Annotated in this window: 311 protein-coding genes, 19 tRNA genes, 3 rRNA genes and 2 riboswitches; of the genes, 258 read left to right on the forward strand and 75 right to left on the reverse strand. The window is 38.0% G+C overall.

What is annotated here, in order from left to right; translation table 11 throughout:
- From D8M04_RS13810 to D8M04_RS13910, 21 genes are all read left to right on the forward strand, one after another.
- A 23S ribosomal RNA gene (locus tag D8M04_RS13810) occupies window positions 1-111 on the forward strand; the annotation flags it as partial.
- A 62-nt stretch (window positions 112-173) separates the two neighbouring features.
- A 5S ribosomal RNA gene (rrf, locus tag D8M04_RS13815) occupies window positions 174-286 on the forward strand.
- A 107-nt stretch (window positions 287-393) separates the two neighbouring features.
- Window positions 394-468 (forward strand) — tRNA-Glu (locus D8M04_RS13820).
- A gap of 7 nt (window positions 469-475) precedes the next feature.
- Window positions 476-551 (forward strand) — tRNA-Val (locus tag D8M04_RS13825).
- 2 nt (window positions 552-553) lie between these two features.
- Window positions 554-630: transfer RNA gene (locus tag D8M04_RS13830), tRNA-Asp, on the forward strand.
- 5 nt (window positions 631-635) lie between these two features.
- Window positions 636-711, forward strand: a tRNA-Thr gene (locus D8M04_RS13835).
- A gap of 6 nt (window positions 712-717) precedes the next feature.
- Window positions 718-790: transfer RNA gene (locus D8M04_RS13840), tRNA-Lys, on the forward strand.
- Between the two features lie 5 nt (window positions 791-795).
- Window positions 796-880: transfer RNA gene (locus tag D8M04_RS13845), tRNA-Leu, on the forward strand.
- A 17-nt stretch (window positions 881-897) separates the two neighbouring features.
- A tRNA-Gly gene (locus D8M04_RS13850) sits at window positions 898-972 on the forward strand.
- 8 nt (window positions 973-980) lie between these two features.
- Window positions 981-1,069, forward strand: a tRNA-Leu gene (locus D8M04_RS13855).
- Window positions 1,070-1,072: 3 nt separating this feature from the next.
- Window positions 1,073-1,149, forward strand: a tRNA-Arg gene (locus D8M04_RS13860).
- A 5-nt stretch (window positions 1,150-1,154) separates the two neighbouring features.
- Window positions 1,155-1,231: transfer RNA gene (locus tag D8M04_RS13865), tRNA-Pro, on the forward strand.
- A 6-nt stretch (window positions 1,232-1,237) separates the two neighbouring features.
- A tRNA-Ala gene (locus D8M04_RS13870) sits at window positions 1,238-1,310 on the forward strand.
- A 42-nt stretch (window positions 1,311-1,352) separates the two neighbouring features.
- Window positions 1,353-1,428 (forward strand) — tRNA-His (locus D8M04_RS13875).
- A 14-nt stretch (window positions 1,429-1,442) separates the two neighbouring features.
- Window positions 1,443-1,516: transfer RNA gene (locus D8M04_RS13880), tRNA-Ile, on the forward strand.
- Window positions 1,517-1,540: 24 nt separating this feature from the next.
- Window positions 1,541-1,633: transfer RNA gene (locus D8M04_RS13885), tRNA-Ser, on the forward strand.
- A gap of 10 nt (window positions 1,634-1,643) precedes the next feature.
- A tRNA-Phe gene (locus tag D8M04_RS13890) sits at window positions 1,644-1,719 on the forward strand.
- 26 nt (window positions 1,720-1,745) lie between these two features.
- Window positions 1,746-1,819, forward strand: a tRNA-Gly gene (locus tag D8M04_RS13895).
- 10 nt (window positions 1,820-1,829) lie between these two features.
- A tRNA-Ile gene (locus tag D8M04_RS13900) sits at window positions 1,830-1,903 on the forward strand.
- A 64-nt stretch (window positions 1,904-1,967) separates the two neighbouring features.
- Window positions 1,968-2,041: transfer RNA gene (locus tag D8M04_RS13905), tRNA-Arg, on the forward strand.
- A gap of 20 nt (window positions 2,042-2,061) precedes the next feature.
- Window positions 2,062-2,136: transfer RNA gene (locus tag D8M04_RS13910), tRNA-Asn, on the forward strand.
- Window positions 2,137-2,453: 317 nt separating this feature from the next.
- Here the strand turns inward: D8M04_RS13910 and D8M04_RS13915 are convergent.
- The 3 genes from D8M04_RS13915 to D8M04_RS13925 form a co-directional block, all read right to left on the reverse strand.
- Entirely contained in the window at window positions 2,454-2,636 is a 183-nt protein-coding gene (locus D8M04_RS13915; protein ID WP_121523999.1) for a hypothetical protein, read from the reverse strand.
- Between the two features lie 228 nt (window positions 2,637-2,864).
- Window positions 2,865-3,956 (reverse strand): copper resistance D family protein, encoded by a 1,092-nt coding sequence (locus D8M04_RS13920; RefSeq protein WP_121524001.1) that lies wholly within the window; start codon window positions 3,954-3,956, stop codon window positions 2,865-2,867.
- Window positions 3,957-4,550, reverse strand: a complete 594-nt coding sequence (locus tag D8M04_RS13925) for a copper resistance CopC family protein (protein ID WP_158595134.1) — start codon at window positions 4,548-4,550, stop codon at window positions 3,957-3,959.
- A 147-nt stretch (window positions 4,551-4,697) separates the two neighbouring features.
- Here D8M04_RS13925 and D8M04_RS13930 point away from each other — a divergent pair, with 147 nt between their 5' ends.
- Both D8M04_RS13930 and D8M04_RS13935 read left to right on the forward strand, forming a co-directional pair.
- The gene (locus D8M04_RS13930) at window positions 4,698-5,570 is read left to right on the forward strand and encodes a sensor histidine kinase (protein ID WP_246001275.1); all 873 of its coding nucleotides are present in this window, start codon (window positions 4,698-4,700) and stop codon (window positions 5,568-5,570) included.
- Window positions 5,571-6,212, forward strand: a complete 642-nt coding sequence (locus D8M04_RS13935; protein WP_121524005.1) for a response regulator — start codon at window positions 5,571-5,573, stop codon at window positions 6,210-6,212.
- A gap of 71 nt (window positions 6,213-6,283) precedes the next feature.
- Here the strand turns inward: D8M04_RS13935 and D8M04_RS13940 are convergent, their stop codons facing one another.
- Window positions 6,284-6,778 carry a YusW family protein gene (locus tag D8M04_RS13940; RefSeq protein ID WP_121524007.1) on the reverse strand — a complete coding sequence of 165 codons (495 nt, stop codon included), beginning with the start codon at window positions 6,776-6,778 and terminating at the stop codon, window positions 6,284-6,286.
- Between the two features lie 229 nt (window positions 6,779-7,007).
- On the opposite strand from D8M04_RS13940, the gene D8M04_RS13945 reads away from it, so the two are divergent.
- The 4 genes from D8M04_RS13945 to D8M04_RS13960 all read left to right on the forward strand — a co-directional run bounded on the left by D8M04_RS13945 (window position 7,008) and on the right by D8M04_RS13960 (window position 10,831).
- The gene (locus tag D8M04_RS13945; RefSeq protein ID WP_121524009.1) at window positions 7,008-7,211 is read left to right on the forward strand and encodes a YuzF family protein; all 204 of its coding nucleotides are present in this window, start codon (window positions 7,008-7,010) and stop codon (window positions 7,209-7,211) included.
- Between the two features lie 66 nt (window positions 7,212-7,277).
- Entirely contained in the window at window positions 7,278-8,168 is an 891-nt protein-coding gene (locus tag D8M04_RS13950) for a manganese catalase family protein (protein ID WP_121524011.1), read from the forward strand.
- Between the two features lie 50 nt (window positions 8,169-8,218).
- Entirely contained in the window at window positions 8,219-8,560 is a 342-nt protein-coding gene (locus tag D8M04_RS13955) for a DUF5050 domain-containing protein (protein WP_121524013.1), read from the forward strand.
- Between the two features lie 477 nt (window positions 8,561-9,037).
- Window positions 9,038-10,831, forward strand: a complete 1,794-nt coding sequence (locus D8M04_RS13960) for a pyruvate kinase (protein WP_121524015.1) — start codon at window positions 9,038-9,040, stop codon at window positions 10,829-10,831.
- 87 nt (window positions 10,832-10,918) lie between these two features.
- Here the strand turns inward: D8M04_RS13960 and D8M04_RS13965 are convergent, their stop codons facing one another.
- Window positions 10,919-12,109 carry a coenzyme F420-0:L-glutamate ligase gene (locus D8M04_RS13965; protein WP_121524017.1) on the reverse strand — a complete coding sequence of 397 codons (1,191 nt, stop codon included), beginning with the start codon at window positions 12,107-12,109 and terminating at the stop codon, window positions 10,919-10,921.
- A gap of 128 nt (window positions 12,110-12,237) precedes the next feature.
- On the opposite strand from D8M04_RS13965, the gene D8M04_RS13970 reads away from it, so the two are divergent.
- Both D8M04_RS13970 and D8M04_RS13975 read left to right on the forward strand, forming a co-directional pair.
- Window positions 12,238-13,137 carry a LysR family transcriptional regulator gene (locus tag D8M04_RS13970; RefSeq protein WP_121524019.1) on the forward strand — a complete coding sequence of 300 codons (900 nt, stop codon included), beginning with the start codon at window positions 12,238-12,240 and terminating at the stop codon, window positions 13,135-13,137.
- 104 nt (window positions 13,138-13,241) lie between these two features.
- Window positions 13,242-13,739 carry an LURP-one-related/scramblase family protein gene (locus tag D8M04_RS13975; RefSeq protein WP_121524021.1) on the forward strand — a complete coding sequence of 166 codons (498 nt, stop codon included), beginning with the start codon at window positions 13,242-13,244 and terminating at the stop codon, window positions 13,737-13,739.
- Between the two features lie 82 nt (window positions 13,740-13,821).
- Here D8M04_RS13975 and D8M04_RS13980 read toward each other — a convergent pair whose 3' ends face one another.
- Window positions 13,822-14,145, reverse strand: a complete 324-nt coding sequence (locus D8M04_RS13980) for a nucleoside triphosphate pyrophosphohydrolase (protein ID WP_121524023.1) — start codon at window positions 14,143-14,145, stop codon at window positions 13,822-13,824.
- Between the two features lie 458 nt (window positions 14,146-14,603).
- Here D8M04_RS13980 and D8M04_RS13990 point away from each other — a divergent pair, with 458 nt between their 5' ends.
- From D8M04_RS13990 to D8M04_RS14010, 5 genes are all read left to right on the forward strand, one after another.
- Window positions 14,604-15,821 carry an MFS transporter gene (locus D8M04_RS13990; protein ID WP_121524027.1) on the forward strand — a complete coding sequence of 406 codons (1,218 nt, stop codon included), beginning with the start codon at window positions 14,604-14,606 and terminating at the stop codon, window positions 15,819-15,821.
- 2 nt (window positions 15,822-15,823) lie between these two features.
- The gene (locus D8M04_RS13995; RefSeq protein ID WP_121524029.1) at window positions 15,824-17,203 is read left to right on the forward strand and encodes a M20 family metallopeptidase; all 1,380 of its coding nucleotides are present in this window, start codon (window positions 15,824-15,826) and stop codon (window positions 17,201-17,203) included.
- A gap of 226 nt (window positions 17,204-17,429) precedes the next feature.
- Window positions 17,430-18,563 carry a zinc-dependent alcohol dehydrogenase gene (locus D8M04_RS14000; RefSeq protein ID WP_121524031.1) on the forward strand — a complete coding sequence of 378 codons (1,134 nt, stop codon included), beginning with the start codon at window positions 17,430-17,432 and terminating at the stop codon, window positions 18,561-18,563.
- 279 nt (window positions 18,564-18,842) lie between these two features.
- Window positions 18,843-19,724 (forward strand): DMT family transporter, encoded by an 882-nt coding sequence (locus D8M04_RS14005; protein WP_121524033.1) that lies wholly within the window; start codon window positions 18,843-18,845, stop codon window positions 19,722-19,724.
- A 223-nt stretch (window positions 19,725-19,947) separates the two neighbouring features.
- Complete coding sequence (locus D8M04_RS14010) at window positions 19,948-20,967, forward strand: DUF1646 family protein (RefSeq protein WP_121524035.1); 1,020 nt, start codon at window positions 19,948-19,950, stop codon at window positions 20,965-20,967.
- A 545-nt stretch (window positions 20,968-21,512) separates the two neighbouring features.
- Here D8M04_RS14010 and D8M04_RS14015 read toward each other — a convergent pair.
- Complete coding sequence (locus tag D8M04_RS14015; RefSeq protein ID WP_121524036.1) at window positions 21,513-22,694, reverse strand: DUF418 domain-containing protein; 1,182 nt, start codon at window positions 22,692-22,694, stop codon at window positions 21,513-21,515.
- A 151-nt stretch (window positions 22,695-22,845) separates the two neighbouring features.
- Between D8M04_RS14015 and D8M04_RS14020 the strand changes: the two genes are divergently transcribed.
- The 3 genes from D8M04_RS14020 to D8M04_RS14030 are packed head-to-tail and all read left to right on the forward strand — an operon-like array spanning window position 22,846 to window position 25,863.
- A complete protein-coding gene (locus D8M04_RS14020; RefSeq protein ID WP_121524038.1) occupies window positions 22,846-23,565 on the forward strand; it encodes a response regulator transcription factor in 720 nt (239 codons plus the stop codon).
- Window positions 23,562-25,289 carry a sensor histidine kinase gene (locus D8M04_RS14025; protein WP_121524040.1) on the forward strand — a complete coding sequence of 576 codons (1,728 nt, stop codon included), beginning with the start codon at window positions 23,562-23,564 and terminating at the stop codon, window positions 25,287-25,289. Before D8M04_RS14020 ends, D8M04_RS14025 begins: the two co-directional genes overlap by 4 nt.
- Window positions 25,290-25,338: 49 nt before the next feature.
- Complete coding sequence (locus tag D8M04_RS14030) at window positions 25,339-25,863, forward strand: sigma factor-like helix-turn-helix DNA-binding protein (protein WP_121524041.1); 525 nt, start codon at window positions 25,339-25,341, stop codon at window positions 25,861-25,863.
- Between the two features lie 73 nt (window positions 25,864-25,936).
- Here the strand turns inward: D8M04_RS14030 and cax are convergent, their stop codons facing one another.
- Window positions 25,937-26,995, reverse strand: coding sequence for a calcium/proton exchanger (gene cax / locus D8M04_RS14035; RefSeq protein ID WP_121524042.1), 1,059 nt, complete (start codon window positions 26,993-26,995; stop codon window positions 25,937-25,939).
- Between the two features lie 141 nt (window positions 26,996-27,136).
- On the opposite strand from cax, the gene D8M04_RS14040 reads away from it, so the two are divergent.
- The 3 genes from D8M04_RS14040 (at window position 27,137) to D8M04_RS20040 (ending at window position 29,458) form a co-directional block, all read left to right on the forward strand.
- Entirely contained in the window at window positions 27,137-28,090 is a 954-nt protein-coding gene (locus tag D8M04_RS14040) for a LysR family transcriptional regulator (RefSeq protein WP_121524043.1), read from the forward strand.
- 70 nt (window positions 28,091-28,160) lie between these two features.
- Window positions 28,161-29,294 (forward strand): 5-methyltetrahydropteroyltriglutamate--homocysteine S-methyltransferase, encoded by a 1,134-nt coding sequence (locus tag D8M04_RS14045; protein ID WP_121524044.1) that lies wholly within the window; start codon window positions 28,161-28,163, stop codon window positions 29,292-29,294.
- 8 nt (window positions 29,295-29,302) lie between these two features.
- Window positions 29,303-29,458, forward strand: coding sequence for a hypothetical protein (locus tag D8M04_RS20040; protein WP_158595135.1), 156 nt, complete (start codon window positions 29,303-29,305; stop codon window positions 29,456-29,458).
- A 2-nt stretch (window positions 29,459-29,460) separates the two neighbouring features.
- On the opposite strand, the gene D8M04_RS14050 is transcribed toward D8M04_RS20040, so the two are convergent.
- On the reverse strand, window positions 29,461-30,333 hold the full coding sequence (locus D8M04_RS14050; protein WP_121524045.1) for an MBL fold metallo-hydrolase: 873 nt from the start codon (window positions 30,331-30,333) through the stop codon (window positions 29,461-29,463).
- A 347-nt stretch (window positions 30,334-30,680) separates the two neighbouring features.
- Here D8M04_RS14050 and D8M04_RS14055 point away from each other — a divergent pair, with 347 nt between their 5' ends.
- The 13 genes from D8M04_RS14055 (at window position 30,681) to D8M04_RS14115 (ending at window position 39,581) form a co-directional block, all read left to right on the forward strand.
- Window positions 30,681-31,550 carry a fructosamine kinase family protein gene (locus D8M04_RS14055; RefSeq protein WP_121524046.1) on the forward strand — a complete coding sequence of 290 codons (870 nt, stop codon included), beginning with the start codon at window positions 30,681-30,683 and terminating at the stop codon, window positions 31,548-31,550.
- A gap of 216 nt (window positions 31,551-31,766) precedes the next feature.
- Window positions 31,767-33,269: a malate dehydrogenase (quinone) gene (mqo, locus tag D8M04_RS14060; protein WP_121524047.1), complete on the forward strand. Its 1,503-nt coding sequence runs from the start codon at window positions 31,767-31,769 to the stop codon at window positions 33,267-33,269.
- A 281-nt stretch (window positions 33,270-33,550) separates the two neighbouring features.
- Window positions 33,551-34,084: a hypothetical protein gene (locus D8M04_RS14065; RefSeq protein ID WP_121524048.1), complete on the forward strand. Its 534-nt coding sequence runs from the start codon at window positions 33,551-33,553 to the stop codon at window positions 34,082-34,084.
- A 588-nt stretch (window positions 34,085-34,672) separates the two neighbouring features.
- Window positions 34,673-35,245 carry a gas vesicle protein GvpQ gene (gvpQ, locus tag D8M04_RS14070; RefSeq protein ID WP_121524049.1) on the forward strand — a complete coding sequence of 191 codons (573 nt, stop codon included), beginning with the start codon at window positions 34,673-34,675 and terminating at the stop codon, window positions 35,243-35,245.
- A 20-nt stretch (window positions 35,246-35,265) separates the two neighbouring features.
- Complete coding sequence (gene gvpA / locus D8M04_RS14075) at window positions 35,266-35,541, forward strand: gas vesicle structural protein GvpA (protein WP_121524050.1); 276 nt, start codon at window positions 35,266-35,268, stop codon at window positions 35,539-35,541.
- A gap of 73 nt (window positions 35,542-35,614) precedes the next feature.
- Entirely contained in the window at window positions 35,615-35,881 is a 267-nt protein-coding gene (gvpO, locus tag D8M04_RS14080; RefSeq protein WP_121524051.1) for a gas vesicle protein GvpO, read from the forward strand.
- 13 nt (window positions 35,882-35,894) lie between these two features.
- Complete coding sequence (gvpN, locus tag D8M04_RS14085) at window positions 35,895-36,812, forward strand: gas vesicle protein GvpN (protein WP_121524052.1); 918 nt, start codon at window positions 35,895-35,897, stop codon at window positions 36,810-36,812.
- A 5-nt stretch (window positions 36,813-36,817) separates the two neighbouring features.
- Window positions 36,818-37,588 carry a GvpL/GvpF family gas vesicle protein gene (locus tag D8M04_RS14090; protein ID WP_121524053.1) on the forward strand — a complete coding sequence of 257 codons (771 nt, stop codon included), beginning with the start codon at window positions 36,818-36,820 and terminating at the stop codon, window positions 37,586-37,588.
- Window positions 37,585-37,848, forward strand: coding sequence for a gas vesicle protein GvpG (locus tag D8M04_RS14095; protein WP_121524054.1), 264 nt, complete (start codon window positions 37,585-37,587; stop codon window positions 37,846-37,848). The genes D8M04_RS14090 and D8M04_RS14095 overlap by 4 nt, the downstream gene beginning before the upstream one ends.
- A 9-nt stretch (window positions 37,849-37,857) precedes the next feature.
- The gene (locus D8M04_RS14100) at window positions 37,858-38,661 is read left to right on the forward strand and encodes a GvpL/GvpF family gas vesicle protein (RefSeq protein ID WP_121524055.1); all 804 of its coding nucleotides are present in this window, start codon (window positions 37,858-37,860) and stop codon (window positions 38,659-38,661) included.
- Between the two features lie 14 nt (window positions 38,662-38,675).
- Window positions 38,676-38,936 (forward strand): gas vesicle protein, encoded by a 261-nt coding sequence (locus D8M04_RS14105; protein WP_121524056.1) that lies wholly within the window; start codon window positions 38,676-38,678, stop codon window positions 38,934-38,936.
- A 16-nt stretch (window positions 38,937-38,952) separates the two neighbouring features.
- Window positions 38,953-39,246: a gas vesicle protein K gene (locus tag D8M04_RS14110; RefSeq protein WP_121524307.1), complete on the forward strand. Its 294-nt coding sequence runs from the start codon at window positions 38,953-38,955 to the stop codon at window positions 39,244-39,246.
- A gap of 23 nt (window positions 39,247-39,269) precedes the next feature.
- Window positions 39,270-39,581 (forward strand): gas vesicle protein, encoded by a 312-nt coding sequence (locus tag D8M04_RS14115; protein WP_121524057.1) that lies wholly within the window; start codon window positions 39,270-39,272, stop codon window positions 39,579-39,581.
- A 312-nt stretch (window positions 39,582-39,893) separates the two neighbouring features.
- Here the strand turns inward: D8M04_RS14115 and D8M04_RS14120 are convergent, their stop codons facing one another.
- A complete protein-coding gene (locus D8M04_RS14120; RefSeq protein ID WP_121524058.1) occupies window positions 39,894-41,918 on the reverse strand; it encodes a catalase in 2,025 nt (674 codons plus the stop codon).
- Window positions 41,919-42,189: 271 nt separating this feature from the next.
- Between D8M04_RS14120 and D8M04_RS20215 the strand changes: the two genes are divergently transcribed.
- Entirely contained in the window at window positions 42,190-42,342 is a 153-nt protein-coding gene (locus D8M04_RS20215; protein ID WP_187695454.1) for a hypothetical protein, read from the forward strand.
- A gap of 67 nt (window positions 42,343-42,409) precedes the next feature.
- Here the strand turns inward: D8M04_RS20215 and D8M04_RS20220 are convergent, their stop codons facing one another.
- The gene (locus tag D8M04_RS20220; protein ID WP_187695455.1) at window positions 42,410-42,565 is read right to left on the reverse strand and encodes a hypothetical protein; all 156 of its coding nucleotides are present in this window, start codon (window positions 42,563-42,565) and stop codon (window positions 42,410-42,412) included.
- Between the two features lie 414 nt (window positions 42,566-42,979).
- The gene (locus D8M04_RS14125) at window positions 42,980-43,606 is read right to left on the reverse strand and encodes a spore coat protein (protein ID WP_425464024.1); all 627 of its coding nucleotides are present in this window, start codon (window positions 43,604-43,606) and stop codon (window positions 42,980-42,982) included.
- 443 nt (window positions 43,607-44,049) lie between these two features.
- Here D8M04_RS14125 and D8M04_RS14130 point away from each other — a divergent pair, with 443 nt between their 5' ends.
- The 4 genes from D8M04_RS14130 to D8M04_RS14145 all read left to right on the forward strand — a co-directional run bounded on the left by D8M04_RS14130 (window position 44,050) and on the right by D8M04_RS14145 (window position 48,076).
- Window positions 44,050-44,610: a TetR/AcrR family transcriptional regulator gene (locus D8M04_RS14130; protein ID WP_121524059.1), complete on the forward strand. Its 561-nt coding sequence runs from the start codon at window positions 44,050-44,052 to the stop codon at window positions 44,608-44,610.
- Window positions 44,611-44,618: 8 nt separating this feature from the next.
- Window positions 44,619-46,091: a DHA2 family efflux MFS transporter permease subunit gene (locus tag D8M04_RS14135; protein ID WP_425464026.1), complete on the forward strand. Its 1,473-nt coding sequence runs from the start codon at window positions 44,619-44,621 to the stop codon at window positions 46,089-46,091.
- 71 nt (window positions 46,092-46,162) lie between these two features.
- Window positions 46,163-46,600, forward strand: a complete 438-nt coding sequence (locus D8M04_RS14140) for a universal stress protein (RefSeq protein WP_121524309.1) — start codon at window positions 46,163-46,165, stop codon at window positions 46,598-46,600.
- Between the two features lie 243 nt (window positions 46,601-46,843).
- Window positions 46,844-48,076 carry an EAL and HDOD domain-containing protein gene (locus D8M04_RS14145; RefSeq protein ID WP_121524061.1) on the forward strand — a complete coding sequence of 411 codons (1,233 nt, stop codon included), beginning with the start codon at window positions 46,844-46,846 and terminating at the stop codon, window positions 48,074-48,076.
- Between the two features lie 39 nt (window positions 48,077-48,115).
- Here D8M04_RS14145 and D8M04_RS14150 read toward each other — a convergent pair whose 3' ends face one another.
- From D8M04_RS14150 to csaA, 3 genes are all read right to left on the reverse strand, one after another.
- Complete coding sequence (locus tag D8M04_RS14150) at window positions 48,116-48,922, reverse strand: YitT family protein (protein ID WP_121524062.1); 807 nt, start codon at window positions 48,920-48,922, stop codon at window positions 48,116-48,118.
- 382 nt (window positions 48,923-49,304) lie between these two features.
- Window positions 49,305-49,514, reverse strand: coding sequence for a hypothetical protein (locus tag D8M04_RS14155; RefSeq protein WP_222928595.1), 210 nt, complete (start codon window positions 49,512-49,514; stop codon window positions 49,305-49,307).
- 194 nt (window positions 49,515-49,708) lie between these two features.
- Window positions 49,709-50,041 carry a chaperone CsaA gene (csaA, locus tag D8M04_RS14160; protein WP_121524064.1) on the reverse strand — a complete coding sequence of 111 codons (333 nt, stop codon included), beginning with the start codon at window positions 50,039-50,041 and terminating at the stop codon, window positions 49,709-49,711.
- A 315-nt stretch (window positions 50,042-50,356) separates the two neighbouring features.
- Between csaA and fabF the strand changes: the two genes are divergently transcribed.
- From fabF to D8M04_RS14180, 4 genes are all read left to right on the forward strand, one after another.
- On the forward strand, window positions 50,357-51,595 hold the full coding sequence (gene fabF / locus D8M04_RS14165; protein ID WP_121524065.1) for a beta-ketoacyl-ACP synthase II: 1,239 nt from the start codon (window positions 50,357-50,359) through the stop codon (window positions 51,593-51,595).
- A 294-nt stretch (window positions 51,596-51,889) separates the two neighbouring features.
- On the forward strand, window positions 51,890-52,690 hold the full coding sequence (locus tag D8M04_RS14170; protein ID WP_121524066.1) for a glycosyltransferase family 8 protein: 801 nt from the start codon (window positions 51,890-51,892) through the stop codon (window positions 52,688-52,690).
- A 96-nt stretch (window positions 52,691-52,786) separates the two neighbouring features.
- Window positions 52,787-53,392, forward strand: coding sequence for a YpjP family protein (locus D8M04_RS14175; protein ID WP_121524067.1), 606 nt, complete (start codon window positions 52,787-52,789; stop codon window positions 53,390-53,392).
- An 18-nt stretch (window positions 53,393-53,410) separates the two neighbouring features.
- Window positions 53,411-53,707 carry a rhodanese-like domain-containing protein gene (locus tag D8M04_RS14180; protein ID WP_121524068.1) on the forward strand — a complete coding sequence of 99 codons (297 nt, stop codon included), beginning with the start codon at window positions 53,411-53,413 and terminating at the stop codon, window positions 53,705-53,707.
- Window positions 53,708-53,939: 232 nt separating this feature from the next.
- Here D8M04_RS14180 and D8M04_RS14185 read toward each other — a convergent pair whose 3' ends face one another.
- A complete protein-coding gene (locus D8M04_RS14185; RefSeq protein WP_121524069.1) occupies window positions 53,940-54,641 on the reverse strand; it encodes an NAD-dependent protein deacylase in 702 nt (233 codons plus the stop codon).
- A 163-nt stretch (window positions 54,642-54,804) separates the two neighbouring features.
- Between D8M04_RS14185 and htpG the strand changes: the two genes are divergently transcribed.
- On the forward strand, window positions 54,805-56,685 hold the full coding sequence (htpG, locus tag D8M04_RS14190; RefSeq protein ID WP_121524070.1) for a molecular chaperone HtpG: 1,881 nt from the start codon (window positions 54,805-54,807) through the stop codon (window positions 56,683-56,685).
- Between the two features lie 539 nt (window positions 56,686-57,224).
- Here the strand turns inward: htpG and D8M04_RS14195 are convergent.
- Genes D8M04_RS14195 through D8M04_RS14210 form a run of 4 tightly spaced genes read right to left on the reverse strand, consistent with a single transcriptional unit; the run spans window position 57,225 to window position 61,002 of the window.
- Window positions 57,225-58,298, reverse strand: coding sequence for an ABC transporter substrate-binding protein (locus tag D8M04_RS14195; RefSeq protein ID WP_121524071.1), 1,074 nt, complete (start codon window positions 58,296-58,298; stop codon window positions 57,225-57,227).
- The gene (locus D8M04_RS14200) at window positions 58,295-59,095 is read right to left on the reverse strand and encodes an ABC transporter permease (protein WP_121524072.1); all 801 of its coding nucleotides are present in this window, start codon (window positions 59,093-59,095) and stop codon (window positions 58,295-58,297) included. The genes D8M04_RS14195 and D8M04_RS14200 overlap by 4 nt, the downstream gene beginning before the upstream one ends.
- A gap of 1 nt (window position 59,096) precedes the next feature.
- A complete protein-coding gene (locus D8M04_RS14205) occupies window positions 59,097-59,906 on the reverse strand; it encodes an ABC transporter permease (RefSeq protein WP_187695456.1) in 810 nt (269 codons plus the stop codon).
- Window positions 59,893-61,002 (reverse strand): ABC transporter ATP-binding protein, encoded by a 1,110-nt coding sequence (locus D8M04_RS14210; protein ID WP_121524074.1) that lies wholly within the window; start codon window positions 61,000-61,002, stop codon window positions 59,893-59,895. Before D8M04_RS14210 ends, D8M04_RS14205 begins: the two co-directional genes overlap by 14 nt.
- A gap of 452 nt (window positions 61,003-61,454) precedes the next feature.
- Here D8M04_RS14210 and D8M04_RS14215 point away from each other — a divergent pair, with 452 nt between their 5' ends.
- The 5 genes from D8M04_RS14215 (at window position 61,455) to alr (ending at window position 65,604) form a co-directional block, all read left to right on the forward strand.
- Window positions 61,455-62,069: a TetR/AcrR family transcriptional regulator gene (locus D8M04_RS14215; protein WP_121524075.1), complete on the forward strand. Its 615-nt coding sequence runs from the start codon at window positions 61,455-61,457 to the stop codon at window positions 62,067-62,069.
- Window positions 62,070-62,161: 92 nt separating this feature from the next.
- Complete coding sequence (locus tag D8M04_RS14220; RefSeq protein ID WP_121524076.1) at window positions 62,162-62,572, forward strand: Spx/MgsR family RNA polymerase-binding regulatory protein; 411 nt, start codon at window positions 62,162-62,164, stop codon at window positions 62,570-62,572.
- Window positions 62,573-62,626: 54 nt separating this feature from the next.
- Window positions 62,627-62,911 (forward strand): hypothetical protein, encoded by a 285-nt coding sequence (locus D8M04_RS14225; RefSeq protein ID WP_121524077.1) that lies wholly within the window; start codon window positions 62,627-62,629, stop codon window positions 62,909-62,911.
- A gap of 326 nt (window positions 62,912-63,237) precedes the next feature.
- Window positions 63,238-63,969 (forward strand): hypothetical protein, encoded by a 732-nt coding sequence (locus D8M04_RS14230; protein WP_121524078.1) that lies wholly within the window; start codon window positions 63,238-63,240, stop codon window positions 63,967-63,969.
- Window positions 63,970-64,446: 477 nt separating this feature from the next.
- Window positions 64,447-65,604, forward strand: a complete 1,158-nt coding sequence (alr, locus tag D8M04_RS14235) for an alanine racemase (protein WP_121524079.1) — start codon at window positions 64,447-64,449, stop codon at window positions 65,602-65,604.
- A 253-nt stretch (window positions 65,605-65,857) separates the two neighbouring features.
- On the opposite strand, the gene D8M04_RS14240 is transcribed toward alr, so the two are convergent.
- Window positions 65,858-66,061, reverse strand: coding sequence for an H-type small acid-soluble spore protein (locus D8M04_RS14240; protein WP_121524080.1), 204 nt, complete (start codon window positions 66,059-66,061; stop codon window positions 65,858-65,860).
- A gap of 109 nt (window positions 66,062-66,170) precedes the next feature.
- Window positions 66,171-66,638, reverse strand: coding sequence for a hypothetical protein (locus D8M04_RS14245; RefSeq protein ID WP_121524081.1), 468 nt, complete (start codon window positions 66,636-66,638; stop codon window positions 66,171-66,173).
- Between the two features lie 397 nt (window positions 66,639-67,035).
- Here D8M04_RS14245 and D8M04_RS14250 point away from each other — a divergent pair, with 397 nt between their 5' ends.
- Together D8M04_RS14250 and D8M04_RS14255 are read left to right on the forward strand one after the other, a co-directional pair.
- Window positions 67,036-67,599, forward strand: a complete 564-nt coding sequence (locus D8M04_RS14250) for an NADPH-dependent FMN reductase (protein WP_121524082.1) — start codon at window positions 67,036-67,038, stop codon at window positions 67,597-67,599.
- Window positions 67,600-67,680: 81 nt separating this feature from the next.
- Window positions 67,681-68,313 carry an NADPH-dependent FMN reductase gene (locus tag D8M04_RS14255; protein ID WP_121524083.1) on the forward strand — a complete coding sequence of 211 codons (633 nt, stop codon included), beginning with the start codon at window positions 67,681-67,683 and terminating at the stop codon, window positions 68,311-68,313.
- A gap of 74 nt (window positions 68,314-68,387) precedes the next feature.
- Here D8M04_RS14255 and D8M04_RS14260 read toward each other — a convergent pair whose 3' ends face one another.
- Entirely contained in the window at window positions 68,388-68,573 is a 186-nt protein-coding gene (locus D8M04_RS14260) for an H-type small acid-soluble spore protein (protein ID WP_121524084.1), read from the reverse strand.
- A gap of 149 nt (window positions 68,574-68,722) precedes the next feature.
- Window positions 68,723-68,902 (reverse strand): H-type small acid-soluble spore protein, encoded by a 180-nt coding sequence (locus tag D8M04_RS14265; RefSeq protein ID WP_121524085.1) that lies wholly within the window; start codon window positions 68,900-68,902, stop codon window positions 68,723-68,725.
- A gap of 269 nt (window positions 68,903-69,171) precedes the next feature.
- On the opposite strand from D8M04_RS14265, the gene D8M04_RS14270 reads away from it, so the two are divergent.
- The gene (locus D8M04_RS14270) at window positions 69,172-69,699 is read left to right on the forward strand and encodes a D-glycero-alpha-D-manno-heptose-1,7-bisphosphate 7-phosphatase (protein ID WP_121524086.1); all 528 of its coding nucleotides are present in this window, start codon (window positions 69,172-69,174) and stop codon (window positions 69,697-69,699) included.
- A gap of 46 nt (window positions 69,700-69,745) precedes the next feature.
- On the opposite strand, the gene D8M04_RS14275 is transcribed toward D8M04_RS14270, so the two are convergent.
- From D8M04_RS14275 to D8M04_RS14305, 7 genes are read right to left on the reverse strand one after another with little or no spacing between them, the layout of a single operon-like run.
- Complete coding sequence (locus D8M04_RS14275) at window positions 69,746-70,123, reverse strand: Na+/H+ antiporter subunit G (protein ID WP_121524087.1); 378 nt, start codon at window positions 70,121-70,123, stop codon at window positions 69,746-69,748.
- Window positions 70,101-70,385 carry a Na(+)/H(+) antiporter subunit F1 gene (locus D8M04_RS14280; RefSeq protein WP_121524088.1) on the reverse strand — a complete coding sequence of 95 codons (285 nt, stop codon included), beginning with the start codon at window positions 70,383-70,385 and terminating at the stop codon, window positions 70,101-70,103. Before D8M04_RS14280 ends, D8M04_RS14275 begins: the two co-directional genes overlap by 23 nt.
- Complete coding sequence (locus D8M04_RS14285; protein ID WP_121524089.1) at window positions 70,385-70,867, reverse strand: Na+/H+ antiporter subunit E; 483 nt, start codon at window positions 70,865-70,867, stop codon at window positions 70,385-70,387. Before D8M04_RS14285 ends, D8M04_RS14280 begins: the two co-directional genes overlap by 1 nt.
- 40 nt (window positions 70,868-70,907) lie before the next feature.
- Window positions 70,908-72,389: a Na+/H+ antiporter subunit D gene (locus D8M04_RS14290; protein ID WP_121524090.1), complete on the reverse strand. Its 1,482-nt coding sequence runs from the start codon at window positions 72,387-72,389 to the stop codon at window positions 70,908-70,910.
- Window positions 72,382-72,723: a Na(+)/H(+) antiporter subunit C gene (locus D8M04_RS14295; RefSeq protein WP_121524091.1), complete on the reverse strand. Its 342-nt coding sequence runs from the start codon at window positions 72,721-72,723 to the stop codon at window positions 72,382-72,384. The genes D8M04_RS14290 and D8M04_RS14295 overlap by 8 nt, the downstream gene beginning before the upstream one ends.
- A 3-nt stretch (window positions 72,724-72,726) precedes the next feature.
- Window positions 72,727-73,149 (reverse strand): Na(+)/H(+) antiporter subunit B, encoded by a 423-nt coding sequence (locus tag D8M04_RS14300; protein WP_121524092.1) that lies wholly within the window; start codon window positions 73,147-73,149, stop codon window positions 72,727-72,729.
- A complete protein-coding gene (locus tag D8M04_RS14305) occupies window positions 73,136-75,544 on the reverse strand; it encodes a Na+/H+ antiporter subunit A (protein WP_121524093.1) in 2,409 nt (802 codons plus the stop codon). Before D8M04_RS14305 ends, D8M04_RS14300 begins: the two co-directional genes overlap by 14 nt.
- A 562-nt stretch (window positions 75,545-76,106) precedes the next feature.
- Between D8M04_RS14305 and D8M04_RS14310 the strand changes: the two genes are divergently transcribed.
- A complete protein-coding gene (locus D8M04_RS14310; protein ID WP_121524094.1) occupies window positions 76,107-76,784 on the forward strand; it encodes a universal stress protein in 678 nt (225 codons plus the stop codon).
- 51 nt (window positions 76,785-76,835) lie between these two features.
- On the opposite strand, the gene ltaS is transcribed toward D8M04_RS14310, so the two are convergent.
- Both ltaS and D8M04_RS14320 read right to left on the reverse strand, forming a co-directional pair.
- On the reverse strand, window positions 76,836-78,758 hold the full coding sequence (gene ltaS / locus D8M04_RS14315; RefSeq protein WP_121524310.1) for a lipoteichoic acid synthase: 1,923 nt from the start codon (window positions 78,756-78,758) through the stop codon (window positions 76,836-76,838).
- Between the two features lie 190 nt (window positions 78,759-78,948).
- Window positions 78,949-79,746, reverse strand: coding sequence for an N-acetylmuramoyl-L-alanine amidase (locus D8M04_RS14320; RefSeq protein WP_121524095.1), 798 nt, complete (start codon window positions 79,744-79,746; stop codon window positions 78,949-78,951).
- A gap of 560 nt (window positions 79,747-80,306) precedes the next feature.
- Between D8M04_RS14320 and D8M04_RS14325 the strand changes: the two genes are divergently transcribed.
- Together D8M04_RS14325 and D8M04_RS20225 are read left to right on the forward strand one after the other, a co-directional pair.
- Window positions 80,307-81,356 (forward strand): FUSC family protein, encoded by a 1,050-nt coding sequence (locus D8M04_RS14325; protein WP_121524096.1) that lies wholly within the window; start codon window positions 80,307-80,309, stop codon window positions 81,354-81,356.
- A 94-nt stretch (window positions 81,357-81,450) separates the two neighbouring features.
- Window positions 81,451-81,588, forward strand: a complete 138-nt coding sequence (locus tag D8M04_RS20225; protein ID WP_187695457.1) for a hypothetical protein — start codon at window positions 81,451-81,453, stop codon at window positions 81,586-81,588.
- A gap of 208 nt (window positions 81,589-81,796) precedes the next feature.
- Here D8M04_RS20225 and D8M04_RS14330 read toward each other — a convergent pair whose 3' ends face one another.
- Window positions 81,797-82,486: an LrgB family protein gene (locus D8M04_RS14330; protein ID WP_121524097.1), complete on the reverse strand. Its 690-nt coding sequence runs from the start codon at window positions 82,484-82,486 to the stop codon at window positions 81,797-81,799.
- The gene (locus D8M04_RS14335) at window positions 82,479-82,853 is read right to left on the reverse strand and encodes a CidA/LrgA family protein (RefSeq protein WP_342772654.1); all 375 of its coding nucleotides are present in this window, start codon (window positions 82,851-82,853) and stop codon (window positions 82,479-82,481) included. Before D8M04_RS14335 ends, D8M04_RS14330 begins: the two co-directional genes overlap by 8 nt.
- Before the next feature lie 278 nt (window positions 82,854-83,131).
- Here D8M04_RS14335 and D8M04_RS14340 point away from each other — a divergent pair, with 278 nt between their 5' ends.
- The 4 genes from D8M04_RS14340 to pstB all read left to right on the forward strand — a co-directional run bounded on the left by D8M04_RS14340 (window position 83,132) and on the right by pstB (window position 86,958).
- Window positions 83,132-84,139 carry a PstS family phosphate ABC transporter substrate-binding protein gene (locus tag D8M04_RS14340; RefSeq protein ID WP_121524098.1) on the forward strand — a complete coding sequence of 336 codons (1,008 nt, stop codon included), beginning with the start codon at window positions 83,132-83,134 and terminating at the stop codon, window positions 84,137-84,139.
- 93 nt (window positions 84,140-84,232) lie between these two features.
- Entirely contained in the window at window positions 84,233-85,186 is a 954-nt protein-coding gene (pstC, locus tag D8M04_RS14345) for a phosphate ABC transporter permease subunit PstC (RefSeq protein ID WP_121524099.1), read from the forward strand.
- The gene (gene pstA, locus D8M04_RS14350) at window positions 85,186-86,070 is read left to right on the forward strand and encodes a phosphate ABC transporter permease PstA (protein ID WP_121524100.1); all 885 of its coding nucleotides are present in this window, start codon (window positions 85,186-85,188) and stop codon (window positions 86,068-86,070) included. Before pstC ends, pstA begins: the two co-directional genes overlap by 1 nt.
- 54 nt (window positions 86,071-86,124) lie before the next feature.
- Window positions 86,125-86,958, forward strand: a complete 834-nt coding sequence (gene pstB / locus D8M04_RS14355; protein ID WP_121524101.1) for a phosphate ABC transporter ATP-binding protein PstB — start codon at window positions 86,125-86,127, stop codon at window positions 86,956-86,958.
- Window positions 86,959-87,030: 72 nt separating this feature from the next.
- Here the strand turns inward: pstB and D8M04_RS14360 are convergent, their stop codons facing one another.
- Window positions 87,031-87,564 carry a GtrA family protein gene (locus D8M04_RS14360; protein WP_121524102.1) on the reverse strand — a complete coding sequence of 178 codons (534 nt, stop codon included), beginning with the start codon at window positions 87,562-87,564 and terminating at the stop codon, window positions 87,031-87,033.
- 337 nt (window positions 87,565-87,901) lie between these two features.
- Window positions 87,902-88,005: riboswitch (yybP-ykoY riboswitch) on the forward strand.
- Window positions 88,006-88,123: 118 nt separating this feature from the next.
- On the opposite strand from D8M04_RS14360, the gene D8M04_RS14365 reads away from it, so the two are divergent.
- From D8M04_RS14365 to argH, 5 genes are all read left to right on the forward strand, one after another.
- Entirely contained in the window at window positions 88,124-90,766 is a 2,643-nt protein-coding gene (locus D8M04_RS14365) for a cation-translocating P-type ATPase (protein WP_121524103.1), read from the forward strand.
- 134 nt (window positions 90,767-90,900) lie between these two features.
- Complete coding sequence (locus tag D8M04_RS14370) at window positions 90,901-91,548, forward strand: SDR family oxidoreductase (protein WP_121524104.1); 648 nt, start codon at window positions 90,901-90,903, stop codon at window positions 91,546-91,548.
- Window positions 91,549-91,626: 78 nt separating this feature from the next.
- A complete protein-coding gene (locus D8M04_RS14375) occupies window positions 91,627-91,830 on the forward strand; it encodes a hypothetical protein (RefSeq protein ID WP_158595136.1) in 204 nt (67 codons plus the stop codon).
- A gap of 525 nt (window positions 91,831-92,355) precedes the next feature.
- Entirely contained in the window at window positions 92,356-93,612 is a 1,257-nt protein-coding gene (locus D8M04_RS14380) for an argininosuccinate synthase (RefSeq protein WP_121524106.1), read from the forward strand.
- Window positions 93,609-95,030 carry an argininosuccinate lyase gene (gene argH, locus D8M04_RS14385; protein ID WP_121524107.1) on the forward strand — a complete coding sequence of 474 codons (1,422 nt, stop codon included), beginning with the start codon at window positions 93,609-93,611 and terminating at the stop codon, window positions 95,028-95,030. Before D8M04_RS14380 ends, argH begins: the two co-directional genes overlap by 4 nt.
- A 461-nt stretch (window positions 95,031-95,491) precedes the next feature.
- On the opposite strand, the gene D8M04_RS14390 is transcribed toward argH, so the two are convergent.
- Window positions 95,492-96,556, reverse strand: a complete 1,065-nt coding sequence (locus tag D8M04_RS14390) for an NAD(P)/FAD-dependent oxidoreductase (protein ID WP_121524108.1) — start codon at window positions 96,554-96,556, stop codon at window positions 95,492-95,494.
- Window positions 96,557-96,730: 174 nt separating this feature from the next.
- Here D8M04_RS14390 and D8M04_RS14395 point away from each other — a divergent pair, with 174 nt between their 5' ends.
- From D8M04_RS14395 to D8M04_RS14405, 3 genes are all read left to right on the forward strand, one after another.
- Window positions 96,731-97,357, forward strand: a complete 627-nt coding sequence (locus D8M04_RS14395; protein WP_121524109.1) for a LytTR family DNA-binding domain-containing protein — start codon at window positions 96,731-96,733, stop codon at window positions 97,355-97,357.
- Window positions 97,358-97,481: 124 nt separating this feature from the next.
- Window positions 97,482-98,999 carry a succinyl-CoA:acetate CoA-transferase ScpC gene (scpC, locus tag D8M04_RS14400; protein WP_121524110.1) on the forward strand — a complete coding sequence of 506 codons (1,518 nt, stop codon included), beginning with the start codon at window positions 97,482-97,484 and terminating at the stop codon, window positions 98,997-98,999.
- Between the two features lie 796 nt (window positions 99,000-99,795).
- Window positions 99,796-101,712, forward strand: coding sequence for an ATP-dependent DNA helicase (locus D8M04_RS14405; RefSeq protein ID WP_121524111.1), 1,917 nt, complete (start codon window positions 99,796-99,798; stop codon window positions 101,710-101,712).
- Between the two features lie 38 nt (window positions 101,713-101,750).
- Here the strand turns inward: D8M04_RS14405 and D8M04_RS14410 are convergent, their stop codons facing one another.
- On the reverse strand, window positions 101,751-102,365 hold the full coding sequence (locus D8M04_RS14410; RefSeq protein ID WP_121524112.1) for an NUDIX hydrolase: 615 nt from the start codon (window positions 102,363-102,365) through the stop codon (window positions 101,751-101,753).
- 793 nt (window positions 102,366-103,158) lie between these two features.
- Between D8M04_RS14410 and D8M04_RS14415 the strand changes: the two genes are divergently transcribed.
- The 5 genes from D8M04_RS14415 (at window position 103,159) to wrbA (ending at window position 107,411) form a co-directional block, all read left to right on the forward strand.
- On the forward strand, window positions 103,159-103,665 hold the full coding sequence (locus D8M04_RS14415; RefSeq protein ID WP_121524113.1) for a DUF3231 family protein: 507 nt from the start codon (window positions 103,159-103,161) through the stop codon (window positions 103,663-103,665).
- Between the two features lie 149 nt (window positions 103,666-103,814).
- A complete protein-coding gene (gene desA, locus D8M04_RS14420; RefSeq protein ID WP_121524114.1) occupies window positions 103,815-104,870 on the forward strand; it encodes a Delta(5) desaturase DesA in 1,056 nt (351 codons plus the stop codon).
- A 113-nt stretch (window positions 104,871-104,983) separates the two neighbouring features.
- Entirely contained in the window at window positions 104,984-106,102 is a 1,119-nt protein-coding gene (locus D8M04_RS14425; protein WP_121524115.1) for a sensor histidine kinase, read from the forward strand.
- 27 nt (window positions 106,103-106,129) lie between these two features.
- The gene (locus D8M04_RS14430) at window positions 106,130-106,729 is read left to right on the forward strand and encodes a response regulator transcription factor (protein WP_121524116.1); all 600 of its coding nucleotides are present in this window, start codon (window positions 106,130-106,132) and stop codon (window positions 106,727-106,729) included.
- Window positions 106,730-106,808: 79 nt separating this feature from the next.
- Complete coding sequence (wrbA, locus tag D8M04_RS14435; protein WP_121524117.1) at window positions 106,809-107,411, forward strand: NAD(P)H:quinone oxidoreductase; 603 nt, start codon at window positions 106,809-106,811, stop codon at window positions 107,409-107,411.
- 102 nt (window positions 107,412-107,513) lie between these two features.
- Here the strand turns inward: wrbA and D8M04_RS14440 are convergent, their stop codons facing one another.
- Entirely contained in the window at window positions 107,514-108,539 is a 1,026-nt protein-coding gene (locus D8M04_RS14440; RefSeq protein ID WP_425464025.1) for an LLM class flavin-dependent oxidoreductase, read from the reverse strand.
- 357 nt (window positions 108,540-108,896) lie between these two features.
- On the opposite strand from D8M04_RS14440, the gene D8M04_RS14445 reads away from it, so the two are divergent.
- From D8M04_RS14445 to rlmN, 34 genes are all read left to right on the forward strand, one after another.
- Window positions 108,897-109,640 (forward strand): YveK family protein, encoded by a 744-nt coding sequence (locus D8M04_RS14445; RefSeq protein WP_121524119.1) that lies wholly within the window; start codon window positions 108,897-108,899, stop codon window positions 109,638-109,640.
- On the forward strand, window positions 109,621-110,274 hold the full coding sequence (locus tag D8M04_RS14450) for a CpsD/CapB family tyrosine-protein kinase (protein ID WP_246001285.1): 654 nt from the start codon (window positions 109,621-109,623) through the stop codon (window positions 110,272-110,274). The genes D8M04_RS14445 and D8M04_RS14450 overlap by 20 nt, the downstream gene beginning before the upstream one ends.
- Before the next feature lie 217 nt (window positions 110,275-110,491).
- Entirely contained in the window at window positions 110,492-112,324 is a 1,833-nt protein-coding gene (locus D8M04_RS14455; protein WP_121524121.1) for a polysaccharide biosynthesis protein, read from the forward strand.
- A gap of 14 nt (window positions 112,325-112,338) precedes the next feature.
- A complete protein-coding gene (locus D8M04_RS14460; RefSeq protein WP_121524122.1) occupies window positions 112,339-113,502 on the forward strand; it encodes a glycosyltransferase family 4 protein in 1,164 nt (387 codons plus the stop codon).
- On the forward strand, window positions 113,465-114,529 hold the full coding sequence (locus tag D8M04_RS14465) for a glycosyltransferase family 2 protein (RefSeq protein ID WP_121524123.1): 1,065 nt from the start codon (window positions 113,465-113,467) through the stop codon (window positions 114,527-114,529). The genes D8M04_RS14460 and D8M04_RS14465 overlap by 38 nt, the downstream gene beginning before the upstream one ends.
- A 16-nt stretch (window positions 114,530-114,545) precedes the next feature.
- Window positions 114,546-115,655: a glycosyltransferase family 1 protein gene (locus D8M04_RS14470; protein ID WP_121524124.1), complete on the forward strand. Its 1,110-nt coding sequence runs from the start codon at window positions 114,546-114,548 to the stop codon at window positions 115,653-115,655.
- The gene (locus D8M04_RS14475; RefSeq protein WP_121524125.1) at window positions 115,655-116,566 is read left to right on the forward strand and encodes a glycosyltransferase family 2 protein; all 912 of its coding nucleotides are present in this window, start codon (window positions 115,655-115,657) and stop codon (window positions 116,564-116,566) included. Before D8M04_RS14470 ends, D8M04_RS14475 begins: the two co-directional genes overlap by 1 nt.
- A 42-nt stretch (window positions 116,567-116,608) precedes the next feature.
- Entirely contained in the window at window positions 116,609-117,688 is a 1,080-nt protein-coding gene (locus D8M04_RS14480) for an EpsG family protein (RefSeq protein WP_121524126.1), read from the forward strand.
- Window positions 117,689-117,711: 23 nt separating this feature from the next.
- Window positions 117,712-118,785: a UDP-glucose 4-epimerase GalE gene (gene galE / locus D8M04_RS14485; protein WP_121524127.1), complete on the forward strand. Its 1,074-nt coding sequence runs from the start codon at window positions 117,712-117,714 to the stop codon at window positions 118,783-118,785.
- 88 nt (window positions 118,786-118,873) lie between these two features.
- Window positions 118,874-119,044, forward strand: coding sequence for a YwzD family small protein (locus D8M04_RS20045; RefSeq protein ID WP_158595137.1), 171 nt, complete (start codon window positions 118,874-118,876; stop codon window positions 119,042-119,044).
- A gap of 17 nt (window positions 119,045-119,061) precedes the next feature.
- The gene (locus D8M04_RS14490; RefSeq protein WP_121524128.1) at window positions 119,062-119,649 is read left to right on the forward strand and encodes a sugar transferase; all 588 of its coding nucleotides are present in this window, start codon (window positions 119,062-119,064) and stop codon (window positions 119,647-119,649) included.
- 1 nt (window position 119,650) lies between these two features.
- Window positions 119,651-120,292, forward strand: coding sequence for an acetyltransferase (locus tag D8M04_RS14495; protein WP_121524129.1), 642 nt, complete (start codon window positions 119,651-119,653; stop codon window positions 120,290-120,292).
- A gap of 19 nt (window positions 120,293-120,311) precedes the next feature.
- Window positions 120,312-121,499, forward strand: a complete 1,188-nt coding sequence (locus D8M04_RS14500) for a DegT/DnrJ/EryC1/StrS family aminotransferase (RefSeq protein ID WP_121524130.1) — start codon at window positions 120,312-120,314, stop codon at window positions 121,497-121,499.
- A gap of 3 nt (window positions 121,500-121,502) precedes the next feature.
- Window positions 121,503-121,847, forward strand: a complete 345-nt coding sequence (locus D8M04_RS14505; RefSeq protein ID WP_121524131.1) for a helix-turn-helix domain-containing protein — start codon at window positions 121,503-121,505, stop codon at window positions 121,845-121,847.
- Window positions 121,848-121,876: 29 nt separating this feature from the next.
- Window positions 121,877-122,620, forward strand: a complete 744-nt coding sequence (locus D8M04_RS14510; RefSeq protein WP_121524132.1) for a glycosyltransferase family 32 protein — start codon at window positions 121,877-121,879, stop codon at window positions 122,618-122,620.
- An 11-nt stretch (window positions 122,621-122,631) separates the two neighbouring features.
- Window positions 122,632-123,261, forward strand: coding sequence for an acyltransferase (locus tag D8M04_RS14515; RefSeq protein WP_121524133.1), 630 nt, complete (start codon window positions 122,632-122,634; stop codon window positions 123,259-123,261).
- 49 nt (window positions 123,262-123,310) lie between these two features.
- Window positions 123,311-124,486 carry a glycosyltransferase gene (locus D8M04_RS14520; protein ID WP_121524312.1) on the forward strand — a complete coding sequence of 392 codons (1,176 nt, stop codon included), beginning with the start codon at window positions 123,311-123,313 and terminating at the stop codon, window positions 124,484-124,486.
- A gap of 23 nt (window positions 124,487-124,509) precedes the next feature.
- On the forward strand, window positions 124,510-125,646 hold the full coding sequence (locus D8M04_RS14525; RefSeq protein WP_121524134.1) for a polysaccharide pyruvyl transferase family protein: 1,137 nt from the start codon (window positions 124,510-124,512) through the stop codon (window positions 125,644-125,646).
- A 17-nt stretch (window positions 125,647-125,663) separates the two neighbouring features.
- The gene (locus D8M04_RS14530) at window positions 125,664-126,887 is read left to right on the forward strand and encodes a glycosyltransferase (RefSeq protein WP_121524135.1); all 1,224 of its coding nucleotides are present in this window, start codon (window positions 125,664-125,666) and stop codon (window positions 126,885-126,887) included.
- Window positions 126,884-128,002, forward strand: coding sequence for a glycosyltransferase (locus D8M04_RS14535; protein ID WP_121524136.1), 1,119 nt, complete (start codon window positions 126,884-126,886; stop codon window positions 128,000-128,002). The genes D8M04_RS14530 and D8M04_RS14535 overlap by 4 nt, the downstream gene beginning before the upstream one ends.
- A gap of 28 nt (window positions 128,003-128,030) precedes the next feature.
- Window positions 128,031-129,206 carry a glycosyltransferase gene (locus tag D8M04_RS14540; protein ID WP_158595138.1) on the forward strand — a complete coding sequence of 392 codons (1,176 nt, stop codon included), beginning with the start codon at window positions 128,031-128,033 and terminating at the stop codon, window positions 129,204-129,206.
- Between the two features lie 485 nt (window positions 129,207-129,691).
- Window positions 129,692-131,485: an ABC transporter ATP-binding protein gene (locus D8M04_RS14545; RefSeq protein ID WP_121524313.1), complete on the forward strand. Its 1,794-nt coding sequence runs from the start codon at window positions 129,692-129,694 to the stop codon at window positions 131,483-131,485.
- A gap of 30 nt (window positions 131,486-131,515) precedes the next feature.
- Window positions 131,516-133,453 carry an asparagine synthase-related protein gene (locus D8M04_RS14550; protein ID WP_121524138.1) on the forward strand — a complete coding sequence of 646 codons (1,938 nt, stop codon included), beginning with the start codon at window positions 131,516-131,518 and terminating at the stop codon, window positions 133,451-133,453.
- A gap of 1 nt (window position 133,454) precedes the next feature.
- On the forward strand, window positions 133,455-133,592 hold the full coding sequence (locus D8M04_RS14555; protein ID WP_121524139.1) for a paeninodin family lasso peptide: 138 nt from the start codon (window positions 133,455-133,457) through the stop codon (window positions 133,590-133,592).
- 198 nt (window positions 133,593-133,790) lie between these two features.
- Window positions 133,791-135,725: an asparagine synthase-related protein gene (locus D8M04_RS14560; protein WP_121524140.1), complete on the forward strand. Its 1,935-nt coding sequence runs from the start codon at window positions 133,791-133,793 to the stop codon at window positions 135,723-135,725.
- 21 nt (window positions 135,726-135,746) lie between these two features.
- A complete protein-coding gene (locus tag D8M04_RS20590) occupies window positions 135,747-135,920 on the forward strand; it encodes a paeninodin family lasso peptide (RefSeq protein ID WP_121524141.1) in 174 nt (57 codons plus the stop codon).
- Window positions 135,921-135,972: 52 nt separating this feature from the next.
- The gene (locus D8M04_RS14570) at window positions 135,973-136,899 is read left to right on the forward strand and encodes an HPr kinase/phosphorylase (RefSeq protein ID WP_121524142.1); all 927 of its coding nucleotides are present in this window, start codon (window positions 135,973-135,975) and stop codon (window positions 136,897-136,899) included.
- Window positions 136,896-137,186: a lasso peptide biosynthesis PqqD family chaperone gene (locus D8M04_RS14575; RefSeq protein ID WP_121524143.1), complete on the forward strand. Its 291-nt coding sequence runs from the start codon at window positions 136,896-136,898 to the stop codon at window positions 137,184-137,186. The genes D8M04_RS14570 and D8M04_RS14575 overlap by 4 nt, the downstream gene beginning before the upstream one ends.
- Before the next feature lie 15 nt (window positions 137,187-137,201).
- Window positions 137,202-137,642 (forward strand): lasso peptide biosynthesis B2 protein, encoded by a 441-nt coding sequence (locus D8M04_RS14580; protein WP_121524144.1) that lies wholly within the window; start codon window positions 137,202-137,204, stop codon window positions 137,640-137,642.
- 15 nt (window positions 137,643-137,657) lie between these two features.
- Window positions 137,658-138,812 (forward strand): nucleotidyltransferase domain-containing protein, encoded by a 1,155-nt coding sequence (locus tag D8M04_RS14585; protein ID WP_121524145.1) that lies wholly within the window; start codon window positions 137,658-137,660, stop codon window positions 138,810-138,812.
- A gap of 12 nt (window positions 138,813-138,824) precedes the next feature.
- A complete protein-coding gene (locus D8M04_RS14590; protein WP_121524146.1) occupies window positions 138,825-140,615 on the forward strand; it encodes an ABC transporter ATP-binding protein in 1,791 nt (596 codons plus the stop codon).
- Window positions 140,616-140,682: 67 nt separating this feature from the next.
- The gene (locus D8M04_RS14595; protein ID WP_158595139.1) at window positions 140,683-141,363 is read left to right on the forward strand and encodes a hypothetical protein; all 681 of its coding nucleotides are present in this window, start codon (window positions 140,683-140,685) and stop codon (window positions 141,361-141,363) included.
- A gap of 216 nt (window positions 141,364-141,579) precedes the next feature.
- Complete coding sequence (locus D8M04_RS14600) at window positions 141,580-142,557, forward strand: metallophosphoesterase (protein WP_121524148.1); 978 nt, start codon at window positions 141,580-141,582, stop codon at window positions 142,555-142,557.
- A 307-nt stretch (window positions 142,558-142,864) separates the two neighbouring features.
- The gene (gene rlmN / locus D8M04_RS14605) at window positions 142,865-143,932 is read left to right on the forward strand and encodes a dual-specificity RNA methyltransferase RlmN (protein ID WP_121524149.1); all 1,068 of its coding nucleotides are present in this window, start codon (window positions 142,865-142,867) and stop codon (window positions 143,930-143,932) included.
- Window positions 143,933-143,973: 41 nt separating this feature from the next.
- On the opposite strand, the gene D8M04_RS14610 is transcribed toward rlmN, so the two are convergent.
- A complete protein-coding gene (locus D8M04_RS14610) occupies window positions 143,974-145,236 on the reverse strand; it encodes a GGDEF domain-containing protein (RefSeq protein WP_121524150.1) in 1,263 nt (420 codons plus the stop codon).
- A 541-nt stretch (window positions 145,237-145,777) separates the two neighbouring features.
- On the opposite strand from D8M04_RS14610, the gene D8M04_RS14615 reads away from it, so the two are divergent.
- From D8M04_RS14615 to D8M04_RS14635, 5 genes are all read left to right on the forward strand, one after another.
- On the forward strand, window positions 145,778-146,944 hold the full coding sequence (locus D8M04_RS14615) for a ParM/StbA family protein (RefSeq protein WP_121524151.1): 1,167 nt from the start codon (window positions 145,778-145,780) through the stop codon (window positions 146,942-146,944).
- A gap of 9 nt (window positions 146,945-146,953) precedes the next feature.
- Complete coding sequence (locus D8M04_RS14620) at window positions 146,954-147,469, forward strand: hypothetical protein (protein WP_121524152.1); 516 nt, start codon at window positions 146,954-146,956, stop codon at window positions 147,467-147,469.
- A 443-nt stretch (window positions 147,470-147,912) separates the two neighbouring features.
- Window positions 147,913-148,920: an ABC transporter substrate-binding protein gene (locus D8M04_RS14625; protein ID WP_121524153.1), complete on the forward strand. Its 1,008-nt coding sequence runs from the start codon at window positions 147,913-147,915 to the stop codon at window positions 148,918-148,920.
- A gap of 85 nt (window positions 148,921-149,005) precedes the next feature.
- The gene (locus tag D8M04_RS14630; RefSeq protein WP_121524154.1) at window positions 149,006-149,992 is read left to right on the forward strand and encodes an ABC transporter permease; all 987 of its coding nucleotides are present in this window, start codon (window positions 149,006-149,008) and stop codon (window positions 149,990-149,992) included.
- Window positions 149,985-150,779 (forward strand): ABC transporter ATP-binding protein, encoded by a 795-nt coding sequence (locus D8M04_RS14635; RefSeq protein ID WP_121524155.1) that lies wholly within the window; start codon window positions 149,985-149,987, stop codon window positions 150,777-150,779. Before D8M04_RS14630 ends, D8M04_RS14635 begins: the two co-directional genes overlap by 8 nt.
- 205 nt (window positions 150,780-150,984) lie before the next feature.
- Here D8M04_RS14635 and gdhA read toward each other — a convergent pair whose 3' ends face one another.
- From gdhA to D8M04_RS14650, 3 genes are all read right to left on the reverse strand, one after another.
- A complete protein-coding gene (gdhA, locus tag D8M04_RS14640) occupies window positions 150,985-152,367 on the reverse strand; it encodes an NADP-specific glutamate dehydrogenase (RefSeq protein ID WP_187695458.1) in 1,383 nt (460 codons plus the stop codon).
- A 258-nt stretch (window positions 152,368-152,625) separates the two neighbouring features.
- Complete coding sequence (locus D8M04_RS14645) at window positions 152,626-153,726, reverse strand: N-acetylmuramoyl-L-alanine amidase family protein (protein ID WP_121524156.1); 1,101 nt, start codon at window positions 153,724-153,726, stop codon at window positions 152,626-152,628.
- 110 nt (window positions 153,727-153,836) lie between these two features.
- Entirely contained in the window at window positions 153,837-154,388 is a 552-nt protein-coding gene (locus D8M04_RS14650; protein ID WP_121524157.1) for a flavodoxin family protein, read from the reverse strand.
- Between the two features lie 307 nt (window positions 154,389-154,695).
- Between D8M04_RS14650 and D8M04_RS14655 the strand changes: the two genes are divergently transcribed.
- Window positions 154,696-155,517, forward strand: coding sequence for a multinuclear nonheme iron-dependent oxidase (locus D8M04_RS14655; RefSeq protein ID WP_121524158.1), 822 nt, complete (start codon window positions 154,696-154,698; stop codon window positions 155,515-155,517).
- 279 nt (window positions 155,518-155,796) lie between these two features.
- Here the strand turns inward: D8M04_RS14655 and D8M04_RS14660 are convergent, their stop codons facing one another.
- From D8M04_RS14660 to D8M04_RS14670, 3 genes are all read right to left on the reverse strand, one after another.
- On the reverse strand, window positions 155,797-156,696 hold the full coding sequence (locus D8M04_RS14660) for a DMT family transporter (protein ID WP_121524315.1): 900 nt from the start codon (window positions 156,694-156,696) through the stop codon (window positions 155,797-155,799).
- 198 nt (window positions 156,697-156,894) lie between these two features.
- Window positions 156,895-158,133 (reverse strand): ABC transporter permease, encoded by a 1,239-nt coding sequence (locus D8M04_RS14665; RefSeq protein ID WP_121524159.1) that lies wholly within the window; start codon window positions 158,131-158,133, stop codon window positions 156,895-156,897.
- A complete protein-coding gene (locus D8M04_RS14670; RefSeq protein WP_121524160.1) occupies window positions 158,126-159,058 on the reverse strand; it encodes an ABC transporter ATP-binding protein in 933 nt (310 codons plus the stop codon). Before D8M04_RS14670 ends, D8M04_RS14665 begins: the two co-directional genes overlap by 8 nt.
- 253 nt (window positions 159,059-159,311) lie before the next feature.
- Here D8M04_RS14670 and D8M04_RS14675 point away from each other — a divergent pair, with 253 nt between their 5' ends.
- The 4 genes from D8M04_RS14675 (at window position 159,312) to D8M04_RS14690 (ending at window position 165,158) form a co-directional block, all read left to right on the forward strand.
- The gene (locus tag D8M04_RS14675; protein WP_121524161.1) at window positions 159,312-159,821 is read left to right on the forward strand and encodes a DoxX family protein; all 510 of its coding nucleotides are present in this window, start codon (window positions 159,312-159,314) and stop codon (window positions 159,819-159,821) included.
- A gap of 312 nt (window positions 159,822-160,133) precedes the next feature.
- A complete protein-coding gene (locus D8M04_RS14680; RefSeq protein WP_246001276.1) occupies window positions 160,134-161,318 on the forward strand; it encodes an MFS transporter in 1,185 nt (394 codons plus the stop codon).
- Window positions 161,319-161,349: 31 nt separating this feature from the next.
- Window positions 161,350-161,754, forward strand: a complete 405-nt coding sequence (locus D8M04_RS14685; RefSeq protein WP_121524162.1) for a hypothetical protein — start codon at window positions 161,350-161,352, stop codon at window positions 161,752-161,754.
- A gap of 233 nt (window positions 161,755-161,987) precedes the next feature.
- The gene (locus D8M04_RS14690) at window positions 161,988-165,158 is read left to right on the forward strand and encodes a DEAD/DEAH box helicase (protein ID WP_121524163.1); all 3,171 of its coding nucleotides are present in this window, start codon (window positions 161,988-161,990) and stop codon (window positions 165,156-165,158) included.
- Window positions 165,159-165,280: 122 nt separating this feature from the next.
- On the opposite strand, the gene D8M04_RS14695 is transcribed toward D8M04_RS14690, so the two are convergent.
- Window positions 165,281-166,567 (reverse strand): hypothetical protein, encoded by a 1,287-nt coding sequence (locus D8M04_RS14695; protein WP_121524164.1) that lies wholly within the window; start codon window positions 166,565-166,567, stop codon window positions 165,281-165,283.
- 566 nt (window positions 166,568-167,133) lie between these two features.
- Here D8M04_RS14695 and D8M04_RS14700 point away from each other — a divergent pair.
- The gene (locus tag D8M04_RS14700) at window positions 167,134-168,798 is read left to right on the forward strand and encodes a peptide ABC transporter substrate-binding protein (protein ID WP_121524165.1); all 1,665 of its coding nucleotides are present in this window, start codon (window positions 167,134-167,136) and stop codon (window positions 168,796-168,798) included.
- Between the two features lie 585 nt (window positions 168,799-169,383).
- Here the strand turns inward: D8M04_RS14700 and D8M04_RS14705 are convergent.
- A complete protein-coding gene (locus D8M04_RS14705; RefSeq protein ID WP_246001277.1) occupies window positions 169,384-169,749 on the reverse strand; it encodes a DUF3899 domain-containing protein in 366 nt (121 codons plus the stop codon).
- 287 nt (window positions 169,750-170,036) lie between these two features.
- On the opposite strand from D8M04_RS14705, the gene D8M04_RS14710 reads away from it, so the two are divergent.
- The 9 genes from D8M04_RS14710 to D8M04_RS14750 all read left to right on the forward strand — a co-directional run bounded on the left by D8M04_RS14710 (window position 170,037) and on the right by D8M04_RS14750 (window position 178,870).
- Window positions 170,037-171,734, forward strand: coding sequence for a peptide ABC transporter substrate-binding protein (locus D8M04_RS14710; protein WP_121524167.1), 1,698 nt, complete (start codon window positions 170,037-170,039; stop codon window positions 171,732-171,734).
- 156 nt (window positions 171,735-171,890) lie between these two features.
- The gene (opp3b, locus tag D8M04_RS14715; protein ID WP_121524168.1) at window positions 171,891-172,820 is read left to right on the forward strand and encodes an oligopeptide ABC transporter permease; all 930 of its coding nucleotides are present in this window, start codon (window positions 171,891-171,893) and stop codon (window positions 172,818-172,820) included.
- Window position 172,821: 1 nt separating this feature from the next.
- On the forward strand, window positions 172,822-173,967 hold the full coding sequence (gene opp3C / locus D8M04_RS14720; protein ID WP_121524169.1) for an oligopeptide ABC transporter permease: 1,146 nt from the start codon (window positions 172,822-172,824) through the stop codon (window positions 173,965-173,967).
- Window positions 173,968-173,985: 18 nt separating this feature from the next.
- On the forward strand, window positions 173,986-175,029 hold the full coding sequence (locus tag D8M04_RS14725; protein ID WP_121524170.1) for an ABC transporter ATP-binding protein: 1,044 nt from the start codon (window positions 173,986-173,988) through the stop codon (window positions 175,027-175,029).
- Window positions 175,029-175,970, forward strand: coding sequence for an ABC transporter ATP-binding protein (locus D8M04_RS14730; protein WP_121524171.1), 942 nt, complete (start codon window positions 175,029-175,031; stop codon window positions 175,968-175,970). Before D8M04_RS14725 ends, D8M04_RS14730 begins: the two co-directional genes overlap by 1 nt.
- Window positions 175,971-176,186: 216 nt before the next feature.
- On the forward strand, window positions 176,187-176,630 hold the full coding sequence (locus D8M04_RS14735) for a hypothetical protein (protein WP_121524172.1): 444 nt from the start codon (window positions 176,187-176,189) through the stop codon (window positions 176,628-176,630).
- Window positions 176,631-176,633: 3 nt separating this feature from the next.
- Window positions 176,634-177,254, forward strand: a complete 621-nt coding sequence (locus D8M04_RS14740) for a lysozyme family protein (RefSeq protein ID WP_121524173.1) — start codon at window positions 176,634-176,636, stop codon at window positions 177,252-177,254.
- Between the two features lie 50 nt (window positions 177,255-177,304).
- Entirely contained in the window at window positions 177,305-177,682 is a 378-nt protein-coding gene (locus D8M04_RS14745) for a RidA family protein (protein ID WP_121524174.1), read from the forward strand.
- Between the two features lie 18 nt (window positions 177,683-177,700).
- Window positions 177,701-178,870: an iron-containing alcohol dehydrogenase gene (locus D8M04_RS14750; protein WP_121524175.1), complete on the forward strand. Its 1,170-nt coding sequence runs from the start codon at window positions 177,701-177,703 to the stop codon at window positions 178,868-178,870.
- A gap of 478 nt (window positions 178,871-179,348) precedes the next feature.
- On the opposite strand, the gene D8M04_RS14755 is transcribed toward D8M04_RS14750, so the two are convergent.
- Window positions 179,349-180,545, reverse strand: coding sequence for an MFS transporter (locus tag D8M04_RS14755; protein WP_121524176.1), 1,197 nt, complete (start codon window positions 180,543-180,545; stop codon window positions 179,349-179,351).
- Window positions 180,546-180,860: 315 nt separating this feature from the next.
- Between D8M04_RS14755 and D8M04_RS14760 the strand changes: the two genes are divergently transcribed.
- Window positions 180,861-181,784, forward strand: a complete 924-nt coding sequence (locus D8M04_RS14760; protein WP_121524177.1) for a DUF1002 domain-containing protein — start codon at window positions 180,861-180,863, stop codon at window positions 181,782-181,784.
- A gap of 423 nt (window positions 181,785-182,207) precedes the next feature.
- Window positions 182,208-183,002, forward strand: coding sequence for a LysM peptidoglycan-binding and 3D domain-containing protein (locus tag D8M04_RS14765; RefSeq protein ID WP_121524178.1), 795 nt, complete (start codon window positions 182,208-182,210; stop codon window positions 183,000-183,002).
- A gap of 41 nt (window positions 183,003-183,043) precedes the next feature.
- Here the strand turns inward: D8M04_RS14765 and D8M04_RS20595 are convergent, their stop codons facing one another.
- Complete coding sequence (locus D8M04_RS20595) at window positions 183,044-183,175, reverse strand: hypothetical protein (protein WP_281277135.1); 132 nt, start codon at window positions 183,173-183,175, stop codon at window positions 183,044-183,046.
- Window positions 183,176-183,362: 187 nt separating this feature from the next.
- Complete coding sequence (locus D8M04_RS14770) at window positions 183,363-184,985, reverse strand: ABC-F family ATP-binding cassette domain-containing protein (protein WP_121524179.1); 1,623 nt, start codon at window positions 184,983-184,985, stop codon at window positions 183,363-183,365.
- A gap of 238 nt (window positions 184,986-185,223) precedes the next feature.
- On the opposite strand from D8M04_RS14770, the gene D8M04_RS14775 reads away from it, so the two are divergent.
- A complete protein-coding gene (locus D8M04_RS14775) occupies window positions 185,224-185,763 on the forward strand; it encodes a hypothetical protein (protein WP_121524180.1) in 540 nt (179 codons plus the stop codon).
- A 34-nt stretch (window positions 185,764-185,797) separates the two neighbouring features.
- On the opposite strand, the gene D8M04_RS14780 is transcribed toward D8M04_RS14775, so the two are convergent.
- Both D8M04_RS14780 and D8M04_RS14785 read right to left on the reverse strand, forming a co-directional pair.
- The gene (locus tag D8M04_RS14780) at window positions 185,798-186,436 is read right to left on the reverse strand and encodes a YpmS family protein (RefSeq protein WP_121524181.1); all 639 of its coding nucleotides are present in this window, start codon (window positions 186,434-186,436) and stop codon (window positions 185,798-185,800) included.
- 4 nt (window positions 186,437-186,440) lie between these two features.
- Entirely contained in the window at window positions 186,441-187,343 is a 903-nt protein-coding gene (locus D8M04_RS14785) for an SGNH/GDSL hydrolase family protein (protein WP_121524182.1), read from the reverse strand.
- A gap of 368 nt (window positions 187,344-187,711) precedes the next feature.
- On the opposite strand from D8M04_RS14785, the gene D8M04_RS14790 reads away from it, so the two are divergent.
- A complete protein-coding gene (locus D8M04_RS14790) occupies window positions 187,712-189,427 on the forward strand; it encodes an ABC transporter ATP-binding protein (RefSeq protein WP_121524183.1) in 1,716 nt (571 codons plus the stop codon).
- 149 nt (window positions 189,428-189,576) lie between these two features.
- Here D8M04_RS14790 and D8M04_RS14795 read toward each other — a convergent pair whose 3' ends face one another.
- Together D8M04_RS14795 and rarD are read right to left on the reverse strand one after the other, a co-directional pair.
- Entirely contained in the window at window positions 189,577-191,295 is a 1,719-nt protein-coding gene (locus D8M04_RS14795; protein ID WP_121524317.1) for a PLP-dependent aspartate aminotransferase family protein, read from the reverse strand.
- Between the two features lie 74 nt (window positions 191,296-191,369).
- Window positions 191,370-191,487: riboswitch (SAM riboswitch) on the reverse strand.
- A gap of 65 nt (window positions 191,488-191,552) precedes the next feature.
- Window positions 191,553-192,452: an EamA family transporter RarD gene (gene rarD / locus D8M04_RS14800; RefSeq protein ID WP_121524184.1), complete on the reverse strand. Its 900-nt coding sequence runs from the start codon at window positions 192,450-192,452 to the stop codon at window positions 191,553-191,555.
- Between the two features lie 147 nt (window positions 192,453-192,599).
- Here rarD and megL point away from each other — a divergent pair, with 147 nt between their 5' ends.
- The 3 genes from megL to D8M04_RS14815 all read left to right on the forward strand — a co-directional run bounded on the left by megL (window position 192,600) and on the right by D8M04_RS14815 (window position 196,029).
- Window positions 192,600-193,778 carry a methionine gamma-lyase gene (gene megL / locus D8M04_RS14805; RefSeq protein ID WP_121524185.1) on the forward strand — a complete coding sequence of 393 codons (1,179 nt, stop codon included), beginning with the start codon at window positions 192,600-192,602 and terminating at the stop codon, window positions 193,776-193,778.
- Between the two features lie 275 nt (window positions 193,779-194,053).
- The gene (gene cls / locus D8M04_RS14810; RefSeq protein WP_121524186.1) at window positions 194,054-195,496 is read left to right on the forward strand and encodes a cardiolipin synthase; all 1,443 of its coding nucleotides are present in this window, start codon (window positions 194,054-194,056) and stop codon (window positions 195,494-195,496) included.
- 29 nt (window positions 195,497-195,525) lie between these two features.
- Window positions 195,526-196,029, forward strand: coding sequence for an acyl-CoA thioesterase (locus tag D8M04_RS14815; RefSeq protein WP_121524187.1), 504 nt, complete (start codon window positions 195,526-195,528; stop codon window positions 196,027-196,029).
- Window positions 196,030-196,190: 161 nt separating this feature from the next.
- Here the strand turns inward: D8M04_RS14815 and D8M04_RS14820 are convergent, their stop codons facing one another.
- Entirely contained in the window at window positions 196,191-196,529 is a 339-nt protein-coding gene (locus D8M04_RS14820) for a winged helix-turn-helix transcriptional regulator (protein ID WP_121524188.1), read from the reverse strand.
- A gap of 235 nt (window positions 196,530-196,764) precedes the next feature.
- Between D8M04_RS14820 and D8M04_RS14825 the strand changes: the two genes are divergently transcribed.
- Entirely contained in the window at window positions 196,765-197,994 is a 1,230-nt protein-coding gene (locus D8M04_RS14825; protein ID WP_121524189.1) for an aminopeptidase, read from the forward strand.
- Window positions 197,995-198,086: 92 nt separating this feature from the next.
- Window positions 198,087-198,221 (forward strand): hypothetical protein, encoded by a 135-nt coding sequence (locus tag D8M04_RS20600; RefSeq protein ID WP_281277136.1) that lies wholly within the window; start codon window positions 198,087-198,089, stop codon window positions 198,219-198,221.
- Between the two features lie 386 nt (window positions 198,222-198,607).
- On the opposite strand, the gene D8M04_RS14830 is transcribed toward D8M04_RS20600, so the two are convergent.
- The 6 genes from D8M04_RS14830 to recQ form a co-directional block, all read right to left on the reverse strand.
- Window positions 198,608-199,387: a putative hydro-lyase gene (locus D8M04_RS14830; protein ID WP_121524190.1), complete on the reverse strand. Its 780-nt coding sequence runs from the start codon at window positions 199,385-199,387 to the stop codon at window positions 198,608-198,610.
- Window positions 199,388-199,505: 118 nt separating this feature from the next.
- On the reverse strand, window positions 199,506-200,450 hold the full coding sequence (locus tag D8M04_RS14835) for a 5-oxoprolinase subunit C family protein (protein ID WP_121524191.1): 945 nt from the start codon (window positions 200,448-200,450) through the stop codon (window positions 199,506-199,508).
- Window positions 200,451-201,218 carry a LamB/YcsF family protein gene (locus D8M04_RS14840; protein WP_121524192.1) on the reverse strand — a complete coding sequence of 256 codons (768 nt, stop codon included), beginning with the start codon at window positions 201,216-201,218 and terminating at the stop codon, window positions 200,451-200,453.
- Window positions 201,215-201,949: a 5-oxoprolinase subunit PxpB gene (pxpB, locus tag D8M04_RS14845; RefSeq protein ID WP_121524193.1), complete on the reverse strand. Its 735-nt coding sequence runs from the start codon at window positions 201,947-201,949 to the stop codon at window positions 201,215-201,217. The genes D8M04_RS14840 and pxpB overlap by 4 nt, the downstream gene beginning before the upstream one ends.
- Window positions 201,950-201,980: 31 nt before the next feature.
- Window positions 201,981-203,207 (reverse strand): NRAMP family divalent metal transporter, encoded by a 1,227-nt coding sequence (locus D8M04_RS14850; RefSeq protein WP_121524194.1) that lies wholly within the window; start codon window positions 203,205-203,207, stop codon window positions 201,981-201,983.
- Between the two features lie 261 nt (window positions 203,208-203,468).
- Window positions 203,469-205,613 carry a DNA helicase RecQ gene (gene recQ, locus D8M04_RS14855; protein WP_121524195.1) on the reverse strand — a complete coding sequence of 715 codons (2,145 nt, stop codon included), beginning with the start codon at window positions 205,611-205,613 and terminating at the stop codon, window positions 203,469-203,471.
- A gap of 412 nt (window positions 205,614-206,025) precedes the next feature.
- Here recQ and D8M04_RS14860 point away from each other — a divergent pair, with 412 nt between their 5' ends.
- The gene (locus D8M04_RS14860) at window positions 206,026-207,876 is read left to right on the forward strand and encodes a cation:proton antiporter (protein ID WP_121524196.1); all 1,851 of its coding nucleotides are present in this window, start codon (window positions 206,026-206,028) and stop codon (window positions 207,874-207,876) included.
- Between the two features lie 11 nt (window positions 207,877-207,887).
- On the opposite strand, the gene D8M04_RS14865 is transcribed toward D8M04_RS14860, so the two are convergent.
- Window positions 207,888-208,070 (reverse strand): SE1832 family protein, encoded by a 183-nt coding sequence (locus D8M04_RS14865; RefSeq protein WP_121524197.1) that lies wholly within the window; start codon window positions 208,068-208,070, stop codon window positions 207,888-207,890.
- A gap of 140 nt (window positions 208,071-208,210) precedes the next feature.
- Between D8M04_RS14865 and D8M04_RS14870 the strand changes: the two genes are divergently transcribed.
- Window positions 208,211-209,056 carry a GNAT family N-acetyltransferase gene (locus tag D8M04_RS14870; RefSeq protein ID WP_158595140.1) on the forward strand — a complete coding sequence of 282 codons (846 nt, stop codon included), beginning with the start codon at window positions 208,211-208,213 and terminating at the stop codon, window positions 209,054-209,056.
- Between the two features lie 683 nt (window positions 209,057-209,739).
- Here D8M04_RS14870 and D8M04_RS14875 read toward each other — a convergent pair.
- A complete protein-coding gene (locus tag D8M04_RS14875) occupies window positions 209,740-210,837 on the reverse strand; it encodes an AI-2E family transporter (RefSeq protein WP_121524199.1) in 1,098 nt (365 codons plus the stop codon).
- Window positions 210,838-211,021: 184 nt separating this feature from the next.
- On the opposite strand from D8M04_RS14875, the gene D8M04_RS14880 reads away from it, so the two are divergent.
- From D8M04_RS14880 to D8M04_RS14890, 3 genes are all read left to right on the forward strand, one after another.
- Window positions 211,022-212,761 carry a phospho-sugar mutase gene (locus tag D8M04_RS14880; RefSeq protein WP_121524200.1) on the forward strand — a complete coding sequence of 580 codons (1,740 nt, stop codon included), beginning with the start codon at window positions 211,022-211,024 and terminating at the stop codon, window positions 212,759-212,761.
- A 275-nt stretch (window positions 212,762-213,036) separates the two neighbouring features.
- Complete coding sequence (locus D8M04_RS14885) at window positions 213,037-213,846, forward strand: TerC family protein (protein ID WP_121524201.1); 810 nt, start codon at window positions 213,037-213,039, stop codon at window positions 213,844-213,846.
- A 183-nt stretch (window positions 213,847-214,029) separates the two neighbouring features.
- A complete protein-coding gene (locus D8M04_RS14890; protein WP_121524202.1) occupies window positions 214,030-214,386 on the forward strand; it encodes a DUF488 domain-containing protein in 357 nt (118 codons plus the stop codon).
- 10 nt (window positions 214,387-214,396) lie between these two features.
- Here D8M04_RS14890 and D8M04_RS14895 read toward each other — a convergent pair whose 3' ends face one another.
- Entirely contained in the window at window positions 214,397-215,377 is a 981-nt protein-coding gene (locus D8M04_RS14895; protein ID WP_121524203.1) for a DUF4003 family protein, read from the reverse strand.
- Between the two features lie 97 nt (window positions 215,378-215,474).
- On the opposite strand from D8M04_RS14895, the gene D8M04_RS14900 reads away from it, so the two are divergent.
- Window positions 215,475-215,915, forward strand: a complete 441-nt coding sequence (locus D8M04_RS14900; protein ID WP_121524204.1) for an OsmC family protein — start codon at window positions 215,475-215,477, stop codon at window positions 215,913-215,915.
- A 209-nt stretch (window positions 215,916-216,124) separates the two neighbouring features.
- Here D8M04_RS14900 and D8M04_RS14905 read toward each other — a convergent pair whose 3' ends face one another.
- Entirely contained in the window at window positions 216,125-217,924 is a 1,800-nt protein-coding gene (locus D8M04_RS14905; protein ID WP_121524205.1) for a DNA ligase D, read from the reverse strand.
- A gap of 118 nt (window positions 217,925-218,042) precedes the next feature.
- Between D8M04_RS14905 and ku the strand changes: the two genes are divergently transcribed.
- Together ku and D8M04_RS14915 are read left to right on the forward strand one after the other, a co-directional pair.
- Window positions 218,043-218,891: a non-homologous end joining protein Ku gene (ku, locus tag D8M04_RS14910; protein WP_121524206.1), complete on the forward strand. Its 849-nt coding sequence runs from the start codon at window positions 218,043-218,045 to the stop codon at window positions 218,889-218,891.
- A 355-nt stretch (window positions 218,892-219,246) separates the two neighbouring features.
- On the forward strand, window positions 219,247-220,257 hold the full coding sequence (locus D8M04_RS14915; RefSeq protein WP_121524207.1) for an acyltransferase family protein: 1,011 nt from the start codon (window positions 219,247-219,249) through the stop codon (window positions 220,255-220,257).
- Window positions 220,258-220,295: 38 nt separating this feature from the next.
- Here D8M04_RS14915 and D8M04_RS14920 read toward each other — a convergent pair whose 3' ends face one another.
- Window positions 220,296-221,639 carry a YjiH family protein gene (locus D8M04_RS14920; RefSeq protein ID WP_121524208.1) on the reverse strand — a complete coding sequence of 448 codons (1,344 nt, stop codon included), beginning with the start codon at window positions 221,637-221,639 and terminating at the stop codon, window positions 220,296-220,298.
- Window positions 221,640-221,828: 189 nt separating this feature from the next.
- Between D8M04_RS14920 and D8M04_RS14925 the strand changes: the two genes are divergently transcribed.
- From D8M04_RS14925 to D8M04_RS14940, 5 genes are all read left to right on the forward strand, one after another.
- Window positions 221,829-223,481, forward strand: a complete 1,653-nt coding sequence (locus D8M04_RS14925) for an ABC1 kinase family protein (protein ID WP_246001278.1) — start codon at window positions 221,829-221,831, stop codon at window positions 223,479-223,481.
- Entirely contained in the window at window positions 223,482-223,787 is a 306-nt protein-coding gene (locus D8M04_RS14930; RefSeq protein ID WP_121524209.1) for a phasin family protein, read from the forward strand.
- A gap of 140 nt (window positions 223,788-223,927) precedes the next feature.
- Entirely contained in the window at window positions 223,928-224,077 is a 150-nt protein-coding gene (locus D8M04_RS20050) for a hypothetical protein (RefSeq protein ID WP_158595141.1), read from the forward strand.
- A 136-nt stretch (window positions 224,078-224,213) separates the two neighbouring features.
- Window positions 224,214-224,510 (forward strand): YwdI family protein, encoded by a 297-nt coding sequence (locus tag D8M04_RS14935; RefSeq protein ID WP_121524210.1) that lies wholly within the window; start codon window positions 224,214-224,216, stop codon window positions 224,508-224,510.
- Between the two features lie 41 nt (window positions 224,511-224,551).
- A complete protein-coding gene (locus D8M04_RS14940) occupies window positions 224,552-224,920 on the forward strand; it encodes a DUF423 domain-containing protein (RefSeq protein WP_121524211.1) in 369 nt (122 codons plus the stop codon).
- Here D8M04_RS14940 and D8M04_RS14945 read toward each other — a convergent pair whose 3' ends face one another.
- The 3 genes from D8M04_RS14945 to hemQ form a co-directional block, all read right to left on the reverse strand.
- Window positions 224,921-225,166: a hypothetical protein gene (locus D8M04_RS14945; RefSeq protein ID WP_121524212.1), complete on the reverse strand. Its 246-nt coding sequence runs from the start codon at window positions 225,164-225,166 to the stop codon at window positions 224,921-224,923.
- A 109-nt stretch (window positions 225,167-225,275) separates the two neighbouring features.
- Window positions 225,276-225,722, reverse strand: coding sequence for a spore coat protein GerQ (gerQ, locus tag D8M04_RS14950; protein ID WP_121524213.1), 447 nt, complete (start codon window positions 225,720-225,722; stop codon window positions 225,276-225,278).
- Window positions 225,723-225,898: 176 nt separating this feature from the next.
- Complete coding sequence (gene hemQ / locus D8M04_RS14955; protein ID WP_121524214.1) at window positions 225,899-226,651, reverse strand: hydrogen peroxide-dependent heme synthase; 753 nt, start codon at window positions 226,649-226,651, stop codon at window positions 225,899-225,901.
- Window positions 226,652-226,926: 275 nt separating this feature from the next.
- Here hemQ and pta point away from each other — a divergent pair, with 275 nt between their 5' ends.
- Window positions 226,927-227,904, forward strand: coding sequence for a phosphate acetyltransferase (pta, locus tag D8M04_RS14960; RefSeq protein WP_121524215.1), 978 nt, complete (start codon window positions 226,927-226,929; stop codon window positions 227,902-227,904).
- On the opposite strand, the gene D8M04_RS14965 is transcribed toward pta, so the two are convergent.
- On the reverse strand, window positions 227,886-228,245 hold the full coding sequence (locus D8M04_RS14965; protein WP_121524216.1) for a hypothetical protein: 360 nt from the start codon (window positions 228,243-228,245) through the stop codon (window positions 227,886-227,888). The genes pta and D8M04_RS14965 overlap by 19 nt on opposite strands.
- Window positions 228,246-228,265: 20 nt before the next feature.
- Complete coding sequence (locus tag D8M04_RS14970; protein WP_121524217.1) at window positions 228,266-229,120, reverse strand: lipoate--protein ligase family protein; 855 nt, start codon at window positions 229,118-229,120, stop codon at window positions 228,266-228,268.
- A gap of 112 nt (window positions 229,121-229,232) precedes the next feature.
- On the opposite strand from D8M04_RS14970, the gene D8M04_RS14975 reads away from it, so the two are divergent.
- The 3 genes from D8M04_RS14975 to D8M04_RS14985 all read left to right on the forward strand — a co-directional run bounded on the left by D8M04_RS14975 (window position 229,233) and on the right by D8M04_RS14985 (window position 231,614).
- Entirely contained in the window at window positions 229,233-230,552 is a 1,320-nt protein-coding gene (locus tag D8M04_RS14975) for an HD domain-containing protein (protein ID WP_121524218.1), read from the forward strand.
- Window positions 230,542-231,036, forward strand: coding sequence for a YwgA family protein (locus D8M04_RS14980; protein WP_121524219.1), 495 nt, complete (start codon window positions 230,542-230,544; stop codon window positions 231,034-231,036). Before D8M04_RS14975 ends, D8M04_RS14980 begins: the two co-directional genes overlap by 11 nt.
- Window positions 231,037-231,101: 65 nt before the next feature.
- Complete coding sequence (locus D8M04_RS14985; protein WP_121524220.1) at window positions 231,102-231,614, forward strand: YwhD family protein; 513 nt, start codon at window positions 231,102-231,104, stop codon at window positions 231,612-231,614.
- A gap of 573 nt (window positions 231,615-232,187) precedes the next feature.
- Here the strand turns inward: D8M04_RS14985 and D8M04_RS14990 are convergent.
- A complete protein-coding gene (locus D8M04_RS14990; protein WP_121524221.1) occupies window positions 232,188-234,206 on the reverse strand; it encodes a transglycosylase domain-containing protein in 2,019 nt (672 codons plus the stop codon).
- A 566-nt stretch (window positions 234,207-234,772) separates the two neighbouring features.
- Between D8M04_RS14990 and speE the strand changes: the two genes are divergently transcribed.
- From speE to D8M04_RS15035, 9 genes are all read left to right on the forward strand, one after another.
- Window positions 234,773-235,600, forward strand: coding sequence for a polyamine aminopropyltransferase (gene speE, locus D8M04_RS14995; protein WP_121524222.1), 828 nt, complete (start codon window positions 234,773-234,775; stop codon window positions 235,598-235,600).
- A 13-nt stretch (window positions 235,601-235,613) separates the two neighbouring features.
- Complete coding sequence (gene speB, locus D8M04_RS15000; RefSeq protein WP_121524223.1) at window positions 235,614-236,489, forward strand: agmatinase; 876 nt, start codon at window positions 235,614-235,616, stop codon at window positions 236,487-236,489.
- Between the two features lie 232 nt (window positions 236,490-236,721).
- Window positions 236,722-237,162, forward strand: coding sequence for a YwiB family protein (locus D8M04_RS15005; protein ID WP_121524224.1), 441 nt, complete (start codon window positions 236,722-236,724; stop codon window positions 237,160-237,162).
- Window positions 237,159-238,829, forward strand: coding sequence for an arginine--tRNA ligase (gene argS / locus D8M04_RS15010; protein ID WP_121524225.1), 1,671 nt, complete (start codon window positions 237,159-237,161; stop codon window positions 238,827-238,829). The genes D8M04_RS15005 and argS overlap by 4 nt, the downstream gene beginning before the upstream one ends.
- Before the next feature lie 811 nt (window positions 238,830-239,640).
- Window positions 239,641-241,752, forward strand: coding sequence for a (Fe-S)-binding protein (locus D8M04_RS15015; protein ID WP_121524226.1), 2,112 nt, complete (start codon window positions 239,641-239,643; stop codon window positions 241,750-241,752).
- An 83-nt stretch (window positions 241,753-241,835) separates the two neighbouring features.
- Entirely contained in the window at window positions 241,836-243,014 is a 1,179-nt protein-coding gene (locus D8M04_RS15020) for an acetyl-CoA C-acetyltransferase (RefSeq protein ID WP_121524227.1), read from the forward strand.
- An 18-nt stretch (window positions 243,015-243,032) separates the two neighbouring features.
- A complete protein-coding gene (locus D8M04_RS15025; RefSeq protein ID WP_121524228.1) occupies window positions 243,033-243,884 on the forward strand; it encodes a 3-hydroxybutyryl-CoA dehydrogenase in 852 nt (283 codons plus the stop codon).
- Window positions 243,885-243,914: 30 nt separating this feature from the next.
- On the forward strand, window positions 243,915-245,042 hold the full coding sequence (locus tag D8M04_RS15030) for an acyl-CoA dehydrogenase (protein WP_121524229.1): 1,128 nt from the start codon (window positions 243,915-243,917) through the stop codon (window positions 245,040-245,042).
- A 12-nt stretch (window positions 245,043-245,054) separates the two neighbouring features.
- Window positions 245,055-246,194, forward strand: coding sequence for an acyl-CoA dehydrogenase (locus tag D8M04_RS15035; protein WP_121524230.1), 1,140 nt, complete (start codon window positions 245,055-245,057; stop codon window positions 246,192-246,194).
- Window positions 246,195-246,283: 89 nt separating this feature from the next.
- On the opposite strand, the gene D8M04_RS15040 is transcribed toward D8M04_RS15035, so the two are convergent.
- On the reverse strand, window positions 246,284-246,679 hold the full coding sequence (locus D8M04_RS15040; protein WP_121524231.1) for a hypothetical protein: 396 nt from the start codon (window positions 246,677-246,679) through the stop codon (window positions 246,284-246,286).
- Window positions 246,680-246,710: 31 nt separating this feature from the next.
- Here D8M04_RS15040 and meaB point away from each other — a divergent pair, with 31 nt between their 5' ends.
- The 73 genes from meaB (at window position 246,711) to D8M04_RS15410 (ending at window position 326,672) form a co-directional block, all read left to right on the forward strand.
- Complete coding sequence (gene meaB / locus D8M04_RS15045) at window positions 246,711-247,658, forward strand: methylmalonyl Co-A mutase-associated GTPase MeaB (protein ID WP_121524232.1); 948 nt, start codon at window positions 246,711-246,713, stop codon at window positions 247,656-247,658.
- Window positions 247,645-248,253, forward strand: a complete 609-nt coding sequence (locus D8M04_RS15050) for a TetR/AcrR family transcriptional regulator (protein WP_121524233.1) — start codon at window positions 247,645-247,647, stop codon at window positions 248,251-248,253. The genes meaB and D8M04_RS15050 overlap by 14 nt, the downstream gene beginning before the upstream one ends.
- Before the next feature lie 22 nt (window positions 248,254-248,275).
- On the forward strand, window positions 248,276-251,557 hold the full coding sequence (gene icmF / locus D8M04_RS15055; RefSeq protein WP_121524234.1) for a fused isobutyryl-CoA mutase/GTPase IcmF: 3,282 nt from the start codon (window positions 248,276-248,278) through the stop codon (window positions 251,555-251,557).
- A 734-nt stretch (window positions 251,558-252,291) separates the two neighbouring features.
- Window positions 252,292-252,885, forward strand: coding sequence for a DNA-directed RNA polymerase subunit delta (gene rpoE / locus D8M04_RS15060; protein ID WP_121524235.1), 594 nt, complete (start codon window positions 252,292-252,294; stop codon window positions 252,883-252,885).
- Between the two features lie 452 nt (window positions 252,886-253,337).
- The gene (locus D8M04_RS15065; RefSeq protein ID WP_121524236.1) at window positions 253,338-254,951 is read left to right on the forward strand and encodes a CTP synthase; all 1,614 of its coding nucleotides are present in this window, start codon (window positions 253,338-253,340) and stop codon (window positions 254,949-254,951) included.
- Between the two features lie 196 nt (window positions 254,952-255,147).
- Entirely contained in the window at window positions 255,148-255,513 is a 366-nt protein-coding gene (locus D8M04_RS15070; RefSeq protein ID WP_121524237.1) for a response regulator, read from the forward strand.
- A gap of 119 nt (window positions 255,514-255,632) precedes the next feature.
- Window positions 255,633-256,487: a class II fructose-1,6-bisphosphate aldolase gene (fba, locus tag D8M04_RS15075; RefSeq protein ID WP_121524238.1), complete on the forward strand. Its 855-nt coding sequence runs from the start codon at window positions 255,633-255,635 to the stop codon at window positions 256,485-256,487.
- 123 nt (window positions 256,488-256,610) lie between these two features.
- Window positions 256,611-257,252 carry a fructose-6-phosphate aldolase gene (gene fsa / locus D8M04_RS15080; RefSeq protein ID WP_121524239.1) on the forward strand — a complete coding sequence of 214 codons (642 nt, stop codon included), beginning with the start codon at window positions 256,611-256,613 and terminating at the stop codon, window positions 257,250-257,252.
- Between the two features lie 197 nt (window positions 257,253-257,449).
- Window positions 257,450-258,736, forward strand: coding sequence for a UDP-N-acetylglucosamine 1-carboxyvinyltransferase (locus D8M04_RS15085; RefSeq protein WP_121524240.1), 1,287 nt, complete (start codon window positions 257,450-257,452; stop codon window positions 258,734-258,736).
- A gap of 354 nt (window positions 258,737-259,090) precedes the next feature.
- Window positions 259,091-260,056, forward strand: coding sequence for a class II fructose-bisphosphatase (gene glpX / locus D8M04_RS15090; RefSeq protein WP_121524241.1), 966 nt, complete (start codon window positions 259,091-259,093; stop codon window positions 260,054-260,056).
- Window positions 260,057-260,638: 582 nt separating this feature from the next.
- Complete coding sequence (rho, locus tag D8M04_RS15095) at window positions 260,639-261,919, forward strand: transcription termination factor Rho (RefSeq protein WP_121524242.1); 1,281 nt, start codon at window positions 260,639-260,641, stop codon at window positions 261,917-261,919.
- Between the two features lie 151 nt (window positions 261,920-262,070).
- Window positions 262,071-262,316: a type B 50S ribosomal protein L31 gene (locus D8M04_RS15100; RefSeq protein ID WP_121524243.1), complete on the forward strand. Its 246-nt coding sequence runs from the start codon at window positions 262,071-262,073 to the stop codon at window positions 262,314-262,316.
- 191 nt (window positions 262,317-262,507) lie between these two features.
- Window positions 262,508-263,131: a thymidine kinase gene (locus D8M04_RS15105; protein WP_121524244.1), complete on the forward strand. Its 624-nt coding sequence runs from the start codon at window positions 262,508-262,510 to the stop codon at window positions 263,129-263,131.
- A gap of 860 nt (window positions 263,132-263,991) precedes the next feature.
- The gene (locus D8M04_RS15115) at window positions 263,992-264,168 is read left to right on the forward strand and encodes a thiazolylpeptide-type bacteriocin (RefSeq protein WP_121524245.1); all 177 of its coding nucleotides are present in this window, start codon (window positions 263,992-263,994) and stop codon (window positions 264,166-264,168) included.
- A 40-nt stretch (window positions 264,169-264,208) separates the two neighbouring features.
- Entirely contained in the window at window positions 264,209-265,228 is a 1,020-nt protein-coding gene (locus D8M04_RS15120) for a hypothetical protein (RefSeq protein ID WP_121524246.1), read from the forward strand.
- Entirely contained in the window at window positions 265,212-267,734 is a 2,523-nt protein-coding gene (locus tag D8M04_RS15125) for a lanthionine biosynthesis protein (protein WP_121524247.1), read from the forward strand. The genes D8M04_RS15120 and D8M04_RS15125 overlap by 17 nt, the downstream gene beginning before the upstream one ends.
- Window positions 267,735-267,753: 19 nt before the next feature.
- Complete coding sequence (locus D8M04_RS15130; RefSeq protein WP_121524248.1) at window positions 267,754-268,467, forward strand: ABC transporter ATP-binding protein; 714 nt, start codon at window positions 267,754-267,756, stop codon at window positions 268,465-268,467.
- Window positions 268,468-268,479: 12 nt separating this feature from the next.
- The gene (locus D8M04_RS15135) at window positions 268,480-269,220 is read left to right on the forward strand and encodes an ABC transporter permease (protein ID WP_121524249.1); all 741 of its coding nucleotides are present in this window, start codon (window positions 268,480-268,482) and stop codon (window positions 269,218-269,220) included.
- Between the two features lies 1 nt (window position 269,221).
- A complete protein-coding gene (locus D8M04_RS15140) occupies window positions 269,222-270,691 on the forward strand; it encodes a hypothetical protein (RefSeq protein ID WP_121524250.1) in 1,470 nt (489 codons plus the stop codon).
- Window positions 270,692-272,401, forward strand: coding sequence for a YcaO-like family protein (locus tag D8M04_RS15145; RefSeq protein ID WP_121524251.1), 1,710 nt, complete (start codon window positions 270,692-270,694; stop codon window positions 272,399-272,401).
- A gap of 9 nt (window positions 272,402-272,410) precedes the next feature.
- Window positions 272,411-273,586, forward strand: a complete 1,176-nt coding sequence (locus D8M04_RS15150; protein ID WP_121524252.1) for a nitroreductase family protein — start codon at window positions 272,411-272,413, stop codon at window positions 273,584-273,586.
- Between the two features lie 17 nt (window positions 273,587-273,603).
- A complete protein-coding gene (locus tag D8M04_RS15155) occupies window positions 273,604-274,452 on the forward strand; it encodes a thiopeptide-type bacteriocin biosynthesis protein (RefSeq protein WP_121524253.1) in 849 nt (282 codons plus the stop codon).
- 23 nt (window positions 274,453-274,475) lie between these two features.
- A complete protein-coding gene (locus tag D8M04_RS15160) occupies window positions 274,476-275,207 on the forward strand; it encodes a SagB/ThcOx family dehydrogenase (RefSeq protein ID WP_121524254.1) in 732 nt (243 codons plus the stop codon).
- 12 nt (window positions 275,208-275,219) lie between these two features.
- Window positions 275,220-276,083 (forward strand): hypothetical protein, encoded by an 864-nt coding sequence (locus D8M04_RS15165; protein WP_121524255.1) that lies wholly within the window; start codon window positions 275,220-275,222, stop codon window positions 276,081-276,083.
- 125 nt (window positions 276,084-276,208) lie between these two features.
- Complete coding sequence (locus tag D8M04_RS15170) at window positions 276,209-276,814, forward strand: accessory gene regulator B family protein (RefSeq protein WP_121524256.1); 606 nt, start codon at window positions 276,209-276,211, stop codon at window positions 276,812-276,814.
- Window positions 276,811-276,969, forward strand: a complete 159-nt coding sequence (locus tag D8M04_RS15175) for a cyclic lactone autoinducer peptide (protein WP_121524257.1) — start codon at window positions 276,811-276,813, stop codon at window positions 276,967-276,969. Before D8M04_RS15170 ends, D8M04_RS15175 begins: the two co-directional genes overlap by 4 nt.
- A gap of 174 nt (window positions 276,970-277,143) precedes the next feature.
- A complete protein-coding gene (locus D8M04_RS15180; RefSeq protein WP_121524258.1) occupies window positions 277,144-278,454 on the forward strand; it encodes a sensor histidine kinase in 1,311 nt (436 codons plus the stop codon).
- A gap of 5 nt (window positions 278,455-278,459) precedes the next feature.
- Window positions 278,460-279,188 carry a LytR/AlgR family response regulator transcription factor gene (locus D8M04_RS15185; RefSeq protein ID WP_246001287.1) on the forward strand — a complete coding sequence of 243 codons (729 nt, stop codon included), beginning with the start codon at window positions 278,460-278,462 and terminating at the stop codon, window positions 279,186-279,188.
- Window positions 279,189-279,346: 158 nt separating this feature from the next.
- Window positions 279,347-280,420, forward strand: coding sequence for a peptide chain release factor 1 (gene prfA / locus D8M04_RS15190; RefSeq protein WP_121524260.1), 1,074 nt, complete (start codon window positions 279,347-279,349; stop codon window positions 280,418-280,420).
- Window position 280,421: 1 nt separating this feature from the next.
- Entirely contained in the window at window positions 280,422-281,318 is an 897-nt protein-coding gene (gene prmC, locus D8M04_RS15195) for a peptide chain release factor N(5)-glutamine methyltransferase (protein WP_121524261.1), read from the forward strand.
- A gap of 492 nt (window positions 281,319-281,810) precedes the next feature.
- Window positions 281,811-282,425, forward strand: coding sequence for a stage II sporulation protein R (gene spoIIR / locus D8M04_RS15200; RefSeq protein WP_121524262.1), 615 nt, complete (start codon window positions 281,811-281,813; stop codon window positions 282,423-282,425).
- A gap of 76 nt (window positions 282,426-282,501) precedes the next feature.
- Window positions 282,502-282,906 (forward strand): GNAT family N-acetyltransferase, encoded by a 405-nt coding sequence (locus D8M04_RS15205; RefSeq protein ID WP_121524263.1) that lies wholly within the window; start codon window positions 282,502-282,504, stop codon window positions 282,904-282,906.
- 308 nt (window positions 282,907-283,214) lie between these two features.
- On the forward strand, window positions 283,215-284,225 hold the full coding sequence (locus tag D8M04_RS15210; RefSeq protein WP_121524319.1) for an L-threonylcarbamoyladenylate synthase: 1,011 nt from the start codon (window positions 283,215-283,217) through the stop codon (window positions 284,223-284,225).
- Window positions 284,226-284,325: 100 nt separating this feature from the next.
- Window positions 284,326-284,880, forward strand: a complete 555-nt coding sequence (locus D8M04_RS15215) for a manganese efflux pump MntP (protein WP_121524264.1) — start codon at window positions 284,326-284,328, stop codon at window positions 284,878-284,880.
- A 305-nt stretch (window positions 284,881-285,185) separates the two neighbouring features.
- Entirely contained in the window at window positions 285,186-285,788 is a 603-nt protein-coding gene (locus D8M04_RS15220; protein WP_121524265.1) for a low molecular weight protein arginine phosphatase, read from the forward strand.
- A gap of 19 nt (window positions 285,789-285,807) precedes the next feature.
- Window positions 285,808-287,100, forward strand: a complete 1,293-nt coding sequence (locus tag D8M04_RS15225; protein ID WP_121524266.1) for a methyl-accepting chemotaxis protein — start codon at window positions 285,808-285,810, stop codon at window positions 287,098-287,100.
- 210 nt (window positions 287,101-287,310) lie between these two features.
- Window positions 287,311-287,853: a TIGR01440 family protein gene (locus tag D8M04_RS15230; RefSeq protein WP_425464027.1), complete on the forward strand. Its 543-nt coding sequence runs from the start codon at window positions 287,311-287,313 to the stop codon at window positions 287,851-287,853.
- A 141-nt stretch (window positions 287,854-287,994) separates the two neighbouring features.
- On the forward strand, window positions 287,995-289,230 hold the full coding sequence (locus tag D8M04_RS15235; protein ID WP_121524268.1) for a serine hydroxymethyltransferase: 1,236 nt from the start codon (window positions 287,995-287,997) through the stop codon (window positions 289,228-289,230).
- An 808-nt stretch (window positions 289,231-290,038) separates the two neighbouring features.
- A complete protein-coding gene (gene upp, locus D8M04_RS15240; RefSeq protein WP_121524269.1) occupies window positions 290,039-290,668 on the forward strand; it encodes a uracil phosphoribosyltransferase in 630 nt (209 codons plus the stop codon).
- 563 nt (window positions 290,669-291,231) lie between these two features.
- Window positions 291,232-292,716 carry an MFS transporter gene (locus tag D8M04_RS15245; protein WP_121524270.1) on the forward strand — a complete coding sequence of 495 codons (1,485 nt, stop codon included), beginning with the start codon at window positions 291,232-291,234 and terminating at the stop codon, window positions 292,714-292,716.
- Window positions 292,717-292,919: 203 nt separating this feature from the next.
- Window positions 292,920-295,097, forward strand: a complete 2,178-nt coding sequence (locus D8M04_RS15250) for a S8 family serine peptidase (protein WP_246001279.1) — start codon at window positions 292,920-292,922, stop codon at window positions 295,095-295,097.
- A gap of 621 nt (window positions 295,098-295,718) precedes the next feature.
- On the forward strand, window positions 295,719-296,111 hold the full coding sequence (locus D8M04_RS15255; RefSeq protein WP_121524271.1) for an ATP synthase subunit I: 393 nt from the start codon (window positions 295,719-295,721) through the stop codon (window positions 296,109-296,111).
- Between the two features lie 58 nt (window positions 296,112-296,169).
- Complete coding sequence (gene atpB, locus D8M04_RS15260) at window positions 296,170-296,889, forward strand: F0F1 ATP synthase subunit A (RefSeq protein ID WP_121524272.1); 720 nt, start codon at window positions 296,170-296,172, stop codon at window positions 296,887-296,889.
- 47 nt (window positions 296,890-296,936) lie between these two features.
- Window positions 296,937-297,149, forward strand: coding sequence for a F0F1 ATP synthase subunit C (gene atpE, locus D8M04_RS15265; RefSeq protein ID WP_121524273.1), 213 nt, complete (start codon window positions 296,937-296,939; stop codon window positions 297,147-297,149).
- Between the two features lie 232 nt (window positions 297,150-297,381).
- The gene (atpF, locus tag D8M04_RS15270; RefSeq protein WP_425464028.1) at window positions 297,382-297,888 is read left to right on the forward strand and encodes a F0F1 ATP synthase subunit B; all 507 of its coding nucleotides are present in this window, start codon (window positions 297,382-297,384) and stop codon (window positions 297,886-297,888) included.
- A complete protein-coding gene (locus tag D8M04_RS15275) occupies window positions 297,885-298,430 on the forward strand; it encodes a F0F1 ATP synthase subunit delta (protein WP_121524275.1) in 546 nt (181 codons plus the stop codon). Before atpF ends, D8M04_RS15275 begins: the two co-directional genes overlap by 4 nt.
- 18 nt (window positions 298,431-298,448) lie before the next feature.
- Window positions 298,449-299,963 (forward strand): F0F1 ATP synthase subunit alpha, encoded by a 1,515-nt coding sequence (gene atpA / locus D8M04_RS15280; RefSeq protein WP_121524276.1) that lies wholly within the window; start codon window positions 298,449-298,451, stop codon window positions 299,961-299,963.
- 133 nt (window positions 299,964-300,096) lie between these two features.
- Window positions 300,097-300,957 carry an ATP synthase F1 subunit gamma gene (gene atpG, locus D8M04_RS15285; protein ID WP_121524277.1) on the forward strand — a complete coding sequence of 287 codons (861 nt, stop codon included), beginning with the start codon at window positions 300,097-300,099 and terminating at the stop codon, window positions 300,955-300,957.
- Window positions 300,958-300,990: 33 nt separating this feature from the next.
- Window positions 300,991-302,397 carry a F0F1 ATP synthase subunit beta gene (gene atpD / locus D8M04_RS15290; protein WP_121524278.1) on the forward strand — a complete coding sequence of 469 codons (1,407 nt, stop codon included), beginning with the start codon at window positions 300,991-300,993 and terminating at the stop codon, window positions 302,395-302,397.
- A gap of 91 nt (window positions 302,398-302,488) precedes the next feature.
- Window positions 302,489-302,887: a F0F1 ATP synthase subunit epsilon gene (locus tag D8M04_RS15295; protein ID WP_121524279.1), complete on the forward strand. Its 399-nt coding sequence runs from the start codon at window positions 302,489-302,491 to the stop codon at window positions 302,885-302,887.
- Between the two features lie 461 nt (window positions 302,888-303,348).
- Entirely contained in the window at window positions 303,349-303,579 is a 231-nt protein-coding gene (locus D8M04_RS15300) for a DUF1146 family protein (RefSeq protein ID WP_187695459.1), read from the forward strand.
- Window positions 303,580-303,691: 112 nt separating this feature from the next.
- On the forward strand, window positions 303,692-304,405 hold the full coding sequence (locus D8M04_RS15305) for a YwmB family TATA-box binding protein (RefSeq protein WP_121524280.1): 714 nt from the start codon (window positions 303,692-303,694) through the stop codon (window positions 304,403-304,405).
- Window positions 304,406-304,439: 34 nt separating this feature from the next.
- Complete coding sequence (gene murA, locus D8M04_RS15310; protein ID WP_121524281.1) at window positions 304,440-305,771, forward strand: UDP-N-acetylglucosamine 1-carboxyvinyltransferase; 1,332 nt, start codon at window positions 304,440-304,442, stop codon at window positions 305,769-305,771.
- A gap of 678 nt (window positions 305,772-306,449) precedes the next feature.
- Window positions 306,450-307,274 (forward strand): M55 family metallopeptidase, encoded by an 825-nt coding sequence (locus tag D8M04_RS15315; protein WP_121524282.1) that lies wholly within the window; start codon window positions 306,450-306,452, stop codon window positions 307,272-307,274.
- A 66-nt stretch (window positions 307,275-307,340) separates the two neighbouring features.
- The gene (locus D8M04_RS15320; protein WP_121524283.1) at window positions 307,341-308,273 is read left to right on the forward strand and encodes an ABC transporter permease; all 933 of its coding nucleotides are present in this window, start codon (window positions 307,341-307,343) and stop codon (window positions 308,271-308,273) included.
- A gap of 2 nt (window positions 308,274-308,275) precedes the next feature.
- A complete protein-coding gene (locus D8M04_RS15325) occupies window positions 308,276-309,226 on the forward strand; it encodes an ABC transporter permease (RefSeq protein ID WP_121524284.1) in 951 nt (316 codons plus the stop codon).
- Window positions 309,227-309,234: 8 nt separating this feature from the next.
- On the forward strand, window positions 309,235-310,254 hold the full coding sequence (locus tag D8M04_RS15330) for an ABC transporter ATP-binding protein (RefSeq protein ID WP_121524285.1): 1,020 nt from the start codon (window positions 309,235-309,237) through the stop codon (window positions 310,252-310,254).
- 113 nt (window positions 310,255-310,367) lie between these two features.
- On the forward strand, window positions 310,368-312,047 hold the full coding sequence (locus tag D8M04_RS15335; RefSeq protein ID WP_187695460.1) for a peptide ABC transporter substrate-binding protein: 1,680 nt from the start codon (window positions 310,368-310,370) through the stop codon (window positions 312,045-312,047).
- A 96-nt stretch (window positions 312,048-312,143) separates the two neighbouring features.
- Window positions 312,144-313,076 carry a S66 peptidase family protein gene (locus tag D8M04_RS15340; protein ID WP_121524287.1) on the forward strand — a complete coding sequence of 311 codons (933 nt, stop codon included), beginning with the start codon at window positions 312,144-312,146 and terminating at the stop codon, window positions 313,074-313,076.
- A gap of 379 nt (window positions 313,077-313,455) precedes the next feature.
- Window positions 313,456-314,400 (forward strand): C40 family peptidase, encoded by a 945-nt coding sequence (locus D8M04_RS15345; RefSeq protein WP_121524288.1) that lies wholly within the window; start codon window positions 313,456-313,458, stop codon window positions 314,398-314,400.
- Between the two features lie 24 nt (window positions 314,401-314,424).
- Window positions 314,425-315,429: an ABC transporter ATP-binding protein gene (locus D8M04_RS15350; RefSeq protein WP_121524289.1), complete on the forward strand. Its 1,005-nt coding sequence runs from the start codon at window positions 314,425-314,427 to the stop codon at window positions 315,427-315,429.
- Window positions 315,430-315,768: 339 nt separating this feature from the next.
- Window positions 315,769-316,959 carry a stage II sporulation protein D gene (gene spoIID / locus D8M04_RS15355; RefSeq protein ID WP_246001280.1) on the forward strand — a complete coding sequence of 397 codons (1,191 nt, stop codon included), beginning with the start codon at window positions 315,769-315,771 and terminating at the stop codon, window positions 316,957-316,959.
- Window positions 316,960-317,520: 561 nt separating this feature from the next.
- Window positions 317,521-318,456 carry a stage II sporulation protein SpoIIQ gene (gene spoIIQ, locus D8M04_RS15360; RefSeq protein ID WP_121524290.1) on the forward strand — a complete coding sequence of 312 codons (936 nt, stop codon included), beginning with the start codon at window positions 317,521-317,523 and terminating at the stop codon, window positions 318,454-318,456.
- A 294-nt stretch (window positions 318,457-318,750) separates the two neighbouring features.
- Entirely contained in the window at window positions 318,751-319,758 is a 1,008-nt protein-coding gene (locus D8M04_RS15365; protein ID WP_121524291.1) for an AimR family lysis-lysogeny pheromone receptor, read from the forward strand.
- Window positions 319,759-320,217: 459 nt separating this feature from the next.
- Window positions 320,218-320,511 carry a sporulation transcriptional regulator SpoIIID gene (spoIIID, locus tag D8M04_RS15370; RefSeq protein WP_121524292.1) on the forward strand — a complete coding sequence of 98 codons (294 nt, stop codon included), beginning with the start codon at window positions 320,218-320,220 and terminating at the stop codon, window positions 320,509-320,511.
- A gap of 319 nt (window positions 320,512-320,830) precedes the next feature.
- Complete coding sequence (gene mreB, locus D8M04_RS15375; RefSeq protein ID WP_121524293.1) at window positions 320,831-321,832, forward strand: rod shape-determining protein; 1,002 nt, start codon at window positions 320,831-320,833, stop codon at window positions 321,830-321,832.
- A 90-nt stretch (window positions 321,833-321,922) separates the two neighbouring features.
- Window positions 321,923-322,726 (forward strand): flagellar hook-basal body protein, encoded by an 804-nt coding sequence (locus D8M04_RS15380; RefSeq protein ID WP_121524294.1) that lies wholly within the window; start codon window positions 321,923-321,925, stop codon window positions 322,724-322,726.
- Window positions 322,727-322,751: 25 nt separating this feature from the next.
- Window positions 322,752-323,585 carry a flagellar hook-basal body protein gene (locus D8M04_RS15385; RefSeq protein ID WP_121524295.1) on the forward strand — a complete coding sequence of 278 codons (834 nt, stop codon included), beginning with the start codon at window positions 322,752-322,754 and terminating at the stop codon, window positions 323,583-323,585.
- 121 nt (window positions 323,586-323,706) lie between these two features.
- Window positions 323,707-324,036 (forward strand): DNA-directed RNA polymerase subunit beta, encoded by a 330-nt coding sequence (locus tag D8M04_RS15390; protein WP_121524296.1) that lies wholly within the window; start codon window positions 323,707-323,709, stop codon window positions 324,034-324,036.
- Between the two features lie 686 nt (window positions 324,037-324,722).
- Window positions 324,723-325,046 carry a hypothetical protein gene (locus D8M04_RS15395; protein WP_121524297.1) on the forward strand — a complete coding sequence of 108 codons (324 nt, stop codon included), beginning with the start codon at window positions 324,723-324,725 and terminating at the stop codon, window positions 325,044-325,046.
- Between the two features lie 77 nt (window positions 325,047-325,123).
- Window positions 325,124-325,438 (forward strand): hypothetical protein, encoded by a 315-nt coding sequence (locus D8M04_RS15400; RefSeq protein ID WP_121524298.1) that lies wholly within the window; start codon window positions 325,124-325,126, stop codon window positions 325,436-325,438.
- A 253-nt stretch (window positions 325,439-325,691) separates the two neighbouring features.
- Complete coding sequence (gene fabZ / locus D8M04_RS15405) at window positions 325,692-326,114, forward strand: 3-hydroxyacyl-ACP dehydratase FabZ (RefSeq protein WP_121524299.1); 423 nt, start codon at window positions 325,692-325,694, stop codon at window positions 326,112-326,114.
- Window positions 326,115-326,354: 240 nt separating this feature from the next.
- Window positions 326,355-326,672, forward strand: coding sequence for a hypothetical protein (locus tag D8M04_RS15410; protein ID WP_121524300.1), 318 nt, complete (start codon window positions 326,355-326,357; stop codon window positions 326,670-326,672).
- Between the two features lie 44 nt (window positions 326,673-326,716).
- On the opposite strand, the gene D8M04_RS15415 is transcribed toward D8M04_RS15410, so the two are convergent.
- Window positions 326,717-326,905 (reverse strand): YjfB family protein, encoded by a 189-nt coding sequence (locus D8M04_RS15415; RefSeq protein ID WP_121524301.1) that lies wholly within the window; start codon window positions 326,903-326,905, stop codon window positions 326,717-326,719.
- Window positions 326,906-327,098: 193 nt separating this feature from the next.
- Here D8M04_RS15415 and D8M04_RS15420 point away from each other — a divergent pair, with 193 nt between their 5' ends.
- The 5 genes from D8M04_RS15420 to D8M04_RS20280 form a co-directional block, all read left to right on the forward strand.
- On the forward strand, window positions 327,099-327,575 hold the full coding sequence (locus D8M04_RS15420; protein WP_158595142.1) for a competence protein ComK: 477 nt from the start codon (window positions 327,099-327,101) through the stop codon (window positions 327,573-327,575).
- A 226-nt stretch (window positions 327,576-327,801) separates the two neighbouring features.
- On the forward strand, window positions 327,802-328,659 hold the full coding sequence (locus D8M04_RS15425; protein ID WP_121524303.1) for an efflux RND transporter periplasmic adaptor subunit: 858 nt from the start codon (window positions 327,802-327,804) through the stop codon (window positions 328,657-328,659).
- A gap of 3 nt (window positions 328,660-328,662) precedes the next feature.
- A complete protein-coding gene (locus tag D8M04_RS15430) occupies window positions 328,663-331,710 on the forward strand; it encodes an efflux RND transporter permease subunit (protein WP_121524304.1) in 3,048 nt (1,015 codons plus the stop codon).
- A gap of 426 nt (window positions 331,711-332,136) precedes the next feature.
- Window positions 332,137-332,796 carry a phosphate signaling complex protein PhoU gene (gene phoU, locus D8M04_RS15435; protein ID WP_121524305.1) on the forward strand — a complete coding sequence of 220 codons (660 nt, stop codon included), beginning with the start codon at window positions 332,137-332,139 and terminating at the stop codon, window positions 332,794-332,796.
- A 1,162-nt stretch (window positions 332,797-333,958) separates the two neighbouring features.
- Window positions 333,959-334,048 (forward strand): 16S ribosomal RNA (locus tag D8M04_RS20280); the annotation flags it as partial.

Raw genomic sequence — 334,048 nt, forward strand, 5'->3', positions numbered from 1 at the left:
ATCACTTCGAGTGAGTAAGATCCCTCAGAGACGATGAGGTTGATAGGTTCGAGATGGAAGCGTGGTGACACGTGGAGTTGACGGATACTAATCGATCGAGGACTTAACTAACTTCTTTAATCGTTGTTTACTCTTATTTAGTTTTTAGGGTACAAACTCTAATTTCATATTTGTCTGGTAGTGATGGCGGAGAGGCCACACCTGTTCCCATACCGAACACAGAAGTTAAGCTCTCCAGCGCCGATGGTAGTTGGGTTTTCCCTGCGAGAGTAGGACACCGCCAGGCAATTTTTTTGTTTGTGATAGCTTCACAGTACTTAATGATAGAGTATTAGCAGGCAGTCATTGGTCTTAGATATGAAGTCTATCTGTGTATTCGCAAAAAAAATAACTGGCCCGTTGGTCAAGCGGTTAAGACACCGCCCTTTCACGGCGGTAACACGGGTTCGAATCCCGTACGGGTCACCATTATTATGGAGGATTAGCTCAGCTGGGAGAGCACCTGCCTTACAAGCAGGGGGTCGCAGGTTCGAGCCCTGCATCCTCCACCATTGGTCCGGTAGTTCAGTTGGTTAGAATGCCTGCCTGTCACGCAGGAGGTCGCGGGTTCGAGTCCCGTCCGGACCGCCATTTTTGCCGGCCTAGCTCAATTGGTAGAGCAACTGACTTGTAATCAGTAGGTTGGGGGTTCAAGTCCTCTGGCCGGCACCATTTCATGAGCCATTAGCTCAGGCGGTAGAGCAACTGACTTTTAATCAGTGGGTCGAAGGTTCGAGTCCTTCATGGCTCATTTTTGCGGGTGTGGCGGAATTGGCAGACGCGCTAGACTTAGGATCTAGTATCTTCGGATGTGGGGGTTCGACTCCCTTCACCCGCACCATTTATTAATATGCCTATGCGGAAGTAGTTCAGTGGTAGAACACCACCTTGCCAAGGTGGGGGTCGCGGGTTCGAATCCCGTCTTCCGCTCCAAACTCTTTGCCGGGGTGGCGGAACTGGCAGACGCACAGGACTTAAAATCCTGCGGTAGGTGACTACCGTACCGGTTCGATTCCGGTCCTCGGCACCATATGCGCCCGTAGCTCAATTGGATAGAGCGTTTGACTACGGATCAAGAGGTTAGGGGTTCGACTCCTCTCGGGCGCGCCATCTAACGGGAAGTAGCTCAGCTTGGTAGAGCACTTGGTTTGGGACCAAGGGGTCGCAGGTTCAAATCCTGTCTTCCCGACCATTATGTGGGGCCTTAGCTCAGCTGGGAGAGCGCCTGCTTTGCACGCAGGAGGTCAGCGGTTCGATCCCGCTAGGCTCCATCTACATATTTGTTTTACATAGTATATAGTTATTTTATAATGGCGGTCGTGGCGAAGGGGTTAACGCACCGGATTGTGGCTCCGGCATTCGTGGGTTCAATTCCCACCGGTCGCCCCATTTTTCAAAATTAGGGACCCTTAGCTCAGTTGGTTAGAGCTATCGGCTCATAACCGATCGGTCGCAGGTTCGAGTCCTGCAGGGTCCACTTTGAGAACTATTATTATAATTTGGAGGTATACCCAAGTCTGGCTGAAGGGATCGGTCTTGAAAACCGACAGGCGGGTCAAACCGCGCGGGGGTTCGAATCCCTCTACCTCCTCCATATCACATTTGGCTTGGTAGCTCAGTCGGTAGAGCAGAGGACTGAAAATCCTTGTGTCGGCGGTTCGATTCCGTCCCGAGCCACCATCTAATATAGAATTTTTTCATCATTTGCGGGTGTAGTTAAATGGTATAACCTCAGCCTTCCAAGCTGATGTCGTGGGTTCGATTCCCATCACCCGCTCCATTACTAAAATGGGCCTGTAGCTCAGCTGGTTAGAGCGCACGCCTGATAAGCGTGAGGTCGGTGGTTCGAGTCCACTCAGGCCCATTACAAATTGCTTGTTATGAAGTTGTAACCCCCTGCGTGGGTATGGTAATATAATTTTTATGATGCGCCCTTAGCTCAGCAGGATAGAGCAACAGCCTTCTAAGCTGTGGGTCAGAGGTTCGAATCCTCTAGGGCGCGTATATTTTATATTTATTTATTCCACAGTAGCTCAGTGGTAGAGCAATCGGCTGTTAACCGATCGGTCGTAGGTTCGAATCCTACCTGTGGAGCCATTTATTTTACTATTTCAATTAATAATTTGAAATTGGATATAAGCGTTTTTTTCCAGGATTTAAATTAATCATCAACATAGCGCTATTACATACATAATAAAATATAAGTCCCTCTGGGGCTTTTTTATTTTCACAATAACGAGAGTGTACCTTATAGGGAATACCTGGAGGATAAATTGTATACGTATCTTATTTAACTTGCCGCAAAGAAACAATGCTATCTCGCAGTTCCATTAGATATGAAAAAATACACTAGAACAGATTCCGTCAGGGAAACTATAAACTAGTACTTGCTCCAAACAGCGTATATCAACGGACTAGTTAGATATAAATAGAAAAATGATATAACAGACTGCATAGATCCCAAAAAATATTAAAGACTTTTTAATCCCCTTAAAAGTTAATAACACACCTAAACCATGGTTTATTGCATTTCCTATTAATAAGGCTACCCCTATAACTACTGAAAGAAGTGCTACTATTAATAAGATAGCTTCCATTTTCATTTCCTCCTACTATACTAGAACTTAATGATGCTTCTTGTGAAATCCATTTAATCACGTATTACTATCAAACCTTTCTTTTATTATATTATGGAATGTATAAGGATAAGAGAAGAAAATATAAGTCCTGCCAATTACAAATAAATATAGCCTAATTCCCTATATATCCAGGGATTAGGCTTACGGTCATCAAAGCATATTACGATACAGTAATTCAACAATTCCTCAACGAATTACAACAGAAATCATCAACATGACATATATACTCACTACTAATAAGCAGCTCAAGAGAAAAGTGATCATAATCGAAGCTTTTCTATAAATCGATAATATAATTAATCCTACTAATAGTAAGAATAGGAAAAAGAAAAATACGATGTTGATATTTATTACTAAGCTAAGTGAGTTAGCAGAATCTATGATACCACTGTGGAATAGCCTGAATAATGGCGAGATGGCATCATTCGTAATATGGCCGCCCTGTGGTGGAGATTGCTGTGTGAAAATAGCTGTAATTGCAAAAATGGTAAACAGGATAAAGCCCTCTAGGCGAATCCAAGGAATCGGATTAAATATCTCATTTTTTGATATTAGGTATTTTACAACTAAACCATTCAACATGGCATAAAAAATGAGTGGAATCAGGAATAGATGTTTAATTAATAAACCATGCCCATACGAAACCATCCAGGAATCAACATATCCATCTACTAATACATTCGTTAACAGTATACCGCTAAGGGCAGTAGCGGCTAAACAGCCAATGGCGACCTTGGAAAACCAGCTTAAAAATCGAAGCCAGTTATGATGATTGACGGCATACCAGCCAACAATAAATACAATACCAACCCAAATGCTGATTGCTGTTAAATGGATAAAGTGGCCTATAATCCCTGTGGAGGGAACCATTGCGCCTGCGTGGCTTGACCAAGCAATTGTTAAAATCAAGCCCAATGTTAGGAATAAAGCTATAAGAGTATATATACGCTTCTCATTTGCCCTCATTAGGGCAATAACTAATACTAGTAAAATGGAAGCGATAATGGTAAAAATCCAAGCATTCCCAACAGTGTAGGTGGTAATAACAATTTTTAATGCTTCCAATAAGCCTAAGCGGGGAGCGATGAATAATGTAATATCTAGTACAGGAACAAAAGCAAAAATCGGCACCAGTATGGTACTAATAAGTAAGAGATACTTTGGAATTTTTAAGTCAGGGCGATGGCTGTTAGGTACAAGCATAAGAAGAAAACTTCCTGCTAAAATAGAAAAGCAAAGATATAAAAGCAGCTGACTAATAATGACGAATACGTCCATTTATTTTCTCTTTCTTTTATTAAGCAGGAATAAACCAGCAATTATAATGATAACTAGAGTAATCATTATAATGACGAGCATAGAAGACGAACCTTCTTCTGAATTCACTTGCTCGGCTGACTCTGTTGATTCCTCATTCTCAACTGTATCTGTTTCAGAAGGTTGTTCGGTTTCTTCCTCTTCGACTGTTTCTGTTCCAGCTGAATCTTCCGTTTCTTCAACCTGTGCATCAGGTGCATCTGCGTTGACTGTAAAGAAGAATTCACCTTCTAATGGATGACCATCTGCACTTATAATACTCCAACTTACTTGATAATCATCATTTGCAAGAGGCTCAGCAAAAGTGCCTGTCAATGCACCCTCACCAATCATAATATCTTGTGTTTCGACCGCTTGTCCCTCTGTCGTTGTTACTTCTATAAAACTTCCTTGTTCGATTTGACCATTAAATTCCAGAATAATTTCCTGGATAGGCTCTGTTACTACCTCACCATCTGCTGGGTTTGATCCCTGGAAATTGGAATGAGCAAACGCACTATTAGAAAAGCATGTTACTAGTAGTACTGTGATTGCTGTAATAAATATACGTTTCAAAATAATACCTCCTGTTTACATGTCTCAGCAACTGTTAGATATATATAGCTTTCAGTCACCTGTAAAGAATTATAGATCCAATATATATTTAACATAATACCTCTAAAGAGTGATTTTAAAGCAAATTTAATAAAAATAGGTGATTAAATGATAAAATATAGACACATTTCACATGCGAAAAGTGGTGGAGACTTGAAATACAAACAAATTAAATGGCTTATCTTATTTATTCCAACCCTTACTATTGCCTTATGGGAGTACATTCGTCATGAATTTCTCCTTTCGTATATTTCAATGGAAGTAGGTAATTTTCTTTCCCCTATATTTGTCTTTATCGTTACACTTGTCTTTTTGCGGCACTTGTTTTCTATTTTAGAAAGGATGCAAGAAGAGTTAAGGCTTGCAAAGGCTAAGGAAGCAGCTCGTTTGGAGAGGGAAAAGCTGGCAAGGGAGCTGCATGATGGAATTGCTCAATCTCTATTTCTATTATCGGTAAAAATGAATAAATTCGGCAGAAAGAATGCTCTTGAAAACGACCCGGATTTTGAAAAGATTAAGCAAACACTACAGCATGTTCACGAGGATACTCGTCAAGCTATTACTAACTTGAAATACATTCCTCAAGAAGGTTCATTTAGCTGGACGGAATCGATTTATCAGTTTGTAACAGATCTAAAGAATCAGCATTTGATGGATGTTCATTTAGAATGGGAAATACGGGAAAATGCGTTATCATCGAAAGAGAAAGTAGAGCTATTTGCTTGTATTAAAGAGGCCGTTATGAATGTCATTAAACATGCAAAGACAAATAAAGTATGGATTCAGGCTAAGGAAACCAATAATGGATGGATTTGCCGAGTTAAGGATCAAGGAATAGGATTCACAAATGAAGCAGTTTCATCTAATAAGGGTTATGGGTTACAAATTATTAAAGACAGAGCAAGGGATATGGAATGGGAATTTTCATTGAAAAATATAGCTAATGAAACGATTATGGAAATAAAAAAGGAGAGCAAGTAGATGCAGCCTTTTCGAATATTAATTGTAGACGACCATGCACATGCAAGAGAAGCCATTCGAGAAATCTTAGAGGAACACGAAGACTTCCTTATTATTGGAGAGGGGAAGAATGGAGAAGAAGCAATGAAGCTTACGGAAGAATTGATGCCTGACATTATTTTGATGGATATTCAAATGCCAGTAATGGATGGACTGGAAGCTACGAAAAGAATTAAGCTTAAATTCCCCTATGTCAAAATTGTGATGATAACTGTATCGGACGATATTACTGACCTATTCGATGCATTGAAAAAAGGGGCTCAAGGCTATTTAATAAAGAATATTCAATCGGAGGCCTGGGTTGACCATTTAAGAGCCTTTGCCTTGGATGAAGTCCCAATGTCCAAAGAGATTGCCTTTCAGATACTAAAGGAATTTCCGCAAAATAAAGCAGTAACGAAAGAGGAAACTCCTTTATCCTCCAGGGAACTAGAAGTGTTGCAATTGGTAGCTAAAGGTCTGTCCAATAGAGAAATTTCAGAGACCCTTTTCATATCAGAACATACGGTTAAAAGCCATCTTAAAAACATTCTTAGTAAACTTCATTTAGAAAACCGAGTGCAACTCACAAACTATGCTTTTCAACAAGGGTTGATTCATTGACTGGGTTTCTTAGGTGTTTCCTAAGAAAGTCAAAGAGCTGGGAAAACAATGTTTTTCCCAGCTCTTGAAACTTACCTCTGATATGCTTTCTCCGTACCATTGCTGAATTCTATTTCCAGTTCCATATTTTGTGCGTCTTCTGGTATATTAAAAGCCTCTGCAACACTATCTAAAACTTCTTCGTCTGATGTATTTTCATCAAAGTTGAAAGAGGAGAATATTTTATCCAGTTCTTCCATTGCCGCATCATCATTTAAATCTATATCTTGGGATTTATCACGATAGGATGCTTCCATTTTATCATTCTGCTCATTTTCAAAGTCCACATCAAGAGCATCGTTGTTATCTTGGTAATCTGCATCAAGCTCAAACTTCTTAAAACCGTAGTCGGAATTTGTGGTCGTATCTGTATTGGTATTCGTGTTGGTATTGTCCCCATCTGCTTGCTGCTGATTTTCACTTGATTTGTTTTGTGGAGGATTTTCTACTTCGTCATTATCCCCACAGGCAACGAGCACTAAAGATAGAATCATCATACTGCCTATCCAAAGTATTTCTTTCTTCATCCTGCTACAACTCCTTTTTCTCTTGTTAGTTTAGTATTTCCAATATAAAAGTGGAATAAAACAGCATAAAGCCGCAGCGTTTCAGAACTCAATCCAAATTAATCTAATCAGGTTAAAATGCGATTCGGACAGCCCTCACGTCTCAAAGCAAAAATTCAATTAGACAAATACACATCCTCACTTCTTTGCATATACTGCTATGGGCTTCGGAGAAAAGGAGTGTTGAATAATGAATGAAGAATGGAATCTTAGTGATCCATATGTTTATCAAGCCTTAATGGGGTTTGAAAATAAATCCCTTGCTGTTCAAACGACGCGCGGCTCTGTTCGGGGTGTGTTGCGACACGTCATGCCTGATCATGTCGTCATCGAAATGGGTGGGTCACCATTCTATGTTCGTACAGACCAAATCATATGGTTTCATCAAGGGTGAATAGGTCAAGCTCCGTCCAACATATGATGACTATGGCTATTATATACGGATGGAGGCGTAAATCTCATGATGAAACGAGTGAATAAGATCGCCATTGAGTTACCATACCCAGAACATGGTGATATGAACGCTGCTGCAGCTGTACAGGAATTAATGGGAGGCAAATTCGGTGAGATGTCCACCTTAAATAACTATATGTTCCAATCTTTTAATTTCCGTGGTAAAAAAAAGCTAAAGCCCTTCTATGATTTAATCGCAAGTATAACAGCAGAAGAATTTGGTCATGTGGAGTTAGTGGCGAATGCCATCAATCTGCTTTCTATCGGTAATACGGTTCCTGGCGACCCTGACACCGCCCCACTTCAAAATGGAAAAGATGCACGTTATTCGACACACTTTACTACAACAGCACAAACGGCTTTTCCAGGAGACGGGATGGGGAGACCATGGAATGGAACATATGTAAATAATAGTGGAACACTCGTTGAAGACCTCCTAGCTAATTATTTATTGGAAATTGGTGCAAGAAATCATAAAATGCGTGTGTATGAAATGACAACGCATCCTACTGCCTTAGAAATGATTGGCTACTTACTCGTTCGAGGTGGCACACACATCATTGCCTATGCGAAAGCAATCGAGGTAGCCACAGGGGTAGAGGTAGGCAAGATGCTTCCTGTTCCAAGTTTAGATAATAATAAATTTGACTATGCCAAAAAGTTCATGGATCAAGGATTATATAATGTATTGTATACATGGGGAGAATCGGATTACCGCGATATCAACCAGATTTGGAAAGGGGCCAATCCAGAAACAGGTGAAAGGCTAAGAGTAATTGACGGGATGCCTGAGGGCGCCCCTGTACCTGATTTCCCAGAACTTCCAGAGCAATTTGCTCCGGGAATTGACCGTGATGATTATCAGCGTATTTTAAAACGCTTGAAAAGCAATATGTAATCCTCAAAAAGGAGCCATCGCAATGAATTCTCATACGATGGCTTCTTTTAATGTTCAGGCAGATCGTAGAAGGGGATAACCTTTATTTTACTATCTTGGAAGGGGAATCTGGCCTATATCGATATTCATTGCTAGATAAGGAGACCTCACATGTTATTACGGAAGAAATAGATTATTTCAATGTAAAAGGAAATACGATCTATTATTCAACAACCACTGTAGAAGTAGATCGGTCGATATATAAGGTGAACCAAGATGGGGAAGAGAAACAAGATTTAGGAACTGTCATTTACTCCATTAATATTTTTGATGACTATCTCATTGGGGAATATTCAAGACAAGGATTTGTTCAATATATAACAATCAATCGAGAAAATATAATGGATCTATAATTTTTATAAAAGAAACTCATTCCATTCGTTCAAGTGAGGGTGAAGATGGTCTCCTAGTCTATCTTCACTTTTTTAATGGAATTGAAAATTACCGTTTTGTGCATAACCATAACGTAGCTGCTTGCTATTGAGTTTAGTGCAGATTCTTTGTGGTTATAAGAAGGTTCGAAATCTCGTCAACAAATGCTAAGAATCGAATCCTCGAGCCGAGCACCTATCTACTTGTCCCAGGGGGAACGTCACGATAAATAGATGCATAAATTAATAATTGATTATAAAAGAAAAACCAAAGATCAGGAACACTATTTAATTCGAAACTCCGGATATGTCTTTGTATTCTTTGTTTAGTGTTGCTGCTGCCTTTTTTATTGTAGATTTGGCATTAATTGTAGTACTTGCTATAGAGGAATTGCCTATTTCTATCTAGATGATCACATTAAAAAAGCAAAGCGTATTTAACGAAATGGGGTAACCCTTATGGAAAAGTTTACAAATTCCAATAAAAGTGAAAGCGTACATCAACTTATCCGGCTACGAGACGAGATGGACCAATTCTTAATTCATCTTGCTGACAGCCAACATATCGATATGACGGATGGAAGTAAACAAAATTTAGGTGCATTTTTGGCCTTACAAAAGTTTTCAAATCCAGCTCTCCATTCTTATTTAGTGGAAGAAGGTTTTTCATCTATAGACTCTATAAGTCCGCATGTTCTGTATTCGTTAAATAAAATGATTAGCCATTTGTCCTCTAATGGTGTTCAGCAGAATGAAAATTATATTGATCGCAAAAATGCAATATACTTAAAAAACCACAGAAATCAGGAGGTATTAGGGAAATTAGAAGAAGATCCAATTTCCATTATGGTTACTTTAGATAAAACGATGTTGAAAAAGCCAGCAATCTTTAAAGAATTACTAAGGGCTGGAATGACAATTGCCCGAATAAATTTAGCTCGTGATTATTCTGTTTGGAAAAAGCTAATTGAAAACATTCGAGCTGCAGAAAAAGAGTTAGGTCTAGATCCGAATAGAAAGTGCAAGATATACATGGATCTTCCAGGGCCTAAAATTCGTGTGAATGATTTTAAGAAAATCACCGTTCCGTTGAAAATCAATACGGAAAAAACCTCCCCAATTGGTTATTTAGTGAGTAATAATAGCAAAGACAGTCTTAAATCAGATTACTTTCAAATAAACATCAATATAGATGAATTTACCAACTTTGCTACCGGGCAAATCATCCCTTTTATTGATTCCAATGGAGCAAAAAGGAATTTTACAGTACGGGAAATAATAAGTTCCACATGCCTAAAGGTAGAATTAAATAAATCGGCAATCTTAAATGAGGAAACGATTATAGAGCTGAGCCAAGAAAATAAGTGCAAACTAACGAATCTATTGGAAAGGAAAGTTACAATTAAGGTTAAAAAAGGAGATATTTTACGAATTTATAAAAGCCAGCATTATCTTGGGAAACCAAGAAGTAAGGGAGAGCCGGCCTCTATTGGAATTACCATACCAGAAGCATTAAGAGATGTTAGAGTTAGAGACAAGGTCTTTATAGATGATGGCAATATCTGTGCGGTTGTATTGGGAATTACAGATGAATACGTGGAGGTGGAGATTACACTTACTAGAAATAAGAGAGAAGAGATTAAACCTGATAAAGGGCTTAATTTTCCAGATTCATTAGTTTACTTAAATGTTCCAGCTATTACAGAAACGGATATTAAAATTTTGCCGGAAATTATCCCTTTTGTTGATTTAATTGGGATTTCTTTTATTCATCAGCCAAATGATATTGTAATATTAAAGGGCTATTTGGATCAACATTCAGGGAGGAAGATCGGTGTCATCGCCAAAATAGAAACAAAGTATGCACTTTTGTCTTTATCCCGAATTATTCTTGAAGGCTTAAATCTGGATTTGTTTGGAGTAATGATTGCTAGAGGAGATTTGGCTATTGAAATAGGCTACGAGCAATTGGCAAAGGCACAAGAAGGAATCTTGGAGATTTGCCGGGCTGCTCATGTTCCTGTAATTTGGGCAACTAGTATCCTCCACAACATGAATAAGAAAGGAATACCACTAAGGGCTGAGCTAACCGATGCATATATGGGCTTAAGGGCGGACTGTATCATGATGAATAAAGGTCCTTATGTCTCCAATTCCGTAAAATTACTCCAACATCTTGACCATATCAATAAAGACCCGTTACTAGAGTTTAGAAATTCAGTATTATCTTTTGCTCAAATTGGTTTTGAATAAAGAGATTAAAACAAAAAAAACGCGTGGATAATAATAATCCAAGCGTTTTTATGCTTTTTACGATAGTAAAACTTATAATTAATTACATTACTTCGTATAATTATCAAAATACCCCTGAATATAAATCATCGGCGTTCCTTTATCCCCACTTCCAGAAGTTAAATCAGATAAAGATCCAATTAGATCAGTAAGTCTGCGCGGTGTTGTACCTTGAGCTTCCATGGCACCAACCAGATCTTCATTTTTATTCTGGATATATTCAGAAATAGCTTCTTTTAACTCTTCTCCACGCAAATGAGAGAAGTTGTTATCTGCTAAATATTTTAATTTTACTTCATTAGGTGTACCATCTAATCCTGCTGTATAAGCAGGAGATACAACTGGGTCTGCCAGTTCCCATATTTTCCCTACTGGGTCTTTAAAGGCACCATCGCCATAAACCATTACTTCAACGGTCTTGCCGGTTACTTCTTTTAATTTAGCTTGAATACCATCCACGATTGGCTGGCAGTTATTGGGGAATAATTTAACACTTTCCTCTGTTGCCTTATTGGAGCCAAGTAGACCGTAGTCTTCATTGAAGCCACTGCCATTGATTGATTCTTTAAGAATGTCATCAAGTCCGTATACTGTTTCAGCACCATGGTTTGTCAGGATGCGTTTTGTTCTGAAACGGGAATGGATATCACAAGCCAATACATGCTTGGTATAGTCTAAGATAGTTTTCGCATTGTTGGAGAAGATAACTTCACAAGTAGCACCTTCTGCTTCAATTAACCCTTTATAGTATTCGATATAATCTACACCAGTAAATGGATGCTTTTTATATCCAAAGTGCGTACGGAAATCACTTTCAGATAATACATCCGCCCATGGATTAATCCCTTTCACATCTAATTCGTCGATGTCCACAAGATGATTACCTACTTCATCAGCTGGATAGCTCAGCATTAAGACAATGCGCTTTGTTCCTCTTGCAATTCCTCGCAGACAGTTTGCAAACCGGTTGCGGCTAAGGATGGGAAAAACTACTCCAACTGTTTCGTCAGCAAATTTTGCTTTGATATCAGCTGCAATGTCATCAATGGTTGCATAGTTTCCTTGTGCACGTGCTACGACAGATTCTGTTATTGTAACGATGTCTTGGTCTTCAATGGAATATCCTTCTACTTTTGCAGATTGTAATACCGTATTTACTACAATTTCTTCAATATTATCGCCAGTGTTAATGATTGGTCCGCGAAGCCCGCGTACTACTGTTCCGACTACTCTTTCCAATGTGATCTCTCCTCTTATTGGACTTAACCTCTAATGGGTATATTATTTGTAGTTACTATGATACTATAACTTATAGTTTGATATAAGTAAAATTAATATTAATAATATATGCTATAAGGGTGGTTAATATGATAGGGAAATTGGATTCATATCGCATCTTCCATGCAGTGAGCCGAAATAACAGTTTTTCCAAAGCAGCACAGGAATTGTATATGACGCAATCTGCTGTCAGCCAGGCCATTTCGAAGCTGGAGAAGGAATTAGGCATCCAGCTTTTTAATCGAACATCAAAAGGCGTCGAACTAACCACGGAGGGGAATCTTCTAAATGAACATGTTAAGTCCGCGCTAGGAATGATTCAAGTTGCAGAAGATAAATTATCAGAGTTTAAAACATTAAAGACCGGTCAATTGCGCATTGGGGTTGGGGATACCATCTCACGCTACTTTTTGTTGCCTTATCTGGAGGAGTTTCACCAAACGTATCCTGGAATCAACTTAAATATTTTAAATAGAACGACATCCGAAATCATCAATCTCATAAAATCCGGAAAAGCAGATGTCGGAATATGCAATCTGCCTATCCATGACGAGGGGTTAGAAGTTATCCCATGTAAAGAAATTCAAGATACATTTGTCTGTGGTAAGAAATATAAAGAACTAAGTAAAAAACCAATTAGCTTAGAGCAATTAATGAAGCTGCCGTTAATTTTCTTAGAGAGGAAATCTAATTCCCGAATGTTTGTAGAAAGGTTTTTGAAGAAAAGGGGCTACCAAGTATCACCTGTATTTGAACTCGGTTCCTATGATCTTGTTTTGGAGTTTACTAAGATCAATTTAGGCATTTCTTGTGTGATCAAAGAATTTGCGAAGGATTACTTAGATAGAGGCGATTTATACGAAGTAAGGCTGGAGGAGGAAATTCCGAAAAGAAGCATTGGGATCTGCTATTTAAAGGATGTTCCGTTATCACAAGCCGCGAGAAAGTTTGTAGGAAGTATAAACGAAAGTGAAGGGTTTGGAGACTAACTCCGTTGGTTGAGGTATATCATTTTGAATGAGGTTTTACTTTAATTTAATATCCATCTTTTCTAGTCTCTATTATAATGAAGTAAACGTTAAGGAGGTATAATATGAAACAACTTTATTTAAAGCAAAAGGTATTCAGTTTAAGTGGCAAATTTACGGTTAAGGATAAGGATGAGAAGGATGTATATTATGTCGAGGGAAGTTTTATGCGGATTCCAAAAACGTTCACTATTATGAATACAGCAGGAGATAAAGTTGCCCTTATTACTAAAAAGATGTTCAGCTTTTTACCTAAGTTTTTGGTTGAGGTAAACGGTCAAGACGTGTTAACGATTAAGAAGGAATTATCCTTCCTGAAGGCTCGTTATACGATAGATGCGGCAGGTATGGAAGTACATGGAAATTGGTGGGATATGGATTTCCAAGTTTACCAAGATGGCGAAAACGTCGGGGAAGTGAGCAAAGAGTGGCTCTCTTGGGGCGATAGCTACAAGATTCAAGTATTAAAGGAAGAGATGGAGACAGTCATGATTGCACTAGTAGTTGCCATTGATTGTGTGAAGGCGGATCAAGCGGCTGCTTCCTCGGTAATGCCGGATTAATTTAAGTAGAACAGCATCTTCCCTAATATATCCGTACGAACGGCTTCCTGGATTATCTCCAGATAATCGCTTTGAAATTCCCTCATTCCTCTACCTCGATTAAAAAGACTTTTTCATGAAAGCTACCTCGTTTGTTTGCTTTACTGGAGCGAATTTGTTCTAGTTCTTCAATGGAAGCCCGATGTACACGAGATAGAGAGTGAATGACCTCCAAGATATCTGCTAGTTCTTCTAAACCCTCTTGATTCGTTGAAGCACTCTGATATTCTTCTACTTCTTCTCTTAATTTTTTCTTTAGTTCAAGGATGTAGCGATCCTGTTGAAGTATTTCTACTTTTGCCTTTTTACCATTGCTTTTGATGATTTCTGGAATTCCGTCCCTTACAAGCTTATTGTATTTTGGCATTTAAGTGCACCTCTTTTTCTTTATATTTTATATTATCGAAGAAAAGTAAGAAATGTTTATGTTTAATAAACGACATTGATCAGAATTTCCAACGAAAATCATTCATTGTATAATAAAAAATCTTATTAAAAGGTCCCGTTAGACTGGAAATTAGGACTGGTGAATAGTCAGATACATCGACCAATCATGTGAAAAATTGAACTTAAGGCAAGGTTTCCAAGCATATGCTGCTCAAATTGGAGCCTTGTCTTTTTGTTTTACATCTTTTCCGTTTGTAAAAAACTGGGGTAAATGGCAATTTGTTATTTCATCTTCCGTTGATTTTGGTGAAATAATACAAAAGGAAAACATTCTTTCTGATATGGTATTTGCTTATATTTCAAGAACACAGTCTGAGCAGGGATTTGGACAAATATTTTATTTAGTGAACTCCATAATTTAACGATAGGAGGGCTTTTATGACAGAAAAGACTCTGGAGAAAAATGCTCGTAAAACATTAGTAATTTTACTATTTTTAGGCTGGGCGCTAGGTAACCTGGACCGTTATCTTATTAATTATGCAGTAGTCTATATTGGCGATGATCTTTCTCTGACAGGCACCCAAACTGGTTTAATCCTGAGTTCCTTTTTCCTAGGGTATGCTCTTATGCAGCTGCCTGGGGGGCTTTTAGCTGATAAATTTGGTGCAAGACGAGTTTTACTGGTATCTGTTATTGTTTGGTCGATTTTTACCGGTTTAACGGCGGTTGCTTTAACATTGGGTGTTATGTTAATCGTTCGTTTCCTATTCGGAATTGGCGAAGGCGGATTTCAACCCTCTGCTTCAAAGATTATCTCAACTTCATTCCCACAAAATGAGCGTAGCAGAGTAATGTCTATCATGCTTTCCTCTTCAGGGATTATGGCAATGCTTGTACCAATTATTTCTGCTGCACTATTAGTTACCATTGGCTGGCGTGCGATTTTTTTTATTGCAGGTCTATTGGGAGTGATAATTGCATTTCTTTATTGGAAGTATGTACCAAAGGATAAGGTACAACAATCGGACGAGGAAAGGCCACAGATAAAAGGGATATTAGGGAAATTACTTAGAATGCCATTTATGTGGAGTCTAGTTATCGGCTACTTTACCATTTATGCAGTAAACTGGGGCTTAAATACTTGGATTCCAACCTATTTATCAGATGCGCGTGGGCTTGATATTCTATCCATTGGATGGGTACAAATCATTCCTGGTGTGATTACTATTGTAGCTATGTTAGGTGCTGGTTATATAATCGATAAAATAGATTTAACGGTAAATAAAATTATCGGTGCTTTGTGTGCTTTGCTTTTAGGTGGATTTTTGTTTTTGATGTTTAATGCCGAATCCATCACATTATTTATCACCTATCAGTGTATCGTTATGTTTCTGGCGACTTATGTTATGTTGCTGCTGCCTTCGTTCATATTAAAAAGAATTCCTCCAGAATATGCAGGAACAGCGATGGGAATGGCGAATACTGGAGGCCAACTAGCAGGGTTTGTAACACCTACTTTAATTGGTTTGATGGTAGATGCATTTAATGGTTCCTATAATGCTGCTGTATGGATGTTAATGGTAATCTCGATTGTTTGTGTGGGCTCCATTCTAACTATATCCTTGAAAGACCAATATTCTGAAAAGGGGATTTAACATTGGGCCGGTTTAATGTGACAGAACTTCTTCAAAATAAGCAAAATACATTTACAGCTATAAGTGATAAAATTTGGGAAAACCCGGAATTGCACTTTCAAGAAAAGTATGCTGTTTCTGTCCTGGAAGAAGCATTACTTGCAGAAGGATTTACGGTTAAAAAGAATGTAGCAAATCTTGAGACAGCAATTATGGGGATCTTTGGCAATGGACCAACTGTCATTGCATTTTTAGGGGAATACGACGCTCTGCCGTTCTTAAGTCAAGAAGGTGGAAAAGCAGAATTTTCCCCTATTAAAGAGAATGGTAATGGCCATGGATGTGGACATAATTTACTTGGTACAGGTGCCTTTGCAGCTGCGGTCGCTGCAAAGGAATACATTGAAAAAACAAATGCACCATTTACCATTCGCTTTTATGGCTGTCCAGCAGAAGAAAATGGCTCAGGTAAAGCATATATGGCAAAGCATGGTGTATTTGATGATGTAGATATGGCTATTACATGGCATCCAATGAATCACAATACAACAATGAATTTGACTTCCCTAGCAAACTACGCGGCAACCTTTAAATTTACAGGGAAAAGCGCTCATGCAGCAGCTGCTCCGCACTTAGGTCGAAGCGGGTTGGATGCAGTGGAACTAATGAATGTTGGGGTAAACTATCTTCGTGAACATATTATTCAAGACGCCCGGATCCATTATGCAGTACTCCATACTGGTGGTACATCGCCAAACGTGGTACAGCCATATGCTGAAGTTACTTATCTCATTCGCGCCCCAAAGAAGCAACAAGTTGTAGATATTCATAAGCGTGTGCGAAAGATTGCCCAAGGTGCGGCATTGATGACTGAAACGACATTTGAGGAACAATTTGTTGGTGCTGCATCTGATTTAATTCCAAATACAACGCTTGCCAAAATAATGCAGCAGCAATTTGACGAGGCACACCCACTACAGTTTAGTGAAGAAGACTTAGCATTTGCTGAGCAAATTTATCAATCATTAGATGAGGAAAGTAAAAATATACCCAATGAAGAAAAGAAATTATTAGGGGGCAAGAAGTTGCGTGAGTTTATTTCACCATTATCTCCAGAATCGATTTTGTATGGCTCGACAGATGTTGGTGATGTTAGCTGGAAGACGCCAACAGTGCAATGTACAACTGCGTGTTGGGTAATTGGGACCCCAGCCCATACATGGCAGGCAGTAGCTGTAGGCAATACGCCGATAGGCCACAAGGGAATGCTCTATGCAGCAGAAATTATGGCACGTACTGCGATTACTTGTATGGAGAATCCATCGATAATTAAAGAAGCAAAACAAGAGTTTACGACTCGCTTGAAGGGTGAAGTGTACACTTCCTTAATTCCTGAGAAATAGAGAAAAGAGATGTCCATTACTGGGACATCTCTTTTCTGATTTTAGAATAGCGTTTTATGAACGAAATACTAAATCGATTATACTTTTTGTGATTCATTAAAGTCTCGAAAATCCTAATGTATAAAACCAGTAAAGTTAAGGGGGATTGAGTCAGAGGTTTTAAGTTTAGCTGTAAGAAATTTGGGGGAGACACCTAATAAATAATTATAAAAAGGATGTGAATATAGTGAAGGCTGTAACGTTTCAAGGGAAAGAAGCGATGGAAACTAAAAAGGTTGATGACCCTCGAATTCAGGAAAATAATGATATGATTGTACGAATTACAGCTAGTGGGATTTGTGGATCGGATCTCCACTTATACCATGGTGGAATTGTCCCGGAACAGGATTACGTGGTTGGCCATGAACCAATGGGGATAGTAGAGGAAGTCGGTCCAAATGTAAAAAATCTCAAAAAAGGAGACCGTGTCGTAATCCCTTTTAATGTCGGGTGTGGAGACTGCTTCTTCTGTAATAATCAGATGGAGAGTCAATGTGACAATTCCAATCCACATGGTGAACCTGGTGGTTTATTTGGATTTGCCGGAGATTTTGGGAATTATCCTGGTGGTCAAGCAGAATATTTACGGGTTCCTTATGCAGATTTTTCATCTTTTAAAGTTCCAGAGTCAAGTGAATTGGATGATGAACAGCTACTATTCTTATCGGATGTCATCCCTACCTCATATTGGAGTGTAGAAAATGCAGGTGTTAAAAAAGGGGACACGGTCATCGTTTTAGGAAGTGGTCCTATCGGTCTAATGACTCAAAAATTTGCTTGGCTCAAAGGAGCAAAGCGTGTCATTACCGTTGATCAAGTAGAGCACCGATTGGAACATGCTAAAAAAACAAATAACGTTGAAACCTATAATTTTAAAGAGAATGAAAAAATCGGTGAGCTCTTACATGAGGAAACAAAGGGGGGAGCAGATGTCGTCATAGACTGTGTTGGAATGGATGGTACCGTCCCACCAAACACAAAATTCGGATCAGAAGGCGATAATCAATTCGGAACCATCAGCCCAATTATAACCGCATCAAAAGCTGTACGGAAATTCGGAACGGTCCAAATAACCGGTGTTTATGGTACAGAGGCAAATAACTTCCCAATCGGAGACTTTTTCACACGGAATGTTTCTTTGAAAATGGGACAAGCTCCTGTCATTCATATCATGCCAAAACTTTACGACATGATTGAGAACAACGAATTTGACCCAACAGATATTATCACACATCGCGTAGGTTTAGATGAAGCTGCAAAGGCTTATGATATTTTTGACAAGAAAGAAGAAGGATCCATAAAGGTGATTTTCAAGCCATAAAGGACTTTGTAGTTGTGGCAGTAAATGCAACTTAAACTACCTGCTTCCATTTTAAATTTGGAAGTGGGTTTTTTATATTATAAATAATAGAAACATAATTTAATTACTTCATTCACCCGGGTGATTAGTTTTGCTATGGAGCAATCCTACCCCCTGCCATTTCATACATTACCTATGAATAGCCTGTGAGTTTTCGAGGGAAATCATGGATATTTGTAAGCTTCCTGTCTAATTGCTAAAATAAGTTATTACATCATGAAGATAGAAAGGATTAATTCCATGCTAAAAACCTATCTATGGCTGACATTTTGTGTAACGGTCTGGGGAAGCAATTTTGTTTTTGGAAAAATGCTTTTAAATGACTTTTCACCAGCAGCCTTAACATCACTCAGATTATTATTTATTGTTATTTTCCTGTTTATATTTATATTTTCAAGACACGGACTACAGAAAATTTCGCTAGGTGATTGGGGCTGGATTTTCTTGCTCGGTGTAGTAGGAGTATTTATCAACCAATGGTCCTTCTTTGAAGGGCTGGTTACTGCTGATTCCACTACTTCAGCATTGATCATTGCTACAGCTCCAATTATGACGGGCATTCTTGCCGCAGTTTTTTTAAAGGAAACATTTACCATCCGAATGCTTCTTGGTTCCATTATTGCGATTACAGGTATTTATTTTGTTGCAACCGAGGGAGGAAAGACGCTTCAATTTGACCGTGGTCTATTATGGATTGTCGTTACAATGGTGACATTTGCCATTATGATTATTATTACTCGGATTTTATCCCAGCGTATAATCCCTATTGTCACAACTTTTTACTCTAACGTTATCGGTTTCATTATATCTGTGCCGGCCGCTATTGTGATGGACGACCCTGTGAGAGTAAGTGAAGACTGGCAGGGGTGGGGCCTCCTGATTGTAACAGCTATCGTTGTTCACGGTTTGGCGAACCTTATCTGGAACCATTATATTCGCTATGCAGAAGCCTCAAAGGCATCGATCTTATCTAATTTAGAACCATTTGTCGCTATGGCTATGGGTGTTCTCCTTCTGCATAAACCGATTACTCTCCCGGAAATGGCAGGATCGCTATTAATTGTAGGTGGTGTGATATTTGCGAACTATCAGCATCGAAAACGCTCCATGTCGCATTCCTAATGTGTTACCATCATTTATCGCAAGTTAAATGACTAGTAACCTTATGCTGCTAATACCTATGAGGCAGCGAGGGATGCCCAATAAGTGAAATTTCACTTTATGAAATTAAATTAAATTTTGCCATTATTTCATTGTATAGTTTATACTAAATAGTGAAAAGTAGAATTACTTTTTTTACATATAAATAGAGAAAGTTAGATAAGGTATAAAGAGGAGGAGAAAAATGGTCGCAGGTTTGATTATCATATTATTATTAGTATTATTTTTGCCATTCTTGTTGAAGCCTATTGAACATAATTTAGAGGCCTTCTTATTCGTAATGGGTCTGTTGGCTGCGATTGTTAGCGGCGTTTTAAATACGGAATTATTCATTACGGCACTGGAAGACCCTATCGTCATTACATTAGCTGTCCTTATTGCAGGGTTGCTATTTAAATGGTTGAAAACCCCAATAGAGGGAGCGATCCTCAATGTCAGCCAAAAGATGGATATGCGTTTATTCCTGGCATTAATTATTATCGTCCTTGGTCTAATATCAAGTGTCATTACCGCTATTATTGCAGCAATCGTCCTTGTATCTGTAATCAGCGTGCTGAAATTAGATAGAAAAACGGAAATTTATGCGGTTATCTTCGCGTGTTATTCCATTGGACTTGGAGCTGTATTGACACCAATTGGTGAACCATTATCAACCATTGCTACAAATAAGTTGAATGAAGAGTTCTTTTATTTATTTAAATTAATTGGTGCTGAAGTTATTGTTTCCGTTCTAATCATAGGAATTATCTCTTACTTTGTGCTAAAGCCGAAAAAAGTAGAAAAAGGGTTAGGGAACAGTGGCAATGAGGCCGAGAGTTACGGGGAAATTGTTATTCGTTCCTTTAAAATATATTTATTTGTTATGGGCCTAACTCTGCTTGGAGCGGGCTATGAGCCACTTGTTAACCAATATTTACTGGATTTACAGCCGGGCGCATTATATTGGATTAATATTATTTCTGCTACATTGGATAATGCTACTTTAGCTGCTGCAGAAATCAGTCCTGCAATGAGTGCGGAAACCATCCGATTCTTACTATTAGGGCTTATTATTAGTGGTGGAATGCTTATACCAGGAAATATCCCAAATATTATCGCTGCAAATAAACTTGGAATAACAAGTAAAGAATGGGCTAAGATGGGGGTACCTTTTGGTTTAATCGTTATGGTTCTCTTCTTTATATATTTGTTGATATTTAGTTAGGAGAAATAAGAAAAAGTGAAGAAAACTTCACTTTAAACGCTCAGAAATGGGCGTTTTTTTGCTTTAACATTAAAATATGGAATGTGCGGAGAAGATACTTTGAGAAGAAATGAAATGACCAAAGTAATCCAATATGGGGGGCGGTCATTTTTTTGTAAATCTATCATCCTTACATTTGGAATCTTTTGGAGGACATTATTTATACCAAAGGATGAAAAAAACACAGTGAAAAAATACAAAGAGATATCGACGGTATTATGCTGTTCAGCTTATTCATTGCGTGCATAATGGTGTTTTTACTTCCCATAAAAGATGGAATGCATAGCAAATAAGTAAAATGAATCCTGTTTTGTAGATTTGCACTTGTAATTGTCAGTGATTTTGCTGTAACAAGCAATGAGGCTGGGACAAAAGTGCTTTAGGCTCTTCTAGCTTCATTTGTTCAGAGGACTGACGGAAAAGATATGGGCTATTCTCTGAAAATATGACGTTTTCAACATATATAAGCAGATGCCTTCATCGGTAGGTGTCCCAACCTCATAACTCTACGCTACTTCTTCAACTACTTTCTTTTTTCTCCGCTTCGGCTGTCCATTCCAGGACAAGTAAGTGAAGATACGCATTACTTTTTCAAAAGGCCCTATTTTAAAGAACTTCAAGTAATAGTGACTGAAAAGGATTTGCATCGCGAAAATAAAGAAAGCTAATAGAATCCCTTGGAACACTCCAAGCCTGCCAAAGAGCCCCATGCCATATCCATAAAAAAGAGAGGTACAAATGATGCTTTGTACTAAATAATTGGTCAGAGATAACCTTCCGACTTTTTCAATATAAGACATCACTTTCCTATTGACCTTTGTATAAAGAATGGCAAAGCCGAAAATATAACCAATCGCTAATAATATTGCACCGACACTATAAGCACCTGTGGTCCAACTTAAATCATTCATAATATAGTGGGAACTCTTGAGCAATAAGCCAACTATCCCAAAAATAATTGCACCTCGAATATACAACCTTTTCTCCTTTCTAGGATCCGTAAACCAATTGCTTTTTGCACCATACATGCCAAACAAAAGAAGTGGACTTATGATGAGTGGTGTAATAAAAAGGAACACTATATAAAAATAATCCGGAAAATCAAACGGGGTTTCGTCACTATACCGAAATCCAAGGGCATCCGCATAACTTTCACTAGAATAGGCCACCGTTTCTTTTTCAATATAAGATTCCATCTTTTCAATTTCCTTATCGGTTTCTTCATAACTGCCAAATCCCATGAAAGAATTTAAGAAGAGTAACGCAATAGCCCAAACAAGGAGGGTTTTCCTCTTTCGATTTATAAACATTAGCATAAAGAGGCCAATACAACCATACATCAGCAAGATATCTCCTTCCCAAATGAAAATGGAATGAAGAAGTCCTAAAGTCAGGAATAGAATAAAACGGCGCACAAAATGTCGCTTTACCTTCATATTATTTTTTTCCAGTTTTTCTTTTAACTTCATCATAGAATAGCCAAATAGAAAAATAAAAATTGGAAGAAAGCTTCCTTCCACAAAAATTTTCGTCCAAACGTAGCTGACGGTATCGAAAGAAGATAATTGAAAATGCTCGGGTTTATCCTTTCCAAACATCCCGTATTGGAAAATCAGCATGTTTGCGATTAGAATTCCTAGTAAACTAAAACCCCTTAAAGCATCGATTGTATTTACTCTTTGTTTCATGATTATTCTTCCTCTCTGTTCATTGTACCTCTAAGTTATCAGACTAAACTTTCTTTAAAATGAACAGAATCTTAACCGTTCATAACGTATTCCTTAATATTGTTCAACTAATCGTAATCTTACCGTGGTAGAATACTTTTGAGGTGGGATTATGGGACATGAGGCGCATATTTTAATAGTTGATGATGAAAAAGCCATCGTAAAAATGCTGGAATTAATGTTGAGAAAAGAAGGGTTTGCACATATATATACCGCTTATACAGGGAAGGAAGCATTAACCTGTTTAGGTGAAAATCATATTGATATTGTTATTCTCGATGTGATGCTTCCAGATGGAAGTGGATTTGATCTTTGTCCGAAAATTAGGGAGCTTACCAATGCTTATATTCTCTTTTTAACTGCAAGGGTTTCTGATTTGGATGTACTTACCGGATTCGCTACAGGCGGGGATGACTATGTGACAAAGCCATTTAATCCATTGGAAGTTGCTGCAAGGATAAAAGCGCATCTTAGAAGAACTGAATCGTTTCCCAAGGCAGAACAAAGTCCATTTGCATCAAAATGTTATGATTTTGGTCGCTTTAGACTGGATGAAAATGCAGGAGAGCTAATCGTAAATGGAGAAGTAGTGTCCTGTCCAACACAGGTATATTTATTATTACTTTTCTTCTGCAAGCATCCGAATCGAGTATTCTCAAAGTCAGAACTATTGGATGCGGTATGGGGATTTGACCATTATGTAGATGAAAATACGGTCTCCGTACATATTAGAAGAATAAGAGAGAGAATTGAAGAAAACCCTAGTAAACCAACCTATTTAACTACTGTGAGAGGGCTGGGATATAAATTAGTGAAGGAACATGCAGGATGAAGAAAATAAGAAGACGTTTGTTTATGCATTTTTCCATTCAGTTTATTTCGATTGCTATATTAATGATCATCGTTGCTTTTATTACGTTAATCGTTGCAGTAGGATTGATGACAGAAGAACAAGCTGAACATAATTATTATTATACGAAACTAGAAGATATAACAATGGATACATACTCATTTAAAGATTTAACGATGAATAAAGGTTGGGATGAAGGATTAGCAGAGGAAAATATTTGGGTACAAATCATCAATGAACAAGGTGAAGTAATAGAATCTGGAAACGTGCCAAGTGATTTTCCTGAACAGTATAGTATGCATGATTTATTGACGATGAAAGAAACCAAGGAATATAAAGGATTTTCTTTGGCATTTTATCTGGAAACGTTTTATGTGACAGATTATTTGTTTGTTTTAGGGTATGAAGCAGAAGGAGCCATCTTACTGGATGAACTTGTTCAGACATATAACCAAAATGGAGGGATCGCTAAGCAAGATGTTCCGGAAATGAATAATAAATTGCAGCAAGTTGGGGGAAAGCTAGATATTTATGACAGTAATGGAGAGCAAAGAATGTCTATTGGAGAAGAAAACCGTGAAAGAGAATTGCCGTTAGACGTTTTTAAAAGAGAAATATCTCCTGATACTTATTCGATGGAACAACATGTGTATCGTGACGCTGAAACTGGTAATGTTTGGATCCTTTATACACCAAATATAAACAAAGGGGAAATTCGGTTTAGAACCTATCAGGCAACATTAATCGGTTTAGTTATTACTGGAGCAATTGTACTGCTGGTAACCATTGTCATTTCGGTTTGGAACGGTTTCCGATATGGGAATCCATTATTAATCTTTGCAAACTGGTTAAGCAGAATGGGAAATGGTAAATACGAAGAAGTGTTAACAGAGCGAGAGAGGAAGCAAATATTCCGGAAAAACGGAAAGACAAAGTGGAGGTATCGATTGTACAGAGAAGTTTTCTATGCCTTTTATGATATGGCTGAGAAGCTGGATGCTTCTAAAAAAGAAAGAGAACAATTGGAAAAGACTAGAGAAGAATGGATGGCAGGGATTTCACATGATTTACGTACCCCGCTAACGACAATGGAGGGATATGGAAGACTACTGGAAAGTGGGGAATATAATTGGTCCAAGCAAGAACTGGAGGATATTGGAAAAACCATACACGAGAAAAGTGACTATATGGTGAAACTGATTGAAGATTTTACCTTAAGTTTTCAATTGAAAAATAATGCTGCACTCGTTTCATTTCAACCTGTCGAAATGAATGCCTTTATCGAGAAAATATTGAAAAAGTTTACAAATGACATTACATTTCAAGACTATACCATTTCTTGCGAGCCTTTGGGAACGGAGCGGGTAGTAAACATAAATGAGCGATTGTTTGAGCGGATGATTGATAACCTAATATATAATGCATTGAAACATAACCCCTCAGGAACTTCGGTTATTATTCGGATTGAAGAAACAAAAGATGATAGAGAGCTGAAAATCAGTGTCATTGATAATGGTTTTGGAATGGATGAGGAAACGAAGGAGAATCTATTTAGTCGTTATTACCGGGGGACGAATACAGAAGATAATAAGGAAGGGACTGGTCTTGGTATGAGTATTGCCCTGCAGATAGCAAAATTGCACCAAGGTTCAATCTTCGTTGAATCCGAGAAGACGGTTGGAACTTCTATATCTGTAGTGTTGTAAATAGACGGAATTCGGAGGCTTATTAGCATGATGAAAGCGGGGGAGAAGGTTGAAGGAGATTGGAAATCATATTATAAAGCGGGTTAGGAAAGGTAATAACCAAGCTTTTCAAAAGCTGGTTCAGCACTATCAACATTCGATTTATACGTTAAGTATCTTGATGCTCGGAAACGAGAAGAAAGCAGAAGTCCTTGCGACGGAAACGTTTCTATATGCTTATTCGCATATCAATGACTATATTAAAGCGGATATGAAGTTTTCCGTATGGTTATATCAATCGATGGCAAGTTTAGCACAAAGACAATTAGAGGAAGGCTGTAATAAACGTGATGCGAAAATGAAAATTTCTACTGAAGGCATTCTACTCTACTTGTTAAATATTCCTTTTAAAAAGCGGCTAGCTATTATTTTAAACTGTTGTTATCACTTATCAGAGCGAGAGATTAGTGAGGTTCTCCATACCCCGAGATCGGAAATACGGTCTTATATTTATCAGGTGAGAGAGAAGTTGGCCAAGGAGCTGAGATGTGCGGATTCCATTAAAGAAGCAGACTTTCTCTGCAGTCTTGGGTGAGCTAAGGATATGGAAAAAAATATAAAACAAAAGGTCAGTACCCTTCTTCTGTGAAAGGTACTGGCCTTTTAATTTAAATGAAATAAAACCCAATTCCCATAATGATATATGCCGATATTAGGACGAGTCCATCAAACCAATTGGAATCCCCGTCATTCGATAGCGTAATCATTAATAATACGGCTGTCACCATACTAATTAATTCAGGCCATGTGAAGACAAGCGGCATAGACGTTGGAAACAAAAGGGAGAGCAAAACAAGAATTGGCAGAACAAACATAGCCACTTGTAAGGTGGAACCGACTGCAATTTCAACAGCCACATCCATTTTGTTTTTATAAGCCATAATGACTGCTGATGCGTGCTCTGCTGCATTTCCGACGATTGCGACAATAATCACTCCGATAAATAATTCGGACCAGCCAAATGTTGCTCCAACGACATCGAATGTGGACACTAAGTGTTCCGAAACATAGGCAACAGCTACTGTTGCGATCGCGAGAATAACTATCGCTTTCATTTTACCCCATTCCGGTTCTTCTGCATGAGCAGCTTCACCTTGTGTGTTATCTGCTTGGTAAACACCACGATGGGTAACAAATTTAAATAAAAGAGCAGCCAAGTACAATAGTATTAAGACAATTGAAATCCCAACACTTAGAACCATGGTATCCTGCTCACTCATCGTATGTGTAAACACCTCAGGAATAACAAAGGCAACAATGACAGCAAACATAAGGAGACCTGCATTATGTCGTGCCTCGTAAATATTAAAAGATTGTCGTTTATATTTCAGGCCTCCAACAAAAAAGGAAAGACCACCTACAAGAAGTAAGTTTCCTAATACGGAACCTGTTAATGACGCTAGCACAATTCCAATAAACCCGGCTTTCAGTGAAAAGATAGAGATAATCAGTTCAACCGCATTTCCAAAAGTTGCGTTAAGTAATCCACCAGCTCTTGGTCCTAAAACGATTGCTAAGCTTTCCGTAGCCCGACCAATAAAACCAGCTAAAGCAATAATCGTCAAACAGTATACGATAAACATAATTACGGCAGACCAATGAAATATAGAGCCGATGATAGAGAGTGGTAGACCAATGAGAACCAAAAATGTAAATAATTTATTCATTGTATATACCTCCGTATCTTATTTATACCCGTTTTGTTGGATATTATTTCAAATATAGATTTTCATCTGTACAGAGATAGAAAGATACAAAAAATAGTGTATAATTCAGAATATATCGTATAGAGGGAATGGGGGATAAAGATGACATTACAACAATTGAAATACGTGATTGAAGTAGCGAGGAGTCGTTCCATTAGTCATGCAGCACAGAATTTGTTTATTAGTCAGCCAAGTCTTTCGAATGCAATCAAAGAGCTTGAAACTGAAATGGGGATTACGATTTTTTCAAGAACCAATAAGGGGATCTTGATTACACAAGATGGCTCAGAATTTTTGAGCTATGCGAGGCAGGTTGTTGAACAGGCAGATTTGCTTGAGAATCGCTATGCAGATACACAAACAAAGCAGCAGCATTTCTCCGTATCCGCTCAACATTATGCATTCGTTGTAAGTGCCTTTGTTAGATTGCTTCAAGCATATGATCGGGAAGAATATGAGTTTACTTTACGGGAGACAAGGACATATGAAATTATTGCGGATGTGAGAAACCTACGCAGTGAAATTGGTGTGCTATATGTCAATGAATTTAATAAAAAGGTAATTTCTAAGTTTTTAAGGGAAGGAAATCTAGCGTTTTATGAGCTTTTCGTAGCGAAACCTCATGTCTTTATTAGCTCAAGCAATCCATTGGCGAAAAAGGAATATGTGACATTATCTGATTTAGATCCTTACCCCTATCTTTCCTATGAACAAGGGGATTATAATTCCTTTTATTTTTCAGAGGAGATATTGAGTACCCTTTCCAGGCCGAAAAATATAAAGGTTAGTGATCGTGCCACCTTATTTAACCTAGTCATTGGATTAAATGGCTATACGATTTCAACTGGAGTTATTAGTCATAAACTTAATAGTAAAGATATTATCGCTGTCCCCTTAAAGGTAAATGAGAGTATCCATGTTGGCTATATTAAGCACAAAAATATGACAACCAGCAAACTTGCTCAAATTTATATTGACTACTTAAAAGAATCCATTGACGATGGTTTACGTCAACTTCCGCTAGAGTTTAAAGCTATAGCAAGTGAAAGATTTTAAGTGTTACCTTATGATTAATGTCCCATGCTACACTTACCTTAAGTTAATCCAATAAAAGGGAGTGGTTTTGATGGGAATCGAAATTAATACAGGTAAAAGGGCTGTTACCCCATTTCGTTTTGATAATGTAGGAAGCTTTTTGCGTCCTAAAAAGTTAAAGCAAGCACGTGCTTCTTTTGCGGAGGGGACTCTTTCAAAAGAGGAGTTAAAACGTATAGAAGATGAATGTATTATTGATTTAATCCAAAAGCAAAAAGATGTAGGGCTTCAAGTGATTACAGACGGTGAATTCCGTCGGTCTTGGTGGCATTTGGATTTCATGTGGGGTTTAAATGGTGTAAGTAAAGAAACGATTGAACAAGGCTATAAGTTTCATGATGAAGAAACCCGCCCAGAAACGGCTCGCCTAACAGGAAGAATTAGCGGAGAAAACCATCCATTTGTGGACCATTTTTCGTTTATCCAGCAGTATGCAGAAGATGGTGTCATTGCAAGGCAAACGATTCCGGCACCAGCTCAATTTTTAGCAGAGTTACAACGTCCTGAAAATATCGACGCGACTAAAGAAATTTATCCAGATATAGAAGTACTTATTACAGATATTGCGAAAGGCTATCAAACGGTTATCAAGGATTTATATGCTGCTGGATGCAGAAGCATACAATTAGATGATTGTACATGGGGAATGATTGTTGATAAGAATTATTGGAAAGCACGTCAAGATACGGAAACAGTTGAAGGAATTGGAGAGCTTTACTTACGTGTCAACAATTTATCTATCGAAAACGTCCCAGAGGATTTAATCGTAACGACCCATGTTTGTCGTGGAAACTATCATTCTACTTGGGCCTCTTCTGGTGGATATGACCCAATCGCATCTATATTATTTGAGAAAGAAAACGTTTCTGCCTATTATTTGGAGTATGATACAGATCGTGCCGGGGACTTTTCACCACTTGCGCATGTAGGAAATGAAAAATCCGTTGTTCTAGGTCTATTCTCATCTAAAACAGGAGAACTAGAAGATAAAGAAAAGATCAAAGCACGTATTGAAGAAGCGGCAAAATATGTGGATAAGGATCATTTGTGCATCAGCCCACAATGTGGATTTGCTTCAACAGAAGAAGGTAATATTTTAACGGAAGAACAACAATGGAATAAACTTCGTTTAATTAAAGAAGTAGCAGATGAGGTTTGGGGTTAAGTGATTGTTTGAATGATTATATTTTATATAGAAAGCACACCATTCAAAGAAAGGTCTTTGTTGGCGTGCTTTCTATTTGGGTCATGGCCGTTATCTCAGAGAGACGTACCTCCATGCAGCCTGTCCCCTTTAACCAATTTAAAGAAAGTAATGGAGCTGAATAGAATCAGGCAGAAGGTAGTCCTTCCATCCCCTTTTTCTTCCTATTTCCGTTTACGAAGTTCAGAATAAACTCCATCTGTTCTTCGTTTGGGGTTTTCCTTTGTATTTCGCTGAATTTGGCAACAGCTTGATCAAAGGAATGCTCCTTATCCACTAATTCACCTATCCTCTTAATTTCATTCAAAACATGCCACATATCCTTGTATGTTTTTGGATGTTGATGTCCTGTCACATAGTATTCTGCATCATATTTTTCTATTTTATTTAATAAAGTATTAAATTCTTCCAAGTCATAGCTCCATTCTCCGCTATAGAAATCCTGATAAACGCAGTCCCCTAAGAACATCACTTTCTCTTCAGGGATATAAACGATTGATGAATCATCCGCATGGACGCCCCCAACATGCTCTACAACACAGGTAATGTCACCCAAATCTATTTCCAGCTTATTATTAAATGTTAGATCCGGTGCTTGAAGCTCCAAATGATCTCTTTCAGGCATTTCAAGTTTAATCATATTCCTGCAGAAATCAATCTCTTCACCAGTCTCTACTCGCTGATCAAGAGAGGCATCATCCCATTTTAGTGTTTTCATATATTCTATTTTTTCTTTTGTTTTTTCATGGCTGATGGTGAATTGACCCATTGTTTTTATGCCAAAAACATGATCCCAATGCCAATGTGTAAGGATTACCCCTTTGATGGGTGAAATTTCCATTTCTTCTGCCAGATTCAGAAAATCCTGTGCATGACCAGGGGAATTTCCAGAATCAACAATCAGGCTAAAGGAATCCCCGCAAATAAGACCTAAAGCAGGTCTATCCGTTTCCGAATAATGGGGCATATAGTAAACTTTATCTGTTAATTTTTTCAACATGTTATTACCTTCTCTCATGGCTGGCTATTGTTTATATTAGGCGGGCTACACAATCAAGCTTTTGCCGCAAAGTATCTTTTCTCTTATTATTTGATTGTGCAGGCTTTATTATAACTTATTGTGTAAAGTAAGGGAAAAGGATGGGAATTTGAACCTTTATTTGGAAAATTACAGATATAAGGGAAAAAACATTAGTTTATAACGGAATGTATATCATACGGCATGTATGCTTTATGAGAGCCACACATTTTAAGCCAAAATCTGTACAGTTACCGTTATATTCATTTAGGGAATAGCAATATGCATAGGAGTTTAATATTATTTACTGAGAGGCGGAGAGGACCACGATGAAAAATATAATTGAAAAAGGACTAAATCAAGTCGAAAAAAATGGGGAAATCAAATCAATCCAGCCGGTTCCTGGGGGCGACATCAATGATGCTTACTATGTTCGTTCTAAACAACGTGAATACTTTGTAAAGTTGAATCAACAAATGGGGAAGTCCTTTTTTGATTTCGAAGCAGAAGGACTTTCTATCATACGAAATACAGGTACAATTGATGTTCCAATTGTGTATGGTGTACTCAAAGATGGACAGACACAAATTCCAATGTTATGGATGGAATGGGTTAATGGAAATGAAAAAGAAAATACAGAAACAGTTTTAGGTGAGAAACTAGCAGCACTTCATTTGAAGGAGGGTCCAGGCTATGGCTATGAAGGAAGAGGTTATATTGGTAAGCTACCTCATGAAAATTATCTATCCTCTAGCTGGCTAGCATATTTCCGTAAAATTCGCCTTGAAGAACAGATAAAACTAGGACGAACTAGAGGAACAATGTCAGGGGAAAGATATATAAAGCTTATGAGTTTATTGGAACTGCTAGACAAATGGATTCCGGATAAGCCTTTATCGAGTACACTTCATGGTGACCTTTGGGGAGGAAACTGGATTACAGGAGAAGATGGAAAACCTTATTTAATCGATCCTTCTATTCTTTATGGGGATCATGAATTTGAAATTGCCTTTACTGAGCTATTTGGAGGGTTCTCGGAATCCTTTTATGATACATATCGATCTGTATTTCCTTTATCTCCTGAATACGAGGATCGCAAAGAACTTTACCAATTATATTATCTCCTCGTCCACTTAAATATGTTTGGAGAAGCTTACGGAAATGCAGTAGATCGAATTGTTAAGAGGTATGTTGGTTAATTCTTTTAGATTCATACAGCGTACGTTGGTTAAATAACTGATTTTACTCCATAATTATTCTGATTATAGTACATATTCTATAAATAATTATTATAATTTATGTTATGATTATTAAAGAAGGTGAAAAGTTACTTTCTTAGGTCGCTCTTTGCATTTTGAAAAGTGCAGCCAGCGCCTGCCTTTTTATGTAAATTTAGGGAATAAGGATGGGAGACTATGAGTAACAGACCAGGAAAAACAGACGTGATTTTAATTGGTGCCGGAGTTATGAGCGCAACTTTGGGAGCGCTTTTACAAGAGTTAGCACCAGAATGGGAGATTAAAGTATTTGAGAAATTGAGTACTGCAGGTGAAGAGAGCTCTAATGAATGGAACAATGCGGGAACGGGGCATTCCGCACTTTGTGAGCTTAACTACACATCTGAAAAGCCAGACGGATCGATTGATATTAACAAAGCACTTAAAATAAATGAGCAATTTCAGCTTTCTAAACAATTTTGGTCTTATTTAATAAATAAAGACTTGATTCGCCAACCGCAGGACTTCATTCGGCCTTTACCACATATGAGCATGGTTATAGGGGAAAAGAACGTTGACTTTTTAAAAAGGCGTTTTGACTTGCTGTCTAATCAACTATTGTTCCAGGGAATGGAATACTCGGATAACACTGAAAAGCTAAAGGAATGGATGCCACTAATAATGGAAGGGCGTTCATCAAACGAACCAATTGCTGCGACAAAAATAGACTCTGGAACAGATGTTAACTTTGGTGCCCTCACACGAATCTTGTTTAATCATCTAGAAAGTAAAGGCGTTGAAATGAACTACAATCATAGTGTGGAGGATATGAAACGCACAAGTGATGGTTTATGGGAAGTTAAGGTAATAGATTTGGAGAACGAAAAGATAGAATATCATACAGCGAAATTTGTCTTTATCGGAGCTGGGGGAGGAAGTCTTCCATTGCTGCAAAAAACAGGAATACCAGAATCCAAGCATATTGGTGGTTTCCCAGTAAGTGGTTTATTTATGGTTTGTAACAATCCGGCGGTAATAGCGAAGCATCATGCAAAGGTATACGGAAAAGCTAAAGTGGGTGCTCCACCAATGTCCGTACCACATCTTGATACAAGGTATATCGATAATAAAAAATCGTTATTATTTGGTCCATTCGCTGGGTTTTCACCGAAGTTCCTGAAAACAGGTTCCAACCTTGACCTGTTAACCTCTGTGAAACCTAATAATGCCTTTACCATGTTGGCAGCAGGAGTGAAAGAGCTCCCATTAACAAAATATTTAATTCAGCAAGTGTTGCTTTCTAATGAAAAACGCATGGAAGAATTGCGTGAGTTTATCCCAGAAGCAAAAGATGAGGATTGGGATATTGTTGTTGCAGGCCAACGTGTACAAGTAATTAAAGATACGGAGGCTGGCGGTAAAGGAACATTGCAATTTGGTACAGAATTGATTAATGCAGCTGATGGTTCCGTTGCCGCATTGTTAGGTGCTTCTCCAGGAGCTTCTACTGCGGTCCATGTAATGCTGGATTTAATTGAAAGGTGCTTCCCGCATTATATCGAGGATTGGCAACCAAAGATAAAAGAAATGGTTCCATCTTATGGCATCTCACTAGTAGAAAACCCAGAGTTATTCCAAGAGATTCATGCGTCTACTACCGTAGCACTGGGACTAGGAGAAGAATTACCAGTATATAGCTAATGGTATAGAAAGAGGCTGGGACAAAACTGAACAGCTTGAATCAAAAGACGAATATGAACTAAATTTCCGGAGCGGTATTTCTCCGTTAAATTTGAATTGAAAACCATGTCCATGTTTGGATATGGTTTTTTTTAAGATGATTTGACACAGGCTGCATTTCATAGAAGAAATTCTCCTATTTTTAAATATCGTCGAAAAATGTAAAACGATTATTAAAGGAATTTCGTCTACTTTGTAGAAATATTTAATATAAAATCATTTCTACAAGGAAGGTGAATGAAATGTTTAAAAAAAATTATTTTGCGAGAAATTTACTAAATATGATGCCAAATAGTGAGCAGAGCGTGCATGAAAAAAAACTTACTGAAGTTATGAAACGTTTAAAAGTTGAAAATTACAAGTTCAATTGGGATCGTACCGGCTGTTTTGTTGAATTTCATTATAAAGAAAATTTTTACAGACTTGAACACTCTGTTCAAAAAGCTAAGAGAAAGGGAATTATTCTACGCAATGGACTTGATTGCTTGATGGAGCTGACTCAATCATTGGAAGAACTATGCGGTATCATTGATAGAGGAATGAATGATTTTGAAACATGGATTTCTGGCATGAAACAGTCACCTTCAGAAACAAAGCAGCCTGAGTACCAAGAAGAATTTGAAATAAGATATAAGACAATGGGGAGACAAAATTTTACGGAATATAACAGAGATGAAGTGAAGGAAGCAATTCCTTTTGGAACTAGAGCATCACTGAGAGAAATTGAAAAAAATCAGATGAATCAACGATCATTAGGAGATAATGCCAGATTTTAAAGAAGTTTAATGCATTCTTTAAATAAAGAAAACAGAACTGTCTGTTAGATCGATTCTAAGGGACAGTTCTGTTTTGTTTATATTTCTATATCTTTTAATTTTATCCCGCGATACTACACGTAAAAGATTGACTTGATAGCTTCATTTAGTGGGCTATCGCCCACTGAATAACTTTTTTTTAATCCGAATCACCCTTTAATAATGAAGATTGAATCCCACCTAAAACAGCTACCTCTCCTAGTACATTCTATTGGAGCGAATAATCTCGCAGTCCGCATGGAGGAAATCCTTACTTGTTTTCTATCCATCGTGTAAATATATAGCTAATTAGTAACAATGTAATGATTTGTTCAATGAACATTTTATCCCCTTATTTTAACTAGGATGGACTTAAATAATCTGCAAGAAACCCCGCCATCAAACCAGTAAACGAAATTCATTTAACGTAAACAACTTTAGACCTAAATTCCTTCTTATTGAATAAAGAATTGCATTGTAAAATAGGATAATTTTTCTAGTTTCCTAAAGGAATTTATAGGGTATCGATTCACAAGGGTGGTCAAATCATCCGAGATTGGGAGGTTTTAAATGAAAACACCTCAAGAAAGGAAAACAAACCACACCAGAACGGCTGCACTGACTGCTGGGGCTACCTTGTTTTTTGTGATCTCTGCACCTCTACTGGTTCCAAAAGTGCGACATGGGGCGAAGAAAATAGCTCCAAAAGTGAAAGATGCTCTGAAGCGAGCGGATGGGCCAGTTGAATTTGAGGAGGAAGCAAAAAGCGAGCTAAAGAAGGAGATGGCAGAGCAGTTTCGAGAACAGTTTGTAGAAAGCATTCAGTCAGAACTGAAAAACGTGCAGCGTAAACTTCGTAAGAAAAAGAAGGAAAATGCCGAAAAAGTTCATAACAATGCTAAAAAGGCTGAGGGAATTATGCAAGATACTTTGCTTAAGGTAAAAGATAACGTAGCTGGTGCCAAAGAAGCCGGTGAATCATTTCAAAAACAAGTAAAGGATAGAACTGCCCAGAATCGAAAATTAAAGGGTGCAGACCAAATAAAGGGCGCAAGTCGAATTAAGAGCTCGGCAACCGTTAAGAGCGTGGCCAATATAAAAGGCCACAACAATATTAAACATCAAACTGACAATGATGAATAAATAGGAGAGGAGAATAAAACATGGCTATTCAAAAATCAACGGACAGTTCTGGCTTGGCAGAAGTAATTGACCGAATTCTTGATAAGGGTATCGTGATTGACGCATTTGCCCGTGTCTCTGTAGTGGGGATTGAATTAATTACAATTGAAGCAAGGGTAGTTGTTGCCAGTGTAGACACATGGCTGAGATATGCAGAAGCGGTTGGCTTACTGCAGGATGACTTCGAGGATGATGGCTTATCGGACAGATTATCCGCACGATCGGACAATGTGGAAATAGAAGAACAGAACAATTAAAAAGGTAAGTCAGAGTCTCATGGCTCTGGCTCCTTTATAATGACAGAATCTTTGTCTCAGAGGAAGTGGAGAAATGAAGGTAATGAAGGCTGTAAATGACTTTTTTAGAGAACATATTGCTCCCCCACACAAAATTATTTCCGTTCAAAAACAAAAAGATGGCGAAGAAGAAGGCTGGAGAGCGCTAGTAGAAATTATAGAAGAAAAAGAATACATGAAGAGATATGGGCATGACCAAATGATCGGGCTATATGAGGTATTTCTTGATAAAGAAAATGAAGTGACAGGGTTTTCCCGGATAAGCTTACGTTTTCGCAGTGATCTGGAAGAACAGGCGTGAAGGGGGACTCAACATGGAGGAGACAGAAATAAAGGAACAGGAAGCAGATGTATTTGAAGCAGCTCCAAACTTTCAGGATTTGACAAAGCGCTCCTTGCGATACCTGGAAACAGGATATCCTGTCCATTTCACTGGGCCATCAGGAATAGGAAAAACGAGTCTTGCGATGTATATCGCCAAAGCACGAAAGAAACCAATGATGTTCATTCAAGGAAACAAAGATCTCACCATTAAAGACCTGATTGGATCATTCTCCGGTTATCAAAGACACAAGCTGAAGGATAATTATGTTCGATCTGTTCAAAAAATAGAGGAAAAAGTGAGTGAATCCTGGAGAGAAGGAAGGCTTCTAGAAGCAGTAAGGAAAGGCTATACACTTGTATACGATGAATTTACACGATCAAGGCCGGAAACTAACAACATCTTTCTTCCGGTTTTGGAGGAAAGAATCTTGCCGTTATATGGTGCGAAGCAAAAGAAATCTTTTATAAAGGTACATCCGGATTTTTCCGTTATTTTTACAAGTAATCCAAAGGAATATGCAGGTGTCTACCAATCCCAAGATGCTCTATTAGATCGAATGATTACGATGACAATGGAGGCTATGGATAAAGAGGTTGAGATTTCTGCGGTCGTAAACAAAACATCAATCGAAAGAAATAAGGCGGAAGTGATTGTTGACTTTATAGAGAAAGTTCGCAAATTAGCTTCCAATAAACAGGATTCCGGTATACCAAGCCTTCGCGCCTCAATTATGATTGCCGATATGGTTCATCGCTATCAACTCCCAGTCGACGGGAATAATGATGAATTTTTCCAGCTTTGTATGGACATAACTTGGTTCCCGTTAAAAGAATCTATAGGGGAGAAGGAGCAACAGAGAGTGAAAAGGCAACTGGAAAGAGAATGTAAAAGTATTACTGAGAGGTGAGTAAAATGAGTAAAGAGCAAGGAATTTATGTTTTTTGCTGTATTAAGGCAACTGGTTCGAAATCATTTGGTTCCATTCCATTTGAGGGAGAGGAAAGGGAAGTCTATACAATTCATTATAAAGACGCAGCAATGGTTGCGGCCAATGTTCCAATGAAAATCTATCATCCTGTAAAAGAAAACTTAATGATGCATCAAGACGTGATTTCTAGAGTGATGGAACAGGAGGAAGCTGTTGTCCCTGTTAGTTTTGGCAATGTATTTAACAGTGAAGAGGATTTGATTGCTTTAACAAAAAGCTTATACCCACAGTTGGAGAAGCTCTTCCCACAAATAGAAGGAAAGATTGAAGTTGGTTTAAAAGTCATTGGACGCAAAGAATGGCTTTCCGAGAACATTAATCAGAACGAAGCAGTCAGAAATAAAAAGCAAGTCGTGCAATCTAAATCAGAGGCAGCAGGTTACTTTGACCGTATTCAGCTTGGAGAAATGGCAAAGGATTTCTTTCAATCTATCCAAAATAAGATTAGATCGGAAATTCATGAAGAATTAATCCCCCTTACAGAAGCATGGCATCTAAATGATCCGATAGGCGAGAAAATGCTGTTGAATGCAGCCTATTTGATAGATAAAGGTCAGGAAGCGGCATTTGATGAAAAGGTGAATCAACTTCACGACCAGTGGAAGGACAGAGTGGATTTTAAATATACAGGTCCTTGGCCTGCCTATAACTTTATTAATATTAAATTGAAAGTGGAAGAGAAAGAATCTTCATGATTCATAAGCTTTTCACCTTTCCAATCGATATTGTCGTTAATATCGGAAAGAAGGTGAAGGAAGAGGTGGATAAAGAATTCTATGATCTGGAGCATATTCAAAGGAAGCTTATCCACTTACAGATGATGTATGAGCTAGAGGAAATAGATGAGGATACGTATAAGGCATCAGAAATAGAACTACTTAGCCGTTATGAAATAGCTAAAAGGCGGGAAATGGAGCAAGTTCAAGAGCTGACTAGAGAAAAAGAGGAAAAGTGAGGAAAAAACATGGATAGTCTGATTTATTTATATGGTGTCATTCCTACTGCCGAAAAAGAAAAGCAGGATATCCCTGCATTTAAGGGAATAGATGAGGAGCACGAAGTATATACCGTCTCCTTTGGTGAAATTACAGCGGTAGTTTGCAATCTGGATGAGCGGGAGTATGGGCAAGAGCAGCTGGAGAAGAAGACGAATAATCCAACGTGGCTTCATGAGAAGGCTTTTCACCATCATGAAGTCCTCATGTCCCTATATGCTAAATATCCAATTATTCCGATGAAGTTCTGTACCATTTATGCCAGTATGGATAATCTGCTGACAACTTTGGAAACACACAAACAGCGCATGATAGAGGTATTGGAAAGCATTAAAGGCAAAGAGGAATGGATCCTGAAAATATACTGTGACGAGGATAAAGTAAAGGAAAGTGTCGCTAGCTATAGTGATGTCATTGAATTAAGAAAAGAAGAAATTGCCGCTATGTCACCCGGACGACAATACTTAGAGAAGAAAAAGCTTGGTCAACTTATTGAGCAGGAAGCACATAAGCAAAAACAGGCATTTGGAGAAACTATTCATCAGGAATTAGCCGATATGAGTGCCAACACAGAAGTGAAACGAAATTGGAATAAGGATGTTACAGGGAGAAAAGAAGAAATGTGCTGGAACAGTGTATATATGCTGGAAAAGCCCAAGGTAGATGATTTCTTAAAAAGAGTCAAAGCAATACAGAACGAGCATGGTGACGATGGCTGGAAATTAGAAGTTACTGGGCCATGGCCGTCGTACCACTTTTCGGCAATTAGCTAGATTGGAGGCTGCACATGTCTGAACGTAACGAATATGCAAACAAAGAAGTAGGTCTTATCGATGTACTGGACGTTGTACTCGATAAAGGGGTGGCCATAAAAGGGGATTTAATCCTCTCTATTGCTGGCATTGACCTGGTGTATCTGGATTTGCGCGTCCTGATTGCATCGGTAGAAACGTTAATCGAATCCAATAAGGAAACGGCCGCACAGCTATCATCTAAACAATTTGATCGGGAGAAGGAGGAGCTTGACAATGTCATCCATCAATCTTAGTAACCAATCAACATCAATGACAAATCTTGATTATCGTCCAGAAAAAAGCGGAAGAATTGAATTAGATCCTGAAGGTGCGGAGGAAGGCCTTGCTCAACTGGTTCTGACGGTAATCGAACTGTTAAGACAACTTGTGGAGCGGCAAGCTATTCGCCGTGTAGAAGGTGGAAATTTAACAGAGGAGGAGATTGAGAAGCTCGGAGTTGCGCTCATGAACCTCGATATAAAAATGGATGAGTTAAAAGAGATTTTTAACCTAAATGATGATGATTTAAATATCGACCTTGGACCACTTGGAAACTTACTTTAAAATAAAGGAGGTTATATACAGCTATGCAAAATACACCGCAAACAACCACGCAATCCAGCAATCTGGTGGATGTATTAGAGACGGTTTTAGACAAAGGTGTTGTCATTGCAGGCGATATACGAGTAGGAATCGCTGATGTAGAATTGCTTTCCATTAAAATCAGGCTTATCGTAGCATCGGTGGATAAGGCAAAAGAAATCGGAATGGATTGGTGGGAATCAGATCCTTACCTCAACTCAAAAGCCGCAGAACAAGAGCAAAATCAACTGAAGGAAGAAAATAAAGAGCTGAAAGACCGATTAGAAAAATTAGAACAGAAGCTGCTGAATGGGTAAGAAATTAATATAAGAGCTAGCTCCCCCTCTCCCCGCACTAAAGAGGCAGAGAGCTTTTTTTTCACTTCACATTGTCTAGTTTCATCGGTAATTTAGAGAAACATAATAAAGCGTTTAGAGTGCAACAGAATGGCGGTGATATCTGAAATAGAATCTACTGCCATTTTTTAATGCTATTCCGCCTTTTTCTTTCAGGGTATTATTAAATCTTAGATCTACATTCTATATAGTACTTTACATACTCACAAGTAACTCCGTTAAAAATGCCAATGCCTCTAGCCTAAGTGAAAGACTAGAGGCACGGTTTTGTTTTTACTTACCGTCTCGATTCCAGAATCTTGCTTCTGCAACTGCTTCAATGAACTTCTCGCTGTTATCTACAACAACACCATCTTGTCCTGAAATATCAAGATCCTTAAGCACAGATGCTCCTTCTTTTAATGCCCCAATTGGTTTATAATGCGTGTAGGCTTCTTTTACAAACTCTGGGGCTTCCTTGCTGAATAGTGAAGTGTTGCCTTCCTGACTGACAATCAGAATCGCATCAAACAGCACAGACTCAGCAGTCATAAAGGTATGATCCGCAGTAATTTCCGTACCGTCCACTCCCTTAACCATACCTTGATGATCGCTTATGACCTCAGGAACGATGTTTGCTCCCTTCAATTCAGCAATCACGTTATTTAATTCAGCAGGAAAACCATCTGCAGCGATAATCCCAACCTTACGTGTAGCTGGCCTTTTCACTGTATTGGCTTGGCTTACAGCGGGAGAGGACTTCGTATAATTAATTTCTTTCTTATCAGGAACAGGAAGTCCAAGGTTACCTGCGATGGCGGAAACAAGATCATGGCTGACATTGGAAAACATCTCTAGTACCTGTTCACGGACAGAGACTTCTTTACATTTGCCAAGTTCAAAGCTGAATGCATTGATAATATGTTCTTTCTCTACTTCGCTCATGCTGTTCCAAAATAGAATAGCTTGAGAAAAATGATCCTTAAAGCTTTCGCTGCGAGCTCTAACTTTTCGCCCTTCCACTTTTTCCTGGTAATGGCTGTATCCGCCTTCAGCCTCGCTGACTGGTTCTGGTGTATTTTTGGCAAGGGAGTTCTTGTGATAGGCGACCTTGCTGGAATTAATTGTTTGTCGTCCATAACCATCACGCTGATTATTGTGGAATGGACAAAGGGGGCGGTTAATCGGTAACTCATGGAAGTTAGGGCCACCTAGGCGAATGAGCTGTGTATCCGTGTATGAGAATAATCGCCCTTGGAGAAGGGGATCGTTGGTAAAGTCGATGCCTGGTACCACGTGCCCTGGGTGAAAAGCAACCTGCTCCGTTTCCGCAAAGTAATTATCCACGTTGCGGTTTAGTGTCATCTTCCCAACGATTTTCACTGGTACGTCTTCTTCAGGCCAGATTTTTGTTGCATCCAAGATGTCAAAATCAAAGTTAAATTCATCTTCTTCCTTGATGATTTGAAGACCTAACTCAAATTCTGGATATTGCCCATTCTCAATAGCTTCATATAGATCTCGACGATGAAAGTCAGGATCTGCTCCATTTATCTTCACGGCTTCATCCCAAATCGTTGAATGTACACCAAGCACTGGCTTCCAATGGAATTTCACAAAAAAAGCTTCTCCCTTATCATTGACGAATCGAAACGTATTCACTCCGAATCCTTCCATCATTCGGAAGCTTCGTGGAATGGCGCGGTCTGACATGTGCCACATGATCATATGAGCGGTTTCCTGATTGTTGGCAACAAAGTCCCAAAATGTATCATGTGCCGACTGAGCCTGAGGGATTTCGTTATGTGGTTCGGGTTTCACAGCATGAATGAGGTCTGGAAATTTAATTCCATCTTGGATGAAAAACACCGGGATATTATTTCCGACTAAATCATAATTACCCTCTTCGGTATAAAATTTCGTTGCGAATCCTCTCACATCCCTAGCTAATTCCATCGATCCGCGAGATCCTGCTACGGTAGAAAACCGAACAAAAACAGGCGTTTTCTTACTAGTATCATTTAAAAATTTCGCTTTTGTATAAGGAGCGAGTGATTCATATAGTTCAAAATCCCCGTGTGCAGCGAACCCTCTAGCATGAACCACTCGCTCCGGAATCCGTTCATGGTCAAAGTGAGTGATTTTCTCACGCATATGAAAATCTTCTAAAAGGGTAGGTCCCCGTTCATCAGCCTTTAATGAAAACTCATCTTCTGCCATTTTCAGGCCTTGATTAGTTGTTAGTGCCTTGCCTTCGTCCTGTACTCTAAATTGGTCCAGTTGTTCGTTCTTTTTGTTCTGATTTTCTTTTTTGCTCATGATTCTCCTCCTCTTTTACCAAATAAGTCTATAGTTCTTTACCCTTTAACACTTTGATTAAAACAGATGTATGTAAGCACTGTAGTGAAATGAGAATCCTTGCCTATAATGGACAAGCAGTGTGAGCAGAAAGTATTCGATATTAACTAGGGGTTGGTGCTATTACTACCCTGCCTGAGGTAATATTGCCATGGACAACGATTAAAGTTAAGTTTGCTATACTATAAAATGCTATAATAGGGCTATTATGATGGAGTTGGAGGTCATAGAAATGAATCTAATTAAAAGAATTAATCCATTGCTGCCATTCCTTTTTATCACTCTTTTTATCGCTGGATTGTTAGATATCAAATTCAAGGGATTAGTATACCAGCTGTTGCCGCAATCAGTGCAATCTCGTGTAGATTCTTTCTTTATCAAGTAAATCATAAGAAAGCCCCTTCTAATTGAAGGGGCTTTCTTAGTAAGTGAATGGGCTGAGTAAATTAATCTTAAAACATCGGTAGGATATAATTGGCTAGGAACCATAATACAATTAGTAGAATAACTACATATGCTGCATATTTTATAAAAGTAGACGCTACTTTGCTGGAGTCTGTTTTCTTTTCTCGATGTTCTATTTCAACATTTTCATCTCTGTCCCTCACTGTTTCAACATCCTTCCCAGTTAGGATTAGTCTGTTTGCTTATGTACCAATTCCCAAAAATGGATTAATATAAACCATCCCGTTGTAACTCCAATAGATAGGTTTAATATAGGGCTAGAAATGGGTAATAAGCTATTAAAGCAATAACCTAACTTGAAAGGTGGAAATAATATGCTTCGTACTATATTAATGATCATAGGAGCCATTGTAGTAATTGGATTTTTGATTAGTCTTATCTTTTAAAACGAGTAACAAGTTAATGCAAAAACCTAGACCTCCCCAAATTGAATAATAAAAGCAACTAAAAAAAGCATTAGGAACTTGCCTAATGCTTTTTTTTCACGTGTATAGGAACAAATGAAAATCCTTACCGTACCTAGTATAAGAAAACGAGAGTACTCATTAATATAGTTGTTAGTGTGTCATTCCTTGCTGTGGTGCTTTTGTATAGCTATTTAATAAAAGCTGTTCGTCCTGCTCCATTAATTGTGGAACCTGATAATAACCATGTTTATTTTGATATAAAGAAATTTCATAGCTCATTTCAATGAAGTTTGGAACACTATCGGCAAGCACACGACGAAGAACAGGGTTTGTCATTTCCAAAGCAGTCGTTGCTAATAAAGGAGAAAGAGACTTTGTATGTTCTAACATAAAAGAAGAAAAGCATTCGTCAGTTAGTTCACTTACGGATGATTTTGGCTTTTTCGGCTGCCCCGGTTTCATACCATATTCAAACTGATGGTTCTGTGTCATATTATACACCTGTGTAGAAACAGTTGGCTTTTGCCCTGTCTGGAAGGATTCCACAATCGTATTGTACAACTGCGTGGCGAAAGCGGATTGTCTTTGGACAATTGATTTTAACTCTGGATCTTGAATGTGCTGATCATACAATTGGTATTGTTCAAGCATATTAATCATGCATGACAGCACTTCATGTGTATCAATTAATTCATGCCCCCCACGATTAGTAGAAATTGCTTGATTAGGCTGCATTTGATTTCCTAATTGGTTCACATTCATATTTTGATTTTGCAAAAGAATATCCTCCTCATTTCGTAATCAAAACTATTTTGTTCTTTGCAGAGAAAAATATGTATGCCCAGTGAGCTATGAGCTATTTTTATTTATTCTTATATTCATTCTCCGATTGTTAAGAATAGATAGGTGAAAGAAGCATAATGATTCTAGCTATAAAGAGTTAGGAAAGTTTGGTAGGGGTGTTCGAGAACCAATGTCAAAAAGAAATAAAATAAAAACTATACTGTGAATTAAGAGTCTAAATAAATAGACAATTAATTAAAATCCTAAAAGGTCGCTTTTTCATCGAAATACAACGTTTGCAATAATTAAACTTGATTTTAAGTTTTACCGTACGATTGTCTTCACGAGAATTTCACAAAAAAAATGCTTGTTTTTTTAAAAATCTATTTGATATATTAATAAACAGACCGGTTGGTATGGAGGAGGTTACTAACGGTATGGATACAAAATCGCTCATTATAGAAGTCGCAACAAAGATCTTCCAGGAGAAAGGATATATGGGAGTTGGATTAAACGAAATATTAAAGGAGTGTAATATCTCAAAAGGCTCGCTTTATCACCATTTTCCAAATGGGAAAGAAGAGTTATTAATTGCCTGCCTTCACACATTAACTGAGAAAATTACGATGGATATGAAGCAAATATTTAAAAAGCATCCAACAACTGAAGAAGCTATAAAAGCCATGGTTAACCAGTTAATTATTCATTTTGAAACAGAAGGTACGATAACTAGTTATACATTTACCAGTATTGTTAGTGAGATGGGTTCTCTTAGTGAATCAGTCCGAAATGCTTGTTCACTACTATATACAAACATACAAAAAATCTATTGCGATAAATTAGTAGAAGATGGCCTTTCGCTGGAAACAGCGAATTCGATTGCTCTTACAATGACAGCTTCCATAGAGGGCGGAATTATGCTTTGTTTGACGAAAAAATCAAGTGAACCGCTTAGAGAAATTGCAAATGTATTAACGAAAACAAGTTTTAATTTATGAAAAAGGAGATTATTATGAACACACAAATGAAAGTTAAAAATCCTAAAACAATAGCATTTATCTTAATGTTTGGTGCATTTTTGGGATTATTTGGCGAAACAGCATTAAATATGGCATTAACAAATATTATGGAGGAATTTTCGGTATCCCCGGGAATTGCACAATGGTTGACGACAGGTTATTTACTGGTATTAGCCATTCTGGTACCAATTTCAGCATCTTTAATGAAATGGTTTACGACTAGGCAATTAGTTATTGGAGGTTTGGTTATCTCGCTTGCGGGTGCAGTATTAGCGGCTCTATCTCCATCTTTTGCTGTTCTATTGTTAGGTCGCTTAGTACAAGCAATAGGAACAGGTATTTTAATTCCTGTCATGACAAGCGTTCTTCTAATTATTTTCCCGGTTCATAAACGCGGGGTTGTAATGGGAATTATGGGTCTAGTTATTACGTTAGGACCAGCCTTAGGGCCAACACTCTCTGGAGTTATAATCAGCTCATTAGGGTGGCCTTATATATTCTGGATTAGCGGTATTCTATATGTATTATTGACACTCTATGCAGTTGCGCAAATGAAAAACGTTTCAGAAATTACGAAACCTAAAATTGATGTATTATCCATTATTTTATCTACATTTGGATTTGGTGGGTTGATTTTTGCCTTGAGTACGATGGCAGAAAAGGCAGTTTCTTCCCCTCAAGTATTAGTACCATTAGTGATAGGTATTGTTGCACTTGTATTATTTGGAGTACGCCAAATGAAAATGGAACAGCCTATGGTCAATTTACGTGTGTTTAAATATCCAATGTTCACATTAGGAACATTGATGATGTTTCTTAGTATTTTAGTTATTTTATCAACGGGTATTTTATTGCCCATTTATCTAAAGGGTGCCTTATTGCTTGCTGCTGCTGTAGCTGGTTTATTATTACTTCCGGGAAATGCAGTGAATGTGATTATGTCACCAATTGTGGGAACGTTATTTGATAAGCTTGGTGCACGTGTGCTTACAATTACTGGATCTGTTATTGTTTTATTAGGTAACTTAATGTTTGTTACGTTTATTTCTTCAACAACACCAATTTGGCAAATTATTGTGTCCTTTATGGTATTATTCTTTGGTTTAACGATGGTAACCATTCCTTCTCAAACCAACGCATTAAACCAATTACCGCCGAATTTATATCCGGATGGTTCAGCAGCAATGAACACGTTGAACCAGGTAGCTGGTGCAGCTGGTACAGCCATAGCAATTGCAGTATTCACTGCTGGACAAGAAAATTTTGCCAGCGTTAATCCTGCTGCTACAGATCCAGAAGTTTTAGCAGCTGGAATTAAATATGCTTTCTACTTTATTACAGGAATCTCTGCAGTGACTTTAGTATGTTCCTTCTTTGTTAAGAAGAAAGTTACTGTAACGAAAGAAGCCTCCGATAATAGCGGAGCGGTTGGCAGCGTCAATACAGAGTCTGTAAAGTAAAACTACCTATTCTGTTGTTTGGTGTTGATAGATAGAGGGTATATAACATGTACAAAGGAGAGATGAACGGAATGGCAAACAATTATAAAAGTATATTAGTAGCTGTAGATGGATCTAAAGAAGCGGATCTTGCGTTTCGTAAATCCATTGATGTAGCAAAACGAAACCAGGGTGCTGCCATAACGATTGTAAATGTTATTGATACACGTGCTTACGTTGCTTACGATGGCTTTAATATTGAAAAGGCACAGAAAGAAGCTCAAAATCTTACAAATGAATATATGAAGCTAGCGAAAGCAGCAGGTTTAGAAAACGTCGACATCGTGATTGAAGATGGTTCTCCAAAGACAATGATAACAAAAGATATAGCAACGAAAGTAGATGCAGATTTAATTATTTGTGGTGCTACAGGACTTAATGCAGTTGAACGTTTTATTATGGGTTCTGTATCAGAAGCAATAATCCGTTCAGCTAATTGTGATGTGCTAGTCGTTCGTACACCAGCATAAAGGTATTCGCAGTTTTAGGAATGGACAAAGGAAAAATATAACTTTATAGAAACATAGAAATGCTCCATATCGTAGATTTTCACGGTATGGTGCATTTTATTTTCAAAAAGAAGATATCTTATCTGCATAATGCAGTCTTATGATTTAATAATAGAAAAATTGAAAAAGAAAAATAGACCACTATCTTAATAGTTATAGTAAAATAGTAGTAAAAGAACATTATAGTAATCTTGGGGTGAGAGAGTGGAAATATATATAGCCAGGCAGCCGATATTAAATCGGAGCCAAGAGGTTGTTGCCTATGAATTATTGTATCGGAGCAGTAACAAGAATGAATTTCCAAATATAGATGGAAACGAAGCTACTTCTCATGTTATATATAATTTTTTGCAAATGGGAATTGATTCATTATCTGAAGGAAAACCAAGTTTTATTAATTTTACTGATCAATTAATTGAGAATCATGTTCCAAGCCACTTCGAACAGGATACAATCGTTGTAGAAATATTGGAGTCAGTTGAACTTACTGATTCTATTATTGAGGGCTGTACAAAATTAAAGGAAATGGGATATAAACTAGCATTAGATGATTTTCAAATTAAATTAGATAACCCTTACCTTAAAGACATTATTGGATTAGTGGATATAATTAAAGTAGATATACATAACACACCACGTGATCTGCAAAAGCAAATCCTGCGTGCTTTCAAATCTCATGACGTGGAATTTTTGGCAGAAAAAGTAGAGACTAGAGAAGAATACGAAAGATGCCTGCAGGAAGGTTATTCTTATTTCCAAGGTTACTTTTTTAGTAAGCCTGTTGTCCTATCGATGAAAGATATACCAATTCAGAATCATAGCTTTCTCCTTATCTTAAATGAGCTTTCACAGCCTGAGCCAAGTGTAGATCGTATCACCAAGTACATTGAAGCAGATGTTTCCCTTTCTTATAAACTATTGCGCTTCATTAATTCACCGATTATCGGGCGTAAGTATGATATTAAATCTATAAAACAAGCTGTTGTCATTCTAGGATTTAAAGAATTGAAAAAGTGGATTTTCCTTTTATCATTGCGTGAAAAACCAAATAGAGAGGATTCTTATAATGAGGTTATCCGAATGAGCCTTATAAGAGCGAAGACATGTGAAGAAATTGCTAATTACAAGGGCTTTAGAACAGAAGCTTCAAGTTTTTTCCTTGTTGGATTGCTATCACTTATGGATACGCTTATGAAGCAATCCCCAGAAAGCCTCATGGAAGGATTGCCGCTGGATTCGGACATTAAGCAAACGATATTAGGTGAGGATACGAGATACAGTTCTATCTTTCATTTAGCAGTCTCTCTTGAAAGGGTAGAATGGATCAAAATTGATCGCCTTATTCAAGAGATTGACATGGATAAACAAGCATTATTCGATATCTATATGAAAGTGCTGAAGTGGGCTAGAGAGGTCATGAATGGCCTGCTTATATAAAATATTAGGAAAAGCTACTACAGTTAGCTTTTCCTTTGTTTAGTTCTTAGCAAATTCCCCATCCACCTCTACCGTTTTGTAAACGTTAATAAAGGCTTTATTATCATGAGAGCGAACAATTTCTTTTACTTGTAATGTTTCGTATCTTGTAACCACCATCATAAGGATTTGCTTAGGTTCATTGGTATATCCGCCGTACCCGTCTGTAATCGTAATACCGCGATAGATGGATTGCAGCAATTCATTACGAATGGCTTCCCCTTCCGTAGTAATAATTTGCATTGTAAGCTTTATATGATTGGTATGTACGCTGTCTATCATCTTCCCTGTTAGATAGATGGAAAGCAAGGTATAAAGCGCAATATTCCAATTAAAAACAAATCCAGATATAAGAACAATCACACCATTCATTCCAGTTAGCAGTAGACCAACACTCATATTACTTGTCCGGGACACAATAATAGCAATAATATCTAATCCACCTGAGGTACCAGAGAACTTCATAATGAGGCCAATACCAAGTCCGCCAATCACACCACCGAAAATAGTCGATAGCAGAATATTATCTGTGATAGTCGCTACTGGAAGGATGTATAAAAAGAAGGATAGAGAGACAACACAAATAATGGTATTAATTGTAATCTCCTTACCAAGCTTATAGAAGCCAAGGATAATTAAAGGCAGATTAAGCAAGAAATTCATTAATCCGGTATCAAAAGGGGTAATAATTCCAAGTAAAATCGCGATTCCACTTATCCCGCTACTTAAGATTCCATATGGAACCAAAAAGCAATTAAACGCAAAGGCGACTACAAGTGAACCAGCTATCACAATTAAGTTTTTCATGCATAAATCTCCTTACCAGATGTTTGGGCCAATCGATGTTTTGCTTACGCAAGAAAGTTATGGAAGGATTTTCCAAAAGTAGCGTATTCATCATTCTTAAGTATTTTACCACTATAGGAGGTATCATGCAGTATATATTCTAAATGTAAGTATCTTTTGATTATTCCTTCTTGTGCCTCTTAAATACATGCCCGATTATTACTAATAGGGTGTGTCCTGAAAAGGAGGATGAAATTGGATAGATATCCTTCTGGCTTGTTCATAAGAAAGAAAATAAATGGCAACCAATCCGTACTCTCCTGGATTAGAAATATGCATTAGAAGCATGATCTAAAAAAGCCTGAAGCAAATGTAGAATGCTTCAGGCTTTCATTTCTAAGTATTATTGCTCGTCTTCTTCACTATCATCTTCACTATCTTCTTCTGGTGCTTCCTCACTATCAGTACCTTCATCAGGAGTATCCTCGTTAGTTGTATCTTCTTGTTCTGTAGGTTCTGTTGTTGCTGGTTCTTCCTCATCTCCTGCTCCACAACCAACTAAGATTGCAGTTGAAAAGATGGCTGTCATAAGAATCATTAGTAGCTTTTTCAACATAATCACCTCGCTTGGACAGATTTGAATACTCCTCCATTGTAGTGACTAATTGTTAAGGAAGTGTGAATGCAGTGTTAATTGTTTGAAAATACAAACAATTAATCATACATTTCTCCTAGAAATTAGAAAGAATAATACATTGGACTTATCTGTAAAGCGGACAAAACAAGAAAGAAGTCTTACTCATTATTTTATGAAATTGGTGTACCATTTTTTACGGGTTGATCCGGCCTTAATAGTACAACATCCCCGTCTGAAGGAACTCCGCCAATAACTAAAACCTCAGACTTGTATCCTGCAATTCTAAGGGGCGGAAAATTCACAACTCCGACAACTTGTCTGCCAATTAATTGCTGAGCTTGATAGCGCTGGGTAATTTGCGCCGAAGATTGCTTGATTCCTATTTCTTCTCCAAAGTCGATTTTTAGTTTTATTGCCGGTTTCCTTGCCTCTTTAAAATCTTCTGCATCCATTACTGTACCGATTCGTAGATCTAATTTCATAAAGTCTTCAAAAGTCGCCAATTGCACTTCCTCCTTTATTTATGAGATTCTAATGCTTCTTTTACTTCTTATCCTAGCATAGCTTCTAATACTTATTTTAATATTCTAACAAACACAATCCCTAGTGTATCCATTTTATTACTTTGTTAACTAAATAACTTTATTTCGAATCTATTGATAGAAAGATGAGAGAGTGCATTCTAATACAGAATCATAAGCTGGTTCATTTTTCCTAGGAACAAAAGGTTGCTCAATCATTTTGTTTTGTCCTTCCTAATAGATATAATAGAAATATTACAATATACAGTAAAAGTGGATTAGGAGAGAATAAAATTAATGAAAAGAGTAGTGATAACGGGTGTTGGGGCAATGACACCAATAGGAAATAACGCATTTACAGCATGGGAGAATGCTACAGGCGGCGTATCAGGCGTTAGCGAAGCAACATTAATTGATATAGAGAAAGTAGATGTGAAAATAACGGCAGAAGTGAAAGACTTTAATCCTGCTGATTATATGGATAAAAAAGAGGCAAAGCGAATGGGGCGCTTTAGTCAGTTTGCAGTAGCAGCGAGTAAGATGGCAATAGAGGACGCAAGAATAGAAATTGGCAAAAATGCTATACCAGAACGGGTAGGTGTATGGATTGGCTCTGGAATTGGTGGCTTGGGGGAGTTTGAAACCCAACATCGGAAATTTCTTGAAAAGGGCCAGCGCCGTGTGAGTCCTTTTACTATTCCGATGTTTATACCGGATATGGCGTCTGGGCGTGTTTCGATTGAATTGGGGGCAAAGGGGATCAATAACTGCTCTGTTACGGCTTGTGCAACAGGAAGCAATTCGATTGGCGATGCTTTTCGCAGTATTCAAAATGGACTTTCCGACGTCATGATTACTGGCGGTACCGAAGCAGCTATCACAGAAATGACAGTTGCCGGTTTCTCTAATATGACAGCTCTATCTAAAAACCCAAATCCTGAAAAGGCGAGTCGCCCATTTGATAAGAATCGGGACGGATTTGTGCTAGGTGAAGGATGTGGCGTGGTTATTTTAGAAGAACTTGAACATGCTTTAACAAGAGGAGCCAATATCTATGCAGAATTAGTTGGATATGGCTCAACAGGTGATGCCTATCATATTACTTCGCCAGCACCTGACGGGGAAGGGGCTGGAAGAGCGATGAAGCTAGCTTTAGAGGATGCAAGTCTTGCTCCGGAACAAGTAGATTATATTAATGCACATGGTACTTCCACTCAATATAATGATTTATTTGAAACAAATGCAATTAAAGCTGTGTTCGGTGATCATGCCTATAACTTGTCTGTAAGTTCTACAAAGTCTATGACAGGTCATTTACTAGGTGGTGCGGGTGCTGTAGAAGCAATCTTTTCTGTATTGGCTATTAGAGATGGAATCATGCCTCCAACGATTAACTACGAAACTCCAGACGAAGCATTGGACCTCGATTATGTACCAAATGTGGCAAAGAAGAAAGATTTAACGGTAGTATTGTCTAATTCATTAGGTTTTGGTGGTCATAATGCGTCATTGCTGTTTAAACGTTTTGATGGGTAAAAATACTGCTCTCCTATAATAGTGACGTTGGAATCCGGAATCAAAAAGCGGATAAATGGTGCGCTAATCTATAAATAAAAATGGAGCTCTATTAGTTGCCGGTGAACTCTTACCGAACCTCTGCTAATTCCTGGAATTACTAAGAAAGCAGAGAAAAAGGTGTCAGGCATGCCTTTTCTCTGCTTTCTGGCATTTATTGGTGCGGAGCCAATAACTAAGATAATGGAGTGAAATACGATATTTTGTACTACAAAGGAGGACAAAAAGGGACAGTCTCATGCTTGTCCTAATACAATGAATATACTCGTAACATTAAATTCCAATTATATAAAGCCTCTTCAAGTAATGCTTAAATCCCTTTTCCTGAACAACCCTGAACAGAAATTCTGCATCTATGTGATGCATTCCTCTCTTCAAGAACACGAGCTTGAAATGCTTTCGTTCTTTGCAGAAAAGAATAACCATAAATTACAGATTATTACGGTTAAGGGTGAGCATTTTGCGGATGCGCCAGTGCTAAAGCATTATTCCATAGAAATGTATTATCGTTTACTAGCTTTTAAGTATTTACCGATAGATCTGGATCGGATTTTATATTTAGATCCTGATATTCTAGTTATTAATGATATCCGTGAATTATACAATCTAGAGTTGAATGGGTACCTCTATGCAGCTGCGTACCATGATCGTGCTTCAGTGAAAGAACTGAACAAGCTACGCTTAAAGCAATATGATATAGAAGCTTATTATAATTCTGGTGTACTCTTAATGAATTTAGAAGAACAAAGGACTAGAATAAAGGAAGACGAAATCTACAAATTTGTAGAGGAAAATAGGAAAAAATTAATCCTCCCAGATCAAGACGTAATAAATGGACTTTACTCCAAGGAAATCAAGGACATAGATGAGTTAATCTATAACTTTGATGCGAGATTTTATCAATATTATAAATTAGTAAATAAGGTAGATATGGATTTTATTATGAAACAGACGGCCATTATCCATTTTTGCGGAAAGAGGAAACCTTGGCAGGGTAACTATATAGGCAAGTTTCATTCCCTTTACAAACATTATGAGAAATTGGCATCACGTTAGATTTTTTAGATAATTGATAATAAAAAAGCTACATACTTTGCTTCAACGTGTTAAAATAAAATAGTAGACGACGTACGTAAAGAAGGTGACTAAGATATGAAGCTATGGATGAGGAAATTCCTTGTTGCATTAATAACAGTAGCTACCTTAGGAATGTATACGCCCGCATATCTATTAGATGTTGAAGCAGAAGATAAGAATGATAATTTTTCTGAATCTGGCGATAACAATGCAAATGCGGTCGTTAAAGTTAGAGAAGCCCAAGAGGCTAGCTTACCAATCGAAGAAAACCGTTTTAGTGAAACGTATCTTATTAATGATATGACCGAAAAAGCAAAGGAACAAACGATGATGAAGTTTGGTCCTAGAATGCAGGAACAAGTAGAAGATGAATTTGATCATTTCATATTGCCTACAATAGAAACCGTGCTGGAATCTATTATTAAGCAAGCTGGAGAAGACAGTAAATATCTTCGGATGACAGAAACTCCTGCAAAGGGATATGGAGAACGAATTTTCCATGTATACAATGAAGAATCAAAAGAAGATATTGCAAGATTTCATATTAGACGTGATAATCGCCCACAAGAGGGATATTACTTTAATTTCCACTACCATTTAAGTAATGATGGATTTAGGACCCACCACCAAATTGGAGAAATTTATTGGGATAAAAACACACCACCGAAATGGATGGCATAACGATAGGGAGGAATAAAGATGAAGGAAATTTCTGCAAAAGAAGTGCAGGAAAAGCTGGAAAATGGAGAAGAGCTTAACATTGTCGATGTGCGTGAGGATGATGAAGTAGCACAAGGGATTATTCCAGGTGCTAAACATATCCGCTTAGGTGAGATTCCAGAGCGTCATACGGAACTTGATAAGAATAAGCAATATTACATGGTTTGCCGTTCTGGAGCAAGAAGTGGAAGAGCCACAGAATTTCTTAACGAACAAGGATACGACGTAACGAACATGGCTGGTGGAATGCTGGCTTGGGAAGGCGACGTAGAATAATAATGAAAGAAAACAGGTCACTCGGAGGAGTGACCTGTTTTCTTTAACAGCAGGAAGGTTCCCTTTAAAGCAGAGTCCAGTAATCCACTAATAGTTGAACAAAAATCAATTAAAGTTAATCCAACTCCACTTATAGTCGAGCGGAAATCTCCTAAAGTCACTCCAAGTCTATTAAAAGTTGCTCCATACTGCGTTAATAGCTTTAGGACATATTATGCGGAAATTTCTATCGCTAATTTAAAGCTTCAAGAAGTTCTCCAATTTTTCTATCATGAATGAGTTCATCTGCGTACATATCCATCTCTGTCTTTTCTTGATTTACAATTACTAATTTTGCTCCATTATCCTTTGCAATTAATGGGATTTGGTTGGCAGGGGTAACACTTAAGGAGGAGCCTAATACGATAAACAGATCTGCCTTCTCTGCTTCCCTGATAGCAAACTGGAAAGCGTCCTCAGGTAATACTTCCCCAAATAGCACGATATTTGGACGTAACACCCCACCACAGCTGCAGAAGTATTCTTTGTTCACGTATTCTTCACTATCATATTCCCTTCCGCAGGCTTGACAATGTACCTTTTGTAAGGTTCCATGAAGCTCAGCCACACGTTTACTTCCCGCTTGCTGATGGAATCCGTCTACATTTTGTGTAATGATCGATTTAATGATGCCTTGTTCTTCCCAGTCTGCAAGAATGTGATGTCCTTTATGTGGTTTATATTCTTTTACCCCAAGGACCCTTTCTCGATAAAACTGGATGAATTCGTCTACGTTATTATTCAGGGCTTCGGTACTGGCAAGTTTACTGGGATCTTTCTTTCTCCAAAGTCCGTGTGTGGAAGAGCGAAAGTCTGGTAGTCCACTCTCTGTTGACATTCCGGCACCTGTAAATACGACAAAATAATTGGAAGTCTGTAACCATTTTTCTAACATGCTCATTCCTCCAAATAAAGTTTTAATTACATTATACAACTTCAATTGAGCTGGTTGCTAATTTGGTTGACATGCTTGATCAGAATGTGTTATTTAAAAGTATAGAGATTGTCACTCGGCGAAGCAGAGTGCTAATAATATAAAGAGGCAAGGAGAGATAATAATGGCAAAGCAGGAGTTTAAAGCAGAATCCAAAAAGCTATTGGACATGGTTATCAATTCCATTTATTCCAAACGTGAGGTATTTTTAAGAGAACTGATTTCAAACGCAAGTGATGCAATAGATAAGATTTATTATCGTGCTTTAACAGATGACAATATTTCATTTAATAAAGACAGCTATTACATAAAAATCGACCCGAATAAAGATACACGCACCCTTAAAGTAATGGATACAGGAATTGGAATGACAAAAGAAGAATTGGAATCCAATTTGGGGACGATTGCAAAAAGTGGTTCTTTCAATTTTAAAAATGAAAATGAATTAAAAGAAGGTTATGATATCATTGGTCAGTTTGGGGTAGGTTTTTATGCTGCCTTCATGGTTGCCGATAAAGTAACTGTTGTGACAAAATCCTTGGATAGTGAAGAAGCGTATAAATGGGAGTCACAAGGATCAGACGGCTATACCATTGAACCTGCTGAAAAAGCAGAGATTGGAACGGAAATTACGCTTTACCTTAAGGAAAACACAGATGATGATAATTATGATGAGTTCCTGGAAGAATATACATTAAGACAAATCATTAAGAAGTATTCTGATTTTATCCGCTATCCAATTAAGATGGATGTAACCGAGCGTAAGTTAAAAGAAGGTACAGAAGATGAGTACGAAGATGTGATAGAAGAGCAAACAATCAACTCTTTAGTACCAATATGGAAGAAGAACAAGAGCGAACTAACCGACGAGGACTATGTGAATTTCTATAATGAAAAACGCTATGGATTCGACAAGCCATTAAGACATCTTCATATTAATGTTGATGGTTCAGTTCGTTATAATGCGATTCTTTATATTCCTGAAAGTGCACCGTATAATTACTATACAAGAGAATATGAAAAAGGTTTAGAGCTATATTCCAATGGTGTATTAATCATGGAAAAATGCGCAGACTTGCTTCCTGATTACTTTAGCTTTGTAAAAGGGATGGTTGATTCGGAAGACCTTTCATTAAATATCTCTCGTGAAATGCTGCAGCATGACAGACAGCTGAAAATTATTGAAAAAAATATCAATAAGAAGATCAAAAAAGAATTGCTTAATATCTTGAGAGATGACCGTGAGAACTATGAGACCTTCTTTAAAGCCTTTGGTCAGCAACTGAAATATGGAGTGTACAGTGATTACGGAATGCATAAAGAAGTGCTTCAGGATTTATTGCTGTTCTATTCTTCCAAAGAGAAGAAGCTTGTGACTTTAGAAGAATATGTATCCAGAATGCCGGAAGATCAGAAGTATATCTATTATGCAACAGGTGATTCTATTGACAGGATCGAGAAATTGCCACAAACAGAGCTTGTTGCTGATAAAGGATATGAGATTCTTTATTTCACAGATGAAATAGATGAATTCGCGATTAAGATGCTCATGAATTACAAAGAAAAAGAATTCAAATCTGTTTCTAGTGGTGACCTTGGAATTGATGAGGAAGACAGTAAAGAGAGTAAGGAAAAAGAAGAAGAAAACAAAGACTTATTCGCTGCCATGAAAGAAATTTTAAATGATAAAGTCAAAGACGTTCGCGTTTCCAAACGATTGAAGTCTCATCCTGTATGTTTAACAGCAGAAGGTGATATTTCCATCGAAATGGAAAAAGTAATTAATGCAATGCCAGATGATCAACAGATTAAGGCAGATAAAGTGTTAGAAATAAACGTTGACCATGAAGTGTTCCAATCTCTTCAAAAAGCGTTTGAATCAGACAAGGAAAAATTAGGATTATATACGAACTTACTGTATAATCAAGCATTACTTATTGAAGGGCTGCCAATTAATGACCCAGTAGAATTTACGAATGATATCTGTAAGGTAATGGTCGATTAATATGTAAAAGGGGGTATTAAGTAAAACATTTTACTTAATACCTCCTTTTTATTGCCAATTATTTGCACAGTCGATAAAAAATGCTGATTAACTGAATTCAAACTAGTAATTCTTTACATACCGAAAACATTGAAAATATGCGCTCGTGATTTACGCTGCGGGCAGTCGCTTTCCGCGGGCAACGTCTCAGCCTCCTCGGAAGAAGGGCACTTCCTGCGGGGTCTTCGCTTGTTGCTTTTCCCGCAGGAGTCGACTGCCCTCCGCTACAATCACTTCCTGTAAAGGGGAGATTTCTCCATTCATAGTTAGAAGGTTTAAAAGCACTATCCAGCGGAGGAAATACACGGAGACTCCTACGGGAGGATAGGCCTAGATGAGACCCCGCAGAGACGACAGTCTCGAGGAGGCTCAGCAGCCGCCCGTGGAAAGCGCAGTGTATTTCCGGAGCGGTTTTTATGCACTATGTTGAATTAAACTAATCAGAAGTCTATCTAGACAAAACAACGCAAAGATGAAAATATCACCTTTGCGTTGTTGTTTTACTTCCGATACATCTTAAATTCCAAAAATATATCATTATAATAAGCTAAATTCTCTTTTCCAAGATTCTCATAAACCTCAAGTTTATCGGTTAATTCAGGGGAAGGATAGAACCTTTCGTCAGTTACCATCTCTTCAGGCATGTACTCAAGTGCTGCTTTGTTTGGTGTAGAATAGCTTACATATTCTGCATTCTGTGCAGCTACTTCCGCATCCAGCATAAAGTTGATGAACTGATGTGCCCCGTCTATATTTCGAGCGGTTTTGGGAATAACCATATTATCAAACCATAGATTGGAGCCTTCTTCTGGAACGCTATAATCCAAGTTTTCATTTTCCCACATAATTTCAGATGCATCTCCAGACCAGACGAGTGCAACAGCAGCTTCTTCATTTGCCATAAGCAACTTATTCTCGTCCCCGACAATTGCCTTTATATTCGGAGTTAAGCCTTGAAGCTTTTCTAATGCTTCATGCAGATGGTCTTTATTTGTATCGTTTAAGGAATATCCTAGACTATTCAGTCCCATACCAAGTACTTCCCTTGCACCATCTACAAGCAGAATCTCATTTTTTAAACGGGGGTCCCATAAGTCATCCCAACTTGTAAACTCCATGTCAGGCAGCATTTCTTTGTTATAAACGACTCCTACTGTTCCCCAGAAGTATGGAACAGAATATTTATTTCCTGGATCAAAGGATAAATCCATAAAGCGTTCATCAATATTGTTTAAATTAGGCAGCTTGGAATGATCCAGTTCAACCAGTAGATCTTCTTCACGCATTTTTTCAATCGTATATTCAGATGGAACAGCAACATCGTAAGTTGTCCCACCTTGTTTAATTTTTGTCATCATTGCTTCATTAGAATCAAACGTTTCGTATATAATGGTGATGCCTGTTTCTTCCTCAAATTGATCGATGAGCTCTTCATCAATATAGTCTCCCCAATTAAAAACGGTTAACGTGTTGTTGCCAGAATATCCTGCTGAAGCATTCAATCGATTAATGGCAATAAGCAATAAAACAGAGACAATCAATACAGCTATAAAAGCTTGTGTTAATTTTTTCATTTTCTAAAATTCACTCCTCTCGTGCCACTCCGTTGTGTGATGAAGTAGTAAATCACCACAAGCAGAATTGTAGCGAGGAATAGTATCGTTGATAATGCGTTAATATTTAATGAAATTCCCTGTCTTGCCATTGAATAAATTTCTACAGAAAGGGTTGAGAATCCATTACCAGTGACAAAGAAAGTAACAGCAAAGTCATCTAATGAATAGGTTAACGCCATGAAGAAACCAGCAAAAACTCCTGGTGTAATATATGGCAGAATAACCTTTGTCAAAACCTGCCAGTTGTTTGCTCCAAGATCTCGTGCTGCATCTAACAGACTAGGGCTCATTTCATAAAGCTTTGGCAACACCATCAATACAACGATCGGTACGCTGAAGGCAATATGAGAAAGCAGTACAGAATAGAATCCTAATCTGAATCCAGCAATCGTAAAGAGAATCAAAAATGATGCACCAATAATAACATCGGGACTTACGATTAATACATTATTTAAGGAAAGCAATGTATTTTGTTGTTTCTTCTTAAATGAGCGTATCGCTATCGCACCAAATACCCCAATAATGGTTGAGATTAGTGCCGACAATAGTGCAACAACAATAGTGTTCAGGACAATAATAAACAGTCTTGTATCCTGGAATAGTTCTTGATACCAATCAAGCGTAAATCCATCGAAACCACTCATGGTTCCTCCACTATTAAAGGAATAGAAGATTAAATAGAAAATAGGTGCATATAAAATGAGAAAGATAATGATTAAAAATAGATTAGCAAAAGGTGATGATTTTTTTTTCATCTTATGCACCTCGCTTTCTAAATCCAGAGGTTAGGAACATAATTAGGAACATGGCTATAATTAGGAATACAGCAATGGTCGCTCCCATTCCCCAGTCTTGGGTAACAAGGAAATGCTGTTCAATAGCAGTACCGAGTGTGATTACACGGTTCCCTGCAATTAATCTTGTCAGCATAAAGAGTGATAATGCTGGGATAAAGACGATTTGTATCCCTGATTTAACACCATTCATTGTTAATGGAAATACGACCCGACGAAAAGTGTCCCATTTTGACGCACCTAAATCCCTCGCAGCATCAAGCAATACAGGATTAATGGTATCTATCGCATTAAAGATAGGAAGAATCATAAATGGAATAAAAATATATACAGATACAAAAATAAAACTAAAATCTGTAAAAAGGAGTTGTTGTGTACCAATTCCAATTACTTCTAAGAAGCTGTTTGCAACCCCATATGTTCCGAAAATCCCAATAAAAGCATAGGCTTTTAACAGTAGATTAATCCAAGATGGAACAATAATCAAAAGCAGCCAGAGCTGTTTATGTTTTGTTTTTGTTAGCAAGTATGCTGTCGGATAGGCTACAAGTAAAGAGAACAATGTAATTAAAAACGCATACCAGAACGAGCTTAGTGTCATCTTTAAATACACAGGAGTAAAGAACTTCTCATAATTTGCAAACGAGAAATTCCCCTGAATATCAATAAATGAATAATAGATGACTAATAGTATAGGAGCAATAACGAACAATAGAATCCATACCGCATATGGAACCATGTACAGGTTACGCGTGAGCTTATGATTGTTCATTTGCATCTCCCTCCGAGTAGGAATCGAGGCGTTTGTCAAAGTCTTCCTCTGTCTCATCAAATCGCATAACATGAATTGCTTCTGGCTCGAATTTCAAACCTATATCATCGTCAACATTTACACTTTTTGTAGAGTGTACAAGCCATTCATTTCCATCTTTATCGTTTCCAGTTATCTCATAGTGAACGCCTCGGAATAATTGAGAGCTTACCTTAATTTGAAGCATCCCTTGTTCATGGGATGTAATCTCTAAATCTTCAGGTCGAATGACAACCTCAACCGGTTCGTTTTTATTCATTCCCTTATCGACACAAGTAAACTGTTTACCAACAAATTCGACTAGATAATCTTGGATCATCGTCCCGCTTACAATATTGGATTCCCCAATAAAGTCGGCGACAAATCGGTTAATAGGTTCATCATAAATATCGTTTGGTGTTCCGCTTTGCTGAATGGTTCCTTTGTTAAGAACGAATATTTCATCTGACATTGCCAGCGCTTCTTCTTGGTCATGTGTAACAAAAATGAACGTAATTCCAAGTCTGCGTTGTAATTCTCTTAATTCACCCTGCATCTGGTAGCGCAGTTTTAAGTCTAATGCAGATAGAGGTTCATCTAATAGAATCACTTCTGGTTGATTAACAATTGCCCGTGCGATGGCTACACGCTGCCGTTGTCCACCTGACATATCCTTTATTTCACGATCCCCGTAGCCACTTAAGTTTACAAAGCTAAGCGCTTCTTCCACCTTAGCCTTTATTTCACTGTTTTTCATTTTCTTAATACGTAATCCGAAAGCAACATTTTCAAATACATTTAAATGGGGAAATAGTGCATAATCCTGGAATACCGTATTGACCTGACGTTTATTGGCAGGTATATGGTTCATTTTCTTACCATTAAAATGAATATCCCCCTTAGTTGCTTCTGTGAACCCAGCAATCAAACGTAAAATCGTCGTTTTCCCACAGCCAGAAGGGCCTAACAGGGTATAGAATTTTCCTCTTTCAATTTCAAAGCTTACATCATCCAGTACCAATGAATCTTCATCATATTGCTTTGATACATTCTGGAATTGTATGATTGTGTTGCTCATTTGCACTACCTCCCTTATATACTACGTTGTTATTAGAAACATAGATTAGAAGGCCTTGATTTAGGTTATATCAAGCCCTTCTAGTTTAGACTATGCTGTTTTTATGATACATATCCGAAATAATTATACACGAAAAGTGTCAGATTGGAATTGTTTTTTTTCATTCTTTCTTGTAAATATTTGGTGAACCTATTGTTAATAGATTCTTAGGAAAATGGAGGGGACTTGGATCAAAGAATTTATGAACAAATCGTGGGAAAGTGAAAAAAATGAAAAACTGCCATCTTAATTCCATAAAAATGCCACAAAATTATAGTAATTTTTAAGATAGAAGGTAAAGTTAAAAAGTGACAGGGTGTCACAAAATCATTGACAAGTGACACGATGTCATTTAATATAATAATATACAAATATGACAACATGTCACATCATGGGATTTGGAGGAAGAAACCATGCCTAAGCAAACATTTTTTAACTTACCTGAGCATAAACGTAACACTTTAATAGAAGCAGCAGGAAAAGAATTCTCAAGAGTACCCTTAGCCGAAGCATCTATTTCGAATATTATTAAGGAAGCTCATATTCCTCGGGGCAGTTTTTATCAGTATTTTGAAAATAAAGAAGACCTATATCTCTATCTATTAAAGGAAGAGGCAAAAGGTAGAAATTCATTATTCATTTCCATGTTAAAAAAGCATAATGGTGACATTATTCTTGCTATGACAGCGGTATATCGGGACTTTTTAGAAAAGATGCCAGATGATCAGGAACGTGATTTCTTTAAAAATGCCTTACTGAATGTTACCCATAAGCTGGAAAATGTGTTTATGACTATTTTTGAAGGGAATAATAGTGAGAGCATGAACCAAATCTCACAACTAATTAATACAGAGAAATTAAATATCAAAGATGATAAAGAGATACATCACATTATCCAGATTATTACTGCAGTTGCTTTTAGAAATTTCGTCGAAAAATTTTCGAAAGAACTGTCTGATGAAACAGCGATAGAGCACTTTGTCATTGAAATGAATCTATTAAAGCAAGGACTTTACAAAAGAGAATGAATCCAATCAAACCATGTTTTCGTATTTAGAAGGAGAAACAATACTTGAGGATTTTTACCGGAATAAATAATAACAAGAATGGAGAATGATATATGACAGTTAGAATTTATGGAGCAGCATGTTCTTCAACTAGAAAGGCAAGACAATGGTTTAAGAATCAAGATATTGAATTTGAAGAGAGAAATATTCTAAGAGAGCCTTTAACAGTAAATGAACTACAAGGAATTCTTCGTATGACAGTGGATGGAACAGACGAAATCATTTCTACTAGATCAAAGATTTATAAGGATCTTAAGTTAGATGTAGACTCGCTTCCATTACAAGAGTTACTTGAGCTTATTCACAAACACCCTAGGTTATTACGGAGTCCCATTATTGTTGATGAGAAAAGACTTCAAGTAGGTTATCACGAGGATGATATCAGACAGTTCTTACCAAGGAAGACCCGTGAATATCAGTGGCTGAAATGGAGAATGAATAATTTCCAATTTGCGGAAGGTTGAAACGAATAGGTTGTTCATTATACATAGTGGGGAACCCGGTATGGAGGAAAGCACATGTATTTAATAGCAAAGCAGCCTTATGTAAAGGTGGAGCGGATTGTAAGAAGTATTGAACAGATCAACATTGAGCACGAGCGCACCATGTATTTGTATAACGAGAAGATTGTCACCGAACACCGCGAATTCCATATTAAAGATGTCATGGATATGTCTTATCGGATAGTAGGCGGTAAGGGAGGACTCCTCTATTTGCATACTTCGAATGGAGTATATTCCTACACCGTTAAATCATCACCAAATCGCTTTATAGAAGAATTTAAAAATCATATAAAAGCATAAACCACTCAAATTGCTTCATAAGAAAGTCTCGTAACTCTTATACAAATATAAAAACGATCAAAAAGATGAGACTGGGACAAAAGTGTTTTATTAAGAGAAAGATGAACTTTAAACAGCGGAGAAAAATCACTCCAGAAATGTTGAGCTTTATTTGTCTCTTGAATTAAACAGTCTAGTTTTGTTCCAGTCTTATTTTTCGTATTCTGAGATGTTAGATAGCAAGAAATGCCGCTGCTTAAAAAGTAACAGTTGATTATCTAGACAAAAGTACCGTTCCCTCTTTTTAGTGCATAGGATAACATTATGAACGTTAAAGGAGGGTTAGAATGGGTCTATATATGAATGATAGCCATGGTAGCATATATAGAAATGACAATATTCCTTTAGAACCAAATCAAGGGGTTTTTGTCAAGAACTATCGAGAAGAGATGATAAAAGAACAAAAACGAGTATATCAGTCTTTACTTTATTCCTATTCGGAATTAAAGAAAATATATGAGGAAACAGCAGCTGCTCAGGATAAAAAATGGATGCAGCTGGGAGAAAATATATCCCATTTAAATTTGTTGAATAAACAGCATCAAAAAGTAGAGTCCAACATGATGAAGCAATTAAAAATATTAGAAGCAAATCAGATTAAAATGGAGGATAAAATATCAGTCAAAAATGCTGCCCACCAAGAAGTCTTAATGGAATTAGATCAATTAGGAGAAGTACAAAAGGACATTCTTCAGCAATTAAAGAAGGACTCAAATGAACGCCAGGAAATAAAGACAACAATAGAGGAACAAACCTCCTCACAAAAACAATTAATGGGTAGAATTACTAAGCATGAACAGAAGCAAAAGGAGGTCGTTGAAAGATTAGAAACACAGGAAGCATTATCTGAAAAAATCATCCGTTATCTTGACCATTTCCGTTCTATCCTTTTTGAACGTTCCAATTATTTATCTAATAAAATAGAGGATGTTTCCACTTATCTGCTGCAATCACTCCATGGGAAAAATGAGCTTCAAAAAACCCTTATTATTCGACGGAAGCAGGAAAATAAAAAATAGCAGCAGAAGTGATTGTTAGGTATCACTTCTGCTTTTTTTATAGTCTAGAAAATTATAAATGAATGATCTGTGGATAATTCTTATCATAAGAAAGGCCACGTCCGGCTCCAGCGCCTAGCAACTAGCAGATCTTTTAGTGGGACGAGCATTGCGCAGTCCCAAACTTCACGCTCCTCCACTACGATAACGTTCAACTTAGTTGAACTTCCTATGTCCAGTCATAGGTTGCGCCGACTAAAACCGGCTTCCGCCAACGTCGGCGTACCCCTTAAAGGGGCATGTTTCCTTTATCTCATTGCGGAGCGCTCCAGTTTGTACGTTGCTAAACGGGCGCTTGCGCCTTTGTTCTTAATATACAATTAAGAAATGAATGACTGCGGAAGAACCTCTTCTTAAAATAAGAATTCAACTGCACATAGAAATGCAATTTGATCAGAAAGTGATAAAATAGTTCTATCAACGCTAAGGAGGACCATCATGCTACACAGAAGTTATCGAGATACATGGGTGGAAGTATCTTTAGACGCTATTCAAGCTAATGTTCGTGCTTTTAAGAAGCATATTCAACGGAAGAGCAAATTTATGGCTGTAATTAAAGCCGACGGTTATGGTCACGGAGCTGTAGAAGTTGGAAGAGCGGCACTGGAATCAGGTGCTGATTATTTAGCTGTAGCGCTCTTGGATGAGGCAATCCAGTTAAGGAAAGCCAAAATAGAGGCACCAATATTAGTATTAGGCTACACTGGTCTGGCTTCGCCTAATGCAATAGAGGATGCGATAAAAGAAAATATAACATTAACTGTTTATACAAAGGATATAGCAGAAAAAATAGTTGAAATTGCAAGCAGGGAAAAGCAAGAGATTAAGGTACATATAAAAGTGGATAGCGGTATGAATCGCATAGGACTTCGCAACAAAGAGGATATCCTCGCTTTAGCCAATATCCTTGGTTCTCCATTTGTTAAGGTAGAAGGGATCTTTACCCACTTTGCAGATGCAGATAGCGAAGACGAAACATACACACGAAAGCAATTTGAATTTTTTAAGTCGGTCATTCAGTTTCTAGAAGAAAATAAAATATATATACCAATTAAACATTGCTGCAATAGTGCGGCTACGATATCTTATCCGGAAATGCATATGGATATGGTCCGTGTCGGTATTAGTTTATATGGCCTTTATCCAAGTGGGCACCTGCAATCAAAAATTCAACTAAAACAAGCAATGAGCTTCAAAACGAAACCAGTTATGATTAAAACGGTAGAAGCAGGAGAGCCGATTAGTTATGGGTGTACGTACGCTCCAACAGAAGAGGCAAAAATAGCAACCATTCCGGTAGGGTATGCAGATGGTTTCTCGCGGTCATTATCAAATAAAGGAAATGTTACTGTGAAAGGCAAAAAGGCACCAATTGTCGGTAGAATTTGTATGGATCAATCCATGATTGATATTACTCATATTGATTCCGTTGATTTAGATAGTGTGTTTACCATTTTCGGGGAACCTTCAAAGGGCTATATATCTCTAGCGGAGGTGGCGGAACAGGTAGGTACAATTCATTATGAGATTGTTTGTCTTATTGGAAAGCGCGTGCCACGGGTCTATATGAAAGACGGAAAGAAGATGATAGGGTAATGAAAGAAAAAGGCATAGAAACAAGCTGTTTCTATGCCTTTTATTTAGTTTGGGAAATTATAAAGTGAATGACCTGTGGATAATTCTTATCATAAGAAAAGCCACGTCCGGCTCCAGCGCCCAGCAACTAGCAAACTTCACACTCCTCCACTACGATAAGTCAACATCGACTCCCTACGGTCGTCGTGTTTCCTTTATCTCATTGCGGAGCGCTCCAGTTTGTACGTTGCTAAACGGGCGCTTGCGCCTTTGTTCAGTTATGATTAGTTGGCTTGATAACAACTTCGTTTAATCCTTCTAGGTCGACTAATTGATCATGTTCCATGTTATCAAGTGGAAATACGGTTGCTGTACCTTCAGTTTCCTTTATATCTTTAATATAAACAGGAATCCCATGGTAGTTGACATTAATCATTGTAGTAGAATCAATAATTTGCTGAGCACGTTTACTGTCCATGTCATCCTCCTTCAGAATAGCAGTATTAGTTTCTGAAGGTCTATCGCGTTTTATTCAATAAAAATGAAACGATCACCCAGAAGGATTCACGCTTCGTGAAAACTCTATATTACCGGAACCAAGGGTGTCTTCTTTCTCTTCTTCGGTGTCTATCATCTTTTTCACGGTCAAAATCCTCATCACGGTGGTCTCTCTTACGATCATCCTCATCACGATGGTGTTTCCTGTGATTAAAGTCTCCAGCAAAATCCTCATCACGATGATCTCTCTTACGATCATCCTCATCACGACGATGTTTCCTGCGATCAAAGTCTCCAGCAACATCCTCATCGTGATGATCATTCCTCCAAACAGAATCCTCATCGTGATGATCATTCCTCCAAACAGAATCCTCATCATGATGATCATTCCTCCAAACAGAATCACCTTCTACATCAGAGAATCTATGGTGATCATCATCCTCCTGCACAAATATCTTATCACCCTTGATAATTATTGTATCTGCTTCAATCACTATATCGCGACCGTTATCAAACTCTTCATTAACATCATTATTTTTCCTTCTAGATCTTGGCATGGTTAGCCCTCCTTCTCCCCGTAATACTATACTTTATGTAGGTCTTTGAAGGATGCGTAGTCAAATGGTTACTATTTTTAAAAATAGACAAATACCTAGAGGGGGTGACAGGCCTGATGGCGCCATATTCTTCCTTATTGTATTAGAAAGGGGGCTTTGAGCACTTGAGCTAATTATTCCTTCTACCGCGTAGATAACTGGCTGTGAGACTTATATCGAATAGATAATTTTTGAGTAAGTTAATTTGCTTGCTAATTACTTTTAGTAACTTTATAATAAAAAACAAGTAAAAACTATTGCAATAGCAGAGCATTCGTGGTAAATTATATTTAAATAAGATATTATTAATTAAAACTAAGTCTTATAATTCTTTATAAACTAGGGAGGAATCATTATTATGTTAAAAATAGGTATTGTTTTAGGTAGTGTACGTCAAGGACGTAACGGGGAAGCAGTTGCAAACTGGACATTGGATTTTGCTAACAAACGCAATGACGCAGATGTTCAATATGAAATTGTTGACCTTGCAGATTACAACCTGCCATTCTTAGGAGCTGCTATTCCAGAAGCACAACAAGCTGAAGCGGAAGCTGCAATTAAAGGTTGGTCAGAAAAAATGGCATCATTTGATGGATATATCTTCGTAACACCTGAGTATAACCATGCAATCGGTGGAGCATTAAAGAATGCAACTGACTACTTAAACGCAGAAGTAAATAACAAAGCTGCTGGTTTCGTAGGATACGGTAGCCTTGGTGGTACTCGTGCACATGAAAACCTTCGTCTAATCTTAGGTGAGTTACAAGTAGCAGACGTACGTACTGCAGTAACATTCTCCTTAATCTCTGATTTTGAAAACATGAGTGTATTCAAACCAGCAGATTACCATGAAGCTAATGCAAACCAAATGTTAGACCAAGTTATCGCTTGGAGTAAAGCATTAAAAACAGTTCGTGGTTAATAACTAGAACAAAACAGAGTGGGTGTTACATTAAACACCCACTCTCCTATATCATAAATGATGAATAAAGGTGGTGTACCAATGGGATTTTTCGAAAAGTTATTTGGTAAGTCAAAGTCTGTTAAGCAAGAAGAACCTGTTGTTGAAAAAACATTAAAAGTAGGAATTGTTTTAGGTAGTGTCCGTGATGGACGTAACGCTGAAGCAGTTGGAACCTGGATGTATGACTTTGCAACAAAGCGTAATGATAAAGGTGTTCAATACGAAATTGTAGACCTGAAGGATTATCAGTTGCCAAAGCTCGGTCAAGCTCTTTCTCAAACAGAACAATCTGAAGCAGAAGTGGCAGTTAAAAACTGGTCAGAGAAAATGGCTTCATTTGATGGATACATCTTCGTAGCTCCAGAATACAACCATGCAGTTGGTGGGGCATTAAAAAATGCTTTGGATTATCTAAACCCTGAATTAAACAACAAAGTTGCAGGATTTGTAGGTTATGGCAGCTTAGGTGGTACTCGTGCACATGAAAACCTTCGTCTAATCTTAGGTGAATTACAAGTAGCAGACGTACGTACTGCAGTAACATTCTCATTAATGTCTGATTTTGAGAATATGAGTGTGTTTAAGCCAGCAGATTACCACGAAGCAAATGCAAACCAAATGCTAGATCAAATCATTTCTTGGGGATATGCATTTAAAGACCTAAGAGCATAACATATGAGCTGTCAAGCTATCTATTGACAGCTTTTTTAATATGTAAAAAGCGACGGAGATACTACCCGTCTTTTTTATGGATTAAAGTCATGCAGGCTGGAAATTTCGACGTTAAAGGAACTGTTTAGATTATCAAGGGGGAAGACACAAGCCACTTCACTCTGTTCATCAAGTTTATTTATGTATACAGGCTTCCCTTTGTACTGTACAGGGATGAAATCTTGGGATTGAATTATCTCTTTTGCCCTTTCCTTTTCCACTTCATATGACACCCCTTTTTAGTTTCCATTATTATTAACCCATTTTTCCCAGTTCAAAATAAAATCATTCATCATTAAATTGAAAACGCAGCTTCGGCTATTTAGCCGATCTGCGTTTTTCAATTTAAACTGCAAATAGATTTTATAGGCTACTGTTCGATTAGTTGACTAAGATTAACATCAAATTCTTCTTGAGGATCATCTAGAGGGTATATTCTTGCCTTATCCGTGTTTTCATCTACATGTTGAATATAAATTTGCTTGCCGTTATAAGTTACACGAATTAATTCAGGTGATTCTACTATTTCTAATGCACGCTGCTTGTCCATTTAAGTAACCTCCTTAAGAATTAATGTATTTAGATCATAACTGGCTGTGAAAGCTCTCCATGGGAGCTTTGAAAAGCATTTCCTTTTTATTATTTGTTTTGTCCATTTTTTAATGCAAAGAAAAGGGGATCCCCTCATCAGCTTCTCCCAATCGGATTGCTTTATCCTTTCATAATCATTTTCAACGCGATCTATCATGAACAACATTATAGAGGATTATTATTTTTGTGAATGGGAAAAAATGAATATTAAAACTAGGAGAAAATAACATGAGTATAGCAATTTTTTTAGATCGAGATGGGGTTATTAATGAGGTCCTAAGTGAACGGGTACGATTTGTAAATAAGCCAAAGGATTTCCACTTATTAGAAGGGGCAGGGGAAGCAATTAAGCTATTAAATCAGGCTGGATACCTTGTATTTGTCGTTACGAATCAAGGTGGAGTAGGACTTGGTTATATGAAGGAGTCTATGTTAGTTGACGTACACAAAAAGATGGAAAAAGATTTAGCCCATTATGGTGCAATGGTTAACGATATTGCCTATTGTCCTCATAAGCCGTATGAGGGGTGTATTTGTAGAAAGCCAAATCCTGGTATGATTTTGCAGCTGGCTGAACAACACCAAATAGATCTAGATAAAAGTTATATGGTTGGAGACCGGGAGCCAGACATTGAGGCAGGGAAAAAGGCTGGTGTAAAGACTGTCCTTGTAGGAGTTAGCAAAGAAAGGGCAAATGCAGATTTATACTTTCCTGATTTACTCCAATTTGCAAAATGGCTAACAAAAGGACATTAAGTAAAAGTTCTTTTCGTAAATAACAAAAGGCAAGTAAGCATAAGCTTTACTCGCCTTTTCCTTCTATTTGCTCTTTTTCATGAATAGCATCACTTAATTGGTCCTCTACCGTAGATTCCGTCATTTTCACTTTACTGCGGTACGCCGCACGTGTTATTAAATGCCCTGAAACAGGAGATGTTAAAAACACAAATAGGATTCCTAAAATAAACCTTACACTAAAATAAGATTCCACCGCCCAGAAATAAATAAATACACCGGATAAAGTTAATAAAACGGCTAGAGTAGATGACTTTGTAGCTGCATGAGACCTAGTATAGACATCAGGAAATCGAATAATACCAGTGGCACTTATTACAGCCAAAATGGCACCGATTAAGATAAGGAAGACACTAATCCATTCAATCATCTCGCTTACGTTCAATGATACCTCCCCTTTCAATGTATTTTGAAAAGGCGATGGTACTGATGAATGCAATGATTCCTATAATAAGAATGACATCCAAAAAGAAAGTAGTACCTATAATAATGGATATGATTGCCATTGAAGAAATCAAATTAACACCAATCATATCTAAAGCAATAACTCGGTCTGGTAAACTTGGCCCGAACACAATTCGAAACAAAGCAATGGCAATTGCTATACCAAATAATGTAAGTGCAAAATAAAGTATAGTTTGAATCATTATCTGGTCACCTCCATGATTGCTCGTTCATATTTGCCTAGTGATTTAATCAGTTTTTCCCTTGATTCCGTTACATCGATGGCATGTATATAAAATGCATCTCCTTCAGGGGTTACTTCCACAACAACCGATCCTGGAGTTAATATTAAGAGAAGGGCGAGAAGTGGAACTTCCCATTCACCTCTCACGTTAATTTCATATCTAATTATTCCGGGTGTAACTTCAATCTTTGGACTTAAGATCAACTTCAAGACCTGAATGCTCGATTGACATAATTCAGAAATAAAAAGGGAAATTAATTTGATAATCGATACAACCCGCGTTAAGTAAAAACGCTCTCCGAAAAAACGGTGCAAGACATATAATATACCGATACCGACTAAAAATCCTGTAACGAATGTTGTAATATAAAATTGATCCTCATCCTGGAACAATACCCACAAGAATGCAATAAAAATATTGACGAGAAATTGGGCTGGCATCTTTCGCACCTCCTTGCAAATTACTTATATTTGCATATGTTTAGTCTTTATACATGACAGCATCAATATAAACTTCAGGGTTCAATAACGTGTACGCAGCGTTCTCGACATATGGGGAAAGATATTCTGCCCCTAAGCCTAGTCCAATGGTTAAGCCAGTTAGGATTAAACAAGGAATTAGCCGTCCTTTATTGAGAGGTACTTCGTCTTCTGAGCTAATCATTGTTTCACCCCAGAAACAATGAAGCAGGATACGAAGCACGGAGTAGAGAACAAAAATGCTAGAGATAAGGGCTAATGCTAGAAGAACATAAGATCCTGCTTCTATTGCCCCCAGACTTACTAATAGCTTTCCAATAAACCCACTTAATGGCGGAACTCCTGCTAGAGAGAAAACGACGATAAAGAATAGCCACCCCAGAACTGGATAGTTTTGAATTAAACCACTCATTTCATCTAGTTTTGAGGTACTTGTTAAAGCAATCACTGTACCTACTAATAGGAAAAGGAGCGTCTTTACAATCATATCGTGAATAAGATAATAGATGGATCCTTCTATCGCCTCTGGTGTTCCAACAGCTAAACCTACTAGAATAAATCCAACTGCAATAACAACGTTATATGTTGCGATTAAGCGGATATCCTTATATGCAACGGCTCCTATACTACCGGTTATTAACGTAACAGCAGCCATTACCCCAATTATAGTATGTGTAATCGAAGGTTCATGGTAGAAGAATAGGGTAAATACACGGATCATTGCATAAATACCAACCTTTGTTAATAATCCACCGAATAAGGCAGCAACGGCTACAGGTGGAACAATATAGGAACGTGGCAGCCAAAAGTAAAGTAATAACCCAGATTTTAAGGCAAATACCGTTAAAAAGACCATACTAATGACGGTTAACAACGGGGTTTGTCCAGTTTCAGCAATGCGCTCAGAGATATGAGCCATATTCAGTGTACCTATTGAGCCATAAAGATAGGCAATGGCCACTAAGAAGAACCATGAAGAAAGGACATTAATTACGATATATTTTATAGATTCTCTTAATTGAACCTTTTTACCACCTAGTACAATTAAAATATAGGATGCTAACAACATAATCTCGAAACATACATAAAGATTAAATAAGTCCCCAGTTAAAAATGAACCATTAACACCCGCAACTAAAAAGTTAACAAATGAATAAAAGAACATTTTTTCATATGATTCGCCTATAGAAGAAAAAGCATACAGTAGACAAACTGCTGCAACAATACTAGTAGTAATAACGAGTAAAATGGAAAAGGAATCTGCCACAAAAAGGATTCCAAATGGTGGTTCCCATCCACCAAAGTCTAATCGCAAAATTCCTTCTGTTTGTATGACCTGTAACAAATATAATCCAATTCCAGCATTCACCAGCATGATGATGAAGCTGGTCCATCTTTGTACCTGAATATGATTTCGGAAAAAGATAAGCAGGATACCAGCTAGTACTGGGAGAGCCATAGGCATAACAAGCAAATTATTCATCCTTATACCCTCTCCAATCATAAAAATTATCTAATCCTGTTGCGCGGTAAGTTCGGTACGCAACGACAAGCAAGATTGCTGTTACTGCGAAACTTATAACAATAGATGTTAAAATAAGTGCTTGTGGAAGCGCATCTACAAAAGAACCTGTTTCATCTGTTAGAACAGGGATCCTTCCGTTTTTTAAGCCACTTCCCATAGTCATAATCAGTAAATGGGCAGCATGTGAAAGAATTGCCGACCCTAATATAACTTTCTGTACATTGCTTGATAAAATAAAATACGTGGCAACTGTTACCAATACACCTGTTAGGATGGTGATTAACGTTTCCATAGATTACACATCCTCGACAATACTTAGAATAATTGTTACTACAACCCCTACAACAACAAGGGCAACTCCAGTTTCAAAAATAGTAACTGTGGTTAACTCCGTTGTTCCAAAAAATGGAAGGTCAAAATAACCGAATGCTTGTGTTAGGAAGTTCTCTCCAAAAAGGAGAGAGCCAAATCCAGTCCCAACGGAAATAAAGGCACCAAGTGCTGCAACTCTTTTGAAATCAAATGGGATCGCCTTTCTTATCGCTTCAATATCAAAAGCGATAAATAGTAATACAAAGGCCGATGCTAATACTAGACCGCCAATAAATCCTCCACCAGGTTTATGGTGGCCAGAAAGAAAGAGGTATACAGATAATGTCAAGATAATAAAGACTACAAGCTTTACAACAGCATGTAGAATAACATTATTTGTCTTCAATATGCGCATCCCCCTTTCTATCCTTTAAATTAATAATGGCATAGATTCCAATACCCGCAATTAGAAGGACGACAACTTCAAGCATCGTGTCAAAAGCACGGAAATCTCCCAGAATGGCATTTACGATATTTTTGCCTCCAGCCAGTTCATAGGAATTCTCATAGTAACTAGAGATTGAATCAAACAGTTTCCCATTTTGTACTGCTAAGGCTGTAATCGTGAAAATCGTACCTACTGCTATCGAAATAGCCATCTGCAAGCCTTTAGAACGTCTATGTTCCTTTTCTTTCTTCCAGTCCGGCAAGAAATAATAAGCAGCCAGAAATAGCACAGTAGTTACCGTTTCGACTACCGTTTGCGTTAATGCCAAATCAGGAGCCCTAAATATAACGAAGAAGATGGCCACGCCATATCCAAGGAAGCTGTTTACTAAAATAGCAGTTAATCGAGACTTTGAGAAAAGAATAGATATAGCTGCAATCATCATAGAAATGGCAATAATCCATTCAAAAGCACTAATTGGATTATTTTGCTTGATATCAATGATATAAGAACCGGAAGAAATCAGTAATCCACCTACAGCCAAGATAAAGAATAGGTAAATGTAGGTCATATAATCCTGCAGATATGCAGTCATGTATGAATTTGTAATTGCTTTAGAACGTTTCTCCGTTTGTTCCAAAATGTTGCTATAGAGTTGATTGAAAGACCATTTTTCCGGAAAAAGCTGATACACTTTTTTCCAATATGGAAGCGTCAAATATAATACAATACCAGCAACAACGACACCTATGGTCATAAATAGTTCTGTATTAAACCCATGCCATTGTGATATGTGAACTCCAAGGTCTGCCTGTCCAGCAATAGTAGGAAAGACACTAGCCATAGCAGGAGTGATTAAATGCTCACCTAATACATTTGGGAAGAAAAAGATAAGAACAACAAGAACCGCAAGAATACTTGGTGAGAACAGCATTCCATAAGGTGCTTCATGTGCAGGATGTTCTAGCTTTTCTTCCTTGTATTCTCCAAAGAAAGTTTTCACAACGAACAACAAACAATATACGAAAGTCAGTACGCTGGCAATCCAAGCAATATATGGAATTACATTTACCCATGTTTGCCAAGTTGCATCAAACTCTAAAATCCTTAACACCGAAGTGAAAAACATTTCTTTACTTAAGAATCCATTAAATGGTGGAAGTCCAGCCATGGAAAAGCTGCCTATCGTAGCAATGGTAAATGTGATTGGCATAAGTGATGCTAATCCACCAAGTCTTCTAATATCGCGCGTTCCTAATTCATGGTCGATAATCCCCACTACCATGAAGAGGGCGCCCTTAAAAGTAGAGTGATTAATTAAATGAAAGACTGCAGCAAAGGCAGCTTGCGTATAGAATACAGATTGGCTGGAAGCCCCATTCTGCAATGCAGCGGAACCAAGTCCAAACATACTCATAATCATACCGAGCTGGCTAATGGTGGAGTATGCTAATAATGCCTTTAGATCAGTTTGACGTATCGCATTGAAGGATCCCCAAAATAAGGTAATTAATCCAATGCTTGTTACTGTATAGAGCCATAGAGCCTCCCCACCGAAAACGGGAGTGAACCTGGCAACGAGGAAAATACCTGCTTTAACCATTGTTGCAGAATGCAGGTATGCACTTACTGGAGTTGGAGCTTCCATTGCACTTGGCAGCCAAATGTGGAATGGAAATTGTGCTGATTTTGTAAACGCTCCAAGCAAGATTAGAAACATGGCAGGAACAAACAATGCATGTTCACTGCTAACTGATACAGTATGTATCACTTCTCGAATACTCATTGTTCCTGTAATAGCATATAGCATTAAAAAACCGGCCAGTATGCCAAAACCACCACTAACTGTGATGAGGAGTGACTTTTGAGCCCCTTCTCTAGACCTTTTACGATGATACCAAAAGGCGATTAGAAGGAAAGAAGATACACTTGTTAATTCCCAAAAAACATACATAACCATCATATTATCCGAGAAGACAACTCCAAGCATTGCACCCATAAACAGTAAAAGGTAAGCGTAAAAATGCTTTAAATTCTCGTTAGAAGATAAATAATAGATAGAGTAGATGGTAACAAGTGCCCCAATACCAGTTATTAACAGGGCAAAGATTAAGCTTAATCCGTCTAAATACGTAGTAAAATTAATATCAAAGGAAGGAATCCATTTAATGGTATGGACAAACGTTTCCCCACTTGATACGCTAGGTATATAGCTAAGTAAATAGACAAACAATGCTGCTGGAACGAGAAACACAAACCACCCTATGTGGATGCGAAGCGTTCTTTTACGAAACAAAGGAACTAATGCAGCAGCTAAAAAGGGAATCATAATTGCAAGATTTACTGTGAACAAATAAAGTCCTCCATTTCATACTTTTATTGTCCTTACTCTAATCTTAACCAGAACCAACTTCTACCAATATACATACAATTTAATAGTGATATTAAAGGGATGAATGATATCCTCAGATTTGGTTTGAGGATGAAAATGAATTACATCATTCGATGGGATAAAATGGTGGATTGGTTGTATGAAACACCAATCATTTAAGAAAGGCAGCCCGTAATTGCATTATTTATATAGACAGTAACTATTTTAATAAGATAGAAGGGATGAAAAAAGGCAAATAATCAGTAAAAGGACTCTAAAATTTTATACAAGATAATTATACATGAATTAAAAGTCCAATGCATCTCATAAACCCATTACTTTATATATTATATTGAAATTAGTTGCAAATTATCCTATTCTATAGGAGATTGTTACTAAGCACTCATTTTTATCGCAGAAAACCCCACTATTTGAAGGTTCTCTTTATATAGAGTGAATATGGTTCACTAAATTTAGATAACATGATAAAATAATACAGCTTATAGGAAATGATTAGGCTTGATATCAAAGAGGTGAGAACGGAATGAGGAAAGTAAAAAGTCGAATGGATGAGAGTATTCTGGTTTGTGTTTACTATGGTCCAAATGGTGCTCGCCTGATTCGACGTGGTCATAAACTTGCAAAGATCATGAACTGCCCTTTGTATGTGTTAACGGTTGATGAAAAACCATTAGATGACTTTGATGCTGATAAATCTGGTTATATCGAAGAATGGAAAGAATTATGTGAAGAATTAGGGGCAGACGAGTTTATTATTCGTGATAACGAGAACCGTCCGTCCGTAAAAGCAATTAAAGAAGTAGCACATAATTTAAACATTACTCAGATTGTAATCGGTCAAAGTCCGCAAAACAGATGGGAAGAGATCACAAGAGGTTCTTTTGTTAATGTATTGCTTCGAGAAATGACATTTATAGATATTCATATTGTCTCTATTGATCGCACACTAAAGGGAGAAGATGACACGTTATATGAAAAAGGCGTGCGAGGCTTTCTGAGACAAGAAGAAGAAAAGTATCGCCTCTCCTTTACACGGTCTAAGGACAATTTATATGAAGGAATTTTCTATAAGGAAATTGGTACAGACTTTAATAATGGGATTTTTAAATTTGTCAATAAAAAAGGAAAGACATGTCAAGTCCATGTTACAGACGATGTTGTAACTGGAAAAATGAAAGAACCACCAAACGTCAATAGATAATGGAGATAACAAAAAAAGCTACCTCACTATTATGTAAGGTAGCTTTTTCATTTACTCTTTGTCAGGACTTAATTCTTGTCCCTTTACATAGCGGTATTGAGATACATCAACTGGTTTCCAATCTTCAGTTGGCTGGTGGAAGCGTAATAGATCTCCATTCAGCACTTTATCTGAGAGTTCCAGTTCATGGAGTACAAGTTCTTTCATCTCCAGCATCTCATCTGTAGGCTCTTCAATTACTTCTTTTGTTTGATTATCATAGTAAATGTCATTTATAGAGCTGTATTCTGGTGTTATAAAGTCACCATTACGGAAAGGTACGTACTCCTTATGGTCCTTTGAAAACATATCTGATCCGAATAAAATATAGTCCTTTGCATCAATGCCAAGAATGTGAAGCATGGTAGGTACAACATCAACCATTCCGCTATATTCATGATTAATTCCTTGGCCATCTACACCTGGAATTCGTATCATAAACGGTACACGCTGCAGCTCAGCATTTTTCAGTGGTGTAATTTCCTCGCCGATAATTTCAGACATTGCCTGATTATGATTATCAGAAATGCCATAGTGATCTCCGTAAATCATAATAATGGAATCCTCATATAATCCTGATTCTTTGAGGTCATTAAAGAATTGCTCTAATGATTCATCCAAATATCGAGCTGTCTGGAAATAACGGTCAACCGATTTATCTCCTGTTTCAGCTGGAGCAATTGTCGCATCTTCTTCATCGATCAAGTATGGATGGTGATGCGTTAATGTCATCATATGCGCGTAAAATGGCTGCTCCATGTTTTTTAGATAAGGCATTGATTCTTCAAAGAATGGCTTATCTTTTAATCCATAATTAATAACTTGGTCTTCGCTCATATCGTAATAATCTTCATGGTAGAACTCATCTATTCCAAAGCTCTTGTAAATTTCATCACGGTTCCAGAAGGACTTTCCATCTCCATGGAAGATAGCGCTAGTATAACCTTGGGCTTGCCCAATAATATAAGGAAAGGCCTGATAGGTATTATTCCCTTTGGTTACAAAGGCGGACCCTTGTGGCAATCCATATAAGGAATTATCCATAATTAATTCTGCATCGGCTGTTTTTCCTTGCTCAGTCTGGTGGAAGAAATTATCAAAATACGTAAAATCCATAGATTCATCATTAACCAATGAATTTAAGAATGGCGTAACTTCTTCACCATGTAACTCATAGTCAATTAAGAAGGATTGGAAGGATTCCAAATGGATTTTAATGATGTTTTTTCCAGCACCTGCACCAAACAGCTCAGGATTTGGTTCTGCATATTTAGAATTCGTATAGTTTTCTACAACAGTAATGTCGTCGCTATCGGCGAAAACTCGTTCGGTTGAAGATTTTGTACTTTGAATTGTATCGTAGACAATAAAATTATATAATCCAAGATACTTCACTAAATAATTTCTATCAAACGTACGTTCAAGAAGCTGTGGACGGTCAGATTCTGCCAATCCAAGGTTTACAGCAAATACTAGAATACCTGCAACAATAATCCCAGCTGGTTTCCATTTCTTCGTACGCTCTTGTGACCAATGGCTTTTGGTCTTATTATAAAGAAGGATAAGAATAATAAAATCAATGGTGTATAAAAGGTCATGAGGGGACATTAGGTTAATAATGCTTCCACCTAAACTGCCAAAGTTATCAGTTTGCATTAAAGTTGCTAATGTAATGAAGTCACTATTGAAACGATAGAAAACAACATTTGCATAAAGAATAAAGCTAGATAACCCATAAATGACCATCATCCAAATTCCAGCACTTTTTCCTTTAGCAAATAGTGCTATACCTAACAGGATAAGACCTGAACTTAGTGGATTTAAGAATAATAGGAATTCCTGGATTTTATTACTTACACCTAAATCAAATTCAACGACATATATTAAATACGTTTTTATCCAGAATAGAAATAGAGCGATCGCGAAGAACCCCATCTTCGTGGATATTATTTTCTTCACTTTCTTCACCTCTGTAAATTTAATGTAAATTTTTTGTATAGTACAAGGTAGTATTATAGACTATAAAAATAGGTGTAGTCAAAGTTAATATCTGGTTTCTTAATAAAAAAAATAGCTTTCTAAGAAAAAAACCCTATCAGAATAACTGATAGGGGCGTCTCTTAAACTATTCAACTATAATAAAAGCGTCGACACCTGTATTGAGTACTTCTTGTAATCGTTGTTCTGCATTTTCCCTTGTGTTAAAAGCGCCTGCTTGTACGCGATACCAGATCCGACCAGAAATAGTTGTTGTAATGACAAAGGCATCTATTCCTCTAGATTGAAGGAAAACTGCACGTTCATCAGCGTTGGTTTTGTCTGTAAAAGAACCTGCAATAACTTTATATAATGTTCCTGGTGGATTACTAGTTTGCTTCGGCTGCAAGTTAAATGCTCTTGAAATTCCATTTACATGACCTTGAGCGACATTTTGTCTCCAAGTGGATAGTTTCATCAAGGCAGCATCTTGTGAGTTATCAATAAATCCATTCTCAGTTAAGACGGCTGGCATGGTTGTTTCACGTAAAACATGGAGATTTGCCTTTTTCTTTCCTCGGTTTGTTAATTGATTCACCTTGGCGATTTCCTCATGTAAAATATCTCTGTATCTAGCTGTTTGTGTCGCATCACTTAATGCGTCATGTATAAAGTCTTCATAACCTCTCGCTGTTCCGTTAAAGGCATTGCAGTGGATAGATACATAATAATCTGCTCCCCAGTTATTTGCCTCATTTGTCCGTTGTTGCAAGTCTTTTGTGCTGTCAGTTGTTCGGCTCATCATGACGCTGACATTTTCATAGTTTGTCACTAGCAGGGAACGAATTCTAAGAGCGATATCTAAGTTGACATCTTTTTCTCTTAACCCATTTCCTAGTGCACCTGGATCTGTTCCTCCGTGTCCCGGATCTAAATAAAGTTTCATACGTATACATCCTCCTAAGTTTTTTTAGTAATAACTTGTCCTTCCGCTCTAATCACAACATTTTGATTATCTATTGCTCCATAACTCCCCACTCCTTCCTCTGTTCACTTCTATAATCGAAATGGACATTAGGTAAGGGGGCATTTAAATATGAAATCAGAATATAGATATAGAAGGAGGTTACTACTAGAGTTCTAGAATAGGAGGGAAATATAGCACTAATCGTAGAGGTGAAATACAATTTCTTCTAACACCTGTAAAATCTGGATAATTGGAACGTTAGTTTGACTTGCTGGACATCCCAACATACAATTCTTAATGTGTACTACTTCTCACAGAAGATACCCTGAAATGGACAGGCCATAGAATCTTTATTTCCTCGATCAGTCCATTATTAGGAATGGAAGATGCTGTATAAGTAGATGATTATATAAAAGTAACTAAAGATAAATATAAACTGCTATAATTAGTGACTATAAGAAGCCTTGTTATAAAGAGAGTAACCATTCCTAAAAGGAAGGGATACTTATTAATATTAGATGTATATCAGAGGTGTAAACATGGAATTCAATATTGGTCCTAGAATGGTAAAAACAGGACTTGCAGCTGCTGTAACATTAATTATTACTGGCATGCTGAATCTAGAACTTGAAATTGTTGCAGCAATTGCGTCTGTTCTGGCAATGCAACCGTCTATTATGCGCTCTTTTGAGTACATTAAAGAAGTCGTGATTTCAAATTTAATTGGCCTTGTTTTTTCTATTTTGGGGACTTTTTTACTTGGAAACCACCCATTATCTGTAGGGGCGGTAGTCATCATTTCCATAGCGATTAACATAAAGCTGGGATTAACTAAGACAGTTAGTTTAACAGTATTAACTATCATTACTCTTATGCTTTCCAGCGATGCCGGCCTTGATTTAGTGTATATTTACGAACGGCTCTCTCTAGTTGCTATCGGTGTCCTTTCAGCGTTTCTAGTAAATATTGCGGTGTTTCCCCCAAATCATCAAAAGATACTTTATGGCATGATTAAAGAGGCGGAGGAAAAGATTAACTTCCTTATGCGCGTTTTACCTAGTAAAGCCATGAGTGTACCAAAGATAAAGGAAGAAGACAGGGAAATTGAAAAGCTTATCACAAAATCAAAAGATTACTATGAAATTATCTCAGATGAACGCACAAGATTATTTATTCGAAATAAGCTTAACTTTTTAAGAAATATTATAATATACAAGCATATGATTCGAGTTATACAGAAGCAATATACGTTGGTTATCCAATTAGAAAAAAATATAGAAGCTATTGAAAAGATATCAAGTGACCATCCTTACTTAATCAAGGAATTGGTTGCGGAAATAAACAGTTACAGTGAAAATGTGTTTTTAATGTATGAAGACAAGATTATACTGGATACCGATTTGCAAAAGGAAGCAAAAACAGCGATGCGTCTCACCATTAATAATTTAATTGACGAGCTTCAAGGATCTGACTTTACAAGATGGAGTTATGTCTTTCCTGTTGCAAACGGCATTATTGAATTGTTCAATGAACTGGAAAAGTTAGAGAAGCTAGTGAGGTTTAAGCAGTTAAAAGATACAAAACGTTAAAACAGCTGATTTTGAAAATCAGCTGTTTTTTTGTATAAAAAGGGAGCCTTTTCAAATGCTATTATAGGAACATTTTGTATTAGGAGGATTTGAAATGACAAACAAGGAACAGAAAAACAATCAATTTAAGGAAAATAAAAACAATGGAGAAACTAGAAATGGGAGAAAGAGTCCATTTAAGAATAGTAATCCACATGGCGGAGAGACTCCGAATGAATATTTAGATAAGTAAAAAGCTGGCTAACGATGGAGAAAGTCATTAGAAGAAGAGAAGAGACTTGGGCAAAAGTGTTTTGACAAAAGGAAAACATGAACTTTGGCTAGCGGAGTATACCGCTACGGAAATATTGAGCATTGTTCACCTTTTGATTCACACTTGTCCCAGATCTTCTTTTTTTGTCTTTCTCAATGGATATATCTTTTCCATTTAAGCTCTGGCTTCATATTAGAATAGTAAGTAACCAAGGTGTCATCACACTAACCGCCATGGCACTAATGATCATTGCTATGGAACTAATAGACCCTTCTAAATCACTGCTTTCAAGTGCGGTAGCTGTACCAATCGCATGTGAGCTGCTTCCTAATGCAATTCCTTTACTTAAATGATGATGAATGCCTATGAATGTAAACACATACTTGCTAAGAACTCCTCCACTAATTCCTGCAATCATGACAAAAACAGCAGCGAGTGGCACAATTCCTCCGAGAGACTCTGTGATAGCCATCGAAACTGGGGTGGTTACTGATTTGGAACTAATGGTGTAGATAATCTCAGCATCAAAGCCAAAGCCTTTTGTTAACAAAACACCTGTCACCACTCCGAATAAGGATCCAACCAGCGTACCACTAAGGATGGGTATTAACAGATTCTTTAAAACCATCCTTTCCTTGTAAAGTGGATAGGCTAATGCCACGACAGCTGGTCCTAATAGTTCACTAATCCAATTTCCCCCTGACATATAGGTATCATAGGGAACGTTAGTAAGCAGTAATATTAAAATAATCAAGCATGTAGCTATTAATATTGGCAATGTAAATGGATAATTATAGCGTTTATGAATTTTAATAGAGAATATGTATATAAGGATAGTTCCAATGATCGCAGGAACTGCAATAATGATGTTATTCATGCTGTTTAGCTTCCTTTCTTGTTGCGAGCCATTGACTGATTAGTCCCGAACTAATCATCACTATTATGGTGCTTATAATGGTTATGAGTACCAATATAATACCTCTCCCTTTAAAGAGATCGAAATAGTTCATAATTCCTACGGTGACAGGTATGAAAAAAAGAGTAAGGTGTTTATTCATCATCGCTGCTCCCGCCTCAATCCATTTAACCTTGATAACATTCGTTGCCAAAAGCAGAAATAGCAGTATCATACCAATGACACTACCAGGTATTAATAAGTTAAAAATAAATTGTATCCAATTTCCTATTTGATAAAATGCATAAAGGATGATGATGTGGATAAAAATGAGGAAGATTTTTAACAAGTTTTGCCACTCCAATATTGATTAATATCTCATTATTATACTAGAACAAGTATTATATTCATAGGTGTTAAATTCCCTACTAAGTGACATGAAACCCTATAATTTCAACGTTTTTCGAGGGTATGCGTCAAGATTCCTGAGCCTTTTTATTTACAAATTTACAAAACCTTTACATTTACAACATACAATTTTAATAATTATTGTCTATACTATGTATTGTGAGCGAGAGAAAAGTTCGTTCAAAAATTTATCTTGAAAATTGGGGAGGACAATTACTAATGAATATCAAAAAGTTGCTTATGCTTCTTTTCGTAGCAGCTCTTGCAGTAATGCTAGTAGCTTGTGGCAGTGGAGCAGATGAAGAGAACACTGATGAAACAGAAGGTACTGAAGATACTTCTGGAGAAGAAGCTGGAGAAGAAAATGCAGAGGCTTCTGAAGAATTAGAAGGTAGTGTAGTAATTGACGGATCTGGTACAGTTTATCCATTAATGTCTAGATTAGCTGAAGAATATATGATTAACGAACAACCAAACGTATCTGTAGAAGTTAGCCGTGCAGGTACAAGTGCTGGATTTGAAAAATTCCTAGCAGAAAATGGAACTGATTTTAACGATGCTTCTCGTGTAATCAAAGAAGAAGAGCAAGCAAAAGCTGACGAACTTGGAATCGAAGTAATGGAAATTAAAGTAGCTTTAGATGGTTTAACAATTGTTACTAACCCAGAAAATGACTTTGCTAAGGAACTTACTGCAGAAGAAGTTCAAGATATTTTCTTAGGTAATGTTACAAAATGGTCTGAAATCAATCCTGATTGGCCAGATGAAAAAATCCAAACTTATGGTCCAAACGAAAACCATGGTACTTATGAATTCTTCTATGAAGAAATCCTAGAAGAGCAAGATCTAGTAGGTGATATCGATCTTCAACAAGAATACTCAACTCTTGTAACTTTAATCTCTGAAGATAAAAATGCAATTGGTTTCTTCGGATTTGGTTACTATGATGCTAACCAAGACAAAGTACAAGCTGTAGGAATTGACTTTGGCGAAGGTGCTGTAGTTCCTTCTCTTGATACAATTGGAGAAGAAGGTCCATATGCTGACTACACTCGTCCAGTATTTACTTACTTGAATGTAAACAATGCTAAAGAAAAAGCTCAAGTTAAAAACTATGCTGAGTACGTAGCTGAAAGTGCAAATGAATTCGCTGGAGAAACTGGATTCGCTCCAATTCCTGAAGAAGAAGCTCAAGCACAATTAGAAGAAATTCAAGCAATTCAATAATAATAATTTAAGCCAATTTAAATAAGACTTCAATAAGATGGGGGCCCAGTATGCTCTCATCTTATTGTGAGTTTAAAAGGAGTGCTCCAAGAAATGGCAAACAGCGATTCAAACAATAACACTGCTGTTAATGTCAGTGAAATGATTGCACAAAATAAGAAAAAGAAAAATCTATCTAATTTCACTGAGAAATCTGTCCCAGTTATTCTTTTTCTTCTTGCATCCATTACCGTTCTGACTACAATAGGAATTTTATATACATTAATAACGGAGGCTATTCATTTCTTTATGGAAGTTCCGATTTGGGATTTCTTTACTGGAACAGAACTAAGACCTCTTAGTCAAAATCCAGAATTTGGTTTATTACCATTACTAAATGGTACTATTATTTCATCGGTTATTGCGATGCTTGTTGCAGGACCGATTGGTTTGATGTCTGCAATTTATTTAAGTGAATATGCATCAGACAGAGTTCGAAGAGTATTAAAACCATTACTAGAAGTGTTGGCGGGTATTCCAACAATCGTTTATGGTTTCTTTGCGTTTACTTTTGTAACACCAATAATTCGTGCAATTTGGCCTCAAGTGGAGGCTACTAATATTTTAAGTCCTGGACTTGTAATGGGAGTTATGATTATCCCAATGATTGCATCTCTATCAGAGGATGCGATGACTTCAGTTCCTAATGCGATGCGTGAAGGATCGCTGGCTATGGGAGCAACAAAGTTAGAAACAACCTTTAAAGTGGTAATTCCTGCTGCGTTTTCAGGAATCATTGCTTCATTTGTACTTGGAATATCTCGCGCAATTGGAGAAACAATGATTGTTACAATTGCAAGTGGAAGCTCCAAGAACTTTACCTTTGACATTACCGAATCTATGCAGACAATGACTGCATACATTGTTGAGGTTTCTGGTGGGGAAGCTGCTGCTGGAACAACGATATATTACAGCTTATATGCCGTGGCATTAACATTGTTTGTATTTACATTAATAATGAATTTACTTGCAAGATATGTCTCTCGTAAATTTAGGGAGGAATATTAATGGATAAGTTAGAATCAATTAAGTCAAGTAGCAAAATGAACGCTCGTATACGTAAAAATTCAATTTGGAAATCGATATTCTTCCTCTCTACTCTTGTAGGTTTAGTTGTACTCGCAATTTTAATCGTAAGAGTATTAGGACAAGGCCTAGCATGGTTAGACTGGGATTTTCTAACTGGGAGACTCTCTACTAGTGCAGAACGTGCGGGTATAATGGGTGCAATCCTTGGTACTGTCTGGGTTATGATTGTTGTAATTCCGGTAACACTAATTGTAGGTGTAGGGACAGCTATATACTTAGAGTTATACGCTAAGAAGGGTAAATTCCAATCCTTTATTGCAACAAACATTTCTAACCTAGCTGGGGTACCATCAATTGTGTATGGTTTATTAGGTCTAACCGTGTTTTCACGCTTGATGGGATTAGGAAATGCAGTTCTGGCTGGTGGGTTAACATTAGCATTGCTTGTACTACCTATTTTGATTGTTTCCGCTCAGGAAGCGCTGCGCGCAGTGCCTGGTTACTTGTCTGAAGCTTCTTTAGCAATGGGTGCTACTAAATGGCAGACAATAAGAAGAGTTGTTTTACCTGCTGCGATCCCTAGTATATTAACGGGTTCCATATTAGCATTGTCACGTGCCATTGGAGAAACAGCCCCTCTAACCGTGTTAGGAATTCCAGCATTATTAATTCCTTTCCCAAATGGTCTGTTTGATACATTTACTGCATTGCCAATGCAGATCTACTATTGGACACTTGATTCATCATTAGTTGCAGAGTATGCGAACTTAGCCGCAGCTACAATTATTGTACTGTTGTTACTACTGTTCATATTAAATTCAGTAGCAATCTTTATCCGGAATAAATTCCAACAAAGGTATTAATCTCCTGATATAATAAAACAAATAGGTACAAGGCGAATTTTAAGGAGTGGAAAAATGAGTCTCTCATCTGAAAATAAAATGAATGTTAAACTGAACAATAAAGATATGGCGGTGAATAATATTAATTCAGAACATCGTGTAGTTTATGATACTAAAGACTTAAACTTGTGGTATTCCGATACTCATGCATTAAAAGACATCAACTTAGAAATAAATGAAAAAGAAGTAACTGCCATTATCGGCCCCTCTGGTTGCGGAAAGTCAACTTATATTAAAACGTTAAATCGGATGGTTGAGCTTGTTCCTGGTGTTCGTACAACTGGTACCATTACGTACAAAAATAAGAATATCTTAGATAAGTCATTTAAGGTGGAAGATCTTAGAACACAAGTAGGAATGGTATTCCAAAAGGCCAATCCATTTCCAAAAAGCATTTATGAAAACATTGCTTATGGTCCAAAAATCCATGGTATCCGCAATAAGAAAGTACTTGATGAGATCGTGGAAAAAAGTTTGCGTGGAGCGTATATTTGGGATGAATTAAAAGATCGCTTAAACGAGAATGCTTATGGTCTTTCTGGTGGGCAGCAGCAACGTCTTTGTATCGCTCGCTGTTTAGCAATCCAACCAGATGTTATCTTAATGGATGAACCGACTTCTGCCCTTGATCCTAAATCAACTCTTAAGATTGAAGAGCTCGTTCAAGAATTGAAGAAGGAATTCTCTATTATTATCGTGACACACAATATGCAGCAAGCTGCTCGTATTTCCGATAAAACGGCTTTCTTCTTGAATGGAGAAGTTGTGGAATTTGATGATACAAATACCATCTTTACAAATCCTAATGATAGTCGTACGGAAGACTACATTTCAGGACGTTTTGGATAAATAATTAAAAAGGCTAATCTATTAGGGGAGATCCCCCTAATAGATTAGCCTTTTTCAATTTATAAATAGTGCTTAATGAAATCGATTGGATTGGATTTTGGCTTTCTTCATAGAAGTATAGAACATTGGATGAGACCTTTTAAGTCTAATTTTCACTTTGAACTTACTACGGTTTTTACGGAACACAAAGTATCTCATGAAGAAAAAGCTTGCACCTGAAGAGATAATCATTGCAGCTCCTTTGGCAATGTTTTGTTCAGCAATAGCTGGTATTGGTGAGATGCCCAATAAGAAAGATCCTCCCACAAATACGATATTGCTTATCACTAGACTAGCAAGGGCTTGCAATACAAAAAAGAAAACTTCCTGCTTTTGTTTAGAGGACGTATTTTTAAACGTCCAGCTTGAATTCCAGAGATAGCTGTTAGCTACTGCAAGTGTATAAGAGATAGTATTAAACAAGAGTAAATATAGGCTGTTTTCGGTTGGCCAGAATAATAACATTAAATTAAGGGAACCAATGTCAATAAGTGCATTTAAGCCTCCAATAAGGCTAAATTGCAATGCTTGAATAATAATTTCTCTGTTTTTAGAAAGTGGTGACATAGTTAACACCTAATTCGATAAGATTTGGAATGATTTATACAACGTTAGGAAATTATTAATTATCTCCTAATTATAAGATAATGACCGACTTAGAGTTTTTTCTTTTTTTAAAAGGGAATAAAGTAAAGGTGGGATTAACGGTTTAAATATTTTCATTAATGATAATTCAACTTGATCTCACTTTATTTTAGCATAGAACATTTATAATACCAAGCTACTAAAAGTTACCCTAATACAAATAATTTATGCTATTTAGGGTAATAATACACACAAACTAACTTGTAAAATGACAGGAAATTATGGGCGTGATATACTATTTGTAGAATATAACCATTGACAAATAGTCAAAGGGGAGTAGCGTTGGAGTTGGAACCAATTCCAAAATAAAGTCGTCACTACATGGTTTCTATAACCATCGGCTTTATTGGCAGCTAGTTTGCTAAGCGAGACCTTTGCCCATTGGGGCAGAGGTCTCGCTTTTTGCTTTAATAACTGAATATCCACAAGCGCCAGTCAGAATTAATTTCAAAAGAGAATGAAGTCTGGAAGGAGAGGGATTATGGAATTTTACCGTAAGGATGCAGAAGATGTATTAAAAACAATCGAATCCACAGAGAACGGGTTGACGAAAGAGGAAGTAAATAAAAGACTAGAGGAATATAGATATAATGAAATTAAGGATAAAGAAAAGGTCCCAACATGGAAGCTTTTTCTAGAAACATTTAAAGATCCAATGGTTATTGTCTTATTAATTGCTGCGGGTGTTCAGTTATTACTAGGAGAAATTGTAGAATCCATTATTATTTTTATTGTTCTTTTATTAAATTCCATTATAAGTGTTGTCCAAACAAAAAAAGCAGAAAGCTCATTGGATGCTTTACGAGATATGTCTGCACCTGAAGCAAAGGTCATACGTAATGGGGACAAGCAAACGATCCCCGCTCGAGAATTAGTCCCGGGTGATATCGTTTTGCTAGAAGCGGGTGATTATGTACCTGCAGATGGTCGAATATTAGAAAGTGGTTCTTTGAAAGTAAATGAAGGTATGCTTACAGGGGAATCCGAAGCAGTAGAAAAATCTACTGATAAGATTTCAGAGGAGTCGGCATTAGGAGACCGATTCAATATGGTCTTTAGCAGCTCTCTTGTTGTGTATGGCCGCGGTACATTTGTCGTTACAGGTACAGCGGAGAGTACGGAAATCGGGAAGATTGCCAACTTAATTTCTACCGCTGAAGAGAAACAAACTCCTCTGCAACGAAAACTTGACGCGTTTAGTAAGAAGCTAGGTATAGTGATCTTACTACTATGTATTTTAATATTTGCCATTCAAGCGGGGCGTATTTGGTTTGGAGATGCTAATGTTGACACAGGTACAGCGATCTTAGAAGCACTGATGTTCTCTGTAGCAGTAGCAGTAGCGGCAATTCCAGAGGCTTTGTCTTCTATCGTTACGATAGTTCTATCAGTAGGTACCAATAAAATGGCGAGACAGAATGCCATTATTCGTAAGCTCCCTGCCGTAGAAACGCTTGGTTCGGCAAGTGTTATATGTACTGATAAAACAGGTACATTAACGCAAAACAAAATGACAGTAACCGATCAATTTATCCCTGGTGATCAAAGTGGCGATTTACCTGATAACCCAGAGGATTGGAAGGAAGCACAAAAGCTTTTAGTAAATATAGCTGTTCTGTGTAATGATTCTTACATTAATAATGAGGGGAAAGAGGTTGGGGATCCTACTGAGGTTGCATTAATCAACTATGCCAACAATAACAATAAAGATTATAACGAAATCCGAAATACCTATAAGCGAGAAGCGGAATTACCATTCGATTCTGATCGAAAGCTGATGTCAACTGTTCATACAATGAATGGGGAACGATTAATGCTGACAAAAGGCGGGCCTGACGTCATGTTCAACCGTGCAAGTTATGTTTATTGGGATGGCAAGGAAGAAGAGATGTCAGATGAGCTTCTTCAATTATTTGAACAGGCGAATGAAGATTTCTCCAATCAAGCATTGCGGGTACTTGCGTATGGATATAAACGACTGCCTGAAGGGAAAGACCAAGTAAGTGAAGAGGATGAGCATGACCTTGTACTAGTTGGTCTAACGGCTATGATTGACCCTCCACGTGAAGAGGTTTATGCCTCGATTGAGGAAGCCAAGAAGGCTGGCGTTCGGACGATTATGATTACAGGTGATCATAAAACAACCGCACAAGCGATTGGCCGCGATATTGGTCTAATGGGAGAAGACGATATTGCCTTAACAGGGAAAGAATTAGATGCTTTAACAGATGAAGAGCTTGATAAGAAATTAGAGAAAATCTCCGTATATGCGCGTGTTTCACCGGAAAATAAGATACGTATTGTTCGCGCTTGGCAACGTAAAGGCAAGGTTTCAGCGATGACCGGAGATGGTGTCAATGATGCGCCAGCTTTGAAGCAAGCAGATATTGGAGTAGCGATGGGCAGTGGAACAGATGTCGCTAAGGATTCTTCTGCAATGATTTTAACCGATGATAACTTTGTATCCATCGTGAATGCAGTTGGAGTTGGCCGAACCGTATATGACAATATTAAAAAAGCAATCAGTTATTTATTTGCTGGTAACCTAGGTGCAATTATTGCTATTCTTTATGCGGTCATCTTTGCTTTGCCAAATCCATTTACAGCAATACAGTTACTGTTTATTAACCTTGTAAATGATTCTCTTCCAGCCATTGCTTTAGGAATGGAAAAACGGGAGCCTGATGTAATGAACAGAAAACCACGTAAGGTGGATGAAGGGCTATTTGCAGGTGGAACCATGTCAGCGATCATTACACGTGGTGTGTTAATTGGTATTGCTGTAATCATTTCCATGTATATTGGCTTTAGTCAGTCTGCAGAAATGGGAGTTGCAATGGCATTTACAACGCTTATTCTATCTAGAACATTACAAACCTTTGCAGCGCGTTCCAATACACAAACAGCCTTTGGTGCAGGCTTCTTTGAAAATAAATATGTAATTGGCGCAGTGCTGTTTGGTTTTCTGTTATATGGATTGACGGTGCTTCCGTTTGCAAGAGATATATTTAACATCCCGCCAGAGTTTGGCTGGAATGAATGGCTGATTGCAACTGCACTTGCATTTGCAGCGGTTATCTTAATGGAAGTCATTAAGCTTATACGTGTTAAGATTGCAAAATAAGTTATTAAATGCTTAACCCTGTCTTGAAATGAAGACAGGGTTAAGTTGCGTTAATTTTGAAAGCAAATATTTTGAAAAATATATTAACATTTGAAACAATAACACTAACTCCAAAAAAGAAAGGATAGATAGACGTGAATGTATTTTTAATTGGCGCAAATGGTCAGGTTGGAAAGCATATCGTACGTATCCTAAAAGAGAGTAAAGAGCACACGTTAAAAGCAATGGTCCGTTCAGAGGAACAAGCAGCTTCACTAAAAGAAGACGGGGTTACTGCAGTAGTTGCAAACCTAGAGGGAAGTGTGGATGAGTTAGCCACTGCAATGGAAGGCAGTGATGCTGTTGTTTTCTCTGCAGGTTCAGGCGGAAAGACAGGCCCAGACAAGACCCTGCTAGTTGATTTAGATGGAGCGGTTAAATCAATGGAGGCTGCACAAAAGGCTGGTATCGAGCGTTATGTAATGGTAAGTGCACATCAAGCGCATAACCGGGATAGCTGGAAGGATAGCCCAATTAAGCCTTACATGGTAGCTAAGCATTACGCAGATAAAATACTCGTTGAAAGTGGTTTGAATTATACGATTGTGCGTCCAGGTGGACTGGAGAATGATCCTGGCACAGGTAAAGTTAAAGCCTCCGAGAATCTAGAAAGAGGCAATATTCCCCGTGAAGATGTCGCAAGAACGGTAGTTACCTCATTAGCGGAAGAGAACGCGTATCGTCGCTCATTCGACTTAATAGCTGGTGAGCTTGAAATAGCAGATGCATTAAAACAAATATAATGAGAAGGTGGATGCAAAAGGAGGCATCCACCTTTTTGATTTAACTTTTTGAAAAGGTGTGAACAAGATAAAACAAGGATGGATCAACTAGGGATTGAAAATAAAAATAGCAGATGGATTTCATCGAATGAAGAATTGTTGCTGGTAGAACAAAAACCAAGGGAAAAGTCCTTCATAAAGGTGATGAAGGACAAAACAAGGCAGAAAACTAAAGGAAAAGTCCTTCATAAAGGTGATGAAGGACAAAGCAAGGCAGAAAACCAAAGGAAAAGTCCTTCATAAAGGTGATGAAGGCCAAAACGAAGCAAAAATCCAAAGGAAAAGTCCTTCATAGAGGCGATGAAGGACAAAACAAGGCAGAAACCCAAAGGAAAAGTCCTTCATAAAGGTGATGAAGGACAAAACAAGGCAGAAAACCAAAGGAAAAGTCCTTCATAAAGGTGATGAAGGCCAAAACGAAGCAAAAATCCAAAGGAAAAGTCCTTCATAGAGGCGATGAAGGACAAAACAAGGCAGAAACCCAAAGGAAAAGTCCTTCATAAAGGCGATGAAGGACAAAACAAGGCAAATAACCAAAAGAAAAGTTTTTCATAAAGGTGATGAAAGGCAGAACTAAGCAAAAACCCTCTTCATATTTATATTATGTGGTTTTCATGTAGATGGTGGAGCATGAATCCGCTAGCCATTCAGGTTTTCTAAGTAAAGAATAAAGAACTTATTAATAAAAGTATAAAAAACCACTTGCATTATTATACAATATGATGCATAATAATTCATTAATAGCACATATACGGAGAGGGGATATTTATCGTGAAGGAGAAAATTGTATTAGCTTATTCTGGAGGACTTGATACTTCTGTAGCAATTAAATGGTTACAGGATAAATATAATTACGATGTTATTGCTGTGGCACTTGATGTGGGTGAAGGTAAGGACCTTGAATTTGTGAAAAAGAAAGCGATAGATGTAGGTGCGATTAAATCGTATGTAGTGGATGCGAAAAACTTATTTGCAGAGGATTATGTTCTACCAGCTTTAAAGGCGAATCTGCTATATGAAGGGAAATACCCGTTAATTTCTGCACTCTCTCGTCCCTTAATCGCGAAAATTCTTGTGGATATTGCGGAAAAAGAAGGTGCGGTTGCTGTAGCACATGGTTGTACAGGAAAAGGAAATGACCAGGTACGTTTCGATGTTTCCTTTACTGCTTTGAATCCTAAACTTGAAATTGTAGCCCCTGTTCGTGAGTGGGCAATGTCTCGAGAAGAAGAGATTGCTTATGCACAGGAGAATGGAATTCCAATTCCAATAGATTTAGATAATCCATTTAGTATTGATCAAAACCTTTGGGGACGCAGTAATGAATGTGGAGTTCTAGAGGATCCTTGGGTAGAGGCGCCAAAGGAAGCCTATGAATTAACAGTAGATCCGATAGATGCGCCAAACGAACCGCAAACAATTCAAATTACATTTGATCAAGGGAAACCAGTTTCTATTGATGGCAAAGCATTACCATTAGACGAACTTATTCTGGAACTCAATCAAATAGCTGGTAAACATGGTGTTGGTCGTATTGACCATGTGGAAAATCGTTTAGTTGGAATCAAATCACGTGAAATTTACGAAGCACCAGCTGGATTAACATTAATTGCTGCACACCAAGAACTAGAAGCATTAACTTTGCCTAGAGAAGTTGCGGAATTCAAACCAATTGTAGAGCAAAAATTCGCACAGGCTGTCTATTATGGACAATGGTACTCACCATTAACAGAAGCATTACAAGCTTTTATTGAAAAAACACAGGAATTCGTATCCGGAACAGTTAAAGTGAAGCTGTATAAAGGGCATGCCCAAGTGGTCGGCCGTGAATCTGCTCATTCTCTATATGATTTTGATTTAGCAACATACAATAAAGATGATGCATTTGACCATGAGGCAGCGCTTGGCTTTATCAAGCTATGGGGCTTACCGACAAAAGTGCATGCAGCAGTCAACCATGCTTTTTCTAAAGATAAATCAATGGATAAAGTAAAAATAGATGTAAAAGAGGCTGTGAAACCGTGAAATTATGGGGCGGACGTTTTACAAAACCTACCAACGAATTAGTAGATGAATATACTGCGTCTATCTTTTTTGATAAAAAACTAGCAAAATATGATATTCAAGGCAGTCTTGCCCATGTAGCGATGCTCAAAGAATGTGAGATTATTCCCGCAGAGGATGCAGATTTAATTGCAGAAGGCTTAAAAAAGGTAGCAGCAAAAATAGAAAGTGGAGTCGCCGAGCTCTCTGCTGAAAATGAAGATATTCATATGAATGTAGAAAAGCTGCTTATCGAGGAAATAGGCCCTGTTGGAGGGAAGCTTCATACTGGGCGAAGCAGGAATGACCAGGTAGCACTTGATATGCGTCTGTATTTAAGGGAGGCATTAGTTGATTTAATGGATCTCCTTGTCAAGCTGCAGGAATCCTTGACCAATCAAGCAAAGCAAAATCTAGATACGGTTATGCCCGGCTATACGCACCTGCAGCGCGCACAGCCAGTGCTATTTGGACACCATATGATGGCATATGCTTTCATGTTCCAACGTGATATCGAGAGATTGATCGATAGTTATAAGCGAGTGAATAAATCTCCACTTGGTGCAGGAGCGCTAGCTGGTACTACTTTTCCAATTGATCGGATGTATGTTGCGGAAAGATTAGGTTTCGATGGCATTTGTGAGAATAGCTTAGATGCAGTAAGTGACAGGGACTTTGTGGTAGAATTTCTAGCGAATGCCTCCCTTGTTTCAACCCATCTGTCACGACTATGTGAGGAAATTGTACAGTGGTCCAGTGCTGAATTCAATTTCATTGAATTAGATGACGCTTTTTCAACTGGCTCAAGCATGATGCCACAAAAGAAGAACCCGGATGTTGCGGAGCTTGTTCGCGGGAAAACAGGTCGAGTATACGGGCATTTAATAGGAATGTTAACAACATTAAAAGGACTACCGCTTGCATATAATAAAGATATGCAGGAAGACAAAGAAGGTATGTTTGATACCGTTGAAACGCTGAAGGGGGCATTAGCACTATTTGCTCCAATGATGGAAACAATGGAAGTTAAAAAGGAAAGTATGTACAATGCGGTACGCCAGGATTTCTCAAATGCTACTGATCTAGCAGATTATCTGGTAGAGAAGGGAATGCCATTTAGAGAGTCCCACGCTGTGGTTGGTCAAGCAGTATTATACTGCATTAACCATAACAAATATCTGCTGGATATGTCTTTAGAAGAATTCCAGACTTTCTCTAACTTGGTGGAAGAAGATATCTTCGCCAAGCTAACACCAGAAACTGTTGTGAACGCTCGAAATGTTGCCGGAGGAACAGCTAAAAATCGTGTGGAGGAACAAATAGATACGATTACAAATTTATTGAATGATAGTAAGTTGTGGATCACAAATCAGGTACAAATCCTAAATAATATATCTTGACGTGAAAAAGCTCTTGGAAGTCCAAGAGCTTTATTTTTTCTTTTATAATTAGGAGATGTCTTTATGGGGTATTTCGATTCAATGAACTGGAAGGAATTCATTCCATTAAAAAGAGAATTAATTTTATTCATCTGCTAGCAAAAAACGCGGAAAGTAACACATAATCAACGTTGTGTCTTATGTATTGTATAGTCATCCGCTTAACAAACAATGAAGGTAATTAAATCAAATAAAAGTAATCTAAACAATGAATCTTATTAAAAGAACCAAAACATTGCCACTACTAGACAGATGCTTAACTTTTTAAGAAAGTCCATGGGTTAGATACCTCCATCTTTTAATATTAGGAAGAAGTTCTAACTCTAGCATAATAAAGAATATTGAATTTAGTATAAAAGCAGTGTAAAGATTAAGTAAAAAAGGAATCAGATTGATTCTGACTCCTTTTTTCACGTTCTATATTAATGACGTTTACTTAACCAAAGCACACCAGATTTTGCTAGTCTAGGAAGGAATCCGATCATTGGAAGCTGCATCATGTTACCAAATCCATCTGTCTTTCCTAGTGACCCTAATGTACCTTTTAGCTTGATTGCTTTTGGTTTCTTTGGTTTCTTATTATGAAGGTGGGCGAGGAGAATATCAGCAATATGCTCTCCTTGCTGTCCAGCTAATTGGCCGCTTGGAGAGAATTCAGATGCAACACAGTCTCCCAAGACATAAATGTTTGGTTGCTCTGGAACTTGATAATATTCATTTGTTATAATCTTTTGATGTCGATCCTTATTAAACGGAAGCTCTCTTACTAGGTAATTCGGTCTTACACCAGCAGTCCAGATGGTCACATCGTTTAAATAACAAACACCATTATTACATACTCCATCTTTTTCAACATATTCTACATTCGAATGATGAATCACATCAACATTATTGGCAACAAACCAATTCTCAACGTATTGCTGGATCTTTGAATCAAATGCTTTCAATACAGTTGGACCACGGTCCAGTAAACGAATATTCAAATCCGGACGTGATTCTCTTATTTCAGAAGCGACTTCTATCCCGCTTAATCCTGCTCCTATAATCGATACTTTCCCGTAAGCCTTTAAATTCCCCACCGCTACTCCTGTATTACGAGCTTTTTCAAAGGTTTGAACGCTTTGTGTAAACTCTTCCGCACCAGGAACACCATGGTAATTATCTTCACAGCCTAGTCCAATTACTAAGTAATCAAATGGCAAAGCATCCTTTGGATCGTCAGCAAAGATAATTTGCTGGTTTTCGGTGTCAATTTTTTGGATTTCACGAAATACATACTCTACGCGTTTATCATCAGGAAATTCTACACGGACATCTGTTTCTGCAGACGTTCCTGCTGCAATGGTATAAAACTCTGTTTTTAATGAACGAAATGGATTTCGATCCACTAAGGTTATATTTAAATCTTCGGGTAATTGATGGTTTAATAGACCGTTTAAAACTTTAATTCCACCATAGCCTCCCCCTAAGATGACTAATCTTCTCATGTAAAGCCCCCCCTTTATCCGTAGTCGTAACGTTTTGCTCCACATATTAGATTAGCAGAGTTTTGCTTGCGTGTCACGACGAAATATGTCGATTCCAGGTTTCTATCTGGTACAATGGTGGATAAGATTTAAAGCTTTTAATTTAGGGAATAAACGTCAGTGAGGTGAGCCAGTGTGCAAATATTAAATGTAATTGGAGAGCTTTTTTCTGATGAAATTTCTATAGCAGTAGCAAACAAGGAAGAGTATATCTATTATCGACCAAGCAAACGAATTGATCTTAAAATTGAACCAGGGGACCCGATTAAAGAGAAAACCTTAGCCTATAAAGCTATCACAACAGGAAAAAAGGTATCGGAATTTATTCACCGTGATGTACTAGGAGTTCCATATCACGGAATGGCTGTTCCTTATCATAAGGGGAATGAGCTAGAAGGTTGTGTATTAGCTATTTACCCTGCCTATACAGATGGGAAATCAGTCGTCACAATAAAAACAAATGATGGTTGGAAGCCATTTCCTTTTCAGGACGTACAGTACATAGAAGCAAAAGAAAGAAAAACACATGTTTTTACGGATGGATATGAGGGAGCCCATTCCAACTCTTTACAGGATTTCGAGTTTATTCTCCCCATTGACCAGTTCATTCGTTGCCATCGCTCCTTTATTGTAAATGTAAATCACATTCATCATATTTATCCAGACACTCATTCTACTTTCCTCCTTGAAATGGATAATGGAGCTAAAATACCTGTAAGTCAATCTTATTCCAGTTATTTTCGTAAACTACTTGGATTCTGATGTTCTGTTTAAATCATTTAGTTTTAGCTTTTAATCAAAAATATCGTTTTTTAATCCTAATTATCCGATAATTCTTTATAATGGGTTAAAATGAAAGTAATCTATATAAAAAAGAGGGATAATAATGGAAGAACAATTTGAACTTATTAAGAACCCTCAACTAAGAGAAAGAGTAGTTTCTGCACATGAGGCTGCATCGTGGATTGAAGATGGCATGACGCTTGGATTAAGTGGCTTTACTCGTGCGGGTGATGCAAAAGCAGTTCCAACTGCGCTTGTGAAACGAGCGGAAGATGGTGAACCATTTAAGGTAAACGTATACACTGGTGCGTCACTAGGGTCAAACATTGATAAAATGTTTGCAGAGGCTGGAATAGTAAATAAAAGATTGCCATTTCAAGCGGAGCCAGCAATGAGAAAAACTATTAACTCTGGAGACCACTTCTTTGTAGATCAGCATCTATCTCATACATCTGAATTGTTGAGGGCAAGTGTAATTGATTCTATTGATTATGCAATTTTGGAAGCGATTTCTATTACAGAAGACGGGATGTTAATTCCAAGTACTTCTATTGGTAACTCTCTGGCATTTGCAGAGTTTGCGGATCATATCATTATTGAATTAAATACAGCTCAACCAAAGGAGTTAGAGGGACTGCACGACCTATATAGTCCTGGAAAACAAGGAGAGCGTCAGCCGATTCCATTAACTAAACCAGATGAGCGAATTGGAACAATCGGTATTCCGCTAGATTTAAATAAAGTCAAGGGGATTGTGTTTACCCATCAGGAGGATTCTCCATCGACTATTGTTCCGCCGGATGAAGAAACACAAATGATAGCGGATCATTTATTAGACTTTTTAGGAGCAGAAGTAGAAGCAGGGAGATTAACAGAGAGCTTAATGCCGCTTCAATCTGGTATCGGTTCGGTTGCTAATGCCGTGCTGCATGGAATGATTCAATCTGATTTCAAGGATCTTGTTGTTTATTCAGAGGTTCTGCAGGATGCAGTGTTTGATTTAATGGATGCAGGCAAAGTAAACTTTGCATCTGCATGCTCACTCACGCTTTCTGAGGAAAAGATGAAGCAGGTCTTTGGGGATTTTGAGAAATATAAAGATAGGTTAATCCTACGACCACAAGAAATCTCGAACCACCCAGAAATTATTCGCCGACTCGGGCTCATTTCCATTAACACTGCACTAGAATTTGATATTTATGGGAACGTTAACTCCACACATGTGAGTGGTACGAAAATGATGAACGGGATCGGTGGGTCCGGAGACTTCGCTCGTAATGCTAGACTGGGCATCTTTGTTACGAAGTCAATAGCGAAAGGTGGGGACATCTCCAGTATTGTTCCATTTGTCTCTCATATTGACCATACAGAGCATGATGTTGACGTTGTTGTAACAGAACAAGGGTATGCCGATTTACGTGGATTAGCGCCAAGAGAGCGTGTACCACTTATTATTGAGAACTGCGCACACCCAATGTATCGTGAACAACTATGGGATTACTATAATGAGGCACTTGAACGTGGTGGGCAGACCCCTCATGTGCTGGAAAAAGCATTCTCATGGCATACGAATTTTAAAGAAAAAGGAACCATGCGCCAAGTTGTAGAACATACAAATTAATTGCTTTTTAGGGACAGAAAGTGAATTATTAAAAGGGGTATCATATATATACGGTAAAAGCCGATTTTCTCTTGGGGGAGAGGAAATCGGCTTTTTGGTTATCTATGATTGTGTAAGGGCTGATTCTAAAAGGGTGTTACTTGTGACACTAAATACATAGACTCCTGAATAGTTTAATTCAGTGTAGTGCATAAAACCCGCTCCGGAAATACACTGCGCTTTCCACGGGCGGCTGCTGAGCCTCCTCGAGACTGTCGTCTCTGCGGGGACCCACCTAGGCCTGTCCTCCCGTAGGAGTATCCGTGTATTTCCTCCGCTAGGTTAGTACTTTAAATAAAACACAACACATTATAAGAAGTGATTGTAGCGGAGGGCAGTCGACTTCTGCAGGAAAAGCAACAAGCGAAGACCCCGCAGGAAGTGCGAAGGAACAAAGGCTAAAAACGCCACGTCCTGTGGCAACGCCTTTATGACCAACATCCTGTTGGCCCGAGGCTGAGACGTTGTCGCGGAAAGCGTACTGCTCGAAGCGGAAATCACCAGCATATATTTCCAGTGTGTTTTCGGTGTGGCACAATAAACTATGAATTAAGTTAATTAACCCTTTAACCCTTTCTATCGAATACAGAGAATTAATGCAATAAAACATTTGAAAAGAGCGATAAATAAAGAGAGGGTCTAAAAATAAGAATATGCTATAAAATAATGTATAATGTCATTTGTAGATGTACATAAAAGTATTACATGTAGAAAGAGATAATGAATCTATTCGTCAAACATATAAAAGGAGTATTCGATGACAAGGAAAAGAGCATTACCATTTACGGTATCAAAAACAGAGAATTTTTTTGATCGCTTAGGAGAATATGTAGGCGATGTTTTTTATGATATTTTACCAGAGCAAGGCTTTGAGCTTAGAGATGAACAGATCTATATGGCGTTCCAATTAGAGAATGCCTTTAAAAATAAGCGAACTATTTTCGCAGAAGCTGGTGTTGGTACTGGGAAGACATTTGTCTACCTGTTATATGCAATATGCTATGCAAGGTACAAAGGGCAGCCTGCAATTATTTCTTGTGCCGATGAGACACTCATTGAACAATTAGTAAAAAAGAACGGAGATATCGAAAAGCTGGAGAAGGCATTGGGGCTTGAAATAGACGTAAGACTTGCAAAGGCCAGAGAGCAATACGTCTGTGTAAGGAAGTTAGATGCTATTGCTGACACCACGGATGATGAAGACATCATGCGCGTCCTTGATGAAATCCCGGAGTTTGTTTTTGATAAAGGGTCATCGATGACAGCTTTTGAACGATATGGGGACCGCAAAGAATATCCTTGGGTTTCCAACGAGAAGTGGGAAACTATTGCTTGGGATCCACTTGAACAGTGCTCTACCTGTGAGTTCCGTCACCGCAGCGGCCAGACATTAAACAGAGAGTATTATCGACATGCATCCGATATAATCATCTGCTCGCATGACTTCTATATGGAGCACATTTGGACAAAGGAATCAAGAAAACGAGAGGGGCAAATGCCACTTCTCCCTGAAGCGAGCTCGGTTATTTTTGATGAAGGGCATTTGTTGGAATTTGCTGCACAGAAGGGTTTAACCTATCGTTATAATTTGAATACCGTAACGAATGTATTAACTGGTTATCTGGGACAGGATGCGCGCGAGAAATCGCTTCTGTTAGTTGAGGATATTCTGATGTTAAATGATGAATTCTTCGATATTCTGGGAGATATAGCTGTACCTGTGGAAGGATCGAATCGTCAGGAGATTCAAATCACACAAGAACTCAAGAGCATGATTGAACAGCTTCATGAAAAAGTGGATAAGCTGTTAGAAGAGCTTGTATTTGATTCTGAGCTATTCACCATGGATGACTATCATATCAAAATAATAGAAGAATACCTGGAGTTTTTTGCATATGGACTTTCTTTACTGAATAAAGATGATGAAGGAATTTATTGGATAGAGGAAAACGACTCGACAACGACTTTAGTCATTATGCCGCGTTTAGTAGAAAATGTGTTAAAGAAAGAAGTATTCTCTAAGGATATGCCGTTTGTATTTTCTTCTGCCACTCTATCACAAGGTGGGGATTTCTCCTATATTGCTTCTAGCTTAGGGATAGAGGGTTATGATTCCTTCTCTGTAGATTCACCATTTGATTATAAAGAGCAAATGGAGGTCAACTTGCTGGTAGAAACCAATAGGCAGGAAAAATACTTGGAGATAGCCAAGCAACTAAATGAAAACAATGGAAGCTCATTGGTGTTATTTGCTTCGCAGGAAGAGATGAACCACTTTCAAGAGTGGAGTAAAAATCAGGAGTGGCCTTTTTCCATGCTATACGAAGGAGAACAGGAGATTAGTGAAATCGTGAGGAAGTTCCAGAAAGATGAATCCTCTGTTCTTTGTGCCCATCATTTATGGGAGGGGCTCGATGTGCCTGGAAAGGCTTTATCACAGGTCATTATCACATCATTGCCATTCCCGCCAAAAGACCCTGTATTTAAAGCAAAGCGCAAACACGCATTGGACCCAGAGAAGGAGATTGAGCTCCCTTATATGCTGCTTAGGTTGCGTCAAGGAATTGGCCGCTTGATTCGTACAAAGGAAGATGCTGGTGTTGTTTGCATATGGCTTACAGAAGCTGAGCAGGAGAAGTATTTATCCACGATAAAAGAGATTCTGCCAGTCTAAATAGGAAACCATCCCGTCGATGATGACAGGATGGTTTTTTAACGTATTAAGGTAATGAAATGATGTAAGATTTTTGCTGTTAGACCCCAAATCACTTTTCCTTCGTACTGATAGAAGAGCTCATCAATTTGCCGCATTTGCCATTGATAATTCTCTCCACCAATAATTAAGTCAAGAGGAAATTTTTCATCTGGGATGACTTGTAAGTGGATTTTGTGTATTTCAGGTTCTGTATTTAATAGAAATTCTAAAGGTACTGTAAATACTTCACCGACTTCTTCCTTATTTGGGATGATCTCTTCAGGGTGGTTAATGATACCAACATAGGGATAAATCATTCTTCCCATATCAAAAACGAGATAATCTAGGGGTACTAGACTGGTAATAGAAGTGGCAGGTATGCCTAGTTCTTCCGTTGTCTCCCGAATCGCACATGCAGCTGGGTTAGTATCTTCTTTGTCAATTCTTCCACCAGGAAAACAGATATCTCCAGGCTGCCTGCGCATATGCATGGCACGTTTTTCAAATAAAATATGGGTTTCATTATTGGTTTCGACAAGTGGGAGTAACACAGCGGACTTTCGTAAAGTATCTTCACCTAAAATTCTGGGCTTCCGTTTTTTTAGTTGATTAATAATTGTATCTTTATCCACACTTTCACCCCCTTTACGTGTTCACTTCATTGTTATAACCATTATACATAAAATTGACCGTTCAATGAAAATTTTGAGTGTATGATCAGAGGGCTTCTATATTATTCCTCTGGGGAAACAGCTTTTATAGTAGGTTTATTTTATCAGATGATTGCAGTTGATAGAGATTCCCCGTTCAGCAGTACTCTTGCGCTCTTCATTGCATGGATGAACGGTTTTCTTTGTTGTTTTTCCTTCAAGAAGCTCTTCATAAGCATAGATGAACAGCTTATCTTCGCTGTTTACACTTCAGAAAGCCCTTCATAACCTGAATGAACGGTTTTTCTTCGCTTTTTTCACTTCAAGAAGCTCTTCATACCCTGGATGAACGGTTTTTCTTTGCTTTTTTCACTTCAAGAAGCTCTTCATACCCTGGATGAACGGTTTTTCTTTGCTGTTTTCCTTCAGAAAGCCCTTCATACCCTGGATGAACGGTTTTTCTTTGCTGTTTTTCCTTCAGAAAGCCCTTCGTACCCTGGATGAACGGTTTTTCTTTGCTGTTTTCACTTCAACAAGCTCTTCATAACAAGGATGAACGGTCTTCCTTCGCTATTTTTCTTTAAAAAGCACTACATAACACGGGTGACTTTCCTCAGTGTTTCTATCAACTATTGTGAATTAAATTTGTCAGCAGTTAACTATACTTCTTATCAATACAAACAGTTTAAAAAGCAGTTTCTTTGAATAATACTTCTCGTATTAGCAAATCATATCACTGTCTAGTAATATTTTACAAATTGATAGGAGGATTCGTATGGGTATTCTAAGTGGAGATCCAAAAAATGAACCAATGCATTATGGTGAGGTATTTGGGATTTGGACAGCTGTGATGACAACGAAAGGCAAAGTAGCCGGTTATCAAGCCCTGAAAAACCATGTAGGTGACGAGGATTTAAAGAAACTGGTAGAGGAAGCTATTCGACAAGGTCAGCAGGAATTGAATGAAATGGAAGCGCTCCTTAAGGAAAACGGAGTGGGACTGCCTCCAACACCTCCTGATAGACCAGCGGCAGAGCTTAATGATATTCCTACTGGAGCAAGGTTTATGGACCAAGAAGTTGCAGCAATGCTTTCGGCCGACACGGCGGCAAGTTTAGTTGCGTGCAGTTCCATTATGGGTGAATCAATTAGAGAAGATATCGGTATGATGTTTGGTTCTTTTCATACACAAAAAGCAGCCTTCGGAGTAAAGGTTCTTCGATTAAACAAGGAAAAGGGATGGTTAATCCCACCACCGCTACATTCATTTAAAGCGGAATAAATGATCTAATTTCGAGTAGGCTCTTAAGCTTACTCTATTTTTTTTGAGCTACATATGACATTTGTCATGTTCATTCGTTTACGTTTGTTACTTATATTAACAGCCAAATAACCCTATGATAAATATAAAAGATTCTGTAGGAGGAAAAGATGAGTAAACAAAAACAAGCACAATTAAGAAAAAGTGTTGCAGCGTTTGCAAATTCAGATACGAAAACTAGTGTAATCCAGGTATTCAATTCATTTGTTCCCTTCTTCGCACTATGGTTTCTTGCTTATTTAAGCTTAGAGGTATCAGTGTTATTAAGTATTGCAATTTCTGTAGTAAATGCGGGCTTCGTGATAAGAATATTTATTATCTTTCATGACTGTGCCCATATGTCATTTTTTAAGAACAGTAAAGCAAATCGAGTTCTCGGAACCGTAACAGGTGTTGTCACCCACTTTGCATTTGAAAAGTGGAAAAGAAGCCACGCTATTCACCATGCAACAAGTGGTAATCTCGACAAACGTGGAACAGGAGACATCTGGGTTATGACGGTTGAAGAATATGCACAAGCTTCCTTCTGGGAGAGACTGTCATATCGTTTATACCGTAATCCAATCATCTTATTTGGTCTTGGACCATTCTACCTCTTTCTTATCGAAAACAGAATGAATCGCAAAGGAGCAAAGGGGAGAGAAAGATGGAATACCCATCTGATTACAGCATCGATTATTGTTATTTATGCTTTGTTAATTTTGGCAATAGGCTGGCAGGCATTTCTAATCATTCAGCTCCCAATGATGTGGATGGCAGGAGCGCTGGGAATTTGGCTGTTTTACGTGCAGCATCAGTTTGAGGATTCTTATTTCGAGAATGAAGAGGAGTGGGATTATGTAAAGGCAGCCGTCGAAGGCAGCTCATATTATAAACTCCCAAGAATTTTAGAATGGTTAACAGGCAGTATTGGCTACCACCATGTTCATCACTTAAGCCCAAGAGTGCCTAATTATCACTTGGAGAAGGCGCACGAATCTACTCCACCATTACAAAAGGCAACGACCATTACCCTTTTGACAAGTTTAAAATCCATCCGTTTTCGTTTGTTTGATGAAGCTAGTAAATCCTTTGTTAGTTTTAGGGAATTTAGGAATTTGCAAAGAAAAACCAAATCAGGCATGAAATTAAAAACAAATCACCCTAGTTTTCAAGAAAATAGGTAATTGCAATAAAACCCTTTACTTCTGTTAAAGGGTTTTAATTCTATACACGTTTTTTCTAATTTGATATTTTGATATACTTATTAAAACAAGGTTCGTACGGAAGGGGAAGGGGCATGCAAAATTGGTTTCATATATTTCCTAAGAATACAGGGCTTAGTTTATACCTTTGGATTATCTTTTGCTTGCTTCCCTTTTACTTTATTTTCCGATCATCTTCTTTTATGGAAATAATAATTGGAATACTTATGATAGTGCTATTCTTTGCATCCTATCGGCTATCTTTCATCAAGCAAGGATGGACTGTTTATGTCTCTGTTGGGATAGAAATGGCTATTAGTATAGGAATGACCTTATATTTTGGCTATGCCTATTTCTCACTCTTTTTAGCCTTTTTTATTGGTAATATCCGAAATAAGGCTGGTTTTATTTCTTTGTATGTCGTGCATCTGGTGACAACGATTGCGGCCATTACAATCGGATTTTTCATAGATATTCAACTATTCTATAGTCAATTGCCATTTATTATTATTACGCTTATCGGTGTCATACTTTTGCCATTTAATATGTATAATCGAAATAAACGAGAGAAGCTAGAAGATGAACTGGAAGATGCGAATGAGCGTATTTCGGAGTTGTTGATTGTGGAAGAACGTCAGAGAATTGCTAGAGACCTTCATGATACTTTAGGGCAAAAGCTTTCCTTGATCGGCTTAAAAAGTGATTTAGCAGGAAAGTTAGTGGAAAAGGATCCTGATAAGGCAAAATCAGAGATAAATGATATCCACCAAACAGCAAGAACAGCACTAATGGAAGTGCGAGAGTTAGTCTCTACCATGAAAAGTGTGAAGTGGAAGGATGAAATCATTCGGGTTAAGCAGGTCTTAGAAGCGGCCCAAATGGAATTCATTATAGAAGGTACGTTTCCTCAGATTCCATTATTAATTGAGCATGTGGTCAGCATGTGTATGCGTGAGGCAATAACAAACATGGTCAAGCATAGTAAAGCTACCTTATGCCGTATTCATGTCGAGCAAAACTTGAATGGGACAAAAATTCTAATTCATGATAATGGAATTGGTGAAATTAACGATGAGGATTTACTAAAAGGAAATGGTATAAAGGGAATGAAAGAACGGCTCGGTTTTATTAATGGAACGTTAGAGATAGATACTAAATCTGGGAAGGGGACAACACTTATTATTCGTGTCCCAGAAATAGCTAATCGTTTGTAATGTGGTTCCCAATTAGGAGGGGTGAATATGATACGTATTGTAATTGCAGAGGATCAGCAATTGCTGCTTGGTGCATTAGGCTCTTTATTGGATTTAGAAGAGGACATGGAAGTAGTAGGTAAGGCAAAAAATGGGGAAGAGGCGATTTCACTCGTTCATCAGCATCAACCGGATGTTTGTATCATGGATATTGAAATGCCGCTTAAAAGTGGACTAGATGCAGCAGAAGAACTGAAAGGACACCATTGTAAGGTCATCATACTGACGACGTTTGCACGTGCTGGCTACTTTGAGCGTGCAAGAAACGCCAATATTAGTGGATATCTGTTAAAGGACAGTCCTAGTGAGGAATTAGCGCGATCGATTCGTGTGATTATGGATGGACGGAAGATATATGCCCCCGAGTTGATCGATCTCGCCTATGAAGAAGAAAATCCTTTAACAGAACGAGAACAACAAGTCATTCGCTTAATTGCTGAAGGAAAGAACACAAAAGAGATAGCAAATAAGCTTTTTTTAACAAATGGAACGGTTCGTAACTATGTATCCACGATTTTGGATAAACTGCATGTAACCAATCGAATTGAAGCCATTTCCCGATTTAAGGAAAAGGGTTGGTTTAAATAATATAATAAAAAATTGCCTTTTTACAAATAGTAATGATGCCGACGTTTTTTGGTGAATTCTATTAAAAGGAGAGGCATAAATGACATCAGTAAAATTGGCGATCATCTACTATAGCTCCACAGGTACCAATTATCAATTAGCGCAATGGGCTGAACAAGGTGCTAAAGAGGCAGGTGCTGAGGTTCGACTTCGTAAGGTACATGAATTAGCACCTGAGGCTGCTATTGCACAGAATGCGGGATGGAAAGCACATGTAGAGGCGACGAAAGATGTGCAAGAGGCTTCTTCAGAGGATATTGAGTGGGCAGATGCAATTATTTTCAGCACACCAACACGATTTGGAAATGTAGCTTCTCAAATGAAACAGTTTTTGGATACACAAGGTGGATTGTGGGCATCTGGGAAGACGGTAAATAAAGTAGTTAGTGCAATGACAGCTGCTTCTAACCCTCATGGTGGACATGAAGCGACTATTTTAGCCTTATACACTTCAATGATGCATTGGGGAGCAATTATTGTGCCGCCAGGGTATACGGACCAGGTTCTATTTAGCGCTGGTGGGAATCCATATGGAACAAGTGTAACCCAAGGGCAGGATGGGAAAATGGTAGAGGACGTAGAGGCTGCCGTTAAACATCAAGCAAAGCGTACGATAGAAATTGCTTCTAAAATTGTTGGTTAAGGTTGATTACTAAAGCAGATGAGTTAAGATGAAGGAAAACGCCATTGCTAAAATATAGCAATGGCGCTTTTTCTATGATCCTTATTATTTTCGGATAGAAGCTTAACTCATTAATTCAGAAATGATTTCATAAGAGCGTAAACGATCCTCTAAACTGTAAATCTGTGAACTAATGATAATTTCATCTGCTTTTGTAACTTCTTGAATCCTGTTTAGTTTTTCTTTAACCGTCTCAGGTCCGCCAATGATGGTTGTGTTTGGATCAAGCGACTCTTCTACAGCAGCTTTTTCCATTGGTGTCCAAATCTCATCCATGTTTTTAACGGGATGTTGTAGTTTTGTTGAAATCCCTTTACGGATATTAAAAAATTGTAATTGATGTGAAGTGGCAAGATATTGTGCTTTCTCATCTGTATCGGCTGCTATCACATTGACCCCGACCATTGCATAAGGTTTTTCAAGCTTCTCTGTTGGCTTGAAGTTATCTCGGTATAATTTTAATGCTGCAAGTAAGTAGGCTGGCGCAAAGTGACTGGCAAAGGAAAAGCGTAAACCTTTTTCTGCCGCAAGACGGGCACTAAAGTCACTAGAACCGAGTAACCAAATAGGAATATCTAACCCTTGCCCTGGAATAGCCCTAACACGTGAAACGGGTTCTTCTGAAAAATAGTCTTGCAGCTCATTCACCTGCATTGGAAATTCCTCTGGCCCAGCGTGTAAGGTCCTGCGCAACGCATATGCTGCTGCTTGATCCGTTCCTGGAGCTCTTCCAAGTCCTAAATCAATTCTTCCCGGGTAAATAGATTCAAGTGTGCCAAATTGCTCTGCGATAACAATGGTTGCATGGTTTGGGAGCATAATTCCGCCAGAACCAATGCGCATATGGTTTGTTTTCCCTGCAATGTGACCAATCAAGACAGAAGTGGCTGAGCTTGCAATACCAGGCATATTATGATGCTCCGCTAACCAATAACGATTGTATCCCCAGCTCTCTGCATGCTGTGCCAATTCCACGCTCTCCTCAAATGATTCCGTTGCATTGCTCCCTTCTTTGATTGGTGCCAAATCAAGAATTGCAAGTGGGATTCCATTGAATTTCTTTGTATTATCATTAACCAAACTATTCACTCCTTTAAATAAAAAAGTGCTTTCTTAATAAGCAATAATAAAGATTATCTATTTGCGAGTCCAATTTTTGGCTTGTGGGATAGGTTGTTTGTTAAATTTTCAAAAAATACTTGAAAAAGTCGTGGGTATGTTGTACTATGGATTTGTGTTCTTAATAAAGAAAAGGGCATTATAATAATGAAAAAGTAACTGTAAAAATAAAGTAAAGTTAGTCTAATTTCCTAAATCACCTATTGACATGTTCTTTATAAAGAACTAAAATATATCCAGAAGCAGTGGGAATATTTTTTTACATTGATTGTTCTTAATAAAGAATGCTTTATGTTTAAACACTAAGTAAAGGTAAAGGTGATTCCAATGAGAGAAGACTTCTCGCGTTCCATTGTGGAACAAAAGGATATAAAAGAAATCGATTTAAAACAGTACTATTACTTAATTAAGAAGCGGCTTTGGATTATTGTATTGATCACTATGGTTACCACCTCAATTGGATATTTTTATAGTACAAGCACCTACACTGCTCTTTATGAATCCTCTAGAAGGGTCATTCTAGGCTCAGGCAGTGAAGATATGAATACATTAATGGTGATGATGAAAGATCCTATTATTATGGAGAAGGTGTCTAGTGAACTTCAATTAGAACGCCCATCTGAAGCACTTGCAAATCAAATTACCGTGACAAGACTGGATGAATCCCAGGTCGTACATATATCTGTAATAGACACAAACCTAGAATTGGCTGCTAGAATAGCAAATGTTACCGCAGTTATTTATCAGTCAGAAATGGAAAACATTCTTGGGTTTACCGATGTGCAGTTATTATCAGAAGCAAAAGTGAATCCAAATCCTATGAATGAATCGACAAATCGAGTGACCATTATAGCCTTTATATTTGGCCTTGCTACAGGGATTGGGTTTGTATTTCTTTTAGATTCTTTAGATATGAAGCTAAGAAAAGAGAGCCAAGTCGAAGCGATATTAGGTGTACCAATACTTGGAACTATCTCTAATATGAACAAGAAAAAGTATACCACGGCAAGTAAAAAGCAAAATGAGATAAGAGTGGGAGGCGAGAAAGTTGGTGTTAAGCAAAATGCTTAAATCAAAGGCAAAAAAGATACAGCTTGTTACTTATTTTCATGCAGACTCTCATATATCAGATCAATTCCGGGAGATTCGGGAAAATATTCGATTTTTAAGAGACAAGAATAAAAATGCCATTTTTCTCATCACCTCTCCAGAGAATGGAGAAGGCAAATCCACTACTGCAGCTAATTTAGCTGTTTCTATGGCCCAGCAAAAAGAGAAAGTTCTTCTGATTGATGCGAATTTACGTGCCCCTAGTCTGCACACGATTTTTAAAGTGCCGAACCAATCTGGACTATCTAACCTGTTAAAAGGGATAAGTAATATAGATGAGAGTATATATCCAACCGATGTACATCATTTAGATATTCTCACAAGTGGACCAGAAGTATTCAACCCAACGGAGATCTTAGGCGGTCAAATGATGACAGATTTATTAAAGGAATTAGGAAGTATGTATGATGTCATACTCATTGATGCCCCTTCTGTTTTAAAAACAACAGAAACTCGAGTCCTGGCCAATCAATGTCAGGGGGTAATACTGCTGTTGCAAAAAGGAAAAACGGAGATGGATAAAGCAGTTAAAACAAAGAGATTGCTGGATTTGGCCCATGCGAATTTAATCGGCGTTATTTTAAATGATAAGTAAATTTTTTTAAATAAATTGTTCGTTATAAAGAATGAAATAGACGTAATAATGTCTTGGTGAAGCCTTACTTACCAGTATCAATGTAGGCACTCGGTCATGCTGTGGGTTGAAAGACCTTAGACGCGCTCGTTGTCGATAGTATGATGTGAGGATGGGTTAGATGCCCAATTTACATACATAATTCTTTATTAATCAATTTTATGAAAGGAGGCCGGTCATGACCTATCGACAACGTTTATCCCTTTTTGTTTTCGTAGACACCTGCATCGTTTTATCCGCCATTTTTATTAGTATGTTCTTAATGAGCTCACCAGGCTATGAACAGATTATGTCATTAATAATTGGATGTCTGACTCTAGTGACTGCTCATCACTTATTTGCACTTCGACTTAAGCTATATAAAAAATTGTGGGAATATGCTAGCATTCAAGAACTCATTATCATTCTTAAAGTCGTCACCTATTCTATCTTCATTGCTATGATCATTCATTCTATTGTTTTACAAGAAACACAACTTAAACTATTTGCGGTGACATGGCTCCTTCATATGTTTTTGATTGGAGGATCAAGACTGATATGGCGTATTTATCGAGATACGTTTATTAACAAATCGGAAAGTAAGGTCCGCACACTTATTGTTGGCGCAGGATCTGCCGGAACAATGGTAGCAAGGCAGTTACAAAAGAAAAATGAGGGCAATTTACTGCCAGTGGCCTTTATTGATGATGATAAACATAAACAGCAAATGGATATTTTAGGGTTGCCGGTCATTGGTGGGGTAGACAGTATAGAAAAGATCGTAAATGACTTAGATATACAGCATATTATTATCTCTATTCCTTCGTTAAACAAGAAAAATTTGAATACTATTTTTCAAGAGTGCGCAAAAACAAGTGCAAAGACACAAATATTACCACTACTAGAGGATCTTATTACAGGGAAGATAGCTGTCAATCAGTTTCGGGATGTCCAGGTAGAAGATTTACTTGGAAGACCACCAGTAGAGTTAGATATGAATATGATTTCTCAATCTGTAACAAATAAAGTGGTTCTTGTAACTGGAGCTGGGGGATCGATAGGGTCTGAAATTACCAGGCAAATTGCAAGCTTCCACCCGATCAAGCTCATATTGCTAGGGCATGGAGAAAACAGTATCTACTCTATTGAACTAGAGCTAAGGGATACCTTCAAAGATACAAGTATTGAATTTATTACAGAAATTGCGGATATACAGGACGCCCAAAAAATGCGAACCATCATGCGGAGACATAAGCCAGATGCTGTCTATCATGCTGCTGCACACAAACATGTTCCTCTCATGGAACGTAATCCAGATGAGGCGGTAAAGAATAATATAATTGGAACGTTAAATACAGCAATGGCAGCTAGTTTAAACGGTGTAACCAAGTTTGTCATGATCTCAACCGATAAAGCAGTCAATCCAACCAGTGTTATGGGGGCATCCAAACGCCTGGCTGAAATGCTGATTCAAAACATGAATAGAGAAAGTGATACCACTTTTGTTACGGTGAGATTTGGCAATGTATTAGGGAGCAGGGGGAGTGTTATCCCATTATTTAAAAAACAAATTGAAAAGGGTGGGCCAGTAACTGTCACCCATCCTGATATGGTCCGATATTTTATGACAATCCCAGAAGCTTCACGATTAGTGATACAGGCTGGTGCATTGGCTAAGGGTGGAGAAATCTTTGTCCTAGATATGGGTGAGCCAGTGAAAATTGTGGATCTCGCCAGAAACTTAATTAAGCTATCTGGACATTCTCTAGAAGATATAGAAATCAAGTTCTCTGGAATACGACCAGGAGAAAAGCTTTTTGAAGAGTTACTGCAAGACCATGAAGTTGGGCAGGAACAAATTTATCCAAAGATTTATGTAGGAAAACCTACGGAGCTATATATAGATGAGATTCATCAGATCATCACAAACTATCAAACTATGAATGCAGCTATATTAAGAGAAGAGCTGCTTAACCTATCAAATAATGTTTTACCAACACAACCTACGGAAAAGGTCGTTATCACGATATAGGGAAGGGTGATGAAATGGAGAAGAAGATATTGTTTTGTGCAACCGTCGATTATCACTTCAAAGCTTTTCACCTGCCATATATGAGATGGTTTAAAGAACAAGGTTGGGAGGTAGAGGTAGCTGCCTCAGGTGAGATGGAGTTGCCTTATACAGACAGAAAATACAATATTCCAATTCAGCGCTCTCCTTTTCGTCGTGAAAATATAGTAGCTTATAAGATGCTAAAAAAAATAGTAGATAACTATGATTATGATATTATTCATTGTCATACGCCACTAGGTGGTGTTCTAGCTCGACTTGCTGCGAGAGGGCAAAGAAAAAATGGCACAAAGGTGATCTACACCGCTCATGGATTTCATTTTTGCAAAGGGGCACCACTAGCAAATTGGATGATTTACTATCCAATAGAGAGATTTTTATCAAAGTATACAGATACACTGATTACGATTAATCAAGAGGATTATCAATTAGCAACGAAGCATCGTTTTCATGCGGGGGTCATTGAGCATGTGCACGGAGTAGGCGTAGACACAGATAGATTTAAGCCTATTACTGAAAAAGAAAAGATAGAATCAAGAAAGTCATTCGGATATGGAGCGGATGACTTTTTGTTATTTTACGCGGCAGAATTTAACAAAAATAAGAATCAGGAATTCCTTCTTCATGTTTTAGCCAGCATAAAAGAAAAAGTTCCTTCTGCAAGGCTACTATTGGCGGGTGAGGGTACATTGCTTGAGAAGTGCCGGCAACTAGCGAGGGAACTTGGAATCGAGCATATGGTGGATTTTCTAGGATTTAGAAAAGACATTGATGCGATATTGCCGATGTGTGATGTTGCGGTAGCGTCCAGTTTGCGGGAAGGCTTGCCGGTGAACATTATGGAAGCAATGGCTTGTGGATTGCCAGTTGTGGCAGTGGATAATCGGGGGCATCGAGAGTTGGTTCGGAATGGGGAGAATGGCTACTTAATACAGAGAGCAGATAGAACGCACTTTGCAGATTGTATATTAAAGCTTTTTCATTCTCCAGAACTTCAGCAAGGACAGCAGGAAAAAAGTTTAGAAATAATACACCTATTTTCTGTTCATCGAGTTAGTAAGGAATTATTTAGTACTTATTCTAGCTATATGGGGGATGAAAGTGAAACCAAAAATAAGTATCATCGTGCCTATATATAATGTTGAGGCTTATCTTAAACGATGCTTGGAAAGTCTACTGTCACAAGAAATAGAGGATATTGAGATTATTGCAGTAAATGATGGGTCAACGGATAAAAGCGGAGAAATCTTAAATAACTACTCACACAAAGACAAACGTATAAAGGTAATAAATCAGCAAAATAATGGAGTATCTGCAGCAAGAAATGCCGGTATCCGAAACGCAGCAGGCGAATTTATAGGCTTCGTGGATCCTGATGACTGGGTAGACGGCAACATGTACGAAGAAATGTACAGGTTGGCGATTGAGGAAGATGCAGACATTGTCATGTGTTCCTATAAGAGTGAATTTGAAAATAGCTCGAAGGAAAAAGACTTTCATCACCCAAAAAAGACGATCTACCAGGGACTTGATGTGAGAGAAAAGATGTTAAGGAGATTAATTGGACCGATTAAGGAAGAGGTAGCGAATCCAGAGCTATTGGATGCATGGGGAACTGTTTGGTCAAAGATTTACAAAGCGGAGTTAATCAAAAAGAATGAACTTCGATTCATGGATTTGAAAACAATAGGTACAAATGAAGACACCTTTTTTAATATAAAGGCATTATATCACACAGAGAAATTCATTTTTTTAAATACTCCTTATTACCATTATTGGCGAGGGAATGAAAACTCTATTACTACTAAATATAAACCAGATTTAATAGATAAGTATTCCAACCTCTATCAATTAATCTATGATTTTATTGAAGAGAAAAAATTAGGAATAGAATATCATACAGCATTGAAAAATCGAATTAGTCTTACTACCTTAGGCCTGGGGTTTAATGAAATTTGTAAGGACAATACATCTTCTATTCCATCAAAGGTTAAAAATATTAAAGGAATATTAACGAATAAATCCATACAAAATGCAATCCATGAATTTGAATTTAAGTATCTAGCAATTCATTGGAAACTATTCTACATATGTGTAAAAACCAAAAGGGCGCTAGCAGTCTATTTTATGTTATCTGGGATAGATAGATTGAGAAAGATTATATAACTTTGAGGTGACAAATATGGAAGCCATTAGAGTGTTGCAAGTAGTGACAATCATGAATCGTGGTGGACTTGAGACGATGCTGATGAATTATTATCGGCATATCGATCGGGATAAAATTCAATTTGACTTTATGGTCCATAGAGACCAACGCGGTGATTATGACGATGAGATAGAAAGATTAGGAGGAAGGATTTATAGAATGCCTCCAATTAGACCAGGGAATTACCAAAGATATTTTAAAGAGTTAGATGATTTTTTTGCTCATCATAAGTATCAGGTAGTTCATTCACACATTAATGAAAATAGCAGTTTTGTTCTTAGAGCGGCTAAGAAAGCTGGGATATCTTGCCGTATTGCGCACAGTCATTTAAGCGACTTATCGCTAGATTACAAAATACCTTTTCGACTGTACGCAAGATTCTTAATGAGGAAAAATCCTACTAGTTATTTTGCTTGTTCAAAAAAAGCTGGTGAATGGTTATTTGGTAATCATATTCATGAGAGGCTAACTGTGTTAAATAATGCGGTGGATGTAAATGAATTCACACCAAACGATGATATACGAGTTAAATTAAGAAAAGAGTTGAATATAGAGGATAAATTCGTTATTGGGCATGTCGGTAGGTTCAACAAGCAAAAAAATCACTCTTTCTTACTAGAAATATTTAAGGAAGTAGTAAAAAGAAACCCACATGCTGTATTAGTTTTGGCAGGGGATGGTGACCTAAGAAGATCAATAGAAGAGAAAGTGTTTGAATTAGGATTAAAAACTAATGTGATATTCCTTGGAGTGAGAAGTAATATTCACGAGTTTATGCAAGCTTTTGATATCTTTTTATTTCCATCCCTATTTGAAGGATTGCCAGTAGTATTAATTGAGGCACAAGCCGCCGGATTAACCTGTGTTGTATCAAATACAATTACAGATGAGGTTGATAAAACAGGGAAATTGCAATTTGTTAGTTTAAATGAAACTCCTGAGAAATGGGCGGATATTATTCTAAATACCACCTACGAGCATACAAACACATCTAAGATGCTAGAAGAGAGTGGTTACGATATCTCTACTTCGGTTAGATGGCTATCAAACTATTACTATCAGCAAGCAGCGGGAGGAGAGAAGTGATGAATCCCCCTTTGACAGTTTTTACACCAACATATAATCGAGCTCATTTACTTCCGCAATTATATAGAAGCTTAGTAAACCAAAAATGTAAGGATTTTATCTGGTTAGTAATAGATGATGGCTCTACAGATAATACAAATAATCTAGTCAAAGAATGGATTAATGAGGATAGAATTACTATTCAGTACTTTTTCCAAGAAAATCAGGGAATGCATGGGGCACATAATACAGCATATAAGCGAATCGAAACAGAATTAAATACATGTATTGACTCTGATGACTACCTTGCAGAAGATGCTATTGAAAAGATCATTACATTCTGGAAGGAGCATGGTAATCAAAACTATGCTGGTATTGTAGGACTGGATGCAACTTATGATGGAAAAGTTATTGGAACAGAGTTACCACGGGAAATAAAGGCTTCTACATTAACCGGTTTATATGCTAAGCATCATGTGAAAGGAGATAAAAAGTTAGTGTATAGAACGGAGTTGACAAATAAAGTACCTGCGTATCCCTTGTACGCAGATGAAAAATACTGTCCATTGAGCTTTAAATATGTATTAATTGACCAGGAATGCCCTCTATTAATCTTAAATCAAGTTCTATGTCACGTTGAGTATCAAGAAGATGGTTCAAGTTTAAATATGATTAATCAGTATAGAAGAAATCCAAAGGGTTTTTCTGCATTTAGAAAAGTTGCAATGAAATTTTCACCAACATATAAAGATAGATTTAGGGAAGCTATTCATTATGTATCGAGTAACTTAATGTTAAAAAACTACCGTTACATTAATGACTCTCCATGTAAACTAACAACATTATTGGCTACGCCCTTTGGTGTTTTATTAAATCTCTATATTAATCATACAAATAATAAAACTGTCATGAAAAGGAATAAAGTAGCTTAATGGTTGAGATTTACTCTAAGTGAGTCGAAAGGGTTAATGCAAATGACATTACTTTGGATAAACTTATGCATCGTATTTTTGTTCGCTCTATTTGCAAGGTACTTTGCCACACCTATAATGGCTAGTGAGATAGGGAGCCTTACAATAAAACCTAATAGACTTTTAATATTGGGATCACTCTCTTCCCTTGTTTTAATTTCAGGGCTTAGACAGGGGATTGGGGATACATTTGTTTATCGTAAGAGCTTTGAAAATAAGGAATTTACGTGGGAGCTTATTTCAGCAGATAAAGATATTGGCTTTGGAATACTTCAGATGTTTCTCAAAAATTATGTGTCTCAAGACTCACAAGTTCTAATATTCACAGCGGCTTTGCTGACAAATGTAATCATTATCTCTGTGCTGTTCCACTATTCAAGAATGATTGAGTTAAGCTTGTACGTCTATATCACAGGCGGACTTTTCTTAGTATCGATGAATGGAATAAGACAGTTACTAGCTGCAGCAATCGCTTTTGCCGCTATAAAGTTTTTAATCGAGGGAAACTTAATAAGATATGCGTTAATTATAGTTGTTGCATCATTATTTCATCAAAGCGCACTGATCTTACTGCCTATTTATTTCTTTGTACGATTTAAAGCATGGTCTACTGCCACTGTTTCTTTAATAATCTTTTCTGTAATCATTGTGTTTGGTTACGAACAATTCTCCTCCATCTTATTCACTGCTCTGGAAGACACACAATACAGCGGATATGTGGATTTTAATGAAGGTGGAGCAAATATCGTAAGAGTTGCGGTGGAAGCGGCCCCTCTTGCTGTAGCTTATTTGGGGAGGAAGAAATTAAGGCACATTTTCCCGAAAAGTGACGTTATTGTAAATATGGCCTTAGTTGGGTTTGTTTTTATGGCAATATCAACGAATCAATGGATATTTGCTAGGGTTTCAATCTATTTTCAATTATACTCACTCATATTAATTTCTTGGTTGCCCAAGTTGTTCAAAGAAAAGGACCAAAAACTCATTTATTTCATTATCATCATTTGCTACCTTGCTTATTATTACTATGAAAGTGTTATTGCATTAAATATTAATTATACAAGTGATTATTTCATTTGGTGAATTCAGGTAAAGGAGGGAAATCAATGGCCATTCTGGTTACGGGTGGAGCAGGATACATTGGCTCCCATACATGTGTCGAGCTTTTAAATCAGGGATGCGATGTTATCGTATTAGATAACTTTATGAATAGTCATCCAGAGGCGTTAAATAGAGTGAAAGAGATAACTGGAAAATCTCTGAAATTCTATCATGCAGATCTACTAGATAAAAAAGCAGTTTTGGACGTTTTTTCAGAGAACCATATTGAAGCAGTCATTCATTTTGCTGGTTTAAAGGCGGTTGGGGAGTCTGTTTCTGTCCCACTTCAATACTATAGAACGAATATGGTAAGCACCATGAATTTATGTGAAACGATGCAGCAGTTTGGTGTGAAGAAGTTGGTGTTCAGCTCCTCGGCAACGGTTTATGGTACGCCAGAAAAGGTGCCAATTACTGAAGATATGAGGCTTGAAGCAACGAATCCATATGGAAGAACTAAGTTATTGATAGAAGAAATGCTACGGGATATTGCATTTTCTGATCCTGCTTGGAGTATCGCTTTGTTAAGGTATTTTAATCCAATTGGAGCTCATTCTAGCGGCTTAATCGGCGAGGACCCATCTGGAATTCCAAATAATCTAATGCCATATATTTCCCAAGTGGCAACTGGTAAACGAAAAGTACTTCAGGTATTTGGTAATGACTACCCAACCAAGGATGGTACAGGTGTAAGAGATTATATCCATGTGGTAGACCTTGCAATAGGGCATTTGAAGGCTTTAGAAAAAGTGCAGGAAACCGTTGGAATCGATGCATATAACTTAGGGACGGGAAAGGGATACAGTGTTTTAGAAGTAATCCAAGTCTTTGAAAAGGTAACAGATGCTACAATCCCTTATCAAATCACAGAACGTCGCCCGGGAGATATTAGCACTTGCTATGCTGATCCAATGAAAGCAAGCCTAAAACTTGGTTGGAAAGCAGAAAAACAGTTAGAAGAAATGTGTCGAGATACTTGGAAGTGGCAGAGTAATAATCCAGATGGGTATAGAAGTCATAATCAAATTAGCAAGGATATAACTCCGGTGCAGCAAGCAGCCGGTTTTTTTAATGGCTAAAATGTAAACTCATTTAAAACTGCTCCAAACAGAAGATGAGTCTCACCAACTTCCAGCATAGGAAAGACCATAAAAAGAGGGATAAACCATGCAAAAATCATTCAATAAAATTACACCCAGTCAATTGCAAGAAGTATTGCTAAAAGTTTACGAAAAAGGGATTCAAGCAAAAGAAGTAACTGCAACGGAAATGATAAATGATCTTCGAAACCAGTTACTTATCATGTATACCTCTGAGGAAACTCAGTTTAAGGGGTGAGAAATCTGAAACGACTGATGGATTTTTGTATCTCCTTCTGTATGATCGTTATCTTGTCACCAGTTTATTTGATTATCACAGTCACAATAAAATGGCAGATGGGGAGTCCTGTATTATTTAAACAACAACGGCCTGGTCTAAATGGAAGGCCCTTTGTGCTTAATAAATTTAGAACGATGACGGATGAAGTGAATCGTCGGGGAGAAATATTACCTGATAAAAAACGACTAACTCCTTTAGGTGCGCTCCTTCGCAAGCTTAGTCTAGATGAATTGCCTCAATTTCTTAATGTACTAAAAGGAGATATGAGCCTTGTTGGTCCAAGACCTTTATTGATGGAATATCTACCGTTATATACAAAAGAGCAATTTACCAGGCACCATGTTAAGCCAGGAATAACAGGTTGGGCACAAGTAAATGGGAGAAACGCAATATCGTGGGAGGAGAAATTTGAACACGATATTTGGTATGTACAAAATCAGAGCTTGCTGTTAGATTGCAAAATTTTACTTTTAACTATCGTAAAAGTAATGAAAAGAGAAGGAATAAGTGCGCAGGACGAGGTGACAGCTATTAAATTTCAAGGGTCGAAAGAAGTGATGTAGTGTGAAAATCATCATTATCGGAGATGGCGGGCACAGCAAAGTGATACAGGAAATGGTTTTTGTCAGTGGGAAATATGAAGTGATTGCAGTGCTGGATGATAAATATCACGATGGATTTCAAACCAGAGGGATTATTCATGCACCCGTATCCTTCCTAGTTAAATTATTGCAAGAAGATATCAAACTAGTAATTGCAATTGGAGACAATCTAATAAGGAGAAAAATTGTACAACAATTGGCGCTGCCAAAAGAAGCCTATGCACCCCTTATTCATCCTACTGCAATTATTAGTCCAACTTCTAAGGTGGGTTATGGGACAGTTGTCATGCCCAACGTAGTAGTCAACGCAAATTCAGAGATTGGATCCCACTGTATCATTAATACAGGTGCTATCGTTGAGCATGATAACAGGATTGGGGATTATACGCATCTTTCACCAAATGTCACACTAACCGGAAATGTTTCAACTGGAGAAGGAGTCCATATTGGTTCTTCTGCAACCATTATTCCAAGCAAGCATCTAGGAAGCTGGTCTATTATTGGAGCTGGATCAACGGTAATTGAACATATTCCGGCATATACTAAAGCTGTCGGCAGCCCTACAAGAATTATTGAGAGGATCAATCATAAAGTCATTCTATAGAAGAGAGGTGGTGGTCATCATGTCTGAATCACGAATTTTCCTTTCCCCACCACATATGAGTGGGAAAGAATGGAAGTATCTCAAAGAGGCATTTGACACTAATTGGATCGCACCACTTGGACCAAATGTCGATGCGTTTGAAAAGGAAATAGCGGAAAAAGTAGGAGCAAGAGGGGCTGTGGCATTAAGTTCTGGTACGGCAGCCATTCACCTTGCTCTTTCTTTATTGCATATTCAAAAGGGAGATACGGTTTTTTGTTCAACTTTAACCTTTGTTGCCAGCGCTAATCCCATTCTTTATCAGGGAGCCGAGCCGGTTTTTATTGATTCTGAACCAGTGTCATGGAATATGTCACCAAGGGCTTTGGAAAAGGCTTTTCAAGCGTCCGTTATAGAAGGGAAGCTTCCTAAAGCTGTAATCGTAGTGAACTTATACGGCCAAAGCTCAAAAATGGAAGAAATTATAGAAATCTGCAATCGATATGAAGTGCCAATGATAGAAGACGCTGCTGAGTCTCTTGGAACGATTTATAAAGGGAGAGCCAGTGGTACTTTTGGGAAGTTTGGTATCTACTCTTTTAATGGAAATAAGATTCTTACGACATCCGGAGGCGGAGTACTTATTTCTGATGATGTAGAAGAGCTTGATAAGGCACGTTTTTTAGCAACACAAGCACGTGATCCAGCACCACACTACCAACATAGTACGATGGGATTTAATTACCGATTGAGTAATCTATTAGCAGGAGTTGGAAGAGCCCAGCTAGAGGTGTTAGAAGAAAGAGTTGCTGCAAGAAGAATGATCTTTGAAACTTACAAGAATAAATTGAATGAGTTCCCAGACATTCATTTTATGGAAGAATTAACAGATACCCACAGTAATCGGTGGCTTAGTACTTTTACGATTAATGAAGGAGCAGGAGTAAAAGTAAAGAACATCTTAGAGGCTTTAAATAGAGAAAATATAGAAGCAAGACCAGTATGGAAACCACTGCATCTACAGCCCCTTTTTCATAAGGCGAAATACTTTGCACATAAGAAGGGAGAACATATTGCGGAATCATTGTTTAAAACAGGTATTTGTCTTCCGTCAGGTTCAAGTTTAACGGAAGTTGAGCAACAAAGAGTGATTCAATGTATCAAGGATGTGATGGTTCATTTTAATAGTAAAAGGGTGGATTATAAATTTCTAGAATATGAGGTATAGCTAATGATTGGAGATAAGATACAAAAAATACGTAAGAGCAGAGGGATGACATTATCAGAGTGTGCAGAGAGAGCAAATATATCTAAATCTTATTTAAGTAATATTGAAAGAAACTTAAATCAAAATCCCTCCATTCAAATTATAGAGAAAGTCGCTTTAGTTTTGGGGGTAGAGGTAAGTTCGTTAATCTCTACAAATTCAACTCATGAGGAACCGACAGAAAGTGAATGGTTGGATTTTGTGAAGGAATTAAAGGAATCGGGTGTGAAGACACATCACCTTCAGGGATTTAGGACTGTGATTGAGTTTGCGAAGTGGCAGAATGAAAAGGGCAAGACAAATATTTAGTATCCCGGTTAAAGGGGGAGAAATACCGTATGGGTACAAATAAGATTCCAAAGCGAATTCATTATTGTTGGTTTGGTGGAAACGAAAAGCCTAAGCAAGTTCAGAAATTTCTAGCAAACTGGCAAGATGTTTTATGGGATTATGAAATAGTAGAGTGGAATGAAAGTAATTTTGACATAAATAGTAATTCTTATGTTCAGCAGGCATATAAAGAGAAGAAATATGCATTCGTTAGTGATTATGCAAGACTTAAAGCCTTGTACGAAGAGGGCGGAATATATTTAGATACTGATGTAGAGGTTTTCCTCCCATTTGATAATTTGCTGCACCATGATTCATTTTGGGGCTTTGAACAGGGGAATTATATTGCAACTAGTACAATTGGCGCGGCGAAGGGTAATAAGTTAATTAAACAGTTTTTAGATTTATATAAAGGCATTCTGTTTGTTAAAGAAGACGGGACCATTAATACACTAACCAATGTGGCAATGGTTTCTAAATTAATAGAGTCGCTTGGTGTGGAGTTAAATGGACATTATCAAGAGATTCAGGAAGTTGGCGTGTTTTACCCTCAGTCTTATTTTTCACCTTATGATTACATAAATTGTAGAAGTTTTAGAACGAGCAAAACCTATACGATGCACCATTTTCATCAAAGTTGGTTGTCGCCAAAGCAAAAATTGAAAAGCAATCTGAAAAAGATAACGTCCAAAGTAATTGGTGGGAATAATATTGAAAGAATTAGAAATGCAATTGAAATGAATCGGCCTTAGGAGAGAAAATAATGTTTAACGTATTGAAAAAGATATGGAATACAATCCAATCACAGAGTAAAGAGAGAGGAATTTATATCACATTTTTAATGAATCTTTCTCACGTGATAGGTATTATTAGGGCTATTTTCTATAAACTGCTTTATGTGAAAGGCATGAAATCTTCTATTTTTTCTCTTCAAGCAAATAGTAGAATCGAAATCTTTAATAAGAAATCTAAAGTAAGAATAGGGAAGTTTGTGTATATAAGAAAGAATGCTAGTATACGTATTGATTTTAGTGGTCAGCTGGACATAGAGGACTATGTATTTATCAATGATAATTGCAATATAAACTGCGTGAATAGGATAAGGATTGGGAAACATACAAAAATCGCTCCGAACGTTTGTATAAATGATCACGATCATAACTATAAAGGTGAAGATAGGGATCATTTGCTTCGCGGAGAAGTTATCATTGGTGAGAATGTGTGGATAGGAGCGAATGTTGTCATCCTAAGAGATACAGTAATTGGGGATAATTCAATTGTTGCTGCTGGAAGTGTCGTAAAAGGCGATATTCCTAGTAACACATTGTATATGAATAAAAGAGAAAACAAATTTGTACATTACCCTGCTAAGGTGATGCGAGATACAGTTTGAATCTGAGGAGATAATCGTGAAGAAAAAAATATTAATATCCATGTTTGATATGGAAATAGGTGGGATAGAGAGAAGCTTAATTAATATGTTAGAAAGCTTTGATTATGGAAAATATGAGGTGGATTTATTCATATGCCATCACACTGGTGACTTCTTAAAATATATACCCAGCAAGGTAAATGTTTTGCCTGAAATGGGAGAATATACAGTTTTTAGAAAGTCTATCTCTACCTGTTTACAAGAAAGACAATATTCTTTATCTATGGTTCGAATACTAAGCAAAGCTTGGGCAAATATAAAATCTAAAAGGATGAAGTTAACAGAAGGATCAGGTTATATTCAAATGCAGCTTGTACTAAAATACTCTATCCCGCTTATTGCAAAGCTGACTAAAAAGTATGATGTCGCTATTAGTTATGCATGGCCACATGATATTGTTGCGAATAACGTAGATGCCAAAAAGAAAATTGCTTGGGTTCATACGGATTACAGTAAGTTAGAGATTGATAATAAAAGGGATTTTCGCGTTTGGAGTAAATTTGATCATATTGCATCCGTATCGGAGAATTGCAGGAATGCTTTTTTAGAGAAGTATCCCCTATTGAAGAAGAAAACCATAGTAATTGAAAATATTACATCTCCGGAGATGATTCAAACTCTAGCTAATGAAAAGGTTGAAAATCCATTGAATCAAGATTCGCGATTTAAGGTAGTAACGGTTGCTAGATTATCCCATGCTAAAGGTATTGACCAAGCGGTTTTGGCATTAAAGCAATTGAAAGATAAGGGCTTTGACAATATTGCATGGTATGTTGTTGGGTATGGTGGAGAGGAACAGGGGATAAGAAATCTGATTGAGAAAAATAACTTAGGGAGTTCCTTCATTTTACTTGGAAAAAAAGTCAATCCATATCCTTATATGAAAGCTGCTGATTTGTATGTACAACCATCGAGGTATGAGGGAAAAGCAGTAACCGTTACGGAGGCGCAAATATTAGGGAAACCTGTACTAATTACTAATTACCCTACAGCTAAAAGCCAGGTTAATAATGGGGTGGATGGGATAATTTGTGAATTGTCGGTGGATGGGATTGCTGATGGAGTTGAACGTTTCTATGATAGCAAACTTCTAATGGAGCGACTTGCATCCAATTGTGGTAAAAGCAATTATTTCAATGGCGCGAAAGAATTAGGTAAACTGGATACCCTATTTACTGCCAACTAGTATGTTATGAAAGAGTTGATTTAATGAAAATTTATACAATAACTTGCCATGATGTATATAACCATGGAGCTTCTTTGCAAGCATATGCTCTAATGAAATATTTAAATAATATGGGGCATAATGTTCAAATAATTAACTATAAACCGAGTTATTTAAGTAATCATTACAAAATATTTAAAATTGCAAACCCAAAATGGGATCAGAATGTATTCAGTAGATTGATATATCTGTTACTAAAAGTACCGATGCGAATACCAGAGTTAAAAAGAAAGAAAGCTTTTGATAACTTTACCTCAACTTATTTAACGTTATCTCCGGAAAGGTATCAATCAAACGAAGAATTAAAGGATAAATTGCCTTTTGCAGATGTATATATTTGTGGTAGTGATCAAATTTGGAACACTGTTTTTCAAAATGGGAAGGATCCAGCTTTTTATTTAGACTTTGCACCTAAGCAGAGTATAAAAGCTTCCTATGCTGCTAGTTTTTCTACTGAAGAGATTGACCAGCAATATATACCTTTTGTAAGAAAGGCTGTAAAAAGCCTTGATACTGTAAGTGTTAGAGAAAAAAGTGGAGTTGCTATATTGAATAAGTTGGGAATAAAGGATGCTATCCACGTGGTTGATCCTACACTCTTGTTAAGTATGGAGGAATGGAATCAAATAGCGGAGTATGAATTTAAGGAAGATTACATTCTAATTTATGATTTTGATAATAATGATTTAATTAGAGAACTTGCTAAAAAGATATCAGAGAAAAAAGGATTAAAGATCTATAGCATAAACCCAGGAAAAGTAAATTATGCCGATAAATATTTTAAATATGTAGGGCCGGAAGTTTTTGTTTCCTTAATAAGGGATGCATCCTTTATCCTTTCTAATTCCTTTCATGCAGCAGTCTTTTCGGTGGTATTTCAGAGAAACTTTGCAATTGTTAATAGAAAGGAATCGATTAATACTAGAATGAGAGATTTTTTAGCGGATATAGGTTTAGAAGACAGGCTAATAAATGCTGATTTTAATATAAAAGCTCTATTGAAGGCTATTGATTATAGAAAGAGTGAATCTATTCTACAAGGTGATATTAGAAAATCCAAGAAATATTTTGATCATATCCTATTTTCTACTAAAATGGAAAATCAAAAAGAAAACTTGTGAATTAGGAGTGAGGGTTAATGAAAAAAAAGCAGTTGTTATTTGTAATTGATTCTTTAGATATTGCTGGTGCTGAAAAGAGCCTAGTATCATTATTATCCATGTTAGATTACTCACAGTACTCCGTTGATTTACAGTTATTTTCTTATGGTAATCCGTTAGAAGAATTACTTCCAAAAGATGTTAATGTTTTAAGGCCTATAAAATACACCACTTTCGCACAAAAAAGTTTAATTAAATCAATAAAATATGGATTAACTAAGCAGGGGTTTCTAATGTTACAGTCGAGAGTTAAATATTCTATGGGTATATATAAAAGAAACTTTCATAATACGAAACGAGCAATTGTATATTGGAAGAGTGTTTCTAAAGTGATAGAAACAAATCCTAAATTATACGATGTTGCAATTAGTTACGCTCAGGGTGTTCCTACTTATTATGTTGCTGAAAAAGTTAATGCAAAAGTAAAGTATGCTTGGGTTAATGCAATTTATAGTATAGATAAAGATGATATTGAATATCAAAAAAATTACTACAATCGATTTAACAGAATTATAGCTGTATCAGATTCAGTAAGAGAAGAATTAGGATTTAGGTTTCCATATTATAAAAACAAAATAAAGGTTATCTACGATATAAATAATCCAGATTTCATCAACAGAATGGCAAATATCGGAGGGAGTTTTTCTGATATATTTGATGGAATTAGAATTCTAACAGTTGGTAGATTAACCAGTCAGAAAGGTTTTGATATAGCGCTGGAAAGTTGCAAGAAACTAAAGGAAAAAGACATTCATTTTAAATGGTACGTGTTAGGGAAGGGACCATTAAAAAGTGAAATAGAACAGTATATTAAGGAACATGGTTTAAGTGAACATTTTATTCTATTAGGCGTAAAGACTAATCCTTATCCTTATTTTAGAGATGCAGATCTCTATGTTCAAACTTCTAAATTTGAAGGATTTGGCCTGGCTATTGCTGAAGCCCGCATGCTTAACGTTCCAGTGGTCACAACTAGATTTGACGCAGTATTTAACCAGATGATACATGAGAAAAATGGTCTTGTTGTAGATATAAATGCAGATGCCATTAGTGATGCTATCTTACGCGTAATAAATGATAATGAACTAAAAGGCAATATTATTAACTACTTACAAAAGGAGAAAAAAGGAAATCCAGAGGAGATTGAAAAGTTTTATAGTCTAATAGAACAGCTTCCTATAGGGAGTGGGAAAGTGGTATGAAAATAAAGGTTTTATATATGGTAATCAATATGAATATTGGAGGGACAGAGAAGGCATTATTAAATATGATAGCGGAGATGCCGAAAGAACAGTATGATATTACGATTTTAATGTTAGAAAAATATGGTGGGTTCTTAGAGGAGATACCAGAAGAGGTTACTGTCGAGTATGTGGATGGTTATTCTGAGATCAAGGATATATATCAAAATCCGCCAAAAGAAACTTTCAAAAGCTATATAGTAAACGGAAATATAATTAAGGGATTTACATTTTCTATTGTAATATTACTTTCCAAAATCTTAAATAACAAAGGGCTGTTCTTTAAATACATTTTAAAAGATACTCCTGCTTTAAAAAAAGGATACGATACTGCAGTAGCTTATGCTGGTCCAATGGATCTCATAAGCTATTTTGTTGTTCATAAGATTAAAGCAAAGAAAAGAGTGCAGTGGATTCATTTTGATGTGACTAAGATTGGGTTTGATTTTAGATTTGCAAACAAATTATATCCTAAATTCAACAAAATATATGTGGTATCTAAAGAAGGAAAGGAAAAGCTAACTAATATTTTACCGAATCTAATAAACAAGATAGAAGCATATCCAAATAAAATCTCTACTAACTTAATATTAAAGCTTGCTGGTGAAGGACAGGGTTTTAAAGACGACTTTGAAGGGATAAGAATCTTAACTGTTGGTCGATTAAGTAAGGAAAAGGGTCAGGACTTAGTAATTCCAGTTTTAACAAAGTTAAGAAAAAAAGGATACAAAGTAAGATGGTATTGTATAGGCGAAGGCAAAGCCAGATCGGATTATGAGAAGCTTATTAAGAAATATGACGTTGAGGAAAACTTTGTTCTATTGGGTGCTTATTCTAACCCGTATCCTTTTATGAAGCAATGCGATATATATGTCCAACCTTCTCGACATGAAGGGTTTTGTATAACATTAGCGGAAGCAAAATGCTTTTTTAAATCCATTATTACAACAGATTTTATTGGTGCAAAAGAGCAATTAACTAATTTTGAAACAGGATTTATTGTTGGGACAAGTGAAAATGAGATATATCAAGCACTCGAAAAAGTGATTAAAAGTAAAAGATCACTAAGCAATTAATATATTTGATATTTATAGGAGGATGGAAATGCGAAAAAAATTATTAATAGTAACTCAATGGATGAAAATGGGGGGGATAGAGAAGGCATTACTTGCTATGTTAGAAAATATTCCCAAAGAAAAGTATGAAATAACAGTGAAACTAATGACTAGTGAAGGAGAATTATATAATGAAATACCACAATATATAAAAATAAGAAACATCTTTGGTAATGAAAAGACAGTTGCAAAAAGGATGTGGAATTATATAAAAAAGGGCGACATTACAACAGCTTTTAAAACAGGTCTTTACACTAAATTAATTCAACATGCTAACCATTATAAACAAAATAAATACTATTCTAGAATGGCTCCTAAAGATAATACGGTTTATGACCTAGCTATTGCATATCATAGTCCCTTAAATTTTCCAACTATATATGTAATGAATAATATTAAATCTAAGAAGAAAGTACTTTGGATACATTGTGATGCCTCCTATTATGAAAAATCTCTACGAAAAATTGGTGAACGCTTTTATGCTAAATTCGATAAGATATTCTGTGTATCCGATTTCTCTGTACGAAAGTTTGTTGAAATATTTCCAATACTTGAAGAAAAAACATGCACCTTTAATAATGTTGTAGTGGAAAAAAAAATGGCAATTCTGTCACAGGAAAGTGAGGGTTTTAGCGATAAGTATGATGGAACTCGTATTCTGACTGTAGGGAGGTTGTCAGAAGAGAAGGGTCAAGATATTATTCCCAGTGTCATGTCAAAGTTGGTAAGTGAGGGATTTAATATTCGTTGGTATTTAATTGGGGACGGTAGCACAAAAATGCAACTGGAGGATAAGATTCGAGAATACCATTTAGAAAATAACATCATTTTACTTGGTACTAAAGAGAACCCTTACCCATTTATAAAGGACTGTGATATATATATACAACCATCTCGGCATGAGGCGTTTAGCATTACTGTTGCAGAGGCTAGGGCTTTTAATAAACCAATCATAACTACTAATACAGGAGCAAGTGAGCAGATTATTCATGGAGAAACGGGACTGATTGTGGATTTTCAGAAAGAACAGTTCTATAACGCTATTAGACAATTATTAGATAATAAACAGCTGCAATTAAAACTTATAAATGGTCTATCTAAACAAATTGTTGACACATCAAAAGAGATGGAAAAACTTTACGAAGTTATAGAAAGTATTCATTAGTACACATGTAAAGAAACTAAAGGTACATTTGTAACAGGATTATTTGAGTATTTATAAATAAAATAATGGACCTATTATATTTCAAAGAGGCCATAGAAATGGAAATAGTTATACATAAGAGTAATGAGTCTCTAGAAATAGTTATGCATAAATGGAATAATCTAGAAAAGGAAATCCATGAATATACTATATTTCAAGATAAAAATTTAGTGAGAGTATAGAGGTGGAAATTCAAGAATTATATTGTGGAGGTGAGTGAAGGCGATGAAACAGTTGCAATTCTTCCTCATCCTACCTATTCAGAGGTTAGAAACAAATATAGCTATTCATAAAATATAATAGAAAATGATTGAGGTAAAATCATAGATGTTTATGAAAAAGGAAAGACAACCAATAAATGTTAGTACTACACTAAGAAATAAAAGTAAATGCAAAAACAGAAGATATTATTTATTTTTACTAAAGGAGTTTATTTCGAAGTGAAAATGAACATTAATAAACTATTAAGATTATTTAATAAGAAAGAAAAGAAAAAGCTGATAGTTCTTTTTTTTATGATGATTTTAGCAGCAATCTTAGAAACATTAGGGATTGGGTTAATTGCTCCTTTTGTTGGAGTTATAACTAATCCAGTAATTATTCAGGAACATGCTTTATTAGCTTCTGTATATGAATGGTTTAATTTTCAATCAACAAATGCTTTTATTGTATTCCTAGTATTAGTCCTCCTGTCGGTATTTGTTTTCAAAAATCTATATTTACTTTTATTTAACTATTTACAAGTTAGAGTGACTACAAACCAGCAAGTTAAACTATCACGGAGTTTATTTAGTGAGTATTTAATAAAACCATATACTTTTCATTTACAACGAAATACAGCAGACTTACTCCGAAATGTAAATGGAGAAGTCACTAAGGTTTTTCAGGGAATTGTAATATCTGGATTTCAATTATTTACTGAAATACTTGTAATACTATGTATATCTATATTGTTGTTAATAACTTCTCCTGTTGCATTGTTAACTGCTTCTATCTTATTAGGTGGAAGTATTTTTTTATTCTTTAAACTTCAAAGAAATAAAATCGATCAATTAGGAAAAGAACAACAGGCCGTTACTGGTAAGATGATAAAGTGGGTGAATCAAGGACTTGGAGCAAGTAAAGAAGTAAAAGTATCGGGAAAAGAGTCGTTTTTTATTAATTCTTATACAGAACAAAGCCAAAGGAATGCAAGCAATATCAGGTATATAAAAATGTTAGAAATAATACCTAGGTTTTTTATTGAAACATTGATAGTCGCTATCGTTCTAATCGTGATGTTAATTATTATTTTCCAAGGAACAAATATGTCACAACTAATGTCAACTATGGCACTATTCGCGATGGCAGCTATGCGACTTATGCCTTCCATAAATCGCCTCGTTGCATTGATAACTACAATACGGTATAGCTTGCCTGCTCTTCATGTAGTTTATGAGGATTTGTTTTTGGATAAAAAGGTTAATCATGTAAACAATACGATTCCAGTAGAGATTAATAAGGGAGCAAAACATTATCATAACTCGATACAGTTAAGTAAAATTTCTTTTCGGTATCCAGGTCAAAAGGAATATGCAATTAACAATGTGTCTCTTACTATTCCAATCGGCCAATCTGTAGCTTTTATAGGGGAGTCAGGAGCTGGGAAAACAACCCTTGTTGACATTATTCTTGGGCTATATTCTCCAGAAAATGGTCGTGTTTTTGTTGATGGTAAAGATTTAATTGATCAAAAAACAATATGGCAACAAAAAATAGGTTATATTCCACAATCTATTTTTCTATCGGATGATACAATTCGTGCAAATGTAGCCTTTGGGATGAACAGCGAACAGATTGATGATACAGAAGTGTGGAGGGCATTAGAGCAAGCTCAATTGAAAGAATTTGTCGAAGCACTTCCTGATAAGTTAGAAACAGCTGTAGGTGAAAGAGGGGTTAGGTTATCAGGAGGTCAACGCCAAAGAATAGGAATTGCACGTGCGCTATATCATAATCCTGAAATACTATTTATGGATGAAGCGACCTCTGCATTGGATAATGAAACGGAAAGAGAGATTATGAAGGCTATTGATGGATTGAAGGGGGAAAAGACGCTTATTATTATTGCTCATCGATTAAGTACGATAGAGAATTGTGATATTGTGTTTACGATTAATAAAGGGGAGTTAGTTAGTGTAAAGGATAACTCAAGCAATGGGTTAACCAAAGATGAAGATAAAATAAGGTTGTCTATTTAAAAGATAAAAACTAAATAGGAAGTGAAACAAATGAGCGCCATAACAGGCATCTGCAACATAAACAAAGAACCTATCAACATCGATCATATCTCTCTTATGATGAATAACCTAAAAAGGTTCCCAGCTGACGATACAAAAATCTGGAACAAAGCAAACAACGTCTTAGGGTGCCACGCCCAATGGATCACACCAGAATCAATAGGAGAACCACTTCCTTATTACGACACCGAAAGCAAACTAGCCATCACAGCTGACGCAATCATAGATAATAGAGAGGAGCTATTTGAAAAACTGCAAGTACCAAAAGAAAAACAGAAAACAATACCTGATAGCCAATTAATTTTATTAGCCTATCAGAAATGGGGAGAAGATTGTCCAAAGTATCTAGTGGGTGACTTCTCCTTTTTTATTTGTGATGAAAAAGAACAGAAGCTATTCGGAGCAAGGGACTATTCAGGAGCGAGAACGCTTTACTATTTCAATAACATTGAGCATTTCGTTTTTTGTACGTTAATAAAACCGATTTTATTACTTCCATATGTTGAAAAGAAGCTGAATGAACAGTGGGTTGGAGATTTCTTAGCTATTCCAGATATGTTTGATTCAATTGATCCTTCTTCAACTGTCTATGAATCTATAAAGCAAGTACCACCATCACATACTATTACAGTAAAAGAAGGTAATGTTAAGCTCGCACGATATTGTAATTTGGCAGAAATTGAAGAGCTAATTTTAAAATCTGATGATGAATATGTGGAAGCATTTAAAGATGTATTTGGAAAAACGATTAATAACTACGTGAGAACCGATTTTAAGGTAGGTTCCCGATTAAGTGGAGGACTCGATTCTGGTTCCGTAGTTAGTTTTGCAGCTAGAACATTAGAAGAGCAAAACAAAGAATTGAATACGTATAGTTATGTACCTTTAGATGGATTTGAGGATTGGACACATAAAAGTAAAATTGCCGATGAAACACCATATATACAGTCAACGATTGACTATGTTGGAAACATTAAACCTAATCTGCTAAGTTTCCCAGAAAGAAGTCCATTTTCAGTAATTGATGAGTGGTTAGAGGTTTTAGAAATGCCATATAAGTTTTTTGAAAACTCACATTGGATTTCTGGAATATATCAAGAGGCTAGTCAACAAGGGATAAAAGTGATGCTTAATGGTGCCCGAGGTAATTATACCATCTCGTGGGGGAATGCTTTAGATTACTATACGAGGCTGTTAAAAAGCTTTCAATGGTTCTATTTATACAAGGAAATAAACAAGTTTATTCATGTAAAAGGAACAGGTAGAAAGAGAGTAATACAGGTTTTAATGAAAAAAGCCATTCCACAATTAACTCAAACGAATAGTGATTACTTAATGCCAATTATTATTAATCCAGACTTCGCAATGAAGGTGAATGCTTATGAACGTATTCAGAAATTCGATATTCATGCGAATGGTTCTGACATCCCCGATACGTTTACTGCTAGAAGAAACCAGTTTGAGAAATTATTTTACCGAAGTAATGGAGCCATTGATACAAAATTTTCGCTAAGAGACAATATATGGAATCGTGATCCAACAAATGATATACGAGTAGCCCAGTTTTGTTTGTCAGTACCCAATTCACAATATATTCATAATGGTTGGGATAGAGCTTTAATTCGGAGAGCAACGAAAAATATATTACCAGATAAAGTAAGGTTAAATCATCTTTATAAAGGAATTCAAGGTGCCGACGGAATACAAAGGATGCTACCCAATTGGGGAGAATTCATAAAACAACTTCAAAATATGATTGATAGTCCCGTTATGGGTGAGTATTTAAATCTAGAGGTAATAAAACAGGCATTTATAAAAGTGAAGGATAACCCCCAGCCAGAACTAATCCTAGATTTAGATTTTAAAATCCTTATGAGAAGTCTCATTTTATATAGATTTCTAAAAAAAGAATTTAAGGAGGTGATATGAAATGAAAAAGGAATGGAGAAATCCTGAATTATCAATTCTTAATATTAATTTAACAATGGCAGGACCAGGAATTAAAACTCCTGATGAAGTTCAACCAGATCCAGACGCACATGAGCATGATGTAGTACATTACAGCTAGTGAGATAATAAGGTCCTCTTTATCTAAAGTGGACCTTATTTTAATATCAACCGATAGAAAGGTTTCGAATATAGGTTGACTTTATATTTGAAAAACAGTAAATTTATCCTATATAGTTCTTTATAAAGAACATATTAATTTTAACATACTTGTTTTATAGCAGTTAATGTCGTTATTAAGAACGCAGGTGGAGATGTTATGAGTGCAATTCAGGGAATTATGCATTCCGGGAGTATAGCACAAAGTCTAGTTTGCAATACATTTATGGAAGCATTAAATCAATTTCCTTTTGAATCTATAAATACTTTCTATCAAGACAATATTTTCTTATCCTGCCACAACCAATGGATCACAACAGAATCTATTGGTGAAAAGCTTCCATATTACGATTATCAAAGACAGCTTGCCATCATATCTGACGCTATCATTGATAATCGAGAAGAACTTTTTCAGCAATTACAAATTTGTAAATCAGAACAAAAGACAATTCCAGACAGTAAACTCATCTTACTAGCTTACTATAAATGGGGAAAGCAAGCACCCAAATACTTCCAAGGTGATTTTGCTTTTATGATCTGGGACGAAAAAAATAAGCATCTATTCGGAGCAAGGGATTTCTCTGGAGCAAGAACTCTATACTATCACCATAATCAGTCCTATTTTGCCTTTTCAACCATTATTGAATCCTTATTGCGGTTACCATATGTTGAAAAAAAACTAAATGAAGAATGGCTTGCTGAATATTTAGCAATTCCAACTATGGTTGAAGCGGTGGATATGCAATCAACGGTTTATAGGAATATCTATCAAGTTCCTCCCTCACATAGTATTACGATTAAAGATGGTAAGGTATCTCTTTCTAGGTATTGCACAATTGAAATAAAGAAACCATTAAAGCTGAATTCCAATGAGGAGTATGAAGAAGCTTTTCGGGAGGTCTTTCAAAGAGCTGTACAAACAAGGCTTCGAACACATGGGGAAGTTGGCTCCCACCTTAGTGGAGGACTAGATTCTGGTTCAGTAGTCAGTTTTGCTTCTAGGGAGCTAAAGAAGGAGAATAAACTATTACACACATATAGTTATATTCCAGAAGAAGATTTTGTGGATTTTACACCAAATTATTATCTAGCCAATGAGAAGCCATATATTAAAGAAACGGTAAACTTCGCTGGAAATATCTCTGACAATTATCTGGATTTTAAGGGAAAAAGCCCAGTTAATGAAATTGACTCTTTCATGGATATGATGGAAATGCCATATAAGTTCTTTGAAAACGCCTTTTGGTTAAAAGGAATTTTTGAGGAAGCAAATAAAAAAGGGATAAAAATACTCCTGAATGGTGCTAGAGGAAACCATACAATATCATGGGGATCAATGACCTTAACCTTCAATTACTATGCTGAATTAATGAAAAAGATACGATTAATTAAACTAATTCATGAACTTGATAGATATTGCTATAACTTTTATACTGGCAAATCTGTAATGCTGCCATTTGTAGCTAAAAGAGCATTCTCCGGCTTGTTTCATAAAAAGGAGCAAACAGAAAACTCATTTCCAACTTTCATTAATCCTATGTTTGCCCAGAAGACAAAAGTATTTGAGAAGCTAGAAGCGTATGGCCTTAGCTCCATAACGAATCCAAGTGATATGACAGAATATCGTAAAGAATATTTCAAAAAACTATTTGTTTGGAATAAAAGTGGAGTGGCAGGAACTAAGCTTTCTTTACGTTACGGGGTTTGGGAACGAGATCCAACGAATGATATTAATGTTATTCGCTTTTGTCTTGCGTTGCCCGAGGAACAGTTTGTAACCGATGGATTGGCAAGATCCATTATTCGAAGGTCTACAAAAGGAATTCTGCCAGAGAAAGTTAGGTTAAATCACCATATTCGAGGAATTCAAGGGGCGGATGTTATCCATCGAATGAAACCAGAGTGGAATAATTTTATGAAAGAATTAGAGGAGTTATCCAATCATTCATGGATGAAAGAATTCATAAAAGAAAAAACAATAAAGGATGCTATAACCTTCATTGGTAAGAACCCTAAAGATGAAATTCTTTTTACGAATGAATTTAAAATACTAACTAGAAGTTTAATCGTATACCGATTTTTGAAACGACTTTAGTGAAGGGAGGGGTGGAGAGAGGTGAAAAGGACTTGGAACAGACCTAAATTAGAGATCTTAGATGTAAGTATGACCATGAATGGTCCTGGTAATGCCAATGCAGATTGCTTTGATGTTTCTGATGGAAAGCACGAAACTCATAATGGTAGATCAAATGCGAGTTGCAGAGTTAAAGGCATAATTTCAGCTAGCTAATTAGAGAGTCCTTATTTTATATAAGGACTCTTGTTAAAAAAGAGGGAGAATAATGAAAGATAAAGATATCAAGATGTATACAGCCTTTGGTCTAAATATATCAAGTATATATGATTTACCAGAACTATATTTAACAAATAAGACCACACCAGACATCACCATCATAAAACAAGATCTAACCAAGCAATGGGCACAATTTTCTGAGCCAAACCGTTATTTCTATGTATCTGAAAAACTTTGTTTATTCCAAGTCCCTGAAGTAGCTATTTTCAAAATTGAAAATGGCAATACCATCTCAGTGTCGCCATATCCTAATACACATGATGATCAAATACGGCTTTATCTTTTAGGAACATGTATGGGTGCAATACTCATGCAACGCAACATACTCCCGCTCCACGGCAGCGCAATTGCTATTAACGGCAAAGCATATGCCATTGTTGGAGATTCCGGTGCAGGAAAGTCCACACTTGCGTCTGCATTTTTAAAACGTGGATACCAATTACTAAGTGATGATGTCATTGCCCTAACACTCAATGAAAGAGAGATCCCAATTGTTACACCTTCGTATCCTCAGCAAAAACTATGGCAAGAGAGTTTAAATCATTTTGGAATGGAATCACAGAAACTACGGCCCATTATTGAACGTGAGACGAAGTTCGCGGTTCCAGTAAAGTCTCAATTTATCTCTCGTCCAATGCCTCTAGCAGGTGTTATTGAATTAACAAAAAAAGAAAGCGGACAAACAGAAATTATGCCTATCCAGGATTTAGAGCGACTACACAAGATATTCACACATACATACCGCAATTTCCTAATCCAACGCTTCGGAATAATGGAGTGGCACTTTAATACATCCGCAAAAATGGTCAATAAACTTGATTTCTTTCAAATAAGAAGGCCAGAGTCTCATTTTACGGCCTATGAATTGGTGGATCTTATATTAATGAATGTTCAAAAGGAGGAGAAAGTGATATGAATAATAGTCTTTCCTTGCTTCAGGTATATAGTCAAGTAGAGGGCAATATCGTCAGCGATATGGACGGGGAAAAAGTCATGTTAAGTATCCAAAACGGAAAATACTACAATTTGGGCGAAATTGGTGGGGAGATTTGGGACCAGATAAAGCAGCCTAAGGGTATGGAAGAAATTGTGGAATACCTGCAAACACAATATGACGTTAGTAAGGAAGAATGTACGGAACAGGTAACGGCCTTCCTTGAACAGTTGCTTGCTGAGGGACTAATTAAAATAGAAAATGCATAGAAAGGATAGAGCCTCATGCGAAAAATAAAACTTTTATTAATGATGGATAATCGAATAAAAATGCTCTTATTAGAATCCTATATATATTTAGCCTGGGCTCGCATTCTTAAGCTATTCCCATTTTCAAAAGTCGCCCCAACCCTCGGGGAAAACATGATAGAAACGTCAACGCATGTCGAGTCCGCACACCGAAAAACATTGGCAGAAATCTCTCAAGCAATTCATACCATGAGCAAGTATACATTCTGGGAAAGTGAATGCCTTGTTAAAGCAATCGCAGCATTGAAAATGCTAGAAAAGAGAAAAATTGAAAGCACGCTTTATTTAGGGACGGCAAAGGACGAAAATGGAAAGCTAATTGCCCATGCATGGCTGAGAAGTGGACCTTTTTATGTGACTGGTGCAGCAGGTAGAGAGCGGTTTACGGTCGTTAGTATTTTTGCCAGAAATGTATAAGGTAAGGGGAAAAACATGAACACATTAAACCTAACAGCGATTCCAAAAGAGTTAAACGTTATATTAGCACTATTAAGGGGAGAGAAACAAATTCCCTATGAAGGAATAGATTGGAACAATTTGAATGACCTTGCCCTACATCATCGTTTATTCCCAGTTCTATACCTAAAGCTAAAACAGCAGAAGGAAAGCACTGTACCAAGTGGAGTGCTCCAATTCTTTGCTAATCAATACAAAAGAAATACCTTTCAAATGTTAAGGCTTAGTGCGGTAACAGAACAATTAAGCAAGGCTTTTTCGGAGCAAAAGATCCCGCTTCTTTTATTAAAAGGACCTGCACTTGCTCATTATTTGTATGGGGATATCTCCCTTAGAACTTCAAGTGATCTAGATTTCTTGATTCCGATTCAGAAACTTGACCGCGCAGAGAAGTTACTGAAGGAATTAGGCTATGAGAAAGATGATTACATTAAAACGGTGTTAAACGACTGGAAATGGCGTCATCATCATGTTACCTTTATTCATCCAGATCAAGGCACAAAGGTAGAACTTCATTGGCGACTAAACCCAGGTCCTTCAAAAGAGCCAGCCTTTAAAGAATTGTGGCAGCGAAAGTCTGTTAGTGAGCTTACTAGCTATCCTGTCTATCTATTAGGAAAAGAAGATTTATTACTATTCTTAATCATGCATGGTTCTCGCCATGGCTGGTCGCGTCTTCGCTGGTTAGCGGATATCCAAGAGTTGATACACCAAGAAATAGACTGGAAGCAAGTTAATCATCTTTTAGTAAAATATGACTGTCACCGCGCATTGGGACAAGGAATCCTATTAGCAACGAATCTTTTCCAGTTCACAATAAACTCAAACATACAAAATTTTATCCGAACAGCTTCTGCAAAAAAATTAGCACAGAGAGCTGTTTTTTATTTCGAAAGAATGGTCAATCTTCACACCGACCCTGTACCAGAAGAGGTATCACACTATCATAGACAGTATTTGTTTGCGGTTATGAGCCTGCAGCAGAAACTGATTTTTATCCTAAGCTTTTTATATCCATACCCAGAAGATAGAGACACATTGCCATTGCCAAAGGCAATTCATTTTCTCTACTTCCCATTACGTCCATTTTTATGGCTATACAGAAAAACAAGAAAACCAGCTGTATCCTAGGAGGATTACGAAATGAAATCCATTCTCTATTTTTTAAAGCAAATTCACTCCTATTCAGGAAAGATTATCTATATCAATTTAACTGCCATGGCTAGCATTGGTTTACTAGAAGGGGTGGCCATTCTATTACTAGTGCCGTTAATCAGCATGAGTGGAGTCATTGATTTAGGAATAGATACGATTCCTCTCCTTCAAGTATTTAGCTTTATGGAAAATATTCCGGCCTCAGTAGGTCTTCCTATTATTCTTATATTTTATGTATTTCTTGTGGTCGGACAGAATATCGTTAAGCGCCAATTAACCGTAAAAAATACGTCTATTCAGCAAGGTTTCCTGCGTTATATGCGTGTGGAAACGTATCGTTCCTTACTACATGCCAACTGGTCTTTTTTTATCAAGCATAGAAAGTCAGATTTAATTAATATTCTTACAGGAGAGATAGCTCGTTCCAGTGCTGGAGCCTATTCCGTCCTGCAGTTTATTGCATCACTTGGATTTTCTTTCATCCAAATTACACTTGCCTTTGTACTTTCGCCAAGTATTACGACCTTTGTGCTTCTATGTGGGTTAGTCCTTATTTTCTTTAATCGTAAGTTCCTCAAGCGTTCACTAGCACTAGGTAGCCGTAATTATGAGCTGGGAAGAGAATATCTAGGTGGCATTACGGATCAAGTAAACGGAATTAAGGATATTAAGAGTAATACATTAGAAGCCTCGAGAATAGAATGGTTTGAATCGGTTACTGAAAAAATGGAAGCGGAACAAGTAGAGTATACGAGGTTAAAATCTACCTCACAGCTCTATTATAAAATTGCGTCCGCTGTTTTAATTGCCGCCTTTATCTATTTTGCACTTATGCTATTTCAGGCGCAGGCAGCACAGCTTTTATTGATTATCGCCATTTTTTCTAGGCTTTGGCCGACAGTTGCTGGGATACAGGCATCGATGGAGCAGATTGCGACCACCATACCTTCATTTAAGGCTGTGATTTCCTTACAAAACGAATGTAGGCAATCGGCGGAGTTTGAAATCGGCAGCGAAAATAAGCATGCGCTTCAAGTCAACTATCAGATCCAGTGTGAAAATGTCTTTTTTCGATATAATAGTCAAACGCAATATGCCTTAGAATCTATTGATCTTACTATTCCAGCAAATCAGATGACCGCGTTTGTAGGCAGGTCTGGCGCGGGAAAGAGTACGTTAATCGATATCTTAATGGGACTAAATAAACCCGAGAAAGGGCAAGTACTGATAGATGGAAGGCCTTTAAGAAGCGATCAGCTCACTTCTTTAAGAAGAGCGATTAGCTATGTGCCGCAAGATCCATTTTTGTTTAATACGACCGTTAGAGAAAACCTGGAATTAGTGAACGGAAAGGCAACAGAAGGGGAGATATGGGAAGCCTTAGAGTTTTCCTCAGCAGCGGAATTTGTCCAGAAGCTTCCGAACGGACTCGATACTGTCATTGGCGATAGGGGAGTAAAGTTATCTGGGGGGGAGCGCCAGCGGCTGGTGTTGGCTCGTGCAATCCTACGTAATCCTTCCATCCTTGTATTGGATGAAGCGACAAGTGCATTAGATACAGAAAATGAGGCAAAAATCCAAGGTGCATTAGAGCGACTGAAAGGGAGAATGACCATTATCGTCATTGCACACCGCCTATCTACGATTAAAAATGCAGATAAGGTGGTTGTACTAGAAGAGGGGAGAATCATTCAAGAAGGTGCATTTGCTAAGCTCTCTGTAGAAAAGAAAGGAGTATTTAGCCATTTGTTACGCCATCAGTTGGAAGCAATACAATAGTATATCTTTTATGTTTTAAAAACTAATGTTCTTTAATGATTACAGTAAATATAGAAGGAGCGGAGCGATGACATTTATTGCCGGAATCTATCATTTTAATCAAGACCCCGTCCCAGGTAATACTGCATTTGAAATGATGAAAAAGACGAGCAATAACTTAGTAAATGCCATGCTTTGGCAGGAAGGCCCTGTTTTCCTTGGATGGAGCGATAATAGTACAGAGTCCGTGTTACATGACTCTGATGGATATAAATTGGTTATTGCAGCTGACTCTAGTATTGATAATCTCGATGAATTGTCTATCAAGTTAGATTTTGATCGATCTGAAGAGCCGTCTGGAAATCTGCTGCTTTTACAAGCATATCAAAAATGGAAAAAGGATATGGTTATTCGGCTTGCCGGTGAATATGCTTTTATGATTTGGGATGAGAGAGAGCAAAGTCTTTTTGGAGCTAGAGATGTATCAGGAAATAGAATGCTGTATTATCATGCTAATCCAAATCAATTTGCGTTTTGTACAAAAATGGAGGCATTACTGACACTGCCTTTTATAGAAAAGCAGCTTGATACAAGATGGTTTGAAGCCCATATGAATGAAGACATGGAGGTAGCTGATGAATCGCTAACACCATACGTAAGCATCAATCAGCTTCCTCCAGGATTTTGCATGTTAGTAAATAATCAGATTGAGATAATCAATTCATTCTCTCGAACAGTAAGGAATAAGAGAATCGATTCGTATATATAATAAAAGTATTTTAACCGGTATGTAGTGCAGTTTAGGAGTAAGAAATACTACTAAGGAGCGACTTTACAGAAAGAAGGAGTAAATTTTTCTGCTGTTAGGACTACTATCAAGGCTGGTAGAGCAACTTCTAGCAAAAGTAGGGCAAGATTCTATACTTTAGGAGCAACTTCACGGTTTCTTAAGGTCGAGGGATAAAATGTATTGGAGAGCGAGTTTATGATGAAAAAGCTTTGGTTTGTAGTCCTACTTTTATTAATAATGGTGGTTGTCTATACGATCTGGGATAATAATAGATTTATTATCGTTGAAGAGGAAATCGAAATAGACAACCTTCCACCTGAGTTAGAAGGGATACGTATCCTTCAAATTTCAGATATGCATGAGAAGGAATTTGGTAAGGGGCAAACAAAGCTAATCAAAGCAATTAATCAGCTTGAATATGATGTCATTGTTTTTACAGGCGATATGTTAGACGACACAGAAAGTAAGAATTACACTTCTTTCTATGCGTTAATTGAGGGAATCAATAACAAGGAATTTGCCTGGTTCGTCCCGGGAAATACAGATCCAGAGAGTTATAGCATTGGCAAAAGGATAGAAAAAAGTGAGTTTATTAAAGGGATGGAAGAAAGAGGGGTTTCCTTGCTAGAGTCTATGGATAGCTTAACAGTTGGAGATAGGGAACTCTACTTTACTAATCTAGATCTATCTATTATATCTAATCCAGACTATATTGGACGTGTGCCGGGTGTGGTCAACCCTGAATATGCGAGGGAAGAGGCTTTTCTTCAACACCAAGAATTTTTATGGAAAGAAATGATGCAAGCTTTTAACCAAATGAGTGACTCGGATGTGCTGGTTGGATTAAATCATTATCCTGTCCCCGATAATCGTATAGATTCCATTAAAAGTCATCCGGATTTAGAGTGGAGAAATATGGATCTGATTATAGCAGGCCATTATCATGGTGGACAAATTCGTCTACCGATTGTAGGGGCTTTGTTTATACCTGAGCCTTGGCATAAGCGAGCTGGTTTGTTTCCTCCTAATGACCGCGTGAAGGGGTTATGGGAGTACGAGGGGACAAAGCAATACGTAAGTACAGGTCTCGGTAGCAGTGATGCCTTTTCCTTTTTAGATTTTCGTTTGTTTAATACACCGGAAATTAATGTGTTAACATTAAAGCGTGAATAAAGGCTAGTTCGCTGGCCGACTAGCCTCTCAAAAGATGGAAGTCACTAACGAAGGTAAACGTCTAAAGCTGTGAAAAATACAGTCCGCAAACTAGAAATACAATTCGTCCACGAAAAAATATAGTCTCCCGTTAAAAATATATTCCATCCATATGAAATACAGTCCGGAATGAAGAATTAAGCAATGTTTTTATAATATAGAGTATGAAAAGTGGCCACCAGCCACAAGTTTCCATTTGCAACATCATACTTAATTATCGTATGATGTAGGATAGAATGAAAAGAATCGAAATGAGGTTAAACGGATAATGAGTAAAACATCCATATATGGGTTAACGTACGACCAATTGCAAGATTGGTTAATGGAACACGGGCAAAAACGGTTTAGAGCTGAGCAGGTATGGAATTGGCTTTATAAAAAGCGTATCGGAAGCTTTGAAGAAATGAAGAATGTAAACAAGGATACCATTGAACTATTAACAGAAAACTTCGTCCTGCACACCCTTGATGAGGAAATTAGACAAGAATCAAAGGATGGGACGATTAAATTTCTATTTAAGCTAGAGGATGGAAACCTGATAGAAACAGTCTTAATGCGATTTCATTACGGACTCTCTGTATGTGTAACCACACAAGTAGGCTGTAATATTGGCTGTTCCTTCTGTGCGAGTGGGTTATTAAGAAAGAGTCGTGATCTAACTAGTGGAGAAATCGTAGAGCAAATTATGAACGTGCAGAAGCATTTAGATGCCATGGGTAAAGATGAAAGGGTTAGCCATATTGTTGTAATGGGTATTGGAGAACCTTTGGATAACTATGATAATCTAATGAAATTCCTATACGTTGTGAATGATGACAAAGGGCTAAATATCGGTGCAAGACACATAACAGTATCTACAAGTGGGCTTGCGCATAAGATATATGATTTTGCTGATACAGACATTCAAGTAAATCTAGCTATCTCGCTGCATGCACCGAATAATGAGCTCCGTACTAGCATTATGAAGATAAATAAAGCATTTCCTATTGAAAAATTAATGAAGTCTGTCGAATATTATCTAGAGAAGAAAAATCGACGAATTACGTACGAGTATATTATGCTGAGGGATGTCAACGACCATAAGGAAGAGGCGCTGCAACTAGCTAAATTAATTCATAATCACCGTCATTTAGCCTACGTCAACCTAATTCCTTACAATACAGTGGATGAGCATATCGATTATCAGCGAAGTGATTCAACATCGATTCAAATCTTTTTCGAAACATTAAAAGAGCAGGGCATTAATTGTGGCGTACGCTGGGAAAATGGTGCCGATATTGATGCAGCATGCGGACAATTAAGAAGTAAACAGATTAAAAAAACGAAAGCTGTATAAATAAAAAGAAACCTGGATATAAAAGATCGCCAGGTTTCTTTTTATTTCATATTATAACGAGCAGAAAGAGGGAGCCCAATTAGCCCGTTCTTTCCGTTTACTCTATTCTTGCCTAATTTTTTCGCTTTTAGTAAAAGATCGTCGGCCATAGAATAAGCGTTTTTAATATGGAAATCCTCTGTAGCTTTATAGTAATAAACCCCAAAAGAAGCTGTGTAAGGCAATTTTACATTCTTTGTTTGATACTCGGCCTCTACTTCGCTATTTTTCACTATATCTTTTAAGCTTTCAACGAGATCCATGCATTCTCTAAACGTTCGTTCTGTAAGAATCAAGGTAAATTCCTCTCCGCCACTTCGGAATATATAGTCATTTTCTTGTAAATTACTTTTAAGAGTGGCAGCGAAGTGCTGGATCACACTGTCTCCTACAGTATGATTATATGTATCATTAATACTCTTAAACGAATCTATATCCCCCACGACAATAGCAATATTTTCTCCTGAATGATTATATTCGTTCATAATCTTATTCATATAGGCTCTATTATGTACTTTGGATAGGAAATCTGTATATGCCATCTGCTCGTAGCGATCACGCTCTAACTTGTGTTTCGCACTTTGTGATTTTACGATTAAAGATCGGCTTACAAGGTAGTTTAGTACAAATAATGCGAGCAGCAGATTCCATTGTTGCTCCAGCAAAAAGACATAAAGTAATCCATTCGACACCGCCTTTTTTAGCGTGTCATTGAAGCTTCTGGTCTTCATAAAATCTATTACATCTTTAAATGATTTGATATCTCCTATGGAATAGAATACAACACTGAGATAAATGTCAGATAAGAAATTCAGGAGAATGACAATCAGGACAACAATCAGCCAATATGCAAAACTACTGTCTCCCATCAAGCCACTAAAATAGTGAAATAGATAAAAACCAATTGCATGATTTAACGCAAATGCACCTATGTTATAAAAAGTATGCAAAAATTCATCTTCGTCTGCTGTATCACTGTATTTCCGCTCAAAATATGTATAAAAACGACTAATAAATTCATATATAAAGACACCTAAGGGACCTGTAAACATAGCTATCGATAATCCATATGAGATACTATATTCCAAATTTAGGTTCCCTTTTTTGAATGTAGTATTTAAATGAGAATAGAGGAAGGTAAATAGTAGATAAATAAGTAATGCGTTTATATACATTCCGAATTCTATCTCTATTGGGCCAGATGAAAATGCAACAAATACCGACAGGATAAATAACCCAATGATAAAGATTCTTAACCTTAGCATTTTAACCTCGCCTCCTTTGATTTGGACTGTTGAATTACCATTACTAATCTTTAAGAGTACATTCTAAATACCTAGTAAATTTTCCCTGTTTTTATAATATCATACCATACATAAATAAATTAGAGTTATTAAGAATAACAATTTTCCCAAAACTTCACGTTTATTTTATAGATAGGCAATATCTTAACTCAGAACTTCAGATGCCTTTATATCATATAAGAGGGTGCGATGCTATTTAAATTTATTTATTTTTAAAACAAGATGATTGGGGAGGGGACGAAAATCTTAAGAACACAAAAGTGAATACAAGAATACATAATTGTATACAAATGTTTACAAAAAAGTAAACATGATTACAAAAGCGTACGCGAGTTGATTTAATAGCGTTTGCAAAAAGTATATAAGAAAACAAAAAAGAATACGCTATGAAGTGTACATGAAAACAAAAAAGAATACGAAAATAGTCTCATTGTATATTTTATGAAAAAAGAGTAATCTATAATAGTAGATAGATTGGTAGAAAAGAGAGGAGTATTTAAAAATGACAAAAGCTAGAATAGCTGCAGTTGATGTCGGTAATGATGCGTTAAAAGGAATTTTCGGCAAACTAGAAAATGAATTATATATACCTAATGTGATCGCTCCGGATTTAGAGGATCGTCCAGTAATAGGAATAGAAGAGTTAGATAATAAAGATGTATTGGACAATATACATATCCGTGTCCACTCTCCTGCTTTAGAAGAAAATGGAGTAATTTACCGAGTTGGGAATCTAGCAACGAAGACAACCAACTCTCAGGAATTAGATCCTGGCAGCAGCAAATCAGAGGAAGATCAAACTCTTGTCATGCTTTTTGCGGCATTAGCACTAGATTCTGTAACTAACTCTGATTTCAAAGAGAAAAGTGATGTTATCGATGCAAACTATATTTTAGGAACAGGATTACCATTAAGAGAAGTTAAAGAAGGAAAGGATGTTGGCTATCGTTCCCAGCTTCTTGGTTCTGTTCACCAGGTTGAATTCTTAGTTACTCCTAAATATCAAGGTAAGCGAGTAAACATTAAATTTGAGGAAGTAAAAGTATATCCTGAAGGTTTCGCAGCCTATGTAAACTTAATTATGGATAATGATTTAAAAGTCATTAATAAGGATCTAATAGATAAGCAAATACTTATCCAGGATATTGGTGGGTTATCAACAGATATTGCTGTTATTAGAAATCGTAATGTAGATGATGATAAAGCGCAGGGCTTTAACTTAGGTGTGTCGGAATCGTTAGAACAAATTAGAGAAGAAATAAGAAGCCGTCATGGGGTTGAACTAGATAGCCGTAGAGACGTGGTGGACATTATTACCCGTAATAATGACAGAAACCACATTATGGTAAAAGGAAGCAGAACAAATGTACATGATATTACCGACCACATCTTGTTAGAACTAGCGAAGAAGGAATATCGCTACTTACGCAATGTCTGGTCTAAGAACTCTCAATCAGAAATTTGTTATTTTGTAGGTGGAGGATCAGCGGTCCTAAAGGATTATATCAAAGCATTAAATAACAAGTTAGATGGCTTTAATATAGAATTCTTTGAAGATGAACAAGAAAGTATCTGGATGATGGCGAATGCTTACTATAAACTAATCTTAGATTTTGTTAGAAAAACGGAGAATGCGGTTAAAAAAGAAAAAGCGTCTGAAGCAAAATAAGGTGAGTAGATGACAAAGAAAGGCATAGAAAGAGGACAATCCATTACTTTTCGAGTTCCCTCAGATACGCCAGACTACTTATTGAAGCAGTTATCGAGGCTAAAAGAAACAGAGAGACGGAACTTTTCAAGTACTATTGCAAGTTTTGTTTTAAAAGGTGTAAATGAATCATATTCGAAAGAGCGGGAAACGGTGACAATACCTTTACCAAGAAAGCTTACAAAGGAACAAAAAAGCTGGTTGAAACATGAGCATTCTGAAGCATTAATAGGAACCATACTATATGAATTGCTGACAGATCCAATGCGAGCAACCACTCTGTTTTCCTCCCTGACAAATAACCAGGAATTTAGTTTATCGTATCAAGAGGAGGCGGTTTCCGAAGAACCCGCTCCATCATTAAATGATTTGTCAGATCTAGATGAGATGGACACTGACATATTAGATTTTGATAAGCCCGAGGAACAGGAAGAGACGGAGGATGCAGATCCGCTTGGTGATTTCTTTTCAAGTATGAACAAATGATAAGAAGCTGTTGAATATTCTATTCAACAGCTTTTTTCTATGGTGGCAGGAGGGTATTATCCTTCTATTTTATGAAACTTCTTCACGCCGACAGGAAAATATTATCTTGGATATATAATGGCAAGGTCAGCAAAATAACCTACCCTGCCGTGTAAAATAAAAAGAAGGCCGCCAAAAACAGCAATGTTAAGGCGGCAAGGGGTATTCAAATGTAATATACCATAAAAATAACATCCAACACTTAATTTAAAGAAAATTTAAACAAAAGTTAAATCTGTGTTTACAATTAACCGAGAAAGGGAGAACGCGGACTAATTCACTCTAAAGAAAAATTCATAAAATTTATACCATTAGGAAAAAAGGTATAGAAGATATATTAAATCTATGCTATAATCACGTTTAAATATTTAGAAACTTTAGCACTGTAAATGGGGGAAGCGTAAATGAAGAGAATGTTACAATTTTTAGCGTTAATTAGTATGATTGCTTTTCTAGCTGCTTGTGGTTCCGATGAAGAAGGAAGTAATGCAGAGGATAGTACAGCTTCTGAAGGAGGAGAAACCTATAAGATTGGTGCAACGCAAATTGTGGAACACCCGTCGTTAGACCGAGCTTATGAAGGTTTCCAAGCTGCTTTGGAGGAAGCGGGAGTTAATGCAGAATATGATTTTCAAAGTGCACAAAATGACCAAAATAATGTAAAACCAATTTCGGATGGCTTTGTTGCAGATGGAGTTGACTTAATTTTTGCAAATTCTACTCCTAGTGCATTGGGTGCTTTACAAGCAACCTCTGACATTCCGATTCTATTCACATCTGTTACAGATGCAGTAGATGCAGGTTTAGTGCCTTCAATGGAGGAGGCAGGAGAAAATATTACCGGAGTAACAGACTTACACCCAGATGCGATTAAGGAAACAGTAGACTTTATTGATGCTGAATTTCCAGATGGGTCTGTAGGTATGGTTTACAATGCTGGTGAGCAAAACTCTGTTAAACAAGTAGAAGAGGTAAAAGCAGCTGCTGAAGAATTAGGGTTAACAGTTGTAGAACGTACTGTTGCGAATTCAGCAGAGGTTCAACAAGCTGCTACCACCTTAGTTGGAGAAGCTGACGTATTTTACATTATTACAGATAACACAGTTGTATCTGCTTTAGATAGTGTAGTTGGTGTGGCGAACGATCAGGATATTCCACTTATCGTTGGAGAGCCGGACTCCGTAGAAAAAGGCGGATTTGCTACCTTTGGAATAGATTATTACACAATCGGATACCGTACAGGCGAAATGGCTGCAGAAATTCTCACAGGTGAGAAATCTCCGAGTGAAATTGCTCCTGAATACCCGCCAGAAATTCAGTTGTTTATCAATAAAGGAGCTGCTGAAGAGCAAGGTGTGGAGTGGAACGAAGAATGGGATGATGCAGCTCAATTTATTGAGACACCGAAATAAGAGTGACTGGAAAGAGTCAGTAAAAATTGCTGACTCTTTTATGGTTTCATAGACTTCATGAACAAAACACGAGAGGATGGAAAAAATGTTTATTTCAATGTTTGGTGCAGTTGAGTCGGGAATTATCTATGCAATTATGGCATTAGGTGTATATTTAACCTTTCGTGTACTGGATTTCCCTGATTTAACTGTGGAAGGAAGCTTTGTTACGGGCGCATCTGTGGCTGCGTATTCCATAGTAAGTGGTGTACCTCCACTAATGGCCACCATTTTTGCTGCAATTGCAGGTTTTATCGCTGGATGTTTGACAGGTGTGCTCCATACAAAGGGTAAAATTAATTCATTATTAGCCGGAATTCTCATGATGACGGCACTTTACTCTATTAATCTGCGAATTATGGGCCAGCCAACCCTATCTTTACTCAATGAAACAACTGTTTTTGAACAATTGGAAGCATTATGGGCCTCTACTGGGATAGATTCATTATTTAATGGGTTGTTGTCTTCTATTGGGCTGGAGCAGTTACCTGGTACATGGTCCATCCTTCTAGTGATGATTATCGTTACGATTGGAATAAAGCTTCTTACGGATTTCTTCTTAAAGACAGAAGTAGGCTTAGCATTAAGAGCAATAGGTGACAATAAAAAGATGATTCGCAGCCTTTCAGCTAATACAGATTCATTAATTATTGCTGGTGTTGGTATTTCGAATGCATTTGTAGCGCTGGCGGGTGGTTTAATTGCGCAGCTTGGCGGTTTTGCTGATGTTAATATGGGGCTGGGTCTTATTGTTATTGGCTTAGCATCTATTATAATCGGAGAGGCATTATTCGGGACGAAAACCATTGTACGTGCAACGTTAGCTGTTATTTTAGGTGCTGTCATCTATCGTATTATCGTTACGTTAGCTCTGCGCGTAGACTTTTTAGAAACAGGAGATATGAAGCTAATAACTGCTATTATTGTAATCATTGCATTGGTTACACCGAAAATTTTACAAAGTAGAAGAGAAAAGAATCGCCGAATACAGAAAAGAAACCAACTTAGAGCGGGAGGGAAGAGCAATGCTTAAGCTAAAGGATATTTCTGTTACTTTTAATGAGGGTACTCCCGATGAGAAAAAGGCGCTCAACAACATCCAATTAGAGTTGCAAGAGGGGGAATTTGTAACTGTAATTGGCAGTAATGGTGCAGGGAAATCGACGCTAATGAATGTCATTTCAGGTGCGTTAATCCCCGATGTTGGAGATGTCTATATTGCAGAAAGCCAAGTGGTGCACCTTCCAGAGTATAAGCGCTCTAAATATATTGGTCGCGTCTTTCAAGATCCGATGGCAGGTACAGCGCCATCTATGACGATCGAAGAGAACTTGGCAATGGCTTATTCACGAAATAGAAAAAGGAAATTAAAGCTTGGTGTCACGAAAGAACGGAAGCAAATGTTCAAGGATAATTTAGCGACATTAAATCTTGGATTAGAGGGACGTTTGAACGCAAAGGTTGGCCTGCTCTCAGGTGGGGAACGGCAGGCATTATCTTTGTTAATGTCTACCTTTACGGAACCAAACATCTTATTGCTTGATGAGCATACTGCTGCACTTGATCCATCTCGAGCTGAACTTATTACTCAGCTTACAGAAAAGATTGTTCGCGAGTCAGGACTCACGACACTAATGGTTACCCATAACATGCAGCAAGCATTGGATTTAGGTACGAGATTAGTTATGATGGATAAAGGTCAGATTATTTTTGATGTAAATGGCGAAGAAAAGCAGAAGTTAACGGTTGAAGATCTCCTCCATGAGTTTAAACGAATTAGAGGAGAACAATTTGGGGATGACAGAGCGGTATTAAGTTAGAGAGGGATGCGTATGCGTCCCTTTTTGTGTGCTTAAATAGGGGGTGCTAAAGTTCAATTTGGATTCGCTAAACTTTAAATGAAATGTGATAAAGATCAATGGGAAATAGCTAAGGTTCACAATACCACTTCTATATAAAACCTTTGTAAAAGAAAAAACGCTCCCAGCTCAAAAAGCTCGGGAACGATAGAAATTAAACGTATTTTTACACGACGCCTTGGCTGATCATTGCATCAGCAACTTTTCTAAAGCCAGCAATATTTGCACCAACCTCAAGGTTTCCGCTGTAGCCAAATTCATCTGCGGCTTCTACACAGCTCTTATAAATGTCTTGCATAATGATATGCAGTTTACCATCCACTTCTTCAAAATCCCATGATAAACGCATACTGTTCTGAGCCATTTCTAAAGCCGATACAGCAACTCCACCGGCATTTACAGCCTTCGCAGGGCCATACAAAACACCGTTGTTTAAGAAAATATCAATTGCTTCAGCTGTTGATGGCATATTAGCACCTTCCGCAACCACTTTCACTCCATTGGCTATAAGAGTTTTAGCCGCTTCTTCATCTAACTCATTCTGTGTCGCACATGGTAATGCAATATCACAAGGAATAGACCAGATGCCAGAACAATGGTCTTTGTACACAGCTTCTGGATGTTTGTCAACATAAGTACTTATTCGATTGTATTCTACCTCTTTAATTTGTTTCACGGTATCAAGGTTAATTCCATTTGGATCGTAAACATAACCATTGGAATCACTGCAAGCAACAACTTTAGCACCTAATTGTATCGCTTTTTCCATCGCGTAGATTGAAACATTTCCGGACCCGGATACAACAACTGTTTTATCTTCGAACGTTAAATCCCGACTATTTAACATTTCTTGTACAAAATAAATCGTACCATAACCAGTTGCTTCTGTCCGAGCAAGGCTGCCGCCGTAGTGGACGCCTTTTCCAGTTAATACGCCTGCTTCGAAAGCTCCGCGGATTTTCTTGTATTGACCATACATATAACCAATCTCTCTAGCGCCAACCCCAATATCTCCAGCTGGGACGTCTACATCTGGTCCAATATGTTTAGCTAACTCCGTCATAAAGCTTTGGCAAAAACGCATTATTTCATTGTCTGATTTCCCTTTCGGATTAAAATCAGAACCACCTTTTCCGCCGCCGATTGGTTGGCCGGTTAAGGAGTTTTTAAATATTTGCTCAAACCCTAAGAATTTAATGATGCTTAAATTAACCGATGGATGAAAACGTAATCCGCCTTTATATGGACCGATAGCGCTGTTAAACTGGACTCGGAATCCCCGATTAACTTGGGTTACACCTTGATCGTCTACCCATGGTACGCGAAAGGAAATGACGCGTTCTGGCTCCACTAATTGTTCTAAAATTCGTTTCTCCATATAAATTGGGTACTTCTCTAAGACAGGTGCGAGGGAATGAAGGAATAGTTGTACTGCTTGGTGGAATTCAGGTTCATTGGCATTACGGGAAATGACAATTTGATAGACATTTTCCAAATAATCTTTTACCTGCTTATTCTTCGTGTTGATACTCTTCTCTTTTGTAATCATTACTGTTAAGAGCCTCCTTTAAATTAATTCTCATCCTATAAAGAAGAAGGAAGGAAATTATGTCGGTACACGCTGCCTTTAATGGAGCATTTTCGACAAAAATTGCATCATTAAAGTCGTTGTTAAAAATATTGAGACAATATAATTATTTTACAGAAATAGAGGCATCAATTCAATACATTTATTGATAAAGTTCTTGTAAAGTATTAAAATTTTAAAAAAACTCCCCCTCGTACTTGAAGAGGGGGAGTGTGTAGGTTAATTAAAAAAGTTTATAAGTCCAGTTGTAATCGCGTTTGCGACATTTTGCTGATAACCAGTTGTTTGTACAATGGATAAATCATACGGATTTGTTATAAAGCCTAATTCCATTAAAATTGCTGGAGCATATGTATTTTGAATCACATGGTAGTCTGCTTGCTGAATACCTCTGTTATTCAGTGGTACCGAAGAATTAACAGAAGCATGTACATTCTGAGCTAATAGCCTGCCTGCGGAACCATAGTAATACGTATTAATCCCTTGGACAGAATAGTAAGGAAATGCATTGTAATGAATACTGATAAAAGCATCTGTATAATTGCTGTTGCTTATTCGAACTCTTTCTTCAAGGGAGACATAGTAGTCGCCATATCTTGTTAATATTACATTAGCTCCGGCATTTTGAAGACTTTGAACGACACGATTAGCAGTTGAAGTTACGATATTCTTTTCATAAACCCCACCAATTCCGATCGCTCCTGAATCATTTCCGCCATGCCCGGGATCGACAACGATGGTATACCCCGAAAGTGCTCCATTTCGGTTAACGGATGTATCACTAAGAGAAGTAAGACTAGAATCATTAGATGGCTTTTTCTCGCTTGTGGCTATATCTGTTAACCATGATGCAATCCATCCAGAATTCCCATTCCCCAATGAAACTTGAAGCCAGTCTCCATTCCTGTCGATTATATCGAACGAATCTCCATTAAAAGCGGAAGCGACCACTCTATATTCAGTGCCGGGACCAGACCTTATGTGCATGCTAGCCTCTTGGATTATAACTTGATTAACTGAATGGGCAGAATAATTCGTTTCAGAAGTATCTTGTGTTAGTGAAATTAAATGATGCTTTGCAACCCAGGCTTCACTTCCACCATAGTATGTTTGCACCCAGCCATATTTCTCTTGAAAGCCTTGTAGTTGATTCCCTTTCGTTAGGACGCCAATAACCTCTGAATCTGCAGCGGGTTTTTCCCTTACATTTAATACTGGAGCATGAACCTCATAAAGCTCCGCTTCATCTGCATGCCCAATCATAGGAATAAAGAAAATGAATAGAATAATAAAAAGTATTAAAAGTTTAGTTTGCTTCATAGATTACTCCTTTTTTATCTGTCTATTATGCTGGTAATAATTACTATCTATCATATTATGGTTTGAGAATCGAGACAAGGGTAACTTTAACTAATAAAAAAACAGGATGATTACTCACCCTGCTGCAGATGTTTTTCCAATAATAGGCTTGCTTGATGTAAGGCGCGTTTATCATGAACTATATCTCCAGGCCTGCTCGCTTTTCCAATGACATAACCTCCAAAGGGCATACTATAAAACTGGCAAATGTAATTGAATTGCTGAACAAGTGGTAGGCCTTTTATTGTTGGGGTATCCCCACCAACTGCAATGAGATACGCTACTTTCTTTTTTAAATCCTCCCTGAAGTCAGGATAAGCTGAGTCTCTGAGAATTTGTGACCACCTGTCAAGAAACGTTTTCATCGGACCAGACATACTATACCAGTAGATGGGGGTAGAAAAAAGGAAGATATCGTGTTCTAGAACTCTATCGATTAGCTCGTTTAAATCGTCATCAACCTTCGTGAATCCCTCCTCGGTATGACGTTCATCGATAATTGGTTTAATGTTATAGTCACGTAAATATAAATGTGTACCTTTTTCCTTGGGGACAGCCTGATAGGTCAAATATTCGGTATTTCCATTGATTCTAGTCGAACCATGAATAACCGCGATTTTCATTAAACGTTCCCTCCTTATGTAAATTTAGTGAAAAGTTTACACTTGATAAGACAAAAAAGCAGGGTTTTCCATTAGATTCAGAGAATAATGCAGAAAGCAGGATACATCAAAAGGAAGCCTATTAGATATATATGAAAGGAATCGAAAAACATGAAAAATATCCATTTTAACGGATTTGATGACCACCATCGTGGGAAATTTAAGGTGGTTATAAATGGAAAGTGGTGGACGGGCAGTTAGTCAAAGGCCTTTCGAGACAGCTTACCAAAGAAGTCTCTTTTAATCATCTGACAGGGGAGGTGCAGAAGTGAAATTTGCGATGAATTATTCGGAAGAAGCGAAGAAGCTTGTTGATACAGGGAAAATTACCATTGATATGTTCAAGTGTCCAGACTTTGACGAAAACCTGATAGATCGTGCGAAGGAGAGTAAGGAAGTTTACGTCCATTTTGATGTGAACGCTGGAGATCACAGGTTAGATAAGGTAGATTGGGGAAAAGTCGAAAAGCTCGCTAAAGAAACGAATACGCCATTTATTAATATGCATATGGTCGCATTTGCAAAGGATTATCCGCATTACGATCCGGGTAGTGGCGTCCCAGAGCTAAAGGATGCAATCATTGAAAATGTGATTCAAGATATCAACGAGGTTACCGCAAGATTTGGCAATGACAAGGTTATTTTAGAAAATGTGGTGTTTATTCCTCATGGAAACATGCAGCGATTGATTATCGAACCTCATGTCGTTACTGCCATCATAAAAGAAACGAATTGTGGATTGCTATTAGATACTGCACACGCTCAAATGACCTGTAAGTATACGAAGATGAGTGTGTATGACTACATTAATCAACTGCCTGTACATGCAATAAAAGAGTTACATGTGACGGGAATTCAATCTTATAAAGGAAAATTACGAGATAGTATGCCAATGACAGAGGATGATTTCGAGTTAGTAAAATGGGTTATTTCTAACATGGAAAAGGGTAAATGGCCAACTCCTTGGGTCGCATCCTTTGAATATGGTGGAGTAGGTCCGCTGATGGAATGGCGCAGTGAGGAGAAAGTGATGAAGGAGCAAGTACCTAAGCTTTATCAATTACTAAAAAAACAAGGGGATGGGACATAACTAAATGTTTTAATCTAAAAGGCGAACGAAGCACCAAATTAGTGGAGGAAATATACGTAGACTCCTGCGGGAAAAGCAACAAGCGAAGACCCCGCAGGAAGTGCGGGAGGTTCAAAGGCTAGGATCGCCCCATCCTGGGGCAACGCCTTTGTGACCAACGTCCTGTTGGCCCGAGGCTGTGAAGTTGCCCGCGGAAAGCAAAGTATATTTCCGGAACGGTATTTCTCCACTAAGTATCGTTCGGATTTTTCTTTTGATAAACACTTTTGACCTAGGCTCTTAAGCACTTTCAATTACAGTTTCAGTGGCAATGCGTCGTCTTTGCTGTCTTAGTAAGAAGAAGAATACACCACCAAGAACAACAACTCCTCCTGCAACCTGCAAGCTTGTTAACTGTTCACCGAGCATGATAAAAGCCAGGGTGGATGCACCAACTGGTTCTCCTAGAATGCTCATGGATATTGTTGTTGTATTAATATAGTTTAATAACCAGTTATTAATGACATGAGAGATGGTAGGGACAATTGCTAATAAGAAAAATATCCCGAACTCTTTTGAGTCATAGCCAGTCAACGGCACATTTGTCAACAGGTTATAGATAATAAGAACGATGCCTGCAATGAGAAAAACAGTAAAACTATAAATCCAGTGAGAGAGTTTTTTGACAACATTTTGGCCTATTAGGAGGTAACCGACTACAGCTATCACACTCAGAAAAGAAAGAATGTCACCTAAAATTGCCTGACCGCTCAATGCAAGATCGCCCCATCCGATCATCATCACGCCAATAACAGCAATAAACATGGTTGTGACAGCGGAGGCTGTAGTTCTTTCTTTATAAAAAATGAAGCCCCCGATAACGGCGATAATTGGCTGGAGTGCCAGAATAATCGTAGAGCTTGCCACTGTAGTTAGCTTTAATGAGCCAAACCAGAGGGCAAAGTGTAAGGCAAGGAAAGAGCCAGAAAATAAAAGCAATCTCCAATCCTTTTTTGTCATATGCTGAAATTCTCCACGCTTCTTCCAAACAATCGGGAGCATGATGATCGCTGCAAATATCATTCGATACATACTGGAAATGGTTGCAGGTGCATCTGACCATTTAACGAAAATAGCAGAAAACGATATAGCGATGATGGAGACGAGCAAGGCAATATTAATCGTTTTAGCTGATGGTATATGAACGTGATTCAATGGCACATTCTCCTATTCTTTCTTGTAATTGTCTAAATTATATCGGAGAAAAATTGACCTTACAATAGTTATTATTATTGTTGAATACTAAGTTAAAGACGATTAAAAAACTAAAGACTTACCCCTTATACGGATACTTAACTAAGTCGGCATTTTAAAGATAGCCAAAAAGAAAGGATTCACTTAGGCGCGAATCCATTTCCATATTTCAGCTGGGCTAGCGTTCTTGCCGTACATAAGAATTCCTACCTTAAATATCTTCCCAGCCAACTTCATAAAGAGCCAAATACTGGCCACTAAAATAACCAGGGAAATAATAATTTCAAGCCATGGCCATTCTTCTAGTATCGTTAATCTCAGCAACAGCACACCTGGAGAAGTAAATGGCAGGTAAGTACCAATTTGTGCCCAGAGTCCGCTAGGGTCACTTAGAACTGGTCCGATGAAAACAAACGGAAGGAATGGAAGCATCATCACAAGTCCTTGGAAATTACCTGCTGTTGTAATATCGGACATGGTTGCTCCAATCCCAACGAAGATAGAAGCAAATAGTAAATATCCCAGGATGGCAATCAGAACATATAGTGCAAGCTCAGGAACCAATAAGTACTCCAGCATATTAATGTCCATTCTCCAAGCAAGCACTGGGAGCACAATCATTAACGATACGGCAGTTTGAATAATCCCTAATACAAAGTAGCCCATGATTTTCCCTTGCATCAATTCACTTGGGGTGACAGAAGATAAAATAATTTCGGCAATTTTATCCTTCTTCTCTTGAGAAGCGCTTTGGAAGATAGCCATCCCTGTAAATACGATAGATATCAGAATAAACCCGGCAAACGCGCCTGGTATCATTCGGGCTATTTCATTCTCTGGGTTAGATGTATCCGAATGACTTTCTTCTTCGGCTGTATCATCAGGAGAATGAGCTTCTAATTCTATATTACTTGATACAACCGTTAAGACTTCATTTGAGACACCCAACTCCTGCATTTGCATTGCCTTTAGTGGAGCCTCGAGAAGCTGTACCTGGTCCATAAAATATGGATTTATTTCCTCACTAGTGAAAACAGGAACAGAGCCTTGTTCCAAAGCACGCTGGTCAACAAATACATATGCCGTGTTTTCCGTATCCTCCAGCACACTGGTAACTTCCTTTTCTGGTATATCCGTTAATTCCATTTCCCAATTAAAACTTGCCTGTTCTACTGTGCCTTGTAAACTGGGGAAAATACCCAGCCCGTCGTTAATATAAACATAAGTAGTCTCTGCTTCTGAACTGTCAGAATCTCCAAAAATACTTCCTAATACCATAAACGCCACAATGATGATAGGAGTTAAGAATAATCCAATGAGAAAGGATTTATTTTTCATATTTCTTTTGATTTCCCACTTGGCAACTTTCATTGCATTACGCATGCAGCTCACTCGCTTCCTTTAACAAATTTCTATCTGTTGCAATGTCGATAAAGATTTCGTGAAGAGAGATGCGATTCAGCTTTAATTCCTGTATATGTATGTTGTTTGGTATGTTTTTAATCCATAATGCAGGTTCAATATCTTTTTCTAAATAAAGAATGGACACCTCTTCTTTTTGTTCAACACGCTGAACACCTTCAATTCCTTCTAAGTCTTGGTAGCTATTTTTTCCGTGAATGGTACATTTAAAGTTGGCATATTCTTTCTTCACTTCATCTAGTGTGCCATAGATAACTTTTTGTCCGCGTTGGATCATAAATAAACGATCACACATTTCTTCTACGAGATTCATTTGATGGGACGATAACAGAATTGCCGTCCCTCCATCTGCTAAACTCCTAATTTCTTCTTTAAACAGTTCCTGACTTACTGGATCAAGCCCAGAGAAAGGTTCATCTAATATCAGGAGCTCTGGTTCATGAATTATCGAGGAAATAAATTGTACTTTTTGCCCCATTCCTTTAGAAAGCTCTTCTACGTTTACCTTTTCTTTTCCTTCTAAGTCAAACTTCTTTAGATAATGCAATGCCCGTTCCTTTGCTTTATCAGCAGGATAATCCTTCAATTCGGCTAAATAGAGAAGAATATCCATGACATTCACATTCTTGTATAGTCCTCGTTCCTCTGGCAAATAACCAATCTTATTACGTGGGATTTCCTTTCCAGTATGATGATGGAACGTGATCGACCCGGCGTCTGGATACATAATCCCCATAATATTGCGGATAGTCGTCGATTTACCAGCCCCATTTGGACCTAGTATCGACATAATTTCCCCTTTTCGAACTTCAAAGGAGATGCCTTTAAGTATTTTTTTCTCCTTGAAGGATTTCTCGAGTCCTTCGACAGTTAGAAGTACTTCCATTAAAATCGCCCCTTTCTTAGAATAGATGGCTCATTAGATTATACGGAGAGAAGAGGCTAAGGTTTCATACAAATTAAACACATTAAGTGAAATAATTCACAATCCGTTCAAAACTTTGTTGCTAAATTGTGAAACGATGAACAAAAGGTAGTATCAACGATAAGACCATGCTATTATACAAATGTACCAGGAAGTAACACAAACTAAATTGTGAAACGTTGAACAATAAAACTAATAAAAAGGAGAAATTACTATGATTATGGAATTTATTCGCACTAATAAGTTAGTTGCTGCAGTTTTAGCTGTATTAAGAGTTTACCTTGGTTATACATGGTTAATGGGTGGAATTGGTAAATTACAAAGTGGTGCCTTTGATGCAAGTGGATTTATTCAAGGAGCAATTGCTAATGCAGGTGGAGAAGCACCAACCGTTCAGGGCTGGTGGGCAACATTCTTGGAAACAGTAGCATTGCCTAACGCTGGATTATTCAGCACACTAGTAATGTGGGGAGAAATCTTAGTAGGTATTGCATTAATTCTTGGAATCTTTACTAACTTTGCAGCGTTAATGGGTATTGCAATGAACTTCAGCTTCCTTTTCAGTGGAACAATTAGCGTAAATGGACAAATGATTCTAATGACAATCTTCGTTATAATAGCTGGTTACAATGCTGGAAGATATGGATTAGATAGATGGGTCATCCCATTCTTGAAAGAGAATACACCAATCGTAAAAGACAAAAAAGAAGCAGTTGCAGCTTAAATTTAAGTTAGCTGAACATAAACAGAGTGGACAGATGTGGTACCGACCCCCAAAAGTAAGAGTGAAAAAATAACTTTTGGGGGTAACCACCTGTCCGCTCTGTTTTTAAGTTATTTGCTTTCTGGAGAACTCTTCTAGTTTCTCTATTCAGAATAATCGTAAACTTACCTACAATCTTAATGGTTTTCATGTATAATGGAATGAGATGAATAGAAGGGCGGTCGATCCTCTTGAACGTTAAGAGCATCCAACTGCCCATTTGTACGTTTTACTAAGCTTTTAACTAATGAGAGAAAGAAAGAAGGAGATTGATTGGAATCTGCATCAGGAGTTAAATGTGATCTTAAATCATCAAAAATCTGGTCGCGGGATTTTATTTTCGTTTGCTTAGCGAATTTCTTCATCTTTTTAGGTTTTCAAATGACACTGCCGACTATTCCGCTTTTTGTAAATAATTTAGGTGGTGGCGATAAGTTAGTTGGAATGGTTGTCGGTATATTCACTTTTTCTGCATTAATTATTCGCCCCTATGCTGGCCACGCCTTAGAATCAAGGGGAAGGGGATTCGTTTATCTCGTTGGTTTAGCTATTTTTATTATTTCTGTTGGTGGGTTCTCTTTTGCGGCTGGCATTGCCTTGTTATTTATGCTGCGAATAATTCAAGGGGCAGGATGGGGACTGTCCACAACAGCAGGTGGAACCATTGCAACAGACATTATCCCGGCGGAGCGGCGAGGAGAAGGATTGGGCTATTTTGGACTATCAGGTAATATTGCACTTGCCTTTGGGCCTTCACTTGGATTAATGTTGGTTGGCTATATATCATTTCAACAATTGTTCCTTATTTGTGCTTCCTTTGGGTTGATAGCGTTCATACTCGCTTCACGGATTCGATTTAAGAAAGCAGCAGCTTCTCCAGATATCACCACAGTGAAGTTTGATTTTTTTGAAAGGACAGCGGTTCGACCTTCACTGCTTTTATTTTTTATCACGATTTCTTTTGGAGGAATATCGACGTTTCTTCCCTTACATACAATGAACAAAGGAGTAGAGGGAATTCAACTTTATTTTCTCGTTTTCGCCTTGTTTTTAATGTTGTCTCGTACATTTGCTGGTCGGCTTTATGATAGAAAAGGTCACCTTTTCGTATTTATTCCTGGTACATTGCTTGTTTGCGTCGCTCTATTACTATTAGCTTGGCTGCCTAATATGTGGTGTTTGTTAATTGCTGCTGCTTTTTATGGATTAGGCTTTGGAGGAGTGCAGCCTGCCCTGCAAGCATGGGCAGTTGAAAAAGCCTCAAGTGGGCGAAAAGGCATGGCAAATGCCACCTTCTTTTCATCCTTTGATTTAGGGGTAGGGATCGGAGCAATAGTTTTCGGGCAGCTTGCCTTTCTTGGTTATGAAATGATTTATACTCTATCTGCAGGTTCAGTATTCATATCCATCCTGCTGTACGTTTATCTTTTAATTCGTGATAAGAGCATGGTAGAATAGGGAGTGAAACAGCTTATAAGGAGTACACCAAATGAATCCCATTGGAATTATCATATTACTTACTGCAATGATATTTGCTTATGCTTCGGCATTTTTTGTTTTAAAAAAGAAAAAATATTATTTTATTTCGCGACTCAGAAATCGGACATCTGAAGAAATAAACCAACTGGAAAAAACTGGATATATAAAAGCAAATGGAAAATTAATTTTATTTAGCGCCTATATATTGTCTGCAGGATTGATACTTGAACTGATTGGGGTACCGTTCGCTTTCCAGGTTTGCCTTATTCTGGTTATTCTTTTCTACTTGGTTGGTACCATTTATATTCAAAAGTATGAAGTGAAAGAGAGACGGAAAAACGCGTATATGACAACCACCATATCTGTTGTCATCACGATTGCTATTATCGCTTTTATTCTAATTAGGCTTTGGTAGATGAGGACGAATGTAATGATATTTACTCTGTTAAATGAATGATGGAATAAACCAATCAATCTATTTATAATTAACTAGCACGATGTGTTAGTTTTTTTCTTTCCTGTTATTTCTTATGTATATTATTCTATCTGTTTTCCCATCCTTATTAATACGATGAATGGTTTAACAAACTTACAATTCTCGTTTACAATAGAGGGTAATAAGATTCTAGAAGGTAGGTTACTAGTATCGTGACAAAGTTAAGTGATGTAAATCTCCAAAAGTTATTTCCACCAATTATATATAAACGAGGTTTAGAATACTTTGAAAGAAACAAAGTAAGTGACCTTCTTTACGATATCAATTATCAGGTTTGGACAGCGACGGTACATGGTTCGGAAGATTATTTTGTTGAAATCGATATGAAAGATATCGAACATGGTTCAGTCGAAACCTATTGCGATTGTCCAGCCTTTCACACGTACCGTTCCTGTAAGCATGTTGTGGCTGCTTTAATTAGTATTGCTGACAAGGAGAAAGGTGCAAAAGGCAGTTCTACCTCATTTGATTACAAGAAGACGGATCGGTTTATGCAAGCGCTTAGTTCTGCGCGTGAGAAGGAGAGACGAGCAGAAATTATTCCAAGAAAACAGCCGATGCAGGTTGAATATATATGTAAATGGTCTTTTGATCGGAATCTATTAATAGAAATAAAAGCTGGTGAATCACATCGTTATGTTGTAAAAGATGCCTATGACTTTGTTCGGAACGTCTTAGCTGGACACGACTATTTTTTTACAAAGAAATTCACATATAGTTCTGAAGACCATTACTTTCATCAAAAGGATATAGAAATCTTTGAGATGCTGGAGTCCATCGGAAGAAATGAAGAAATATATAATGGATATTCTTTTTATCAACAAGGAAACCTAAATGATAAACGCATGATCATTATCCCTCCGCTAGCTGCAAAATCTTTATTAGAGAAATTGACGCAGCGTGACTTTAAAGTCGAATTTAATGATCGGATCTATTCAAACATCGGAATAGAAACAGAAGAATTGCCATTTCATTTTAAGCTTAATAAAAACGAACAAGGTGAGTTAATATTGAGTATGGATGAAATGGAGCATGCAAGGTACTTTAAGACCTATGAAATTTTATTTTCGAGCGGGATTTTTTATTTTCCGTCAAAAGAGCAAATCCCAGTGGTTGAAGAAATTACCCGCTTTAGTCTGGAGAATTTAGAACTTCCTATCACAAAAAAACAAGCAGATGCTTTTGTTTCAGAGGTTATTCCTTCTCTAAAGAAAATTGGGGAAGTGAAAGCATCAGAAACTGTACAATCGGAAATTATTCAGCATCCATTACGTGCTAAGCTTTATCTCCAGCTAACAGAGGATAATATTAGTGGTAGATTAGAATATCATTATGGAAGTTATCTAATAGATCCATTTAATGGCCGGAAACAAAGCGATGTCATTATTATCCGGGATATCGATAAAGAGCAGCAAATTATGCAGTTAATTGAACAAGCGAACTTCCATTACAATGGAAAAGAGCTTTATATTGAAACAGACGAAGAGGATATGTATGACTTTCTTTATTATGTTATCCCACTCTTAGATAAACAAGTAGAGTTATTTTTAACATCTGAGATTCGCAATATGTTTATGGAAACAGACCCAGTACCAAGCACAAATGTACGCATGGATAGCTCCTCAAACCTGTTGGAAGTTGGCTTCGATATTGAGGGAGTGAACGAAGCTGATCTTCAAAATATGTTAGAAGCTGTCATTGAAAAGAAAAGATACTACCGCCTGCAAAGTGGTGCAATGGTTTCCTTGGAAGGGGAAGACTTCTCCTCAATAAGGCAGTTTTTCGAGGATATGGATATTGGGAAGAGTGATTTAAAGCATGGTAATGTACAGATGCCGGTTTATCGCAGTACACAAATTGACGAATTGGTTGATACAAAGAAACGCTATGACCCAGCGTTTAAGAAGCTATTGCATCAACTGAAGGCGCCTGAGGAACAGGATTATGAATTACCCGGTAAATTGCAAGCAACACTTAGAAACTATCAAGTCACAGGATATCAGTGGTTTAAATCACTAAGTCATTATCATTTGGGTGGTATATTAGCGGATGATATGGGACTTGGGAAGACATTGCAAAGTATTGCCTATATTGCTTCAGAACAAGCAACACAAGGCCCACATTTAATTGTTGCTCCATCCTCCGTTGTCTATAATTGGAAAAATGAGTTTGAAAAGTTTGTTCCAGAATTACGGGTAGAAATAATGACTGGACCACCCGAGGAACGTCATCAACGATTAGAGACCCTGAAGGATAGAGATGTTTGGATTACCTCTTATGCTACGTTGAGGCAGGACATTGAATGGTATAGAGAAATGACATTTCAAACTTTCATTCTTGATGAAGCGCAATATATTAAGAACTATGCAACAAAAACTTCTCAAGCAATGCGCGAGGTCAAGGCATTAAGGCGGTTTGCGTTAAGTGGGACGCCGATTGAAAACTCTATTGATGAATTATGGGCAATATTCCAAGTGATATTACCAGGCCTAATGCCAAACCAACGAAACTTTAAACAGTTAACAAATGAAAAAATCTCCATGATTACGAGGCCTTTTATATTAAGACGATTAAAGAAGGATGTCTTAAAAGAGCTGCCAGAGAAAATCGAATCCGTCCATGTATCAGAACTGACGAAGGAACAGAAAGAATTATATATTGGTTATCTTCGTCAAGTGCAGCAGGAGGCGGCACAATCGATGCAAGAAAGTGGCTTTAATCGCAATCGTATGAAAATCCTTGCAGGCTTGACGCGGCTCAGACAGATTTGCTGTCATCCATCGATGTTTATTGAAAACTACGAGGGGCAATCTGGTAAGCTTGAACAGCTGATGGATACTGTAAGAAGTGCGATTAAGAACGGGAAAAGGATGCTTATTTTCTCCCAATTTACAAGTATGCATGAAATTATTATTCATCGTTTGGAAAATGAGGGGTATGATTATTTTTATCTCCATGGACAGACAGCATCCAAAGATCGGGTAGAAATGAGTGAACGTTTTAATAACGGAGAAAAAAATATATTCCTAATATCCCTAAAAGCAGGTGGTACTGGATTAAACTTAACAGGTGCAGACACTGTCATATTATATGATTTATGGTGGAATCCTGCAGTAGAGGATCAAGCTACAGGCAGAGCCCATCGCTTTGGTCAGAAAAATGTCGTTCAGGTCATCCGCTTAGTAACAGAAGGAACCATTGAAGAGAAGATATACGAATTACAACAGAAGAAGCGAGAACTTATCGACCAAGTGATACAACCAGGAGAAGCGATGCTTTCAAGCTTAAGTGAGAAAGATGTGCGGGAACTGTTAAATATTTAATATAAGAGGCTGGGACATAAAACTGTTTAACTCAAAAGACAAATGATGAATCTACAGCAGTATTTTCTGCTGGCTAAGGTTCAGATTTATCTCTTGTTAAAACAATTTTGTCCCAGCCTTATTCATTGATTCAATGTAAATAATTTTCGCGGTCTTCCCTTTTGATACGGCCTTTCTTCTCCAGACACTTTTATGACATCTCCTGTCAGTAGCTTGTTAACCGTTCTCTCTGCGCTGCGCTTTGTAACATTATAGTATTTTGCGATATCATTTGAAGAAAAAGGTTCATTATTGCGAGTTCGAATGAAGTCAATGAAATTGTAGGATAATTCATTGTTTAATCTTGCTTTGTGAATAAGAGCATGATAGAGCTTGGAGGCATCGAATTCTTTCTTTATTCCAATTGGACCAATTGTTTCTTGTCTTTCGTTTACAATATAGCACTTGCTATCTTCTGATTTACTGCATGTTTCTAATGCGATTTGCGCATTAATTGCAGATTGTTTTGCGGTTAAACCTAAACCGTACCCCATATTAATGGGATGCTTTATCTCCGCGCTAATCTCTCGCAAAAGCGGGAAATCACGAAAATGGTCGGTTAGATGGTTAATCATCGCAATTGTTCCAAACAAAACAAATTGGTGATTGTTAATCTGATGAAAGGTGACATCGGTTTTCTTGCTGAAAGTAGTGAGATGGTGATGAAGCTTACTCATTTGAGTCTGTAAGTATTCTGAGGTGTTTTCATGCAGGATGGCTTCATGATTTTTAATTTGAATATAACCGGTGACTACTTGTGCACTTTTGCTAAGATTCAATTTCACGCTTGATTTCGCTTCTTCTAAGGCCTCGTCCAAATTAACGGTTGGTATGGTCATGCTTTGGACTGGAATATCAAGCTCCTTTAATTTCTCCTCCACCGATCTTACGGAGGTTAATACATATTCAATTTTCCCTTCTTTCCATAGCTTCTCGTGATACTCCACTATTTTATCTAACTCTGTTGAATTACCGTATTCATAGACATAAATGTTTTGACTGTTCTTCCCTAAATCCTGCAATACAGAGTGAACATGAGTTTTGTTCTCTATATCGATGGATAGGCTTTCTATTGGCCTTTTAATGGTTTCTAATAAATAGCAAAAGGAAGATAAAACCATTCTCTCATCAAACAATACTTGAACAGATGGCAAGCGTTTCCTAATAATTTTCTCTTTCACATATAAATAGGAGAGGGCATCTGTAAATAGATAAATATCACACATGAAAGCCTTTTCAAATAATTTGACGATTTCATTTTCATTTTCGTATATAAAAGGGACAATTTCGATATCAGAGTGCATCTCAGCTCGGCTCTCAACTCTTGAGATTGTTTCTTTCCTTCCAAATAAAGCAATCTTTACTTTCATAGAAACACTGCTCCTTTAATAAACTATTTTAGCTACCTACATATATTATTTATTGTCCTATGATATAAAAGTGCTTTTTAGAGATTTTTCCATAGTCTTCTGAAAGGACAACAGAGGTAGGAGTCATTCTTGAAGTTGATGTGATGGATTGTGAATATGTATATGTATATGGAGTTCTGATCTGGAATTTATTATGATTAAAAAGGGGAAACCATCATAGATCTTACGTTGCAGAGATAATCCAGCATACCAAAACATATACTTTTATCTTGTTTATATTATAATTGCTAACCTTACTAGTATTACAACCATCATATTGAATTTTCATAATATTGTCAAGAAGACCGCGGTAGTTATATTACTAATTGTAAACGAATACAATCCAATTGTATAGAGATATCCTTGATGAATGCTTAGTCTATATAAAGTATTTTATTATAACAATTTGTTAATAAAAATATTAGTAAATGTAAAAAAACTCTTTACAATTCGCCTGATATAGGTATAATTCAGATTATATATTTTTTTCACAAAGTTGATTTACATAAGAGAGAGGGGAAACAAACTTGAAATTAAGAAATGGATTACTATTAGTTGGGGTACTGCTTGTTGTTTTATTAGCGGCTTGTTCTGGCGGCAATGAAGAAAGTGCAGGATCAGAGAGTAAAGCTGGTGGAGATTCGTCAGAGGGAGAAAAGGTATTGAATTTCCTAAGTCCTGAAGTTATTCCAGCAATGGACCCTTCCCTTGCAACCGATGAAACTTCCTTTGTAACTTTAGCAGCAACAATGGAAGGGTTATATCGCTTAGACGAAAATGCCGAGCCTGTAGGTGGTATGGCAACAGACCATGAAGTAAGTGAAGATGGTCTAACATGGACATTTAATTTACGTGAAGATGCAAAGTGGTCAAATGGTGACCCTGTTACGGCTCATGACTTTGTATATGCATGGCAGCGTGCGGTAAATCCAGATACAGGTTCTGAGTATGGACCATATATGATGAACGGCGTTATAAAGAATGCTACAGCAATTAGTACAGGAGAATTACCGGTAGAAGATTTAGGTGTTACAGCAGAAGATGACTATACCTTAGTCGTTGAACTAGAAAATCCGACGGCTTACTTTGAATCCCTAACAACGTTTGGGACATTCTACCCGCTAAATCAAGCCTTTGTAGAAGAGCAAGGGGATAACTTTGCGACAAGTTCTGAAACGTTACTGTCAAATGGACCTTATTCTATTGAGGAGTGGACAAGTACAAGCAATTCATGGGAATTAGCGAAGAATGATAGCTATTGGGATGCAGAGACAGTTCAAATGGATAAGATTACATTTGAGGTAGTAAAAGATCCTACAACAGCAGTTCAATTATATGAAGAGGGAACTGTGGATAGAGCAGATTTAACTTCTGATTTAGTAGACCAATACTCGACACATGAAGATTATCTCGTATCTCCAGATACATTTGTATACTTTATTAAGTTTAACCAAACAGCGAATGAAGCATTAGCAAACACAAATATCCGTGCAGCGATTAGTAAAGCATTTGATAAAGAAGCATTAGTGAGTGAAATTTTAAATAATGGTTCATTGGTTGCAAATGGTCTTATACCAGCAGATTTCACACCTATGCCTGATTCTGGTGAAGACTTCCGAGCTGTAAGTGGTGACTTAGTGACATATGATCTAGAAGCAGCTCAAGAACATTGGGAAGCAGGTTTAGAGGAACTTGGCACTGACAGTGTTTCATTGGAATTATTAGCAGATGACGATGAGACAACGAAATTAATGGTAGAGTACATTGCTAATCAGCTGAATACCAATTTGCCAGGTTTAGAGCTTAATATTAAACAGGTTCCGAAAGAGCAGCGTCTAGACTTGGATACTAGCATGAATTATGAAGTGCAAATTTCCAGATGGGGCCCAGACTTCCTTGATCCATTTACTTATATGAATCTATGGACGACTGATAGTGGAAATAATATGATGGGCTATTCTAACCCAGAATATGATGCTTTAGTAGAAGCGACAGCAACTGAATTAGCTACAGATAACGTTGCACGATACGAAAACTTCCTGGAAGCAGAGAAGATATTATTTGAAGATGCTGCGATTGCTCCAATCTATCAATCGTCAAGAGCACAGCTTGTATCACCAAAAGTGGAAGGTGTAAATGTCAACCCATTTGGTGGCACATATGAGTATAAGTGGGCAAATATTAAAGAGTAATCTATAAGAAAGAGGTTATTGCACATTGTGCAATAACCTCTTTTACTATTGATGTATTTTTTTGTTGAAATGTCGTTTTGCAGAGTAATAGATAAAAGTTTACCTATTTAAATCAATCTTTCGTGCATAACCCGGAAACACACTGGAAATATGTGCAGGTGATTTCCGCTGCGGGCAGTACGCTTTCCGCGGGCAACGCCTCAGCCTCGGGCCAACAGGACGTTGGTCACAAAGGCGTTGCCACAGGATGGGGCGTTCTTAGCCTTTGAACCCCCTCACTTCCTACGGGGTCTTCGGCTGTTGCTTTTCCCGCAGGACAAGGAACGCTTCGGCAGCGACGCATCGCACGAAGAAAAAGTGCTTTTCTTTTTCGAGGAGTCGACTGCCCTCCGCTCCAATCACTTCTTATGTGGAGTTGTGTTTCCCTTTTATAACACCATACCAGCGGAGGAAATACACGAAGACTCCTGCGGGATGAAAAGCCTAGATGAGACCCCGCAGTGCGTTAGCACGAGGAGGCTCAGCAGCGCCCGCGGAAAGCGTAGTGTATTTCCGGAGCGGAGTCACCCGGTAGTTGATTAAAGTTTAAACCAAATAATAAGCTACTAATAAAATAACAAACAAACTAAGCAAAGCGATGGCTTGGTACTTTATCAACTGATAAAATTTTTCATTCGTAGTCTCGGAAGGCATTGGTTTATCCTTCCATTCATCTAAATAATCCTTATTTCTGGACATAACATGAATAAATCTTCTAAAACCAAATGTCACTCCATCATAAAACCCGCCTTTAACGGTATACAGGAAGAGGGTAATCATTAGATAGGCAAAGCTTATAAAGAAAAGCGCATTAATTAAATTGACTAAGCTGAAGGAATCGAAAAAGATCCATGTTAGCAGTATGGTAAGGATGAGATTGAATATGAGAAAAACACCTTTATTTTTGGTCATCATTTCACCTTTTTAGATTAATTTCATGAATTACATTATAACATAACACTGCAATGAATATATTATGACGAAAAATGAGTAAATATTACCAAAATTTGTCATAAATTTGCAATAAAGAGATGAATAATTAGCTATTTTCATCGAATTTAGTAAAAAAATAATAATAATTTTTTAATAATGTATTTACAATTAGAGTATATTAGGGTTATAATCTGATGTATTAACATTTTTAGATAGCATCTAAACGTGTAATTTTCAGAAAAAAACAACTACGGGAGGTCAAGAGAATGAAGCTTAAAAACTGGGCACTATTGTTAGCTCTTGGTTTATTGCTAACAGTATTAGTAGCTTGTGGTGGCGGAGATGAAGAATCAACAGATTCTGCAGATTCAGCAGATTCTGCAGATACAGAAGGTACTTCTGAAGAATCAACAGAAGGTGAAAACGTACTTAACTTTATTAATGGGGACACAATTCCTTCAATGGACCCTTCAATGGCAACAGATGAATACGGGTTCCAATTCTTAGGTGCAACGATGGAAGGTCTTTATCGTCTTGATGAGAATGCTGAACCTGTAGAAGGTATAGCAACAGATCATGAAGTAAGTGAAGACGGTCTAACTTGGACATTCACTTTACGTGAAGATGCAAAGTGGTCAAATGGTGACCCTGTTACAGCACATGACTTCGTGTACGCGTGGCAACGTGCGGTTCACCCTGACACAGGATCTGAATACGGTCCATATATGATGGGTGGAGTAATCAAAAATGCTACTGCTGTAAACACTGGTGAGGTTGCAGTAGAAGAGCTTGGAGTTAAAGCTGAAGACGATTATACGTTAGTAGTTGAGTTAGAAAACCCAACTCCATATTTTGAATCCTTAACAACATTCGGTACATTCTTACCGTTAAATCAAGCCTTTGTAGAAGAACAAGGCGATAAATTCGCAACTAGTACAGACACACTACTATTCAATGGACCATATACTCTAGAAAACTGGACAAGTACTGCTAGTGAATGGGATTTAGAGAAAAATGAAAACTACTGGGATGCTGAAACGGTTCAAGTAGATCGTATTAATCATGTAGTAGTTAAAGACCCAGCTACTTCTGTTCAATTATATGAAGCTGGAGATGTGGACCGAGCTGACATTAGCTCTGACCTAGTAGACCAATACTCTACACATCAAGACTATGCTGTTTCACCTGAAACTGCAGTGTTCTACCTTAAATTTAACCAAACTAGAAATGAAGCTTTAGCAAATGTAAATATCCGTAAAGCAATTAGCATGGCTTATGACAAAGATGGTTATGTAAATGAAATCTTAAACAACGGATCTATCGTTGCAAATGGTCTTGTTCCAAAAGACTTTGCACCAATGCCAGAAACTGGTGAAGATTTCCGTGAAGTAAATGGCGATCTTGTTGTTACTGATGTAGAACAAGCACAAGAATACTGGGAAAAAGGTTTAGAAGAGCTTGGAACAGATACAGTAGAGCTTGAACTACTTGGTGGAGATACAGAAACAGCGAAAGTTACAGATGAGTATCTTGCAAACCAATTAGAAACAAACCTTCCAGGTCTAGATATTACATTAAAGAGTGTTCCATTTGAACAACGTCTTGATCTAGATACAAACATGGATTATGATATCCAAACTGCTGGTTGGGGACCAGACTATCTTGACCCTTACACTTTCTTAAACCTATGGATTACAGATGGTGGAAACAACAAGATGGGCTACTCTAACCCAGAGTACGATGCATTACTAGAAGAAGCTCAAACAACACTTGCACAAGACAATGTAGCACGTTATGAAAACTTCTTAGAAGCTGAAAAGATTCTATTTGAAGATGCAGCAATTGCTCCAATTTACCAAAAAGCAAGAGCTCAATTAATTTCACCTAAAGTACAAGGTGTATTTATGAACCCATTCGGAGCAACATATGAGTACAAATGGGCTAGCGTTGGCTCTGCAGAATAATATACAAGATTGATAAATAGATATATGTTGTTCATTAATCTCACAAGAGAGTATGTATTTAAACATGCTCTCTTGTTCCATTTTGAGAAAAGAGTCTTACAATAATGAAGATTTTATATTATTAGATATCAGAGGAATGAATTAGGAGGTGCGAGAATGGTTCGTTATATTGGAAAACGTGTAGGGTATATGTTAATTACCTTATTCATCATTGCTACATTTTCCTTTTTTCTAATGAAAATGTTGCCGGGTAGTCCGTTAAACGCAGAAGATAAATTATCAGAAGAACAAAGAGCAATAGTATTAGAGAAATATGGGCTAAATGATCCTGTTCCAGTCCAATACGTAAATTATATTTCAGGTCTTGTACAAGGAGATCTTGGAATTTCGTTTGCTTTTAGTAATACACCAGTAACCGATATCCTTATGGATCGAGTCGGACCATCAGCACAGTTAGGTGCCCAGGCGTTGGTATTAGGAACGATATTAGGGGTTATCTTGGGACTGGTGGCGGCTATATCACATAATGGATTTCTTGATTACACCTCAACGATTATCGCTGTATTAGGTACTTCGATTCCCAACTTCGTATTTGCAGGTATCCTCCAATATGTATTCGCATCTGAATTGGAATGGTTTCCTGTTGCCCTGTGGGGGAGCTTTGAGCATAGTATCTTACCGACCATTGCTTTAATGATATTCCCAATGGCAACAGCAGCACGTTTTGTTAGAACAGAAATGGTGGAAGTTCTTGGATCCAATTTCATTACAACTGCACGTGCTAAGGGTGTAAGTGAACCGGGTATCGTATTTAAACATGGCTTAAGAAATGCTTTGATTCCTTTGGTTACTGTTATCGGTCCACTTGCAGTAAGTTTGATGACTGGATCAATGGTTATTGAAGAGATTTTCGCTATTCCTGGTATTGGGGAGCAATTTGTAAACTCTGTTATGGTAAATGATTATCCAACAATTATGGGTACAACGTTAATGTTTGCCTTCCTGTTTATTTTAATCATTTTAATAACTGACCTCCTTTATGGATTAATTGATCCTAGAATTAGAATTAGCGGAGGGGATAGATAAAATGGACAACAATCAGACTAACAATATACCAAAAGAACTTCTAGTCCCGATGAAGCCGAAAGAAGATACTAGTGAAAAGATTTCTGCTCCTAGTCGAACGTTTTTACAAAATGCAAGAAGAGCATTTTTAAAGAATAAATTAGCATTGTTTAGTGTTGTAGCACTAGTTATTATCATCATAATGAGTGCTATCGGCCCATCAATGAACGAGTATGGCCAAGATGAACAGGACTTAACTCGTGCGAAAATGCCTGCGCGTGTTCCAGTATTAGAAAATATATCATGGTTAGGGTTCAATGGTACGTTAAGTGATACCTTTGAAGGACAAACTGTTGAGCAAGCGACAAACAATGCGTACGCTCGTTATGATAACCAAGAAGATTTTATTGAAATTGAGGTATTGAATGGGTCAGAAGGCTCTGCTGAGGTAAAAGCAACCTACAATATCTATGATGCAAAAGACATGGAAGACCAGTATTTCTGGTTAGGTACTGATACATTAGGTCGTGACCAATGGACGCGTCTATGGCTAGGTACTAGAGTTTCCTTGTTAATTGCCTTTATCGCTGCATTTATTAGTCTTGCCATCGGTGTTGCTTATGGTGGTATCGCAGGTTTTTATGGTGGAAAAGTGGATAACGTAATGATGCGTATACTTGAGGTATTAGTGGGTATACCAAACTTAGTTATTATTCTACTCATGATGCTCTTCCTGAAACCAGGGATTACATCCATTGTTATTGCTTTGACCATTACAGGCTGGACAGGGATGGCCCGAATTGTTCGTGGGGAAATTTTGAAATTGAAGAGTCAAGAATATGTGCTTGCTGCACGAACATTAGGACAATCGAATTGGAAAGTAATTACGAAGCACCTGTTGCCAAATATTAGTGGGATTATTATTATCAATACAATGTTTAACATTCCAGATGCCATTTTCTTTGAAGCGTTTCTAAGCTTTATTGGGTTAGGTATAACACCTCCTGATGCATCTTTAGGTACGTTAATTAATAATGGATTCGACAATTTACTATTATATCCTTATATGTTATGGTTCCCTGCAATCCTGATTTCCTTAATTATGATTGCCTTTAACTTGATTGGTGATGGACTTCGTGATGCATTTGATCCGAAAATGCATAAATAGAAAGGTAGGTGTTTTTAAATGAGTAAATTATTAGAAGTAAAGGATTTAGCAGTATCATTTAACACCTACAACGGTGAGGTACAAGCCGTTCGAGGTGTGAACTTTGAGCTGAATAAAGGAGAAACATTAGCAATTGTTGGAGAATCTGGATCAGGTAAGTCCGTAACCACAAGTGCATTAATGGGACTCCTTCCAAAGCCGGCAGGATTTGTGAAATCAGGACAAATCTTGTATCAAGGTGAAGACCTGGTTGGTAAGTCCAACAAAGAGATGGCAAAGATACGTGGGAAGGAAATATCCATGGTATTCCAAGATCCAATGTCGTCATTGAACCCAACCATGAAGATCGGAAATCAAATCATGGAAGGACTAATTAAGCACCAAAATATGAATCGTACAGAAGCATATAAAAAAGCGATTGAATTATTGGACTTAGTAGGTATTCCAAATCCGGAAATCAGAGCTAAGCAATTTCCTCACCAATTTTCTGGGGGGATGCGTCAGCGTGTAGTAATTGCGATTGCCCTTGCATGTAATCCTAAGATATTAATCGCCGATGAGCCAACTACAGCCTTGGACGTTACTATTCAAGCGCAGATTCTTGAATTAATGAAATCCATTCAAAAAGAAACAGATAGTGCAATCATTTTCATTACCCATGACCTGGGAGTAGTGGCAAATGTTGCAGATCGTGTTGCTGTTATGTATGCTGGTAAAATTGTTGAAGTCGGTACAGTTGACGATATCTTCTACAATCCAAAACATCCTTACACTTGGGGATTAATTGGTTCGATGCCAACACTTGATAGTTCAGAAGATGAATTATTCACGATCCCGGGCAGCCCGCCTGATCTGTTGAACCCACCTAAGGGGGATGCATTTGCACCGCGTAATAAATTTGCGTTGGAAATTGACGGTGTTATGGAACCACCAATGTTTAAGGTCTCTGACACACATTATGCAGCAACATGGCTGCTTCATCCAGATGCACCAAAAATCGAACCACCTGAATCGGTAAAAAAACGGATGCATGGTTTTGCGAAAACAGGGGGTGACGAATAATGGCGCAGGATAGAGAAAAATTATTAGAGGTAAAGGACTTACAGAAGCACTTCCGTGTTGGTCGCAATAAAATAGTGAAAGCTGTAGATGGTGTCTCATTTGATATATTTAAAGGGGAAACCTTTGGGCTAGTTGGTGAATCTGGAAGTGGGAAGTCAACAACAGGCCGTACTATTATTCGTTTATATGAGGCAACTGGTGGAGAAGTAAAATTCGATGGTGAAGATGTTCATGGAAAGAAATCAAAAGATGAGCTTTTGAAGTTCAATCGTAAAATGCAAATGATTTTCCAAGATCCTTCATCCTCTCTAAATCCACGAATGACTGTTTTAGATATTATTGCAGAGGGTTTAGATGTTCATAAACTCGTAAAAAGTGAAGAAGAGCGTAAAGCACGAGTAGAAGAGCTGCTAGAAGTTGTTGGATTAAACAAAGAGCATGCTACCCGTTTTCCACATGAGTTTAGTGGTGGACAGCGTCAACGTATTGGAATTGCAAGAGCACTAGCAGTTGATCCTGAATTTATTATTGCTGATGAACCTATATCCGCACTTGATGTATCCATTCAGGCACAAGTTGTTAACCTGCTTAAGAAACTGCAAAAAGAGCGTGGTTTAACCTATTTATTTATTGCCCATGACCTCTCCATGGTGAAATATATAAGTGATCGTATTGGGGTAATGTATTTAGGCAATTTAGTAGAGTTAGCAGATAGTGACGAGTTATATAAAAACCCGTTACATCCATATACAAAATCACTGTTATCTGCAATTCCGCTGCCTGACCCAGAATATGAACGTTCTCGTGTACGTCATGCATATGATCCTTCTGTGCATGATACAAGTGAGGAGCCAGAATTTAGAGAAGTGGCACCAAAGCACTGGGTACGATGTACAAAGAAGGAATTTGAGCAATATAAGGATGAGCTTAATAATAAATAACTTCAAGAGTCTTGTTACACGTAGCGTAGCAAGGCTTTTTTCTTTACGAATAAGGATAATTCTAAGATGAAAATGTAAATTTTATAAAAGTATATTTTAAAGACTTTGCAGAGGAGATTTTGCTAATATTTTGATAGAATATTTTCTGAGATACTTAAAATAAATGGAAAGTGTGAATAACCTGTGTATAAACTGTTGAGTAAGTGGAGAAGGGTTGTGGAAAAGTCGATAACATTGTGGATAAAACTTATTGTTATAGGTATCATTTCAGGAATAAGCCTTGGATTGTTTCTAAAGTTAATCGAAATATTAACAGAGGAAAAAGTCTACACTTTACTAATGAATGTTGATTATATTCCTTTATTAAAAGACTATAGGTTGAGTGAACTTGTTGAATTCTCCCTACATTTAATTGTATCCATTGCCCTCGTTATTATTTTATATTTGTGTATAAGTAGATTAGATATCCACAGGAAATCCACAATTTATACTATTATTATTTCTATCATTGGGATAATGTTATATTTCACGACATCATTTTCAGAGCGAACCCCTTTGGTAACAGATTACTTAGCTTTTACTTACTGGGTTGTTGGACACTTGATATATGGAATTATCGTTTCTAAATTATTAAAACTTTGGGTGGAGAAGGATAGATAAAAGATGAGTAAAAAGAAGAAAAAAACAAAAATAGCTATATATCAATCTATTGTAGTAGGACTTCTCTTTGTTTTATTATTTGTCGGGATCTCTATCCTATCAATCGTCGAGGAAGAGGAACCAGAAAACTATCCGAAAGTAACAAACGAAGTAGAAAATTATCGCTCTACAGTTGAAAAATATGCAAAAGAATATGGTGTGTCGGGGCATGTGGATATTCTTTTAGCTATGATGATGCAAGAGTCTGGGGGAAGAGGCAGTGATCCTATGCAGTCTTCAGAGAGCTATTGCGGAGAGATAGGTTGTATTCAGGACCCAGAGCTATCGATTAAACAAGGTGTTTATTATTTCTCTGAAGTGTTGAACGATGCAAACGGAGATTTAAAACTTGCCATTCAATCCTATAATTTCGGTAGAGGTTTTATTGATTTTGTTCTTGAGGAAACAGGTAGTTACTCTCAAGAAATCGCTATTGACTTCTCCCAGCAAATGTACGAAAATGCACCAGACAAATCTATTTATACGTGTTTAAGAGAGGAAGCCAAGAAATATAACGCATGCTACGGTGATATTTACTATGTAAATTCTGTCCTTGATTATAGTCGTACATTAGCCATGCAATAAAGAAACTGGTATGATATAAGAAAATTATAATTTCTTAGGAGGAATATTAAATGACAAAAGAAATACATACAACAAAGGCACCGGCTGCTATTGGTCCATACTCCCAAGCTATTCAAGCTGGAGATTTTGTCTATGTTTCAGGTCAAATACCGATTGATCCTGCAACAGGAGAAGTGGTAGAAGGAATAGAAAATCAAACAAAACAAGTGCTGAAAAACCTTCAAGCAATTTTACAGGAAGCTGGTACTGATTTTAACCAAGTGGTTAAGTTTACTATTTTCTTATCTGATATGAATCACTTTGCAACCGTAAATGATATTTATGGCAGCTTCTTATCTGAGCCATATCCAGCAAGAGCAACTGTTGAGGTAAGCCGTTTACCTAAGGATGTTTTAGTAGAAATGGATGTTATTGCATATACGAAGTAAGAAGGGGAGGTAAAGGCGATGGATAGTTTTGTATACCAAAATCCTACCAAACTAATATTTGGTAAGGGACAGCTCGATGCTCTGCCGAACGAAGTAGAGAAATATGGAAACAAAGTGCTTATTGTTTATGGCGGAGGCAGTATTAAACGTAACGGAATCTATGACAATGTTGTCAATAAGCTTAAAGAGATGAATGCAGAGATATTTGAACTCTCTGGTGTAGATCCTAACCCTCGAATCTCCTCAGTTAGAGAAGGTGTAGAGATTTGTAAAAAGGAAGGGATACAGTTCATATTAGCAGTTGGTGGTGGGAGTACCATCGATTGCGTAAAAGCAATTGCCGTTGGTGCGAAAACAGATATCGACATGTGGGATATTGTCATAAAAAAAGAAGTAGCGAAGGATTCTCTTCCATTTGGTACCGTTTTAACTTTAGCAGCAACAGGTTCTGAAATGAATAGCGGATCGGTCATTACAAACTGGGAAACCAATGAGAAACATGGCTGGGGCTCGCCATACTCCTATCCTAAGTTTTCGATACTTGACCCAGAGCATACCTATACGGTTCCATTAGATCAAACAGTGTATGGAATCGTTGATATCATGTCTCATGTAATAGAGCATTATTTCCATCAAACAACCAATACACCAATTCAGGACCGCTTTTGTGAGGGCATTTTAAATACGGTAATAGAAACAGCACCGAAACTAATAGAAGATCTAACGAATTATGAATATCGCGAGACAATTATGTTAGCAGGAACTTTAGCGCTAAATAATATGCTAAACATGGGTTATCGTGGAGATTGGGCAACACATAATTTGGAACATGCCGTCTCAGCTGTTCATGATATTCCCCATGGTGGTGGGCTGGCTATTTTATTCCCGAACTGGATGAAGCATGTATTAGACGAGCATAATGCACCTCGTTTTAAACAGTTTTCCGAGCGAGTATTTGGCGTTTCGTCCGTTGGAAAATCGGATATGGACGTGGCACTCGAAGGAATTGATAGGCTGCGCGAGTTCTGGACTAGTATAGGCGCACCATCCAAGTTATCAGACTATGAAATCAATGATACATCCATTGAACTTATGGCAGAGAAAACAGTCACTCTTAGGTCGGAATATGGTATGTTCAAGAAGTTAAATAAGCAAGATTCGATAGAAATTTTTAAAGCTAGCTTATAATGATAAAAAGGAAAATGACAATTTCCTAGGAAATAAGTCGAAAAAGAATGCATCGCTTTAACTTAAGTGATGCATTCTTTTTTATAAATGGAAGACCTGTGGATATTTCTTATCATTGCGAAAAGTTACGTCCTAGCAAACTTCACACTCCTCCACTACGATAACAGTTCGACATAGTCGAGCTACCTATGTTCAGATAAAGGAAGTGCCTACTAAAACCGGTTTTCGCCAACGTCGGCATACCCCTAAAGGGGCATGTTTCCTTTATCTCATTGCGGTAGGAAAAGTTCGATTAAGAACGCCACATCACGTGGCAAATCTTTTCGATGGGACGAGTAATCGCAGTCCCAACGTCGAACCACCCCACGTCCTGTGGGGCGCAGTTTGTACGTTGCTACGACGCACAGGACGTGCTAGTACAGGCGTTGCGACAGGACGTCGCGTTTTTAGCCTGTAAGGGCGCTTGCGCCTTTGTTCCTTAATGAGAATGGGAAGAAACGGAATGTTTATCAGCATATTCATAGCGATACCAGGTAAACAGCATCAATAGGCCAGCTAATATCAGTAATGCACTTGTAAAGAAAAACACGGTAGAAAAACCATACAAGGCAGCAATTAATCCACCTAATGCTGGTCCAATGACATTACCGAGAAAGCGAAGGCTAGTATTATACCCAATTACTTCTCCTTGCATGGATAATGGTGCTTCCCCACGAATATAAGCAATACGCAGAGGAACGATTCCGCCAATAGTGACCCCCAAGAGGAAACGAATAATAATCAGTTGTGTGATATCCGTAACAAATGCTCCTGGCAAATAAATAATTCCAGAGGCGAATAATAGGACAATTAATATTTTTATATGTCCATGTGAATCTCCAAATTTCCCCCAGCTGCGGGACATTAATAAATTTCCTAATCCTGCAGCAGAGAAGGCGATACCTGCAAAAAAGGCGATATTCTGAGGTCCGTTAATCTCTTCTACAAATAAGGAAAGAATTGGCTGAATACTAAAGTGAGCTATCTGTACTAAGGTCGATAATACTAGAACAACTAGTAAAACTGGCTTATGAAGGATATGAAGGATCACTTCCTTACTAGAATAGGATTGGTAATCACGCTTATCTTTAGACAGTGGCAGCTTCACTTCCTGAACAAATATGACAAGTAGAGCAGATACAAATATAGTTACAGAAACCCACTTGAATGTTGCGGCATAACTAAACGTATCAGCTAATAAACCACCGAGCATTGGTCCAAGAAGAGAACCAGTTATATTCCCCGTTTGCAGCGTTCCAAGTACCCTCCCGGCGACTTCTTTAGGTGTCTGTGTTGAAATAAATGCCTGTGACATGGGAATAAAGCCTGTTACAATACCCATGAATAATCTTAATAGGAACAGCTGCCAGACATTTGTAGCAAATCCCATTAGAAATACAGAGATCCCTATACCAACAGCAGAGATGATAAGAATATACTTTTTCCCGTATTTGTCTCCAATTCTTCCCCAAATTGGTGCGAAAATAAAAGCCGTAACAAATGTCACAGCAAAAGTAAGACCTGACCAGGTTTGTACATAAGAATCGGTAAAGTTACCAAAAGAATGAATGTATAAAGATAGAAATGGAATAACCATCGTCATGCTGCCAGCTACGAAAAAGTTAGCAAACCACATGATGGCCACATTTCTTTTTACAATGGAATGAGATTGACTGATTGTAACCCTTCTTTCTAAAATATTTCGCTACTCTAAATATACAGCATACGAAGGATTAATGAAAGTAACCTGCTCAACGATAAACGTGATAAAATAAAGATGAAACTACTCAAGCTTTTTCCTACCAGTTATAATAAAGAAGTACTAATCCTTGATAAAGTACAAGCAAAAATATTAATTTGAAACATTTCATATTATTAATACGTCTAATGAAGTAATGTGGATTTTTTCTGCATACTGAGTCTAGGCATTTGGAAAAGGAGACGAAAGAGAATGAAGAACTTTAGAAGAATTCTGTCCCTGCTTCTTGTGATGGCATTAATGGTTGGGTTTGTCCTTCCCATTCACGCGACTACAGGAGCGACGAACACAGAAAGTATAAATGAAAAATTAGGACCAACCGTTGTTATTTATGGGGAAACATTGTCTGAAGAGCAAAAAGACCAGGTTCGGGAGATGTTAGGTGTTACCAATCCGGAAGCGGTCGAAGAGTATGAAGTGCTAGGAGAAGATGTTGCTACCTATATTAACGGAAACCCAGATGCAAATCTTTACTCTTCTGCTAAAATTACCCGTCAAGAAGAGGGAAATGGATTAACCATTAACATTGTATCGCCTGATAATATTACAGAGGTATCAGAAGAAATGTATGCGAATGCTTTATTAACAGCAGGTGTAGAGAATGCAACGGTCGATGTTGCATCCCCGGTAAAGGTGAGTGGACATTCTGCATTAACTGGTATTTATAAAGCGTATGACGTTCAAGGGGAAGAGCTTGATAAAGAACGAATGGAGCTGGCGAATGAAGAATTGGATGTTGCCACGAGCTTAGCCGATAATGAAGGATTATCACAGGAGAAAGTATCCCAACTATTAACTGAAATTAAGCAAATGATTGCAGAGCAAAATCCGGCAACTAGAGAAGACGTCGAACAGATTGTAAGCGAGCAATTACAAAACCTGGAGATTACTTTAAGTGAAGCAGATAGACAAATGCTAATAGATTTATTTGATAAGATGCGAAATTTGAATATTGACTTTGGCCAAGTTGCTAATCAGTTAGAAGATATTGCAAATCAGGTCGTTAATAAAGCAGAAGAGTTAGGACTGGATCAGAATTTCTGGGAGAAGGTAGCGAATTTCTTCGCAGATATTTTTACGGCTATAGGTAACTTCTTAGGCGGATTGTTTAAATAGATGAAAAGAACACAAGGAGAGCCCATTGCGGGTTCTCTTTTTTTGCCCCACGTTAGGAAAGTAGCAAGGAAGTATTTATGTAGAAAAGGTGAGCGAATTCTAGTATCTCTGAACAATATTGTACCTAGATGCGGATTTGACATAGCTTGAATTTTAATCCTTCCACGTATTTCAAAAGCTATTATTCCCTTTATTGCAACATTTTTTATAAGTTTCACTAGTAATATTTTAGGTTAAAATATGAAAAAACAGCTTTTTTTGTAATAAAAGAGAATGTAAATAGGTAAAACATATCATCTTTGTAACAATTGTAATAAATATAGGAGATTTAGTAATCCTTGTAATAGATTCTTAATTGTCCTGTTACTGTATTCTCCAAAATCCTGTGATAGTATTATTCATAGTTTGAAGGAGGAATACAAAATGAAAAAGACAATAGCAGCTTTAATAGCTGGAATGTTTATCGCTGGTACACAGGCCGTTAGTGTTTCTGCCGAGTCCTACGAAGTTCAAGATGGTGATAGTTTATGGAATATAGCTGAAGAAAATAATACAACCGTAGAAGAATTAATGAACATAAATGAATTAAAAGAAACAATGATTCACCCAAAACAAGTACTTTTACTGAACGGTACATACACCGTAAATTCTGGTGATACTCTTACTAGTATCGCTAAAGAAAATAACGTAAGTACTCAAGATTTGAAAGAATGGAATAACCTTTCTTCAGATATAATTGTCATTGGACAAGCTTTATCCATTAAGGGCGCAGCAGAATCTGCAAATATGGAACAAACAGAACAGGTAGAAACGACTTCTGCAGAAGCAAATAATGAAGCAGCAGAAAGTGAAGCAGTAGAAACAACTTCTGCTCCAAAGGAAGAAGTAACTGAAAATAATCAAGCAGAAACAGACCAAGATGTTGAAGGTAAAACAATATCTGTAAGTGCAACAGCTTATACTGCAGACTGTGAAGGTTGTTCAGGTGTAACTTATACAGGTGTGGATTTAAATAAGAATCGTAATGCAAAAGTAATTGCAGTAGATCCAAATGTAATTCCTTTAGGATCTAAAGTATATGTAGAAGGTTATGGATATGCTACTGCGGCTGATATCGGCGGTGCTATTAAAGGAAACAAGATTGATTTACATGTCCCAACAACAAGCGAAGCAAAGCAATGGGGTGTGCGTACAGTGGATGTAACAATAGTAGAATAACGGAAAAAAAGGAAAGCACTTAGTTGCTTTCCTTTTTTATATTAATAGTTTAATGGAGTAGAATAACCGTTCTCTTTTGTAATTGCTTCTGGTTCTTCGACATATTCTTTAACCCCAAAAACACCAATTGACAAAATCATCGCTGCAAACAGTATCACTAATACCTTTCTCAATGCTTGATGCCCTCCAAAATTATGTCTCTCTACTAATAGTATAATAAAAATAATTCATATAGACTAGAGGGAATTAATTCTAATTACAAATAAAAAAAGAAACGTGCTCTAATTTAATTAGAGCACGTTTTTCATAGTCTAGGAAATTATTTTGTACGTTGCTAAACGGGCGCTTGCGCCTTTGTTCTTACTTCGCATACATTTCGCTGATTTGTTTTTGAAGTTTCTTATCGTTCACATATTCATCATAGCTCATTTCTTTATCAATTAAGCCATTAGGTGTGATTTCGATTAAACGATTAGCAATACTATTTACAAATTGATGGTCATGTGAAGTAAACAGGATGGAGCCCTTGAAATTCATTAATCCATTGTTTAATGATTGAATGGATTCTAAATCTAAATGGTTCGTTGGCTCGTCTAGAATAAGAACATTTGCATGTGATAGCATCATCTTAGATAGCATACAGCGTACCTTTTCTCCACCAGATAGGACATTTGCTTTCTTTAATGCTTCTTCGCCAGAAAACAACATTCTTCCTAAAAATCCGCGCAGGAAAGTTTCTGTTTCATCCTCTGGAGAAAACTGTCTAAGCCAGTCAACTAATGGCAAATCACTGTTTTCAAAGTACTCCGAGTTGTCTTTTGGAAAATAAGATTGAGAAGTAGTCACTCCCCATTTATAAGTGCCGGAATCCGGCTCCATTTCTCCTACTAATATCTTAAATAAGGTCGTTTTTGCGATATCATCACTGCCTACAAAGGCAACCTTGTCATCTTTGTTTATAATAAAGCTAACATTATCTAAGACTTTCTTTCCTTCTATTGTTTTTGTAATTCCTTCCACACGTAAAAGGTCATTCCCAATTTCTCGTTCTGGGGTGAAGGCAATGTAAGGATATTTACGTGAAGAGGGTTTAATATCATCAAGCGTAATGTTATCCAGTAATTTCTTACGGGAAGTTGCTTGTTTCGATTTCGATGCATTCGCACTAAAGCGTGCAATAAACGCTTGAAGCTCTTTAATTTTTTCTTCTTTTTTCTTATTCGCTTCTTGTGCTAGTTTTGTTGCTAATTGACTGGATTCATACCAGAAATCATAGTTCCCAACATAGATTTGTATCTTCCCAAAGTCTACATCGGCAATATGGGTACATACCTTGTTAAGGAAGTGACGGTCATGGGAAACGACGATAACGGTATTTTCAAAGTTAATGAGAAACTCTTCCAGCCATTGAATAGCCTGAATATCTAAACCGTTGGTAGGCTCATCGAGTAGTAGAATATCCGGGTTGCCGAATAAGGTCTGTGCAAGCAATACTTTAACCTTTTGATCTTCTGTTAAATCTGCCATTTTTAATGAATGAAGATCCTCACCAATTCCTAATCCTTTTAATAAAACAGCAGCATCAGATTCTGCTTCCCAGCCGTTTAGTTCGGCAAATTCTCCTTCTAGCTCTGCAGCACGCATACCATCTTCCTCAGAGAAGTCGGCTTTCATATAGATGGCGTCTTTCTCTTGTTTTACTTGGTATAAACGTTCATGTCCCATTAGTACAGTATCCAGTACTTCATGCTCCTCGAAAGCGAAGTGATCCTGTTTTAGTACAGCAAGACGCTCTCCAGGGGAAAGGGAAACATTTCCAGTTTGTGGTTCAACTTCTCCAGATAATATTTTCAGGAAAGTTGATTTTCCAGCACCATTGGCTCCTATTACGCCGTAACAATTTCCTGGTGTGAACTTTAGGTTCACATCTTCGAAAAGTTTCTTATCTCCATATCGTAAACTTACATTTGTAACTGTTATCATTCAAGTATTTCCTCCAATAAATGAAATAGGTAATCAAAGTTAGCTTACGTTATTTAAGGAGTTACGTCAATGTAAAACCGTCATATATTATACAACAGGAATATATGGAAAAACATTCCGTATCTTAACCGTACCTACTATTATTGTCTAAAATGCAAGAAAAGCATTGAAAAGCCTGGAAAAGCTTGTACAATGAGAATTAGTATCTATTTCATCTTATTCGGGGGAAGGGAGCACGTTGAAAAAGAGAACGATTTATTTACTGTTTACAGATACAGGTACGTATTTGTCAAGGGCAATTCATTTTTATACAAAAGAAGCTTTAAACCATGTTTCCATCAGCTTTGATTCCAGGCTCGAAGAAGTATACAGCTTTGGCAGGAAAAATCCGCGGAATCCATTTATTGGTGGCTTTATCAAGGAAGATGTTCAAAGCGCCTTCTTTAAAAAGGCCAATTGTGCTATCTATCGCTGTACGCTTACGGAGGAAGAATATGCTGTAATTTTTAATAATATAAAAGCCATAGAAGCAAGAAAAAATGATTATCGATATAATTTTATTGGATTATTCGGTGTTCTATTGCAGATTCAAATTCATCGGAAATCAGCTTATTTTTGCTCTCAATTTGTTGCTACCGTTTTAAAGGATTTAAATGCCTTTCAGTTTAGTAAACCAATTTGTTTCATTACACCGAATGATATCCGTAAGCATGAAGAATTAGAATGTATCTATGCTGGGAAACTAGTAGATTATCAACCTGCAGATGATGTTGCATAAAAGAACCAATAAGAACCATCATTGTTCTTATTGGTTAATCATTCTGGAGGCTGTCAATACCAAGAGTTTCATATGGAATATCAATTCGGAATGCCAGATTGTTTGCCTCTAGATCAATCCGCTCCACTGCGACCTTAAAGTTACTCTTCACATCCATATCCGTTACTGCCACATAAATCTCCTCATTTTTAGGATTTATGGTTACCCATTCTGGCATATCTAGGTATTTATCCATATATTCCATGATTTTTTGATTTGGCAATGCAAGCAATCCGACCGAAATTGACTTTTGCTTTAGAATAATATCCCCGTTCTCTAGTACAATAGGCTCCAGATGAATCGATAATGGGACGGTTGAAGAGAAGACGGGCAGTTCTCCCATTAAATGAACATCATCCTCTAAGGAAACACGATATTTATGTTTTGAGCTATCTAATACCTGCTCAATATAGGCGTTGATCAAATCATTCAAATTTTGCTTTGTTGTACGAACGATGAATGAAGAACTTTCGCCTTCTACGGGAGCGTGTTCAACAATTGGTTTATTTTCCTGTACTGGCCAAAATATGAGACTTATAAGAATTAGAATGATTAGGATGTTTAATCCTAGTAAGCTATAAAAAAATACTTTCCATTTGCTTTTATCTTTTCTCATGTCTTTTCTAGTAGACATGTGATCAACTCTCTTCATTTGTAATATACTCTAAAACCCTCCCGGCAATAAGATGATACCCATTGTAATTAGGATGGAAATTATCCTCAGCTAACAGGTTTACCTCCGATTCATGGAACAGATCGTCAGTAGGAATGTACGTAATGTTTTCATGTTGGTCCGCAAGCGTATTTGTAGTATCATTCCAAGCATCCGCAATCATTTGCAGCTCTTCAATATCCTGGAAATATCTTTCAAAAGGGTTATAGAAACCAATTAAGTAGATTTGCGAATCTGGGTTTAACTCGTGCAGGCGGTTAATAATCTCTTCTAAATTTCTCTCGAAAACTTGGCGCTCTTCAACAAATTGCTTGATAGTTAAATTGGTTATATTTTCTTTAACAACTTGCATGATATCATTTGCCCCTATGGTAACGAGAATCATATCGGCTTTTGCTAAAGCAGAAACCATTTCTTCATCATTATTCAATCGAGATAATAATTGGTCAGATCTCGAACCTCGTTTTCCAAAATTGCTAAATTCCGCAATGTCTCTATCCCAATTAATGGTTCGTTCAATAATACCAACATAGCCACCGCGCTCTGTTTCATCTCCTACTCCTTGGGTTAAGGAATCTCCAATGGCAACTACTTGAGTTTCCTTTCGAAAGAATTGAAGGGTGTTCTGTATGGCTTCCGTAATTCGATCAGGGAGCTGGACTTGTTCATTTTCTGCTGGTTCACCTTCTGGTATTGGTTGGGGTTCATTCATTTGTATCTCCGTTTCATCCAACCCGTTTTCTTCTCTTTGTGATTCTTGGAGAGTAGGGTTGATTAATGTCGGTCTTGAAGATTCTTTTGGAATGAAAATAAATGCTGTTACTAATCCAATAATCATAGCAGCAAGTAAGAAGTACCTTTTTTTCATCTTCTATTCACACCCATGCTATTTAGCGATGTTTTACTATATAATATGGCCATTCATTTTATTTGTCCATGTAGAGCTATACTTCATATTTTACACAAAAAGGGAAAAGTTAAACTTTATCCTTTGTGAAAATGGAACGAAGGATGGTATTTAATAGAGGAATCATTTGTTACTGACACACAAATGTTAATCTGCACACTGAGAAGGATTAGACTAGAAAATCTTTGCTTCATGAATTTTTCCGAGTTATCGAATAGATTGATGACGAAAAGCCAGAGACCGTGCCGATCTTTAAGAAACTAGTATTGCCAAGGATTCTAATTAACCTTATAATTTCAGATAGACTGAAGAAAAGGATGGTGCAGCTATTGATACGTCGTTTTTTCTCTTATTATAAACCGCATAAACGTTTATTTATTGTCGATTTTACTGCTGCAATAATCGTAGCGATTTTGGAACTTGCATTTCCGCTTGCTGTCCAATGGTTTATCGATGATCTGCTGCGGGGGGATGATTGGAATATCATTGTAACAGTTGGTGTACTACTATTATTGGTTTATATTCTAAGTACATTTTTGCAATATGTCGTAACCTATCTAGGGCATAAACTTGGTGTCAATATTGAAACGGATATGAGGCAAGACTTGTTTAATCATGTTCAGAAGCAATCTTTTCGATTTTTTGATAATACCAAGACAGGACATATTATGAGTCGAATTACTACCGATCTCTTTGATTTAGGAGAATTGGCGCATCATGGACCAGAGGACTTATTTATTTCCATGATGACTTTTGTTGGTGCCTTTATCATTATGTTTACTATCAATCCTGTGCTGGCAATGGTTATATTAGTCGCTGTACCTATTCTGATTATGCTGATTACATTTGGTAATATACGAATGAATAAAGCGTGGAAGAGAATGTATGAAGATATTGCAGGAGTGAATGCACGTGTGGAAGATGCTGTATCTGGAGTACGGGTCGTTCAATCGTTTACAAATGAAACATTTGAAATGGATCGGTTCTCAACGGATAATAAGAGCTTCCGGAAAGCGAAAATCGGTGCATATAAAGTGATGGCAATCGTCCACTCCAATATCTACTTGCTCATGCGGTTAATGACATTAGTCGTACTAGTTGCTGGTGCATGGCTTACATTTAACAACATGCTGACATATGGCGAGCTTGTCAGTTTTATCTTATTTGTCAATGTGTTAACAACACCGATTAATAAAATAACTGCCTTGCTTGAAATGTACCCGAAAGGAATGGCTGGTTTTAAACGATTTACAGAATTGATGGATGTTTCTCCTGATGTGAGGAATAGAAAGGATGCTGTCGAAGTTAATCATTTAATGGGGGATATCTCCTTTAAAGATGTTACATTTGGCTATGAACATGGTAATACCCCTGTATTAAAATCGATTAATTTTGACATACATGCAGGAGAAACGGTAGCATTTGTCGGTCCATCTGGTGCAGGGAAAACGACAATTTCCTCCCTGATTCCACGATTCTATGATGTTAATGACGGCAGTATCAAGATAGATGGAATTGACATTCGCGATATGACAAAAGAATCACTTAGGAAGCAAATTGGTGTGGTGCAGCAGGACGTATTCCTGTTTACAGGAACGCTTCGTGAGAATATCGCCTATGGTAAACTTGATGCTACGGATGAGGAAATTGAATTAGCAGCAAAACGTGCACATATGGAAGAGTTTATTAATGAATTGCCGAACGGCTATGATACACAGGTTGGTGAACGTGGGTTAAAACTATCTGGAGGACAGAAGCAGCGGATTGCGATTGCACGTATGTTCTTAAAGAATCCCCCAATCCTGATTTTAGATGAAGCAACATCTGCCTTGGATACAGAAACAGAAATGATTATTCAAAGAGCATTGAATGAACTCGCGAAGGATCGGACAACCCTTGTGATTGCACATCGATTGGCTACTATTAAAAATGCAGACCGAATTATGGTGGTAACCAAGAAGGGGATTGAAGAAGAGGGGAGCCATGAAGAATTACTGAAACAAGGTGGAATCTTTGCCCACTTGCATAATGTGCAAATGAGCTAATGAATTGCTTGCATTGAGTTAAACATTCATTTATCTTATGAAAACCGAAAGAAACACCGGGCAAATTCTGCCTCGGTGTTTTTTCATTGACTAATTTTTTACTTTTTCCTATTTCAAACAATCTGACTTCTAAAAAGGTACAATTTTAATTATACGTATGCTTCTGCTTGTTTTTTATTTTCCCTTAAACGAACAGCCTCTTCGTATGGATTGTTGTTCGTGATAACCGTAATTCCGGCTGCCTTCGCATTCTCAACTGTGTTTTCTGCATCATCGGTATTTTCTAACCAGATAATTTTAACCTGCTTATCAATAGATTGTAAGATATCAGATCCAGGTACATTACCATTTACCCAAACCGCATCCACATCACTGGATATCTCAGATAGAGACTGATAATCTGTATTTCCTTCTTCCCCAAAAGAAATTACTTCGTAGCCTAGTGCTGCAAGTCTCTTAGCAGTCTCATTCTTCTCTCCATAAGTTGCAATTACTTTTTTACGAATTCCTTCCGTACGGTCGAATGGAGAAGATAGTAACCATCTAACTGCATCTTCTTCTGTTTCTTGAATAGTTGGTTCTTCACCAGTTGCTTTTGCGATAGCTTGATCTAAATCTTTTAGAATATCAGTTGTAGACTCAAGACCAATGGATAATCGCACAAGCTCTTCAGATACACCACTCTTCTTCAAATCCTCTGCACTCAATTGTTGATGTGTCGTGGATGCTGGGTGAATAATTAAGGACTTTGCATCCCCGACGTTGGCAACATGAGACCATAATGTAATGTTGTCAATTAAGGTTCGTCCTGCCTCACGACCGCCTTTAATTCCAAAAGTAATAATCGAACCGAAGCTGTCCTTCAAGTATTTCAGTGCAAGTTGATGTGATGGGTGATCTTCTAAACCAGGATAGTTGACCCATTCCACTGCAGGGTGGTTCTTTAAGTATGCTGCAACTTCTTGTGCGTTTTTACCATGACGTTCGATACGTAAATGCAAGGTTTCTAACCCTTGTAATAATAGGAACGCATTTTGTGGACTTAAGCATGCCCCAATATCACGAAGAAGCTGAACTCTTAATTTCAATGCAAAGGCAGGAGCTCCGAGGTCGGCAAATACGAGTCCGTTATAGCTTTCGTCTGGCTCAGTGAATCCAGGAAACTTACCATTTCCCCAGTTAAAACGTCCACCGTCGACTACTACACCGCCAATCGTTGTTCCGTGGCCGCCGATCCATTTCGTTGCAGAATGAACAACAATGTCAGCTCCCCAAGTAAGTGGCTTCGCAACATAAGGAGTAGCAAATGTATTATCAATAATAAGCGGGATTCCATTTTCGTGAGCAATCTCGGCTACAGCTTCCACATCAAATACATTCAAGCTTGGATTTGTAATAATTTCACCAAAAATGGCTTTTGTTTTGTCTGTAATAGCATCTCGGAAAGCTTCTGGGTTCGTTCCGTCAACGAACTTTACGTTAATACCGTATTTCGGTAAGGTGTTGGCAAAAAGATTATAAGTTCCGCCGTATAAATTACTGTCTGTAATAATTTCATCGCCAGCATTTGCCAGGTTAAGAATCGCTAAAGTAATGGCAGCCATTCCTGAAGATGTAGCCACTGCAGCAACACCATCTTCCAAAAGTGCGATGCGCTGTTCAAAAGCATCCTGTGTAGGATTCATAATTCGTGAGTAAATATTACCTGATTCGGCTAAACCGAATAAGTTCTGCGCATGCTCTGTATCACGAAAAACATAGGAAGTAGTTTGATAGATTGGGACAGCTCGAGAGCCTGTGGTAGGATCTGGCTGTTGTCCTCCATGTAGTAAAGTTGTTTCTGGGTTTTGATAATGAAAGTTTGTCATAATAATTCCTCCTCCATAAATTAAATGAAAAAGCCCTCTTCCTAAGAAGAGGGCTTGGTATGTACGCATGCCTCCTCTTATCTTCCAGGTCTTATGTGACCTGTAGGATTTAGCACCGTAAAATTAGAAATACTCACTTTTCCGGTTGCCGGGCTTCACAGGGCCTATTCCCTCCGCCACTCTTGATAAGAGATAAAAATTATCTGAATTTAAAGCTAGTATAGAGTTTTCATTTAAGTTTGTCAAGCCTTAATTTTTCACACATGACGCTGACGCATTGGACGTTTATAGGTAGCTCCCATATAAATAATTAATGCCGACCAAATAAATAGGAAAGCGATAAAATGGGATAACGTAAAGGCTTCATTGTATAAAAACACACCACTGATCAGCATAAGGGTAGGGGCAATATATTGTAAGAATCCTACCATGGATAGTGGAATATTTTTGGTCCCACTTCCAAATAGCAATAGTGGTACGGCAGTAGCAACTCCTGCACCGATCAGTAATAGATTTGTAGTGGAAAACCCATTACTTATCTGGAAAGAGTGCTCTGGCAAGAAAGCCAGGAAAATCAATGCAAATGGTGTGACAAGCAATGTCTCAATAGTTAATCCAAACATGGAACTCAGCTGAACTGTTTTTTTCAGTAAACCATAGAAAGCAAACGTAATAGCGAGGATGAGGGACACCCAAGGGATTACACCAAAGCTGATCGTTAAATAAAGAACACCAATACCTGCAAGAATAAAGGAAATATTTTGTCTCCAAGTAGATTTCTCTTTCAATACAATCATTCCTAGTAAAATACTAATTAGCGGATTGATATAATAACCAAGGCTTGCTTGTAAGACATGATTACTATTAACCGCCCAAATAAAGGTGAGCCAATTCAAACTAATAAGGACTGAAGCAAGGGTAATGCTGAAAAGTTTCTTCCTATCCTTCATTAACGTTTTTGACTCTTTTATAAAGACATTCCAGTTACCCGTTATAAAAACAATAAAAATCATGAAGATAAATGACCAAACGATACGATGGGCGAGAATTTCCCATGCGGGAACTCCGTCCATCCATTTCCAATAGATTGGGAGAATACCCCAGATAATATAAGAAAGGGCAGAGTAGAGAATCCCCAGTCTTACTTGCTTTTCCATAATACACCTTCTTTAATTTAGATTAAATATAGTGTAGGACCAAAGCAATGATAAATCAATAAGATAATATAGAAAGCGTTTACATTTAAATCGATTTGAACATATACATAGTAATAGTAATTCATTATTGCATGGGAGGTTAGTGAAATGCAAAAACCGAGTAGATTTGAAACAAAAGTGATTCACGAAGGTTATAATGCACGGGATATGCTTGGAAGTCTGACACCCCCTCTATTCCAAACCTCAACTTATGTATTTGATTCTGCAGAACAAGGAGAGAAACGTTTTAAAGGAGAGGAAGAAGGATATATATATTCCAGACTAGGAAATCCGACGGTAGAAATTCTAGAAGAGAAAATCGCTGCACTTGAAAAAGGGGAAAGAGGACTAGCCTTTGCCTCTGGAATGGCAGCTGTTTCTGCAATTCTGCTTTTTCTAACGAAGACCCAAGACCATATTATCTGCTCCGCAGGATTATATGGATGTACATTTGGGCTTCTTTCCATGATGAAAGAAAAGTACGGTATATCTGTCGATTTTTCAAACATGCGTACGGAGGAGGAAGTTCGTTCTCTTATCAAACCAGAAACATCTGTGATTTATATTGAGACGCCGATTAATCCAACCATGCAGTTAATTGACTTAGAAAAGGTAGTCAAGGTGGCTAAAGAGGCTGCGATTCCTGTCGTCGTTGATAATACTTTCTCAACACCTTATCTACAAAGGCCGCTTGAAATTGGCTGTGATGTGGTCATTCACAGTGCAACGAAATATATTGGAGGACATGGAGATGTTATTGCCGGCTTACTAGTTGGTAATAAAAAACTCATAGAAGAAGTTGCTATGACGACAAGGAAGGATATAGGCGGTATTATTTCTCCTTTTGATGCATGGCTTCTGCTGCGTGGCTTAAAATCCCTGCATGTAAGAATGGACCGCCATTGTGATAATGCAGAGAAACTTGTAGAAAAGTTAAAGAACCATCCAAAGATCAAGCATGTTTATTATCCTCATGAAGAGCAAAACCCCAATTTTGAAATTGGCAAAAAACAAATGGCGCGTGGTGGAGGTATGATTTCTTTTGAAATGATAGGAACGAAATCCGATGTGCAACAATTTCTGAATAGGCTCTCCCTCATTAAAATCGCTGTAAGTCTTGGTGATGCTGAAACATTAATTGAACATCCAGCAACAATGACACATGCCGTGGTCCCAGAAAAGGAAAGGCAATCAATGGGCATAACAGACCAGCTGGTCCGTCTCTCTGTTGGTTTAGAAGCCTGGGAAGATATCTGGGAAGATTTAAAGCAGGCATTAGAAAAATAAATTCCATTATTGTAATGGTTTGTAAGGATTGTGAAAGACTAGAAAGAAATCTCCTGTATGGAGCCAGAAGTCAAATGAAAAAGCTATATATGAAATAAAGTAAATTAAATATATGGTGAATCTGACTTCTGGTTATGGATCCTTCTGCATACCTATGGAAGCCCAAAGAATAACTAAACCATCATTTCTGTGCTATATTAAACATGTATTACTTTTTTTACTTCACACAACAAAGTATCGCTGAGGCTAAGGGAAAGTTAGAAGGGAGTTAAGCGGTGGTAATACTAACTTATTTACTAGGATTTATTGTAATTACAAATATCATTTTAGGTATTTCTATTGTATTTCTAGAAAGAAAAAGTCCTTCATCCACCTGGGCTTGGTTAATGGTCCTTCTCTTTATCCCAATTCTAGGATTTATACTTTATTTAATCTTTGGAAGACCAATTAATCGAAGACGTATTTTCACTTGGGACAGAAAAAGCAGAATAGAGGTTAAAACAACTGTTCAAAAGCAAATACTTGCTCTGGAAGAAGGGAGATTTGCATTTAGACATAAGGAGATGGAGGAATTCTCTGATTTAGTTTATTTGCATCTTCGCAACGATGAAGCGATATTAACTCAAGATAACGCAGTAAAGATTTTTACAGATGGCGAGGAAAAATTCAGTTCCCTTATTCAAGATTTGGAAAAGGCAACGGACCATATACACATGCAATATTATATTTTAAGGCATGATGAGCTAGGAGAACGAATTGCAAAGGTGCTAAGGAGAAAGGCAAGAGAAGGACTTGAAGTTCGAGTTCTGTATGATGATATGGGTTCACGCTTATTAAGAAGAAAGTTTATCCATCAATTAAGAGATGCTGGTGCAGAGATTGAAGCTTTCTCACCTGCGCGGCTTTCCAGAATTAACTTTGAAATTAATTACCGAAATCATCGTAAATTAACCATTATTGATGGAGATATAGGATATATTGGTGGTTTCAATATTGGGGATGAATACCTAGGAAAGAGTAAGCGGTTTGGTTACTGGCGTGATACCCATCTGCGGATTGAAGGACATGCCGTACAAAGCATGCAAACGCGATTTTTATTAGACTGGAATCATGCATCAGAAAATGAAGTGCAATATGATGATAGGTATTATGAAGTAGAATCCAAGGGTGAGGTTGGAATACAAATTGTAACCAGTGGTCCAGATTCTGAATGGGAACAAATAAAGAATGGCTATATTAAGATGATTATGTCTGCAAAAAAATATATCTATATTCAAACACCTTATTTCATCCCGGACGAGAGCCTGCTAGATGCTCTCCGCATTGCTGCCTTTTCGGGCATAGATGTAAAGTTAATGATCCCTAATAAACCGGATCATCCATTTGTTTACTGGGCGACCTTGTCCCATTGTGGGGATCTATTGAAAGCAGGAGGAGAAGTCTACATTTACCAAAATGGCTTTTTGCATGCCAAAACAATTGTTGTGGATGGAGAGATTGCTTCTGTAGGTACAGCAAATATTGATGTTCGAAGCTTTAGATTGAACTTTGAAGTAAATGCATTCCTTTATGATTTAAATATTGCAAATGAACTTGTAAAGGAATTTAACAACGATATTATGAAATCCACCCAAATGACTTATAAATTGTATGAGAAGCGGACAATTGGGGTTCGTTTTAAAGAATCAATTTCTCGTTTACTCTCACCTGTGTTATAGAATACAACCTAAGGAGGACCCTTATTATTATGGAAAGAAAGCCTTGTTCAAATTCAAAAGTAGTAAAAACAACGCTTGTTTTCCCGCCAGATACAAATCATCATGGTACCCTATTTGGAGGAAAGCTGTTAGCACATATAGATGACGTTGCCTCTATTGCAGCAATTAAACATGCAAGACAGCCGGTTGTCACAGCCTCAACAGATTCAGTTGATTTCTTAGCACCAGTTACTGTAGGGCAATCGATTCATTTAGAGGCTTATGTAACATGGACACATCATACTTCTATGGAGGTATTTGTTAAAGTTATCACAGAAAATCTGATGACGGCAGAAAGAACCGTTTGTAACACGGCGTTTTTAACGTTTGTTGCGATTGATAAGAATGGCAGGCCTGCACCCGTACCTGAGGTATATCCAGAAACGGAGCAGGAAAAAAGAATGAACGAAAGCGCACCGGCGCGTGCGGAACAACGGAAGAGAAGAAGAGAGAAGTCAAAGGAATTTGCAAACAAGATTGGGTTACAAGAATGACAGAAAAGGACTGTTATTAAGTTTAGACAGTTTCAGAAACAACTCCATGAAACTCCAGCAAAAAAGCCCGTCAAATAGGACGGGCTTTTTTGCTGTATTAGTAGAAGATATATGGATTAATGTAATGTACTAGCGTCAACTTTTCATGAATGATACAGCGATTATCCTTTTAGTTGTGCTTCTTCATTTACTTCTTCATGCGTAATATGATGATCAGCCCAGCTTTGGATTTCTTTGATAACCGGCTCTAATGCTCTACCTTTTTCGGATAGGGAGTATTCGATTCGAACGGGAAACTCAGAATAGATTTTACGATCGACAATCCCTTCCTTTTCTAACAGTTTTAATCGGTCAGAGAGTAATCGCCCGCTGATAGGTAAATCGGCTTCCATTTCCGAAAAGCGCTTTTCACCTTCTAACAGATCAAATAGAATAAGCCCAACCCAACGTGTGCTTAATAGACCCATTGCTTTTTCGAAACGAGGGCATAAAGTCTCCATCCTGATCACCTCAATCTATATTGGTATTTACTATATTTATGGTTATCATGTTAATTACGAAAAGTAAGTGTTACTATTATATTATCAAAGTTTCAAGCTTGAGTAAATAGTATTACTAGTAATTTTAAATATTGCAAATATTACTAGGTCATTGGATACATTATACTTTAAATAATTGGTAATTCAAGTATTTTGTGGAATAATGAGGAAAGATAAAAAAATAGGAGGCAAGAGTATGGTTCATTTCGAAACATTGGAGAAGTATGCAGAGTTAGCCTTAAAAACAGGGGTTAATCTGCAAAAAAATCAAGCATTAATGATAAATGCACCAATCGAAGGAGCAGATTTTACTAGAATTGTTGCAAGAAAAGCATATGAATTGGGTGCAAAAGAGGTACATATTAATTGGGTTGATGATGAGTTAACTTTGCTGAAATATGAAAATGCTCCAGATGAGGTTCTTGTTAATTTCCCTGATTGGAGAGTGAAGCTTCATGATATGTATGCAGAAGATGGAGCAGCGGTATTAAGTATTCGCTCAACAAATCCAGACCTATTGCAAAATATAGATCCAAAGCGCGTTGCACTTGCTAACAAAGCATCTGCTGAGGCGATGAAGAACTTTCGTAAGTATACGATGAATGATAAGATCACTTGGTCGATTATTTCCATACCATCACGTGATTGGGCGCAGAAAATCTTCCCAGAAAAGACAGCGGAAGCAGCGGTAGAAAGCTTATGGGAAGCAATCATTAAAATTGTGCGAGTGGATCAGAAAGACCCAATCGCTGCTTGGGATGAACATAATCAAGCTTTAAAGAGTGCTCGTGAAGTGCTTAATGAGAAAAACTTTAAAAAGTTAGTGTTTAGAGCACCAGGGACGAACTTAGAAATAGAGCTTCCAAAAGGCCATTTATGGAAGGGTGGATCTGCAGTGGCAGAATCTGGTGTAACCTTTAATCCGAATATGCCGACAGAGGAAGTTTTCTCTATGCCGCATAAATATGGGGTAAATGGTACGGTTTCTAGTACAAAACCATTAAATTATAGTGGAAGTGTGATTGATAACTTTAGTCTGACTTTTAAAGATGGGAAGGTTATTGATTTCAAAGCTGAACAGGGCGAAGAAGTACTGCGCCATTTACTTGATTCGGATGAAGGTGCTCGTCGTTTAGGAGAAGTTGCATTGGTTCCAGATGAATCTCCTGTCTCCCAATCTGGCTTAATTTTTTACAATACATTGTTTGATGAAAATGCATCCTGCCATATTGCATTAGGAAAGGCCTATCCTACTAATATAGAGGGCGGTTCTTCGATGAGTGAAGATGAACTAGATAAGCATGGAGTGAATGATAGTCTTATCCATGTCGACTTTATGATTGGCTCTGACCAGCTTGATATCGATGGGATAAAAGCAGATGGATCTACGGAAGCTGTATTCCGGAATGGAACATGGGCATGGTAATAACGGCAGAGTAAATAGGAACAAATGTAAAAAGCTGCATTTCATTTCTAATTGGAATTGCAGTTTTTTACTGTTTGGAAGGGGACCGAGGGATGGGGGAGAACATCTTTGCATTAACAGAGACAATGATTGTTGCTGGAATAGGCGGTTATATCTTCAAAGCTCATTCATCTTCCATTTTAATGATTGGTATGTCATTTGTTCTAGGCATATTATTAACCTATTAATAACGTGGCACTTCCAAACTGCCATGTTAGAAATGACCCCAGGAGGATTTTTTTGAGATGGTGTTTACAGCATATGCAATAGGTGGGATCCAGCCATCGTAAGTCCTTTTCAATTAATTCGAATACTGATCATTGTTATTGTAGTTCCGTCAGTTCTGCGTGTTTGGTTTTCTAAAGAAAAACAAAAAGAATCCAGCAAAAGTGAAGCTTAACTTGCTGGGTCTTTTTATGGAAGTTGCTTCCAAGTTGAAGTCGGTTTTTACGAGTTCCATTTGATCCAAGGATTCTAATAGTTAGAATAACTCTATACGGTATCATACGAAGCCTTTCAGCGATATACTATTTTCCCAGGTTGATAGAAAGCTTTGAAATTTTCTCATCGTGAATTATATGATAGCATGGTCTTCCTCTTTCAGGTCGGTAATAAACATATGTCCTGGTGCATGGGTAATCACTAATTCAGGTTTGCTTGCCATTATTGCTGCTTGCGGCGTCACACCACATCCCCAGAACACGGGCACTTCACCATCATAAAGAGTAACAGCATCCCCAAAATCTGGCTTTTTAATGTCCTTGATCCCTAACTGTGCTGGATCGCCAATATGAATCGGTGCACCATGTACAGAAGGAAATCTCGATGTGATTTGTACAGCACGTATCGCATCCTGTGTTTTCATGGGGCGCATGCTGACGACCATTGGTCCCTTAAAAATACCTGCTGGCTCACAAGCGATATTGGTTTTATACATGGAAACATTTCGGCCTTCCTCAATATAACGAATAGGGATACCATTCTCGAGCAGCGGCTTTTCAAATGTAAAACTGCAGCCAATTAATAAGGAAACAAAATCTTCCTGCCAATATGCTGTAATGTCTGTAACTTCCTCTACAAGTTCACCATCTCTATAAATTCGATATTTTGGCAGATCCGTCCTTAAGTCAGCCTCAGGTGCAGTTTGTTTAGGAACAGAGGATCCTAAGTCAGTTACTTCAAGGAGAGGACAAGCTTTGGGATTACGGACACAGAACAGAAGAAAATCATATGCATATTCTTTAGGCAGTATAACAAGGTTCGCTTGTGTATAACCTGGTGCTACGCCGGTAGTTGGATTAGACCATTCTCCTGCTCTAATTTTCATTCTCACTTCTTCCACTAAATCTGTCATTCTCTCATCTCCTTTAAGTGTTACTTGGGAATAATAGTTTACTCTCTTTAGCTTCTATAGGCCAATATGGACAGTTGCTTCTCAATTTCAAAAACCAAAAATTGGTGTGCTTTAGTTCTTAAACAATTTTAGAGAGCGTTTTCAGAAAGTTCTCTCTGCGTTGGTAGAGTTTATTTGCGAGGTTCAATGTCACGGCTTCAAATGCAATTTCTTTTCCGGGGAGACTCTGTGCGACTAGTGGAATATCTTCGGATATTACTGTTGCAATTCTCGTATATCCACCAGTTGGTTGTCTATCTGCTAATAGAATAATTGGATTCCCATTAGCAGGCACTTGCACGGTCCCTGGGAAAATAGCGTCCGAAATAATATCAGCTCCATCCACATGTTCAATGGCTGGTCCTTCTAACCGCGATCCCATTCGGTCTGTCTGTGTAGTGACTTTATATGTTTTTGTTAAGAAGTTATGTATTCCCTCTTTAGTAAAAGCTTCCTCGTCCGGACCAAGTATAACACGGATTTTTCCCGTTTTATTATAGTCGGGAATCCATTCTGGATGTAACTGTTTACCATACTTATCAAAATTAGGTTCTCCTGATGGTAAAACGTCTCCTTTATTTAAAAATCTGCCATCTAAGCCGCCAGTTTGAGCTTTTGTATAGGTAGATCGACTTCCCATCACCAATGGAGTTGTAATCCCACCACTTAAAGCGATATACGCATACGATCCATCGACAGGTTTTCCAAAAGATAAAATCTGTCCTTCATATACTCTCTGTGACCGCCACATGGAAATGGATCTGCCATCGATCATTGGGGAAAGATTAGCACCACAAATCGCTATGACCGTATCTCTTAAAAACTTCAGTTTCGGGCCCATTAGGACGACTTCTATCCCAGCCGCTCCACGTTCATTTCCGACAAGAATATTTCCAATTTGCAGAGCAAAAGTATCCATTGCTCCCGCAACAACCATTCCAAATTGCTGATATCCAGTACGTCCCAAGTCTTGAATAGAGGTAGAAAGACCAGGACGCAGCACTTCAATTGCTGAATTATTCATTTATTTCCCCACACTTTTTATTGAGATACCGTGATTTTCTAGGTCCTTTTTCAATTTCCTAACGAAAGCTAATGACTGCTTCGAATCGCCGTGGACACAGATTGTATCAGCCTTAATGTCAACATCCGTTCCATCGACCGCTTCTACCTTTCCATCCTTCACCATACGGATAACACGAGATACTGCTTCGTCCGCATCCTCTATCATCGCATTATCTTCCGTTCTTGAGGTAAGGGTTCCATCTGGTTGGTAGGTTCTATCAGCAAAAACTTCCTGTGCGACTTTGAGACCAACTTTTTCTCCTGCTTTCACTAATTCACTGCCAGCAAGTCCAAAAAGAACTAGATTGGGATTCACATCATACACTGCTTGAGCAATGGCATGAGCTCTTTCACTATCTTGTGCAGCAATATTATACAAGGCTCCATGTGGCTTAACGTGATTTAATTCATGGTTATAGAGCTTTGCAAAAGCCTGAACTGCTCCAACTTGATAAACAATCATATTATAGATTTCTTTCGGGTCTACTTGAAGGAAACGCCTACCAAAGCCTTGTAGGTCAGGAAACCCAGGATGCGCCCCAATATTGACTGTATTTGTAATAGCCATTTTCACGGAATGGTGAAGCACGTTATGATCACCAGCATGATAACCGGCAGCAATATTAGCAGATGTTATGTACTGCATCAATAATTCGTCTTGTCCAATGTGATAAGCGCCAAAGCTTTCCCCTAAGTCACTATTTAAATCAACATAGTATTTCGTCATCCTTTTTCTCCTCCTTTAAACAGCTCCCTTTTTGGTTTATATGTTCCCATTAACACCGCATTTTCAATTGTTTGATACTCTTCTTCCGTCACTGGTGTGAAACGAATATAATTTCCAGAACGAAGTAAAATTGGGTGATCACTCTTTGGATTGTATAATTTCAATGGTGTTCTTCCAATAATTTGCCAGCCTCCAGGAGATTCCAATGGGTATATACCTGTTTGTGATCCAGCGATACCTACAGAACCAGCCTCTATTTTCGCCCTTGGTGATGAAAGACGAGGGGTCGCGATTTTTTCCGACATTCCGCCAAGATAAGGAAAACCGGGTGAAAATCCCATCATATAGATAAGGTAGTCTGGTTCCGTATGGATCTTAATTACTTCTTCCTCAGTTAATTGATTATGTTTAGAAACATTTGTTAAATCTGGTCCGTACTCCTTGCTATAGCAGACTGGAATAGTAATTACATCTGCAGGTGGTACGTCGATAAGCGATATATTTTCATATAAAGAATTCATACGTTCTCGTAAAGAATCGTATGAAATCAAGGCTGGGTCATAGAAAATGGATATCGATGTGTACGTTGGTATCCATTCAATTACACCTTTAATATTTTCATCTTCTAAAAGGGAAGAGAAACTGCGGATTCTATCGTTCGTCTCCTTGGAAATGGAATCCCCCAAAGTAATCCTAAGCCCTCTGTCGCCATATACTTGAATTTCAAACACTTTATCCCCCCTCATTATATAATATCAGGAATTAGAATAACTGAGGAAGCATCTGGAATAATGTCCTAATACCAAATATTGCCGTTAGCAACACAATAATGACACCGAGCACGGTTAGCCAAACGGGATGCTTATAGTCCCCCATAAGTTTCTTGTTGCGAGTAGCAAGTAGCATGGAGCCCAGTGTTAGCGGTAAGATTAATCCATTAACTGCGCCAGCAAGAACTAAAAGGGTTGCGGCTTGGCCAATGATTACATAGACCAATGTCGAGAATGAAATAAAGGCAATAATCCAATATTTATAATATTTATCAAACACTTTATGGAATGATCGGAAAAATGATACCGATGTATAAGCTGCTCCGATAACAGAAGTAATACCAGCTACCCAAAGCACAACTCCAAATAACCGGTAACCAATATCACCTGCTGCAGATTGGAATACGGTTGCGGCTGGATTGTTTGGATCAAGACTCACACCGTTTGAAACCACACCTAATACAGCAAGGAATAATAGAATCCGAACTAGTGAAGCCACTCCAATCCCTAAGTAAGAGGTTCTAGATACTTCAGGTATCGCGGACTTCCCAGTAATTCCTGCATCTAGTAGCCGGTGGCCACCTGAGAAGGTAATATATCCGCCAACGGTACCACCAACAATCGTTATAATTGCATATATATCAATCTCCAGTGGAACAAAAGAGCGATAAATTGCATCTCCGACTGGTGGCTGACTAACAATCATCACATAACCAATTAGAATAATAAGAAGCGCACCTAATACATTAACAATACGGTCCATTGCTGCTCCTGCTTCCTTCGATAAGAAAATAAAGATAGCAATTGCAGCTGAAATAACCGCACCGATTTTCGGATCAAGTCCAAGGAAAACGTTAATTCCGAGTCCTGTACCACCTATATTTCCGATATTAAAGGCAAGTCCACCAATTACGATAAAAATTGCTACGACATAGCCTAATCCTGGTAATACCGTGTTTGCTATTTCTTGACCGCGCATTCCAGATACTGTAATGATTCTCCAAACGTTAAGCTGTGCCCCAATATCTAAAATGATGGAGACTAAAATAACAAATCCAAAACTTGCTAAGAGTGATTCGGTAAATACTGCAGTTTGTGTTAGAAATCCTGGTCCCACTGCAGATGTTGCCATTAAAAAAGCAGCACCTATAAGTGATCTTCTACGTGACTTTTGGTCTTTGACTGAGAGTAGTGAGTTATCTTTAGATGAATTTGGCATATTTTTCTCCTTTTTAATCAAAGTCTATATCAAACATTTCTGAACAATCCTAAAAAAATTAATTTACCAGTAACTTAATAAAAAGAGACTGGTAAATCACTTCTTTAATTAATAGCAGAGTTTTTTAAATATGTAAATTATTAGCATGCTATATCTGATAATAAAATCGAAATAGCTTCTTACGGTTGGCCATATTTGAGTAATCTAAAAAGAGATCCGAACTAGAATTGAAAACCGTTCGGATCTGCCATTTTATGATAGCTACATGAGATTATTTTTCACTAAAACAGCTTTTATTTTTGTATAGTTATAATCATCAGGCAGTACTTCTTTTAATGGTTTCAAACGAGGCTCTTCGATTTGCTCCCTTGCCTCAAGCACCATCTTTTCCTCGTTCTCGTTAAAGAAGACTCCCCATGCTATAGGATGACCTTCCTTAAAAGCTTTAAAAATATGATTTTCAACTGTTTGTTCGGACATTTCTCTTATCACTGCAATTTCTTTAAGAGATTTACCTGCTTGGAGCATTTTGTAACTCAACATATGACTTGGACCTTCTGTAACCGAACGGACCTTAGGTTTAACAGGATAAGCCGTATTACCAATACGAATTTTCCTTTTTACATTTGGATTTGCCTCTCTCCACTCTTGAATAACTTGAAGAAATGCATCTCCATATTGTTCGTATTTTTTCTCTCCGACTCCCTTAATCTCAAGCATTTCTTCTTTAGTAACAGGGAAGTATCTGCTTAATTCCTTTAACGTGGCATCGGAAAATAGGACGTATGGCGGGACATTCATTTCATCTGCCATTTCTTTTCTTAAGGCACGTAATTTAGTAAATAATTCCTCATGGTAATCTGCTTCTTCATTAGTTGGGATTGGTGCAGTAAACATCTCTACCGTACGTTTTCCTTTTAATACATCAACCGATTGCTGATTCAGCTTTAGAGTTGGAAATTTTCCTTCCTCCGTTCCGAGCAGTTTCTCAGCAATGAGAAAATGAATTTGCTCGGTTAATTCCTTTTCAGTGTAACCAGCCATAATGCCATAAGTAGAGAGCTTGTTTAACCTAAAATCGATTATTTTTTTATCTCTTGAGCCTTTTAATACTTTTGCAGTCATTCCAATACCAAATCGTTCTCCCATTCGTTTTACACAGGATAGGATCTTTTGCGCTTCTTCGGTTATGTCTGTTTTTTCCTTTAGTCCGACACAGTTGCTGCATTTTCCGCAGGCTTGGTTTGATGTGTATGTGTCTTTAAAATAATCCAGGATAAAGGATTGCAAGCAGTTATGGGTATGACAGTAATTAATCATCTCCTGAAGCTTCCGATATTCATTCTGCTTTGATCCTTCATCCATGAGCGATTGTTCAATTAAGAACTTTTGCAGCTGTACATCCTGCTGAGAGAAGAGGAGAATGCAATCACTTGGTTCACCGTCTCTTCCGGCCCTGCCAGCTTCTTGATAATAAGATTCAATATTCATTGGCATGGCATAGTGGATAACGTATCGGACGTTTGATTTATCAATTCCCATGCCAAATGCATTGGTTGCAATCATCACTGTTTTTTCGTCATGAATAAAAGCGGATTGGGCCTGTTTTCTGTCTACTTCCGTCATACCGGCATGGTATTTCTCAACGGATATTCCCCGCTTTGTAAGCTGCTCATATAAGCTGTCAGCTTGCTTTCGCGTTGCAGTATAAATAATTCCTGATTCTTCTTTATGCTCCTCAAGAAATGCTTTTATATAGCTTGTTTTATCTTTCCCTTTTACCACGTGGAAAGCTAGATTTTCACGTTCAAATCCGGTATTGACCACATGGTTAATTTGGAGCAAGGCTTGTATATCAGCAATCACTTCTTTTGTTGCGGTAGCTGTAAGGGCAACCACAACAGGGACGTTTGGCAATTTCTTTAAATTAGGAACAATGGACCTGTAGCTTGGTCTGAAATCATGTCCCCATTGGGATATACAATGGGCTTCATCAAAGGCAACGAGAGAGATTTTCATATTTCGAAGTGCTCGTATAAATGAATGAGATTCGAAACGCTCGGGTGCTACATAGACAAACTTGTATCTGCCTAATTCCATATCTTTTAACCGTGTCTGCTGTTCATTTGGGGATAGGGAACTATTGATAAACGTTGCAGTGATGCCCAGAGAAACAAGGGCATCGACTTGATCCTTCATAAGAGATATTAATGGAGAGATGATGATAGCCGTACCATCCATTGACAAACCTGGGATTTGATAACAAAGAGATTTCCCGCCACCAGTTGGCATTACAGCTAGGGTGTTATGTAGTTGTATGACTTGTTGAATGGTTTCCATTTGACCAGGACGGAAGGTTTCATAGCCGAAGTAGGTTTGTAGAATTTTTTGTTCTTTTGCCAACATAAAAAAGCTCCTTCTAATTTCTTACATTTTTCACGTGCTAACTGGCTGTAAGAACCCCACATCAAAGTAATAAGAATTGTAGTGGGGGACCGGGCAGCCATTAAAAGCCTGATTCGTTCAACTAATAAACAGTGGGGAAAAGAACCCCCTGATTAAAGTTTTACTTTATCCTACCACATATTCTAGCAGTTTAAGAGAAATTTGGGTGAAAAAGAATTTTGTATAAAAGCAAGTATTAGGTTCCCTTAAAGGAGGAGCAGAGACGGTTAAAAACAGCTATTTAAATGCTTGTCCTATCGGAAATTACACTTTTTTCTTATTTCTGGATTTTTTATAATCGCACATAATTAATTTACATTCTTTCTCCACATCTATAAAATAACCTTATACAAAAATCGTAAGGAGGGATGGAATGGTTCCTTCATTGTTATTTGAAATAGCCATTATAGGTATATTAGGGATTGGCTCGCAATGGGTTGCCTGGAAATTTCGGTTGCCAGCAATCGTTGTTATGTCTATTACCGGTTTATTAGTCGGGCCGATATTTGGGATTCTAGATCCGCAAGCACACTTTGGCGATATGTATGGTCCAATCATATCTGCAGCTGTAGCTATTATTTTATTTGAAGGCAGCTTGAATTTAAATTTTAAAGAGCTAAGGGGATTAGGAAGACCAGTATTTCGAATTTCTACTCTTGGGGCATTTATCGCCTGGATAGCCGGTTCTTTAACGGCACATTATGTCGCAGGATTATCTTGGGCAGTAGCCTTTGTTATTGGTGGACTATTCATAGTAACTGGTCCAACTGTAATTATGCCATTATTGAGACAGGCAAAGCTTAAGCCAAGGCCAGCAAAAATTCTCAAATGGGAAGGAATAGTCGTAGACCCGATTGGTGCGTTGGTTGCAGTGTTTGCTTTTGAAATTATTACGGTCATAACGGCTGATGATCCAGATGGCACGCAGCTGCTCTTATTCTTCGCAGCTTCTATTTTCGCTGCAATCCTAGGATGGGCGCTGGGTAAAGGGCTTGGATGGATGTTTGAAACAGGGCATGTTCCTGAATTTCTTAAATCACCCTTTGTTGTTGTTGTCGTTATTTTCTGCTTTACGCTAGCAGATACTGTCATGCACGAAACAGGTCTTTTAGCAGTAACGGCGATGGGGATTACATTAGCTAATATGGGAATAAGCTCGATCTCTGATATGCGTCACTTCAAGGAAAATATTTCTGTGCTGTTAATTTCAACTATTTTTATTATGTTAACAGCATCACTGGAAGTAGAAACGCTATTAGAAATTTTTAGTCCGAACATTATTGGGTATGTTTTATTAATGATGTTCCTAGTTAGGCCACTTTCTATTTTTCTCTCCACCATTGGTACAGGGCTTTCTTTCAATGAAAAAGCGCTCGTTGGCTGGATTGCGCCAAGAGGAATTGTGGCATTAACGGTATCCGGTTATTTCGCTGCCATCTTACTTGATGCTGGCTATGAAGATGCTCAAATATTAACGTCACTTACCTTTGCATTAGTCTTTATAACTGTTCTCGCTCATGGGTTCTCCATCGGCTGGTTAGCAAGAAAGCTGGATTTATCTTCAGAAGGCAATCCAGGTGCCCTGATCATTGGGAGCAATCCATTTACCGCTCGTCTTGCTCAGTCATTGAACGAGTCCAACATCCCTGTGATCATTGTTGATTCCGCTTGGGAAAATCTTAGTCATGCCAGAAAAGCGGCCGTGCCTTTTTACCATGGGGATATGCTCTCCGAACAGACCGAGCATATGCTGGATACCATTCCATATGATTATCTGCTAGCTATCACGGATGACGATGCATATAACTCCTTGGCCTGTACGACATTCTTACCTGAATATGGAAGAACAAATGTATTTAAAATCAGTCCATATACGCATTATAAAGATGGTTACTCAAGCGGAGTGGTTTCGAAGGTTGGGGGCAGGATCCTCTTTGATAAAAAATTCTCATTAGATATCTTAAATGAAAAGCTAGATGCAGGCTTTGTATTGCGACAAACAACCTTAACAGAGAAATATGGTTTAAAGCAATATTTGGATGATAAAGATGAATCGACTGTGTTTTTATATTTAATTACATCTGCAGGTGTATTAAAATTCTTCTCAGAGGAAATGCGCACTGTTCCTTCTGTTGGTGATAAAATTGTTAGCTTAACACCTCCAATAAAAGAGCAGGAGAAAATAAAAGTAAAGTTAGAAACTGTTCGCAAAAATGAAGAGTGAACCAGCTTGGTTCACTCTTCATTTTCATCTAATTGACGGTTAACCTCTGCAATTTCATCCTCTAAACGAATTAATTGTTTTTGTGCAGATGAAATACGTCCTTCTACATATTCCAGTTTGTCCAAATCACTCTGAATGCGGACATAGTCAGACTTTAGCTCCGCTAACTTTGCTTCCAGCTCTTTTTTTGTCACGTTGAATCACCTCTATTTCCAGTCTATCATGTATTAATAGGCTGTAAACCCCTAGGTTGCAGGGATTAAGTTTACTAATCTTACGGACTTTACAAAAGGGAAATTTTCGTTATGATATGAAAAAGGGGGAGGTTAAATCCATGAAGATTGTGTTCTCACCAAACATTCATACATATATAGAAAAAGTGGAAGCCTTGTTATTGAAAAAAGAAGCAAGCAATAATCTCATTCTTGGCTTATTAGATTACTTTAAAACAACGATAAGCAGGGATGTGCATTTTGGATATATCGAAGAAAATGGCATAGTTACCGATGCCTTTATGCAAACACCTCCAAATAATTGGATTCTTGCAGATATTGATTCTCCAAATCAAGCATCAGCGAGTATGTTAGCAGCCAATTTTTATAACAAAGGAATTAAGGTTCCAGGTGTATTAGGTCCAGTTGAAAAGGTGGAAGCGTTTGTAGAGGAATGGACGAAACGCAAAAGGGTAACAGCTGCGATTCATATGCACCAACTAGTTTACGAGCTAAGGAAAGTGCAGGTTCAGATAGATGGATATGGAGAAATGCTCCCTGCAGCCAAGGCGGACCACGACTTGGTCAAAAGATGGCTTATTCATTTTGGGAAAGAGGCCAATGAACCAATGTCAGAAATTAAGGCAGATCAAATGGCAACAAAGTATATCGAGAATGGTTCATTGTATTTCTGGGTAGTAGACGGGAAGCCTGTTTCAATGGCAAATCAATCAAGAAAAACAAAAAACGGAGCAACGATTAATGCAGTATATACACCTGATGAATTTAAGCGAAATGGTTACGCGACAAATGTGGTAGCTGCATTAAGTAAGAAGTTATTAGATGAGGGATTTTCCTTCTGCAGTCTCTATACTGACAGGGAAAATAAAACGTCTAATGGGATTTATAAAAAAATCGGCTATGAAGTGGTAGGTTCATCTATTGTATATCACTTTGAAAATAAGTGAGGTACTAACATACACACGAGTTTCCGATTTGGATATACCGTCTTTGTAATGTTCACTTGGATTAGTAAGAGCATGAGGAACTAAAGAGGCTTATGCTCGACTTATTTAAACTCGGATTAACATTAAAAGAATCTGGTTCGACTTTTTAGCATGTTTGTTCAACTTCTTTGTATCTCGGTTCAACTATGATAGAAGTCTGCTCGAGTTTCTGTAATAAAGGGCGACCTTCTAAGAAAATAGTATCTGGTTATTCCGATTCATTATGCAAGCAGCCATTTATCCAAATTGTTTACTCTATATTCTCCTTAGTTGTTTAACATCGAGGAAAGTTGACCCTCCTATTTCCATAGTTGCTCCGATGACAAAGAGGCTGGGACATAACGAAATGTTTTAATCCAAAAAACGAACGAAGCACCAAGTTAGTGGAGGAAATATACGTAGACTCCTGCGGGAAAAGCAACAAGCGAAGACCCCGCAGGAAGTGTGGGAGGTTCAAAGGCTAGGATCGCCCCATCCTGGGGCAACGCCTTTGTGACCAACGTCCTGTTGGCCCGAGGCTGAGACGTTGCCCGCGGAAAGCGAAGTATATTTCCGGAACGGTATTTCTCCACTAAGCATCGTTCGGATTTTTCTTTCTTTTGATAAAACACTTTTGCCCCAGCCTCTTAATTTGCAGTTATGTTTTAAAGAAGGGCTTCTTCTTTATTTTCTTTAGATTCAACATAGGTCTGATAAAAATGAACGATAATCGTTCTTACTACAGCATAAACTGGCACCGCAAACAGGATACCCAGAAAGCCAGCTATACTCCCCGCAGAAACCACCACTGTCATGACGGTCATTGGATGAAGATTGAGTGCTTGCCCCATTACATTTGGCGAAATTAAATTACTCTCAATTTGCTGGGCTATAATCATAATAATAGCTACCCATATGAAATTGATTGGGTCCTGTATAGTCCCAACTAATAGTGCAGGAGTAACTGCAATAAATGGGCCAAGATACGGAATAACATTTGTTACTAACCCGAATAAGGCGAGCAGCAATGCATAGTTTAAATCAATAATAATATAACCAATATAAAGCATGACACCGACACAGAAGCTTACAAAAAGCTGGCCCTGTATAAAGGAAGATAAAACATGATCAATCTTGCTAAGCAAGCTTCTAATATTATCCGCTTTTTTCTTCTTAAAGATTTGGATAATGAATGGAACTAATCTTTCCCCATCCTTTAGCATAAAGAAAAGGAAGAAAGGCATCATCACTAAGCCTGCTACAATACTTACGACTTGACCGATAATACTGCCTAAAAATCCAAATAAATGATCAAGGAGATTTTGAACGTGCTGTGGTATATTTCCCATGAAATCATTAACAGCTACAATAATTTGATCAGGAATACTTGCATAGTTAGCTTGTATATAATAAACAATATCCTCAACAACAGCAATCATGCCAGGTATGCCATATACTAAATTGGTTATTTGCTCTTCAATAATCGGCCATACATAGGTAATAAAGACGGTTAATACCGTTAAAATAACGATAAACACGAGGATAATTGCTCCAATTCGTCCTGTTCGTAAACGCCTTTCAAAGAAAACCATAAGCGGCCGTGTAAGATAATATAGAATCCCTGCCCCAATTAATGGAAAGGCAATGGCTCCGATATATTTAAATATAGGGATAAAGATGAAATTGGTATAATAAATTAACAAGATTAATAGAAAAAATAGAATTGAGAAGATTAATGCTTGAAACCAACGTTTATGCGTCAAACCAGTCAGCCCTTTCCGATATAATCACCACTATTATAATAAACCATAAACAACCTTTATAGAAAGAATTGAGACGGATTTTAATTATATTTTTGCCAATTAACGGGATTGCTAAACGGAAGTATAGTTTAATAGATGAAAATGTGTTAAAATTTGAGCATCTAAATTGATGGAGGAAGCTAGAATGAGAAGCTGGGAACAAGTCTATCAAAAATGGAGCTTAAACAGTGAACTGGATGAAAAGCTTAAATTTGAATTGGACCAAGAAAAGAGTGAACAGGCATTAGAAGATGCTTTTTATAAAGAATTATCATTTGGTACAGGCGGAATGCGAGGAATTCTTGGAGCTGGAACAAACCGAATGAACATTTATACAGTAAGAAAAGCGGTGGATGGATTAGCGAACTATCTGCTTGTACATCGAGTAAACGTGAGAGACCGTGGTGTTGTCATCGCATATGATTCAAGACATATGTCGAGGGAATTTGCCTTAGAAGCCGCGAAAGTACTAGGAGTGTATGGAATTAAAGCGCACATATTTCAATCCATCCACCCAACCCCACTTCTTTCCTTCGCTGTAAGGTACTTAAATACGGCTGCAGGAATGATGATAACGGCGAGCCATAATCCGCCAAATTATAATGGGCTAAAAGTTTATAACGAAAACGGAGGACAAATCATCCCGCAGGAAGCTGATCAAATTGTTCAGTATATCGACCAAGTGAAGGATGAGTTGTCTATAAGCATAAAGGAACAAAGTGACCTGGAAAAAGAAGGATTGCTCTATTGGATTGGAAATGAAATCGACCATGCCTATTTGGAACGGTTAAAATATATTTCTCAAATGCGCTCAAGCTTTGCATCTAAGAAAAAAGACTTGAGTATCGTTTTTACTCCACTACATGGGACGTCTTATGACCTTGTGACGAAGGGGTTAGAACAGTTAAACTTCACGAATGTTCATGTTGTGGAGCAGCAAGCTGTGCCGGATCCTGAGTTCTCAACTGTCGAGTCTCCTAATCCAGAAGAACATCAAGCATTTGAAATGGCAATGGATTTAGGAAAACAGAAAGATGCTGATATCTTACTTGCTACAGACCCTGATGGGGATCGTCTAGGCGTAGCCGTAAAAAACAAAGCAGGAGATTATCAGGTATTAACAGGTAATCAACTAGGTGTGCTGCTTCTGGAGTATATATTAAAGCACAGTAATTTATCAATCGTTAAAAATGCCCGGATTGTCAAGTCGGTTGTGACAACGGAATTAGCGGAAGCAATTGCAGATTCTTATGGAGTCGAGTTAATAAATACATTAACAGGCTTTAAATATATTGGAGAGAAAATCCAGCAATTTGATTCCACTGGCGAGACGTTTATTTTTGGGTTTGAAGAAAGCTATGGCTACTTAATCAGCGGCTTTGTTAGAGATAAGGATGCCGTTCAAGCAGCGGTGACTGCAACTGAAATGGCTTTTTATTGGAAAGGGCAAGGAAAGACATTATTAGATGCACTGGATGATATATACAAAGTGCATGGATATTACCTTGAAGGTATGTCCTCGCTTACCTTAAATGGCAAAGAGGGTGCTAGACAGATAAGTGAAACGATGGAGGGAATTCGCCTTCAAGAGAACGCTGCGATAGGGAGATTTAGAGTAGTTGCCATCGAAGACTATCTAGTCGAGGAGCGCACCGTATTAGGTGATAACCAAACAGATCGTCTGGAATTACCTAAAGAAAATATGCTGAAGTTTATATTAGAAGGAAATGCCTGGGTTTGCTTAAGACCATCAGGAACGGAGCCGAAGCTGAAATATTATTATGGCGTTTGTGGACAAGATAAACAAGATGCTGAAGTAAAGCTGGAAGAACTGAAGCAGGAGATGGATAGTCTTATAAAAAGTACAATGACAGTCATGGCATAATTATTTTGGATTGGGGTAAAGTATAGTAAAATAAATATCCCATGGTAAGGTCCAAGATTGACAATTCTAGTATTTACGTGTTTAATATTAGAAGATATGATTCCTTAAAGGGGAGTAGCTGTACAATTTAAGTCGTCATTACGAGATCTTATCTCCGGCTTGATTGGCAACGTTCGTTGTTAGCGAGACCTTTACCGCCCGCAGGTAAAGGTCTGTCCATTTTATGGTCTTTACCTGTTGGTAAGGACCATTTTTATTTTATTAGGAGAGTGAATATGGGAGCAGAATTAATTCTTGAGTATTTATGGGTATTAGTTGTGCTAGTAGCCTTAGAAGGTTTACTTGCAGCTGATAATGCCTTAGTTTTAGCAATCATGGTACGACATCTTCCCGAAAAGCAACGTAAAAAAGCCCTGTTTTACGGCTTAGCTGGAGCATTTGTACTCCGTTTGGGATCATTATTTGTCATTTCATTCCTTGTTGATGTATGGCAAGTACAAGCACTTGGAGCGTTATACTTACTATTTATGTCATTTAAGAACCTGTATGATCGGTTCCGGCCAAAGAAGCCAGAAGACAGTGTTGAAGATGCAGAAAAGAAAATCAAAGAAGCAGAGGTACACGAAGCATCTCCACGCGAATTTTGGTGGACGGTTGTTAAGGTGGAATTTGCAGACTTAGCTTTTGCGGTAGACTCTATTCTAGCTGCTGTGGCACTTGCTGTAGCTCTGACACCAACTGGGCTTGGGACAATTGGAAGTCTAGATGCAGGACAATTTGCAGTCGTATTTGCTGGTGGTATGATTGGTATTATCATTATGCGATTCGCAGCTAATATCTTTGTAGATATCCTTCATAAACGACCAGCACTGGAAATCGCAGCATTTGTGATTGTTGGCTGGGTGGGTGTGAAATTAGCGGTAATGGTAATGGCTCATCCGGCTATTGCTTGGATTCCTCATGATTTCCCGCATTCTACCGGATGGAAGTTAATCTTCTATGGTGTACTAGTTCTCATTGCTGTCGTTGGATGGTTTGCATCTGGACCGAAGAAAAACGAGCAAAAAGAACAAGAACAGCACTAAATATTTATAAGCAGTCTCCGAATAGGGGGCTGCTTTTTGTTTAACCGTTGAACTTGATTCTTTTTGCTGAGTGAATTTGCTATGGACTAGTGCTCTGGATCCAGTGCGCCACTTATTGGAAAAACTCCACTCTCTAAGGTAGTGTTTTAGTTGTAAGAATCTAAATTAAAGAGGAGGGTTTATATGATTGAGTTACAGCGTATTTATGATAAAAATCAAAATGGGACAGGAGTACGGATTCTAGTCGACCGCCTGTGGCCAAGAGGGATTTCTAAAGAAGAAGCAAAACTTGATTACTGGCTGAAAGAAATTGCTCCATCTAATGAATTGCGAAAGTCATTTCATCAAGGCGATATGGATTTTACTGAATTTAGAAGGAAGTATAAAGAGGAGCTGAAGAATGGGGAACAACGGGAGAATGTAAAGGAATTGAAGCGGCTGGCAAAAGAGAAGGAAAAGATTATTTTACTCTATGGTGCGAAGGATAAGGAGGAAAACCAGGCAGTTATCCTGAAGGAGCTGATAGAGGACGAACAATAGAGGCTCGTCCTTAATCCCCGCCGCCTCCTGAATCACTGGAAGTGCTCGAACTAATATCTGTGATGCTTGAAATGATAACCGCTTGTTGTGCTTGAATGATAGCCTCCATAACGGTATGTATCCCAGCTTCGGTTATATTTGCATCCAATTTTTCAGTTGCATATAAACAAACAGCTAAAAGCAAATTCATATCCTTTTGCCATTTAATATGTTCGTTTAAAGCTTGGTATAGGTCTACTACCTCATTCATGTCAAATGCATTGGAAGGTAGTAGCGCTAGCAGGCCAATAGCAGAATAGTGTGAGGCTTTCGGACGAATGTTTGCTTGACGAAATGTATCAAAAATAGAAGTACAGCGACTAACAAGATAAACAGGAGATTTATCCTCCTCCAGTACGAGGATATGACTTAGGAATTGTAGATGATTTCCTTTTCGAAAGCCATTTTTATTTAATTCGTTGTAAAAGCCTTCTACCTTATCATTAATATTCGTTTCAGTATGGTAGGCTATTAAAGTTGCTAATGGGTAGTCCTCATACCCTGTAAGAAAGGCATGGTTCTTTTTCATTTTATCGTGGATTGCCTTCGACCTTTTAATTACATCATCAACTGAGGAAGTGCTCGTTTGTTTTCTCGTTAATACCAGTGAAGAAGCAATATAAGTATGGGAGCTGGAACTGAATTTATTTTGTCGGAATTTTTCATAAATATGGTATAGCTCCGGGATTTCTTTAGACGGATTGTCGAAATTAACATCTAGCATTGCAGCTACGGTAAACCGCAAATAAGATTTCATCGGAGAGAAAAACCCAGCGTGGCGTTTAAGCTCATCGGCAATTTCTAGATAGTGATTCATACGAAATTCTTTTTGATTCATTACGTATATAGAGGCAGCCATCATGATAATGCGTTTATCCGGAACCTTCCACTTTATCACTTTCGACAATTCGTTATAAATATCTATATAATATTTCACTTTATCTTTTGGCATTTTTCATACCTCCCTTATTTTTTTATACGTTTTCTCTAATCATTTGGTTTCGTTTATGAAAGGAAAATACGTTAAACTATAAATGGAGGTGATCATATTGGCAGAACATCATTTTCATTTAAAGGCAGACTGGCCAGGTGGCAGAAATAGTGAAGGCTATATTGAAGCCGGCAACCTGAAAACAAAAATCTCTATTCCTCCTGAAATGGATGGGCCTGGTGTTGGAACGAACCCAGATGAGATGCTTCTGGGTGCTGCGGCAACCTGCTATATCATTACATTGGCAGCAATGATCGAGAGAGCAAAGTTACCTCTTGATGAAATGTCCCTAGAATCAGAAGGGATTGTAGATGTTACAAATGGCGTTTTTACATACAAAAAAATAATCCATCGCCCCACTGTATCTTTACAAGCAAATGCGACAGAGGAAGAGCACAGGAAAGTAGCACAACTTGTCGAGAAGGCGGAGAAAAGCTGTATGATATCAAGAGCCATCATGGGAAATGTCGAATTAGAGCTGCAACCAACATTGAGGTAAAAGAAGCGCACCACAAGAGGGTGCGCTTTTCGTGTCGGATCGCCGATATATTTTAATAATCGCATTATATTATGAAAACCACCGATATATCGTAATAATCGCCGTTATATCGAGAAAATCACCAATTATTCTTTCGGGTTCGTTAAGCCTTTGCGCCCGAATAGACTTAACTGCAGATTTTGTCGGATTGTAAGGGTTCCTTTCTGTTCTCAAGATCTGATTAATTGCAGCACCTTATCTAAATTCTGCTCCTGGCCGACCTTATAATAATCATGAAAAGGGCATCCCAATTCCTGTACACGCTCTAGTACGTTTTCTATGGTAAATGATGTCGGATGTAATGAATCGGTTACTTCCTCCCAGTACAAAGGTGTAGCAACTGTTGCCTCTTCAGTCATTCGAGTGGAATAAGGGGCAATTAAAGTTTTGTCCTTTCCATGCTGGACATAATCAATGTAAAGTCTTCCTTGTCTATTTTTTTTCATACGTTCGGTTGTAAAAATGTCAGGATGTGTATTCTCGACTGTATAGGCAATTGCCTGGGTAAAAACAGCTGTTTCATCGTAGGTCATACTTCCTTCAGGTATAGGGATGTGAATCTGTATGCCTTTGTTTCCAGAAGTTTTGACAAAGGAATGAAGGCCTAAGTCATCCAGGATAGGTTTAATAAAACGGGCAGCTTGAATGGCTAGGTGAAATTTTTCCCGATTTGGTGGATCGAGATCAAATACAATTTCAATTGGATCCTTGCTAGTCACATACTGGAAGGGGACATGGTATTCCAAAGCACCGTGATTAGCAAACCAAATGAGCGATTCTAAATCTTGACAAAGAATAAGCCTTTCTCCTCCCTCAACAGGTACGCCTTCTATAAATGGAGGAGCGTAATCTGGGAGATGCTTCTGATAAAAAGACTCACCGTGGACCCCATCTGGGCAGCGGATTAACGTCAATGCCCGGTTCTTTAAATAGGGGAGCATATAAGGAGATATCTCCCGGAAGTAAGCAAGCAAATCTCCTTTTGCAAATCCCTGCTTGGGCCAAAATATTTTGTCTGTTTTTGAAATTTCACCTGGAATCATTGCTAAATCGAGTTTTAATTGCAGACTGGTACAATCATTTGCAGAAATAGCGGGCAAAAGAGAGGAAAATGCTGGCTCGCGCAGCTCTTCTCTATATAAATCTAATGTATGGACAGAAGCACATATTGCAGGTGGTAACGTATATACTTTGCCATCCCATTCACCATTCGATAAGAAAAGCTGCTTTAAGGTATCAGCTGCGTCTCCGTCTAGTCCATGTTTTACTTTTCCCACTTCTACGATTACATCCTGATTAAATACGCGAAAAGAATAATAGCCGTTATCTGGGTTGTAAGTCGTCACGAAACCTTGAATGGTTCGCCAATTCTTTATTTTAAACCAGTCTCTATGTCCTTTTCCTGACGTATAAAGACTGTTTTTCCTTTTGGCAATCATTCCCTCTCCTTTGTACTCAAAGACCTTTCTCCATAATTCATTCGAATTTGAATATGCCTTTACATATTGAATAAATTGTTCTCCACTTAGATTATTACAAAAGGCTTCTAATGACTGCTTTCGCAAGTGGAATGCTTTAGACTCATAAGATACTCCATTTTCAGCTATCATATCAAAGGCCATAAAGGCGGCAGGCCGTTTTTGACTTTCTTTCTCGATCCTTTGTTTATCCTTTAATCTTCCGCGCTTTTGTATCCAAGAGAAGTTTGCTTGAAAGGCATTATTTAACACCACTAATTCCCCATCTAAACGAACAGGCAAATATTTGCTAATGATTGCTTCGTTATTATGACAATATGTAACAATTTCGGGGAATTGTGCCGTAAGATCTGTGTTATTTTTACTGATTAACTTTACATTCCCGTCGACATTCCAATCCAGAATACAACGAAATCCATCATATTTCACTTCATACACCCACTCCTCTCCATTTGGGATGTCCTCACTGACAATCGGTTTCATAATATTCATCCGAACATACCTCCTCTAATTTAGCTTAACCAAATGATGAACGTAAAAGATTACCATTTTTTTACAGCATACAGGGTGAATCAGATTGCCAAACTAAATTCAGGAGGGAGGTTCTTTCATGCATACGATGTGGAAAGGAACAATAAGCTTTGGGCTTGTAAATATTCCAGTTAAAATGCATGCAGCCACAGAGAATAAAGATGTTAAGCTAAGGCAGCTGCATAAGGAATGCAAGTCACCGGTAAAATATGAAAAGGTTTGTCCAGTATGTGAACAGGAATTAAAAGAGGAAGATATCGTCAAAGCTTATGAATATGCAAAAAATAAGTTTGTCATTTTAGATGAAGAGGATTTAAAGGCCATTAAAAAAGAACAAGGTGATAAAGCAGTTGAAATTGTCGACTTTGTAAAGCTTGAGGAAATTGACCCCATTTATTTTGAGAAAAGCTATTACCTGTCACCGAATGAGGGTGGAAGTAAGGCGTATAGTTTATTGCGAAAAGCCCTTGAAGAAACCGGCAAGATAGGGATAGCAAAAATGATGATACGCTCCAAGGAACAGCTAGCCGTTATCCGAGTATATAAAAACGCACTTGTTGTCGAAACGATTCATTATCCAGATGAGGTTCGGAGTGTCCAGGATGTTCCGAATGTACCTGAAGCAACTGAAATTGGCACGAAGGAACTTGATACGGCGAAAATGCTGATTGAGCAATTAACCGCAGCTTTTGAACCAGAAAAATATAAAGATGATTATCGAACATCGCTGCTCGATTTAATTGAAGAGAAGAAAAATACTGAGCAGGTTGCTACAGCTAAAGATAAAGCGGTACCGAATAATGTAACCAACTTAATGGACGCCCTTCAAGCTTCACTAGACCGAGCCAAAAAGGAAAAGCCGAAGCCGAAACCAGCTAACCCAAAACGAAAAACAAAAACGGCTGTAAAGAAAAAGGCAACATCATAAATGTCTCCATTATGGAGGCGTTTTTTACATAAGCTGCAGCAGGAGCAACAGTAGGGTTTCTGAAAAAAAGAGAAGTTATCTGCTTAATTCGATTTATAGGTAAGTGTTTTTGATTCCGACGTTGGGGTACATATAGAAGAAAGGAAAAGCAACATAGCGTGTTAGTTATTATATACCAATAAAAGGGGGAATTTCCTTCATTTACTATTTAAACACGAAATTCAATTACAATATTGTCACATTTTTTTCAGCAACCTTACAATCCGTTGACAATGGGCGGTTATAGATGATTTTTCTTTCAAAAAGGAGTAAATTGTATAATACAATTATAAATTATGTTGGAGGAGAAGGGAAAATGGAGCGAAACGCATTTTTTGATAATGCGAAAGTACTGTTAATCTTTCTGGTCGTATTTGGTCATATGATTCAGCCATTTACTTCCGAATCACACATCGTAAATACTCTGTACCTGTGGATTTACACCTTTCATATGCCTGCTTTCATTCTATTATCTGGTTTCTTTGCGAAAGGTGCGTCCGATAAAGGCTACATTGCTAAGCTTGCCAAGAAATTATTAGTTCCATATCTCATTTTTCAAATTTTATATACATTGTTTTACTTTTGGATAGGTAAGGAAGGATGGAATACCGGCATTTTTTATCCGCAATGGTCCTTGTGGTTCTTGTTTAGTTTATTTAGCTGGCATATTCTGCTGATTGGGTTTAAGAAACTAGCACCTCAATATGGGATTTCACTTGCAGTGCTGATTGGGTTATTGGTTGGTTATATAGGTGATATCGGACACACATTCAGTCTATCGAGGACACTTGTATTCTTTCCGTTTTTCTTAATCGGCTATTGGTTGACGCAAAAACAAATTCTGATGGTTAAGAGGCCAGCAGTAAAATTAGTGTCGATCTTTATACTAATCGGAGTTGGTATCTCCTTAGCCATTGCCCCGGATCTTAATTCTGGTTGGTTATTAGCTTCTAAATCCTATGTTGACTTAGGTTTGGTCGAGTTAGGCGGGCTAGCAAGGCTGCTTGTTTATTTAACAGCAGCATTGATGACCGTAAGTATCCTTGCTTGGGTTCCACAGCAGAACTTCGGCTGGGTAACGGATATCGGAAGAAAGACATTATACGTCTATTTATTACACGGATTCTTCATTCAATGGTTCCGTGAGAAGAATCTTTTTGATGTTAGTAATGTACTGGATATTACAGGTCTTGCTGTCCTTTCGGCGCTTATTGTCATTCTGTTGTCGAGTAATCCAATTAGACTCATTTCACAGCCAATTATTGAATGTAAAGCTTCCTTGTTAAAAAAGAGATGGCAAGAGAATCATAGCCAGCACCAACTATAAAAAAAACCCCCTTATTCACTGCGAATAAGGGGGTTTTTTTAAAAGATTAGATGTGCCATTAATGCAATAACTGGTAAAGTTATAATAGTACGCAATAAGAAAATGATAATTAAGTCCAGGAAGGTCACAGGGATTTTTGATCCCAGCAGTAATCCGCCAACCTCAGACATGTAAATTAATTGTGTAACAGATAGAGCAGCGATCACAAATCGAGTGAGCTCTGATTCGATGCTTGCTCCTAAAATTGATGGGAGAAACATATCAGCAAAACCTATTAACACCGTTTCGGATGCTTCCTGTGCGTAAGGGATTTGCAATAACTCAAGAAACGGAATAAATGGTGCCCCTAACCATTGGAAGAATGGAGTATACTCAGCGATAATAAGTGCAATCAATCCAAATGCCATCACAATAGGTGCAACACCCATCCACATATCTAGGATATTTTGTCCGCCTTCTTTAAAAAATTTGTAGACACTGTTTTCTTTCTTGGCGCGTTCAAGGGCATTTTTATAACCATACGTTAAGACGTTATAGCCTTTTGGCAGACTTTCATCAATCTGTTCCGACGATTCATTTACATAGGTATCCGCCTTTCTTGATAAAGGTGGGATCCGCGGCATAATAAGTGCTGCAACTAAACCAGCAACTACAATAGTAAGATAAAATGGTGCAAACATTTCCCCTAAGTCAACTGTGTCAAGCACTACTAATGAGAATGTAATGGACACAATAGAGAAGGTCGTACCAATAACTGCAGCCTCACGCTTTGTATAAAAGCCTTCCTCGTATTGTTTACTTGTTAAGAGTACTCCGATTGTTCCATCGCCAATCCAGGAGGCGATAGCATCGATAGAAGAACGTCCAGGTAATTTAAATAACGGACGCATAACTTTTTGCATCATCGTACCAAAAAACTCCAGCAAACCAAAATTCGTTAATAAAGGCAAAAATAAACCTGCGAATAAAAATACTGCAAAAAGCACATGCAATAAACTGTCTAATAACAATTGTCCCGTATTTGGTCCGTGAATTGCTTCGGGTCCAAGTCTAAAGAAGACCATCACAGCAAAAATAGCAGCTAGCACTCTAGTAATCGTCCAGAATACACTAGTATGGAATAATTGATGGAAGAATGGTGTTTTACTAAATGTTTGTTCACCGCCGAACTTAGCGATTAACGTAAAAACAGCAGTAAAGACAATAATGACCATCATGATAGCCGATAGCTGACTGCTTAACAGTGCTTGTACCCAATTAGCAAAGAAGGCGATTGGAATAGTTAAACCTTCTTCAGTTGAAACAGGGATAATAAATAAAAATATTCCTATTAGGGAAGGAATAATGAATTTTATATGTGTACTTAACTTAAAGTCTTTCATAATAACTTTAGCCTACTTTCCTTTGGTGATTTCTTGCATAATTATACAATGAGATGAAATATTATTCAATATAAACTTGCATCATTTCATTTGTCTATAAATGGAAGTTTCCTATATGGTTAAAAGAGGAATAGATACAGCATATTGGTTATAAGAATAGAAAAAGCTTGATTTCTGAGGTGTTAATCGGTGAAGAGAATAAAGTACAATCTTGTTTATCGCAGTACAGTGATTGTTTGGATGGTTATCAAGTTTATTGCAAAAATATATATTTTTTATTTCCGGACTTCCATTTGGGATGAAAAAACAAAGAAAAAATGGAATGAGCTTTTAGTTAATATGGCTAAGGAGTACCGGATGAAGGCTGAAAAGCTTGGCGGGATCCTAATTAAAGTCGGTCAGTTTTTAAGTACAAGAACCGATTTTATGCCAGAGGTTTTTATTAAACAACTTACGGAATTAGTAGACCATGTACCACCTATGCCTTATGAATACGCAAAGAAAACACTGGAGGAAGAGTGGGGAACTCAAGTTGAAACGAATTTGAAATACATAAATAAATCTTCCATCGCCTCTGCTTCAATTGGGGAGGTATATCACGGGTATTTAAATGATGGAACAGAGGTAGCAATCAAAGTACGGCGCTATCGAATTAACGAAGTATTTCATAAGGACTTTGTCGCGCTTCGAATGGTATTTTGGATTCTAAAGGTGTTTACAGGCTTTGGAAAAAAGGCTGATTTGAACGCATTATATAGAGAACTAGTTGAAGTCATGGATCGAGAATTAGATTTTGAACAAGAATTAGGCTTTGGGAAGTACTTTCAGGAACGATATAAAGATGAAGAAACCATTCGTATCCCAGAGTATTATGAAGAACTCAGCACAAAGAAAGTGCTGGTAATGGAATGGATCCATGGAGCAAAAATAACAGATCAAGAGTTTTATCATGAATACCACATAGATAGGGAACAGACAGCCAAGAACATCTTTGAATTCTATATGGACCAGTTTTTAAACCCTGGGAAGTTTCATGCAGATCCGCATTCAGGCAATCTTCTCATTCAAAAAAATGGACAAATAGCGATTATTGACTTCGGGATGATTGGAGAAATAAAGAAAAAAGATATTGACCAATTTAAATTATTAATTCAGGGATTTATAATTGAAAACTATGATATTGTAGTGGATGCGCTTGACAAGATGAACTTTCTTCTTCCTGATGCAGACAAGAAAAAAATGAAACGTATTATCCGGGAAACGGTAGAAGTATATTCGGATGGCTCCTTAAAGAATTTCGATGCTGCAGTGGTGGATCAGATTTATGAAGAACTTAATGTTATTATGAGAGACCAAGCCATACAAATGCCTGCGAATTATGCTTATTTGCTAAGGGCAATGTCGATTGTGGTTGGGGTGATTATCTCTGTTAACCCACAGATCGATATTATCAAGTGGGCCAAACCAATCATAAAGGATTGGTTTGGGAGAAGAAGTATTGTGGAATCTATAACAAAGCAATATGTAAAAAATGCAACAGAGCCATTGTTATCTTATCCTAAAGCATTGCTTAACTTTTTGGAAAATGGGGAAAAGGATAGGAAATGGGATAAGGAAAAACACTATATCCAATTAAAACATCAATATTATTTACTTTTGGATATCCTATCCTTTATCATGATAATAGTAGGTATCAGTTTACTATCCTATGGACTAAGCGTCGCAGCTAACAGCTTTATCGTAATAGGCACAATCATCTCAGGTATCTTTACTATACTAATAAGCATTACCTTAATGATGCATTATCGATTAATTCGTAAAAGGCGTAAGGAGGTGCAGTAAATGAGTGATTATTTGAAAAAGGGATTTTTATTGGGTCTCGGAGCAGCTATCAGCGGGAAGGAAAAGCTGGAAAAGAAGCTGAAGGAACTAGTTGACAAAAACGAGCTAAGTCAAGAACAAGCAAAAACGGTGATGCAGAACTTTATTGACAAAGGTGACTTAAAAACCGGAGAATGGAGTTCAAAACAAAAGGATCAAGTCAAGAAAACAGCATCCGATTTTGGTTTAGCAACGAAGGAAGAAGTAGAGGAACTTCGTCTAAGAATAATAGAATTAGAATCAAAGTTTAATGAAAAAGAAGAGTAAGATATAGAGTGGGCAAAACCTTTGCTCACTCTTTTTAAACTAAAATGTTTTTTAAAAAATTAATTATGTTCTTGATTTTCTGAAAGAACCAATGTACAATTGCTTTAAAATATAAGGTGTTCGTATTGGAGGTATATGGCGTGATAATAAGCTTTCTGCAGATGTTTGAAGAAACGAGAAAAAAACTTGGAAGGCAATTGCAAGAAGAGGAAATCCAATTTTTGCAATGGATGTACAATCGCTATATAGAAGAACAACCTGATATGGATGTGGAATATTCAAGTAGTTAATAAAACACTTTAAATAATAAATATTGTGAGCGTCTAATAACTCTGGAGAACTTCTATCTCTGGAGTTATTTGCATTGGTTTTCTATGTTTCGTCGGTTATAATAAACCAAGGAATGATTATGAAGGAGCGTAGTAAATGGCAGTTTCAAATAACACCATCATTAATAAGATGATTGCTGAATTACAAAAAGCAAGAGAGCTTGAGCACCAAGAGGAGAAAGTGATTAAGCATATAGAGAATGTGAGATTATTATGTGACTTATTTTTAGAAGAAGATACGGTTACACGGGAGTCAAGTACGGAGATAACGCAAACAGAATTAAAAGCAATGCTTGGGGAGAAAGGGACGAGTCAAACGCAGAGCAATACGTTTAAGCGTTCATACGATCCACAAGCAGATGATGCAAATGGCTCATCGATTTTCGACTTTTAATCAACTTTCAAAATCTTGCTAAATGGAAAGGGGAAACCATCATGAAATTATTCATCATATTAGGAGCAATTAATGGCTTCCTGGCAGTCGCTTTAGGTGCCTTTGGAGCACACGGATTAGAATCAAGGTTAGCTGAAAAACAATTAGGAACTTGGAATACTGCTGTTCAATATCAAATGTTTCATACGATGGCATTGCTGGCAACTGGAATCCTTCTAAGCAAGATTTCAGCCGGAGGACTACACTGGGCTGGATGGATGTTTTTCGTCGGTATTATCCTGTTCTCAGGCAGTCTTTATATTTATTCGCTTACTACTATTAAGACCTTTGCCATGATTACTCCTATTGGTGGAGTTGCATTTCTAATTGGCTGGGTTCTGCTCGGTATAGTTGTTTTGAGGAACGTGTAACTAGAAGAGCAAATAAGTTGCAAATATAAACAGAAGGAAGGCACGAATAGCTTGTTTTCCAGCGTGCGGTACATCATTTTTTTGATAATATATTAATCCATCACAAAGTAAACTTAAAGACAGTAAATAGATGCAAAGTACAATAAGAAAAAGAAATCCTTTTATAAGTGCGAAGGTACCTAGTATGATAACGATGCCTAATGAAACTAACTCAATTAAAGCAAATTTCTTCATGGGATGTCGCATCATCTTCGCTCCTTAATCGGATATGTTTATAGAAAAAGTGTAAGAAGAAGGATGACACAGGATAGAGTTGTCTTCCTTCTTTTTATAAAATTCCTTCTAATATATAGTTTTATCTCGGTGGAAAGCTCACCATTTGTTGCTGTGCAGTACCAGCTGACCCTGGATATAAGTAATTAATCTCTTCGCCAAACTCGACAAAATCTAAATAAACCATTAATAATAAGTATCTTCTTCCTGTCTCAGGTTCACTTATAATGATATGATCGCGGCCGGCAGCTTCAATGATTCCAGTAAATTGTCGCGAATTATATTCCCTATTGCCTTCGAATGTCATATAGAATGTAGCTAATTTTCCTTTGTTGAGCCTTAGAATATTTTCAATATAAGACTGCTGAAGTGGCAACATCCCTGGAACATCAGAACCTTGCTGTTGTGTTTGCTGGCCTTGCCCAAACGATTGAGGTGGCATTGTTCTCGTATAAGCTGGATAGTAGGCCTGTGGATAGTAATAGTAAGGATAAGCTCCGTAATTTGCATTCGTATTGTTCTCTGTCATCTAAATCCCTCCTTGTTTATTTCTATTTCAGTGGAAAAAGTAATTCCACTGAAAAAGTTTTTTCATAAAACTGATTGTTTCATTCCCTAAACTCAATACCTATATCTATGTTAATTACAATACGAAAATGACAAAAAAATAGAAGGACTAAAAAAGTCCTTCCATTTCTAAATTGCTTATAACGCGAAGTAAGTAGTTATGTCCTCTTTTGGTAAATAGTTTCCAATAATAAAATCACCAAATTCGCCGTATTTAGCAGTAACTTCATCAAAGCGCATTTCATATACAATTTTTTTGAATTGAAGCGGGTCGTGCGCAAATAAGGTAACGCCCCATTCCCATTCATCTAACCCTATGGAACCGCTGATAATTTCTTTTACAAGTCCAGCATATTTACGACCGGTCATACCATGCTCGTATAATAGTTGTGTTCTTTCTTCTTTGGAGATTTCGAACCAGTTTGCGTCTTTCCAGCGACGACGAGCCATAGGATAGAAGCAGGCATGCTCCCATTTTGGAAGGATCGGCTTCAAGCGTGCTTCTACTCTCGGGTCCAATTCACGGTCTTTTCCACCTTCCATTGGGTTATGCATCGTCATTTCTACAATGGACACATAGGAATATCCAGGAATAAGAAAGTCTCCAATTTTCGATTTATTTAATTCTCTTTTAACTTCTTCTAGCTCATCCATAGAAGGGCGTAAGAAGATAAACATAAGGTCTGCCTTGTTACCAACTACTTTGTAGAGGGATTGGCTTCCGTTTTTCTCTTCTTCCACTGCATCCCATTTGGCAAGCAGTGCTTTAAACTCTTCCACTGCTTCCTGTCTTTCTTGTTCGGATACAATTTTCCATGATGCCCAGTCAAATGTGCGTGTGTCATGAAGTACGCACCAGCCATCCATTGTCACAACTGCCTCTGCTGCCATACTTATTCTCTCCTTCATCATTATGTATTATAGGTCCACTCCCTTAGTAAGAAAAAGAGATGTGGAATTGGATTGATCTTTATTTTTACTATAGCACAATTAGGGTATCCTATCACTTGGAAGGGTTACCATTTTCGGTAATATTAATGTATTGTCAATCCTTTGTCAAAAAGTGTTAAAATGTGAAGGCAATTCCTTTAATTATTCGTTAAATTCCTTTAACATATTATAAGGAAACAAATCATAAAAGTGGAACACATTGGAGGAAAAAAAACATGGCAAACTTATTTGAGCAGCTTACAGAGAAAATCTCTTCGAAAAATAAGAAAATTGTTTTTCCCGAAGGATTAGATGAACGTATTTTAACAGCAGCGGCGAAGTTGAGCAAAGAAGGAATTGTGCACCCAATCTTAATTGGAAATAAAGAAGAGGTAAACAGTAAAGCAAAAGAAGTTGGTGTAGATGTATCTTCTTGTGAGATCATCGATCCTAATAAATATGAAGCTTTTGGCGAATTGGTTTCAGCCTTCGTGGAGCGCCGTAAAGGAAAAGCAACGGAAGAAGACGCTCGTAAAATTTTACTCGACGAAAACTATTTTGGAACGATGCTTGTTTATTTAAATAAAGCGGACGGATTAGTAAGTGGTGCAGCTCATTCCACAGCAGACACAGTACGCCCAGCATTGCAAATCATTAAAACAAAAGAAGGCGTAAAGAAGACATCTGGCGTGTTCATCATGGTACGCGAAGAGGAAAAGTATGTATTCGCTGATTGTGCCATTAACATTGCCCCAGACAGCAATGATTTAGCAGAAATTGCAGTAGAAAGTGCGGTAACAGCTAACTTGTTTGGAGTAGACCCACGTGTAGCTATGCTAAGCTTCTCAACAAAAGGCTCAGCAAAATCACCGGAAACAGAGAAAGTAGAAGAAGCATTGAAGATTGCAAAGGAAAAAGATCAATCTCTTGTTATTGATGGAGAATTCCAATTCGATGCTGCCATTGTACCAAGTGTGGCTCAGAAAAAAGCTCCAGATTCTGTACTTAAAGGGGACGCGAATGTATTTGTATTCCCAAGCCTGGAAGCTGGAAATATTGGATATAAAATTGCACAACGCTTAGGTAACTTCGAAGCTGTCGGGCCAATTTTACAAGGGTTGAACAAACCGGTAAATGACTTATCTCGTGGTTGTAGTGCAGAAGACGTTTATAATTTAGCGATCATTACAGCTGCTCAAGCAGTTGGTGAATAAAGAATACAGGCTGCATCTATTGTAAATAGATGCAGCCTTTTTACTCTTTGTAAAGTTAGAGAGAAATGTGAAGACATCGCCTTCGGTGGGAGAGCATCGCCCTTGAGCGAAGAAACATCACCTTCGAGAGGGGAAACATCGCCTTCCAGGGGGAGAGCATCGCCCTTGAGCGAAGAAACATCACCTTCGAGAAGAGAAACATCGCCTTCCAGGGGGAGAGCATCACCCTTGAGCGAAGAAACATCACCTTCGAGAGGGGAAACATCGCCTTCCAGGGGGAGAGCATCGTCCTTGAGCAAAGAAACATCACCTTCGAGCGGAAGAACATCGCCCCCGCCCAACTCAGAAACATCACCTTATTTCACTCCTGCAACCGTGCAACATACTCATTTCGTTTCAGCATTTGTTTGTACCGCTTTTCAAACGTTTCTAATTCTGCAGCCGAGAACGCTGGATTCACAACTTCATTACTAAAATCGCTCAGAGCATGATATACTCTTTCTTTCATCTCCTCGACAGTTAAAGAAACCCCGAGTAATTCTGATAAAGAAGCCATAACTTCTGGTTTAACATCTGGATAGGCAAATCGTGTTTCTTCATTCTTTTTGCTGAGTTGGTAAAATTCTCGAATGATGCTTGCTCGCTCATAACTATTTCCTTCCACATCTAAATAGATTTGAATGGCGGCACCATCTTTAACTCTTCGTTGTGAAATTCCAGCAAACTTCCGCCCGCCAATACTAAGATCATAATCACCAGGACAGTAGGAGTGAACGATTTCATATGCTTTAATATCGTCCGTCAAATCCCGGAGCATGTATTGCACGAAGCTCACCATGGCTTCATAACAATCATGAATGGAGATATGTTTAATACCAGGGATAACTAGGGAAAGATTAAGTACGCCTTCATCTAAGGCGACAGCTAGTCCGCCTGAATTTCGAACGACTGCAGAATATCCCTTTTCCTTCAAGAAAGATACCCCTTCATCTATATAAGGTAATTTCGCGTCCGGTATACCGAGCACGATGGTATTGGGATGCACCCATAGCCTTAGAGCTGGCGGAGATTCCTGATTACTTACTGAAATTGCTAAGGAATCGTCAACAGCAAAGGATGTTAAAGCTGTATAAGGTTTACCTGCAAATTGAGATTCTGTTGAATGGTCTATATATCGAAAGGTTTTATGCTGAATCACCTGTTGCCAATTTTTCATTTTTTCCACCTTACCCTTTTTTCAAGTCATTAACTATTATATAATGAAAGAATAGATAATAAAAATAACGAAAGCTCTGTAGTAAAAAATGTCGAAAGAACGGATGAAAAGAATGACATATAAACAAGAACAATTATCAGAGGAGAAGGTTTTTAAAGATCCCGTTCATCGTTATGTACATGTAAGAGACCGTGTGATATGGGATCTTATCGCAACACCTGAATTTCAACGCTTGCGCAGAATCAAACAGCTTGGTACGACAAATTTAACGTTTCATGGAGCAGAGCACAGCAGGTTTAATCATTCTCTAGGAGTCTATGAAATTGTCCGCAGAATCATCTCCGTGTTTGAGGACCGCCCTCATTGGAATAAAGAAGAACGATTGCTTTGTTTATGTGCAGCACTCCTGCATGACTTGGGACATGGACCCTTTTCTCATTCTTTTGAAAAGGTGTTTAAGCTTGACCATGAAATTTTTACACAGAAAATCATTACAGGTGATACTGAGATTAATCGGGTACTGGAGAAAGTTGAGAAAGGTTTTTCTCAAAAAGTAGCGGATGTGATTGCAAAAACATATCAGGACAAGTTAGTTGTTAGCTTAATCTCGAGTCAAATTGATGCAGACCGTATGGATTACCTTATTCGAGATGCTTATTTCACTGGGGTGAGCTATGGCCACTTTGACATGGAAAGAATTATGCGGGTCATGCGCCCAATGGAAGATCAAGTCGTCATTAAGTCAACAGGAATGCATGCTGTGGAAGACTATATAATGAGCCGCTATCAAATGTACTGGCAGGTTTATTTTCACCCTGTAACGAGAAGTGCAGAGGTTATTCTGTCGAAAATTCTGCACCGGGCAAAGGATTTATTTGAAGCGGATGATTTCACCTTTAAATTAGAACCGACCCATTTCTTGTCTTTCTTCCGTGGCGACGTGAGATTAGAGGAATATTTAAAACTGGATGAGTCAATCGTTTATTATTATTTTCAAGCATGGCAGGATGAAGACGATGTTATTTTAAAAGATTTATGCGAACGATTTATGAATCGACGTCTATTTAAATATGTGGAATTTAACCCGAACTTACAAATGAAGGATTGGATGGAATTATATACGCTATTCCAACAAGCAGACATAAATCCAGAGTATTACCTTGTTGTTGATTCTTCTTCAGACTTACCATATGACTTTTATCGTCCAGGTGAGGAGGAAGAGCGCCTTCCTATTCATTTATTAATGCCAGATCGGTCTTTAAAAGAGTTATCAAGGCACTCTGATATTGTGGAAGCTATCTCTGGTAAAAAACGTACAGACCATAAACTGTATTTTCCCAAGGATCGGATTGAGGCTTTAACAGACCAATCGTTAAAGAAGAAGATTATTACTATTTTATACGGCCAAGGAGAGGTAGAAGATGTTAGATAATCATGCAAAAATTATACAGTTTTTTTCTGTGGCCAAGGAAGTGACTGGACGTAAGAAATTACAAAAAATGATTTATATCCTACAAAAATGCAATATACCTTTTGAGGAGAAATATAATTTTCATTTTTATGGACCGTATTCTGAGGAATTGACATTAAGAATAGAGGAACTTTGCAATTTAGGTTTTCTTCATGAGGTAAAGGAAGAAAAAAGCAATTATTATCAATATAACTATACGTTAACAAGCGATGGAGAAGAATTCCTCAATCAGTTCCATTTAGATATGCCAGATTACACAGAAAAAGTAAATCTATTAAGAGAGAAAAGCTCAAGATTTCTTGAACTGGTTTCAACCATGCTTTATTTTGATCATCTTCCATTAGAGGATATAATTGAAAAAGTGCATACAGTGAAACCGAAGCAAAAGTATACAAAAGAGGAAATGGAAGAAGCAGTTCGTTTTATCAATGAGGTAAAACAGTAAAGAGAATCTGTTAAAATTTGGGAAATAGGCAAACCTATTGTTAAGAAAGTGGGGGGGTTCTGAAGATGAGTGCAGATAAAGAAAAGAAGAAAAATACGTTTACGATTATCAAGGATGATCCGACCGATGGACATGGTGGATATAATGCAGGTGTGATTAGTTTAGAAAATATGTCTCCAATTATTGTGGATCCAAATAAGGAGAAGGCATATGTTGATATGGATGCAATGCATGCGCGCAGTAAAGTGGAGCGACGCGTCAAATGGACACATTTAAAAGAAGAGGTACCAGATGGTAAGCTTTACTGGATTGTTTGGGTGAATGTAGAACGCAATGAGAATGGTCCTTTTTATAGTGGGGTTGCGGGCAGTGAGATTCGTGTCAATCGTGATATAAAACGTGGCTATAAGTCGATGCCTGAACATGTAAAACATATGGAAAAATCCTTAAAGGGACATGTCATTGTTGAACATATGGATGACCTATCTAAAAAGTTGCTGAAGGATTTCCTTGTTGAGTTCAATGCAGATATGTGGGAGAATTCACCCGAAACATTAAAAACAGCACTTCCAGAATAATGAACGGTTTTTAAATTGACAAATTTGTGAACGAATTTTGAACATTTTTTTAACATCTTGTACTTTATTTCAGAAGTTTGTAAAATATGGTTACATGGACAAGTAATATCACTAGGACAAAATTAAAGCCGGCAATCACCGAAGATTGCTGGCCTTTTTTTGGTTGTTTTATAATAGTAGTTGATATTAGCACTGTTAAACGTACCACTTATCCTCTTTTACTTTTCTTTTCAGCAGAATACGTTTTGCTTCCAATTTTTTAATTCGCCTGAGAGTTAAAGCAGATAGAATGCTTACAATGATGTATTCAAACAAGGGATCAGAATTAAAATGGTCTTTATCAATTATATTCAGATTTATCCCCACCTTATTTTAGATATTATTTCTATTGGAAAGCAATCCAAATCACAATCTCTTATATTATGAGTTGCACGGTTGATAGGAATAGGAACTATTTGTAATATTCTTTGAATTTCTCTGTGATTTTATTTTCTCAAAACATAGCCTGGAGGGCAACTGTTTAATGGGTTGGAAATATCACTTTGGGCTTGGTTTATTTCCAAGAAGTGTTTTCTATCTGTCCAAAAAGGAATCAAATAACTCTTCTAAAAATCCTCTATGTTCTACTTTTTCATAGGAATCGTAATGCGCAGAACACGCTTCTAATGGCTCTGTGCCTTCTTCAAAATACATAATCCGGCTCTCTTCGCATCCGCCCGTAGCCCGCATTCCTGTTACTGGATCGATTGGAACAGCTACCACACCAGGTGGGGCGGTGAATCCTTGTTTTGGCAAACCTTCATGAGCACTCTCCATAAACGATGCCCAAATCTGTTTTGCATAGGAGTTCTCTTTAATGAGCGTGATTGGTCGATTATCATCATAACCAGTCCAAATACCAGCAACGAGACTTGGACTATAGCCGATCATCCAGCTATCAGAGATCGTCGTTCCGGATTTACCTGCATAGGTCCGGGTTAATTGATTAATAATCGGGGAGCCAGTGACTGAAGTGTAGCCATCGAGCGCCCTATCAAACATTCCAGTTAATAAATCTGTTAAAATAAATGCATATCTGGGGTCTAGCAACAATTCTTTTTTTGGTTTATCTCGCTTGTACACGACCTTGCCATTACGATCTTTGATTTCCTCGATGAGATATCCTGTCACCGATTCCCCGCCGTTAGCAAGCATTCCATAGGCTGTCACCATCTCTTCGACGGAAACAGAGGCTGTCCCAAGTGCGAGGGAGGGAACTGCTGGCAAATCTTCTGAAATACCAAACTTGCTTGCAGTCTCTACAAGACGTTCCGGTGTTAAAAATAGATTGGTCTTGACTGCATAAATATTATCCGATAAAGCAATTGCTTGAGCGAGCGATATTGGTTCATAAGCATAGTAGTTATTAAAATTACTAGGTTGGTACACCTCTCCATCCTCGAGTTCAAAGGTAGTTGGTGTGCTTGCCAGTGTGGTTAGAGGGGTGTAGCCATTTGCTAATGCAGCATAATACAAAAACGGCTTAAATGTTGATCCTGCCATTCTTTTCGCATCCATCGCTCGGTTGAATGGACTCTCGGCGTAGGATTTCCCTCCAACTATCGCTCGCACCGCACCTGAAAGGGGATCCAATGCCATCGCTCCTACTTCCAGCTCGGTGGAAGTAGGTACAGTATGCTGGATCGCCTGTTCAAGCTCTTTCTGCATGTGGATGTCCATGGTCGTATAAATCTCGTAACCCCCTGAGCGAAGGCTTTCTGAATCTATCTTTAGTAGTCTTGCAGCTTCGTTTAGCACCTCATCCTGAAAGTATGGACCAATTTCTAACTGTTCTTTCTCATCAACAGGAGCATAAACAAGTTTATGGCTTTTGGCATCTTGATAAGCTTCTTCTGAGATATAGCCATTATCCAGCATGGTCTGCAAAATCAACTGCTGGCGATTTTCTGCGTTCACCTTATGATTGAACGGAGAATAGTAGGTCGGTCCTTTAGGTATTCCTGCTAACATGCTGGATTCTGCCAAAGTTAGCTCATGGGCTGATTTATCAAAGAAATGCTTACTTGCTGCCTCTACTCCATGTGCTCCATGTCCAAAGTAAATGGTATTTAAATAAGCTTCTAAAATTTCCTCTTTTGAATAATGCATCTCGATGCGCACGGTATAAAAAGCTTCCTTTAACTTCCGGCTCCATGTTTTCTCATGACTTAGGTAGACATTGCGGGCAAGCTGCTGTGTTAACGTACTTGCGCCTTCCTCCAGAGACATGCTTTGAATGTTTTTCAGAATTGCACCAGCAATCCGCTTAAAGTCGAAGCCATGATGCTTGTAAAAATGGCGATCCTCGATAGCAAGAGTGGCATCAACAAGTGAAGGGGAAATATGTTCCAATTCCACCCAATACCGGTTTCCTAATCCCTTTTCCTCACCAATGACCTCACCAGACGAGCTATAATAAATAGTATTCTGATCCATCGTGAGAGAAGGTGGACCTAATAGAAATAAAATAAGTGATAGAGATAGAAAGGATAGTACAATCAAACCAATGATGCGAATGAATAGTTTAGATAATAATTGTAAATTTATTTTCATTGAATAACTCCAATATACTTCATAATGTGTTATTACTCTCATTATTGGAAAAGATAGAGAAAAATAAACTTTATGTACGTTTTTTTCAAAAATAGCTTGTATTTTTCATCAAATTCACTATAATCGTTATGTTTAGAGTTAACAAAAGCAGGTTAAAGAATTTTTAGAGAAACCTGTTTTAAATATATTGTTGAATGTGGCAAAAAGTAGATAAACTTGTGACTTATTTAATTCAGTATATCTTGTGAAAACGTCTGGAAACACAATGGAAATAGTGCTGATGATTTCCGCTGCGGGCAGTACGCTTTCCGCGGGCAACGCCTCAGCCTCCTCGGAAGAAAACCACTTCCTGTGGGGTCTTCAGCTGTTGCTTTTCCCGCAGGAGTCGACTGCCCTCCGCTCCAATCACCACGTATGTAGAGTTGTGTTTCCTTTATAGCACCATTCTAGCGTAGTGTATTTCCGTAGCGGTGTTACCCGCTATTTTAAATAAAGTTAATCAGCATTTTTATATTAAATTCTAGATTTTGAAGCGAAAAAACATACATAAAAGGAGCTGAAAGGCATTGAGCTTATGGTTTACAGAAAAGCAGACAAAGGATTTTGGGATTACAGCGAAAGTTAAACAAACGTTTGTTTCAGAGAGAACGGATTATCAGGAATTACAAATGGTAGAAACAGCAGAATGGGGTAACATGCTTATCCTGGACGATATGGTAATGACGACAGAGAAGGATGAGTTTGTTTATCATGAAATGATCGCTCATGTTCCTTTATTTACCCATCCAAATCCCAAGGATGTCTTAATCGTAGGCGGTGGTGATGGCGGTGCTATACGTGAAGTATTAAAGCATCCATCTGTAGAAAAAGTCACATTGGTTGAAATTGACGGGAAGGTAATACAGTATTCCAAACAGTATTTACCAGAGATTGCTAGTGAATTTGACAATGAGCGTGTAGAAGTGAAAGTGGACGATGGCTTTATGTTTATAGCAAACAATAAGAATGCGTTTGATGTGATTATGGTGGATTCTACTGAACCAGTAGGACCTGCTGTAAATCTATTTAGTCAAGGTTTCTACACAGGAATTAGGGAAGCGCTGAAGGCAGACGGAGTTTTTGTTGCGCAAACAGACAATCCTTGGTTTAAGCCAGATTTAATCAAGCAAGCATTTAAAGATATAAAAGAAAGCTTTCCTGTCACACGGCTTTATACAGCTAACATTCCCACCTATCCAAGTGGTCTATGGACATTTACAATAGGAAGTAAGATTCATGATCCTTTAAAAGTAAAAGACGATCGCTTCATCGAAATAGAAACAAAGTATTATACTCGTGATCTTCATAAAGCAGCATTTGCACTTCCGAAATTTGTAAAGGACTTAACAGAATAGGGGGAAGCATCACTTGCGATTTGATGAAGCATATTCAGGCAAAGTATTTATCATGTCAGGTACGGATTTTGATAATGCAAAAGCAGTGATATACGGTATGCCAATGGACTGGACAGTAAGTTTCCGTCCAGGTTCCCGTTTTGGTCCAAACCGGATTCGGGAGGCATCTATTGGTTTAGAAGAATACAGTCCATACATGGATAAGCATTTAGAAGAAGTTGCTTATTTTGATGCAGGCGATATTCCGCTCCCATTTGGCAATGCAGAAAGAAGCTTAGGTCAGATTTATAAATATATCGAACAGCTTCTTTCGTTAGATAAATTCCCAATTGGGCTTGGTGGTGAGCACCTTGTTACATGGCCAATCATTCAAGCGGTATATAAGAAGTACCCCGATCTAGCTCTTATTCACATTGATGCTCATGCCGACTTACGAGAAGAGTATGAGGGGGAGGCTCTTTCTCATTCGACCCCTATCCGTAAGATTTGTGATTTAATTGGAGCAGAGAACGTTTATTCATTCGGAATCCGTTCTGGTATGCGTGAGGAATTCCTTTTTGCAAAGGAAAGCGGTATGCATATGTTCAAATACGACGTTGCTGAACCATTAAAGGAAGTGCTCCCAACCCTGGCTGGCCGTCCAGTATATGTGACGATTGATATCGATGTACTAGACCCAGCCTATGCCCCTGGAACTGGAACTGCTGAAGCTGGAGGAATCTCATCGAAGGAATTGCTTGAAGCAATCGGCTTGATTGCCAGATCAGATATGAATGTTGTTGGTGCAGACCTTGTCGAAGTAGCACCTGCTTATGATCATTCCGAAAAGACAGCGATCGCTGCGAGCAAATTTATTCGAGAAATCCTGCTTGGCTGGGTGAAAGGATAGAAAAGCATTCGTTTTAGGGTCTGGCGAATGCTAAGTTTTCTTAGAGAAGAAAGTTTCTTTTGATTTAACGGAGCTTAACTTATATATCGGCGGTTTGATATGTAGGCGTTTGTATAAATATAACACGATTTCAGGAATATATCGGCTTTTCCAATTTAAAGAGCTACATATATTGAAAAAACCCACAAGTTATCGCTATAATAGGCATTATTAAATAGTTAGAGGCGATATAATGAACCCAGTTCAAAAAAGGATCTCCCTTCATCTTCAAACAATCATTGACGATGGAGAAAATAAGGAGTATAACAAGGTACAAGAAGAGGGTTATTTCTTTCAAAAGGGTAAGCTGCATGTTATTACCTATGAAGAAATAACCGAGGAGAAAGCTACGATTAAAAACCTGATTACCATCCAGAAAGATAAGGTGAACATAAAGCGAACTGGATTTGTGACAATGACGCAGATGTTCAAACCACAACAAATCACAGAAAATGTTTACAAGCATCCACATGGAAGCTTGCATATGGAAACCTACACGAATCAGATTACATATCAATCACTGGCAGAACGGAATGAAGGGAAGTTAATCATTTCCTATACGGTAAAATTAAATGGTCAAGAAGAACGGAAGCATGAGCTTGTATTAGTATTTAAAGAGGAGGATTCCAAATGAACGTCTTAGAACAAACAGAAGGAACATTAAAGCAGGAAATTAAAGCTGCTGTAGTTAAAGCTGGGCTGGCAACAAAAGAACAGGTACCTGAAGTAATTTTAGAAAAACCAAAAGATAAAGCACATGGTGATTTTGCCACCAATATTGCAATGCAGCTCGCTAGAATTGCAAAGAAAGCACCGCGTCAAATCGCCGACGATATTATTGAAAACCTGGACCAAACGAAGGTATCGGTAGAAAAAGTAGAAATTGCTGGGCCAGGCTTTATTAACTTTTTCATGAAAAATGATTTTCTGGGAGAGATTATTCCCGCGATTCTAGAAGCTGGAGAAACATATGGAAAATCAAAAACAGGTAATGGGGAACGCGTTCAAGTGGAGTTTGTTTCTGTAAACCCCACTGGTGACTTACATTTAGGGCATGCTCGTGGTGCAGCTTATGGTGATGTATTATGCAATGTTCTTGAAGCTTCCGGCTATGAGGTGGAACGTGAATATTATATCAATGATGCTGGTAACCAGATTGATAACTTAGCTGTATCTGTAGAAGCACGCTACCTGCAAGAACTTGGTCAGGATGCAGAGATGCCGGAAGATGGCTATCATGGTCAAGCCATCATAGAGATTGCGAAGAATATCGTACAGGAATACGGTGATGAATGGGCAAAGAAAGACAAGGAAGAGCGTATTTCCTTCTTTAAAGAGTTCGGGTTGCAATCCTCTTTGAATAACATTAAAAATGACTTAAAGGATTTTCGAGTAGAATTTGATAATTGGTTCTCTGAAAAATCGCTTTATAAAGATGACAAGATAACAGATGCTATCAAAGTGCTGGAAGAAGGCAATTATATCTATGAAAAAGACGACGCTACATGGTTTAAATCAACTGATTTCGGCGATGATAAAGACCGCGTGCTTGTCAAAAATGATGGCAATTACACGTATTTGACACCAGATATTGCCTATCATAAAGATAAACTGGACCGTGGCTTTGACCATATTATTAACGTATGGGGCGCAGACCATCATGGGTATGTACCAAGAATGCGCGCAGCAATCCAAGCCTTAGGTTATCCAGTAGAGAAATTTGACGTGAAAATCATCCAAATGGTTAACCTTTTCGAAGGCGGAGAAAAAATCCGGATGAGTAAGCGTACTGGGAAAGCCGTAGCACTTAGAGACTTAATTGAGGATGTTGGTGTAGATGCAGCACGTTATTTCTTTGTAACGCGTTCCAACGATTCTCAGCTTGACTTTGATATGGATTTAGCTCGCTCACAATCGAACGATAACCCAATTTTCTATGTTCAATATGCGCATGCTAGAATTTGCACGATGTTAGAGCAAGCGAAAAACAAGGGATTCGATACAGAAGCTAACTTTGATGCCTCTCTTTTAACAGCTGAAAAAGAAGTGGACCTATTGAAGAAGCTTGGTGAACTTCCGCAAGTAGTAGTAGAGGCAGCACAAAAACAAATGCCACATAAAGTTACACAGTACGTATTTGATTTAGCATCCTTATTGCATAGCTTCTACAATGCGGAAAAAGTTTTAGATGCGGATAATAGAGAATTAACAAGCGCAAGAATTGCACTAATGAAAGCCGTTCGAATTGCATTAGCGAATGGATTGAAATTAATTGGTGTAAGTGCGCCGGAGAAAATGTAATCTGTCTTTTTAAAGTGCATAGGCAGGGATTAACTCCGATTAGTTTAATTAATTCAGTATAGTGCGGGGAAATCGCTGCGGAAATACACTGCGCTTTCCACGGGCGGCTGCTGAGCCTCCTCGAGACTGTCGTCTCTGCGGGGTCTCACCTAGGCCTGTCCTCCCGCAGGAGTCTTCGTGTTTTCTCCGCTAGTCTGGTGCTATAAAGAAAACACAACTCAACATATGAAGTGATTGGAGCGGAGGGCAGTCGACTCCTCGAAAAAGAAAAGCACTTTTTCTTCGTGCGATGTATCGCTACCGAGCCTTTCTTGTCCTGCGGGAAAAGCAACAAGCGAAGACCCCACAGGAGGGGTTCAAAGGCTAAGAACGCCCCATCCTGGGGCAAGGCCTTTGTGACCAACGTCCTGTTGGCCCGAGGCTGAGACGTTGCCCGCGGAAAGCGACTGCCCGTAGCGGAAATCACGAGCGCATATTTTCAAAGTTTCCGGTGTGCAAAACATTATTATTTTGAATATAGTTAAACAGCATTTCCTATCGAAACATGAAGTATAAAACCATTATATAGAAACAAGGCTTTAATAATATCTGTTTATAAGACGCTCTATTTAACACCATTTCCTTTACAATTAACAGGATATGGTGTATTTTATATTCTAAATAGACTGTAAAATGTAAAAATTGAATAAAATATGTTGACTGAATGCTCATTCATATTATAGAGTAGGAGGTAATAGAATAGAAAGAAGGAATGGACATTCCAGAGTATGAAATCGTTATCATGCAACGATAGACAAAGGGGGAGAGGGAAATGGAAACGTTCCTAATTATCAATTGGATCGCATTTTTAGCAGTCACCTTTTATGCACTTTACTTATTTGCTAGAGTCATAGCGACTCGGATTTCCTACATTCGTTTAGGAAAGAAATCCGAGTATGATGGAGAGCTAAAGCTGCGCTTGAAACGCGTAGGTACGATTGTTTTTGGACAATCTAAACTGCTAAAGGACAAAAAGTCAGGTGCCATTCATGTCATGATGTTTTATGGATTTATTCTTGTTCAATTTGGAGCTATTGATATGTTTGTAAAAGGGTTAGCTCCTGGAAATCATCTGCCTTTTGGTATTTTCTATCCAGGCTTTGTATTTTTCCAAGAGATTGTCACACTGACTATCTTGGTTGCAGTCATCTGGGCTTTTTATCGCCGTTATATTGAAAAGCTAGTTCGTCTGAAACGTGGTTTTAAAGCAGGACTTGTTCTAATTTTTATTGGTACGTTAATGCTTTCTGTATTGTTTGGAAATGGGATGAGCCTTATATGGTTTGATCATGAACCGACTTGGACAGAGCCTGTGGCTAGTGTAATTGCTTTGGCTTTTGGATTCTTGTCTGCCGATGCTGCAATGATTTTATTTTATATTGCCTGGTGGGTACATACTCTAACACTGCTAACCTTCCTTGTTTATGTTCCCCAATCGAAGCACGCGCATTTAATAGCCGCACCGATCAATGTCTTCCTAAGCAAAAAAGTACCTGGAAAATTAAAGAAACTAGACTTTGAAATCGATGATGAAGCAGAAGAAAGTGAAGAGGAAATCTCTTTTGGTGTTGGAAAGGTAGAGGATTTCGAGCAACATCAGATGCTGGACTTCTATGCATGCGTGGAATGTGGGCGCTGTACGGATGTATGTCCCGCTGCTGGTACAGGGAAGATGCTGTCACCAATGGATATTATGATAAAGCTCCGTGACCACCTGACAGAAAAAGGGGCAGCTGTAACAGGGAAGCAAGCATGGGTGCCTGCCTATGCATTTAGTGATGCAAGAGGAAACCTAGCAAGCGCTGGTGGAGAAGCAGCTGCGACGATTCAGCAAGCGAGCTTAATTGGAGATGTGATCACAGAAGCAGAGCTAACTGCTTGTACAACCTGCCGTAATTGCGAGGATGCTTGTCCAGTAAGCAATGAACATGTTGGGACGATTATCGATATGCGCCGTTACTTAGTGATGACAGAAGGGAAAATGGATTCGGATATTCAACGGGCGGTCATGAATATTGAACGCCAAGGAAACCCTTGGGGATTATCGAAGAAGGATCGCATCAAATGGCGTGAAGAGGATGAATCAGTTTATATTCCTACAGTAAAAGAGTTGAAGAAGGAAGGAAAGGATTTTGAATATCTTTTCTGGGTAGGATCGATGGGATCGTATGATAGCCGAAGCCAGAAGATTGCAATGGCCTTTGCAAGGTTAATGAATAAGGCTGGTGTGAGCTTTGCTATCCTTGGAAATCAGGAAGCGAACTCTGGTGATACGGCAAGGCGAATTGGAAATGAGTTCCTTTTCCAGGAAATTGCCGAGAAAAATATCAAAACATTCCAAAAAAATGAAGTGAAGAAGATCGTAACGATTGACCCGCATGCATATAATATTTTTAAAAACGAATATCCAGACTTTGGATTTGAGGCAGAGGTATACCATCATACTCAATTATTGTTTGATCTGGTAAGAGCAGGGAAACTGACACCGAAGCGTTCAATCAATCAGCGCTTAACCTATCACGATTCTTGTTATTTAGGAAGGTACAATGGGGTTTACGATCCACCAAGGGAAATCCTGCAATCTATTCCAGGGCTTGAATTAGTAGAAATGGATCGCAGCCGTGAAAGTGGAATGTGCTGTGGAGCTGGAGGTGGCTTAATGTGGGCTGAGGAAACAACAGGAACGCGGATAAATGTAGCACGCACAGAACAGGCTCTAGCTGTTTCACCGAACTTAATTTCTACAGCATGTCCATTCTGCTTAACGATGATTAGTGATGGAACGAAAGCGAAGGAAGTAGAAGAAGATATTAGCACAATGGATGTATCGGAAATTCTAGCGCTATCTGTTTTAGAGAACCAAGATGATTCGGTCGCATCTTAAGAAAGAGAGAGGTTGTACCTCTCTCTTCTATTACACCTTGTCTGAACGAGCGTTCAATCAATAAAAAATAAGGAGTGAGAATAATGAGAAAAACGGCTATTGTTTCTGGAGCAAGAACTCCCTTTGGAAAATTTGGTGGAGGTTTAAAAGCGTTTTCGGCTGTTCAGCTCGGAGGGATTGCTATAAAAGAGGCCTTGAATCGAGCGGATTTAGATGGCGGGGAAGTAGATGAAGTTATCATGGGCACCGTGCTCCAAGGTGGCCAAGGCCAAATTCCTTCAAGGCAAGCAGCTCGTTTAGCGGATATCCCGTGGGAAGTGAAGACGGAGACGATTAATAAAGTATGTGCTTCCGGCTTACGAAGCGTTACCCTTGCCGACCAGCTTATTCGCTTAGGTGATGAAGAAATCATTGTAGCTGGTGGGATGGAAAGTATGAGCAATGCACCATATATTCTTCCAGAAGCACGCTGGGGAAGTCGAATGGGTGACGGGAAAGTAAAGGATTTAATGATACATGATGGCCTTTCTTGTTCGTTTACTGGTGTGCATATGGGAACGTATGGGAATAAAACGGCAGAAGAATTTGGACTAACAAGAGAGGCGCAGGATGAGTGGGCACTAAGAAGTCACAGCCGTGCTATAAAGGCAATCGAAGAAGGTAAATTTGCAGAAGAAATTGTACCGGTAGAAGTACCTCAACGTAAAGGAGACTCCATAATTATAGAAAATGATGAAGCCCCAAGAAAAGACACAACGATAGAAAAGCTTCGTTCACTTAGACCAGCATTTGGTAAGGATGGCACGATCACAGCTGGAAATGCACCAGGCGTAAACGATGGAGCAGGTGCATTTGTGCTGATGTCAGATGAAAAAGCAAAGAACTTAAATAAAACCCCATTAGCAACCATCTTAGGACATGCAGAAGTAGCAGTAGAAGCTCAAGATTTTCCACAAACACCTGGATTAGTCATTAATAAATTACTAGAAAAAACGGGCTATCAAACTACGGATATTGATTTATTTGAAATCAATGAAGCATTTGCAGCAGTTTCTCTTGCTAGTGGCAAAATAGCAAATCTTGATCCAGAAAAAATCAATGTCAATGGTGGGGCAGTTGCTTTAGGACACCCAATTGGAGCTAGTGGAGCAAGGATTATTTTAACGTTAATCTATGAGTTGAAGCGACGTGGTGGTGGTTTAGGAATTGCGGCGATCTGTAGTGGCGGCGGACAGGGTGATGCGGTATTGTTGAAGGTTTAAAGAAAAGGAGGAAGAGAGATGTCGATAAAAAGTGTCATGGTCATTGGGGCTGGACAGATGGGCTCTGGGATAGCCCAAGTATTTGCTCAGTCAGGGTTTCAAGTTATGTTAAACGATATGAATGAGGAAGCTTTAGATAAAGGCATGCAATCTATTGAAAAACTCCTTTCCCGAAATGTAGACAAGGGGAGAATTGAAGAAGAAGAAAAAACAGCAACATTAAGTCGTTTAACTCCATCTTTGAACTTAGATGATGCGGAATCTGCAGACCTTGTTATCGAGGCAATTGTAGAAAATATGGAAGTGAAAACAAAGGTGTTCTCCAGATTAGATAAGATTACACCACACCATACCATCCTAGCCTCGAATACGTCTTCTTTGCCGATAACGGAAATTGCAGCGGCAACAGAACGACCTGAAAAAGTAATCGGAATGCATTTCATGAATCCTGTTCCAGTAATGAAACTAGTGGAGATTATTCGGGGACTCCAAACAAGTGATGAAACGTATGAAACCATTCAGCGGGTGGCTGGAGAACTTCAGAAGACAGCCGTTGAAGTGGAGGATTTTCCAGGCTTTGTTTCTAATCGCATCCTGATGCCAATGATTAATGAGGCAATTTATACGCTTTATGAGGGAGTCGCCTCTAAAGAAGATATTGATTCTGTGATGAAATTAGGAATGAACCATCCAATGGGCCCGCTGACTCTTGCTGATTTTATTGGGCTTGACACCTGCTTGTATATTATGGAAGTTCTGCATGATGGGTTTGGTGATAGTAAGTATCGTCCATGTCCGCTTTTAAGGAAATATGTGAAAGCTGGTTGGCTTGGAAAGAAATCTGGAAGAGGATTTTATGTTTATGAATAACGGATATCAGCTGGAAAGGAGGCTAACAGGATGAATCTGTTCTTTACAGAAGAACAAAAGATGATGCGAGAGATGGTTCAATCCTTTGCGGAGAAAGAAGTCAGGCCTGAGATAGAGAGAATGGAAGAAGAGGAACGTTTTCCATCTGAATTGGTTGAAAAAATGGGAGAACTAGGATTGATGGGAGTTCCCATTCCTGAAAAATATGGTGGAAGTGGGATGGATTTTACTTCCTATATTATCGCCATTCATGAATTATCCAGGGTTAGTGCGACAGTCGGGGTTATTTTATCTGTCCATACTTCTGTAGGAACCAATCCGATTTTGTACTTTGGAACAGAAGAACAGAAAGCACACTATATTCCGAAGTTAGCAACGGGTGAATATCTTGGAGCCTTTGCCTTAACAGAGCCTAGTGCTGGCTCGGATGCAAAGCATTTAAAAGCCTCTGCAGAATTGATTGGAGATACTTATATTTTAAATGGCTCGAAGGTGTTTATTACAAATGGAGGAGCAGCGGATACGTATATTACCTTTGCGCAAACAAGGGAAGGCATAAGTGCCTTCATCTTAGACAAAGATACTCCAGGACTTTTCATTGGAAAAAAGGAAAAGAAGATGGGATTAAATGGTTCCAACACGGTGCAGTTAACCTTTGAAAGCTGTGCTGTTTCTAAGAAGCAGCTATTGGGCGAATTAGGAGAAGGCTTTAAAATTGCGCTGGCAAATCTCAATTTTGGGCGGATTGGTATTGCTGCTCAAGCACTAGGGATTGCGGAGGCAGCTCTTGAATACGCTGTTAGCTATGCCAAGGAAAGAGAACAATTTGGCAAGCCAATAGCAGACAACCAAGGAATTTCTTTTAAGCTAGCGGATATGGCAACAGAGGTGGAGGCTGCCAAACTATTAGTCTATCATGCGGCATCTCTTGTGGATCGCGGGATAGATTGCGGAAAAGAAGCTTCCATGGCAAAGATGTATGCTTCCAATGCGGCGATGAAGGCAGCAATAGAGGCAGTTCAGGTCTATGGTGGATATGGATATACTAAAGAATACCCAGTAGAACGGCTTTTTCGAGATGCCAAGGTAACTCAAATCTATGAAGGCACAAATGAAATTCAGCATCTGGTGATTGCAAAACACTTAATCAAGTCTTAGGAGGGGTTAGAGATGCAATTTAAATTAACAGAAGAACAAGAAATGCTGCGAAAAATGGTACGTGACTTTGCAATGAATGATGTTGAGCCAACTGCGGCAGAACGGGATGAAGAAGAACGTTTCGATCGCGGAATTTTTGACAAGATGGCAGAGCTCGGATTAACTGGCATTCCTTGGCCAGAAGAATATGGTGGGATTGGTTCGGATTATGTAAGCTACGTGATTGCAGTAGAGGAATTATCTCGGGTTTGTGCATCGACTGGGGTAACGTTGTCTGCTCATCTGTCTCTTGCAAGCTGGCCCATCTTTAAATACGGAAATGAAGCCCAGAAGAGGAATTTTCTTTATCGTTTAGCAACTGGGGAAGCACTTGGTGCCTATGCATTGTCCGAGCCAGGTGCGGGCAGTGATGTGGCATCGATGAAGACCGTAGCTAAAAAAGACGGGGATGATTATATCATCAACGGAAGTAAGGTCTGGATTACCAATGGTGGGGTAGCGGATATTTATCTTGTATTTGCTAAAACAGATCCAGATGCTAAGCATAAAGGGATTAGTGCGTTTATTGTGGAAAAGGGAACGGAAGGTTTCTCTTTTGGTAAAAAGGAGAAAAAATTAGGGATTCGTTCTTCGCCAACGACAGAATTAATTTTTGAACAGTGCCGAGTGCCAAAGGAGAATATGCTTGGCGAAGAGGGAGAAGGCTTTAAAATTGCGATGTCCACGCTTGATGGGGGAAGAAATGGGATTGCCGCACAGGCAGTCGGAATTGCACAAGGGGCATTAGACGCAGCGGTAGCCTATGCAAAAGAGCGTGAGCAATTTGGAAAAACAATCGCCATGAATCAAGGCATTTCTTTTAAATTAGCTGATATGGCAACTGCCGTGGAAGCATCCCGTCTATTAACCTATCAGGCGGCATGGCTTGAGTCGAATGATCTGCCATATGGAAAAGCTTCTGCAATGAGTAAATTATTTGCCGGAGATACGGCCATGGCAGTGACAACGGAAGCAGTTCAAGTATTTGGGGGCTATGGATATACCAAGGATTATCCGGTGGAGCGGTATATGCGTGATGCGAAAATCACTCAGATTTATGAAGGAACCAATGAAATCCAACGACTAGTTATTGGGAGAATGCTGACGAAGTAGTTAGGTGATATTGGTGGAAGGAATAGCATCCTTGCGGGTAGAAGGTTTTCGGTGAGAAGAGAGTATTTGAACTTTCGAGAGAGCTGGTGCTACTCCATTGAGGAGAATATTGCTCTCGAGAAGGGGAGCATCGCCCTCGAGAAAGAGAACATCGCCTCCGAGAAGGAAAGCATCGCCCTTGAGAAGAAGAACATCACCTCCGAGAAGGGAAACATCGCTCTCGAGAAGAAGAACAGCACCTCCGAGAAGGAAAAATCGCTCTCGAGAATGAGCACATCACCTCCGAGAAGGGAAACATCGCTCTCGAGAAGAAGAACATCACCTCTGAGAAGGAAAACATCGCCCCTGAGAATGAGCACATCGCCTTTGAGAAGGAAAACATCGCCCTCGAGAATGAGCACATCACCTCTGAGAAGGAAAACATCGCTCTCGAGAAAGAAAACATCACCCCCGAGAAAGAAAACATCACCTGCAAAATCAAACAAGCATATAGCACTAAGAAAGGGAGCTACCCTCATGCACGAAATAGTGGAACGGATAAAGAAAAAAGAAGTGCGCGCGCTGGCAAAAGCGATCACGATGGTAGAGAATGACCACCCAGATAAACTTGATATATTGAGTGATGTTTTTTCTTTAGGGAAAAATGCACTCTATATCGGTTTGACGGGATCGCCAGGTGCTGGGAAAAGCTCGCTAGTGAATCGGTTAATTTCTCATATTAGACAAGAGGGTAAAACGGTTGCGGTTATTGCGGTCGATCCAACAAGCCCTTTTAGTAGCGGGGCATTGCTTGGAGACCGCGTGCGGATGACTGAACATTTTACAGATGAAGGAGTATTTATTCGCAGTATGGCAACTCGTGGGAGCTTAGGGGGATTAGCTCGCGCAACAAAGGACGCTATTCGAATTTGTGATGCTTATGGATTTGATGTCATCATTGTGGAAACCGTTGGTGTAGGTCAATCAGAACTCGACATTATGAAGGTGGTCGATACCACGGCAGTTGTATTAACTCCGAACAGTGGTGACGTATTACAAATCTTTAAAGCTGGGATTATGGAAATTGCTGATTTATTCGTGATTAACAAAGCGGATTTTGATGGAGTAAGGAAATTAAAACGACTGCTTAGGGAGTTAGTTATGATGACCGCAACTGAGAAACACGAAGTTGCTATTGTAAAGACAGTTTCAACGGAAAATGAAGGGATAGATGAACTTTGGGAGAAGGTAAAAGCTCATCATCACTACCTATATACAACTAAAGAAGGAGAAACGAAGAGGAAAGAGCAATTAAAGCTAGAATTATTTGAATTAATTCAAGAGGAAATATGGCGTGATGTGGAGCAATTTATTGAAAATCGTGAAGACCTTCCAGCGTTAACACCAACTTCAGACCCTTATCAACTAGCAAAAGATTGGCTAGAGAGATGGAAGGAGGCAGAACGTCTTAATGAGCAAAGATAAAATTGTCTCAAATATTAAGGACCAAGAGTTAGTTAGAATCCGACGTGATCAAATGATTAAAGGAGCTATTACACTTTTTAAGGAGAAGGGCTTTCACCGCACCACCACAAGAGAAATTGCCCAAGCTTCGGGATTTAGTATAGGGACGCTTTATGAATATATTCGAACCAAAGAGGATGTACTCTTTCTCACTTGTGATGCCATCTATGACCAGGTTAAGGAAAGAGTAGAAGCATCGATTGCCTTAGAGCAGCCGACTAAGGAGAATTTAATAAAAATAGTCACTTCCTATTTCTGCTTAATGGATGAACTGCAGGAGGAGATTCTTATTTTATATCAGGAGGCTAAATCACTAAAAAAGGAAACGAGACATTATGTTCTGCAAAAGGAAAGAGACATGGTTTCCATGCTGGAGCGTGCCCTTCTCGAATGTGTCCCGGACTTATCCAATAAAGAGGCAGCATTAATTGCCAACAATATCTTTGTTCAAGGCCATATGTGGAGTTTCAGACGCTGGATTATTCAAAAGCAATATACACTCCGAGAGTATATTGGCTTGCAAGTTGAAAATTTATTGAAAACGTTACCAAATTGAGAGCAAAAGGGAGAGATGATGGGTGGAGCAAGTGGAAGTATATAAACCAAAACATGCTGTCCGCTTCGTTACGGCATCAAGTCTATTTGATGGACATGATGCGTCAATCAACATCATGAGACGGATTATGCAGGCTAGTGGGGCAGAAGTAATCCATTTAGGACATAACCGATCAGTGGAGGAGGTTGTGCACGCTGCTATTCAGGAGGATGTACAGGGAATTGCCATATCATCTTATCAAGGTGGCCATGTAGAGTATTTTAAGTATATGATTGATCTTTTAAAAGAATTGGGTGCCGATCATATAAAGGTCTACGGCGGTGGCGGAGGTGTTATTATCCCTCGTGAAATCAAGGAACTGCATGCTTATGGCGTGGCCTGGATATTCTCTCCGGAAGATGGCAGGAAGTATGGGCTGCAAGGTATGATAAATAGAATGCTGGAACAGTGTGATTATCTACCGCCAATCAACGTGGAAAAGGACTTTAAGGAGCTTTTGCAAGGGGAACGGCGAGCGATTGCTAGATTTATAACCTTTGTAGAGAATAGTGAAACCTCTTCTGAAGAAAAGAGCCGGATTCTTCAGCTGCTTAAGGATAAAGCAAATACGAATATTCCAGTTCTGGGAATTACCGGTACAGGCGGTGCTGGAAAAAGCTCCTTAACAGATGAAATCATCCGTCGTTTCATTAATGAGGTTCCTGATAAAAAGCTTGCAGTGATTTCCATTGATCCAACAAAGAGAAAGACAGGTGGGGCTCTCTTAGGGGACAGAATCCGAATGAATGCCATTTTTACGGACCGGGTTTATATGAGATCGCTGGCAACGAGGGATTCAAGAAGTGAGCTATCTCAAGCTATCCAGGATGTTATGGATGTGGTCAGGGCTTCGGGCTATGATTTTATTTTAGTGGAAACGTCTGGTATTGGGCAGGGAGATGCTGCCATTACTGACATAACAGACTTATCGATGTATGTAATGACAAGTGAGTATGGTGCACCAACACAGTTAGAAAAGATTGATATGATTGATTATGCCGATTTTATCGTAATTAATAAATTTGAGCAGAAGGGTTCTGAAGATGCATTGAACCAAGTAAGGAAGCAGTATGAACGGAGTCGGATGCTGTTTCAACAGGATAAGGAAAAATTCCCTATATTTGGGACAATTGCAAGTCAATTTAATGATGCAGGTACAAACGCTTTATTTGCTTCTCTAATAGATACGTTGAATGAAAGGTATAATTGGGAAGTAGATGTTGATTTTGAACGAAATAGGATCGCCGAGAAACAAAATATGATTATTCCTAATGAGCATCGTCATTATCTTCGAGAGATTTCCAGTCATGTCCGCAATTATAAAAGCCAAGCAGAGGAGCAGAGCGAAATTGCTCGGAAGGTCTATCAGCTGGATGGCGCTATTCGTTCAATCGAAAGTGCAGCGGGGATAGAGCCGTTTAAACAAACGTTTGATTCAAATCATATTGTAGAAGGGTTAAGGCAAACGCTGGAGCGATATGAATACAAGCTTCATCCTCAAGCAAAACAACTACTCGAATCTTGGGATCAAACACAAGAGAAGTACAGTAAGGAGAATTTGTCTTTCACCGTTCGAGATAAAGAAATTGAAATGGATATTACAACCGAATCTTTATCAGGTTTGAAAATTCCTAAAGTAGCCTTTCCGAAATATAAGGATTGGGGAGAACGGCTGTTATGGTTGCTCAAAGAGAATGTTCCAGGTGCGTTTCCATTTACTTCGGGTGTTTTTCCATTTAAACGAAAAGGTGAGGATCCAACAAGGCAATTCGCTGGTGAAGGAACTCCGGAGCGCACGAATCGCAGGTTTCATTATTTATCTCGTAACGACGAAGCTAAACGTCTATCAACTGCTTTTGACTCGGTAACGTTATATGGAGAAGATCCAGCTTATCGTCCCGATATTTATGGGAAGATTGGAGAAAGTGGTGTCAATGTTTGTACACTGGAAGATATGAAAAAGCTGTATGCAGGATTTGATTTAACGCATCCATTGACGTCTGTTTCAATGACGATAAATGGACCAGCACCTATTATTTTGGCGATGTTTTTTAACACAGCGATCGACCAACAACTAGAGCGTTTCAAGGAGCAAAATGGCCATGAACCATCACAGGAAGAATATGAAAAAATAAAGGCGGATACATTGTCGGTTGTACGTGGGACTGTTCAAGCGGATATTTTAAAAGAAGACCAAGGACAGAATACGTGTATCTTCTCAACGGAGTTTGCGCTTCGAATGATGGGAGATATACAGCAATATTTTATCGACCATAAGGTTCGTAATTATTATTCTGTCTCTATATCAGGTTATCATATAGCTGAAGCAGGTGCGAATCCAATTACACAGCTGGCTTTTACCTTAGCAAACGGCTTTACGTATGTAGAATATTATTTAAGTCGAGGAATGGATATAAATGACTTTGCACCAAATCTTTCTTTCTTCTTCTCCAATGGATTAGACCCGGAGTATACAGTTATTGGACGTGTCGCAAGAAGAATATGGGCGATTGTGATGCGTGACAAGTATGGAGCGAATGAACGCAGTCAAAAGCTCAAATACCATATTCAAACGTCTGGTCGTTCCCTGCACGCACAGGAAATCGATTTTAATGATATTCGTACGACATTACAGGCGCTGTTAGCGATTCAGGATAATACCAATTCCTTGCACACGAATGCATATGACGAAGCAATCACAACGCCAACAGAGGAGTCGGTCCGCCGGGCAATGGCGATTCAAATGATTATTAATAGAGAATTCGGTCTAACTAAAAATGAAAACCCACTGCAAGGATCCTTTATTGTGGAAGAACTGACAGAACTTGTTGAAGAAGCTGTATTGCAGGAATTTGAAAGAATCAATGATCGCGGTGGTGTGTTAGGTGCGATGGAACGCCAATACCAACGCGGTAAGATTCAGGAAGAATCCCTTTACTACGAAGGCAAAAAGCATTCTGGGGAACTGCCGATTATTGGGGTCAATACCTACCTTAACCCTAATCCGCCATCTGAAGAAGAAATTGACTCAATGGAGCTGGCACGTGCAACGAAAGAAGAAAAAGAACATCAAATCAACGAATTAAGAAGATTTCAAGAAAAGAACAAAAATGAAGCAGAACAAGCACTAAACCGGCTGAAACAGGTAGCGGCCACTAACGGCAATATTTTTGAAGAGCTAATAGAAACTGTTAAAGTAGCCAGTCTCGGCCAAATCACCCAAACCCTCTACCAAGTAGGCGGACAATATAGAAGGAATATGTGATAAGAAAAGCGCAGTGGGCTTGCCCAGCGACGTACGGACTGGACTGAGCCGAAGGAGATAAAGGAAACACAGTGACCGTAGGGAACTGATGTTGACTTATCGTACGGAGGTGAGGGAAGTCACGCTAGTCGCTAGCCCGCGGAGCTAGACCAGAAAGGCTGAAAGGAGCGTTTAGCAACGTATAAGCTGCGCCCCACAGGATGTGGGGTGGTTCGATGTTGCCACGTGATGTGCGTTCTTAGTCAAACTTCATTTTAGGAGATAAAGGAAACATGCCCCTTTATGGGTTATGCCGACGTTGGCGTAAGCCGATTTTAGTCGGCACTTCCTTTAACTGGAGTTGATGTTGACTTTCACCACAGGGGTATAAGTGCGACTAGGCCTCTGGCGGAGCCAATCGGCAAGTCTACTTTATCGTACGGAGGTGAGGGAAGTCACGCTAGTCGCTAGCCCGCGGAGCTAGACACTAGAAAAGCGCAGTGGGCTTGCCTAGCGACGTATCAAGCCTTGAGTTAAAAGGTCAGAAGCTGAAGAGTCTCAAAAAGAGCTGAGAAAAATTTTCTCAGCTCTTTTCTGTAAACTAGTGGCATAATCATGATAGAATTGTTTATAATGATAACTATGTTTAGACTAGTAAAACCACGGGTTCAGGACTATCCGTGGTATAGTATATAAATACAACAATATTTTAAATGATGAGGCAATGAATATACAAAGTAAAGGGAGTGCTTACCGTGAGCTTAAAAGATTACAGCCACGAGCAAATTCAAAATATGTCGATGATCGAATTGGCTAGTAAAATTTTATTTGATGAGAAAAAGGCATTGAGCTTTAATGAACTTTTTAACAGAATAGCAGAGTTAAAAGAGCTTTCAGAACAAGAAAAAGAAGATTTGATAGCACAAATCTATACAGACTTAAATGTCGATGGCCGTTTTACAACATTAGGATCTAATATGTGGGGATTAAGACGTTGGTATCCCGTTGAGCAAGCTGAGGAAGAAGTACATGTTCCGAAGAAGAAGAAAAAGGCAACGAAGAAAAAACGTGCTGCTGAAGAACTTGATGACATCGAAGAATTAGATGAAGATGTGCATCTGGACGAAGAGCTTGAAGATGATGAGTTTGATGATTTTGATGATGATGACGAGATTGAAGAATTTGATGAAGACCTAGATGAAGAAATAGATGATGATCTTGATAAAGATTTGGATGAAGACTTGGATGAAGATCTGGATGACGAGTTAGACGAAGATTTTGATGAGGAATTCGAGGATGAAGAATTCGAAGAGGAAAATGATGAAGATCCAGATGATGAAAATAGATAAGAGGGCAGTTGACTTTTTATAGACGAATGAGTACAATTTTAATTGGGCTCTATAAAATAGAAACATAGCGTTTCCCCAGGCTATTGGGGAGGCGCTTTTTATTTTTAAATAAACAATATTGTCTGCACAAGTGCAGGCTTGGCATACAAAAAGCAAGTTAATTAGTTTGCCAAGTTATTCTAATCCTGATATGTATTTTTATTTCGGGATCCAGGAGTTTACCTAAGGGTTTTGTTTATAAATGAATGGATCTGTGACACGGACATTATCTTTAAAATGGCAGGGTTTCGTGTGCAGATTTCTTTCTTTTAGAGGACATGAGGAATTAGGGAACTCCTTAACTGATTATTAAGGTTCTATATTATCATCCATTTTTTGTTTCGCCGTTTTTTTTAGTGTGAATCGTGCAAAATAGGGATAGTTTATCAACTAGAAAGGAAGAGGAATGAATCGTGACGAAGTATATTTTTGTTACAGGTGGGGTTGTTTCTTCACTAGGAAAGGGAATAACTGCAGCTTCATTAGGACGTTTATTAAAAAATAGAGGATTAAAAGTAACACTACAAAAGTTTGACCCCTATATCAACGTGGACCCAGGAACAATGAGTCCATATCAGCATGGAGAGGTTTTTGTAACCCATGACGGTGCAGAAACGGATTTAGATTTAGGGCATTATGAACGTTTTATTGATAACAACTTGAATCAATATAGCAATATAACAACAGGTAAAGTTTATTCCACTGTTATTAAGAAAGAAAGACGCGGGGATTACCTTGGTGGAACGGTTCAGGTGATTCCACATATTACAAATGAAATTAAAGACCAAGTATTCCGTGCTGGAGAAGCGACAGGTGCCGATGTCGTCATTACTGAAATAGGTGGTACAGTGGGCGATATTGAATCCCTGCCATTCTTGGAAGCAATTCGCCAGATTAAGAACGAAGTAGGAAAAAATAGTGTCATGTATGTCCATTGTACACTTATTCCTTATATTAAAGCAGCTGGGGAAATGAAGACTAAACCAACACAGCATAGTGTGAAGGAATTGCGTTCGTTAGGGATTCAGCCGGATGTCATTGTGTTACGTACAGAACATCCAGTAAGCAGAGATATGAAAGAGAAGATTTCCCTGTTCTGTGATATTGATTATAATGCTGTTATTGAAATGCCGGATGCAGATACACTTTATCAAATTCCATTATCATTACAGGACCAAAATCTCGATCAATTGGTATGTGACCATTTTGATTTAGAATGTGGAGAAGCTGATATGACTGAGTGGAAGGAACTTGTGTCAAAAGTTCGCAATCTATCCAAAACCATTTCTATCGGTCTTGTTGGTAAATATGTAGAATTACCAGATGCTTACCTTTCTGTTGTAGAATCATTGAAGCATGCAGGGTATGTGTTCGATGCGGATATCGACGTAAAGTGGATTAATTCAGAAGCGTTAACTCCAGATGCTATTCAGAACGAACTGGCACAAGTCGATGGAATCATCGTTCCAGGTGGTTTTGGTGATCGTGGTATCGATGGGAAACTTACTGCCATTCAGTATGCAAGGGAAAATCAGATTCCATTCTTTGGTATCTGTCTCGGAATGCAATTAGCTTCAGTAGAATTTGCACGAAATGTATTGGGATTAAAAGGAGCGCACTCTGCTGAAATTGACCCTAATACACCACACGCCATTATAGATTTATTACCAGAGCAAAAAGATGTAGAAGATCTAGGTGGTACATTACGTCTTGGTTCATACCCTTGTAAGCTGAAGGATGGTACGAAAACCAAAGCAGCTTATGGCGGTGCAGAAATAATTGAAGAGCGTCATCGTCACCGTTATGAATTTAATAATGAATACCGTGAGCAAATGGAAGAAAAAGGATTTATATTCTCAGGGACAAGTCCTGACGGAAGATTGGTAGAAACCATCGAGATCCAAGATCATCCTTGGTTTGTAGCATGTCAGTTCCATCCAGAATTCACTTCTCGTCCAACAAGAGCACAAAGCCTATTTAAAGGATTTATTGGTGCTTCTGTTGAACAGCATGAAAAGAATCTGTAAGCAGCTTTCAGTAGCGGGCAAGTAATAGAATATAAGAGGAATAGAAGGAAATTTCTTTTCTATTTCTCTTTTTTTTACGGAATCAAACAGTTAATTTTTACCATTTTAAATTTTCCTAAATTGCAGGAAAATGGAGTGCCTATATCGAACTGAATGAGAAGGGGATATACAGAAATCGGGGGTGGGTAGTGAATCTATGGGAAGTAAAAAGATATTAATTGTTGATGATCAACCAGGAATACGTTTGTTATTAACGGATATTCTAGAGAATGAAGGTTACCTTGTTCAAACAGCTTCAACAGGTAAGGAAGCAATGGAGGAGCTGTATAAGCAAACTTTAGACTTGATACTTTTGGATTATAGGCTGCCTGTGTTGGACGGTTCAGAAGTTCTGAAAAAAATGGAAGAGGAGCATATGGATATTCCTGCTATTGTAATAAGTGGAATGATAGAAAATATTACAAGTGAAGGAAATATCTACTCACATACAAAGGCGGTCATCGGAAAACCCTTTGATGTGTTAGAGTTAAGCGGACTTATTAAGAAAATTCTATATCCATAATGTGAGAATAAGCTTATGAGAAAAAGTTGCGCTAGCTCTTTGGAGTTGGTAAACTATTAGTGTGTGTTCAAGTTTAGTTTTAACAAAACGTGAAGGAATTCACTAGAGGAGGATTACATATGCCATTAGTTTCAATGACAGATATGTTAAACAAAGGCAAAGAGAATGGTTATGCAGTAGGGCAATTTAACATCAATAACTTGGAATATATTCAAGCTATCCTGCAAGCAGCTGAAGAAGAAAAATCACCAGTTATTTTAGGTGTCTCTGAAGGTGCTGCTAAATATATGGGAGGATTTAATGTCGTAGTTGCGATGGTTAAATCTCTAATGGAATCATATGGTACAACAGTGCCAGTAGCGATTCATTTAGATCATGGTTCAAGCTTCGAAAAATGTGCACAAGCTATCCACGCAGGTTTCACTTCTGTAATGATTGATGCTTCACACTCTCCAATCGAAGAAAATATCGCTCTAACAAAGAAAGTGGTAGAATTAGCACACATTCACGGTGTATCTGTTGAAGCAGAAGTAGGTACAGTTGGTGGAGAAGAAGACGGTGTAATCGGCGGTATTAACTATGCAGATGCTGACGAATGTAAACGTCTTGTTGAAGAAGCAGGTATTGACTGCTTAGCTCCAGCATTAGGTTCTGTACACGGTCCTTATCAAGGTGAGCCTAACTTAGGATTTAAAGAAATGGAAGAAATACTTAACTTAACAGGTGTTCCATTGGTACTTCATGGTGGTACAGGCATTCCGACAAAAGATATTCAAAAAGCAGTATCCTTAGGTACAGCAAAAATTAACGTTAATACAGAAAACCAAATTGCACAAGCAGATGCAGTGCGTAAAACACTAGCAGAAAAACCAGATTTATATGATCCACGTAAATACTTAGGACCTGGTTCAGAAGCGATTAAAGAAACAGTTAAAGGTAAAATGCGTGAATTTGGTTCATCTGGCCAAGCTTAAAAATAAATAAACTAACTCAGCGACGATTAGACATTGAACAAAGTATTTTATATTGGTGTCTATTCGTCGTTTGTTATATAAACTATTAACTCGTCAGGGCGAGTCAAAAAGGGTGGATAAGGGATGAAGTTTTTTATTGATACAGCTAATATCAGTGAAATTAGAGAAGCTAACCAGTTGGGTATCTTGGCTGGAGTTACTACGAATCCAAGTTTAGTTGCTAAAGAAGGGGTATCTTTTCACGATCGTTTAAGAGAAATCACACAGGAAGTATCTGGTTCTGTAAGTGCAGAGGTTATTGCTGAAGACGCAGAAGGCATGATTAAAGAAGGAAAAGAATTAGCTGCTATTGCACCTAATATTACTGTTAAAGTCCCAATGACTTTAGAAGGCCTTAAAGCTGTAAAAGCTTTCTCTGACTTACAAATCAAGACAAACGTTACACTAATTTTTAATGCAAACCAAGCACTGCTTGCAGCACGTGCTGGCGCTACTTATGTGTCTCCATTCTTAGGGCGTTTAGATGACATTGGACATGATGGCATGACTCTGATCGCTACTATTGCAGAAATTTTTGATCGACATCAGCTTGAAACAGAAATTATCGCTGCATCAATTCGTCATCCATTGCATGTTATCGACGCTGCTCTTAATGGCGCACATATTGCGACAATTCCATACAAAGTTTTGGCGCAGCTTGTAAACCACCCATTAACTGACCAAGGAATTGAGAAATTCTTATCAGATTGGAATAATCAAAAATAAATTAGTACAAGCTATGATAAGAGGGACTGACGACTTAGGAAAAGCAAAGAACAGCATGTAACAACATCATAGTTAATTCGTTGTCTCAATAAAACACTTGAAATGGCGTGTGTTTTTAGAAGCAGAATGCGAGTTTATTCATATGACTCTTGACACCTGCTTGTAGAAACAGCCCTTCCGAAAATGGGGTAATAATGATGCAGAAAATGTTAATTGAAGGCGGTCATTTATTAAATGGCCGTGTCCGAATCAGTGGAGCAAAAAATAGTGCTGTGGCCTTATTGCCTGCTTCCATCCTAGCCGATTCACCCGTTACAATTGAAGGTTTACCAAGAATTTCCGATGTAGAAACATTAGGCGACCTCTTAGAAGAAATTGGGGGAACGGTGGAGTGGAACGAACGAACGATTACGGTTCATCCAGAGAAAATGGTAGCGATGCCTTTGCCAAATGGAAAGGTTAAAAAGCTGCGGGCCTCTTACTACTTTATGGGTGCCATGCTCGGGAAATTTGGTAAGGCTGTAATTGGCTTGCCTGGTGGTTGTTATTTGGGTCCACGACCAATTGATCAGCATATTAAAGGATTTGAAGCTCTTGGTGCTGAAGTAACAAATGAGCAAGGTGCAGTATACCTGCGAGCAAAAGAATTACGTGGTGCCCGGATATATTTAGACGTGGTAAGTGTTGGTGCTACGATTAACATCATGCTTGCTGCGGTTAAAGCTAAAGGGAAAACGGTTATTGAAAATGCAGCGAAGGAACCTGAAATTATTGATGTAGCTACACTTCTAACCAATATGGGTGCGAAGATTAAAGGGGTAGGTACCGATGTAATTCGAATTGAAGGGGTTCCTAGTCTGCATGGCTGCAATCACACAATTATTCCGGACCGAATTGAAGCAGGTACATATGTCATCGCTGCTGCGGCACAAGGTAAAGAAGTAATTATAGAAAATGTCATTACAAGACACATTGAATCCCTGTTAGCAAAGCTTCGGGAAATGGGGGTTCGATTAGAAGAGAAAGATGAGCAGCTTCTTGTTGCACCAACAGGCCCGCTGAAGAGCGTAGATATTAAAACACTGGTTTATCCAGGATTCCCTACCGACCTTCAGCAACCATTCACATCCTTATTGACAAAGGCAGAAAACACAGGTGTTATAACCGATACCATCTATTCCGCCCGTTTGAAACATATTGATGAGTTAAGAAGAATGAATGCGCTTATCAAGGTGGAAGGTGGATCTGTAATCGTTTCAGGACCTGTAGAGCTTCAAGGTGCAAAAGTGAAAGCTTCTGATCTGCGTGCTGGTGCAGCATTAATTGTTGCTGGTTTAATGGCAAATGGAATTACAGAAATCACTGGACTTGAGCACATTGACAGAGGATATGAATCTGTAACAGAGAAACTAAAGAACCTGGGTGCCAAGGTTTGGCGCGAAGAAATGACAGAACAGGAAAAGATTCAGTTTCAAAACTTATAAGTAAATAGAAGCTTCACATAAAAGAGCTTATTTTCCAGCTGTCCCCCTAATTTAATGGGGGAAATTCGCTGGTTAACCTAGATAAAGAAAAAGAGCTCCATAAATTGGCTTTAGATAGATAAGAATCAATTCTAAAACACCTTAAAGTGAATGTTCAAATAGGAGGATAAAAAGGACCAAGAAGTTCAAGGCGGCGAAGCTTTGAGTAGCGGAATGTATGCTTTTAATACATGAGCAACGGAAAAGCAAGCCAACGAAGAAATTCGACGTGTCATTTTTACCGGACTTTTTGAACGTCAACTTAAGATATCCGCATGTGGGATGAGGATATTTAATAAAAAGGAGAGAGCCAAAATGGAGAGAAGTTTATCAATGGAATTAGTTCGTGTAACAGAGGCAGCTGCACTTGCCTCTGCACGGTGGATGGGAAGAGGAGTAAAAGACGAGGCAGATGATGCCGCCACAACGGCAATGCGTAGCGTATTTGATACGATACCAATGCAAGGTACAGTGGTAATCGGTGAAGGAGAAATGGATGAAGCGCCAATGCTTTATATTGGTGAAAAGCTTGGTACTGGTGATGGACCAGGAGTAGATGTTGCGGTAGATCCGTTGGAAGGGACAGAAATTGTCGCTCAAGGAACCTGGAATGCTTTGGCGGTTATTGCCATTGCAGATAAAGGTACACTCCTGCATGCGCCAGACATGTATATGGATAAGATTGCAGTAGGGCCAGAAGCGGTTGGGAAAATCGATATCAATGCACCGGTCATTGATAATTTACGAGCTGTTGCAAAGGCAAAAAATAAAGATATTGAAGATGTTGTTGCAACTGTACTCGACCGCGAGCGCCATGCGAAGTTAATACGAGATATTCGAAATGCTGGTGCAAGAATTAAATTAATTCCTAATGGCGATGTTGCTGCAGCAATTAATACTGCATTTGATGATACAGGTGTAGACATACTTCTGGGCAGCGGTGGTGCTCCAGAAGGGGTTATTGCAGCTGCTGCACTTAAATGCTTAGGTGGAGAAATCCAGGGTAAGCTTCTGCCTTCTAATGAGGATGAGGTTAAACGGTGTCATACCATGGGCATTACTGATTTAAACAGAGTATTTTATATGGATGATTTCTGCAGCGGGGATGATGCCATTTTCGCGGCTACAGGTGTAACAGATGGGGAATTGCTGAAAGGTGTTCAATTTAAAGGCTCCAAAGCTACCACTCAAACGGTTGTTATGCGAGCGAAAAGTGGTACAGTGAGATTTATTGATGGGGAGCACAGCCTTCAGAAGAAACCTAACTTAGTATTTAAATAATACCCAGCATCAAGAGAAACCTTGTTATGTGAATTGAATAATGCTATTCTTATAGGAAAGGGAAAGGAAGTGTCATATTATTTGGGCTTCCTTTCCTTGTATTATAAAGTCTAGTAAACTTTTAATTGGCTTGACTGGTAAGCAAATTTTCTAATGATTTAAAGTTCAAATTAGTATTGAATATTCCCTTTTAAAAGAGTAATATAATATATGTTTATTAAATGTTTAATACTAGGTGAACTTGGAAAAAATAGTATATAAATGACTTTCCTGTTTTTAGAGGTTGTTCAAATTCTGGTTAAAATGATGCTTTCGTTAACGCTAGCATAAATACTCACTTAATCCTCCATTTTGAACATGCACTTTAAGTAAGCAGTCTCAATAGTCCTTTATTACATGATAACTTCTGTTTAAACTTCTATATAATCTACTTTTCTTCAAAAGGAACTTCCAACCATAATGAAGTGAACCATCTAGATTATTTACACAATTAAACGATTTTTTCGGAAACGCTAACTATTAGCGGTTCTTAAATATTTACTTTTTCAAAATGACGTAAAACTGAATAGGCGTGGTGATGAAATGTCTACATTAACAATCTCTCAATTAGAGACACTAACATTAAAAGAATTGTATGCTTTAGCAAAGGAATATAAAGTTTCCTACTATGCGAAGTTAACGAAGAAAGAACTTATTTTTTCTATATTAAAAGCACAAGCTGAAAAAGATGGTTATTTATTTATGGATGGGATACTAGAAATAATTCCTTCAGAGGGCTTTGGGTTCCTTAGACCAATAAATTATTCTCCTAGTGCAGAGGATATTTATATTTCGGCTTCCCAAATTCGCAGATTCGATTTAAGAAACGGGGATAAAGTATCAGGAAAAGTACGCCCACCAAAAGAAAACGAACGTTACTATGGTCTGCTCCATGTAGATGCAGTAAATAGTGAAGATCCAGAGACGGCAAAAGAACGTGTTCATTTTCCTGCACTTACCGCATTATACCCGGACCGCTTCATGAAGCTGGAGACAGAAACAAATAAATTATCCACTCGAATTATGGATTTAATGACACCAGTAGGTTTTGGTCAGCGTGGACTTATTGTCGCTCCGCCAAAAGCTGGTAAAACAATGCTTATTAAAGAAATTGCCAATAGCATTACCAAAAATCATCCTCAAGCAAAACTCATTATCCTTTTAGTTGATGAACGACCTGAGGAAGTTACTGACATTGAACGTTCAGTTAGTCCGGATGTGGATGTTGTTAGCTCTACTTTTGACGAAGTGCCTGAAAGTCATATCAAAGTTTCTGAGCTTGTATTAGAGAGAGCTATGCGCTTAGTAGAGCATAAACGTGATGTTATCGTTTTGATGGATAGTATTACTCGTTTGGCTCGTGCCTATAACCTAGTTATCCCGCCAAGCGGCCGTACGCTTTCAGGGGGGATTGACCCAGCTGCATTCCATCGTCCAAAACGTTTCTTTGGAGCTGCTAGAAACATTGAAGAGGGCGGCAGCTTTACGATCTTAGCTACTGCACTTGTAGATACTGGCTCCCGTATGGATGATGTGATTTATGAGGAATTTAAAGGAACAGGGAACATGGAATTGCATTTAGACCGAAACCTTGCAAACCGTCGTATCTTCCCAGCGATTGATATTCTGCACTCTGGTACACGAAAAGAAGAATTGCTTGTAGAAAAGAGTCAACTTGATAAAATGTGGGCAATTCGCAAAACCATGCAGGATTCTTCTGATTTCTTAGAGAGATTCTTGAGAAAAATAAAATCATCTAAAACAAATGAAGAGTTTTACCAAATGATGGATGAAGAGATGAAGCGTAAAGGAATCAAACGTTAAAGGTTTTTGTTAAATAATAGTTTGTGCTCTTGCAAACAGTGCCTGAGACTGGTATAATTTCTAAATGTGAGTTTAGATAAGGTTAAATACCTCATACGGCTCTTAAAATAACTCTGTTTCCAAGGGATTCAGGGCAAAGGAGTGGAAGGACATGAAAGAAGGAATTCATCCTGAGTACAGAAAAGTAGTATTTCTTGATACTAGCTCAGACTTCAAATTCTTGAGTGGCTCTACAAGGTCTTCTAATGAAACAATTGAATGGGAAGATGGTAATACTTACCCACTAATCAAAGTTGAAATCAGCTCTGATTCACACCCATTCTACACTGGTAAGCAAAAAGCTGACAAAGTCGGCGGCCGCGTAGACAGATTCAAGAAGAAATATAATATGAAATAAGTTTTTACAGACAGGCAAAATGTCCTTATTTTGCCTGTTTTTCTCTTTTAAATAGATAATTTTTATATTTTTTCAAATATAGAGTAAACAGGTAACACCGCGAATATCCAAAAGTTGAACAATGATTTTATCCCTAATAGTGGTAAACTATTCATTGTACATATTGAAGAAAAAGTGAGGGATTCTCTACGATGTATGTTATGAAACAAAGTGGTTGGGTGGAAGTGATATGTGGCAGTATGTTCTCTGGGAAGTCAGAGGAGCTCATTCGCCGTGTCCGTCGAGCTACCTATGCTAACTTAACTGTACAAGTGTTTAAACCAGCGATTGATAATCGTTACGATGATACTGCTGTTGTGTCACATAATGGGACATCCACCGTTGCCCAACCGATTCATCGTTCAGAAGAAATCTTTGAACTATTAAATAAAAACGTGGATATCGTTGCAATTGATGAGGTGCAATTTTTCGATGAGAATGTCGTGGAGATTGCAGAGGAGCTTGCGAATAAAGGTATCCGAGTTATCGCAGCAGGATTAGATATGGATTTCCGCGGCGAACCATTTGGACCAATGCCTAATTTGATGGCGATAAGTGAGTCCGTTACGAAGCTTAATGCCATTTGCCCAATCTGCGGATCTCCGGCAAGCCGAACACAACGCCTGATTAATGGTAAGCCTGCTTCCTATGATGATCCTGTCATCCTAGTTGGTGCATCTGAGTCCTATGAACCAAGATGCAGACATCATCACGAAGTCCCAAAAAAGCCCGTGAGTAAGGCTATCAAAAAAGTTCTAATAGAAATATCCAAGTAAAGCGCCTAAAATGGGCGCTTTTTTTATTTGCTTAGGAAAATATGATTATTAAGAGAATGGAAATAGAAAAAGAAGTACAGTTTAAAGTAACCTTGTAGTCACTATCATCAATTGCTTCATAAACTGGAGAATATGATATGGGGGACAATGCCAAAATTGTCAAATAGGCACTAAAAAGCACCGTATAGAGTAGACGCTAAAAAGGTCTACTCTATACGGTGCTTTTTTAGGTTGTTTTCTAAATGGTTGTTGTTTAATACGGAATATAGATTGACTTCTGATTAGTTTAATTCAAGATAGTGCATGAAAACCGCTCCGGAAATACACTGCGCTTTCCACGGGCGGCTGCTGAGCCTCCTCGAGACTGTCGTCTCTGCGGGGTCTCACCTAGGCCTGTCCTCCCGTAGGAGTCTCCGTGTATTTCCTCCGCTAGATTGAGCCTTTAAACCTTTTAACTATGAATGGAGAAAAGCACCTCTTTACAGGAAGTGATTGTAGCGGAGGGCAGTCGACTCCTGCGGGAAAAGCAACAAGCGAAGACCCCGCAGGAAGTGATCTTCTTCCGAGGAGGCTGAGACGTTGCCCGCGGAAAGCGACTGCCCGAAGCGGAAATCACGAGCGCATATTTTCAGTGTCTTTACGCGCTATTTTGAATTCAACTGTTTCTATCAACTATGAGAAAAAAGCCTACTCCTCTTACAAAATAAGGCACTTATGAGTTCATAAGTGTAACTTTCTAGGACATTATGCTGCAGTTAAGTGAGTCAATAATCGTGTTAGGACAAACACAGTTATATAGAGGAATGAGAGGATATACTGTCATTGTAAGATAAAAAACCATTTAATAGGAGGAGAAAAAAATGAGCAAAAATGTAGCAGGGGAAAACACAGTATCAAAACAGGATTTTGAATTAGAGGTAGACTTTTTAGATTTGGATGAAGTTGGTGCTATTCCAGAAACGACAGCTAGTAGTGGTACTTCAAGCTGCTCAGCAACTTCTACTTGTGGATCAAGTTCATGCTGCGGTTCTTGCTAATGTTTAATTTTAAAATCGTGTGAAATGAGGATGTTATAAAATGGAGATCTTGCTTATCTTTAACTACAATACGCAATATGATTCAGACCTAATAAAGTTCTTAAAAAAAGAATTACAATCTCTTACTCGTTATTATTTAACACGATCTTGGGAAGGTGGTCCACATATCAAGGTAGTTCTTGATAATGAAACGGACATTTATCAGATAGAGAAAATCTCAAAATCACTTCAGATTTGGATGACTAATATTCCTATTAATCCAATGGCAGAAGAAGAAATAATAACTAAATATAAGAAGCATGCATCCGTATTGTCAAAGTTAGAAGATAAGGAAGAGGTATCAACTATGGAAAAACATGGAACTGTTAGAGTAGTTGATGATCCATTTTTTTACCACAATAGAGAAATAACTCATTTATTCCATGAAATCAGGTTCGATCTGCAAGACTTATTATCGGAGTTATACTTCTACCTTATTGACAACAAAATACCGATACAGGCAGCATATCCTATCTTGTTTCATTATGTGTCGGAGACCTATAAAGTAGATGGCATGAATAAGGGTTATTTCTCTTTCATTTCACATGTACATGGTTTTTTTGAACTGGCAGAGAAGCAACAGTTATCTTACAATGAGGAATCATTTGAACAATATTATCAAAATAATAAGACTTATATAGACACATTTGCAAAAGAGCACGCTGCCTTTGTCCATAAGTGGTCAGAGAAATGGAAGGATATTTTTCAAGTAATCCAAGTGAAAGTTGATGATGTTACGGACCAATCATATATCGAGCGAATAAGAAGGGAGTTTACTTCGATTCAATCTAATTTTAACAATGATTTTCATCACCGTTTTACAAAGTATGCAGACGATGAACGATTTGTATATGATCAATCCGCTACAGTTTATCGATTTCTAATTAACTTACTTTATATGTCCTTGCCGTTTTTAAGAATAAGTGCTCTAAAGAAACAGCAATTTATTTATATGGCTTACCGGTACACAGAGGAGACGTACCAAATAAATTGGAGGGAACAAATTGGAATTACTGACTGAAATAACGAAAAACCCATTTGTATTGTACCGTGGAAGTGATATTGGGAAGGAATGGTATAGAAGCTTACAATCTAATTCAATAGAATTATCAGCTATATTAGAGAAAATCCATGTATTGGAAAAGGAGATAGAAGAAAAAAAGCACCATATTATTTTCCTGTTAGAGCAAAGATTTCAAAGTGATAGAAATAAAGTGTTGCTCAATATAAAAAGAGATGCTTTTAATCTTAGGATAAATCGGTTAAGAAAATATAATGAAGAAACCCTTCCTGAAATAAATATTATAGATCTAAATGGATTAATCGAATTGTTGGAAGAAAAGACCAAGCTTGAAGGCGAATTTCAAGAAAAATATGATGAGGTGTTAGATAGTAACCGGAAAACAATTCAGTCTGAAATAAATAATGAAGTATTACTAAAGACAATCATTTTTTTCAATGACAAGATTTACAAAAAAGTAGAAAAGTACATGTCAATAAAAGTGAAGGAACATAATAAGAAACTTAAAAAGCTTGATTTCTTTTTAGTGAAATTAATGATGCGAGCATCGATGAAAACAAGCCCTTTCTCTTATTTAACTAAAGTAGGGTCAGCTACTCCCAGCTTTAAAGTAAATAACACAGAGAATGTTGAAGTAAATCATGCGATGGTAATGCATATTTTCTACAGATTTTTAAGAACAAATAAGAAAGCACTGGAAAATGTCCCTGTTATCGTTTCAAATTTCGGAAGGAGAGACACTAAAATTTATTATGTATCTCAACATAGTACGAAAAACTCCAAAAAGGTGTTTGAAACCAGTGATAAATTTGTTGAGTTCGGGTTGGATCAAGTTGTTATTGATTTTCTAGAAACTTATAAACATCAAGAATTAACTTTCAGAATGTTTAAGGGATTTTTACAATCAAAAGACCTTTACCGAGGTCATGAACTAAATCTATATCAAAAGTTAGTAGAACTAAAGGTTTTGATCCAAAAAGTGGATATAGGTTCGGGCAGAAGCATTCTTACAAATATGATCTCTTTTTTGAACCGTTACTCTTTAGACTCCAAGTTTGTTGAAGCATTACAGCTGCTTCGATTGTCCCTGGAACAATTTCAAAAGGGAAATGTGGAACAGAGAAGGGCTGCATGGTCCCAGATGAAAGACGTAAGCAGACAATGGGCACAAGCGGATATGGATTTTGGAAATGAAGTGCTTTTCGAGGATATTGTTTCTCCAGTTGAGGTTAAGGATGAAATTTCTCCATATATTTCAGAAGAGTTTATTAATTGTTTAACAGATTTTATCCTATTATTTGACGTGAATATTCGTGTGCAATATGAGTTAGCTGCAATGTTTCAAAAGCAATTTGGCAAAGAAAATGTTCGGCTATCGAATAGCAAAATGTTAAATGAAGTGTTCTTTAGTAATATCCAACATTTTTATCCTTATTATCAGAATAGCAGCTATCGGTACGAGGGAGCAACAGCAGAAGAGGTTCATGTATTAGATGATTTAAGAGATCAATTTATTTATGAACTAAAACAACTCTTAGCTCAACAACCGGATGCGGAAGAGATCGATATAAAACCATTAATTAAGAAGTATGTGAAACGAATCCCAAGTGATTATAAGGTGAATAGTGAAACAAGTGTCACGTTGTTTGCTCAAACCACTGGAGAGAAGATTGTATTAAATGATGTTTATGATGGCCAAGAAAAGTTTTTATCCAGATTTAAAGACTATTTTGCCAGAACAGAAAATGACAAGGAGTATCCAGCATATGTAGATAAGAATTATATGCGTAAGAACTATTATGAAGTAGAAGAACTATTCGGATTTAACGGTGGTATCCATGACAGAAAACAACAACAGCGTTTGAATTTAAATATTGGATACCAGCAATTTCAAGATAGAGATCTTCCTTCTATAGAGGATTTTTTTGTTCAATATGATGAGAATTCAAGAAAGTTAAAACTTCTTGATGCTAATTATAAAGACGCAAGAATTGCTTATAAATCTTCATTGGTTCCTATATTTCTCCCAGGTGTCCTATCCGTAATGCTGCTATTGTTTCAAAGTGGAAGATTGAATTTTGATGTCAACCGTATTGGCAAAGTCCGTGATAAATTACCACGCCTGACGTTTGATTATGTTGTCATGTATAGGAGAAGGTGGAATTTAGATGCCAACGTTCAGAAACAATGGCTGGATGAACTGAATAATGATGCAAAACGTTATCAACAGGTTCTGAGATATTTCCAGAAGATGGATTTACCGAAACAATTCTTTTTGAAATTTTATAAACGTGATGATAGCTTTTCCAGGGAAAAACCAATCTTTATAGATTTGGACGTACCCATCTTATTCCGCTTGTTTATTCATGAGTGTAAACAGGCTATTGAGCAGGATACAAAAATGTATGTAGAGGAAGCAATACCCGGTGCAAATGACACCTTACGAGAATATATGGTTGAATATACAGTCGATAAAATACCTAATGTTGTTCCTGTATATGTTTAATATGAATGGAGGATAATGGATGAAAATTATAGATGTAAAAGGATTGGAGAAGTCTTATGGAAATCTCCAAGTATTGAAGGGATTAGATTTTGAGACTAATGCTGGGGAAATTATCGGTGTCATTGGGATGAATGGAGCTGGCAAATCAACCTTTTTAGAAATCCTTATGACGATTAAAGATTATGACCGCGGCGATGTAACAATTTTTGGTCATAACTTAAAGGGAATATCAATGGATCAACTTATCTCTTTACGAAAGGATATATCCGTCGTATTACAGCCAACCCAATTCTATAAGTCTTTGAAAGTGGAGGAGTTATTAAGATTATTTAAGGCCTATTATCAATCAGATATTGAAATTGGTCAGATAATAGATGATTTTCAATTAGAACAGCATCGAAAGTCTTTCTTTGAAAAACTTTCAGGCGGTTGGAAGCAAAAGGTAAGTCTTGCGATTGCCTTCTTGTCAGAGCCCAAGCTGATTATACTCGATGAACCAACGACAGGATTGGACCCACATATGCGAAACGTATTATGGTCCTATATCGTGGATTATAACCAGAAAAAGGGTGGAACAGTTATTTTAACCACGCATTACATGGATGAAATTGAACTTTATTGTGACAAGGTGATGTTAATTGACAATGGTGTGAATAAAATTTTTGAAAAGACAGAGGATATTTTGTCTTTAGGATATCGCTCTATTAATGATTTTTACCTTTCAAAGGTATAGGAGGAATTTTATATGTTAGCTACCCAATTAAAATATGATTTGATTATGTTTTCGAGAGAATTGTTCTATCTTATTTTTTCTATAATTGTACCACCAGTAACTTATATTTTTATGGGGCAATTGTTTGGAGAAGACACATATGCAGGTGGACTGAGTTATGTGGAAATGTATACACCATCCTTTATTATTTTGATTACATTCTCTGTGGTGTTCTTTGCTTTTGGTTTTGATCAAGTGATGAATCGCTCAACGGGGGTTGAAAAGCGGATAGGTATTTCTCCAGTACCTCAACGTACCATTCTTTTGTCAGGGATTATTAAATCTATCATCATCACCAGTTTCGGGTTTGTTCTAATTCATGCGATAGGGATGGTTGTTTACAATCTAACGTTCAATCCGATTACTTTTCTAGTGTCCTATGGATTTTTTATTTTGCTCAATGCGGTTTTACTAGTCATTTCATCAGCTGTTTATTCGTTATTTCGCGATTTGAAAAGCGCTTTAATCTTTTCTATCCTGATCTTCCAGGTAGTGATGTTTACGGGGGATTTCTCCCTTCCTGTAGCCCAAATGCCAACTTTCATTCAGGTGATTGCCAATATAAATCCAATGTACCATGTAAATCACCTGTTTATAGATGTCTGGAACAGCCAGCTCATTTTTAACAATGACACATGGACTTCTATTGGAGTGATTATGTTGGTATTTGTAGCAGCATTAATAGTTATTCGTTGGAATAGAAGGAAGGTTTAATATGCGTATTCTAAAAGCCAAAAATACCATTCGTTACTATTATGAAGATCATCATTTATATCTAGTTGGGGAAAAGAAAACAAACAAAATAAGAGCAGGAGAGGCTGATTATCTAGAAATACATTATATGATCAGTCAGTTAAGAAACGGATTAGGGGAGAATGCTGCTTATGAATTATTTCCCCGGTTTAAAGCTTTACTGGAGTTTTTAATAGATAGAGGGCTGGTATATCAAATAGATAAGGAAATATTACAACATCATTCCAAGTATGAATATTTTTCATGGCTAGAAGGTAACTCCCTTATTACTGAATATAATTTGAATCGAATAGGTAACTTCAGCATCGTGTGTCCCAAACAGCATATTGCTTCTTCTGCTTTAATCGACAAGTGTTTAGAAAATGATATAGATCATCGTTTAGATGAAGAGGCAACCTGTTTTGAGTTATGGGAGGGAAATGCTTGTATTTCCTCTTTCATCATTTATCAAAATGAAAAGGAGGAAATTGTTATCGCTCCTCCAGAAAATAATCTTCTTGCCTTGGAATTAGATAATTCGATGGTTGCAGGAAAAATTTTAGCCCCCTTTATTTTCCATGCACTTTTAACATCGGCATTCGATGAATATCCATCCGTTTTCTTTATTAAAAGAGATTTGGAGGTTAAAAAAAGGAGGAAATTTTATCTGAAAAAAACAGAGGACAATGGAAGAACGGTTAGTAAGCTAGAAGCAGATGACACCATTACATCTTTAAATGCTTTAGAGAAGTTTCTTCAATTGTATCATTCTTCTGTTTCTTCCTTTAATCTGAACAGGGATTACCACGAGTATCAACAATTACCAATTCAAATCCTCACAATTCAGAAACAGAAAGGTATTGATTCAAAGGATAATTATTATATTGCAGATGTAAGTTACGAAAGACTAGCTAAGTTTGTTGTTGAGGTAGTATTTATGGAAGCATTGTTGTCTGATCATCCCAATGATATTACCATTTTACAGGACTCCAAAGTTATTCATCGTTTAAACGCTAAGGAGAAAGAGCGGGAACAAAAGATATTGTATGTAAATATTAAAAATATTCCAGAGTATGAGATGATAGATGATCTGCTAACTAAGGATGGAATGGAATTATCCTTTCTTGTGGATATACATGAACAACAAGGTCTTATGTTGTATTTACACGAGAAAGGTCAAGACAAATGGTACAAATATAATTATACGATCTATAACAAAGAATATATCCCATTAATTATCTATACATGGATTAGTGCAAAGCTTAATCATGTCCCACTACTCGAAGCTGGCTTTAGTCAAGTAAGTATGAAACAGGAGAATATCGCCGGATTGATCTCATACGAAGATATTTTTTTAAATGTAAGAAGTGAAGTGGAGCAAATGAGTCATTTAAATATAAGTAATATCCTGAAAGAGCTGGGATATGGCTATGAAGTTATGGAGGGATCATAAATGGGAGGACAAGTAGATTCTCTTCCTGTTCTGACAAATAGTATTATTCCAGTATCACACAACAGGAAGTACATTTTTGTTGGACCAAAGGATAATGGACAACACTTTTGTTTCGATTGTATGAAAGAACGATGGAAAGAAGTAGATTTGTATTCATATTATTTTTCTTATGGAGAAGACGGTCCTATATATTCATATGAAAAGGAGATCGTTGCGCGTCTAAAAGACAAGCTGGAGCTGGAACAAGAGGTTCCACGAGTTTATACATTTGATCGTGAATCTTATGAAATTCAAGTACACGGCACATTTAAGAGAGATGACTGTTCTTCATGTTCACAGGACCGTGTGGATATGTCACATAAACAAAAAGATGGGTATTTTCAAAAAGATAATTTACGTTTAGAAAGCTTTGACCAGGTAAAGCATCGACTAGAGAAATTTAAACCTATGCTTTTTGGTCAGAAAGCAGCCTTAATTAATCAATTAAGTAGAACGGGTGATTCATACGGGACCCCTATGGTGCAGTCGGAAGTTTTTTATAAGGGGATCTCTATGCTTTCTTTCGGAAGAACCTCAACATATGGGGCATCAAAATATACATCTGTTTTAGAATCAATGGAAAGATATGCAACCGCTTTTCCTTATAGATCGAAGGGAAGAAAGCCACTAAGAGAAGAGGAGTCTGAACAAATTGATTTAACTCTTAGTGAAGTGATGATGCTAAATAACTATAAGAACGATCAGGGATACAAGAAGGATATTCCCATCTACTATAGTGAAGCGTTTGCACTGCATAAACAAGAGAATGTGTTAATTCCGGAACAATTAATATATTACAATTCCCACCAAGTGACTGGAGAAAAGCGTTATATTTACGAGAGCTCAAATGGAAGTGCATTAGGATCTACAGTGGAAGAGGCAAGCCTTCATGCAATATTAGAATTGTTGGAACGTGATGCTTTTCTAGCGACATGGTATGGTCAGATTCCACCTGTAAGAATACGAGTAGAAGAAATGGAATCAAGCTCTATCGATTATTATGTGAAAGCATTGCGAAGAAAAGGAATCAAAGTTCATATTTTTGAAATTTCAGTAGAAGTAGCCATACCAATAATATGGATTTTGCTGGAAAAGGAAAGTCCAAGCGAAAAAGATATGGCTTTTTATACAGCAGCTAGTGCTTCATTCGATTTAAAAGATGCAATTGAAAAGGCATTAATAGAAGCAACTACCGCCATATCCGTATTCGAAAATTTGTTTAAAAAGCCTGACTACCAGAAAAGGAAAAAATTGCTGTTGGAAAATCCGCACTCCGTAACAGAATTAGAGGATCATCTGCTGCTTTATTCTAATGAAGAGATGAAAGACATTTTCTCCTTTGCTCTGGAGACTCCCTATCATATGAACGAACAGGAACTGGAGAATTATTATGAAGACTATTCTGGTCGTGCATTGGAAGTACTTCGTACACTTGAGGAGAAAATCACCAATATTTCACCAAAGACTTATCGTGTAGCAGTTGAAAATCCGAACTTAACTGTTTCCGGTTTTGTAAATGTGAAGTATATTGCTCCAGGGATGTTAACCATGACATTTGGACATCAAAACAAGCGTGTCGTATATTCCCGTATAGAAAAAGCGATCCAGACGAAAGGAAGGGGGAGATTCGACAAAGATTGGATTGAAAATATTCCACATCCTTTTCCATAGGAGGCAAATATGATTGATCTTAGTTACTTAGAGAAATTTGGCGAGAAGCGCTTTGATATGTTTTATTATGGTGAAGAAATAAAGCAAGGACCATGTACACAAGCCCCTGTTGCTTACATTGATATGGACTTTTTAAAAAACCATGACCATTTACCAGAGTGGGAGAGCTTTTTATATAAAGTATTTTCAAGTGTGGAGAGAATTTATCGGATCGATTTCCATAGCAAATATTATTTTCATTCTGCTTCTCCAACAGCTAGAAATATTTCCAGTGTGAAGCTCATTCTAGCTTATCAAAAACATCTTTATCGATTAAATCCAATTTCAGATCAAATTGAAGTAAGGAAGAACGATTTCTTAATTGGTTTAGATGGGAATACAATGCATTTGTTATTGGTAGCAGATGACAGGAGATTGCAGCGTGATTATGGTGACTTTCATAAAATCCTTTCTATGCTTAATATTGGTCATGCACTAATGAATGTGGAGCTGGCTTTAGGAAGTGAAGGTGTCTACTATCAAGAAGTTGACACTGCATCTATTACACAACAGAGAAGAACCCCGTTTTTGTCAGTAGTTAAGGTGCTGGAAATCCAATCAGATGAAAAAAAAACAAGTAAGCATAATCTGGAAGATCTCTTTGAATGGACACAAAAACGTTCATCTAATCAAAGTTTATCTGGGGATGTATTTGTAAATGAGATCTTTCGTAAGGGCGATATGCTAGAATTACTGACCCAATTAGACAAGTTGCTTAAGAAAATGGAGATAGGTATATCCATATATATAAATCATGTAGAAGGTTTTGATAATGGGTATTATAGATTTTACAATGGCGAATTGATAAAAGTGAGCGATGCTGAAAATCAACTAGAAGCTAATAGGATATTAGCAGAATACCAATCATATACGAATGTAACTGGGTTGAATCTTTGGTTGTTTTTTCATTTTCATCCTAAATTTCATGAATATTCCTATGATTCTTCTTTTATAAATATGGGGTATATCGCTCAATATCTATCATTACTAGCAACCAAATGGGGAAAAGCTAGCCGTGGGATGAAAAACTATAAGGATGTTTACATTAAAAAGAAGCTTGATTTACCAGAGACCGAGTTTATTGGTTATTCTTTAATGATTTTTCCAAAGACAAATAGTACTAGTTCGTCTTATATAAAATTCTAATACGAGGGGGAGTAAGGATGTGGATTTCGAAACATATTTTTATTCATGATTATCCATTAATTGATGATTATCTGAAACATGTCCTCCTACCATTAGCGGACAGAGAATTAGCAGATGGGTATTTCTTTATACGTTATTGGGATGGCGGACCTCATGTCCGACTTAGGTATAAAGGTTCAGGTGACAGCGACCGGTTTACGCATCTATTACAGTCAACCTTAGAGGAATTTAAACGAGAGCATCGAGACTGGCCCTTTCAAAAAATGAAGGAGGATCAGCGAGTAAAAAGAACAGAAGGAGAAGGAAGTGGAATAGCTTATCCTAATTTTAGTATTCAGTCGATAGACTACCATCCAGAAATATATAGGTATGGTGGAGAGAACGTGATGGGAATTTCAGAGGACATTTTTATGGCTTCTTCAAAATTCGCAAGTGTGATCATTCAGCAACTGCCAAGGAATAAACGTTATGTAATTGCCTACGATATGATGTACGAATGTGGAAAGCTAGCGGAAGAAATGCAATGGATAAAGGATCGACGCTCTTTTTTTTATGATTATCATATGATTTGGAAGGAATTTAAAGATCAGCCTAATTTCAGTTCCCTATCACATTCTCTAAAGAGTAGAACCCGCCATTTGGAAAGTAAAAAGACCCTGAAACCATATCAATCTTATATAAATTTATTAAAAGAGAAAATGCTGGATATTTATGGGCTGCAGTCCATCTATAAGGAGCATGAAGTGTACTATATTTTAATCTCCCATATGCATATGTTAAATAATCGCTTGGGGGTTTCTCCTGACCGAGAATATATTTTCTCTAGTATTCTATATGATTATTATACTGAAATAGTGCATCAATAAGTATAAAAGGGGTGAGAAGGCAAATGTGGGCATGGGATTATTCGTTGAAAGTTGAAGAAAAATTTTTCGATTATCACTTTTCATCCATTAATGCAGAAGAATATACATCCACGCAATTATATAAACATTACAAGCGTAAGGAGAAATCGAATAAAGGATATATTAAGAAAGAACTGCCCTACACCTTTGATCTCGCAAGTAGTTTTGAGAAGACTATCTTGAATAGAAAAACCTGTGTCGGTACATTTTCGAATAATCAAAGGATCACTATGAATTTGATTGCACGTTTCTCTCAATTGGCATTTATTGGAGGAGAGGGCGGGCATCGTGCTTACCCTTCAGGGGGAGCACGTTACTATGTGAATATTCATTATATGTTTCACAATGAGCGGGTAGATGAGGATTTATGGAAACAGGGGAATATATCGGAACTTAACATGGATACCAATCAGCTTTTAATAAAGGATAGTATACCTTGGCAAGTTGTGGAGGATGCCTTTATTCAGAAAAAATTGGTATCTACTGCTCAATTTGCCATTGTCTTAAGTGTCGATTTACAATCCATTTCCAAAAAATATACGGATATCTCTTATAAGCTTGTTCAGCAAGAAGCAGGTCATATCGGACAAAATATTCAATTGGTTTCTACTTATTTAGGTATGCAATCCTTGCCGCTGGGCGGTTTTTATGATTTGGAAGTTAACCGCTTAATAGGAGGAAATGAAACCACATTATACGTATTTTTAATAGGGTAGGTGATTATTTATATGTATCTATTAAATCATCAATATGAAATAAAAGTGTTTGAAAATATTATGTTTGTCCATGATAGTATTAGCGACGAGGTAAAATTTGCTTTTGAGATATACAATTTGGATAAGGGAAAATTAAAAAAGTTATTTTATTTTGGTCTTGAAAAAACTATATCCTTTCATAGAGAAGAACAAATTGTACAAAAAGTGGTTCAACGCTATCCGAATTATTTTACAAATTGTAACGATTTGAAGAGAAATTGCTTTCGCTTAATTAGAGAATATACGGAATTATTTCGTTATGAATTTATTTCTACCCAACATTTTAGTGATTATTTAAAAGAGGTGGAAGTTTTCCTTAAACGGAAGAAGCGTATGAAACTTTTATTTGATATAGAAGGCTATGAATATATTAAACAGGCTTTTCAAAATAACCCACTTATGGAAATAACGGGTGTGCAGGGGGAAGTCTTGAATGATACCCAAGAAACGTTTGATGTTATTATAACGGAACCGAATGGAGAAAGAGAAGATAGAAAATGGCTGGAAAGAGCGGAAGCAATAATGTTTCTAAACACAGATAGCAAAAAAATAGCTATCGGTCCCTTAATATATGTTAAGAAATTCCAGATTCCTAGTTTTGCTAACGAGGAACCAAAAGAATATCCTATTATCCTTGAGCAAGAGCAGCATTTACTGTATTACTTTATCGAGCGTATTCTTTATATATATGCTTTTAATTTAAATCAAAAATTATTAAAGGACACCTGTATACCAGTCCGTCACAGCCTGATTTTAGACCGAGTAGACTTAAAAGGATACAGTAAAACTGTAACGATCTATCCGAGGGTGGAAACGTTAGTGGATGCAGTTAAGTAATAATTTTCAACACTTACATGGAACTGAAATGAGATCATTCATCATCTAAGTACAGAATTGTCCAACTTACTGAATATTCATTTAGTAGATGATAGATAGAGTTATGATGAATATGAGGTGATGGAATGAAGAAGCTAGAGCTAAACAAAATAAGTTTGACTGAAGCTGCTGCTATTAGGGTTGCTGAATGGGTAAATACACAATTGAAGGAGGATAATAAAGCATATTTAAAATTAAAATTAGGATTGGAAATGCTTTTTATCAATATAACAAAAATGCTGATTGTGTACTCCATGGCATACATATTAAACCTATTAACAGCTACTATTATCTTCCACCTGTCTTATTATCTCATTAGAAAAAATGCCTACGGTGTTCATGCTAAGACGAGTGCTCTATGCAGTTTAATCAGTGTTTTGTATTTTGTGGGGATTCCATATGTTGCTACTTTAGTTACTATCCCGAATGCAATCATTCTAGTTATTTATTTGATCAACGCTGTCATACTCTACTTCTTTGCACCAAGTTTTACTAGAAAAAGCGCCAAAATGAGTGATAGCAGAAAGCTTAAGTTAAGAAATCAATCGATGATGATGTGTTTCATCTTAATGCTGGTTACTCTATTTATTGCAACTGTAACTACGAAGAACCTTCTGACATTTGGAGCCACATTAGCTTGTTTATTAACGATACAAAAACATTCAAACTTAGAAGGGAGGGAATCATATTGATCAAAAAAGTAGTAGAATTTCAATGGAAAAGGGTAATATCAGAAGTGATTTCAACAATCGGAATGACATCAGGTGCAGCAGCAGCCCGCTTGAATTGTATGCTTTTTTTATACGAACCGGAAATACCAGAGGAATTACAGGAAGAGATGGAATAAAGTATGTGTGAAAATAATAGTCGAGTGGCAAAATGTCCTCGAATGCTTATGCTAGTGATGTTATTTAGCTATAAACCTAGAGCCGTTATACCTAAAATAGATTGAATACTTTAAAAAAACTTAATTTCGTGATAAAATGCTCCTAAAAAGAAGATATATGAAGGAGCTTTTTTTGTGCTAATTACATATATTGGTAGTTTTACCCAAGTTGTTGTCCTTTGTTTAATTAACTTTTATTTGTTAAAAGCGAATGGGTTTATGAAGGAAAGATTGCTTTTCATTTTTGGAATAGCAAGTATTGCGGCCTTTGTTTTCTTGTATATTGGATTAATGGGGATATTTATTCTGGTAATCTTAACAATAGCAATCAATTATAGACATACCAAAGATAAGGTTGCTAGTACCACAGTACCTCTTTATTCCCTCATGATTCTTGTTTTAAGTGATCATTTAAGCTTCCTTACAGACATCTATATTTTTAATCACACCGTAGACAGTGTAGCAATGTATTTACCTAATTTCTTATTACACCTCTTGTTCTTCGTTTTATTTGCTATCATGTTTAGTTTTATCACAAATTTAGTCATTAGCTATGTAAAACAATGGATACCGTTTGTTCGAAAATACAGCATGTTTTTATTGCTCTTGACAGTGTTAACGATTGCATTTATTTATATTAATATTCTTATCTCAAACAGAGAAGGATTCTCAAGAGAAATTATCCAATTAAATAGCTATATCTTTCTCGTATATGTCATTTTCTTTGTAAGTATTTTAGGGATATTGCTTTCTTCTATTGTTAAAGAAGTGAAAGTGAAAGCAAAGCAGGAGGAGTATAGGCAATTACGTAATTACTCGGAAAATCTGGAAGAAATGTATGGGGAGTTACAAAAATTCAGGCATGATTACATAAATATACTAGCTTCCATGTCTGAATATATTAGAGCAGGTAATATAAATCAATTAAAGGACTACTTTAATGAAAAAGTCTTGCCTGCTAGTCAACATATTCGGCTTAATAATTATAAACTTGGTGCACTGAAAAACATAAAAGTAACGGAAGTAAAAGGGACACTTGTTTCCAAGCTTATAAAAGCACAGGATTCAGGTATTGATATATCCATCGAGGCTGTAGATCCCATTGAACAGATTAAAATGGATTCCATAAGTCTCTGCCGGTGTTTAGGTATTATTTTAGACAATGCAATTGAGGAAACCGCAAACCATGAAAATAGTAAAATTACGATTGCATTTATCAAGAAGGAAAAATCCATTTTGATTGTGGTAGTTAATACAATTAGTGGAGAAATACCGAAACTGTCCAAGCTATTTAAAAAAGGGTATTCCACAAAAGGGGAAAATAGAGGGATAGGCCTCGGTAATTTAAAGGAGTTAACTTCGTCCTATGAAAATATTACTTTAGAAACAAAAATAGAAGGAAGACAGTTTTTCCAGGGGATTGAAGTTTTTGATAGGGGGGCATAGAGGTGTTGGAGATCTTTATTTGTGAAGATGATAAGAAACAAAAAGAGCGAATCACTAAGTATATTAAAGATTATATTATGATTGAGGAGTTAGACATGAGAGTTGCTCTTTCCACAGATAATCCAGACGAAATCATTGAATACGTCCAATCCAATAATATAAATGGTCTATATTTCTTAGATGTAGATTTAAAACATGAAAAGAGTGGTATTGTATTAGGTGCTGAAATCAGAAAGTATGACTCCAGGGGGTCCATTGTTTTTGTAACTACTCATTCAGAATTAACGTATTTAACCTTTCTATATAAGGTGGAAGCTTTAGACTACATTATTAAGGATGACTTTACGGATATTCAAAAGCGTGTCATAGACTGTATCAAAACGGCAAATGAACGATACATGTCCAATCAAAATGAGACGAAGAAGCGATTTCAAATAAAAAGTGGAGATAAAGTAATTAGTGAAGAGTACAGCAATATCTTATTTTTTGAAACGTCTCCGAAACTTCATAAAATTGTTATGCATACCGATCAAAGGCAGGTGGAATTTTACGGGAAGTTAAAAGAAATAGAAGAACTGGATGATTGCTTTTACAGATGCCATAATTCCTTTGTCGTAAACATTGAAAATATCGCTAATATAGACAAGAAAACAAGAGAAATCACCATGGAAAACGGAGAGGTATGCTTTGCATCAAGTCGTTATATGAAAGAATTAAATAACCTTCTGAAATGATTGAAGGTTCATGATACGAGCGGTGTTCTTTTTAAATAAAGGGTAGTACTTTATTGATAATCTATAGAACGGCACTCCATCTAAATTCTCCTTCCTTAAATTGACCACTACCCTTCAGTATAATATAATATACTGGTAATTAGAAAGAGGTGTTCGTGATGATAGATCGCTTACAAACATTGGAGGATCGCTATAATAAGCTGAATGAGCTTTTAAGTGACCCAGAGATTGTAAATGATACGAAGAAATTGCGTGAGTATTCAAAGGAACAGTCAGGCCTTGAGGATGTTGTTCAGGCTTATCGTGAATATAAAGATGTGGATTCAGAGCTTAAGGACGCTAAGGAAATGCTCGAAGATGATGATTTAGAAGCAGAAATGTATGACATGGTAAAAGCAGAGATTTCTGAGCTTCAGACTAAAGAAGAAGAATTAAGAGAAAAAATGAAAATCCTTCTGCTTCCAAAGGATCCGAACGATGATAAAAACGTGTTTATGGAAATTCGCGGTGCTGCTGGTGGAGATGAGGCGGCTTTATTTGCCGGCGACTTATACCGGATGTATTCTCGCTATGCGGAAGCGCACGGCTGGAAAATCGAAGTAATGGAAGCTAACACTACAGGTGTTGGTGGATATAAAGAAATTATTTTTATGATTAACGGGAAAGGTGCATATTCGAAGCTGAAATTCGAAAACGGTGCCCATCGTGTTCAACGTGTTCCAGAAACCGAATCTGGTGGTCGTATTCATACTTCTACAGCTACGGTTGCTGTTCTTCCAGAAGCAGAAGAGATTGAAGTAGACATTAATGAGAAAGATATTCGTGTAGATACTTTTGCTTCCAGTGGTCCTGGTGGGCAAAGTGTTAACACAACGATGTCTGCTGTCCGTTTAACGCACGTACCGACTGGAATTGTGGTTTCGATACAGGATGAGAAGTCACAAATTAAAAACAAAGAAAAAGCGATGAAGGTGCTTCGTGCGCGGATTTATGATAAATTCCAGCAAGAAGAACAGGCGAAGCTAGATGAAACTCGTAAATCTGCGGTTGGTACTGGTGACCGTTCTGAGCGTATCCGTACGTATAACTTCCCGCAAAACCGTGTAACAGACCATAGAATTGGACTTACAATTCAAAAGCTTGACCAAATTTTGCAAGGAAAGTTAGACGAATTTGTAGACGCACTTCAACTGGAAGAGCAAACGAATAAACTAGAGCAAATTGGTGAATAAGATGAGTGAAAAACTATATGAAGTCCTTAAACGGGCTTCTCTTTTTTTAGAAAAACATAATAGAGAAGCTAGGGTCGCGGAAATTCTCTTGCAGCATTATCTGCAACTGAGCCGTTCTCAATTTTTTATGAATTTGCGGGAGCTGGTACCTGAACATAAGCTGGTGCAATTTGAAAAAGACCTTCTGCTACACGCGGAAACTGGTATACCAGTTCAGCACTTAACAGGGTATGAGATGTTTTATGGGAGGGAATTTCATGTGAACAAAGACGTGCTAGTTCCTCGACCAGAAACAGAGGAGCTCGTTCAGCATGCGATCTCCTTAATGGAAAATAAATCAAACATAAACATCGTGGATGTTGGAACGGGAAGTGGTGTAATCGCGATTACACTTGCCCTTGAGCTTCCAGCAGGAGCAAATGTATACGCAATTGATATTTCTAATGATGCTTTAGCAATAGCAAAAAGGAATGCTGAAAAGCATCAAGCGGACGTTCATTTTTTACAAGGCGATTTTCTGGAACCGCTCATAAAAGAAAAGAAAAAGGTTGACTTGCTGATTTCTAATCCCCCGTATATAGCATTGGAGGAAGCGTCCGAAATGGCAGATACCGTGAAAAACTTTGATCCTAGACTTGCGCTTTTTGCGGAAGAGGAAGGTCTCGCTGCCTATAAAAGGATCGTAAAGCAAGCTCGAGAGATTCTAAATCCAGATGGAAGAGTAGCATTTGAAATTGGTGCCAAACAAAGAGAGCCTGTAACGAATATTATCCTCTCTGCTTTTCCAGAGGCAGATGTAGAATGTCTGCAGGATATCAATGGGAAAGACCGTATTATTTCGGCAAAGATGAGGCTGGGACAAATGTGTTTGCAAAAAAGGGAAAAACGAACTAAATAGTGGTGGCACCCGCTGCGGAAAAATACTTCGCTTTCCACGGGCGGCTGTTGAGCCTCCTCGAGACTGTCATCTCTGCGGGGTCTCACCTAGGCCTATCCTCCCGTAGGAGTCTACGTATATTTCCTCCGCTTAATTAGTACATTGTTCGTCTTTTGGTTAAGCAGTTTAGTTATGTCCCAACCTTATTATTCCTTTTTATCTCAATTGAAGTTTATTAAACGATGAATGTAAACTTGCTTGAAGCGCACCAAATACTCCAGGCATACGAAAAGTCACCCCGAACATAGTCCAAGTCACTCCAAACAACCTGGAAGTCGATCCGCCCCCAATCAAAGTCGCTCCAAACAACCCCTCAAGTCACACCTCTATGTGATTTTCATTTCTTTATCTTTGTACATATTTATTACCAAGTAAAAAAATAGTAGATTACTAGTTTAAAAATTTCATCCCCTGTCCATAATGAAGAATAAGTTCAAGGGGAGGGAAAACGTAATGAAAAAGTTTGTATTTTTTGTACTTATATTATTTATTTTATTCCTAAGCATACCTAACAAAGGAATTAGCGGTGAAGAGAAAGGATTAGAATATCAGTATCAGGAGATTCCGGATGAGGCGATTAGGCTGCGTATTTTAGCTAATAGTGATACAGATAGAGATCAAGAAATAAAGAGGCTGGTCCGTGATGAAGTTAATAAGGAAGTGGCAACATGGGTGGAAGATATGACGAATCTGGAAGAGGCAAGGAAGGTAATTGAAACACGCATACCGGAAATAAAGGAAATAGTTGCAGATGTCCTTGAGGCAGAGGGAACAGAAGTCGAGTATACGGTTGAATACGGAGAAAATGTTACTTTTCCAACAAAATTATATGGAACCCATATTTATCCTGCTGGAGAATATGAAGCAATTCTAATTACGTTAGGCGAAGGTCAAGGAGATAACTGGTGGTGCGTATTATTTCCTCCATTATGCTTTTTAGACTTCTCATTTGGAACAAGTGTGGCGGCAGCTGATGCGGAAGAAAATCCCGAAGAAATAGCAGAGGCAGAGCAGGAAGAAGAAACGGAAGTCAAGTTTTTCTTATTTGAATGGTTTGGGTGGTCATAGACTCTCTCTTTTATGCATAGGATAGTAGAAATCGTTCATAATGTTTTCTATCAAAATAACTAGAAGAGGTGATAAAATGAGAATCTTACCAGCCTGTGAAGCTCCTTTTGATAAACTGGAAGCGTTTTTACGGAACAATGAAGGATTGGATCGGACGTCACTTACAGCAAAAGGCTATGTAGTGGAAATAAAAGATAAGATAGAAGGCTGCTTTGTACTGGAAGAAGTAGAAGAGAATAAAGTTTATTGGTTGAAGCAATTATATATAACTAGAACAGAAGCAAACAAGCTGCCGGTTCTTGTTGAGACGATTCTTGCCTTAGCAAAAACAAAGCAGGCTAAGCGGGTTTATGTACACAGTCACCAGCCTATTGTGGATTTATTACTGCAAGCGCTGCAATTTCATCCACAAAAGGAAGTATCATTTGTGGATAAACATCCGGAATCTAAGGGGAATTGGTGGTCCTACCAAGTATCCTAGCTATAATAGGCGGAAATATCCACATTTAAATCAAAAAAAAGCGAAAGATGGAATTGTTCAGAAAAAGATATTCACATTATCCACAACGGCATGTGTATAAGTTGTTGAATATCTGTGAGCAATCTTACCCATAACAATCAAAAATCTATCAATAGTCTTATTTTAGGATGGATAAACCTGTGGACAACTGTTCATGGGTTTTATTGTGGATAATTTTTTTTATATTATATTGGTTTAACTCCTTATATTTTTGCGTTCCATAATTGAATCCTCTACAATAATAATGAGAAAAGAGGTAGCAGGAAATGATAGAGACAAAACGATGGAATGTATGGAATGAACAGGATAAATCGATAGATGAAGCAGCTGAACTTTTAAAAAATGGCAGGACGGTTGCCTTTCCAACGGAGACGGTCTACGGATTAGGTGCAGATGCAACGAATGAAAAGGCGGTTGCGCAAATTTTTCAAGCGAAGGGAAGGCCGCAGGATAATCCGTTAATTGCTCACGTTGCGACTAAAGAGCAATTAGGGAGACTTGTAACAACCATTCCTCCTTATGTGGATAAACTGATAGATGCATTTTCCCCTGGCCCTATCACGTATGTACTGCAGTCAAATGGGGTTTGTGCGGAAAATGTAACAGCAGGATTATCGTCCATAGGGGTGCGCATGCCCGACCATCCTATTGCTCAGGCCTTATTAAAAGCATGCGATCTTCCAATTGCCGCACCAAGTGCCAATATTTCAGGAAAGCCAAGTCCTACAACTGCGAATCATGTTTGGGAAGATTTGCAAGGAAAGATAGCAGGATTATTAGATGGAGGGCCGACTGGAGTGGGAGTTGAATCCACTGTCATAGATTGTACACAAGAAATTCCGATTATACTTCGACCTGGTGGAGTAACAAAAGAACAATTGGAAGCGGTAGTCGGTACAGTGGTGGTAGATCCTGCATTAGCAAATGATGAAGGAAAACCAAAAGCGCCAGGAATGAAATACAGACATTATTCTCCAGAGGTTCCTTTATTGTTAGTTGAGGGAAGCGCCGAAAAAATACAGGCTGTCATTCATCATGAACAAGACTTAAACAAAAAAGTTGCAGTTTTAGCAAGTAATCAAACTGCTGCTCGTCTTAATGCAGATAAAGTTCAAGCACTTGGAAATAGCATAACAGAAATAGCAGCCCATCTTTATGATGGCTTACGAATGTTTAAACAAGCTGATGTAGATGTGATCGTCTGTGAGGCGTTTTCTGAACAAGGAATGGGTCTGGCAGTAATGAACCGATTGCGAAAAGCAGCAAGTGAAACAGTATAAAGCGGAGTGTCTTTTCCACTGATAAATTGATAATGAATGATTCATATTCCCCTTGTGACAAGCATATAGTTTATAAGCATGTCCAAGGGGGAAATAAGAGATGGCTGAATATTATATTGGAGAAATTTTTACCTTATTATTAATGTCATTAGCTTTATCGATGGATGCTTTTTCGGTTAGCCTTGGCATGGGAATGCAGCAACTAAGATTAAAGAGGATTGCACTTATAGGAATCGTTATAGGTATCTTTCATGTAATGATGCCTTTTATCGGAATCCTCTTAGGAAAGTTCGTTTCAGATAGTATTGGCGACTTTGCTATTATAGCAGGTGGCTTACTATTAATTGGAATAGGGATTCAAATGATGATCAATGCCTTTATTCAGGATGATAGTAAAATGATACGTCCGATTGGATTTGGATTATTAGTCATTGCGCTCACTGTAAGCTTAGATAGTTTCTCGATAGGTTTAGGATTAGGAATGTCGGGAGTAAAAACGGCTTTAGCTATTATTTTATTTGGTATTAGCAGTACCATGTTAACGTGGCTAGGCTTATATTTAGGTCGAAAGGTTCATGGATTTATAGGCAAATACAGCGAAATATTAGGTGGCAGCATCTTATGTGGATTAGGTATCCAAATACTAATTGGATGATGTCGTTGCCGTTGAGAAAAACCGCTACATTGTATGGTATGTAGCGGTTTTCCATATTTCAAAATTACCGATATAAATAACATCGGCATTTTGAAGTATGGTATATTTAACTTAGATTCATAGACATGGAGACAAAAAGTTTCCGCCGGGTCGAGTAAATTAAAAAAAGACTGCTTCGCCTTTTGTGCTAAGTAATCGAAGGCACAGTCCCAGTTAGCCTGGGGCTATTGTTATTGTTCTTTATCAGTGGGGAAAACTCACACTAATTATTTTAATTTTATCGAATGAATAATGGAGGGCTCCATATGAAAATTTTGTTTGTTTGTACTGGAAACACATGCCGCAGTCCAATGGCGGAAGCATTATTAAAGCATAAATACCCTAAGGCCGAAGTGAAATCTGCAGGAATTTATGCAGGGATGAACCAGCAGGCAAATGATAAGACCATCCTAGTATTAAAAAATCGGCAAATTAATTTAAACCATCAGACAAGACCGGTTACAGAAGAACTTCTTAACTGGGCGGATCTTGTCTTGACCATGACTTCAGGGCATAAGCGTTCATTGATTCTTGAATACCCAAACCATCAGGAAAAGTATATGACACTTAAAGAATACGTTGTGGACGCCGATAAAAAAGTATGGGATGAATTAAAAAAGGCTTATGCTGATTTAGAAGAAAAGCGAATTCAGTTTATAGCGAATCATCCGGAGAAGAACGAACCAAGATTAAGGGAGCTTTTAGAAGCGCATTTACGTCAGGATTTGCTTTATATCCGCAGTTTGGAAGCTAACCTAATTAATTATGATATTAGCGATCCTTTTGGTGGAGACTTGAAGACGTATGAGGCAACTTTATCAGAGCTTGAGGGATATATCGATCAATTAATTAAGAAATTAAATGAATAGCTCGACTGGAGGAGAAGAGATGAAACGGAAGTACCGCTTTAGCTTGCGGCTGAAATTGATGTTATTTACAACAGTTTTAGCCTTAATTACATATGGAACCAGTGCTTTCTTTCTATATGTATTGTTTGACTACATAGGAGCTTATTTCAATATATCGTTTGAATGGTATTCTATTCTCACATTGCTTGCGGGAATTTTCTGGTCAGGTCTTTTGGCCTTCTTAGTAGCTTTTATTATTACGAAGCCATTAGAAAGGTTGGAAACTATTGCTCGAGAAGCAGCAGAAGGCAATCTTGCTCAAGCAGTTCAGATTCCTGACTCTGACGATGAAATACGTGCATTATCTCTTTCTTTTGATACCATGCTCAAGAGCCTTAATGACATTGTGAAAAATATTGACCTTAACTTTGCCCGTACCAATCAAGCTGTTCATCATATGAAAGAAGTATCAAGCCTGGCAAACCAGCATGCTGCGGCTATTGGTTCCTCAATTGGAGAAATTTCAAAAGGTGCCCAAAGCTCATCAGAAGCGATTCAAAATACCGCAGAAGCGGTTGAGGTTGCTACAGAATTAGCGAAACAAGTTCAAGGGAAAGCATCTCTATCAAAAGAAAAGTCTACTACAATGCTTGAGACTTTAAATGATAGCCAAGAGGTTGTTAACCAGTTAGTAGAAGGCATTCAGCGTCTGGCAAGTGACCAAGAAGTCTCATTAAAAGATGTCGACCATTTAAAACAAAATGCCATCCAGGTTGAGTCAATTATAGCTATGGTAGGGGCGATTGCTGAGCAGACAAATCTGCTTGCGTTAAATGCATCCATTGAAGCAGCGCGTGCTGGCGAGCATGGAAGAGGCTTTGCTGTAGTTGCGGAAGAAATTAGAAAGCTGGCAGATCAAAGTGCACAAGCGGTGCAACGTATATCTTCTCTTATTACTGCCATCCAAGAGGATGTAAATCGAGTGGTAGTTAAAATAAATGAAAATGTTGTTTATGCAAAGAAGGAAGCAGAAAAAGGCGTCAAAACCAATCAAACCATCGAACAGATGGCAAGTTCTGTTACAGACGTTGCAGAAGAAATAGATACCATTACCAACTTAGTAGATAAGCAATTAGAATCCATCCAAGATACGGTACGCCAATCCCAGGAAGTGGCTGCCATTGCAGAAGAAACATCGGCTGGTGCAGAGGAAGTCAATGCAGCAGTGCTTGAACAGACTGCTACTATAGAGGAATTAGATAATATGGCAGATGAGATGGAAGTAGAAGCTAGTAATTTAAAGAATCAAATACACAAATTTCAAGTGAAATGATATATAATATACGCCAAGCCTAATAAAAGGATTTGGCGTATATTTAGATTATTGCCTTGCATGTAGATTGGTATCAAAATAGAATTAGAGTAAGAATACTGCTCTAAGATTTAAAGAATTATGTAGAGGAGGAACCTCTACTAATTAAAGATTCACTTTTTAAGAGAGGTGGTCATCAAGATGGAATTACTAGAAAAAGTGCAGCAAGATATGGATAAAGTAATAGAGGAATGGATGAATAGCAGCCACTTACAAAAAGGGGATATTTTTGTCATTGGCTGTTCAACGAGTGAAGTAGCCGGAGAACGGATTGGCTCTTCAGGAAGTGAAGAAATAGCCAGTATGATATTTGATGGGATTGAAAGGTTAAGAAAAAGAACGGATATTTCTGTTGCATTTCAATGCTGCGAGCACTTGAATCGTGCATTAGTAGTGGAAAGAGATACGATGAAACAGTATCACTTGGAGGAAGTATCAGTCGTACCTGTTCGAAAAGCGGGCGGCTCTATGGCTTCCTATGCATTTAAGCATATGAAAGATCCAGTGGTAGTTGAATTTATTGAAGCAAGAGCTGGGATGGATATAGGAGAAACGATGATTGGTATGCACATGAAGCATGTTGCAGTTCCGCTCAGGTTTCAGCAAAGATTTATCGGAGAGGCACGGCTAACGGCAGCATATACTCGACCAAAACTGATTGGCGGCGTACGAGCGAATTACGAAAATACACGATTGAATACGAGCTGTAAGTAAATAAAGTTTGTGTTTTAGGATAATAGTCCTTTTAATATAGTGGGTGTTTTATCGATTTTAAAATAAAACCGAATTATCTATTTAAATTTTCACCAAATATAGTTACAATAGAAACTATAAATTGTTTGGGGGGCTTATCGAATGGAACATGTCAAACAACAGGACGCTGAAGTATTTGAGGCAATTCAGGCTGAAACAAAGCGTCAGCAGAATAAAATTGAATTAATTGCATCTGAGAACTTTGTGTCAGAAGCTGTAATGGAAGCTATGGGGTCTGTATTAACGAATAAATATGCAGAAGGTTATCCCGGCAAACGCTACTATGGCGGTTGTGAACATGTAGACGTTGTAGAGGATTTAGCGCGTAATCGAGCAAAAGAGCTTTTTGGTGCAGAGCATGCTAATGTTCAGCCACATTCTGGAGCACAAGCGAACATGGCTGTCTATTTTGCGGCATTAGAAATAGGAGATACCATCCTAGGCATGAACTTAAGCCATGGTGGACATCTTACACATGGCAGCCCAGTAAACTTTAGTGGAAAGCAATATAACTTTGTGGAATATGGAGTAGACAAAGAAACAGAAACTTTGGATTATGATGATGTACTCGCAAAAGCCAAAGAAGTGAAACCAAAAATGATTGTCGCTGGTGCCAGTGCCTATTCTCGTACCATTGATTTTGCTAAGTTCCGTGAAATTGCTGATGAAGTAGGAGCATACCTCATGGTAGATATGGCGCATATTGCTGGTCTTGTTGCAGCAGGATTACATCCAAATCCAGTGGAACATGCAGACTTTGTAACAACAACCACTCATAAGACGTTACGCGGACCACGTGGTGGTATGATTCTCTGTAAAGACGAATATGCAAAACAAATTGATAAAGCGGTCTTCCCGGGCATTCAAGGCGGCCCATTAATGCATATTATTGCTGCAAAGGCAGTTTGTTTTAAAGAAGCACTTTCAGATGACTTTAAAGATTATGCGAAGAGAATTGTTGCCAATGCAAAAGTTCTAGGAGAGGCATTTACAGAAGAAGGTCTTCGTATTGTCTCCGGTGGAACAGATAATCACTTGGTGTTAGTAGATGTGACCCCACTTCAGTTGACAGGAAAGATTGCAGAACATGTACTAGATGAAGTTGGCATTACAACAAACAAAAACACAATTCCATTTGATCAAGCCAGCCCGTTTATTACGAGCGGAATCCGAATCGGTACAGCAGCTGTAACAACTCGTGGATTTGGAGAACAGGAAATGAAAGAAATTGCATCAATCATTGCCTATACGTTGAAAAATCACGAAAACGAATCAGCGCTAAACGAAGCAAAAACGCGCGTCCTTGCCTTAACAGATAAATTCCCGTTATACGCATAATAGATAGAGAACGTTCCTTTGGCAGGAGCGTTCTCTTTTTTTGGCTAAGGCTGTTCAATATACTTCTTGGCTAAAGTCTTAAGCAGTTGATAGAGATTGCAGATTTACTTAATTCAGTATTTAGAGCAAAAAACAAACTGGAAAAATGCGCTCGTAATTTCCGCTACGGGCAGTACGCTTTCCGCGGGCAACGTCTCAGCCTCGGGCCAACAGGACGTTGGTTACAAAGGCGTTGCCACAGGACGTGGCGTTCCTAGCCTTTGATCCTTCTCACTTCCTGCGGGGTCTTCGCTTGTTGCTTTTCCCGCAGGACAAGGAAAGCATCGGCAGCGATACATCGCACGAAGAAAAAGTGCCTTTCTTTTTCGAGGAGTCGACTGCCCTCCGCTACAATCACTTCATGTTTAATGGTGCTTTTACTATCCATAGTGAAAAAGTTTAAAGCACAAATCAGCGGAGGAAATACACGGAGACTCCTACGGGAGGACAGGCCTAGGTGAGACCCCGCAGTGCGTAAGCACGAGGAGGCTCAGCAGCCGCCCGTGGAAAGCGCAGTGTATTTCCGGAGCGGTTTTTATGCACTATATTGAATAAAATATGTCGGGAACCTATCAACTAGAAATAGTCGATAGCCGGAAATAAAAAGAATATAGATCCAAAACTAGCAAAAACAAATAGACTTATCCATATACCATCCCAAAAATAGGACTTAATCTCTTATTTTCCAACAATATTCTCACTTAACTTGAATCCAAATCAATTTTTCAGTACAATTTTAGAGATATATACTAAAAGGAGTGAACGGTAAATGGGTAATGTTTTTGTATTTGACCATCCATTAATACAGCATAAATTAACGTACATAAGAGACAAGAACACGGGGACAAAAGAGTTTCGTGAGCTAGTGGATGAGGTTGCAATGTTAATGGCATTTGAAATTACTAGAGACCTTCCGTTACAAGATGTAGAAGTAGAGACTCCTGTGACAACAGCGAAAGCAAAAGTGCTCTCCGGTAAGAAAATTGGATTAGTACCCATTTTACGTGCGGGATTAGGTATGGTGGACGGAATGCGTAAAATGATTCCTGCGGCAAAGGTAGGACATGTTGGATTATATCGTGATCCTGAGACACTTAAGCCAGTAGAATATTATATTAAATTACCTTCTGATATACATGAGCGTGAATTAATAGTTATTGACCCAATGCTTGCAACAGGCGGTTCCGCAAACGATGCAATTCATTCCTTGAAAAAACGTGGAGCAAAGAATATTAAACTAATGTGTTTAGTAGCAGCGCCTGAAGGGGTAGAGCTTGTAAAACGAGATCATCCAGATGTGGATATTTTCCTTGCAGCTATGGATGAAAAATTAAACGAACATGGATATGTTGTTCCTGGTCTAGGTGATGCTGGAGACCGTCTATTTGGTACAAAATAAGGTAACATTTTTCGTCAGTGAGGAAAACATCCTCGCTGATTTTTTCTTTGTATAAAGAATTAAAATTTGTGAATTGAGTACAATTCATTATAAAAAGTCGCTTCCGGCTTAGCGACTAGTGAGACTACCTATATTACCCCCTGTGGTGAAAGGTCAACATGGACTCAAGTCAAAAGAATTACCGACTAAAACGGCTTTCGTCTTAAGGGGTACGTTGGCTTGTTTCCTTTATCTCCTTCGGCTAGTGGGGTACGTACCTCGCTAACCAAGAGCTTACACCTTTGTAATGTAAAAGAAATTAAAAATCTATTGACTTTTAAAGCGCTTACAAATAATATGAAAATATAAGAAAGTTTGTTAACGAAACAAACTTAAAAGGGAGGGATGCTTCCTTCGTAAAAGAATTAAACATATATTAGCTAGAGGCTTTAAGGGGTAATTGTTTTTGTTTGTTCCTAGTAAGTTTTAAAAACAAATTTCAGAATATTCAAATGTTCGTAATTCTAGAAACAAATGGGGAAATAAAATGATCAATTTACTGAAACCGAAATGGGGGAATCTTTATGGCAACAAACGTGTCTGAAAAAGGAATCGTCTATAACAGAGCAAAGTTATGGCAAATTGGATTTTTCACTTTAAATAATACGGCAACAAATATCTATCTATTTTTAATAGGATTTTTATCATATTATGCTGCTGGTATTGCTGGATTAGCAGTTGTATTAGTTAGTACACTTTTGGGGGCAGCAAGAGTTTTTGATGGGTTAATTGATCCAGCAATAGGTTATATCATTGATAGGACAGAAACGAAATTCGGTAAATTTAGACCTCTTATTGTAAGTGGGAATTTTATCATAGCGCTTTCTATCTTAATGATTTTTATGACGCATTTATTACCAGAAGGTTTTCGGTTAATTTTTATCGTGCTTGCACTTGTAGTTCATAAAATTGGATATTCTTTACAAACTTCAGCTACAAAAGCTGGACAAACAGTATTAACAAATGATCCTAAGCAACGTCCGCTTTATATGGCATTTGATGGCGTGTATAATGTTTTTGTTTTCACCGTTGGTCAATTTTATGTTGCGAACTATCTAGTAGCAAAATATGGCGATTTTACAATGAGTTTATTCATTGAACTGATTGCTACAGTCATGATACTTTCCACCATATTTACTGTCCTTGCTGTTATCGGAATTTCAAGCAAAGATAGAAAAGAATTTTATGGGTTGGGTGAAGATACAGTTGAAACAACATCCTTCCGTGAATACTGGCAAGTTATTAAGGGGAATCGTCAATTACAATTGCTTACAATATCGGCTTCAATGGATAAATTAGGTCACAGTCTTGGTAGAGAAGCTGTAGTAACGGTTATGCTATTTGGTATCTTAATTGGCAACTACGGACTAAGTGGTACGATTGGATTAATTACAGTTATACCTATTTTGTTAATCACTTTAGCTGTTACAGGGGTTGCGAGAAGGACAGGTTTAAGAAAAGCGTATCTGACTTCTGCATGGGTAGGTGTAGTATCCTATTTAGCTTTTATTCCGTTATTCTTATTTTTAGACGATCCTACTGTCATTTCTCTTGAAAGTATTGGATTTGCAACCATCTTGTTCATCTTATTACGGACATTATCCCAAGGATTTGGAGCTGCGCCAACAACGCTTGTTGTTCCTATGATTGCTGATGTTTCAGACTATGAAACTTCTAAGTCAGGGCGTTATGTTGCAGGAATGTTTGGTACCATTTTTTCCTTTATTGACCAATTGGTAACAGCGCTCGCACCAGTTATTGTTGGTTTTGTAGTAGCAGCTGTAGGTTTTGGAGATGCTTACCCAACTGTAACGGACACGTTAACACCTGCACTATTTACAGCAATAATGTTATTAGCATTTGTATTACCTTCAGTTTGTTTATTGATTGCTGCGATTACGATGCACTTCTATAAACTTGATAGAAAGAAAATGGAAGAAGTCCAAGCAACCATTAATGTAGCTAAAGCGAAAGGGAATGGGAATGGAGACAAAATATCAGCAGTTTAATGTAAACCCTTTCAATATAGTTAATAAAGTAGAGAGCTGTCCGATTTATATCGGGCAGTTTTTTTATTACTACTATTCTTAAATAGGAAGCCTCTTTTTCAGCCAAGTCAATATAAACAAACATTTGTTTGAATTTCTCATTTAAATGTATACTTTGCTTTCCAAGCTGCGAAACTAAAAGAATAGAATAGGGGGATTTAACAATGCGAGCATTTCAGACCGTTTTCTTTATGTTTATTTTGCTTATTAGTATAGTTCCTGCTTTAGTGTTAGCAGAAGGGAAGCAGACTTCTATTATTATTGAAGTAGAAGGGGATGTAGAAGAGCATAAAGATTACCTGGAGACCTATCATCCTTTTGTAGAAGTTGTAGCTACATATGAAACGCTTTTGAATGGATTAGCTATTCAAGGGAGCCCAAAAGATATCGATAGGCTTAAAAATCTCCAATTCATTAAAAAAGTGCACAGTGTACAACAATATAAAGCTCATCCTTATGAAGAACTGAACCTTAAGGATATTGGCGAATCTGTACTTCCATCCACCCTCAATGATACGACATATACAGGAAAAGGTGTGAAGGTGGGGGTAATTGACACTGGTATTGATTATAAGCATCCTGATTTAAAAAAGAATTATAAGCAAGGCTATGATTTAGTTGACCTTGACAAGGATCCGATGGAAACAACGAAAGAAGAGGGATTACCTACCCTTCATGGTTCCCATGTAGCAGGAATTATTGCTGCGGATGGAGAGCTAAAAGGTGTGGCGCCAGACGCGGAAATTTATGCGTACCGTGCACTAGGTCCAGGTGGAGCGGGATCATCCATTCAGGTTCTTGCGGCGATGGAGCAAGCAGTTAAAGATGAAGTAGATGTCATTAATTTATCGTTAGGAAATATAGTGAATGGACCTGATTATCCAACAAGTGCTGCCGTGAATAAGGCGGTAGAGCTGGGAATACCGGTTGTAATAGCAAATGGAAATAGTGGTCCTAACAGGTGGACAGTAGGGGCTCCCGCTACTGCAATAAATGCTTTATCTGTAGGAGCATCAACGAATGTCATTCATATCCCTTTTCTAACGGAAAGAATGGAAGATAAAAAAATTCCATTGCAAATGATGCTTGGTTCGAGTCCCTGGAATTTTACGAAGGCGTATCCTGTTGTTCAGGGATTAAACGAAGCGAATCTATACGGAAAAATTGTCATAGTAGAGCGTGGGGAGATTCCTTTCTATCAGCTTGCTAAGGAAGCAGAGGAAAAGGGAGCGGTTGCGCTATTGATTCAAAATAATGAAGAGCAGATGTTTCAGGGGTCTATTGAAGGTGGCGGTCCGCCTGTAGAAATACCGGTAGCACTTATTTCAAAAGAAGATGGAAAATGGGTACAATCGCAAATAGGAGGGAAATCCTTCTACATGGAGACAACGTACCAGAAAATGGACACGACGATTGCTTCGTTCAGTTCAAGAGGCCCTGTTACAGTAAATTGGGATATTAAACCAGATATTCTTGCTCCTGGTACCAATGTTGTCAGTACGGTGCCAGGTGGATATCAAGCATTGCAAGGAACTAGTATGGCTGCCCCACATGTGACGGGTGTGATTGCGTTAATTAAAGAGGCACAACCGGATTGGTCCACGGAGCAAATTTATGGTGCTATTAGAACAACTGCAGATCCGCTAATGGGGAAAGAAGGGGAGTTTTTACCTCCAATAGAACAAGGGATGGGAATTATCCAGCCGCTGGATGCAATCCAAACAGAAACCATCATCTACAATCCCAAATTAGTTTTTGGGAAGGTGGAGGGTTCTTATAGAGAACCGCTAACATACAACCTGAAAATCGAAAACACCTCAAATGATGCGCAGACCTATAGATTCGACATTCCGAAGAAACAAAAAGGATTATCTTGGAGTTTCCCTATGGCTGTACAGTTAGATGCTAAAGAAAAAATAGAGATTCCAGTAGAGTTAAGTGTAACTCCCTCCTTGCTTGAAGAGGGGCTTCACCAGGGGTGGATAGCCCTAAATGGAAGTAATCGCGTCTATCATTTGCCTTATTTATTTGTGAACCAATCAGCAGATAACCCTAAAGCTATGGGCTTTGAGTTTACTTTAAAACCTTTTTCAGAGAAATCCTATGAGTATGGTCTATATATTACTGATCCAACTGAACGGGTAGAGGTTGATTTATATGACCCACAAACACTTATGTTCAACCGAACGCTGCTGGTTACAGATCAAGTAGAGGTTGGGATGAATGAAGGGGAGCTGAAAAAGAAAGAGGTTGGAAGCAGTGGTGAATATCTCGCCGTTGTTACCGTTTATCTATTAAACGGTAAAACAGAGACATACGAAACCATGCTTTTTATTCCGTAATAAATTGCTGGGAAAATGTTTTATGAAGGAGAAAAAGTCGATTTCTAGTAAGTAGAGAGGTACGCTTTTGGAAATATACTTCATTATCCACGGACAGCTGGTGATTCTCCTAGAGCTGACTCGACTTTAAGGAGTCTCACCTAAGTTTGTTCTCCATAAGAATTCAGCGATTTCTTCATCCAAATTACGCCAAGAAAACTCAACCAAACGATGTTCACATAATTGTCAAATTACAACGGGGTCACTATCACGTATAATAAGATATAACATCCCTTATAGAATAGGAAATTCACCCTGATAATCCACTATATATTACCATCCAATTATTCTCTGATAGCAATTGACAATAAAGGCCAAGCTAAGGTAAACTTACTTAGTGTGGGATGAGAAGGTTTTCAAGGGCCCAATTTGTTTTACGGTTAACTGTAATAGTACTAGAATACATAACATACCCTCTTGAAACAATCTCTCATGTCAATTCTTCATGTTAAAGGGAAGGTGTTTGCCTTTGCTGTAATGGATTAAAAGCAAAATCAACCTAAAACCCAGGCATTAGAAATGCAGAACTTAGAACCTATAAATCTTGTGACTTAAGTTCCTGTTTAGGAGAGAAGAGTAAACATGTCCGATTTTGAAAACATGATAATACGACAAAGAAAATGGATGCTCTATCTTTTAGCAGTTTTAGTACTTGGAACCGTTTTTACTAGTCATCCTCGTATCTTTAATAGCCTGTTATTAGGTGCCTCGGTTAGCTTTTATAATTTATGGCTTTTGCAGCACAAGACGAACGCGTTTGGAAAAACGGTTGCTGAAACTGGTAAAGCCAGAGGAGGTCTGGGTACGTTCTCGAGACTTGCTGCCAGTATATTAGCTGTTTTAATCGCGCTTCGATTTGAAGAAACCTTCCATATTATTGCGGTAGTTATTGGTATCGTATCTTCTTATTTCATCATGGCACTGGATGGAATTGTCCAATTCATAAAACACAATAAAAGTAAAAATCCCCAATAACCTTTTAGCAATATATATGGGATTCTTTAACGAAACAGATTGAAAAGGGGTGAAAAACTTGAATCATGAAGCTCCAATATTAAATGATGCTTTTGGAATTTCATGGCTTGATTTCAACTTAGCAAATGTGCTGATGATTATTGTCTCATCACTGATCGTTTTTATCTTTTGTGTCTGGGCAAGCCGGAAGCTCCAAATGAAGCCGACTGGATTCCAGAATTTTATGGAATGGCTGGTAGAGTTTGTGAAAGGAATTGTAAATGACACAATGGATTGGAAGACTGGCAAAGTTTTCTTGCCGCTCGGGTTAACCCTGCTTTTATACATATTTGTAAGTAATATGTTAGGTGTAATTACGAACGGGGTCGTTGGTCATGATTTGTGGTGGAAATCACCAACAGCTGATGCAACATTAACATTAACGCTTTCAGCTATGGTTATTGTACTGACACACTTTTATGGTATTAAGATTAATGGAACAAAGAATTATTTTAAAACCTACGTTAGTCCAATGCCGGTAATGTTGCCATTTAAGATAATTGAAGAATTTACAAACACATTAACACTAGGTCTTCGTCTATTTGGTAACGTTTATGCTGGGGAAGTGTTGTTAGCATTACTAGTCAGCTTAATAGCATCTGGCGGGCTTGGTTTAATTGGAGTCATTCCAATGGTTGCTTGGCAGGCATTTAGTACCTTTATCGGTGCTATCCAGGCATATGTATTTGTTATGTTAACAATGGTATACATGTCTCACAAAGTGAGCAGTGACCATTAAATAATAATAAAAACTTAAGTTTTATAATAAAAAGGAGGAAATAAAGAATGGAAGTATTAGCAGCAGCAATTGCAATCGGATTAGCGGCACTAGGTGCTGGTCTTGGTAACGGTATGATCGTAAGTAAAACAGTTGAAGGTATTGCACGTCAACCAGAATTAAGAGGTCCACTACAAGGTACAATGTTTATCGGGGTAGCACTAGTAGAGGCGATTCCTATTATCGCAGCAGTTATTGCATTCATGGCTATTTTTATGTAATTTACGTCTTGTATGGTTTGAAAAGGAGGACACAAAGGTTTTCCCTTTTTCCTTCCTTTTTAAACTACCTTTAAGATGGCGAAGTTCATTTTAATGAAATCTTCGCCATTGCTTTATGCCTATTTGAATAAATAGGACTGAAACAAAACCAAATTTTAATAACCTTATCATACTTATAGCGTGAACAGTTACTGTGAAAGGAGTGGAATCCGTGCAATCATATATTGGCTTTATGACACTTGGTGCAAGTGTAGGGGGCTTTCGCTTAGGCGATATGCTAATTCAATTAGCAACATTCCTCATCTTACTTATTCTATTGAAGAAGTACGCTTGGGGACCTCTAATGAATATGATGCAAAAACGTGAAGAATATGTCGCTGGAGAAATTGATGCTGCTGAAAAGAGCCGTAAAGAAGCAGAAACAGCGGCGAAGGAAGCACAAGCTCAATTGCTTCAAGTGAAGCAGGAAGCACAGAAAATGATCGAAGACGCGAAAAATGCAGGCGTCAAGCAAGAACAAGATATTATCGAAACGGCGCGTAAAGAAGCAGAACGAATCAAGCTTCAGGCTCAAGCTGAGATTCAAAATGAGAAAGAACTTGCCATTCAAGCGCTTCAATCACAAGTTGCTTCACTATCCGTCCTTATTGCCAGCAAGGTAATTGAGAAGGAAATCTCGGAACAAGATCAAGAGAAATTAATCAATGAATATATCAAAGAGGTAGGAGAAGAGCGATGAGTGATCAAGTAGTTGCTAAACGATACGCAGATGCTCTTTTCGTACTTGGACAAGAAAAGTTAAGCTTAGATAAGTTTGTTGAAGAATTTAAGGTTGTTCGTCAGATTTTTGAAGATAATGAAAAATTAAATACATTCTTATTCCATCCTGGAATTAACAAAGAACAGAAGAAACTGCTTTTAACAGAAGCGTTTCAAGGGATGCACCAGGATGTAGTAAATACATTAAAACTACTCGTTGATCGTCACCGCACGGAACTCATTCCGTCCATTATTGATCATTTTGTACAAGTAGTGAATGATGCAAAAGGTATTGCAGAAGCTTATGTATATTCTGTTCGTGAGCTAACGGGTGATGAAAAGGTGCATTTAAAAGCAGCTTTTACAAAACGTTTAAACAAGGGCTCAATTCAATTTACGAATATTGTCGATCCTACATTAATCGGTGGTGTGAAAATCCGCATCGGAAATACGATTTATGATGGCTCGGTAAGTGGTAAATTAAAACGAATTGAACGGAATATCGGTACTGCAAACAATTGATGATAGGGGTGAAAGGCTATGAGCATTAATGCTGAAGAAATCAGCACACTGATAAAACAGCAAATCGCTAATTACGATGCTAGTTTAGAAGTTAGTGATGTTGGAACAGTTATTGAAGTTGGGGACGGTATCGCACGTGCGCACGGTCTTGACAACGCAATGGCTGGTGAGTTACTTGAATTTTCCAACGGTGTAATGGGACTTGCACAAAACCTGGAAGAATCGAACGTTGGTATCGTTATCTTAGGGCCTTATACAGGTATTAAAGAAGGCGATGAAGTTCGTCGTACAGGGCGCATTATGCAAGTACCAGTTGGTGAAAGTCTTTTAGGACGTGTGGTAAATCCTCTAGGACAGCCAATCGATGGAAAAGGACCAATCGAAACGACAAAATCACGCCCAATTGAATCACCTGCTCCAGGTGTAATGGATCGTAAATCGGTTGATGAGCCACTGCAAACTGGTATTAAGGCGATTGATGCGCTTGTACCAATTGGACGTGGACAGCGTGAGTTGATTATCGGAGACCGTCAAACAGGGAAAACAACTCTTGCAGTAGATACGATCATCAATCAAAAAGATCAGGATATGATTTGTATCTATGTTGCAATTGGACAAAAAGAATCTACGGTTCGTGGAACAGTTGAAACGTTCCGTAAATATGGTGCGCTTGATTACACGATCGTTGTGACTGCTGGTGCATCTGACCCGGCTCCGTTATTATACCTTGCTCCGTATGCTGGTGTAGCAATGGGTGAAGAATTTATGTATAACGGAAAACATGTTCTTGTGGTATATGATGACTTATCCAAACAGGCGGTTGCTTACCGTGAGCTTTCCTTGCTATTACGTCGACCACCAGGTCGTGAAGCATTCCCAGGGGATGTATTCTACTTGCACTCACGTCTCTTAGAGCGTGCTGCGAAGTTAAGTGATGCAAGAGGCGGCGGTTCATTAACTGCACTTCCTTTCGTTGAAACTCAAGCAGGAGATATTGGGGCTTACATCCCAACAAACGTAATCTCGATTACGGATGGACAGATTTTCTTACAATCTGACTTATTCTTCTCAGGTGTTCGTCCTGCAATTAACGCTGGTCTGTCTGTATCCCGTGTAGGTGGAGCAGCACAGATTAAAGCAATGAAGAAGGTTGCAGGTACACTGCGTCTGGACTTAGCATCTTATCGTGAACTAGAAGCGTTCTCTCAATTTGGTTCAGATCTTGATAAAGCAACACAGGCTAAACTGAATCGTGGACAACGTACAGTAGAAGTACTGAAACAAGGATTGCATAAACCATTAGCAGTTGAAAAACAGGTAATGATTATTTATGCATTAACAAAAGGTTTCTTAGATGATATTCCTGTAGAAGATGTTCTGCGTTTTGAAAGTGAAATGAATGTATGGTTAGACTCTAACCGTCCAGAACTTCTAACATCTATTCGTGAAACTGGTGGATTACCAGATGCCAAGGATATGAATGATGCAATCGAATCATTTAAGAAAACATTCTTACCATCTGAAAGCAAATAATAGTGGTGAGGTGTTCGTGCAGTCGGGACACTCACTCCTTACTTGATATATTTTCTAGAGAAAATGATGGAGGAGAATATATATACTCATATTTCTCCTCTTACCTCTGCTAAGAAAGTGTGGTGAAAGAAGCTTGGCATCACTTAGAGATATTAAGAAACGAATTGATTCAACGAAGAAAACAAGAAAAATTACATCAGCTATGCAATTAGTATCTGCATCGAAAATGAACAAAGCAGAACAAAACGCAAAAGGCTATGTACCTTACAGCGAGAAAATGCAAGAGGTCGTTGCAAACATCGCAAATAGTAATCCAGATGTATCGCATCCGATGCTAGAGAAGCGAAAAGTTAAAAAGACTGGCTATTTAATTATTACTTCTGATCGCGGATTAGTTGGAGCATACAACAGTCATGTTTTAAAGCTGTTGCAGCAAACTATCCAAGAACGTCACCAATCTCCTGATGAATATACAGTTATTGTATTGGGACGTAAAGGCTATGACTATTGCAGAAAACGGGATATTCCAATTACGAATAGTATACTAGGGATAGCAGACCACCCACAGTTTTCGGATATTAAGGATCTAGCAAAGGAAGCTGTCCAGCTTTATAGTGATGAAGAAATTGATGAACTTAACATTATTTATAATCACTATGTAAGTGCGATATCCCAAAAGCCGACGATTAACAAACTTTTACCAATTGAGAATTTACATGAGCATAATGGAACAACTGCTGATTATGAATATGAACCAAACCAAGAAGAAATTTTAAAAGTATTATTACCATTATATGCTGAAAGTTTAATTTTTGGAGCATTATTAGATGGAAAAGCGAGCGAACACGCAGCAAGTATGACGGCAATGAGAAGTGCTACGGATAATGCCGGAGAGCTAATTGATGATTTAACTCTTACATATAACCGTGCACGTCAAGCTGCGATTACACAACAAATCACTGAAATCAGTGGCGGTGCAGCAGCACTGGAATAGCTCCTTAACACTAGAAAGTAGGAGGGAAATCTTTTGAGCAAAGGACATGTGACACAAGTTACAGGGCCTGTTGTTGATGTTAAATTCAGCGACGGCACCTTACCAAATGTATATGATGCATTAACTGTTCGTATTGAGTCAGATGCTGCGGAAAGTACAGAACTAACATTAGAAGTTGCACTTCAGCTTGGCGACAATACAGTTCGTACAATTGCGATGGCTTCCACTGACGGTCTAAAGCGTGGAGCAGAAGTAACGAATTTAGCGAGACCTATCTCCGTACCAGTTGGAGATGCTACACTAGGTCGTGTATTTAATGTATTAGGTGATAACATTGATTTAGATGAGCCAATTGCATCGGATGTTCGCAGAGATCCGATTCACCGTGAACCACCTAAGTTTGAAAACCTATCAACAGAAACTGAAATTCTTGAAACAGGAATTAAAGTAGTAGACTTATTAGCTCCTTATATAAAAGGTGGTAAAATTGGTCTGTTTGGTGGTGCGGGTGTAGGTAAAACCGTATTAATCCAAGAATTAATCAATAATATCGCTCAAGAACATGGTGGTATTTCTGTATTCGCGGGTGTAGGAGAACGTACACGTGAAGGAAATGACCTTTACTATGAGATGAGCGACTCTGGCGTTATTAAGAAAACTGCCATGGTATTCGGACAGATGAATGAGCCGCCTGGTGCACGTATGCGTGTAGCACTTACAGGTCTTACAATGGCGGAATACTTCCGTGATGAACAAGGCCAGGACGTTCTATTGTTTATCGACAACATCTTCCGTTTCACGCAAGCAGGTTCAGAGGTATCAGCACTTCTAGGGCGTATGCCTTCTGCCGTTGGTTATCAGCCAACACTTGCAACTGAAATGGGTCAATTACAGGAGCGTATCACTTCAACAGATAAAGGTTCAGTAACATCTATTCAGGCTATCTATGTACCTGCCGATGACTATACTGACCCAGCTCCAGCAACAACATTTGCACACTTGGATGCTACAACTAACCTTGAACGTAGTCTATCTGAGCAAGGTATCTACCCAGCAGTAGATCCACTGGCATCTACATCTCGTGCTCTTGATCCGGAAATTGTTGGAGAAGAGCATTACAAAGTAGCAATCGAAGTACAACAAATTCTTCAACGCTATAGAGAATTACAAGATATCATCGCAATCTTAGGTATGGACGAATTAGGTGACGAAGATAAACTAGTCGTTGCTCGTGCTCGACGTATCCAATTCTTCCTATCTCAAAACTTCCACGTAGCGGAACAGTTTACAGGACAACCAGGATCATACGTACCAGTAGCTGAAACGGTAAAAGGTTTTAGAGAAATTCTTGATGGTAAATATGATGACCTTCCAGAAGATGCATTCCGTTTAGTTGGTCGAATTGAAGAAGTAGTAGAGAAAGCTAAGACATTAGCATAATAAGAATGAAAGCACCCGTGTTAGGTAGGTCGACTTAAATCAATCAACGGCATCCTGCCGGGTGCTTTCTACAACTAAAGGAGGGGTTACATTGAAAACACTAACTGTGAGTGTTGTTACTCCTAATGGTCCCGTTTTAGAGGGCGAATATGAAATGCTGGTAGCGAAAGCTGAATCTGGTGAAATTGGTATTTTACCAAATCATATTCCTCTTGTTTCTCCATTATCGATTGCAGCAGTGCGTCTTAAAAAGGATAATGGTGATAAAAGCTTGGCGGTAAACGGTGGAGTGATGGAAGTAAACTCCAATAAAGTAACCATTCTTGCGCAGTCTGCTGAGAAACCAGAGGACATTGACGTCCAACGTGCAAGAGAGGCAAAAGAACGTGCAGAACGTCGTCTAAAGTCCAAGCAAGATAATGTTGACCACATGCGGGCTGAATTAGCACTCCAACGAGCAATGAATCGATTGAATGTTGTAAGTAAATAAAGTGAATCACAATCAGTAAAGGTATAGACATATGAATCGTAAGTCATGCAGACGAACGCATAATAGGATGCCAACGTAGTCTGGGTTCTGATATCTTTTACTCTCTGCTCTACATGCAGGATAAAAAGAACTCTTATTTCTTTAGGATATAAGGGTTCTCTTTATGAGTATCTATTCAATGAGGTCTTGATTAAGTAAAGTTATCAAAGCTAAAAGTTTCATATCAAAATTAATCTTACAATCCTTGTCGATATTTCCCGGGTAATGATTCATCTTTCTACAATGTATGATAATTCTATGCTTTTTTAGCTTCTTTATAAGGAAGTTTTTATCGTTGGATTATGTCATAGTCCTGCTCATAATAACTTACATTTTCATTAATAAACAAAAAACCATTGTTGTTGACTTTCTGTTTTAATCATGTCAAAGTAGCAAGTAGTTTAATGAATAAGGTGGTTATTATGTTATCAATTGGTCAGTGGGCTTTAATCAGTATTTTTTCGCACTTCCTATTTGTTTACTTTACCTGGAGGGTTTTAATATCAATAAATATTGACCCGATTATCCGAAAAGGAAGAGTAACAGAAGCAAGGATTTTAATGTTCTTTCTTGCCGTTGCTGTTGGTTCAGGGGTAAGCCGATTTTTCCTCGATATTTTGCAATGGTCGGGAGAGTTGGTATATCTTTTTTAGGTTGCTTTCCACAAGGGAAGCATTCTACTCTCTATTAAACTAGTAACTTGCCAGTATATTCATAGATTCTCCTGTTCATACTAGAGATAGAAATGAACAAGGGGGAATTATAATGAAGAAATTATTATTCGTTTTTATATTATTAACTATTACAGCAACCACTACAACCGTTCAAGGTTCTCCATCTAATGATCTCCTGCAGTTAACACACTTTTACGAAGCTACAGATAGAGAAATTGATCAATGGCAAGTGATAATGAAAGAACAGAAGGATAAGCAGGAAATAGACAATATAATTAAGGAACTAAAAAATAGTTATAAAGTCACTAGGATAGAAGACGAAAATAGAATAAAATTGCAACTTGGGGACAGTCATAATTCTAAATCCTTTTCCGTATTATATAATGTTGTTCTTCCGAAAGATAACATAACACCTCCAGAGTTGATCGTTGTATTTGAAGGAACAAAATGGAGTTCAAAGATTAAAGGGGAATATGAGTTAGAGTTTGATGATGTCTTTATGCAATATTTTACAAGTAAAGGTAACATATTTTCGTGGCTAAAAGGAACGTCAAGTGATACAATAGATGAGGATGTATTCGTACAAGAATTTACAAATTATTACTACCCTCAACATATTACTACACAAGTTGACAAAACGAATCATTCTAGGATTAATAAGTTTGTGTATGGGTATATACCAACTATAAAACAAAATTTAGTCATCAATCATACTCCAGTTAATGTACAACTAGCCATTACAACGAATGAAACAGGTATGACAGAATACACGGTAGGAACACCTATCCTAATAAATGAATATTAATATAAGGAAATTGGATCTGAAGGAGATTTGAAACATGGAAAAAATCATCGTAAGGGGCGGAAAGCAATTAAATGGTTCCGTCAGGGTAGAAGGTGCTAAAAATGCAGTACTCCCTGTAATCGCTGCTAGCTTGATTGCAAGTGAAGGTAAAAGCGTCATTAAAGATGTTCCAGTTTTGGCTGATGTCTATACAATTAATGAAGTGCTAAGGAATATGAACGTACAAGTAGATTTCGAACCCCATAATAACACAGTAACAGTAGATGCTTCAAAGGATTTGATTACAGAAGCCCCATTTGAGTATGTCCGAAAAATGAGAGCTTCTGTGTTAGTGCTGGGACCACTTTTAGCCCGCTATGGCCATGCGAAAGTAGCAATGCCTGGTGGATGTGCGATTGGCTCTCGACCAATTGACTTGCATTTAAAAGGCTTTGAAGCCATGGGTGCAAAAATCCATGTGGGTAATGGCTTTGTGGAGGCTACGGTTGACGGACGTTTGAAAGGTGCTAAGATCTATTTAGATATGCCTAGTGTTGGTGCGACAGAAAACATTATGATGGCTGCTGCATTAGCTGACGGAAAAACAATTATTGAAAATTGTGCGAAAGAACCAGAAATCGTAGACTTGGCAAACTATTTAAACAAAATGGGTGCAAAGATTGTCGGCGCAGGAACAGAAACAATCCGAATTAATGGTGTGGAGAAGTTACATGGTGCAAACCATTCCATCATTCCTGATCGAATTGAAGCTGGTACATTTATGGTAGCTGCTGCTATTACAGGTGGAAATGTTTTAATTGAAAATGCAGTAGGTGAACACCTTCGTTCCGTTATTTCCAAATTGCAAGAAATGAATGTTAAGGTTATTGATGAAAAAGAAGGCTTAAGAATAATTGGGCCATCTCAATCCGAATTGAAGGCTACAGACATTAAGACATTACCATACCCTGGTTTTCCTACAGATATGCAGTCTCAAATGATGGCTTTAATGTTACGTGCTAATGGTACAAGTGTAATTACAGAAACTGTCTTTGAAAATCGCTTTATGCACGTGGAAGAATTCCGCCGAATGAACGCGAAGATGAAGATTGAAGGCAGAAGTGTTATTATGCAAGGGCCATCTGACTTACAAGCTGCAGAAGTTGCTGCAACTGACCTTCGTGCTGCCGCCGCATTAATTCTAGCAGGCTTATGTGCAGAAGGAAGCACTAGAGTAACGGAATTAAAACACTTAGATCGCGGTTATGTAGATTTAGCAGGAAAATTGGCATCATTAGGTGCTGATATTGAACGCGTAAATGAAGATGATAACGTAATGGTACAAGTTGATTATAAAAACAAACCAATCGTAGCGAAATTATCCTAATAAATATTTGTATTGTAAAACGGAGAAGAGGTATTTAATAGCCTCTTCTCCGTTTTTGCTTTGTTGAAAATCATTAAAGCGATATGGGAAAAATGACAGCATTAGGTCGGGTGTAATTGAATTTAAATATAGTATTTTATCTTAAATAAACCCCGGTAATGAAGAAAAGCAAAAAGAGAAGAGTCTCCTACCTTGAATGAAGGCCCGAAAGGAGACACGAGAAGCTGGAAAGGTCGCTCAAGCCTCGGATGAAAGCCCGAAAGGAGACCCGAGAAGCCGGAAAGGTCACTCATCCCTCGAATGAAAGCCCGAAAGGAGACATGAGAAGCCACAAAGGTCGCTCAAGCCTCGAATGAAAGCCCGAAAGAAGAACCGTGGAGCTACAAAGGTCACTCACGCCCCGAGTGAAATCCGACAGAGGATCCGTATACTAAAAATTCGTCCATCCTGTTAATAACCTCTCTTTATTAACGGAGTAAGTCGTTAATAAACAGCTCCAAGCTCATAAAAACTTCTTTTTTAACCCTCCAATACTTTCTATCAAAAAATAATATAAACCCCATACTTCATTTTATCCGTAATATTTCTGTCCAAACTCCTATTTTCTTTTAAGATAAGTCATGGTAATATTAATAAAATATTAGTAACAATTTAAATAGTCGAAAAAGGAGTAATTCAATGAAACTTTATCTCTCTGTAGATATGGAAGGTATTACAGGTCTACCAGACCACACATATATAGATTCCAGATTACATAACTATGAAAGAGCAAGAAAAATCATGACAGAAGAAACCAATTATGTGTTAGACGCTGCATTTCAATTTGGCTGTCAGGAGATTCTTGTTAATGATAGCCATTCCAAAATGAATAATATTCTGATTGATCAGCTTCATCCTGATGCCCATTTAATTACAGGTGATGCCAAGCCATTTTCGATGGTCCAAGGATTGGACGAGACTTACCAAGGTGCTATGTTTATCGGCTATCATTCGCGAGCTGGGACACCGGGAGTGATGTCTCATTCCATGATTCATGGGGTGAAGACCATGTATATTGATGACCATGAGGTCGGTGAAATGGGGATGAATGCGTATATTGCCGGATATTATGAGGTACCGATTCTACTTGTTGCTGGAGATGATAAAGCAGCTGCAGAGGCTGAGAATCTGATTCCTAATGTAACGACCGCTATAGTAAAAGAAAGTATCTCCAGATCAGCTGTAAAAAGCCTAACACCTAAGAAGGCTGGAGAACTCCTCACCGAAAAAGTAAAGCATGCCTTATTGCAAAAAGATAAAGTCAAACCTTTAACTCCACCCAAGAAGCCAACCCTCACGATTGAATTTAATAATTATGGTCAAGCTGAATGGGCGAATTTAATGCCTGGTACCAAAATAGACAGCATGAATCCAATTGTTAGCTATGAAGCAGCTTCTATGCTTGAAGCATATCAAGCAATGTTAGTTATGATAGAGCTCGCGTTCCAAACAAGGTTTGCCTGATTGAATAGATAAAGATAACTTTCATCTCTGAAGTTCCAATCGTAATAAGCGACAGGGGGTTGCATGATGCTTCGATATACATTAAAGAGATTACTTATTGCCTTCATAACTTTGTGGATCATCATTTCGATTACTTTTTTACTAATGATAAGTGTACCTGGTTCCCCATTTAATACGGATAAGACCTCCAATGAAACCGTACAAGCCAATTTAGAGGCCCATTATAATCTAGATGAACCTTATTTTATTCAGTATGTACTCTATTTGAAATCAATCGCAACATTTGATTTTGGACCTTCTATTAAACAGCCAAATCAAACCGTGAATGATTTGTTGGGAAGAGGCTTTCCTATTTCGTTTGAGCTTGGAATGATTACGATCGTAGTAGCTGTTATTTCAGGAATAACGTTAGGGATCTTTTCTGCACTCAAGCACAATGGAATAATTGATTATTTAGCGATGGGGTTTGCTGTATTGGGAATATCTATACCCAACTTTATTCTCGCCACTCTATTAATTCAAAAGCTGGCGGTAGATTATAGTATATTTCCAGTCGCAACATGGGCAAGTCCTTCGCATATGGTTTTACCGGTTCTTGCGTTAGCAACTGGTCCAATGGCCATCATTGCCAGGTTAACACGTTCTACGATGCTCGAAGTATTAACACAAGATTATATTAAAATGGCACGTGCTAAGGGGCTGTCCCCTTGGAAAATTACCATTAAACATGCATTAAGAAATGCGTTAATGCCAGTTGTCACTATTATGGGAACCTTATTGGCAGCCATCTTAACTGGAACTTTTGTAATTGAACAAATCTTTGCTATCCCTGGAATGGGCAAATATTTTGTAGAAAGTATTAATCAGAGAGACTATCCCGTCATTATGGGAACAACCGTTTTTTACAGTGCATTTCTCATCTTAATGTTATTCCTCGTAGATATCGTATACGGCCTATTAGACCCTCGGATTAAGCTGCATAAAAAGGGAGGGAAATAGGAATGAAAGCAGATAGAGATATAGAAATGAATCCAGCATCAATTCCGGATGAGTGGTTCGAATTAAAGAAGAAGGATGATAGGGATAGAGAAGGAATTGCCAGACCTTCGCTTTCCTACTGGCAGGACGCATGGAGACGGCTTAGAAAGAATACAATGGCAATGTTAGGACTGTTATTTTTAATATTGCTCGGAGTTATGGCTATCTTTGGACCGATGATGACACCTTATGAAGTTAATGTGCAGAATCTTCCAAATCAATATCAACCGCCGTCTTCGGAGCATTGGTTTGGTACAGATTCCGCAGGTCGTGATGTATTTACAAGAACTTGGTATGGCGCAAGAATTTCGTTGTTTGTCGGTCTGGTTGCTGCCCTTATAGATGTATTTATTGGCATTGTATATGGAGGGATATCAGGATTTAAAGGTGGAAGAACGGACAATATTATGATGCGAATTATTGAGATTTTATATGGTATTCCGAGTTTGCTAGTAACAATTCTTTTATTGGTAGTATTGGGGCCAAGTCTTTTTACCATTATACTTGCTCTGACCATTACTGGTTGGGTAGGGATGGCCAGAATTGTTCGGGGGCAAGTCCTGCAAATCAAAAACTATGAATTTGTCCTCGCTTCCCAATCATTTGGTGGGAAATCATCCCGTATTATAAGAAAGCATCTTCTTCCCAACACAATGGGACCGATTATTGTCCAAATGACGCTGTCTGTACCAACTGCTATTTTTGCAGAGGCCTTTTTAAGCTTTATTGGATTAGGTATTCAAGCACCATTTGCAAGCTGGGGTGTGATGGCGAATGATGCATTAGGAGCTATTCTATCTGGTAATTGGTGGACTTTGTTTTTCCCAGCATTTTTCATTTCCTTTACGATGTTTGCCTTTAACGTACTAGGTGATGGACTACAAGATGCACTCGATCCAAAACTAAGGAAGTAGGTGAATCATTGGAAAATATACTTGAGGTGAAGAATTTACACGTGACATTTTCTACTTATGGCGGAAACGTAAAGGCAGTAAGAGGAGTAGATTTTCATTTAAAAAAAGGAGAAACACTGGCAATTGTCGGGGAGTCAGGCTGTGGAAAAAGTGTAACATCCAATAGCATCATGCGGTTGATTCCTAATCCTCCAGGGAGAATTGTTGCTGGCAACATCTTGTTTAATGGGGAGGATCTTACAAAGGCTTCGGAAAAGCGAATGCGTTCCATAAGAGGAGTCGATATTTCGATGATTTTTCAAGATCCCATGACCGCATTAAACCCTACGTTAACGATTGGGACGCAGTTAATAGAAGGGCTGGTTCAGCATCACAAAGTCACAGCAAAACAGGCAAAACGAAAAGCAATAGAGATGCTTGAACTAGTTGGTATTCCTAATCCGGAAGAGAGACTAAAGCAATACCCGCATCAATTTAGTGGAGGAATGCGCCAAAGGATTGTAATTGCCATCGCTTTAATCTGTGAGCCGGAACTACTTATTGCTGATGAGCCAACAACGGCACTGGACGTAACCATTCAAGCTCAAATTCTCGAGCTTTTCATTAAAATTCAAAAGGAAACAGGCGTATCTATTATTCTTATTACACATGATTTAGGTGTCGTTGCTAAAATTGCCGATAGGATAGCAGTGATGTATGCAGGAAAAATCATTGAGACGGGAACGAAACGAGAAATTTTTTATGAAGCACAGCATCCCTATACAAAAGGATTGCTTCATTCTGTTCCAAGGCTGGACGCTAGAGGAGATCTAAAGCCAATCGATGGATCGCCACCAGATCTATTCTCACCTCCCATTGGATGCCCATTTGCAGCCAGATGCCCATTTACGATGGAGGTTTGTGATAACGTTTTCCCTGTTCAAACGAACCTATCCCATCATCACATAGTAAACTGCTGGCTTCAAGACCCGAGAGCTAAGAAAAGCAAAAGTGTCCGTATTACAGTAGATGGAAGGCAGCCAACGTGAGGTTTGCCAGCTTGGTGTTTGAGCTGTCAATGTAGTGATGTTCGTTCAAGTATACTAATCTACTTGAATTCACATAAGAAAACAATAGCAAATCTGAAAAGGGGGCAATTAAAATGAAAAAGTTTCTATTGCTTCTCCTATCCATGGTGATAGCAGTTGTACTTGTTGCATGTACAACAGGGGAAGAGGCGGGAACGGAAACAGAGGAGTCAGATTCAACCAATGAGGGGACAGAAGAAGGTACAGAGGGAAGCACAGAGAAACAAAGTGATGCAGCTGGTGAAAAAGTCTTGTATTTAAACAATGGAATAGGAATTGAGCCTACTTCCTTTGATCCGTCCATAGGGTTTGATCAAGCATCTTGGGAACCATTAAATAACCTAATGGAAGGATTAACTCGTCTTGACCAAGATTCTGAAGCAGGACCTGGGGTAGCGGAAAAGTGGGATGTCTCAGAGGATGGGTTAACCTACACATTCCACCTTCGTGAAGATGCAAAATGGTCAAATGGAGATCCAGTAGTTGCCGAGGATTTTGTTTTTGCATGGAAGCATATGCTTGATCCAAACACTGCATCCTCTGCCGCATTTCTAGCCTATTTTATTAAAGGGGCTGAAGAATATAATAGTGGCGACGGGTCAGCAGATGAGGTTGGTGTTACTGCTGTGGATGAGAAGACACTGGAAGTAGTGCTGGCTCAACCAACAGGCTTTTTCCTTGATGTACTGACTAACCCGGCGTTTTTCCCGATTAATCACAAAGTAGCAGAGGAAAATCCAGACTGGCATGCAGAAGCAGATACATTTGTTGGGAATGGTCCATTTATTCTAGAATCGTGGGACCATGATGTAGAGATGATATTCGCTAAGAATCCGGAATACTGGGATGCTGATGCTGTGAAATTAGATAAAGTTCATTTCTCTATGATTAATGATACAAATACGCAATATCAGATGTTTGAAAGTGGAGATCTCGATGTCGCCGTCATCCCTCCAGAAATGTCAGACCAGTTAATTGACGGGGAGAATGTCTTTATTGGACCATATGGTGGACTTGAATTCTATCGTTTTAACACGACAATGGAGCCATTCCAAAATAAGAAGATTCGCCAAGCATTTGCTTATGCGATTAACCGAGAAGATATTGCCGAATTTGTTGTAAAGAATGGTGTGGAACCAGCTTATGGATTTATTTCCCCTGGCTTTACGACACCAACTGGCGAGGATTTCCGTGATGTAAATGGAGACCTTGTTTCCTTTGATCCAGACCTTGCGAAACAGCTGCTTCAAGAAGGAATGGAAGAGGAAGGCTATGATGAGTTACCACCGATTACTCTGACATATAGTACCGGTGATCTTAATAAAGCGGTAGCAGAAACATTACAGGATATGTTTATCCAGAATTTAGATGTAGAAGTAACATTGGAAAACCAGGAATGGTCGGTATTTGCTGATGCACAGCAAAACCTGGAACTTCAATTCTCACGTAGTTCTTTTATTAATGATTATAATGACCCAGTTAACTTCCTGGAAAGCTTCGTCACGGATTCTTACATGAACCGTACTGGATTTTCTAGTGAGGAATATGATGAATTAATTACGAATGGAAAAACAGAAACAGATGAAGAAGCTCGCTGGGAATATCTCTCTGAAGCAGAGAAGATGCTGGCGGACGAGATGATAGCAATACCAATTCGTTACTACAATACGGTTGTTTTAGAAGCGGATGGGGTATCCGGAATTCTACGTCATCCAGTTGGATATTTTGATTTGAAATATGCAGATAAAGAGTAGTTTGAAGAAATGGAGGGAGTGTGCCAGCTGGTTCCTCCCTTCTTTTTATCGCAGGCCACTTATTGGAGTTTACTCTATGGTAAAAGGAGGATTTCTATGATTCTACCGGATTGTTTGAAAAAAGGGGATACGATCGGAATTGTTGCACCGGCAAGTCCAGCGAATATAGAAGATCTACAGCGTACAGAAGTCATGTTTGAGATGCTTCAGCTGAGGGTGAAATATGGTAAACATATCGGTGAGGTGAATGGTTACTTAGCTGGAACAGATGAACAGCGGTTGGCAGATTTTCATGAAATGATAGCAGACCCTGAGGTTAAAGGGGTATTTTTTGCTCGGGGTGGATATGGCACAGGACGCCTTGCATCTGATATAGACTATGAGCTTATCCAAAGAAACCCTAAGATTATATTAGGATATAGTGATATTACATTTTTACATACAGCTATTCGTCAAAATAGCAGCTTAGTCACCTTTCATGGTCCCATGGTGGCTTCTGATTTAGCCAAACCAACATTTGATGCTTACTCGCTATATTTACTTTGGAGACTTCTATTTAAGCCCTCTGAAATGATTTACAAGGAAAGGATGTTCTCCAATATCCCACCATTAAACGTTATCGCAGTTGGGGAAGCGCAGGGGCAGCTTGTGGGTGGGAATCTCTCGTTATTAGCAAGCACACTCGGCACCCCCTTTGAACTGGATGCGAAAGGAAAAATTCTGTTGATAGAAGACATAGATGAAGTGCCTTACCGTGTAGATAGTATGTTAAATCAGTTAAAGCTATCTGGTAAGTTAACTGAAGCTGTGGGAATCGTTATTGGTGATTTTGCCAATGCTGAGCCAAAATCTTCCTCATCTTTCACGTTAGAAGAAGTTTTTCAGGATTATTTCTCTGATTTTCATGGTCCTGTCCTAAGCGGCTTTAAAATGGGACACTGTCACCCTCATTTTCCAGTTCCATTAGGAGTGTCCGCTAGTTTGAGCAGTAAATCGAAAACACTCGTGGTGGAGCCTGGAGTGAAATAAAGTAAGTTTGCTGCTGTTTTGGCGTGACTAAACGGTTTATGGAGCAACATCTAAGTGACTTAGAGTGACTTTTTACGCAATAAGGGCAACTTTTTAAAGTATTTGTTTAACTTCTAATAGAATTGGAGCACTTTTAAAGTGATTAAGAAAAGGGGAGCAAAACCAACCGAAGAGCAAAACTAAAAAGTTGCGCAAACTCTGCCAAAAGTCACTCAAAACTTTAGCAGGTTGCTCCAATCCGAATAAAGCAGTGCACTTTCTCAGAGAGATGCGCTCACTCACCTAATAAGCTAAAACAACCATCAAACACAACTTACTAAACCATTTGAACAAACGTTTGTTTTAAAACATGATATGGAACAACAAAGGGGGATGCTGAATGTTCAAACAAACATTTGATTTATTTACCGAAGAGGAGATTTGGATAACGGCTGTTCAGGTTGCTACAGTATGGACAGAACCGACATCACCTCGTACATCGAAGGATCTGAATGGAACGACAAACCCAACGGATATAGATACATGGATAAAGGAAATGAGTCAGGAAGACCAATTAGCGCTGTGCAATGAGAATCGGGTACAAACCCAAACCTTGTATGGAGAACCGGTTATCGTTGAAGAGAGAACAGAAGGATTTGCTAGAGTCATTGTACCCGCGCAGCCATCTAGTAAAAATAAGCAAGGATATCCAGGGTGGATCCCAGCACAGCAACTAAAAAAAGTAAAAAAGGAAAAATTAGTGAGGTCTAAAATGGCTATGATTCGTAAAAAACATGCCAGCCTTTTAACACAGGATAAACAACCGGTAATGAAGCTAAGCTACTTGACACTTCTTCCAGTAATAGAGACACATCTTGATGAGGTGGAAGTTTTCACACCACATGGCAATCGTTTTTTGAAAAAAGAGGATGTGAGACTTTTATCAGCAGATGCAGGGATCACAGAGCGGAGTGGCGAAGGAATTGTAGAAGTGGCGGCTTCCTTCAGAGGGCTTGCTTATTTTTGGGGAGGGATGAGCGCATTCGGTTATGATTGTTCAGGCTTAGCCTATGCGACCCATAAAGCGAATGGTTATCAAATTCCTCGCGACGCAAGTGACCAAGCTAGACAAGGGAAAGAAGTATCTTTTGAAGAGCTGAAAATAGGAGATTTACTGTTTTTCGCTGATGAAGAAGGAAAAGGCCGTATCCATCATGTTGGCATCTATAGTGGAAATGGAGAAATGATCCACGCGCCGCAGGTTGGAAATGGGGTAGAGAAGCGAAAGTTAGCCGGAACAAAATATGAAAAAGAATTATGTGCCGCACGCAGGTATTGGAATTAAAAAAGGGAATGAGGGGAAGCCAGAATGGGAGAGAAAATATTAGAAGTCAAAGAACTTACCAAGCATTTCGATATGGGTAAAGGAAAAATGCTTCAAGCAGTAAATGAAGTAAGCTTCTCTGTCCATAAAGGGGAAACGTTTGGATTAGTGGGCGAGTCTGGCTGCGGAAAGTCAACGATAGGGAGAACCATCATGGGGCTCTATCAAAAAACGAACGGAAATGTTCTCTTTGATGGAGTAGATGTTCATACGCTTACAGAAAAGGGTAAATTTTCATTTTACCGGAGAATGCAAATGATCTTTCAGGATCCGTATGCATCTCTTAATCCGCGTTCAACGGTAAAAGAGATCATTGCGGAACCGATGGAGATCCACAACGTTTATACAAATAAGCATGAGCAATTGGAACGAATTTATGAACTGCTGAAAGAGGTTGGATTAAGCAGAGACCATGTCAATCGCTATCCGCATGAATTCAGTGGTGGTCAGAGACAGCGTATTGGAATTGCAAGAGCACTGGCCCTTAACCCGGATTTCATTATTGCAGATGAGCCGATTTCGGCACTTGATGTATCTGTTCAAGCGCAGGTAGTTAATTTATTAAGAGAAATTCAAATGCAAAAAGACTTAACCTTTTTATTTATTGCCCATGACCTTGCGATGGTTCGGCAATTTTGTACGCGAATCGGAGTGATGTACTTAGGCCACATGGTTGAATTGACAGACAGTGACAAACTATATGACAACCCAATGCATCCCTACACGCAAGCATTGTTGTCAGCAATCCCAATCCCTGACCCGGATATAGAGGAAAAAAGAGAACGAATTATTCTGGAGGGAGAATTACCAAGTCCAATCAACCCACCGAGCGGCTGCGTCTTCCGAACGCGCTGTCCGATGGCAATGGACATATGCAGTGAGACAAAACCTGCCTGGCAAGAGGTAGAGCAACAACATTATGTTGCTTGTCACCTTTATACTGGGAAGCATCAATACGATGAGGGTAAAGCGAAAGTACGAATCACCTGAACCGCGGGGAGAGAAGCCCTGCGGATTTTTTTATTTGCAAAAATGACGAATCTCCCACAAATGTGAAATATCGCTATCTATTTGGAGACCCGCCTATAAATTGAAAAAATCGATCATAAATCGGGAATACGACTTATATTTATAAAAAACGCTTATTTCCTTCCTGCATAAAGACGGAATGGCTCACCGTTTAATGGATAATCCCCTTTCTTTTGGAAACAATGTGAAAATGTGTTATCCATATCTTTCTTTATTTTTATGTTCTATCGAAAGCTCTTTCTGTATAGATTTATAATAGGGAAGCTAGATTGCAGCATATATTGGCAAAGGAGGAGAGCCTTGAAAAAGTACTCAAACACATATAAACCGGTAAAAGGATGGAAAAAGAAAAATGCGACCTTAATCAAGCAAATGAAGAAGAAACAAGCCCAACACTTATACGCCAAAAATCAAAAACCACGGAATGTAAAAAAAGTTGTCCCATTTTCACAGAATAAAGGACCTTATATACGTCCCAATCGTTCCAGATGGAGCATTCCTACCGTCGTTTCCCTTTCGAGTTTGATAACCATTATTCTAGTAATTCCGACCCTGATTGTGTTTCCTTTTTATGAACAGGGCGAAGAAGTTGCATCTCATGCGAAGGAAGTGGCTGCTCCAGTGGAAACAGAAACAGCATCCTCATCATTTGCTGTTGAAGTAATGCGGCATGCGACGGAAACCGTAGAGAATATTCCATTAGAAGATTACGTTGCTGGAGTTGTGGCATCAGAAATGCCTGCAACATTTGAGCTGGAGGCACTGAAGGCACAGGCTCTTGCGGCAAGAACCTATACGGTCAATTATCTGCTCCATGGAGAATCAGCTGAAGGATATGATTTAACAGATACAGTCCAGCATCAAGTCTATAAGAGTGAAGAGGACTTAAGGCGTGAATGGGGCAGTGAGTTTTCAGAGAAAATGAGCAAGATTAAAGAAGCGGTGAATGCAACAACAGGTGAAATATTAACTTATAATGACGCACCGATTACGGCTTCTTATTTTTCCACAAGTAATGGATACACAGAGAATTCAGAGGATTATTGGGAAAGTGAGCTTCCATACCTTCGAAGTGTGGAAAGCCCATGGGATGTCAATTCGCCTAAATTTCTTCATCAAGAGACCTTTACTATCGATCAGATTGAAACTGCATTGGAAATTGACTTACCAAGTGAAACGCCGCTTTATATTGAGGAAGCTCGAACAGAAGGCGGCCGTATAAAAGAAATCGGAATCGAAGGTCATACATTTACAGGAAAGGATTTTCGCAATAAATTAAACCTGAAATCGAGTGATTTTACGATTACCCAAAACAATGGGCATTTTGTCGTAACAACAGAAGGCTTTGGTCACGGAGTCGGCATGAGTCAGTATGGTGCACACTATATGGCCGAAGAAGGAAAAACCTATAAAGATATTATCGCGCACTACTATCAAGGAGTTGATATTAGTACCGTAGATGATACAGCTCCAACCCTCGTTGCTAGATAACGGGGGTTTTTTATATTTAATTTAAAAAGTACTCCGCTCACAGCTGGGATTACTTCCCGCAGCACGGCGGTCTAATCCGTAGCAAAAGGCAAATACCTGTAGCACACGCGATTTACACTTAGGAAATAGGAGAATACCGGTAGCACGGCGAACTTATCGGCAGCAAAGGGCAAATACCTGCAGTAAACGTAATTTACCCGTAGTAAATAGAAGAATATCCTTAGCACGGCGGTCTAATCCTTAGCAAAGGGCAAATACCTGCAGCACGCTTGATTTACCAGTGATAAATAGTAGAATACCTATAGCACTTTGGTATAATTCGCATCAAATTTTAAATACACGGAGCAAGCGCGATTTATCCGTAGCGAACAGGAGAATACCCGCAGCACAGCGGACTTATCCGCAACAGACATAAAAACCCGTGCCAAACTACATATACCAACAACAAACCTCTTAACATCCCCTATTCATTTAAAAAAATGCATAATTGGAATAAATTTTTTTCGTACGATGTATATATTTTCTCTTTTCTGATAACAATGTTGCTGAGGTGATGTTCTAATGAATGAAAACAAAGGAACTCCAAAAAATAAATGGAGTCAAATTTTCCGAAAGAAATGGTTTTTCCCAGCATTGTATTTAACGATTGCAGCACTTCTGTTAGCAGGTGTAATTTGGTATCAAAACATAGATAACCAGATTCCGGAAGCTACAGATTCAGAGCAATCAGAGGATTACGCACCAACGCCAAATGAAGAAGCAGCAGAGCCAGTAATTGAGCAGCAAGAAGTAATTCAAATGCCACTTGAAGATTTAGAACAAGCAGAAATCGTAACTAAATTTTTCGATTATAACGCATCACAAGAAGAGCAAGAAGCAGCTTTAGTATTCTATAATAATCGATACTATCAAAGTACAGGAGTGGACATTGCTTCTATAGAAGGAGCAGCTTTTGATGTATTAGCATCACTTAGTGGTACTGTTTCTGAAGTGAAGGAAGATCCTTTACTAGGCAATGTTGTAGCACTGACACATGATGAAGGCGTCGTTACTTATTATGCAAGCTTAGACGAAGTAGCGGTAACAGCTGGCGACGAAGTGAAGCAAGGTGAAAAAGTTGGTACAGCTGGTAAGAATCTTTTCGGAAAAGACAATGGCACACACGTTCATTTTGAAATTAGAAAAGATGGACAAGAAGTGAACCCAGAAAGCTATTTTAATCAGCCGGTTGGCAGCTTAAATAGCGAAGAGGGTCAAGAAGTAAATGAAGAATCGGAAGCAACTGAAACGGAAGCAAAAGAGGGAACAGAAGAAAAGTCAACTGAAGCTGAAGAAACAGAAGCATCCGAAGAACAAACAAATGCTGAAGAGTCTACAGATAACGAAAAATCAGAAGCAGATGAATCTACAGAAACAGAAGCAACACCAGATGAATCAAGCGATGATGAAAATGCAGATGACTCTAAAGATGAAACAGACAACACAGATAATAACTAAATATAGTAGTTAATGATGGAAACCCTAGTAATTTTACTAGGGTTTTTCTTACTGTAAGAAAAATTTTCCTAACAATATTATTAATAGTATCAGGGTTTTGTCTCAGTTATTTCTATTAATCCCGCATATTGTCGAACGATTTTTCTATTATTTTTAGAAGATAGATGCTAATATAAAAATTGTTAATTAATTTGGGGAAATAGGGGAGAAACGTTGTGACTAAACACTACATTTACCCTTTCTTAACAATTAATTAAAATAGTTTTCTTATTATTGGAAAGGAGAATAAGATTCATGTTATCTTCTAGGGTTTCGGTTGCAGAAGATTTAACGTTGGAGCAAGCCCTTGGAGAGCTTAAAACCAAGTATCATCATGATAAAGCGATAAACATAATGAGAGAATTATGTTTGGAATCAAGGTCTGATGATTTTATAAAAAAGGGAATGGAATTTCTCTTTATGAATGGTTTTTATGAGGATCTACAAGCTCTCATCAAAAAAAATTTAAAGTCAAAAGATGTTTCAGTTATTAACTGGGCTAAAACATATCAAGCACAGTTGGAACTTCACCACAAAGATAAGCCATATCTAGCGCTTCTCGCAGATTTAAATGAAATAAAGACAGCGGAGCCAGAGCTTCTTTTTTTAATGGAATACACGAGAGCAAAAGCTCATTATATTGGGAGAGATTATAATGAGTTGGCAGAATTTGTAGAGAAATCAGATTCCATGCTGAACTTAATCGATGACTGTTTCTTACTGAAAAACTTTCGTATCAGGGCTAGCTGCATGGTCTTGCTTTATACGCTTACCAGGAATGAGTTAATTATAGCTCGAAAGCATGGATATAAAATACTTACCTTAACAAGAAACCCCTCCATACAAGTGAATGTTCACATCCATTTAGGTTTGTCCTACACGTTTGAATCACATTACAAAGGCATGTACCATCTTAAAGAAGCTTTAAGAATCGCTAAGGAACACCATTTATCAAAGGAAGCGTTCATCATCGAGCATCGTAGTATCCCATTTTTATCTGCGCATTTTGGAGTAGTGGATAACATTACTACAACAGATAAAAGTGAGCAAGCCCATATAGAGATTGCCAAGGGGAATAATGATAAAGCTATTGAGATCTTAAATGAAATTCCACTGGATTCTCCCTTTAAGACGTATTATTTAGGAAAAGCAAAGGAAGACAAATCTTTATTGCTAAAATCATATCGAGAATTTATTCACAAAAATAAGGATTTCTTCTTTAGTAGACTGCCGTTAACTGAATTAAAGAAAACGTTTGTGTAACCGTTTCAATTTGTTCTGTATTCAAACGTTTGCATAATAAAAAAGGATGCCATGGTACCGACCCCTGAAAGTTACAGTAGAAATTCTAACTTTTGGAGGAAGCCCCTTGCTGCATCCTTTTTTACTCTGCTGTGAAAAAATACTCTTTGTCCACCCGATGGAAACAAGTTTTTTAATCATAATCTAGAGTCTTTGTTAATAAAATGAATACAAATCAGTCAATTGCAACATCTGAGGTGAGAGCTTGTGTGGCTGTTCGTAAACATGGGGGACGGGGAATGACAGCAGTTTTTTTGTTAATATTTACAGAAAATTCATATAACTATCGTTGATTTTACTTAACAGTATTTTATTCATCATTACATAAGGATGCATATAGCTCCTGTAAAAGTTGCTCTTAGATGATCACGCCGCAACCACATAAACACCTTTAGTGACCAACATAGGGAGGCGAACGGTGTGCACGATTACATCAAAGAAAGAACAGTGAAGATAGGCAAGCATGTGGTGGAGACAAGAAAAACGGTACGAACCATTGCCAAGGAGTTTGGTGTCTCTAAAAGTACTGTGCACAAGGATTTGACAGAGAGATTGCCAGAGATTAATCCTGAGCTTGCAAATCAAGTAAAAGAGGTTTTAGAGTACCATAAGGCGATTCGTCATTTACGCGGAGGTGAAGCAACAAGGAAAAAATATAAAATTGAACCCAAACAGGAAGAACAGGAAGAGAGCACCGTGAAACCGGTTGGATAATTAGTGTGCTAAAAAGGAGAGTCAGCCATATATTTAGGGCTGACTTTTTAAACGTAGTGATTTCCATAAGGAAGGAAAGTTCTTACTCCTGATTCTAACCATCTTATCTTAAGAAGATATATCCTTCATTGCCAATCATATACAGGCTATAATCCCCATCTTTATACCACTCTATATTGCAATCCTCTATGTTGTTATTTCGACAAAAATCTTTATTAAAAATGCAGTTAATTGTAGACTTTTGTGGTAAAATATAATATTAGTAGCATTGTGTTTTCGGACAGATGCAAGATAGTTATTCATAGGAGGATCTCGATACATGTTTTCTAGGGATATTGGAATTGACCTTGGAACGGCAAATGTTCTAATTCATGTTAAAGGAAAAGGCATCGTATTGAACGAGCCATCGGTTGTTGCGATGGACCGAAATACTGGAAAAGTACTTGAGGTTGGAGAAGCGGCAAGAAGAATGGTCGGACGGACGCCAGGAAATATTGAAGCAATACGCCCACTTAAGGATGGCGTAATTGCAGATTTTGATGTAACGGAGGCAATGTTAAGACATTTCATAAATAAGATTGATGCAAAAGGTTTTCTTTCCAAGCCAAGAATGCTCATTTGTTGCCCAACGAATATTACAAAAGTAGAACAGAAGGCAATTAAAGAAGCGGCAGAGAAATCTGGCGGGAAAAAAGTATACTTAGAGGAGGAGCCAAAGGTAGCTGCTATTGGTGCAGGGATGGAAATATTTCAGCCTAGTGGAAATATGGTATTGGATATTGGTGGCGGGACGACCGATGTTGCCGTACTTTCCATGGGTGGAATTGTTACCTCTGAATCCATTAAAATGGCTGGCGATAAATTCGACCTTGAAATTCTTCATTTTATTAAGAAAAAGTACAAGCTTTTAATTGGAGAGCGTACAGCGGAAGACATTAAAATTAATGTTGCGACGGTATTTGAAGGTTCTCGTTCAGAAGAAATGGACATTCGAGGCCGTGATATGGTATCCGGACTTCCACGTACTATCACTGTGAAATCTGCCGAAATTGAACAAGCATTGCGTGAGTCGGTATATATGATTGTGCAAGCTGCGAAATTGGTGTTGGAGCGTACACCACCAGAATTATCAGCAGACATTATTGATCGAGGTATTATTTTAACAGGCGGCGGTGCCTTGATGCATGGTATTGATGAACTGCTTGCAGAGGAATTAAAAGTTCCTATTTTCATTGCAGAAGAGCCAATGAACTGTGTTGCAAAAGGAACAGGAATTATGCTTGAAAACATTGATAAAATTGAAAGAAAAGGTATTATTTAGGTCTCTGTTTTTTTAAGGTAACCATTCAGTGAAAAGACAGGATGGTTACCTGCTTACATATAAGATTTATGCTGGAATGGAGGAGTAGAGATGTTAAGAGGGTTTTATACTGCTGCTAGTGGAATGATGTCACAGCAACGTGTGCAAGAGGCGCTGGCGAATAACATTGCCAACATCAATACGATTGGCTATAAAGCAGACCAAACGACATTAAGGGCATTTCCTGAACTCCTGCTTCAACAAATGGGTTCTAAAGAAATCCCCACAAAGCACAGGCTTAATCTACCAAACTCTAACCCTATTGGAAGTATTAATACCGGAGTCTATGTTCAAGAAACGGTTCCTAACTTCTCCCAAGGTGATCTTAATGAAACTGGAAAAGTCGAAGATGTCGCACTTCTCCAAGGACAGCTTCCTGACGAAAATGGAGCATTATTTTTCACCGTACAGAACGAGGATGGAGAATTGCGTTATACAAGAAATGGGAATTTCAATGTGGACGGGAATGGATTTCTTGTAACCAATCAAGGTTATTATGTTTTGGATGATGCAGGGAACCCAATTCAAACGGATGGATTGGAATTTACGATAACGCCAGACGGGTTGATTCAAACAGCGAATGGAACGACACAAATGGGTATCTCTTATGTTCCAAATGCAGACGATCTCACTAAAGAAGGAAACGATCTGTTTAATGGAGAAGCAATGGCGGTCCCAGCAGGAGTTACTTATCGTGTGCAGCAAGGCTTCTTGGAAAAATCGAATGTCGATGCATTACAGACAATGACAGATATGATGAATGCATACCGTCTTTTCGAAACTAATCAGCGAGTTCTTCGTGCTTATGATGAGAGTATGGGAAAAGCAGTAAGTGAGATTGGCAGAATTGGGTAGGTTTTAGAATAATGGAGGGAAAGCCATGTCACGAATGACGATACAAGCAGCAGTGACGATGAATCAGCTGCAAAATAAACTCGATTTAATTGGGAATAATATGGCCAATAGCCAAACGACGGGTTATAAGTCTAAACAGGCTTCTTTCTCTTCATTGCTATTCCAACAAATCGATAACTTAAATGCTCCAGAAAATGCAGTTGGCCGACTAACTCCAGATGGTATCAGAATTGGCTCTGGAGCAAGGTTAGGAAATATAAATAGCGACATGTCTCAAGGTTCTATTGTCACAACGGGCCGTGTATTAGATACAGCATTATTAAACAAAAATTATTTATATCAAGTTCAAGTAACAGAAAATGGTGTGACAGAAACACGCTATACAAGAGACGGTGCTTTTTACCTTAACCCAGTTAATAACAATCAGGATCTCATGCTGACTACAAGTGATGGACATCCTGTTATTGGGGAGAACGGTCCTATTCTTATTGCGGAGGGCTTTGATTCGATTACCATTCGTCCAAATGGCGATATTCTCGTTGAAAGAGGGACTCAGGCGGTTGTTGAGGGTTCATTGGCTATTGCAGAAGCTGTGCGTCCCGGTATCCTTGAGGCAACCGGTAGTAATCAGTTCCGGTTACCGAACTTAGCAGAGCTAGGGTTTAATATGGCTGATATCATTCAGGCGGCACCAGCAAACCAGGACCTTCTGCAAAGTCAGTCCCTAGAGCAATCGAATGTGGATATGGCCAATGAAATGGCAGAACTGATTATGACACAACGGGCATATCAATTTAATGCTCGAACGATTTCGATGGGAGATCAGATGATGGGTCTGGTCAATCAAATGCGATCTTAAGTAGAGATTCCTGATTGAAATTTTATAAAATTCTAGATAGAATGTACTATTCTATGATAAACTTATAGTAACAATTCTGGAAATTTTCCAGTAAATGTTGGTATGGTGAGGAGTTACGATTATGTCTACAAACCAATCGGAACAAGCTGTTGCCGAGAAACCATCAAAAAAAGCAAAGCAACCAGATAAAAAATCGGTGCAGAAAAAAGAAACTTCTACAAGGAAGCAGCAAAAACAGCAGCAAAAGAAGGAAAAAGGACAAAACAAAAAGCCGAGAAGGCGTATTTTTCCTATATGGCTTCGAATTGTTGTTGTAGTCATTCTAAGTGCAGCCGCATTAGCATCAGGTTTAATGATTGGATATGGTGTAATTGGTGATGGAGTACCAACCGACGCCTTGAAAGTAGAAACTTGGCAACATCTAATAGATATTGTAACGAAAGTGGAATAAAGCACCTCTTTGTGGGGTGCTTTATTTTATGTTTGGTGGTAAAAAGTCATTATGAAAACTAGGTGCAGAATTTATGAACCATCGATACAGACGCCAAATTTTCTATATATAATTTTTTACTGCGTATTGCTAAAAGAAATATCAATTTCCTTTTCCTAAATCAGAAAACGTAAAACCTCAAAAATCAGACCTCAAAAGTTTTTTTATTTATAATTTAAATACTAGACGTTTTATATTGAATGAGCCTGAGACAAAAATCTCTTATCAAAAGAAAAATCCGAACGATGCCTAGTGGAGAAATACCGTTCCGGAAATATACTTCGCTTTCCGCGGGCAACGTCTCAGCCTCGGCCAACAGGACGTTGGTCACAAAGGTGTTGCACCAGGATGGGGCGATCCTAGCCTTTGAACCTCCTGCACTTCCTGCGGGGTCTTCGCTTGTTGCTATTCCCGCAGGAGTCTCCGTGTATTTCCTCCGCTAATTTAGTTCATTATTCGTCTTTTGATTCAAATAATTTAGTTATGTCCCAGCCTCTTGTTAAATGGATTTTCCTCTTTAACATTTCTTAATTTACTCCCTTACTTACCGATTATCCTTAAAATACACTTATACCCTAGGACAAATATCGTTTCCGTACAGATAAATTAGAATACATTAATTGTGAAGAGAAAAGGAGGGAAAAATAATGGCATGGAGAAGAGTTAACAGAAGATCCTTTGACGATAATGGAAATCAGGAAGTCGAAGTTAGATCCGATGTAGATTTTGAAACAGATATTGATTTTGAAAGTGACAACAGATTAGACAACGATAACGATATCAGATTAGACAACGATAATGATAATGATAATGACTTGAAAAACAGAAACCGTAATGTCAACGTTGCTAGAGTTACAAACAGTGGGAATTCTAGAGTGGACATTGATGTGGACTCGGATTCTAATTCAAGATCGAGAGTCAGAGCAGAAGCAGATTCAGACCAAGAACAGGAGCAAGAACAAAGGAGATAAATGCTTTCAATGTCCTATTATGAAGTGGGATATTAATCCCGCTTCATAATACATTTTTAATTAGAGGGGTAATTTATATGGATCGTTCAAATAATGACCTTTCATTAGATAAAGTAAATAGCGTAGAACTCTTTGAGAAAGCTTCAAACCAATCCTTTATTCGTGAAAGCGGAAATTCTGATGTGGATATACGTATTGAACTTGATACAACCCCCATTGCATATGCTATGCTATGTTCCATGCTGGCGACTAATCAAATGTCTCATCGGGAATTCCAGTTTGCTGTTAGAAAATTAGAGGACCTTATAAATAAAAAGAATCAGATAAAAGATGGCAATGATATGCCTAAGCCAGTATTATTTAATGATAATAAACCAAGGAGAAGGTTTTGATTTTTAAAGACCTTCTTCTATTTTTTTGGAAAATTTTTTTATAGTATGTATTTATGCATTTCATAAGGAACTCCTTCGTTTATCCAAATAGTTACCATTACATCCCTTGGTTTCTTCGATACTAGGTAGCTTCTAGACAGAAAGATCAACTCCAGGAAGTATTTACCCAGTTTCATTAAAAATTTCGCTCAAACTGCTACTTCTGCTATAATAGGAGCTAGTCCTAACACTTACTCAGGAGGAGTCGAATCAAATGCTTGATATAGAACAAATTAAAGAAATTATCCCACATCGTTATCCGTTTTTGTTAGTTGATAAGGTAACGGAAATAGAGGAAGGAAAGCGTGTTGTTGGGTTGAAAAATGTAACCATCAATGAACCGTTTTTCCAGGGGCATTTTCCACAATACGCTGTAATGCCTGGGGTGCTTATAGTTGAAGCTTTGGCACAGGTTGGGGCAATTGCAGTGCTTAACATAGAAGCCAATAAAGGGAAGCTTGGCTTTTTAGCAGGAGTAGATAAATGCCGATTTAAACGCCAGGTTAGACCTGGAGACCAATTAAAACTGGAAGTAGAAATCACGAGAATGAAGGGCCCTATCGGTAAAGGGAAAGGAATTGCAACTGTAGATGGAGAGCTGGCTTGTGAAGCAGAGATTACGTTTGCGATAAAGTGAAACAAGACTCAGGTGGAATTCATTTATTTTTCCGCTGAGTCTTGTAAAACCAATCGGGGGATTTGAATTTTTAGTGCCCCTATCGTGTCTCGATTTCTTGCTTGTGGGGATCTTGCAGCCGGTTAACCTGCGACAGAATAACAGGTACATCGATCACAAAAACAATACTCTAAAAAAATGGTATTACTTTCTAAAAAGTGGTTAAGCTAATCTAGAAATCACTTTAAAGGAGGATTGTTTATGAATAAGCAATTTTTAATTAAGCTAGGTGTACCAATTATAGCGTTATCTCTCGTTGCAGCCTGTGGTACTGGTACAAATGATAATCAGGATGATAACGGAGTGCCATCAAATGAGGCGCCATTAAATCAAGAGGATGACAATAATAATGAAAATCCTGCAGAAGAAAATGGCATGGATAATGATGGTGTAGACAATGATGGAAATGACGATGGAATGATTGATGACGATGGTATCATGAACGACGATAATGATAACAATGTCGGCGATAATAACAATGGTAACAACAATGATAATAATAACGGCGACAACAGATAATAATAATTTCATGGAAAAGCAGAACCTCCGCTAGGAAGTTCTGCTTATGCCTTTATGTCAACTTTATTTCCCAAACTAGGATGAGCTGGCATCCGCGAAGTTTCCCCTAACATTTCTGTTAATCGAAGACTTTGGTTTTCAGAAACATTCATGATTTTATTCATTAAAGCAAGTCCAACGTCTGACTTAACTTGACTTTGAGACATTCCAATAGACAATGCTGCAATATCCATGTTAATTCTCCCTTCTTTAAATTTACTATAGCATAATTATAATGTCGCTTTCTGTAAACTTACTATTAATTAAAGGTTAATATTCACTTAAATTGTAGAAATAGTTCGAAATGAGTAGTAAAATAGTATTAGAACTTACATAAACCTCCAACTTCATTACTTGTTTCAAATGAAACTGATAAAGGGGATAAAGATGAAAAGGTTATATACTATTACGGAGGAGACGAAAATAATCAGAAAAAATGATTCAGCCTACTATAGATCACACATCATCGAAACAACGAAAGAAGAACCCTCACCATACAGTCCAACCCAGATTATCAACTTAAACTGCAAAAAATATGGCTCAACGCTTGATGGCAGAAAAGAAGTAGTTAGTGACATTCTTAAATCTTCTAGCAAATTACCCATTCCTGTTGTTCCTCAAAGAGGAATTTTCATGATTCCCACAGCATCCGTTACGAGTGAAAAGTGTATATGGGTCTCCTATCATCAAATAAAAGACTATGATGAAAGCGATGATAAGACTATTATTTTCTTTCAGGACGGAACAAGTACTTTTCTGAATGTAACACCTAATATTTTTGACAATCAATTTAAAAGGTCAAGTCAAGTCGTTGTACATTTTTTTCGACATACAATATTTGGCGAAGGGCCGACGCGATGGTAAGAAACGAAGCAAACAAAAATAGCAGGAGCCAATTCATTCGTGGATTGGTTCCTGCTATCTTTAGCTGCAACGGGAAAGGCAATAAGGAAAGGGGTAAAGATGAACAGAAAACCTTCTATGAAAGTGGTAAAAAGGTTTTCTGCGTGAGATAATATGGAATGTATTCCATTATATAAGAATCTTTTAAATTTTTACATAGATAGACAAATTTAGGAGGAGTGATGTGATGAAAAATAGGCTTATTATTTTGATAGTGATCATGCTTCTAATTATACTGGCTGCTTGTAACCGGGAAGAAGCAAATGAAACAGAGGAAGAAGAAAGAATTACCGCTGTAGAAGTGGCTGAGGTCACAGAAGGCGACTTTACATTGGAAAGGGAAGTATATGGGCGGACTTCACCGAACCGGACAACACCTGTAATGGTACAAGCGCCTGGTGAGGTGAAATCACTAGGAGTTAGCAATGGGGAAATAGTGGAGGAAGGCGAATTAGTCGCAACGATTTTAACAGCAGCTGGAAACCAGTCTATCACTGCAAATAGTGATGGGGAAATTACCAGTTTAGCAGTTGAAGAAGGCGACCTGGCTTCAGCTGAAGAGCCATTAGCTATCTTAGCTGAGATGAATCCTATGAAATTGGATATTACTGCAACAGCTAAAGTAAGAGAATTATTTACTGTAAAAGAAATGGTAAAGGTTTTATTAGAAGGTGAGGAATTTGAAGGAACAGTAACAAAGGTGGATTCCATGCCAGATGATACTGGTTTATATCCTATTACAGTAACGGTGAATAATGAAGAAGGAGGCATCCTACCAGGAATAATTGGAACAATTATTATTCCGGATGAAAGAATCGAATCTGCAATCCTTGTTCCTACTGAGGCGATTGTAGAGGAGAATGAAGAAGCATACGTCTATGTTGTCAAAGATGATATTGCTGAAAAACGTGCGGTTACGATATTGGCGGCTGGGTCCGACGTTACGGCGATTGAAGGAGACGTGAAACCTAAGGATTCGGTCATTACAACTGGGCAGCTGACACTCTCTGATGGCAAACAGGTTAAGGTAACGGGAGGGGAATAAACAGTGAAGCTTGTATCTGCATCCGTTAAACGTCCTGTTGGCGTTATTATGATTGTACTTGCAATTGTTGCTTTGGGGGTTGTCTCTGTTCGTAATTTGGCTGTTGATTTATTTCCAGAAATTGAGCTGCCTGTTGCAGTAATTGCCACAAGTTATACAGACGCTGCTCCAGAAGATGTTGAAAATTTAATATCAAGACCGATCGAGTCTGCTGTTAGTACGGTTGAAGGGATGGATACGATTCAGTCCCAATCCCAGCCGGGCTCCTCTTTAGTGGTTATGATGTTTAAGAATGGAACTGATTTGGACCAGGCTATGCTTGATGTCCGAGAAAAAATAGATCAGGTAAAAGATTTTCTCCCTGATCAAGCTGGAGATCCAAATATCCTTCGCTTTAGTCCTGATTCATTGCCTGTCATGTATGTAGGGGTAACTGGAAAAGATGCAGAAGCACTAACTGAAATTGCGAATGACCAAATTGTTCCTTTCTTTGAACGTCAAGGTGGCGTGGCTTCTGTAACGGTAGAGGGTGCAGTACAACGAGAAATTCAGCTTGAACTAGACCCCGGGAAGATAAAGCAATATGGTGTAACAAGTCAGGAGATTCTTCAAGCTTTAAACAGCACAAACAGTTCAACTTCTGTGGGAACCGTGGATAAGGGGAATCAAGACCTGCAGCTTCGTGTGACCGGTGAATTTAACTCATTAGATGAAATCAATGATACGATTATCACGACACAAGCAGGTGCCACTATCCACGTAGAAGATATAGCGGAAGTCAAAGATACCTTCAAGGATCAGACGTCTAAAGCGTTTGTAAATGGTGAGAATTCCATTGTTTTATCGATGATGAAGCAAACGGATGCCAACACAGTAGAAGTGGCAAACAATATTAGAGCTAGCTTTGAAGAGTTACAAGGTGAACTTGGTGAAGAGGTTCAGTTGGATATTTTAATTGATACGTCAGAGTTTATTGAGCTGTCGGTTGATTCAGTCGTACAGAATATTATGATTGGTGGAGCCATCGCTATCTTTATTCTACTTTTATTCTTAAAGAGTATTCGAGCGACATTGGTAATCGGTCTTTCTATTCCGATAGCCTTAATAGCTACGTTTGCCATGATGTATTTTTCTGGTCAAACCTTAAACGTGCTAACGCTTGGCGGATTGGCCCTTGGTGTTGGGATGATGGTAGATAGCTCCATCGTTATTTTGGAACATATCTATTCATATAGAAAGAACGGGCATTCATTGAAGGGCTCTGCGATTAAAGGTGCAACAGAATTGGCTCCAGCTGTTATTGCATCTACAACGACAACACTTGTTGTTTTTCTGCCAATGGTTTTTGTAGATGGTATCGCATCTGATTTATTTACGCCCCTTGGCTTAGCGGTTTCGTTCTCGCTAATTGCATCATTGATTGTCGCAATTACGCTAGTCCCAATGCTTTCATCCAAGCTTCTATCAAAAGCGATGGAAGAGCAAGGAGGTCGTTATTGGTTTGATCGATTCCTGAACTGGCTGCAGGATGTTTACAGTAAAGGATTAAAAAAGGTACTGAAATGGCGTAAAACGACGGTTGCCATTGTTATTCTAGCGATTATCGGAAGTCTGGCGTTAGTACCTCTGATCGGTGCAGAATTTATTCCAGCGTCAGACCAAGGACAGGCACAGATTACAGTGGAAACGGAACCTGGTACTGCAATAACCTACACAGAAAGCATTGTGCAAGAAGTAAATAAGGTGTTGGGAGACTACGGCGAGGTAATTGAAACAAGCTATGTTACGATCGGCGAAACAGCAAAAAATGAAGCAACCTATACACTGCAGATGGTTTCTGCTAATGAACGTGAAAAGTCTACAACAGAGATCATCCAAGAAATGGATAATGTGCTACAGGATATTGCTGGTGCCGAAATAGCTGCAATTGCATTAGACGGCGGCTTCAGTATGGGTGACCCCATTCAAATCGTGCTTAATGGTCCAGAGCATGAAGTACTTCGTGAACTTGCTGAAGAGGTTGTTGCAGAGATTTCTGCTGTTGATGGTGTATTTAACCCATCATCTACTGCTTCTGGTGGTATTCCTCAGATGGCGATTAGTGTAGATGAGGAGAAAGCTGCACTATATGGTTTGTCGGAGCAGCAAATTACAAGTCAAATTCAAGTTCAATTTACTGGACAAACAGCAACAAGGTATCGGGAAAATGGCCAAGAGCTGGAAGTAAGACTTGTATATCCTGAAGACAAGCGATCTTCCATTAGTGATTTGGAAAGTATGCAAGTTCACACCATGACTGGTGCTACGATTCCCTTAGAAGAAGTGGCAACCTTTGAAGAGGTTCAAGGTCCAGCATCTTTGCTCCGTGAGAATCAGCAGCCACAAATGAACGTCACAAGTGCGATTGTGGACCGAGACTTAGCAGGAATTGTTACAGATATTGAAACGAAACTGGATTCAATGAGTTTCCCGGAAGGCTATTCCTATGCGGTGGGAGGGCAAGCGGAGGATATGAGGGAATCATTCGGACAGCTGGCCCTTGCCTTAATATTCTCGATATTCCTCGTTTATGCCGTGATGGCGGTACAATTTGAGAACTTCCTGTACCCATTCATTATCATGTTTGCCATGCCGACAGCAGTAATTGGCGTCATTATTGGATTGTTTGTGATGGATATTTCACTGAATATCCCTGGATTTATCGGAATCATTATGCTTGCCGGTATCGTAGTGAATAATTCCATCATACTTGTAGATTACATTAATATACTGCGGCGACGTGGGATGGAAAGAAAGCAGGCCCTTATGGAAGCGGGGCGAAGCAGGTTAAGGCCAATCCTCATGACCACTCTGACTACCGTCCTAGCCATGATCCCACTTGGTCTGGCAATAGGAGAAGGAGCAGAGATACAGCAGCCACTTGCAGTAACTATCATATTTGGTTTGAGTTTTTCCACCTTGTTCACCCTGTTTTTCGTACCGGTTGTCTATACTTTACTTGATGATTTATCAGCAAAAATGACAGGGAGAAATAAAAAGAAGAGAGCATAGCAGAGAACCAGCACAGGTATTAGCTTGTGCTGGTTTTTAATGAGAAGGGTAGAAAACGGGAAACCTGAAAAAATTTAAACACCTCCAATACACTCTTCTTGCTAAAAAGAAAATCAATGATATTTAACCCAAAAGTTCACAGTCAGGGTATATTTTAAACTAAGACAGGGACACGAACGAGTTAAAGGTGTAAATTCAAACGTAAATTTAGCGTTTAATGGGAAGTGTTTAAATATTTATATTATTTATAGAAAATAGAATAGTAATCATTTATAATAGATTAAATTAAGTTAATGACATTTGCTTTCTCTAATACAGCCAGTATAGTAAGCAGTCAAAAGCAGTTACTTGAAAGCTGCGATATCCTCTTAATCAAGCATTTGTTTATAGTAAGCAGGATATAATTAATTTAAAGGGGTTGAAAAGATGGCAACACGCGACGAGTTTAGTAAGGAAATGATTGAGTTAGATGAGAAGATTGTTACCCTAATGAAGTTGTCTGGCGAGGCACTAATTGAGGCAATCGATGCTTTTTACAAACGGGATCTCGATAAGGCAAGACGGATCATTGAAAATGATAAAAACATAGACAGGTTGGAAATGGAGATTAATGACCAGACAATACTAATGATTGCAAAACAGCATCCTGTTGCAAAGGATCTTCGCAGAATTATCGTTGTGCTTCGAATTGTAACAGATATTGAACGAATGGCAGACAACGCGAAAAATATTGCTACTTCTACCATTCACTTAGGAAATAATTATACCGCTACAGCTATTCATGACGAACTTAAAAAAATGCAGAAACTGACTTTGGAAATGTTGGACCAGTCCATACTAGCATTTGAAAATGATGATATTGTGATCGCAGGGCAACTAGGAATCATGGATGACCAGGTCGATAAATTATACAAAGATATTGTCAGTGAGCTACTAGGAGAGAAAGCGACAGATCCAGTTCAAATTCAATATGTTATGCAAGTAGCTTTTATTGCTCGGTACCTCGAAAGGTTTGCAGATCACATTACCAACATAGGAGAAAGCATTATTTATCTCGTTAAAGGCGTAAACTTCAGTTTAAACTAAATGACTGTAACCCAAATAGCCCTTCGTTCATGTTTAATATTAAAACTAATATAATCCTAACTAATTCGAATTTTAATTTTGATTCATAGTTGGGTTTTTCTTTATCTATTGTATTTTTATCCCTTTAGATTTATCTTCTAAAGGGATTTTTTATTTCCAATAAGAGAAGAAACGGGGCTTTTACTGTTACACCTTCTTTGAGTTTATATCGAAGTGAACGTCTTAGAAAAGATTGCTAAGCAAGGACTATTGTAAATGGATGGAAGTTTATTTTACTTAAATAAAAGGAATGTTATAGAAAACAAACGATTTTTAATTATAGGAGGTTTTGAAATGGGACGGTTGGTGAAAAAATTAATTCGGTATGGTCCAGTAATTTATCCAATTGTGAAGAAGTTTTTAGATAAGCGTAAGCAGAAAAAGAATTATTATTAAATTAAACTGTTTAACAGTTATAAACACGACGGTAACGCTTAATTAACTAATTATGAGTTATAGAACCTGTAATATGTGATTTTCAGATGAAATGTCCCCTAGAAAATGACTATATCATTAAATAATTTAGTCCCAAGGGATATTGTTTCTTCTATTATTAACGAGGATGAATATTTTCGTCGCGTGAACTGAATTAGTGATTCTATTATTAAACATATGGATAGATGTTTGGACTGTTTACATTATAAGAATGAAAGAACACTGTTTTAAATAATGTTCAAGCACACGTTTTTCGCAATAAATTTTATTACTTTACTATCAGCACTAATCTATAGAAACTGTAGTGTGGTCTCTGTAGCAGTGATAAACAAAGAATTAAACTGAAATAATAATAATAAAGTTTAGCTGCATTTAATAGATAAAATCTACTTTCATAATAGAAATAAAAAACTTGTTGACTTTTCTTCTTGAAAGTTATATGATGTAATTCCATCGCGGAAATACCTCTTCAAACATTTAAAAATAAATGTTGACAAAGAATATCGCGATATGATATATTAATAGAGTTGCTGTTGCGAAACAGCCCGAACAAAATTTGCTCTTTGAAAACTGAACAAAACAACCAGTATGTTAGGACATGAAGAAAAACTCGTTTTTTCTTTCAAATAGAAGGTAACACTTCTAAAAGCTAAGACGTAGAATTGATTGGTGTCAATTCTAACAAACTTTTTTGGAGAGTTTGATCTTGGCTCAGGACGAACGCTGGCGGCGTGCCTAATACATGCAAGTCGAGCGCAGGAAACTTTTCTGACCCCTC

The organism is Oceanobacillus piezotolerans (assembly GCF_003665065.1).
GTDB classification, from domain to species: Bacteria; Bacillota; Bacilli; order Bacillales; family Amphibacillaceae; genus Oceanobacillus; species Oceanobacillus piezotolerans.

What these genes read in the sequence shown, in the direction of transcription:
- D8M04_RS13915 (WP_121523999.1), bottom strand. Translation starts at nt 2,636, where the DNA reads ATGGAAGCTATCTTATTAATAGTAGCACTTCTTTCAGTAGTTATAGGG.
- D8M04_RS13920 (WP_121524001.1), bottom strand. Translation starts at nt 3,956, where the DNA reads ATGGACGTATTCGTCATTATTAGTCAGCTGCTTTTATATCTTTGCTTT.
- D8M04_RS13930 (WP_246001275.1), top strand. Translation starts at nt 4,698, where the DNA reads ATGATAAAATATAGACACATTTCACATGCGAAAAGTGGTGGAGACTTG.
- D8M04_RS13935 (WP_121524005.1), top strand. Translation starts at nt 5,571, where the DNA reads ATGCAGCCTTTTCGAATATTAATTGTAGACGACCATGCACATGCAAGA.
- D8M04_RS13940 (WP_121524007.1), bottom strand. Translation starts at nt 6,778, where the DNA reads ATGAAGAAAGAAATACTTTGGATAGGCAGTATGATGATTCTATCTTTA.
- D8M04_RS13945 (WP_121524009.1), top strand. Translation starts at nt 7,008, where the DNA reads ATGAATGAAGAATGGAATCTTAGTGATCCATATGTTTATCAAGCCTTA.
- D8M04_RS13950 (WP_121524011.1), top strand. Translation starts at nt 7,278, where the DNA reads ATGATGAAACGAGTGAATAAGATCGCCATTGAGTTACCATACCCAGAA.
- D8M04_RS13955 (WP_121524013.1), top strand. Translation starts at nt 8,219, where the DNA reads ATGTTCAGGCAGATCGTAGAAGGGGATAACCTTTATTTTACTATCTTG.
- D8M04_RS13960 (WP_121524015.1), top strand. Translation starts at nt 9,038, where the DNA reads ATGGAAAAGTTTACAAATTCCAATAAAAGTGAAAGCGTACATCAACTT.
- D8M04_RS13970 (WP_121524019.1), top strand. Translation starts at nt 12,238, where the DNA reads ATGATAGGGAAATTGGATTCATATCGCATCTTCCATGCAGTGAGCCGA.
- D8M04_RS13975 (WP_121524021.1), top strand. Translation starts at nt 13,242, where the DNA reads ATGAAACAACTTTATTTAAAGCAAAAGGTATTCAGTTTAAGTGGCAAA.
- D8M04_RS13980 (WP_121524023.1), bottom strand. Translation starts at nt 14,145, where the DNA reads ATGCCAAAATACAATAAGCTTGTAAGGGACGGAATTCCAGAAATCATC.
- D8M04_RS13990 (WP_121524027.1), top strand. Translation starts at nt 14,604, where the DNA reads ATGACAGAAAAGACTCTGGAGAAAAATGCTCGTAAAACATTAGTAATT.
- D8M04_RS14005 (WP_121524033.1), top strand. Translation starts at nt 18,843, where the DNA reads ATGCTAAAAACCTATCTATGGCTGACATTTTGTGTAACGGTCTGGGGA.
- D8M04_RS14010 (WP_121524035.1), top strand. Translation starts at nt 19,948, where the DNA reads ATGGTCGCAGGTTTGATTATCATATTATTATTAGTATTATTTTTGCCA.
- D8M04_RS14015 (WP_121524036.1), bottom strand. Translation starts at nt 22,694, where the DNA reads ATGAAACAAAGAGTAAATACAATCGATGCTTTAAGGGGTTTTAGTTTA.
- D8M04_RS14020 (WP_121524038.1), top strand. Translation starts at nt 22,846, where the DNA reads ATGGGACATGAGGCGCATATTTTAATAGTTGATGATGAAAAAGCCATC.
- D8M04_RS14025 (WP_121524040.1), top strand. Translation starts at nt 23,562, where the DNA reads ATGAAGAAAATAAGAAGACGTTTGTTTATGCATTTTTCCATTCAGTTT.
- cax (WP_121524042.1), bottom strand. Translation starts at nt 26,995, where the DNA reads ATGAATAAATTATTTACATTTTTGGTTCTCATTGGTCTACCACTCTCT.
- D8M04_RS14040 (WP_121524043.1), top strand. Translation starts at nt 27,137, where the DNA reads ATGACATTACAACAATTGAAATACGTGATTGAAGTAGCGAGGAGTCGT.
- D8M04_RS14045 (WP_121524044.1), top strand. Translation starts at nt 28,161, where the DNA reads ATGGGAATCGAAATTAATACAGGTAAAAGGGCTGTTACCCCATTTCGT.
- D8M04_RS14050 (WP_121524045.1), bottom strand. Translation starts at nt 30,333, where the DNA reads ATGTTGAAAAAATTAACAGATAAAGTTTACTATATGCCCCATTATTCG.
- D8M04_RS14055 (WP_121524046.1), top strand. Translation starts at nt 30,681, where the DNA reads ATGAAAAATATAATTGAAAAAGGACTAAATCAAGTCGAAAAAAATGGG.
- mqo (WP_121524047.1), top strand. Translation starts at nt 31,767, where the DNA reads ATGAGTAACAGACCAGGAAAAACAGACGTGATTTTAATTGGTGCCGGA.
- D8M04_RS14065 (WP_121524048.1), top strand. Translation starts at nt 33,551, where the DNA reads ATGTTTAAAAAAAATTATTTTGCGAGAAATTTACTAAATATGATGCCA.
- gvpQ (WP_121524049.1), top strand. Translation starts at nt 34,673, where the DNA reads ATGAAAACACCTCAAGAAAGGAAAACAAACCACACCAGAACGGCTGCA.
- gvpA (WP_121524050.1), top strand. Translation starts at nt 35,266, where the DNA reads ATGGCTATTCAAAAATCAACGGACAGTTCTGGCTTGGCAGAAGTAATT.
- gvpO (WP_121524051.1), top strand. Translation starts at nt 35,615, where the DNA reads ATGAAGGTAATGAAGGCTGTAAATGACTTTTTTAGAGAACATATTGCT.
- gvpN (WP_121524052.1), top strand. Translation starts at nt 35,895, where the DNA reads ATGGAGGAGACAGAAATAAAGGAACAGGAAGCAGATGTATTTGAAGCA.
- D8M04_RS14090 (WP_121524053.1), top strand. Translation starts at nt 36,818, where the DNA reads ATGAGTAAAGAGCAAGGAATTTATGTTTTTTGCTGTATTAAGGCAACT.
- D8M04_RS14095 (WP_121524054.1), top strand. Translation starts at nt 37,585, where the DNA reads ATGATTCATAAGCTTTTCACCTTTCCAATCGATATTGTCGTTAATATC.
- D8M04_RS14100 (WP_121524055.1), top strand. Translation starts at nt 37,858, where the DNA reads ATGGATAGTCTGATTTATTTATATGGTGTCATTCCTACTGCCGAAAAA.
- D8M04_RS14105 (WP_121524056.1), top strand. Translation starts at nt 38,676, where the DNA reads ATGTCTGAACGTAACGAATATGCAAACAAAGAAGTAGGTCTTATCGAT.
- D8M04_RS14110 (WP_121524307.1), top strand. Translation starts at nt 38,953, where the DNA reads ATGACAAATCTTGATTATCGTCCAGAAAAAAGCGGAAGAATTGAATTA.
- D8M04_RS14115 (WP_121524057.1), top strand. Translation starts at nt 39,270, where the DNA reads ATGCAAAATACACCGCAAACAACCACGCAATCCAGCAATCTGGTGGAT.
- D8M04_RS14120 (WP_121524058.1), bottom strand. Translation starts at nt 41,918, where the DNA reads ATGAGCAAAAAAGAAAATCAGAACAAAAAGAACGAACAACTGGACCAA.
- D8M04_RS20215 (WP_187695454.1), top strand. Translation starts at nt 42,190, where the DNA reads ATGAATCTAATTAAAAGAATTAATCCATTGCTGCCATTCCTTTTTATC.
- D8M04_RS14130 (WP_121524059.1), top strand. Translation starts at nt 44,050, where the DNA reads ATGGATACAAAATCGCTCATTATAGAAGTCGCAACAAAGATCTTCCAG.
- D8M04_RS14140 (WP_121524309.1), top strand. Translation starts at nt 46,163, where the DNA reads ATGGCAAACAATTATAAAAGTATATTAGTAGCTGTAGATGGATCTAAA.
- D8M04_RS14150 (WP_121524062.1), bottom strand. Translation starts at nt 48,922, where the DNA reads ATGAAAAACTTAATTGTGATAGCTGGTTCACTTGTAGTCGCCTTTGCG.
- fabF (WP_121524065.1), top strand. Translation starts at nt 50,357, where the DNA reads ATGAAAAGAGTAGTGATAACGGGTGTTGGGGCAATGACACCAATAGGA.
- D8M04_RS14170 (WP_121524066.1), top strand. Translation starts at nt 51,890, where the DNA reads ATGAATATACTCGTAACATTAAATTCCAATTATATAAAGCCTCTTCAA.
- D8M04_RS14175 (WP_121524067.1), top strand. Translation starts at nt 52,787, where the DNA reads ATGAAGCTATGGATGAGGAAATTCCTTGTTGCATTAATAACAGTAGCT.
- D8M04_RS14180 (WP_121524068.1), top strand. Translation starts at nt 53,411, where the DNA reads ATGAAGGAAATTTCTGCAAAAGAAGTGCAGGAAAAGCTGGAAAATGGA.
- D8M04_RS14185 (WP_121524069.1), bottom strand. Translation starts at nt 54,641, where the DNA reads ATGTTAGAAAAATGGTTACAGACTTCCAATTATTTTGTCGTATTTACA.
- htpG (WP_121524070.1), top strand. Translation starts at nt 54,805, where the DNA reads ATGGCAAAGCAGGAGTTTAAAGCAGAATCCAAAAAGCTATTGGACATG.
- D8M04_RS14195 (WP_121524071.1), bottom strand. Translation starts at nt 58,298, where the DNA reads ATGAAAAAATTAACACAAGCTTTTATAGCTGTATTGATTGTCTCTGTT.
- D8M04_RS14200 (WP_121524072.1), bottom strand. Translation starts at nt 59,095, where the DNA reads ATGAAAAAAAAATCATCACCTTTTGCTAATCTATTTTTAATCATTATC.
- D8M04_RS14205 (WP_187695456.1), bottom strand. Translation starts at nt 59,906, where the DNA reads ATGAACAATCATAAGCTCACGCGTAACCTGTACATGGTTCCATATGCG.
- D8M04_RS14210 (WP_121524074.1), bottom strand. Translation starts at nt 61,002, where the DNA reads ATGAGCAACACAATCATACAATTCCAGAATGTATCAAAGCAATATGAT.
- D8M04_RS14215 (WP_121524075.1), top strand. Translation starts at nt 61,455, where the DNA reads ATGCCTAAGCAAACATTTTTTAACTTACCTGAGCATAAACGTAACACT.
- D8M04_RS14220 (WP_121524076.1), top strand. Translation starts at nt 62,162, where the DNA reads ATGACAGTTAGAATTTATGGAGCAGCATGTTCTTCAACTAGAAAGGCA.
- D8M04_RS14225 (WP_121524077.1), top strand. Translation starts at nt 62,627, where the DNA reads ATGTATTTAATAGCAAAGCAGCCTTATGTAAAGGTGGAGCGGATTGTA.
- D8M04_RS14230 (WP_121524078.1), top strand. Translation starts at nt 63,238, where the DNA reads ATGGGTCTATATATGAATGATAGCCATGGTAGCATATATAGAAATGAC.
- alr (WP_121524079.1), top strand. Translation starts at nt 64,447, where the DNA reads ATGCTACACAGAAGTTATCGAGATACATGGGTGGAAGTATCTTTAGAC.
- D8M04_RS14240 (WP_121524080.1), bottom strand. Translation starts at nt 66,061, where the DNA reads ATGGACAGTAAACGTGCTCAGCAAATTATTGATTCTACTACAATGATT.
- D8M04_RS14245 (WP_121524081.1), bottom strand. Translation starts at nt 66,638, where the DNA reads ATGCCAAGATCTAGAAGGAAAAATAATGATGTTAATGAAGAGTTTGAT.
- D8M04_RS14250 (WP_121524082.1), top strand. Translation starts at nt 67,036, where the DNA reads ATGTTAAAAATAGGTATTGTTTTAGGTAGTGTACGTCAAGGACGTAAC.
- D8M04_RS14255 (WP_121524083.1), top strand. Translation starts at nt 67,681, where the DNA reads ATGGGATTTTTCGAAAAGTTATTTGGTAAGTCAAAGTCTGTTAAGCAA.
- D8M04_RS14265 (WP_121524085.1), bottom strand. Translation starts at nt 68,902, where the DNA reads ATGGACAAGCAGCGTGCATTAGAAATAGTAGAATCACCTGAATTAATT.
- D8M04_RS14270 (WP_121524086.1), top strand. Translation starts at nt 69,172, where the DNA reads ATGAGTATAGCAATTTTTTTAGATCGAGATGGGGTTATTAATGAGGTC.
- D8M04_RS14280 (WP_121524088.1), bottom strand. Translation starts at nt 70,385, where the DNA reads ATGATTCAAACTATACTTTATTTTGCACTTACATTATTTGGTATAGCA.
- D8M04_RS14285 (WP_121524089.1), bottom strand. Translation starts at nt 70,867, where the DNA reads ATGCCAGCCCAATTTCTCGTCAATATTTTTATTGCATTCTTGTGGGTA.
- D8M04_RS14290 (WP_121524090.1), bottom strand. Translation starts at nt 72,389, where the DNA reads ATGAATAATTTGCTTGTTATGCCTATGGCTCTCCCAGTACTAGCTGGT.
- D8M04_RS14295 (WP_121524091.1), bottom strand. Translation starts at nt 72,723, where the DNA reads ATGGAAACGTTAATCACCATCCTAACAGGTGTATTGGTAACAGTTGCC.
- D8M04_RS14310 (WP_121524094.1), top strand. Translation starts at nt 76,107, where the DNA reads ATGAGGAAAGTAAAAAGTCGAATGGATGAGAGTATTCTGGTTTGTGTT.
- ltaS (WP_121524310.1), bottom strand. Translation starts at nt 78,758, where the DNA reads ATGGGGTTCTTCGCGATCGCTCTATTTCTATTCTGGATAAAAACGTAT.
- D8M04_RS14320 (WP_121524095.1), bottom strand. Translation starts at nt 79,746, where the DNA reads ATGAAACTTTATTTAGATCCGGGACACGGAGGAACAGATCCAGGTGCA.
- D8M04_RS14325 (WP_121524096.1), top strand. Translation starts at nt 80,307, where the DNA reads ATGGAATTCAATATTGGTCCTAGAATGGTAAAAACAGGACTTGCAGCT.
- D8M04_RS20225 (WP_187695457.1), top strand. Translation starts at nt 81,451, where the DNA reads ATGACAAACAAGGAACAGAAAAACAATCAATTTAAGGAAAATAAAAAC.
- D8M04_RS14330 (WP_121524097.1), bottom strand. Translation starts at nt 82,486, where the DNA reads ATGAATAACATCATTATTGCAGTTCCTGCGATCATTGGAACTATCCTT.
- D8M04_RS14340 (WP_121524098.1), top strand. Translation starts at nt 83,132, where the DNA reads ATGAATATCAAAAAGTTGCTTATGCTTCTTTTCGTAGCAGCTCTTGCA.
- pstC (WP_121524099.1), top strand. Translation starts at nt 84,233, where the DNA reads ATGGCAAACAGCGATTCAAACAATAACACTGCTGTTAATGTCAGTGAA.
- pstA (WP_121524100.1), top strand. Translation starts at nt 85,186, where the DNA reads ATGGATAAGTTAGAATCAATTAAGTCAAGTAGCAAAATGAACGCTCGT.
- pstB (WP_121524101.1), top strand. Translation starts at nt 86,125, where the DNA reads ATGAGTCTCTCATCTGAAAATAAAATGAATGTTAAACTGAACAATAAA.
- D8M04_RS14360 (WP_121524102.1), bottom strand. Translation starts at nt 87,564, where the DNA reads ATGTCACCACTTTCTAAAAACAGAGAAATTATTATTCAAGCATTGCAA.
- D8M04_RS14365 (WP_121524103.1), top strand. Translation starts at nt 88,124, where the DNA reads ATGGAATTTTACCGTAAGGATGCAGAAGATGTATTAAAAACAATCGAA.
- D8M04_RS14375 (WP_158595136.1), top strand. Translation starts at nt 91,627, where the DNA reads ATGGATCAACTAGGGATTGAAAATAAAAATAGCAGATGGATTTCATCG.
- D8M04_RS14390 (WP_121524108.1), bottom strand. Translation starts at nt 96,556, where the DNA reads ATGAGAAGATTAGTCATCTTAGGGGGAGGCTATGGTGGAATTAAAGTT.
- scpC (WP_121524110.1), top strand. Translation starts at nt 97,482, where the DNA reads ATGGAAGAACAATTTGAACTTATTAAGAACCCTCAACTAAGAGAAAGA.
- D8M04_RS14405 (WP_121524111.1), top strand. Translation starts at nt 99,796, where the DNA reads ATGACAAGGAAAAGAGCATTACCATTTACGGTATCAAAAACAGAGAAT.
- D8M04_RS14415 (WP_121524113.1), top strand. Translation starts at nt 103,159, where the DNA reads ATGGGTATTCTAAGTGGAGATCCAAAAAATGAACCAATGCATTATGGT.
- desA (WP_121524114.1), top strand. Translation starts at nt 103,815, where the DNA reads ATGAGTAAACAAAAACAAGCACAATTAAGAAAAAGTGTTGCAGCGTTT.
- D8M04_RS14425 (WP_121524115.1), top strand. Translation starts at nt 104,984, where the DNA reads ATGCAAAATTGGTTTCATATATTTCCTAAGAATACAGGGCTTAGTTTA.
- D8M04_RS14430 (WP_121524116.1), top strand. Translation starts at nt 106,130, where the DNA reads ATGATACGTATTGTAATTGCAGAGGATCAGCAATTGCTGCTTGGTGCA.
- wrbA (WP_121524117.1), top strand. Translation starts at nt 106,809, where the DNA reads ATGACATCAGTAAAATTGGCGATCATCTACTATAGCTCCACAGGTACC.
- D8M04_RS14445 (WP_121524119.1), top strand. Translation starts at nt 108,897, where the DNA reads ATGAGAGAAGACTTCTCGCGTTCCATTGTGGAACAAAAGGATATAAAA.
- D8M04_RS14455 (WP_121524121.1), top strand. Translation starts at nt 110,492, where the DNA reads ATGACCTATCGACAACGTTTATCCCTTTTTGTTTTCGTAGACACCTGC.
- D8M04_RS14460 (WP_121524122.1), top strand. Translation starts at nt 112,339, where the DNA reads ATGGAGAAGAAGATATTGTTTTGTGCAACCGTCGATTATCACTTCAAA.
- D8M04_RS14470 (WP_121524124.1), top strand. Translation starts at nt 114,546, where the DNA reads ATGGAAGCCATTAGAGTGTTGCAAGTAGTGACAATCATGAATCGTGGT.
- D8M04_RS14475 (WP_121524125.1), top strand. Translation starts at nt 115,655, where the DNA reads ATGAATCCCCCTTTGACAGTTTTTACACCAACATATAATCGAGCTCAT.
- D8M04_RS14480 (WP_121524126.1), top strand. Translation starts at nt 116,609, where the DNA reads ATGACATTACTTTGGATAAACTTATGCATCGTATTTTTGTTCGCTCTA.
- galE (WP_121524127.1), top strand. Translation starts at nt 117,712, where the DNA reads ATGGCCATTCTGGTTACGGGTGGAGCAGGATACATTGGCTCCCATACA.
- D8M04_RS20045 (WP_158595137.1), top strand. Translation starts at nt 118,874, where the DNA reads ATGCAAAAATCATTCAATAAAATTACACCCAGTCAATTGCAAGAAGTA.
- D8M04_RS14490 (WP_121524128.1), top strand. Translation starts at nt 119,062, where the DNA reads ATGGATTTTTGTATCTCCTTCTGTATGATCGTTATCTTGTCACCAGTT.
- D8M04_RS14500 (WP_121524130.1), top strand. Translation starts at nt 120,312, where the DNA reads ATGTCTGAATCACGAATTTTCCTTTCCCCACCACATATGAGTGGGAAA.
- D8M04_RS14505 (WP_121524131.1), top strand. Translation starts at nt 121,503, where the DNA reads ATGATTGGAGATAAGATACAAAAAATACGTAAGAGCAGAGGGATGACA.
- D8M04_RS14510 (WP_121524132.1), top strand. Translation starts at nt 121,877, where the DNA reads ATGGGTACAAATAAGATTCCAAAGCGAATTCATTATTGTTGGTTTGGT.
- D8M04_RS14515 (WP_121524133.1), top strand. Translation starts at nt 122,632, where the DNA reads ATGTTTAACGTATTGAAAAAGATATGGAATACAATCCAATCACAGAGT.
- D8M04_RS14520 (WP_121524312.1), top strand. Translation starts at nt 123,311, where the DNA reads ATGGAAATAGGTGGGATAGAGAGAAGCTTAATTAATATGTTAGAAAGC.
- D8M04_RS14525 (WP_121524134.1), top strand. Translation starts at nt 124,510, where the DNA reads ATGAAAATTTATACAATAACTTGCCATGATGTATATAACCATGGAGCT.
- D8M04_RS14530 (WP_121524135.1), top strand. Translation starts at nt 125,664, where the DNA reads ATGAAAAAAAAGCAGTTGTTATTTGTAATTGATTCTTTAGATATTGCT.
- D8M04_RS14535 (WP_121524136.1), top strand. Translation starts at nt 126,884, where the DNA reads ATGAAAATAAAGGTTTTATATATGGTAATCAATATGAATATTGGAGGG.
- D8M04_RS14540 (WP_158595138.1), top strand. Translation starts at nt 128,031, where the DNA reads ATGCGAAAAAAATTATTAATAGTAACTCAATGGATGAAAATGGGGGGG.
- D8M04_RS14545 (WP_121524313.1), top strand. Translation starts at nt 129,692, where the DNA reads ATGAACATTAATAAACTATTAAGATTATTTAATAAGAAAGAAAAGAAA.
- D8M04_RS14550 (WP_121524138.1), top strand. Translation starts at nt 131,516, where the DNA reads ATGAGCGCCATAACAGGCATCTGCAACATAAACAAAGAACCTATCAAC.
- D8M04_RS14555 (WP_121524139.1), top strand. Translation starts at nt 133,455, where the DNA reads ATGAAAAAGGAATGGAGAAATCCTGAATTATCAATTCTTAATATTAAT.
- D8M04_RS14560 (WP_121524140.1), top strand. Translation starts at nt 133,791, where the DNA reads ATGAGTGCAATTCAGGGAATTATGCATTCCGGGAGTATAGCACAAAGT.
- D8M04_RS14570 (WP_121524142.1), top strand. Translation starts at nt 135,973, where the DNA reads ATGAAAGATAAAGATATCAAGATGTATACAGCCTTTGGTCTAAATATA.
- D8M04_RS14575 (WP_121524143.1), top strand. Translation starts at nt 136,896, where the DNA reads ATGAATAATAGTCTTTCCTTGCTTCAGGTATATAGTCAAGTAGAGGGC.
- D8M04_RS14580 (WP_121524144.1), top strand. Translation starts at nt 137,202, where the DNA reads ATGCGAAAAATAAAACTTTTATTAATGATGGATAATCGAATAAAAATG.
- D8M04_RS14585 (WP_121524145.1), top strand. Translation starts at nt 137,658, where the DNA reads ATGAACACATTAAACCTAACAGCGATTCCAAAAGAGTTAAACGTTATA.
- D8M04_RS14590 (WP_121524146.1), top strand. Translation starts at nt 138,825, where the DNA reads ATGAAATCCATTCTCTATTTTTTAAAGCAAATTCACTCCTATTCAGGA.
- D8M04_RS14595 (WP_158595139.1), top strand. Translation starts at nt 140,683, where the DNA reads ATGACATTTATTGCCGGAATCTATCATTTTAATCAAGACCCCGTCCCA.
- D8M04_RS14600 (WP_121524148.1), top strand. Translation starts at nt 141,580, where the DNA reads ATGATGAAAAAGCTTTGGTTTGTAGTCCTACTTTTATTAATAATGGTG.
- rlmN (WP_121524149.1), top strand. Translation starts at nt 142,865, where the DNA reads ATGAGTAAAACATCCATATATGGGTTAACGTACGACCAATTGCAAGAT.
- D8M04_RS14610 (WP_121524150.1), bottom strand. Translation starts at nt 145,236, where the DNA reads ATGCTAAGGTTAAGAATCTTTATCATTGGGTTATTTATCCTGTCGGTA.
- D8M04_RS14615 (WP_121524151.1), top strand. Translation starts at nt 145,778, where the DNA reads ATGACAAAAGCTAGAATAGCTGCAGTTGATGTCGGTAATGATGCGTTA.
- D8M04_RS14620 (WP_121524152.1), top strand. Translation starts at nt 146,954, where the DNA reads ATGACAAAGAAAGGCATAGAAAGAGGACAATCCATTACTTTTCGAGTT.
- D8M04_RS14625 (WP_121524153.1), top strand. Translation starts at nt 147,913, where the DNA reads ATGAAGAGAATGTTACAATTTTTAGCGTTAATTAGTATGATTGCTTTT.
- D8M04_RS14630 (WP_121524154.1), top strand. Translation starts at nt 149,006, where the DNA reads ATGTTTATTTCAATGTTTGGTGCAGTTGAGTCGGGAATTATCTATGCA.
- D8M04_RS14635 (WP_121524155.1), top strand. Translation starts at nt 149,985, where the DNA reads ATGCTTAAGCTAAAGGATATTTCTGTTACTTTTAATGAGGGTACTCCC.
- gdhA (WP_187695458.1), bottom strand. Translation starts at nt 152,367, where the DNA reads ATGATTACAAAAGAGAAGAGTATCAACACGAAGAATAAGCAGGTAAAA.
- D8M04_RS14645 (WP_121524156.1), bottom strand. Translation starts at nt 153,726, where the DNA reads ATGAAGCAAACTAAACTTTTAATACTTTTTATTATTCTATTCATTTTC.
- D8M04_RS14650 (WP_121524157.1), bottom strand. Translation starts at nt 154,388, where the DNA reads ATGAAAATCGCGGTTATTCATGGTTCGACTAGAATCAATGGAAATACC.
- D8M04_RS14665 (WP_121524159.1), bottom strand. Translation starts at nt 158,133, where the DNA reads ATGCGTAATGCAATGAAAGTTGCCAAGTGGGAAATCAAAAGAAATATG.
- D8M04_RS14670 (WP_121524160.1), bottom strand. Translation starts at nt 159,058, where the DNA reads ATGGAAGTACTTCTAACTGTCGAAGGACTCGAGAAATCCTTCAAGGAG.
- D8M04_RS14675 (WP_121524161.1), top strand. Translation starts at nt 159,312, where the DNA reads ATGATTATGGAATTTATTCGCACTAATAAGTTAGTTGCTGCAGTTTTA.
- D8M04_RS14685 (WP_121524162.1), top strand. Translation starts at nt 161,350, where the DNA reads ATGAATCCCATTGGAATTATCATATTACTTACTGCAATGATATTTGCT.
- D8M04_RS14695 (WP_121524164.1), bottom strand. Translation starts at nt 166,567, where the DNA reads ATGAAAGTAAAGATTGCTTTATTTGGAAGGAAAGAAACAATCTCAAGA.
- D8M04_RS14705 (WP_246001277.1), bottom strand. Translation starts at nt 169,749, where the DNA reads ATGACCAAAAATAAAGGTGTTTTTCTCATATTCAATCTCATCCTTACC.
- D8M04_RS14710 (WP_121524167.1), top strand. Translation starts at nt 170,037, where the DNA reads ATGAAGCTTAAAAACTGGGCACTATTGTTAGCTCTTGGTTTATTGCTA.
- opp3b (WP_121524168.1), top strand. Translation starts at nt 171,891, where the DNA reads ATGGTTCGTTATATTGGAAAACGTGTAGGGTATATGTTAATTACCTTA.
- opp3C (WP_121524169.1), top strand. Translation starts at nt 172,822, where the DNA reads ATGGACAACAATCAGACTAACAATATACCAAAAGAACTTCTAGTCCCG.
- D8M04_RS14725 (WP_121524170.1), top strand. Translation starts at nt 173,986, where the DNA reads ATGAGTAAATTATTAGAAGTAAAGGATTTAGCAGTATCATTTAACACC.
- D8M04_RS14730 (WP_121524171.1), top strand. Translation starts at nt 175,029, where the DNA reads ATGGCGCAGGATAGAGAAAAATTATTAGAGGTAAAGGACTTACAGAAG.
- D8M04_RS14740 (WP_121524173.1), top strand. Translation starts at nt 176,634, where the DNA reads ATGAGTAAAAAGAAGAAAAAAACAAAAATAGCTATATATCAATCTATT.
- D8M04_RS14745 (WP_121524174.1), top strand. Translation starts at nt 177,305, where the DNA reads ATGACAAAAGAAATACATACAACAAAGGCACCGGCTGCTATTGGTCCA.
- D8M04_RS14750 (WP_121524175.1), top strand. Translation starts at nt 177,701, where the DNA reads ATGGATAGTTTTGTATACCAAAATCCTACCAAACTAATATTTGGTAAG.
- D8M04_RS14755 (WP_121524176.1), bottom strand. Translation starts at nt 180,545, where the DNA reads ATGTGGTTTGCTAACTTTTTCGTAGCTGGCAGCATGACGATGGTTATT.
- D8M04_RS14760 (WP_121524177.1), top strand. Translation starts at nt 180,861, where the DNA reads ATGAAGAACTTTAGAAGAATTCTGTCCCTGCTTCTTGTGATGGCATTA.
- D8M04_RS14765 (WP_121524178.1), top strand. Translation starts at nt 182,208, where the DNA reads ATGAAAAAGACAATAGCAGCTTTAATAGCTGGAATGTTTATCGCTGGT.
- D8M04_RS14770 (WP_121524179.1), bottom strand. Translation starts at nt 184,985, where the DNA reads ATGATAACAGTTACAAATGTAAGTTTACGATATGGAGATAAGAAACTT.
- D8M04_RS14780 (WP_121524181.1), bottom strand. Translation starts at nt 186,436, where the DNA reads ATGTCTACTAGAAAAGACATGAGAAAAGATAAAAGCAAATGGAAAGTA.
- D8M04_RS14785 (WP_121524182.1), bottom strand. Translation starts at nt 187,343, where the DNA reads ATGAAAAAAAGGTACTTCTTACTTGCTGCTATGATTATTGGATTAGTA.
- D8M04_RS14795 (WP_121524317.1), bottom strand. Translation starts at nt 191,295, where the DNA reads ATGACAAACTTTCATTATCAAAACCCAGAAACAACTTTACTACATGGA.
- rarD (WP_121524184.1), bottom strand. Translation starts at nt 192,452, where the DNA reads ATGGAAAAGCAAGTAAGACTGGGGATTCTCTACTCTGCCCTTTCTTAT.
- megL (WP_121524185.1), top strand. Translation starts at nt 192,600, where the DNA reads ATGCAAAAACCGAGTAGATTTGAAACAAAAGTGATTCACGAAGGTTAT.
- D8M04_RS14815 (WP_121524187.1), top strand. Translation starts at nt 195,526, where the DNA reads ATGGAAAGAAAGCCTTGTTCAAATTCAAAAGTAGTAAAAACAACGCTT.
- D8M04_RS14820 (WP_121524188.1), bottom strand. Translation starts at nt 196,529, where the DNA reads ATGGAGACTTTATGCCCTCGTTTCGAAAAAGCAATGGGTCTATTAAGC.
- D8M04_RS14825 (WP_121524189.1), top strand. Translation starts at nt 196,765, where the DNA reads ATGGTTCATTTCGAAACATTGGAGAAGTATGCAGAGTTAGCCTTAAAA.
- D8M04_RS20600 (WP_281277136.1), top strand. Translation starts at nt 198,087, where the DNA reads ATGGGGGAGAACATCTTTGCATTAACAGAGACAATGATTGTTGCTGGA.
- D8M04_RS14830 (WP_121524190.1), bottom strand. Translation starts at nt 199,387, where the DNA reads ATGACAGATTTAGTGGAAGAAGTGAGAATGAAAATTAGAGCAGGAGAA.
- D8M04_RS14835 (WP_121524191.1), bottom strand. Translation starts at nt 200,450, where the DNA reads ATGAATAATTCAGCAATTGAAGTGCTGCGTCCTGGTCTTTCTACCTCT.
- D8M04_RS14840 (WP_121524192.1), bottom strand. Translation starts at nt 201,218, where the DNA reads ATGACGAAATACTATGTTGATTTAAATAGTGACTTAGGGGAAAGCTTT.
- D8M04_RS14850 (WP_121524194.1), bottom strand. Translation starts at nt 203,207, where the DNA reads ATGCCAAATTCATCTAAAGATAACTCACTACTCTCAGTCAAAGACCAA.
- recQ (WP_121524195.1), bottom strand. Translation starts at nt 205,613, where the DNA reads ATGTTGGCAAAAGAACAAAAAATTCTACAAACCTACTTCGGCTATGAA.
- D8M04_RS14860 (WP_121524196.1), top strand. Translation starts at nt 206,026, where the DNA reads ATGGTTCCTTCATTGTTATTTGAAATAGCCATTATAGGTATATTAGGG.
- D8M04_RS14870 (WP_158595140.1), top strand. Translation starts at nt 208,211, where the DNA reads ATGAAGATTGTGTTCTCACCAAACATTCATACATATATAGAAAAAGTG.
- D8M04_RS14880 (WP_121524200.1), top strand. Translation starts at nt 211,022, where the DNA reads ATGAGAAGCTGGGAACAAGTCTATCAAAAATGGAGCTTAAACAGTGAA.
- D8M04_RS14885 (WP_121524201.1), top strand. Translation starts at nt 213,037, where the DNA reads ATGGGAGCAGAATTAATTCTTGAGTATTTATGGGTATTAGTTGTGCTA.
- D8M04_RS14890 (WP_121524202.1), top strand. Translation starts at nt 214,030, where the DNA reads ATGATTGAGTTACAGCGTATTTATGATAAAAATCAAAATGGGACAGGA.
- D8M04_RS14895 (WP_121524203.1), bottom strand. Translation starts at nt 215,377, where the DNA reads ATGCCAAAAGATAAAGTGAAATATTATATAGATATTTATAACGAATTG.
- D8M04_RS14905 (WP_121524205.1), bottom strand. Translation starts at nt 217,924, where the DNA reads ATGAATATTATGAAACCGATTGTCAGTGAGGACATCCCAAATGGAGAG.
- ku (WP_121524206.1), top strand. Translation starts at nt 218,043, where the DNA reads ATGCATACGATGTGGAAAGGAACAATAAGCTTTGGGCTTGTAAATATT.
- D8M04_RS14915 (WP_121524207.1), top strand. Translation starts at nt 219,247, where the DNA reads ATGGAGCGAAACGCATTTTTTGATAATGCGAAAGTACTGTTAATCTTT.
- D8M04_RS14920 (WP_121524208.1), bottom strand. Translation starts at nt 221,639, where the DNA reads ATGAAAGACTTTAAGTTAAGTACACATATAAAATTCATTATTCCTTCC.
- D8M04_RS14930 (WP_121524209.1), top strand. Translation starts at nt 223,482, where the DNA reads ATGAGTGATTATTTGAAAAAGGGATTTTTATTGGGTCTCGGAGCAGCT.
- D8M04_RS14935 (WP_121524210.1), top strand. Translation starts at nt 224,214, where the DNA reads ATGGCAGTTTCAAATAACACCATCATTAATAAGATGATTGCTGAATTA.
- D8M04_RS14940 (WP_121524211.1), top strand. Translation starts at nt 224,552, where the DNA reads ATGAAATTATTCATCATATTAGGAGCAATTAATGGCTTCCTGGCAGTC.
- D8M04_RS14945 (WP_121524212.1), bottom strand. Translation starts at nt 225,166, where the DNA reads ATGCGACATCCCATGAAGAAATTTGCTTTAATTGAGTTAGTTTCATTA.
- gerQ (WP_121524213.1), bottom strand. Translation starts at nt 225,722, where the DNA reads ATGACAGAGAACAATACGAATGCAAATTACGGAGCTTATCCTTACTAT.
- hemQ (WP_121524214.1), bottom strand. Translation starts at nt 226,651, where the DNA reads ATGGCAGCAGAGGCAGTTGTGACAATGGATGGCTGGTGCGTACTTCAT.
- pta (WP_121524215.1), top strand. Translation starts at nt 226,927, where the DNA reads ATGGCAAACTTATTTGAGCAGCTTACAGAGAAAATCTCTTCGAAAAAT.
- D8M04_RS14970 (WP_121524217.1), bottom strand. Translation starts at nt 229,120, where the DNA reads ATGAAAAATTGGCAACAGGTGATTCAGCATAAAACCTTTCGATATATA.
- D8M04_RS14975 (WP_121524218.1), top strand. Translation starts at nt 229,233, where the DNA reads ATGACATATAAACAAGAACAATTATCAGAGGAGAAGGTTTTTAAAGAT.
- D8M04_RS14980 (WP_121524219.1), top strand. Translation starts at nt 230,542, where the DNA reads ATGTTAGATAATCATGCAAAAATTATACAGTTTTTTTCTGTGGCCAAG.
- D8M04_RS14985 (WP_121524220.1), top strand. Translation starts at nt 231,102, where the DNA reads ATGAGTGCAGATAAAGAAAAGAAGAAAAATACGTTTACGATTATCAAG.
- D8M04_RS14990 (WP_121524221.1), bottom strand. Translation starts at nt 234,206, where the DNA reads ATGAAAATAAATTTACAATTATTATCTAAACTATTCATTCGCATCATT.
- D8M04_RS15005 (WP_121524224.1), top strand. Translation starts at nt 236,722, where the DNA reads ATGAACCCAGTTCAAAAAAGGATCTCCCTTCATCTTCAAACAATCATT.
- argS (WP_121524225.1), top strand. Translation starts at nt 237,159, where the DNA reads ATGAACGTCTTAGAACAAACAGAAGGAACATTAAAGCAGGAAATTAAA.
- D8M04_RS15015 (WP_121524226.1), top strand. Translation starts at nt 239,641, where the DNA reads ATGGAAACGTTCCTAATTATCAATTGGATCGCATTTTTAGCAGTCACC.
- D8M04_RS15020 (WP_121524227.1), top strand. Translation starts at nt 241,836, where the DNA reads ATGAGAAAAACGGCTATTGTTTCTGGAGCAAGAACTCCCTTTGGAAAA.
- D8M04_RS15025 (WP_121524228.1), top strand. Translation starts at nt 243,033, where the DNA reads ATGTCGATAAAAAGTGTCATGGTCATTGGGGCTGGACAGATGGGCTCT.
- D8M04_RS15030 (WP_121524229.1), top strand. Translation starts at nt 243,915, where the DNA reads ATGAATCTGTTCTTTACAGAAGAACAAAAGATGATGCGAGAGATGGTT.
- D8M04_RS15035 (WP_121524230.1), top strand. Translation starts at nt 245,055, where the DNA reads ATGCAATTTAAATTAACAGAAGAACAAGAAATGCTGCGAAAAATGGTA.
- meaB (WP_121524232.1), top strand. Translation starts at nt 246,711, where the DNA reads ATGCACGAAATAGTGGAACGGATAAAGAAAAAAGAAGTGCGCGCGCTG.
- D8M04_RS15050 (WP_121524233.1), top strand. Translation starts at nt 247,645, where the DNA reads ATGAGCAAAGATAAAATTGTCTCAAATATTAAGGACCAAGAGTTAGTT.
- D8M04_RS15070 (WP_121524237.1), top strand. Translation starts at nt 255,148, where the DNA reads ATGGGAAGTAAAAAGATATTAATTGTTGATGATCAACCAGGAATACGT.
- fba (WP_121524238.1), top strand. Translation starts at nt 255,633, where the DNA reads ATGCCATTAGTTTCAATGACAGATATGTTAAACAAAGGCAAAGAGAAT.
- fsa (WP_121524239.1), top strand. Translation starts at nt 256,611, where the DNA reads ATGAAGTTTTTTATTGATACAGCTAATATCAGTGAAATTAGAGAAGCT.
- D8M04_RS15085 (WP_121524240.1), top strand. Translation starts at nt 257,450, where the DNA reads ATGCAGAAAATGTTAATTGAAGGCGGTCATTTATTAAATGGCCGTGTC.
- glpX (WP_121524241.1), top strand. Translation starts at nt 259,091, where the DNA reads ATGGAGAGAAGTTTATCAATGGAATTAGTTCGTGTAACAGAGGCAGCT.
- rho (WP_121524242.1), top strand. Translation starts at nt 260,639, where the DNA reads ATGTCTACATTAACAATCTCTCAATTAGAGACACTAACATTAAAAGAA.
- D8M04_RS15100 (WP_121524243.1), top strand. Translation starts at nt 262,071, where the DNA reads ATGAAAGAAGGAATTCATCCTGAGTACAGAAAAGTAGTATTTCTTGAT.
- D8M04_RS15105 (WP_121524244.1), top strand. Translation starts at nt 262,508, where the DNA reads ATGTATGTTATGAAACAAAGTGGTTGGGTGGAAGTGATATGTGGCAGT.
- D8M04_RS15115 (WP_121524245.1), top strand. Translation starts at nt 263,992, where the DNA reads ATGAGCAAAAATGTAGCAGGGGAAAACACAGTATCAAAACAGGATTTT.
- D8M04_RS15120 (WP_121524246.1), top strand. Translation starts at nt 264,209, where the DNA reads ATGGAGATCTTGCTTATCTTTAACTACAATACGCAATATGATTCAGAC.
- D8M04_RS15130 (WP_121524248.1), top strand. Translation starts at nt 267,754, where the DNA reads ATGAAAATTATAGATGTAAAAGGATTGGAGAAGTCTTATGGAAATCTC.
- D8M04_RS15135 (WP_121524249.1), top strand. Translation starts at nt 268,480, where the DNA reads ATGTTAGCTACCCAATTAAAATATGATTTGATTATGTTTTCGAGAGAA.
- D8M04_RS15140 (WP_121524250.1), top strand. Translation starts at nt 269,222, where the DNA reads ATGCGTATTCTAAAAGCCAAAAATACCATTCGTTACTATTATGAAGAT.
- D8M04_RS15145 (WP_121524251.1), top strand. Translation starts at nt 270,692, where the DNA reads ATGGGAGGACAAGTAGATTCTCTTCCTGTTCTGACAAATAGTATTATT.
- D8M04_RS15150 (WP_121524252.1), top strand. Translation starts at nt 272,411, where the DNA reads ATGATTGATCTTAGTTACTTAGAGAAATTTGGCGAGAAGCGCTTTGAT.
- D8M04_RS15155 (WP_121524253.1), top strand. Translation starts at nt 273,604, where the DNA reads ATGTGGATTTCGAAACATATTTTTATTCATGATTATCCATTAATTGAT.
- D8M04_RS15160 (WP_121524254.1), top strand. Translation starts at nt 274,476, where the DNA reads ATGTGGGCATGGGATTATTCGTTGAAAGTTGAAGAAAAATTTTTCGAT.
- D8M04_RS15165 (WP_121524255.1), top strand. Translation starts at nt 275,220, where the DNA reads ATGTATCTATTAAATCATCAATATGAAATAAAAGTGTTTGAAAATATT.
- D8M04_RS15170 (WP_121524256.1), top strand. Translation starts at nt 276,209, where the DNA reads ATGAAGAAGCTAGAGCTAAACAAAATAAGTTTGACTGAAGCTGCTGCT.
- prfA (WP_121524260.1), top strand. Translation starts at nt 279,347, where the DNA reads ATGATAGATCGCTTACAAACATTGGAGGATCGCTATAATAAGCTGAAT.
- prmC (WP_121524261.1), top strand. Translation starts at nt 280,422, where the DNA reads ATGAGTGAAAAACTATATGAAGTCCTTAAACGGGCTTCTCTTTTTTTA.
- spoIIR (WP_121524262.1), top strand. Translation starts at nt 281,811, where the DNA reads ATGAAAAAGTTTGTATTTTTTGTACTTATATTATTTATTTTATTCCTA.
- D8M04_RS15205 (WP_121524263.1), top strand. Translation starts at nt 282,502, where the DNA reads ATGAGAATCTTACCAGCCTGTGAAGCTCCTTTTGATAAACTGGAAGCG.
- D8M04_RS15215 (WP_121524264.1), top strand. Translation starts at nt 284,326, where the DNA reads ATGGCTGAATATTATATTGGAGAAATTTTTACCTTATTATTAATGTCA.
- D8M04_RS15220 (WP_121524265.1), top strand. Translation starts at nt 285,186, where the DNA reads ATGAAAATTTTGTTTGTTTGTACTGGAAACACATGCCGCAGTCCAATG.
- D8M04_RS15225 (WP_121524266.1), top strand. Translation starts at nt 285,808, where the DNA reads ATGAAACGGAAGTACCGCTTTAGCTTGCGGCTGAAATTGATGTTATTT.
- D8M04_RS15230 (WP_425464027.1), top strand. Translation starts at nt 287,311, where the DNA reads ATGGATAAAGTAATAGAGGAATGGATGAATAGCAGCCACTTACAAAAA.
- D8M04_RS15235 (WP_121524268.1), top strand. Translation starts at nt 287,995, where the DNA reads ATGGAACATGTCAAACAACAGGACGCTGAAGTATTTGAGGCAATTCAG.
- upp (WP_121524269.1), top strand. Translation starts at nt 290,039, where the DNA reads ATGGGTAATGTTTTTGTATTTGACCATCCATTAATACAGCATAAATTA.
- D8M04_RS15245 (WP_121524270.1), top strand. Translation starts at nt 291,232, where the DNA reads ATGGCAACAAACGTGTCTGAAAAAGGAATCGTCTATAACAGAGCAAAG.
- D8M04_RS15250 (WP_246001279.1), top strand. Translation starts at nt 292,920, where the DNA reads ATGCGAGCATTTCAGACCGTTTTCTTTATGTTTATTTTGCTTATTAGT.
- D8M04_RS15255 (WP_121524271.1), top strand. Translation starts at nt 295,719, where the DNA reads ATGTCCGATTTTGAAAACATGATAATACGACAAAGAAAATGGATGCTC.
- atpE (WP_121524273.1), top strand. Translation starts at nt 296,937, where the DNA reads ATGGAAGTATTAGCAGCAGCAATTGCAATCGGATTAGCGGCACTAGGT.
- atpF (WP_425464028.1), top strand. Translation starts at nt 297,382, where the DNA reads ATGACACTTGGTGCAAGTGTAGGGGGCTTTCGCTTAGGCGATATGCTA.
- D8M04_RS15275 (WP_121524275.1), top strand. Translation starts at nt 297,885, where the DNA reads ATGAGTGATCAAGTAGTTGCTAAACGATACGCAGATGCTCTTTTCGTA.
- atpA (WP_121524276.1), top strand. Translation starts at nt 298,449, where the DNA reads ATGAGCATTAATGCTGAAGAAATCAGCACACTGATAAAACAGCAAATC.
- D8M04_RS15300 (WP_187695459.1), top strand. Translation starts at nt 303,349, where the DNA reads ATGTTATCAATTGGTCAGTGGGCTTTAATCAGTATTTTTTCGCACTTC.
- D8M04_RS15305 (WP_121524280.1), top strand. Translation starts at nt 303,692, where the DNA reads ATGAAGAAATTATTATTCGTTTTTATATTATTAACTATTACAGCAACC.
- murA (WP_121524281.1), top strand. Translation starts at nt 304,440, where the DNA reads ATGGAAAAAATCATCGTAAGGGGCGGAAAGCAATTAAATGGTTCCGTC.
- D8M04_RS15315 (WP_121524282.1), top strand. Translation starts at nt 306,450, where the DNA reads ATGAAACTTTATCTCTCTGTAGATATGGAAGGTATTACAGGTCTACCA.
- D8M04_RS15320 (WP_121524283.1), top strand. Translation starts at nt 307,341, where the DNA reads ATGCTTCGATATACATTAAAGAGATTACTTATTGCCTTCATAACTTTG.
- D8M04_RS15325 (WP_121524284.1), top strand. Translation starts at nt 308,276, where the DNA reads ATGAAAGCAGATAGAGATATAGAAATGAATCCAGCATCAATTCCGGAT.
- D8M04_RS15335 (WP_187695460.1), top strand. Translation starts at nt 310,368, where the DNA reads ATGAAAAAGTTTCTATTGCTTCTCCTATCCATGGTGATAGCAGTTGTA.
- D8M04_RS15340 (WP_121524287.1), top strand. Translation starts at nt 312,144, where the DNA reads ATGATTCTACCGGATTGTTTGAAAAAAGGGGATACGATCGGAATTGTT.
- D8M04_RS15345 (WP_121524288.1), top strand. Translation starts at nt 313,456, where the DNA reads ATGTTCAAACAAACATTTGATTTATTTACCGAAGAGGAGATTTGGATA.
- D8M04_RS15350 (WP_121524289.1), top strand. Translation starts at nt 314,425, where the DNA reads ATGGGAGAGAAAATATTAGAAGTCAAAGAACTTACCAAGCATTTCGAT.
- spoIIQ (WP_121524290.1), top strand. Translation starts at nt 317,521, where the DNA reads ATGAATGAAAACAAAGGAACTCCAAAAAATAAATGGAGTCAAATTTTC.
- D8M04_RS15365 (WP_121524291.1), top strand. Translation starts at nt 318,751, where the DNA reads ATGTTATCTTCTAGGGTTTCGGTTGCAGAAGATTTAACGTTGGAGCAA.
- mreB (WP_121524293.1), top strand. Translation starts at nt 320,831, where the DNA reads ATGTTTTCTAGGGATATTGGAATTGACCTTGGAACGGCAAATGTTCTA.
- D8M04_RS15380 (WP_121524294.1), top strand. Translation starts at nt 321,923, where the DNA reads ATGTTAAGAGGGTTTTATACTGCTGCTAGTGGAATGATGTCACAGCAA.
- D8M04_RS15385 (WP_121524295.1), top strand. Translation starts at nt 322,752, where the DNA reads ATGTCACGAATGACGATACAAGCAGCAGTGACGATGAATCAGCTGCAA.
- D8M04_RS15390 (WP_121524296.1), top strand. Translation starts at nt 323,707, where the DNA reads ATGTCTACAAACCAATCGGAACAAGCTGTTGCCGAGAAACCATCAAAA.
- D8M04_RS15395 (WP_121524297.1), top strand. Translation starts at nt 324,723, where the DNA reads ATGGCATGGAGAAGAGTTAACAGAAGATCCTTTGACGATAATGGAAAT.
- D8M04_RS15400 (WP_121524298.1), top strand. Translation starts at nt 325,124, where the DNA reads ATGGATCGTTCAAATAATGACCTTTCATTAGATAAAGTAAATAGCGTA.
- fabZ (WP_121524299.1), top strand. Translation starts at nt 325,692, where the DNA reads ATGCTTGATATAGAACAAATTAAAGAAATTATCCCACATCGTTATCCG.
- D8M04_RS15410 (WP_121524300.1), top strand. Translation starts at nt 326,355, where the DNA reads ATGAATAAGCAATTTTTAATTAAGCTAGGTGTACCAATTATAGCGTTA.
- D8M04_RS15415 (WP_121524301.1), bottom strand. Translation starts at nt 326,905, where the DNA reads ATGGATATTGCAGCATTGTCTATTGGAATGTCTCAAAGTCAAGTTAAG.
- D8M04_RS15420 (WP_158595142.1), top strand. Translation starts at nt 327,099, where the DNA reads ATGAAAAGGTTATATACTATTACGGAGGAGACGAAAATAATCAGAAAA.
- D8M04_RS15425 (WP_121524303.1), top strand. Translation starts at nt 327,802, where the DNA reads ATGAAAAATAGGCTTATTATTTTGATAGTGATCATGCTTCTAATTATA.
- phoU (WP_121524305.1), top strand. Translation starts at nt 332,137, where the DNA reads ATGGCAACACGCGACGAGTTTAGTAAGGAAATGATTGAGTTAGATGAG.